The organism is Planococcus lenghuensis, assembly GCF_001999905.1.
Lineage (GTDB): Bacteria > Bacillota > Bacilli > Bacillales_A > Planococcaceae > Indiicoccus > Indiicoccus lenghuensis.
Map to the genome: position 1 here is coordinate 1,622,893 of NZ_CP019640.1, position 452,542 is coordinate 2,075,434.

The 452,542-nt window shown below is 47.2% G+C and carries 487 protein-coding genes, 1 tRNA gene, 3 rRNA genes, 25 pseudogenes, 8 riboswitches and 1 other annotated feature (2 of these 525 running past the window's edge); of the genes and pseudogenes, 301 read left to right on the forward strand and 215 right to left on the reverse strand.

Features of this window, described 5'->3' with window-relative positions; genetic code table 11:
- The 4 genes in view from thiM to thiW are tightly spaced (each overlapping or abutting the next) and all read left to right on the forward strand, a layout consistent with a single transcriptional unit that may run on beyond the window.
- Nucleotides 1-670 carry the 3' portion of a hydroxyethylthiazole kinase gene (thiM, locus tag B0X71_RS08235; protein WP_077588966.1) on the forward strand. 116 nt of this gene lie to the left of the window's left edge, so 670 of the gene's 786 nt are visible here — the last part of the coding sequence; its start codon lies off the left edge, out of view; it ends in the stop codon at nt 668-670.
- A complete protein-coding gene (gene thiD, locus B0X71_RS08240; protein ID WP_077588967.1) occupies nt 667-1,500 on the forward strand; it encodes a bifunctional hydroxymethylpyrimidine kinase/phosphomethylpyrimidine kinase in 834 nt (277 codons plus the stop codon). The genes thiM and thiD overlap by 4 nt, the downstream gene beginning before the upstream one ends.
- Nucleotides 1,484-2,137 carry a thiamine phosphate synthase gene (gene thiE / locus B0X71_RS08245; RefSeq protein ID WP_077588968.1) on the forward strand — a complete coding sequence of 218 codons (654 nt, stop codon included), beginning with the start codon at nt 1,484-1,486 and terminating at the stop codon, nt 2,135-2,137. The genes thiD and thiE overlap by 17 nt, the downstream gene beginning before the upstream one ends.
- The gene (thiW, locus tag B0X71_RS08250) at nt 2,134-2,622 is read left to right on the forward strand and encodes an energy coupling factor transporter S component ThiW (protein ID WP_077588969.1); all 489 of its coding nucleotides are present in this window, start codon (nt 2,134-2,136) and stop codon (nt 2,620-2,622) included. Before thiE ends, thiW begins: the two co-directional genes overlap by 4 nt.
- Before the next feature lie 89 nt (nt 2,623-2,711).
- Here thiW and B0X71_RS08255 read toward each other — a convergent pair whose 3' ends face one another.
- Complete coding sequence (locus B0X71_RS08255) at nt 2,712-3,473, reverse strand: 3-oxoacyl-ACP reductase (RefSeq protein WP_077588970.1); 762 nt, start codon at nt 3,471-3,473, stop codon at nt 2,712-2,714.
- A gap of 83 nt (nt 3,474-3,556) precedes the next feature.
- Nucleotides 3,557-3,663: riboswitch (TPP riboswitch) on the reverse strand.
- A 187-nt stretch (nt 3,664-3,850) separates the two neighbouring features.
- Between B0X71_RS08255 and B0X71_RS08260 the strand changes: the two genes are divergently transcribed.
- Nucleotides 3,851-4,393 carry a hypothetical protein gene (locus B0X71_RS08260; protein ID WP_077588971.1) on the forward strand — a complete coding sequence of 181 codons (543 nt, stop codon included), beginning with the start codon at nt 3,851-3,853 and terminating at the stop codon, nt 4,391-4,393.
- Nucleotides 4,394-4,457: 64 nt separating this feature from the next.
- Here the strand turns inward: B0X71_RS08260 and lysA are convergent, their stop codons facing one another.
- From lysA to B0X71_RS08300, 8 genes are read right to left on the reverse strand one after another with little or no spacing between them, the layout of a single operon-like run.
- The gene (gene lysA / locus B0X71_RS08265; protein WP_077588972.1) at nt 4,458-5,747 is read right to left on the reverse strand and encodes a diaminopimelate decarboxylase; all 1,290 of its coding nucleotides are present in this window, start codon (nt 5,745-5,747) and stop codon (nt 4,458-4,460) included.
- The gene (locus B0X71_RS08270; protein ID WP_077588973.1) at nt 5,744-6,793 is read right to left on the reverse strand and encodes an alanine racemase; all 1,050 of its coding nucleotides are present in this window, start codon (nt 6,791-6,793) and stop codon (nt 5,744-5,746) included. The genes lysA and B0X71_RS08270 overlap by 4 nt, the downstream gene beginning before the upstream one ends.
- Nucleotides 6,790-7,941, reverse strand: coding sequence for a M20 metallopeptidase family protein (locus B0X71_RS08275; protein WP_077588974.1), 1,152 nt, complete (start codon nt 7,939-7,941; stop codon nt 6,790-6,792). The genes B0X71_RS08270 and B0X71_RS08275 overlap by 4 nt, the downstream gene beginning before the upstream one ends.
- 49 nt (nt 7,942-7,990) lie before the next feature.
- On the reverse strand, nt 7,991-8,710 hold the full coding sequence (dapD, locus tag B0X71_RS08280; RefSeq protein ID WP_077588975.1) for a 2,3,4,5-tetrahydropyridine-2,6-dicarboxylate N-acetyltransferase: 720 nt from the start codon (nt 8,708-8,710) through the stop codon (nt 7,991-7,993).
- A gap of 2 nt (nt 8,711-8,712) precedes the next feature.
- Nucleotides 8,713-9,444, reverse strand: a complete 732-nt coding sequence (gene dapB, locus B0X71_RS08285) for a 4-hydroxy-tetrahydrodipicolinate reductase (RefSeq protein WP_077588976.1) — start codon at nt 9,442-9,444, stop codon at nt 8,713-8,715.
- Entirely contained in the window at nt 9,444-10,328 is an 885-nt protein-coding gene (gene dapA, locus B0X71_RS08290) for a 4-hydroxy-tetrahydrodipicolinate synthase (protein ID WP_077588977.1), read from the reverse strand. The genes dapB and dapA overlap by 1 nt, the downstream gene beginning before the upstream one ends.
- On the reverse strand, nt 10,325-11,317 hold the full coding sequence (locus B0X71_RS08295; protein WP_077588978.1) for an aspartate-semialdehyde dehydrogenase: 993 nt from the start codon (nt 11,315-11,317) through the stop codon (nt 10,325-10,327). The genes dapA and B0X71_RS08295 overlap by 4 nt, the downstream gene beginning before the upstream one ends.
- 15 nt (nt 11,318-11,332) lie before the next feature.
- The gene (locus tag B0X71_RS08300; protein WP_077588979.1) at nt 11,333-12,535 is read right to left on the reverse strand and encodes an aspartate kinase; all 1,203 of its coding nucleotides are present in this window, start codon (nt 12,533-12,535) and stop codon (nt 11,333-11,335) included.
- Nucleotides 12,536-12,612: 77 nt separating this feature from the next.
- A riboswitch (Lysine riboswitch) is annotated at nt 12,613-12,790 on the reverse strand.
- Nucleotides 12,791-13,829: 1,039 nt separating this feature from the next.
- On the opposite strand from B0X71_RS08300, the gene B0X71_RS08305 reads away from it, so the two are divergent.
- Together B0X71_RS08305 and B0X71_RS08310 are read left to right on the forward strand one after the other, a co-directional pair.
- Nucleotides 13,830-14,399 (forward strand): hypothetical protein, encoded by a 570-nt coding sequence (locus B0X71_RS08305; protein ID WP_077588980.1) that lies wholly within the window; start codon nt 13,830-13,832, stop codon nt 14,397-14,399.
- A gap of 23 nt (nt 14,400-14,422) precedes the next feature.
- Nucleotides 14,423-14,962, forward strand: a complete 540-nt coding sequence (locus B0X71_RS08310) for a hypothetical protein (RefSeq protein WP_077588981.1) — start codon at nt 14,423-14,425, stop codon at nt 14,960-14,962.
- A gap of 57 nt (nt 14,963-15,019) precedes the next feature.
- Here B0X71_RS08310 and B0X71_RS08315 read toward each other — a convergent pair whose 3' ends face one another.
- Complete coding sequence (locus tag B0X71_RS08315; RefSeq protein ID WP_077588982.1) at nt 15,020-15,343, reverse strand: hypothetical protein; 324 nt, start codon at nt 15,341-15,343, stop codon at nt 15,020-15,022.
- 316 nt (nt 15,344-15,659) lie between these two features.
- On the opposite strand from B0X71_RS08315, the gene B0X71_RS08320 reads away from it, so the two are divergent.
- From B0X71_RS08320 to B0X71_RS08330, 3 genes are all read left to right on the forward strand, one after another.
- A complete protein-coding gene (locus B0X71_RS08320) occupies nt 15,660-15,845 on the forward strand; it encodes a hypothetical protein (RefSeq protein ID WP_077588983.1) in 186 nt (61 codons plus the stop codon).
- 47 nt (nt 15,846-15,892) lie between these two features.
- Nucleotides 15,893-16,159: a DUF4212 domain-containing protein gene (locus B0X71_RS08325; protein WP_077588984.1), complete on the forward strand. Its 267-nt coding sequence runs from the start codon at nt 15,893-15,895 to the stop codon at nt 16,157-16,159.
- Between the two features lie 68 nt (nt 16,160-16,227).
- Nucleotides 16,228-17,886, forward strand: a complete 1,659-nt coding sequence (locus tag B0X71_RS08330; RefSeq protein ID WP_077588985.1) for a sodium:solute symporter family protein — start codon at nt 16,228-16,230, stop codon at nt 17,884-17,886.
- Nucleotides 17,887-18,024: 138 nt separating this feature from the next.
- On the opposite strand, the pseudogene B0X71_RS21370 reads toward B0X71_RS08330, so the two are convergent.
- Together B0X71_RS21370 and B0X71_RS08340 are read right to left on the reverse strand one after the other, a co-directional pair.
- Nucleotides 18,025-19,689, reverse strand: a pseudogene (locus B0X71_RS21370) (IS1182 family transposase); the annotation flags it as partial.
- A gap of 287 nt (nt 19,690-19,976) precedes the next feature.
- Nucleotides 19,977-20,678 (reverse strand): class I SAM-dependent methyltransferase, encoded by a 702-nt coding sequence (locus B0X71_RS08340; RefSeq protein WP_077588987.1) that lies wholly within the window; start codon nt 20,676-20,678, stop codon nt 19,977-19,979.
- A gap of 585 nt (nt 20,679-21,263) precedes the next feature.
- Here B0X71_RS08340 and B0X71_RS08345 point away from each other — a divergent pair.
- From B0X71_RS08345 to B0X71_RS08375, 7 genes are all read left to right on the forward strand, one after another.
- The gene (locus tag B0X71_RS08345) at nt 21,264-21,719 is read left to right on the forward strand and encodes a hypothetical protein (protein ID WP_077588988.1); all 456 of its coding nucleotides are present in this window, start codon (nt 21,264-21,266) and stop codon (nt 21,717-21,719) included.
- Nucleotides 21,720-21,726: 7 nt separating this feature from the next.
- Nucleotides 21,727-21,975 carry a hypothetical protein gene (locus B0X71_RS08350; protein ID WP_077588989.1) on the forward strand — a complete coding sequence of 83 codons (249 nt, stop codon included), beginning with the start codon at nt 21,727-21,729 and terminating at the stop codon, nt 21,973-21,975.
- Between the two features lie 79 nt (nt 21,976-22,054).
- Nucleotides 22,055-22,441: a class I SAM-dependent methyltransferase gene (locus B0X71_RS08355; RefSeq protein WP_077588990.1), complete on the forward strand. Its 387-nt coding sequence runs from the start codon at nt 22,055-22,057 to the stop codon at nt 22,439-22,441.
- Nucleotides 22,398-22,877, forward strand: coding sequence for a methyltransferase domain-containing protein (locus B0X71_RS08360; RefSeq protein ID WP_156889814.1), 480 nt, complete (start codon nt 22,398-22,400; stop codon nt 22,875-22,877). Before B0X71_RS08355 ends, B0X71_RS08360 begins: the two co-directional genes overlap by 44 nt.
- Before the next feature lie 22 nt (nt 22,878-22,899).
- Entirely contained in the window at nt 22,900-23,643 is a 744-nt protein-coding gene (locus B0X71_RS08365) for an AAA family ATPase (RefSeq protein ID WP_232336810.1), read from the forward strand.
- 12 nt (nt 23,644-23,655) lie between these two features.
- Nucleotides 23,656-23,964 (forward strand): TIGR04104 family putative zinc finger protein, encoded by a 309-nt coding sequence (locus B0X71_RS08370; protein ID WP_077588992.1) that lies wholly within the window; start codon nt 23,656-23,658, stop codon nt 23,962-23,964.
- 409 nt (nt 23,965-24,373) lie between these two features.
- Complete coding sequence (locus B0X71_RS08375) at nt 24,374-24,631, forward strand: hypothetical protein (RefSeq protein WP_077588993.1); 258 nt, start codon at nt 24,374-24,376, stop codon at nt 24,629-24,631.
- Nucleotides 24,632-24,879: 248 nt separating this feature from the next.
- On the opposite strand, the gene B0X71_RS08380 is transcribed toward B0X71_RS08375, so the two are convergent.
- The gene (locus tag B0X71_RS08380; protein WP_077588994.1) at nt 24,880-25,509 is read right to left on the reverse strand and encodes a TetR/AcrR family transcriptional regulator; all 630 of its coding nucleotides are present in this window, start codon (nt 25,507-25,509) and stop codon (nt 24,880-24,882) included.
- A gap of 152 nt (nt 25,510-25,661) precedes the next feature.
- Here B0X71_RS08380 and B0X71_RS08385 point away from each other — a divergent pair, with 152 nt between their 5' ends.
- Both B0X71_RS08385 and B0X71_RS08390 read left to right on the forward strand, forming a co-directional pair.
- Nucleotides 25,662-26,417, forward strand: a complete 756-nt coding sequence (locus tag B0X71_RS08385) for an SDR family NAD(P)-dependent oxidoreductase (protein ID WP_077588995.1) — start codon at nt 25,662-25,664, stop codon at nt 26,415-26,417.
- A 96-nt stretch (nt 26,418-26,513) separates the two neighbouring features.
- The gene (locus B0X71_RS08390; protein ID WP_077588996.1) at nt 26,514-27,152 is read left to right on the forward strand and encodes a pyridoxamine 5'-phosphate oxidase family protein; all 639 of its coding nucleotides are present in this window, start codon (nt 26,514-26,516) and stop codon (nt 27,150-27,152) included.
- 66 nt (nt 27,153-27,218) lie between these two features.
- Here the strand turns inward: B0X71_RS08390 and B0X71_RS08395 are convergent, their stop codons facing one another.
- From B0X71_RS08395 to B0X71_RS08410, 4 genes are all read right to left on the reverse strand, one after another.
- Entirely contained in the window at nt 27,219-27,515 is a 297-nt protein-coding gene (locus B0X71_RS08395) for a hypothetical protein (RefSeq protein ID WP_077588997.1), read from the reverse strand.
- Between the two features lie 140 nt (nt 27,516-27,655).
- Nucleotides 27,656-27,976: a hypothetical protein gene (locus tag B0X71_RS08400; RefSeq protein ID WP_077588998.1), complete on the reverse strand. Its 321-nt coding sequence runs from the start codon at nt 27,974-27,976 to the stop codon at nt 27,656-27,658.
- A gap of 150 nt (nt 27,977-28,126) precedes the next feature.
- Entirely contained in the window at nt 28,127-29,299 is a 1,173-nt protein-coding gene (locus B0X71_RS08405; RefSeq protein WP_077588999.1) for a hypothetical protein, read from the reverse strand.
- Complete coding sequence (locus tag B0X71_RS08410; RefSeq protein ID WP_077589000.1) at nt 29,292-29,837, reverse strand: sigma-70 family RNA polymerase sigma factor; 546 nt, start codon at nt 29,835-29,837, stop codon at nt 29,292-29,294. The genes B0X71_RS08405 and B0X71_RS08410 overlap by 8 nt, the downstream gene beginning before the upstream one ends.
- A gap of 683 nt (nt 29,838-30,520) precedes the next feature.
- On the opposite strand from B0X71_RS08410, the gene B0X71_RS08415 reads away from it, so the two are divergent.
- Together B0X71_RS08415 and B0X71_RS08420 are read left to right on the forward strand one after the other, a co-directional pair.
- Nucleotides 30,521-30,703 (forward strand): hypothetical protein, encoded by a 183-nt coding sequence (locus B0X71_RS08415; protein WP_077589001.1) that lies wholly within the window; start codon nt 30,521-30,523, stop codon nt 30,701-30,703.
- A gap of 255 nt (nt 30,704-30,958) precedes the next feature.
- Nucleotides 30,959-32,218, forward strand: coding sequence for a serpin family protein (locus B0X71_RS08420; protein ID WP_077589002.1), 1,260 nt, complete (start codon nt 30,959-30,961; stop codon nt 32,216-32,218).
- Between the two features lie 160 nt (nt 32,219-32,378).
- Here B0X71_RS08420 and B0X71_RS20870 read toward each other — a convergent pair whose 3' ends face one another.
- Entirely contained in the window at nt 32,379-32,534 is a 156-nt protein-coding gene (locus B0X71_RS20870; RefSeq protein WP_156889815.1) for a hypothetical protein, read from the reverse strand.
- A 174-nt stretch (nt 32,535-32,708) separates the two neighbouring features.
- On the opposite strand from B0X71_RS20870, the gene B0X71_RS08425 reads away from it, so the two are divergent.
- From B0X71_RS08425 to B0X71_RS08445, 5 genes are all read left to right on the forward strand, one after another.
- Entirely contained in the window at nt 32,709-33,041 is a 333-nt protein-coding gene (locus B0X71_RS08425) for a hypothetical protein (RefSeq protein WP_077589003.1), read from the forward strand.
- A 185-nt stretch (nt 33,042-33,226) separates the two neighbouring features.
- Nucleotides 33,227-33,811, forward strand: a complete 585-nt coding sequence (locus B0X71_RS08430) for a hypothetical protein (protein ID WP_077589004.1) — start codon at nt 33,227-33,229, stop codon at nt 33,809-33,811.
- A 139-nt stretch (nt 33,812-33,950) separates the two neighbouring features.
- On the forward strand, nt 33,951-34,358 hold the full coding sequence (locus tag B0X71_RS08435) for a hypothetical protein (RefSeq protein WP_077589005.1): 408 nt from the start codon (nt 33,951-33,953) through the stop codon (nt 34,356-34,358).
- A gap of 49 nt (nt 34,359-34,407) precedes the next feature.
- Complete coding sequence (locus tag B0X71_RS08440; RefSeq protein WP_077589006.1) at nt 34,408-34,776, forward strand: DUF6281 family protein; 369 nt, start codon at nt 34,408-34,410, stop codon at nt 34,774-34,776.
- Nucleotides 34,777-34,801: 25 nt separating this feature from the next.
- Nucleotides 34,802-35,035, forward strand: a complete 234-nt coding sequence (locus B0X71_RS08445) for a hypothetical protein (protein WP_077589007.1) — start codon at nt 34,802-34,804, stop codon at nt 35,033-35,035.
- A gap of 179 nt (nt 35,036-35,214) precedes the next feature.
- Here the strand turns inward: B0X71_RS08445 and B0X71_RS08450 are convergent, their stop codons facing one another.
- Nucleotides 35,215-35,556: a DUF3817 domain-containing protein gene (locus tag B0X71_RS08450; RefSeq protein ID WP_077589008.1), complete on the reverse strand. Its 342-nt coding sequence runs from the start codon at nt 35,554-35,556 to the stop codon at nt 35,215-35,217.
- A gap of 177 nt (nt 35,557-35,733) precedes the next feature.
- Nucleotides 35,734-36,003 carry a hypothetical protein gene (locus B0X71_RS08455; protein WP_077589009.1) on the reverse strand — a complete coding sequence of 90 codons (270 nt, stop codon included), beginning with the start codon at nt 36,001-36,003 and terminating at the stop codon, nt 35,734-35,736.
- Nucleotides 36,004-36,412: 409 nt separating this feature from the next.
- Here B0X71_RS08455 and B0X71_RS08460 point away from each other — a divergent pair, with 409 nt between their 5' ends.
- The 3 genes from B0X71_RS08460 to B0X71_RS08470 all read left to right on the forward strand — a co-directional run bounded on the left by B0X71_RS08460 (nt 36,413) and on the right by B0X71_RS08470 (nt 38,003).
- Nucleotides 36,413-36,748: a hypothetical protein gene (locus tag B0X71_RS08460; protein ID WP_077589010.1), complete on the forward strand. Its 336-nt coding sequence runs from the start codon at nt 36,413-36,415 to the stop codon at nt 36,746-36,748.
- Nucleotides 36,749-36,791: 43 nt separating this feature from the next.
- Entirely contained in the window at nt 36,792-37,031 is a 240-nt protein-coding gene (locus B0X71_RS08465) for a hypothetical protein (protein WP_077589011.1), read from the forward strand.
- A gap of 303 nt (nt 37,032-37,334) precedes the next feature.
- Complete coding sequence (locus tag B0X71_RS08470; RefSeq protein ID WP_156889816.1) at nt 37,335-38,003, forward strand: hypothetical protein; 669 nt, start codon at nt 37,335-37,337, stop codon at nt 38,001-38,003.
- Nucleotides 38,004-38,171: 168 nt separating this feature from the next.
- Here the strand turns inward: B0X71_RS08470 and B0X71_RS08475 are convergent, their stop codons facing one another.
- The gene (locus B0X71_RS08475; RefSeq protein WP_077589013.1) at nt 38,172-38,576 is read right to left on the reverse strand and encodes a hypothetical protein; all 405 of its coding nucleotides are present in this window, start codon (nt 38,574-38,576) and stop codon (nt 38,172-38,174) included.
- 423 nt (nt 38,577-38,999) lie between these two features.
- Here B0X71_RS08475 and B0X71_RS08480 point away from each other — a divergent pair, with 423 nt between their 5' ends.
- Genes B0X71_RS08480 through B0X71_RS08490 form a run of 4 tightly spaced genes read left to right on the forward strand, consistent with a single transcriptional unit; the run spans nt 39,000 to nt 43,006 of the window.
- Nucleotides 39,000-39,398 (forward strand): glycerol-3-phosphate acyltransferase, encoded by a 399-nt coding sequence (locus B0X71_RS08480; protein WP_156889817.1) that lies wholly within the window; start codon nt 39,000-39,002, stop codon nt 39,396-39,398.
- The gene (locus B0X71_RS20875) at nt 39,395-39,553 is read left to right on the forward strand and encodes a hypothetical protein (RefSeq protein WP_156889818.1); all 159 of its coding nucleotides are present in this window, start codon (nt 39,395-39,397) and stop codon (nt 39,551-39,553) included. Before B0X71_RS08480 ends, B0X71_RS20875 begins: the two co-directional genes overlap by 4 nt.
- Nucleotide 39,554: 1 nt before the next feature.
- Nucleotides 39,555-41,165 carry a GNAT family N-acetyltransferase gene (locus tag B0X71_RS08485; protein ID WP_077589015.1) on the forward strand — a complete coding sequence of 537 codons (1,611 nt, stop codon included), beginning with the start codon at nt 39,555-39,557 and terminating at the stop codon, nt 41,163-41,165.
- Complete coding sequence (locus B0X71_RS08490; protein ID WP_077589016.1) at nt 41,162-43,006, forward strand: LTA synthase family protein; 1,845 nt, start codon at nt 41,162-41,164, stop codon at nt 43,004-43,006. Before B0X71_RS08485 ends, B0X71_RS08490 begins: the two co-directional genes overlap by 4 nt.
- 158 nt (nt 43,007-43,164) lie before the next feature.
- Here B0X71_RS08490 and nagZ read toward each other — a convergent pair whose 3' ends face one another.
- The 4 genes from nagZ to B0X71_RS08510 form a co-directional block, all read right to left on the reverse strand.
- Entirely contained in the window at nt 43,165-44,538 is a 1,374-nt protein-coding gene (nagZ, locus tag B0X71_RS08495; protein ID WP_156889819.1) for a beta-N-acetylhexosaminidase, read from the reverse strand.
- Nucleotides 44,539-44,710: 172 nt separating this feature from the next.
- Entirely contained in the window at nt 44,711-44,995 is a 285-nt protein-coding gene (locus tag B0X71_RS08500; protein WP_156889820.1) for a hypothetical protein, read from the reverse strand.
- A gap of 27 nt (nt 44,996-45,022) precedes the next feature.
- On the reverse strand, nt 45,023-45,520 hold the full coding sequence (locus tag B0X71_RS08505) for a glycine/sarcosine/betaine reductase selenoprotein B family protein (protein WP_077589018.1): 498 nt from the start codon (nt 45,518-45,520) through the stop codon (nt 45,023-45,025).
- Nucleotides 45,504-45,794, reverse strand: a complete 291-nt coding sequence (locus B0X71_RS08510; RefSeq protein WP_077589019.1) for a hypothetical protein — start codon at nt 45,792-45,794, stop codon at nt 45,504-45,506. The genes B0X71_RS08505 and B0X71_RS08510 overlap by 17 nt, the downstream gene beginning before the upstream one ends.
- Nucleotides 45,795-46,046: 252 nt before the next feature.
- Between B0X71_RS08510 and B0X71_RS08515 the strand changes: the two genes are divergently transcribed.
- The 4 genes from B0X71_RS08515 (at nt 46,047) to B0X71_RS08530 (ending at nt 49,439) form a co-directional block, all read left to right on the forward strand.
- Nucleotides 46,047-47,153, forward strand: coding sequence for an oxidoreductase (locus B0X71_RS08515; RefSeq protein WP_077589020.1), 1,107 nt, complete (start codon nt 46,047-46,049; stop codon nt 47,151-47,153).
- Nucleotides 47,154-47,186: 33 nt separating this feature from the next.
- Nucleotides 47,187-48,122 (forward strand): NADP-dependent oxidoreductase, encoded by a 936-nt coding sequence (locus B0X71_RS08520; RefSeq protein ID WP_077589021.1) that lies wholly within the window; start codon nt 47,187-47,189, stop codon nt 48,120-48,122.
- A 162-nt stretch (nt 48,123-48,284) separates the two neighbouring features.
- Nucleotides 48,285-48,827, forward strand: a complete 543-nt coding sequence (locus tag B0X71_RS08525; RefSeq protein WP_077589022.1) for a flavin reductase family protein — start codon at nt 48,285-48,287, stop codon at nt 48,825-48,827.
- A gap of 84 nt (nt 48,828-48,911) precedes the next feature.
- Nucleotides 48,912-49,439: a DsbA family oxidoreductase gene (locus tag B0X71_RS08530; RefSeq protein WP_269750111.1), complete on the forward strand. Its 528-nt coding sequence runs from the start codon at nt 48,912-48,914 to the stop codon at nt 49,437-49,439.
- A gap of 58 nt (nt 49,440-49,497) precedes the next feature.
- On the opposite strand, the gene B0X71_RS08535 is transcribed toward B0X71_RS08530, so the two are convergent.
- Entirely contained in the window at nt 49,498-50,907 is a 1,410-nt protein-coding gene (locus tag B0X71_RS08535; RefSeq protein ID WP_077589024.1) for a hypothetical protein, read from the reverse strand.
- 124 nt (nt 50,908-51,031) lie between these two features.
- On the opposite strand from B0X71_RS08535, the gene B0X71_RS08540 reads away from it, so the two are divergent.
- The 7 genes and pseudogenes from B0X71_RS08540 to B0X71_RS08570 all read left to right on the forward strand — a co-directional run bounded on the left by B0X71_RS08540 (nt 51,032) and on the right by B0X71_RS08570 (nt 61,715).
- Nucleotides 51,032-51,406 (forward strand): SRPBCC family protein, encoded by a 375-nt coding sequence (locus B0X71_RS08540; RefSeq protein WP_332309469.1) that lies wholly within the window; start codon nt 51,032-51,034, stop codon nt 51,404-51,406.
- A gap of 606 nt (nt 51,407-52,012) precedes the next feature.
- Nucleotides 52,013-53,377, forward strand: coding sequence for a DUF2254 domain-containing protein (locus B0X71_RS08545; protein ID WP_077589025.1), 1,365 nt, complete (start codon nt 52,013-52,015; stop codon nt 53,375-53,377).
- Nucleotides 53,378-53,985: 608 nt separating this feature from the next.
- A 16S ribosomal RNA gene (locus tag B0X71_RS08550) occupies nt 53,986-55,539 on the forward strand.
- 188 nt (nt 55,540-55,727) lie between these two features.
- A 23S ribosomal RNA gene (locus B0X71_RS08555) occupies nt 55,728-58,661 on the forward strand.
- A gap of 176 nt (nt 58,662-58,837) precedes the next feature.
- Nucleotides 58,838-58,953: ribosomal RNA gene (gene rrf / locus B0X71_RS08560) — 5S ribosomal RNA — on the forward strand.
- Together the 16S, 23S and 5S rRNA genes form the textbook arrangement of a ribosomal RNA operon.
- A gap of 185 nt (nt 58,954-59,138) precedes the next feature.
- Nucleotides 59,139-59,511 (forward strand): annotated as a pseudogene (locus tag B0X71_RS08565) (transposase); the annotation flags it as partial.
- A gap of 434 nt (nt 59,512-59,945) precedes the next feature.
- Nucleotides 59,946-61,715, forward strand: a complete 1,770-nt coding sequence (locus tag B0X71_RS08570; RefSeq protein WP_077589027.1) for a DUF2339 domain-containing protein — start codon at nt 59,946-59,948, stop codon at nt 61,713-61,715.
- A 51-nt stretch (nt 61,716-61,766) separates the two neighbouring features.
- Here the strand turns inward: B0X71_RS08570 and B0X71_RS08575 are convergent, their stop codons facing one another.
- Both B0X71_RS08575 and B0X71_RS08580 read right to left on the reverse strand, forming a co-directional pair.
- Nucleotides 61,767-62,615: a DegV family protein gene (locus B0X71_RS08575; protein ID WP_077589028.1), complete on the reverse strand. Its 849-nt coding sequence runs from the start codon at nt 62,613-62,615 to the stop codon at nt 61,767-61,769.
- Between the two features lie 158 nt (nt 62,616-62,773).
- Nucleotides 62,774-63,022 (reverse strand): con-10 family general stress protein, encoded by a 249-nt coding sequence (locus B0X71_RS08580; RefSeq protein WP_232336845.1) that lies wholly within the window; start codon nt 63,020-63,022, stop codon nt 62,774-62,776.
- Between the two features lie 397 nt (nt 63,023-63,419).
- Between B0X71_RS08580 and B0X71_RS08585 the strand changes: the two genes are divergently transcribed.
- The 3 genes from B0X71_RS08585 to B0X71_RS08595 all read left to right on the forward strand — a co-directional run bounded on the left by B0X71_RS08585 (nt 63,420) and on the right by B0X71_RS08595 (nt 64,923).
- Complete coding sequence (locus tag B0X71_RS08585) at nt 63,420-63,866, forward strand: hypothetical protein (RefSeq protein WP_077589030.1); 447 nt, start codon at nt 63,420-63,422, stop codon at nt 63,864-63,866.
- 213 nt (nt 63,867-64,079) lie between these two features.
- Complete coding sequence (locus B0X71_RS08590; protein ID WP_077589031.1) at nt 64,080-64,499, forward strand: hypothetical protein; 420 nt, start codon at nt 64,080-64,082, stop codon at nt 64,497-64,499.
- Between the two features lie 142 nt (nt 64,500-64,641).
- On the forward strand, nt 64,642-64,923 hold the full coding sequence (locus B0X71_RS08595; protein ID WP_077589032.1) for a hypothetical protein: 282 nt from the start codon (nt 64,642-64,644) through the stop codon (nt 64,921-64,923).
- Between the two features lie 85 nt (nt 64,924-65,008).
- Here B0X71_RS08595 and B0X71_RS08600 read toward each other — a convergent pair whose 3' ends face one another.
- Nucleotides 65,009-65,707 (reverse strand): hypothetical protein, encoded by a 699-nt coding sequence (locus B0X71_RS08600; RefSeq protein ID WP_077589033.1) that lies wholly within the window; start codon nt 65,705-65,707, stop codon nt 65,009-65,011.
- 187 nt (nt 65,708-65,894) lie between these two features.
- Here B0X71_RS08600 and B0X71_RS08605 point away from each other — a divergent pair, with 187 nt between their 5' ends.
- The 19 genes and pseudogenes from B0X71_RS08605 to B0X71_RS08700 all read left to right on the forward strand — a co-directional run bounded on the left by B0X71_RS08605 (nt 65,895) and on the right by B0X71_RS08700 (nt 82,883).
- Nucleotides 65,895-66,287: a hypothetical protein gene (locus B0X71_RS08605; protein ID WP_077589034.1), complete on the forward strand. Its 393-nt coding sequence runs from the start codon at nt 65,895-65,897 to the stop codon at nt 66,285-66,287.
- A gap of 49 nt (nt 66,288-66,336) precedes the next feature.
- Nucleotides 66,337-66,516: a hypothetical protein gene (locus B0X71_RS08610; RefSeq protein WP_077589035.1), complete on the forward strand. Its 180-nt coding sequence runs from the start codon at nt 66,337-66,339 to the stop codon at nt 66,514-66,516.
- A gap of 57 nt (nt 66,517-66,573) precedes the next feature.
- The gene (locus B0X71_RS08615; RefSeq protein ID WP_077589036.1) at nt 66,574-67,176 is read left to right on the forward strand and encodes a hypothetical protein; all 603 of its coding nucleotides are present in this window, start codon (nt 66,574-66,576) and stop codon (nt 67,174-67,176) included.
- Between the two features lie 18 nt (nt 67,177-67,194).
- Nucleotides 67,195-67,779 (forward strand): hypothetical protein, encoded by a 585-nt coding sequence (locus B0X71_RS08620; protein ID WP_077589037.1) that lies wholly within the window; start codon nt 67,195-67,197, stop codon nt 67,777-67,779.
- Nucleotides 67,780-67,916: 137 nt separating this feature from the next.
- Entirely contained in the window at nt 67,917-68,204 is a 288-nt protein-coding gene (locus B0X71_RS08625) for a hypothetical protein (protein ID WP_156889822.1), read from the forward strand.
- Between the two features lie 137 nt (nt 68,205-68,341).
- Nucleotides 68,342-68,841: pseudogene (locus B0X71_RS08630) on the forward strand (DNA topology modulation protein).
- Nucleotides 68,842-68,875: 34 nt separating this feature from the next.
- Nucleotides 68,876-69,460, forward strand: a complete 585-nt coding sequence (locus B0X71_RS08635) for an HAD-IA family hydrolase (RefSeq protein WP_077589039.1) — start codon at nt 68,876-68,878, stop codon at nt 69,458-69,460.
- Between the two features lie 131 nt (nt 69,461-69,591).
- Nucleotides 69,592-70,590, forward strand: a complete 999-nt coding sequence (locus B0X71_RS08640) for a hypothetical protein (protein ID WP_077589040.1) — start codon at nt 69,592-69,594, stop codon at nt 70,588-70,590.
- 47 nt (nt 70,591-70,637) lie between these two features.
- Complete coding sequence (locus B0X71_RS08645; protein WP_077589041.1) at nt 70,638-71,105, forward strand: GNAT family N-acetyltransferase; 468 nt, start codon at nt 70,638-70,640, stop codon at nt 71,103-71,105.
- Between the two features lie 33 nt (nt 71,106-71,138).
- Nucleotides 71,139-71,588 (forward strand): NUDIX hydrolase, encoded by a 450-nt coding sequence (locus B0X71_RS08650; protein ID WP_269750104.1) that lies wholly within the window; start codon nt 71,139-71,141, stop codon nt 71,586-71,588.
- A gap of 1,497 nt (nt 71,589-73,085) precedes the next feature.
- Nucleotides 73,086-73,385, forward strand: coding sequence for a transposase (locus tag B0X71_RS08660; protein ID WP_077589043.1), 300 nt, complete (start codon nt 73,086-73,088; stop codon nt 73,383-73,385).
- Nucleotides 73,382-74,278 (forward strand): IS3 family transposase, encoded by an 897-nt coding sequence (locus B0X71_RS08665; protein ID WP_077589044.1) that lies wholly within the window; start codon nt 73,382-73,384, stop codon nt 74,276-74,278. Before B0X71_RS08660 ends, B0X71_RS08665 begins: the two co-directional genes overlap by 4 nt.
- 211 nt (nt 74,279-74,489) lie before the next feature.
- Nucleotides 74,490-75,338, forward strand: coding sequence for an AhlS family quorum-quenching N-acyl homoserine lactonase (gene ahlS, locus B0X71_RS08670; protein WP_077590949.1), 849 nt, complete (start codon nt 74,490-74,492; stop codon nt 75,336-75,338).
- Nucleotides 75,339-75,350: 12 nt separating this feature from the next.
- On the forward strand, nt 75,351-76,532 hold the full coding sequence (locus tag B0X71_RS08675) for an iron-containing alcohol dehydrogenase (protein ID WP_077589045.1): 1,182 nt from the start codon (nt 75,351-75,353) through the stop codon (nt 76,530-76,532).
- A gap of 296 nt (nt 76,533-76,828) precedes the next feature.
- Nucleotides 76,829-78,262 (forward strand): aldehyde dehydrogenase family protein, encoded by a 1,434-nt coding sequence (locus B0X71_RS08680; RefSeq protein WP_077589046.1) that lies wholly within the window; start codon nt 76,829-76,831, stop codon nt 78,260-78,262.
- A 633-nt stretch (nt 78,263-78,895) separates the two neighbouring features.
- Nucleotides 78,896-79,468: pseudogene (locus tag B0X71_RS08685) on the forward strand (transposase); the annotation flags it as partial.
- A 714-nt stretch (nt 79,469-80,182) separates the two neighbouring features.
- The gene (locus B0X71_RS08690; RefSeq protein ID WP_077588584.1) at nt 80,183-80,695 is read left to right on the forward strand and encodes a DUF6431 domain-containing protein; all 513 of its coding nucleotides are present in this window, start codon (nt 80,183-80,185) and stop codon (nt 80,693-80,695) included.
- Between the two features lie 39 nt (nt 80,696-80,734).
- Nucleotides 80,735-82,090, forward strand: coding sequence for a DDE-type integrase/transposase/recombinase (locus B0X71_RS08695; RefSeq protein WP_156889802.1), 1,356 nt, complete (start codon nt 80,735-80,737; stop codon nt 82,088-82,090).
- Nucleotides 82,083-82,883, forward strand: coding sequence for an ExeA family protein (locus B0X71_RS08700; RefSeq protein WP_077588586.1), 801 nt, complete (start codon nt 82,083-82,085; stop codon nt 82,881-82,883). The genes B0X71_RS08695 and B0X71_RS08700 overlap by 8 nt, the downstream gene beginning before the upstream one ends.
- Before the next feature lie 499 nt (nt 82,884-83,382).
- Here the strand turns inward: B0X71_RS08700 and B0X71_RS08705 are convergent, their stop codons facing one another.
- The 3 genes from B0X71_RS08705 to B0X71_RS08715 form a co-directional block, all read right to left on the reverse strand.
- Nucleotides 83,383-83,925 carry a flavodoxin domain-containing protein gene (locus B0X71_RS08705; RefSeq protein ID WP_077589047.1) on the reverse strand — a complete coding sequence of 181 codons (543 nt, stop codon included), beginning with the start codon at nt 83,923-83,925 and terminating at the stop codon, nt 83,383-83,385.
- Between the two features lie 458 nt (nt 83,926-84,383).
- A complete protein-coding gene (locus tag B0X71_RS08710) occupies nt 84,384-84,812 on the reverse strand; it encodes a DoxX family protein (RefSeq protein WP_198038711.1) in 429 nt (142 codons plus the stop codon).
- A gap of 152 nt (nt 84,813-84,964) precedes the next feature.
- Nucleotides 84,965-85,495: an alpha/beta hydrolase gene (locus B0X71_RS08715; RefSeq protein WP_232336812.1), complete on the reverse strand. Its 531-nt coding sequence runs from the start codon at nt 85,493-85,495 to the stop codon at nt 84,965-84,967.
- A 228-nt stretch (nt 85,496-85,723) separates the two neighbouring features.
- Between B0X71_RS08715 and B0X71_RS08720 the strand changes: the two genes are divergently transcribed.
- The 11 genes and pseudogenes from B0X71_RS08720 to B0X71_RS21735 all read left to right on the forward strand — a co-directional run bounded on the left by B0X71_RS08720 (nt 85,724) and on the right by B0X71_RS21735 (nt 93,904).
- Entirely contained in the window at nt 85,724-86,263 is a 540-nt protein-coding gene (locus B0X71_RS08720) for a helix-turn-helix domain-containing protein (RefSeq protein ID WP_077589049.1), read from the forward strand.
- A 230-nt stretch (nt 86,264-86,493) separates the two neighbouring features.
- Nucleotides 86,494-87,057: an NADPH-dependent FMN reductase gene (locus B0X71_RS08725; protein ID WP_077589050.1), complete on the forward strand. Its 564-nt coding sequence runs from the start codon at nt 86,494-86,496 to the stop codon at nt 87,055-87,057.
- A gap of 193 nt (nt 87,058-87,250) precedes the next feature.
- Nucleotides 87,251-87,684, forward strand: a pseudogene (locus B0X71_RS08730) (MarR family winged helix-turn-helix transcriptional regulator).
- 65 nt (nt 87,685-87,749) lie between these two features.
- Nucleotides 87,750-88,733, forward strand: coding sequence for a ring-cleaving dioxygenase (locus tag B0X71_RS08735; RefSeq protein WP_077589051.1), 984 nt, complete (start codon nt 87,750-87,752; stop codon nt 88,731-88,733).
- A gap of 19 nt (nt 88,734-88,752) precedes the next feature.
- Entirely contained in the window at nt 88,753-89,358 is a 606-nt protein-coding gene (locus B0X71_RS08740) for an NADPH-dependent FMN reductase (RefSeq protein WP_198038712.1), read from the forward strand.
- Nucleotides 89,359-89,541: 183 nt separating this feature from the next.
- Complete coding sequence (locus B0X71_RS08745; protein WP_077589052.1) at nt 89,542-90,483, forward strand: ring-cleaving dioxygenase; 942 nt, start codon at nt 89,542-89,544, stop codon at nt 90,481-90,483.
- Between the two features lie 59 nt (nt 90,484-90,542).
- Nucleotides 90,543-91,148: a flavin reductase family protein gene (locus tag B0X71_RS08750; RefSeq protein ID WP_077589053.1), complete on the forward strand. Its 606-nt coding sequence runs from the start codon at nt 90,543-90,545 to the stop codon at nt 91,146-91,148.
- A gap of 19 nt (nt 91,149-91,167) precedes the next feature.
- On the forward strand, nt 91,168-91,776 hold the full coding sequence (locus B0X71_RS08755; RefSeq protein ID WP_198038713.1) for an alpha/beta hydrolase: 609 nt from the start codon (nt 91,168-91,170) through the stop codon (nt 91,774-91,776).
- Between the two features lie 68 nt (nt 91,777-91,844).
- Nucleotides 91,845-92,243: a DoxX family protein gene (locus tag B0X71_RS08760; RefSeq protein WP_077589055.1), complete on the forward strand. Its 399-nt coding sequence runs from the start codon at nt 91,845-91,847 to the stop codon at nt 92,241-92,243.
- Between the two features lie 111 nt (nt 92,244-92,354).
- On the forward strand, nt 92,355-93,290 hold the full coding sequence (locus B0X71_RS08765; protein WP_077589056.1) for a ring-cleaving dioxygenase: 936 nt from the start codon (nt 92,355-92,357) through the stop codon (nt 93,288-93,290).
- 521 nt (nt 93,291-93,811) lie between these two features.
- A complete protein-coding gene (locus B0X71_RS21735) occupies nt 93,812-93,904 on the forward strand; it encodes a hypothetical protein (RefSeq protein WP_408634141.1) in 93 nt (30 codons plus the stop codon).
- Between the two features lie 253 nt (nt 93,905-94,157).
- On the opposite strand, the gene B0X71_RS08770 is transcribed toward B0X71_RS21735, so the two are convergent.
- A protein-coding gene (locus B0X71_RS08770; RefSeq protein WP_156889823.1) for an IS3 family transposase occupies nt 94,158-95,485 on the reverse strand; the annotation gives its coding sequence in 2 pieces (ribosomal slippage) (nt 94,158-95,107 and nt 95,107-95,485; 1,329 coding nt in all).
- A gap of 156 nt (nt 95,486-95,641) precedes the next feature.
- Nucleotides 95,642-96,052, reverse strand: a complete 411-nt coding sequence (locus tag B0X71_RS08775; protein ID WP_077589057.1) for a GlcG/HbpS family heme-binding protein — start codon at nt 96,050-96,052, stop codon at nt 95,642-95,644.
- Nucleotides 96,053-96,377: 325 nt separating this feature from the next.
- Between B0X71_RS08775 and B0X71_RS08780 the strand changes: the two genes are divergently transcribed.
- Together B0X71_RS08780 and B0X71_RS08785 are read left to right on the forward strand one after the other, a co-directional pair.
- Nucleotides 96,378-96,626: a hypothetical protein gene (locus B0X71_RS08780; RefSeq protein WP_156889824.1), complete on the forward strand. Its 249-nt coding sequence runs from the start codon at nt 96,378-96,380 to the stop codon at nt 96,624-96,626.
- 85 nt (nt 96,627-96,711) lie between these two features.
- Entirely contained in the window at nt 96,712-96,963 is a 252-nt protein-coding gene (locus B0X71_RS08785) for an AbrB/MazE/SpoVT family DNA-binding domain-containing protein (RefSeq protein ID WP_077589059.1), read from the forward strand.
- A 178-nt stretch (nt 96,964-97,141) separates the two neighbouring features.
- Here the strand turns inward: B0X71_RS08785 and B0X71_RS21220 are convergent.
- The 3 genes and pseudogenes from B0X71_RS21220 to relB form a co-directional block, all read right to left on the reverse strand.
- Nucleotides 97,142-97,425: pseudogene (locus tag B0X71_RS21220) on the reverse strand (AbrB/MazE/SpoVT family DNA-binding domain-containing protein).
- 215 nt (nt 97,426-97,640) lie between these two features.
- Nucleotides 97,641-97,904, reverse strand: a complete 264-nt coding sequence (locus B0X71_RS08795; protein WP_077589060.1) for a type II toxin-antitoxin system RelE family toxin — start codon at nt 97,902-97,904, stop codon at nt 97,641-97,643.
- Between the two features lie 6 nt (nt 97,905-97,910).
- The gene (gene relB, locus B0X71_RS08800; protein WP_077589061.1) at nt 97,911-98,123 is read right to left on the reverse strand and encodes a type II toxin-antitoxin system RelB family antitoxin; all 213 of its coding nucleotides are present in this window, start codon (nt 98,121-98,123) and stop codon (nt 97,911-97,913) included.
- Between the two features lie 265 nt (nt 98,124-98,388).
- On the opposite strand from relB, the gene B0X71_RS08805 reads away from it, so the two are divergent.
- The 8 genes from B0X71_RS08805 (at nt 98,389) to B0X71_RS20885 (ending at nt 108,333) form a co-directional block, all read left to right on the forward strand.
- The gene (locus B0X71_RS08805) at nt 98,389-99,564 is read left to right on the forward strand and encodes an IS256 family transposase (RefSeq protein ID WP_077589062.1); all 1,176 of its coding nucleotides are present in this window, start codon (nt 98,389-98,391) and stop codon (nt 99,562-99,564) included.
- A 398-nt stretch (nt 99,565-99,962) separates the two neighbouring features.
- Nucleotides 99,963-100,074: riboswitch (SAM riboswitch) on the forward strand.
- Between the two features lie 100 nt (nt 100,075-100,174).
- Nucleotides 100,175-101,875 (forward strand): acetate--CoA ligase, encoded by a 1,701-nt coding sequence (acsA, locus tag B0X71_RS08810; RefSeq protein WP_077589063.1) that lies wholly within the window; start codon nt 100,175-100,177, stop codon nt 101,873-101,875.
- Between the two features lie 42 nt (nt 101,876-101,917).
- Nucleotides 101,918-103,156, forward strand: a complete 1,239-nt coding sequence (locus tag B0X71_RS08815) for a homoserine dehydrogenase (protein WP_077589064.1) — start codon at nt 101,918-101,920, stop codon at nt 103,154-103,156.
- Nucleotides 103,157-103,304: 148 nt separating this feature from the next.
- A riboswitch (SAM riboswitch) is annotated at nt 103,305-103,412 on the forward strand.
- A gap of 128 nt (nt 103,413-103,540) precedes the next feature.
- Entirely contained in the window at nt 103,541-104,095 is a 555-nt protein-coding gene (gene ssuE / locus B0X71_RS08820; protein ID WP_077589065.1) for an NADPH-dependent FMN reductase, read from the forward strand.
- Nucleotides 104,096-104,113: 18 nt separating this feature from the next.
- Complete coding sequence (locus B0X71_RS08825; protein ID WP_077589066.1) at nt 104,114-105,499, forward strand: LLM class flavin-dependent oxidoreductase; 1,386 nt, start codon at nt 104,114-104,116, stop codon at nt 105,497-105,499.
- A 40-nt stretch (nt 105,500-105,539) separates the two neighbouring features.
- Nucleotides 105,540-106,832 (forward strand): O-acetylhomoserine aminocarboxypropyltransferase/cysteine synthase family protein, encoded by a 1,293-nt coding sequence (locus B0X71_RS08830; RefSeq protein ID WP_077589067.1) that lies wholly within the window; start codon nt 105,540-105,542, stop codon nt 106,830-106,832.
- Nucleotides 106,833-106,844: 12 nt separating this feature from the next.
- Nucleotides 106,845-107,858 carry a homoserine O-acetyltransferase MetX gene (gene metX, locus B0X71_RS08835; RefSeq protein ID WP_077589068.1) on the forward strand — a complete coding sequence of 338 codons (1,014 nt, stop codon included), beginning with the start codon at nt 106,845-106,847 and terminating at the stop codon, nt 107,856-107,858.
- 373 nt (nt 107,859-108,231) lie between these two features.
- The gene (locus tag B0X71_RS20885; protein ID WP_156889825.1) at nt 108,232-108,333 is read left to right on the forward strand and encodes a transposase; all 102 of its coding nucleotides are present in this window, start codon (nt 108,232-108,234) and stop codon (nt 108,331-108,333) included.
- Nucleotides 108,334-108,435: 102 nt separating this feature from the next.
- Nucleotides 108,436-108,541, forward strand: a riboswitch (SAM riboswitch).
- A 262-nt stretch (nt 108,542-108,803) separates the two neighbouring features.
- Here B0X71_RS20885 and B0X71_RS08840 read toward each other — a convergent pair.
- Nucleotides 108,804-109,914, reverse strand: a pseudogene (locus tag B0X71_RS08840) (BCCT family transporter); the annotation flags it as partial.
- A 518-nt stretch (nt 109,915-110,432) separates the two neighbouring features.
- On the opposite strand from B0X71_RS08840, the gene merR reads away from it, so the two are divergent.
- The 4 genes from merR to B0X71_RS08860 all read left to right on the forward strand — a co-directional run bounded on the left by merR (nt 110,433) and on the right by B0X71_RS08860 (nt 114,573).
- On the forward strand, nt 110,433-110,852 hold the full coding sequence (gene merR, locus B0X71_RS08845; RefSeq protein WP_077590951.1) for a mercury resistance transcriptional regulator MerR: 420 nt from the start codon (nt 110,433-110,435) through the stop codon (nt 110,850-110,852).
- A 65-nt stretch (nt 110,853-110,917) separates the two neighbouring features.
- Nucleotides 110,918-112,570, forward strand: a complete 1,653-nt coding sequence (merA, locus tag B0X71_RS08850; protein ID WP_077589069.1) for a mercury(II) reductase — start codon at nt 110,918-110,920, stop codon at nt 112,568-112,570.
- Between the two features lie 162 nt (nt 112,571-112,732).
- A complete protein-coding gene (locus tag B0X71_RS08855; RefSeq protein WP_077589070.1) occupies nt 112,733-114,082 on the forward strand; it encodes a dihydrolipoyl dehydrogenase family protein in 1,350 nt (449 codons plus the stop codon).
- Nucleotides 114,083-114,369: 287 nt separating this feature from the next.
- Nucleotides 114,370-114,573, forward strand: a complete 204-nt coding sequence (locus B0X71_RS08860) for a thioredoxin family protein (protein WP_077589071.1) — start codon at nt 114,370-114,372, stop codon at nt 114,571-114,573.
- Nucleotides 114,574-114,659: 86 nt separating this feature from the next.
- On the opposite strand, the gene B0X71_RS08865 is transcribed toward B0X71_RS08860, so the two are convergent.
- Together B0X71_RS08865 and phnD (B0X71_RS08870) are read right to left on the reverse strand one after the other, a co-directional pair.
- Entirely contained in the window at nt 114,660-115,232 is a 573-nt protein-coding gene (locus B0X71_RS08865; protein ID WP_269750112.1) for a polysaccharide deacetylase family protein, read from the reverse strand.
- 300 nt (nt 115,233-115,532) lie between these two features.
- Complete coding sequence (phnD, locus tag B0X71_RS08870; RefSeq protein WP_077589073.1) at nt 115,533-116,483, reverse strand: phosphate/phosphite/phosphonate ABC transporter substrate-binding protein; 951 nt, start codon at nt 116,481-116,483, stop codon at nt 115,533-115,535.
- Nucleotides 116,484-117,014: 531 nt separating this feature from the next.
- Here phnD (B0X71_RS08870) and B0X71_RS08875 point away from each other — a divergent pair.
- The 3 genes from B0X71_RS08875 to pstA all read left to right on the forward strand — a co-directional run bounded on the left by B0X71_RS08875 (nt 117,015) and on the right by pstA (nt 119,965).
- Entirely contained in the window at nt 117,015-117,992 is a 978-nt protein-coding gene (locus tag B0X71_RS08875) for a PstS family phosphate ABC transporter substrate-binding protein (protein ID WP_077589074.1), read from the forward strand.
- Nucleotides 117,993-118,148: 156 nt separating this feature from the next.
- Complete coding sequence (gene pstC / locus B0X71_RS08880; RefSeq protein ID WP_077589075.1) at nt 118,149-119,087, forward strand: phosphate ABC transporter permease subunit PstC; 939 nt, start codon at nt 118,149-118,151, stop codon at nt 119,085-119,087.
- The gene (pstA, locus tag B0X71_RS08885) at nt 119,087-119,965 is read left to right on the forward strand and encodes a phosphate ABC transporter permease PstA (RefSeq protein WP_077589076.1); all 879 of its coding nucleotides are present in this window, start codon (nt 119,087-119,089) and stop codon (nt 119,963-119,965) included. Before pstC ends, pstA begins: the two co-directional genes overlap by 1 nt.
- A 693-nt stretch (nt 119,966-120,658) precedes the next feature.
- On the opposite strand, the gene B0X71_RS08890 is transcribed toward pstA, so the two are convergent.
- From B0X71_RS08890 to pstB, 3 genes are all read right to left on the reverse strand, one after another.
- Nucleotides 120,659-121,375 (reverse strand): response regulator transcription factor, encoded by a 717-nt coding sequence (locus B0X71_RS08890; RefSeq protein WP_198038714.1) that lies wholly within the window; start codon nt 121,373-121,375, stop codon nt 120,659-120,661.
- 255 nt (nt 121,376-121,630) lie between these two features.
- Nucleotides 121,631-122,290, reverse strand: a complete 660-nt coding sequence (gene phoU, locus B0X71_RS08895) for a phosphate signaling complex protein PhoU (RefSeq protein WP_077589078.1) — start codon at nt 122,288-122,290, stop codon at nt 121,631-121,633.
- 22 nt (nt 122,291-122,312) lie between these two features.
- Entirely contained in the window at nt 122,313-123,086 is a 774-nt protein-coding gene (gene pstB / locus B0X71_RS08900) for a phosphate ABC transporter ATP-binding protein PstB (protein ID WP_077589079.1), read from the reverse strand.
- A 489-nt stretch (nt 123,087-123,575) separates the two neighbouring features.
- Between pstB and B0X71_RS08905 the strand changes: the two genes are divergently transcribed.
- Complete coding sequence (locus B0X71_RS08905; protein WP_077589080.1) at nt 123,576-123,830, forward strand: hypothetical protein; 255 nt, start codon at nt 123,576-123,578, stop codon at nt 123,828-123,830.
- Between the two features lie 256 nt (nt 123,831-124,086).
- Here the strand turns inward: B0X71_RS08905 and B0X71_RS08910 are convergent, their stop codons facing one another.
- Together B0X71_RS08910 and B0X71_RS08915 are read right to left on the reverse strand one after the other, a co-directional pair.
- The gene (locus B0X71_RS08910; RefSeq protein WP_077589081.1) at nt 124,087-124,785 is read right to left on the reverse strand and encodes a hypothetical protein; all 699 of its coding nucleotides are present in this window, start codon (nt 124,783-124,785) and stop codon (nt 124,087-124,089) included.
- Nucleotides 124,786-124,854: 69 nt separating this feature from the next.
- Nucleotides 124,855-126,267: an alkaline phosphatase gene (locus B0X71_RS08915; protein ID WP_077589082.1), complete on the reverse strand. Its 1,413-nt coding sequence runs from the start codon at nt 126,265-126,267 to the stop codon at nt 124,855-124,857.
- 1,054 nt (nt 126,268-127,321) lie between these two features.
- Here B0X71_RS08915 and B0X71_RS08920 point away from each other — a divergent pair.
- From B0X71_RS08920 to B0X71_RS08965, 9 genes and pseudogenes are all read left to right on the forward strand, one after another.
- Complete coding sequence (locus B0X71_RS08920; protein WP_077589083.1) at nt 127,322-128,926, forward strand: pyruvate oxidase; 1,605 nt, start codon at nt 127,322-127,324, stop codon at nt 128,924-128,926.
- A 584-nt stretch (nt 128,927-129,510) separates the two neighbouring features.
- Nucleotides 129,511-130,476, forward strand: a pseudogene (locus B0X71_RS08930) (ABC transporter ATP-binding protein).
- A 35-nt stretch (nt 130,477-130,511) separates the two neighbouring features.
- The gene (locus tag B0X71_RS08935; RefSeq protein ID WP_077590952.1) at nt 130,512-131,126 is read left to right on the forward strand and encodes an ABC transporter permease; all 615 of its coding nucleotides are present in this window, start codon (nt 130,512-130,514) and stop codon (nt 131,124-131,126) included.
- Complete coding sequence (locus B0X71_RS08940; protein WP_077589085.1) at nt 131,123-132,022, forward strand: glycine betaine ABC transporter substrate-binding protein; 900 nt, start codon at nt 131,123-131,125, stop codon at nt 132,020-132,022. The genes B0X71_RS08935 and B0X71_RS08940 overlap by 4 nt, the downstream gene beginning before the upstream one ends.
- A gap of 334 nt (nt 132,023-132,356) precedes the next feature.
- Nucleotides 132,357-133,004, forward strand: coding sequence for a flavodoxin family protein (locus B0X71_RS08945; RefSeq protein ID WP_077590953.1), 648 nt, complete (start codon nt 132,357-132,359; stop codon nt 133,002-133,004).
- Between the two features lie 395 nt (nt 133,005-133,399).
- Nucleotides 133,400-134,671: an ergothioneine biosynthesis protein EgtB gene (egtB, locus tag B0X71_RS08950; protein ID WP_077589086.1), complete on the forward strand. Its 1,272-nt coding sequence runs from the start codon at nt 133,400-133,402 to the stop codon at nt 134,669-134,671.
- A 219-nt stretch (nt 134,672-134,890) separates the two neighbouring features.
- Nucleotides 134,891-136,012 (forward strand): oxidoreductase, encoded by a 1,122-nt coding sequence (locus tag B0X71_RS08955; RefSeq protein ID WP_077590954.1) that lies wholly within the window; start codon nt 134,891-134,893, stop codon nt 136,010-136,012.
- A 333-nt stretch (nt 136,013-136,345) separates the two neighbouring features.
- Nucleotides 136,346-136,729, forward strand: coding sequence for an N-acetylmuramoyl-L-alanine amidase family protein (locus B0X71_RS08960; protein WP_077589087.1), 384 nt, complete (start codon nt 136,346-136,348; stop codon nt 136,727-136,729).
- 392 nt (nt 136,730-137,121) lie between these two features.
- Complete coding sequence (locus B0X71_RS08965) at nt 137,122-138,021, forward strand: metallophosphoesterase (protein WP_077589088.1); 900 nt, start codon at nt 137,122-137,124, stop codon at nt 138,019-138,021.
- A gap of 138 nt (nt 138,022-138,159) precedes the next feature.
- Here B0X71_RS08965 and B0X71_RS20890 read toward each other — a convergent pair whose 3' ends face one another.
- Nucleotides 138,160-138,321, reverse strand: coding sequence for a hypothetical protein (locus B0X71_RS20890; RefSeq protein ID WP_198038715.1), 162 nt, complete (start codon nt 138,319-138,321; stop codon nt 138,160-138,162).
- A gap of 438 nt (nt 138,322-138,759) precedes the next feature.
- On the opposite strand from B0X71_RS20890, the gene B0X71_RS21670 reads away from it, so the two are divergent.
- Together B0X71_RS21670 and B0X71_RS08970 are read left to right on the forward strand one after the other, a co-directional pair.
- Nucleotides 138,760-139,068 carry a hypothetical protein gene (locus B0X71_RS21670; RefSeq protein ID WP_332309470.1) on the forward strand — a complete coding sequence of 103 codons (309 nt, stop codon included), beginning with the start codon at nt 138,760-138,762 and terminating at the stop codon, nt 139,066-139,068.
- 30 nt (nt 139,069-139,098) lie between these two features.
- A complete protein-coding gene (locus B0X71_RS08970; RefSeq protein ID WP_332309471.1) occupies nt 139,099-140,130 on the forward strand; it encodes a copper amine oxidase in 1,032 nt (343 codons plus the stop codon).
- A gap of 1,046 nt (nt 140,131-141,176) precedes the next feature.
- Here B0X71_RS08970 and B0X71_RS21375 read toward each other — a convergent pair.
- Together B0X71_RS21375 and B0X71_RS21740 are read right to left on the reverse strand one after the other, a co-directional pair.
- On the reverse strand, nt 141,177-142,148 hold the full coding sequence (locus B0X71_RS21375; protein WP_077589089.1) for an RNA-guided endonuclease TnpB family protein: 972 nt from the start codon (nt 142,146-142,148) through the stop codon (nt 141,177-141,179).
- A 19-nt stretch (nt 142,149-142,167) separates the two neighbouring features.
- Nucleotides 142,168-142,320 (reverse strand): annotated as a pseudogene (locus B0X71_RS21740) (helix-turn-helix domain-containing protein); the annotation flags it as partial.
- A 340-nt stretch (nt 142,321-142,660) separates the two neighbouring features.
- Here B0X71_RS21740 and B0X71_RS08985 point away from each other — a divergent pair.
- The 7 genes from B0X71_RS08985 (at nt 142,661) to B0X71_RS09015 (ending at nt 147,335) form a co-directional block, all read left to right on the forward strand.
- Complete coding sequence (locus tag B0X71_RS08985; protein ID WP_077589090.1) at nt 142,661-143,401, forward strand: metal ABC transporter ATP-binding protein; 741 nt, start codon at nt 142,661-142,663, stop codon at nt 143,399-143,401.
- A 2-nt stretch (nt 143,402-143,403) separates the two neighbouring features.
- A complete protein-coding gene (locus B0X71_RS08990; RefSeq protein ID WP_077589091.1) occupies nt 143,404-144,264 on the forward strand; it encodes a metal ABC transporter permease in 861 nt (286 codons plus the stop codon).
- 24 nt (nt 144,265-144,288) lie between these two features.
- A complete protein-coding gene (locus tag B0X71_RS08995; RefSeq protein WP_077589092.1) occupies nt 144,289-145,233 on the forward strand; it encodes a metal ABC transporter substrate-binding protein in 945 nt (314 codons plus the stop codon).
- 125 nt (nt 145,234-145,358) lie between these two features.
- The gene (mntR, locus tag B0X71_RS09000) at nt 145,359-145,811 is read left to right on the forward strand and encodes a transcriptional regulator MntR (protein WP_077589093.1); all 453 of its coding nucleotides are present in this window, start codon (nt 145,359-145,361) and stop codon (nt 145,809-145,811) included.
- 237 nt (nt 145,812-146,048) lie between these two features.
- Nucleotides 146,049-146,438, forward strand: a complete 390-nt coding sequence (locus B0X71_RS09005; RefSeq protein ID WP_156889827.1) for a hypothetical protein — start codon at nt 146,049-146,051, stop codon at nt 146,436-146,438.
- 392 nt (nt 146,439-146,830) lie between these two features.
- Complete coding sequence (locus B0X71_RS21745; RefSeq protein ID WP_456299478.1) at nt 146,831-146,923, forward strand: hypothetical protein; 93 nt, start codon at nt 146,831-146,833, stop codon at nt 146,921-146,923.
- A 235-nt stretch (nt 146,924-147,158) separates the two neighbouring features.
- Nucleotides 147,159-147,335, forward strand: a complete 177-nt coding sequence (locus B0X71_RS09015) for a hypothetical protein (RefSeq protein WP_156889829.1) — start codon at nt 147,159-147,161, stop codon at nt 147,333-147,335.
- A 189-nt stretch (nt 147,336-147,524) separates the two neighbouring features.
- Here the strand turns inward: B0X71_RS09015 and B0X71_RS09020 are convergent.
- Nucleotides 147,525-148,690, reverse strand: a protein-coding gene (locus B0X71_RS09020; protein WP_156889830.1) for an IS3 family transposase whose coding sequence is annotated in 2 segments (ribosomal slippage) — nt 147,525-148,414 and nt 148,414-148,690 — 1,167 coding nt in all. Because the reading frame shifts where the segments join, the coding sequence is not laid out codon by codon here.
- A 512-nt stretch (nt 148,691-149,202) separates the two neighbouring features.
- Between B0X71_RS09020 and B0X71_RS20895 the strand changes: the two genes are divergently transcribed.
- The 4 genes from B0X71_RS20895 to B0X71_RS09035 all read left to right on the forward strand — a co-directional run bounded on the left by B0X71_RS20895 (nt 149,203) and on the right by B0X71_RS09035 (nt 151,600).
- Complete coding sequence (locus B0X71_RS20895; protein ID WP_156889831.1) at nt 149,203-149,340, forward strand: hypothetical protein; 138 nt, start codon at nt 149,203-149,205, stop codon at nt 149,338-149,340.
- Nucleotides 149,341-149,640: 300 nt separating this feature from the next.
- Nucleotides 149,641-150,695, forward strand: a protein-coding gene (locus tag B0X71_RS09025) for an IS630 family transposase (RefSeq protein WP_408634126.1) whose coding sequence is annotated in 2 segments (ribosomal slippage) — nt 149,641-150,153 and nt 150,156-150,695 — 1,053 coding nt in all. Because the reading frame shifts where the segments join, the coding sequence is not laid out codon by codon here.
- Between the two features lie 171 nt (nt 150,696-150,866).
- The gene (locus tag B0X71_RS09030) at nt 150,867-151,148 is read left to right on the forward strand and encodes an AbrB/MazE/SpoVT family DNA-binding domain-containing protein (protein ID WP_077589096.1); all 282 of its coding nucleotides are present in this window, start codon (nt 150,867-150,869) and stop codon (nt 151,146-151,148) included.
- Between the two features lie 83 nt (nt 151,149-151,231).
- A complete protein-coding gene (locus B0X71_RS09035; RefSeq protein ID WP_156889832.1) occupies nt 151,232-151,600 on the forward strand; it encodes a type II toxin-antitoxin system PemK/MazF family toxin in 369 nt (122 codons plus the stop codon).
- 272 nt (nt 151,601-151,872) lie between these two features.
- On the opposite strand, the gene B0X71_RS09040 is transcribed toward B0X71_RS09035, so the two are convergent.
- Nucleotides 151,873-152,385, reverse strand: a complete 513-nt coding sequence (locus tag B0X71_RS09040; protein WP_077589098.1) for a hypothetical protein — start codon at nt 152,383-152,385, stop codon at nt 151,873-151,875.
- Nucleotides 152,386-153,005: 620 nt separating this feature from the next.
- On the opposite strand from B0X71_RS09040, the gene B0X71_RS09045 reads away from it, so the two are divergent.
- From B0X71_RS09045 to B0X71_RS09065, 5 genes are all read left to right on the forward strand, one after another.
- A complete protein-coding gene (locus B0X71_RS09045; protein WP_198038718.1) occupies nt 153,006-153,584 on the forward strand; it encodes a winged helix-turn-helix domain-containing protein in 579 nt (192 codons plus the stop codon).
- Nucleotides 153,581-154,807 (forward strand): MFS transporter, encoded by a 1,227-nt coding sequence (locus B0X71_RS09050; protein ID WP_077589100.1) that lies wholly within the window; start codon nt 153,581-153,583, stop codon nt 154,805-154,807. The genes B0X71_RS09045 and B0X71_RS09050 overlap by 4 nt, the downstream gene beginning before the upstream one ends.
- A gap of 187 nt (nt 154,808-154,994) precedes the next feature.
- The gene (locus B0X71_RS09055; RefSeq protein WP_077589101.1) at nt 154,995-155,714 is read left to right on the forward strand and encodes a hypothetical protein; all 720 of its coding nucleotides are present in this window, start codon (nt 154,995-154,997) and stop codon (nt 155,712-155,714) included.
- Nucleotides 155,715-155,935: 221 nt separating this feature from the next.
- A complete protein-coding gene (locus B0X71_RS09060) occupies nt 155,936-156,181 on the forward strand; it encodes a DUF1871 family protein (RefSeq protein ID WP_077589102.1) in 246 nt (81 codons plus the stop codon).
- 190 nt (nt 156,182-156,371) lie between these two features.
- On the forward strand, nt 156,372-156,836 hold the full coding sequence (locus tag B0X71_RS09065) for a hypothetical protein (RefSeq protein ID WP_077589103.1): 465 nt from the start codon (nt 156,372-156,374) through the stop codon (nt 156,834-156,836).
- A 531-nt stretch (nt 156,837-157,367) separates the two neighbouring features.
- On the opposite strand, the gene B0X71_RS09070 is transcribed toward B0X71_RS09065, so the two are convergent.
- Nucleotides 157,368-157,763 carry a hypothetical protein gene (locus tag B0X71_RS09070; protein WP_077589104.1) on the reverse strand — a complete coding sequence of 132 codons (396 nt, stop codon included), beginning with the start codon at nt 157,761-157,763 and terminating at the stop codon, nt 157,368-157,370.
- A 330-nt stretch (nt 157,764-158,093) separates the two neighbouring features.
- Nucleotides 158,094-159,140: an IS1595 family transposase gene (locus B0X71_RS09075; RefSeq protein WP_077589105.1), complete on the reverse strand. Its 1,047-nt coding sequence runs from the start codon at nt 159,138-159,140 to the stop codon at nt 158,094-158,096.
- 222 nt (nt 159,141-159,362) lie between these two features.
- Between B0X71_RS09075 and B0X71_RS09080 the strand changes: the two are divergent.
- Together B0X71_RS09080 and merA (B0X71_RS09085) are read left to right on the forward strand one after the other, a co-directional pair.
- Nucleotides 159,363-159,695 (forward strand): annotated as a pseudogene (locus B0X71_RS09080) (MerR family transcriptional regulator); the annotation flags it as partial.
- A gap of 152 nt (nt 159,696-159,847) precedes the next feature.
- Nucleotides 159,848-161,500, forward strand: a complete 1,653-nt coding sequence (gene merA / locus B0X71_RS09085; protein WP_077589106.1) for a mercury(II) reductase — start codon at nt 159,848-159,850, stop codon at nt 161,498-161,500.
- Between the two features lie 108 nt (nt 161,501-161,608).
- On the opposite strand, the gene B0X71_RS09090 is transcribed toward merA (B0X71_RS09085), so the two are convergent.
- The 4 genes from B0X71_RS09090 to asnB all read right to left on the reverse strand — a co-directional run bounded on the left by B0X71_RS09090 (nt 161,609) and on the right by asnB (nt 164,809).
- Nucleotides 161,609-161,887: a thioredoxin family protein gene (locus B0X71_RS09090; protein ID WP_077589107.1), complete on the reverse strand. Its 279-nt coding sequence runs from the start codon at nt 161,885-161,887 to the stop codon at nt 161,609-161,611.
- Nucleotides 161,888-161,889: 2 nt separating this feature from the next.
- Complete coding sequence (locus B0X71_RS09095) at nt 161,890-162,288, reverse strand: heavy metal-responsive transcriptional regulator (protein WP_077589108.1); 399 nt, start codon at nt 162,286-162,288, stop codon at nt 161,890-161,892.
- A 284-nt stretch (nt 162,289-162,572) separates the two neighbouring features.
- Nucleotides 162,573-162,785 carry a class I SAM-dependent methyltransferase gene (locus tag B0X71_RS21750; protein WP_077589109.1) on the reverse strand — a complete coding sequence of 71 codons (213 nt, stop codon included), beginning with the start codon at nt 162,783-162,785 and terminating at the stop codon, nt 162,573-162,575.
- Between the two features lie 203 nt (nt 162,786-162,988).
- On the reverse strand, nt 162,989-164,809 hold the full coding sequence (gene asnB, locus B0X71_RS09105; RefSeq protein WP_077589110.1) for an asparagine synthase (glutamine-hydrolyzing): 1,821 nt from the start codon (nt 164,807-164,809) through the stop codon (nt 162,989-162,991).
- 1,040 nt (nt 164,810-165,849) lie between these two features.
- On the opposite strand from asnB, the gene B0X71_RS09115 reads away from it, so the two are divergent.
- Nucleotides 165,850-166,257 (forward strand): sortase domain-containing protein, encoded by a 408-nt coding sequence (locus B0X71_RS09115; protein WP_077589112.1) that lies wholly within the window; start codon nt 165,850-165,852, stop codon nt 166,255-166,257.
- Nucleotides 166,258-166,395: 138 nt separating this feature from the next.
- Here the strand turns inward: B0X71_RS09115 and B0X71_RS09120 are convergent, their stop codons facing one another.
- Nucleotides 166,396-167,418: a C39 family peptidase gene (locus B0X71_RS09120; protein WP_077589113.1), complete on the reverse strand. Its 1,023-nt coding sequence runs from the start codon at nt 167,416-167,418 to the stop codon at nt 166,396-166,398.
- A gap of 483 nt (nt 167,419-167,901) precedes the next feature.
- Here B0X71_RS09120 and B0X71_RS09125 point away from each other — a divergent pair, with 483 nt between their 5' ends.
- Nucleotides 167,902-168,246: a hypothetical protein gene (locus B0X71_RS09125; RefSeq protein ID WP_077589114.1), complete on the forward strand. Its 345-nt coding sequence runs from the start codon at nt 167,902-167,904 to the stop codon at nt 168,244-168,246.
- A gap of 315 nt (nt 168,247-168,561) precedes the next feature.
- Here B0X71_RS09125 and lgt (B0X71_RS09130) read toward each other — a convergent pair whose 3' ends face one another.
- A complete protein-coding gene (lgt, locus tag B0X71_RS09130) occupies nt 168,562-169,377 on the reverse strand; it encodes a prolipoprotein diacylglyceryl transferase (RefSeq protein WP_077589115.1) in 816 nt (271 codons plus the stop codon).
- Between the two features lie 839 nt (nt 169,378-170,216).
- Between lgt (B0X71_RS09130) and B0X71_RS09135 the strand changes: the two genes are divergently transcribed.
- The 7 genes from B0X71_RS09135 to B0X71_RS09165 all read left to right on the forward strand — a co-directional run bounded on the left by B0X71_RS09135 (nt 170,217) and on the right by B0X71_RS09165 (nt 178,065).
- Nucleotides 170,217-170,906 (forward strand): class D sortase, encoded by a 690-nt coding sequence (locus B0X71_RS09135; RefSeq protein WP_232336815.1) that lies wholly within the window; start codon nt 170,217-170,219, stop codon nt 170,904-170,906.
- Nucleotides 170,907-171,138: 232 nt separating this feature from the next.
- Nucleotides 171,139-171,414, forward strand: a complete 276-nt coding sequence (locus B0X71_RS09140; protein ID WP_077589116.1) for a hypothetical protein — start codon at nt 171,139-171,141, stop codon at nt 171,412-171,414.
- A gap of 342 nt (nt 171,415-171,756) precedes the next feature.
- Nucleotides 171,757-174,165 (forward strand): heavy metal translocating P-type ATPase, encoded by a 2,409-nt coding sequence (locus B0X71_RS09145; RefSeq protein WP_077589117.1) that lies wholly within the window; start codon nt 171,757-171,759, stop codon nt 174,163-174,165.
- An 86-nt stretch (nt 174,166-174,251) separates the two neighbouring features.
- A complete protein-coding gene (locus tag B0X71_RS09150) occupies nt 174,252-174,914 on the forward strand; it encodes a class I SAM-dependent methyltransferase (RefSeq protein ID WP_077589118.1) in 663 nt (220 codons plus the stop codon).
- An 82-nt stretch (nt 174,915-174,996) separates the two neighbouring features.
- Entirely contained in the window at nt 174,997-175,203 is a 207-nt protein-coding gene (gene copZ, locus B0X71_RS09155) for a copper chaperone CopZ (RefSeq protein WP_077589119.1), read from the forward strand.
- Nucleotides 175,204-175,387: 184 nt separating this feature from the next.
- Nucleotides 175,388-176,173 (forward strand): urease accessory protein UreH domain-containing protein, encoded by a 786-nt coding sequence (locus B0X71_RS09160; RefSeq protein ID WP_077589120.1) that lies wholly within the window; start codon nt 175,388-175,390, stop codon nt 176,171-176,173.
- Nucleotides 176,174-176,748: 575 nt separating this feature from the next.
- Entirely contained in the window at nt 176,749-178,065 is a 1,317-nt protein-coding gene (locus B0X71_RS09165) for an APC family permease (RefSeq protein ID WP_077589121.1), read from the forward strand.
- A 77-nt stretch (nt 178,066-178,142) separates the two neighbouring features.
- Here the strand turns inward: B0X71_RS09165 and B0X71_RS09170 are convergent, their stop codons facing one another.
- Nucleotides 178,143-178,475 (reverse strand): four-helix bundle copper-binding protein, encoded by a 333-nt coding sequence (locus B0X71_RS09170; RefSeq protein ID WP_077589122.1) that lies wholly within the window; start codon nt 178,473-178,475, stop codon nt 178,143-178,145.
- 228 nt (nt 178,476-178,703) lie between these two features.
- Between B0X71_RS09170 and B0X71_RS09175 the strand changes: the two are divergent.
- The 27 genes and pseudogenes from B0X71_RS09175 (at nt 178,704) to B0X71_RS09305 (ending at nt 200,250) form a co-directional block, all read left to right on the forward strand.
- Nucleotides 178,704-179,437, forward strand: a pseudogene (locus tag B0X71_RS09175) (urease accessory protein UreH domain-containing protein).
- A gap of 106 nt (nt 179,438-179,543) precedes the next feature.
- Entirely contained in the window at nt 179,544-180,248 is a 705-nt protein-coding gene (locus tag B0X71_RS09180) for a response regulator transcription factor (protein ID WP_077589123.1), read from the forward strand.
- Nucleotides 180,245-181,648 (forward strand): sensor histidine kinase, encoded by a 1,404-nt coding sequence (locus tag B0X71_RS09185; protein WP_077589124.1) that lies wholly within the window; start codon nt 180,245-180,247, stop codon nt 181,646-181,648. Before B0X71_RS09180 ends, B0X71_RS09185 begins: the two co-directional genes overlap by 4 nt.
- On the forward strand, nt 181,645-181,845 hold the full coding sequence (locus B0X71_RS09190) for a hypothetical protein (RefSeq protein WP_077589125.1): 201 nt from the start codon (nt 181,645-181,647) through the stop codon (nt 181,843-181,845). Before B0X71_RS09185 ends, B0X71_RS09190 begins: the two co-directional genes overlap by 4 nt.
- 2 nt (nt 181,846-181,847) lie before the next feature.
- The gene (locus B0X71_RS09195; protein WP_077589126.1) at nt 181,848-182,846 is read left to right on the forward strand and encodes a F510_1955 family glycosylhydrolase; all 999 of its coding nucleotides are present in this window, start codon (nt 181,848-181,850) and stop codon (nt 182,844-182,846) included.
- Between the two features lie 47 nt (nt 182,847-182,893).
- Nucleotides 182,894-184,795: a copper resistance CopC/CopD family protein gene (locus B0X71_RS09200; RefSeq protein ID WP_077589127.1), complete on the forward strand. Its 1,902-nt coding sequence runs from the start codon at nt 182,894-182,896 to the stop codon at nt 184,793-184,795.
- 214 nt (nt 184,796-185,009) lie between these two features.
- On the forward strand, nt 185,010-185,936 hold the full coding sequence (locus B0X71_RS09205) for a cytochrome c oxidase assembly protein (protein WP_077589128.1): 927 nt from the start codon (nt 185,010-185,012) through the stop codon (nt 185,934-185,936).
- Nucleotides 185,937-186,018: 82 nt separating this feature from the next.
- The gene (locus B0X71_RS21380) at nt 186,019-186,573 is read left to right on the forward strand and encodes a peroxiredoxin family protein (protein ID WP_232336848.1); all 555 of its coding nucleotides are present in this window, start codon (nt 186,019-186,021) and stop codon (nt 186,571-186,573) included.
- Nucleotides 186,564-187,358 (forward strand): RnfABCDGE type electron transport complex subunit D, encoded by a 795-nt coding sequence (locus B0X71_RS09220; RefSeq protein WP_077589131.1) that lies wholly within the window; start codon nt 186,564-186,566, stop codon nt 187,356-187,358. Before B0X71_RS21380 ends, B0X71_RS09220 begins: the two co-directional genes overlap by 10 nt.
- A gap of 457 nt (nt 187,359-187,815) precedes the next feature.
- Nucleotides 187,816-188,277 (forward strand): cytochrome c maturation protein CcmE, encoded by a 462-nt coding sequence (locus tag B0X71_RS09225; protein WP_077589132.1) that lies wholly within the window; start codon nt 187,816-187,818, stop codon nt 188,275-188,277.
- Nucleotides 188,277-190,265: a heme lyase CcmF/NrfE family subunit gene (locus B0X71_RS09230; protein WP_198038719.1), complete on the forward strand. Its 1,989-nt coding sequence runs from the start codon at nt 188,277-188,279 to the stop codon at nt 190,263-190,265. Before B0X71_RS09225 ends, B0X71_RS09230 begins: the two co-directional genes overlap by 1 nt.
- Nucleotides 190,255-190,749 carry a cytochrome c-type biogenesis protein gene (locus B0X71_RS09235; RefSeq protein WP_077589134.1) on the forward strand — a complete coding sequence of 165 codons (495 nt, stop codon included), beginning with the start codon at nt 190,255-190,257 and terminating at the stop codon, nt 190,747-190,749. Before B0X71_RS09230 ends, B0X71_RS09235 begins: the two co-directional genes overlap by 11 nt.
- An 18-nt stretch (nt 190,750-190,767) precedes the next feature.
- The gene (locus B0X71_RS09240) at nt 190,768-191,127 is read left to right on the forward strand and encodes a hypothetical protein (RefSeq protein WP_077589135.1); all 360 of its coding nucleotides are present in this window, start codon (nt 190,768-190,770) and stop codon (nt 191,125-191,127) included.
- Entirely contained in the window at nt 191,124-192,095 is a 972-nt protein-coding gene (locus B0X71_RS09245; protein ID WP_077589136.1) for a hypothetical protein, read from the forward strand. Before B0X71_RS09240 ends, B0X71_RS09245 begins: the two co-directional genes overlap by 4 nt.
- On the forward strand, nt 192,095-192,784 hold the full coding sequence (locus B0X71_RS09250) for an ABC transporter ATP-binding protein (protein ID WP_077589137.1): 690 nt from the start codon (nt 192,095-192,097) through the stop codon (nt 192,782-192,784). The genes B0X71_RS09245 and B0X71_RS09250 overlap by 1 nt, the downstream gene beginning before the upstream one ends.
- The gene (locus B0X71_RS09255; RefSeq protein ID WP_077589138.1) at nt 192,781-193,458 is read left to right on the forward strand and encodes a heme exporter protein CcmB; all 678 of its coding nucleotides are present in this window, start codon (nt 192,781-192,783) and stop codon (nt 193,456-193,458) included. The genes B0X71_RS09250 and B0X71_RS09255 overlap by 4 nt, the downstream gene beginning before the upstream one ends.
- Before the next feature lies 1 nt (nt 193,459).
- Entirely contained in the window at nt 193,460-194,152 is a 693-nt protein-coding gene (locus tag B0X71_RS09260) for a cytochrome c biogenesis protein (protein ID WP_077589139.1), read from the forward strand.
- A gap of 16 nt (nt 194,153-194,168) precedes the next feature.
- Entirely contained in the window at nt 194,169-194,294 is a 126-nt protein-coding gene (locus tag B0X71_RS21555; protein WP_269750106.1) for a hypothetical protein, read from the forward strand.
- 39 nt (nt 194,295-194,333) lie between these two features.
- Entirely contained in the window at nt 194,334-194,852 is a 519-nt protein-coding gene (locus B0X71_RS09265; protein WP_077589140.1) for a TlpA family protein disulfide reductase, read from the forward strand.
- 74 nt (nt 194,853-194,926) lie between these two features.
- The gene (locus B0X71_RS09270) at nt 194,927-195,124 is read left to right on the forward strand and encodes an SHOCT domain-containing protein (RefSeq protein WP_232336816.1); all 198 of its coding nucleotides are present in this window, start codon (nt 194,927-194,929) and stop codon (nt 195,122-195,124) included.
- Between the two features lie 261 nt (nt 195,125-195,385).
- Nucleotides 195,386-195,655, forward strand: a complete 270-nt coding sequence (locus B0X71_RS09275; protein ID WP_156889835.1) for a DUF2933 domain-containing protein — start codon at nt 195,386-195,388, stop codon at nt 195,653-195,655.
- A gap of 142 nt (nt 195,656-195,797) precedes the next feature.
- A complete protein-coding gene (locus B0X71_RS09280; protein ID WP_077589143.1) occupies nt 195,798-196,292 on the forward strand; it encodes a QcrA and Rieske domain-containing protein in 495 nt (164 codons plus the stop codon).
- A gap of 300 nt (nt 196,293-196,592) precedes the next feature.
- On the forward strand, nt 196,593-197,303 hold the full coding sequence (locus B0X71_RS09285; protein WP_156889836.1) for a cytochrome c biogenesis CcdA family protein: 711 nt from the start codon (nt 196,593-196,595) through the stop codon (nt 197,301-197,303).
- A gap of 290 nt (nt 197,304-197,593) precedes the next feature.
- Nucleotides 197,594-198,424: a prolipoprotein diacylglyceryl transferase gene (gene lgt / locus B0X71_RS09290; RefSeq protein WP_077589145.1), complete on the forward strand. Its 831-nt coding sequence runs from the start codon at nt 197,594-197,596 to the stop codon at nt 198,422-198,424.
- Between the two features lie 274 nt (nt 198,425-198,698).
- Entirely contained in the window at nt 198,699-199,157 is a 459-nt protein-coding gene (locus tag B0X71_RS09295) for a hypothetical protein (protein ID WP_077589146.1), read from the forward strand.
- Between the two features lie 411 nt (nt 199,158-199,568).
- Entirely contained in the window at nt 199,569-199,697 is a 129-nt protein-coding gene (locus B0X71_RS09300) for a DUF1572 family protein (protein ID WP_077589147.1), read from the forward strand.
- A gap of 175 nt (nt 199,698-199,872) precedes the next feature.
- Complete coding sequence (locus tag B0X71_RS09305; RefSeq protein ID WP_077589148.1) at nt 199,873-200,250, forward strand: GNAT family N-acetyltransferase; 378 nt, start codon at nt 199,873-199,875, stop codon at nt 200,248-200,250.
- Between the two features lie 108 nt (nt 200,251-200,358).
- On the opposite strand, the gene B0X71_RS09310 is transcribed toward B0X71_RS09305, so the two are convergent.
- Together B0X71_RS09310 and B0X71_RS09315 are read right to left on the reverse strand one after the other, a co-directional pair.
- Nucleotides 200,359-201,576 (reverse strand): MFS transporter, encoded by a 1,218-nt coding sequence (locus B0X71_RS09310; protein ID WP_077589149.1) that lies wholly within the window; start codon nt 201,574-201,576, stop codon nt 200,359-200,361.
- On the reverse strand, nt 201,573-202,616 hold the full coding sequence (locus B0X71_RS09315) for an ArsR/SmtB family transcription factor (RefSeq protein ID WP_077589150.1): 1,044 nt from the start codon (nt 202,614-202,616) through the stop codon (nt 201,573-201,575). Before B0X71_RS09315 ends, B0X71_RS09310 begins: the two co-directional genes overlap by 4 nt.
- Nucleotides 202,617-203,087: 471 nt before the next feature.
- Between B0X71_RS09315 and B0X71_RS09320 the strand changes: the two genes are divergently transcribed.
- Together B0X71_RS09320 and B0X71_RS09325 are read left to right on the forward strand one after the other, a co-directional pair.
- Entirely contained in the window at nt 203,088-203,564 is a 477-nt protein-coding gene (locus B0X71_RS09320) for an NUDIX hydrolase (protein WP_408634128.1), read from the forward strand.
- Between the two features lie 5 nt (nt 203,565-203,569).
- A complete protein-coding gene (locus B0X71_RS09325) occupies nt 203,570-204,010 on the forward strand; it encodes a hypothetical protein (RefSeq protein WP_232336849.1) in 441 nt (146 codons plus the stop codon).
- Nucleotides 204,011-204,169: 159 nt separating this feature from the next.
- On the opposite strand, the gene B0X71_RS09330 is transcribed toward B0X71_RS09325, so the two are convergent.
- Nucleotides 204,170-204,790 (reverse strand): class D sortase, encoded by a 621-nt coding sequence (locus B0X71_RS09330; protein ID WP_077589153.1) that lies wholly within the window; start codon nt 204,788-204,790, stop codon nt 204,170-204,172.
- Nucleotides 204,791-204,809: 19 nt separating this feature from the next.
- On the reverse strand, nt 204,810-205,391 hold the full coding sequence (locus B0X71_RS09335; protein ID WP_077589154.1) for an LPXTG cell wall anchor domain-containing protein: 582 nt from the start codon (nt 205,389-205,391) through the stop codon (nt 204,810-204,812).
- A 372-nt stretch (nt 205,392-205,763) separates the two neighbouring features.
- On the opposite strand from B0X71_RS09335, the gene B0X71_RS20900 reads away from it, so the two are divergent.
- From B0X71_RS20900 to B0X71_RS09355, 5 genes are all read left to right on the forward strand, one after another.
- Nucleotides 205,764-205,913 (forward strand): hypothetical protein, encoded by a 150-nt coding sequence (locus tag B0X71_RS20900; protein ID WP_156889837.1) that lies wholly within the window; start codon nt 205,764-205,766, stop codon nt 205,911-205,913.
- Nucleotides 205,914-206,001: 88 nt separating this feature from the next.
- Entirely contained in the window at nt 206,002-206,565 is a 564-nt protein-coding gene (gene lepB, locus B0X71_RS09340) for a signal peptidase I (RefSeq protein ID WP_077589155.1), read from the forward strand.
- Nucleotides 206,566-206,691: 126 nt separating this feature from the next.
- Nucleotides 206,692-207,213: an RNA polymerase sigma factor gene (locus tag B0X71_RS09345; RefSeq protein ID WP_077589156.1), complete on the forward strand. Its 522-nt coding sequence runs from the start codon at nt 206,692-206,694 to the stop codon at nt 207,211-207,213.
- Nucleotides 207,197-208,066, forward strand: a complete 870-nt coding sequence (locus B0X71_RS09350; RefSeq protein WP_077589157.1) for a hypothetical protein — start codon at nt 207,197-207,199, stop codon at nt 208,064-208,066. Before B0X71_RS09345 ends, B0X71_RS09350 begins: the two co-directional genes overlap by 17 nt.
- 400 nt (nt 208,067-208,466) lie before the next feature.
- A complete protein-coding gene (locus B0X71_RS09355; RefSeq protein WP_077589158.1) occupies nt 208,467-209,144 on the forward strand; it encodes a membrane lipoprotein lipid attachment site-containing protein in 678 nt (225 codons plus the stop codon).
- Nucleotides 209,145-209,404: 260 nt separating this feature from the next.
- Here the strand turns inward: B0X71_RS09355 and B0X71_RS21560 are convergent, their stop codons facing one another.
- Nucleotides 209,405-209,536: a hypothetical protein gene (locus tag B0X71_RS21560; RefSeq protein WP_269750107.1), complete on the reverse strand. Its 132-nt coding sequence runs from the start codon at nt 209,534-209,536 to the stop codon at nt 209,405-209,407.
- Between the two features lie 233 nt (nt 209,537-209,769).
- On the opposite strand from B0X71_RS21560, the gene B0X71_RS09360 reads away from it, so the two are divergent.
- From B0X71_RS09360 to B0X71_RS20905, 3 genes are all read left to right on the forward strand, one after another.
- Entirely contained in the window at nt 209,770-210,207 is a 438-nt protein-coding gene (locus tag B0X71_RS09360) for a hypothetical protein (protein WP_198038720.1), read from the forward strand.
- Between the two features lie 163 nt (nt 210,208-210,370).
- Nucleotides 210,371-210,775, forward strand: coding sequence for a hypothetical protein (locus B0X71_RS09365; RefSeq protein WP_077589160.1), 405 nt, complete (start codon nt 210,371-210,373; stop codon nt 210,773-210,775).
- 172 nt (nt 210,776-210,947) lie between these two features.
- Nucleotides 210,948-211,175 (forward strand): hypothetical protein, encoded by a 228-nt coding sequence (locus B0X71_RS20905; protein WP_156889838.1) that lies wholly within the window; start codon nt 210,948-210,950, stop codon nt 211,173-211,175.
- Nucleotides 211,176-211,268: 93 nt separating this feature from the next.
- On the opposite strand, the gene B0X71_RS20910 is transcribed toward B0X71_RS20905, so the two are convergent.
- Nucleotides 211,269-211,406 carry a hypothetical protein gene (locus B0X71_RS20910; RefSeq protein WP_156889839.1) on the reverse strand — a complete coding sequence of 46 codons (138 nt, stop codon included), beginning with the start codon at nt 211,404-211,406 and terminating at the stop codon, nt 211,269-211,271.
- 448 nt (nt 211,407-211,854) lie between these two features.
- Entirely contained in the window at nt 211,855-212,283 is a 429-nt protein-coding gene (locus B0X71_RS09370; RefSeq protein ID WP_077589161.1) for a DUF4181 domain-containing protein, read from the reverse strand.
- Nucleotides 212,284-212,565: 282 nt separating this feature from the next.
- Here B0X71_RS09370 and B0X71_RS09375 point away from each other — a divergent pair, with 282 nt between their 5' ends.
- Nucleotides 212,566-213,090, forward strand: coding sequence for a hypothetical protein (locus tag B0X71_RS09375; protein WP_077589162.1), 525 nt, complete (start codon nt 212,566-212,568; stop codon nt 213,088-213,090).
- 59 nt (nt 213,091-213,149) lie between these two features.
- Here B0X71_RS09375 and B0X71_RS09380 read toward each other — a convergent pair whose 3' ends face one another.
- The 3 genes from B0X71_RS09380 to B0X71_RS09390 all read right to left on the reverse strand — a co-directional run bounded on the left by B0X71_RS09380 (nt 213,150) and on the right by B0X71_RS09390 (nt 214,214).
- Complete coding sequence (locus B0X71_RS09380; protein ID WP_077589163.1) at nt 213,150-213,383, reverse strand: hypothetical protein; 234 nt, start codon at nt 213,381-213,383, stop codon at nt 213,150-213,152.
- Between the two features lie 237 nt (nt 213,384-213,620).
- Nucleotides 213,621-213,854: a PepSY domain-containing protein gene (locus tag B0X71_RS09385; RefSeq protein WP_332309476.1), complete on the reverse strand. Its 234-nt coding sequence runs from the start codon at nt 213,852-213,854 to the stop codon at nt 213,621-213,623.
- Nucleotides 213,855-214,214 (reverse strand): PepSY domain-containing protein, encoded by a 360-nt coding sequence (locus tag B0X71_RS09390; protein ID WP_077589165.1) that lies wholly within the window; start codon nt 214,212-214,214, stop codon nt 213,855-213,857.
- A 182-nt stretch (nt 214,215-214,396) separates the two neighbouring features.
- On the opposite strand from B0X71_RS09390, the gene B0X71_RS09395 reads away from it, so the two are divergent.
- The 14 genes and pseudogenes from B0X71_RS09395 to lepB (B0X71_RS09465) all read left to right on the forward strand — a co-directional run bounded on the left by B0X71_RS09395 (nt 214,397) and on the right by lepB (B0X71_RS09465) (nt 225,531).
- On the forward strand, nt 214,397-215,092 hold the full coding sequence (locus tag B0X71_RS09395) for a response regulator transcription factor (RefSeq protein ID WP_077589166.1): 696 nt from the start codon (nt 214,397-214,399) through the stop codon (nt 215,090-215,092).
- 26 nt (nt 215,093-215,118) lie between these two features.
- Complete coding sequence (locus B0X71_RS09400; RefSeq protein ID WP_077589167.1) at nt 215,119-216,495, forward strand: sensor histidine kinase; 1,377 nt, start codon at nt 215,119-215,121, stop codon at nt 216,493-216,495.
- Nucleotides 216,496-216,787: 292 nt separating this feature from the next.
- The gene (locus tag B0X71_RS09405) at nt 216,788-218,194 is read left to right on the forward strand and encodes a hypothetical protein (protein ID WP_077589168.1); all 1,407 of its coding nucleotides are present in this window, start codon (nt 216,788-216,790) and stop codon (nt 218,192-218,194) included.
- 59 nt (nt 218,195-218,253) lie between these two features.
- Nucleotides 218,254-218,967, forward strand: a complete 714-nt coding sequence (locus tag B0X71_RS09410; RefSeq protein ID WP_077589169.1) for a class F sortase — start codon at nt 218,254-218,256, stop codon at nt 218,965-218,967.
- A 101-nt stretch (nt 218,968-219,068) separates the two neighbouring features.
- Nucleotides 219,069-219,647, forward strand: coding sequence for an RNA polymerase sigma factor (locus tag B0X71_RS09415; protein WP_077589170.1), 579 nt, complete (start codon nt 219,069-219,071; stop codon nt 219,645-219,647).
- On the forward strand, nt 219,628-220,317 hold the full coding sequence (locus tag B0X71_RS09420; RefSeq protein WP_077589171.1) for an anti-sigma factor: 690 nt from the start codon (nt 219,628-219,630) through the stop codon (nt 220,315-220,317). Before B0X71_RS09415 ends, B0X71_RS09420 begins: the two co-directional genes overlap by 20 nt.
- A 223-nt stretch (nt 220,318-220,540) precedes the next feature.
- Entirely contained in the window at nt 220,541-220,888 is a 348-nt protein-coding gene (locus B0X71_RS09425) for a DUF6176 family protein (RefSeq protein ID WP_077589172.1), read from the forward strand.
- Nucleotides 220,889-220,956: 68 nt separating this feature from the next.
- Nucleotides 220,957-221,433, forward strand: coding sequence for a hypothetical protein (locus tag B0X71_RS09430; protein ID WP_077589173.1), 477 nt, complete (start codon nt 220,957-220,959; stop codon nt 221,431-221,433).
- Nucleotides 221,434-221,458: 25 nt separating this feature from the next.
- The gene (locus B0X71_RS09435; RefSeq protein ID WP_198038721.1) at nt 221,459-221,902 is read left to right on the forward strand and encodes a DUF4275 family protein; all 444 of its coding nucleotides are present in this window, start codon (nt 221,459-221,461) and stop codon (nt 221,900-221,902) included.
- Nucleotides 221,899-222,879, forward strand: a complete 981-nt coding sequence (locus B0X71_RS09440) for a serine hydrolase domain-containing protein (RefSeq protein ID WP_077589175.1) — start codon at nt 221,899-221,901, stop codon at nt 222,877-222,879. The genes B0X71_RS09435 and B0X71_RS09440 overlap by 4 nt, the downstream gene beginning before the upstream one ends.
- A gap of 274 nt (nt 222,880-223,153) precedes the next feature.
- A pseudogene (locus B0X71_RS09450) lies at nt 223,154-223,465 on the forward strand (DUF3221 domain-containing protein); the annotation flags it as partial.
- A 40-nt stretch (nt 223,466-223,505) separates the two neighbouring features.
- Entirely contained in the window at nt 223,506-223,937 is a 432-nt protein-coding gene (locus B0X71_RS09455; RefSeq protein ID WP_077589178.1) for a WapI family immunity protein, read from the forward strand.
- 240 nt (nt 223,938-224,177) lie between these two features.
- Nucleotides 224,178-224,738, forward strand: a complete 561-nt coding sequence (locus B0X71_RS09460; RefSeq protein ID WP_232336819.1) for a sigma-70 family RNA polymerase sigma factor — start codon at nt 224,178-224,180, stop codon at nt 224,736-224,738.
- The gene (gene lepB / locus B0X71_RS09465; RefSeq protein ID WP_077589179.1) at nt 224,731-225,531 is read left to right on the forward strand and encodes a signal peptidase I; all 801 of its coding nucleotides are present in this window, start codon (nt 224,731-224,733) and stop codon (nt 225,529-225,531) included. The genes B0X71_RS09460 and lepB (B0X71_RS09465) overlap by 8 nt, the downstream gene beginning before the upstream one ends.
- Before the next feature lie 167 nt (nt 225,532-225,698).
- Here the strand turns inward: lepB (B0X71_RS09465) and B0X71_RS09470 are convergent, their stop codons facing one another.
- The gene (locus B0X71_RS09470; RefSeq protein WP_077589180.1) at nt 225,699-225,953 is read right to left on the reverse strand and encodes a hypothetical protein; all 255 of its coding nucleotides are present in this window, start codon (nt 225,951-225,953) and stop codon (nt 225,699-225,701) included.
- Between the two features lie 213 nt (nt 225,954-226,166).
- Here B0X71_RS09470 and msrB point away from each other — a divergent pair, with 213 nt between their 5' ends.
- From msrB to B0X71_RS09485, 4 genes are all read left to right on the forward strand, one after another.
- Nucleotides 226,167-227,147, forward strand: a complete 981-nt coding sequence (gene msrB / locus B0X71_RS09475) for a peptide-methionine (R)-S-oxide reductase MsrB (protein WP_077589181.1) — start codon at nt 226,167-226,169, stop codon at nt 227,145-227,147.
- 182 nt (nt 227,148-227,329) lie between these two features.
- Nucleotides 227,330-227,500 carry a hypothetical protein gene (locus B0X71_RS20915; RefSeq protein ID WP_156889840.1) on the forward strand — a complete coding sequence of 57 codons (171 nt, stop codon included), beginning with the start codon at nt 227,330-227,332 and terminating at the stop codon, nt 227,498-227,500.
- Between the two features lie 529 nt (nt 227,501-228,029).
- A complete protein-coding gene (locus B0X71_RS09480) occupies nt 228,030-228,371 on the forward strand; it encodes an RDD family protein (protein ID WP_077590959.1) in 342 nt (113 codons plus the stop codon).
- A 319-nt stretch (nt 228,372-228,690) separates the two neighbouring features.
- Nucleotides 228,691-229,095, forward strand: coding sequence for a DUF4181 domain-containing protein (locus B0X71_RS09485; RefSeq protein ID WP_077589182.1), 405 nt, complete (start codon nt 228,691-228,693; stop codon nt 229,093-229,095).
- Nucleotides 229,096-229,226: 131 nt separating this feature from the next.
- Here the strand turns inward: B0X71_RS09485 and B0X71_RS09490 are convergent, their stop codons facing one another.
- Nucleotides 229,227-229,442, reverse strand: a complete 216-nt coding sequence (locus tag B0X71_RS09490; protein ID WP_232336820.1) for a DUF6366 family protein — start codon at nt 229,440-229,442, stop codon at nt 229,227-229,229.
- Nucleotides 229,443-229,583: 141 nt separating this feature from the next.
- Nucleotides 229,584-230,213 (reverse strand): annotated as a pseudogene (locus tag B0X71_RS09495) (SDR family oxidoreductase).
- Between the two features lie 254 nt (nt 230,214-230,467).
- On the opposite strand from B0X71_RS09495, the gene B0X71_RS09500 reads away from it, so the two are divergent.
- From B0X71_RS09500 to B0X71_RS09580, 18 genes and pseudogenes are all read left to right on the forward strand, one after another.
- Nucleotides 230,468-231,160, forward strand: a complete 693-nt coding sequence (locus tag B0X71_RS09500) for a Med9 domain-containing protein (protein WP_077589183.1) — start codon at nt 230,468-230,470, stop codon at nt 231,158-231,160.
- 342 nt (nt 231,161-231,502) lie between these two features.
- Entirely contained in the window at nt 231,503-233,011 is a 1,509-nt protein-coding gene (locus B0X71_RS09510) for a flavin-containing monooxygenase (protein ID WP_198038722.1), read from the forward strand.
- 152 nt (nt 233,012-233,163) lie between these two features.
- Nucleotides 233,164-233,679, forward strand: coding sequence for a GNAT family N-acetyltransferase (locus B0X71_RS09515; protein WP_077589186.1), 516 nt, complete (start codon nt 233,164-233,166; stop codon nt 233,677-233,679).
- Between the two features lie 102 nt (nt 233,680-233,781).
- A complete protein-coding gene (locus tag B0X71_RS09520) occupies nt 233,782-234,210 on the forward strand; it encodes an RrF2 family transcriptional regulator (RefSeq protein ID WP_077589187.1) in 429 nt (142 codons plus the stop codon).
- Nucleotides 234,211-234,297: 87 nt separating this feature from the next.
- Nucleotides 234,298-234,948, forward strand: a pseudogene (locus tag B0X71_RS09525) (DsbA family oxidoreductase).
- A gap of 54 nt (nt 234,949-235,002) precedes the next feature.
- Nucleotides 235,003-235,332, forward strand: a complete 330-nt coding sequence (locus tag B0X71_RS09530; protein WP_077589188.1) for an IDEAL domain-containing protein — start codon at nt 235,003-235,005, stop codon at nt 235,330-235,332.
- 160 nt (nt 235,333-235,492) lie between these two features.
- A complete protein-coding gene (locus B0X71_RS09535; RefSeq protein ID WP_077589189.1) occupies nt 235,493-236,017 on the forward strand; it encodes a cysteine hydrolase family protein in 525 nt (174 codons plus the stop codon).
- 91 nt (nt 236,018-236,108) lie between these two features.
- On the forward strand, nt 236,109-236,801 hold the full coding sequence (locus tag B0X71_RS09540) for a Type 1 glutamine amidotransferase-like domain-containing protein (protein ID WP_077589190.1): 693 nt from the start codon (nt 236,109-236,111) through the stop codon (nt 236,799-236,801).
- A complete protein-coding gene (locus B0X71_RS09545) occupies nt 236,761-237,396 on the forward strand; it encodes a Type 1 glutamine amidotransferase-like domain-containing protein (protein WP_198038558.1) in 636 nt (211 codons plus the stop codon). Before B0X71_RS09540 ends, B0X71_RS09545 begins: the two co-directional genes overlap by 41 nt.
- Nucleotides 237,397-237,649: 253 nt before the next feature.
- A pseudogene (locus tag B0X71_RS09550) lies at nt 237,650-238,628 on the forward strand (RNA-guided endonuclease TnpB family protein).
- 183 nt (nt 238,629-238,811) lie between these two features.
- Nucleotides 238,812-239,201 (forward strand): NUDIX domain-containing protein, encoded by a 390-nt coding sequence (locus B0X71_RS09555; protein ID WP_077589192.1) that lies wholly within the window; start codon nt 238,812-238,814, stop codon nt 239,199-239,201.
- A complete protein-coding gene (locus B0X71_RS21565) occupies nt 239,198-239,332 on the forward strand; it encodes a hypothetical protein (protein WP_269750076.1) in 135 nt (44 codons plus the stop codon). Before B0X71_RS09555 ends, B0X71_RS21565 begins: the two co-directional genes overlap by 4 nt.
- 150 nt (nt 239,333-239,482) lie before the next feature.
- The gene (locus tag B0X71_RS21755; RefSeq protein ID WP_408634142.1) at nt 239,483-239,662 is read left to right on the forward strand and encodes an SMI1/KNR4 family protein; all 180 of its coding nucleotides are present in this window, start codon (nt 239,483-239,485) and stop codon (nt 239,660-239,662) included.
- Nucleotides 239,663-239,686: 24 nt separating this feature from the next.
- Nucleotides 239,687-240,040, forward strand: coding sequence for a hypothetical protein (locus tag B0X71_RS09560; protein WP_077589193.1), 354 nt, complete (start codon nt 239,687-239,689; stop codon nt 240,038-240,040).
- Nucleotides 240,041-240,322: 282 nt separating this feature from the next.
- Nucleotides 240,323-240,685 carry a potassium channel family protein gene (locus tag B0X71_RS09565; RefSeq protein WP_232336679.1) on the forward strand — a complete coding sequence of 121 codons (363 nt, stop codon included), beginning with the start codon at nt 240,323-240,325 and terminating at the stop codon, nt 240,683-240,685.
- Nucleotides 240,686-240,749: 64 nt separating this feature from the next.
- Nucleotides 240,750-240,961, forward strand: a binding site (T-box leader).
- 50 nt (nt 240,962-241,011) lie between these two features.
- Nucleotides 241,012-242,703 (forward strand): arginine--tRNA ligase, encoded by a 1,692-nt coding sequence (gene argS, locus B0X71_RS09570; RefSeq protein WP_077590961.1) that lies wholly within the window; start codon nt 241,012-241,014, stop codon nt 242,701-242,703.
- Nucleotides 242,704-242,733: 30 nt separating this feature from the next.
- Entirely contained in the window at nt 242,734-243,447 is a 714-nt protein-coding gene (locus tag B0X71_RS09575; RefSeq protein WP_077589195.1) for a nucleotidyltransferase domain-containing protein, read from the forward strand.
- Between the two features lie 101 nt (nt 243,448-243,548).
- Nucleotides 243,549-244,241 carry a Na-translocating system protein MpsC family protein gene (locus B0X71_RS09580; RefSeq protein ID WP_198038559.1) on the forward strand — a complete coding sequence of 231 codons (693 nt, stop codon included), beginning with the start codon at nt 243,549-243,551 and terminating at the stop codon, nt 244,239-244,241.
- A 67-nt stretch (nt 244,242-244,308) separates the two neighbouring features.
- On the opposite strand, the gene B0X71_RS09585 is transcribed toward B0X71_RS09580, so the two are convergent.
- On the reverse strand, nt 244,309-245,205 hold the full coding sequence (locus B0X71_RS09585) for an oxidoreductase (protein WP_077589197.1): 897 nt from the start codon (nt 245,203-245,205) through the stop codon (nt 244,309-244,311).
- Nucleotides 245,206-245,392: 187 nt separating this feature from the next.
- Here B0X71_RS09585 and B0X71_RS09590 point away from each other — a divergent pair, with 187 nt between their 5' ends.
- From B0X71_RS09590 to B0X71_RS09610, 6 genes and pseudogenes are all read left to right on the forward strand, one after another.
- Nucleotides 245,393-245,626, forward strand: coding sequence for a hypothetical protein (locus B0X71_RS09590; RefSeq protein WP_077589198.1), 234 nt, complete (start codon nt 245,393-245,395; stop codon nt 245,624-245,626).
- Nucleotides 245,627-245,633: 7 nt separating this feature from the next.
- Nucleotides 245,634-245,759, forward strand: coding sequence for a hypothetical protein (locus B0X71_RS21570; protein WP_269750077.1), 126 nt, complete (start codon nt 245,634-245,636; stop codon nt 245,757-245,759).
- 181 nt (nt 245,760-245,940) lie between these two features.
- Entirely contained in the window at nt 245,941-246,156 is a 216-nt protein-coding gene (locus tag B0X71_RS09595) for a TM2 domain-containing protein (RefSeq protein WP_232336680.1), read from the forward strand.
- Nucleotides 246,157-246,338: 182 nt separating this feature from the next.
- Entirely contained in the window at nt 246,339-246,893 is a 555-nt protein-coding gene (locus B0X71_RS09600) for a GNAT family N-acetyltransferase (protein ID WP_077589200.1), read from the forward strand.
- Between the two features lie 11 nt (nt 246,894-246,904).
- Nucleotides 246,905-247,339, forward strand: a complete 435-nt coding sequence (locus B0X71_RS21760; protein WP_077589201.1) for a CPBP family intramembrane glutamic endopeptidase — start codon at nt 246,905-246,907, stop codon at nt 247,337-247,339.
- 56 nt (nt 247,340-247,395) lie between these two features.
- Nucleotides 247,396-247,926: pseudogene (locus B0X71_RS09610) on the forward strand (nucleotidyltransferase family protein).
- 27 nt (nt 247,927-247,953) lie between these two features.
- Here B0X71_RS09610 and B0X71_RS09615 read toward each other — a convergent pair.
- The gene (locus B0X71_RS09615) at nt 247,954-248,220 is read right to left on the reverse strand and encodes a hypothetical protein (RefSeq protein WP_077589202.1); all 267 of its coding nucleotides are present in this window, start codon (nt 248,218-248,220) and stop codon (nt 247,954-247,956) included.
- A gap of 25 nt (nt 248,221-248,245) precedes the next feature.
- Nucleotides 248,246-248,596, reverse strand: a complete 351-nt coding sequence (locus B0X71_RS09620) for a hypothetical protein (protein ID WP_077589203.1) — start codon at nt 248,594-248,596, stop codon at nt 248,246-248,248.
- Between the two features lie 421 nt (nt 248,597-249,017).
- On the opposite strand from B0X71_RS09620, the gene B0X71_RS09625 reads away from it, so the two are divergent.
- The 6 genes from B0X71_RS09625 to sstT all read left to right on the forward strand — a co-directional run bounded on the left by B0X71_RS09625 (nt 249,018) and on the right by sstT (nt 255,484).
- Nucleotides 249,018-249,560: an RNA polymerase sigma factor SigX gene (locus B0X71_RS09625; RefSeq protein ID WP_198038560.1), complete on the forward strand. Its 543-nt coding sequence runs from the start codon at nt 249,018-249,020 to the stop codon at nt 249,558-249,560.
- Nucleotides 249,557-250,690 carry an anti-sigma factor family protein gene (locus B0X71_RS09630; RefSeq protein WP_077589205.1) on the forward strand — a complete coding sequence of 378 codons (1,134 nt, stop codon included), beginning with the start codon at nt 249,557-249,559 and terminating at the stop codon, nt 250,688-250,690. The genes B0X71_RS09625 and B0X71_RS09630 overlap by 4 nt, the downstream gene beginning before the upstream one ends.
- Nucleotides 250,691-250,751: 61 nt before the next feature.
- Nucleotides 250,752-251,687: an ABC transporter ATP-binding protein gene (locus B0X71_RS09635; protein WP_077589206.1), complete on the forward strand. Its 936-nt coding sequence runs from the start codon at nt 250,752-250,754 to the stop codon at nt 251,685-251,687.
- Nucleotides 251,671-252,543 carry an ABC transporter permease subunit gene (locus tag B0X71_RS09640; RefSeq protein ID WP_077589207.1) on the forward strand — a complete coding sequence of 291 codons (873 nt, stop codon included), beginning with the start codon at nt 251,671-251,673 and terminating at the stop codon, nt 252,541-252,543. The genes B0X71_RS09635 and B0X71_RS09640 overlap by 17 nt, the downstream gene beginning before the upstream one ends.
- A gap of 224 nt (nt 252,544-252,767) precedes the next feature.
- Nucleotides 252,768-254,114 (forward strand): branched-chain amino acid transport system II carrier protein, encoded by a 1,347-nt coding sequence (gene brnQ, locus B0X71_RS09650; RefSeq protein WP_077589209.1) that lies wholly within the window; start codon nt 252,768-252,770, stop codon nt 254,112-254,114.
- A gap of 98 nt (nt 254,115-254,212) precedes the next feature.
- Nucleotides 254,213-255,484, forward strand: coding sequence for a serine/threonine transporter SstT (gene sstT, locus B0X71_RS09655; RefSeq protein ID WP_077589210.1), 1,272 nt, complete (start codon nt 254,213-254,215; stop codon nt 255,482-255,484).
- Here sstT and B0X71_RS09660 read toward each other — a convergent pair.
- The 5 genes from B0X71_RS09660 to B0X71_RS09680 all read right to left on the reverse strand — a co-directional run bounded on the left by B0X71_RS09660 (nt 255,407) and on the right by B0X71_RS09680 (nt 260,933).
- Nucleotides 255,407-257,308 carry an IS1182 family transposase gene (locus B0X71_RS09660; RefSeq protein ID WP_077589211.1) on the reverse strand — a complete coding sequence of 634 codons (1,902 nt, stop codon included), beginning with the start codon at nt 257,306-257,308 and terminating at the stop codon, nt 255,407-255,409. The genes sstT and B0X71_RS09660 overlap by 78 nt on opposite strands.
- A 292-nt stretch (nt 257,309-257,600) precedes the next feature.
- Nucleotides 257,601-258,395, reverse strand: a complete 795-nt coding sequence (locus B0X71_RS09665) for an energy-coupling factor transporter transmembrane component T family protein (RefSeq protein ID WP_232336681.1) — start codon at nt 258,393-258,395, stop codon at nt 257,601-257,603.
- The gene (locus tag B0X71_RS09670) at nt 258,337-259,773 is read right to left on the reverse strand and encodes an ABC transporter ATP-binding protein (RefSeq protein WP_077589212.1); all 1,437 of its coding nucleotides are present in this window, start codon (nt 259,771-259,773) and stop codon (nt 258,337-258,339) included. Before B0X71_RS09670 ends, B0X71_RS09665 begins: the two co-directional genes overlap by 59 nt.
- Nucleotides 259,760-260,341, reverse strand: a complete 582-nt coding sequence (locus B0X71_RS09675; protein WP_077589213.1) for an ECF transporter S component — start codon at nt 260,339-260,341, stop codon at nt 259,760-259,762. The genes B0X71_RS09670 and B0X71_RS09675 overlap by 14 nt, the downstream gene beginning before the upstream one ends.
- Nucleotide 260,342: 1 nt before the next feature.
- Nucleotides 260,343-260,933, reverse strand: coding sequence for a YkoF family thiamine/hydroxymethylpyrimidine-binding protein (locus B0X71_RS09680; RefSeq protein WP_077589214.1), 591 nt, complete (start codon nt 260,931-260,933; stop codon nt 260,343-260,345).
- 94 nt (nt 260,934-261,027) lie between these two features.
- A riboswitch (TPP riboswitch) is annotated at nt 261,028-261,133 on the reverse strand.
- Between the two features lie 656 nt (nt 261,134-261,789).
- On the opposite strand from B0X71_RS09680, the gene B0X71_RS09685 reads away from it, so the two are divergent.
- Nucleotides 261,790-262,230 (forward strand): hypothetical protein, encoded by a 441-nt coding sequence (locus B0X71_RS09685; RefSeq protein ID WP_077589215.1) that lies wholly within the window; start codon nt 261,790-261,792, stop codon nt 262,228-262,230.
- Between the two features lie 165 nt (nt 262,231-262,395).
- Here the strand turns inward: B0X71_RS09685 and B0X71_RS09690 are convergent, their stop codons facing one another.
- Nucleotides 262,396-262,857 carry a universal stress protein gene (locus B0X71_RS09690; RefSeq protein ID WP_077589216.1) on the reverse strand — a complete coding sequence of 154 codons (462 nt, stop codon included), beginning with the start codon at nt 262,855-262,857 and terminating at the stop codon, nt 262,396-262,398.
- 156 nt (nt 262,858-263,013) lie between these two features.
- Here B0X71_RS09690 and B0X71_RS09695 point away from each other — a divergent pair, with 156 nt between their 5' ends.
- On the forward strand, nt 263,014-263,292 hold the full coding sequence (locus B0X71_RS09695) for an AbrB/MazE/SpoVT family DNA-binding domain-containing protein (protein WP_077589217.1): 279 nt from the start codon (nt 263,014-263,016) through the stop codon (nt 263,290-263,292).
- Nucleotides 263,292-263,621, forward strand: a complete 330-nt coding sequence (locus tag B0X71_RS09700; protein ID WP_077589218.1) for a type II toxin-antitoxin system PemK/MazF family toxin — start codon at nt 263,292-263,294, stop codon at nt 263,619-263,621. Before B0X71_RS09695 ends, B0X71_RS09700 begins: the two co-directional genes overlap by 1 nt.
- Before the next feature lie 1,108 nt (nt 263,622-264,729).
- On the opposite strand, the gene B0X71_RS09705 is transcribed toward B0X71_RS09700, so the two are convergent.
- Together B0X71_RS09705 and B0X71_RS09710 are read right to left on the reverse strand one after the other, a co-directional pair.
- Nucleotides 264,730-265,356, reverse strand: coding sequence for an MFS transporter (locus tag B0X71_RS09705; RefSeq protein ID WP_077590963.1), 627 nt, complete (start codon nt 265,354-265,356; stop codon nt 264,730-264,732).
- A complete protein-coding gene (locus tag B0X71_RS09710; protein ID WP_077589219.1) occupies nt 265,356-266,804 on the reverse strand; it encodes an FAD-binding oxidoreductase in 1,449 nt (482 codons plus the stop codon). The genes B0X71_RS09705 and B0X71_RS09710 overlap by 1 nt, the downstream gene beginning before the upstream one ends.
- Before the next feature lie 158 nt (nt 266,805-266,962).
- Here B0X71_RS09710 and B0X71_RS09715 point away from each other — a divergent pair, with 158 nt between their 5' ends.
- From B0X71_RS09715 to B0X71_RS20920, 3 genes are read left to right on the forward strand one after another with little or no spacing between them, the layout of a single operon-like run.
- Nucleotides 266,963-267,412: a MarR family winged helix-turn-helix transcriptional regulator gene (locus tag B0X71_RS09715; protein ID WP_077589220.1), complete on the forward strand. Its 450-nt coding sequence runs from the start codon at nt 266,963-266,965 to the stop codon at nt 267,410-267,412.
- Nucleotides 267,413-267,464: 52 nt separating this feature from the next.
- Entirely contained in the window at nt 267,465-268,331 is an 867-nt protein-coding gene (locus tag B0X71_RS09720; protein WP_077589221.1) for a permease, read from the forward strand.
- A 22-nt stretch (nt 268,332-268,353) separates the two neighbouring features.
- Nucleotides 268,354-268,515, forward strand: a complete 162-nt coding sequence (locus B0X71_RS20920; RefSeq protein ID WP_156889841.1) for a hypothetical protein — start codon at nt 268,354-268,356, stop codon at nt 268,513-268,515.
- Nucleotides 268,516-268,595: 80 nt separating this feature from the next.
- Here the strand turns inward: B0X71_RS20920 and B0X71_RS09725 are convergent, their stop codons facing one another.
- The 6 genes from B0X71_RS09725 to B0X71_RS09750 form a co-directional block, all read right to left on the reverse strand.
- A complete protein-coding gene (locus tag B0X71_RS09725; RefSeq protein ID WP_077589222.1) occupies nt 268,596-269,411 on the reverse strand; it encodes a SurA N-terminal domain-containing protein in 816 nt (271 codons plus the stop codon).
- Between the two features lie 118 nt (nt 269,412-269,529).
- Nucleotides 269,530-271,434, reverse strand: coding sequence for a copper resistance protein CopC (locus B0X71_RS09730; protein ID WP_198038561.1), 1,905 nt, complete (start codon nt 271,432-271,434; stop codon nt 269,530-269,532).
- Between the two features lie 31 nt (nt 271,435-271,465).
- Nucleotides 271,466-271,666 carry a hypothetical protein gene (locus tag B0X71_RS09735; protein WP_077589224.1) on the reverse strand — a complete coding sequence of 67 codons (201 nt, stop codon included), beginning with the start codon at nt 271,664-271,666 and terminating at the stop codon, nt 271,466-271,468.
- Nucleotides 271,663-273,066, reverse strand: a complete 1,404-nt coding sequence (locus tag B0X71_RS09740; RefSeq protein WP_077589225.1) for a sensor histidine kinase — start codon at nt 273,064-273,066, stop codon at nt 271,663-271,665. Before B0X71_RS09740 ends, B0X71_RS09735 begins: the two co-directional genes overlap by 4 nt.
- The gene (locus B0X71_RS09745) at nt 273,063-273,767 is read right to left on the reverse strand and encodes a response regulator transcription factor (protein WP_077589226.1); all 705 of its coding nucleotides are present in this window, start codon (nt 273,765-273,767) and stop codon (nt 273,063-273,065) included. Before B0X71_RS09745 ends, B0X71_RS09740 begins: the two co-directional genes overlap by 4 nt.
- A 74-nt stretch (nt 273,768-273,841) precedes the next feature.
- Nucleotides 273,842-274,576, reverse strand: coding sequence for an urease accessory protein UreH domain-containing protein (locus tag B0X71_RS09750; protein ID WP_077589227.1), 735 nt, complete (start codon nt 274,574-274,576; stop codon nt 273,842-273,844).
- A gap of 516 nt (nt 274,577-275,092) precedes the next feature.
- Between B0X71_RS09750 and B0X71_RS09755 the strand changes: the two genes are divergently transcribed.
- The gene (locus B0X71_RS09755; protein ID WP_077589228.1) at nt 275,093-275,719 is read left to right on the forward strand and encodes a C40 family peptidase; all 627 of its coding nucleotides are present in this window, start codon (nt 275,093-275,095) and stop codon (nt 275,717-275,719) included.
- A 145-nt stretch (nt 275,720-275,864) separates the two neighbouring features.
- Nucleotides 275,865-276,203 carry a hypothetical protein gene (locus tag B0X71_RS09760; protein WP_077589229.1) on the forward strand — a complete coding sequence of 113 codons (339 nt, stop codon included), beginning with the start codon at nt 275,865-275,867 and terminating at the stop codon, nt 276,201-276,203.
- 18 nt (nt 276,204-276,221) lie between these two features.
- Here B0X71_RS09760 and B0X71_RS09765 read toward each other — a convergent pair whose 3' ends face one another.
- Together B0X71_RS09765 and B0X71_RS09770 are read right to left on the reverse strand one after the other, a co-directional pair.
- Nucleotides 276,222-276,806 carry a histidine phosphatase family protein gene (locus tag B0X71_RS09765; protein ID WP_077589230.1) on the reverse strand — a complete coding sequence of 195 codons (585 nt, stop codon included), beginning with the start codon at nt 276,804-276,806 and terminating at the stop codon, nt 276,222-276,224.
- 231 nt (nt 276,807-277,037) lie between these two features.
- Nucleotides 277,038-277,517 carry a hypothetical protein gene (locus tag B0X71_RS09770; RefSeq protein WP_156889842.1) on the reverse strand — a complete coding sequence of 160 codons (480 nt, stop codon included), beginning with the start codon at nt 277,515-277,517 and terminating at the stop codon, nt 277,038-277,040.
- 43 nt (nt 277,518-277,560) lie between these two features.
- Between B0X71_RS09770 and xerS the strand changes: the two genes are divergently transcribed.
- Both xerS and B0X71_RS21765 read left to right on the forward strand, forming a co-directional pair.
- Nucleotides 277,561-278,355, forward strand: a complete 795-nt coding sequence (xerS, locus tag B0X71_RS09775) for a tyrosine recombinase XerS (protein WP_408634143.1) — start codon at nt 277,561-277,563, stop codon at nt 278,353-278,355.
- Entirely contained in the window at nt 278,352-278,570 is a 219-nt protein-coding gene (locus tag B0X71_RS21765) for a tyrosine-type recombinase/integrase (RefSeq protein WP_408634091.1), read from the forward strand. The genes xerS and B0X71_RS21765 overlap by 4 nt, the downstream gene beginning before the upstream one ends.
- Nucleotides 278,571-278,765: 195 nt before the next feature.
- Here B0X71_RS21765 and B0X71_RS09780 read toward each other — a convergent pair whose 3' ends face one another.
- The 4 genes from B0X71_RS09780 to B0X71_RS09795 form a co-directional block, all read right to left on the reverse strand.
- Nucleotides 278,766-279,071 (reverse strand): hypothetical protein, encoded by a 306-nt coding sequence (locus B0X71_RS09780; RefSeq protein ID WP_077589232.1) that lies wholly within the window; start codon nt 279,069-279,071, stop codon nt 278,766-278,768.
- A gap of 33 nt (nt 279,072-279,104) precedes the next feature.
- Nucleotides 279,105-280,766 (reverse strand): carboxypeptidase regulatory-like domain-containing protein, encoded by a 1,662-nt coding sequence (locus B0X71_RS09785; RefSeq protein ID WP_198038563.1) that lies wholly within the window; start codon nt 280,764-280,766, stop codon nt 279,105-279,107.
- A 354-nt stretch (nt 280,767-281,120) separates the two neighbouring features.
- The gene (gene mce, locus B0X71_RS09790) at nt 281,121-281,531 is read right to left on the reverse strand and encodes a methylmalonyl-CoA epimerase (protein ID WP_077589234.1); all 411 of its coding nucleotides are present in this window, start codon (nt 281,529-281,531) and stop codon (nt 281,121-281,123) included.
- 200 nt (nt 281,532-281,731) lie between these two features.
- Nucleotides 281,732-283,069, reverse strand: a complete 1,338-nt coding sequence (locus B0X71_RS09795; protein ID WP_198038564.1) for an RNA-guided endonuclease InsQ/TnpB family protein — start codon at nt 283,067-283,069, stop codon at nt 281,732-281,734.
- Between the two features lie 587 nt (nt 283,070-283,656).
- Between B0X71_RS09795 and B0X71_RS09800 the strand changes: the two genes are divergently transcribed.
- The gene (locus B0X71_RS09800; protein ID WP_077589236.1) at nt 283,657-284,565 is read left to right on the forward strand and encodes a LysR family transcriptional regulator; all 909 of its coding nucleotides are present in this window, start codon (nt 283,657-283,659) and stop codon (nt 284,563-284,565) included.
- Nucleotides 284,566-284,674: 109 nt separating this feature from the next.
- Nucleotides 284,675-285,733, forward strand: a complete 1,059-nt coding sequence (locus B0X71_RS09805; protein WP_077589237.1) for a homocysteine S-methyltransferase family protein — start codon at nt 284,675-284,677, stop codon at nt 285,731-285,733.
- A 207-nt stretch (nt 285,734-285,940) separates the two neighbouring features.
- Here B0X71_RS09805 and B0X71_RS09810 read toward each other — a convergent pair whose 3' ends face one another.
- Complete coding sequence (locus B0X71_RS09810; protein ID WP_232336682.1) at nt 285,941-286,297, reverse strand: TlpA family protein disulfide reductase; 357 nt, start codon at nt 286,295-286,297, stop codon at nt 285,941-285,943.
- A 285-nt stretch (nt 286,298-286,582) separates the two neighbouring features.
- Between B0X71_RS09810 and B0X71_RS09815 the strand changes: the two genes are divergently transcribed.
- On the forward strand, nt 286,583-289,789 hold the full coding sequence (locus B0X71_RS09815) for a M36 family metallopeptidase (protein ID WP_077590964.1): 3,207 nt from the start codon (nt 286,583-286,585) through the stop codon (nt 289,787-289,789).
- 220 nt (nt 289,790-290,009) lie between these two features.
- Nucleotides 290,010-290,342 carry a four-helix bundle copper-binding protein gene (locus B0X71_RS09820; protein ID WP_077589238.1) on the forward strand — a complete coding sequence of 111 codons (333 nt, stop codon included), beginning with the start codon at nt 290,010-290,012 and terminating at the stop codon, nt 290,340-290,342.
- Between the two features lie 337 nt (nt 290,343-290,679).
- Here B0X71_RS09820 and B0X71_RS09825 read toward each other — a convergent pair whose 3' ends face one another.
- Entirely contained in the window at nt 290,680-290,928 is a 249-nt protein-coding gene (locus B0X71_RS09825) for a hypothetical protein (RefSeq protein WP_077589239.1), read from the reverse strand.
- A gap of 129 nt (nt 290,929-291,057) precedes the next feature.
- Nucleotides 291,058-291,606: an adenylyl-sulfate kinase gene (locus tag B0X71_RS09830; RefSeq protein ID WP_077589240.1), complete on the reverse strand. Its 549-nt coding sequence runs from the start codon at nt 291,604-291,606 to the stop codon at nt 291,058-291,060.
- Between the two features lie 507 nt (nt 291,607-292,113).
- On the opposite strand from B0X71_RS09830, the gene B0X71_RS21395 reads away from it, so the two are divergent.
- From B0X71_RS21395 to B0X71_RS09850, 5 genes are all read left to right on the forward strand, one after another.
- Entirely contained in the window at nt 292,114-292,449 is a 336-nt protein-coding gene (locus B0X71_RS21395; protein WP_232336683.1) for a Fic family protein, read from the forward strand.
- Nucleotides 292,449-292,757, forward strand: a complete 309-nt coding sequence (locus tag B0X71_RS21400) for a Fic family protein (protein ID WP_232336851.1) — start codon at nt 292,449-292,451, stop codon at nt 292,755-292,757. Before B0X71_RS21395 ends, B0X71_RS21400 begins: the two co-directional genes overlap by 1 nt.
- Before the next feature lie 38 nt (nt 292,758-292,795).
- Nucleotides 292,796-293,197, forward strand: a complete 402-nt coding sequence (mntA, locus tag B0X71_RS09840) for a type VII toxin-antitoxin system MntA family adenylyltransferase antitoxin (protein ID WP_077589241.1) — start codon at nt 292,796-292,798, stop codon at nt 293,195-293,197.
- On the forward strand, nt 293,187-293,597 hold the full coding sequence (gene hepT / locus B0X71_RS09845; protein WP_077589242.1) for a type VII toxin-antitoxin system HepT family RNase toxin: 411 nt from the start codon (nt 293,187-293,189) through the stop codon (nt 293,595-293,597). The genes mntA and hepT overlap by 11 nt, the downstream gene beginning before the upstream one ends.
- A 186-nt stretch (nt 293,598-293,783) precedes the next feature.
- Complete coding sequence (locus tag B0X71_RS09850) at nt 293,784-294,284, forward strand: site-specific integrase (RefSeq protein WP_232336684.1); 501 nt, start codon at nt 293,784-293,786, stop codon at nt 294,282-294,284.
- Nucleotides 294,285-294,639: 355 nt separating this feature from the next.
- On the opposite strand, the gene B0X71_RS09855 is transcribed toward B0X71_RS09850, so the two are convergent.
- On the reverse strand, nt 294,640-295,059 hold the full coding sequence (locus B0X71_RS09855; RefSeq protein ID WP_077589243.1) for a VOC family protein: 420 nt from the start codon (nt 295,057-295,059) through the stop codon (nt 294,640-294,642).
- Nucleotides 295,060-295,414: 355 nt separating this feature from the next.
- Entirely contained in the window at nt 295,415-296,728 is a 1,314-nt protein-coding gene (locus tag B0X71_RS09860) for a cytochrome P450 (protein ID WP_077589244.1), read from the reverse strand.
- 646 nt (nt 296,729-297,374) lie between these two features.
- Between B0X71_RS09860 and B0X71_RS21770 the strand changes: the two genes are divergently transcribed.
- The gene (locus B0X71_RS21770) at nt 297,375-297,542 is read left to right on the forward strand and encodes a Na-translocating system protein MpsC family protein (protein WP_408634144.1); all 168 of its coding nucleotides are present in this window, start codon (nt 297,375-297,377) and stop codon (nt 297,540-297,542) included.
- Nucleotides 297,543-297,917: 375 nt separating this feature from the next.
- Here B0X71_RS21770 and B0X71_RS09870 read toward each other — a convergent pair whose 3' ends face one another.
- From B0X71_RS09870 to B0X71_RS21405, 8 genes and pseudogenes are all read right to left on the reverse strand, one after another.
- Nucleotides 297,918-298,073 carry a DUF421 domain-containing protein gene (locus tag B0X71_RS09870; RefSeq protein WP_156889843.1) on the reverse strand — a complete coding sequence of 52 codons (156 nt, stop codon included), beginning with the start codon at nt 298,071-298,073 and terminating at the stop codon, nt 297,918-297,920.
- A gap of 71 nt (nt 298,074-298,144) precedes the next feature.
- Entirely contained in the window at nt 298,145-298,843 is a 699-nt protein-coding gene (locus B0X71_RS09875) for a Na-translocating system protein MpsC family protein (protein ID WP_198038565.1), read from the reverse strand.
- 350 nt (nt 298,844-299,193) lie between these two features.
- The gene (locus B0X71_RS20930) at nt 299,194-299,349 is read right to left on the reverse strand and encodes a hypothetical protein (protein WP_156889844.1); all 156 of its coding nucleotides are present in this window, start codon (nt 299,347-299,349) and stop codon (nt 299,194-299,196) included.
- A 106-nt stretch (nt 299,350-299,455) separates the two neighbouring features.
- On the reverse strand, nt 299,456-299,797 hold the full coding sequence (locus tag B0X71_RS09880; protein WP_077589248.1) for a GNAT family N-acetyltransferase: 342 nt from the start codon (nt 299,795-299,797) through the stop codon (nt 299,456-299,458).
- A 192-nt stretch (nt 299,798-299,989) separates the two neighbouring features.
- Entirely contained in the window at nt 299,990-300,181 is a 192-nt protein-coding gene (locus tag B0X71_RS20935) for a hypothetical protein (protein ID WP_156889845.1), read from the reverse strand.
- Nucleotides 300,182-300,216: 35 nt separating this feature from the next.
- A complete protein-coding gene (locus B0X71_RS09885) occupies nt 300,217-300,609 on the reverse strand; it encodes a hypothetical protein (RefSeq protein WP_077589249.1) in 393 nt (130 codons plus the stop codon).
- A 626-nt stretch (nt 300,610-301,235) separates the two neighbouring features.
- Nucleotides 301,236-302,132, reverse strand: a complete 897-nt coding sequence (locus B0X71_RS09890) for a diacylglycerol/lipid kinase family protein (RefSeq protein WP_077589250.1) — start codon at nt 302,130-302,132, stop codon at nt 301,236-301,238.
- A gap of 35 nt (nt 302,133-302,167) precedes the next feature.
- Nucleotides 302,168-302,479, reverse strand: a pseudogene (locus tag B0X71_RS21405) (transposase); the annotation flags it as partial.
- A gap of 159 nt (nt 302,480-302,638) precedes the next feature.
- On the opposite strand from B0X71_RS21405, the pseudogene B0X71_RS09900 reads away from it, so the two are divergent.
- Nucleotides 302,639-302,905: pseudogene (locus B0X71_RS09900) on the forward strand (transposase); the annotation flags it as partial.
- Between the two features lie 112 nt (nt 302,906-303,017).
- Here the strand turns inward: B0X71_RS09900 and B0X71_RS09905 are convergent.
- On the reverse strand, nt 303,018-303,308 hold the full coding sequence (locus B0X71_RS09905) for a hypothetical protein (RefSeq protein WP_077589253.1): 291 nt from the start codon (nt 303,306-303,308) through the stop codon (nt 303,018-303,020).
- 72 nt (nt 303,309-303,380) lie between these two features.
- On the opposite strand from B0X71_RS09905, the gene B0X71_RS09910 reads away from it, so the two are divergent.
- The 4 genes from B0X71_RS09910 (at nt 303,381) to cls (ending at nt 306,071) form a co-directional block, all read left to right on the forward strand.
- A complete protein-coding gene (locus B0X71_RS09910; protein ID WP_077589254.1) occupies nt 303,381-303,656 on the forward strand; it encodes a nucleoside/nucleotide kinase family protein in 276 nt (91 codons plus the stop codon).
- A gap of 12 nt (nt 303,657-303,668) precedes the next feature.
- A complete protein-coding gene (locus B0X71_RS09915; RefSeq protein WP_077589255.1) occupies nt 303,669-304,175 on the forward strand; it encodes a hypothetical protein in 507 nt (168 codons plus the stop codon).
- A 120-nt stretch (nt 304,176-304,295) separates the two neighbouring features.
- Nucleotides 304,296-304,517: a DUF1797 family protein gene (locus tag B0X71_RS09920; RefSeq protein ID WP_077589256.1), complete on the forward strand. Its 222-nt coding sequence runs from the start codon at nt 304,296-304,298 to the stop codon at nt 304,515-304,517.
- Between the two features lie 90 nt (nt 304,518-304,607).
- A complete protein-coding gene (gene cls / locus B0X71_RS09925; RefSeq protein WP_077589257.1) occupies nt 304,608-306,071 on the forward strand; it encodes a cardiolipin synthase in 1,464 nt (487 codons plus the stop codon).
- Nucleotides 306,072-306,102: 31 nt separating this feature from the next.
- Here cls and B0X71_RS09930 read toward each other — a convergent pair whose 3' ends face one another.
- The 6 genes from B0X71_RS09930 to B0X71_RS20945 form a co-directional block, all read right to left on the reverse strand.
- Nucleotides 306,103-307,035, reverse strand: coding sequence for a magnesium transporter CorA family protein (locus B0X71_RS09930; RefSeq protein WP_077589258.1), 933 nt, complete (start codon nt 307,033-307,035; stop codon nt 306,103-306,105).
- Nucleotides 307,036-307,476: 441 nt separating this feature from the next.
- Nucleotides 307,477-308,805, reverse strand: coding sequence for a DUF2254 domain-containing protein (locus tag B0X71_RS09935; protein ID WP_198038566.1), 1,329 nt, complete (start codon nt 308,803-308,805; stop codon nt 307,477-307,479).
- 215 nt (nt 308,806-309,020) lie between these two features.
- On the reverse strand, nt 309,021-309,476 hold the full coding sequence (locus B0X71_RS09940) for a TVP38/TMEM64 family protein (protein WP_077589260.1): 456 nt from the start codon (nt 309,474-309,476) through the stop codon (nt 309,021-309,023).
- Nucleotides 309,477-309,843: 367 nt separating this feature from the next.
- Nucleotides 309,844-310,092 (reverse strand): hypothetical protein, encoded by a 249-nt coding sequence (locus B0X71_RS09945; RefSeq protein ID WP_077589261.1) that lies wholly within the window; start codon nt 310,090-310,092, stop codon nt 309,844-309,846.
- Between the two features lie 201 nt (nt 310,093-310,293).
- Nucleotides 310,294-310,854, reverse strand: a complete 561-nt coding sequence (locus B0X71_RS09950; protein ID WP_077589262.1) for a hypothetical protein — start codon at nt 310,852-310,854, stop codon at nt 310,294-310,296.
- Between the two features lie 30 nt (nt 310,855-310,884).
- A complete protein-coding gene (locus B0X71_RS20945; RefSeq protein WP_156889846.1) occupies nt 310,885-311,034 on the reverse strand; it encodes a hypothetical protein in 150 nt (49 codons plus the stop codon).
- Between the two features lie 642 nt (nt 311,035-311,676).
- Between B0X71_RS20945 and B0X71_RS09955 the strand changes: the two genes are divergently transcribed.
- A complete protein-coding gene (locus B0X71_RS09955; protein WP_077589263.1) occupies nt 311,677-312,615 on the forward strand; it encodes a magnesium transporter CorA family protein in 939 nt (312 codons plus the stop codon).
- Nucleotides 312,616-312,949: 334 nt separating this feature from the next.
- Here B0X71_RS09955 and tnpC read toward each other — a convergent pair whose 3' ends face one another.
- On the reverse strand, nt 312,950-314,407 hold the full coding sequence (gene tnpC / locus B0X71_RS09965) for an IS66 family transposase (RefSeq protein ID WP_077589265.1): 1,458 nt from the start codon (nt 314,405-314,407) through the stop codon (nt 312,950-312,952).
- 480 nt (nt 314,408-314,887) lie between these two features.
- Between tnpC and B0X71_RS09970 the strand changes: the two genes are divergently transcribed.
- From B0X71_RS09970 to B0X71_RS09990, 5 genes and pseudogenes are all read left to right on the forward strand, one after another.
- Nucleotides 314,888-315,244: an ATP-binding protein gene (locus B0X71_RS09970; RefSeq protein WP_077589266.1), complete on the forward strand. Its 357-nt coding sequence runs from the start codon at nt 314,888-314,890 to the stop codon at nt 315,242-315,244.
- A gap of 103 nt (nt 315,245-315,347) precedes the next feature.
- A pseudogene (locus B0X71_RS09975) lies at nt 315,348-316,074 on the forward strand (ABC transporter ATP-binding protein).
- Nucleotides 316,067-318,049, forward strand: a complete 1,983-nt coding sequence (locus B0X71_RS09980) for an ABC transporter permease (RefSeq protein ID WP_077589267.1) — start codon at nt 316,067-316,069, stop codon at nt 318,047-318,049. Before B0X71_RS09975 ends, B0X71_RS09980 begins: the two are co-directional and overlap by 8 nt.
- A 152-nt stretch (nt 318,050-318,201) precedes the next feature.
- Nucleotides 318,202-318,720 carry an alpha/beta hydrolase family protein gene (locus tag B0X71_RS09985; protein WP_156889847.1) on the forward strand — a complete coding sequence of 173 codons (519 nt, stop codon included), beginning with the start codon at nt 318,202-318,204 and terminating at the stop codon, nt 318,718-318,720.
- Complete coding sequence (locus tag B0X71_RS09990) at nt 318,707-319,045, forward strand: alpha/beta fold hydrolase (protein ID WP_156889848.1); 339 nt, start codon at nt 318,707-318,709, stop codon at nt 319,043-319,045. The genes B0X71_RS09985 and B0X71_RS09990 overlap by 14 nt, the downstream gene beginning before the upstream one ends.
- Nucleotides 319,046-319,640: 595 nt before the next feature.
- Here the strand turns inward: B0X71_RS09990 and B0X71_RS20950 are convergent.
- Complete coding sequence (locus B0X71_RS20950) at nt 319,641-319,787, reverse strand: hypothetical protein (protein WP_156889849.1); 147 nt, start codon at nt 319,785-319,787, stop codon at nt 319,641-319,643.
- A gap of 62 nt (nt 319,788-319,849) precedes the next feature.
- Nucleotides 319,850-320,149 (reverse strand): hypothetical protein, encoded by a 300-nt coding sequence (locus tag B0X71_RS09995; RefSeq protein ID WP_232336685.1) that lies wholly within the window; start codon nt 320,147-320,149, stop codon nt 319,850-319,852.
- Between the two features lie 215 nt (nt 320,150-320,364).
- On the opposite strand from B0X71_RS09995, the gene B0X71_RS10000 reads away from it, so the two are divergent.
- On the forward strand, nt 320,365-321,504 hold the full coding sequence (locus tag B0X71_RS10000; RefSeq protein ID WP_198038567.1) for a polysaccharide pyruvyl transferase family protein: 1,140 nt from the start codon (nt 320,365-320,367) through the stop codon (nt 321,502-321,504).
- Nucleotides 321,505-322,098: 594 nt separating this feature from the next.
- Here the strand turns inward: B0X71_RS10000 and B0X71_RS10005 are convergent.
- Both B0X71_RS10005 and B0X71_RS10010 read right to left on the reverse strand, forming a co-directional pair.
- Nucleotides 322,099-322,524, reverse strand: coding sequence for a DUF4064 domain-containing protein (locus tag B0X71_RS10005; RefSeq protein ID WP_077589272.1), 426 nt, complete (start codon nt 322,522-322,524; stop codon nt 322,099-322,101).
- A gap of 185 nt (nt 322,525-322,709) precedes the next feature.
- A pseudogene (locus B0X71_RS10010) lies at nt 322,710-322,850 on the reverse strand (ATP-binding cassette domain-containing protein); the annotation flags it as partial.
- Between the two features lie 459 nt (nt 322,851-323,309).
- Between B0X71_RS10010 and B0X71_RS10015 the strand changes: the two are divergent.
- A complete protein-coding gene (locus B0X71_RS10015; protein WP_077589274.1) occupies nt 323,310-323,570 on the forward strand; it encodes a YrhK family protein in 261 nt (86 codons plus the stop codon).
- A 155-nt stretch (nt 323,571-323,725) separates the two neighbouring features.
- Here B0X71_RS10015 and B0X71_RS10020 read toward each other — a convergent pair whose 3' ends face one another.
- The 5 genes and pseudogenes from B0X71_RS10020 to B0X71_RS10040 form a co-directional block, all read right to left on the reverse strand.
- Nucleotides 323,726-324,196, reverse strand: coding sequence for a GatB/YqeY domain-containing protein (locus B0X71_RS10020; protein ID WP_077589275.1), 471 nt, complete (start codon nt 324,194-324,196; stop codon nt 323,726-323,728).
- A gap of 118 nt (nt 324,197-324,314) precedes the next feature.
- A complete protein-coding gene (locus B0X71_RS10025) occupies nt 324,315-325,439 on the reverse strand; it encodes a 5-methyltetrahydropteroyltriglutamate--homocysteine S-methyltransferase (protein WP_077589276.1) in 1,125 nt (374 codons plus the stop codon).
- Between the two features lie 119 nt (nt 325,440-325,558).
- A riboswitch (SAM riboswitch) is annotated at nt 325,559-325,662 on the reverse strand.
- A gap of 488 nt (nt 325,663-326,150) precedes the next feature.
- The gene (locus tag B0X71_RS10030; RefSeq protein ID WP_198038568.1) at nt 326,151-326,897 is read right to left on the reverse strand and encodes a FixH family protein; all 747 of its coding nucleotides are present in this window, start codon (nt 326,895-326,897) and stop codon (nt 326,151-326,153) included.
- Nucleotides 326,898-327,086: 189 nt separating this feature from the next.
- Nucleotides 327,087-327,416 (reverse strand): annotated as a pseudogene (locus tag B0X71_RS10035) (SAM-dependent methyltransferase); the annotation flags it as partial.
- Nucleotides 327,382-327,927 carry a DUF4256 domain-containing protein gene (locus tag B0X71_RS10040; protein ID WP_077589278.1) on the reverse strand — a complete coding sequence of 182 codons (546 nt, stop codon included), beginning with the start codon at nt 327,925-327,927 and terminating at the stop codon, nt 327,382-327,384. The gene B0X71_RS10040 and the pseudogene B0X71_RS10035, both read right to left, overlap by 35 nt.
- Nucleotides 327,928-328,354: 427 nt before the next feature.
- On the opposite strand from B0X71_RS10040, the gene B0X71_RS20955 reads away from it, so the two are divergent.
- The 3 genes from B0X71_RS20955 to B0X71_RS10050 are packed head-to-tail and all read left to right on the forward strand — an operon-like array spanning nt 328,355 to nt 330,740.
- The gene (locus B0X71_RS20955) at nt 328,355-328,510 is read left to right on the forward strand and encodes a cytochrome c oxidase subunit 2A (protein ID WP_156889850.1); all 156 of its coding nucleotides are present in this window, start codon (nt 328,355-328,357) and stop codon (nt 328,508-328,510) included.
- 43 nt (nt 328,511-328,553) lie between these two features.
- Entirely contained in the window at nt 328,554-329,021 is a 468-nt protein-coding gene (locus B0X71_RS10045) for a cytochrome c oxidase subunit II (protein ID WP_077589279.1), read from the forward strand.
- 21 nt (nt 329,022-329,042) lie between these two features.
- Nucleotides 329,043-330,740 (forward strand): cbb3-type cytochrome c oxidase subunit I, encoded by a 1,698-nt coding sequence (locus B0X71_RS10050; protein ID WP_077589280.1) that lies wholly within the window; start codon nt 329,043-329,045, stop codon nt 330,738-330,740.
- 674 nt (nt 330,741-331,414) lie between these two features.
- On the opposite strand, the gene B0X71_RS10055 is transcribed toward B0X71_RS10050, so the two are convergent.
- Nucleotides 331,415-332,722, reverse strand: coding sequence for a purine/pyrimidine permease (locus B0X71_RS10055; protein ID WP_232336686.1), 1,308 nt, complete (start codon nt 332,720-332,722; stop codon nt 331,415-331,417).
- 207 nt (nt 332,723-332,929) lie between these two features.
- A complete protein-coding gene (locus B0X71_RS10060; RefSeq protein WP_077589281.1) occupies nt 332,930-333,442 on the reverse strand; it encodes a GtrA family protein in 513 nt (170 codons plus the stop codon).
- Nucleotides 333,443-333,657: 215 nt separating this feature from the next.
- Between B0X71_RS10060 and B0X71_RS10065 the strand changes: the two genes are divergently transcribed.
- Genes B0X71_RS10065 through B0X71_RS10075 form a run of 3 tightly spaced genes read left to right on the forward strand, consistent with a single transcriptional unit; the run spans nt 333,658 to nt 335,258 of the window.
- Complete coding sequence (locus tag B0X71_RS10065) at nt 333,658-334,083, forward strand: DMT family transporter (RefSeq protein ID WP_077589282.1); 426 nt, start codon at nt 333,658-333,660, stop codon at nt 334,081-334,083.
- Between the two features lie 12 nt (nt 334,084-334,095).
- Complete coding sequence (locus B0X71_RS10070; RefSeq protein WP_077589283.1) at nt 334,096-334,761, forward strand: Crp/Fnr family transcriptional regulator; 666 nt, start codon at nt 334,096-334,098, stop codon at nt 334,759-334,761.
- A gap of 11 nt (nt 334,762-334,772) precedes the next feature.
- Nucleotides 334,773-335,258, forward strand: coding sequence for a DMT family transporter (locus B0X71_RS10075; RefSeq protein ID WP_077589284.1), 486 nt, complete (start codon nt 334,773-334,775; stop codon nt 335,256-335,258).
- A gap of 66 nt (nt 335,259-335,324) precedes the next feature.
- Here B0X71_RS10075 and B0X71_RS10080 read toward each other — a convergent pair whose 3' ends face one another.
- Nucleotides 335,325-335,858, reverse strand: a complete 534-nt coding sequence (locus tag B0X71_RS10080) for a DUF4334 domain-containing protein (protein WP_198038569.1) — start codon at nt 335,856-335,858, stop codon at nt 335,325-335,327.
- A gap of 418 nt (nt 335,859-336,276) precedes the next feature.
- On the opposite strand from B0X71_RS10080, the gene B0X71_RS10085 reads away from it, so the two are divergent.
- Nucleotides 336,277-336,507 (forward strand): hypothetical protein, encoded by a 231-nt coding sequence (locus B0X71_RS10085; protein WP_077589285.1) that lies wholly within the window; start codon nt 336,277-336,279, stop codon nt 336,505-336,507.
- 213 nt (nt 336,508-336,720) lie between these two features.
- Here the strand turns inward: B0X71_RS10085 and B0X71_RS10090 are convergent.
- The 6 genes from B0X71_RS10090 to mug all read right to left on the reverse strand — a co-directional run bounded on the left by B0X71_RS10090 (nt 336,721) and on the right by mug (nt 341,352).
- A protein-coding gene (locus tag B0X71_RS10090; protein ID WP_156889851.1) for an IS3 family transposase occupies nt 336,721-338,093 on the reverse strand; the annotation gives its coding sequence in 2 pieces (ribosomal slippage) (nt 336,721-337,634 and nt 337,634-338,093; 1,374 coding nt in all).
- Nucleotides 338,094-338,616: 523 nt separating this feature from the next.
- Nucleotides 338,617-338,835, reverse strand: a complete 219-nt coding sequence (locus B0X71_RS10095; protein ID WP_077589286.1) for a hypothetical protein — start codon at nt 338,833-338,835, stop codon at nt 338,617-338,619.
- A gap of 122 nt (nt 338,836-338,957) precedes the next feature.
- Nucleotides 338,958-339,299 carry a GNAT family N-acetyltransferase gene (locus tag B0X71_RS10100; protein WP_077589287.1) on the reverse strand — a complete coding sequence of 114 codons (342 nt, stop codon included), beginning with the start codon at nt 339,297-339,299 and terminating at the stop codon, nt 338,958-338,960.
- A 34-nt stretch (nt 339,300-339,333) separates the two neighbouring features.
- Complete coding sequence (locus B0X71_RS10105) at nt 339,334-339,687, reverse strand: hypothetical protein (protein WP_077589288.1); 354 nt, start codon at nt 339,685-339,687, stop codon at nt 339,334-339,336.
- Nucleotides 339,688-339,694: 7 nt separating this feature from the next.
- Nucleotides 339,695-340,117, reverse strand: a complete 423-nt coding sequence (locus B0X71_RS10110) for a DUF1259 domain-containing protein (RefSeq protein ID WP_077589289.1) — start codon at nt 340,115-340,117, stop codon at nt 339,695-339,697.
- Between the two features lie 728 nt (nt 340,118-340,845).
- The gene (gene mug, locus B0X71_RS10115) at nt 340,846-341,352 is read right to left on the reverse strand and encodes a G/U mismatch-specific DNA glycosylase (RefSeq protein ID WP_077589290.1); all 507 of its coding nucleotides are present in this window, start codon (nt 341,350-341,352) and stop codon (nt 340,846-340,848) included.
- 236 nt (nt 341,353-341,588) lie between these two features.
- On the opposite strand from mug, the gene B0X71_RS10120 reads away from it, so the two are divergent.
- Nucleotides 341,589-342,173 (forward strand): S26 family signal peptidase, encoded by a 585-nt coding sequence (locus tag B0X71_RS10120; protein ID WP_077589291.1) that lies wholly within the window; start codon nt 341,589-341,591, stop codon nt 342,171-342,173.
- Between the two features lie 93 nt (nt 342,174-342,266).
- On the forward strand, nt 342,267-342,437 hold the full coding sequence (locus B0X71_RS20960) for a hypothetical protein (protein ID WP_156889852.1): 171 nt from the start codon (nt 342,267-342,269) through the stop codon (nt 342,435-342,437).
- 42 nt (nt 342,438-342,479) lie between these two features.
- On the opposite strand, the gene B0X71_RS10125 is transcribed toward B0X71_RS20960, so the two are convergent.
- A complete protein-coding gene (locus B0X71_RS10125; protein ID WP_077590967.1) occupies nt 342,480-342,791 on the reverse strand; it encodes a CPCC family cysteine-rich protein in 312 nt (103 codons plus the stop codon).
- Nucleotides 342,792-343,089: 298 nt separating this feature from the next.
- On the opposite strand from B0X71_RS10125, the gene B0X71_RS10130 reads away from it, so the two are divergent.
- Nucleotides 343,090-343,908 carry an NYN domain-containing protein gene (locus tag B0X71_RS10130; RefSeq protein WP_077589292.1) on the forward strand — a complete coding sequence of 273 codons (819 nt, stop codon included), beginning with the start codon at nt 343,090-343,092 and terminating at the stop codon, nt 343,906-343,908.
- 222 nt (nt 343,909-344,130) lie between these two features.
- Here the strand turns inward: B0X71_RS10130 and B0X71_RS10135 are convergent, their stop codons facing one another.
- Complete coding sequence (locus B0X71_RS10135; RefSeq protein WP_077589293.1) at nt 344,131-345,678, reverse strand: AbgT family transporter; 1,548 nt, start codon at nt 345,676-345,678, stop codon at nt 344,131-344,133.
- 349 nt (nt 345,679-346,027) lie between these two features.
- Here B0X71_RS10135 and pepF point away from each other — a divergent pair, with 349 nt between their 5' ends.
- The 4 genes from pepF (at nt 346,028) to B0X71_RS10155 (ending at nt 351,176) form a co-directional block, all read left to right on the forward strand.
- Nucleotides 346,028-347,839: an oligoendopeptidase F gene (pepF, locus tag B0X71_RS10140; protein ID WP_077589294.1), complete on the forward strand. Its 1,812-nt coding sequence runs from the start codon at nt 346,028-346,030 to the stop codon at nt 347,837-347,839.
- Nucleotides 347,840-348,141: 302 nt separating this feature from the next.
- Nucleotides 348,142-349,302, forward strand: coding sequence for a Gfo/Idh/MocA family protein (locus tag B0X71_RS10145; protein ID WP_077589295.1), 1,161 nt, complete (start codon nt 348,142-348,144; stop codon nt 349,300-349,302).
- 36 nt (nt 349,303-349,338) lie between these two features.
- The gene (locus B0X71_RS10150; protein ID WP_077589296.1) at nt 349,339-350,073 is read left to right on the forward strand and encodes a ThuA domain-containing protein; all 735 of its coding nucleotides are present in this window, start codon (nt 349,339-349,341) and stop codon (nt 350,071-350,073) included.
- The gene (locus B0X71_RS10155; RefSeq protein WP_077589297.1) at nt 350,070-351,176 is read left to right on the forward strand and encodes a Gfo/Idh/MocA family protein; all 1,107 of its coding nucleotides are present in this window, start codon (nt 350,070-350,072) and stop codon (nt 351,174-351,176) included. The genes B0X71_RS10150 and B0X71_RS10155 overlap by 4 nt, the downstream gene beginning before the upstream one ends.
- Nucleotides 351,177-351,319: 143 nt before the next feature.
- On the opposite strand, the gene queE is transcribed toward B0X71_RS10155, so the two are convergent.
- The 5 genes from queE to B0X71_RS10175 all read right to left on the reverse strand — a co-directional run bounded on the left by queE (nt 351,320) and on the right by B0X71_RS10175 (nt 354,661).
- A complete protein-coding gene (queE, locus tag B0X71_RS10160; RefSeq protein ID WP_077589298.1) occupies nt 351,320-352,027 on the reverse strand; it encodes a 7-carboxy-7-deazaguanine synthase QueE in 708 nt (235 codons plus the stop codon).
- Complete coding sequence (gene queD, locus B0X71_RS10165; protein WP_077589299.1) at nt 352,024-352,449, reverse strand: 6-carboxytetrahydropterin synthase QueD; 426 nt, start codon at nt 352,447-352,449, stop codon at nt 352,024-352,026. The genes queE and queD overlap by 4 nt, the downstream gene beginning before the upstream one ends.
- Entirely contained in the window at nt 352,446-353,111 is a 666-nt protein-coding gene (gene queC / locus B0X71_RS10170) for a 7-cyano-7-deazaguanine synthase QueC (RefSeq protein WP_077589300.1), read from the reverse strand. Before queC ends, queD begins: the two co-directional genes overlap by 4 nt.
- Before the next feature lie 7 nt (nt 353,112-353,118).
- Nucleotides 353,119-353,162: riboswitch (PreQ1 riboswitch) on the reverse strand.
- Between the two features lie 176 nt (nt 353,163-353,338).
- The gene (locus B0X71_RS20965; protein ID WP_156889853.1) at nt 353,339-353,491 is read right to left on the reverse strand and encodes a hypothetical protein; all 153 of its coding nucleotides are present in this window, start codon (nt 353,489-353,491) and stop codon (nt 353,339-353,341) included.
- Nucleotides 353,492-353,644: 153 nt separating this feature from the next.
- Nucleotides 353,645-354,661, reverse strand: a complete 1,017-nt coding sequence (locus B0X71_RS10175) for a glycine-rich domain-containing protein (RefSeq protein WP_077589301.1) — start codon at nt 354,659-354,661, stop codon at nt 353,645-353,647.
- A 259-nt stretch (nt 354,662-354,920) separates the two neighbouring features.
- On the opposite strand from B0X71_RS10175, the gene B0X71_RS10180 reads away from it, so the two are divergent.
- Both B0X71_RS10180 and B0X71_RS10185 read left to right on the forward strand, forming a co-directional pair.
- A complete protein-coding gene (locus B0X71_RS10180) occupies nt 354,921-355,298 on the forward strand; it encodes a hypothetical protein (protein WP_077589302.1) in 378 nt (125 codons plus the stop codon).
- A gap of 50 nt (nt 355,299-355,348) precedes the next feature.
- A pseudogene (locus B0X71_RS10185) lies at nt 355,349-355,665 on the forward strand (antibiotic biosynthesis monooxygenase family protein).
- Between the two features lie 88 nt (nt 355,666-355,753).
- On the opposite strand, the gene B0X71_RS10190 reads toward B0X71_RS10185, so the two are convergent.
- From B0X71_RS10190 to B0X71_RS10205, 4 genes are all read right to left on the reverse strand, one after another.
- Entirely contained in the window at nt 355,754-356,482 is a 729-nt protein-coding gene (locus tag B0X71_RS10190) for an SGNH/GDSL hydrolase family protein (RefSeq protein WP_077589304.1), read from the reverse strand.
- Between the two features lie 179 nt (nt 356,483-356,661).
- Complete coding sequence (locus B0X71_RS10195; protein ID WP_077589305.1) at nt 356,662-357,012, reverse strand: hypothetical protein; 351 nt, start codon at nt 357,010-357,012, stop codon at nt 356,662-356,664.
- Nucleotides 357,013-357,036: 24 nt separating this feature from the next.
- Nucleotides 357,037-357,441, reverse strand: a complete 405-nt coding sequence (locus tag B0X71_RS10200) for a hypothetical protein (RefSeq protein ID WP_077589306.1) — start codon at nt 357,439-357,441, stop codon at nt 357,037-357,039.
- A gap of 570 nt (nt 357,442-358,011) precedes the next feature.
- Nucleotides 358,012-358,893, reverse strand: a complete 882-nt coding sequence (locus B0X71_RS10205) for a pirin family protein (protein ID WP_077589307.1) — start codon at nt 358,891-358,893, stop codon at nt 358,012-358,014.
- Between the two features lie 224 nt (nt 358,894-359,117).
- Between B0X71_RS10205 and B0X71_RS10210 the strand changes: the two genes are divergently transcribed.
- The 4 genes from B0X71_RS10210 to B0X71_RS10225 all read left to right on the forward strand — a co-directional run bounded on the left by B0X71_RS10210 (nt 359,118) and on the right by B0X71_RS10225 (nt 362,209).
- Nucleotides 359,118-359,777, forward strand: coding sequence for a helix-turn-helix transcriptional regulator (locus B0X71_RS10210; protein ID WP_077589308.1), 660 nt, complete (start codon nt 359,118-359,120; stop codon nt 359,775-359,777).
- Between the two features lie 164 nt (nt 359,778-359,941).
- Nucleotides 359,942-360,562 carry a superoxide dismutase gene (locus B0X71_RS10215; protein ID WP_077589309.1) on the forward strand — a complete coding sequence of 207 codons (621 nt, stop codon included), beginning with the start codon at nt 359,942-359,944 and terminating at the stop codon, nt 360,560-360,562.
- A gap of 72 nt (nt 360,563-360,634) precedes the next feature.
- A complete protein-coding gene (locus B0X71_RS10220; protein WP_077589310.1) occupies nt 360,635-361,630 on the forward strand; it encodes an NAD(P)/FAD-dependent oxidoreductase in 996 nt (331 codons plus the stop codon).
- Nucleotides 361,631-361,717: 87 nt separating this feature from the next.
- The gene (locus B0X71_RS10225; protein ID WP_077589311.1) at nt 361,718-362,209 is read left to right on the forward strand and encodes a flavin reductase family protein; all 492 of its coding nucleotides are present in this window, start codon (nt 361,718-361,720) and stop codon (nt 362,207-362,209) included.
- A 52-nt stretch (nt 362,210-362,261) separates the two neighbouring features.
- Here the strand turns inward: B0X71_RS10225 and B0X71_RS10230 are convergent, their stop codons facing one another.
- The 12 genes from B0X71_RS10230 to B0X71_RS10285 all read right to left on the reverse strand — a co-directional run bounded on the left by B0X71_RS10230 (nt 362,262) and on the right by B0X71_RS10285 (nt 377,391).
- A complete protein-coding gene (locus tag B0X71_RS10230) occupies nt 362,262-362,513 on the reverse strand; it encodes a LysM peptidoglycan-binding domain-containing protein (protein WP_198038571.1) in 252 nt (83 codons plus the stop codon).
- A 369-nt stretch (nt 362,514-362,882) separates the two neighbouring features.
- Nucleotides 362,883-364,673, reverse strand: coding sequence for a S9 family peptidase (locus B0X71_RS21840; RefSeq protein WP_077589313.1), 1,791 nt, complete (start codon nt 364,671-364,673; stop codon nt 362,883-362,885).
- A gap of 264 nt (nt 364,674-364,937) precedes the next feature.
- Entirely contained in the window at nt 364,938-366,419 is a 1,482-nt protein-coding gene (locus B0X71_RS10240) for a processed acidic surface protein (RefSeq protein WP_077589314.1), read from the reverse strand.
- 271 nt (nt 366,420-366,690) lie between these two features.
- A complete protein-coding gene (locus tag B0X71_RS10245; RefSeq protein ID WP_077589315.1) occupies nt 366,691-367,422 on the reverse strand; it encodes an MOSC domain-containing protein in 732 nt (243 codons plus the stop codon).
- A gap of 472 nt (nt 367,423-367,894) precedes the next feature.
- Complete coding sequence (locus B0X71_RS10250; RefSeq protein WP_077589316.1) at nt 367,895-368,437, reverse strand: general stress protein; 543 nt, start codon at nt 368,435-368,437, stop codon at nt 367,895-367,897.
- Nucleotides 368,438-368,613: 176 nt separating this feature from the next.
- Nucleotides 368,614-369,303 carry a phosphatase PAP2 family protein gene (locus tag B0X71_RS10255; RefSeq protein ID WP_077589317.1) on the reverse strand — a complete coding sequence of 230 codons (690 nt, stop codon included), beginning with the start codon at nt 369,301-369,303 and terminating at the stop codon, nt 368,614-368,616.
- Between the two features lie 21 nt (nt 369,304-369,324).
- Complete coding sequence (locus B0X71_RS10260) at nt 369,325-370,956, reverse strand: amidohydrolase (protein ID WP_077589318.1); 1,632 nt, start codon at nt 370,954-370,956, stop codon at nt 369,325-369,327.
- 85 nt (nt 370,957-371,041) lie between these two features.
- Nucleotides 371,042-372,805: an aminodeoxychorismate synthase component I gene (gene pabB, locus B0X71_RS10265; RefSeq protein WP_077589319.1), complete on the reverse strand. Its 1,764-nt coding sequence runs from the start codon at nt 372,803-372,805 to the stop codon at nt 371,042-371,044.
- Complete coding sequence (locus B0X71_RS10270) at nt 372,780-373,409, reverse strand: anthranilate synthase component II (RefSeq protein WP_077589320.1); 630 nt, start codon at nt 373,407-373,409, stop codon at nt 372,780-372,782. Before B0X71_RS10270 ends, pabB begins: the two co-directional genes overlap by 26 nt.
- Before the next feature lie 339 nt (nt 373,410-373,748).
- Nucleotides 373,749-375,713, reverse strand: a complete 1,965-nt coding sequence (locus B0X71_RS10275; protein ID WP_077589321.1) for a PTS fructose transporter subunit IIABC — start codon at nt 375,711-375,713, stop codon at nt 373,749-373,751.
- Nucleotides 375,710-376,642: a 1-phosphofructokinase gene (pfkB, locus tag B0X71_RS10280; RefSeq protein WP_077589322.1), complete on the reverse strand. Its 933-nt coding sequence runs from the start codon at nt 376,640-376,642 to the stop codon at nt 375,710-375,712. The genes B0X71_RS10275 and pfkB overlap by 4 nt, the downstream gene beginning before the upstream one ends.
- A complete protein-coding gene (locus B0X71_RS10285) occupies nt 376,639-377,391 on the reverse strand; it encodes a DeoR/GlpR family DNA-binding transcription regulator (protein ID WP_077589323.1) in 753 nt (250 codons plus the stop codon). The genes pfkB and B0X71_RS10285 overlap by 4 nt, the downstream gene beginning before the upstream one ends.
- Before the next feature lie 224 nt (nt 377,392-377,615).
- Between B0X71_RS10285 and B0X71_RS10290 the strand changes: the two genes are divergently transcribed.
- Together B0X71_RS10290 and ptsP are read left to right on the forward strand one after the other, a co-directional pair.
- Complete coding sequence (locus tag B0X71_RS10290; protein ID WP_077589324.1) at nt 377,616-377,885, forward strand: phosphocarrier protein HPr; 270 nt, start codon at nt 377,616-377,618, stop codon at nt 377,883-377,885.
- Nucleotides 377,882-379,600, forward strand: coding sequence for a phosphoenolpyruvate--protein phosphotransferase (gene ptsP / locus B0X71_RS10295; protein ID WP_077589325.1), 1,719 nt, complete (start codon nt 377,882-377,884; stop codon nt 379,598-379,600). The genes B0X71_RS10290 and ptsP overlap by 4 nt, the downstream gene beginning before the upstream one ends.
- 90 nt (nt 379,601-379,690) lie before the next feature.
- On the opposite strand, the gene B0X71_RS10300 is transcribed toward ptsP, so the two are convergent.
- From B0X71_RS10300 to selB, 8 genes and pseudogenes are all read right to left on the reverse strand, one after another.
- Nucleotides 379,691-379,918: a hypothetical protein gene (locus tag B0X71_RS10300; RefSeq protein WP_077589326.1), complete on the reverse strand. Its 228-nt coding sequence runs from the start codon at nt 379,916-379,918 to the stop codon at nt 379,691-379,693.
- Nucleotides 379,919-380,090: 172 nt separating this feature from the next.
- The gene (locus B0X71_RS10305; protein ID WP_077589327.1) at nt 380,091-380,768 is read right to left on the reverse strand and encodes a serine/threonine protein kinase; all 678 of its coding nucleotides are present in this window, start codon (nt 380,766-380,768) and stop codon (nt 380,091-380,093) included.
- Nucleotides 380,769-380,815: 47 nt separating this feature from the next.
- On the reverse strand, nt 380,816-381,694 hold the full coding sequence (locus B0X71_RS10310; protein WP_077589328.1) for a haloalkane dehalogenase: 879 nt from the start codon (nt 381,692-381,694) through the stop codon (nt 380,816-380,818).
- A 288-nt stretch (nt 381,695-381,982) separates the two neighbouring features.
- Nucleotides 381,983-382,606, reverse strand: a complete 624-nt coding sequence (locus B0X71_RS10315) for a TlpA disulfide reductase family protein (protein ID WP_077589329.1) — start codon at nt 382,604-382,606, stop codon at nt 381,983-381,985.
- Between the two features lie 15 nt (nt 382,607-382,621).
- Nucleotides 382,622-382,735, reverse strand: a complete 114-nt coding sequence (locus B0X71_RS20970; protein ID WP_156889854.1) for a peroxiredoxin family protein — start codon at nt 382,733-382,735, stop codon at nt 382,622-382,624.
- Between the two features lie 4 nt (nt 382,736-382,739).
- Nucleotides 382,740-384,188: an L-seryl-tRNA(Sec) selenium transferase gene (selA, locus tag B0X71_RS10320; RefSeq protein ID WP_077589330.1), complete on the reverse strand. Its 1,449-nt coding sequence runs from the start codon at nt 384,186-384,188 to the stop codon at nt 382,740-382,742.
- A gap of 43 nt (nt 384,189-384,231) precedes the next feature.
- Nucleotides 384,232-384,414, reverse strand: a pseudogene (locus B0X71_RS21790) (Rdx family protein); the annotation flags it as partial.
- Between the two features lie 56 nt (nt 384,415-384,470).
- Nucleotides 384,471-386,372, reverse strand: coding sequence for a selenocysteine-specific translation elongation factor (selB, locus tag B0X71_RS10330; RefSeq protein WP_077589331.1), 1,902 nt, complete (start codon nt 386,370-386,372; stop codon nt 384,471-384,473).
- 160 nt (nt 386,373-386,532) lie between these two features.
- On the opposite strand from selB, the gene B0X71_RS20975 reads away from it, so the two are divergent.
- The 7 genes from B0X71_RS20975 to B0X71_RS10360 all read left to right on the forward strand — a co-directional run bounded on the left by B0X71_RS20975 (nt 386,533) and on the right by B0X71_RS10360 (nt 392,620).
- A tRNA-Sec gene (locus B0X71_RS20975) sits at nt 386,533-386,629 on the forward strand.
- Between the two features lie 602 nt (nt 386,630-387,231).
- Nucleotides 387,232-388,224 (forward strand): glycosyltransferase, encoded by a 993-nt coding sequence (locus B0X71_RS10335; protein ID WP_198038572.1) that lies wholly within the window; start codon nt 387,232-387,234, stop codon nt 388,222-388,224.
- A 69-nt stretch (nt 388,225-388,293) separates the two neighbouring features.
- Nucleotides 388,294-389,343: a selenide, water dikinase SelD gene (gene selD / locus B0X71_RS10340; RefSeq protein WP_077589332.1), complete on the forward strand. Its 1,050-nt coding sequence runs from the start codon at nt 388,294-388,296 to the stop codon at nt 389,341-389,343.
- A 77-nt stretch (nt 389,344-389,420) separates the two neighbouring features.
- Nucleotides 389,421-390,413 (forward strand): phosphate/phosphite/phosphonate ABC transporter substrate-binding protein, encoded by a 993-nt coding sequence (gene phnD, locus B0X71_RS10345; RefSeq protein WP_077589333.1) that lies wholly within the window; start codon nt 389,421-389,423, stop codon nt 390,411-390,413.
- Between the two features lie 12 nt (nt 390,414-390,425).
- Complete coding sequence (gene phnE, locus B0X71_RS10350) at nt 390,426-391,181, forward strand: phosphonate ABC transporter, permease protein PhnE (protein ID WP_077589334.1); 756 nt, start codon at nt 390,426-390,428, stop codon at nt 391,179-391,181.
- Between the two features lie 13 nt (nt 391,182-391,194).
- Nucleotides 391,195-391,962 carry a phosphonate ABC transporter ATP-binding protein gene (gene phnC, locus B0X71_RS10355; protein WP_077589335.1) on the forward strand — a complete coding sequence of 256 codons (768 nt, stop codon included), beginning with the start codon at nt 391,195-391,197 and terminating at the stop codon, nt 391,960-391,962.
- A gap of 37 nt (nt 391,963-391,999) precedes the next feature.
- Nucleotides 392,000-392,620: a polysaccharide deacetylase family protein gene (locus tag B0X71_RS10360; protein ID WP_077589336.1), complete on the forward strand. Its 621-nt coding sequence runs from the start codon at nt 392,000-392,002 to the stop codon at nt 392,618-392,620.
- Nucleotides 392,621-393,233: 613 nt separating this feature from the next.
- Here the strand turns inward: B0X71_RS10360 and B0X71_RS10370 are convergent.
- The 3 genes from B0X71_RS10370 to B0X71_RS10380 form a co-directional block, all read right to left on the reverse strand.
- Nucleotides 393,234-393,719, reverse strand: coding sequence for an immunoglobulin-like domain-containing protein (locus B0X71_RS10370; RefSeq protein WP_077589338.1), 486 nt, complete (start codon nt 393,717-393,719; stop codon nt 393,234-393,236).
- A gap of 275 nt (nt 393,720-393,994) precedes the next feature.
- Nucleotides 393,995-394,198 (reverse strand): thioredoxin family protein, encoded by a 204-nt coding sequence (locus B0X71_RS10375; RefSeq protein WP_077589339.1) that lies wholly within the window; start codon nt 394,196-394,198, stop codon nt 393,995-393,997.
- 452 nt (nt 394,199-394,650) lie between these two features.
- On the reverse strand, nt 394,651-395,325 hold the full coding sequence (locus tag B0X71_RS10380) for a VanZ family protein (protein WP_077589340.1): 675 nt from the start codon (nt 395,323-395,325) through the stop codon (nt 394,651-394,653).
- Nucleotides 395,326-395,648: 323 nt separating this feature from the next.
- Between B0X71_RS10380 and B0X71_RS10385 the strand changes: the two genes are divergently transcribed.
- The gene (locus B0X71_RS10385; RefSeq protein WP_077589341.1) at nt 395,649-395,849 is read left to right on the forward strand and encodes a hypothetical protein; all 201 of its coding nucleotides are present in this window, start codon (nt 395,649-395,651) and stop codon (nt 395,847-395,849) included.
- A gap of 270 nt (nt 395,850-396,119) precedes the next feature.
- Here B0X71_RS10385 and B0X71_RS10390 read toward each other — a convergent pair whose 3' ends face one another.
- The 13 genes from B0X71_RS10390 to B0X71_RS10450 all read right to left on the reverse strand — a co-directional run bounded on the left by B0X71_RS10390 (nt 396,120) and on the right by B0X71_RS10450 (nt 409,516).
- A complete protein-coding gene (locus tag B0X71_RS10390) occupies nt 396,120-396,383 on the reverse strand; it encodes an OsmC family protein (RefSeq protein WP_198038573.1) in 264 nt (87 codons plus the stop codon).
- Nucleotides 396,384-396,395: 12 nt separating this feature from the next.
- Nucleotides 396,396-396,596 carry a hypothetical protein gene (locus tag B0X71_RS10395; RefSeq protein ID WP_077589343.1) on the reverse strand — a complete coding sequence of 67 codons (201 nt, stop codon included), beginning with the start codon at nt 396,594-396,596 and terminating at the stop codon, nt 396,396-396,398.
- Nucleotides 396,597-396,731: 135 nt separating this feature from the next.
- Complete coding sequence (locus B0X71_RS10400) at nt 396,732-398,231, reverse strand: glycosyltransferase family 39 protein (RefSeq protein ID WP_077589344.1); 1,500 nt, start codon at nt 398,229-398,231, stop codon at nt 396,732-396,734.
- Nucleotides 398,232-398,331: 100 nt separating this feature from the next.
- Entirely contained in the window at nt 398,332-399,294 is a 963-nt protein-coding gene (locus B0X71_RS10405; RefSeq protein WP_077589345.1) for an FTR1 family iron permease, read from the reverse strand.
- A gap of 27 nt (nt 399,295-399,321) precedes the next feature.
- Entirely contained in the window at nt 399,322-400,092 is a 771-nt protein-coding gene (locus B0X71_RS10410; protein WP_077589346.1) for a hypothetical protein, read from the reverse strand.
- A gap of 60 nt (nt 400,093-400,152) precedes the next feature.
- Nucleotides 400,153-400,917, reverse strand: a complete 765-nt coding sequence (locus B0X71_RS10415) for a glycosyltransferase family 2 protein (RefSeq protein ID WP_156889855.1) — start codon at nt 400,915-400,917, stop codon at nt 400,153-400,155.
- Nucleotides 400,914-402,386, reverse strand: coding sequence for an alkaline phosphatase family protein (locus B0X71_RS10420; protein WP_077589348.1), 1,473 nt, complete (start codon nt 402,384-402,386; stop codon nt 400,914-400,916). The genes B0X71_RS10415 and B0X71_RS10420 overlap by 4 nt, the downstream gene beginning before the upstream one ends.
- Complete coding sequence (locus tag B0X71_RS10425; protein ID WP_077589349.1) at nt 402,383-403,324, reverse strand: lysylphosphatidylglycerol synthase transmembrane domain-containing protein; 942 nt, start codon at nt 403,322-403,324, stop codon at nt 402,383-402,385. Before B0X71_RS10425 ends, B0X71_RS10420 begins: the two co-directional genes overlap by 4 nt.
- Nucleotides 403,297-404,247, reverse strand: coding sequence for an NAD-dependent epimerase/dehydratase family protein (locus B0X71_RS10430; protein WP_077589350.1), 951 nt, complete (start codon nt 404,245-404,247; stop codon nt 403,297-403,299). The genes B0X71_RS10425 and B0X71_RS10430 overlap by 28 nt, the downstream gene beginning before the upstream one ends.
- Before the next feature lie 96 nt (nt 404,248-404,343).
- Nucleotides 404,344-405,612 carry a hypothetical protein gene (locus B0X71_RS10435; RefSeq protein ID WP_077589351.1) on the reverse strand — a complete coding sequence of 423 codons (1,269 nt, stop codon included), beginning with the start codon at nt 405,610-405,612 and terminating at the stop codon, nt 404,344-404,346.
- A gap of 177 nt (nt 405,613-405,789) precedes the next feature.
- Nucleotides 405,790-407,103 (reverse strand): UDP-glucose dehydrogenase family protein, encoded by a 1,314-nt coding sequence (locus tag B0X71_RS10440; RefSeq protein WP_077589352.1) that lies wholly within the window; start codon nt 407,101-407,103, stop codon nt 405,790-405,792.
- A 170-nt stretch (nt 407,104-407,273) separates the two neighbouring features.
- Nucleotides 407,274-408,551 carry a Glu/Leu/Phe/Val family dehydrogenase gene (locus tag B0X71_RS10445; RefSeq protein WP_077590969.1) on the reverse strand — a complete coding sequence of 426 codons (1,278 nt, stop codon included), beginning with the start codon at nt 408,549-408,551 and terminating at the stop codon, nt 407,274-407,276.
- A gap of 197 nt (nt 408,552-408,748) precedes the next feature.
- Nucleotides 408,749-409,516 carry a sporulation protein gene (locus B0X71_RS10450; RefSeq protein WP_077589353.1) on the reverse strand — a complete coding sequence of 256 codons (768 nt, stop codon included), beginning with the start codon at nt 409,514-409,516 and terminating at the stop codon, nt 408,749-408,751.
- A gap of 235 nt (nt 409,517-409,751) precedes the next feature.
- Here B0X71_RS10450 and B0X71_RS10455 point away from each other — a divergent pair, with 235 nt between their 5' ends.
- The 3 genes from B0X71_RS10455 (at nt 409,752) to B0X71_RS20980 (ending at nt 411,017) form a co-directional block, all read left to right on the forward strand.
- On the forward strand, nt 409,752-410,078 hold the full coding sequence (locus tag B0X71_RS10455) for an ArsR/SmtB family transcription factor (protein ID WP_077589354.1): 327 nt from the start codon (nt 409,752-409,754) through the stop codon (nt 410,076-410,078).
- A 67-nt stretch (nt 410,079-410,145) separates the two neighbouring features.
- Nucleotides 410,146-410,331, forward strand: a complete 186-nt coding sequence (locus tag B0X71_RS10460; protein WP_077589355.1) for a hypothetical protein — start codon at nt 410,146-410,148, stop codon at nt 410,329-410,331.
- A 425-nt stretch (nt 410,332-410,756) separates the two neighbouring features.
- Nucleotides 410,757-411,017, forward strand: coding sequence for a hypothetical protein (locus B0X71_RS20980; RefSeq protein ID WP_156889856.1), 261 nt, complete (start codon nt 410,757-410,759; stop codon nt 411,015-411,017).
- Between the two features lie 40 nt (nt 411,018-411,057).
- On the opposite strand, the gene B0X71_RS10465 is transcribed toward B0X71_RS20980, so the two are convergent.
- From B0X71_RS10465 to B0X71_RS10475, 3 genes are read right to left on the reverse strand one after another with little or no spacing between them, the layout of a single operon-like run.
- Entirely contained in the window at nt 411,058-411,903 is an 846-nt protein-coding gene (locus B0X71_RS10465; RefSeq protein WP_077589356.1) for a patatin-like phospholipase family protein, read from the reverse strand.
- Nucleotides 411,904-411,932: 29 nt separating this feature from the next.
- Complete coding sequence (locus B0X71_RS10470) at nt 411,933-412,748, reverse strand: MBL fold metallo-hydrolase (protein ID WP_077589357.1); 816 nt, start codon at nt 412,746-412,748, stop codon at nt 411,933-411,935.
- A 49-nt stretch (nt 412,749-412,797) separates the two neighbouring features.
- Nucleotides 412,798-413,745, reverse strand: a complete 948-nt coding sequence (locus tag B0X71_RS10475) for an alpha/beta hydrolase (protein ID WP_077589358.1) — start codon at nt 413,743-413,745, stop codon at nt 412,798-412,800.
- A gap of 423 nt (nt 413,746-414,168) precedes the next feature.
- On the opposite strand from B0X71_RS10475, the gene B0X71_RS10480 reads away from it, so the two are divergent.
- Nucleotides 414,169-414,795: a C40 family peptidase gene (locus B0X71_RS10480; RefSeq protein ID WP_077589359.1), complete on the forward strand. Its 627-nt coding sequence runs from the start codon at nt 414,169-414,171 to the stop codon at nt 414,793-414,795.
- A 105-nt stretch (nt 414,796-414,900) separates the two neighbouring features.
- Here B0X71_RS10480 and B0X71_RS10485 read toward each other — a convergent pair whose 3' ends face one another.
- Together B0X71_RS10485 and B0X71_RS10490 are read right to left on the reverse strand one after the other, a co-directional pair.
- Nucleotides 414,901-415,425 (reverse strand): GtrA family protein, encoded by a 525-nt coding sequence (locus B0X71_RS10485; RefSeq protein ID WP_077589360.1) that lies wholly within the window; start codon nt 415,423-415,425, stop codon nt 414,901-414,903.
- A gap of 190 nt (nt 415,426-415,615) precedes the next feature.
- Nucleotides 415,616-416,497 (reverse strand): aminoglycoside 6-adenylyltransferase, encoded by an 882-nt coding sequence (locus B0X71_RS10490; RefSeq protein ID WP_077589361.1) that lies wholly within the window; start codon nt 416,495-416,497, stop codon nt 415,616-415,618.
- A 146-nt stretch (nt 416,498-416,643) separates the two neighbouring features.
- Here B0X71_RS10490 and B0X71_RS10495 point away from each other — a divergent pair, with 146 nt between their 5' ends.
- Nucleotides 416,644-416,973, forward strand: coding sequence for a PepSY domain-containing protein (locus tag B0X71_RS10495; protein ID WP_077589362.1), 330 nt, complete (start codon nt 416,644-416,646; stop codon nt 416,971-416,973).
- A gap of 136 nt (nt 416,974-417,109) precedes the next feature.
- Here the strand turns inward: B0X71_RS10495 and B0X71_RS10500 are convergent, their stop codons facing one another.
- Together B0X71_RS10500 and B0X71_RS10505 are read right to left on the reverse strand one after the other, a co-directional pair.
- Nucleotides 417,110-417,694 (reverse strand): hypothetical protein, encoded by a 585-nt coding sequence (locus B0X71_RS10500; RefSeq protein WP_077589363.1) that lies wholly within the window; start codon nt 417,692-417,694, stop codon nt 417,110-417,112.
- 17 nt (nt 417,695-417,711) lie between these two features.
- Nucleotides 417,712-418,041: a hypothetical protein gene (locus tag B0X71_RS10505; protein ID WP_077589364.1), complete on the reverse strand. Its 330-nt coding sequence runs from the start codon at nt 418,039-418,041 to the stop codon at nt 417,712-417,714.
- 250 nt (nt 418,042-418,291) lie between these two features.
- On the opposite strand from B0X71_RS10505, the gene B0X71_RS10510 reads away from it, so the two are divergent.
- Nucleotides 418,292-418,768 carry a hypothetical protein gene (locus B0X71_RS10510; protein WP_077589365.1) on the forward strand — a complete coding sequence of 159 codons (477 nt, stop codon included), beginning with the start codon at nt 418,292-418,294 and terminating at the stop codon, nt 418,766-418,768.
- Nucleotides 418,769-418,868: 100 nt separating this feature from the next.
- Here the strand turns inward: B0X71_RS10510 and B0X71_RS10515 are convergent, their stop codons facing one another.
- On the reverse strand, nt 418,869-419,093 hold the full coding sequence (locus tag B0X71_RS10515; protein ID WP_077589366.1) for an NUDIX hydrolase: 225 nt from the start codon (nt 419,091-419,093) through the stop codon (nt 418,869-418,871).
- 167 nt (nt 419,094-419,260) lie between these two features.
- On the opposite strand from B0X71_RS10515, the gene B0X71_RS10520 reads away from it, so the two are divergent.
- Nucleotides 419,261-420,598: an RNA-guided endonuclease InsQ/TnpB family protein gene (locus tag B0X71_RS10520; protein ID WP_198038574.1), complete on the forward strand. Its 1,338-nt coding sequence runs from the start codon at nt 419,261-419,263 to the stop codon at nt 420,596-420,598.
- A 142-nt stretch (nt 420,599-420,740) separates the two neighbouring features.
- On the opposite strand, the gene B0X71_RS10525 is transcribed toward B0X71_RS10520, so the two are convergent.
- The 3 genes from B0X71_RS10525 to B0X71_RS10535 form a co-directional block, all read right to left on the reverse strand.
- Entirely contained in the window at nt 420,741-420,965 is a 225-nt protein-coding gene (locus tag B0X71_RS10525; protein WP_077589368.1) for an NUDIX domain-containing protein, read from the reverse strand.
- A 72-nt stretch (nt 420,966-421,037) separates the two neighbouring features.
- Nucleotides 421,038-421,478 carry a hypothetical protein gene (locus tag B0X71_RS10530; RefSeq protein ID WP_077589369.1) on the reverse strand — a complete coding sequence of 147 codons (441 nt, stop codon included), beginning with the start codon at nt 421,476-421,478 and terminating at the stop codon, nt 421,038-421,040.
- A 45-nt stretch (nt 421,479-421,523) separates the two neighbouring features.
- Nucleotides 421,524-422,060: a hypothetical protein gene (locus tag B0X71_RS10535; RefSeq protein ID WP_077589370.1), complete on the reverse strand. Its 537-nt coding sequence runs from the start codon at nt 422,058-422,060 to the stop codon at nt 421,524-421,526.
- Nucleotides 422,061-422,321: 261 nt separating this feature from the next.
- On the opposite strand from B0X71_RS10535, the gene B0X71_RS10540 reads away from it, so the two are divergent.
- Nucleotides 422,322-422,618: a hypothetical protein gene (locus B0X71_RS10540; RefSeq protein ID WP_077589371.1), complete on the forward strand. Its 297-nt coding sequence runs from the start codon at nt 422,322-422,324 to the stop codon at nt 422,616-422,618.
- Nucleotides 422,619-422,788: 170 nt separating this feature from the next.
- Here B0X71_RS10540 and B0X71_RS10545 read toward each other — a convergent pair whose 3' ends face one another.
- Together B0X71_RS10545 and B0X71_RS20985 are read right to left on the reverse strand one after the other, a co-directional pair.
- Nucleotides 422,789-423,190: a hypothetical protein gene (locus tag B0X71_RS10545; RefSeq protein WP_077589372.1), complete on the reverse strand. Its 402-nt coding sequence runs from the start codon at nt 423,188-423,190 to the stop codon at nt 422,789-422,791.
- Nucleotides 423,191-423,644: 454 nt separating this feature from the next.
- The gene (locus tag B0X71_RS20985) at nt 423,645-424,289 is read right to left on the reverse strand and encodes a hypothetical protein (protein ID WP_156889857.1); all 645 of its coding nucleotides are present in this window, start codon (nt 424,287-424,289) and stop codon (nt 423,645-423,647) included.
- A gap of 495 nt (nt 424,290-424,784) precedes the next feature.
- Between B0X71_RS20985 and B0X71_RS10555 the strand changes: the two genes are divergently transcribed.
- The 3 genes from B0X71_RS10555 to B0X71_RS10565 all read left to right on the forward strand — a co-directional run bounded on the left by B0X71_RS10555 (nt 424,785) and on the right by B0X71_RS10565 (nt 427,437).
- Nucleotides 424,785-425,621, forward strand: a complete 837-nt coding sequence (locus B0X71_RS10555; RefSeq protein ID WP_077589373.1) for a LysM peptidoglycan-binding domain-containing protein — start codon at nt 424,785-424,787, stop codon at nt 425,619-425,621.
- A gap of 265 nt (nt 425,622-425,886) precedes the next feature.
- Nucleotides 425,887-426,285, forward strand: coding sequence for a DUF1259 domain-containing protein (locus B0X71_RS10560; protein ID WP_077589374.1), 399 nt, complete (start codon nt 425,887-425,889; stop codon nt 426,283-426,285).
- Nucleotides 426,286-426,702: 417 nt separating this feature from the next.
- Nucleotides 426,703-427,437, forward strand: a complete 735-nt coding sequence (locus tag B0X71_RS10565) for a hypothetical protein (protein ID WP_077589375.1) — start codon at nt 426,703-426,705, stop codon at nt 427,435-427,437.
- Between the two features lie 47 nt (nt 427,438-427,484).
- Here B0X71_RS10565 and glsA read toward each other — a convergent pair whose 3' ends face one another.
- Nucleotides 427,485-428,450: a glutaminase A gene (gene glsA, locus B0X71_RS10570; protein ID WP_077589376.1), complete on the reverse strand. Its 966-nt coding sequence runs from the start codon at nt 428,448-428,450 to the stop codon at nt 427,485-427,487.
- 172 nt (nt 428,451-428,622) lie between these two features.
- Nucleotides 428,623-428,958, reverse strand: coding sequence for a hypothetical protein (locus B0X71_RS10575; RefSeq protein ID WP_077589377.1), 336 nt, complete (start codon nt 428,956-428,958; stop codon nt 428,623-428,625).
- Nucleotides 428,959-429,663: 705 nt separating this feature from the next.
- Between B0X71_RS10575 and B0X71_RS10580 the strand changes: the two are divergent.
- A pseudogene (locus B0X71_RS10580) lies at nt 429,664-430,727 on the forward strand (IS3 family transposase); the annotation flags it as partial.
- Nucleotides 430,728-431,061: 334 nt separating this feature from the next.
- On the opposite strand, the gene B0X71_RS10590 reads toward B0X71_RS10580, so the two are convergent.
- The 6 genes and pseudogenes from B0X71_RS10590 to B0X71_RS10615 form a co-directional block, all read right to left on the reverse strand.
- Complete coding sequence (locus B0X71_RS10590) at nt 431,062-431,598, reverse strand: hypothetical protein (protein ID WP_077589380.1); 537 nt, start codon at nt 431,596-431,598, stop codon at nt 431,062-431,064.
- Nucleotides 431,599-431,863: 265 nt separating this feature from the next.
- Complete coding sequence (locus B0X71_RS10595) at nt 431,864-432,394, reverse strand: DUF3221 domain-containing protein (protein ID WP_198038575.1); 531 nt, start codon at nt 432,392-432,394, stop codon at nt 431,864-431,866.
- A gap of 56 nt (nt 432,395-432,450) precedes the next feature.
- A complete protein-coding gene (locus B0X71_RS10600) occupies nt 432,451-432,837 on the reverse strand; it encodes a hypothetical protein (RefSeq protein WP_077589382.1) in 387 nt (128 codons plus the stop codon).
- A 543-nt stretch (nt 432,838-433,380) separates the two neighbouring features.
- Entirely contained in the window at nt 433,381-434,073 is a 693-nt protein-coding gene (locus B0X71_RS10605) for a Crp/Fnr family transcriptional regulator (RefSeq protein WP_232336687.1), read from the reverse strand.
- Between the two features lie 45 nt (nt 434,074-434,118).
- A complete protein-coding gene (locus tag B0X71_RS21575) occupies nt 434,119-434,244 on the reverse strand; it encodes a hypothetical protein (protein ID WP_269750079.1) in 126 nt (41 codons plus the stop codon).
- A gap of 162 nt (nt 434,245-434,406) precedes the next feature.
- Nucleotides 434,407-436,103, reverse strand: a pseudogene (locus tag B0X71_RS10615) (heavy metal translocating P-type ATPase).
- Nucleotides 436,104-436,273: 170 nt separating this feature from the next.
- On the opposite strand from B0X71_RS10615, the gene B0X71_RS20990 reads away from it, so the two are divergent.
- Nucleotides 436,274-436,441, forward strand: coding sequence for a hypothetical protein (locus B0X71_RS20990; RefSeq protein ID WP_156889858.1), 168 nt, complete (start codon nt 436,274-436,276; stop codon nt 436,439-436,441).
- A gap of 37 nt (nt 436,442-436,478) precedes the next feature.
- On the opposite strand, the gene B0X71_RS10620 is transcribed toward B0X71_RS20990, so the two are convergent.
- Nucleotides 436,479-437,198, reverse strand: a complete 720-nt coding sequence (locus B0X71_RS10620) for a 3-ketoacyl-ACP reductase (RefSeq protein WP_077589383.1) — start codon at nt 437,196-437,198, stop codon at nt 436,479-436,481.
- Nucleotides 437,199-437,316: 118 nt separating this feature from the next.
- Here B0X71_RS10620 and B0X71_RS10625 point away from each other — a divergent pair, with 118 nt between their 5' ends.
- Nucleotides 437,317-438,024 carry a hypothetical protein gene (locus B0X71_RS10625; RefSeq protein ID WP_077589384.1) on the forward strand — a complete coding sequence of 236 codons (708 nt, stop codon included), beginning with the start codon at nt 437,317-437,319 and terminating at the stop codon, nt 438,022-438,024.
- 40 nt (nt 438,025-438,064) lie between these two features.
- Here B0X71_RS10625 and guaC read toward each other — a convergent pair whose 3' ends face one another.
- The 9 genes from guaC to B0X71_RS21685 all read right to left on the reverse strand — a co-directional run bounded on the left by guaC (nt 438,065) and on the right by B0X71_RS21685 (nt 446,245).
- Nucleotides 438,065-439,048, reverse strand: coding sequence for a GMP reductase (gene guaC / locus B0X71_RS10630; protein ID WP_077589385.1), 984 nt, complete (start codon nt 439,046-439,048; stop codon nt 438,065-438,067).
- Nucleotides 439,049-439,371: 323 nt separating this feature from the next.
- Entirely contained in the window at nt 439,372-440,103 is a 732-nt protein-coding gene (locus tag B0X71_RS10635; protein WP_198038576.1) for a metallophosphoesterase family protein, read from the reverse strand.
- Nucleotides 440,104-440,350: 247 nt separating this feature from the next.
- A complete protein-coding gene (locus B0X71_RS10640; protein ID WP_198038577.1) occupies nt 440,351-441,898 on the reverse strand; it encodes a collagenase in 1,548 nt (515 codons plus the stop codon).
- Nucleotides 441,899-442,039: 141 nt separating this feature from the next.
- On the reverse strand, nt 442,040-443,377 hold the full coding sequence (locus tag B0X71_RS10645; protein ID WP_077589388.1) for an MATE family efflux transporter: 1,338 nt from the start codon (nt 443,375-443,377) through the stop codon (nt 442,040-442,042).
- 36 nt (nt 443,378-443,413) lie between these two features.
- On the reverse strand, nt 443,414-443,665 hold the full coding sequence (locus B0X71_RS10650; protein WP_077589389.1) for a hypothetical protein: 252 nt from the start codon (nt 443,663-443,665) through the stop codon (nt 443,414-443,416).
- Nucleotides 443,622-444,047 (reverse strand): sporulation protein, encoded by a 426-nt coding sequence (locus B0X71_RS10655; RefSeq protein WP_077589390.1) that lies wholly within the window; start codon nt 444,045-444,047, stop codon nt 443,622-443,624. Before B0X71_RS10655 ends, B0X71_RS10650 begins: the two co-directional genes overlap by 44 nt.
- Nucleotides 444,048-444,109: 62 nt before the next feature.
- Nucleotides 444,110-445,294, reverse strand: a complete 1,185-nt coding sequence (locus B0X71_RS10660; RefSeq protein WP_077589391.1) for an AI-2E family transporter — start codon at nt 445,292-445,294, stop codon at nt 444,110-444,112.
- 19 nt (nt 445,295-445,313) lie between these two features.
- Nucleotides 445,314-445,985, reverse strand: coding sequence for an LCP family protein (locus tag B0X71_RS10665; protein ID WP_332309442.1), 672 nt, complete (start codon nt 445,983-445,985; stop codon nt 445,314-445,316).
- Nucleotides 445,949-446,245 (reverse strand): hypothetical protein, encoded by a 297-nt coding sequence (locus B0X71_RS21685; protein WP_332309443.1) that lies wholly within the window; start codon nt 446,243-446,245, stop codon nt 445,949-445,951. Before B0X71_RS21685 ends, B0X71_RS10665 begins: the two co-directional genes overlap by 37 nt.
- Nucleotides 446,246-446,389: 144 nt before the next feature.
- Between B0X71_RS21685 and msrA the strand changes: the two genes are divergently transcribed.
- From msrA to B0X71_RS10685, 3 genes are all read left to right on the forward strand, one after another.
- Entirely contained in the window at nt 446,390-446,920 is a 531-nt protein-coding gene (gene msrA, locus B0X71_RS10670) for a peptide-methionine (S)-S-oxide reductase MsrA (RefSeq protein WP_077589392.1), read from the forward strand.
- Between the two features lie 692 nt (nt 446,921-447,612).
- On the forward strand, nt 447,613-447,846 hold the full coding sequence (locus B0X71_RS10680) for a hypothetical protein (protein WP_077589394.1): 234 nt from the start codon (nt 447,613-447,615) through the stop codon (nt 447,844-447,846).
- A gap of 137 nt (nt 447,847-447,983) precedes the next feature.
- On the forward strand, nt 447,984-449,591 hold the full coding sequence (locus B0X71_RS10685; protein ID WP_077589395.1) for an ABC-F family ATP-binding cassette domain-containing protein: 1,608 nt from the start codon (nt 447,984-447,986) through the stop codon (nt 449,589-449,591).
- Between the two features lie 595 nt (nt 449,592-450,186).
- Here B0X71_RS10685 and B0X71_RS10690 read toward each other — a convergent pair.
- The 3 genes from B0X71_RS10690 to B0X71_RS10700 all read right to left on the reverse strand — a co-directional run bounded on the left by B0X71_RS10690 (nt 450,187) and on the right by B0X71_RS10700 (nt 451,506).
- Nucleotides 450,187-450,699, reverse strand: a complete 513-nt coding sequence (locus B0X71_RS10690) for a YkvA family protein (RefSeq protein WP_077589396.1) — start codon at nt 450,697-450,699, stop codon at nt 450,187-450,189.
- A gap of 109 nt (nt 450,700-450,808) precedes the next feature.
- On the reverse strand, nt 450,809-451,009 hold the full coding sequence (locus B0X71_RS10695; protein WP_077589397.1) for a cold-shock protein: 201 nt from the start codon (nt 451,007-451,009) through the stop codon (nt 450,809-450,811).
- A gap of 200 nt (nt 451,010-451,209) precedes the next feature.
- Nucleotides 451,210-451,506 carry a DUF1033 family protein gene (locus tag B0X71_RS10700; RefSeq protein WP_077589398.1) on the reverse strand — a complete coding sequence of 99 codons (297 nt, stop codon included), beginning with the start codon at nt 451,504-451,506 and terminating at the stop codon, nt 451,210-451,212.
- Between the two features lie 178 nt (nt 451,507-451,684).
- Between B0X71_RS10700 and B0X71_RS10705 the strand changes: the two genes are divergently transcribed.
- Nucleotides 451,685-452,383, forward strand: coding sequence for a 5-bromo-4-chloroindolyl phosphate hydrolysis family protein (locus B0X71_RS10705; RefSeq protein ID WP_077589399.1), 699 nt, complete (start codon nt 451,685-451,687; stop codon nt 452,381-452,383).
- A protein-coding gene (locus B0X71_RS10710) for a toxic anion resistance protein (RefSeq protein WP_077589400.1) crosses the window boundary here: on the forward strand, nt 452,355-452,542 show its 5' end (the start). 985 nt of this gene lie beyond the right edge of the window; the window shows 188 of its 1,173 coding nt (coding positions 1-188); it begins with the start codon at nt 452,355-452,357; its stop codon lies beyond the right edge, outside the window. The genes B0X71_RS10705 and B0X71_RS10710 overlap by 29 nt, the downstream gene beginning before the upstream one ends.

Here is a 452,542-nt window from a genome sequence, read left to right on the forward strand (position 1 = left end):
AGCACCGGAAGAAGCAGCGGATCTTGCGGCTCTCGCCGGAGCGGTTTCACTTAACATCGGCACATTGAATGAAACAACTGTGACAAGCATGTTGATTGCCGGAAAAGCGGCAAACAAAAAAGGAGTTCCGGTTATTTTGGATCCGGTCGGAGCCGGAGCCACGCCGTATCGCCTGTCAACGGTGAAGCGGATACTGGAGGAAGTTGAAGTCAGCGTCCTTCGCTGCAACGCCGGTGAGCTTGCTGCGATTATGGGGGCAGATTGGCAATCAAAAGGAGTGGATGCCGGAGCAGGGGAAGCAGATATAACCCAACTTGCGCGAAGCTCGGCGAAAAAGCTTTCAGTAATCGTGGCTGTCACCGGAAAAACCGATGTGGTGACAGACGGGGACACTGTTATCGAAAACGCATCCGGTGATCCGATCATGACTTCCGTTACGGGCATGGGGTGTCTGCTGAGTGCTGTGGTTGCGGCATTCTCGGCAGTGTCACCGGATCGCCCGCTTGCTGCGGCTGCAGAAGCACTCCGGTTTTACGGACTTGCCGGAGAGAAAGCAGCTCAGCATGTGAAAGGGCCAGGCAGTTTCCAAACTGCTTTCCTTGATGCATTATCATCTGTCAGACAAAGCGATATTGATGAGCTTAACCGAATGGAGGATGGGGCTTTATGAGTATGATGAAACAAGTGCTGACGATTGCCGGCTCAGATTCAGGCGGCGGCGCCGGCATTCAGGCGGATATCAAAACGTTTCAGGAACTCGGGGTTTATTCCACATCAGTTCTGACAGCTGTAACCGCCCAGAATACACGTGGTGTCCATGGGATTTATCCGATGACAAGAGAAGCCGTGGAAAAACAGCTCGATGCCATCGGGACGGATTTTCAGATTGCCGCTCTGAAAACCGGCATGCTGTTTGATGCAGAGATCATTGAAGCGACAGGAAAAGGGATTCAGCGCTACGGATGGAAAAACGTCGTCGTGGATCCGGTCATGATTGCGAAAGGCGGAGCTTCGCTTCTGCAGCAGGAAGCGGTGGATGCGTTGAAAGCGTACTTGCTGCCGCTTGCCGAAGTGGTAACACCTAATATCCCGGAAGCGGAAGTGCTAAGCGGCATAGCGATCCATAATTCAGCTTCCCGCGAGAAAGCGGCACAGGAAATAGTATTGGCAGGCGCAGCTTCCGTTATCATTAAGGGCGGACACGGGAAGGATCCGGATATCGCTGAAGATTTTTACATGAGTAAAACAGGGGAGTCATTTCTGATCCGTTCACCGCGGATCGATACGGATCAGACACATGGAACCGGCTGTACGTTTTCTGCTGCTGTTGCCGCGGAACTGGCAAAAGGACAGAGTATGAAAAATGCTATCCACACGGCAAAACGATTCATCCAGGCGGCCCTTACGGATCGGCTGAATATCGGAACAGGGTATGGTCCGACAAATCATGCGGCCTTTAACACAACGAAGGAGGCGAATCCGATTGAAGTTGTTCACTAAGCCATCGGTCTACTTCATTATGGGAACAACAAACGCAGTGGGCCGGGACCCGTTAGTTATTTTGGAAGAAGCGTTAATTGGCGGCATCAGCCATTTTCAATTAAGAGAAAAAGGGACAGCGGCATTAACCGGTAAAGAGCTGAAAACATTTGCGTTGGCATGTCAAAAGCTCTGCCGCCGCCATCGGGTGCCGTTCATTATAAATGATGATGTCGAACTCGCATGTGCCATCGATGCAGATGGTGTCCATGTCGGGCAGGAAGACTTGGACTGTGCATCGGTTCAGAGCCGGATCGGAAAGGATAAAATTCTTGGAGTTTCGGTTCATTCAGTCGAAGAAGCGAAGCGGGCGGTAGCTGATGGAGCAGATTATGTCGGAATGGGGCCCGTCTATGGCACCCGTTCCAAAGATGATGCGAAACCGCCTGCAGGCATTGTGGGGATTGTGGCTGTTAAAAAAGCGTTTCCTGCGCTATCAATTGTCGGCATCGGCGGAATTAAACCGGAAAATGCCAGCGCCGTCTATCAGGCGGGCGCGGAAAGTGTAGCGGTCATTTCATCTCTTGCAGGAGCGGAAGATGTACGAGGTCAAGTGAACCTCTTTAAGGAAGCATACAAAGGAGCTCCTCAATTATGAAGACAAAGCAGATGGTACTGATGGCCATGTTTGTCGCTATCGCCGTTGCGGGCTCGGCGTTTATTTCGTTTCCAGCAGGTATCGCCCGCGCTTATCCGATTCAGCATGCCATCAATGTCATGGCAGCGGTTCTGTTCGGACCGGGTCCGGCGGTTTTGATCGCTTTTCTGACCGGTGTGGTCCGAGTCATGACCGGAACAGGTTCATTGCTTGCGTTTCCAGGAGGCATGATCGGGGCATTTCTTGCGGGCATCCTGTATTTGAAGTTCGGGAAATTGTGGCTGGCTGCAGTTGGCGAAATTATCGGCACCGGGATTATCGCCTCGCTGATTGCTGTTCCGTATGCCCGGATTTTGATGGGAACAGAAGCGGCCGCTTTCTTTTTCATGCCACCGTTCCTTGTGTCGAGTATAAGCGGTGCAGTGCTCGGTGTTATCCTTGTTTCGAGACTAATGAAATCCAAAGCGACTCAATTGCTTTATTAAGAAATTCGAGTAGGAGTCGGGATACTTCAAAATAAGAAGACATAAGAAAGACTCCGGCAGTAGTGCCGGAGTCTTTCTTTTAGTAGCGGTCAATGCATCACGAGACCGCCGTCGACAATGAGGTTCTGCCCGGTGACCGCCCGGCTCCAGGGGGATGAGAAAAACAACACAGCATCCGCCATTTCCTCAGGAGTCGTCACACGCTTTAACGGGGTGCTCGCGCTGATCAGATCGAAGACATCGTCCGGAGTGGCAGCACTGGCATCCGTTTTTTGGAGCAGCCCGCCGGATACCATGTTGACGGTAATACCGTTTGCGCCCAATTCGTTTGCCATTGTCCGGGTAAAGCCAATCAATGCCGCTTTGCTGGTGTTGTAGTCATGATAAGGCACAACGGGGTTTTGGACCAAGTTCGTCCCGATTGTAATAATTCGACCGAAATTGAGCCGGGACATACCTTCAACTGCAGCTTGTGTGGTATACAAAGAAGCTTTTACACTGCCGTCCAGCTGGGTTTGATAATCTTCCCACTGGATCTGCCCGGCATTCTTCCGGTTTACCGCATCGAATGTAAAATTGATTAACGCGTTATTGACAACGGTGGTGACAGATTGGTTGAAATGTTGTTCCGCTTGTTCAAACAGCCTCAGCACGGCTTCTTTGTCGGTGACATCCGCTTGGATTGCAACAGCGTGATCGCCGATATCCTGGACGACCTGCTGTGCTTTTTGTTCGCTTTTGTAAAAGTTGACGACCACTTTGGCACCTTCACGTCCGAAGGCTTTTGCGATTGCTGCTCCCAGTCCTCTGCTGGCGCCGGTTACCAGTATGACTTGGTCTTTAATTTCCATGAATGTTCTCCCCTTTATTGGTTGGTATACAAAAACGCCGCTCCCCCGGGAAGGGAAGCGGCGTGTGCAATCCATTAAAAAGAGAGCAAGATCCGCCACTTCCCTCCGCTGGTATGATCCAGATCAGGTTCAAAGGGTCCGAGCTCTGCTCGTCTCAGCCGTTTTTCATGCGGCTCCCCCAGTGGGCGATTCGTATTCGGTTATGTTCTTTTCAAGCGTAGCACACTGCAGGCGAAACGACAAATTGTCCTCTAATGCCCTCCGCCAACCTTTCTCCCGGATTAATTTTTTGAAACCTTTTCCTCTTATAACCGACTACTATATCAATAACAGGGAATTTGCTGGAAATCATTGAAACTTGAAAGGGAGACAAGAAAATGAAATTAATTGTCTTATCGCTGCTGTTGCTGCTGCTTATCGGGTGCGGTACAACAGAAGGAACGATGAATGAACCGGAAACTGAACCTGCTGATGAACCGGCAGAAACGATAACTGCTATGCCTGCAGAAATGCCGGAGGACTTTGATTTTTCTATTCGGTATGGCATTACCAGTAAGAACGAAGTGGATACGTTCGACGATACGGTCACGAAGGATTTAATTACCAACGGAACGGCTTCGGCAGACATTAAGTTGTCCGACGAAGAAATGAAGCTGGTGTATGAAAAAATGCAGAAAATCAACGCGATGGCCCCAAAAGAACTCGTCCCGGATGCCGGATGCATCCACACACCACATGAAGTGGATATCTGGAAGATTCAGGCGCTCGGTGAAATCATCACGCATGAAGTCTCCCAAAAGTATTGTGAACTGACAGAGGACGCACAGGAACTGCTCAATCTGCGAAAATTCATCGTTGATCTGATCGAGGAAAAAGAGGCATATGAAGAATTGCCGGAAGCAGAGGGGGGTTACGCATAGTCCGCCTAAATTCATGCGTAAAATGAAAAATGGCCCTGCAATTCGCAGAGCCATTTTTGCCCGTTCACTTCGTTTTTCCCAATTGATCGTCCGTCACTTCATTCACAAGCAAATCTTCAAGCGACTGCCGGCGGATGACGAGCCGGTGATCATTGCCGCTCACAAACACGATAGCCGGTTTCAGCATCTGGTTGTAATTCGACGCCATCGAGTAATGGTAAGCGCCTGTCGACAGAACCGCAAGCAGATCCCCTGGCTCGACCGGCGGCAGTTCAATGCCTTTTGCGATCAAATCGCCGGATTCGCACAACTTGCCGGCCACTGTGGTTGTAATTTCTTTGCCTTCCGGCTCGCGATTGGCAAGCTGCAATGTATATTTTGCATCATACAGCGCAGTGCGGATATGATCGCTCATGCCGCCGTCAATGGATACATACGTGTTGACGTCGGGAATGTCTTTCACCGTCCCGACGCGGTACAACGTCAAGCCTGCTTCACCGACAATGGAACGGCCGGGCTCAAGCGACAGGTGCGGCACCGGATAATCCAGTTCAGCACACACGTTTTTCACAGTTTCTGTAATGCGGGTTACGCCATCTTCAATCGGATAGCTGATATCTTCATCCGTGTAGCGGATGGAGAAGCCGCCGCCGGCATTAAGGACATCTGCCTGGATGTTGTTTTCATGCAGCCAGCGCAGCACTTTATCGATCGTCGTAATCATGCCGTTCGGGTCGTAAATCTGTGAACCGATGTGGAAATGGACGCCTTTGAATACGAGGTGCTCTGCTGCCTGGATGCGGCTTATGCCGTCCAGTGCCAGCCCTTTCTCAATGCTTAAGCCGAATTTACTATCTTCCTGGCCGGTCTGGATGAATTCGTGTGTATGAGCTTCAACACCCGGATTGATACGGACAAGCACTTCGACATCGCGATCTGCAAGCGCATCGATCCGCTCGATTTCCCCGATCGAATCAATGACGAAGTACTCGATGCCGGCATCCAGCGCATAGCGGATTTCCGCTTCGGTTTTGTTATTGCCATGGAAGTGGATGCGGTCCGCCGGAAATCCGGACGCAAGCGCCGTATACAACTCGCCTTCACTGACGACATCAAGCCCCATGGCTTCTTCATTCATCAGCCGGAAAAGCTGGACGGAACTGAACGCTTTACTGGCGTATGAAACAGTGTAATCCAATCCGCTTGTTGAGAGCGAGTCATGAAAACGGCGGCACTGGCTGCGGATTTCATCTTCATCGTAAACAAAAAGCGGTGTGCCATACGCATCAGCCAAAGACGGCAAAGAAACACCGCGTATGGTCAGTTCACCTCGTTCATTTCTCGTTAAATTCATGCCAAAATCTCCTTTGTGAGCGAATTATGGTTCAAGGCACTCATCTGTTCAGAATTCGCCCCGACACCAAGGAATGTGTAATGATCCACCCGCAGCACATCGTTATACAGATACACGGTGTCACCAGGCTGCACGTCCTCATCAACGACAACAAGCAAATGACTCATCATCAGAGCGCCGATCGGGTAACGGCGGCCGTTGATCAGCACTTCATGCTTGGCGCGCGTCCGGAGCACGCCGTCACCGTAACCGATATCCGCGATGGCGACAACGCAGTCTTTCTCTGCACGGAAAGCGCTCGAATAGCCGGAGCTTTCGCCCGCTTTCAGCCGGATGGTCTGAATGATATTCGCGCTGACGGATACGACAGCGGGAGCCAGACTTTCCGGCAATCCGCTGTACGGCCGGGAGCCATATAATAATATGCCGAGGCGGGCGTGGGTATGGCCCGGAAACAATCCATCCCGAACAAACGACGCGCTGTTTTGGGCATGGATGAACCGGAGGCCGCGCGCTTCAGCTCGAATCGATTCCAGCAAATCGAGCCAGTCCTGTTTTTCCTTCTCGTACTCGGCCGACCCGATCTCATCAGCGAATGCAAAATGGGTCCAGACACCGGTTACGTTGACAGTTCCCGCTTCCAGCACTTCAAACATCTCGTCCGCCCGGTCAAAGCCGGAGCGGCGGAGCAGGTTCTTGTACTCGAGATGGACATCGATGCCCTGCAAATCCTGTTCGTGTTCCCGGAAGAACGGCAGGGAAGGGAGAGTCATCGCAATCCGGTTTTCCCGGAGTTTATCGAAATCAGTCGACGGGTTCATCAGGAAAATGGCAATGTGGTCATCGAGCTGCCGAAGTTCCACCGCTTCTTTTAATGAGGTGGTGGCGAACGCCCGGATGCCCGCTTTATAGAACGTCCGGAAGGCCAAATCCAGGCCGACGTTGTACGCGTTGTTTTTTACGACAGCGAGCACATCCGTCTGCCCCTGCAGTTGCCGGGCCTGATCGTATAAATTGGTCTGATTGATGGTGAGTGTCGCTGTCATTGGGTTTCACCAAACTTCTGAAGGATGGTTTCGTAGAAACGGACGCCATAAGTGAGGCTCGTCTCGTCGAAATTGAAGCGGGCGGTATGAAGGCCGCTCGTATAGCCCTGCCCTTTGTCCTGCACCCCAAGGAAGGCGAAATGCGTAACGGCTGCATCCCGGTAAAAGGAGAAGTCTTCACCGAATAAATACGGTTTGTCTTTCAACACCACATCAAGACCTGCTTCCGCCGCGCATTCCGTTACAAACGGCAGCAGGGAAGGATCGTTCACAACCGGCGGGTAGCCTTCTGCGAACTCCACGCGCGTTGACGTACCGAATAAGGCATCGGTTCCGGCTGCGATGGCCTGCAGTTTCTCCTGAACAGTTTTGAGATCACCAAGTTCATACGTTCGGATGGTTCCTTCCAGGTAAGCGTTTGATGGAACCGTGTTGATCGCTTCACCGGCCTGCATTTTACCGATATGCACGATGTTCTGATTCAAGCCGCTCAGAAAGAAATGCTGGAGCTGCTGGATCTGACTGACGATGGCGTTCAATGCACCAAGCGCATTCGCACCGGTTTCTTTATTTGCCACATGAGCCGACTTGCCATCAATGTGGATGCGGTATTCAGTCGCACTTGCAGTCAGCGGACCATTTTTTGTCAACAGCGTGCCTGCCGGATTATCCGGCATCAAGTGGAGACCGAAAATCGCAGCCGGATTGTAGTCAGCGAATGGAAACTCCCGGACGAGCCGGCCCGCGCCCGCATTCGCTTCTTCTGATGGCTGAAACAACAGAAGCACATTATGCGGCAGGCTGCCGGATTGCTGCAATGCCTGACAGCGCTCGGCAAAAGTCAAGAGCATCGACGTGTGCCCGTCATGGCCGCAGGCGTGCATGGCGCCGACATGTACCGACTTGAAGGAAATCTCATTTTCTTCTGCGATTGGCAATCCGTCAATATCCGCCCGGAAACCGACCGTTGTAGTTGAATTTCCCTCTAAGTAGACGACCGTTGCTGTTTCAAGCGGCGTCATATATGGAATGCCGAGCTCATCAAGTGTGTTGCGGATATATGCAGCCGTTTTGAATTCTTCAAAGCTGAGTTCCGGAATCTGATGCAGCGTCCGGCGGTGTTTTGTTAACGTTTCCTGTAAATCCATTGAAAATCACTCCATGAAAGGCAAAAGAGGCATTCCGCCTCTTCGCCGATTACTGATTCAGTTTTCTGAGGGCCTGGACGATTTCAATTTTCCCGCCCTGCACTTCACTCGCCTGTTTAATGACACGGGCTGGAACGCCTGCCACAACTGCGCCGGCCGGCACATCTTCTGTCACGATCGAGCCTGCTGCGACAACTGCGCCTTCACCGACTGTTACGCCTTCAAGAACGACTGCGTTGGCACCGATCAGGACGTTATCTTCAATGATAACCGGTTTTGCGCTTGGCGGTTCAATGACGCCTGCAAGCACGGCACCTGCGCCGACATGGACGTTTTTGCCTGTCGTAGCGCGGCCGCCGAGGACCGCGTTCATATCGATCATCGTACCTTCACCGACCACTGCGCCAATATTGATTGTCGCGCCCATCATGATGACGGCACTGTCGCCGATAACGGCATGTTCCCGGATGAATGCACCCGGCTCGATCCGTGCGTTGATGTTTGTCGCATCGAGAAGCGGGATGGCACTGTTGCGGCGGTCTTGTTCAATGACCAGATCCTGCAGCTGTGCTTCATTGGCTTCATAGAACGGCTTCCAGTCTTTCAAATCCGCAAAGATCGTGAAGGACCCCTCGTTGCCGAATACCTGGAAGCTTGAAGGGAAGTCGGATTTCACAAATTCGGTGTTTACGTATATTTTCAATGGGGTTTTCTTGTCTGAATCACTGATGTACTGAATGATTTCCTGTGCTGTAAATTCTTTTACCAAAATTAATCCACTCCTAAATTCGAATATGTGTAGTAGCCGTTCGGTTTCGTCACGAGCTTTTCCGCGACATCGATGGCTCCGTTTGCAAAAATATCTTTCGACTGTGCTTTGTGCTGGATCGCAATTACTTCGTCATGCCCGGCATACAGGACTTCGTGTTCACCGACGATTGTGCCGCCGCGGATCGAATGAATGCCGATCTCCTTGTCGGTCCGCTTCGCTTCCTGGGCATGGCGGTCATACACCGGTTCCACGTCCTGCCGCGTTTCTTTGATGGCATCGTATAATTTAACAAGCGTACCGCTCGGCGCATCGATTTTTTTATTGTGATGCCGCTCAGTCAGCTCGATATCGAAATTGCCGAGAAGCGGTGTCGCATAGCGGATGAGCTCTTGCAGGATATGTACGCCGTAGCTCATATTCGCACTAAAGAACACCGGTTGCGTCTCCGCCTTGTCCTGCAAGAGTCGAACCAATTCCTCTTTTTCGCCCGTGGTTGCAATAATGAGCGGGAGGGACGGGTCCGATGCCAGCAATTCTTTGACGAGTGCCGGGTGCGAAAAGTCGATCAGGGCATCCGCGTCCGGTAACTCATCCGCTGGTGTAAACACCGGATACGAGATGCCGTCTTTCGGGCTGCTGAGCACGACGCCGGCAATTTCATGGCCGCGCGCTTCTGCGAGCGCAGCTGTCCGTTTGTTCATGGCCCCGAATCCGAGTAACAACAACCGCATTACTGCACCTCCGCACGGAGTCCGTCGAACAGCTCGACCAGATTTTGACGAACGTCTTCTTCAAGCGGCACGAGCGGCAGGCGGACTTCATATTCGCCGAATCCAAGGTGAGCAGTGAGGGCTTTGACCGGAATCGGGTTGACGTCTGCTCCGAGTGCGGAAATGAGCGGATACAGCCGGTAATGAATGCTGCGGGCAGCGGCAAGATCAGTTTGCGCCTGTTCATACAACGCCGCGTAATCAGCCGGCAGCACATTCGCCGCTACAGAAATCAGCCCATGGCCGCCAAGCGCGAGAAACGGCAGCACCGAGTCATCATTGCCGCTGTACAAAGCAAACGCGTCATCCGTCAGCAGCTTTACTTGCGATAAGTAATTGAAATCGCTTGTCGCATCTTTCAGACCGGCGATATTCGAATGCATGCTGAGCGCCTGAACCGTTTCCGGTGTGATCGTCATGCCGGTGCGGGAAGGCACGTTATATAGGAGAATCGGCAGCTCGACCGCATCGGCAACTGCGGTGAAATGAGCGACCAGCCCACGCTGGCTCGTTTTATTATAGTACGGGGTGATGAGCATGAGTCCATCGACACCGATTTCCTGCGCTTCCAGGGAAGCGGCGATGGATGCCTCCGTCGAATTGGAGCCGGTCCCCGCAATGACCGGTACCCGGCCGCCGGCAGTCTGAACCGCGATTTCGAGCAGCTGGCGCTTTTCTGCGGCAGTGAGTGTGGAGCCTTCTCCGGTCGTTCCGTTGATAATGAGGCTCTGAACTCCGTTATCCATCAGAAATTCAAGGTGGCGACGGAAACTTTCCGCATCAATTTCATTGTGACGGAATGGCGCTGTAACCGCCACCCCAATCCCCGTAAATAAATGTGTCATTCCAATCCCTCATTTCGGTTTAGTAGTTGTTCGAGAATTTGAACGGCATTAAGGGCCGCGCCTTTCAATAAATTATCGCTCGTCACCCACACGTGATAGCTGTTCGGCAGGCTCCCATCTTTACGGATCCGGCCGACAAAGACTTCTTCCTGTCCGGAGGCGGTCAGCGGCATCGGATAGACATTATTGGCAGGGTCATCCTGCAGCACGACAGCAGAACTGTCCCGGAATACTTGCTGAAGTTGTGATACGGCAGGTGACGTATTCAGCGTGACATTCATTGCGACGGCATGGCCGTTCTCAACGGGTACCCGTACGCATGTGGCTGTCACATCCAATTCCGGTTTGCCGAGAATCTTTCGCGTCTCGTCCATCATTTTCTTTTCTTCTTTCGTGTAGCCATCCTCATCAAACACGTCGATGTGCGGCAGGGCGTTGTTGTAAATGGCGTGCGGGTAATTGACCGGTTCTTCCCCGCGTTCCCCACGCGCCAAATCCTCAATCCCTTTCACACCGGAACCGGATACAGCCTGGTAAGTCGTGTAGGCGACCCGGGATACGCCGAACGCATCTTCCAGAAGTTTGAGCGGAACGACCGATTGGATTGTCGAGCAATTCGGATTGGCAATGATACCGCGCTTCAATTGCGGCGTGTTGACTTCCGGCACGACAAGGTCGATTTCCGGATCCATCCGGAAGGCACTTGAATTATCAATGACGATGGCGCCGTGCCGTTCAAACAGCGGAGAGAAGGTTTGGCTTGTGCTGCCCCCGGCTGACATGAGGACATAATCAAAACCGCCATCTGTTTTTTCTTCTGTCAACTCTTCTACAATAAGTGTCCGGTCTTTAAAAGGAACTTCCAAACCCGCCGAGCGCTTGGAGGAAAACAGTACCACCTCATCCGCCGGAATATCTTTTTTCTCCAATAATTCGATCATTTTGCGGCCGACGAGTCCAGTCGCACCAACTACTGCCAATTTCACCATCTGTAAATCCTCCTTTTATAAATCAAAGCGGCCACATAATAAGCGGGCGGCATGTTCGCCGTTATCGGCATCAACCACATAAGAAATGGAGATTTCAGATGTCGTGACCTGATAGAACGGCACGTTCGCTTCAATGAGCGTCCGGAATACTTTCGAGGCGACACCGGTCATATCCCGCATGCCGGAGCCAATGACCGACACTTTAACGAAGCGGTCCTCGATTTTAACGTACAAATCCGGATAAACTTCCTGAAGCTTGCTGAAAATTTTCTGGATCTGAGTCTCTTCCGTGTCTTTCATTGTGAATGACAGCTGCAAGCCGTCGTTATTCGTAATTTGTGAAATCATATCGACATTGATTTCTTCCTGTTCGAGGTACATGAACGTGTTATCGAGTAATACAGTATCGTATTGCGGATACGTCAGCGTGACATGGATCATGTCTTTATCGAGCGCGACACCGGTCACTGCCTTTTTCTCAAGCATTTCAGTTCTCGCCATTACCCAAGTTCCTCTCTCGTCCGATAACGTTTTCCCCAAGTAAATCGGAATGTTGTAGTTTTTTGCAATTTCCACACTGCGGGTGACCAGTACACCTGCCCCGAGCGCGCTCATTTCCATCATTTCTTCATAGGATACTTCTTCGAGCCGGCGCGCTTCCGGATAAATGCGCGGGTCTGTGCTGTACACACCGGCTACATCCGTATAGATTTCACATGGACTTTCGAGTGCAGCGGCGAGTGCAACTGCCGTCGTATCGGATCCACCGCGTCCAAGCGTCGTAATTTCACCGTCCGTGTTAAATCCTTGGAAGCCGGCAACAATGAGCACATCGTGGATTTCAAATAATTGCTCAAAATAATCGGTGTTGATTTTCGAAATTTTACTTTTTAAATGGTGGCCGACTGTTTCAATTCCAGCTTGGAAGCCGGTCAGCGGTTTCGCCGCCACATCCAAATCGTTCAGCATGATCGACAGGTAGGAGATGGTCTGCTGTTCACCGGTTGTCAGCAAAACCGCAAGATCCTGTTCTTTCGGTGTTTTCGTGATTGAACTCACCGTTTTCAGCAATTCATCTGTCGTCTTGCCCATGGCGCTGACAACCACGACAAGCTGTTCGTCGCGTGCGGTCCGGTCTTTTAAGTATTCTGCGATGGCTTTGATTTTGTCGATGCTGGCGACTGAGGTGCCGCCGAATTTCAGTACACGTCGTTTCATAGGCTGCCTTCTTTCCGGAGAAATAAAAAAGACAAGCCGGGCTCAGGAGCCCGACTTGTCTATGATCTGTCTTATATCCAAGTGGAAGCACTCCATTATTCCGAGAATAATGACAAATTGCATACTCTTAATATGCAATCCAACGGCAAGCCGCCTGCAAGCAGACTTCCGTTTCGGCAATTCTCCCTTTCGCTTAGCCCAAGTTGCAGCTTTCGGGGCTTAGGTACTCATGATCATTGCGCCTCATCCATTGTGTATGAAGTTTTCAAAGTTTCAATGTTGTGACTGATTATACGGGAAGGCAGAATATTTGTAAACCGATAACTGAAAAAATTACAGAAACTTCTATGGGGCCGGCTGCATGAGATACCTGAACAGCCCCGAACTGGAAACAAATTGTAACTTCTTAAGCGGGTTTACCGACAAATGAAAGTAAGAAAGAAAATCACTCGCCTGATTTTCGTGGATGGGTAAATGAGTTGTCCAGATAAAGTGAAGTGACTGAAGTGTTTCTGTAGATGTAATCCATCTATGCTACACTTAAGGAAGGAAATCCCAAATAGATTAAAATGGTGCAGAGTTGATGGATCGGGATGACGATCTCAGAAATAGCATGCATGTAAAAGTATATTTTACTATAAGTTGTTAAATCAAAGAAGGGACTTTTACAAAACGCTTTCGTCGCTCAGGGCATGGCTCCCACTGTAAGCCGGGAAGAACACCCGTCTTATAGCTCCGCCCAGCCCACGATCGCGCCGGCGCTTCGTCAATTGTAAACAAACCAGTAATCTTTACTTTTTCATTATTTCGACGTGAGGAGTGGAGCGATAGCCAGTCTGTATAGAGTATTTACGCCTACTAACGGTCCTGTTGAAGAATAGGGGGAGACTCTGTGATTCGGATTTTGTCATCATTTTAACTGGCAATTGGATTACGGCAGCCACTTAGCTGCAATGAAGTTTAATAGGAGAAAGTGAAGCGCCAACAAATAATGTACAGAAAGCGAATGACGGCATGGTGGAGATTGTTCTGCCTTTACTGGGATGGGCTCCCGGTTCAGTGTTCGCGCCATTTTCTCCTGTTCACCGTTGTCTCTGCGCAGTTTCCGGAATCGTTGAATTCGTGGGATGGGTAGTGGCCGTGTATCCGATGTGTTGTTTCCGGTGATTGTTCTGGCAGGTGCCTATTTGCTATCCGAAATGGCATGCTGAATGAAATAAGGTGATGGGCGTCTGGCTAAGCGAAGCGAGGACTTTGCCTGCTTGCCAGTATCCTGTGGAAGGGGAGAAGAGCGATGGAAAAAACTGCAGGTTATTTAGCCGGCCTGCTTTTTGCTGCTGCGCTTACCGGTTGCAGTGAAGATGGAAGCGAAGCGGTCAGTGAAGCGGAGCCAATAAAAAGCAGCGCCGAAATGGTGACGTCATTCGAATCGACGGAAGAAATGCAGACTGAAGCTGACGTAATTGTTGAAGGGGAAGTGCAGGCACAGGAAGTCGTGGTGCATGGCGATTTGCCGTTCACAATTTCCGAGATTGCCGTGATGGAAGGATTCAAAGGAGAGTTCAAGGCAGGTGACACTATTCGGGTGTTGGAAACGGGCGGTACCTATCAGCCGGAAGGGAAAGATGGAGAAGCCCTGCCGGAAACGGATTTCGCGCTCAGCAGTGCAGGTGTGATGGAGACGGGGGAACAATTCTTCCTGTTCCTGCGGCCATTCACCGGTCCTCAGACGGAAGGGGCATTCATTCCGCTCGGGGCGTACCAAGGGAAGTTTCTCATTGAAGGACAAGAAGTCCGTTCGCAAGAAAACGGGGAAGCGCTGCTTGAACAAACTGCAGCAGCATTTCGGGAAATGCTGAAATAAGGCGGAGAAAGCTGGAGGATAATATGAAAAAATTGAGTCTGCTTTTGGTTATTTTGCTGCTCACCGGTTGTCTGAACCGGCATGCAACGACTGACCACCTCATCGGGTCCGTCACGAAAATCGATGCTGAGAAAGAGATGGTGTGGGTCGGCACCAACCCGTTGTATGTGGATCGGGTGGAAGACTTTGACATCGGAGAGAATGTCCATCTCACCTTCACAGATCCTTCACTCACGGAAGAATGGGCCCCGAATGAATTCAACGTGACGGATGTCGATTTTCTGGATGCCGATTTCTTCGACAGAGTAAGAAAGACTGCGTGGGATTATTTACCATTAGGTATTCAAGAGAACACAACTGTACCATGGCAAGCGGCGGAAGTGAGTGTGGGATATGGGTTGCTTGAAAGTCCACGCGTAGAGCTGATCGATGACAAGTATGACAGGCAGGAAGCGTACATCGTCGCGTTTGAGCTATCGGGAGAAGATGATTCCTATATGGTGTTAATAGAGAAAGATTCGGAAAAACCGATCGGTGTCATCAAACCCCGGCAGGAAGAATAAAGTAACTGGAAAACGCCCGGCAGCCGCCAGGCGTTTTTTCTGCAAATGCAGCAGCGCTTATTCGATTTCCAAGTCTTTGGCGACGATCAAATAGCCGATGATCGGCTTGAAGTTTCCGCCTTCTGTACCCGTCACTTCTGTGATGGACAGAATTTCAATCGTCGGGTTCTCGGCTTTCAGCATCTTCAACGATGCAACAGTCACATCAAGTTCACTATGCGGAATATAGTAAATGTCATCCCCCATATCTTCATAGGAAGCATCTTCAACTGTTTCATTTTCGGCAGGCACTTCCGGTTCCTCTTCCGCCTGACAGGCACCAAGCAATAAAAAAAGCAGGATCATTGCTGCTGCCCGGCCGATCCGGTTTATTTTCTTCATGATTAACCCCCCTATTTTTTCGCCGCTGCTCTTTTAAAGGCGAATTCCTATTATCCCAATTTTAAGCCCAATCAATTTTAGAAGGCAAGGAAGGGGGCTTTTCATCGGTCAATTCCCGGTTGAAATTCCTTCTTTTATTATACCCAAACATACCAACCGGTCAAAATAGCTGTTGACAATTCTCTCACACTTTAGAATAATGATGAATATTAGTAATTTTTAAAAAAATAGAAGGACAGGAGAGGAGATGGTAAAGCGAGTATAGGCAGGAGAGGAAGTTATTGCAGCCAAACAGGCAGATAAGGAGTGATCAGAAGTGGTTTGGGTGGCAGTGTTCGGTCTTCTCACAGTGGTTTCCGTCATGCTGGGGATCAAGAAAAGAAAAGCGGCTTTCTTCCTGATGCCGCTAGGGGCGATTTTCACTTTCATGCTCGTAAAAATTATACTGGTTCCGCTTCCATTCACCGATACGGTCCGGTTTATTTTTTCTTTGCAAGGCTGATGGTCAAAGATTGAAACACCATTATGTTCAGAATGAGGTGAAGTGACATGAGGAAAATTGACAAAAAAGACGCGGATGCTTATTTCCGTCTCCGGACGACTTTGATTGCGGTTTATCTGCTCATCGGATTTCTCGTTTCCTTTGGCGTCGTATTCTTTGCACGGGGGCTGTCCGATATTACGATCAATGGATTTCCATTCCATTATTTCATGGGCGCGCAAGGAGCTATTTTAACATTCATCCTTTTGCTGTTTATCAATGCGATCGTCAGCGACCGGATCGACAAGAAATTCGGTATCGAGCATAAAAAATAAGAGAAACGCAAAATTGCATGTTCGCTGAAAGTAAAGCGCTTTCAGTGGAGAGACGAGGGGGAGAATCGATGGATACACAATTTGCCGTGTCATTAATGTTGATTTTAGCGACGTTCGGTTTATACATTGGTATCGCGTTTTATAATTTGGCGAAACAGACTTCGGACTTTTATGTAGCCGGCCGAAATGTCCCGGCGGTATTTAACGGCATGGCAATCGGAGCTGACTGGATGAGTGCCGCATCCTTTATCGGACTTGCCGGTTCAATCATGCTCCTGGGTTATGATGGGCTGGCGTATGTAATGGGATGGACAGGCGGTTATTTACTCCTGACGTTTCTGCTCGCCCCACAACTCCGGAAATCCGGCCGCTATACAGTGCCGGAATTTATCGGAGACCGGTACAGAAGCGATACAGCCCGATTAATCGCCGCTGTGGCAACGATTATTATCTCTTTTACATATTCCATCGGACAGCTCTCGGGGTCCGGCATCGTCATTGGTCGATTGCTGGAAGTTGACACAGCAATCGGAACGATTATCGGGGTTGTGCTAATTGCTTTTTACTCGGCACTCGGCGGGATGAAAGGAATTACATGGACCCAAGTGGCCCAGTATATTGTTTTGATTACAGCTTATCTGATCCCTGTCATCTTCATGTCACTTCAACTAACCAATAGTCCCATTCCGTGGCTTTCGTATGGGCAAGTCATTGGGGAACTGCGGGAGTTGGATGTTGAATTCGGAATTACAGAATATGTGGTTCCATTTACAGAAGCAACGCAATGGCAATTTCTGGCGCTGATGTTTACGCTGATGGCCGGAACTGCGGGTCTGCCGCACGTTATCGTCCGTTTCTATACAGTGCCGACCATGAAAGCAGCCCGCTGGAGCGGGGCGTGGGCACTTCTCTTCATCGGACTTCTATATTTATCCGCACCTGCCTATGCTGCGTTTTCCCGATTTATTCTCATGACGCAAGTCGCGGGATCAGCCATTGCGGACTTGCCGGCCTGGACAGCGTCCTGGGTGAACACCGGCGAACTGTCAGTGGCAGACCAGAATGGTGACGGAATTCTCCAGTGGGCAGAACTCGTCATCAGCAGAGACATTGTGGTTATGGCAACGCCGGAAATCGCGGATCTTGGTATTTTCGTCATTGGGCTGATGGCTGCAGGCGCCATGGCAGCCGCGCTTTCGACAGCAGGCGGACTCATGATCGCCATTTCTGCTGCGCTCTCACATGATATCTACTACCGGTCCATCAATCCACAGGCATCAGAGAAAAAACGCTTGTCTGTCGGCCGCTGGTCAATAGTCATTGCGACAGTTGCGGCGGGGATTGTGGCATTGGATCCACCGGGAGCAATTACACAAATCGTTGCATGGGCGTTCGCCCTCGCTTCCGGAACTTTCTTCCCGGCGCTGATACTCGGTGTCTGGTGGAAACGCGCCAATGGACCGGGCGTCATTGCCGGAATGCTTATCGGGCTCGCTGTGACACTGGGTTATATTTTTGCGGCAAAATACGGTGGCTTCATGCTATTTGGTATCGGGGACACCGGAGCAGGCGTATTTGGAGCCGCTTCAGCAATCATTGCAAATATCGTCGTTTCCCTTGCTACGAAAGCACCGGATCAGGAAACACAAGATGCAGTAGAAGACCTCCGCTATCCGGAGCAGATGAGTTATCGGAATGGCGAAGTCTGGTTTGATGAAACAAAGTAAATTAAGAACAGAAGAGGGGCTGTCCAAAAAGCCCCCTAAATTAAAAACAGGGAGAGAATAACCAATCGGTTGTTCTCTCCCTGTTTTTTTAAAGTTCGCTTTTTCGGAAAGTGACCGGAGGAAACCGGCCACTTTCCGAAAATTATGCGCCATGGCGATAAGTCCAAATTCGATGTGCACTTTCTGAAGCCCCCGGAGATGGAACCGGCGGAACGCCAAATTGCCCTTGATATCGCCGAAACCGGTTTCCACCTCGATTTTTCTTCGGGCATATACCGATTTTCGGTCCTCACATTCAAGGGCTTCTTTCGCTTTCATTTTCAATTCCTCATAGACCGGGTTCCAATGAACCTGACGGTTCCCCTTTGCCTTGGTACACGATTCTTTCAGCGGACATCCGGTACAGTCTTCACATTCGTAGATTCTATAGGACTGAACAAAGCCCGATGCATTTTTCTTCTCCTGATATTTTTTGAAAACGACGCGGCGGCCGTTTGGACAGATGAATCGGTCATCCGCTTCTTCATACGTCCAGTTTTTCGCGTTCCATTCATTGTTTTTAAACTTCTTCGTCTGCTCTTTCAGATAGGTGCCATACGGGATCAGGAAGCCGGCAAGCGGTTCTTTTTCATCCCCGATCAGGTAGAGGTAGTTCTCTTCGCTTCCATAGCCGGCATCCGCGACGATGGTCTTCGGCATAGGCAGGGCAGATGCCTGCAGCTCTTCCAGATGTGGAATCAGGCAGCGAGCATCTCCTGGGCGCTGATGAATGGTATAGAACAGTACAAATTGATTCTCGGTCGCCATCTGGATATTGTATCCGGGTTTCAGCTGGCCATTCTTCATATGATCTTCCTTCATCCGCATGAATGTGGCGTCCGGGTCCGTCTTCGAGAAGCTGTTGCGCTCTCCACAGACGGCGAGCTGTTCCGCATACGTTTCTTGGCGGGGAATGAAGTTTTCACGAATCAGTTTCACTTTCTTTTTCAGGAGACTGTGCCGTTTGCGGAGTCCTTTTCTGTTTTCCACGAGCTTTTCCTCAGCGATGAGATCCGTCAGGATATCCACTTGGTCTTCCAGCCGGTTCGCAACTGAAGCCAATTCCACAGCCGCCGGCTCCTCGGCCAGCTGGCCCAGTTCCAATCCCTCCGCCTTGGCAATCTCCTGGATTTCCTGAAGCGTTTCCTGGATTCTGATTTTCAGTTTCGCTTCCCGCCCCGTCACCGCCTTACGGAAGACAAAGCTATACTTATTGGCGTCCGCTTCCATCTTCGTCCCGTCCAGGAAGTAGTTCTCAAACTCGACAAACCCTTGCCGGTGAAGTTCCAAAACAGTGAACTCGAATAACTGATCGATGACCGCTCCCATTCGGACGCTCCGGAAATGGTTGATGGTCCGGAAATCCGGTTTCTGCATCGCCGCCAGCCAGATCGCCGGAAGATCCTCGTGCAGCATCGTGGCGATGCCCCGGCAGGAATAAACTTTTTGGGAATAGGCATAGAGAATAACCTTGAGCATCAGTTTCGGGTGAAAGGGTGGCCGCCCGCCGCCAGGGTAGCAGGCGGTCAACACTTCCTCAGGGTAAGCCTCAACCAACTGATCCACCACACGAGCCACATGATGGTCGGGAATCAGGGCGCCAATATCAGGAATGGATAAGGCCTGGGTCGGATCATACGGTTTGAATGCGGGCGCCGGCCGGCGCCCTTGGGTGGAGACTACGATTTCATGTTCAAGTAATTTACCTGACGGAAGAGCCGGTTGCATGGTATAATCGGTAGAAGCAATCGTTGGATTGCGCATAAAAATCGTCCTTTCTGAGTGGTTGTGTGGTAACTCCCATTTTACAGAAACGGACGATTTTTGTATGCATTGATGACTTGACTAGCGGGAAGGCCGGCGGCGACTCCTGCGGGACCAGCACGAGCTGAAGACCCTGGACCGAGTATAGCGAGGGAAGCGTCTGAAGCCGTGCCCGCGGAAAGCGTCCGCCGGGCCGAACCCCAGCTACTTCTTTACGAATAGAAAAAAGGGGCTGCCCCTCGAGGTCATTTTTCATGACCTTTCGGGACAGCCCCTCTTTTTATATGTTAAGTGGCTTTGACAATGAGGAACTGTGGTCGTTTCATGAGTCGTTTGAACTGTTCCGGATCTTGTTCGCGGAATGCGGCTGTGGGCAGCGGTTCCACTATCCCGCTGATTGTAAAATGAGCCAGTGTTTCATTCATAACCGACTGTAAGGAGCGCCTGAAAAAAGGAACGTCATACGACTGGCCGTTCTTGTGCCAGGTATCCCTTATTAATTCCGTGGAAAAATAATCAGCATCTTCCAGCAAGTTGATGTCTGTAAGAGGATGATGGACTGAAAACAATAAAATGCCACCGGGTTTTAAGACTCGTTTGAACTCTTTGAATGGGTCCGTCCAGTCACGGATGTAGTGGAGCGTCAGTGAGCTGATGATCAGGTCAAACGAGTTTTGCTCAAACGGCAAAGGATCTTCAAGGTCCAGATGCAGAATTTCCGCCTGGTTTCCGATCCGTTGCCGTGCAGCGTCCACCATGTTTTCGCTGCTGTCGATACCTGTGACGCGAGCCCCGCGGTCGGTGAGCTGACTTGTATACCATCCGGCGGCACATCCGGCATCCAATGCCGTATGCCCTTCCAAGTCCTCAGGCAGCTGCTCAAGCATTGCCGGCCGTTCATACTCGCTATTGTACGGACTATCCGTATCAACGGATTGTGCATACACGCTGGCAAGCCTGTTAAAAGCTTCCCGTACATCTTTTTTCATGACGGTTCCTCATTTCTTTCTGGAGAGTTTGGCTCATTAGTAAATGAAATACTGGATAACAACTGGAAAAAAGTTTGTCAAATTTGTTTTCAATTGCGCTATCATGAATAGTATATCCATCTAGTTGAAAAAAAGAGAAGACTTCATTTCACAGTTTGTAAAGGAGTTGGCAATTCATATAGACGAAAAAAGGGAGGAGGAGAAACAATCGCTTGTATCTTAAAAGGATTCTCTTCTGTATTCCTTGGCTTTGCCGTGCTAAGTCTGTTGAGCCCATTGTTTCTGTATTGGTTAATCTACGGGAATTACGAGCGTTATGTGTGGATTATTAATGGACCGGCGCCATTCAACCAATTCGGGAGTGGACCGTTTCAGCTATGGATGGGCGCAGGTTTTATTTTCATGGGGGCAGTCTTTCTGCTGCTGGCAATCACATTTGCCGTATGGGCCAAAAAAATTCAGAGTGAATAGAAAAGGCTAAAGCTCATGCTTGGGTCTTTTCTTTTGTTCATTCCGATTTTGGAACTTTTCTGGAATTCATTCGTATAATTTAGAAAGAACGGGTACCGAGAAGGGAGAATGGACATGAAACGTTTCTTGTATTATTTAGTCTGGTTGATAATAATCAGCGCCGTATTAGTTGTGGGACTGCAATATCAGACGCGATTGCAGGAAGAAGCGGAAGCGACCTATCACCTGATCCCGGTAGTTCAGTTTATGTCCGTGTTCCCGATCGTCATCGGTGTTTTTCTGCGGCTGCCAACGTTCGTTCTGCAGGTTCGGGCGGGTACTCCGTGGGCAGTTGATTGGTTGAAGCTGGTCGTGATTGCGCTGCCTGCGGGCTATATTGCATTATTGCCGATTTTGTACTTCGCAACGGAAACCGTGCTGCCACTGGCTACCATAGTCATGACCATGGAATCGCAAACATTGACCATCACAGCTGGCATTATTTTTGGTTATGTTCTGCTCGACAGTTTGAAATCCGGAACGCAACCGAACGGAAAGGACCCTGCTGATTTAAGGTACAGAAAGGAATGAAGAACGCATGGGATTATTCCGGTCATTATTCTTCAAACATAAAATACTAGTAGCTGAAACTGTTGGCTACAAAAATTACACGGAAATTGCACAGCGGTTATATCAGAACGGCATTTCGTTCGAGACGGTCATCGAAAGGCCGAATACAACCATCGGAAACGTCATGCAGGATGCGATGGACGAGACCGAGCGTGCATTCCATTCAATCTATGTAAAAAAAGAAGATGAACACTCGGCGAAAAAAGCACTTGAATAAATTGTCTTCATTCAAGAAAGAAAATTAATAGCAATAATAATATTATGTAATCTTTTGGTTTTTAAAAGGAAGAGAGGCGATGAATCTGCGAAGATCCACCTATAAAGCAGACAATAACAGTATCGGGTTATCCGCAGAGATTGATCGGCTGCAAGCCCAATCAAGGCTTACATGGAAGAAGGAATTCCGGAACCTTCTGTGGTTTGGCCTCACAAATGGAATGGATTTATTGGAGGTTGGCTGCGGCCCCGGGTTTGGAGTGCAGCAGCTGGCCGAGCGGCTTCCGGACAGTAAAGTAACTGCGCTCGATGTGGATGGGAAACTGCTGGCACATGCCCGGCAATTACTTGACCGGCATGGGCAAACGGCAACCCGGCTCATACAGGCTTCCGTCTATGATACAGGTCTGCCGGACGAGTCATTTGATTTTGTCATTGCCCGGAATGCTTTTCCTTCATCTTCATGAGCCCGAACTGGTTATTGCAGAACTTAAACGAGTCCTGAGACCTGGCGGAAAATTGGTCATCACGGATATTGATGATGGGTTATTCGGCATCATTGAACCGGAAATTGAAGATTTCCATCTCCTTCTGAACAAGCTCACCACAGTGCAGAAAAAAGGGGGCGGAAACCGGCTGATTGGAAGACAGCTGCCGCGGCTGCTGAAAGCAGCAGGTTTTTCTGCTGTTGAATTGGAAATGATCGCTGCACACAGCGATGTACAAGGGGCCGAGGAGCTGGCAGAAACACTTAACCCTGAACGCCTGAGGGGATTAGCGGATAGCGGCATCCTGACAACGGATGAGTTCCGTCGGCTGAGCACAGCGATCCGTGAACTCCGAACTGAGCCGGATGCTTATGCGATGATGCTGTTCCTGATGGTGTGTGGTACGAAGAAGTGATTTGCCGGAAGGAAGGGAAGACGTGCTGAAGCGCATTATATTGCTCCATGAAAAAATCCACTCTTACGAAGATTATCCACTGAATATCCCGGCGATCAGGCAGATGGAGAACATAGAGATCAACGAATCCGTTACATTCTTCGTCGGGGAAAACGGCTCCGGGAAATCGACTTTACTTGAAGCGATCGCCGACCATTGCGGATTTAACCTGACAGGCGGCAGCCGTAATGACAGAAGCAATATGCGGAAGGGCGAGACTGCACTCGAACCATATGTCCGCTTATCATGGATGCCGAAACTGACAAACGGGTTTTTCCTGCGGGCTGAATCGTTCTTTAATTTCGCTTCAGATCTAGATAGGCTGCAGGCAGAAGAGCCGGGGGCGGATGTGTTCAAATCATACGGTGGAAAATCCCTGCATGCCCAGTCGCATGGTGAATCGTTTCTGTCACTGTTTACGAATCGTTTTGGTGAAAGAGCGATATACTTGCTTGATGAACCGGAAGCAGCGTTATCACCGGCCCGGCAGCTTGCCTTGCTCAAAGTCATTCATGACCTGACAGCTGACAATCGGACGCAATTCATCATTGCCACCCATTCGCCCATCCTGCTCGGCTATCCCGGTGCAGCCATTTTCGATTTTGATCAACCGGGGATAAGAGAAATCGCCTATGAGGAGACGGCTCATTATAAGATTACAAAACAATTTCCTGAAAACCGGGAGCAGCTCCTGGCTTATTTGTTTGCAGCAGACGAAGAAGACTGAGGAGGGGAATCCATGCCACATTGTGCGAATTGCGGCCAGCAATGGAGCTGGGAAACAACGGTCAAGCAATCATTCAAGATAGGAGGGGCCGGGATGACATGTCCGAATTGCGGAGCCAAACAGTATCCGACAACAAAATCAAGGCAGCGGGGAGCCACGGTAGCATTCTTGCCGGCGATGGGTGTTATTTTGTCGAATGTGGCGTTTGGTTTGACCGTATGGCAGTTTCTGTTTGTTGCAGTCGGTATGTTCTTACTGTTTGGTATTGTTATTTATCCCCGAACATTAACATTAACAAATGAAGATGAGCCAATGTGGTGAAAGTTTCAAACAGTTCAACCGAGACTTTTTCCAGTTCCCCTGAAAAGTTTCCGGAATCCAAATGCATGAAAAATGAGTAAAGCAATAGTCCTGTTATTATGAAACCAATAGCGCTTTTTATTCAAGCCGTTCATCCCTCACTGGGATGAACGGCTTTGAAGTACTGGCTGATCAATGTTTCAAACTAAAAATTCTTAATTTACCTGTATGTATAATTAATATGTAAGCCGTTTTGGATGGGATTAAAAGAAAATAATAACTAATAATATTCCAGTTAGTTGATTAATTATTCATTTTTGAAAGTGTTTAAAAGTTGCGAAAAAAGGGAGTGTCTGACATAATAGAAAACACGATATACCTGAAAAATCAGATTTCTGTAGTCGCCGGTGAATATAGAGGAGGGATTGGTTTGAGTACAATTAAGAAAATGGCTAATCGCCTGGTTATAGAACAGGACTTGAATGCGGTATGTATTTCCCGGAGTTCAAACGGCTGCTTGGAAATCATCGAACATTGTGTAGCTGAGGAAGCGGAAGCGAGCGCCAGCTTCTTTATCTTCAGCGCTGAAGAGAAACAGGCATTACTTGAATACCTGCTAGAAGACGCATTGACGACAGCTGTTAAAAGCGACCGGAACATAAAAAGACGGGCACAACCTCAGAGCTGAGGCTCTGGGTATTTTTGTGCCGAATATAGAAATAACCGGAGTGAATGGAAATCGAATTATACAATTGAAGGAAAGGGTGATTCGGTGAAACGGGTACGTTTATTACTTACAGACCGGATGTTGAGCAAGCTTGGGCGAGACACGAATGGTATTCGAACAGAGTGGAATTTCGAAAATAGCTGACTTAAGAGAAAGCTTGCCGGGAGAAATTCGGTTCATATTAAACATCGATCATTTCATGTTCACTGTTATTTCAGTTGCTTCCTCCGAGCTGGACTTTCTTGGCGCCGAACCCGGATTACGGGCGCATGAAACTGCAGGACGTGAAGAAGCTGATTGCTCATGTAAGCAGGGGTTTCTCTGCAGCCATCCTTCATCCAACTGAGGACCATACCGATGACGCCGGTTGTGCGGTATGTGCTGAAGAGATGTGCATCGATTTCCGGGTCGATTGCCATGTAAAAGATGTCAAAGTCTGTTCGAAACAAGAAATCCAATTTCTCCGTTAGCAGCCCATGAAAATTGACAGGACCGTCCGCTTCTAGCATCAGCTTATAAAATTTTCGGTATTCCAGAAAGTGATCAAATAGAACAATAGATTCCGGTTTCATGGCGGCCAAGTCGATTTCAGACTGGTTCTTATACGGTTTTCTATAAGCTTCTGTCATTTCTTCAAAAACTTCTGCAATCATTTCCTCAAGCAGTTCTTCTTTCGTTTTGTAATACGCATAGAAAGTACCTCTGTTATAGCCGGCTTCTCTGACAATATCCGTAACAGTAATCTTGTCGAACTTCTTACTCTCCATGAGATGCAGCAATGCTCCATGGAGGTCTTTTGTCGTCCGTCTGACGCGTTTATCCGGATGTTGACGTGTCATGGGAATAGCCCCTTCCATATTTTATTGAACACATGGCATGAATCTGTCGGTTATTGAACATTTCTTTCATTATTGCATATTGCGGTTTTTTTCGATAATTCTACACTGAAAGTGCAGGGGAAATAGCCAATCATCAAAGGAGGAAATTGAAGATGAAAAGACTCGAAAACAAAGTGGCACTTATTACAGGTGGAACAGGCGGAATCGGCCGGGTGACCGCGGAAACATTCCTGAAAGAAGGCGCGAAAGTCGTACTCGTGGACCTTTTCCGGGAAGCATTGGATGAAGCGGTAGCTGATCTGGCGCAATACGGCGATGTGGCAGGTTTCCAGGCGGATGTCTCCCAAGAATCCGATGTGCAGAACTATGTGAATAAAGCGGTGGAGCAGTTCGGCACAATCGACGTGTTCTTCAATAACGCCGGCATCGAAGGAAAAGTGGCACCGCTTGTCGATCAGAAACTCGAAGATTTCGATAAAGTGATGAATGTAAATGTGCGGGGTGTTTTCCTCGGATTGAAATATGTACTGCCCGTTATGATCAAACAGCAGTCCGGCAGCGTCATCAATATGTCTTCTGTCGCAGGTTTGAGCGGAAGCCCTGGCGTTTCTCCTTATATCACATCCAAGCACGCAGTCGTCGGATTGACGAAAGCGGCGGCTGTTGAAGCGGCAGCAGCGAATATCCGTGTGAATTCCGTTCATCCCTCACCGGTCAATACCCGGATGATGCGTTCACTTGAACAGGGATTGAATGTGGACGAAGCGACACTTTCAAAAAGCATCCCGCTCGGCCGCTATGGGGAGTCCAACGATATCGCAAACCTGGTGCTGTTCCTGGCGAGCGATGAAAGTACCTTCATCTCAGGTTCCCAATACCGGGTTGACGGCGGCATGGCCGCACTGTAAATCGTTCCAAAGTAAGAGTACATCGGTGGGCCGGTGCACTCTTTTTTTAGTGGCATCAGGTATAATTAATCCCATGGAACTAAGGGGGAATAACACATGAAAACGGAATCGGCTTTTTCAAACACGATTAATACAATAGAAGAACTGCAGGAGCTTACAGGGAAACCGAGTGAATTGGTGAACAATAAGGTCATTAACTACATAGATGAACACTGCCGAAGCTTCATCGCCAAATCTCCGTTTTTGACGATTTCGACAGCGGATGAGCCGGGATTTTGTGATGTATCCCCGCGCGGAGATGCAGCCGGATTTGTATACGTGATCGATGAGAAACAACTGATCATTCCCGAGCGGCCGGGCAATAAGCGGATGGATTCCATCCGGAATATCTTATCGAATCCGAAAATCGGGCTGCTGTTTTTAATTCCGGGACTTGGCGAGACGCTGCGAATCAATGGAAGAGCCTGTGTCGTGAAGGATGAGGAGTTACTGGAGAAGATGGCGGTCGACGGAAAAAAGCCGCTCCTTGGCATCGGCGTGGAAGTGGAGGAATGTTTTGTCCATTGTGCCAAAGCATTCCGCCGCTCGGGTCTGTGGGAACCAGACTCATGGCAAGCGAAAGAAGATCTTCCGAAAGGCGCGAAGATTCTGGCGGCACATGCCAAGCTACTGAATATCGACGAGCAGGCAGTGGGGAAGATACTCGAAAAGAGCTACCGGGATAATTTATATTAGAGCTCTGTCGGACACAGGATGGCTGAAATGCGGGTGAATCCAATAGAACAGAGAATCGGGGCGGCGTCAGCCTCCCCATTCATCCGTTTTCTCATAAACATGCCATTTATAATTCATGACTGAGTAATACGCCTGTACGGCCACGAATTCTCCTTTCGAAGTCGAAAGGGTGTATGTATTGCTGCCTTGGTATGACACATCATTGATCTCTTCTTCACTGAATAAGATTTCAATCCCGGGGTCGTTGATAATACTGTCTTCGTTAATTTTCATGAAGAAGTTATAGGGACTGAACAAGGAAAAGATCAATAATACAATGACCGTACCGGCGATGGCGATTCCAGCGATTTTTATTTTGTGCAAAGCCAATCCCTCTCAGTCGCTAAGTTTTAACGTCCGGTTGTTTTCAAAGTTTCAATCTTTTATGAAGTCATTACTGAAAATAAAAGCAGTTTCTTCAAAAATCCAAAACCAGAAAGAGCTGCCAAGCGCCGCAGGCCAAGCTAGATTAGGTATTCCCGGTATACATATGCCACGTACAATAGAACAATCACTAAATAGATGATGGAACCAATAAACACATACGATGTCCTGCTCGCTTTCTTCGTATGATCCATCTTGATCCCTGTTTCGCTCTGCGTTTCCATATCTTCCAACCCGAGCATTCCGGATTCGCTCCCGGTCAGGCTATGGGTAATGAATAATGCCAGGACCGCAAACGGGATGGAACTATCCGCAAAGCTCACTGGCAGAAACAGCGTAAGCACCCAATTCAGAATACTTAAAATCAATATAGTTAAAACCACTGCCAGTCCTTTTTTCATAAGTTTCATTCCTTTCATGATGCACTGGTATAAAAAGGCTGCCTTACCAGTAATACGTTCAGACAAGGAAGGAGTTTCATTTTTCCTCACTTCAAAGCAAAGAAGAGAAAAAAACAACTCCCTGATGTCAGGAAATTGTCTCATATCAGTTTACTTAAAATTTCCGGTTTCTTTCGCTGTCTCGATTATCTTGAACAACCGGTTATAGGCAGATGCAATGGTCTCTTTTGATTTTATATCGTTATACAGTCCTAAACTGATTGTCGTTCCATTGAACGCACCCATCAAATATTCTCCTGGCTCTGTTTCAAGCGTTTCACCGTAATCGACTTGTTCATCTAAGAAGGCATAGATGATCGTCTCTGAATCAGCAAAGAAAAACGGGATGGGTGAATCCTCATAGACAGCAGCGAATTCCGGTTTGGCGGCTTCCGGGAGTGCCGGTTCCATGATCACCACGGCGTCGAGCCCTTCAAATTCTTCAGCCCGGACATTGTCCAGTGTCAAATCGCGGAATGTGACATGCTCATTCTGCACGTCTGGCTGTCCGCCGACTACACCGATTGTAAGCGGTGTTCCCTCATAGACGATTAATGGAAGCAGCGAGCAGCAGTCCGTATATGCCAGCATATAATCCTCGATGTCGTGGAATATTGCATGGTAAACCGGTTCTGGCACGTCATTAGGATCAGTCGATGGAGTCGGATTCCCATATGCCCAGGATTGTTCAATATCGCCGCTTTCACCGCCGGCAGTTACGAACCCCACTGTATTGCCGACCGCTTCGGAAATCGCTTCCCCGTAGTCAGTGCCATCAGTAAAAAATACTTCAGGCGCAGAATCCAGATTGAGAAAGAACACTGGCGTTTCCACATTTCTGAACACTTCTGTCCATTCATTTCTGGATAATTCATCAAAATAACCAGCAGAGATGAAAAAAGCATCATACTGCTTCGGGTTATCCCGCAGCTCATCAGACGTAACTGACCTGAACCCCACATCACTGAAAGACCATGCCGGCATGTCCCCGATCACGCCAATATGGAGCCGGCTTCCGTCATAAATTTCTCCTGTCGGTTCTTCCGGTACTGGCATGCCGACGGTTTGGCTCTGATCTCCGAAGAATGAAAGACTGAGGACGATCGCCAGCGAAACAGCAGCAACGAGCGCTGTCCAGTAAAAGACCGGACGCGGCGGCTGTGTTTTCCGTTTCCGCTGTCGAATGCCGCTATGGACCCGATCCCGGTCTGCCAGCGTGAACTCGACTTGATCCTCTGCAAATTTCTTTAGCTTTTCTGAGACGGCTTTATCAAACTTATCCACGCTGCTCACTCCTTTCCAGCTGTTCCTGAAGGGCTTTTTTCCCGCGGAGCAGCCTGGATTTAACCGTATTGATTGAGATATCCAACACGGCGGCAATTTCCTTCATGGTTAGTTCCTGGTAATAGTAAAGAATAAGAACATCTTTGAATTTTGGCGTAAGCCGGAAAAGCGACCGGGCGAGCTGAGCGGAATCGAACGCTGCGATGACATGCGTTTCCGCTGAATGATCCATGTCAGCAGAGCGGATGGCCGACTTATAGATCAAGTTCCTGAAGCTCCAACGCCGCTGGTGATCCCGGCATTTATTGATCGTAATACGAGTGAGCCATGTCTTGTATTCGGCCTCATGCCGGAAGCGGGATGAATTCTTGAAACAACTGGTGAAGACTTCCTGAATAATGTCTTCACATTCAGTCCGGTCATGGACATACAAATACGCAATCCGTTTCAGCTCTGGACCGTATGTACGCATTAAATCATCCAGCAATTGAACGTCATCCGCTTGAGCACTCGCTCTTTGAATATCTTCTTCATCCATAGGCTGCCGCAACTCCTTTCATAAGATTAGACGGAAGCCGCCTGTAGGTTGATCCGTAAAAATCAGTAAAAAAGAATAAAAAGTGGCACTGCTGATTTGACAAGTCTTTCTGATTTTTTGACTAGGGATGCTCTTCAAATCTGTATTGTAGCACAGCGGACCTTGATGAATTCGAAAATCCTTGTGGAGTATAAGAGGTTCCATAAGGATTTTTGTTCTTTATTATGGATTTAACTCGGTACTTAAGTTTATGAGATATAACTGCTCAGTTACGAGCGTTATTTTCGATTTATGAGCTATAACCAGGAACTTATGAGCGATAATCCAGATTCCTAGTCAAGTCTGTCGATTATTACTATAGTTCGCGGGCGAGGAGGGGGTACTCCTTCTGTGAACCGGCTTCCTAATCCCCTTAGCTGCTTTGGGCGCTGACAGGGAATTGAAATTTCTGCTTCCTTTATCAAAAAATAAGTGAATTAACAATGTGAGGAGAAAGGAGTATTCCTCCATGCAAGAAACGGCTTTTCAATTCGCAATATACGGACTGCTCTTTTCGACGTTGGGTCTTGGAATTGTCCTGCTTTTCATAGAAGGATCAGGGAATGAAAAATAGGCGGATAATCAAAAAATAAACGATGAATTCAGAATGAGATGGTAAAATCGGAAGTGGAGGTGGGAGGGATTTGGCGGCACTCGGTTTGCTCGTTTACCTGTTCCTGTTCTTAATTTTAGTTGCTGTGGTTGTCGGTGCTATTTCCATGATTGTTAATGCCAAGAAGAGACCGGCAACAGCCAGCAGCCTGGAAGAACGGATCCGGGAATTGGAAGAAGAGAACAGAGAACTTCGCGCACGATTAAAAGATTAACAGAAGCGAATCCATGGGCTCCTATGCGTTACTTGTCCGCTGGATTCGCTTTCTATATCCTTTTTAACTATTACTCCCTTCCTTGTGAGCGAATTAGCAGTTTAAGGGAATGTTGGAATACAATTAAACCTTTCATGAAACCGGAAGTGGTACCAGGCTTAATTGCTTGGGATGGATTAAAGGTTGGCTTTCGGATGTTTGCTGTAACTCCTTTTTACTGCATCCGTCTAATGGAAGTAAAAGGAGGGGCTGTACATGAAAGGGAATGTGCAATTACTCATTTCAGCAAGTGTGCTTCTCGTACTAGCCGGCTGCGGGAACGTGAGCTTGCTGAGCGACCAGTGGACCGATGAGCGTGGAGAAACGTTGCAGATTGATGAAGAGGTTGAGTATGGAAAAGAGGATTACAGGAAAATCGTCCAAGCGAATAATCAGCTCGGGATGGAATTGCTTCCGGAAATTTCGGCCAATGAGAATGGCAATAAGTTTATCTCCCCGCTGAGCTTGTACATGGCGCTATCCATGCTTTATAACGGGGCGGACGGAAAAACGGCTGCAGAAATTGCAGATGTGCTGAATACTTCCCTGACACCAGAAGAAATGAGCCGGGCAAATGCTTCTCTTTCCATGATGCTTGCCAATAACTCTGAGAGCGTTGTACTTGAGGTTGCAAATTCCGTTTGGCTGAATGAGGACTATGATTTCAAGGAGTCATTTATTAAAAACAGCGGAGACTATTTCAATGCGGATGTCCATGAGATTGATATCGGCGAACCGGCCTCTTCAGACGAAATCAATGACTGGGTGGACGATTCTACAAATGGCATGATTGAGAAAATGGTACCGAAGCCGCTAAATTCGAATTTGGTGGCAATCCTTTTGAATGCCATTTACTTCAACGGAAAATGGACCTTACCTTTCGAGGAGAAAAATACGGAAGACCAGCCCTTTTACCTTGAAAATGGAAAATCAGTGGATTTGCCAATGATGACGATGGATCTGGATTGGGTTTATTTAGAAAATGATTTATTTCAGGCGGTAGCCATGCCGTATGGGAACCGGGAAGCGACTATGTTTGTTTTTCTGCCGAGGGAAGAACTGCCGCTCGATGAATTCGAGGGAAGGATGACGATGAAAAACTGGGCGGAGTGGCGGCAGCAATTCAGCGATCGGTATGGAACTTTATCGCTTCCGAGAATCGAATTGGAATATGGTGTCTTTCTCAATGAGCCGCTCAAAGCACTTGGCATGGAAACAGCATTTGCCGAATCTGATCTATCAAAGATGTTCGAGCAAAAAGGACCGGATATCAGTAAAGTGATGCAAAAAACAGCCCTGAAAGTCGATGAAGAAGGGACGGAAGCTGCAGCGGTTACGGAAATTGCAGTGGCGGTGGAAGGAAATGCGGATGGACCATTTGAGATGACGGTCAACCGCCCATTCTTTCTTATAATTGAAGACACGGAAACAAGATCCATTTTGTTTATGGGAGCTATTTCAAATCCTGCACCGTGAACATTTTCTCGTTTTCAAGCCGGAAGCATCCTACGGGCATAGACAGCGATGAAACTTGCAATGTGAGGTAAAGAACCACAAAGAACGGGGCAGGCCACGTGCTGATAAGTACTCCGTGTTTCGCTGTTTTCCCGCTGAATAGGAAAATCAACCCGACAGATCACGCAGTAATCGGCAAGAGCGACAATGGGTAAGGATACGGAAGATCCGTAAAATTCTCATCTAATCCGCCAGAAGCGAAAAACGCAGATGCCAGAATAATGGATGGCCCAACCAGCGTTTCGTAGACGCCTTGAAAGATACGGAGCGCTATCAAGGCATTTCTCCTTCATTAGTTGACTGAATAGCACTTTGATTGTACTGTTTTTAATCCAATTGGAGTAAACTGGAGGGGAACAAAAAAAGGGTTACGCATGAAGCAGAAACCCTCTTCCAGGGGGAAGCTATCAATAGTAAAAGCCAATTGATATTCATCTAAGGAGGAGATTACGTGTTCGTCCTGCTAACACTTCTGGTTGTCGTGTCTTTCATTGTTTCAGTTGTTTCCATAATCGTAGCGTTGAGCACCGGAAAACCGAAAACGTACTGGATCGCTGTCGGGAGTTTATACGTTTTCAGCATGCTGTCAGGCTTCAGTCTTGGCCAGTTAACCATCGCTTTCGTGCTTGTCCTGTTGCTCTTAGCAATCGGCAGTACAGTGAAGCTAATGAAAAATGCGACACAGTTTACGGCTTGGTTGGGTGCCGGCATCTTATTCAGTGTCGTGATGATGAGCTATGTCGATGACAGGTGGCTGTTCTTTCCGATGAGTTTGATCAACTGACAAAAAGAAGTAAGACAAAATTAAATTCAGACTTTATATGCCCGGTCAGCTGATCGGGTTTTTATGCGACAATTTCCATCTTAATTGGGAATATTGTGGTAAACTTTCTATACAAGATACGGTAGTGTGGAACAGAAATGAACGGAAAAGAGAAAGTTAAAGGCTATTAAAAGGGGAAAATAGACGTGAAAAAACAATTTGATTCAATTTTGATCGCAGTGCCGATCCTTGTGATCATGTCCAGCTTTTTTCTGCCGTTTGTACTGGTGGGTCCGGTGCAGCAGGCACTTTTTCAGCCGGAAAGCAATTGGTTCTTTTACACGCCATTCATCAATTACATCATCTGTTTCGCTTCGCTGTTGCTCTTAGGCATCATTCTGGCGGTATTCCGCTATATTTACGCATCAACTGAACAAAAGAAACCATTGCTTCATTTGGTTTTCGTCCTGGCGCTCATTCCCGGAGTGATCGGAGTGGCGTTTTCAGTAGATCATTATTATTATTTGGATGACACCGGTATTGCCTACAGCGGACTTCTGCAGTTCGGCCAGGAATCTGAAGTGTGGGAAGATGTCGAGAGCTTGGTTTTCGTAACGAAAAGTGAGAATGGCAAGGCGAAAGGGACCGAACTTATTTTCAAGTTGGAAAACAACACTGGGCTTGTATTCAACGCCAGCGGTTACCTGTCGGATGAACGCAAACTGATCCAAGGCCGGCTGAATGATCTGGATATAGCCACCGACTCGGTTTTTGAGCAACGGGAATCATAATTGCAATTTTTTAAAGCATTGCCACAACGGCGGTGCTTTTTCTTTTGGCTCTGTTAAAGAACCAAGATGATAATGGCTGGGGAATTTTAGTGTAACGAATGGGCTGACAATCCGTCCAATAATAAAAGGGGGCGGAAGAATGAGACATTTTCAATGGCTTCTAGGTCTGCTTATAGTTACTTTTCATCTTGCCGGCTGTACTGCCGAGGAGGCAGTTAGCGCGGAAGAAGAACAAATTCTTACAGCATTTGAAGAACAGGGAATCGAACTGTCCATAAGCGAGCATCAATCTGAGGCTTTTGATTTTCCGGCGACGGATGAAATGGCCTATGACTTTGAAGGCGGTTCCCTTCTTCTGTTCACCGGTTACGAGAAACAGGAAAGGATACAGGAGCACATCGAAACAAACCTCGCGGAAATGGAATTTCCGTACCCGGTTTCCCTGGATTATTTCAACGGTTTCACCGTGATGGTGATGGTTGAGTCGGCGGAACCTGAAATTGCAGACCGAGTGGGAGCGGCATTCCGTGCGCTGGAGGAGATGTGACATCAATAGAGTAAATTTAGTTTTACTCCATGAAAGGGGATGGAAAGAGATGAAACCGATTTTCATCACACTGGGGCTGTCGGCAGCTCTTTTGCTTTCCGGCTGCCAGGAACTAACAGAGCCAGGGGGAGATTCCGGGACGACAGCAGCAGTCTGGGCTTATGAATTCGTGAAGTGGAATGACGAAGTCTATGTCATGACCGATGAAGTGGTCAGTGAAGTGGGAGAAGAACTCGGGGAAGTGACGATGTATTCGGATGCGGAAGGATCCTATGACGGCAACTTTTCCAATAGCTATGAAGAAGGCACGAAGTATTTCGCGATCACAGGCGTAAGCCCGGAAGAGGCGATTGCAGTCAGGGAAGATGGCGGCACATACCGAAAGGCGATCATCGAAGACGCTTATGAAATAGAGTGATATTCCTATTCAAGGAGGCAGAAAAATGCTCTTTATACTGCAACTCTTGTTTTTCGTTTCAGTCGCTGCGCTCGTTTACGGCATCGCGAAAAAATCTTTCTTATATTTACTGGTAAGTACGCTTACATCCTTGCCGATCGCTTATTTATTTTTGTACGGAGTGAATAACGGGTGGAAATATATAGGATTACTGCCGATTGTTCTGTTGGCTCTAACCGTGATTTTTTGGCGTAAGACGAAAAAGAGATGGGTGTGGTGAAGTGTAACAATGGATCAATCGGGGAGGATGGAAGGACTTATGATGAGACATATGCCAGTAGCGGCATGCTTATGTTCCGTGGTCCCTGTTCTTCCTATTTATGCAGGGATGTACTAACGGATGAAAGAAAAACGGCTTTGAGCAACCAGCTGCTCAAAGCCGTTCTTCAATATACTAGATCAATTGCTGACCGTATTGGCCACGTTTTTCTGCGCGATAGGTGAATCGGACGCTTCCAGTTTTTTCAGCTGCCGGTCGAGCACAAAATTCCCGAACGGAATGAATGCGACGATGAACGACAAGACCGAGTAAATGAACGGCCAGCGCACCGCAATCGTCATGTATAGAATTCCAAGGCAGTAAACGGTGAACAAGGCTCCGTGGAGCGCGCCGACAACCGTAACGACTTCCGGCATGCCGGCCCAGTACTTCAGCGGCATGGCGATAAACAGCAAGAACAGAAGCGATCCGCCTTCAAGATATCCCAGAAACCTGAATTTGCCGAGTTTGCTTTTCAACATAGTCAGTTCTCAACTCTCCCTTATCCATCTTCCTGTATTTAAGTATAGCAGAGGAATAAAAACACTTCCTGCAATTCGCAATACTTGTCCGGTCATTCTGCATGGGACTGTCACAATGCTGCCATGGATTCGAACAGTTTGTCACTGGAACGATTTCATTAAGCATTATTGAAGGAATCAGATAAAAAGGAATAAGAGCCACCCGATCAGGAGCAGAATGAGTCCCCATTTTACGATTGCAATCAGTGCTTTCAAAATGAAAGAGGCGATGGCGAACAGCAGCACGGCGATGAGCAACGCTTGCCACCACGGAATGCCGAGGGATAAGAGTACGCCAGGAGCAGGGACGATGGAGTAAGCATGCAGCAATTCATAGATGAACAGAATGATGATGGCATATGCGGCGAATAAACAGATTTTGCTTATTACTGATAAAAATGTTTTCATCCATTCCACGTCCTTTCAAACGAGCGGGAAAGCACTCCGGCAATACACACCTTTGGCTATATACCAAGAGAAGAGATGCAGATCAATTCACGGGCCAACGCGCTCTTTTCAGTAGTTTATCATATTTTCTACAGCCTGAATCTGGAAACCGGTATGGCTAAAAAATAGTTTTCATTACCGGCTAAAAGTCATTTACAATCGGGAAATCGGAGAGTATTCTAATCTAAATTCAATCTCCGAATCGCTGGAATCGCCAAGCGCAGGGAAACCAAATTCGGGTTACATAGAGACTCTTGGGATTAATCCTTTTTGTTAAGCAGTACTACTTAACTGGCCAGAATCATCCGACAGCTAACTCCGTAAGTGTTACAGTAACACCCGGAAAAAATAACGGAAAGGAGAGGCAGCCATGAAGAAGAAGAGCAGTCTCGCAGCAATGATTCTCATCGGTGTGTTTCTCTCCGGCTGTTCGATGCTGCCGCCACTTATCACAGAAGACTTCAGCCGGCTGGAAGTTGCGCTGGGAAATGAGCTGGTGATTGAAACGGAAGACCCCGGCCGGATCCAGGAAGTGATCCAAGCCATCAATTCCAGCCGCCGGGATGAGACATATACATGGGAATTGCCTGAACCGATCGGCCATATTACTTTTTGGCAGGGAGGAGAGGTGTTGGAACTGCCTTTGTACGAAGAAGGCGGCGTGACGCTCGATCAATATTTCATCTACGCCGAACTGGATTTTTGAGACAGCCGTTCGGGATGACTGACGAATACAGGAGGAATGAAAAATGCACTGGTTAACTCGATTCGTCTTTTGGCTTCCGTTCCTGAGTCTCATGATTATCGGCTATGAACTCCTTGTGCGGCCGGTGACGCATCCTTGGGCGGGGATTGATCCGCTGTACGTTTATGCGCTGTCCGCGCTGCCGGACGCATTCCGCGTCATTCCTTTAATGTTAATGCTGCATTTTCTTTTCGCTGTTCTGTATGGGGTCATGTGGGATGCCTTGGTCAAACGGATTTACTGAAGTCCGAGCGAGCTCTTCCTCCTAGGGAAGGGCTTTTTTTGTTTTTTGCCGCACAGGAGAAATACAGAGCCAAAATAAGACAGTCCCAGTAATAATGTAGCTTTCATTAGCTTTACAAAATAAACATTCCGTCTTCATTTCAGCTTAACATTCTTGGCGTATGCTTATTGCTGTAAGGTGGTTCAGGAAAAGTATTTCAAATCCAGTCCGACGGCACTTGAAGCCATATCCGTCCAAAAAACCATCAATGTCCGAACTTCTTTTGATTTATGAAATCTAAAGTGAAAGCTGAGGATTGATAAGATGAGTAAGAGGCAACTGTGTTTTCAAATGAAGGGATTGGGGCTGTTGGTGTTAGGAGCCGTTATGCTGGCCGGCTGTTCAGATGAAGCGGACACAGCGCTTGCTGCTGAGACAGCAACAAATGCGTGGGATGGATTGCCTGCAGAATATGCTGAAAATCCGCAAGTCACGGATGATCGGGAACTCACTGTCATGGGGGATGCCATTATAGATGAAAAAGGGACACTGACACTGGAAAACATCAATACGGAACCGGTCCGCAAGACAATCGGCCCGCTGACGCTGACCATCCGTGAATCGAAGCTTATGCATTACCAGCCGGATTCCAGCCTGAAAGACTTCTATCAATCCTACACGCACGATTCTGATTTTTATTTGGTTAAATTGACCGTTGAGTTTACGAATCTATCCGCCGAACCTGTGAAATTCTGGCCGGCTGAGACGGTGTTGACAAGCGGCGGAGAGCTGAAGACAAGGGAAGATGACGTGTATTCAGAAAACCTGAATGAGCCGATACAGTCTGGGGAAACCAAGGCAGGAAGCATCGGGTTCATCGTGAAGAATGCGGGATTCGAATCGTTAGCCATCACTACGAGCGATCTGCTCGATCAGCAGGGTGAATTGATAATTCCTGGCGACATCATCAGTATTAATTTTGCAGTCCGGTAACGAAAACAATTGCTGATTCATTCTGATGGTTCACAAAATCGTTGCTCTACAAAACTTACATTAGTGGGTAACTTCACACACGTCCGATTCCGCTTTACCGGGTATAAATCAGAAATCACAAAAAGCTGACGCCGGTTCTCCAGCGTCAGCTTTTCTGTTGCGACTCGTTTATTTCCCGTTGTTCTTCCGTTCTTCCCGTTCTTTTTCCATCCGGTCGGTTTTTTTGACTACTGAACTCGGACTGATGGTATCTTCACCGGATTTATCGTATTTGACATTGTCATCTTCTAATACAGGGACTTCATTGCGTCCGCTGATCATGTCGTCCTGCTCGAATAATGCATCGGTCTTCCGGTCATCATCCGTCCAGGCGACATCCCGGTCGTAACCGATGTCATCATCGGTCTGCTTGTTCTCGATGCCTTCCATATCCCGCATCTTCTTCTCGCGTGCGGTTGTCCCGCCTTCACTCGTACGGCCGGTTCCTTCTTCCCGTTCTGTCAATTCATCGTTTTCAAATGCCCGTGACTGGCTGTCCTGATCGACCGGGCTGCTTCCGGTTTTTTTCTTCATCGGTAAAGTCCCCTTTCAAAATAAAGGTATTACTACTTGTTTGACCGTTTTATCCCGTAATCAAACATGCCAGCCACCCATATCGGTTTCCTGCCTATATAACGAACGCTGGGATTATGGCTGCTACTTTACTTACGAGAATCGGAAAAAAGTGAAAGTCCTGCAGAGAAAGATATGAAAACGAAGGGGAAAACCCGTAAAATGGAATTGGCGATAAGTTCAGTATTCAACTCTATTTTTCAGCGATAAACGATATAAGGGATTCTTTGGGAGAGAGGCAGCGGACTTCGTGTGATTTACTTGTGGCTGCAACCTGTTTCCTGAAACAATCAGGAACTTTCCGTGAGTCGAACCGTAATATATACATAAGAGTGGTACTCGAAATTTTGTCGCGAATGAGCCAAAAAGGAAAAACCGGACGAGGTGAACGCCCTGTTAAGTATGACGCTGGTCATTATCGCCTATATTTTTGGCAGCTTTAACGGCGCCTATTATGTGGGGAAGTTGAAATCCGGCAGCGATATTCGGGAACTGGGCAGCACGAATGCCGGTGCCCGGAATGCCGGCCGTGTATTTGGGAAGACTGCATTTGTGTATACACTACTGTTGGATGCAGTGAAAACGGCAATCCCGATCGGAACCGTATTGCTGATGAATGGCCCGGACTGGCTGCTTGGCAGTACAGCCCTTGCTGTGCTGGCCGGCCATATATGGCCGTTTCAGCTGCAGTGGCGGGGAGGGAAAGGGATTGTTGTGTATTTGGCGTCCGCGCTGCTGCTCGTCCCTTTTGCGCTGCTGGTAGCAAGTTGTGTTTTTTTTTGATCGGCTTCATGGCAAGCCGGAAATTCACGGCTTCCGGACTGCCTGCGTTAGCCACCGTTCCCCTGGTCCTGCTGAACCGAGGAGAATTTATACTGGCCGGCTTTACTGGCATCATGCTGGTGGTTGTCGTGCTGGCACATCAAGGAGGAGACTGAGATGGGATTAACGGGTTCAGTAATTTACAAAATTGCAGACACACCGGATGAGATGGAACAGATCCACCGGCTGAATTATGAAACGTTCGTTGAAGAAATTCCGCAGCATGAACGGAATGATAAGAAGCGGCTGGTCGACCGGTTCCATGCAGAAAATACTTATATTATTGCCAAACAGGAAGATGAAGTCGTCGGTATGGCTGCGGTCCGCGGAAACCGGCCGTTCTCGCTGGATGAGAAGCTCGGCAGCGTCGATGAATTCCTTCCCCGGGATGCAAAGCCCTGCGAAATTCGGCTGCTTTCCCTGAAACCCGATTTCCGGGGAACCCGTACATTTTTTGCACTGTGCGACTGGCTCGTCTCGTACTGTCTAAACGAAGGGTTCGATACAGTGCTGATTTCAGGGACGGATCGCCAAGTCCGTCTTTACCGCCATATGGGGTTTCGGCCGTTCGGACCGGCAGTCGGTACGGAATCCGCCCGTTTTCAGCCGATGATGCTGACGAAAGACGGGTTCAAATCCTCCGGCCGGTTGTTCCGTCAGCTCGTGGATAAACGGGAACGGAAAATGGTGGGGCATTTCCTGCCGGGACAGGTCCCGGTGCATGAAACTGTATCAAAAGCATGGGCACGTCCGGCATTGTCCCACCGCTCGGCCGCTTTCCGAGAAGAATTGGATCTTGCCCGGCAGCAGCTGAAGAGCATGACGAAAGCTGAACATATTGAAGTGGCAGTCGGCACCGGTACGCTGGCCAATGAATTGGTCGCAGCGCAGCTGGCCCGAACGCGGCAAAGCGGCCTGATTTTGGCAAACGGGGAATTCGGCGAGCGCTTGATCGGACAAGCCGGGCGCTGGCAGCTTTCTTCCGCAGTCATCCGTCAGCCGTGGAATACACCAGTGCCGCTGGAAAAAATTGAATCCACCTTTCGTGCACAGCCGGAAATCCATTGGCTCTGGACTGTACATTGTGAGACGTCGACGGGTTATGTTTATCCTTTGGAAGAATTGAAACAGCTCTGCCGGCGATACAGCGTGCGGCTTTGTCTGGATGCGTGCAGCAGTCTCGGGGTAACGCCGGCTGATTTCTCAGGCGTGGACTTGGTCAGTGGCGGCAGCGGCAAAGGCCTCGGTGCCTATCCGGGACTTGCGTTCGTGTTTCACGAGGACCGGATTCTGCCCGATGACCGGCTTCCGGCTTATTTGGATCTCGGCGTTTACGCACAATCGGAAAGCACACCCTTTACCCATTCCTCAAATGGCGTACAGGCATTGAATGCCGCACTGGCCGTTCATCGGTTCCCGGATGCAGAGCTTGCAGTCCGGGCCCGCAGAGTGCTGAAGGCAGCTGGAATGGACGTATTGGGAGAAGGCGGCAACTATTCACCCGGAATTTTAACGATTGCACTGCCGGGCACGGTCGATTCCCGGCGGTTCGGTGACCGGCTGAAGGAAATAGGTATTGTCATCAGCTATGAAAGCGGGTATTTAGTGAAGCGTAACTGGATTCAGCTGGCATTCATGGGCTGCCAGGAAAGCGGGCAGGTTGAACTGGCCATCCGGGAGCTCGCCCGTCAGTTTCAAACCGCGACAGAACGGGATGTTGTCAGATGAATAAATTATTATCCTACCTATCCGCTCATCTTTTTCCGGTCAGTGTTGCCTCACTGTGGTTGAAGACAGTGCTGGTGAGCGGATTCGCATTTGGTCTGTCATTTTCATCCTGGCTGGATCCGATTTTACTGCTGATCAGTCCGGTTGGTCCGCTGCTGCTCGCAGCGGGTTCAAGCTTCCTGTTCAGTCATCGGTTCCGGCCGGCCGTTTTGTTGATTGTCATGATAGCTGTCACATTTTTATTGTATGGAAATTTACTTTACTACCGATTCTATGTGGATTTCGTCACTTTGCCGGTGTTATTCCAGCTGGATAACGTCGGCGGCCTCAGTTCGAGCACTGTTGAACTCCTCGCTCCGTATGATGTGCTGCTCTTCATCGATCTGGTCCTTGTCGGCTGGGCAATCCGGAAACATCCGCAGCCGGAATGGCGAATCCCCAAACGAAGCAAAATCCGCTATGTTTCCGCGAGTACGAGCGTGCTGGTCATTTCATTACTCATGGCATTCATGCAGAATCCGCATGTGCTGAAAGCCACTTATGACCGGGAACAACTCGTGAAGTCGCTCGGGCTTTATAATTATCAGGCATACAACATACTTGTGACCGTGAATGCGCCTGTCAGCAGAGCATTTACTGATCCGGCTGATATTGAAGAAATCGAGGCTTACTTCAGTGCCAAGACGCCGGAGCGATCTGATTTATTCGGAGCTGCCAAAGGGAAGAATGTTGTTTTTGTCAGCCTCGAATCCACCCAGGATTTCGTCATAGGCCAGAAAATCCATGGTGAAGAAGTGACTCCTTTTTTGAACGAGCTGATCGAAGACAGTTTTTATTTTTCCACTATCTATAATCAGACCGCTCAAGGAAAGACGTCGGATGCGGAATTTATTGTGGATACAGGGCTGTATCCGCTTGCAAGCGGTTCAGTGTTTGTCCGGTACCCGGAAAATACATTTCTGACGCTTCCGCATATTCTTGACCGGGAAGCCGGTTATTCGGCTGCCGTCTTCCATGGGAACGACCGCAGTTTCTGGAACCGGGATGAAGCATACAAAGCTTTCGGCTATGATTTCTTTTTTTCCGAACGCGATTACCGGGTGACGGAAGAGAATTCGGTGAATTACGGCATAAAGGACATTCCGTTTTTCGAGCAATCCATGGATGAGCTGGCTGATCTGCCGGAGCCGTATTTTGCCAAATTCATCACGCTGACGAATCATTTTCCGTTTTTGCTGAGCGAAGAAGAACAATTGATTGCACCGGCTGACACGGATATTGACGTGGTGAATCGCTACGTTACAACTGTCCGTTATCAGGATGAGGCGTTGAAACGGTTTTTCGCATTGATGAAAGAGCGGGGGATGTATGAAGATGCGCTGTTTGTCATTTACGGAGATCATTATGGCATTTCTGAAGAGTACGAAGCGGGTGTACATCAATTGCTGGGGGAAGAAGACACTGTCGTCAATCACGTGAAACTGCAGCAGGTACCCCTGATTATTCATCTGCCGGGAACTGACGGTGCGGTCATTGACACGGTGGGCGGTCAGATTGATATCCGGTCGACCGTGCTTCATTTGCTTGGCATTCCGACAGACGATTTTCTGTCGTTCAGCCAGGATCTGTTCACCCGAAAAAACGAACCGGTTATTTTCCGGGATGGCAGCATGGTGACAGAAGAGGTTATTTCCCATGATCGCCTTTGCTACCGGGCCGATACCGGGCAGCAAATAGAAAACAAACAATGCTCCAGTCATGAAGAAGAAATTCGGGAACAACTTGAGCTGTCTGACCGGCTGATCATGAAAGACCTGCTCCGGTTCACGGAGACGGACTGATTCCGGGTGATATGCAAAATTAAGAGGGTCTTTCAAACAAAGCACCTCCGGGTCCGAGCGTTGGAAAATACGCGCGGACCCGGAGGTGTTTTTGTATGTGCTAAGCTTCATAAAAATGAAAACGGCAAACAGGCTGTTGCCAAAAAGCTGGAGGGAGTTCAGTTTAAATAGTTATCATTCAATTCTCTGATTTTTCCATTGATTTCTTCCGTGTCGACGGAACCTGCTTTTGAATCACTTAGCTCGTATTTCTTTTTTAGTTGAAGGATGCGCTGTACACTTTCATCTATTCGTTCCTCACTGATCACGCCTTCCTCTACAGCCTTAACAAGTGCCTTGTGAGTTTCAACAATTGCATCATAATGATGGGCCACCAATAAAATATCGCTGCCGGCAATGACCGACTGCACTGCAGCTGGTCCAATGCCATAATGATCAGTGATGGCCTGCATGGTCATGTCATCGGTGATGACCACGCCGTTAAAGTCCAGCTGATCCCGCAAAAGACCATCGATGATTTCAGGAGATAATGTAGCCGGGTATTCAGCGTCCAATTCAGGGAGCAGAATATGCGCCACCATGACCGCATCCGCACCATGTTCAATTGCCTCTGTGAACGGAATGAGCTCCAGATTCTTCAGTTCATCCAGTGTTTTATTGACGACAGGCAGTTCCAAATGTGAATCCACGGAGGTATCTCCATGACCCGGAAAATGCTTGATGACCGGAATGATTCCTTGTGATTGCATCCCCTTCATGGTCTGGATACCCAGGTCACTCACAATATGGGGATCTGGGCTGAATGAGCGGTCGCCGATCACCGGATTATCAGGATTGCTGTTGACGTCCAGAACCGGCGCGAAATTAACATTGAAGCCGAACGAATTCAACTCTTCTCCCAGTAGCTCGCCGATCTCATACGAATATTGGGCATTGTTGACATTGCCAATTACCTGATTGACCGGGAAATTGAGCAGCTGATCCGGAAGTCTCGAGACGCGTCCGCCTTCTTGATCAACACTCAAGAACAACGGGAACCGGTTTTCACTGTTTTCTGCCTGCAGTTGATTCAATAACGCAATCGATTGGGGGATGTCGGTGAGATTTGCAGAATACAAAATCAGCCCTCCAACCTGATACTCGTCAATTAAACTGACGGCAGATGAATTTAAGGCGGTGCCGGAAATGCCGGCGATCATCATTTGACCGATTTTCTCTTCAAGACTCATAGTGGAGAGGATGTCTGAAACGTTGTTTTGACCCGGCTCAACTTTCCCGCTCCCTTTAATGCTGGAGATGGCCGCAATCAATGGGAAAAGGTTCGAGGCTTCCGGATAAAACACCCGATGCAGACGAATCGCCATTTCTGCACGTAATCCTACAGTTTTTGATCGATATGTATCATATTGGCTCTTCTCGTGAACCTGATTATTGTCTTTTGTCTCACTGCTGTTTGGGGACGCGAAAACAGGATTGACCGAAAATCCGCTGATCAGCGTGAGCACGGCGAAGACTTTGCATAAATTGTTCATGCTATCCACCCTCCTCTTACTTAAAAGGGTAGCACAACAGGAGATTAATGAAAGGCATAAGGGGGGGTAAGCTCGTCTAAACCTGAATGGTACTGTACTGTAAAGGAAGAAAAATCAGGCGGCCCGGGCACCGAATGGATTCGGAGCCGTGGCCGTCTGATCGGGGAAGGTGTTATTTAATATCAAGCGCTTTTTTGATGGCAATCCCTTCTTTTCGGGCTTTGGCCCATGAAAGCGGCGGGAACTTTACTTCACCGCTTTCCTTAGCGTCCACAAGATGATCGAGCGCTTCGAGAATAACCCGGCGCTGCAATTCCTTATGATACGGAACACCGAAATGATGGCCCATCATGAAAGGAAGGAACACTGCTCTCGGCGGTTTAATTTGCTCTGTGACGTCCAATGCCACCGACAGGGAAACGGTGGGAATTCCTCTTGCTTCTAAAGCGCGCTGCACGAGCGCGACAGACTGATGTCATATCGGTCATGCCGGGCACAAAAGCGCAATGTCGGCATGATCCTTTACTACTGCGTCCGCGATATCTTCGGCTAGCTTCAATTCCATTTGTTCCGGGTCCATATTATAGCCGATGAATGAAAAAAAGTTGTCGGTCAATCCGCCGATGACGCCGTCCGCTGCCAGTTCCTGCAGCCGCTCAATCGGAAAGATGACATTCAAATCCTGAATGGCACCGACTGTCGGATACTTCAACTGGTGGATTTCAAGATCCTCCGGCTTGGAATCGGAAGGCACTTTCCGGAATGTATAGTCGCCGACTGGATGCACGGTATCAAAGGGCATCGTACCGACGGGCTGCACACCGGCTGATGAGATGAACGTCAGTTTCGCTTCGCTTAACGGTTTATCGAGCGAGGCAAGCGGGACCAGGTCTTCTTTTGAGATCATTGAACCCGGGTAGCGTTCATTGACCGTTTGCCATACATCCGACCGCAATTGCCGCGGTTTAGAGGTTTCCGTCATGAATCCATTCCCCCGATCGTTTTAATAGATGAAAGTGTAGACTGAAATACAGATGCGCCAGCGTTTCCGGACTTTTGTTTTCGAGTGTATCAAAGATGAATTCCCGGTCCGTCTCCGGCGAATCGAGCAGTAGTTTAAGCGCTTCAATCCAGGACTTATCAATTTCCTTGCGGCCTGCCTCTTCGTTGCCGTCTCCAAAATGGAGACGTACATAGCGAATCAGTTTTTCCTGGTCTCCGTTTTCAATCGCTTCTTTCAAATAAGGCAGTGACAAATTTCAAACCTCCTTTTCAAAAAGTAACGTTATAGTACCACTATTCTGAACAGATGAAAACACGAAGCGTTTGCGCAGAATTTTAATTTTTCTCTCTACCCCTGGTTTTATTCTTAAATGAGCAAGTGAATTGACGGGGATGTTGAGCAGTGATTATAGTGAGGATGCATCGAAAATAATATTACGTTTTATTCCATTTAATAAAAAAGAATTCTTTAATTTATAAATTTTAAGGAAGGCAAGGTGACTAATATGAGCAACAATCAAAATAACGAATTGTTTATGGATACAAAAATCGCCTCCCAATCGCTGCACAACCGGATTGGTTTAGCGCCAATGACGCGGACTAGTGCTCTGGAAAACGGACTGGCTACCGAAGAAATGGCACAGTATTATGCGAATTTTGCACGAGGCGGATTTGGACTGATTCTGACTGAAGGAACTTACACGGATGAGCTTTATAGCCAAGGCTATCTGAATCAGCCGGGTATCGCCACATCGGAACAGCGCGATGCCTGGAAACAAGTTGTGGATGCGGTGCACGGGGAAGGAGAAAAAATATTCCTCCAATTAATGCATGCCGGTGCTCTTTCACAAGGGAACCGCTTTAGTGAACAGACAGCAGGTCCATCTGCAATTAAACCAAAAGGTGAGCAGCTTGGATTTTATGGCGGACAAGGGGAATTCCAAACCCCAAAGGCGATGACTGAAACCGAAATCGAAGATGTCATCCGAGGATTTGCCGTGGCAGCTAAGCATGCAAAACAAGCCGGATTTGACGGCGTTGAGATTCACGGTGCTAACGGATATGTCCTCGATCAATTTTTGACCGATTACACAAACCAACGGGAAGATGAATATGGCGGGTCGGTAGAGAACAGACTTCGTCTGATCCTTCAAGTGACAGATGCTGTCCGCGATGCGGTAGGCCCTGAATATCCGGTAGGAATCCGTATTTCCCAAGCAAAAGTAAATGATGCAAATCATAAATGGGCAAACGGAGAAGCGGATGCTGAAGTAATATTTAACAGCTTGAAACAAGCCGGCGTAGATTACATCCACATCGCAGAACCCGATGCCGCAGCTCCGGCCTTCGGAGAAGAAGGCCCGACATTAGTAGAGTTGGCGAAAAAATACGGAAACACATTTGTGATAGCCAATGGCTCAGCGGGATCACCTGAAGTAGCAACATCTCTGCTAGGGAACGGAAAAGCTGATCTTGTCACGATCGGTAAAGCTGCGCTGGCAAATCAGGATTGGCCAAACCGTGCAGCGCAAGGAGAAGAATTGGAAACGTTCGATTTTCAGAAGTACCTGTTACCAAAAGCGACATTGAAAACTTTCGAATATCAGTCATAAAGCATCATGGTTAATGAAAGGAGAGTATTCCTCATGAAAGCAATTGTCATCGATCAATATGGCGGAAAAGAACAGTTGCAGGAACGGCAAGTGGAGCGTCCTTCCATTTCAGCGGATCAAGTGTTATTGGAAGTGCATGCAACGTCAATTAACCCGATTGACTGGAAATTGCGGGAAGGCTATTTGAAAGAGATGCTGCCCTTTGAATTCCCGATTATCCTTGGCTGGGATGCAGCAGGTGTCATAGCTGAAGTCGGAAGCGATGTATCCCATTTCAACGTTGGCGATCGGGTGTTTGCAAGACCGGCCACGACGCGCCAAGGCACTTACGCCGAATTTGTACCGGTAGAAGAAAATCTGCTGGCCCGTATGCCGGATACCATGTCCTTTGAAGAAGCGGCAGCGATTCCGCTCGCCGGATTGACAGCTTGGCAATGCCTCGTTGATGTGGCGGAAATTCAGAAAAGCGATAAAGTGCTTATTCAGGCAGGAGCCGGCGGTGTTGGCACATTTGCGATTCAAATCGCTAAAAGTTTCGGTGCCCATGTAGCGACAACGGCGAGTGCCGACAATGCGGATTTCGTTAAAGCACTTGGGGCCGATCAAGTGATTGATTATAAAACCGAGCAATTTGAAACCATATTGAGTGATTTCGATGTGGTTCTGGATTCAATGGGCGGAGACGTGTTGGAGAAAAGCTTCGAGGTCCTGAAAAAAGGGGGACGGCTCGTGACAATTGCCGGGCAGCCTTCAGAAGAAAAAGCGCAGTCAACCGGTGTGAAAGCAAGCTCGTTCTGGCTTGAACCGAACGGAGAGCAGCTACAGCAGCTTGCCGATCTGTACGAAGCGGGTAAACTAAAGCCGGAAATCGGAGAAGTATTTGAATTGACCGAGCAAGGCTTGAAACAAGCTCATGCCCTGAGTGAAACACATCATACCCGCGGGAAAATCGTCATTAAAGTAAAATAACCAGTACTGTTCAAAAAGGCAGCCCATTGAGGCTGTCTTTTTTCAGTAGATGGAAGGACTGATTAATATAAGTTTCCGGATCTGTGAAAAGGGAAACTTGATACCATACGGCTTTTGACACTTGGCAATCGAATACCGATACAGAAAGCAGGTGGGCTGATCATGCATACGAAGACAAACCAAGAATTTGCGAACCTCGTCTATAAGGAACGAATAAGAGGAAATTTATTCATCGCCACTGCCGACGGCGACCGGGGCCATTTCCATTTCGGCTGCTGGAGTACCCAGTGCTCCCACGAACCGCCGCGCATGCTGACATGCTTTCCAAAAGAAATCGAAGGCTATGAGATCGTGAGAAGGGGCGGTGTCTGGACCGTTTCACTTGTGGCTGAGGACCAGTCAGATTTCCACGATGAATTTTTTCTTCAGAATAAGCAGGATATCCGCTCGATCGGGGAAGATCAATTCATCTACCGGAAAACCGGCTGTCCAATCTTGAAAAATGCTATTGGATATATGGAATGCAAATTGGTCAGTTTTATCGACAACGGTGATTTCGGCTTGGCGATCGGCGATATTGTATCCGCCGAAATGCTGCGGCCTGACATGAAGAACCTTACCGTCAACTCCATCTTAGATCGCGGGTTTCTGAACAACAATAAAGAAGAGATTCAAATGCCTTTCAAAGGTTTCGACTTAAATTAAAATCAAAAATCCGAGGTGAAGAACATGAATGAAAACCGTAAAAAAATCACAGTCTACAGCGACTTTCTATGACCGTTCTGCTTCATAGGGAAAGTCCCGCTTGACCAGTTGGTCGAGGAAGAGAACGTGGAAGTGGAATGGAAAGCATTTGAATTGCGTCCGGAAGGCGTCGAAATCCCGCCGAAAAGCAGCGAATACGTGCAACGGGCAAAAGCCGGCGTCGAAGCGATGTCCAAGCAATATGGGCTCGATATGAAATGGAACGATAAAAGCAAACACTCACGCCATGCACTTGAAGGCGCAAAGTACGCTGAAGAGCAAGGGTTCGGAAACGAGTACCACGATGTAATTTTCGCTGCTCAATTTCAGCAGAATGAAGATATCAACGACATGGACACACTGGTTCGTCTTGGTGCAAAAATCGGTTTGGACGGACGGGAACTTCGGGAAGTTCTTAAATCCCGGAAGTACCGGACAGCCGTGCTCCGCGACCATCAGGAAGCGATGCAGCTCGGCATCACCGGCATACCGTGCTTCGTTTCCGGCGACCAAGGCGTCATGGGCGCCCAAGATTACGATTCCCTGAAAGCTTTGGTGAATAATGCAGAATGAGAAATAGATCAAAGAGGCCCGCTTAAGGATTTGCCTTAAGCGGGCCTCTTATTCAGCATCATAACGGCAAATGAACGACCGTCTGGATAAACAGTTGCACAAGCACATAAAAAGCGGCAGCATACTGCCAATTGAACCGGATGCCGTTCCGGACACCGCTCAGTCCGTTGATGCTGCTTAAGATGATGAGCGGCATGACAAACGGCGACAGGATGATCGACATGACGCTGCCGGATGTGATTGACAGCACGATCAGCTCCGGCGGATACGGCAAGGGGACATCCTGCAGCACGCCAGTGACGAGCACGATAACAGCCAGCGGACCCAGGCCGATGAATCCGAGGAAAATCATGATAAAGGGCAGCAGGAACAGGATATTGAGCACCGGCACGATGGAAATCCAGTCATTAAGCCGATTAATGACGGTCACACCGATTCCGGATTGATTGAGTGACAGGATCAGCAACCCGGCTGCCAGCAGAATGCTGTATTGGCGCGGCTGCTTGGCGATCCCTTCAGAAAAATACTGCCGGTTGTCCTGAACGAAATGCCCGCTCCTTCTTTTTACGAGGAAATACAGGAATGTCCAGCCGATGATGACAAGGGGAATGGTAAGCAAAAACTCCAGCTCCGTCAGATAATGAACAAGAAAAATACCGCCAAACAACGAAACGAACAACAAGACGAATTCCATCGTATCCCGATTCCAAGGCCGGGTGTTCCGTGAGTTCTTCATCGCTTCGTCGATCTCCCGCTGCAGCGTCGCTGAAAAATCGACATTATATCTTTTCTCCTCCACGCGTGAAAACAGGACAGCAAGCAAAGTCCCGGCGAAAGCGAACACAAACCCAAGCAGCATCGATTTCCAAAGCGTCGCGCCGAGCGTATCAACGGCAAAGACAAAACTCGGAATGCTGATGACCCACATGGTGGATAAGGCGAAGCTCCGTAAAATCGCCGTACCCTTATAATTTTCCCACGCTTCATCGTGATGCGTATGCAGGAAGGTATCGATGAACCGGTACATCATCGGTACGGCGCCAAACAACAGGAAATGCGAAATCACCTGCGTCATCGCCATCAGCCCGAAATAGAATTTCTGACTCTGATCCAGCAAATTATGGGCTGCCGTCATGATTTCTTCGATATAGGGCTCTTCTTTCAGCACCCAGCTGATCATCGGCACAATCAGCAACAGCCCGATCAAGTCACGCATGAGCCGCATCCCTTCAAGGATACTCGACCATAAGGAATCACTCGTAACCAAGAGGACGAGCAGTGCGGCGGCGATCAGGAACACCTGCAGCTGAAACTTCTTGAATGGGAGCAGCCAGCCGGAAAACGCGAGCGTCAAAATTCCAAAGACGGACAGCGAATACTCCAGGAATGTAACGTCAACAAAATATGTAATAAAATGCAGCAATGCATAGACCGATACGGAAAAGGTAAATCCTCTGGCGGCAATCAATGTTAATCAGTTCCTCCTTCTTAAAATGCTCCGGCGGATTCTTCTGTAAGAGGAGTGCAACTCCATTATAATAAAGAAAAGCTCTATGTTGCCCGATGAAGAAAATCGAAAGGAGCAAAAGCCAATGCCTGAAATTATACACGAAATTTACGTTGACGCTCCCATTGAAGTTTGTTTTGATCTCACAAGAGATGTCGATGTGCACACTGCCACTACTTCCGACACGAAAGAACGGGCGGTCGAAGGTGTCACATCCGGTTTGTTGGAAGAAGGCGATACTGTCACTTGGGAAGCAGTCCATTTTGGCGTGAAGCAGCAGCTGACGGCAAGGATTACAGAAATGGAGCGGCCATATTATTTCAAGGATGAATTGGTGAAGGGGGCGTTCAAGTGGTTTGTCCATACCCACGAGTTTGAAAAACAAGGAACAGGGACCCTCATGCGGGACCGGTTCGTCTATGCGTCGCCGTTCGGCTTCATCGGTAAATTGGCGGACTGATTATTCCTTGAAAACTACATGCGGAAATTCCTCTCGGAGCGGTCCAATGCGTTAAAACAATTGGCGGAAGAAGAAGCGGGCAGACAATCAATAGAGAAAAACCGGTCGATCAGCCATAACTAATTGGCAGAGAAGCTATTGGGATTATTCGCAGAACTGTCTGCTCTGAGCACTGCAGATCCTCATCAGTGGTTCTAAATGAAATGGAAACGCCGTTCAAGTGATTTTTCTGAACAGGACGGTTCCAGGTGAAGATGAATCTACACTGCAACGAAGGGCTTTTTTAAATAATTTACCTTTTAAGAAATATAATATAAATATTAAGCGATTTATCCCGAAAAATCGGGAACCAGAATGAATAGCAGTATTCACTGTAATATCCGTGTCGGCCCGCTGCCGTTTTCTGACCGGTTAACTTCTGAATATAACGATTAGAGCGAATCCGGTTTTTGCAGGAACTCCCACTAGCCTTCAAACGGGTAAAGGAAGTGATGGAACTGCAATTGCTGTTTGATTCAGCGACTAATTTACTCCTCAATGGGGTAGAAGTTATGTAATAACAGCTGTTTATAAGCAATCCGGTTAAACAAAGAGGAGGTGCAGGCGTTGAAATTCCTGCCTCATGAAATGGGGAAGTATTTTGAGATGGCGCCTCGTCAGCGAAAATATGAACTCCGGAATTCTCTGTGGTCAAAACCATTGCTTTACGTCCTTGCCGCTGGAATCCTCGCGCTGATCACAATCTTTATTGATTTATGGATTGATTTATCAGGGAGGATCGGCTTTTTCACTTTTACTTACGACACCACACAATTATTAATGAGCACGCTGATCGGTTCGGTTCTGCTGCTCAGCGCCTTCACGCTGAATATCCTGCTTGTCGTCCTGACAACTTTTAGCGGACAGTACTCTCCCCGTATGCTTCAGGATTTCGTAGCGGATAAACAGACGCAGCATTTCGTTGGGGCTTTCAACGGGAATTTTATCTATATACTGATCATGTTTTTATTCATCAATAATTATCAAAAGGAGCAGTTCTTCCTCGTGCCGCTCGTCACGATTCTGCTCACGCTCGTATCAGCGCTCATCTTCCTCTTCTTTATTAACCATTCGATTTACTGGATGCAAGTACATAATGTGACCAATAGAATGCGCGGGCAATCAGAAGCAATCCTTGAGACAGCGGTAAAAGAAGACATGGAAGAATTGAAAGTCGAGAAAACCGGGGATCTGCTGGAAAGCTACCGGCAAGATGCAATAGTCGTGGCAGCTGCCCAATCTGGTTATATTCAGCTCGTCGACTTCCATGGAATGGTCGAAGAAGCCGAGAAAGACGAGATCATTATCGAACTGCATGAGCGGATCGGAAATTTTCTGTTGACCGGCAATCCGCTGTTCTCGTATTGGGGTCCCGGTGCTGCTGCCGTGGACGAAGATAAGTACAGCACGTTCATTTTATTCGGCAATAAAGAACTGGAGATCCAGGACAATAATTTTGCCATGAGTAAACTGGCGGAACTTGCAGTAACTTCGATGGGCAATGGCGATCCGCGTTCTGCCATCAGTGCCATTTATCAGCTGGCGAATCTCATGCAGACGATTGAAAGTAAAATTCAGTTTGTTCCGTATCTTGGCGGTAAGGATAAACAAGTGCGGGTTATTACCCAGCAACAGCATTTCGATGATGCATTATACAGAGGGTTCGGGATGATCCGACATTATGCAAAAGACGACCTTCCGATCATCATGGAAATCATTTCTACACTGCGGATGCTGGCAGATTCATCAAGCGCTGAATTCCATGAACCGATTTGGGGTTTTGCCGCAAATACGATTGCCAATGTCTCGCAGGATATCATTTATGACATCGACCGCGATCTGCTGCTTACACGACTGCATCAATTGGCTGCTGCGACTGGTCATGAATCCGAGTATGAAGTATTGAAAGAACAGGTGGAAGGACAGAACTGAATTTCTGATCAGAGACAGGCGATGGAAAAAGTATCTTGTTTACAGGATGCTTTTTTTACTGCTATAACGAAGAAATCAACTGATTGAATGAAGAAGGGACGACAGACCTGCTGGCTAAAATCCAAAGGAGGGGAAAAAAGAAGGAGAGTCCGGTTGACTGCCATTGAAACAATTGGAGGCAAAATCCTTGAGGGAACACATGACAGGTGCTATAGTAGTGGATGCCGCTCAAAAATTGAACCGGCAAGGATGATGAATTGAACTTTTAAGCTTGAACGATTAACGTTATTGTGATATACTTGTTTAGTGAGTCGGGCAGGACAGAATTTTATTAAACACAATAATTGCCGGTTGACGGACTGACGCGTTTCATGTTATATTATTGGAGCAGCAAATAAAGAAAATAACGATTTATTGATCTTTATAGTTGCTTAATATTCCTATCCGTGGTATATTAATAAAGTAGCAAATAAGCAAACTGAACCTTGAAAACTGAACAGCAAAACGCTAAGAAACAAACACGATTCTTAAGTGAATCAAATAGCAGCGCGTCATGCGTCACCTCCGTGACCATGGCCGCTGCGCCAGCAAGAGTCAATCAAGACTCCATATCGGAGAGTTTGATCCTGGCTCAGGACGAACGCTGGCGGCGTGCCTAATACATGCAAGTCGAGCGGATGAATCGGGAGCTTGCTCCCGGTTCGTTAGCGGCGGACGGGTGAGTAACACGTGGGCAACCTGCCCTGCAGATCGGGATAACTCCGGGAAACCGGTGCTAATACCGGATAGGTCGGAACCTCGCATGAGGTTCCGCGGAAAGACGGCATCTCGCTGTCACTGCAGGATGGGCCCGCGGCGCATTAGCTAGTTGGTGGGGTAGTGGCCCACCAAGGCGACGATGCGTAGCCGACCTGAGAGGGTGATCGGCCACACTGGGACTGAGACACGGCCCAGACTCCTACGGGAGGCAGCAGTAGGGAATCTTCCGCAATGGACGAAAGTCTGACGGAGCAACGCCGCGTGAGTGAAGAAGGTTTTCGGATCGTAAAACTCTGTTGTAAGGGAAGAACACGTACCAGTTAACTGCTGGTACCTTGACGGTACCTTACCAGAAAGCCACGGCTAACTACGTGCCAGCAGCCGCGGTAATACGTAGGTGGCAAGCGTTGTCCGGAATTATTGGGCGTAAAGCGCGCGCAGGCGGTCTTTTAAGTCTGATGTGAAAGCCCACGGCTCAACCGTGGAGGGTCATTGGAAACTGGAGGACTTGAGTGCAGAAGAGGAAAGTGGAATTCCACGTGTAGCGGTGAAATGCGTAGAGATGTGGAGGAACACCAGTGGCGAAGGCGACTTTCTGGTCTGTAACTGACGCTGAGGCGCGAAAGCGTGGGGAGCAAACAGGATTAGATACCCTGGTAGTCCACGCCGTAAACGATGAGTGCTAAGTGTTAGGGGGTTTCCGCCCCTTAGTGCTGCAGCTAACGCATTAAGCACTCCGCCTGGGGAGTACGGCCGCAAGGCTGAAACTCAAAGGAATTGACGGGGGCCCGCACAAGCGGTGGAGCATGTGGTTTAATTCGAAGCAACGCGAAGAACCTTACCAGGTCTTGACATCCCGCTGACCGCCCTGGAGACAGGGCTTCCCCTTCGGGGGCAGCGGTGACAGGTGGTGCATGGTTGTCGTCAGCTCGTGTCGTGAGATGTTGGGTTAAGTCCCGCAACGAGCGCAACCCTTGATCTTAGTTGCCAGCATTCAGTTGGGCACTCTAAGGTGACTGCCGGTGACAAACCGGAGGAAGGTGGGGATGACGTCAAATCATCATGCCCCTTATGACCTGGGCTACACACGTGCTACAATGGACGGTACAAAGGGCAGCAACCCCGCAAGGGCAAGCGAATCCCAGAAAACCGTTCTCAGTTCGGATTGCAGGCTGCAACTCGCCTGCATGAAGCCGGAATCGCTAGTAATCGCGGATCAGCATGCCGCGGTGAATACGTTCCCGGGCCTTGTACACACCGCCCGTCACACCACGAGAGTTTGTAACACCCGAAGTCGGTGGGGTAACCCTTACGGGAGCCAGCCGCCGAAGGTGGGACAGATGATTGGGGTGAAGTCGTAACAAGGTAGCCGTATCGGAAGGTGCGGCTGGATCACCTCCTTTCTAAGGATTTCTGTCGGAAGACAGTTCGGAACGGACCGTTTGGTCCGCTTAGCGTTTTGCGTTCAGTTTTGAAGGTCTCAGGATCTTCACGACTTGTTCTTTGAAAACTGGATAACACGACATTGAAAGCAATAAACCAAAGTAGCACCGCATCACGCGAGTGATGCACGTGATTCTTTTTAATTTGAGGTTAAGTTAGAAAGGGCGCACGGTGGATGCCTTGGCACTAGGAGCCGAAGAAGGACGGCACTAACACCGATATGCTTCGGGGAGCTGTACGTAAGCGATGATCCGGAGATTTCCGAATGGGGAAACCCCCCGCCTGTAATGGGGCGGGATCCATGCGTGAATTCATAGCGCATGAGAAGGCAGACCCGGGGAACTGAAACATCTAAGTACCCGGAGGAAGAGAAAGCAAATGCGATTCCCCAAGTAGCGGCGAGCGAAACGGGAACAGCCCAAACCAAGAGGCTTGCCTCTTGGGGTTGTAGGACACTCAACAGTGGAGTGATAAAAGAAGCGCATAGCTGAAGCGGCCTGGAACGGCCCGCGATACGCGGTAACAGCCCCGTAGGCGAAATGCGCTTCTCTCCCGAGTGGATCCTGAGTACGGCGGAACACGTGGAATTCCGTCGGAATCCGGGAGGACCATCTCCCAAGGCTAAATACTCCCTAGTGACCGATAGTGTACCAGTACCGTGAGGGAAAGGTGAAAAGCACCCCGGAAGGGGAGTGAAACAGATCCTGAAACCGTGTGCCTACAAGTAGTCAGAGCCCGTTAATGGGTGATGGCGTGCCTTTTGTAGAATGAACCGGCGAGTTGCGATTCCTTGCAAGGTTAAGCCGAGAAGGCGGAGCCGCAGCGAAAGCGAGTCTGAATAGGGCGAATGAGTAAGGGGTCGCAGACCCGAAACCAGGTGATCTACCCATGTCCAGGGTGAAGGTGAGGTAACACTCACTGGAGGCCCGAACCCACGCACGTTGAAAAGTGCGGGGATGAGGTGTGGGTAGCGGAGAAATTCCAATCGAACCTGGAGATAGCTGGTTCTCTCCGAAATAGCTTTAGGGCTAGCCTCAAGCGAAAGAGTCCTGGAGGTAGAGCACTGTTTGGATGAGGGGCCCATCCCGGGTTACCGAGTTCAGACAAACTCCGAATGCCAGTGACTTGTGCTTGGGAGTCAGACGGCGAGTGATAAGATCCGTCGTCAAGAGGGAAACAGCCCAGACCGCCAGCTAAGGTCCCCAAATATCCGTTAAGTGGAAAAGGATGTGGCGTTGCTTAGACAACCAGGATGTTGGCTTAGAAGCAGCCATCATTTAAAGAGTGCGTAATAGCTCACTGGTCGAGTGACACTGCGCCGAAAATGTACCGGGGCTAAACGGATTACCGAAGCTGCGGACTGTTCGTATGAACAGTGGTAGGAGAGCGTTCTAAGCCGCGTTGAAGCCGGACCGGAAGGACCGGTGGAGTGCTTAGAAGTGAGAATGCCGGTATGAGTAGCGAAAGAAGGGTGAGAATCCCTTCCACCGAATGCCTAAGGTTTCCTGAGGAAGGCTCGTCCGCTCAGGGTTAGTCGGGACCTAAGTCGAGGCCGAACGGCGTAGACGATGGACAACAGGTTGATATTCCTGTACCACCTCCCCGCCATTTGAGCAATGGGGGGACGCAGGAGGATAGGGTGAGCGTGCCGTTGGTTGCGCACGTCCAAGCAGTGAGGTGGGGAACGAGGCAAATCCCGTTCCCACAACCACCAGGCTGTGATGGCGAGGGGAAATATCCCCGGAGTCCCTGATTTCACACTGCCAAGAAAAGCCTCTAGCGAGGCGGGAGGTGCCCGTACCGCAAACCGACACAGGTAGGCGAGGAGAGAATCCTAAGGTGTGCGAGAGAACTCTCGTTAAGGAACTCGGCAAAATGACCCCGTAACTTCGGGAGAAGGGGTGCTCTTTTGGGTGAACAGCCCGAGAGAGCCGCAGTGAATAGGCCCAGGCGACTGTTTAGCAAAAACACAGGTCTCTGCAAAACCGTAAGGTGACGTATAGGGGCTGACGCCTGCCCGGTGCTGGAAGGTTAAGGGGAGCGCTTAGCGCAAGCGAAGGTGCGAACCGAAGCCCCAGTAAACGGCGGCCGTAACTATAACGGTCCTAAGGTAGCGAAATTCCTTGTCGGGTAAGTTCCGACCCGCACGAAAGGCGTAACGATCTGGGCACTGTCTCAACGAGAGACTCGGTGAAATTATAGTACCTGTGAAGATGCAGGTTACCCGCGACAGGACGGAAAGACCCCGTGGAGCTTTACTGCAGCCTGCTATTGAAGTTGGATACAGCCTGTACAGGATAGGTAGGAGCCGAAGAAGCGTGAGCGCCAGCTTACGCAGAGGCAATGGTGGGATACTACCCTGGCTGTATTGGACTTCTAACCCGCCGGCCTTATCGGCCGGGGAGACAGTGGCAGGCAGGCAGTTTGACTGGGGCGGTCGCCTCCTAAAGAGTAACGGAGGCGCCCAACGGTTCCCTCAGAATGGTTGGAAATCATTCGCAGAGTGCAAAGGCAGAAGGGAGCTTGACTGCGAGACAGACACGTCGAGCAGGGTCGAAAGACGGGCTTAGTGATCCGGTGGTTCCGCATGGAAGGGCCATCGCTCAACGGATAAAAGCTACCCCGGGGATAACAGGCTTATCTCCCCCAAGAGTTCACATCGACGGGGAGGTTTGGCACCTCGATGTCGGCTCATCGCATCCTGGGGCTGTAGTCGGTCCCAAGGGTTGGGCTGTTCGCCCATTAAAGCGGTACGCGAGCTGGGTTCAGAACGTCGTGAGACAGTTCGGTCCCTATCCGTCGCGGGCGCAGGAAATTTGAGAGGCGCTGTCCTTAGTACGAGAGGACCGGGATGGACACACCGCTGGTGTACCAGTTGTCTTGCCAAAGGCATCGCTGGGTAGCTATGTGTGGCCGGGATAAGTGCTGAAAGCATCTAAGCATGAAGCCCCCCTCAAGATGAGATTTCCCATTACGTTTACGTAAGTAAGATCCCTCAAAGACGATGAGGTGGATAGGTTCGGGGTGGACGCATGGCGACATGTGGAGCTGACGAATACTAATCGATCGAGGACTTAACCAAAGAAAAGCGCAGGTGGCCACGCAAGGCCCGACCGGCGTAGAGACGGCCCATGGCGGAAATCCTGATTTCCAGAATGGGACGGCTTACGACCCGAGGGCCTGGCCACCGAGCTAGACACCACAGCATTTCAATGTCGGTTATCCAGTTTTGAGTGAACAAGCACTCAACCAAATAAGTCCAGTGATGATGGCAGAGAGGCCACACCCGTTCCCATCCCGAACACGGCAGTTAAGCTCTCTTGCGCCGATGGTAGTTGGGGGCTTCCCCCTGTGAGAGTAGGACGTCGCTGGGCATCAGAAACAGTCTTGAGAGTATTTGCTCTTAAGGCTGTTTTCGATGATGGTATAGTCATTTTAAATTTCAGACTGCAGACAAGGTCATGGGTTTCCCGTTATTGTCTGTGGTTTTTTTGTATGTTGACGCTGAAGCCATCATAAAAATTGGAGGAATGACAACTTGTTAGTAAAATCCAATCCAATGCACCGCAACCAGCTTGAGTACGTTTCCCTGGATCAATTAGTCCCGGCAGACCATTTTGTCAGAGAACTGGAAGCATCCATCGATTTCGACTTCGTTTATCCACTTGTAGAAGGCAAATATTCCCCTGACCGCGGTCGGCCAAGTATTGATCCGGTCGTATTGGTTAAACTGACATTAATTCGCTATGTGACCGGTCTTCCGTCCATGGAGAAAACAATGGAAGAAGTAAACTTGAATCTGGCTTATCGCTGGTTCTTAGGTTTTGGTTTTCAGGACAAAATTCCTCACTTTTCAACGTTGAGCAAAAACTATGAACGCCGCTTTAAAGGAACGGGTTTGTTTGAAAAAATCTTCCAGCATGTATTAAAGCAGGCGGCTGATCAGCAATTGATCGATCCGATCATGAATTTGGCAGGCTCAGCTAAAGTTCAGCGCGTGTCAGATAGCTACCGAACTACCAAACCAGCTATACAAAGAAAATTAAAGCTTACTTCTCGTACTTCTGCTACAGTTGCGAGTTAAAATACAAGGCAGCCTTGAGATCATTTGATCCCAAGGCTGCTTTTTTGATTTACAGGAAAGTCTGATGAGATTTTTCTAGCAGCATCTATCGCCACTATGCCATATTAGGAACACCAAACAATATTCGTGAATATTAGCTTTTTATATGAAAAAACAGGAGAAATCACTTTCCTAAAAGAAGATGTAGATTAGTCCGAATGATATACTGGAAAGAGAGGCAGGTAGTGGAAAATAATTAGGCGAATGTATGTGTATAATTTAAGATAAGGGGGCGATGAAGGGATGAATGAAGAAAATTCAAGTGATTTAGAACAGCGCATTAAACAATTGGAAGAGCGGGTAGCTGTATTGGAGAAGTCGCAATCTGCCACCGTGGTTTCACCGAGCCGTCCATCCGTGCAGACGATACAAAAAAACGAGATACCACCAGTCTCAAAACCGGCTGCTACTCCGTGGCAGTTGCCACCAAAGGAACAAATCGATTGGGAAAAACGAATTGCTCAGGACTGGCTTCCGAAAGTCTTTATTTTCGTTTTGCTGTTCGGTGTCGTGTGGGCTTTCAAAGCAGCGGTGGACTCCCAGCTCATTACCGAACCGCTTCGAGTAATCCTAGGGTTTACAGCAGCGGTCGTGATGCTGGCATTCGGTGAAAAACAGATACATAATCAACGCCGGGGACTCGGCCTGACACTTTTGGGCGGGGCAGTGGCTGTGCTTATGCTGACGACATTCGCCATGCATATGCTCTATGGGTATGTATCAGTGATACCGGCCTTCCTTCTGAACATATTGTGGATAGCGGGCGGCCTTTACTTAACCTATAAACATAAAACGCAGACACTAGGAATCTTAGTCGCCGTGGGCGGTTACCTCGTTCCATTTTTGCTTGAAAGCGATCAAGCCAATGTCTTTATGTTCTCAGCCTATGTCCTGGTGCTGTATCTGTCTTTGTTTGTGCTTTCTGTCAGACTGAAACAGCGGATTCTCTTCATTTCATCGATTGCATTGATGCATTTGACGCTCGGGGCTTACACCGCACTCTCTGCATTAAGTGCAGATCCAGCGCAGCTTCATTTCTTACTGAGCGTTGTGGGGTTGGTTGTGCTGATTCAGCAATTGGTGGTGACAGGTCTTCTCTTTAATCTGAACTTGTTCGGCGGAAAAGCGCTTCCGCTCCTGTTCTCAAATTTGGGACTGACACTGCTTTGGAGTTACGCCGCCTTCAATTCAACTGTCATCCAAGAGGAGTGGGGACCCTCTATTCGGTTCGCTAATGAAGCCTGGACAGCTTATGACTGGGTTCTGGCAGGATTTCTCGTGATATTTATGGCACTGACCTATTTATTGCTGATAAAAAAGGACTGGTTGAAACTAAAGGTTTTCAGCTCCATTTCCTTATTTATCGCCACTCTGCTGCTGCTTCGGGTATTCGAAGCAAGTAATGCGGAACTCGCGTTGCTCATCGAATCGGTCGTTGTCTACATGATTGCGATCCAAATCAACAGCCGCTTTCAGCGCTTTATGTCTTCTGTATTATTGGTGATCAGTTCCTGGGTGATTGTTCTTGAAAATCTGCCTTTACCGGCTGTTTTTTCTGTTGAATCTCTGTATTTCATCTTGTTGATTGCGGTGCTGGTTATCATGTATAAATTACGGAAGTATAAAGACGAAAAACAAGAAGAAAAAACGCGCAATTTCAGCATACTTGCACTGGCTTCCGGACTGATTGCCACCTTGCTTATCTTCCAAAGTGCCTTAATTTCGACTGCGCTCGATGGCTATTCCAGCAGTACTCAGAGCATGGGCGTATCGATCGGATGGGGATTGTTCTCGATTGCCGCTGCCCTATATGGAATTTACAGCAATAAAAAGAAAATCCGGCTTTTCGGTATTGTGTGGATTTTGGTTACGCTGCTGAAATTGGTGTTTGTCGACTTTGAATTCCTGTCCCTTGGAACACGGGCCATTCTTTTCATCATTCTCGGCGCGCTTGGTATGCTGATGTCCCGGTTGTTTTATACAGCTGGCGGAAGAAAGAAATTAAATGCCTGAAACGAAAGAAGAGCAGCAGTTCCACATTGGAACCGCTGCTTTTTTCCGTATTCAATTTTCCAGTCCTGCAATCCCGAAAGCACCGGGACCGCCATGCGTGGAAATGACTGCTCCAGCTTCAATCCATTCCGTGTGTTCGAAGCCGTTTTCTTTGGCAATTTCATCAATTCGCCGCTTTATGCCGTCTTCAAGCCCAAGTGTGTACAGGAAATACAGGCGTTCCCGGTTGATGTCGTACGCCTTCAGGTAATCATGAAAGAGCTTCTCGGAAACCCGGTCCATATTACCGCGGTATTTCTTTGTCGACATTAGCCGGCCATCGACCAATTCAATCAGCGGTTTGATTTTTAAAAGTGAGCCGCTGATATAGGCGGCATTGGAGACCCGGCCACCGGCACGCAGGAAATCGAGACTCCCGGGAATGAATGATAGCCTTGATTTTGGTACAGCTGCCTCAATTTGCGCGATTAAATCCTGAAGAGAAATGGCTGGGTCGTTCTCCAGCAGCCGGGCTGCATACAAGACTACTACAGCAAGCCCACCGGATACATTCAATGCATCAATTAAGTGAATATCCTCGAATTCTTCTGCAGCAATTACTGCATTCTGAAAAGAGGAGGAAGCCCGGGATGTATAGCCGATATGTACGATTGTGCTGTCTGGGAATTCGCGCCTGATTTCTGTGAAGAAATCAGTATATTCATTGGCGTTCGTGGAAGTTGTGGATGGGATCTTTTTTGTTCGTTTGTAGTGATCGTAAATTTGCTCAACCGGCAGAAAGCCATCCAAATAATCGGTCCCATCCATGATGACATGCATGGGGACAATTCGAATCGTATGTTTTTCAGCCAGTTCCCTTGGGATATCGGCACCGCTTTCAGTCGTGAAAATGATCGTCATCGAAATTCATCTCCTTCTGGCAATTGAAATAGCGAAAACCTTACATTAGTTCTACTATAACATAATTAGGAGTTTGGTCATTCTGGAAACATGGAATCAGCTAACAAGAAGGGGAAGCACATGAAAAAACCCCTGTAAACAGGGGTTTTTATCATGAACTACTGATTATCGTCATTGTTCTCGTGTGGTGCGTTTCCGCCTTTGCGGCCGATTTCTTCATAAAATTCCTCGCCATGGCTTTCAGAGGTGGCTTCGCCGCCTTTTTTACCAATTTCTTCGTAAAATTCTTCACCGTGACTTTCAGAGGTGGCTTCGCCGCCTTTCTTGCCGATCTCCTGATAGAATTCCTTGTCGTGGTTTTCTGAAGTGGCTTCGCCGCCCATACGTCCGGCTTCTGCTGGTCCCATCTTGTCGCGGTTTTCATTATTTTCGTTGTTGTTATTGTTATCTCGTGCCATTCTTCATCCACTCCTTTACAGAATTTTTGATCCGATCGGCGCTTTCGCCTTACTCTTTGTTTTCCACTTCTCGGCACTTCTAAACAGGAGGAGGAGGAAAAGCGGCTCATTATACTAGAAGAAGAACAAATAATTGATATTTTTCTAATTAAAACCAATTAGGTGCAGGAGTTATTGGTTCTAATAGGGGCATATGCAGGAATAAGGTACAATGGAGAAAAGCTGCACGTTCTGTGGTTGTTTAGATGACACTCCTTTATTTTTTCTTACAAACCCAGGCAGGTAAGGACAGCGATCGATTGCCTGTTTCTGAGCCCGCAATCGACAACGAGAGGAAGAAGGAAATATGAAGTTTGCCAACCGGAGAATGAGTATGGTCCTCCTGTCGCTTATTCTGATTTCAGTACTGATTGTGGTTAATGAGTGGCTGTATAATGGCGTGATGCAGGTGCTCGTCCCGATCACGATCATTGTTTCATGTACTGTAATCCTGTGGAATGCAAAATCGTTATCAGTATTGCGTGCCGTTATCGTTACTGGCTTGGTCGTTTTGTCCATTTATATGGTTTTACCTGAATACACAGCCAAACAGGCCGCAGCAAAAATCCGGACGGAATTCGAAGGCGTCGGTCGTGTCTCTTTCAGTGTGAACACTCCAGTTATAAGTGACTCATTCAGCCCGTTTCAGTCGGACTGGTATTATACCTTTGAAGTGATTGAAAGAGAAGGAACAGGCTATTACTTGATGATGGATCCGCATTCAGATGATTTCATGGTAAAACAAAACGAATAAGTGGTGCTTGACGGAGAGTTGCATTAGTGAAGCCGCATTTAAAGGGACAGAAGCAGGTTTTGAACTGACGGAAAGGATTCAGGAACCGGCAATGCGATGACCAGCTGAATTACAGAGGTTCTGAATGAAGAAAGTGTGGGTTTATTGCCATTTTGTGCAGCATCGCTTCTTGCTGTTTTCATCCTGTTCAGTGGAAAGGGGGGCGGCATAAACATGAAAATAGGACAATTCAATATTCCGGGGTCACAGAACATTGCCGCCAACGTAAAGTGGGTGTCTCTCTTATTGCTCATCTTCCTCATCGCTTCAGGCTGCAGTCCGAGTAAAGTGACAGTGAGAAGTACGTTGAATGACTTTCCGGATGCGGATATCATCCAATATGAAGGAGATGTTTTCGGCAATATCACCGATGCTGAATGGTTCAGCGAAGCGGATCAGGAAGAGAAAGTGCGGTACATTGGAGAGATCCGGAAACAGACCACAAACAGTTGGTTCTTCAGAGATTTATATGCAACCCAATTGCCAGAAGGCACAAAAATCTATGCGAACAGTGAGGAAAACGAACATGTCTGGATGCTGATTGCCGAGACAGAAGTAGGGGATCAGTACTACAGGGTTCAATTGGCTGAATGAACTCAATTATAACGAAGAAAAAGTCTTATCCCGAGTTCCTTTCGAATACTCCAAGGTTCGGCTTTTATTTTCTTAAGCCAGTCAATAAATGAATGATAAATCAGCAATCTGCTTCATATGTTAGCCAGACAGGGAGGTTCTCATGAAAAGGTTTGTTGCGGGTATACTGATTTTTATAGGCATAACAGTATTGTTCGGACTGCAAGGCAATTTGGAAATTGCTATGAATATTACCGGAATAATCGGCGTGGGCGGCGTCCTGGTTGCAGGGTTCTACAAAACTGGATTTAGCAGCCCTTCTGCTCCTGCCCTTGGCAACTTATCCGTCATAAGATTGGATAAGAAAATCAATTTATCGAATACGCTATTTTTGATAGCTATCCCTAATTTAATCGGTTCTGTCCTGCTGTACTTTCTACACTGATCCCAGCATACTGGAGGGATTTCGATGTTGGCAAGGCAATTACATACTCATACAATTTCATCTGTCAGGAGAAAAACCAAAATGATTACGGCTGCAGCTCAGAATTACGGTCGTCGCTTACTTGTTCGAATAGACCTTCATCATCGGTGAATATAATTTTCCCGATTTTCCCTTTCTCCGGCACAATTGCCATTCCCTCCAACTTGTATGGTTTTGTAACGCCCGCTGTGTTCGTGTAGTCCACCATGAACGTGAAATAGTAGTTGTTCTCAGCGGTTGAATTGTCGGATTGGTCGATTTCAATGGGGCGGACAATTGCTTGGTTTTCCTTCCCTAAACCGATTAAGGCATACCCGGGTGAGAATCCGCCGGCCCGCTGATCCTGAAAACCATCAGCGGTAAAGTATGGAGCGTAGGTTTCTTCCAGGTAGGTCTCAATGGCTTGTTGTTCCGGCGACTCCATAAAAGCGGTATATTCTTCTTCCGTTGAATAGGGATCCGATTCGTATAATTCGTCGGCTTGCTGTTTAAGTTCTCTCAGTTGTTCGTTTGGCGCGGTGAACATTTCAGTGATGACTGCCTGAATGGCTTCTTTTGCGCTTTCGACTTGTCCGTCTTCTTGCGTATCAACCGGTTCAGGGCGTGTTTCTGCTTCTTCTGCTAGTTTTTCTCCTTCTCCCGTCTCTTCTCCCGAACAGCCGCCAATTAATAGACTGCCAGCTATGAATAGTGAAACACTTATTGACTTCATCGGACGAAATTTCAAACCTTCTTCGCTGCCCATTGTCATTCCTCCTTAAAGTACTGAAAATCGATTAACTGAAATGTTCCATAACAAGTATACGGATGAGAGGGAATGAAGTTCCATTTTTCTTACAATAACACCAGAAGCCGGCAACAATGAGCTATACTGAATGAGAGAAGTATTGGGTCGGCACTCTTAACTTCTTCATGGAGAGGGGAATGAAGTCATGAAAAGAGTTCATTCATTAGTCGTCTTGATTTGCCTTTTGATGGCTTTAACGTCCTGCAATTCAAAACCGATGACGATAGTTGATTTTTATGAGGGCAGCTTAGAAAACATAACTGAAATATCGATTCTGGATGGGCGGACCGGAGAAGAAGTAAGAACTGTAGATTCAGCAGTAATCGATGCTTTCCTGCAGGACATCCAGTCAATCCAATTCGTTCCTGAAAAAGATCAATCGGCGAGGGAAGGCTATCTTTACTCGATTCGTTTTTTTGAAGGGGACAGCGAAACGTTCCGGTTCACACCGATTGAAGTGGAAGGGAATTATTATGAAACGGAACCGGATATTCACCCTGTGATTTCCCAATACGCTGAGGAATTTTCTCTTGAATAGAGATAGTGACTTAATCATACAGAAAAATTAAGAATAGAAAGGTGAGGACATGAGCAAGTTTTTATACATATTCGGTTTACTCGTTTTCATCGCAAGTTTGATTGTGTTCATCGTGAATTTTTTCGGTGGATTTAGCGGAATGATAATGGTTATGGCACTCTTTTTCATGCTGAATGCAAGTATCGCAATGGGTGTGTCGGAGATTCTGACTGATATGAAAAGGGATTGACGTGTATCTTGTTTTTGAACTGAAGAAGAGACCCGTCTGAAAAAGGGGCGTAAATAAGTGCAAACACTAACAGTAACAAGAGAAGCTTCCTATACTTTGAACTTTCTGGTCTATATACAAAACGTTTACCTCAATCAAGAAAATTCCACGGAGACTGCCCGTTTCCCATACATGCCGATTACGTATTCATTTCGAGACGACTTTGAAAGGCAATATGCAGTGTTATGGCAAGAGCTGGTTGGGAGAATTCAGCAGCATCCGGCCAACGATACGGGAATTTTTGCAGAAGAACAAGAAATGTTCTATAGTCGGCTATTCGAGGATGACAATCAAAATTGGAGCGACTACACAGCTCTTTATCGTTCATACCGCTCTTGGTGGGAAAGCTTAGCCGGGCATTTTTCGTTGGAGCGGGCACTGGATGACAAAGCGGAAAAGGTATACAGTGCTTTAGCAGAATGGATAAAAGCAGAGGGCCTTGAACTGAAGAAGAAATTAACGATGTCTGTTTTATACGATGAAAACTTGTTGGGAGGCACTTCACCGTCTGCCTATTTTGTGACGGTGCCCCTCAGACTTTTTTATGTCGATGATGCGGACTTACTTGTGAAACTGCAGGTGAGTGTTTATGAAGACGAACAAAGAATCATCGCTCTTTGAAAGGAGATGGATCATTCATTGGAGAAATCGAAGAAGAAAAGGGTGCGGGCAGTCATCATGGGCGTGATACTCTTAAGTGCATTCTATTTTGGCCCTTCATTTTTTGGCGGGTATTACTGGACGGAATCCGCCGCTTCCGAGCAATCATATCATAATACAGAATTAGTGGAAGTCTACAGAAAGAAAGTCGACGACAGAAAAGTTATTATTCAAGACAATGGATTCCTGCGGGTCGCTAAAGTGATTGACCGTCCGTTAGGATTGTTCTATCAGGTAGAACTGGCCACTTATGTCTCGGCAGCCACTTCTGACGAAAAAATGAAGTTCGGGTGGACAGCAATTCAAAAACAAGAAGAGTATTATGAAGTGCTATTGGCAGTAGAAGCAATGGATGAAAACATCGAGAAAGTAATCGTTACCAATGAGTACCCCGAACAGAAGGATGCGTCAGTCGATGAGCTGAAAGAGCTATCCGATTTATTCATCGAGATGGAAGTTGAGAATGGATATGCGGCTCATTATCTGGAACTTCCTAATTCAGAAGCAGGGGGTTTTGAATTTCGGGGAATCAATGCGGAAGGCGAAGTCATTTCGGAGAGTTAAGGTTTTTCTACAAGAGAATTTTTTCTTCCACTAGGAAATTCACAAATTGTAATGAAATGGACTATTGTTTAATGGAAAATAAGGTGGCGATTCCAATTTTACTTACAAAGCCTGAAATTAAAGGGGACGGGAGAAGAATGGAAGATAATAAGGTCGATTCAAAGAAAAAGCGATTGAATATCGTATCCGCTATTATTTATATCCCCATGTTTCTCGGAATGATTCAATTCTTTTTTGATGAAAATTACAGAAATGACGGGTTAGGCTGGTTGCTGTTACTGACGTTTTGGGTGATTCGGAACATCGATCAGGCGATCAGGGATTGGTGGGACAAAAAGCAAAAGAGCGTGCTGTTCGATCTTTTGCTGGCGGCTGTCGTATTGGTGTTCCTGATCATTAGGGGAATGGAATACTTTTCTTCATAACACGTGAAAAGAACCAGCAACTTTCTTCAATGGAATCTGCTGGTTTTGTTTATACTGGAAACAAGGCGCAAAGTATACTTCGAAATTTCCGAGGAATTTAGCAAACGTGATTTTGATGGACAGGAAGGTGAAAAACGATGCGCATTGCGATTATCGGACCGGGCGGCTCTGGTAAATCCACCTTGGCCCGGAAACTGGGGAACAGGTTAGGGATTGAGTGTATTATTTGGACGCGTTATTGTGGAAGCCGGACTGGGAACCAGTATCGAAAGAAGAGCAGCGGAAGACGCAGGAAGAACTGGTCAGCCAGGAACAGTGGATCATTGACGGGAATTATAACAGTACACTCGACGTCCGGCTGAATGCTGCCGATACAGTCGTTTTCCTCAACTTCAATCGGACGCTGTGCATCTACCGGGTGCTGAAACGCATGATTCAGTACCGGAATGGCGGCAGGCCGGATATGGTCGCCGGCCAGAAAGAGCGATTCAACTTGAAGTTTGTCAAATGGGTATGGAACTACCCAACAAACAATCGGCCAACTGTGCTCCGAAAGCTTTCCCGTTTGTCGGGAGACAAGGAAATCGTTATCCTGTCATCTCCGAAGGAAGCGGAAAAATGGTTGGAGAACCGGTAATACCAACAGTGAACAAAAGGGAGGAGAGCGGTCGATGAATATTTTGTGGGATTTCGATGGGACCTTGTTTGATACATATCCGGCATACGCCGGCATTTTTTCTAATGTGCTGAATGATGAGGTGTCGGAAACGGAAGTTTACGGGAAGCTGAAAATTTCTTTTTCCCACGCGATCGATCATTATCAGCTTACAAAAGAACAGGTGGATGAACTGGATCGGCTCAAAGAAAAATTGGATCCGACGGAATTCCTGCCGTTCGACCAAGTGGAAGAAGTATTGAAATGGGCGGATAAAAACGTCATCATGACGCACAAGGACCGAATGGGGGTCCAGGCGGTTTTAGCAGCGTACGGTTGGGAACCGTATTTCACTGAACTCGTCACAATGGATAACGGATTTCCCCGAAAGCCGGACACCGCCGCTTATCAGTATTTGCACGATAAATACAACATCGATCTTGTCGTCGGCGACAGGGAGCTCGATCTCCTGCCGGCAAAAGCGCTTGGAATTGCGACGTGCATGTTCCAGGGAAACAGCGAAGTCGCGGATTACCGGCTGGATCATTACCGGGACTTTTTTGACGTGATTTCCTCAGAAGTCCGGCCGCGGTCAGACTGATGTAATGGTAAGCAACCAATACAGCGTGCTGTTTCGTTTTCATTATTCTGACGATGCGCCGGGTGTTCCGTGGTATGATGGGGATATCGAATGGGTTAGTTAATTATTTCCCTGCCAAGGAGGGACCGATCATGTCGTTGACGAGCAAATTAAGCGGGAAGACAACGCGCGATAAAGAATTCAAGGACATCCTGCTGTCTGTTGAACCGGACCGGGAGGATTATTATACGTTGAGCAGGAATGAACCGTTTTCTGCGAATTATACAATTTATGTGCCGAATTTATTGCCGAATTTATATGACGCCGCACTGGTGGGGACTGCATTCGATTATCTTGCCAGATTCCGGATTGCGCAATTTTTGGAAAGGGAAGATGTGGTGGACCATCTGGTCGCCGCATTGGGATTGCAAAAATTAAAAACCGCACCGGATTTCAATTATGATTACCTGGTGCTGTATGACGACTGGATGCGGGACATCACAAATTTCGTTCTTGGCCGATACGAGTCCATCGCGAATATTTATGAAATCGCTGTGCGGCTGGCGAAACTGGAGCAGTTGGCCCGGGCGAATATTACGACAGAGCAAGTGGATATTCCGTATGTGCTGTTCGAACAGGTGCCTGCTGAAGTGATGAGCGATTTGGAAAACCTGATGACCGTCTTTGAAGAGACGTTCATGATCCCGGAAGTCATTACCGAAGACAGCACCGTTGTCTTTAATCCCAATTTCGGTGCAGCTTCCGCTTTGGTGAACGGAGCGGATGCGGATTTATTCATCGATGGTACGCTGTATGATTTCAAGACGACGAAAGACTGGAAGCTGAAAAAAAGCGACAACCTGCAGATGGCAGGGTATTATTTGCTGAACGAATTGGCGATTGCCACCCATTCAGCGGAATTGGGATTTCGCTACACACCGATGGTGATTGAACGGACAGCGTTTTACCGGGCTAGATTCGGCGAAATCGAGTACTACAATATAAGCGATAGACTGGCACCGGTTGTCGATCAGAAACTGAAAGAACTGGCATGGCATTTCAAGGAAGACCAAGGCGGTCTGCACCTGATGTGGCAGGCGGATATCGAGACGGCTCAGCACTTGCTGGCGGAGCTGCGGGAAAAGCAATGATTGGAAGACGGTAATGGATACTGACAATTCCGGAAGGTGGAGTAGATATGGTCGAGTTTGAAGCTATAAATCCTGCCCAGCACCGGTCAACGCTGCTGCATTTCCGAAGGGAGACCTTCCGGATCAGTTTTGGCAGTGATGCCGATTTCAATGGTGCAGATTATCTCCAGTGGCTAACTGAACAGACGGCGGCTTTTCCTGATGGTTTTGTCCTTGCTAAAGAAAGCGGAAAATGGATCGGCCAGCTGGAATTATCCATCCGGACTTACGAGGAGCGGAAAATCGGATACATACATCATTATTATTTGATTGCAGCAGAGCGGGGGAAAGAGAAAGGAACAGTACTTTACACGTATGCCATGAATTTTTTCAAGAAGCACGGGATTGATGAATATCATTTGCGGGTATCGCCTTCAAATCTGTCTGCCATCCGCTTCTATCGCAAAACGGGGATGGAAGAAGTGGGGCCGGAGATAAACGGAAAAGTAGTGAGGATGAGTGGGAAAGTCCGCTGATGGATAAATGGATAACGAAAAGGAGCGGATGAATTGATTACGCAAGATATAACGAATCAAAAGAACGAAGATACCTATTCGACACCGAAGCACATCGTGTCTGCAGCGACCATTGTCCTGAATGACAGACAGGAAATGCTGCTGATCAAGGGTCCGCGGCGAGGCTGGAAAATGCCCGGGGGCCAAGTGGAAGAAGGGGAATCGCTGACGGAAGCGGCCATTCGGAAAACAAAGGAAGAGACAGGCATCGATATCGAAGTGGTGAAATTCTGTGGCGTGTTTCAGAATGTCAGGCGTTCCATCTGCAATACCTTATTTTTGGCGCAACCAATCGGGGGTGAACCGACCACTTCAACAGAGAGCCTGGAAGTCGGTTTCTTTCCAATCGAAGAAGCGTTAGAAATGGTCACGTGGAAGAATTTCAGGCAGCGAATCGAATATTGTTTGGACTCGGAGCGGCATCCGTTTTACATTTCGTTTTAAATTTGAATAAATGAATGCCAAGAAACCTAAAGAATATGAGATTGAAGGAATGGCGATTATGTCGGAAGTACAGCCAATCAAAAAACTCACTATTACTGCGGATGGAGAATATGGTGAATTTATAGAACAGGTACAAGGCGACAATAATAAGCAATTTTCGTCGCCTCTAATTGATTGCCTTCGTTTTGATCCTTCCTACTGAAGCGAACGTAACCAAATTTGCGATGTTCCATAATTCACCTTGAAAACGATTCTATTCTCTATTTATACCTGAAAAGCATTCGTAAAAGTATATGCGAAGCGGCGAACGTTCGTAAAGTGATTTCATATGTTTACGAACGCTATTTTGCCGTTTTTCAGCTATTTTCAAACCGTTCGTAAAAGTGTACTTTTACGAACGGTTCATGAAGAGCAAAGCTTTTGAGGTTGTCACTAAACCAGTAGTTCGATGCTATGATGAATCTCGCAGATAACATTCTTTAATACAGGAATTCCCATAATTCTAAAAAAATAACGAAGTTATGATAATATATAGAAAACGATACGGCAGGAATCAAGCTTCCTATTTTAGAAGCAAATGCTATTTAAAGGGGCGAAGGAACAGTGAGAGGATTTAATTCAAAACTAAGCATTCCACAAGTATTGTTTAGTGCGGCTTTCGCTGCTACAATTCTTACAATATTCAGCTCTATGGCAGACTGGGAAAATCGAGTAATTAAATTTGTCTTCGCATTTATGGTATCCATGGGCGGGGTAATGATTTCTAAGATAATTTTCAAAGACGAAGCAAGTAATAGGAATTAGATGGTCAGTAATAGCCCAAAGTCCGTTTTACTCAATTAGCGTAGCGGGTTAAGTTGATTTTTACTTTTGCTTTTCTAATTAACACTTCGAAGTGATAACTAAACAGAAAACGTTACATATCATCACGTTATCGGTAGTAGTGGTAATTTTAGTATCAAGATACAAAGAGGAAGAAGGATGCTGATTGGCACTCTTCTTCCTCTTTAACTTATTCGGCTTCTCCACCAGCTAATTAACAAAAGTGAGGGGTTTTACTTTGGCTATAATGAGGAAGAATAGACTGACGGTAACATGAACCCCAGAGAAGCGCAGTTCCGGCTCACTTTTTTTTAGTTTCATTTCTTGCATGTAACAATTTCAGTACTTGTGGTAGGTGTTCTATTTCGGAGGTATTTTAAAGTTTCCCATTTACTTAGGTTAGTCTAACATTTTCCTGTGTTTTTAAGTTTGTTGTAATTATAAATTTTCCACGCTTCTTATTTGGAAGCACCAAAGAGCCTTATGTGGGTAATATTAAGAAATAGAGTAAATTGCTTGATTTTAGCTTACAGCGCTAACAATTTGGGTAAAACAATTAACAGAGATTGATAAATTAAGGGGGAAGATGGAAAGAACTAGATTTAGACTTAAAAGTGGACACGACCAAATGAGTTTCGACATACTGAAATTACTAATCTAAAGGACGTGTCAAACATGGGTAAACGCAAATCGCCGGAGTACAAGGAATATGTGGCCAAACTTCTTGTGGACGATGGCCGAAGAGCCACCGAAGTCGCTTATGAACTGGAGCTCAAACCTAGCACGATCCGCCGTTGGGCAGCGGATTATCGGGAGAGACAGGAACGGATGGCGAACCCGACCAACGAGCAGCTGATGAGTACATCCGAACTGCAGAAACGGCTCACAGACGCCGACCGGCGCCTGAAGGAACGGGATGAGGAAATTGAGATTTTAAAAAAGGCTATGCGTGTCTTCATGAAAGACCCCATGTGATTTATGCTTTCATCCAGGCACACCGGGATGACTATCACGTAGTGAAGATGTGCGATGTCCTCGGTGTATCCAGAAGCGGTTTCTATAAATGGCGTGATCTCCTGACCGGTGGTCAATTGTCTGCACAGCAGGAACGACGGGAGGAGATCAAGCAGAAAATTGCCCGTTCCTATCACGAGAGCCACGGCATCTATGGCAGCCCACGCGTCCACGAAGACTTGGAAGCGTGGGGCTATTCCGTCTGCGAACGGACTGTCGGCCGCTATATGAAAGAGATGGGATTGCGCGCGATACCCGAAGAGAAATTTCAGGTGACGACCGATTCGGCCCATGATCAGTTCATCTATCCCAATCTTCTGGAGCGTAAGTTCCGGGTCGCTGAACCGAATAAGGTGTGGGTCGCCGATATCACCTATATCTGGACGATGGAAGGCTGGCTGTATCTGGCGAGTGTCATGGATCTCTTCTCCCGCAAGATCGTCGGCTGGAGTCTGGATGTCACCATGAAAACCGAACTGCCGCTTGAAGCGCTGCAGCAGGCGATCACCCTTCGGCGTCCTGATGCGACACTGATCCACCATTCCGACCGGGGATCCCAGTGTTGTGCAGCCGACTATGTCGATGTCCTGAAGGCGAAGGAGATCCAGATCAGTATGAGCCGGAAAGGTGATCCATACGACAACGCCTGTATCGAATCCTTCCATGCCAGTTTAAAGAAAGAGCTTGTTTACCGGACTCGTTACAAGACGCGTGCAGAGGCCCGGGCAGCCATCGGCTGGTATATTGATAGCTTCTACAACACCCGACGCCGCCACTCCACACTTAACTACCTGTCGCCGGATGAATATGAGAAAACGCAGAAACACGTCTTCATCGAAAGAGCCGTTTCGTGATCAATAAGACGGCTGGGGTATCGGTTCGTTTATGAACCGATGACGCCGGCTGTCCGACCAAGCGAAGCGCGGTAGGGAGTCGACGAAAAAAGGATCCAAAAAGCAGTGTCCACTTTCTTGACGGAAGACCAGAACTGATGCAAAAATATATTCTTTCGCTCTCTTTTTATTTATCTGAATATATAATTATTATAATTGAGGAGGAATGGAATTGGCAAACTTGAATCAATCCCGACCGAAACTTTACGTCATGGATAACGGCCGCATGAAAATGGATAAAAACTGGATGATTGCCATGCACAACCCAGCTACCATCCAGAACCCGAATGCCCAGACAGAATTTGTGGAATTTCCCGTCTATACAGTGCTGATTGATCACCCAGCAGGAAAAATCTTATTTGATACGGCATGCAATCCAAACTCCATGGGACCTGAAGGACGCTGGGGGCAGGCGACACAGCAAATGTTCCCGATTGATATGCCGGAGGAATGCTACTTACATCACCGGTTGGAGCAATTAAATGTCCGTCCGGAAGACATTAAATACGTTGTTGCATCACATCTCCATTTGGATCATGCCGGCTGTTTGGAACTGTTCACTAATGCGACGATTATTGTCCATGAAGATGAATTGAATGGGACTCTCCAGACTTATGCAAGGAATGTAAAAGAAGGAGCGTATATATGGGGGGACATCGATGCATGGATCAAAAATAATTTACAGTGGAAAACGGTAAAGCGAACAGAAGATAATCTTCTCCTTGCAGATGGGGTGCGCCTTCTGAACTTTGGCAGCGGCCATGCTTGGGGGATGCTGGGCTTACACATCGAAATGCCAGAAACCGGAAATATCATTTTGGCTTCCGATGCAATCTATACAGCAGAAAGTTTCGGACCGCCCATCAAACCGCCCGGTATTCTCTATGATTCAGTAGGATACGCGAGTGCCGTGGAAAAAATCCGCCGGATTGCTCATGAAACCAATGCAGACGTCTGGTTTGGGCATGATTCCAATCAATTCAAGAATTTTCGCAAATCCACGGAAGGCTACTATGAATAAGGAGGTTCAAAGATGAGCGTTTCAAAACTGGTATTCGCCCCGCTTAGTTTCACGGGATGGGGCTCACTAGAACACCTGCTTCCCGAAACAGCCAAACATAACCCGAAAAAAATTCTGGTCGTTACCGACCCAATGCTTGAAAAAATCGGTTTGACCAAGCGGGTGACAGATCCACTTGAACAGGAAGGGTATGAAATAACCGTTAATACGGATGTCGTTCCGGAACCCCCGCTTGAAACTGGTGAGAAGCTGGTTGATTTTACACGAAAAGGCGGATTTGACATGGTCGTCGGTGTTGGTGGCGGAAGTGCGCTGGATTTGGCGAAACTCGCTGCCGTACTGGCCACTCAGGAAGGGAAAGTGGCCGATTATTTAAACTTGAGCGGCACAAAGTCCATCTCACAAAAAGGATTGCCGATGGCACTCATTCCCACCACTTCCGGTACAGGTTCTGAAGTGACTAATATCGCCGTCCTATCACTTGGCACTACAAAAGACGTGGTGACCCATGATTACCTGTTGGCAGATGTCGCAATCGTTGATCCTGCTCTGACAGTGTCTGTCCCTTCGAAAGTAACGGCCGCGACAGGCATTGATGCATTGACCCATGCAGTTGAGGCGTATATATCAGTTAATGCCAGCCCAGCTACAGACGCGCTCGCCTTGCAGGCAATGCGCTTGATTTCACGATCATTAAGAGAAGCTGTTGAGAACGGGGAAGACCGGCAGGCACGTGAAGACATGAGCCATGGAAGCTTTCTGGCAGGGTTGGCATTTTTCAACGCTGGCGTAGCAGGGGTTCATGCGCTTGCTTATCCGCTAGGCGGTCAATTTCATATTGCCCACGGTGATTCCAATGCTGTGCTCCTGCCGTATGTCATGAGTTATATCAGAAAAAGTACCGTTTCCCGCATGGCAGATATCTTGGAAGCAATCGGAGGAAATTCCGCGTTCTTGTCTGATGAAGAAGCCTCCTATAAGTGTGTAGAAGAGCTTCAGCGCATTGTGAAGGATGTGGGAATTCCATCAACTTTAGCTGGATTCGATATCCCTGAAAGTGCCCTTGAGTCACTAACCGCTGACGGCGTCAAGCAGAAACGATTGCTTGACCGCAGCCCGTTAAAGCTCGGCGAAGAAGATATTCGCCGGATTTATCAATCGGCATTCAACGGTGTAATGGTCGAACCGAAGTGAAAAACAACTTAGTTGATTTACACTAGCGAACACTGCCCGCCTCTTGGACATTTTCACCAAAAGAGCACGAGGCAGGTTTTTTATACGAAAAGCACATTACCGGAAGTAGCGTGTACCTGATTGCGCAGCTTTTCTGAATCGCTGAAAAATACCGGCATACATGATTGGCATCTCTAAAATTTAGGACCTCTAGAAAGTCATTCCTTAAAAAAACAGTTTTGATTGCCTTATCAATTGCCAGGAAGATGGAATGCTAATTAAAAATTATGGGAAAACATTTGTTAGGAGGAAGTCTTATGCTTATCGGTTCAATTATTAATGGAAGCGAACGAAATGAACAAGACCGGGAAACACATGAGGTGAGGAATCCCTTCAATCAAGAGCTAATAGGGACAATCGCTCTTGCAAGTCCGGAGGACTTAGATGATGCAGTCAACAGTGCTTACGAAATCTACGAAAAAACCATAAGACACATGCCTGCACACAAACGCGGAGAGATCTTACGAAAAGCAGCCCAACTTTTAGACGAACGAAAAGAAGAATTTGCCCAATCGATTATGATTGAGTCTGGAAAGCCGATTCAACAGAGCCGGACAGAAGTTCAGCGTTCAGTCCAGTTGCTCCTCTATGCAGCGGAAGAAGCAAAAAATATTACCGGAGAAGTTGTGCCGATGGATGCCGCAATCGGAGGAGAAAATAGAATGGGTATGGTGAAGAAGAAGTCACTAGGTGTAGTCGGTGCAATCACACCATTCAACTTTCCGCTAAATTTAACTTTGCATAAAATAGCCCCTGCAATCGCAGCTGGTAATACCGTAGTATTTAAACCGGCAGAAAAAACACCAATCACCGGCTATAAGATTGTTAAACTGCTCCATGAATCCGGTCTGCCTGAAGCAGCTTTAAATCTCGTCCTTGGAACGGGGGCAGACATCGGTCAGCCGTTGGTTGAGCATGAGAAGGTAGCTAAAATTTCGTTTACAGGAAGTGTGCCGGTAGGAAAAGGAATTCAAAAGTCAGCTGGATTCAAAAAATTGACGCTGGAACTTGGCTCTAACTCGCCGATTCTCGTATTTGACGATGCAAATATTGAAGATCTTGCTGTCTCACTTATAAAGGGCGGATTTGGTTATTCCGGTCAGACGTGCATCTCCGTACAAAGAATTTATGCTCATACAAATATTTACGAACAATTGCTCGAAAAGTTAATTGAGGAGACGAATAAATTGAAGGTAGGCGATCCGGCGGACGAATCTGTTGATATTGGCCCCATGATTACGGAAGAGGCCGCAAAGAGAGCAGATGAATGGATCAAAAAAGCGGTGGAAGAAGGAGCGAAAGCAGAAGTAGGCGGAGAGAGGAACGGTAATATTGTTCCGCCGACTATTCTGACAAATGTTAACAAAGAAATGCATGTCGTGAAAAAAGAAGTCTTTGCTCCCATCATCTCTGTTATTCCGTTTGAACAGGAAGAAGATGCGATTGCACAGGCCAACGATTCGATTTATGGACTGCAAGCCGCTGTATTCACCAAAAACATCGACCGGGCTTTTCGGGTGGCTGATCAAATTGAGAGTGGGGGAGTCTGGATTAACGAGTCATCCACTTATCGCCAAGATAACTATCCGTATGGCGGTGTTAAACAAAGTGGTGTCGGACGGGAAGGTGTTAAATATGCGGTGGAAGAAATGCTGGAACTGAAATTTATTGGTGTTAAACTGGAAAGATAATATACAAGGAGACTTAGTCGCGTTAATTAATCATAGCTTAAGGCATCAAAAATCCCCTGTCTACCACCAGTCAAATTCGTGAAAATGGTGAAGAGGGTGTTTTTTCTCTTTACAATTTTTCATCACTATTCTGGTTTTAAGTGAAGTAGTATGAAGAAGTTTTACATGGCTGAATAACTTGGTTAGTCCAATTTTTCCCTAGTGTGGAAAGAGATCCTCGATAAGCTGAGATACACTTTATAGAGCTGATTGGCCTATTCCTGTTTTCACCAGGGAATGCACATCGATTCTGGTGTTCTTACAGCAATTGATCAGTACCCCATATAACGGATGCAGAAGAACCATATCCCGAAGAAATGAAGTAGATAGAGGAAAAGAAAGAGCAAATAAAGGAGCATTCCTGTTAGGGGGTTTTAAGAGGCCTTGAAACAGAAAGAGCCCTCTTGGTATGATGCGGGGTGTCAATACGCTACGAATTGACCCCTAACTTAGCTACCAAGGAGGACTCCACTTGCATTCTAAAACGAACGATAAAATTAATCAAGTCACAGAGCGTACGCTCGTGATTGGCATGGATATTGCGAAATACACCCATTATGCGGTATTCGTCGATGAGCGGGGACGGGAACTGGAAAAGTTGCGGGCGATTCAATCGGCGTTACGGAAGGACGGAAGATGGCCACACATGAAATCGCCACACTCGTCCGCCGGTACCGCCAGCTTGAAGAAGAGATCGATGATCTCTCACAGGAACTCGAAGCGCTGGTCCAGTCGACTGCGGAGTATGAATTCCTGGCCACTGTCCCGGGTCTCGGCGATCCCACGATCGTCGACCTGTTATCCGAGATCGGCAGCTTTGCCCATTACCGAGATCCACGCCAGCTCATAAAACTTGCGGGACTCACACTGCGGGAGAATTCCTCCGGCATGCATAAAGGGCAGAAGCGGATTTCCAAACGCGGCAGACGACGGCTCCGGGCGCTCCTGTTCCGCGTCATGATGCCGATGATCCGACACAATGAAGCGTTCCGGAAACTGCACGAATACTATACGAACCGCTCGCAGAACCCCTTGCGGAAAAAGCAATCCATCGTGGTCCTGTGCGGCAAACTCTTGAAGATTCTACACGCACTGTGCACCAAAGGCATTCACTTTGATGCGACGCGTATGATGCACGACCGGCCCTGCCTCCAAGAGGCAACCTGAGTATCACATCCGCCATTCGATACCCATAAGCATGACACGGAGAAGCCGGCACGATTTTTTCCATTCGACCTGTTGAGTCCCTAAAGGGGCTTCGCTGGCCTCTGCCTTATGATCAGACCGAACGAAGGAATGTGGGCACTAGATGCCACGAGACATGAGAGGGTACGTCGTCATAAGCAACGCAGAGATCCAAGGTACATGACATACCGGATCAGAACCAATCATTTCCATTGGTTTCAGCGAAGCGTAACCGGATATTTACAGAAATTATCAAGAAAATAAATACTTGGAAGTACGGTGGTCAAAAAAATATTTTTGGCACCTTGTGATACGGTGAAAACCGTTGATACATCAACATTTATAGAGGGAGGAATTAAAAGAAAAAGGAATAGGTTTAGAGATAAGTCAACAAAGATAAAAGTTTGAGGTTCGCAGAGAGCGTAAAATATGTTGTGTAAATGAACAATAAGAAAATGTTGAGAAACATCCAGTTAACATATGACTGTTAATGCTATTTCATAATGTCCAAAAGTTGATGGTATTGTTTGTCCAGGAATTGACGGATATAATGTCCTTAACGATCCTGAAGAAAGGAAAAGACGCCTCCCTTGGTGTCGGCTATTACCAGTAGCTCGACGGGAGACGTCTCTTGACATGATATGATAATCGTCTCTCATTATAACATAGAAGAATGCACCTCGAAAGGCGTTTTTTATTAGGTGTGCAGAAAAGGTTCCTTGTCCCTGTTGCAGTCATACAGCGTACAAGGTCATTGGCTCCAGAGAACGGAAAGTAAGAGAAGACAGCGGTGAATCCCGTACATTCATCATTAGACGGTTGCGCTGCAGGGGATGTGAAAAGATCCATCATGAATTACCGGATGTGATTGTGCCCTATAAACGATACGGTGCGGATGTCATCGAGGAGGCGACCCGCCCCACTGGCCACCTGACGGTGGCAGCTGATGAATCGACCCTTTATCGTTGGCGGTATTGGTTCTTTGATCTGATCGATTACTGGCTCTTTATCCTTCAATCTCTCTTCATCCAGTTCCGGGAAAATGAGACCTCAGCGATCGACCTGTCCAGTCGGAAGCTGCCTGCGCATGAGCGAATTGGACAATGGTTTGGTGCAGAAGGCGGATGGCTGGCAAAGATTGTCCGCCCGGTTGCCAACCATCATTTTTGGATACATACCCGTTCTGCCTTTTTGTCCAACAGTCCGTGAATTACACTTCAACTATCCGAACAAGAAGGAGTGTTGAAAGTGGCAAGGACAAAAGCGGAAGAACTCGCAACCCATCGGTTTCAGATGATTGCGCCTCTATTGAATGAAAAGTTGGATGCCCAGGAACTGCAAAAGCTCCGCCGGCAAATCTGTGAGCGGCACGGCCTCTCCGAACGCACCATCCGACGCTACGTCGCGCAGTTCAAGAAGGAAGGCTTTGAAGGGCTGAAGCAGAAACCATACCGTTCGGTTCCCCGGGAGCTTCAAGATCACGTGGTGGAGCAGGCAATCCTCCTGAGACGAGAGGTTCCGAGCCGGAGCATCGCCTCGATTATCCAGATTCTTGAGTGGGACGGTGTCGTCGCAAAAGGCGAATTGAAGCGCAGCACGTTACAGGAACGCCTGTCAAAACAAGGGTATAGCGCCCGTCAGATGAAAATGTATCATGAGACATCGGGCGCCGTGCGGCGATTTCAGAAACGCCGTCGGAATGCCCTCTGGCATTCGGATATCAAATACGGACCCTACCTGCCGATCGGGCCAAACGGGACGAAGAAACAGGTCTACATGGTGGCGTTCCTGGATGATGCGACCCGCTTCCCGCTCCATGTGGCATTCTATCCGATGTTGGATGCGCGCTGCGTGGAAGATGCATTTCGTGAATCCATCCGGAAGCATGGGGTACCGGAGAGCGTCTACTTCGACAACGGCAAGCAATATCGCACCAAATGGATGGCGCGAACCTGTTCCAAGCTCGGCACACGGCTTTTATATGCCCGCCCCTATTCACCAGAATCGACCGGCAAGGTCGAGCGGTTCAATCGAACCTTTGACGAGTTCCTGCAGGAAGTGCGACTCGAAGAACCGAAGACCGTCGATGAACTGAACGGCTGGTTGGATGTCTGGGTGAAAGAGCGCTACGCCCACAAACCACACAGCGCACTGGACGGCAAGACGCCATTTGAAGCGTTTCGCAACGAATCGACCCAGCTCCGTTCGGTCTCAGCCGAAGAGCTGGCCCATGCCTTCCTGCATGCGGAGACGCGGAAAGTCGATAAATCGGGCTGCATCAGTTTCCAGGACCGCAAATATGAAGTCGGTCTCAACTTTGTCGGCTGCAAGGTGGAAATTACGTTTGATCCGCAGGACACCCGCGAACTGACCGTCGACTATCCAGGTTATGATAGCTGGAAAGCGCGGGAAATGGTCATCACCGAGAAGACTGGGAAGCGACCAGCGCTACCGGAAAAGATGACGAAAGAACCTGCCGGTTCATCTCGCCTCCTGCAAGGGGCCAAAAAAGTGAACGCGGACCGCAAGGCAGCTGCCGTGACACCGAGTGTGCCGGCCGTGAGCTTCCGTCACATCGGAAAAGGGGGTGCGGAACATGTTTGAATCGTTCTTTGAGATGCGTGCCACGCCGTTCTCCCGGGACATCCCGACCGCCGAATTGTACGAATCGAATCAGCTGGAAGAAATCCTTGGCCGGCTGAACTATGCCGCAGAACGGCAGCTCTTCGCGGTCATGACCGGTGAATGCGGACTCGGAAAGACCACCGCCATCCGCCGGTTTACGGATCAACTGGATCCTTCGCGCTTTAAGCTGCTTTATCTGTCAGACTCAAAGTTGACGCCCCGGCATTTCTATAAGGGGCTGTTGGAACAATTGGGACTCGAGTCCAAGTTTTATCGGGGCGATGCCAAGCGGCAACTGCATCGCGAAATCGAACTGATGAAAGGCATCCATAAGCTGACGCCCGTCTGTGTGGTGGATGAAGCCCACTTACTCGACCGGGAGATGTTGGAAGAGGTGCGGTTCCTCCTGAACTTCCGCATGGATGCCCAGAGTCCGATGGCGCTGATCATGGTCGGGCAGAACGAACTGTGGGAGCGCCTTCAGCTCCAATCCTTCGCAGCTATCCGCCAGCGGATTGATATCCAATTCCGGCTGCATCATCTTGACCGGGCGGAGACCGAACAGTACATGAACAAACATCTTTCCTTCTCAGGTGTCGGACGGGATATCTTCAGCGAATCCGCGATTGATGAGGTGTTCAGCTATTCGAGTGGTGCGTCGCGCCTCATCAACAAGCTGGCAACGCATTGCCTGTTGTTTGCGGCGCAGAATGGAAATCGCATCATCGACGACCGGATGGTGAAGAAAGTGATCGAGGGAGAACTGGCCTAGTTCCCCCTCGTTTTTCTCTATTTTTCCGGACAAAGAAACCGTCAGGTTGGGGACAAAAAGAACCGTCAATTTCCAGACAAAATCAGACGTCAATAACAATATGACCGCTTACAGGAAATAGTTCACTATCTAAAGAAAATTGTGAAAAACGAAGCAAAAGGGAAAAAGGAAGGGGAGAAGGTCATGCTTGAACCATTCCATCCTTCCTTTTAATTGGCAGCGCTCAAGTGGAAATGAGCAGGAAATGAAATTGATGGTTGTCGCTTAACCCATCCTATCATTCACCCTTTAATTTTCAATTCTCATAAAAAAGCCGGTTGGTTTTTCATCAAATTGGCGTCAGTACCTCTGTTACTTTAGCGTTTACAACTCGCTTTAAACCCCAAAAACAGGCGGAGAAAAATCAATCATTTTTCTCCGCCTGTTTTATTTCAGGGAGTTATCGGGCACCCCATTTTGTAAGTTCGAACAAAGCAATTGCCTAACAGAATTTTGAATTTTACTGATGTAATTTTTTAGCTGTTTCGGCAACCAGTTTTCCATATTCTCTTGCGATTTGCATTTCTGTATCGTTTGGCTTATTCATCGGTGCATCCTGGGAAGCTTCAACAGGGATAACGGCTGTGGCACCGTATGGATTGCCGAATTTTGCTCGATCTTCATTGACTGGTCCAGCATTTGAAACAATAACCATGCCATGGTGCTGCATAGGAGTTTGTAGAGCTCGGCAAATGTTTTCGACTCCACCATGCTGGGTAGAGGTTGTCGCAAAAACTCCCCCGACTTTTCCTTGAAGACCGCCTGTAAACCAAAGTTGCCCAAGTTTCGGAAGGAAAGAGGCCATTTTAGCATTGGGTTCGCCAAAAATCCCGGAAGACCCCCAAATGATCCCGGCGGCTTCTTTTAATTCTTCCGGGTCTGTTTCATCCACAGATTTATAAATCACTTCGGCACCTTCAACTTCTTTGGCGCCTTCTGCGACTGCATTTCCTAATACTTCTGTATGACCAAAAAGACTCGCGTGTAAAACAAAAATTTTCATAATTACTACCTTCTTTCTTTAAGTTTTAAGTAAAAATAAAATAAGAGTTCGAGATTCCAAAAGTAGAAATCTCGATTTCCGCCTAATTTTTTATATATCCACCTTCGCGTGTGATTAAACATTCAGCAATCCAACTACAATATATGCTGTATGAGAAGATAAAGGCGATTGATCCACCAGCCAGAACAAAGTCAGCAGAGGAAGCCAATTTCGACTTTTATTGAAGAGTGTAAGGCTATTATCGATACAAGTACTAATATCGGGTAAAGTTAATTAGAGATTCACCACTATAAGCGGTCTTTTGAATTCGTTCTGTAGACATTTCAAAGATGATGTGGAAATCAAACAAGCTTGAATTAAAAGAGTTAATCGATGAGTAGATATTCTATTATCATGGCTCATGTCAGCAACGGAATATAAAAAGACGACCCCGTCGCCGGAGTCATCTTTCTCACTCATTACCCGAAGCTCTTCCCAGTCCCAACTTGTTTTTCTTTGAAAATCACCTGGTCAAGTGAATACGCTCCAGCACCGTTGATGGCAATAACTGCAGCCATCGCTAAAAAGGCAAAATCCAATTCATAACCGGCCATTTGACCATTTCCTAAAAAGCCGACAGCCAATTTCACTTTCAATATGGCGCCTACCATTAATACTGCCAACAGGCCAGCCACCACTCTGCTGAACAAGCCAAGCACCAATAGAAGACCGCCGACCAATTCCAATCCTGCAACTCCGTAAGCTAAAACTCCTGGCAACCCGATGCTTTCAAACCATCCGACTGTATTGCCGATGCCGTCCTGGAACTTCACCCATCCATGGAGAAAGAATATAACCCCTAATACTATTCTTAAAATCAATAGACTGATGTCAAATTTGTTATTCATTATTATTCCTCCAAATTTTATAGTTAGTAAAGTTTTTTTATCTTATTCTCGGTGTTCTGCTAAATTCCCCAACAGCCACTCTGTCAGATCCCGTTTGTTCTCCAAAGAAATAAAATGTGCGTTGGGATAAGATTTAAAGGTAATTTGCGCATTCAACCCTTCATAAAACTTCTTGCCCGCTGCCCCCAGGCATGAGGCAGAATATTGTCGAACTCGCCGTGTGAAATGAACAGCGACTGCTGATCCACCGGTTTGATTTCATATTCTTCTTTAACAAAACCTGGCAAATAACCACTTAACGCCACGATGCCTTTAATCCGGTTTCCTAGCGTCAGCCCTAATGTCATCGAAAGCACGGCTCCCTGACTAAAGTCCATCAAGTATAATTGATCATGACCAATCGGATACTGCTCTTCGGCATACTCATTAAAATGGCTAAGTCTGGCAATTGCATCAGTAAACACTTCTTTGTGAGGCTTGCCCAATCCCTCAATCGTAAAATACGCATAACCTGGCGGCTGCTGCAAATGCCCTCGCACACTAAAAATGAAAAATTGCTCTTCCAAACCGTCGGTTAAAGAAAACAGATCCTGTTCATTACTGCCTAGACCATGCATGACGAACAAAGCTGGATACCTTTTGCCGGCTTCCAAATGAGAAGGCTTCCGGATTTCATAAGTCATCGGTACTGAACTCCACTCAACCATCCTTTCTTTTATTTCATCTTAATAATTCTTATAAGAATAAAATATCATTATATGAAAACAGTGAGGTAAAAAAATACCCATATCCTTTTATTCATATAAGAATATTTGTTGTTTATAAGATAACAATGGACATAGTAGATTGTCAACAATTTATTTGTTAATATAGAAATATGTTCTTTATGAGAAAACTTCGAGGTGATTACCATGGATATTGGCATAAAAATAAAAGCAATCCGAAACAGAAAAGGCATTACCATCGCGCAAATGTGTGACAATACAGGTCTTTCCAAAGGATTTATCAGCAATATTGAAAATAATAAAACATCGCCGTCGATCAGCACGTTGAATACGATTGCGAATTTCTTAAATGTTCCCTTGCCATATCTATTGCTGGAAAAAGATCAGCAAATGCGGGTTGTCCGAAAAGATGCCCGAACAAAATCATCGTTTAATAATCTGAAAGTCGAGCATTTAACATCAAAAGGGGGATTGCGGATGATGATAGTGGAATTTCCTCCCGGCGCCTCCATCGGCGAACCGCATTCCCATGAAGGTGAAGAATGCCACTTAGTCCTGCAAGGCAGAATCCTCGCTGAACAAGGCGAGGATTCAGAGATTGCCCAAAAAGGCGATTCATTCAGCTGGAACGCCAGTGTCCCTCATTTCGTGAAAAACATCGGCGACGAACCGGCGAAGGTATTGATTTCAATTTATACGGATATTGAACTTGATGATATATTGTAAAAAATAAGGAAGAGAAGATGCGATTCATTTCTGCTGCTTTTCTTCCTTTTTCGTTTCAATTTCAATAAGCCATCAACACAGAAATAGAGGATAATCACTCTTTTTTATAATGAAAATATTCGGGCAATTTGTTTGAAACTGAAAAATATATTCCTTATGATGAAAGGGCATCAAGGAGTGAAAGTTCAGAGAGCTGAAGAATCAATTACAAATTGAGGAGGAATTGATTCATGACGAAAATCGGAATTATCACAGGAAGCACACGGCCGGGGCGCAATAGCCTGCAGGTTGCGGAATGGGTCAAAGGCATTGCGGACAAACGCAGAGACGCCGAATACGAAGTGGTGGATTTAGCGGATTTCAATTTGCCGATGTATGCAGAGCCGATTTCGGCAGCCTACAGCCAGGATTACCAGACCCCTGAAGCAATACCATGGTCTCAAAAAATAGCGGAGCTAGATGGCTATGTCTTTATTTGTCCGGAATATAATCACGGTGTGACGTCGGCATTGAAAAATGCCATCGATTATTTATACGTGGAGTGGAACAACAAGGCGGCGGGCATTGTGAGCTACGGCTCTTCAGGCGGTGTTCGGGCAGCCGAATCATTACGTATCATTTTAGCGGAGTTGCAAGTGGCTTCTGTCAGAGCCCATCCGGCGATGTCACTGTTTACAGATTTCATCAATATGAGTGAATTCAAGCCGGCAGATTTTCATGAAGGATCGGTATCGATGCTGTTGGATCAGGTCAATGCCTGGACCAATGCTTTTGAGCCTCTTCGGAATAAATAAGAAATACCTAACTATTAAAAATCAGTAAAAAGGGGAGTCTGGCTTTCCGGATTCCTCTTTTTATGTTTGGATTGCTGTACTTAATATTACAATTTGTCATTTAAAAGGTAAATCGACGATTGACGCCAAAAATTACCCATGATACAATTATCTCGAATTAAAGATATATTAATTCAAGATAAGAGGTGGTTAACTGGAATCGCCGCAGCTCAATTTGCAAGCGCTGACCGTTCTGGTTCGCGCAACTGATGCTCTTCATGAGGTTATTAAAAAGGATGTTGCCCAATATGGTTTGAATCCGACTGAGTTTTCGGTATTGGAGCTGTTATACCACCGCGGAAAGTAGCCGATTCAGCTGATTGGAAAAAAGTGTTGATTGCGAGCAGCAGCATCACGTATGTCATTGATAAGCTGGCAGAAAAAAATTTTGTCGTTAGAAAAGCGTTTCCGGAAGATCGTCGCGTGACTTTTAACGAACTCACTGATGAAGGCCAACGCTTAATGGAAACCATATTCCCAGAACACGAAAAAGCGATTGATGAGGTTTTTGGAGGCTTGAATGCATCGGAATTGGAATTCATGATTGCAAGCTTGAAGAAGATTGGCTATCAGGCACAGGAAGTTTAAATTTTTTTAATTCTATATCTCGAATTCGAGGTAATAGAATAGAGAATTTTAAGGGAGAGAAACTGATGAACGAAGTAAAAGGAATCCACCACGTAACTGCCATTACCAGCAGTGCGGAAAAAAACTATGAGTTCTTTACGTATGTTTTAGGCATGCGTTTGGTTAAGAAGACAGTCAACCAGGATGACATCCAAACTTACCATTTATTTTTTGCAGATGACAAAGGGTCAGCCGGGACCGATATGACCTTCTTTGATTTCCCCGGTATCCCGAAAGGGACCCATGGTACGAATGAAATCTACAAAACGGCTTTCCGTGTGCCGACAGATGCAGCATTGGATTACTGGATCAAGCGATTTGATAAGTATGAAGTAAAACATAAAGGCATCCAAGAAGTATTCGGCAAGAAAACCCTCTCCTTCGTTGATTTCGACGAGCAGCAATACATGCTGGTTTCAGACGAGCATAATGAAGGTATCGAATCCGGAACACCATGGCAGAATGGCCCGGTGCCATTGGAATTCGCGATTACAGGCTTGGGTCCGATCCACATCCGGATTGCAGAATTTGAAGGACTGAAAGAAGTGTTAGAAAAAGCGATGCTGATGCGTGAAATCGCAAAAGAAGGTTCCTTCCATCTATTTGAAGTCGGCGAAGGCGGAAACGGAGCGCAAGTGATTGTGGAACATAACAAATTGCTTCCTTCGGGACGTCAGGGCTTCGGCACCGTTCATCACGCAGCCTTCCGTGTAGCCGATACCAGCGTCCTTCAAGAATGGATTGACCGCATGCAGAATCTGGGCTTCAACACATCCGGCTACGTCGACCGTTTCTTCTTTGAATCGCTTTATGCACACGTGGCACAAGGTATTCTCTTTGAATGGGCAACTGACGGCCCTGGCTTCATGGGTGACGAACCTTATGAAACGGTAGGAGAAAAATTATCGTTGCCGCCATTTCTTGAGCCAAAACGTGATCAGATTGAGAAAATGGTGCGCCCAATCGACACCGTACGCAGTACGCGTACATTCGAAAAAGAATATTTATAGGGGGAGGTGAAACTATACAATGGGATTTCTTAATAAATTATTCGGAACACAGCAAGCACAACAACAAGAGGAGGAAACAACAATGACAACATTAAATATTGGCATCATCCTAGGCTCAACACGCGAAGGGCGCTTAAGCCCGCAGGTAGGGAACTGGGTAAAAGAACTGGCTGACAAACGCGGAGACGCGAACTATACCATCATTGACATCGCGGAATATAAATTGCCGCTATTAGGCGAAAACGGCGGCGACGCATCGGGCGCTGCGGCATGGTCTGAAGCTGTAGCAGCACAGGACGGATTTGTCTTCATCGCACAGGAATATAACCATTCGATCACAGGTTCTTTGAAAAACGCACTCGATTACCTGCGTGCCGAATGGAACAACAAAGCAGCGGGTATCGTATCTTACGGTTCAGTTGGTGGAGCTCGTGCCACGGAACATTTGCGCGGAATTCTAGGCGAATTATCGGTAGCGGACGTACGCGTTCATCCGGCTTTGTCTCTATTCACTGACTTCGAAAACGGTGCGGAATTGAAAGCAGCACCAGTTCAAGCGGACTCTGTTAACCAAATGCTCGATCAGGTTATTCCTTGGTCTGCAGCATTGAAAACAATTCGCTAATAAACCTTTTCCTCTATTCAATCGCAAAATGTGCATAAGCTAATGCGCATTTTGTGTATTGAGATAGATAAGAGGATATAGAGTAACTATAGAAGAAATTTTGAGCATTATTTTCAAAAGAATTGAGAGCTATGCTGAGAATTTACACTATAGCAATTTTTAACAAGAAACGGGGAGTTTACGATGAAGAAAATAGCCGGGCACCATCATATCTCGATGATTACAAAAAAAGGGCAGCAAACTGATCATTTCTATCAGAAAGTGCTTGGGATGCGCCGGGTGAAAAAAACGGTCAATCAGGAAGACACAGGCATGTATCATTTGTTTTATGGCGATTTGACAGGCAGTCCCGGAACCGAATTATCGTTTTTTGAAATGTCCATGGCTGGCAGAACGAAACGCGGCACCAATGCCATCACACGCATCGGGTTGCTCGTTCCTTCGCATGACAGCTTGCTTTATTGGAAAAACCGGTTTGAACTGCTGAATGTAGTACATGGCGACCTGACCGAGTATGCAGGACGCGAAGCTCTTCATTTTGAAGACGGTGACGGGCTTCGACTGGTCCTTTTAAACAATGATGGAGATGCCGTTCCTGACTATTGGCAACCTTGGGAAGATTCCATCGTTTTATCTGAACACCAGATTTTAGGATTAGGTGCTGTCGAAATGACGGTTCGGTCGCGGGAACGCTTGGCGAATACGCTAACCGGCTTGTTCGGCTATGAACTCGCTTTGCACCAAGACAACACAGCCGTCTATCAATCGGTTCAAGGACAAACATTTGGGGAAATTGTCATCGTCGAACAGGACGGGCCAAAAGAAAAACCCGGAAAAGGCAGTGTCCATCATCTGGCAATCCGTGTGAAAAACGGCGAAGAACTCAGACAGTGGAGCCAGCGGATCCAAGATTACGGTTTTAAGGTCATGAAAATAACTGACCGCTATTACTTTGAAAGTTTATATTTCCGAGAGGAAAATGGGATTTTGTTTGAACTGGCGACAGATGGACCGGGATTCACTGTGGATTCGACGATTGAATCATTAGGCAAAAATCTGGATCTTCCGCCATTTTTAGAGAATAGAAGAACTGAAATCGAAGCAAAGCTTGAACCGATTGAATAAAGAAGATTTTAAGGAATACTGAAAAAAGCATTGGACAACTACGTCAGGAGATGAAAGTTATGCTATCACTCGATCCAAAACAAAATACTGAACGGGACAATTACAAACTGCTGATCGGTTCGATCGTTCCGCGGCCGATTGCTTTTGTCACTACACGATCGGAGACGGGGGTCGTCAACGGAGCGCCGTTCAGCTATTTCAACATCGTTTCCTCGAATCCTCCGATGGTTTCTTTGGCCATCCAACGCCCTACGGGAGAGCGAAAAGACACAGCACGGAATATTTACGGGAACGGCGAGTTTGTGGTTCATATTGTGGACCAGGACAACGTGGTGAAAATCAATGAAACCGCAGCGTCTCTGCCGCCGGAGGACAGTGAAGTGGAAATGGCCAATCTGACGCTGGTGCCGAGTACCGGAATTTCGGTGCCGGGCATTCGGGAATCGAAAGTGCGCATGGAATGCCGCTTGGTACAAGGAATTCCATTGGGCGGTGAAGGGCCGGGCAGTGACCTATTGATCGGTGAAATTGTCCGTTTTCATGTCGACGAAGCCATTTATGAAAATGGCCGCATCAATCCAAGAGGTTTGAATGCAGTCAGCCGCCTGGCTGGCGCAAATTATGCCGCCATCGGCGATATCTTTTCAATCGAGCGACCAAAATAAAAATAGAAAGAAGGAAAAAATGATGGAACATATTTTTAAAAAAGGATTCAACCCAGAAAAACCGGTCTTCCTGCTATTGCACGGAACAGGCGGAAACGAGCAGTCGTTATTGTCACTGGCACCGATGATTGACGCAGAAGCATCGGTTCTCAGCGTAAGAGGGAATGTATCGGAACAGGGCATGCCCCGTTTCTTCCGACGCTTGAGTGAAGGCGTATTCGATGAAGAGGATTTGGTGTTCCGTACGAAGGAACTGAATGATTTTTTGGACGAAGCTTCGGTGAAATACGAATTCAACCGTGACAATATCGTCGCTATCGGTTATTCGAATGGCGCGAATATCGCTGCTAGCCTGTTGTATCACTATAGCGACGCGCTAAACGGCGCTATCCTGCACCATCCGATGGTGCCATTACGCGGAATGGAGCTTCCGGACCTGACGGGCAAGCACGTCTTTATCGCTGCCGGTACCAACGATCCGATTTCCCCGATTGTGGAAGCGGAAGAGCTTCAAGCTTCCTTGGAAGCTGCCAATGCATCTGTTGCTGTCCATTGGGAAAATCATGGCCACCAGTTGACCGGAAGCGAAGTGGAAGCTGCGCGGCAGTGGTACCAGCAAAAATACTAAGTTATAGAAGAAACTTAAGGCAAAGCATTTCGCAGCGAAGATAATTGAAAAATTTGGAGGAAATTAAAATGATGGATTTAGGTTTATTGATCATCCGTTTGGTGATTGGATTGTTGTTTGCAGCTCATGGAGCACAGAAATTATTTGGCTGGTTTGGCGGATACGGATTGGCAGGGACTGGCGGCTGGATGGATTCACTTGGGTTGAAACCGGGCAAGACGATGGCGCTTATGGCAGGATTGTCTGAACTGATTGGTGGGCTATTACTGGTAGCTGGCTTCCTGACACCGCTTGCCGCGCTATTGATCGCCGGAACGATGATCATGGCCATTGTCAAAGTGCATCTGCCTAACGGCTTGTGGTCTACGGCGAACGGCTACGAATACAACTTGGCGATCTTGGCAGTAGTGATCGGTCTGGCATTGACTGGAGTTGGCCAGTATGCTTTTGACGCTTTGTTGTTCTAATTGGACAGATGTTTGTTTACGCTATTGCTTAAGGTATAGAAGATGTAATGAACATACTACTGAAAACTTATTTTAGAAATAATGTTAATAAATGAGTAGGAGGAAATAAAGATGAAAAAAACAGCTGGAATTCACCATATCACGGCAATCGTTGGACATCCACAGGAAAATGTTGATTTTTATGCAGGCGTCCTGGGCTTGCGGATGGTCAAGAAAACGATCAACTTTGATGATCCGGGAACGTATCATCTGTATTTCGGAAACGGCGGCGGGAAGCCGGGAACGATCATCACATTTTTCCCATGGGCAAATGCGTATCAAGGGAAAATCGGTGCCGGCCAAGTCGGCGTAACGTCTTATGTCGTCCCAACTGGAGCTTTGCCGTTCTGGCAGGAACGCCTTGAAAAATATGAAGTTTCCGTCGCGAAAGAAACACGTTTCGGCGAAGATTATTTAACGTTTGAAGATCTACACGGTCTCCAATTGGAATTGGTGGAACGTGAAGAAGGCGATTTGAATGATTTCGAATCCGGCAGCATCACTTCAAGTGTTGCCATTAAAGGTTTCGGCGGCGCGACACTTCTTTCAGCACGTCCAGATCAAACGGCAAAAACACTGGAAGAAGTCATGGGGCTTGAAAAAGTTGGCGAAGAAGGCGACTTGATGCGCTTCCGTTCGTACGGAGAAATTGGCAATATCATCGATTTAAAATTGACGCCGCTTGGCCGCGGGCAATTGGGTGTGGGCACAGTCCATCATATTGCCTGGCGCGCGGAGGATGACCAGGATCACCTGGATTGGCAGGAGCATGTCCGCAATCAGGGGTTTGCGGTGACTGAAGTCAAAGACCGCAATTATTTCAACGCCATCTACTATAAAGAACACGGTGAAATCCTGTTTGAAATCGCGACAGATCCGCCAGGCTTTGCACATGACGAAACACCTGAAACAATGGGTGAAAATTTGATGCTGCCTGCGCAGTATGAATCGCGCCGCGAGCAATTGACAGAATCATTGATTCCGATTGAAGTCCGTCAGCTCGATTAAGAAATCCGGATTTGATAACGGTGCTTCTCTTCCTTTTTTGAAGAATAAGAAAGTATATAAATTTGATGTGCTATTAACCCAGTATTCCTGTTTACTATATGAAGACAAACGTTTTAAATCGTCTCTTTTTCGATGATCATGGCCATTGGAATCAAATTCAAAAGAATTTTGGAAAACAGTGTTGCCCTGTCGTTATCAAAGGAAATGAAAAATCCAAGGGGTGCGGAAATATCGTCAATGGATTTGAACTCTTCGTATATAAAGGCTGTCACGATGTAAAAAAGCGGCATATCGCTGTAAAGATAGGTTCTGTACGGCCCTTTCTATCGGAGGGAGAGGAATGGAGCCGAATCCTGGTCAATGACATGATTCGATTGAACCGTCACCATATCCTCTTTATAATTGATGAAGGGCTACGGAATGTTTTCCTTCTGCACCGGTACCCTCTGAAATTGATGATGGATGAAGCCGCCAGGCTGGCCAAGGATTTCTTCTGGAAAAACGAAACTTAAACCGGCATTATTTCCAAGCTTCGTACCTTTGGCTCCCGGGTGAATTTCAACCCGCGTGTCCATATATTGGTGACGATGAGTGGCATGAATGGCAAAGAGTAGTACATCAGTTCCTGGACAAAATCGGTCATCAATTTCTGGACTTTAAGCTATGTAAGAAACAGTTTTTGAGTAGCTACCAAGAACTGACCTAACCGAACTGACTGCTCTTGATTAGCTTCTCCCATGGTTGGAGACCATCCCAGAAAAATGTCAGTTACCGAAAAAACCTAAATATATCCTACAAGAAAAGCACGCCTAGTGTTGAATGAACTGAGCCCCATTTAGTGGACAATTTAATAAAAGTACCCTGCAGCTAGGCTGCGATGAGATGACTTCGGTATTGTGCCGGCGTCATCTTTTTTAAACTCCATTGTTTGCGTGTTCCATTGTAATGGTCCATGTAGTCGTCGACCAGTCCTTTTAACTCAGCCAGACTGGTCGCCTGTTTAAAGTCCACCTCATCCTTGAAGTGACCAAAAAATGATTCCATAGGGGCATTGTCGATGCAGTTGCCCCGGCGGGACATTGACTGAGCCAAGCCCATTTCCTTCACACGCTGTTGGTATTCCGGATGGGTATAGTGGAAACCTTGATCGGAATGAATCATCGCTTCCGGGTGAACATTTCCATCCAACGCATCCTTCAATTTCTTCAAGGTGCGATAAACAATTTCCATCGTGAGCGTGGTTGTAACTTCATAGGCGACGATTTCACGGCTGGCGACATCTTTCACGCAGGAGAGGTAGGCCATTTTCCCCGAACGGTTGGGCAGGTAGGTGATATCGGTGACGAATACCTTGCCGGGTTCATCCTGTTCAAATTCGCGGTTTAACAGGTTTGGACAGACGGTGTGTTCCTGTGTGGCTTTGGCCAGTTGCTTATATGGATTGGCTCGCCGAACGTTGGCGAACAGGTTGAATTTGCGCATGAGGCGCAGAATCTTCTTATGATTCATGGGCGTTTCCAAAAGTTCTGCCAGCGCCATATAAAAGTTACGATACCCAATTTTCCCACGATGCGCATCGTAGATGCTTTTGAGCAACAGGTAATCCCGGTAGTCTTGTTCTTCGCGAATGGCGTGCTGTTCGATCTTCTTCAGCCAGGCGTAATACCCACTCCGGCTGACACCTGCCGTCAGGCAAAGGGCATCCACTGAATTCTTCAATTGGAATTTGCGGACCACCGCATTGATCGCTTCGTATTTTTCCGCTGGTGTCAGCGGCGTTTCTTCACCTGCCTCTCGAGTCCTTCGAGCTTTTTTAGCAGCTCATTTTCCGCTTCCAGATATTTGATTCGCGCCTCTGCTTTCTCCAACTTTTTTTCAGCCGAAAGATCGTTCGAAGAAGGACGGCCGGTACTGCCTTTTCCGCGCCGTTCTTCGAAGAAGCCGTCTTCCCCATATAGCTTAAAGGCTTTCCGCCAGCGCCTGAGAGAAGATTTCGCTTTCTGAGAACCGATCACGGTCAGGTCAAATCCACCTTCGGTAAAGATTTGGGTGGGGCCTTTGCCCGCCAAGTTCTCCTTCACTGCGTGGATTTTGAATTCAGGTGTGTACTGAATTGCCCGATCAGATACGGAAGCGACATTTGGATTCGCCTCCAAGACCCGTTGTTGGTGTTCGTTGAAAATGATTTTACTCACATGATCTTCTCCCGTCCAAGTTAGCTATGTTTAGTATACCGAGGGCTGAAAACAGAAAAAACCCCCAAATGGGTCACTTTTTAAAGTGTCTACCATTTGGGGTTCAGTTCACAATTAACTCCAAGGCCTTTTTCCAGTGATTGCTTTTACGGTTTCTTACAGTTCATCAAACGCTCTTACAGCCGCTTCTGAAACTTTTATGTCATGCTCGACAACGCTGCCGCTTACACCGACCGCACCGACGACTTTGCCGTCTTTCATGAGCGGGATTCCTCCGCCGAAAACCACAATGCGCCCGTTATTGGTCGTGTTCAGACCATACAGTTCTGCATTCGGCACAGTTGCTTCCGCTAGTCCGGCTGTTGGCATTTTCAAGGCAACGGATGTCCAAGCTTTGTTTTGCGCAATGTCGACACTTGCCAGCCAGGCATCATCCATTCGGTGGACCGCTACCATATTACCACCATCATCGACAACGGAAATCACCATGGCAACCCCCAAATTCGCCGCTTCTTCTTCTGCTGCATCAATCAATTTTTTCGCTGTTTCTAATGTGATTTTCCCCACTCCTATCGCCCCTTTTCTGTGATCAGTTTTGGTTTAGATTATTTCTATCCAGTCTAACATAGTCTAAATATTTATACAGTTCTTAGAGGACACTCCTTGTAAACCCGTTCTAAAGACTTTTCGGAAAAGGCATTTTATAGTAAAAGTACGCGGGATGTCGGCGGTTTTAGCGTCCCGTGTCAGAAGCAGCCCATGCTGTCTGGTAATTGGTTCAAGGAGCTGGGTGGTATAGGACATTTCATCATCTTCTTTTGCATTTATACTTAGAATTATATTTAGTTAAAGTGCAAACGCAAAATGCTCTTCTTCAAAAGGACTAATTGGCGTGATGGTTTTGCCTGTCAAAGCCGTTACATTGACTGAGAAGACACTCTCCGATATCATGACAGCTTTTATCCGAAACAGTGATTTGCAAACGGCAAAAACCTTTGTAAGTGAAAAAGACGCGGGCAGTGAAAAGCTTCTGAACCGGATGTTAAATGTGGACAAATTCAACGCCGAGCTTACTGTACTAGAAAAGGAAAGGGCGAGCCAGCAATCCCTGATTGAAAAAATGAAGATGAAAATAAAGTGATGGCAGCCAAAGAACGCATAAAAGAAATTGTGGCCCGGATACAAGAGATCAAAGAATCCATCGAGAATGGATAGGGGGATGAACTGTGCATACCAACCGGATTAACAAGCTGGGACGGCTCGTTATCCCGAAAGACCTATTGGAGATCTTTCAGCTGCAGGAAGGCAGCTGCGTAGATATTAGACATACCGATACGCAAATTATCATCGAGCCTCATAAAAACGCATTGTCTGTGCCCATTACCGAAAAAATCATGAAAGAAGCTATTGAAGTAGGAGAAGCACGGATTAGTAAAGAGGATATGAAGGGAATCGTGGCTTATATGAACGGGGAATAGGTGAAAAGGTTCCTCACGCGCTGTCTCTGGACAGTTACCGGAGATGAGGATTGCCGCGCTGCAAATGTCTTTTATATGCCAAAAGATGAGTGGATAAATACGACCCACCGTGGTCCGCATTGTGAAGAGGCGTGGTGGGTTCTGTAAACTTTACTAGACATTTTTTCATTAGCAGCAGCTACCCTTGGGTCTTATTCTGCAACTCCTTAAGCAGAATCTTAGCCCCTCTTGGGCTCAAGTACAGGCCTTTAACATAAGTGGATTCAACATTTTCATCCAAGATTTCCCCAGTTACAGCACATGTGCGGTCTGTCTCATATTTTCTAAGAACGATTTTATCTTCTTCAAGAAAGATTTCCATCGGATCCCTACGGAAACGCCCAAGACTCTTTGCAACTCGATAGGCGTAACAATACGCCCTAACTGATCAACTTTCCTGACAATACCGGTACTTTTCATCATAAGATCCCTTCAACTCCGTAATAATCGCAATCTTTCTAATTCTACCCATTCGTGAAGCAAAACGTCCAATTTATTAACCGCTTAGAAAAGTTTAACGTCAGAGGATAAACCAAATGATCTAACGAGTTCCTATGTATGGCAGTCCAGTCAAAAGCCGAACTTTAGGATACAAAAAAACAGGTGCAGCCTCTTTGAAGAGCATGTACCTGTTTTGCTTATTCGTAGATATCTTTTCGATGCCCGACATCGATTATGGTAATAAGGATTTTTTCATCTTCGATTAAAGCCAGGATACGGTAATCACCGACGCGGTAACGCCACTTTCCCTTGTGGTTCGCAACCAATGCCTTTCCAAGTGTTCGGGGATCGCTGGAATCCTGCAAGTTTTTTTCAATCCAGCCAATCAGGAGCGAAGCTTGGTAACGATCCATCTTTTTTAATTTCTTCAAGGCGACATCTGAAAAACGAACAGCATACATCCTCTGTTATAGATCCAATTCTTTCTTGACGTCATCCAAGGAATGGGTTTTTTCCATACTGGCAAGCACACGGTCAAAATTCTCCACATCAATCTCATCTTCGATTTTTTCAATGGTGGCGTTTCGCATCAAATCGGAAACGGACGTCTTCTTCATTTTGGCGTAATCGCGTATGAGTTTGCTGTCGCGGTCGTCCACACGCAAGGAAATGGTGGCCATGGGTAAAACCTCCTTCAGTTCTTTGTAATACATTGTATTACGATATTTCTTGCTTGTAAAATCAAAGATGCCGGACCTCTTCATGTAAATCGTTTCTTTATAGATTCTATGCATATGCAAGTATCAGTATAAACAATAGAGATTTGTACAAACTAATAAATGGAGAGCGTAAAATATCTTATGTAAATGAGTGAATAGAAAAAGGAAGACCTAATCCTGTAGAATTGAGCTACCACACAAAATTCACAGAGATGAGGCCTTCCCTATGAACCAGTTTACAACAGAACTTGCGCAAGCTCTAGTAAATAAAGAAGATATCACAGATGTGTTCCTCAGCCACTTGGAAGCGGCGGTGAACCTCCTGCTCGCAACCGAGCTGACGGCATTTTTAGATTATGATAAATACGATCGCGCCGGCTTCAATTCCGGCAATTCACGCAACGGTTCTTATAACCGGACACTCCGTACGGAGTTTGGTGAACTTCAGCTGGCGATTCCGCGGGACCGCAATGGCGAGTTTGACCAGCAGACCGTGGCACCGTACAAGCGGTCGAACGACACACTCGAATCCTTTGTCGTCCACATGTTCCAAAAAGGCGTGACGATGTCTGAGATTGCCGATCTGATCGAGCGGATGTACGGCCATCATTATACACCGCAGACCGTCTCCAATATGGCGCGCGCAGTCGGCGAACACGTGGAGGCCTTCAAGGCGCGTCAGCTGGCGTCGCGCTATGTATGCGTCTACCTGGACGCCACCTATATCGCACTCAAACGCGACACGGTCTCCAAGGAAGCGGTCTATCTGGCCATCGGCATCCGGGAAGATGGCTCGAAGGAAGTGCTCGCCTATACGATCGCACCGACGGAATCAGCCTACGTCTGGAAAGAGGTCCTCCAGGACCTGAAAGAACGGGGAACGGAAGAAATCCTCCTGTTCGTCACGGACGGACTGAAAGGTATCACTGACTGTATCGCCAGTGTCTATCCGGATGCGAAGTACCAGGCATGCCACGTCCATGTCTCCCGCAATATCGCTCATAAAGTGCGCGTCCAGGACCGGGCGGAAATCTGCGAGGACTACAAGGCGGTATACCGGTCTGAAGACCGGGAGAAGGCAGCGGACGCCTTGGCTGCGTTCATTGCCAAATGGAAAACCGCCTATCCGCGGGTCACCAGATCGCTCGCTGACAATGGGCACCTGCTTACGTTTTACGATTTCCCGGCTGCCATCTGGCCGAGTATCTATTCGACGAATCTCATTGAATCGTTTAACAAGGAAATCAAGAAGTACAGCCGGCGCAAGGAGCAGTTTCCGAATGAGGATTCCCTGGACCGTTTCCTGGTGTCCCGGTTTGAGACGTATAACCAGAAGCACGCCACCAGCTGCCACCGTGGCTTTCATTCAGCACGTGCTGAATTGGTGGCCATGTTCAAGTAGACAGAGCAGCCGACAACTTAATAGGATCTGCAGGATTGGGGATTAGCCATTTACACATAATTCTTGACGCTCCCCTTTGCGCCAAGCACATACGATAAATCATTACATTTAAAAATTGTTGACTTTATTTTGCGACTATATTAAAATCTCGACATGGTTGGCAATTGATTTTTAATAGTCGTTACTAAGTACACTTATTAAAAGCAGTGGAGGAGTTTGACTTCCTATGAAGCCTGATATCCTCAAGTAGACATGTAAAGATGTCGGCCTTTATGGACGATATGAAAGATTAAGAGGGACAGTGTGGAGCTTTCTCTCGGGAAATTTTTTCTTTCGGCAAATTGAGTGGTTCGTAAATTCATTTGTAGTTAATTACTTACCAAACTAAATAAAGCAACTTCTTATCAAGAGTGGTGGAGGGATCAGGCCCTGTGAAACCCGGCAACCTGCAAGGAATTCCTTGCAAAGGTGCTAATTCCTACAGTCATGAATTTGACTGGAAGATGAGAAGAGGAATGAACCCCTCTTCATGCGAGAAGAGGGGTTTTTCATTTTATTAAGAGAAAAAGGAATTCAGCTAGGTTTAGTAAGATTTAGGAGGAGAGCAAAAATGACGATTGAAGTATTAAAACCCATAAAAAAAGGAACTTATAACAATAATATTGCAAATTACGAGGCGGTGTTGCCCGATTTTTCTTGGAAAGAGGTTGAACGCCAATTCAGCTGGCACCGTACGGGGAAAGTTAACATGGCATATGAATGCATAGATCGGCATGTGGAAGACGGCTATGGAGAAAAAACTGCGCTGCATTATATAAACGGGAAGGAAGAAGTGAAACTCACTTTCGCTGAAATGAAGGAAAAAACAGATCTTCTTGCAGCTGCACTGAGGAAGGAAGGTGTCAAAAAAGGAGATATTGTCTTTATCTTCCTGCCGAAAAATCCGGAGTGCTACATTGCTATGATTGCAGCGGTGAAAATAGGAGCAATTGCCGGTCCTCTATTTGAAGCATTCATGGAAGAAGCGGTCCGTGACAGAATTGCTGACTGTGACGGGAAATACATCATCACCGATGCGGAACTGGCGAAACGGGTTCCGAAAAACGACTTGCCTTCTTTGAAAAAAATCTTAGTCACAGCAGAGCCTGAATTTTGCGGAAACCGGGAAATCTCGCTAAATGAGCTATTGCGAAATACGCGACTTGAAGATCAGCCGACAGAATGGGTGGACTTGGAGGATGGCCTCAACATCCACTACACAAGTGGATCAACCGGTAAACCGAAAGGGATTGTCCATGCGCACCGGGCAATGATTCAGCAATACCAAACCGGCAAGTGGGTGCTCGATCTTCAGGAAAACGATATTTACTGGTGCACCGCGCATCCCGGGTGGGTCACCGGCACCGTTTACGCGATTTTTGCCCCCTGGCTAAACCGCTCGACAATTGTAGTAAATGGCGGAAGATTCGATGCTGACTCCTGGTACTCAGTTATCGAAAAAGCAGGCGTCACTGTTTGGTATAGTGCACCAACTGCTTTTCGTATGCTTAAAGCAGAAGGCGATGACACGCGAAAGAAGTACGACCTCACTTCATTGCGCCATATTCTGAGTGTCGGGGAACCATTAAACCCCGAAGTCATTCATTGGGGTATCAATACATTAGGCGTGCGCATTCACGATACGTGGTGGATGACTGAAACTGGAGCCCAATTGATCGTCAATTTCCCTTCAGAAGTCATTAAGCCCGGTTCCATGGGGCGACCTTTTCCTGGGATAGAAGTCGGCATTCTAAGCGAGGATGGGGTGCAGCAACAAGCTGGCAATATTGGTCATTTGGCTATTAAAGCGCCTTGGCCGGCAATCATGAAAGAGGTCTGGAAAAATAAAGAAAAGTACCACTCTTATTTTCAGTTTGGAGACTGGTATCTTTCGGGTGATTTGGCGTATCAGGATGAAGAGGGCTATGTGTTCTTCCAAGGACGCAGCGACGATATGATCAACTCATCAGGAGAACGAATCGGCCCATTCGAAGTGGAGAGTAAACTGATTGAACATGAAGCGGTTGCGGAAGCTGGCGTCATCGGGAAACCGGATCCGATAAGAGGAGAAATTGTCAAAGCGTTCATTGTTTTAAACAAGGGCTATACCGATGAACCGGCATTGATAGAAGAGATCAGGAAATTTGTCCGCTATAAATTATCAGCCCATGCCGCCCCCCGGGAAATTGAAGTCCTGGAAGAGCTGCCAAAAACAAAAATCAGCGGGAAGATATTGAGAAGAGAATTGAAAGTACGGGAACAAGGGAAGTAAACAGCAGAAAAAGCGACTCTGAGAAATGAAGGACGTGTAGAAATGTCGGTTATAAGAACGGCTATTTTAGGTTTTGGTACGGTGGGAGAAGGCGTTTATCGAACCATCAAAACCCATCAGCAAGAATTGAAAGAAGTGCTGGGTGCCGAAGTTGAAGTTTCAGCTGTTCTAGTCCAAAACGAGCAGAAAGAGCGGAAGGTCGATAAAGGAATTCTGGTTACAACCAACTTTGAAGAAATTCTAAAGCTCCCACAGCTGGATATTGTATTTGAAGCAATTGTCGGTAAAGAACCCAGCTTCAGTTATTTGAAGGAAGCATTAGTAGCGGGTTGTCACATTATCACAGCGAATAAAGAAATGTTTGCCGAGCACGGTCAGGAGTTGCTTGATAGTGCCGACAGGCAAGGAGCGCGTGTGGGGTTTGAGGCGACGGTCGCTGGGGGTGTGCCGATTATCCAGATCCTGCAGCAATTACTGCGGGTGAATAACCTCGAGACAATTCAAGGAATATTGAATGGAACTTCAAACTTCATTTTGACAGAAATGCGTGATAAGCAACTGTCATTCGAAGATGCTTTAGCTCTCGCGCAAGAAAAGGGGTTTGCAGAAGCGGATTCCGGAAATGATATTCATGGGTTTGATGCTTATTATAAAACCAAGATTCTAAGCCAGGTAGCTTTTGGGGAACAGCCTGAAACCTCCTCTTTCCAAGTCGCTGGGATATCAGGCGTGACGATAGAACAGATCGAAGTCGCTGAACGCCTTGGTCTCCGGTTTAAGCATGTTACAGAACTGAAACGAGAAAAAGGACAAGTGCAAGCTTCAGTTCAGCCGGTCCTTGTTTCCCCCTCCCATCCTTTTTACCATGTGGAGGGCGTCGACAATGCAGTCAATGTAACAACGGATCTTGTAGGAAGTCTTACTTTGCAGGGGCCGGGTGCAGGTATGCTTCCTACAGCAAGTGCCATGGTCGAGGATTTGGTTCACGTATGGCACCGGCCTCTGTTGAAATTCGGTAAACAGCAAGAAAAGGAGCACCTTGAGACACGTCAGCAAGACGGGAATGCTTCCTACTGGTTAGTGAGCAATCTCCGGGAGAAATCATTCCTAAAAGAGCTGGACTATTATAGCGAGTATACTGGAAATATCCATGTGGTCAAAGCAAAGGAAGTGGAGTTGGAGAAACTGAAAGCTTCGGATAGAGAAGTGTTGGCCTATCCGATTGTGGCAGACCAACTATTCGAATCAAAACTTGAGCAAACAGAGGTGCATGTTTATTAGTGATAGAATGAATCACGGGCATTGTCTGAAAGCCAGTCTGAATTTGGATGAGCCGAAAACTTAGTAAACCTATAAGCTAAATAAACTTATCGGATCAAACCCATTGACAGAATGATTCAGCAATATTATGATTAGTTCAAATTTAATAATCTTATCGAGAGAAGCCGAGGGACTGGCCCGTTGACGCTTCAGCAACCTCTGACATTGTCAGAAAGGTGCTACTTCCAGCAAGAATGTTATTCTTGAGAGATAAGAGCGGGATTCGTACTCTAACGACCTTCTTTTCTCACAAGTTGAGAAAAGAAGGTCTTTTATTTTTTTAAGTGATATTCGTGAAAGCCAAAGCGATAAGCTTATTCGAGAAATAGAGAGGAAGAGATCACCATGGCAAATATCGTTATTGTATCGGGAAGTCCATCTGAATCATCCCGTTCTGAAACAGTCTTAACCTACTTAGGAAACTTGTTACAGAAGCAAGGGTTGTCCGTTAAACATCTATCCGTTCGCGATGTTCCCCAAACGGATTTGTTCACAGCTAAATATGATAGTCCTGCTATTCAGGAAATCAGTACGCTCATTCATAAAGCCGATGGCGTAGTTATTGGATCTCCTGTTTATAAGGCTGCTTACTCAGGGGTTCTGAAAGCTCTGCTGGATTTGCTCCCTCAGGATGTGCTGCAGGACACACCCGTTCTTCCCCTGATGACAGGCGGCAGTCCGAACCACCTGCTGGCCTTGGAATATTCACTGAAGCCGTTGCTGGCTACATTAAAAGGCCAAAACTTGAAGGGCGTTTATTTGGTGGATAGCCAGATCGATAAATCAAATCCTGTACAGCCGATTTTGGATAGCGATGTGCAGGACCGGCTTACAAAGCAGTTGGCCTATTTTATGAACATCATCGGAAAACAGAAAGAAACCGCGAGTTTTAAAAGGTGATCAAGGGAGGAAGAAACCATGACGAATAAACGGATTTATTTAAACGCTTTTGATATGAATTGTGCAGGGCATCAATCGCCAGGGCTATGGACGCATCCAGACGATGAATCCCATAAGTATAAAGACAGCGAATACTGGATTGAATTGGCGAAGCTTCTGGAGAAAGGCAATTTCGATGCCGTTTTTATTGCAGACGTCCTCGGCACCTATGATGTTTACAATGGTTCGCGGGATGCCGCTGTCCGGCAGGGGGCACAGTCGCCGGTCAATGATCCGCTGCTGGTCGTGCCACTGATGTCGGCTGTGACAAAGCACCTCGGTTTCGGGGTGACGGCTTCCGTTACACATGAACACCCGTATACATTCGCGCGCCGGATGTCGACACTCGATCATCTGACAAAAGGTCGCGTCGGATGGAATATCGTCACTTCCTATCTGAAAAGTGCCGCCGTCAATATCGGCAGAGAAGATCAAATCAAGCATGATGAGCGCTATGATATCGCAGAAGAGTATTTGGAAGTTGCCTATAAATTGTGGGAAGGCAGTTGGGAAGATGACGCGGTTGTCCTTGATAAAGCAAATGGCATCTATACGGATCCCGACAAGGTCCACGATATTCAGCACGAAGGGAAATATTACAAAGTACCGGGCGCTCACTTGACGGAACCATCGCCGCAGCGCACACCTGTCCTCTATCAGGCGGGGGCTTCCAAAAAAGGCGTGGCATTCGCCGGGAAGCATGCCGAATGCGTCTTTATCGGCCCTCCGAATATCGAGGCCGCCAAGCAATCTGTCGAGAAAATTCGGGCTGAAGCGGAACGGGCAGGCCGCAACCGGGATGATGTGAAAGTCCTTACGCTGCTTACGCCGATTGTCGGGAGAACAGAAGAAGAAGCGCAGGAAAAATTCAATGACTACAAAAAGCACATCAGTCACGAAGGCGCGCTCGCTTTATTCGGTGGTTGGACCGGCATTGACTTGTCCGGTTACGCGCCGGATCAGCCGCTGGAATACATTGAAAATGATGCCATCCAATCAGCGCTTGAGAATTTCACAAAAATCATCCCTGGCAAGAAGCCGACCGTGAACGATATCAAAGAATTTGTCGGCATCGGCGGACTTGGCCCATACACGATCGGCTCTCCGGAACAGATCGCCGACACGCTTGAAAAATGGGTGAATGAAGCAGGCGTGGATGGTTTTAACATCGCCTATGCCATTACACCGGGTACGTTCGAAGATTTCATCGAACTGGTCGTACCGATTCTTCAGGAACGCGGGCTCGTACGAAAAGAGTACGAAGGGAGTTCTCTCCGCGACAGTCTGTTCGGTGAAGGTGATCGCCTTCCGGATCGGCATCCAGGCAAGCGATATGCCCGTATACCAGTCACAGGAACACGTTAAGTTTTAGTACACTAAAAACATAAACCAGGAGGAATAAATCATGACAAACTATAAACCCGAAACACTTCTGCTCCACGGAGGACAAGAACCTGATCCGGTAACCGGTGCACGGGGAGTTGCCGTTCATAAAACGACTTCTTATGTATTCAAAGATACTCAACATGCACAAGACCTGTTCGGCTTAAAAGATACAGGAAATATCTATTCGCGAATCATGAACCCGACTGTGGATGTATTCGAGCAGCGGATAGCACTCCTTGAAGGCGGAACTGCGGCAGTTGGATTTGCCTCCGGCATGGCGGCTATTGCCTTTTCCATTTTAAATATTGCCGAAGCTGGCGATGAAATCGTCGCTGATTACAATTTATACGGCGGAACATATAACTTACTTGCAAACGCATTGCCGCGTTATGGCATCACCACTAAATTTGTCGATGCAACAGATCCGGAGAATTTCCGGGAAGCAGTCACTGACAAAACGAAGTTGTTCTTCGGCGAAACGATTGGCAATCCGAGCCTGAATGTTTTTGATGTGGAAAAAGTAGCGGAAATTGCGCATTCCAATGGGGTTCCATTACTGATTGATAACACATTCGCTACGCCATACGGCAGCAACCCGATTGAATTCGGTGCAGATGTGGTCATTCACTCTGCGACAAAATGGATTGGCGGCCATGGTACTACAATTGGCGGAGTCGCAGTCGATTCCGGGAAATTCAACTGGGATAATCCCCGCTTCCCGAATTACACGGAGCCGGATCTTACTTACCATGGTATCCGGTTTGGCATCGATGCGCCAGAAGCGGCATTCGCAACAAAATTGCGCGTTCAGTTACTACGGGATTTTGGTCCGACGTTAAGTGCAGACAGCGCCCATGCTTTACTGCAAGGATTGGAAACATTGCACCTTCGGCTTCCAAAGCATGCGAGCAATGCGCAGGTGGTAGCGGATTATCTGCAACAGCACCCGCAAGTGGAATGGGTGAATTTCATCGGTTTTGAAGATCATCCTTCCCATCAACTGGCGAAAAAATACTTGAAGAATAACGGATTTGGTTCCATTGTGAACTTTGGCATCAAAGGCGGCCGTGAAGCCGGACGAAAAGTGATTGATAGTGTCAATTTATGGTCGCACGTGGCGAATGTCGGGGATGCAAAATCCTTAATTATTCATCCTGCATCTACGACTCATCAGCAATTGAATGAAGAAGAGTTAAAAGCTTCAGGAGTTACAGAAGAACTGATCCGATTGTCTGTCGGGCTTGAAAATACGGACGACCTCATCAATGATCTGGAACAAGCGATTCAGGCAGCAGTTCTGGAAAACATCTAAAGGGGGTGCGACATGACCACCGTATCTATTGGATCACTCACATTGGAGTCAGGACTGATCTTGCATGAAGTGGAGTTGGCATACGAACGGTGCGGACATGAAAATGCACCGGTTATCCTTGTATGCCATGCGTTGACAGGTGACCAGTACGCTGTTGGATCAGAAGAAAATCCCGGCTGGTGGTCAGGGTTGATTGGACCGGGCAAATCGGTGGATACAGAGGTTTTTCAAGTGATCACCTTTAATGTTCTCGGCGGATGTAACGGATCCACAGGGCCTTTATCGATTAACCCTGAGACAGGAGAGCCATACAAAGGCGCTTTTCCGAATCTCACAATCCGGGATATGGTCCGGGCCGAATATGCAGCTTTAAAAGCATTGGGAATCAATCATTTGACGGCAGTGATCGGCGGGTCGCTTGGCGGTATGAAAACACTGGAGTGGGGGAGATTATATCCGGAATTTCTGGATGCCCTCCTTCCTTTGGCCGTCACCCCTGCATACAGCGATTATGGAGTTGCCTTCAACCATATCGGGGTCCAAGCGATTGAAAACGATCCTGATTTTAATCAGGGAGATTACAAAGAGTCCGCTGTTTTAAAAGGATTGGAATTAGCCCGGATGATGGGAATAGTTACGTACCGCAGCGGGAAGTTATTTAATAATCGCTTTCAGCGATTACAGACGGATGAACAATTCGAGATCCAATCTTATCTCGACTACCAAGGGGGAAAAATGGCGGATCGCTTTGATGCAAATTCGTACCTGATTTTACTAAAAGCAATGAATTCGCACGATCTTGAAGATTCGACAATCCAGGCCGACATTTTTTCTTTGTCTTTCACACGGGACTTGCTGTATCCGAGCGAGTTGATGATTCCCTGGCTTGAAAAGCAATCCAAGGCTTCATGGCAAGTAATTGAAACAGACTATGGCCACGACGGATTCCTAGTTGAATTTGAAAAATGGGGTCATTTCATTGAACGAAAACTAAATGATGTACTTGTTCCTCAACTCATGCGTTAAGCATGGAATTTTAGTAGCGCGTTGAAGATAAATGAAAATTTCAAAGACGAGTTAGAATTCATCGGTCTCCTCTCTTAATTCTATTCATTAAAATTTATCAATCTTAATTTAAATTCACTCCATGGATAATCAAGACGACTGGCAGTGATGGCGCTTTTCGGACTACCATCGGCTTCCCTCGCCTAAAGTCGCAGGATTCTCAAGTGGTCTCGAGACCGCCTTTCCTGTTTCATCGACCGATGCTTGGACGGTGAGCCGGCGGCTGCGCGATATCAATTCCATGAATGCAGGGCGACAGCCAAAATCGCGAAGATTCTAATTTTCCGGGAAGCCGCATTACTGGAGACCATTTTCCCCCTTTATCTAACGGGTCGTGGAAGGGACGACTACCAAGATCAATCTTCTAAAAAGACGGGGCTACGGCTATCGGAACGATGCCGACTTTTTCCTAAGAATCCGTCTGGAAACCGAGTAATCGGCTGTCATCCCCAAATTTTGGTGATGATCCTTGTTTCTTTATCATTAACTATTGACTTCTGTAATTCATAGCACTATGATAGGTATTAATTTCATAACCTTCTTATCAAGAGAAGCCGAGGGACTGGCCCGTTGACGCTTCAGCAACCTCTGACTTAGTCAGAAAGGTGCTAACTCCAGCAGGATTTTTTCTTGGGAGATAAGAGAAGCAGGTCCGCGTATATCTAGCCTTCTTTTCTCATTTTCTTTGAGAGAAGAGGGCTTTTTCTATTGTCAGCGGATCGGAAGTTAAACAAGCAGAAAAAGGAGGCAATCATCATGGCGAAAAAACGGCTTTACTTGAACGCATTCAAAATGACATGAAGGTTCATGATATCGAGCACCACGGTGAGTATTTTAAAGTGCCGGGCGCCCATTTATCCGAACCTTCCCCGCAGCGCACACCGGTCCTGTTCCAAGCGGGCGCCTTAAACCTCCCAATATTCCTGTCGCAATCCAGGACAATAAAGTAGGAGTCAGCAAATATGTAAGGAGCATTTCTTTAATTGTTCGTCCTCTTGAAATTTTTGCTGCGAAAACGCTGTGAAGCATGGCCCAGGTTGCACTATAGGCAAACCAGAAGACCGTATTGTTTTGAATATGCGAAGCAGCTCCCTGGTAAACCGAATCCGTATTCATCGAGAAGTTGAGATAGTTGCCGAAAAGGAAAGAAATACTATCAGTAAAGTAATTCAGGATAAAGACTCCAGGACCGGCAACCAGGATGAAAAGGCCGAATGCTCCAGCCAAATAAATATTGAAAGTACTCAGGCGCTTAATCCCTTTCTCAATACCCAGATATGCACTGGCTGAGAACAACAATACCGAGACTACAGTAACAATTAATGTAAGGCCAAATGTTACTTCGATATTTAAAAGAGCAGAAAGGTTATATGTAACAATCGGTGCGCCGAGCCCCAGAGTAACCGCAGCTCCCATCAATATACTTAACAGGAATAGGACATCAAGCACTTTGCCGGCCCATCCATCTGTCAGTTTATCACCGAGGATTACTCGGGCAGCTTCTGAAATTCGCATCATTGGCCGCTTTTTTAACATGTAGCACATAAGCGGCGGCAGGGGCTATCATCACGAATATCGCAAAAACTTGGAAGCCCCAAAGGAACATACTATAAGCATTCCCCATTAAGATCGATTCAGGAGAACCTGCTTCAATTCCGACTGGTGGGTTGTTTGCAACCGACGTCCATTGTAGCATGCCGGTCCGCATGATTGTGGACCCAATTCCCATTGCGATAAGGATTGAAGCGTATTCAAAAAGGGTCAGGCGAGGCTTATCTTCAGGATTTCCCAGAACTACTTTTCCGTATTTCGAGAAAGAGAAAAATAATGCAGCGGCCACCAGGAGGATTCCATACCAGAGATAACCCCAGCTGAATACTTCGACAATCGTCGTAAAAATAGAGTTCAGCACATTCAGCGACCTTTTTTCATATAACGCAAACGTTATACTAATTGCACTAACAACCAATAATGCCGGAATAAAAATCTTGTAATCGACTAATCTTTCTTTCTTCATTGAATCCCCCTCTTGGATGTTAAAAATCTTCTGCATTTACTCTTACCCTAAATTACAGACGGTTAACTGCCACATTCCTCGATTTTTTATCATATATACATTCTGAAAAGTCTGCATGCATTATTAATAAGTAGCCAGGAAATTCCCCGCTCCTTCTATTTGAAGCTTCACTTCAAGCACGCTATACTGGCCAGCCTCAACAGAATATTGGTTTCTCTCAAAATTAAAAACAAAAGAATTTCTTGAAAAAATGATATATTCAAAAGACTGTGCCGTAAGACTTTGAAATAAGAATTCCGAGTAGAAGCGGATTTACATATTACGATTTATCAGAGTTTATGTATCGAGCAGAATTAACAGTGGTGCAGGTGGCTTAGTTCAACCATCTGTGCTTTTTAAATGAAAAGAACCTTATGAATGGGTAGCTTAGAAGTAACCATTGCCCAAATTTGTGTTGTTAGACTTGACCATGTACCAACGTACATGGTTTAGAGTGGAAGTGAGGTGAAATGAGAATGATGAGATACAAAATCGGAGAACTGGCCGACACCTGTGGAATTAACAGGGAGACCATCCGGTATTACGAACGGAAAAATCTGCTGCAGCAGCCGGAAAAGAACGATTCCGGCTACCGGATCTATTCGGAACAAACGGTAAAACGGATTGGGTTCATCAAGCGTCTGCAGGAACTTGGCTTTTCGTTAAGTGAAATTCATCGGTTACTGGGTGTCGTCGACAAAGACGCTGTGCGATGTGCCGACATGTATGAGTTTGTCGCTGAAAAAGAAGAGGAAGTACAGAAACGGATTGCTGACCTACAGCGCGTGGCGTTCATCCTAAATGACTTGAAACAACGCTGTCCCGATGAAAAGGAACTGCATGCGTGCCCGGTGATCGATAGTCTCATGGTCGGGGAAGAGAAGACGATTAGGGGCTAGTTGCCTGACTGTTGTTGACACGGAAATTCAATCAATTCGATTCAAAACAGAAAGGGGTTTAAAGCATGACGAACGGTAAAATCAACGTAACACTCCAGGTGAGCGGCATGACCTGTACAGACTGTGAGAACCAGGTGACGGAAGCACTGGAAAGCCAGGGAGCGGAAAACGCAAAAGCTGATTACCGCCGGGGGCAGGCGACGTTCGAGATTGAGGAGGAGCGCTTTGTGGATGCAAAACAGGCCGTCGATGAAGCCGGCTATCCGGCAGGTGAAGCGGAAGTCAAACCTGGAGAACAGATAACGTTTTCCGGCAATCCCTCCGCTGACTATGATCTGCTCATCATCGGTTCAGGCGGGGCCGCCTTTTCTGCCGCCATCAAAGCAGTGGAGAAAGGGGCGAACGTGGCGATGGTCGAACGGGGGACCATCGGCGGAACTTGCGTCAATATCGGCTGTGTGCCCTCCAAGACCTTGCTTCGCGCCGGAGAGATCAATCACCTGGCTGACCAGCACCCGTTTGCCGGACTGGATACACAAGCAGGGCAGGTGGATCTCGCAGCGTTGACCAGCCAGAAAGACGAACTCGTCGAAGGGATGAGACAGCAGAAGTACATTGATCTTATCGATGACTACGGTTTCGACCTGATCCGGGGAGAGGCCGCCTTCGTGGATGAGCGGACGGTTGAAGTGAACGGACAACAGTACACCGCTGGCAAGTTCCTGGTCTCGACGGGCGCCGCGCCATTCGTTCCGCCGATTCCCGGACTGAAAGATGTGGACTTCCTGACCAGCACGACAGCCTTGGAGTTGATGGAAGTGCCGGAGAAACTGGCCGTCATCGGTTCCGGCTACATCGCCATGGAACTGGGCCAGCTGTTCCGTAACCTGGGATCGGACGTGACGCTGATGCAGCGCAGCGACCGGCTCCTGAAGGAATACGATCCGGAAATTTCCGAAGCGGTGGATAAAGCCCTGACGAAACAGGGGCTGAATTTCATGACCGGCGTCACGTACAAGAAAGTGGAACAGGATGGAGAAACGAAGAAGGTCTACCTTGAAGTGAATGGGGAAGAGCGGATCATTGAAGCCGATCAGGTACTGGTCGCAGCGGGCCGACGGCCGAACACAGAGACGCTCAACCTAACGGCAGCCGGTGTGGAAACCGGCAAAAGAGGAGAAATCGTAGTTGATGACTATCTGCAGACGAGCAGTCCGACTGTCTACGCGGCCGGGGATGTGACACTCGGCCCTCAGTTTGTCTATGTCGCCGCCTACGAAGGTGGTGTCGTGGTTGAAAATGCCTTGGATTCGGCCACTAAGAAAGTGGATCTGCGTTTTGTGCCGGGTGTGACGTTCACGAATCCGTCCATCGCGACTGTCGGGCTGACGGAACAGCAGGCGAGGAACCGGGGAATCGACGTGAAGACATCGGTCCTGCCGCTTGAAAACGTGCCGAGAGCGCTCGTGAACCACAAAACGAACGGCGTCTTCAAACTCATCGTCGATAACGGATCGCAGAAAATCATCGGGGCCCATGTGGTAGCTGAGAACGCCGGGGATGTGATTTACGGCGCAACACTCGCGGTGCAGTTCGGGCTGACGGCAGATGACCTGAAGAATTCCATGGCGCCATATCTGACGATGGCTGAAGGGCTGAAACTGGCCGCCATCACCCTCGATAAAGACGTCAGCAAGTTATCCTGCTGTGCAGGATAAAAAAGCCGATCTTCACAGAAACGTCTTGCCGTACAGCAAGGCGTTTCTTTTTATTTTGACCAGAAGTTCAGCATGCCACAAACCGGGGACAAGGTACACAGTTTGTTCGGAAGTTAACAGTGGAATAGGAACTGTAGCGGAATAAGGAAGGGAGCGAATGAGTTGGCAAAGGAATACGATTTGATTGTTATTGGGAGCGGAACAGCGGGTTCCGTGACAGCCGGCAAGTGCCGGGAAGCGGGATGGTCAGTGGCGATGATCGATGAGCTGCCGTTTGGCGGCACTTGTGCGCTCAGAGGCTGTGACCCGAAGAAGGTCATGGTGGGCGTCACAGAATACTTGGACGGAGTGGAACGGCTCGAGGGATTCGGCCTTGCGGGCGACACGCGCATCAGCTGGCGTGGTCTGATGCAGTTCAAGCGCACATTTACCGAAGATGTGCCGGAAAGGCGCGTGAAAAGTTTTAACGAGCGGGGAATCGACACGTACCATGGCCACGCCGCGTTTATCGCTGAAGATACACTGCAGGTGAACGATGAGACGCTTCAAGGGAAGAAAATTCTTATTGCAACAGGCGCAAGCCCAGCCCGACTTCCAATCGAGGGAAGCGAGCATTTCACCTACAGCGATGAGTTCCTGGAACTGGACGAATTGCCGGCGAATATCCTGTTTGTCGGGGGCGGCTATATCTCCTTCGAATTCGCCCATATCGCAAGAAGAGCCGGCGCGAATGTGCGGATTCTCCACCGGGGAGACCAGCCGCTGGCCGGATTCGACAGTGACTTGGTGAGCCGGCTGGTCGATTATTCGCGGGAAATCGGCATCGACCTGCAGCTTGGGACGGATGTGAAGGAAATCCAGCAAACAGCTGACAGTTTTAGCGTAATTGGTCAGCAGGGGGATGAAACGAAGGCATTCGAAGCGGGACTGGTGATCCACGGGGCCGGCAGAACTCCGAACATCGCCTCGCTGGACCTTGAACAAGCGAATATCAATGCCGGCCGGAAAGGGATTGACGTGAATGAATTCCTGCAGAGTACGAGCAATCCGAATGTCTACGCAGCCGGAGACGTAGCGGCTACACAAGGGAAGCCGCTGACGCCTGTGGCCGGCATGGAATCGCATATTGTTTGCTCCAACATGCTGAAAGGCAACCACCGCACGGCGGCCGGGCAGGTCATGCCGACCAGTGTGTTCACCCTGCCGAAACTGGCTTCTGTCGGCCTTTCGGAGATGGAAGCGGACGAAAAAGGCATCGATTATAAAGTGAATGCGATGGAACTCACCGACTGGTTTACGTATAAGCGGACTAGACAACCAGTGGCTTATGCCAAGATCCTAATCGACCAGGAAAAGGACCGGATTGTCGGGGCTCATCTGCTGGGGCATGAGGCGGATGAACTGATCAACCATTTTGCGACTGCGATTCAATTCGATATCCCGACTGGCGATTTGAAAAGGATGCTGTTTGCGTATCCCACTGCTGCATCGGATATCACCTACATGCTCTAAACAAATCTGTTCCCCTTTAAAGAGGGAGATCTATAACCAGCTTTAGAGACGGCTAATGAATTTGATTGAAATTCGTTTACTCTGATTGACCGGCTTAAAGCAGAAAAGTTGAATGTTACTAGGAACAGCCATTCGACTGAACAAACAGTTTGAGTTATAGAGACTAGAAGGAGGATTGAAAAATGGCTAAAACGATTAATGCAGAAGAATATACTGGTCTTGTGGAGAATATGACTAAGCCCGTTATCCTAGAATTTGGAGCGGATTGGTGACCGGGCTGCCGTCAATTGGGACCGGTGGTCTCAAGTGTAGCTGAACAGCTTGATTCAGTTGATTTTTATAAAGTCGATGTTGATCAATCTCCAAAATTAACTCAGCAGTTTGGTGTTCAGAGTATCCCGACGCTAGTTTTAATTAAAGACGGCGAAGAAGTAAATCGTTCCGTCGGATTTATGCCGGAAGAACCGTTGAAAGATTTCGCCCAGTCTTAATTTAAGGACCTATTGATTTTTCGCCAGAACTCTTATCGAAGTCAATGTAAAAAGGTGCCATCGCGATTGCGGTGGCACCTTTTTGTTCAATTGGTATCCAGCAGTTTGAAACGGTACCCTTGAGATTTGATGGCTTGAATCAATTCAGGTAGTACATCCACTGTTTGCTGAAGCTCATGCAGTAAAATGATCGCACCATCCTCTAAATTGTCGGTGACATTTGAAATGATTTGCCTGGAATCATTTTTTAGTTCCCAATCAAGTGAGGCAATTCGCCACATGACAGGTAACACGTCCAGCTCCCTGAGCGCTGTAATGGTATTAGTATTATACTGACCGAAAGGCGGCCGGAAATAGCGAGGGCGTCTGCCTGTCACCATTTCAATCTGCTCAAGGCTTCTCTGGATCTCCCGCAGCTGCTCGACACCTGACCGTCTCGTCAAGTCTACATGCTGCACTGTGTGAGAACCGATCACATGTCCTTCATTCAGCACACGCTGCCACGGACGTTGCGGATACAAAAGGCGTGTCTGCCAAAAGAACATGGCCGGCACTTGTTCCTTCTTTAAGATATCAAGAATTTGCGTCAAAAACTTACCGGGCCCGTCATCGAATGTCAGAATTACCGATTTGCTGTCTGATACGGAATTAGCGGTGATGACATATGGGTTGGAAGAGTCGTACGCGACTCTTGTAAAGTCGACTACTCATGGACTTTTAACCATGCAATTCATCCCATTCGATTAAATGTTAACCACAAGCTGATGCCGTGGTTTGGAACCATAGGTTTCACGAGTTCAGCTCGAATAAAGTTAAGCGGATTGCTATCAAAATTTACTTGGCTGTTCCCGTAGCAGCAATCAAGTCAGCTCTGTCAGCTGCATACTGAAGTAGATCCTTTCAATTAGCAAAACGGCCGCTATGATAGTACTTTTTCAAAACTAGGTTCCCAATCAACTCTATTCTTCGATAATGCCCTGCTGGATCGCTGCCTGCCGGATGCTTTCATAATCTTCCGGTGAAGCTTCTGTAAAGCCGTCTGCACCGAAAGCATCCAAAATTTCCTGATCTTCAATCGCGAGGAAAGCTTCCCGGATTGCCGCAATTGTTTCATTACTTGTTTCTTCTGTCACAGCCCACGGGTACTGAAACAATTGGTCGGATTCCCAAATGACTTTTACTTCGTCCGGATTGATGGTGCCTTCTTCAACCAGCTGATTGTAGATCGCCGAGTCGATGGCTCCGGCGGTCACTTGTCCATTCTGAACGGCTAATGCAGTTGCATCATGCGAACCAGTAAACTGAGCGGAATTGAATTCATAGTCGTCCTCATCCGTGTATACACCGCGCTTTTGAAGCTCGATTGACGGAATCAGTGAACCGGAAGTCGAGTTCGGGTCACCGAATGCGAAATCAACTTCACCAGGATTCGCGAGCAGGTCATCGAGCGTTTCCGCTTCGTTGTCCGCCTGTGTGATGATATACGAATGATAGAATGGTTCACCGTCAACGAGCTGTGTCACAATGGCTTCCGCATTGCTTTGTTCCTGAGCGATGACGTATGTTAACGGCCCGAGGTAAGCCATATCAATCTGGTCGAAATTCATCGCTTCAACAACGCCGTTATAGTCCGGGTAAACTTCAACGGCTACATCTTGCGGAAGTGCTTCGTCTAATACAGCCTGCAGCTTGTCGATTGCGCTCTGCAATTCGCCTACTGTCTGTGCCGGGATGACACCGATCGTGAATGCTTCGCCAGTTCCTTCAGCGACGGCTTCTTCAGGCGTTTCTTCCTCTACGGCTTCTTCAACCACTTCTTCTTCTGCAGGTTCCACTGCTTCTTCTTCGCCACATGCCACAAGCACAAATGCGAGTACGAGCAGGGCAACGAAAATCAGCCATTTTTTCATGAACGGTCCACCTCTTCCTAAATAATTGTACTGCTTTTTCTGATAGAACAAGAACTCTTAACAACCTGTTTAACCATCAGCTTCTTTTCCCTCACCAAACGAAACCATCTCTTCCTTACGTCTCGTTATTATTCAGGAATCATTCGGAAGAAGCAAATAATTGGGTTCCACAGTAAGATGAAAGTCGATTCTCCATGAAGCTCCATTAGGGAAGTTTTTAGTTAGATTGGAAAAACTTTTCCTCAGGACAGCTACTTTTTTAATTTAAAAGATTAGACCCGCATTTCAATGGGGCCGAAAGTCTTAATCTTAAAACAAATTATAAGAAGTTTTGAAGAGAGAGGAGCATGTTGAATATCGATAAATTCGGTTAAGCACGACAAAGGAAGCAAGCTTTCAGAAGTTTACTGTTTAAAATATAATTTACAATAACTTTACATAAGGTTCATCGTTCCTTAACATGAAAATGCTAAGATGCTACTGTAGTTACGAACAGCAGATAACAAACTCGAATTTCTAGGGGGAAAAATAATGAAGAAAATGAAATGGTTGAATTTAGCAGTACCGCTTACACTGTCAGCCGGCGTTCTTGCTGGATGTGGAGAAGAGCCAGTTACGGAAGAAGGCGCGGCTGAGGGCGCGGAAGTTTCAGGTGAAGTGCTGCTTGACGGTTCCTCCACGGTTCAACCGATTATGGAAGCAATCACTTACTTATATAATCAAACCCAGCCGGAAGTGGAAACGGTATTGAATACATCCGGTACCGGCGGCGGATTCGAACGGTTCACACTTGGTGAAACCGACTTCAGTAATGCGTCCCGGCCGATCGCGGAAGATGAAATCGCCCTCGCTGAAGAAAATGGAATTGAATATACAGAACTCGAACTCGCTTATGATGGACTATCCATCGTGGTCAGCCAGCAAAACGACTTCGTCGAGGAATTGACAGTCGAGCAGCTGAGAGAAATTTTCGTGGCGGACAGCGATGTCACAACGTGGTCGGACATCAACCCGGAATGGCCGGATGAAGAGATTGTCATTTTCAGCCCGGGTCATGATTCCGGAACGTTCGATTACTTCAATGAAGTAATCCTGGAAGAACAGCCGATGCGGGAAGGCGAAAATGTCACGCTCAGTGAAAATGACAACACACTCGTCACAGGTATTCAAGGTAACCCGTACGCGATCGGATTCTTTGGTTATGCGTATTATGAAGCCAACCAGGATACGCTGAAAGTGCTCGGAATCGCTGAAGAGGGCGGAGAAGCCGTATTGCCAAGCCCGGAAACGATCCAGGATGGCTCTTACACACCACTGTCCCGCCCGCTGTTCACATATGTAAATAACGAAGCACTGAAAACGAAGCCGCAAGTAGCGGATTTCACGGTCTTTATGTTAGAAAATGCTGGAGAAGCAGCTGAACAAGTCGGCTACGTAGCGCTGCCGGAAGAAATGTATCAAGAGCAGCTGGACGAAGTCACAGACCTCATCGGCGCAGAAGCCGAATAAACGAAGTGCACAATAAGGGAAAGGGTCAGGTCGCCTAGAAATCGGTGATTTGACCCTGCCCTTGCTTTGCGTCAGGAAGTTCAATAACGAAGCAGCTCATGAACACAGGAGGAAAGACTCACTCCTGCATTATGTCTTAACAAAAAGAGGGTAAAGATGGAATCTACAACGAATCAAGCAAAATCTGTTCAACTGATGATCCAACAGAACAAGCAAAAAAGAAACGTGCGGAAAACGACGGAATCTCTCATTCCGACATTTTTGCTTATCAGTGCTGTCATCTCTGTCCTGACGACAGTCGGCATTTTTTTCACCCTGCTGCGGGAGTCTATCGTATTTTTTAGCGAAGTGTCGTTTGCCGAGTTTTTCCTGAGTGCCCACTGGTCGCCTTGGACCGGAAGCTTTGGAGTGCTGTCACTGATTGCCGGTACACTGCTCATCACGCTAATCGCAATCGCTGTTGCCCTGCCGCTTGGATTCGCGTCGGCGGTATATTTAAGTGAGTACGCAACCCCGCGGACCCGGAAAGTGATCAAGCCGGTGCTGGAAGTGCTGGCCGGCATTCCGACTGTCGTCTATGGCTTTTTTGCCCTTACATTCGTCACACCGATCCTGCAGAGCCTGATTCCAGGCCTGCTCGTGTTCAACGCGTTAAGCGCCGGCATCGTGGTCGGCATCATGATCGTCCCGATGATCGCATCCCTGTCGGAAGACGCCATGAACGCGGTTCCGAATTCACTGCGCGAAGGTGCTCTTGCCATGGGCGCGACGAAATTGGAGACCACGTTCAAAGTCGTGGTGCCTGCCGCGCTTTCCGGAATCGTGGCGTCTGTCGTCCTCGGTATATCCAGGGCGATCGGCGAAACCATGATCGTTACCATCGCTGCCGGGGCTTCCCCGAACCTGACATTCAATCCGCTGGAATCCATCCAGACGCTCACGTCATTCATCGTGCAGGGAGCAACCGGGGATACTTCGTTCGGTTCCACCATCTATTACAGCATTTACGCTGTCGGTATGACGCTGTTCGTGTTCACATTCGCGATGAATCTCTTGTCGCAATATATTGTCCGGAAGTTTAAGGAGGATTACTAATGGCTTCGAAAGAAACGGCATCCACAGCCAAACGCATAAAAGGAAGAGTGACGCTCAATAAGGGGCTGAAGTACCTATTCTTAGTGGCGACGCTGGTAGGGTTAGTCTTTCTGGCGCTGCTGATCTACCGGGTTCTGACGCAAGGAATCGGCTATTTGAACTTCGATTTCCTCACCAGCTTCCCGGCTCCGTTTCCAGAAGAAGCCGGATTTCTGGCCGGCATCATGGGCTCTGTCTTCCTAATGCTTCTGACTGCGCCAATCGCGGTCATCCTGGGTGTTTCTACGGCATTGTATTTGGAGGAATATGCAGCGAAGAACCGGTTCACCCGGTTCATTCAAGTGAACGTCCAGAACCTGGCGGGCGTTCCGTCGATCGTATTCGGCCTGCTCGGCCTGACGTTCTTCGTGTATTTGTTCGGCATGGGCTACACCTTGATCGCCGGGGCACTCACGATGAGCCTGCTGATTCTGCCGGTCATTGTCGTCGCATCCCAAGAGGCGATCCGGGCCGTGCCGAATGACTTGCGGGAGGCCTCTACCGGTATGGGTGCAAGCAAATGGCAGACCATCTGGACGATCGTGTTGCCGGCTTCGGTTCCCGGTATCCTGACAGGATCCATTCTTGCGCTGTCCCGGGCGATCGGGGAAACTGCTCCATTGATTGTCGTCGGTGCTGCCACGACGATTTATTCGATTCCTGATTCACTGTTCGCCAATTACACAGCGATGCCGATCCAGATCTACAGCTGGATCATTCGGCCGCAGCCGGAATGGCAATTCGTCGCTGGTGCAGGTATCATCGTCCTGCTCGTCATCCTGTTGGCCATGAACGCTATCGCTGTCTGGATCCGAAACAAGTTCCAGCACAGATACTAAGCTCACCCGAGTCCAAAAATCGAATATACGATTTCCTATCACCTCTTTACGTGTTTTAAAATGACTTATTCGATAGTCCTTCCAACTACAGCCAAAAGTCTGTCGACTAGAAGTTAGTTTAATTGTTCTTCAAAACATCTGAAAATTGATTGGCAAAAAGAAACCCATGCCACTCCGCAGATTGACTGACGGGGTGGCATGGGTTTTCTCTGTGTTCTATTCCAATATGTTTTACTCCCCAAACACAACATCAAGGAAAGAAGCGATCAGAAGGCTTTCTTCTGATTTTAAAATCAAGCAAAACAACAAAGGAACGTAGCTAAGGGGATCGCAATGTGTCAAAATCACTCGGACACAACACCTCGAGTTAATACGAATCGTCGGAAAGCGCATAGGTTTCGTAGAATAATGAAAGAATAAATGAAAATTGTTCCTGTAACCGGTAAATAAGCTGTATGCTTATTTCCGGCAGTCTCTACCGAGTGAGAGAACAGTTAGTGTAGAGGCTTTCCGCGTTCTGTGCACATATAGTCCAAGTTATATAAACCGGTGAATTAAAAGAGGGGAGCAAGATAAAGTGAAGGGATAGACTGGAGATGGTAAGCAGAAAAAACGAACGAGATGCAAACCCGTTCGGTCTCTATTAAGAACAGTTGATAATGGGATCAACATATGAGCACAGGACTCATTGCTTTAAGTAGGGCTGTTGAATTTTAAGTAATAGCCTCTTCCTCGGACGGTTACGATGTTAAAGGAGGTTGAGCAGTCCAGGCCAAGTTTATTGCGGATATTCGAGATAAACATGTCGGTAATCCGCTTATTGCCGCTTGTTTTTCCGAATGTATTTTTAAGCTCTTTCATAATATCTTCTCTCGTGACAATTTCTCCTCTGTTTTCATACAAGAACAGTAATGTGAAAAATTCGCGAGGAGTCAGTTCGATCACTTGTTCATTTTTGCTGATTTCATAACTGCCCGGATAGAGTTTGAATTCATGGATGTGGATGCATTCCGTCTGCATTAATTGAGTAGTAGTCCCGAAACTTGCCAGCTTCTGATAAATATTGAACAGTTTCATTACCCGGGCCTGTGCTTCGCGGGTGTTCATATCCTTCGACAGCACTTCATCAGCACCTGCTTCGATCATCAGGATGGTGTTCAGCTCGTCATTATCTGCTGCATAGACAATCAATGGTTTATCGGCAGAGGCAGTCTTTATATCCCTGAGGATGGAAACGATATTGTGCTTGATAAGGTCGAACGAAATCAGAACGCCAGAAATGTCTGAGTGTGCCGATTTTTTTAACGCAGACTCAATGTCGGACAAGTACTTGAAATGATAGCCTTTATTGCTCAATACATCTTTCCCGGGAAAGTTAAATTGATTGTCAATTACTAATGCATTTTTCATTATACTCATCCTAAATTAAAGTTTTGCTTCCCTAGATTCAGAAACATAAAGAAAATAAAAGAATCCATAGAAGTCAATGATGCAAACAAATGAAGCCCTTACAGCCGGCGCAACATTAACTGCTAAGGGAGATAGATAACCCCAAGTTATATGGAGCAGGGGATCGGACAGCGGTTGTAGCCTGCTGATGAGCGGATCCCCATATAATGAAAAAACAGGTGCACGCTTGGAGTTTAGGCTCTAAACAAGCGGATTTCATGTATTCAAGTCGGTTTTAATTCCCTTGACCATATAAATGGTGTTTTCCGATATGTTGGTCACATGGTCACCGGACCGTTCCAGATAGCGGCAAATCATCGCCAATTGCATAATTTGTTCCATATGCGTGTTATCTTCGGTTGCGATATCAATCAATTCTGTGATGGATTCCTTATAGAGCGCATCCACTTCGTCATCGATCTTGGATGAATCGATGGCGAGTTTCGTGTCTTCGTACTTATATGCGTCAATCGCCTGCGTCAGCATCTTATTCACCAGATCGGCCATTTGCGGGATATGAATGATCGGTTTGACCAGTTCCGCATCGCCGATCCGTTTCGTCGCTTTTGCCACGTTGACGGCAAAATCCGCAATCCGCTCGATATCACTTGAAATTTTCAGCGATACGATGATCTTCCGCAAATCGGTGGCCAGCGGCTGTTCTTTCGCAATCAGCAAAATGGCCTTTTCGTTGATCTTCTCTTCGAACGCATTGATTGCTTTGTCGTTCTGGATGACTTCTTCTGCGAGTGCCATATCCTGTTGCTTCAAGCTCACAACTGAGGTGGTTAAGGCGTCCCGAGTCATACCGGCCATGTGTTTAATGTCTTCCCGTAATTCGCTCAAACTCTTATCGAAACTGCTTCTGTTCGCCATGGTTCATTTCCTCCGTTTCCGTTTATCCGAATCGTCCTGTGATGTAGTCTTCTGTCCGCTTGTCCTCCGGATTTGAGAACAGCTTATCCGTTTCATCCATCTCGATGACTTCCCCGTTCAGGAAGAAGGCCGTCTTATCAGAAATCCGGGCCGCCTGCTGCATGTTATGCGTCACGATGATGATCGTGTAATCCTGTTTCAGCTCTCTGATCAGCTCTTCCACTTTGAGTGTGGAAATCGGATCGAGTGCGGAAGTGGGTTCGTCCATCAGAATGACGTCCGGTTCAACCGCCAGGCAACGGGCGATACAGATCCGCTGCTGCTGACCGCCGGAAAGGCCATAGGCATTTTCATGCAGCCGGTCTTTCACTTCATCCCAGATAGCGGCGCCTTTCAAGCTTCTCTCGACGATTTCATCTAGCACTTGCTTCTTTTTGATGCCGTGGATTTTCGGCCCGTATGCCACGTTCTCGTAAATTGATTTTGGGAAAGGGTTCGGCTTCTGGAATACCATCCCGACGTGTGTCCGCAGTTCCTCAACCAAGTAATTCGAATCGAATATTCCCTGGTCGCGGTACTTGATTTCACCGGATGTACGCACAGACGGAACGGTCTCAACCATTCGGTTCAACGTCTTTACGAATGTCGATTTGCCGCACCCGGAAGGACCGATTACCGCGGTCACTTGGTTTTGGACGATTTCCATATTAATGTTCTTTAATGCCTGCGTCTCACCATACCACAGGTTCAAATCCTCTACCTTGAAAATTGCATTGCCATTCACTGTTGCACTCATGACTTTTTCCTCCGAACTTTTCCGACTCGATTTATCTTCATTTTAACGGCATTAAAAAGGTGGCTGTACATATATTCACTACCTTTTTGCTATACATAGAAAAAGGCAAGAAGGAGCAATCCACCTCACCTTTTAAACCCAAAACAAGAATTGGTTAGTCCATCTATATAAAACTACTGAGTTTACTGCTGGTTGCTACAATTTAGATTGTACTGAAGTATTGTTAAGTACTCATTAATCTAATGTTAAGAAAATGTAAAGATATTTTATGGTTTTCATAAAACGGGATAATTACAGCATAATTCTAGATTTCGGCCCCGGTTCTTCACCTAATGGTAAAACGAACTCTGGAAGGAGGGAAGGGCGGTTGAATTTTTTCGTTGTTCCTTGTTCTATTCTCTTTGAGCACGTGTATTTAATTCGTACAGTTTAGAATGGAATGGACAGGGAAAAATAAACTAACCATTCTCATTTTAAGGAGGGATTGTTGTGAAAGGGAAAAATGAAAATCATTCCGGTTCTGAGGCTGAACAAGCCAATCGCGCACTTAATGATGAATTTTATGAAAGAGCAGACGGGACAGAAGAACGCGAAGCAGAGGCTCCAAGTCAGACCAATCAAGCGAATTCAGATCTTAATGATGAATTCTATTCAGAAGGAGAGTCGAAGGATGTGATTCCGCCTCTTTACGTAAACAACAACACACCCGCCATTGAAGTTACAAAAAAGAAAGAACGTAAATGAACTGCTGTTAAAGAGTTGTTTCCTGCACTGCACTCTATTGTGAGCTGCCATTAACAATAGGTGCAGTTTTTATGATGCTTTTTTAATAAAAGAAAAAATTATAAATTCATCAAGATAAAAAGCTGAAATAAAAAACATGCATCCCGCTATCATGAGGTGCATGTCCAACAAGTGATGCTATTTTGTTTCGGCTCTCTTCATTCAACTGGCTAGTTTATGGTTATCCTTGCTTTTTAGCGAGCGAGGCACGCCCGTATCAAAATGAAATCTCTACGATTTCTCCTTCATGTAAACTGGTCTTTTTCTCGTCAAATACATCACTTGTATGAATAGCAATTGATTTGAGGTTTTCGAGGTCCGTCTTTTCCAACACGAATGCCAATTCACCCATTTTTGTTTCGCCGGACTGGAGCTGACCATATAAATTTTGAAGGTAAAAATCATCTTCAAAGTCTTTTTTCTCACCCTCGTTTGTTTCCAAAACGGAAACTGGTGCAAAATCCACAAGCTGTTCTGATGTGTTCTCTATCGTAACCTGTAATTTGATATAGCTGAAGTTATCTTCGCTGTGTGTGTAGCCATGAAAATAATCAATCAGGTCTGGAGAAGGTGAGTAGTTCATCACTTTGATATCCGCTATCGTTAACTTCACTGGCCCAATCGAATGGGTCCCGCTGTAGTCTGTGATGGCTTTAAGGGTGACTGAACCATCTTCATCCGTAAAGGTTTGTCCGACTTCTTTCAGTGATCGGGTTTCGGGCGCCTGTGGATTATTCACATAAGTTTTGGCGGCTACATGATTCAGGACTTGTTTTTGTGCCGCTTGGTTGGCAGCATCCTTTATCTCACTCGTTTGTTCATTCGCTGTTTCCTCAGTGGATTCTGCCTGGTCTGAAGCAATTGAACATCCGCCTGCTATTAACAGGAGACTCAATGCCAAAGCTGAAAATTGCACATCATTTCCTCCTATCGTTATAAACCCTTACAAAATCCCGTTGCGGGAAAGCAACGGGACATCCACCACTTATTTTCCGTTTCTTGTGTTACTGAAGACTTCCATTACTTTTTGGCCAAGAATGTGATTGTCATGAAGGCCGACAAACTCTTCCCACTGCGGCCCGTAGGCATATACATTGACGTCCACACCGGTATGGCCGCCGGTCGTCCAGCCAGTCCCGGAGCGAATGTTAAAGATGTGTTCGATGGCATTATCGATTTCAACAGCTTTCCCGCTGGCAGCAGCGTCTTTGACGGATTGGACTTCTTCAGCAGTCAAATCCAAGTTGATGTATTCAGCCAGTACCTCTTCCACAGGTGATCCTGCCGCTATCTGGGCCGCCATGAAGTCAGGAGTGCGTTCCGCTGCCTGCAAAGGGCGTGGATCCCATTTATACTCGCCATCCCGGCCTAACGCAAAACCACCAGTAGAATGATCTGCGGTTGTGATGACAAGTGTATGCTCATCCTGTTCTGCAAACTCAATGGCCCGTGCAAATGCTTTCTCGAAGTCTTCCATTTCGCTCATAGCTCCGACGATATCATTATCATGGCCAGCCCAGTCGATCTGGCTTCCTTCAACCATCAGGAAGAATCCGTCCTGGTCCTCGCTTAAGCGTTCGAGCGCTTCATCTGTCATCTCGGCGAGGGAAGGGGTTTCTTCATTTCGGTCAATGGCTTTGTCCAATCCTTTTGGAGCAAATAAGCCAAGGAGCTGGTCACTCTCGTCCTTAAGCAACTCTGCCCGGGTCGTCACCACGCCATATCCATCTTCCGCAAATTCGGCAGTCAGGTTCCGGTCAGCCCGGTCAAAATAACTTGTACCGCCTCCTAAGAGAACGTCCACCTTATGTTCACCGTTCACCAGGTCATCAAAGTAATCATCCGCGATGTCATTGTAGTTGTGCCGGGACTCATCATGAGAACCAAATGAAGCCGGGGTTGCATGATTGATTTGGGACGTCGCCACCAGACCGGTCGCTTTTCCGTCTTCCTTAGCCGTTTCCAGTACCGTTTTCACATCGTTTTTTTCCATGTCAACTGCGATAGCGCCATTATAGGTTTTAATGCCGGCTGCAAGGGAAGTCGCGGCAGCGGCAGAATCGGTCACACTCTGTTCCGGATCCCACGAATAGGTCTGCTGCATCCCGACCAGATATGTATCGAACGCCGTTTTTTCCATATAAGGCGTCGCTTGATTATCCTTAAAAGCCCGATACGCAGTATTGTAGGCTGGCCCCATCCCGTCACCGATTAAGAAAATCACGTTTTTGATTTTGGCCTGCTTCTGGTTTGCCTCTTTTACTGCAGTTTCTGGGTTTTGGGCCGGGTTTTCTCCTTTTGCAGCAGCTCCCGGATAACCAGCAGCGAAACCGCCGACGAGAAGTGAAGAAATAACCATTGCGGGTAGTAGCTTTTTCCCCTGTCTTTTGTTAATCATTGTTATAGTCCTCCTCAAAAAGTGATTTCTTCTTACAGGAAAGACTTTACCAGAATAATGTTAAGCTGCTATTAAGCTATTATTGAAAAAGTGTAATGATTGTATAAACCGTCATTTAACAAACTTATTTCTATGGCATCCGTTACTAGCTCTAGCGCCGGGGAAGGGGGAGGATCAGTTCTTCTTCTGCCCATCGTTTTCATCGTTCAAATATCTCCTGATTTTTACGTTCCCATAGCTAAGAAAATTCCCATCTACTGTTGAGGACCATAAACATATTATTATCTCAGTTTCGAATTCTATATCGCTGAAACAGACAGAAATGGAGGGACTATTTTACGGATTGTATAAAATACTTTCGTTGATTCTTTGACATTTAGTGCTGGTCAACTGGTTTGAATCTAATAGCAAACCATGGAAGCATTTTTGAGAAGGTAGGGGGAACTTGTAGCCTGGTATATTGAGTGCTTGTAGATCTGTTTAAGTGAACTAACAGGTGTTTTTTGTTTTGGGAGCGAGAACTTTATCCGCGTTTGAAGCGACTGCTAAGTCATCGATGTTTTACAAGAGCGGAAACAGCTGCTCAGTGCCCTTAAATCTGACGCACCTCCATCACCTTCCGATGAGAAAAGCTTTTCCGGCGGGCAACTTTGGAAAGCGGAGCAGGTTTCCTGATGATTCTCTTAGGGAAAATAAAATTACTATGTGTTTTTATGGCGGTACAGGGGCAACTTGAAAACGACTGATACACCGATGTTGAGCGATGCATTGAAGGAAAGCCAGAACGTTTGAGCTTACGGAACAGTTAAGCGGACTTGCGTTCCGTCGAAGAATAAGATCCTCAACGACATTGAGCAAAACAGCAAGAAGCAGCTGTTTCATAACTGATGAGGAAGTACACATTTCTTTCTCTTCGAGCGCTATTGTTAAGACCCATCGGCCCTTCCTGAAAGTCTTCTACTGCCCATTGTTAGAAGAGGGATCATCACGCCATTCAAAGCAATGATCGGAAATAGAACAGACAGTGACAACTACACAGGAGAGAGGGATGTTTATGTCCGAACAAAAAGCAGGTCAGTATGTCATCGATCTTTTGAAGGAATGGAAGGTGAATCGCATTTACGGGATGCCGGGAGATTCAATCAATGAATTCTTCGAGGTGCTGCGCCAGGAGGAGGCGATCCAATTTATCCAGATTCGGCATGAAGAGACAGGAGCGCTTGCGGCTTCCGCCTATTCAAAGCTGACCGGGGAAATTGGTGTATGCCTTTCTATTGCCGGACCAGGCGCCGTTCACCTCCAAAACGGGCTGTATGATGCAAAGAAAGACAAAACCCCTGTACTGGCGCTGGTTGGGCAGATAAGCAGCACATTGGTCGGAACCGATAACTTTCAGGAACTGAAGCTGGAATCGCTGTTTGAAGAAGTGGCGGTCTATAACCGGCGTGCGGAATCAGCCGAACAGCTGCCGGATCTGCTGAACCAGGCCATCCGGACCGCTTATGCGGAAAAGGGGCCAGCCGTACTGATTGTGCCGGATGACTTGTTCACCACAAAAATTAAAAGGCAAAAGACACTCACTTCCTCCGCTTATTCCCGGCCTCGGATTCGGGCTGCAAAAGAAGACCTGGCGGCAGGGCTTGAACTGCTTCAGAAAGCGAAGAACCCGGTTATCCTGGCCGGTAAAGGCGCTAAGGGCGCGAAGGCTGAAGTACTGGCGTTTGCCGAAAAAATCAATGCGCCTATTATTGTGTCGCTTCCTGCCAAAGGGATGATTCCGGATGAACATCCGCAAAACATGGGGCAGCTTGGCCAGTTAGGCACAAAGCAATCGTACGAAGCCATGCAGGAGACTGACTTGTTGATACTGGCTGGAACTGCATTTCCTTACCGGGACTACCTCCCGCCGAACGCTCCGGCCATCCAAATCGATATCGACCCGCGGGTGATCGGCAAGTATTATCCGGCCACTGTGGGAATTGCCGCAGAACTCGGGCCAACACTCGCCTGGCTAACAGAAGAAGCAAACGAAAAAGAGGATACTTTTTTAAAGAAGTATATCGGGAAACGCAATGACTGGCACCGGCAGCTGCAGGACGAGATGGCCGAAGAGACAGAGCACCTGCAGCCGCAGCAGGTGATCGCGGAAGTGCAGCGGATTTTGGAACCGAATGCCATCATCTCGCTGGATGTGGGCAGCGTCACCATCTGGTCCGCCCATTACCTTCAACTCTCCTCTCAGCAGCTGGTGCTGTCTGCGTGGCTTGCCACCATGGGGAGCGGACTGCCGGGCGCTCTTGCAGCGAAGCTGGCCTATCCGGATAAACAAGTGATTGCGCTTGCCGGAGACGGCGGTTTCTCGATGGGCATGCAGGACTTTGTCACTGCCGTTAAATATGACCTTCCGATGATCATTGTGATTTTCAATAACCAAAAAATCCAGCTGATTGAAGAGGAACAGAAAAGCATCGGCAACACACCGACGAATATTCACCTGGCCAACATCGATTTCGCAGCGTTCGCGACTGCCTGCGGCGGGCAGGGATATACCGCCAAAACACGTGCCGAGCTGCGGGAAGCGTTGGCGAAGGCAAAGGAAAGCAAGAAACCTATGGTGATCGATGCCTATGTCGAAGATGTGTCGCCGCCAATGCGATAATGGCAACTACTGCGAAGCACAAGCGGCGGGAGACCGGTGTTGATGCTTGAACGGTACAGGTTGTGGAAAATGATTTATTGTCGTTTGTTCTTGGGACGACTTTCATTGCATTGTTCCTTTCGGGAATCGGGAAAGCCATACAAGTGACCGTATACCCAATGCTGGCTCTCCTGATGTTTTTCATCAGTCTCACGTTTGGCGCTCATGACCTGAAGGAGGCACTACGTAAAACAGGGATTGCTATTCTGTAGATATTATACGCCTTGGGTTATATGGGCTTTACAGTGCTGCCGGATTCAGATACCTATTGGGTCCGCCCCGCAGGGCCAGGACTTTCCTTCATCGAAGTAAAGGGCCAGAAAAAAATTTTTATGCGGCAATATGCAAAATCATGGCATATAACTTAATGCATTTCATGAAAATGTTCAAACAACATCCGATTCTGACAGAAGGAACCATTATCGACGAGAGTAAGCAGAACGTCGAAGAATAAGTTATTTAGTTAATCCTATATCCATAATTTCCCATCGCCAGGAGTTGCCGGATACATTAAAATAGAAAAAAGCAGAAATGAGGAGGAAGCCATGATCCGGTTTGAGGGAGTGACGAAGCGGTTTGCTGATGGAACTGAAACGCTCAGTGAGTTGTTACTTGAAATTCCAGGTGGTGGGCTCACAGTGATCATCGGTCCAAGTGGCTGCGGGAAGACAACTTTGATGAAGATGATCAATAAGCTGGAGACACCGACAGCAGGCGATGTTTTTATAGAAGAGCAACGTGTTTCTGCACTTGATGACGTATCGCTGCGCAGATCAATCGGTTACGTGATTCAGCGAATTGGCTTATTTCCGCATATGACCATCAGCCGGAATGCGTCGCTCGTGCCTGACTTATTGAACTGGCCCAAAGAGAAAACAGCAGCGCGTGTCAGTGAATTGATGAAGATGACAGGGCTGGATCCGGATATTTACTTGCAGCGGTATCCGCTTGAATTGTCGGGTGGCCAGCAGTAGCGGATCGGTGTTGTGCGCGCACTTGCTGGCGATCCCGATATTATGCTGATGGATGAGCCGCTTTCAGCGCTTGATCCAATCAGCCGGGAACAATTGCAAGATGAACTCCGCAACTTACAAAAAGCAATCCGGAAGACCATTGTTTTCGTGACGCACGATATGGACGAGGCTTTGAAGATTGCAGATTGGATTGTCATCATGAGAGATGGCAAGGTGGAACAGACGGGCACACCTGCAGAAATTGTCAGCCGACCGGCCAGCCCATTCGTGGAAGAGTTCATTGGCCTTGAGCGGCTGAATCGTCGTCAGACGCCTGGGAAGCAGCAGCTGATCAGATTCTCCGGACTGTTCCAAAGTGAGTGGCACGGGGAAGCGGAACCGATTGCTTCATCAGCCACAGTGGAAGAAGCGGCGAGACAATTGCAGAGGAGTTCCATGAAACAATTGGCAGTCACGGAAGGAGAAAGGCTGCTTGGGTATGTGAATGAAAACAGATTGCTGAAAGCTCTTCTCGCCGAAGAAGGTGAGAGCGCTTGAGGGGGTTCATCGACACGGTCATCACCCGGCAGGATATGATCCAGACAGCTCTGTTTGAGCATATCTTCTTATCGTTTATCGCAATAGCGGCTGGCATTGTGATTGCACTGCCGGCAGGTATACTGATTTCACGACATGAGACAGCCGCAGAGCCGGTCATCGGTGTAACTGCCATTCTCCAGACCATCCCGAGCCTGGCGCTGTTCGGTTTCCTGGTGCCGGTTGTCGGGATCGGTTCACCGACCGCATTGATCGCTTTGATCATATACGCACTGCTGCCGATTCTGCGCAATACATACGCCGGTATCGTAGCGGTCGACGGGGCGATAATAGAAGCGGGACGGGGGATGGGGATGACGACTGCCCAAGTGCTTTGGAAGATTGAGCTGCCGCTTGCCTTGCCATTCATCATGGCGGGAGTCCGGACAGCAACGGTACTGACGGTCGGTGTAGCCACTCTTGCGACATTCGTCGGTGCCGGAGGCTTAGGCGATATTATTTATCGCGGGCTGCAGTCCTATAACAATTCGCTCGTGCTTGCAGGAGCATTGCCGGTTGCCCTGCTTGCGATTGCTTTTGATTGGCTGCTGAAATTAGTTGAGCAGAAAACCACACCGAAGGGGTTAAAACGACAGGGGGAGAAGAATTGAGAAAAGCAGGATTAGGGATGCTGACAGCTGCTGTGCTTCTTGGAGGCTGCAGCGGCGGAGAAGAAGCGGCTGAGCCGATTGTCATTGGTGGCAAGCCATGGACGGAACAATATATTCTGCCTCATATTCTTGGGCAATATATTGAAGCGCATTCCGATTATGAAGTGGAGTATGAGGATGGACTGGGAGAAGTGGCAATTCTGACGCCTGCCTTGGAGCAGGGGGAAATTGATCTGTATGTGGAATATACAGGGACTGGACTGAAGGATGTTCTGAAGATGGAATCAGAAGCCGGGCAGTCATCTGAAGAAGTGCTCCAGCAGGTGCGTGCGGGTTACGAGGAGGAATTGGGCGCAACGTGGCTCGAGCCGCTCGGTTTTGAAAATGGTTATACATTAGCTTATTCCAAAGAAAGCGGATTTGAAGCTGAAACCTATTCCGATCTTGCAGCTGTTTCCCGTTCCCAAGAGCTTGTATTCGGAGGACCTCACTCCGTCTATGAGCGTGAGGGGGACGGCTATGACGATTTGACCGAGGCGTACAATTTTAACTTTGCCGGAACGGAAAGTTTTGATTCAGCAGTAATGTACGAAGCGGTTCGAAGTGGAGCGGTGGATGTAATCCCAGCCTTCACGACGGATAGCCGGATTGGCCTATTCGATCTTGCAACGACAAAAGATGATTTGAACTTCTTCCCGAAATACGATGCGGCTCCGGTCGTCCGACTCGAGACGCTTGAAGAGTATCCGGAACTGGAAGAAGTGCTGAACGGACTCGCCGGTGAAATCAGCGAGGAAGAGATGCTGGGAATGAATGCCCGCGTGGATATCGACAAAGAACAGCCGCAAGACGTGGCACATGACTTTCTGATTGAACAAGGATTAATTGAAGAATAGCTTTTAAATCCCGTAGGACTTTCTGCGGGATTTTTTGCAGCTAAAGCTTACTCATAAGGGCACTCGTTGTTTCACGCATCACACCGATCATGTTGGTCAGATTCTGGTGCATGAGCCGCATTTCGCCGGGTTGCCATTCCTTTTCCTACTTTCCGGTTTTCCTGTTTTCTTTCATTGACAGGAACAATAAGCAATAAGGGATGTCATTCAATGCCATCTTCTCACTTTAACTGAAGGTGAGTTGGAAAATTTATCCCGTTTCCTTCTGCTTCTCTTAGGGAAAGCACTAACATTAGGTGAATTTAAAGGAGGAAGAAGAATGGAATTAGAAAGCATGCGACTGAAAGCATTGGTGTTGAACTGTACGCTGAAGAAAAGCCCGGAAACGTCAAATACAGAGGCCCTGATCAATGAAACGCTCAAGTTTTTTGATAAAGAAGGAGTGCCGACCGAAGTCCTCCGGCTGGCGGATTACAACATTGCGCACGCGATGAAAGTCGACGCGGGAGAAGGGGACGATTGGCCGAAAATCCACCGGAAAGTGTTAGATGCTGACATTCTGATCGTCGCTACCCCCATCTGGATGGGGGAGAAGAGCAGCTATGCTACAAAAGCCATTGAACGGATCTACGCAGGAAGCAGTGATACGAATGACAAGGGGCAGTACATTTACTATAACAAGGTCGCCGGCGCAATTGTAACTGGCAATGAAGACGGAGCGAAGGATAGTGCCAAATCGATTTTGTATGGGTTGGGTCATATGGGCTTTACGATACCGCCAAATGTGGATACCTATTGGGTCGGTCAAGCAGGGCCGGGTCCTTCCTTCATTGAAGCGGAGGGTCAAAAGAACAGCTTCACGATGCAGCATGCGAAAATTATGGCTTACAACCTCATCCACTTTGCCCGGATGTTCAAACAGAAGCCGATCCCGTCGGAAGGTACCGTCATCGACCAGGACAAGCAAAACGTGGATAAGTAATCCCCTCGTGCTTTTGAAAAAATAGAAACAAGAAGAGAGATTCGTATGATTGATAAAGCGATGATGAAAGCAATCAGTGCCGTGATAGGCGCCAAGTTGGATCAATCAAATCTCGTGACAGTGTATAAGGAACTCTGAGTTCGCCTGAATCTAGTGTGTCATGATGCCAGATGAGCAAGTGATAAAAGAACGGGGGAAGACCGTTAAACAGGTTGTTCCTCGGTAAATAGGAAACTGAATTAGGAGAAACAGCGACTTCTGGCTGACAGGAAGTCGTTGTTTTAGTGACATAAGCTGAAACTAAGAGAAGAGCAGATCAATGAAAGACATAATTCAGCGCATTCCATTGTACGAGGAAATCCCGAATCCAATAAAAGCCTGAGGGGAGTTTTACGATGACAAGCATGACCGACACCGCTTTAGTTAAACACTTTACAGACGTACGGGAACGGACACTGAAGCTCATACAGCCACTCGAAACAGAGGATTTCATCATTCAGTCCCACCCCGACGTCAGTCCGCCGAAATGGCATATCGCTCATACTACCTGGTTTTTTGAACGGATGATTTTGAAGGAATTCAAAGCGGATTATGAGGAATTCAATCCTGTCTTCGATTTTCTGTTCAATTCGTATTACAACACCATTGGGCCTTATCAGCCGCGCCATCAGCGAGGCGTTTTATCGAGGCCGACAGTGGAGGAAGTCATCAGCTACCGTGCTTCCGTAAATGAACACGTACTGAGGCTATTATCGGAGTCGCGGGAACCGGAGATTCAGCAGGAAATTGAGCAACTGGTGAACCTGGGTCTTCAGCACGAACAGCAGCACCAAGAACTGATTCTGATGGATGTCAAATACAATTTCTTTGTCAATCCGCTTTTTCCAACTTATACAAAAAGGGAAGAACTCCCCGCCGTTGGAAGAAAGGAAAGCAACTTTATCCCATTTGAAGGTGGGTTGGTGGAAATCGGGCATAACGGGGAGGGGTTTTCATTTGATAACGAACGCCCCCGGCATAAAGTCTGGCTGGAGCCCTTCAAGCTGGCGGCTAAGCCCGTCACAAATGGGGAATACCTGGCGTTCATCGAAGACGGCGGTTATGAGAAATCGGAATACTGGCTGTCGGACGGCTGGAACGTCGTGAAGGACAACGGCTGGAAAGCGCCACTTTATTGGATGAAGGACGAGCAGGGAAACTGGAATATCTTTACTTTGTCGGGTATCCAGGAATTACACACCGAGGAACCGGTTTCTCACGTTAGTTTTTATGAAGCCGATGCGTTCAGCAGATGGAAAGGCAAACGACTGCCGACAGAAGCGGAATGGGAATATGCCTCCCAAGGAATCGCCATTCAAGGAAACACTATGGAAAAAGAGGTGTATCACCCGATGCCGGCTGAGGGAGACGCACAGGCACCCCTCCTAAAAATGTTCGGTGATGTATGGGAATGGACAGCGAGCGCATACTCGCCGTATCCAAGAAGCAAACCGCTTGAAGGCGCCTTAGGAGAGTACAACGCAAAATTCATGAGCAATCAGATGGTCCTGCGCGGCGGATCATGCGCTACACCTGCCAGTCATATCCGGGAAACGTACCGGAACTTTTTTCCACCGGACAAGCGATGGCAGTTCGGCGGCTTCCGCTTGGCGGAGGATCGGGAATGAGAACAGACGAGCAGGAAAGTGAAGACTTGGACTTGAATTACGAAACGAAAATTTGATGGACGTTGCCAACATGGTAAGATTCTTTCTATGTTTGCATTATATTCAGTGTGAAACATAAAGGTTTAAAGGAAGATCACTTTAGAACAATCCGGATTGCTATTGAGATAACCAAAGAATTGAACCGATTTACAATAAAACACAGAAAGAATGGTGAAAGCAATGAACAATGAAAAATTCCCATCTTTGTTTTCTGAAGGTGAATTGAGCAATATTAAATTGGAGAACCGGGTTGGACTTGCTCCGATGACACGGACAAGTGCAACAGAAAGCGGACTGGCCACGGAGGATATGGCGCAGTATTACGCCAATTTCGCCCGGGGAGGATTCGGTCTGATTTTGACCGAAGGGACTTACACTGATGAATTGTACAGCCAAGGTTACTGGAATCAGCCTGGTATTGCGACGAAGGAACAGGCGGAAGCGTGGAAGCCAGTCGTCGAAGCGGTCCATCAAGAAGGAGCCAAAATTATTTCCCAATTGATGCATGCCGGCGCCTTATCGCAAGGCAATCGTTTCAATGAGCAGACAGCCGGACCGTCCGCCGTCAAACCGAAAGGCGAGCAATTGGGCTTTTACGGAGGACAAGGGGAATTCCAGACACCGCAAGAAATGACTCAGGCAGACATCGATGATGTAATCGCAGGATTTGTCACGGCTGCAAAAAACGCCAAAGAAGTCGGATTTGACGGTGTGGAAATCCATGGCGCAAACGGGTATGTCCTCGATCAGTTCCTGACCGATTACACGAACCAGCGGGACGACGAATACGGCGGCTCGGTCGAGAACCGGCTGCGCCTCGCGCTTCAAGTGACGGAAGCTGTCCGTCACGCTGTGGGATCCGATTTTCCGGTCGGAATCCGTATCTCACAAGCGAAAGTGAACGATGCCGACCATAAATGGGCGAACGGGGAGGCGGAAGCTGAAGCGATTTTCAGCCGATTGCAAGAAACCGGTGTGGATTATATCCACATAGCTGAGCCGGATGCCGCATCTCCTGCTTTTGGAAACGAAGGACCGACACTGGTGGAATTAGCGAAAAGACACGGAAAAACCTTTGTAATCGCTAATGGCTCAATAGGAACTGGGGAAGCGGCCGAAGCGGTATTGGGCGATGAAAAAGCGGACCTGGTAACCATCGGTAAAGCCGCACTCGCGAATCAGGATTGGGCAAAGCGGGTAGCGGAAGGACAAAAGTTGGAAGCATTCGATTTCCAGAAAATGTTGCTTCCTAAAGCAACATTGAAGCCGTTTGAGTATCAGCCACTAACGAAGAAATCCTAAGCTGCTGAGTTAGCATAAAACACCTTCGAAATTGTACGGGTTTAAATTGTACAGAATTCGAAGGTGTTTTTGCTTAGGCGGGATATAGATAGGTAAGCAAAAGATGAAAATTAGGAGACATCCTCACTTGGGGCGTTAAAATAAAGCGAAGCGGATAGGTGTTACTGCTTAATATCCAGAAATAAACTGCTTCTTATGTCCGCTAATTGCCAGGGCAATTGTTTAGCTTACGACCTTTTAGACCGTTCGATCGTCGATGATTCTAGTGGCCATTCTGTGCCAACTGATTAATTCGGTTTAACTTCCTTTGGTTCTTGGATTTAGTGATATTGAGTGAGAAACCTACGAAAGTTTCGATTCTACTATGCAGGAGCATATGCCGCCAGTCCATATGTAGCAGAGTCTCGTGCATCGGCAATTTTTCTTCAAGCACGGATACGGGAGACGTGGAATTTGAAAAACCGAGGGGTAAATCCGTTCGGATATGGAAATTTACATGTATTGCGAGAAAATACAAAGCCAGCAGCATTTGTGGAAACGGGCTTCATTGATTCCAGTGCTGATATCCAGTATCTAAAATCAGACTTTGAACGGAAGCGTATGGGCTGTGCTCTCTATCTTGGGGTACTTGACTATTTTTATCATTATAAAGGCCGTCAAGATGTCTTGCCTTTATACAATGCAGTAGATGGCACTACCAGCAAGCGATTGCATTGATGAACAAAAGAGGATAACCCAACAGCCAGCCTAAAAAGGCTAGGATGGAGGGTATCCTCTTTTTTATTGAGCTTTTTAACAGCTATTGAATCGACCAATCTGCAAAAGGATGAAATTGAACGATGATTGAATAAGATAAAAGGGAAATCTTTTCCGAGAACAAAAAGAGACATGTCCAAGCAGAATTTTTCTTTCCTACTGCCTCCCATTAACGACTAGGGTGTGGCCGATGTTGAAAGGAAGTCCTGCTTTTTTCACGTTTTATACAACTAGCTCAGGAATAGCTTTTCGAACCACTTCCTTCCCTCTATTCCGTAACCGGTTTACAATATTTTAACCTTCTGTCTTTATACTGAGCCGAACAGCGTTATGTGAAACAGGAGGGGACGGTTTTGAAAAAATGGTTAGTCATCTCGGGCTTACTACTTGCAAGCATCGCTCTATTCATTTGGATTAATAATAAATGGATCACTGTCTCAGAGTATACAATTACTTCACCTGATATACCAAAAGCATTTATCGGGGCGCGTATTGTGCATATTTCGGATTTGCAAAGAACGACGTTTGGCGAAGAACAGTCTCCAATTCTGAAAAAAGTTGCAGGTGCAGAGCCGGACTTGATTTTTGTGACCGGCGACTTAGTAGACAGCGATAGCTATCAGCTAGAACCAGTTTTAACTTTAGTCAATGGGCTTAAAGAAATCGCAGAAGTCTATTTTGTTACTGGCAATCAGGAGATTTCCAAGGGGCGTTCTGAAGAAGTGTTATTCGCACTTAAAGAAACAGGAATCACTATATTAGAAAACGAAATGGTTGATTGGACACTGGATGGAGAAACGATTTATATTGCCGGTATTCATGATCCGTTGATGAGCGCCAGCAACCATAGCTCAATGAAAGATTCCACTATTCACGATCCGTTAATGAGTTATTCTGAAAGGATGGACAATTATGTCCAAAAATCTCTCAATGAAATTCCGTTCACGGGTACTTTCACGTTGCTCCTCACGCATCGGCCGGAACTAATTGATATTTACGCGGAATCGGAAGCGGACGTAGTATTTTCTGGACATGCACACGGTGGACAGATTCGTATTCCAGGGATCGGGGGTCTATTTGCTCCAGGACAGGGAGTTTTTCCGGATTTGACACAGGGAGTGCACGAGTTCGGAGGTGCCCAGTTAGTCATCACCCGCGGGCTCGGCAATAGTAGTTTCCCACTTCGCATCAATAATCGTCCGGAAGTGGTAGTGGTTACATTGAAAAATAAAGAGGTGCATGTGATTGACTGAAAGATTTCTGATTCATATTTCAGTGCTGACTCTCTTGCTTTAACGGCAAAAACCTAACTCCTTTCTCCATCGGGTCAATTTGCATAAATAGTAAAAATAGAAATTCTCTAGTTATTTAACGCTGATAACGGAAAATCTCTATAGGTTTACTATTTGAATAAATACTTTACTACCACCTATTACTTGATAATCCCCAAGACCAGTTAAATAAACTAAATCACCAGCGTCAGCAAGTGACATAACAACACTTTCATCAGTTACTTGTTCTTCCGGCCTAGCCATTTGTGTCCGTTTTTCCAAACTTCTTAAAACAATGCCCTCTTATCATCAAAACGAGTGGTCGGTAGTCGTGATAATATATTACGTTCAACAACTTTTCTAACCCATCTAGTGTATATGCATAATCCACGATGATTTTATAACTGCTTTGGTATTCAATAACTTTTAATCAAACTCCTAACTTTTGATAAGAGGAATAGCTCTTATGACTTCATGAAGCGGTATTCCGAAAAGAAGGCAGGAATAAATGACAGCTAACAGATTTAAAACATTAAAATCTCGAAATAAGAGGTTTGCATTCAGGTAAGATAGCATCAGTCGGATACACAAGGGGAATTTAAAAAAATTTTAACTTTTTTTGAAAAAATGTGATCTAAATCTGTTTTTCATCCGTTTAGTAGGTGTAAGCAGATCAGAGGCAATGGAACACAGCAATCAAAAACAAGGAGGAGTTCGCACATGAACATGAACAAGAATTGGAAAAAAGGGATGGTCGCAATTCCGCTCAGCTTTTCTCTAGTAGTCCCCATGGCATCGGGTGTCGCCGCGTCGGGTGGCGAAGAAAACATGCACGGCCAAGGACAGCCGACCGTCGAAACGGCAACCGTCGAGTTGCGGTCCACTTTAGGCCATTTGCTGAGTGAACACGGGTTCCTCGCAGTGGAAACGATGAGAAACGGGGCTGCCGGGTCAGCCGACTTTGAAGCGTCTGCCATGGCTTTGAGCGCCAACACGGAAGATTTGACGGCAGCCATCACTTCGGTCTAAGGGGAAGAAGCAGGCCAGGCCTTCCACGACATGTGGAGCGCACATATCGGCTACTTTGTTGATTACGTGAAAGCCACCGGTGCAGGAGACGAAGCGGCCAAACAGGCGGCGTTGGATGAACTAGCGGAATATCGGGCCGACTTCTCCAGCTTCCTGGAAGGCGCCACCGATGAACGGCTGAAAGCAGAAATGCTCGCAGAAGGACTTCAAGTGCATGTGAATCAGCTGATCGGCGCTTTTGACAGCTACGTCGCCGGCGATTTCGAACAGGCATATGAATATGAAAGAGCAGCGATTGAGCACCTTCATATGGTCGCAAAAGGATTATCCGTCGCGATTGTGGATCAGTTCCCGGATGAGTTCAACAATACGAAAGCAGACACACCGGCCGGGGACTTGCGGGCTCACCTGAACCACCTGTTGTCTGAACATGCGGGACTGGCAGCGATCGTCATGCAGAATGGCTTGAACGGATCCGAAGAGTTTGAAGCATCCGCCAAGGAATTGAGCGCCAATACGGAAGATTTAACGGCAGCCATCGCTTCTGTGTATGGGGAAGAGGCAGGCCAAGCTTTTGAAGAGATGTGGTCGGAACATATCGGTTACTTCGTTGATTATACAGAAGCGACAGCTGCAGGTGATGAAGCGGCAAGACAGGCCGCGTTGGACGAACTTTCCATGTACAAAGAAGACTTCTCTAGCTTCATCGCGACAGCGACAGATGGAGAAGTACCGGCTGAGGTAATGGCTCAAGGGCTGCAGACGCATATTGAGCAATTGACGGCAGCGCTTGATCTGTATGCAGCAGAGGATTACGAGGCTGCATTTGAAGAGATCCGCGGTGCTTATGCCCATATGTACGGGGCAGCCAAAGGCTTATCCGGTGGCATCGTAACTCAGATGCCGGAGAAGTTCAGCACTGAAATGCCGGGCATGCCGGAAACCGGCATGGGCGGAACAGCCGATTCAGCTGAAATGGCTTGGATGTTGTGGGCCCTTCCGTTCCTCGCCCTTGCCGGTGGAGTTGCCGTTGCAAGAAGAAAAGAAGAAAACGTACAGTAATAAAAATTTGTGGAGGAAGAGGGGAGCGATTCCCCTCTTTTTTTCTATACTGAAGAAGGACGAAATGAAGACCCGCGTAAACAACACGCCTAATTTACGACTTATTCCTGTCGACAACTCCCAATAATGACCCCAACTTTTCCACTAAACCCTTTGCAATAGAGAATGAGCTTGATTCCGAGCTCTTCAAGCTAAAAACCGATACAAATGTTGCATGGAGGTTAATATCGAAGGCACTTAAACCGACAAAGACGGAGGTGAACATACTACAAACGGATACTGAAACACGACTCTTAGCACCGGCTTTATCTGAATCTACTTAGCAGGTTAAAGAACATTGTAATTGAAGAAGGAGGAGAGCAGTAAAAGGCAAACGAGAGCAAAAGAAACTTTTTTAAGCCATGTATGAATAATCAGTGATTAAGTCAGCCTTATATCAGTAGCTAATTTTGAGGTTAATTAAATTTAACACACTTTAAAAGTATCTTATAGCGTTTTAGTAAGTATAAACAAGGCCAAACTAAGAGTCTTAATTATCCTTTTTCGATGATTGTTAGTATAGATTTTTTGAAATTCCTCCAGAAGTCTTTACTTAAATTTCCCTATTCTTGCGTCTTCTCTTTCGGAATGCTAGTCCACTGAGCTATCTCACTCTCGTGATTGCTTCTTTCACTCTTTCTTTATACACGTACGAAGTCTTTCAATGCCCCTAAAATTGTTTGGGAACTTATAGTGCAAAATAGCTGAACAAGCACATCGGTACTGGTTCAATTACTCAGTTCAAAGCCCATTGAATACTACTTAATTCTTCATGCAGTTTTTTCAACTTGCCTTTCATCCAGTCGTGCTCGCTTTGCAATCTGAATCGTAAACTATTCCCCATTGAAATGGGGAGCTTCGAAAGGCAGTGACCTTCCGTTATGTTTACCGTAATGGACCTTCCAAACTTTTCTGCACTTCATCGGGTCGTCCCCTTCCCCTTCCGGTTCCCTGGTGTTACCGACCCTTCATACGCATCGACCGCTGTTCCAACGGCAGCGGGGGAGTTACCCGATTTGTTTCAGTCCTTCACGCAGGATGTTGGTCGCTGCGTTGATGTCGCGGTCATGTTCGGTGTGGCACGCCGCACAGATCCATTTCCGTTCGTTCAGGTTCAAGAGTGTCTTCTTTTTTTCGCAATTTGAACAGACGCTGGACGTGGCTGTCCAACGGTCGACGAGCAGGACCTGTCCGCCTTTTCTTTCCGCTTTGTACGTCAGGAAACGGCGGGATTGATACCAGGCGGCGTCCTGGATGTGCTTCGCCAGCCGCTTGTTCTTCACCATGCCCCGAACGTGCAGCTTCTCTACGTACACGACTTGGTTGTCGTCGGTAATGCGTTGGGAAAGTTTATGGTGCAAGTCTTTCCACTGGTTGGCGATGAGCGCATGCAGCTTCGCGATTTTTCGTTGCGTTTTCAAGTAGCGGTGGCTGCCTCTCTGCTGCTCGGCGAGTTTCCGCTGAAGTTTTGCCAGCCGTTTCTGCGTTTTTACGTAATAGCGCGGATTTGTCTCTTTATGGCCGTTGGAATCGATGAACAGATAGGTTAGCCCCATATCGATACCGATTTTATCAGAACGCCGATGGACTGGCGTCGCTTTCTCTTTTTCTAACAAAAGCGAGCAGGTGATGACGCTCGCTTTCTCTGAAATGGTCGCGCTGCTGATGCGGTGATTTCGCTTTTTCGCGCGCCGCAGCACTTTTTCCGAACACGCACAGCGGACCCAGCCGAGTTTCGGCAGTTTCACCTGCTTGAAGTCTGCGGATAACGCGATGTTGTTGTTCGTCTGGTTCGTTTTGTATGATTGCTTGTTGTGCTTGGACTTGAACACCGGGTACTTCGCCCGTTTTTCGAAGAAGTTCTGGTATGCGCCGTCGAGGTCGAAGACTGCTTTCTCCAGTGCAAACTTGTCCACTGCCTTGGGCCATGGGAAGGCCTGTTTCATTTCCTTCAGGAATTCCTTCTGTTTTTTTATCATTTCGCCGACCACATGCCTTGCTTCGCTTATCGAGCAAGCGGTTATAGAAAAATCGACGGCAGCCGAAGATCCTTTTCACTTGGGTCAGCTGCCGGTCATCCAACATCAGTCGAATCTTGACGCCATAATGGTCGAACTTCTCTCCTTTTTTCATCCAATCACATACAAACATGCGTTCTTATTTTTTCAATATACCGTTCGGGAAGGGGGAATCAAAAGAAAACCTACTCGCTCACTCCTCATTGAAATAAAGAAAATGCGCTCGTCAATTCCTCAATCTCCTACCCTTAAATAGCTTCGTCAACCCTTTCATGAGCCAGCCCAAGCTCACCAAGTTAAAAAATTATCCGCGTTAATTTCCTCTTCCCACAAGAAGTTTTATTTTAAATCATCAGTTTCACGATTTTGAGTGCTTTTTATTTACAAAGGCTTATGAAAGATATAAACTAAGCAAAAGTTTCCTTTGGGAAAAAATAATTCCTTTGAGAAATAATAAGGTGGGAGGGAACAAAATGGATTCTGCAGTGCAGTTAACGAATGTTCAAGTGTCTTATCAAGGCAAAGAAGCCCTTCAAGATGTGGAGTTGATAATTAAATCCGGAAATCTAACAGGCATTATCGGGCCCAATGGCGCTGGAAAATCCACCTTATTAAAAGCGATATTAAATATTACGCCGATTGATAAGGGGAAGATTAAAGTTCTCGGAAAGCCCTTAACTGAATGTCGTAAAAGAATCGCGTATGTGCCGCAACGGAGTCAATTTGATTGGGATTTTCCAATCCATGTGCTTGATGCTGTTTTGATGGGGGTCTATCCCAAGCTTGGCATCTTTAAGCGCCCAAAGAAAAAACAAAAAGAATGGGCCTACGAGTGTTTAGAGAAAGTAGGTCTAGAAAACTTTTACAATCGGCAAATCGGGGAACTTTCAGGAGGGCAACAGCAACGTGTCTTTCTGGCCAGGGCATTGGCCCAAAATGCCGATCTCTTTTTTTTAGATGAACCTTTTGTTGGAATTGATATGACCAGCGAAGAAACGATCATTCAGCTTTTAAAGAATTTGGTCAAGCAAGGTAAAACAGTGGTGGTGGTCCACCATGATCTAAGTAAAGCGAACGACTATTTTGATGAAGTGGTTTTATTAAACAAAAAAGTTATCCATACCGGTAAGCCCCGTGAAGTATTGCAGCCAGACGTGATGCTGAAAGCTTACGAACGCGAATTATCCTTTTTACGGGAAGTTGGAGTGAACTAGTTATGGTATTTATCGAAGGCCTTATCCAGTACAATTTTTTGGAAAAGGCGTTATTGACTTCAATCATGGTAGGCATTATTTGCGGAGTTCTGGGCTGTTTTATCATTTTAAGGGGGATGGCTCTTATGGGAGATGCGATTTCCCATGCCGTTTTACCAGGCGTAGCGATTTCCTATGCACTTGGCATCAATTTTTTCTTCGGTGCTGTTTTTACAGGGGTATTAACCGCAATAGGAATCGGTTTTGTCACTCAGAATAGTCGCATTAAACATGATGCATCCATTGGTATATTATTTTCTGCTGCGTTTGCCTTGGGTATTATTCTTATTACTGTGCTCGAGAGCAGTACGGATTTATACCATATTCTATTTGGCAATGTATTGGCAGTACGCCCTTCAGATATGTGGATTACGCTAATTATAGGATTAGTTGTACTGCTGTCGATTTACCTGTTTTATAAAGAACTTCTTGTTACTTCTTTTGATCCGACCATGGCGAAAGTCTATGGACTCCCTGTGAGAATGATTCATTACTTTTTGATGACTCTTCTAACCATGGTGACGGTAGCTTCTTTGCAGACTGTAGGGATTGTTCTGGTAGTGGCCATGCTCATCACACCAGCTGCCACAGCGTATTTACTGACAGATCGTTTGTCGATCATGATTTTTCTTTCAGCTGGTTTGGGTGCTGGAGCCTCGGTGATCGGCTTGTATTTTAGTTTCGTTTACAATCTGGCATCCGGAGCAACCATTGTCTTAACTTCCACTGCTTTGTTCTTATTGGCCTTTCTTTTCTCCCCGAAACAAGGAATTGTAAGCAGAAAATTAAGGAGTAAAAGAAAGCGGCTGGAAGTACTGGGATGAAATTCACTAAAAAGGAGAATAACGATGAATAAAAAACTAAAACTTTTGTTTTTCAGCTTGATTTCCCTGATTACTTTAACCGGATGTGCAGACAGTCAACTGGGAAGCAGCACAACAAGCGCAGAAGAGGAACCATTACAGGTAGTGACCACTTACTCGATTATTTATGATATTGTGAAAAACGTGGGCGGTGAGAGAGTAGAGATTCATAGCTTGGCACCGGTCGGTTCTAATCCACATGAGTATGAGCCCCTCCCGTTAGATGTCCAGAAAACAACCGATGCAGAAATTGTTTTCTACAATGGACTGAACCTTGAAGCGGGCAATTCATGGTTTGAAAAATTAATGCAAACGGCTGGAAAAACAGGAACAGAGGCTCCTGTCTTTCGATTAAGCGAAGGTGTGGAGCCGATGTTCTTAACAACAGAAGGGAACGAAGGGGAAGAAGATCCCCATGCTTGGCTTGATGTGCGTAATGGGATTCAGTATGCCGAAAATGCGAGAGATGCGTTGATAAAAGTGGATCCTGAACATGCAAAAGTTTATGAAGAAAATGCAGAGGCGTACATTGCTGAACTGGAAACTCTTCATGCAGCAGCACTAGAACGGTTTAAGGAAATACCAGAAAAAAAACGCATACTAGTAACAAGTGAAGGCGCCTTTAAATACTTTAGTGAGGCATACGGTTTCCAAGCGGAGTACATTTGGGAAATAAACCAGGAAAACCAGGGAACGCCTAACCAGATCACCCGTATCGTGGATATTATTGAAGATGAGAATATTGAGGCGCTATTTTTAGAGACGAGTATAGATCCGCGAAGCATGGAAACGGTCGCCAGAGAAACAGGCATCCAGATTAAAGGGGAGGTATTTACTGACTCGCTTGGAAAACCCGGAGAAGAAGGGGAATCATACATCGAGATGATGGAATGGAATATTGAAACAATCCTTGAAGGGTTGAGCGATTAACAGCTTCTGAAAATTCGAAATAATTTTTCCGCCTGTTTCCTGTTTCACTTGACCGGAAGTACTTCATTCAAAGTTCTATTTCTAGTTAGAGCTTATTGGAAATAAGAGCAAGATAGAAGGAGTAGATGACCTTGACAACTGTCAGTATGGAAGATTACCTTGAAAAAATATATCTGTTAATTGAGGAAAAGGGGGTTGCCCGCGCAGCAGATGTAGCCGCTGCGTTGGAAGTTCTGCCTTCCTCAGTAAGTAAAATGTTAAAAAAGCTCGATGAAAAAGAGCTTGTAAAGTATGAAAAATATCGAGGGTTCACACTGACACCAAAAGGCAGCAGCTTAGCGAAAGATATAGCAGACAAGCATCATGTATTGGAGAGATTATTCCATATACTCGAAATCCCATCGGAGAATACCTATGAGGAAATCGAAGGAATGGAACATCATATTGGAAAGGAAACTTCTTTTTGCTTTAGAAGTCTTATCCGGTTTTTAGAGGAAAACCCAGACATTAGACATTTCTATTTACAGTATCGGGAAGAACAAATCGAAAGATTGAGAAACCAAGGAACACGGCTATAGCGGTCTGTCATCGCCTGGCACTCAAGACTCAAGCAGTACTTTGAATTAGCTTCATCTGAAGATGACTTACTTAGGGTATTTCAAAAATCTTTTAATTTAAAACAGTGCATTTCCACATACGGAGGAAGTGAACTGAACCCCGAATGACGGACACACTAAAAAAGTGACCCCATTCGGGTTTTTTCTGTTCAGACCCCGGTATACTGAAAGATAACGAGTAGGACGGGAACGGTCAAAATGAGTAAAATCTTTTTCAAAGAATATCAAAGAAGACAGTTGGAAGACAATCCAAATGTGGCATCAATCTCAGAACGGGCAATCCAGTACAAAGCTGACTTCAAAATTCGCGTAATGGAAGAGAATTTATCAGGCAAAAGGCTTGCACAGATCTTTATTGAGAACGGATTTGACCTGGCTGTAATTGGCTTTAGAAAAGCAAAGTCTTCCCTTCATCGTTGGAGAAAGATCTTTGAGATATATGGAGAGGAAGGATTCCGGGTGGAGCGTTATGGGAAAGGGAGTACCGGTCGCCTTTCCACAAAAGATATCCCCAAAGAGAAGAAGCTAGAAAAAGCGGAAGCGCGCATTAAGTACTTGGAAGCGGAGCTTGAACTGGTAAAAAGCTGAAGGAACTCGAAAGGCAGGCGAAGAAACGGCACTGACTCCACACGAAAGCAATGGAACTTAAAAAAGATGACACCGGGACAGCACAAGCCACTGAAAAACTACATGAAAAAGCACCGAATTTCTGCTCTTTAGAGATTCGGTGTTTTTCTGTTATATACTGGTTCTAAATTTAAGGAGGGATAACCATGATGCCAGATAGACCTTCCATGAAACCCAGTCCTTATGCAGCTCTTTATGATATTGTCATCCCCTAAGATCACGTTTTCCGACACATTAATGAGCTTGTCGATTTTTCCTTTGTGACACAGGAACTAGCGGAGAAGTACTGTTCCGATAATGGCCGGATGGCCATCCATCCCCTTCGCATGTTTAAATACCTTTTCCTGAAAAGCATGAATCCCCTTTCAGATGTCGATCTGGCCGAACGCGCCAAGTACGACCTTTCGTACAAGATTTCCTGGATATGGCTCCAGAGGAAGCGGTAATCGACCCGAGTTCGTTAATCAAATTCCGTAAACTTCGCCTGCAAGATACCCATCTCTTAGACCTCCTCATTAAAAAGACCGTGGCCATAGCGGTTAATCATGGTCTTATTGAGACGGAAACCATTATCGTCGATGCTACCCATACTCAATCTCGCTATAATCTAAAAAACCACAAGAGATCCTGCAGGATCAGCCCTGTAAGTTGCGTAAAAGCATTTATTCAGTGAATGAGCCTATGAAGGAACAATTTCCGAAGAAGAATACAAAAGATGATCTCAAAGCGGAACTGAACTACTATAAGGAACTGATCGCCACGATTAAGGGGGGTTCCGGTCTTTCTGATAATCCGAAAATCGGGGAATCGCTCCGTCTGCTGGAAGAAACGGTCGCAGGATCCATGGACCGGGCATAAGTCAGCGGATACCTCGTTTTTCGGCTATAAGACCCATCTCGCCATGGCGATTTTTACGATGAACTTGAAACGAATTCTTCGATTACTGGATGAGCGCAGGGAAACAGCAGATCAATAATCGAACAAAAAAGAAGACAGAAGACAGGTAGACTGACCCAGTGATATGAGACACAGATAAAACACCCTTAGTTAGGCTGCCAAAGCTCCGAATTCTTTCGGAGTCCGGTAGCCTAATTTTTCTTGGATTCGTTCTTCGTTATAATAGTTCAGGTACATTTCCACCTTGTCAGTGACCTCTTGAACGGTCATTGAATTGAACTTGATATACTGAAATTCCTCTGACTTAAGCGAGGAATGAAAGGATTCAATGACCGCATTATCCCAACAGTTGCCGCGCCGGGACATACTGCTGACCAGGTGCTCCTTCCGGATCAGTTCCTGGTAAGCATATGAGGTATAGACGCTCCCTTGGTCGGAGTGGACGATAACGCCTTTAGGATTGCCCCGGACACGCAACGCTTCCCGCAGTGTATCTGCCACAAGTGGCGTCTGTTGGTGATCATAGAGCTTATAGGCAACGATTTCGTTGTTATACAAGTCCATGATCGTGGACAGATAAAGTATCGTGTGGCCGTATTGGATGTACGTGATATCCGTTACCCACTTCTTGTTTGGTGCATCCACTGTGAAATTGCGCACCAGCAGGTTCGGCGCTATGATAACCGACTCACCCTGTGACTTCCATTTCCGTTTCGGTTTCACTCGGCACTGCAGGTTGTGTTTCTGCATGATCCGCTGCACGGTATTCCGATTCAGCTTGATGCCATGCCGGTTCTTCAGGAGATGTCGGATTTTCCGGTGACCATTACGATACTTGGTCTGGCGGCATAGTTGAATAATCGCTTCTTCCTCAGCTGTCACCGTTTCCGCTATGCCTTCGGCCAGCCACCGGTAATAAGTAGATCGTGGTACGCCAAGGGCCGCCAGGACCGCTTTTACGGTATATTTCCCTCTGAATTTCCCCACTAACTGGAGGACTATTTTTTTCTCAGCTCCTTTTCCATCTCCAAATACTTTTTTATGATCTCATTCTCCATTTTCAAGTTCGCGATCTGCCGGTCCCGTTTTTCCTCTTTACTTGCACTTTCCGGTCCGTGTCCATACGTATACTGCTTGCCGATCGGCTGATCAAAGCGATACAGCTTATTTGCCCGATACCATCTCATCCACGTTTGGATTTGGGACTCATTTTTGATGCCATGCTTCTCCATAATCTCTTTTGTCGTTAATTGACCGCTCAATTTGCCCTTGACGACTGCCCATTTCACTTCGCTTGAATACACGTTTTTGCCCATGCAAAAACACCTTCGATTTCTAACCCTGTTTCCAGTGTATCATCTCGAAGGTGTTTTATTGTGTCCCATTAGTTTAGGTTAGCCCAAGGAATATCTACCATTCTTTCTTCTTTTTTTACTCCTATTAATTTCAAAGGAGAGTTTTTCAGTGGCCTCGCACAGTACCGAAGTCATCTTATCGAAACGTCAACTTAAGCGTTCTTTTTGCTTAAGTAGTCCGAAAACCGGGGCTTAGTTCATATTCCTTGCCCCCTGTATCAGACTGTTCAATTTAGAGGGTTAACTCCGAGCAACAACGCTATGGCGTAAACCGAGCAGAGGGACAAAGAGAGGATTAAAGGTATGTCAGCTAGAGAAATAAGGCTTTTAGAGATAGTAAGTTTAATTATTTCTGCAATGGACAAGAGGAATCGACCGTGGACTTAAAGCATATAAAAGAGCTTTTGACGACTATCTTCCAGTAACACGCGGTTAATATTACGCAAACCTTCACCAAGAGGGGGATGGACTAGATGCAGGTCAAGTGCCTGCCGGACACCAGAGTTCTGGAACTGACGTATACTCAAGCGCAAGTCGTTGAATACTATGAATCGATAGATGATGCAGCAAACATCATAGCGAGTCAGCTCAATTTAACGACCGCTCTTTAGACTCCTGCCGATGCAGGAGTCTTTCTTTTTGTTAGTGTAACTTAATGACAAAAAAGATGCATTCAGTTACTTGGTTTCGTTATGTTCATGGAAATATGAGCGCAAGGAAGATTTCCTCCAAAACATGTTACATTCAAACGTTGATAAGGCAGAACGAAAAAGGGAGTTTGACAGCTGATGGTTTTACATATGACCACTTATCAGAAGTAAAATAAATAGCTATATGAAACGCATTAAAGGTTTACCTGATCTTTTGTCGAATTCTATCCCTAACTAGACTGGCGAAAGGGTGGGAACTCCATGAATCCCTGCACGTATGACAACTTGGAACAGCGACTCGCAGAGATTCACCGGCTGCTGAAAACCGAAACGAATGTCCGCCACTATCAGCGGATCCACGTCATTCATCTTCACTTGCAGGGATACCGGAACGGGGAAATCGCCAAGATCGAAAAACTGACGGAGAAGACGGTTGGCACCTACATCAAAAAGTACCGGACCCTGGGGGTGGATGGCCTGAAAATGGGCCATTCCCCCGGCGCGCCTCCCCGGTTGACACCCGAACAGGAAGAACAGGTCTATGAGGTCGTCCTCAACCGGACGCCCTCGGAAGTCGGATTGAAAACCACCATGAATTGGACCGGTCCGCTCGTCCGCGAGTGGATCCGGCGGGAATTCGATGTCCGGTACACCAACCGGGACGTGCTGAGCCTTCTCCAACGCCTCGGGTTTAGCCATACACGGCCCACCTATACATTGGCCAAAGCGGATCCCGTTAAACAGGGAGTGTTCCGGACCGGGTTCCAAGATGTAAAAAAAAACTAGCGTCTGGTGAAATCGACACGATCCTCTTCCAAGACGAATCGACGATTCGCGACTACATGGCGATCGGCTATACCTGGTTTCTGAAAGGAAAGCAGCGGAAGATCCCGACGACCGGCCAGCATCAAAGCGTCAAACTGCTCGGTGTGCTGGATTACGAAACAGGCGCCGTCTTCTGTTTACAGGATCAGCTGTTCAATGGCGAAACGTTCCTGTGCTTTCTCAAGCAGGTGCTGGTCCAGTACCCGGCCGGGAAGATCGTCATGGTCCTTGATAATGCCCGGATCCATCATGCCAAGCTGATCCAGCCTTTTTTGGCCGAACAGCAGGAGCGCCTGGAACTTCTCTTTCTGCCGCCCTACAGCCCGGACCTCAACCCGATTGAAGGCCTCTGGAAATGGCTGAAGATGTCAGTGGTGTACAATGTGTTCTACTCATCCATCCAAGCTATCCATCAAAACGTGCAGGCTTTCATTTCGGAGATCAACCAAACCCCGGCTGCCGTCATTGACCGCCTCTGTTTGATTCTGTAATTCTTTAATGCGTTTCATATAGATTAATTAGAAGAGCCTCTTTCGAATGGTGTCTATTCTTCCTCTTTAAAGAGTTATAACAAGAAGAATCTTAAAGTAGCTTTCGCTTGCTACATGTAGATACTTCGTATATACTGAATGTATAAATAGCACTCCGAGGAGTTGATTCACATGCCGCAAATCAAGCAGAAAGCTAGTCATCGAGAGGCTAAACTTCAGAGTTGGGGTAACAGTAAAGCAGTCCGACTTACAAAAGATATCCTTGAGGAAGCCGGGTTCAATGCAACCGATGATACTGTACTTGATGTAGAGATTGAACCAAATCGAATTTCTTTAGTTCAAAAAAGCAAGTTAACTCCGTTTCAAAAGTTATTTGTTGGATATAATGGCGGAAAACCCGAGCCTGAAGCACTCTGGGATGAAGCGGAACCAGTCGGAAAAGAAGACTGGTAAGCAGTTAATAGGCTTAAAGATCATTCGCCTGTACTTAATCCTCAATGGAAAAGTACAGGCACTATTTAATTGGAGGAGTAGTGATGACAAGATTTTTTAAAGTCGGTGATATTATAAAGATCGATATGTCCCCGGCAAAAGGGCACGAACAGCAAGGTTATCGTCCAGCCATCGTAGTTTCAGAAGAAAATGTACATAAAGAGACCGATTTAATTTGGGTCTTGCCAATCACCAATACGAATAAAGGTTACCCAACTCATGTACCAGTAAATGGAAAAACCAAGAATAATAAGAAAAACGGAGCAACCAATCAGACAACGGGGTATGTATTGTGTGAAAAGATAAAAGCAATCGATCCATTGGCTAGAGCAGCAAGATTAACAGACGAGGCCGATCAAGACCTGATTGAAGATTGTAAGGCTGTTATCGATGCCATTACTTATATAGGATGAATAAAGCGGAGATCAATCCAAGTGATTGGTCTTTTTCAATACCTAAATTTCTCTTTTTGTCCGTAAACGTGTACTTTTACGAACGGTCATATTTGTGTGGAGAGAGGGGAATGGGAGAATAAGAATTATTCAGTAGTCAACAGTACGACGCTATGCTCCAAGAACCTTCTTATTGACAAAGGGAAAGGGCGAACAGATTATCGCGCGTCTGTCTGCCCTTTATTACTTGATGTAATAAGCTTTTTTGGCACTTCCGTTCTAATCATTCAATGTTAGAAATGGTCCCTGTTGAAATCATCAATGACTTTGAAGATTCCAACATATAGAGAACGAAGTTCTTCCTCTGGTGTGGAAGGGACGAATGTCCATTCGAGCGTCCCGCTATCATGTTTATAATACCCTTGCGCAAATGCTGTACTCATGTCTTCTGTAAAGTCACTGAGCGAAAACCCTTCCGAGACGAACACCTCAATAGGTTTGTCTAGTCCGATAAAGAAGGTCGGGTAAGGTAAGGACTCATACAGGCTGATATAGTTATCTTGGGACGTTTGATCAAATGTCTCTTCCATGATGAACAGGGCATCATACTGTCCTGCAGCTTCGACCAACTCATCAATATGGACCTCTTCAAATTCAACTTCGCTGAGCTCATATGGTGGGGCTGTCCCTGCCACTGCAATTTTCAAGGCGGCTCCTTCGTAAGCCTCAGCTTCATATGTGGAACACCCAGCCAGCAAGTAAGCCAAGCAAACGATGAAAAAACTGAACATCCAGTGTCTCTTCATGGATTCTCCTCCTCCTCCTATCCTGTATTATATTTGCCCATTGTATCATGAAGAACTACCTGTTGTTTACAGTTATAACACTACTCAGTGGTGACCCTAACGATGACAGATTTAAATGGTGGATGATATTCGGCAGTTACCATGCGTGAATAGGTAGAGGGACAGCTGAATCAAGCATGAAGGAAATGTAATGATGAAATACCACTTTGAAATTGGAGTTGTATTTTATTGCAGTGATGTTAATCAACAGTACGAGCGTATTGTTAAACTAATACCAACAGAAAAAATGAAGAGCAAGCGCATGCACATTATCAATCAATGCTCTTTACGTGTCTACTGCTAGTACAGAATATCATGCAAAAACGACCGCCAATTTGTAAGTGAATTGGTGGGCGTTTTTAGCTGTGTTTTCTTGTTTTACGAGAGGAAACGGACCCGTAATAACGTGGAAAATTTTTTATTCAACATATCAAAAACGCGTTTTCTGTTTTTTAGTTGATAATTTAAAATTTATTGATAAAATAAAATTTATCAAAGGGATAAGAAAGTGCCTTCACAAGTAATTGATGCTTCTCGATGCGCGTAAACAAAAAATCAAAAATCAGAATGGAGGAAGTAAATTGAAATATGAAATGGTGTTAGAAAACGCAGCCCAGCTGCATGCTTTATCGCATCCGATAAGACAACGAATCCTGTCGGTCCTTTTGTACAAGGAATTAACGAATAAAGCCATTGCCGACTCCCTTGGAGAATCGCCGCCGAAAGTACATTTTCATGTCAGGGAATTGTTGAATGCAGGCATTATTCAACTTACGAAAGAAGAAGTAAACGGGTCGATTATAGAAAAATACTATACCGCTTCTGCACGGTCTTTTCGGCTTTCCCCTTCTTTAGAGCTGGCAAAGATTGATGAACATTTACTGTATGAGACCACCTTTCACGAAACGTATCGCATTCTGATAGAAAGTGTTGCTTACCACGAAGGCATTCTTCCGAACGCGCAAATCTTCCAACAAACGGGGCGGTTATCAAAACAGGAAATAGAGAAAATTGATAAACACCTCTCAGCCATAAACGAAATATTGACGGCTTCGGAAACGGAAAAACATAGAGATGGAGAGGACAAGACCTGCTACTCGCTTAGTTATTTCTTTCATCCAGCGCCTGCAATTAATACGAACAGAGATTCAAAGCTATGAATGTCCTGCCCAAGAACCATCTTCTTTCAGACAGGAACTTTTCTTATTTCTTCTTTGGCCAATCATTTTCCACTATCGGGGACGGGTTTCAACAGCTTGCCCTCATTTACCTGATATTTGATTTGGGAGGCGGGGCCAGTGAATTGGCGCTTTCCCAGTTCTTTTTAATCTTTCCTCGCATTTTGGTTTTGTTACTGGGAGGTGTTGCTGTTGATCGCCTGAACCCTAAACAGATTATTTGGATTTCAGATCTGTTCCGATTTGTGGTCATGACACTCTTGATTTTATTTTTATTGTTTGGTTCTTTGTCTTTTCAATTGCTTTATGTATTCCTTATCCTATCCAGCATAGCCAGCGGATTCTTTTACCCTGCGTTTAACGCAGTTGTGCCTTCTTTAGTGGAAGAAAAGAACTTGGACCAGGCGAATGCTTGGGTTCAATCAATCTCTCAGATGGCCATCTTCATCGGGCCTCCTCTTGCTGGTTTACTGGTTAGCAATTTCGGGATTACCGCAGGTTTCATTGTAAATGCGCTTTCGTATTTCGTCGCTGCAATTACGGGACTGACGGTTCAGATGAGCAGAGTTGTCTCGGACAAAATAAAAAGTTCGAGTATATGGAGAGATATTCAGGAAGGTTTTCGGCAAGTTTGGAAGGAACAATGGCTAAAAGTGGTACTGGTAGTGGATATGCTGGGAGGATTGGCCGTAGTGGGGCCACTTCAGATCACCTTGCCAGTATACTCGGAAAGGACATTGGATATAGACCCTGCTCAAATGGGTTTTATCGTGGCTGCGTTCGGCATTGGCTCTACTCTTGGAATGATCATTGCGGCTAAATTGAAAGCTGAACTCAAAACGATTCGTTCCTTCTTCCTGTTTGAAATAATGCAAGGAATGATGTTGTTTTTTGTGGCCATTCCTTCTTTATGGATGGTCATAGTAGCTTTAGCCATAGTAGGTGTGTTTAACGGCATATCAAGTGTAATCATTATTTCACGGATACAGTCGTTAGTCCCGAGAAATAGGCTTGGAAGAACAATGAGCATCGTCTCTCTCGCTTCGTTTGGCGCAGTCCCAATTTCTCAATTGTTAACAGGATGGCTATCCAACGTAATTCCGTTGCCTGTCGTGTTCATCATTGCCTCTATTTTGTTGATTCTCAGTGGGTTGATGGGCATGATGTTTTATACAAAGTCAAAAAGTGAAAGTGCCGTTATGTAAATGAAAACACTTCTGCATACTATTGTGATCGCTTGGGGTTTTAGCAGGAGTCATTTTTACTCAACAACTCGACCGTATTGCTAAAGATTTTTGAAAGTGCACTGCTACGATGAATGATTACTGAATGAAGAGAAAAGTGGAACGTCTTCGAGCATTACTCGACTAATCAGATAAGGAGTGAGTGCTCATGAAACAGAGTTCAAAATTTATGCATTGGAACGGCTTTACGAAAAAAGTGTTTTTATCAGTGGGTTCATTAGCTTTCAGTATCGTCATTTCTGGTTGTAGTGACCAAGCTACCGAGACGATTTCTGAAGACGTTAGCGAGGGTGAAGTTGAAGTGACTGAAGGTGTAGCCGAACCATCTGAGAGTCCTAAAAGTGACACCTCTGAAGCGGAAGCAGAAGAATACGTGGATATCTTCACCGTGACAGGAGAAATAGAACGGATTGAAGACGAGATGATTTATATCGCTCATGAAGAAAGTGCAAGCTGGACGATCCCTATGGAAGACACGGCTGATCTGGAAGTTGGTCAATTCGTCCATATTGAGGTCGCTGATCATACACCAGAAGATGACTGGGACCCGAGAGATTTTGAAGTTATGAGCTTAGAGGTTATTAGTGAAGCTGCGGATTTTGAATATATCCAGTACGATGGGAAAATCTTTTCTGAAGTTCCTGACAAGGAGATTTCAATAATTGAAAGCAGATTTGGCGAAAGACAGCTGTTGGGACAAATCACCGAACAGGCAAAAGGCAGTATAGGGATTCAAGATTTTTCGGCTAGTCACTTGCCAATCGGCACTAAGATTTACGCGCCTGTTTCTGAGGGAGATGAAGTAAGTACAATCGTTGCTGAGATGGAAGGCGCCGATGTGTTTTATCAGCTCGCTTTCGAAATGTAGATAAGTTTTTAATGGTTAGTAATAACACAAAGAGAAACTTGATGGATGTTAGACTTTAATCAACAGTTCGACAAAAAATGGCATAAGCGTTCCGAGAATAAAATAAAGTTAATTGGTTGCCACGAATGTAACATAAGTGCAGTTAAGTTACATTCAAATAAAGAAAACAAGTCGTTACTAAAAAAGTTAAAGCAAAGTTGTAAATTAAGGAGGGAAGGATCATGGATGAGTATATATTTGTAAAAAGCATCGTTGATGAATGGGATCCGATTGGTTTATTGAACCTTGGGTGTCCAGGGGACGAATATGACCCTGAAATTAGAGAAATTGTAGCGCTCTTGCCCCATGTAAAATCGGTTGATGAACTCGCATTAAGAATCCGACAAGTTCTCATAAAATGGTTTGAGGAGTATTTATCGATCGAAGTGTGCTATCCCGTAGCTTTGAAAATATGGGAAAGCCGTTAAAAAATCATAGTCTTCTTTTTCAGGAAGTCTGAACGTAACTTAATGGTAATTAAGTTATATTCACTTTCTTGAAAAATAAGGCTCTGTCAAAGGGCTATATTGACTTTTCTATTTAACTAACAGGCAGTTTTTAGTTGCAAGAATAGATTGAAATTCTAGTTAGCGTTCTTTTTTGACAGGAGGGAAAATTTTGTTTGGTAAATTTAGAAAGATCTTTAAGAAAGAACTGCTAGAACAAGAAAAAAATGATCTATATGTGTTCATTCCAGAAACTGAAATAAATGAAAAGTTAAAAAGAAATGTAGTTGAACTAGAGAGAGTAGCTGGAGAATTGGCTAAAAGTCTTCAAATTAAATATGTGAAAGAATTTGAAAATCAAGGAAAATTAAACCTAAGGATTTGGGTGTCTAGGGACATTGATGGAGATGAAGAAGAAGACTTAACTTCAGAACGTTGTTTAGAAAAAGAATACCGATCTCAAATAGCAATAGATTATGATGGCCCAAAATACGATGATGATTTTTATGCTCGTACATTTGGGTTATGGTATTACTTTGGCGGATATTTTAAAGGTTCAGGAACATTATATGATTTAACTAAAAATGATTTGGAAGCTGATATTGAAGAGATCTTGAAAAATTTACTTAAGAAATAATATCAACTAGTTCCTATTCAACTAATAGGAGCGTTAAATTAACAAGAGAATCAACAGCAATATTTAACAGAGACAAAAATGAAGGTGACATAAATTCTGGTTGTTAATTGTATTATAATTTTGTACTTCAACTCGCGGTAGAATCAAAATTAAATAGCTTTTAAATTCAATCTTTGAATGTAACTTAATATCAAGTAAGTTACATTGATTATCCTCATTCCATGCGCTCCATCAGAAAACCCATCGAAGCAAGTTTCCTTAGAAGAAATGATACATTTAAAAGGCTGCGCTATAAGCTTGTAAGCTCCAACATAAAAAAGATCTAGGTTTACATATCTGGACTTATCAGAAGTGAAATATTGAGCAAAATTAACAGTGGCACAGATGGCTTAATTCAAGCTGCCTGTGCTTTTTAAATGAAGGCTATGTTAAATGACTCTGTTGATATTAAAGTTTAAACGATGTAATAGTGTGATGCGGTCTCACTCTAATTATAAAAACGGCTTCATCAGAAGCCATTTTTTGTGCGCATTATTCGCTTTGTTCGATGTTTTCTAGCGCTCCCTCTATTTTCTCCAATAAACTATCATTCGTTTTGAAAGGGATGACCAAAACAATCGTTTTTTCGGTAACAGTCCATAAAGGGGAAGCGGGCATATCGGCCATCTCAATCTGATCCATTAGCTCGGCGAACCCCTTTTCTTTCTTTTCACTTGTAGAAAAGCTGAAAATATCGACTACACCTTCGTCAAAAACATAAACTGTCTTCATACTATTATCCACTTCAAAACCTTCTGTTCCCTCAGATTTTGTCAGGACAATTCCTTCCTCTTCAAATAGTTGAATAATTTGATTTAAATCAGGAACTTCAGCTGGGGAACAAGCGCTTAAAAGTAGAATGGAACACACAAAAAGAAATAATTTCATTCTAGTCATTCCTCCCAGTTCAAATGATTGATTCACCTTAAGATAACCCTGCTAAGGGTATAAGTTCTGAAATTCTTCTGAACGGTTAGCTTAAATCATCACTACATTTTGGTTAGTCCACTACCGCTTTATGCGACATTGTGAATGAATACTGGTCTCTCAATCATTCTTCGTAAAAGATCGCATGTTGGTTTAGACGGTTGTATAGACTTGAAGTTACATACTTGTAAATTCTAACCTCTATGGTAAGATCGCTTTCATAAATATTTCTTGAATACCTATTCTTGAACTGCTGATTCTTGTAATGAGCACGTCTTCGAGGAGTAATTATTAATCGAGGACGAGGAATTTCGACAGTCTTACGGTATCATACGTTTCTTTCATAGAGAACAAACAACTCTCAACCATCATTTTTGAGACGGTGTTCGAATTATTTCGATATCTGATGGAATCCAGGAAGCGGAACCAACTTAAATAATGGTCGAGGTACTTCGTGGCGACTCCATTGAAACGCTCCATCCACTTTTTCAGGCGGCTGTGGTAACTGTTTACATTCTGAATATGATACAGACCCTTCACCCGTTCCTTACTATCTGACTTGAACGCATAGTGGCCCATCCCTTTTTCTTTCGCATAGCTTTTGAAGGCGCGCCACGCATCGGTGCATAGGACATTTGTGGAAGACAACTTGGCGCCGATTGCCTGGTCGAGCCGTGTTTTCACGATTCGTCCCTGACCGATGATTCGTGAGTAGGTGGTCTTCTGGCGGTCTCTAGCCACGAGGACGCACACCTGTTCATGGCTAATGCCACGAAATTGGGAGGAACCGCCTCGTTTACGGGGTTTCCGACCTTGAATCCCGCGCCTGCCTTTTTCCGAGTACAGGAAATAGGTCTCGTCCATTTCGACGATCCCTGCGAATTTTTCGAAATCCATCTGCTTAAGGGCAGACAGGACCTTGTGGCGCCAGTAAAACAGGGTGACATGGTGGAGTTCCAGCTTCTCCGCCGCTTTGCGGAGGGAATCGCCATCGATCATGCAGCGGATAAAGCCAAGCCATTTATCGGGCTTATGGGTACGGTAGAGAGGGGTGTTAGTGGTGTCAGTGAAGGTTTTACGGCAATCTTTGCAGCGATAGCGCTGGCGCTCGGTCTTTTTCAATCCTACTTTTACGACATACTTGCCGAATCGGACAGAATTGTGGGAATGGCAATGCGGGCAGGTATATCCGTCTTTGTGCTTCAAGTCGCGGAGTTCATTGATTACGGGTTCCTGCGGTGACGATGGGGCAACGATTAATGTCAGGCGCTGCAACAGATCTTGTTTGTCTGCATAGGATAGTTTTTTGAATGCCTGTATGAAGTCGTTCAGCGCCATGCCATTTACCCACTCTCATGATTTTGCATTTATTATAGAACAAACGTTCCTTCAGTTCAATGGATGCCAAAAAAATCAACAGCGTTATTTAACATAGCCTAAATGAAAAGAACCTTGCCAAGGTTCAGCTTAGAAATAAACCGTTACCCAAATAAGCATTGTTGGACTTGACCATGTACCAACGTACATGGTTTAGAGTGGAGGTGAGGTGAAATGGGAATGGTGAGATACAAAATCGGAGAACTGGCCGACGCCTGTGGGATTAACAGGGAGACCATCCGGTATTATGAACGGAAAAATCTGCTGCAGCAGCCGGAAAAGAACGATTCCGGCTACCGGATCTATTCGGAACAAACGGTAAAACGGATTGGGTTCATCAAACGCTTGCAGGAGCTTGGCTTTTCGTTAAGTGAAATTCATCGGTTACTGGGTGTCGTCGACAAAGACGCTGTGCGATGTGCCGACATGTATGAGTTTGTCGCTGAAAAAGAAGAGGAAGTACAGAAACAGATTGCTGACCTACAGCGCGTGGCGTTCATCCTACATGACTTGAAATGACGCTGTCCCGATGAAAAGGAACTGCATGCGTGCCCGGTGATCGATAGTCTCATGGTCGGGGAAGAGAAGACGATTAGGGGCTAGTTGCCTGACTGTTGTTGACACGGAAATCCAATCGATTCGATTCAAAACAGAAAGGAGTTTAAAGCATGACGAACGGTAAAATCAACGTAACACTCCAGGTGAGCGGCATGACCTGTACAGACTGTGAGAACCAGGTGACGGACGCACTGGAAAGCCAGGGAGCGGAAAATGCAAAAGCCGATTTCCGCCGCGGGCAGGCGACGTTTAGAATCGAGGAAGATCGCTTGAAAGCTGCAAAACAGGCCATCGATGAAGCCGGCTATGTCGCGGGGGAAGCGGAGGTCGAAACCGGTGAACCGACAGCATTTTCCGGCAATCCCTCCGCTGACTATGATCTGCTCATCATCGGTTCAGGCGGGGCCGCCTTTTCTGCCGCCATCAAAGCAGTGGAGAAAGGGGCGAACGTGGCGATGGTCGAACGGGGGACCATCGGCGGAACTTGCGTCAATATCGGCTGTGTGCCCTCCAAGACCTTGCTTCGCGCCGGAGAGATCAATCACCTGGCTGACCAGCACCCGTTTGCCGGACTGGATACACAAGCAGGGCAGGTGGATCTCGCAGCGTTGACCAGCCAGAAAGACGAACTCGTCGAAGGGATGAGACAGCAGAAGTACATTGATCTTATCGATGACTACGGTTTCGACCTGATCCGGGGAGAGGCCGCCTTCGTGGATGAGCGGACGGTTGAAGTGAACGGACAACAGTACACCGCTGGCAAGTTCCTGGTCTCGACGGGCGCCGCGCCATTCGTTCCGCCGATTCCCGGACTGAAAGATGTGGACTTCCTGACCAGCACGACAGCCTTGGAGTTGATGGAAGTGCCGGGGAAACTGGCCGTCATCGGTTCCGGCTACATCGCCATGGAACTGGGCCAGCTGTTCCGTAACCTGGGATCGGACGTGACGCTGATGCAGCGCAGCGACCGGCTCCTGAAGGAATACGATCCGGAAATTTCCGAAGCGGTGGATAAAGCCCTGACGAAACAGGGGCTGAATTTCATGACCGGCGTCACGTACAAGAAAGTGGAACAGGATGGAGAAACGAAGAAGGTCTACCTTGAAGTGAATGGGGAAGAGCGGATCATTGAAGCCGATCAGGTACTGGTCGCAGCGGGCCGACGGCCGAACACAGAGACGCTCAACCTAACGGCAGCCGGTGTGGAAACCGGCAAAAGAGGAGAAATCGTAGTTGATGACTATCTGCAGACGAGCAGTCCGACTGTCTACGCGGCCGGGGATGTGACACTCGGCCCTCAGTTTGTCTATGTCGCCGCCTACGAAGGTGGTGTCGTGGTTGAAAATGCCTTGGATTCGGCCACTAAGAAAGTGGATCTGCGTTTTGTGCCGGGTGTGACGTTCACGAATCCGTCCATCGCGACTGTCGGGCTGACGGAACAGCAGGCGAGGAACCGGGGAATCGACGTGAAGACATCGGTCCTGCCGCTTGAAAACGTGCCGAGAGCGCTCGTGAACCACAAAACGAACGGCGTCTTCAAACTCATCGTCGATAACGGATCGCAGAAAATCATCGGGGCCCATGTGGTAGCTGAGAACGCCGGGGATGTGATTTACGGCGCAACACTCGCGGTGCAGTTCGGGCTGACGGCAGATGACCTGAAGAATTCCATGGCGCCATATCTGACGATGGCTGAAGGGCTGAAACTGGCCGCCATCACCCTTGATAAAAACGTAAACAAGTTATCCTGCTGCGCAGGATGAGCTTGTTGTCAAAAAGGCAACCCATTTTATGGACTTCAATATATCAGAGAATAAAGAATGGACCTCCAATTTACTTTGGAGGTCCATCTTTATTACCTTAGATGTGATTTATGAAGCTGATTGACCTAGTCCTGCTTTCTTCAAAGAATCCATATCGATGCCGGTGTTTTTGCAGCAGTCCACCAGTTCACCGTTGATTGCCACAGCCGGAATCGTCTGAACGCCATATGTTTTCGCTTTTTCTTGGCACTCATTCGTGTCACAGCCCTTATTCAAGTCATAAACCACCACTTCGCAGTTCTCGCAAGCCAAATCTTTTACTTGCTTCACCGTGTCGTCACATAAATAACAGCCTGCAGTAAAAACTTCAACGAGTCTCTTTGCCATTTCTACTTCACTCCTTCAAGTTGTTGGATGATCGGGCAATCAGCTTTTGCAGCTTGCGCACGAGGACAGTTGATGGCCAGTTCTTCCAGCAGTTTTTTCATGCTTTTCAGCTCCTGGATCTTCTTTTCCACTTCGTGCACCTTGTCCATCGTGAAATGATATAGTTCCTCTGGATAAAAGGTGGAATTCCGGGAAACGGCCAGCAGTTTTTTAATCTCTTCCAGACTGAACCCCAATCTCTTTGCCCGTTTAATGAATTGAAGATCTCCGATGACATCAACAAGGAAATCTCGATAGCCGGAACCGGTTCGAGGAGGTGCTGAAATCAGGCCGTACTTTTCATAGTAACGAATCGTCTCAATGCTCACTCTGGACGCTTTGGCGATTTCCCCAATTTTCATACCTTTTCCCCTCCTCTTGTATAGAGCATAAACCCTGTTGCAGACTACAGGGTCAAGTGATTTAATATATGTTCCTAGTAATGACAGAGAACAAAATGCTTAATTTAGCGAATGTAGCTCGATAACAAGGTTATGGTTTAACGCCTTTACATGCCCTGAATGTATTGAAACAAATTTAACAGAGGCAGAATAATTCTGCAAATGCGAGCTGAAGTTGTCTCAGATCCATCCATCTAGAACTTGAGCAGGAAAAACGCAGCACGCATCAATCGATTATGCGGTTTCTAGAAATCAATAATATGAAATTGACCGCCAACTCTTAATGCCCGATGAACTTCCTCGAACGTTTTCTTTTTCATTTCCAGCGTTAAGCGAAAAATAAATAAGCTCATAAAGATATGGTGAAACAAATCACCGGAAAAGGGAAGCTGATCAGAAAAACCTTCTTCAAAATCGACATGAGTAACGGGGTTTTCTCTTGTTTTTTCTTTGGCGATTAATTAAGGAGTCAGAACCTGCCTCAATCCCGAATAAGTTGCATATCTGGTTGTGTTTACTGGATTAAAAGTGCAAGTATCCCTGTACCACGACCTAAACCCATTACCATTTCATTTGGTTGAAGGGCTGCTTGCTTAGCCTTTAGGCTTTCTCTGCTTAAAACTAAAAAACAGGTGTACCATTCGTACACCTGCCGCTATAATCAGTGGAAATATTTTTTATACCAAACCAGGAACATGAAAATCGTCCAGATCTTTCTGGCGTTGTTTGCTTTCTGTTCATAATGGTCCTGCAGCAGTTCTATGATTTTTTTCTGATCAAAAAATTCGGCTGCAGCTGCACTGTTGAAGGCTTCCTTGATTTGTGTGTAATATTTTTCTTCACGGATCCAGTGACGGATCGGCACTGGAAACCCGATTTTTTTGCGATTGGCCGACTCTTTCGGAAGCGCACGTCCGGCTGCCAGGCGGAAAGCATATTTCGTGTCAATGTCATTGATTCGGTAATGAGATGGCACTTTCGCTGCTATATCCATGACTTCCCGGTCCAGAAACGGCACCCGCAACTCGAGGGAATGGGCCATACTCATTTTATCCGCTTTCAGTAAAATATCATCTACAAGCCAGAGATGAAGGTCGAGGTATTGCATTTTCGTGATATCATCTTCCTGTTTCACTTCTTCATAGTACGGACGAACGATTTCTTTCACGGATGGCCCTTTTTTGTAAGGAGTCTTCAGAAGCGAGGCTGCTTCCCGTTCCTGAAAGATTTTTGCCTGACCGATGAACCAATCCTCCACGGGACGCCCGCCTTTCACCATCAGATTCTTCCCCCGCACTTCCGGCAACATCTGAGCGAAACTGCCGAGCGGCTTGCGGAAAAGTGCCGGTAGCTGTTTATACTTTTTCAGCGCAGGGGTTGTATCATACTCTGCGTAACCGCCGAATAATTCATCCGCCCCTTCTCCCGACAGCACAACCGTTACGTCTTTTCTTGCTAATCCGGCCAGAAAGTAAAGCGGAACAATCGACGGATTGGAATGCGGTTCATCCATCATATACTGGATCTCGTCCAGTTTTTCAAAGCAGGCATCTGAATCCAGCACTTCACTGACATTTTCGATTCCTAATTCATCGGAAAGCGCTTTTGCATTATCGATTTCCGAAAAGTTCCGGTCACTGAATCCGACTGTAAAGGTTTTATTCGGCCGGAGAACAGAAGCGACATAACTGGAATCGACCCCGCTGGACAAGAATGAACCGACCTTCACATCGCTGATCCGGTGCGCTTCGATCGATTGCCGGACAACTTGATCGATTTCTTCTACAAGCTCTTCGAGCGGCTGTGTCTCCGGCTGGAATTCTGGTGACCAGTAACGCTGGATCGACAATTCCCCGTTCTCATAGGTCATGGAATGGGCAGCCGGCAGCTTGAATACCCCTTTGAAGAACGTCTCATTCAGCACTGGAAATTGGAACGTTAAATAAGGCTTCAGTGCTTGTTCATTCAGTTCTTTCACAAAATGAGGATGTGGCAGAAAACTTTTGATTTCTGAACCGAATAGAAGGGTGCCATTCATCTGGGCATAGTAGAACGGCTTGATGCCGAACATGTCACGGGCTGCGAACAGCTTTTTCTCCTTACGGTCCCAAATAACGAATGCGAACATCCCCCGCAATTTCTTCACAAGCTCTTCCCCATACTCCTCGTAGCCGTGGATAAGCACTTCACTATCGGTATGGGTGGCGAATGTATGCCCTTTGGCAATCAGTTCTTCACGCAATTGCATGAAATTATAAATCTCACCGTTGAAAATCAGGACCGAGGACTCATCTTCGTTATATAGCGGCTGATGGCCTGCCTCGAGGTCGATAATGCTCAGACGCCGGAATCCGAGTGCTGCTTCGCCTTCTATAAACGTTCCTGAAGAATCCGGCCCCCGGTGTATGATTCGATCCATCATCTGTTCTAAAACAGCTGGAGTATTCTTAGCTTTTCCAATAAAGCCTGTAAATCCGCACAATTCCAAAACTCCATTCGCTTCTGTAGTAAGTGAACCACCTGGTAACTAATTTCACCAGGTACATTCCATCTTCTATTTTTTTGCTTATTTTTGCATTTTTCATGGTATGTTATCTGACTTACACTTCATTTTACACTTTGAAGTCCGAAAGAATTATATAACTTCATCCCTATTTTTACTAGTCTTGCTTAATTGAGAGCTCATAAATTTTTCCGTGGGCTCTGAATCTGCTGCTATCCACTGAAATAAGGATTCTCGTTTATTGTGCAAACAAAATTAATCCAAGAGATTGTAACCGCTCTGGTGCGTTCGTTGGGTATCATTTACAAGTTTCAGCCGTTGCCCATACGCCATCTTACACGGATATAAGCTGCTACATCTGCTATTTCATCTTCATTCATCGGCCGGTTATCGATAACGAGTGTATAACCACTCAACCCTTTCTTATTTTGTAGATCAAGCTCTACTTTACTCGTTGAACGGTTAAGCAGGAAACAGGTGATAGGGACCGCCTGATAGACGGTTGATAAAATGAGTTCTGTTTTTTGGTAGCACTTAATCGCCGATATTCTGCAAGCAAGTAGGGCAGGGCGATTGGATGGATATAAGAATGGCCCTGAATGATGACCCCTAATGCTTGGCGGATACTTTTTGCACTCACGCTTTTTAGTAGATAACCGACTGCTCCAGCTTGCAATGCCTGTGTAACTACTTCAGGGTCTGTATGCGTGGTTAGCACACCAACTCGTGCATTTGGATACATCGTCAGCAAATCCCAGATTGATGTGAAGCCGCCTTCTTGGATTAAAAACAGGATCTATAACCGCTATACCAGGTTGACGCTCTTCGTGTAGCTCAAGAATTCTTCTCCTGTCGCTCCTTCTGCCACTACTTTTACGAAGGAGTCTGCTTAGAGGAGGTATTTGAGGGCAGTTCTGAATAGGGGATGACAATCAAAATAGCAACTACAGACATGTAATCCTCGCTCCTCAGTGACGCTTTATTATACCTTTTTGCTATAAGAGTCAAACACGTCCTTGATGCTGCTTATCCAATGTATGCAGGGGCTGATTCGGAAGAACTGGCGAAAGGAATCGGCCATTACTCGAAAAGCGCTCGCCCAGAAATGGATCACAATACTGTGTTGGAAGGCGATCGGGATACAGTATTTCGTGAGTGAGGTTGGAGAAGGAGGTTACCTGATCGTAAAGACAGCAGCAGGGGAATTCACCTATCAAGTAAACAAGGTAAGAATCGGTGATGATATGGATAAGACGGTCATTGTTCCAATTGAAGAAACAAGGTTGATACTCATTGCCTGTTATCCACTCAATTTTATTGAGAACGCACCTAAACGGTATGTATTGGTCGCTGAGTTAATCAATTTGGCAGCGTATCAAACAAGTGAACCCCTCTATTTGCACTGTTTCTGTTTTAACTTGGTTTAAAATAAAGGAAGAAGGCTATCTCACCCTGAGCGAAAATTATAATCTAGTGAGACAGCCTTTTTCTGCATTTTAAAAATTAAACGGCATCTTTAATGCATGATTAAAGAAAAGAAAGTGTAATGTTGGCGAATCGGCCAATTATTTGATGATGACAGCTTGGCTTCCAAGCGCTTTGTAGCTCTCGAAAAATACATCTTCTGGGTGACTGAGCCGGCCTTTGAGCGGATCCATTACGTAAACCTCCCCATCCTCCCAGCCATCCAAGACTACGGTATGAAGGTTGATAAACGAAGGATGAAATTCACTCGTTTCTTTAATATACCAGCCCCCACGCTTAATAGGGGGCGATAAATCAAGCGTCACCCAAATAGCTACGGGGATATCTTGGTCAATATATGACAAGATTTCCTCGCGCGTACTTCCGCCTACATTTTCCGCTTTCAATCCTTTTCCTTTTTCAGCAATAATACTATTAGCCGCTTCGACAATTGGATTGGCAAAAACATACCACCCATCGTCCGAATCCCGGGGATTCCCGGCATAGGCGTGATAGGGGTTGGGACCTATTTTCACACTATTATGGTAGCCAAGTGATTCTTGTGGTAAGTAATCATCCGCCATTGTTGTTTTTGAAACTTCTATTCCATGATAGTTTAGAAGGGCCGTCAGCGCAGTGATTTCACATCCGTTCGGAAGCTCGGGCTTTTGGAAGACAGTGGGTACATTTAAATGACTTGCTTTCCGTTCAACATAAATCTCTATCGGGAATGAAACAGATGTCGTTTCATGTATGTAGGTTGTTTCCTCCTCAAAAGACGGTGAGTTCGCATCGGGAAAGAGCACCTTTATCTGATATTCTTTACCGTCTATCAGTCCCTTTACTTTCATTTGTCCTGATTCACCAGACTTTGCTGATGCAACAAGAGAATCATTGCTTTTGTCCAGTACGTGAATCATGTAATCTGCTAAAGGTTGGCCGTTTCGAGCATTTGTTACTATAAAAATCCGTGAAGATTCTGCTGTTTGCGACTGCTTCCACATAAAAGTTTCAAGGAAGAAATTATCACTTGAAGCATTTACATGTTTGGAAAAGTAATCGATAGCAAAAAAGGAAATCGAAAATAAACATATGAAACGAAGGAATTTATGGGATGTTTTCAAAATAGCACCTCCGTCAATAAACCAATTTCAATTAATTCTTTATGGTGAATTGTACAGCGTCACTTTCCTTTACCATGAAGGGCAGGTAAAGTGAAACTGGCTGGTTAACATCCAAATTATTACATATCATTGTCTTGGTGATCATGCTCCTGCTTTTCAACTGTAAACTTCTCTATGGTATGAAAACTGTTTTTTTTAAGTGAAGCTTTCTTTTGAACTTATATCCAAAAGATTTGGCAGTAGCTGATTCGGTAGAAGTTAAGATCTCATTTTTCATTGGAAATGTTGTAACAAAGAGAACTTGAAATTAAGACATAGTTAAATGCCTATTAATCTACTCGAAATTTTTGATTAGCCAATCCCTAATAGTATCGGCATTTTTTCCGATAAAGTTAAGAAATATTTTAAAAGTAAATGGTTAATAAATGAAGTGAAATTTGGTTTCTTTAAATAAAGCATATGGCAAAGGGAATAGGTGTTGGTATGTTAATTTGGAAGTTCATTAAGAAAAGCAGCGATATTTCATTCAGCTATACTGGAGATGAGCTCTCCTATTTACAGACGTTCATCCAAGGCTGTATGTATGATCTTACCGATTTAGTCACGGCTAAAACAGTCTTTTATGCCCTTTCTTATATCAAAGTCCAAAAAGTATACGTACACCCTGATATGATAAGTAATGTTACAGTATGGAAGTTCACAAATGAGGCTGACGAATTAATCAACCATTTTGCAACTGCGCTTCAATTCGATATTTCGACAGGCGATTTGGAAAGGATGCTGTTTTCGTATCCGATTGCTGCAATGGACATTATCTATATGGTCTAGCCGAATAAATCGATCGAAAATGGACATCTACCAGACGGCGGATGTCCATGTCTACGAATTCGTATTTAAACAATATTTACAGAGAAGACTGAGCGAAGCCGCTTTTTCAAGGGCTTTAGGTCAGTCATGATGATCTTGCAATAAGCCACGAGTTTACCGTTGATCGCTGTATCCGGAACTGCCTGGCATTATTTGTGATAATCCCTTATTCAAGTTGTAAACAACCGTTTCACAGTTATCGCAAGAAAGGTCGTCGATTTGTTATACACGATCATCACCTTAATAACAGCTTACCGGGAAGACGTCTATCTTTCGTCAGTCGAGATAATGTGCCGGTTTTTTAATTGTCATACGCCGGAAAATAATAAGACCTACCGCTACTGCGATAATAACTACCGAAATCACTTGAGCCGCACGCAATCCGCCAAACAGTTCAAGAATCAAGCTGTCTGTCCGCATTCCTTCAATAAAGAAGCGGCCGAACGAATACCAGATCAAATAGAAAAAGAAGATTTCTCCTCTTACAAGATTCACACGGCGCAGCAGAAGCAGAAGGATGACGCCAAGGAAATTCCATATGGATTCATAGAGAAAAGTCGGATGATAGTATGACCCCTCTATGTACATCTGATTGATGATCCAGTCAGGCAGCAATAAGCTCTCTAAGAAATTCCGCGTCACTTCACCGCCGTGTGCTTCCTGGTTAATGAAATTTCCCCAGCGGCCGATTGCCTGACCAAGGAGAAGACTTGGGGCCAGTATATCCGCCACTTTCAGGAACGATGCATTCCGTTTCCGTGTGAACAGGTAAGCAACGATAATCGCCGTAATAATGGCGCCATGAATGGCAAGACCGCCCTCCCACACCTGAAAAATCTGGGAAGGGTTGGCGCTGTAGTACTCCCACTTAAAGACGACATAGTAAAGGCGGGCACCTATAATGGAGAGCGGAACCGCCCATAACAGCATGTCGGTCAGGAAGTCCGGGTCAAACCCCCGTCTGACCATTTCCCGCTGTCCGAGAAGATAGGCCAAGATAATCCCCGTCACAATGATGACACCATACCAGCGGACATCAATCGGACCAAGTGAGATGGCAATCGGATCGATTGCGGCAACAACAAAATTCACGTAAAATTCCTCCTTCAATAATTACAGGGGTTATTAGAAACACGCTATCAAAAACTGATTAGAAAAAACCCTCAGTTTTGATCGGTGATTCACCACTACTTCATAACAATAATTGTATTTCAGCTGGGGACCACCGAAAGTGTTACTTTCATGCTTAGCAATCTCTCTGAATCGAACTATACTGCAGAAGTATGTAGATTTGATGAATATCAGTGATAGATTACCCGTAAAAATGAATTATTTAAAGAGAGCAGTAGGATTCCAAGGTTCCAATAACTTCTTCTTTAGTGCTCGCTTTAAAAAAAGGAAATGACCGTTTCTATTTTGTAAGATAACAAGCGAAAATCAACTCTTGATGATACCTCATCAACTGGAGATTACTGTTTTTCATTATGAAAAGTAAACGATATACAATTTTTGTAACTAGGTGGTACTTTTAACTCTCGACAATTTATTAGTTGAAAAATCTTTTCAAAAAATCAGCAATCTTCACCAAAAGTTCACAAACATCGGGAATAGAGTAACCAATGGGCAAAAGGGGGATTCGAGAACTTGGAATCAAAAGAGGTGCGGGCACAGAAAGTTGAATGACTGAAAAACTACTGTTAAGAGCAATTGAACGAAAAGCAGCACAAAGGGAATGAAATGTCTTCCACTCCTGCTTTTTAGTCAATAAATAGGACGATTCGCTTATCAAAACAGAAAACACGTTTCAGTCCGAGTAATCCTAGTGATTACGAACGGCTACTGAAAGCGTGTGAAAAACTGAATGATTAGCGTGGATGTTAGACTTTGGTTAAGGTTGGACGAGTATCAAACAGTAATGGAGGTGAGTATCAATGAAAAGGACACGGCGAATGACGACAGGCGGAAAGGCGATGTATATATTGTCAATTCTCCTTGTGTTCATTGGAGTAGCGTTTGCTGGTTATAATACCTTTGCATTTGCTAAAGGTTACTTAGCAGGAGAAAAGACTGATATCGAAGTCGATCTGCAAGTCCAGCAAGCCCGGGTTGACAACGAACCTGAATCGGAAGTTTCTCAAATCATTCCCACAATTCGAAGTGAAGTTGATTTGGATCCGCTTTATAAAACCTATCCGGAAGAAAGAGAAGAGTTCGGCGAACTGCTGATCCCTAAACTCGATATAGTTTATCCAGTAATCGCAGGATCTGACCCGGAAGAACTTGCGGAGGGAGTCGGCCATTATGCTACAAGTATGCTGCCGGGAATGAAGGGGAACAGCGTGCTGGCGGGCCACCGAGATACAGTGTTCCGTGAACTTGGAGATGTTGGGGAAGGAGATTACTTGATCGTCAAAACGGCAGCAGGTGAATTCACCTATCAAGTCAGCGAAGTGAGAATTGTGGATGATATGGATAAAACGGTCATTGTCCCGACGGAAGAAGCACGACTTACACTCATCACTTGCTACCCGTTTGGTTTTGTTGGAGATGCTCCGGAACGGTATGTCCTAATTGCTGAACTTATCCATTCAGTTAAAGCTGAAAATAGGGAAGCTCTATAAAAATGCTGAAAGCGGAGTAATAGCTTCTACAGGTTGATAACAGCAAGTTATTATAATGGAACTGGATGACAGGGTAGTTTGAAGACAGGCCTAAACTGTCAAAGAGACTCTCGAGAACCGAATGCTTTAAAACAGAGCTAAAGTAAACAAATTACGGAAAATAAGTGAATCTTCACAGATTCCTCAATTTTATTGTCTATACTACGATTATACGTATGAAAGGGGGGAGAACATGAAGCTGAAAAAAGCACCGCTAATCTTTTCATTTGCTTTGTCTGCTTTACTCGTAACAGGTACAACCGGTTTTGCTAGTGGAGGGTCTGGTATGATGAATGCAAATGACAATGGCATGATGAATATGATGGGAAGCGAAGGCATGTCTGGCATGATGGAAAGTGAAGGAATGTCTGGCATGATGCAGATGATGAATTCACCTGAAGGACAGGAAATGATGAACGCTTGTGGAGATTTCATGGCATCAGTTGCTGATGAAAAAGAAGTGGAATAGGAAGGCACCAAATCATCCCTGTTGGGTGAGGTATTTTAGTTAAGATGAAGACTGCAGATTAAGCCCTGAAATTTCAGGTGATCTGCGGTCTTTTTTATAAAACAACCTCCTAATATCTTAATTTTGTTAGAAGATTCATGTGATTTGGCAAGTCCAGTTCATAAGGGCGGCAAACCAATCAGAGAAGGGACTTGGGCAATTCTTTCAACTTCTCTCCGATACAACACGACTATGTTCAGAGACGAATGAGTTAGCTGAAGACAAATCTGTTGTACATGAAAAATAGCAAGCTTATAATTAATTTATACCATATAGGGGTATGCTGCGAGGGAGGGAAGACAAATGACTAAACAAAGTCAAGAAATAGGTGAAAGCCAACGGCGAATCACCTTGGGCATTACCGGGATGACCTGTGCCGCCTGCTCTAATCGGGTTGAAAAGAGCCTGGCAAAAGTGGATGGAGTCCAAAGTGCAGCGGTTAATCCTGCCAATGAGAGGGCAACCGTCGTGTTCGATGAGTCAAAAACCAATGTTGACGAGCTGATAAAGCGTGTGGAAAAAACGGGCTATGGCGTTACCGAAGAACGGATTGAACTTTCGCTCAGTGGTATGACGTGTGCTGCCTGTTCTACGCGAATTGAAAAAGTGCTCAACAAAACGGATGGAGTCATTCAGGCAAATGTAAACCTGGCCAGCGAAAAAGCGACTGTCAACTATATCAATGGAAAAACGGATGTCGATACACTGATCGGCAAAATTAAGAAGATTGGTTACGATGCAAAACCGGCAGTGAAGGAAAATGCAGAAGCAGAAAAGGCCGCGAAGGAACAACAGTATAAAAAACAGCGAAATGCCTTTATTGTCGGTGCGGTCATTTCAATTCCGTTCCTGATTGCTATGATAGGGGAATTCACCGGAAACCACGCACTGATGATGCCGGGGTGCCTCCAGTTCCTTCTGGCTACCATCGTTCAGTTCACCATCGGTTGGCGATTCATCCGCGGTGCATATAATGCATTGCGCGGCGGAAGTGCAAATATGGACGTCCTGGTGGCGCTCGGAACGTTGGCTGCTTACTTATACAGTTCTGTTCTTTGGCTGTTGGGCGCGGAGAGCGGATTCTATTTTGAAGCGTCCGTCATAATCATCACGTTAATCATCCTCGGGAAAGTGCTGGAAGCCCGTGCGAAAGGGCAAACATCCGAAGCGCTGAAAAAACTTATGGGGCTGCAGGCAAAAACCGCTCATGTGATCCGGAACGGGGAAACAGTGGATGTGCCGGTGGAAGACGTGCAAACCGGTGACCTGCTCTTAATTAAATCAGGTGAAAAGATCCCGGTAGACGGAGAAATCATTGAAGGCCAGACAACCGTGGACGAATCCATGCTGACAGGTGAAAGCCTGCCTGTTGAAAAAGAGCAGGGAGATATGCTGATTGGCGCGACCATCAACAAACACGGTTCCGTCAGGATGAAAGCGACGAAAGTCGGCAAGGATACGGCACTGGCACAAATCATCCGGATGGTCGAAGAAGCGCAAGGTTCGAAAGCGCCGATTCAAGACTTGGCCGATAAGATTTCCGGTATTTTTGTGCCGATCGTCATCGGAATTGCCATATTGACGTTTCTTGTCACGTACTTTCTGGTCGGATTCTCCCCTGCGCTTATCAGTGCGGTGGCGGTACTTGTTATCGCTTGCCCTTGTGCGCTTGGCTTGGCTACGCCGACGGCCATCATGGTCGGGACCGGAAAAGGGGCCGAGCACGGCGTCTTGATTAAAGGGGCCGAGTATTTACAGTTGGTCCGTGAGATGGATGCGATCGTTTTGGACAAAACCGGAACCATCACAAAAGGGGAACCTGAAGTAACCGATGTAAAAGCATTCGAAACAGATGAAGAAGAATTACTTCGACTGGTTGCCAGTGCAGAAACGGGTTCTGAACATCCGCTTGGCCAGTCAATCATCCAGAAAGCAAAAGAGCAAGGGATTCGGCTAAGTAACGCCAGGAATTTTGAGGCGGTTCCGGGGCATGGTATATACGCCACCATAGAGGGCAGAAAAATGTCGGTCGGCAATAAGAAATTGATGGAACGAGAAAACGTGCTTCTTACTTCGGTTAAAGCAGAGATTGAAGCCTTAGAAGAAAAAGGCAAGACAGTCATGATGGCAGCAGAAGAGGGCCGGCTGCTCGGGTATGTTGCAGTCGCAGATACGGTGAAGGAATCCTCCCGCCAGGCAATCAGTGAACTTCGCGCTCTTGATATTGAAGTGATCATGATGACAGGCGATAATGAGCGAACCGCACAGGCCATTGCTGCAGAAGTCGGGGTAGATCGTGTGCTGGCGGAAGTGCTGCCTGAAGGGAAAGCGGAAGAAGTGGAAAAACTGAAACAGGAAGGCAAAAAGGTGGCGATGGTCGGTGACGGCATCAATGATGCGCCCGCACTTGCGACAGCTGATGTGGGAATCGCGATCGGGACCGGAACAGATGTCGCCATCGAAGCGGCAGATATCACGTTGATGAGCGGTGATTTATTGGCCATCGTCGAGACCATTCAATTGTCACAAGCCACAATGCGGAAGATTAAGCAGAATCTCGGCTGGGCTTTCGGCTATAATGTCATCCTGATTCCAGTCGCGGCATTTGGATTGTTGAACCCTATTTTGGCGGGAGCCGCCATGGCGTTTAGCTCAGTGTCCGTTGTCACGAACACCTTGTTCCTAAAACGATGGAAGCCGAGCCACACGTAGACTTGTACTGTCTTAAAAAGCAGCTAATTAATTGATGAATCATCGAATTTACTGGCCTGTTTGGATTAACAAAGGGAGGGAAGTTGATGAGTAGATTATTCCCGCTTATATATGACCGCGCAATGGAACCGCTGGAACGAAAAAGCTTCCGAAGGCTCAGGAAAAAACTAATTGCTGCGGCAGAGGGAAGTGTCCTGGAAATCGGTTCAGGAACCGGATTGAATTTCCCGCTTTACCGCTCAAATATACGGGTTTCCGCTATTGAGCCGAATCCAGCGATGGCCAAGAGATCAAGTGAACGGATAGCCCAATCCCAAGCGAAAATCCAAGTATTTGCTGCAAATGGTGAATCGTTGCCTTTCCCGGATAACTCGTTTGATACTGCTGTCGGTACGCTTGTATTCTGTACTATCCCTTATCCGGAAGTGGCACTGCAGGAATTGAGACGTGTTCTGAAACCAGGCGGAAAACTGCTGTTGCTTGAGCATGTCAAAATGGAGCAATCCGTTTTGGCGGCTGTCCAGCACGTACTGACACCTGCATGGAAAGTGCTGGGAGACGGCTGTCACTTAAATCGTGATACGCTGAGTAAGGTAAAAGATTCCGGTTTTAAGGTAACAAATGCAGAAAAGTATCACCGCAGTCTGATGCTGCTGATTGAAGCAGAAAATCGGAAACCCGCAAGCATAAACCCGGAGGGGTTGCTTGTTGCTGAACACTACGCCGGAGCTGGAATTGTAACTGAATAAACAATTGTTGATTCGCACTTTGAGTATCAAAAACACCTGATCAGAAACTGGCAGAAGTAGATTTGGAGGGAGGTGAAGATGAATGGAACAGACAACGCTTAAGATCGAAGGGATGACATGCAGTCACTGCGAATCAGCGGTAGACGGAGCTTTAAGAAATCTTCAAGGAGTCCAGGATGTCCAAGTGAATGTAGCGAAAGGCATTGCTGAAGTGGCGTATAATCATTCGGAAGTCACGACTGAAAGCATGAAGGAAGCCGTTGAAGAGCAAGGATACGATGTGAAATAAAGAGAAAGGGCTGTTCCACAAGTCGGTAACGAATACCGCTTTGTAGGGATGGCCTTTTAATTTTTTTATGTTCTTTTTCTGGAATTCAACTGATTCATCCGCCATCTTCAAATTTTCTACATAATCATTCGTTATAGTAGCACCAAAGAATAGTAAATAAACAAAAGAAAGTAGGGAAATTTTAATGGGAGAATTCCTCCACGATTTAAGTCTGAAATGGTACTCCTTTTTGACGCAATTGGGCGTAAAGGTAGCTGAGCCGATTCTAGCTTTTACTGAACTGTGGAATATCCCAATTCTGACTGCACTGCTACTTGGACTGGCAGCTACAACGTCTCCTTGCCAAGTGACGACAAATGCCAGTGCACTGGCATTTGTCTCTCGGGATGCGACGAATAAACGAGAGACACTCGTTCAAACAGCGGCGTTCATTACGGGCAAAACCTTGATGTATACCTTAATAGGCGGGACGGCAATCTATTTAGGTGTGCAATTGACGACAGTGAATGGGAATACATCGTTCATTGTGCTAATCCGAAAAGCCATCGGACCGCTTATGGTTATTGCAGGTCTTTATTTTCTGGGAGTTGTCCGCTGGCGCCCGTCCTTTGGAGCAGAGTTGAGTGAACGTTTGAAAAGTAAAATTCCACAGGGCTCTCCGGTTGGTTCTTTCGGATTTGGCATAGCGTTTGCCCTGGCGTTTTGCCCAACACTGGTCTGGCTCTTTTTTGGTCTTCTCGTTCCACTTGGTATCCAGACAAGCGGTGGTGTCCTGCTCCCTGCCATTTTCGCACTCGGCACTACGATTCCGTTGATTTTTTTCGTTCTGATTCTGGTCGATAGTTCAGAACTGATTAAACAGCGGTATTTCAAGAAAACCAAATCATTAAATAGATGGCTTACTAAATTAGCGGCTATCGTTTTCCTGTTAGCGGGCATTAATGATACCTTTACTTATTGGTTCATCTAAGAAGTGGTCATGACCTTAGAATCTGCAGGATAAGTTAAGGTTCTTCTTACATTAAAGTAGCAATGGCGCATGGGATGAATAGAATCTTTGTATAACAAAACGTGTGACTGCTGTAAGGATGTCATGCAGTAGTTGAAAAGAACTTTCTGGATTTTGTTTTCACTCACTGGCGCTGCAGTCAGAATTTTACTTGTACCGCACTACGCGAGTTAAGTCTTATCTTTGATAATTCATGGCTGGTCAACCCTTATATTTACAGGATGCATGGCTAGGTCTTTTTCTGCCTTCTGTTCCTAGTGTTTCCCGATTATCTGACAAACCAGATAAAGTGGTCGAGCAAAAGCAGATACCAGCCCTAACACCAAACTTCTGATTCGGCATAACTGGAATGCTGCTCGGATTAGTGAAGAACAAAATATATCGATTTGCCTCTAGCCCGTTTGTTTGGTTTAAAACAAAAGCAGAGATAAGTTTATTGATATCTACGTAGACTTATACCTATTATTCACTATACGAATTTTTTGTCAACATCATAAACAATAGTGTGGTAAAGGAGAGAGAGGAGGGGAATTGAAATGTCAGACTATAAAAAGAACAGTATTACCCTAATTGGTGCAGTCGGACTTGGAACAGGTGTCATGATCAGCGCCGGAATCTTTGCACTGCTTGGACAGGTGGCAGCACTGGCAGGAAACTGGTTTCCGCTCATTTTTATTGCCGGGGCGATAGTGACGGCATTCAGTGCCTATTCCTACATAAAATTGAGCAATGAGTATCCATCCGCCGGCGGTATCGGAATGTTCTTAATGAAAGAATATGGGAAAGGGACCATTACAGCTTCCGCTGCCCTTCTCATGGGTTTTTCGATGGTCATCAATCAGAGCTTAGTGGCGAGGACGTTCGGAACGTATACGCTCCAGCTGTTTGATTTTGGCTCGACGGACTTTCTGGTCCCGGCACTTGGGGTCGGGTTGCTGGCGTTTGCATTCCTGGTCAATATTTTAGGTAACAAATTCATCCAGACGTTCACTTCCATCATGTCTTTACTGAAAATCCTTGGCCTGACCATCTTAGCGATTGTCGGTCTTTGGCTTGTCGGTTTTTCCTTCACTCCGGCGACAGGCGGATCGGATATAGCTGCACCGGGTGCTGTAAGCTATATTGCATCTGTGGCACTGACTGTGCTGGCCTTCAAGGGGTTCACTACCATCACCAACAGCGGTTCGGAAATTGTGCAGCCGACGAAGAATGTCGGCAGAGCGATTATGATCGCCATTCTGATCAGCCTGGTAGTATACGTATTGCTGGCATGGTCCGTGTCCAGCAGCCTGCCACTCAGCCGAATCATTGAAGCACAGGACTATGCTTTGGCAGAAGCAGCGAGACCGGTCTTGGGGAATTACGGGGTAATCTTCACCGTCGCCATCGCCATCATTGCGACCGTATCCGGAATCATTGCAAGCGTCTTTGCTGTTTCCCGTATGCTGGCCATGCTGACAAATATGAAATTAATCCCGCATAAACATTTCGGAATGCCGGGATCCATTCAAAAGCATACCCTCGTCTACACTATTGTTGGCGCGATGGCACTCACTGTGCTGTTCGATTTGAGCCGGATTGCCTCAATGGGCGCCATATTGTATCTGGTCATGGATATGATTATCCACTGGGGAGTGCTCAAACGTCTAAAAGGGAAGGTGAAAGCCAATTCGGCTATTGTCTTAACAGCTTTTACACTGGATGGCATTGTACTCGCTGCGTTTCTTTGGATTAAAATCACCAATGACCTCCTCGTCGTCGGAGTCTCGGCTTTATTCATCCTAGCGACTTTTGCGGGGGAGCGGTGGTTTCTGCGAAATGGCGTTGGTGGACAGATGGAGCATAGTGATTAAAATCAAAAATCAAATTGAACAGAAAAAACAGCTTCAGAGCGAAAAGCCTTCGTTCTGAAGCTGTTTTCGTTAAAAAATCAGGCGATGTTCCGGCAAGCTTCTGCGCACCGTCGACAGGCTTCCGCACAGACTCTGCAATGTTCACTATGCGCTGCGTGTTTTTCACATTCAGCTCCGCATGCATCACATACTTCTGCACAGAACTTCAACAGCTGCTCATGGAATTGGGCGTTGCGGGAAACAGCCTGCTCGGTGAAAGCACATGTATCTGCACATTCCCGGGTAAGCTTGAGACAGTCCGCTATCATCTTCACGTTGTCTTCCTTAAGACAGGCATCGAAACAGTAGTTACACGCCATGGCGCAATCATGCAGAATCTGGATCAATTCCTGACGTCGTTCGTGAGCCATCTTAAATCCCTCCATTAATAAATTTTGTAGTTCGCCTTGTACTTCTTTATTTACCAGTTTCCGTTTTTTAAAAACTGAGTATTCTATCTTTACTGCAGCTGATAAAGATGCCAAGTCTCTTATTGCCGTTCCCGAATTTGTCACAAGAGGAGAAAGCCAACTTCATACTTTCTTCAAAGTTTTCCGCTAAGATAGTGTGATTGAATAATAAGAAAGTGGTGCTGTAACATGTATCAGCTATTGAGCCAGCTGAGCAGCTGGCTGTCCGAACCATTTCTGAATATAGCAGCGGGACTTGAAGGTGCACCGGTCATCTTCGCTTTACTATTAGGCGTGATTGGCGCAATGACACCGTGTCAGTTTACGGGCAACGTAGGGGCGGTCACACTCTACGGTAATAAATCACTGCAGAAAGGACTGGCCTGGAAGGATGTCCTGTTTTTCAATGCCGGGAAAATCACCGTTTTCACCGGGCTCGGACTCCTCGTTTGGCTGCTTGGCAGCGGAATTGAAAATGAGTTGACCACATACTTTCCTTGGATCCGAAAAATGACAGGTCCTTTATTCATCGTTGTCGGAATCGTTATGCTCGGGTTCGTTAAAATCAAGGGACTATTCCGGATTCCGAAACTGCCGAATAATGTATTCCGAAATGAGAAAACCGGCTCCTTTCTTCTGGGGCCGGCTTCTCGCTCGGGTTTTGCCCGACAATGTTCATCCTGTTCTTCTTTACACTCATGCCGGTTGCGCTCAGCACTCCCTATGGCGCCGTGCTGCCGAGTCTGTTTGCACTCGGAACCTCGCTTCCGTTATTCATCGCTATTTTTTTGATTTGGTACTACGGTGCCGGCGGGACCGTGTTGAAAAAAGGGAGAAAAGTCGGTTTGATTCTCCAACGGGCAGCTGGTGTTGTCCTGGTTGTCATCGGCATCTTCGACACACTGGTCTATTGGACGATTTAATGTGAAAACGAAACTGCAATCGGCATCATACGTGCAGACGTCACTATGTATCATGTAACGTAAGAGCAAGTACACGAGAAAAATCCGGAAGCAGGGGTGAAGATAATTGGAGACACGAGAAAAGATACTGATCGTGGATGATGAATGGAACATGCGGAATTTACTGAAAGTGCTGCTGTTTCCGCACTTTGATACGGAAGAAGCGGAGGACGGGGCAACGGCGCTTGCGTTGGCAGAGAAAAAAAGCTACAGCCTCATCATCCTTGATTTGATGATGCCTGGTATGGACGGATGGGAAGTGTGCGAAAAAGTCCGGGAGAAGAGACAAGTGCCGATTCTTATGCTGACAGCCCGGGGAGATACCAAAGACAAAGTGGAGGGATTTTCTGCAGGAGCAGACGACTACCTGGTCAAGCCGTTCGATTCGGAAGAACTGGTTGCCCGGGCAAAAGCCCTCATTCGCCGTTCGCAAGCCACAGCCAGCCATGCTGTGGAAGAGCTGATCGAAGTGGCGGATCTGAAAATTGACCGAGTGGAGCGGCTTGTCTATGTCGGGGACAAGGTCATCGAACTGACACCAAAGGAATTCGACTTAATCGAACTGTTGGCGACAAACGATAAAATCATTTTCACACGGGATATGCTGATGAACCGCATCTGGGGTATCGACAAAGAGCGGGATGTGCGGACAGCGGATACACATGTCAAGAACCTGCGGGAAAAGTTCCGGAAAAACGAGCTCTCCTTTAACCCGATTCGCACAATCTGGGGCAAAGGCTATAAATTCCAGCATTCAAATCCGGAGCAATGATGCGGGCAAGTATCGTCGCTAAACTTGTCCTCAGCATTTTGCTATTGGTGCTGACCATTTTGCTGCCGCTTGGCTTCACATTGAATCAGCTGTTCGCGAGTTTTTATTTCAATGAAGCAGAACAGGAGCTTGACTCGCTGTCAGACCGATACGCAGCCTCTATTCCTTCCTTGGATTCTGAACAGCTTGATCTGTTTGAGCGACTGTCATCACTGACAGACCGGGAGATTGTTGTTGTAGATGCAGCGGGCGTCGTAGCCGCAAATTCCGGGATTCCGGGAATATCGGAAGGGCAGTCTCTTAGCGCCGAGGAAGTGGAATTACTGAGCGAAAGTGCCTCTCAGCATAGGGAATACGTGAATCCGGTGAATGGGGAGAGGTACTTGAGTACGGGGAAGCCGATTTTCGATGGTGGTGAACTGCTAGGTGTAGTCTTCGTGCTGGATTCCGCAGAAGATCTTTACCAGTCGCTGAATGCCATAAAACAATCTGTCATACTGGCCGGCGCAGGTGCTGTGTTTCTGGCGCTCGGCTTTGCGTATATCTTATCTCGAAAGCTATCCGATCCATTGCTTGACATGGAAAAAGCGGCACGTAAAATGGCAAAGGGTGAACTGGATACAAGAGTAGCAAGCGGCACGGCAGATGAAATCGGGTCTTTGGCCGTTGCCATTAACGATCTGGCCATCGATTTGCAACAGTATCGGAATAACCGCCGGCAGTTTTTTGCGGACATTTCACACGAGCTTCAGACACCGATGACGTATTTGGAGGGCTACGCCCATGCGCTTGAGAACAAGCTGTATAAATCAGAAGAAGAACAGCAGCAGTACGCCCGGATTATCCGGCAGGAAACGGCAAGACTTTCCCGGCTCGTCCATGAACTATTCGATCTTGCGAAAATGGAAGAAGGTAAAATTTCGTTGACTGTTGAAGATGTGGATCTAATTGAAGTGGCGGAAAATGCACTGCTGAAGTCACAGATGAAAGCGCGTGAGAAAGGCATCCATCTCGTATTCAGTCCGCCGGATACTGTTCCTTATGTGACAGCCGATGGGATGCGAATGGAGCAGGTGCTGATGAACTTGATTGATAATGCAGTGAAATATACGCAACGCGGAGAAATCCGTCTCGAAGTGGAAGCGCGGGCCGGCAACGTGAAAGTGGCTGTGGAAGATACAGGCATCGGAATTCCGGAAGCAGATCTGCCGCATCTCTTTGACCGTTTTTACCGAGTCGAAAAATCGCGCTCACGGGAGTTCGGCGGTACCGGTCTCGGTCTTGCCATTGTGAAGCAATTAACCGAGCTTCAAGGCGGAACCATTGCGGTAAGCAGCAAGCCTGGAGAAGGGACACACTTTGAGCTCACATTTCCGGAAGCAGAGGAGGAAGAAGGGTGACAAAAATTGAATTCACAGTGGCGGCCCTTTTGATTGTAGCCGGTCTTCTGTGTCTCGCAGCTTCAGGGAGTTGGCTATTCAACCCGGGGGCATTGGAACTTTTGAAAACATTTATCCAAGTTTGCTTGTGGATGGGAATCCCGTTGGTTTTGACCGGTGGGTTGTATTGGTGGTTTAAGAAAAAGAGGAGGTACTAACTATGAAGAAAAAAATATTTGGATTATTGATTACCCTTTCTGCGGCAATGCTTGCCGCATGCTCCGGAGAAGAAGTTGTAGAGAACGAAACGGTTGAAGCAGTTGCAGAAGATGGAACAGGAAATGAAGTCGCAGAAGGAGCTGTAGGTGAGGCTACTGCAGAGGCGAGCGATGTTGAACTGATGCACATACACGGCCTTGGTTTTTCTGGTGACGGAGCAGGGATTTATGTTCCTTCTCATGACGGATTGAAAGTGTTCGAAGATGGGGACTGGCGTGAAGCAGCAGTCGCTGCGAATGACTATATGGGATTCTCAATGGTAGATGACGGTTTTTACAGCAGCGGACACCCTGGAGAGGGTTCCAACTTAGAAAACCCTTTCGGCATCGTTAAATCGACCGATATGGGTGAGAGTTTGGAAACGTTGGATTTATATAAAGAAGTTGATTTTCATCTAATGGATGCTGGCTATTATTCGCACGCAATTTATGTGCTGAATCCGCAGCCGAATTCAAGGATGGATGAAACAGGTATCTATTATTCCGTTGATGACACGGAAACATGGACGGAAAGCGCTGCAAAAGGATTAGCAGGCGAACATATCATGTCCATTGCCGTCCATCCGAAAGAAGAAGCGGTTGTTGCGATTGCCACAGATCAGGGCGTTTTCCTTTCTGAAGACTACGGACAGACTTTTGAGACAATTTCAGAGGTGCCCGCAACGGCAGCGGCCTTCTCTCCGGATGGAACACTGTTAGTTGGAGGCGTTGCTGATTCTTTTACACTGGTGGCTTTCGACCTTGAGACAGGAGAACAGGCGATCCTCCCAATTCCTGAACTGGCCGGGCAAAATGCCATCGGCTATATCGCGGTAAATCCACAAGATGAACAGATGATCACGTTTGCAACATTCGAAAAGGATGTTTATCTGTCAGAGGACAGTGGCGATTCCTGGAATCAGATTGCGGATAAAGGCGCTGGTCTAAACTTAAATGAATGAGCGGGGAAGCGGGCGAACAGGACAGGATAGAAAGTAGGTAATCTCTAATGAAGAAGTGGTTATGGTTAGTAATGGCTATAATCAGCATGTATGTGCTGCTCCCTGCAATGGTCGGACTTGCTCATTCTGATTTGGTCAAAACCTATCCCATAGTGAACGAGGAACTGACGGGAAGCCCGGAAACATTAGAATTTTGGTTTCGGGATCCCGTCGTTGCCTACCCTGGATCCATTCGGTTAGTGAACAGCGAAGGTAAAATCATTGATTTGAAAGACACAAAAACAGACCCAGAAAATAGGGGGCATGTGATAAGTGAAATTCCCAGTGAGTTGACACCCGGTGCCTATACCGCGACGGCAAACGTAATAGCGCTAGATGGATTTGTTATCGAAGAAGTAATACAGTTCCGGGTTGTAGAAGCAGCTAGCCAGCCAACTGCCTCTGCAGAATCACAGGAAGTCAAACTGCTCCGCTATTCACCGGCAGATGGCGAGACTACAGAAGGTTCCCCCGGACAACTGGAATTCTGGTTTAATCAGCCGGTGACCCTGACGGCAGTCGGGGTATTCGGTCATCATCAAGAGGCGATTTCAACAGCTGAACCGGTGATCGATTCTGCAGACCCTAACCATATCACCGTGGAATTGACTGAAGAAGCACTGCCGGGCACATACCAAGTGACGTGGTATGCACGCCCGGCCAATCCGGAAGGTTTTGCACCTGAAACATTGGATGTTTTCTACTTTGCAGTGGACCATTTTACTCCGATTGAAGAGGGCGGGAATACCACTGCCAAGAGTGAGGAGTGGTTTTCGAGTGCAGGTATCAGCCAAGGTGGTTATTGGCTGTGGTTTACAGGTCTTTCAGCGTTATTCGGATTCCTGTTTTTCAAATCATTCATTTTCCCGTCTTATACTTCAAGGCGGTGGCGGACTGTTTCAACCATTCTATTTGGATTAACAGCAGTTGGAATAAGTGCCGTGTTGCTAATACTTCATCAAGAGGTGGGGAGTTTACCCATCAGCCAGTTCATATCGTTGAAGTTTGTCTGGATTCCACTTTTACAGCTTGTACTTCTTCTGGCTGGTTTGTTATTTACTCGCGCAGGAACTGTGTTCGCGGGTGTTGCATTACTGCTGACGCCGTTGGTAACCGGGCATGCCGCTTACCCACAATACGGCGGCTACTGGTCTATTGCAGCCAGCAGCTTTCACTTACTGGCTGCTTCTGTTTGGATCGGTGGACTAATCGCGCTCATTACCGTTCCCCAAAAGAAAGAAGTAAAAGAACTGTTAGTTGAAACGCTGCCACGGTACTCTACATGGGCGCTGATCAGTTTAGGTGTGTTAGTTCTAACTGGTTTCTATATGACGATTGCCTATGTGCCCTCTTTTTCTGTGGAAAGTTTCCTGGAAAGCGAATGGGGAAAAGCGGTGACCATCAAAATGATATTTACTCTTCTTATTGCAGTCCTTGGTTTTTTTCAACGCAGGACAATTAAGCGATTGGTTATTCAATCGGTTAACGTCGTGGTAAGTCGTGCGAAAGCAGAAGTTGTGTATGGTTTCGTTGTTCTACTCGCCGCTGGGTTACTGGTTGTCTCGACACCGAAAGCTGCTGAACAAGGAATTTATCCGACTGCCATGCAGCAACAGGGCTTAGACATTGAATTGAATATTTCACCACTGGAGTTAGGGCTTAATGTGCTGACTGTTACGTTCAACGGACACAATGTAAAGGACGCAGAAGTAATAGTATCGATGCCCCCGGATTACGAAGTCAGTTACAATGCCTTCCACACTGGAGAAAATGAATTCAAACTCACGGGAAATATTCTGCATGCCGCAGGCACAGTGGACTTGACGGTCACAGCAACTATAGTGGACGGAGATGAAGTCACATTCCCCTTTCGTATCGTTGTACCTGGGAAAGTCAGGTATAATGAGTGAAAATCTACTAAAGGTCATTAGTCAATTGGCAGAAACTAAGAAGTATCGGATAATTTCCGGTACTTCTTTTTTTATTGTTCACTTATTTTCTCTATGTTTCTTTTCCCACTACTCTTCATAAAGTCTTGAGAAACATTCATTTCTTCACAAGTTCCACAAAAATTTAATTTATACTCTCTATGTAAGCCAGAACTTAATTAAAAGAGGTATCGCGATGAAGACAATCCGTATCAATGCAGTTGGTTTCTTTTCGTTTCTGTTCCTTCTACAGCCGTTACAGGTATTTGCTCATGATCCGAATGCAAAAGCGGATGGAGAAGGAACTTTATTTGAGCAGTATGCATGGTGGGAAGTATGGAACCCACTTCTGTTCATTGCTTTAGCGGTGATTTATATTTTTTATTTGCGCGTTATGCGACGCATACCAAGTTTCTCAGAAAGTGGAATTCCCTTAAAGAAAAACGCCGCCTTTGCCGCCGGCTTGCTTGCTGTCTATGTAGCCCTAGCCGGACCAGTAGCGGTAATGTCCAATAACTCGGTGCTAAGTATACATATGTTCCAGCAATCGTTGATGTATGTTGTCATGCCGCCTCTTATTCTACTCGGTATGCCAATCGAGTTTTATCGTTTTTTGAACGAGCAGGTCTTCAATATCCGTTTCCTCCGATTTTTACGATGGCCACTGTTGCATTTGTTTTTGTTCAATCTGCTTTGGTCGTTTTATCATATCCCGTTCATCTATGAATACATCCTAGAGCACGTTCTGCTGCTTGAAGTAGTGCATGTCGTTATTAATATATCGGCGTTCCTTATGTGGATTCAGGTCCTTGCGCCAGATGGCCTGATCAACCGGATGTCATACGTCATGAAGATGGGGTACATGTTCGCGAATGGAATGCTAATTACGCCGGCTTGTGCATTGATTATTTTCTCTGATGTTGTGTTGTATTCATCTGTTCTAGAAGCGCCGGAATTGTTTTTTATAGCGACACCACTTGATGATCAACAACTCGGCGGGGTCATCATGAAAGTCGTTCAGGAGTTCGCCTATAGTATCGTGATCGGATCGATTTTTTACAAGTGGGTGAAAGCGGAAAAGGAACCAGAGACTCCTCTGAAGTCCTATCCGGCAGGCCAATAGATAACTCATCAAACAGAAAGCAGAGAAGGGAAACTATGCTATGAATCAAAAGAAAAAGCAACAGCAAAATAAGACTTGGCTAATGGCTCTCTTTGTAACGGGGATTCTAATTCTGGCATTGACCGTACTGGTGTCCATTCAAAAAGAACAGACAGCAGCCAGTGGGACTGTAGGGGTAGATCCTGGAACAGCTGCTCCAGAATTTACGCTCGCTTCTACAGAAGGGGATATCTCCCTTTCAGACTATCGCGGAAAGAACGTCCTCTTGTACTTCTATGAAGGTAACGGCTGACAAGCCTGCCTTGATCAGCTGGTTCAGCTGAATGAAAAAGCAGATGAATATGCCAAAGAAAACACAGAAATTTTAGCAGTTACGACAGATCCGGTTTCTTTCAGCAAGCAGATCGGCGAGAAGCATGGAATCGTTGTTCCCATCCTTTACGACAAAAACCAACAAATCGGAAAACCCTATGGAATAACAGACGTGCCAGGCGGCATGGACATGGGCCCAGTTGATACGCATTCTATCTTCCTGATTGATGCAGTTGGAACAGTTCGTTGGTTCGATATCTCTGAACGGGAAATGAATGTGCCGATCAAATCCATCGAAGAGGAGCTGCAGCAACTATGGCAGTAATACGTGATCCTCGCACGATGCAGATTATTCTGCTCAGTACGTATGCGGTTCTTGGCCTGTCCTTGCTGCAGTTTTCTGTAACCGTAGTCCAGATTGCGGTAACACTGGTGCTGTGTGTCGTACTTGAAATACTGTTTGTCTACGCAAAGCAGGGAAAGTTCATTTGGCCTGCGAGCGCATTGATTACGGGACTGGGCATCTCGCTTGCTCTTCGGGCGGAAGCACTCTTTCCGTTTATGGTTGCAGCTGTAGCAGCCATCGCATTAAAGCACTTGGTTCGCTACAAAGGGAAACATATTTTCAATCCATCCAATAGCGGAATCGTAGCTGTTGCCCTGCTGGTACCTATAGCAGCGACAGATCCTCTGCAATGGGGGAATTACTTGTGGGTTCTCGCCTTGATGTCTATCGGTGGCTTCTGGTTGGTTTACCGGGTGCATAAGCTACCGCTCGTCATCACATTCCTGGGAGCGTTTGTCGGTATCCACGCTCTCCGACTGTTCCTATGGCCGGAAATCTGGAACACCCATTTCAGCAGTTTCATGTGGGGCGGCTTATTCATCTTTACTTTTAACATGATCACCGATCCTGCCACTTCACCGAAGAGCATGAAAAGCCAAGTGGTGTTTGGAGCGCTCATTGCACTCCTCGCACAAGTACTGATTCACCTAAATGTCCACCATGCGGTGTTCATCAGTCTTGCTGTTGTCTGTGCAGGGTGGTTTCTTATGCGCTGGCTTAGTACTCAATTTCAACAAAATAAAAGTAGCAGTTTTGCCAAATGATTTACTTGTTGTTGTATAAAAATGACGTTTCTATAACGTCGATTCCTTTTTGGCACTCAGAAGAGTGTCTTTCGTTTTTTCAGGGTCTTAACGCCGCTAACTACAAATAGGTAGAGCGCTAGTGAGAGAGGAGCTTTTAGCTAATAAAATTAGAAAGGGACAGATACCAAAAAAATCTGTGATAACCCCATTATTGATTGAAATTACATTAGAAATGAGAAGTTAATTCAACTCGAGGGGATTTCTTCATACTTTCCTCAAATTTACTTGCTATGGTAGAAGCGCACATAAAAATTGGGAAACAAGAACACTAGTTAGAGATATTTCTGTTACGAATGTTTTTTAAGCTGTCCCAATCAATAATCGAATAACATACACGAGGCTAGTTCCAGTTAGCTGTTTCAAAGAGATTGCAGAAAGAGTAGGACAAAGAAGCAATAGAGATGGGAGTGCCACTATGAAAACGAAAATGAAAATCATCCTTGCAGCTATTACGTTCCTTGCAGTCATCGGCGGCCTGATGTTGACCAGCATCGGTTCCACCGGAACTTTTTATCTGACTGTTGATGAATTGCTAGTGGATAAAGCAAAAGCGGCTGGGAAGCCTGTAAAAGTAAGTGGCAATATTGTTGGCGAGTCACTCAAGTGGGATCCGGAACAGATTCTGCTTGAATTCGACTTGGAAGGCGAAAACGGAGAGCGGGTCACAGTCCTGTATGAGGGCGTCAAACCCGACACGATGAATGATGGCTGGGAAGCTATTGTGGAAGGGGAATTGCAGGAAGATGGCACTACCATCATCGCAACCGAGCTGCTTGTGAAATGTCCATCAAAGTATGAGGCGATGGAGGAAAATGGGGAGGTTCCACCTGAAGGACACGAGCCGACCACTGGGCAACCAGAAGGAGGGTATGAATGATGGGTGACATTGGACATTGGGCACTGATTTTCGCCATTATTGTCATTCCATATGCAATATTCGCGAACGTGGCAGCCGCAAAGACAGGAAGTCATAAGTGGTTTCGAAGTGCGAAATACGCTGCTGCTGTACTGGCCGGATTGACAACACTTGCATCTGCGTCACTTGTTTACTTGTTGGTGACCAGTAATTTTGACTATCAATATGTCGCTCAGTATTCCAGTACTGATCTGCCAGTATTCTATAAAGTTTCCGCTTTCTGGGGCGGAAATGCCGGATCACTGTTACTGTGGCTTTGGATACTGAGCTTATACACAATGTTCGTTGCTTGGTCTACACACCGGGAAAGCCGGCTCTATCTGCCCTGGGTATCAGCCATTCTGTTGGTAATCAACCTGTTTTTCGCTTTTTTGCTCAATTCGATTGCACAACCGTTCGCACTGAATCCGGAACAGGTGAGTGAAGGGAATGGCTTGAACTCCCTTCTGCAGAACCCGGGAATGGCTGTGCATCCGGTCACACTCTATTTAGGGTACATCGGATTCTCCGTACCCTTTGCATATGCGATGGCTGCATTGATCCTTAAAAAAGTGGATGCGACATGGCTGAAGATCACCCGGCGCTGGACATTGCTGTCCTGGCTCTTCCTTAGTATCGGCATCCTCTATGGCGCCCAGTGGGCGTATGTCGAACTTGGCTGGGGCGGTTATTGGGCATGGGATCCGGTCGAAAATGCTTCTTTCCTGCCTTGGCTGACAGCAACCGCCTTCCTTCATTCCATGATGGTGCAGGAAAAGAAAGGCATGCTGAAAAAATGGAATGTGTCTTTGGTGACCATTACGTTTCTGTTAACGCTTTTTGGGACATTCTTGACCCGGAGCGGGGTACTGTGGTCTGTCCATTCGTTTGCTAATGGACCAATCGGATCCTATTTTCTCGGGTTTATCGGATTGATTCTTGTAGGAGCCCTCTATCTAATTATGACTCGGGCTTCTGTATTGAAGGCCGATGCTCCGTTTGAATCAGCTGTCTCAAAGGAAAGCAGTTTTTTGTTCAATAACTTATTGCTGGTGGGCGCTGCGTTCACTATTTTCTGGGGAACGATCTACCCGGTGATCTCAGAAACGGTCACGGGCTCGAAAGTCATGGTAGGCGCCCCGTACTTTAACCGTGTTAATGTGCCAATTTTTCTTGCGATCGTCATCATGATGGGAATCGGACCAATTTTGGCTTGGAAGAAATCGAGCTTGAAATTAGTCCGTAAAAATCTGACACTTCCTGTGTTTGCCGCTTTGATTGTCGCACTTGCGCTATTTATTAGTGGAGTAAGAGGCTGGATGGCACTCTCGGCTTTTGCCAGCTCGGTCTTTGTCTTCGTCATTATCACAACGGAGTTTTTCCGGGCAGTAGAGGCACGGAAAAAAGTGACAGGGGAGAACGCGCTCCGCTCATTCTATATGTTGTTCGTCAAGAATCGCCAACGGTATGGGGGATACGTAGCCCATCTCGGTGTCATCCTGATTGTGATGGGCTTTACAGGAGCTGGCGCATTTTCAGTCGATACCCAGTACAACGTAACGGAAGGCGAAGTGGTCATGGTAGGAGATTATTCCCTCATGTACCGCGGTCTTGGTGAATACAGCACGGAAATGACCAATGTCATTTACGGGGAGTTTCTTGTCGAAGAGGATGGGGAATACCTCGGAGTCATCCGACCTGAAAAAGTTACTTATTTGAACGGCAATCAGCCGACGACGGAAGTCTCTGTTGTTAGTTCCATTGAAGAAGATCTGTTTGTCATCTTGAACGGTTGGGTGCCGGACTCCGGAAACAGTGTCATCCAAGTGAAGATTTTCCCACTGATCTCTGGCATCTGGTACGGAGGCTATGTATTGATACTCGGAACACTTATCTCGCTGTGGCCAGAGAAGAGACGGCCACGGAAAGCAACAATGAGTGTGAGAAGGGAGATGGTCTATGATGGATAGAATAACCGTCCTGTTGCTTGCATTCGTCATACTGTTGCTGCCATTCAGTTTTCCTGATAGCACCTCAGCACAGGTAAATGTCGTTAGTCGAGCCGACATGCTGGAAGTGGCGCGCGAGATTCATCCACCAGGCTGTACTGATTCGATGACTGCCGATTATTGTACATTGTCAACTGCAACTGAAACCCGTGCAGAAATTTATGAGCTCTTGAAACAAGGAAATAGCAAGGATGAAGTCGTCACGATTCTTGTGGATAAGTACGGAGAACGGATACTGGCTTCCCCGGTGAAAGAAGGATTTCATCTCGTGGCCGCTTGGATTCTGCCAATTGTTGGTATCACAGCAGGAATAACAGGGGTGTTCTTATTGCTGAAAACTTGGCTGCGAAGAAGAAACGGGATGAAAAATGCCCATACAGCTGAACCTGCCGTTTCAATGGAAGTGGAGAAACGAGTTCAGGCAGAATTACGAAATTGGCTTTAAGAAAGGCGGGAACGTGAAGTGGAAGCAATTTATGTATGGATCGCCGCTATCGGAGTAGGGAGTCTGCTGTTTATCCTATCCCCGCTTTTTTCAAAAAGCGGCCAGCAAGATATAGAAATCGAAACGAGTGACATCCTTCAAAAGAAGGAACAGGTGTTTTTGCAGTTGAAAGAGCTCGAGTTTGACTACCACATGGAGAAGATGTCCGATACGGACTACCGAAAAGCAAAAATCCAGCTGACAGTGGTGGCTGCCCAGTTTGTTGGACTGGAACAGGAAAACCAAAATACAGACAGTGTGGAACAAACAGTCGACCGGGAAATCGCCCAAGTACTTGACACTGTTCCTCCGGTGCAAAGGAGTGAAACAGGATCTTGAATAGTGGAATCAGTAAGATACTCGGTTTGATTGTGCTGATCACCACTTCATTTGTTCTCCATGCACATCCAACAGAGGCTGCAGTAACAGAACCTGTTCGCATTACAGAAGAAAATCTGATGGTGATCCCGCAGGACGCCAACACGCTGACCATCGTTCAAGTCATGACCATTGTGAATGACGGCAAAGAAACTGTATCCCAACTGCCGGTTTATTTGCCGGATAATCATTCAGAACTCTCCCTTTTGGGCGACTTGAAAGCAGCTGAAGTAACGGAAACTGAAAGAGGTGTCATTATTGAAAGCGGACTTGCAGCCGAATCCGAGCGGCAGGTGATGCTATCCTATCAGATGCCGATGGAGGACTTGGCCGCTCAGTTTACAATTGAACAAGCATTAATCACCGAAAATCTTCAAGTGATTATTCAGCCGGGTGTCTTGTCTTTTACGGCCAGTGATCTCATGACGCAGTCTGATTTATTCGAAATGAACGGGCAGGAGTACAGAAGGTTTACCCGACTGAATCTGCATCCGGGGGAGCCTTGGCGGTTATCATTTCAGCTGATAGCTGATCTTTCCGCTCCGGCAGGTGCTGGAGAAGGTACCAGCCCCTCAGAAGCGGTGAGTGCCGGTGAACAAAAAGTTACTTCAGATGGTTATCCGATCATTGGTCGGGCAGGAATCGGATATGGAAAAGCTGCCATAACCATTCTCCTCATTATTACTGCCTTTTCTGCTGCACTAATTGGATTAAAACGGGACATGGCAAGCACTATCAGCAAAAAGAAATCGAAAAATACGCAGTGGCTGTTAGCGGAAAAAGAACAGTTGCTCTCGGAACTGTTTCAATTAGAGAAAGATTATCAGGGCAATCTGGTCGGCCGGCAAACGTATGATACGACGAAAGAGCAACTGCGGAACCGGTTGATTCAACTGACAACTGAATTTCAGAAACGGGCGGCTGGCTAATGGAATTGAAAGACGTCCATGTCCTGCTGAATGACCAGCCCGTTCTGCGTTCCATCAACTTCTCATGGGCTAAGGGTAAGTGCATCGCCATCATTGGAGCCAATGGAGCCGGGAAGACGACGCTTCTTAAAGTAATAAGCCAGCTCATTAAGCCGGCTTCGGGGGAAATCCAGATAGCCGGACTTAACGAGAAGGAATGGAAACGGCGGCTCGGACTCGTATTTCCCGCTTCGTTCCTATACGAAGATTTGACCGCCTTGGAAAACTTGGTCTTTTATCAAAAACTATATGGCCAAAAGAATGAAGGGCCTCTTCTGGGCTTGTTAGAAGAAGTGAATTTACTGCCAGTTAAAGATGAACCGGTCCATACTTTTTCAAAAGGGATGAAACAGCGGCTGTCCATTGCCCGGGCGCTTGTCCATGGACCGGATTACTTGATATTGGATGAACCGTTCGATGGATTGGATTTGCAATCCAAAAAAACGCTTGAATATCTTCTGGAAAAACGGCGGAACCATGGGGTCGGTTATCTGCTCGTCAGTCATGATGTCCGCCATGCATTTGAGCTGTGCGAGAAAGCTGTGCTTCTGAACAGCGGTCGAATTGTTCATGAAGCGCCGTGTACAAGTGAAGGGTATATCGATTTAATGGCGCGGTACAGCTTTCTGTTGAATGGGGAATCTGCATGAAGTTCCTCAGTGATGCATTCCTGATATTCCAGCGGGACATGCGGATAGAATTTCGGCGCAAATCTCTTCTCTTATCTATGGTCATCTTCGCCATCCTATTCAATGTGGTACTGCAAATTGCTTTCAATGCCAATACCGAAGCGATGGAACTGGTGGCACCCGGAATCTTATGGCTGCCGATCCTGCTGGCCGCCATGCTGGGGTTTTCCAAATATGGAATCCATGAAAAGGAGAACGGGACGGATATAGGGCTGCTTGCATCCCCTGTTGACCGCGGATCGCTTTTTCTTGGAAAACTTGCCGGGAATCTCTTGCTCGTGACCCTTGTTACTGCAGTTTCTGTCCCTTCATTCTTTTTGTTTTTGAAACAACCTTATCCGGAATCACTGGGCTTGTTGGTGGTCACGGTTCTGCTTGGCAGTTGGGGATTCACAGCGGTTGGCGTTTTTTTGTCTGTCTTGGCTCAAGCAAGCCGGATTTCCGATTTGCTTCTGCCCATTATGATTTTCCCGCTCACTGTCCCTCTTCTGCTTTCTGTCATCCAGCTGACAGGACCGGCCCTTTACCCGGTGACAGAGCAGGGAATCGGTCTCTGGCTGCTGATGCTGGTCGGATATAATATTCTCTTTACCGTCATTCCGCTGCTATTATTCGATTTATTACTGGAGGTGTGAAATGAGTAAGTTCATGAAATTTCTGCATGTTATCAAACTGCCAGTCGCATTGCTTGCAACGGCAGCACTCCTGATTCAGTTCTATCTTTCGTTCTTCTACGCACCGACCGAAAGGTTCATGGGCCATATTCAACGGATCATGTATTTTCACGTGCCAAGTGCCTTTGTGGCGTTTGCCGCTTTCTTTCTTGTATTCATCGGCGGGGTGCTATATCTGTACACGAAAAATAAAAAATGGGATTACCTTGCTGTGTCGGCAGCTGAAATCGGCGTCATCTTTACGACCATCGTACTCATCACCGGATCCTTATGGGCACGGCCTGTCTGGAATGCCTGGTGGGTGTGGGAAGACCCGCGACTCGTCACATCGCTCATCCTTTGGTTCATCTATATCGCCTATCTGCTAATCCGGGCATCCGTCAAAGGAGACGAACGGATTCGGCGGTTCGCCGCGATTTTCGGCATCATCGGCTTTTTGGATGTCCCGCTCGTCTATTTCTCGGTGAAATGGTGGCGGACCATTCATCCGAAAGTGATCGATGAACAGGGCGTCCACATGCCGGCTGAAATGGCGCAGACCTTGTTCTACAGTATATTCGCTTTTCAGCTTTTCTTTGTGGCGCTGCTGATCTACCGCTTCTTGCTTGAAGTGCAGAAAAATCGTGTCCGGGAACTGAAAGCCGGACAGTACTGAGAAAAGGAGAATAGAGATGACTTTTTTAATAACCGGTTTAATTGTGATGTGGCTGATCATTCTCCTCTATATCGCCCAAATGACCAAAGAACAGCGCAAGGTCAATAAGCAGTTAGCGAACATCCAAAAACACAGCGACTGAATGGAACAGGCAGGAGCCTGAAAGGAGGTCAGCAACGCTATGAAGAAATTATTGCGAATTTTTCTCCTGCTCGTAATCGCCGGCGGCTTTTTCTATATGGCCGTCAGCTCTGCCGAGAACTCAACCGCTGCAGTGGCGGGAGACCCGGCACCGGATTTCACATTGGAAGACATGGACGGGAACATGGTGAGCCTCTCCGATTATAAAGGCCAATTCGTCGTTCTGAACTTTTTCGCCTCTTGGTGCCCACCTTGCCGGGAAGAAGCACCTGAACTGCAGAAATTCGAAGAGCAGTACGGAGATCAAGTAAAACTCCTCATCCTGGACCGGGCGGAACCGAAGATTAAGGTACAGGAATTTATCGACGAGTTCAATTCCACGTCGACATACTTGTTGGATTACAATGATTCGATGGCAAAACCGTATGGCGTCATCGGCCAGCCGGAGACGTTTTTTATTGACGAAGAAGGAATCATCCGGCTAAAGCACTCCGGGCCGATGACAACTGAATTCATGGTGGAAACTGTCAATCAATTCATTGACACGCCACTAAAATAGAGGGAAGTTGAACAGTGAATAATGGAGAAGGGAAGGAGGGATGTCAGATGATGATGGGCGGAGGAGGTCTTTTAATGATGCTGTTGTGGATTGTGATTGTCGGGATCGTTATATATGGAATTGTGCTGTTGATCATGAAACCCTTTGAGCGGAAAGGGAACAAAAATGAACAAGAAGACAGAGCGCTAGATGTATTACGGGAACGGTTCGCCAGAGGGGAAATTGATGAAACAGAGTATGAAGAGAAAAAAAGAGTATTGCTGAAAGGCTAAGTCATAAAGCAAAATAAAACTGATCTGTAACTAATCCGCCTTTTCCTAATCTTGGTTTTATATCAGTTGAGCCATAGGAAATTTAAGTATCTAAGTTGAAACAGTTCGGAATAGTTAGCCGCCTCTGAAGCGAATAAAAACTTTTCAGAGCCGGTCTTTTTTTATGGAATAACCCGCTAATGCAAGAATAAAGTTAAAATCTTCAAACTTTCTACAAACTTATTTCGTATACTACAGGTAAATCGAATGGAGGTGGAGTGTGTGAACTGGGAATTTCTATTATTACTTGCGTGTCCGTTGATGATGCTTTTCTGTATGAAAGGAATGTTCACCGGGAATAAGGACAAGGAAAACAAAAAAGAAGTCCAACTTCCTGAGAAAGAAGGTCTTCAGTCAATTCAGTTACAAATGGCAGAGCTGCTAGAGCAAAACCGTAAGCTGACAGAAGAAGTGAATGCGTTGAAGGGATCGAATTCTTCTGGACAGAAGGTCATCCAGCTTGAAAAAGAGCGAGAGAGAGTCAACGCCTAAAATTTCCTAGCATGAGCTGATAAAGCTCGGATAATAAAAAGCGGTACACCTAATCCATTAATTCCACAGTATAGATTATAAGTATGGACGGCGGCATTTCTTTCTAATATTTTAAATGGTAGATGAAAGAAGGCGGGGTAACATGGGAAAAAAGATAAGCAGAAGGTCTTTTCTCGGTACAACCGTAAAAGGAGCGCTTGGTCTTGTCACCGTTGCCATTGTCCCTTTGAATTTGCTAACTGCGTGTGGTGAAGAGTCGGTTGATACGAGTGCCATGGCAAATTTAGGCCCCTTGGACAAACTTAAAGAAGGCCCGTTTCCGAAACCCGTTAACTATGAGGTCACGGTACAAGATGCTTGGGTGGAACAGGAACTTATAGGTTCTGTTTATGTAAATTTAGTAGAAGGTGAACTGCTGATCCTGTCTCCGATTTGTACTCATTTGGGCTGTACGGTCAGTCCTAATGAGAATTTGGAGGTTGGTACTTTCCGTTGCCCTTGCCATCTCGGAATATATGATGAGTACGGTGTTAACATATCAGGTCCGCCTCCGCGTCCATTGGATATATTTAAACCTTACTTGGTTGATGGGAATGTGCTCATCCCAATCCTAGATCCAACCATAAGAGAGGCATAAATAAAGGGGACAACCCGCGGAAGAGACCACGCTGGGACTCTCTCTAAAAATCAGAGCTGTTTGGTCCAGTCCCGTTAACGCCCTGAACCGGCTTTGCAAGTTTTTGTTGTTCAAAAAGCTATTTGTCTCATCATAGTCCCGTTCACCCGGCTTCTTAAAAAGCTGGGTTTTATTATGGGTTTTGTTTATTCTCGATTTTTTATTAGGACAAGATATGAATTAAATATTTTTCAGAAGAAGTTAGGAAAGGAGTGAAAAGAAAAGGAACTAGAGAGACTATCCACAAGAAAGAGGTACGCTATCATGAGTATCAATCTGCTTCTGTCCTTTGCAGCCGGTTTTTTGTCATTTGTTTCCCCATGCTGTCTTCCACTCTATCCTGCTTTTCTATCCTACATAACAGGTGTATCAGTTGAAGAATTGAAAGTGAAAAACGGGATGATGCAAAAACGGGCAATTCTACATACAGCCTTTTTCTTACTAGGATTTTCGATCATCTTCCTAGCGTTAGGTTTTTCAGCTACAGCCATTGGTCATTTATTTTTGAGCCACAGTGATGTAATTCGGCAGATAGGTGCTATTACTGTATTTATACTGGGATTGATTTTACTAGGTGTTTTCAAGCCGAAATTTCTAATGCGAAACCACACCGTTGAACTTCGTAGCCGACCCTCGGGCTATATTGGTTCAATAGTTATTGGAATGGGATTTGCTGCCGGCTGGACACCTTGTACAGGTCCCATTCTCGCAGGGGTCATTGCATTAAGTATATCAAATCCAAATGCAGGCATGGGTTATATGCTCGCTTACGTTCTCGGTTTCTCCGTCCCATTCTTCCTGATGGCTTTTTTTATCGGAAAAGTTCAGTTCGTGAAAAAGTATAATCGGGTGATGATGAAGGTGGGGGGATACGGAATGATCGTTATGGGTGTCTTTCTCTACATGGATTGGATGACAAAAATCATTGCGTTTCTTACCGAAAGATTTTTTAACGGGTTCACTGGATTCTAATCTTGAAGTTGCCGAATGCTGGGGGCACCTTAATCCGTTCTTCTTTAGAAGATAACTAGAGGATAAGATTTCCTATGGCTCTCCATAATAAAAATTAGTCTTATATAATAATAACGAAAAGAATACTTCTTCATAAAAACCCTACATTTACCGTCTATAATGAAGATGCGTGCGAGTCTTTGCTTTTAAAGGGGATTCCTTAATCCGTTCCAAGTAAGTTTAATCATTATTGCAGATTTCATTGCCGGGATACTCCCGCTGTTATTTTATAGAGAAATGAGGAACAGAACATGTTACCGTTATTTAGTGTTGGACCCTTCACTGTATACTTTTTTGGATTAATGATAGCGATTGGAGCCTTAGCTGGCTATCTCTTATTGATACAAGAGGCAAAGCGCCGAAACATGGACCATGATACGCTGTCGAATGGAATTTTTTACTCCTTGATTGGCGGCATCGTCGGTGCACGGATTTTTTACGTTGTCGTCTATAATCCTGCGTATTACTTAGCGAATCCTATGGACGTCTTTTTTATTCATAATGGAGGACTGTCCATTCATGGCGGTATTCTAGGCGGCCTGCTGGTAGGTTACTTATTTTTGAAAAAGCACAATTTTCCAGTATTGCATACGCTGGATTTAGCCGCTCCAGCGCTTATACTGGCTCAAGGTATCAGCCGGATCGGCTGTGATGTTTTCGGCGGACCGATTTCAACATCTCTTCCTTGGGGGATTGATCGAGCAGGAGAGATTCTACATCCTGCCCAAGCCTATGAGTTCTTGCTGGACTTTCTTTTATTCGGCTATTTATGGCTGAAATTGAAAAAACGGGACTATACTGGGCAGATTTTCCTTCATTACCTCATCGGCTATATGATTATTCGGGCAGTGGTGGAATTTTCACGAATTAACCCAATGGTTATTGGGCCCTTCAGTGTCAGTCATGTCATGAGCCTGATAGGTGTCGTGATTGGTCTCCTTCTGATCAGATACCGCAAAGCGCGCGGGAAAATCAATGAACAGCAAAAGATTCAACCGAAGGATTGGATGATAACAGTTGGTTCGGTAGCTATGCTGATAATTGCTGCGTTATCCATTTATTTTGGCGTACGTGCCTTGTAATGTTATCTGAATTCAGTATTAGAAGGAAGACAAACAAAGTATCAGGAACCAGTTAACCAAGAGGCCAGTAACAGAGCACTATGTTACTGGTCTTAGCCATTATCTATAGCTTGGAAGGGATAGTGCAACACTAATTATAGGAAGAATGTATTGAACAATAGAAGAGCGGATTTTTCTTAGATGCACTTAATATTGAACAATCGGAAACACTACTGATCGAATTTGAAAACACTCATTGTCACGATCTCGGAATGTCAGAAAGGAATAGTATCAAATGAAGAGTTCTTCTGAAAAACAAGTAAGAGACTTGCAAGAACATCAATGGGTCATTCGCTATGACGGAAACAGCGAGACAATAAAATTAATAAACGAACAAGGCGAAGAAATGGATTTAAAAACAATGACTTTCCTCTTGGATGAGTTGCAAAATGAAATTTATGACCAAAACACAAGTAAGTACGGCAGACCCAGAACAGAACCACTGGACGAACTGGCTCGTAAAAGAAGAGGTATCCAAGATTATCGACTGATTACGGATAGGGTCGGTATCGATAGCAGAGAAATTTTTGAAGTCTATAGCGATCCCAATGGCATTTTTACGCTAAATTCATATAGAATGTATAAAGGACGAAAACGCTATGATGATGGATTTTTAGCATACTTAACCGAATTGGAAGTCCAAGAAGTATTAGGACCACTGAAAGAGTTTGCAGATAGACATCGAAAGCGATGACTAAAAGTTTTTCCGTATGAAAACTAGAATAAATCCCGCTTTTAATGGCTTGAATGGAGAACTATAGAATTGGAAATCAGCTATTTGTGCATAATTCTTGATACCCTTTTAGTAAACATATGATTGCTTATAGGAAGTTATACGGCAATGAAAATCACCCTTTATTAAAAAGTGGAGAAGCTTGTCATAGAGTATGCTGTCTCTCTTTTATTTTTGATAAGGGGTTTTTCAAAATCTTCATAGTAGAGTTTTCATAGACTAATCTGGATATGAGCTCTCTATGGTAAGATTTGTATACGGACATCAGGGAATCTGGGAAGAGAATAAAGGGAAATCAAACTCACTGGTATCGAAATTCAATTAACCTATTTCAATTAAGAGGAGGTAGAGAGAAATCTTAAAGAAAAGTACTTGGCCGTTATAAGTCAGCAATTCAAGCATTTCAAAGAACGAGCAGAAAAGGGAATCACCCAGCTATCAGAAGAGGAATTGCATTGGAGACCGGGCCAAGAGTCCGACAGTATCACCATACTGATCTAGCAACTAAGCGGGAATACGTGTTAATTCCACCGAGTTTTCTTAAGGAGCTAGTTAAAGCTCTCCAATATTTTGTTTGTAATAAAAGAGAAATAACAATGCCGTAAACCGAAAAAAGGGGATTCAAAATGACCAATCATGTGATTTATAGAAAAGCAGTTGAAGAGACAAAAAAGAATTGTATCCGTTAGCAAAAAGTTTGGCGACAAGTTTTGAAGTGAATGAGGTAGACTTTTCATCTGTGTTCAATGCTCTATTAGAAGATAACAATACAGATTTGCTCGTTGCTGAATTGAATCAACAGCTTATCGGATATGTTTTTATTCTCCATCACTCCGCTTTTTATGCGAATGGTGTGATTGGCTGGGTTGAAGAATTGTTTGTGTTAGAGGAATATAGAGGCCGGCACATAGGAAAACGATTAATGGAAGAAGCGGAGAACTTGTCAAAAGAACGAGGGGCGAAATTAGTGGCTTTAGCTACAAGAAGAGCCGCTGAGTTTTATAAGGCACTTGGCTACAGTGAATCTGCCACATACTTCAAAAAGAATTTTTAATGAAGAGGTAAAGAAGCAGAAGCGATTAAGTGCTAACTGCTTCTTTCTACATTGGGTGCAACGCCCGAAAAGAAGTACTTACATACGAACACGGATTACTATGTAATTTCATATCCTTTTTTTATTCGGCATTAACGGTTCCTTGAGTTGAAAGGAAGCGATGAGATAATATAGCCCTGGCAGGACAATGATAAAGCCAATTCCAGCATAGACATGCCGAATCGGTAATGTTAAGAAAGGCAAAGAGGCAAACAGGATTCCGATCGGCATGGTGACCCGGAAGAACAGCAAGCGGACAGCGCTCAGCTGTGCAAGTCGGTCTCTCGGCGCTTCGCGCTGGAAAATGGCTGCGCTTTGGGCATTGAAAAGAGGAAATAAGATGCCACCCATCAATTCACACATCCATGCTGTCGGGACGGAGTAAACGAAAAATAACAGCATGAAAGAAAGTCCGCCGCCCATTAAACCGATGTACATCGTTTTAGGGTTTTTCGGCAGCTTGGTCAAAAGAAGCATGCCCAACACATACCCGATGGGGAAAGCTCCTTTAAAAAGACCGTATTCCCATGCTTCGGCTCCGAGTTCTCCCCGGATGAATGGAACGCTCAAGACGAGTGTCGCCCCTACTGCAAATTGAACAGTGGAAGACAAGAGAGTTAACTGAAGAAGTTGCGGGTGACTGAAAAAACTCCGGTATCCCTCTTTCATTTCAGACCACCAGAATTTCCTGGACCAAGCCGATATCTTTTCTCTGCTGGTCGCCGGAATCCGGGACAGTGCCAGGAAGCTGATAAAGAACAGAAATGCCGAAAAACCGTAAATCCAGTGCATAGGTAGGAGCAGCAGCAAAAGCGAGGTGATACCTGGAGCAAGAAAACTCATCAGCCGGAGCGTCCCGTCCAGTAAGCCATTTGCATCCGCCAATTCGTCTTCTGTGCAGATTTCCGGCAGCAGTGAAAACGAGAGACTGGCGAAAATCGGCTGGAGCAATCCTAAGATACATTGCAGGATCACTAAACCGCTAATGATCACGGTATCCGTTCCAATCCAAACACCGATTAAAGGCAGCAGGTAAGCACCGGCACGGATCAATTGGATATTCCTAAGCATCTTCTCTTTCACAACATAATTAAGAAAAGGAGAGCTGATGCCTTGCAGCACGATCGAAGGCAGGAAATAGACGAGCCAAAGAATTCCCATCCACTCCCGAGAACCTGTCAATTCATATAACAGCAACCCGTTGATGATGGCACCTGCTGCGCCGCCAAATTCGGAAACGATTTCGCCGGTCCATAGTGATTTGAAAGAATCCGAGTACTTCTTCACAGATTGGTTCCCAAATATTGTGACAGCTGGCCTGAAAAATTTTCAATTTTGCCGGGGTTAATGGAATAGACGCCTTTCTCAACCCTTATGAACTTTGCGGCTTTTAATAACGCTAGCTGGTGGTGGAGAGTCGTTTTCGAGATATTGAATTGGGCACTCAATTCCTGCAGCGACAGAGGGCCTTTCTGAAGCTGGAAAAGTAGTTTCAGACGCAGCTCATCTCCTAACGCCTTATGGCCCCGGATCAGATCACTTGATGGTTTTCCGGGTTCCAATAAATAATCTTCCCTTACTGGGTAAAAGAACAGTCTGGTATCGGAAGTGCGAATGGTCAGTACCCAAGGACGGTAAGAGACCTGCGGAATGAGTTTGACCGACCAAATGGAGGGCTCCGGCAAATAATCAACGCCCCCTGTCACCCGGTCGATCTCCGTTGATGGCTTTTTATCGTCCAAATGCTTGTGCTGATTCTGTTCGAACGCGAGTGCCTGCAGCCATTTTCCCCAGTCCTCTTTAGCCGACATCCAATCTTCCCATTCTTTAATTACCTGAATGATCAAATCACAGATTTCTGACTGGTCCAGCTGATACAAATGACGAATATAACCCGCTAAATAATTATGGCCGTCAAACAGGCTGGCATATTCCTCCCACACTTCTGTATAGCCCGGACTTTGCGCTGCCTCTTTCCGCAGCGATTCAGATTGCCGGTCATGATAGGGAAGCAGCCAATCATAAAAAGTTTCTTGTTCGGGAGCGACAAGGAAATTCGAAAATTCTTGAACGGAAGCAGCGCTGAATTGATTTTGCAACAGGAGCATCCCATACCAAAGATTCGTTTCTTCAATTCTTTCAAGCATTTTGACCAATGAAGCAGGCATAGTTTCTTTGTCGGCTGCCCATTCTTCATCCATTTCAAATGTATGCCTCAGCTGTTTGTAGGTATATCCGGCAATCCCCATGATCAGTTCCCAAACCGGTGACTGTTCCACTTCTATGGAAATGGTCTCTTCAGGTATTGTGGAATTCATTACTTTCATTGCGTTTCCCCCTTTTCTAGGTGTTTTAATTCTATATCATTAGAATTGTATATTCAATAAAAATAGAATTTTTAATGCCAAATAAAACGAAATACCAGAAAGGCTTTTAAAAAATAGCAAAAACATCAGGAAAGAGTTTTGAATCCAACACGTGGTAATAAGTCGGAGGTTAAAATTAGTAAGGTATGGTAGTAAGTGTGGATATTTTCATGGCAGGAATGATTAAATAAGAAGAAAGATAAAGGGGTAATCCGAAAAACAACGGATTGATCACTTTGTTAATCAAGGCCGACTTAATAGTAATGCCATAAAAAGAGTAGAGGACATTAGTTATTGAAGTGACAGATACAAACCAAGGAAACTGAGAAGGTCCATATGAAAGATGAAACCGCGATCAACGATGTAACGAATTCAAGACGAAATTAACGGATAAAGAAAAAGAGAAACAGAATAAGAGGAACAGGAAGGAAGATGAAACCCTTGGATTACATCAATAAATTAAGGTCAATGGTTGGAAAAGAAAGAGTCATCATGGTAGTGGCTGGTGTGTTCGTTGTGGAACACGAAAATCGGCTCCTCTTGCAGCAGCGCACTGATACGGGAACATGGGGAATCCCAGGCGGCTTCATGGAATTGGATGAGAGTATCCAAAACACGGCCAGAAGAGAAGTCACTGAAGAAACAGGTTTGCGTCTGGAACAGCTCGAGTTATTCGGTATCTATTCCGGCCCGGCATATGACAAAACGTTTGCTAATGGAGATGAAGTTTCATTGGTTCAAGTATTATTTACTTGCACAGCATACTCCGGAGACTTAATCAGAGAAAATGAAGAGTCATTGAATAACCGGTTCTTCGGATTAAATGAGCTTCCTGAAAACATTTTTTCCGATCATAAGATTTTCCTTGAAGATTTCCTCTCGAAACCCGGGTTTCCGATCGTAAAGTGAAAATGATGAAAGACTGCACTAGAATTTCAGCGGTTTGGTTCCAGAAAGTTACACACAAGGCAAGGAAGAATAAAGAGGATGTGTGTAGTTCTTATTTCCTGATCGCTGTCACCACTTCGCTTCCGGAAGCGATTTCGGTATTGGTGGCACTCAGGCTCAACAACGCTAATGTTGCCCTTAGTTCTATTTTAGGAAGCGATATCTTCAACATGGTCATTCTCACGGTTGCCAATCTGTTTACCTGTAAGCCCTGTTCTTGCAGCTGCATCAGAAACGCATCTTACCATTGCGATTGGTGTAATTGTCATGTCCTTACTCGCATTGTAAACGTTGCGCAGAAAAAAGACATTTTCTGCTTGGAAGTATGCACTTCCGGCAGTTCTGATTCTGCTGGTATACTTCACGGCTTCTTATTTGAATTTCATTTACTGAAAAACACCGGGTGAAAAACCGGAAAGTGAAGGGAAGGTTATGCTCTGTACAGATTTATGTATTCTTCATACGGAAAGAGGTGTGTGTTCGCGGGCATGAATTTGGATGACTGTTTCCACCCAAAAGAAGAAGCCAGCTATGTTGCAGCTGGCTTCTTCTTTCTTCTTTGGTATTTACTTCTTGGCAACGAGTTCAGCTTGGATGATGTAGCGATCCGGTGCAGGACCAATATAGTCAAAGGGGTAACAAGTCGATAAAGTAAGAGTAGCTTGTTCTTTTTCGACGATTACCGTGCGGTCTTCTTTATGAGTGATCCACGTCTTTCGGACCTGGTAGTCATAAGTGATACCTTCGTATTCAACATATAAATGGTCTCCGGTTTCAATTTCATCCAAGTTTTTAAAGACCGTATCCCGGTGACCAGCCAGAACGACATGTCCATTTTCAGGAGGTGTTACCGTCCAGGTACTGTCATACATTCCGACACCTTTTGTTAAAGTGTCTTCATCTGTACCCCAGAATACCTCGTATTGACTGCCGATTTTCGGGATTTCAAGTTGCCCGACAGTTTCACCCGTTGTGTGATTAGGCTGTACCGCTGGCTGTACGGGTTTTTCTTCTGCAGCAGAAAAGCTGATTGTCTTTTTGGCAGCGGTGCTATCCCATCCAGGATGGTCCTGTTTAAGCACTTCCGGCTGGTAGGAGACCGCTTCGCTTTGCTTACTCCAGGCAAGACTGCTGAACAGAAGGATGAATAGGCCGCACACAATAAGAAGATAACCAGTCTTTCTCATATTTTCTGTCCTTTCTTAATTACAGAGCCGATTGTTCTTTTCTGCCAAATACCAGTAATCCGCCAATCAGCATTAAAGCTCCGCCAATAAGTATGAAAAGTGGAAGCGATGTAGATGTCTCTGGCAATTCACCACCGACGTCTTCAATTACGTTCATTCTGTCGGCAAATACCCATTTGTCTGCTTCGTACTTATAATGGATGGTGAGCGTTTCATCTCCGTAAAGTTCGCTTTCAATATCTTGTGTCAGTTTGTAATGATCATCAGTGATTTTCGTCAAAGTATAGTCCCGGTCCGTATCAAGTCCGGGCGGGCCATCCTTTGGTTCTAAGTATAATTGGCCGTTTTCCTCGAAATACCATGTGTCCACATAATAATCAGCGAGCGGCCAGGTCATGATGGAGCGGAGCTCAAAGTTCAATGCACTTTTTGAATCATAGTTAACCACTTCCCAATCGTCAGTTGTCTCCTGATACAAAAGCTCTTCAAATTGCTGCTCGAGTTCAATTACCGGGGGTTCACCATGTGATTCGGCAAAGGCCGGGATTTGGAACACCGTGAACAGCAGCAAGGCAACGAGCATTGAAGAAAGCGCTTTCAAATATAAAACCTCCTTTTGTGTAATACTTTACCTCTACCACTGTAGCCATACGTTAAACATAAATTATAATAAAACTTGTTTTTTTATAGAAAGAGAGGAGGGACCTTAATTAAATACCACTTTTTAATTTACCGCATATGAAAGTGAACTGGCGCATTAAGAAAATTTTGGATATAGTAGAGAGAAATACAGGTTGTATAAAAGTTTCGGAACGGGAGTTTAAGACAAGAGACCCTGATGGAATCCAACTTTCATAGACAAACAGCTTATGCTTTCAAAGAGATTAACTTGCCGTTCAGGAAACCGCTAAAGCCAGGTGGGTAGATTTGCTCCGTTAAGAGTCGTACGGAATACATAGACGGGGATGTGGAGATGAAAAAAGTACCGGGGATTGTCCGGTACAAAGGGATTGCGTGCTTAACCGTCGCTGAGAATGTTGCAGCTGGAAAAACGAGAGTTAATGGCGGCCTGAGAGGTATCAAAAAAGCGGTGAAACCGTTCAATAGACTGAATTACGTTTAAATGACGGGAAGAAGCGCGGTTTTTCGTGTAAAGGCAGCAATCAGGACTGAGTGCAATCACACTACTCATTAAGACGGGAAACTAAGGAATGGAGAGAGCCCGAGTGGAAGAAAGTAAAATCGATGAACTTATTGCATGGATGAAATCGATCCTGTTCGCTCTGCTGGTTGTGCTGATTTGTCAGGAATTTTTCTTTACGCCGGTTATAGTGGAAGGCAGTTCGATGCTGCCGACATTCCAGGATGACAACCGGCTGATCATCGCAAAGACCACGACAATCGACCGGTTTGATGTCATCGTGTTTCACCCGACGGGATCAGAAGAACTTTATATAAAGCGCATAATTGGCATTCCCGGCGATCATATAGCAGTGAAAGACGGCAGTTTATTCGTTAACGGGAAGCTGCAGGAAGAACCTTTTGTAAATTTGGCTAATGAAAACGTGATTGCAGGCAAAGCGACAGGCGATTTCTCACTGGAGCAGCTGACAGGAAAAATGGAAGTGCCTGCGGATCATTTCTTTGTGTTGGGAGATAACCGATTCGACAGCACAGACAGCCGGATAATCGGATTTATACCGGAACAATCCGTTGTTGGAGAAGCCAAGCTGACATTTTTTCCGTTTCCGGAAGCAGGCTTTATAAACCGCTAAAATCAGAATGGACGAATTGCGCTTGGGTATTTTACAAGCGTTTTTGTTTGTTTTTTTAATTATTTTTGGAAAAACCGATACATCAGTTTAATTTGTTCGTCTGTTGAAGTGAGAGGGGGCGGCGTGATGGAAGAGGAGATCGAACAACTGTACAGGGAACACAGTGATGCAGTTTATCGTTATTTGTTCCTGCTTGTCCGGAATAAGGAAACGGCTGAGGATCTGACGCAGGACGCGTTCTTCAAAGCATTCAAACGCCTCAGCAGCTACCGGGGAGAGGCGTCGGAAGCGACATGGCTGATGCGGATCGCCCGCAATGTAACGTATGACCATTTCAGAAGAAAGCGGATTATCCGGTTTTTCAGCTTTGAAGAAGACCGGCATGATACGGAAGATCTCGAGACGCCTGAATTCTCAGCACTCCGGAAGGAAGAGGCGGAAGAATTATACGCTGCAATCAGCACACTGAAACAGGATTATAAAGATGTAATCATCTTGCGTAAGGTTCAGGAATATTCCATTAAAGATACCGCGTTTATTCTGGGCTGGACGGAAGCGAAAGTGAAAACGAAGCAGACGCGCGCACTCGACGCTTTGAAGAGAGCGTACGGGAGGAAGGGGGAATTTCTGAATGAGCCGGTCAAATAAACCCGATGAGTTATTCAAGGAACTGAAGAATGTGGAACGGTCGCCACAGGCACGGGCGGATACACTTGCGCGGCTCCAGCGCCGAATCGCCCACCGGAACCGGCGCCATTTTGTGCCGGTATTCATGACAGGAATTCTCGTGCTGGCCGGGATTCTGTTCCTGACACTGACGCTTACAGATAACGGTTACCCAGGAACAGGAACAATGGGGGAAGACGGGGAAGATGTCCATTTCGACTTTATCGGAAGCGGTGACGGATGGACAGTTGAGTATGAAGTAACGCATACCGAAGACGATGACGGACGTGTGCGGGAATCATGGCGATACATCCTCACGTACCAAGGTTTTGACAGACCTGTAGAGATCGATTATGAGATCCGGCTGCCACAGAACAGGACAAGCAATGGTGAAGGCGTGGAAGTCGGATTGGATGGAACTGTCACCAGATCAGGGAGTTGTGTATGCGATCTGACCTCTGAAGAAGATCCTCTTGAGATTACCATTTCATGGAATGATCAGACGGCAGACTTTGATCTGACGCCGCATTATGTCGACCCGCTGCCCCTTGCAGGTAACGGAGAGAATTGGTCATTCGAATATACGCCGGATGATTTCGGGGAAGAAGACCGTATGGTATTTACGTATATCGGCGAAGGAGAACCGCCTGAAGAGTTTAATTATCAAATAGGAGAAGGTGGAACTTCCGGGAATGGCATTTGGCTGACGGATGGTCAGTACAGCAGCGGAGGCGGTTGCGGAGCATGCGAAGTCTATAACCAGTCCAACGAAGTGGAAATTAAGGTCGATTGGAACGGGAAAACCGAGTCGTTCAGAGCCTTAACACAACAATGAGAGAGGGGCAGCCAAAAGAGCGACCACTTATCAAACCTGGAATATCAGTCGATTCGTGTACCCATTCAGCACCGCGTTCGGCGGTGCTTTTTTTACACTGCTAAAACAATAGATCTCGCAGTGTAATTATTTTGCTTCACGTTGAGAAAACCTTTGTTTATCGTTTGGCTTTCAATTTTGCCAAGAAATACACGACACCTGCCACAACTACTACCGGTATAACAGCAAAAGCAATCGCAATAATAAGAACTGTTTCCATATAATTACCTCCTTTATCTTATCCTACTATAGGACAGGAGGGTTTTTAGGGAATATTCTAATATTTTTTTGGGTTTTCCCTTAAAAAGGAAGTTTCCATATGTTAGGATGAAATTACCATAAGCCTGAGGGGGAGAAAAATTTGAGGAAAATAATATTTGCCCTTACATTGACTGCTGGTGTGCTCGCTGGATGTTCAGCTGGAGCCGATGAGACAGCCACAAATGAAGAGAATGATACTGTTGATGTAACCCAGGAAACGGCCTCTGCGGAGGTGGCAGGCACTGGTAATGACGAAATAGAGACAGAAGATGAGGAAGTAACCGATGAGCAATCTGGAGACGAAGAACCCTTAGAAGAAGCAGAGTCAGAGAAAGAACTGTTTTCCCATGAGACCACTTATTATCGGCCGGCCATTCCGGATAACAGCATTACACCGGAACAATGGCAAGATTTGAATAGTGTGGCTTACCTAATGCCGGAAAAAGTGGAAGATGCGCAAGTATTTGCTTCATTGGAGGACTATTTGGCATCATTGAGAAAATCGTGGCAGCCGGAATCGGATTTCCGGCAGGAATTGCCGAACAGCCAGTTTGAGGAAGATTCCAATCTTGCCTTATCGGCGAATGTGTATTTAAATCATTTTGCGGAGGAAGCCGCAAATTTAGGCATCAAAAACGAAATCGACGCATTGAAAGAAGCGGCGTTTACTCTCCACCGGAATTTCTATGGATCTCATCAGGAGAAACTGAACGAAACCCTTCGCCAGGATTTTGAACAGCGCTTAAACCACGTCACAGATCTATTGGAAATAGAATAACTTCTGATTTGTCGCCGAGTTATCTAAGCACTGGACAAATTCTTGAACAGACCGTTAATTCAAATTCGAGTTAACGGTCTTTGTTTATTGGAAAGGTTTTTACTTTTCCAAGTACCTGTGATGCTGTCAAAAGACCAAATGGAATTTAAGATTGGGGACGGTACAATCGTAGGATGAACTTTTGTGGAATAAAGAGCAACCTCCTCTTGATGAAAATTGCTCCTTGTTTTCCACTGAAACTCCTATCTCAAGCTCAACACTTACTTGTCTAGTCTTTTTTCCAATTGATTTACCTTTTTGAATAAGATTACCAATGCAATGGTTATTCCAATCGGTAGAATCCAAGCGAAAATAGAACCAGCAATCATCATAATAATGGCTAAAGAATCCATTGTTCACCCTCCTTTATTTAGCATTTCCGTTCATTGTGAAACGATGAGTCACTTCTTTGGAAGACTCAGGTATCTCCTGATTTAGTTATTTTTTACAATCTGAGCTTACCATACACATGAAGTAATTTAATAGAAACATATTCACTCATCTTTCGTCTGATGTAAACAACTGGTGCATACAGAATGAACTGAGAGTCCTGTGTCGATTCTTAGGAAAAGAAAGGATGAATTTATTGAAAAAAATCATTCCCCTAATTTTCGTTTTGCTATTGACCGCTTGTTCAGAAACATCAGATATCCGTTCGACACTTGAGGAACTTGAAGACGAAAACCTTGAAATGATTTTCAGTGAATTTGAAGTACAAGGTCTTCACTTGTCTGAAATCGAAACAATGGAGGGAATAAAACTTAAAAACAGCAATAAAAAAGTATTTGAATTTGAAGGAGGACATGTAAATATATACAGCTTTCCATCCACTCACCAAAAAGATGCGGGAATGGAACAATTGAGAGAAGAATTATTGACGGTTGACGTGCCCGCTTCGCCAAAAGATGCGGAGCTTCCAATGACGATTGTATTTATCCTACCTCACTTCACGGACTCAGAACTTATGGAGAGATTAAATGCAATTGTACAGGGTCTTGAATCGGAGGCAGAAAAAGAATCTTGAACAAGTTTTTGCCAAAGCTGACTCGTAGTGCTTAATAAGGAGAGTCACAAACCCTTTACGAAAATCCAAGCGAATAGTTAATATCTTCGGCATAATAAAGTGGAGCAGTTAGTAAGAGGAAAACGAAGAATAGTGCTTGTCAAATAACAAGGGGGGAAATGAGTTGAGATCGATTTTCCTGGTGATTGCTTCGGTTCTGTTGGTGAGTGGATGTGCGAATGGTGAAAAATATAGTTTTTCAGGGAGTGATGAGAATTGGAGTGTCGTTTATACAGTAGAAGTATCAGACGGAGTTGAGCAACAAACTTCAGGTGTCATTGAATATATAGGGGAAGGTAAAGCTCCAGAAACGATTGATTACAAGATTGAATATAAAATTGAACAAAGCGACTATCAATCATATACAGCAGGTGACCGTGGCGAGACGTCTCCTTTAAAAGGAGGAGTTTTGAAATTTGAAGGTACAACGTGCGGGAACTGCGCAATCATTCAGAAGGATGAAGAGATTCTGGCGGAAATAGGGTGGAGCGGGAAAAGTGAGGAAATGGCATTAATAAATATTCAATGATATCGCCTTTGATGCTATCTTTTTTGCATGATATGACAAGATTCTTTCGAGTTTACTGACAATAGTTCAAGACATTTTACCAAACAATGTCCCAGAAGAAAGAACGCAAAGAAAGGTAGTTCCCTTCTGCTCCTAAAAACAAAAATCCCCATACCATCAGAGAGAATTGGATTTGGAAGAACGCAAGAACACCTTTGCAGAAGATGAGTGTGATCCATACATTCCAAAGAGAATGCAGAACCAACGTGCTGTGCGCTTTTTAGTCATCTTATGTCTGCGATATATGAAAAGGGATCAACGTTATATCTGTAAATCGGTTTTGCCAGATACAGATTCCGGTAACCATCAGAAGCCTTTTTTCAGCTATGGATTTGTTGAACCAGGTGAAACATGGGCTTGAAGTGCTTTATAAAGATTGATAGTCTATACGCCTCATCTCGGAGAGGGGAAAGGGGAGCAACTGTTTTCTGGTTCAGCTAACGTCCCCCAGTTGCTAGCGCGTCCAATCGAATTTCCCTGTTTCATTTTCCCCGCCTGCATGTTCAATGGCTGTAAGGATTATTGGTTCATCGCCCCTTTCTCCATAGGAGGCAAAATATTCTTTGTCCTCTTCGATCAAGTTCCAGACCATAACGTCTCCTACTACTATTTTATAGCGATCAGCTTCGGTTCCAACTCGCGAGTGCGGATTGTAAGCTTTAATCCAGTACTTTTCATAATCTGGAGAATGTCCTTTTTCCGTTATGAAAAGCATGGAACTATGGGATATATATATGATTCTCTGCTGAAAATCACCAGTACTAGAAGAAGTGAGATGAAGAGAAACAGAAACAAAAATTTTTTCATTATTTTCCTCCTTATTACTTAGTGGATGTCGTTTAGGTTTGATATAAATGCCTTATATGCATGGTGGTTAAGTAGAAGGGCTATGGCTTCTGAAGGTAACAACCGGTTAATTGACTGCAATATTTACTATAAAAACGCAGGGTGCCTTGGAAGAACAATCCCCGTTATAAAGCCTTCTGTCTTGGAAGGCTTTGCCCGGCTTAAATTTTAAAATACAACATTCATTCCTTGGGTTAAGCGATTCCCCAAAAGTCAGTCGCATATAGAGAAACAAGCAGGAAAGTAAAGAAGACCAATTGGCTGGCTGTGAGAATGTAGGCTCTCGGATTTTTTGCATATTTCCATTCCATGACAGCTTGTACAACACCGGAAGCAAAACCGAAAATGACAATCAAAACAAATGGCTGTAAAAATAAGATGGGCTCTTGGGGCAGCCTAATGATAGTAATGATATATCCGACTATAAGCATAACAATACCAATCCATCTAATGGTCCAATCGATTTTTGCGTGTGTATCATTCGCGTGATTATAAGAAAAGACTTTTGCTTTTTCCACACCTAACCACTTTCTCATGACTGCATTGAATATGAGCATGAGCAATACAACAACAGCCAGCAAGAGGAATAACTCCCCTAGGAACGCGGAGTCAGCTCCATACATATAATCTCCTCCATTTACGTGGTCGTTAAGTTGGAACCCTGATCTTTCTGCTTTTTGTATATATCTAATAATTTCTTGCTGATTCGAAAAACATGTAAAAGACCAATTGTCTGGCTATAGCTATTATGCTACAGTGAATGGAAACAAAATACCAACTATCAAGCGATACGGGACACCATAGACAGAAAATGTGACTTTCGAAGAACAAAACCATGCAATGAAACGAGCATAGCAGGGAGGAGATGTATTATCCGGAGTATCACTGTACTAGCAGTTATTCTGTTGCTGGTTGCAGGTTCTTATTTCTTGTTTTGGAACCATACCAGCGTTCCTGAAACGAGTGATGTATCTGCAACCATCCAGAGTTTTTCGACTGAACCGATGGAAATCATGGCAATTGAAGAAGTGGAAGAGGATTGGGTAGCTTTCTTCAAGGATGATAAGCGGATGTATGTCGGTTTGCTGAAACGAAATCTGATCGGTCAATGGCGATTGGCAGACGGACTCGGAAATGAAGGGCCGATTGGTGAAGTGCTGCTGAAAAAAGATAATCAGGCAAACGGCATTTCATGGGGGGTCTCCGGATTATCCAAGGGAGATGAACGGTTATACAGTTTTTACTACGGCTCCATTTCGAATCCGGAAGTGGATGAAGTGCTTCTTTCTGTCGGCGGACGCAAGGCTGAAGCCGTTCAGTTCATCGAAGGTGAAAAAGACCGTTTTTTCTTTTTGAGAGAGACCGAAAAACCGGTGCCCTATGAATTCACAGCGATCGCAGACGGGGAAATCATTGATACTGAAAGCTGACCATAACAAAAAGGAGCTCGGGAAACCAAGCTCCTTTTTGCTGTTTCATTCCTTGACTATTAATCATGGAAGTCATCCGCATTCGGTTCATCTCCTTTGCGGGTGTAAATATGATAAACAGTATCAAATCCGCCTGCACCGCCGTACCCGCCGCCAAAGTTCAATCCCTTCGTTTTGAATTCGACGCCATCGTTTCTCAGTTTTTCCAGCATGGCAAAATGTTCATCGACGCTGGGGGTTGTGTGGAATAACTCCCAGCGGAACAGTGAAAATTTCTTTAATGCATTTAACATCTCGGGTTCCTCCTTTTCAGAAAAGAATGGGTACGGTACTATGCAGTTTCTATATTTTTTGATTGTCATCCTGTTCGGGTTTTTCTTTAATTTTAGTATACACGTTTATTTGAATTTTTTGTAAATATACTCCCGGAAGATAAAGGGGTATGTTTCCGGCCCGCTGCAGAAGGTAACACAAAAACAGCCGCCCATCCGTAGTTGGATTGGCGGCTGTTATTTCAGCATTGATGGAGTTTATTCGGTACCTGTGTCTTCGTCATCGTCGTTCTCTTCGTCTTCCGTCCCGAGCACTTCGCCGGTATCGCCGTCGACTTCCACTTCTGTGACGCCTGTGTCGGTCGTGATGTCAAATGTGAACACGACAACGCCGTTTTCTTCATCGACATCCACTGCTGTTACATCACCGGCAACTTCTTCGAGTGCGATTTCCTGAGCGTCAGCTTCAGTCAGTAGAGCCTGTTCAATCAGCTATTCTTTTGTCGCTTCGGATTCCTCATCGTCTTCGCCGTCTTCGTTTTCTGTCCCGACGATTTCACCGGTATCGCCGTTGACTTCCACTTCTGTGACGCCTGTGTCCGTCTTGATTTCAAATTCGAATATGACGGCGCCGCCTTCTTCTTCGACTTCCACTTCCGTTACATCGCCAGCAGCTTCACCAAGTGCGATTTCCTGTGCCTCGGCTTCAGTCAATTGGGCCTGTTCGATCAATTGGGACTGCGATGCGGCCTGGGCGCTGCCCGGCAATTCGGTCCCTAGGTAGAAAAAGGCCCCTCCTGCTACTACTGCTGCGACGCCACCGGCCATCAATGGTTTTTTTGTGATTTTCATAATGAAATTACCTCCTGATTTAGATTGAGCATTTGTACATTTCCTATGATACGTTTTAAAAATGAAAGAAAAAGGATAACCCCATGAGAACTTGATGTGGATTTCTCATGAAACTCTCATGTTCATTTCGTGTCAGGGAACACCGGAAAACGATAGAATAAAGAAAGAAGAGATTGGAGCTGATGAAAGTGAATCCGGAAAAGGTATTGCTTGTGGAAGACGAAGCGAATATCGCGCGTTTCGTGCGCCTGGAATTGGAGCACGAAGGATACGCAGTTACGCTCGCGGCAGACGGGGAGGAAGCGTTGGAACGATTCAATGAACAGGACTGGGACGTTATTTTATTGGATTGGATGCTACCCAAACTGGATGGACTGGAAGTATGCCGACGGATCCGCAAGACGAGTGACGTACCTGTGATCTTGCTGACGGCCCGGGATTATATCGGCGATAAGATTGCGGGGCTTGACCGCGGAGCGGATGATTACATCACAAAGCCATTCGAAATCGAAGAATTATTCGCCCGGATGCGCGCAGTGAGCCGCCGCCACCGCGCCGCAATAGAAAAGAACCGGGAAGAAAAACTGAAAATCGCAGACCTGGAAGCCGATTTGCGCAGCCGGCAAGTCGTCCGGGGGGGAGATTCCATTGAATTGACGCAACGGGAATTTGATCTACTCGTGTTCCTGATGCGCCATCAAGGGGAAGCACTCAGCCGGGACTGGCTATTGTCAGCTGTCTGGGGCTATGATTTTGCCGGGGAAACGAACGTTGTCGATGTCTATATCCGGTACTTGCGCAATAAACTTGACCGGGATTACGAACCGAAATTGATCCATACTGTAAGAGGAATCGGCTATATTCTCCGCACCTCTTAACCACGATAGAAACGGAGGAACGCTGCATGCCCCGGAAGCAAAACCGAAAACAGAAAAGAGGAACACTCGTCTATCAAGTGACGTCGTGGTATATCTGGTACTTTGTGATCGTCTTGTTCATGATCGGCCTGATTGTGCTTGGCTCAGTCGGTTTTTTCTTGTACGAGCGGATCCAGCAGGAACAGGAATTGCTGGAGGCCCGGCTTACTGAGCTGACTGCAACTGAAGAAACGGTGAACTTACAGGAACGGCTCGATGCCGTATTGTACCCGGAATATGCGGAATATGCCGTGGAGATCCGGCTGGACGATGAAGTGCTGGCCCGGTCCCGGGGCTGGGAAGATATCGAAGAGGACGGGGAACGGCTGAATTTTTTCGGACTGAATCAATTCGTGCTGCAGGAAAGAGACGACCTGTTTTATACCGACACGTTTCAGCTGGAAGTGAACGGGGCGCTTGCACTTGTGGAAACGGGCAGTGAAGCGGATGACGAAATGGAATTTTTCGTGTTATTGTTTCAGATCTTGCTTTATACAGGAATCATCAGTCTGCTTATCGGCTCGTTCGTGATTTACCGGCTGACAGCAAGAAGCCTGAAGCCGTTATCGACAATCACAGCTGCTGTTGCTGCACTGGGAGGGACGGACGATTTGGAAAAGCGGATTCCGGTTCCGGCAAAACCGGGCGAACTGACGGAACTCGCAACGGTCTTCAATCGGCTGCTGCATCAATTGCAGCAGCAATTCGAGCGGGAGCAGCGCTTCGTATCCGATGCGTCCCATGAACTCCGGACACCGCTGACCGCGTTCCGCGGCCATTTGAAGCTTTTGAAACGCTGGGGCAAAGATGACCCGGAGATATTAGTTCAAGGCCTTGAAGCGATGGACCAGGAAAGCACCCGGATGGAGCGGATGGTCGTGCAATTGCTGACGCTCGCCCGCACCGGCCATACAGAAACAAAAAAAGAGCCGTTGAATTTGAGTGCACTTGTGAAAACGGTCATCGCACAATGGCCGGCTTCAGAAGATGTCAGCGTGGCAGCGGAGGTTGGGGAAGGCATTACGGTAACGGGGGATGCGGAGCAGCTCCGGCAGGTTGCCGTGATTTTGCTGGAAAACGCCCAGCGCTATACGGAAGCAGGCAGCATAACCGTCCGGTTGATAGAAGACGGGACAAGTGTCCGGCTTGAAGTGAAAGACACCGGCATCGGCATCGCACCGGCCGATCAAGAGAAAGTATTCGACCGCTTCTACCGGGTCGACAAAGCCCGCTCCCGCGTATCCGGCGGTACAGGACTCGGGTTGTCGATCGCGAGCGAATTAGTCGATCACCACCAGGGGGACATCCGGCTCGAAAGCGAGCTTGGCAAAGGCAGCACCTTCACGGTCGTGCTGCCGAAATGACTTATCTATAGAAGAAATTTACTGACGGCTCTGCATATTGCAGCCGTCATTTTTTCATTAATGGGGTCCAGAAGAATAGTTAGCCGAATACGTTTAACCGGATAGCTGCTGAGGGAAGTAGATAGAGACTCTACTATAGGGCTTTGCGCATGACCGCAAATTAAGTCGTCTGTACTATTTAGAAATAAATTTTGCAAAAAGTGATCTAAATTCATCGCCCTTGCGTTTTGTAGGTGTAAGACAGTCACAGGCAGATAAATAACACCAAAAAACGCGAGGAGGAATTTTATTCATGAATATTAAAAAAGCGAAGAAAACAGCGGTAGCCGTCCCATTGAGCTTGGCATTACTGGCATCAGCCGGAGCAGGTGCGGCCGGTGCAGCAGGAAACGATGATGCAGCGAAGATGACAGCGCCGACAGTCGAGACACCGGCGACGGAATTGCGGTCGACATTGAGCCAGCTGCTCTCCACGCATTTCATCTACCAGACAGAAGTGGCAGTTGAAGCGTATCATCACACGAAAGAAGGCGGCCCGGATGGCGCAGGACTTGAGGAAGCGGAAGCTCAGCTTGAGATGAATTCCGAACAGCTTACTGCCGCAGTTAAATCCGTTTATGGCCAGGAAGCGGCTGATGCATTCGCGAAAATCCTTGACGGTCAATATGACGACAGTGCGGCATACGGCATGGCGGTAGCGAATGAAGATGCAGAAAAAATCGCCGAGCTCAAAGAGCAGTTGCTCGTGACGTTCCCGACGAATCTTGGCACATTGCTGAGTGATGCAACAGGCGGCAACCTGCCGAAGGAAACCGCGATTTCCACCTTGAGCGAACATGAGAAAGACGTTATCGAATTCCTGAACTATTCAATTGAAGGGAATTACGATGAAGCGTACGCGGAATTCAGTGAAGGTTATGACCGAATGTTCCAGACCGGCACAGCACTTGCCAGCGCGATCGTGACCCAGATGCCGGAGAAATTCAATAACACAGAAGCGGTAACACCGGCTGCCGATCTGCGCGCGACATTCAGCCAGCTGCTCGGCGAACACTTCTATTATCAGGCAGCGACTTCCGTTGAAGCATTTGAAGCAGCCGATGGGGAAGGCAGAGAAGCTTTTGAAGCGGTCCAGGAAATGCAGGAAGCGAATGCAGAGAAAATGGTTGCCGCAGTGAAGTCACTGTACGGTGCTGACGCAGCAGCCGCATTCCAGGAAATTTTCTCGACCCAGTATGAAGACAGTGCGGCACTCGGTGAAGCAGTCGCTGCCGGCAATACGGAAAAAGTGGAAGAAATCACGGATCACCTGCTGAACACGTTCGCAGTTGACCTTGGCACACTCCTGAGTGATGCAACAGGCGGCAACCTGCCGAAAGAAACGGCGATCCAGGTATTGCAGCAACATGAACAAAGCACGATCGATATCTTGAACAGCTATGCGGCTGGCGATTACGAAGCGGTATACAGCACATTGACTGAAGGCCATGCGCTGATGTTCGCCATCGGAAAAGCATTGTCCGGCGCAATCGTGACGCAGATGCCGGAGAAATTCTCGGCTGATATGCCGACTATGCCGGAAACGGGCATGGGCGGAACTGCCGATTCGGCTGAAATGGCGTGGCTGCTGTGGGCGCTTCCGGTACTTGCCCTTGCTGGCGGTCTTGTTGTTACACGCAGAAAAGAAGAAGCACAGTAAAGAATGCAGGAAGGAGGAGGGGAATATTCCCCTCTTTTTTCTAATAAGGAGTGGACTGGATGAATCGATTTGCCAAAAAGTTATTCCTTGTCTATTGTTTATTTCTTCTGACCACTCTCACTGATAACCCCGGATTTGCAACAAATTTCTCCCCGATAGAAAATGGGCCCACCCATGAATTTGTTCAAGCGGAAAATTCTGAAGAACTGCTGCAACCGGCATTGCCTGTAAAGGAGCACCCGGATGAGACAAAGACCGATGCGCTTGAATCGGCTTCGAAAGGACAGCCCGAAACCCGCGCTGAACCTGAAACGGTCTATTCGGGCGTTACACCTGCAAGCATTGAACTCCCGGCGATCGGTGAAGAGGCTGAAGTGATTGAAGTGGGGCTAACCGAGGAAGGGGCGATGGAAGCCCCGTCGAATATCTACCAGATCGGCTGGTTTGCGCCTGGCACGAAACCGGGAGAGCAAGGGAATGCGGTGATGGCCGGCCATGTCGACGGTGAGACAAGCCCAGGCACATTTTACAACCTGAAAGAATTGGAGCCGGGAGATGAAATCCGCATCACCGGAACAAACGGAAAAGAGCTGACATTCATCGTCACCGACAAAGAATCCTATGTGCCGGATAAAGCGCCGTTGGAAAAAATATTCGGGGCCAGTTCAAAAGCGCAATTGAATCTGATTACCTGCACTGGTGTTTTCAACAGCCGCACCGGTAATTATGAGGAACGGCTTGTTATTTACACAGAGTTGTCTTCAGACCCATAAAGAGGATTCTGTCCGGTTCGAACAAAAATGAAAGAAGGTTATTTCGTTTCCTGGTTTTTCAGGAAACGCCTACTAGAAATCCGGAAAAAAGGAGATGTGCAATGGAAAGGGTTTCGGATACTCAACTCTATCAACGAATCCAGGCGCAAGACCGGGAAGCGCTGGAGCAACTTTACGACCGCTACGAAAAAATTCTATTCTCTTTCCTGGTCAAAATGACGGCGGATCCCAATTTGGCTGAAGAAGCGATGCAGGAAGTGTTTATCAAGATCTGGCGCGGCGTCGGCAAGTATGATGAAAGTAAAGGGAAATTCACATCGTGGTTATTTACGATGAGCAGGAACGCAGCCATCGATCTGATCCGGAAACGGAAACAAGGACAAGTATCAATCGAAGAATCCGGCGAACTTATTTCCCATGAACCGTTAATGGATGAGAAAATAGAGTGGAAAGAAAAGAAAAAAAGCATCGAGACTGCTGTCAGGTCTCTTTCAAAAGAGCAGCAGCAAATGATTCAGCTGTTTTACTTCAAAGGCTATACGCATGAAAAAATCGCTGAAAGCTGCGGCTTGCCGCTTGGAACAGTCAAAAGCCGGATCCGGCTTGCGTTAGTGAAATTGAAGAAAACCCTTGGTCATCTGCAAGAGGGGAGGGCTGCACATGAAGAATCAGGACTGTGATCGTCTGATTGATTATCTGGAAGATCGGTTGTCGACTGAAGAAAAAAAGGAATTTGAAACGCATTTGCAAACATGCACAGACTGTCAGGAAGTGATTGAACTAATGGGCGACCTCCCTTATCTCTCCGAACCGGCCGAGCCATCAGAAGGGATGAAGTCCCGCGTGCTGGGCGCTGTATTTGAAGAAGAGCACCGGCCTGCTGCCACGGAACGGGTTGTCACGAAGCGAAAGAAAAGGAATTGGATGGGCCTGTCACTGGCGGCCGTGCTGTTCGTTTCACTGCTCGGGAATATCTACGCGCTCACGTGGCTCACTGAAGGAACAGAAGAAGCGGTAGCACTTGAAGAAATCGGGCTGGAACCGAACGGCTCATTCACCGGAAATGCTGCGGTCTCTATCGTAAAAGGGACAAACGAGGAATTGACGCTTACAGTTGAAGCGACGGAACTCGAGCCTCTCCAGGGAGATGCGATTTACCAAGTCTGGCTGATCGCTGACGGTGAACCGATGCCTGCCGGTTACCTCTCTCCTGATTCAACCGGAACAGGGGTGGCGCTCTTTACACTGGGACAGGAATTGGATGCCTGGGATACAGTGGCCATCACGCGGGAACCGCAATACGGCAATAAACTGCCGGAAGGCGACATTGTTTTGAGTGCGCCGCTGTAAAAAAATCTTGAGCAAGCTATCTTCATTTAATCTGATAAAATAAAACACCTTCGAGATGATACACTGAAAACAAGTGTAGAACCCGAAGGTGTTTTTTATTCATCGTGGGTTCCTTGAAAAGTTAAAGAGCTTTGCAGATGATGGAAAGTTAAGAATGAAAGTCAGTCTGCAAAAAAGGCGGTGTAAGCTTCTTGCGGCATTCCAATTAAGGGAGGTTGAAAAAATGAATGTGGAATTGACGCGATTCAAGGTGAAACAAGGAAAAACGGCACAAGTGGATGAATGGATGGAGTTCCTGAGAGAAAATATGGACGCTGTTCTGACGACGCTTGAAGGGGAGAAGATGTATGTGGAGACAATTTTCCGGGAAGAATTAAATGGCTCCGAGTACTTGTACTGGTATTCAGTCCAAGGAGAAGCTGGCCAAGAAGTAGAGAATTCCGAACACTGGATTGACAAACGGCATCTGGCGTATTGGCATGACTGCATTGACAAGACGTTCGCTCCTGTTGATCTGAGGACAGAGGCGGTCATGATTCCGGACAAAATAAGGAGTCAAATGAAATCCTGAATAAAATCTTGAATAAAATCTGATTTGTGCAGAAAGAAATAGCTGGTTTTCAGGAGGAGGGGTGCAAAATGATAAATGAGTTCTTGAAACGACTATTTTATCTGCAGACAGACCAGAGTCCGGATAGCAGGTACCTCTTAATTCCTCGAGAAGAAATGAATGAGACGATTAAAAAAAGAATAATGGAACTTGAGAGGCTTGCTGAGGAGTGCAGGGTAGACCTTCAAACAAAGTACTATGCCGTTTTCGAAAAGCAGGGGAAGCACAAATTGAGAATTTGGGTTTGCGGGGATATCGATGGAGACGAAGAAGATGAGCTCACTGGGACGGGATTGTCTGGAGAAGGAGTACCGCCCCGTCTTGTGATCGACTATGATGGACCTAAATACGATGAGGATTTCTATGCCGATGTCATATACCTCTGGCACCGGAGCGGCGCGAGCAGGAATGCAAACGGCGCCTTATTTAACAAAGCGGAATATGAGTTGAACGAAGAGATTGAAAGGAAGCTGAACGAGTTACTGGGTCAAGCTTTAGCCCGTTAAATTGATCGCTATTGGAGGAAGCATGATGGATTCATTGGTTATGAGCCAAATCCGTACATTAAATGCCAAAGGAATTCAGACGGAGATCTTGCAAAACGGCATCGAACTGCAGCAGAAATGGGAAGAGGTCTTTGCCGGGAACCTCAGCAAAGGGCAAAAACAGAAAATTCTCTTCAAGATATGCATGTGGCATATTTTCAGTTATGAAAAAATGAAGCATATAAGCGGGCAAGCGGCCGAAGGAGCATTCAATCAATTGAAAAAAGGGAAATGCTTCTTGTTTTTTCACGATGCAGAAGAGACCATCTTCATGGAAAATGCAAATTCAGTGAAAGCAAAAGATTTGCATGTACATGGGCAAACAGAGCTTTATATGGTTGACGGGAACTTCTCCTGGACGTTTGTTTTAACACACGAAGCAGATCTCGGACCTTATTTTTGCAAGCCAGACAATGTTGGAGGTGAATGATCATCAAGGAACGGCTGAATCAACTGATAGACCAGCAGGAATTCTCAGGTTCGGTTCTGATTACATGCGGGAACCATGTAACTTACACTGCCAGTATCGGAATGAGTAATTATGAACTAGATGTCCCTAACTCTTCAAAAACGAAATACCGGATCGGTTCGATTACTAAATTAATAACTGCCACAGCAATCATGCAACTTGCAGAAAGGGGACAGCTCAGACTCGATTCATCAATCGAATACTATATCCCCCAGTATCCGGCTGGCAGGCAAATCAGCATCAACCATTTACTCACGCACACTTCAGGAATTCCGAATTTGACAGCTTTTCCTGATTTCATGGAGTGGGTGAAGAGTGAATCCACGCTTCGGGAAACCATTGATCGTTTCTTATCCAGGCCGCTGGAGTTTGTCCCGGGAACAGCATATGCCTATTCCAACTCCGGCTACATTTTGCTCAGCTACATACTTGAGAAGATTACAGACCAGACATACGAAACGTATTTTCAGGAAAATATTTTCGATCCTCTGGGAATGAAGAGTACAGGAGTGGATCGGCAGGATTCCATTATTGAAAACCGGGCTGCCGGTTATAATTTGGCAGACGGGCAGTTGGTCAATGCACCGTATATCAATATGAGATTGCCCGCCGGAGCGGCTTCTTTATATTCAACAACAGGAGACTTGCATTTGTTCAGCGAAGGGTTTTTCAATGGAAAACTAATAAACGAAACGAGCAGGAGAAAGATGATGAAGAAGGGGTTCGGAGACCATGCACTCGGCTGGATGGTCAAGCGTGACAAATCCGAGTTGGTGGCACACCATGGCGGCGGAATCCATGGATTCAGCGGAAACTTTATGAGATACACTGATTCCAATGTCACTTTTATTTTGTTAAGCAATGTATTTTATCCGAAACAAAAGATGGAGGAATTCAGCAAACAACTTGCAGATCATTTCTTTGCTGATGGTGAATAATTTTAGCGCTTCAGGAGCACGGATGAATGGAGGAGTTAGATGAAGAGGAACAGAATTTAACTCCTGCTGCTTGCCTTATTGCTAATCTTGACAAGCTGCGGTACCGAAAATACCGGCGACTATGCGGGACAGCTCCATATCACCGGGTTATATCGTGGCTAAAGGTGAAGGGGACAATGATCTTCTTGTGGTGGGTTCGGAAGGGGAAGAGAGAAGCGATGGACACGAAAGCCGCATAGATTATAATGCTCTTTAGGCATACGATTCATCGGAAGAAATCGACATCGGCCAACAAGTTCAGGTATGGGTGAAAGACGGTGAAGTGGAACAATCCTATCCCGGTCAGGCGGCGGCTGGCAAAGTGGAAATCATCCCCGCTGACACTCCGGCGGGTGCGGCGTTGTCAGAGGCGGAAGCGCTTAACAAGGCATTGACTGAAAATAAATTTACTGACGCGGTGCTCAGTGTACAGGAATTGTCGTACGATCCAGAGCAGTCGTCGTGGACCATCCGGTTGATTGGCGGTATGAATAATGAAGAATACAGCATCCAGGTGGAAGATGGCGAAGCAGGCCTTGGGCAATAAGGTGATACAACTTGATAAAAACATTTAGCAAGGGAGTATTATGAAAATCCATCTATTAGGAAAAGAAGCGGCTATTCAAATTGAAGTGGTAAGCAGAATATATCCAAATAGCTTAGATTATTGGGATGGAAATTGGATTGTAACAAGGATAAGTATTGAAATTCCTGGGTACTCTGTCCAATTCAGTGCTAACTTAAGAACTGATGAATTAAGAGATTTTGTGAAGAAATTAAAAGTAATGAATAAAAAACTGAAGGGCAAGGCTTCACTTGAAAACATTGATGGATTTATAGATATTAAATGTGAGATCAATTTACTGGGAAAAATATATTGGGAAGTTGAAACTTGTTATCCGGCGGGGACTGGAGCAGTCCTTCATTTTAACTTTGAATCTGACCAAATGTATTTAGAAAATCTGATAAAGGAGCTGGATGAGGTGATAATTGCCTTCCCCATCTTAGGCGAAGACTAAGAAGGTTATCTCATCTATCAATGGACAGTTTATCTCGCTTCTCATGTTTTTTCTGTTTTCCGAAGAGAGGGTGTTGGACCGGAACGGAAATTTAAAGATTTGACAGTCAATTATAATAATTAGCATACTGTAAAGCCGGTTTGCCATTAACGGAGTTAGCCGGCTTTTCTATACGATTTTTAATGGGTTTTGAAACTTATTTCAGAAAAATTCCGTCTATTGGGTGCTCAGGAAAGGGAGATGCAGATGCGGTTACCGGACGGCAATGAGAAAGCACGCTTAGACGAAACGCAAATGAGGGATGCGATGGATGAGCACGGGGAGTATTTGGTCCGTCTGGCTTTTCTGTATGTGAAAGACTGGGCGGCTGCAGAAGATATCGCCCAGGAAGTGTTCATCGCATATTATAAAAAGTCCGATCAGTTCAGCCATCAAGCTTCTCTAAAGACCTATCTTTCCAAAATCACAATCAATAAATGTCGGGATTATTTAAGAAGCTGGAAGAATCGAAGGATTATTTTTACGGATTTTCTTAGTAACATTGTTTCGCCAGGACAGGCGCCAGAGATTTCTCTAGTAAGGGAGGAAGGCAGAACAAGCTTGGCGGATGAAATTCTGAAACTGCCGTTAAAATACAGAGAAGTGATTATCCTATTCTACTACCAGGAATTCAGCATCAAAGAAATCGGCACATTGATCGAATGCAACGAAAATACAGTGAAAACGCGGTTAAGAAGAGCGAAAGACTTGTTAAGGGATCAGCTTGATCTACGGGAATGGGAGGGGTTCATGCATGAATAAAGTGAAACGGGACCTTGATGAATTGATGGGAAGCGATTCACGCTTTACGGAATCCATGAAGAGACACGTCATTTGGGAGGTCGGTAAAGAAGAAAATCCCAGATCTTCGGTTCGCCGGTCGTTTAACCGTGTCAGGAATATAGCTGTGTTCGTATTACTGCTATCGTTCGCCGGACTTTTCCTGTTCCTGGTCCTCAATGAAGAAGGAAGCCGAGAAAGTCTGCAGCCTGCCGAACCGCAGCAGGAACTTGCGCCGCTTACGGATGACAATACAACAGAAGAAATTGAAACGTTTACGAACATCACCGGTCCATATGAAGTCTTCGAATACCGGTACGACGCGATGGACAGAGGGAACCGTGAGTATTATAAGTGGCCGTTGGTGATCGATCCCACTGCGTATGACAGCAAAGATGTTTCCCGGGGAGATGTAGTCCTGTATGAAGACAACAGCGGGAAGAATGTTTCAAGAATCGTCGGGCTTCCGGGAGAGACAGTTGAAATTTCAGATGGACAAGTTTATGTTAACGGGCGAATGGTGGACACTTTTTATGGACAGGCACACCGGGTTGGCACAAGCACTACTGAAGAATACCTGGAATGGTTCGAAGACAATACCTCCTCGCTAAGCAGTACTTCAGGGATGGAGGAAGTGTTCCAACTCGATATGGAAGAAGTTCAGCTGGAGGAAAATCAGTTTTTTATCATCGGTGATGATTGGTTTCGGGGAAATCAGGAAGTGATCGAACTCCGTGATATTACCGGGGAAGTGCTGGGATACTTGAAGGAATAACATTGTCTGTTCCGCTGTGCAGCTTTTTCAGGTATTTGGCGGCATGGCTCAATATTAACTCTCAGCCGCCTTAATTGTAAATAGATGAAGTAAGAGCCTTCTGACGTGGAAGGCTTTTTGAATGTAAATGAAGTTAAGTCATGCTGGATTCGCTATTGGTCAAGCGGCTATCGTAGTTCCTTCAAAACGCTCCGGGCCTTATTGACATCACGTTCTCTCACCTTCAATTTAGTAATAGGGGCAACATATCCAGTATTAACCTGCAGGCTACCCGATGCCATACCTTCGATTTCTTTTCTGAATGGAATCGCCGCTTTTTTCAGTGTCTGCTGGGCTTGCAGGGATTCCCCTGGTTGCCGGGTTACGTGAACGACTGTGTGTTTGGAGCCGAAGAGATCCTGGATTAATTCCCAAATGGCCATTGAACTTCACCTTCTCTCTACGTGAATATCCTTAAGAGTGAAAATAAAACAATAGAAATTGAAATGTGCATATATGATTAAACCATTATGAAATACTCGAATGCCGCTTTGGCGTAACGGACAAGGACGGAGTTCACAACATTTCCATAGTGAATTAACCCAACATCCACTAGGGTATCGTAGATGTATAAGTCAATCAAAAGGAGAGGTAAGATGGAGCGGACGAATCGAATGGCTGAAGCAACATTTGCCGGCGGCCGGTTCTGGTGCATGGTGCCTGTATTCGATGAAGTGCCCGGTGTCCAAGAAGTGGTTTCCGGCTTTGCAGAGGTGCAGGAATCAGAAGAGGCCATTTGCCGGGAAGCAGTGCGAATCACGTTTAATCCTAGTGTCATTTCCTATGAAAAATTAATCGATGCTTACTGGAGAAGCATTGATCCGACTGATGATGGCGGCCAATTCCAGGACCGGGGAGAGCACTTCAAGACAACGATTTTTTATCATGATGCAGAACAGCAGCGACTGGCAGAGCGTTCAAAACGCGAGCTGGAAGAAAGCAAGAAGTTCAGTCAGCGAATTGCCACAACAATCGAACCCGCCGGAACTTTTTCTCCAGCGGAAGACAAACAGCAGAATTACCATAAGAACGTTCCGTTTCATTACCGAAAAGTCTGTGAAGAATCCGGCAGAAAAGCGTTTATCGAGAAAACCTGGCGAATCGGGAAAGATATGGAGGCGCTGAAGGAGCGGCTGACCCCGCTCCAATTCGACGTGACCCAGAACAATGCAACGGAAACGCCGTATGACAATGCTTATTTTGACTTTACTGAAGAAGGGATTTACGTCGATATCGTTTCCGGGGAACCGCTGTTCAGTTCGACAGACCAATACGACGCGGGATGTGGCTGGCCGAGTTTCACCCGGCCGATCAGCCATTATCACGTGAATGAAAATCTCGACAAGAGCCACGGGATGCTCCGGACGGAATTGCGAAGTAAGTTCGGCGATTCCCATTTAGGCCATCTGTTTTATGACGGACCGCAGGAAGAAGGCGGGTTGCGTTACTGCATCAACTCAGCCGCTATGCGCTTCATTCCGAGAGGTGAATTGGAGAAGGAAGGCTACGCGGAATACCGGGTGCTTTTTGGTGAAAAAACAATTGAAGAAAAAGCAGAAAAGCAAAGGCGGTTATAGTCGTTTCAATATTGCAGGAAATTGTATAAGGGAGCAGTTGAACGGAAACGGCAAAAGACAGAAGAAACCGAGAAAGGAAAAGCTGTTCAATACACTGGATAGGACCAATTTGTGAAGGAACCATTGACGAAAGTTAGAGAATCCATAGGAAAATAACAGTAAGAGGAAATGGAGAAAGGATGATGAACTTGGATAATGACACGATGACCTTCTATATTTTAATCGGGATTTTTATTTATGTTTCAGCAACCGTCTTCTTTTTTGAGGATGCACCGTTGATTGCAAATCAGATAAATAATGGTCTGATAATTGGGTTGCTGGTTGGTATCTTTCTGAAAATCGGCAAAAAGTAAATGGAGTTGAACTGATTTTTCGGATTCTTGATAACGTAGAGATATTAGCCGTCAGTATGGCGTTTGGAGGATAGATGAGATCTTCTGCCGAAGGAAATCAGCGTCTTCAGCCAAGTGAATGAGAGCGGATATTCCGCTCTTTTTGTTTTGCCGTTTTTTAGAATTCAGTCGAAAAACGCTTGGATAAAGTGGTAAAATGAGGAAAACAGTACATTCAGAATTGGAAGCGAGGAGAAGCGAATGGCCGAAGAATCCAATCTTCTTGTATCCGAAACTCCAAAAACGGCACAGGAAAAAGAAGACCTGCAGCGAGCGAAAGATGGTGAACCCGCACATTTTTGGGTGCGTCTGGGGGCCTTGATCTTAGATGGCTGCTCGTGTCGCTGTCCCTCTCTATAGTGGTGTCTCTATTAATCTCAGGATTAGGGATCGACTACTCTGTTCAGGAAGAACTGCCTCAGGATTCACATTCAGTTTCAATATTGGCTATAACTTCGAAAATCCGTCACAGACTGCTACAGACTTCCTGATGCTTGTCTATCAGCTCGTCATTCCCATCCTTTGGATAGGTTTTACGGTTGGGAAGCGGCTGATGGGTATTCGGATTCGCCGGATGGACGGAAAAGCGGTGTCCTTTGGGACGACATTTTTGCGGTATGTGGTGGCGGAACTCGTCTATTTGTCACCAATCATCCTGTTTTCTCTGCTCGGCTTTTTAGGGCCATCGATCTTCTCGGCACTTATCGGACTTGGGGGGGTTCTTACATCATGCCTTTATATCGCAAGCGCCATTATGGTTGGTACCCGTGAAGATGCACGAGCGATTCACGACTTCATTGCGGGGACGCAAGTTGTCCGGACAGAGAAATGATAAGGGAATTGAGTGGAAGCTGTGTTTCGTTCAAGAAGTATAAGTGAAATCTTTCGCATTCTCTTCATAGAAAAGTCCCAGGATGAGCAAGAGAATCATAGCGGCCGCAAATGCCTTTTCCTCCTGCGGTTCCAGACATCGAGTGATACAGCGGTCAGGAGAAAAATGCCAACCAGAATGGCCAGCATGATCAGAAGAACCACATCCAATATCCCGTCATATCCTTCGGAAATGAACAGATATGGAGATTCAGCGATAGGCTGAACGTTTAATCGGATTAGGGCCAATAAAGTCAGATTTTGCAGAAGAGGGGAAAATTATGGATTGGCTGCGATTATTGATTTTCACAGTGCTGCTGTTTGTGATGATCGGATTGGTGAAAGCAGTTCTTCGGAAAACCCTGAATATCAAGAAGCAAGAAAAGGAATTTTTTTCATACAATTACGTTTCAGACTCGCATAAAAAGGTTGACCGGATTTGCCGGTATGCTTCTGTAATCATTTATGTCCCGCTGGTCTATTTTGCTATCTTGGGAGAAATATCGGGAAAATGGCTTCTAGTGGGCCCAATCTTGGTCACTGCAGGGGATTATACAGTAAGGGCTTTCTTTGAATGGAAACAGTCAGCTTACCCAAAACAAGCCGTTCTCACAGTGAGTGAACTTACCATTATCGTGATGGGATTTTTGGCTATCTTTCAGTTTGATATACTAGGTTTATTTTGAAGTGAGATCCAGTTCATGAAATGTAGGATGATCCACATTTACAGCTACTTTAAAACAAGCCATCCGTTTCGCTCGCCGGCGTAATGGGTGGCTTGTTTTAGTCTGTTGATGCTTAAAAATTAGCTCTCATTTTACTGAAAAAACAGCGCTGCGATGATAAAGGCTACGATGAGCACGAGAACGAGGACGATGGCGCCTTTCCATCCCATATTGTCAAATAGACCTCCCGGGTGGCCACTGTTCGCCTGATTGAATCCATCACTCAAATTACCGGTCGGATTTCTTTTTAGTTCCTTTTGGCGCATCCGTTCTCTTCTGTTTTCAGGAGTCTCTCTGTCACTACCCAATTCGCGCACCTCCATTTTCTTACAGTTTACCATAAATCGCTCATTCCCATTTAGTATCTCAGACAAGGAAAAGGCCTAATACCGGTAGTACAGACCATCCTGGTTTTATGAGAGTGACTGAATCGGTCTTTTGCGGATTGCTTATCTCCTGAATCCGCCTTCTGAATGGATGATTTGACCCGTAATCCAAGCAGCATCATCACTGGCAAGAAACTTGATCGTTTTCGCCACATCCCCCGGTTCTCCAAATCGGCCAAATGTCGTCGCATAAGCCAGCTCACCCGGCATTGGTCCTTGGAATTGTCCTGAAGTAAGGTTGATGATTCTGCCGCCAGCTTTTTTCGTGAAGCGTTGGGCAAACTTACTGCTCAATAAGACAGTGGCGCGCACATTCACGAAATAATGGCGGTCGAGTTCCGCTGCTGTAAGAGTGGAAAAGTCATTATCCGTTGAATACGCCGCATTATTGATCAATATATCCGGCGGGCCTATCTGTTCGGATACTTGATCCAATAGCTGATCGAAGATATCGCTATTCGACAGATCAACCTCTAGGCAGCTCACATTAACGCCTGTCTTCGCAAGTTTTTCTTTCAATATCTCCGGTTCATCGTAATCGATACCCTAAGGCATCTCCTGGTCGTATTCCGTCCAATAAGTAAAAAAGACGTGGCAGCCGCTATCAGCCAATTCTCGGCAAATTGCCGCGCCGATTCCTTTCAGTCGGCTCACGCCTGTCACAATGGCAATTTTCCCTTCTAACTGGTTCATCTCAATTCCTCCTGAATTCCTACTGTAGTCTTTACAGTCCCTTCAGTCTAAATTTAGCAGAAACCCGGAAGACCGGGAAGCAGTGGATAATCGGTCTCGAACGATCAAAGACGGTTGTTCTCATTACCGACATTGAATTAATTAAGAAAATCAGTATTGCTTATGTTTCAGTGTTTTCAAACTTTTATGGAAAAATAGATGGAATTCCAATAGTAAATAATAGGATAATAGAGAAGACAGAAAGGGAATTATGAATGCTTGATAGAACAGGGGGCTATGAAGTGACAGGGACAATCCGGGGAGCGGCAGCAATTTTCGTGATCGGAGCTTTATTGGCAGGTTGTGCAGAAGAGAATGCCAGTGAAGTTGCCGGGCAAGCGACCGAAACCAATCCATTGGAAGAGACTGTGGCGGAGCAGGAACAGAAGATCAAGGAACTCGAAGAACAGCTGGTTATTCTCCAAGAGACGATTCATTCTCAGGAAATCGATTTGCAGTACGCAAAGGACGAAGCAGCCATTTACCGCGGGCAGGTAGAGGGATTGGTAGCGGACATGAGCGACAGTGAACAGACGGCGTTTGCGAAAAGTCAGTGGACGTACGAATTAACCGTCAATGGAGAAGCGGTGCCGGCAGAGGGGGAAGTCAAACTTGATGACAGTCAAGTGGAAGTCGCGATAGTGCAGAAACAGGCGCCGTACACTGTGCTGCCACAGGAAATCTTCAGCACAGGAAAAATCAGCGGCCAATTTCATGAACATGTGAAACCCTTGGGTCAGAAACCGGATGACGTGATTATGACAGACGGCACGGTGAATACCGGTGTTATCTATACGTTTTCCGATGTTCCTGAAGGGGAAGCCATTACGATTTCCGTGACGGAAGAACTGAAGGGAAGAGTTGACTTGAATACCGATCAACTCCGCATTTCGGTGAATGGAGATTAACGTTGACGGACTGATATGGATCAAATGAACGTTTTTCAGGTGTCCAGCGCTTATGAGTGGGTGCCTGTTTTTTATTGGAGAAAAAATGAACAGAATCAGAGGAAAATAACCACTGTTAATGGCGGAAAACGGGTTGGCACAATTCAAGCAACAGAGGCCGCAATGGTCGACGCAATTGACCGGCGTTATAAACAGACACCGGTAAAACGATAGTGCGTTTTAACGAATTGGTGTAAACTGGATAAAATAATACGATTGCTAACCACCGAGCGGTAAGCGATTGTTGTAACGCTTGTGCTGTTCAGAGGACAATTTCATTTAATGGTCAGGGGGGAAACAATTATGAATGAAGGCGTTATCACAAATAGAGCGAACATCGTGATAATTGGAACAGGCTTTGCCGGCATCGCTGCCGCGGTCCGCCTGCAGCAACAGGGAGAACAGGATTTCATCCTGCTTGAACGGGCGGCGGATGTAGGTGGCGTGTGGCGGGATAACCGGTATCCGGGAGCCGCGTGCGACGTTGAGTCCCATCTCTATTCCTTTTCATTTGCGCCCAATCCGGACTGGAGCCGGAAGTTTTCCGCCCAATCGGAGATTCATGCCTACCTCCAGGAATGCGCCACGAAGTTCGGTCTCATGGACCGAATCCGGTTTAAGCATGAAGTTCAACGGCTCGATTGGGATAACGCAGCCGGTGAATGGACGACCCAGACAAATCAAGGGCCATTCACTGCTCCCGTTGTAATCGGTGCATTTGGCGCTTTAAGCGATCCGGCTATCCCCGCACTCAATGGAATCGAACGATTCGAAGGAGACATGTTCCATTCCGCACGGTGGCCGGAAACCTTTGATCCAAGAGGCAAGCGCATCGCCATCGTCGGAACAGGAGCCTCGGCGATTCAGTTCATTCCGGAACTTCAGCCGCACGCCGAACAACTTTTTGTGTTCCAGCGGACGCCTGCCTGGGTATTGCCGAAAGAGGATGGACCGATCAGCGAAGACGAGCGGAAAACCTACCACCGGCATCCAGTGCGGATGAAAACGGAGCGGCTGAAGCTGTATGTGCAGCGGGAAGCGCGAGTCATTGCTTTCCGGAACCCCAAATTGCTGAAGTCGGTCGAGAAAATGGCCATCCGGCATATGGAGGAATCGATAAAGGATCCGGCACTCCGGAAAAAGCTTACGCCTGATTACAAAATCGGCTGCAAACGGATCCTGCTGTCGAACAATTACTACCCGGCATTGGCCCAGCCGAATGTCACTGTGGATACAGCGGGTATCAAAGAAATAAAGACGGACGCAGTCGTGGACGGCACCGGACAAGAATTCCCGGTGGATGCCATCATCTTCGGCACCGGATTTCAAGTGACGAATTTACCATTTGCCCATCACGTATATGGAAGAAAAGGCCATACCCTTCATGAAGAATGGCAAGGCAGCCCATATGCTTATATGGGAACAACTGTTGCGGGGTTTCCGAATCTGTTCCTTCTCCAGGGACCGAACACCGGCCTCGGACATACATCCGTGATTCTCATGATCGAAGCGCAAGTCGATCATGTCATGAAGGTGCTGGCGTTTAAAAAGCAAAAGCAATTTGACTCTATAGAACCCAGCGTAGAGGCACAAGATCGGTTTGTGCGGGAGACCGATCAGTCGATGGAAGGGACAGTCTGGACAACCGGCGGATGCCGCAGCTGGTATTTGGATGAAACTGGACGGAACTCCACGCTGTGGCCACGCACGACAATATCATTCCGCAAGAAAGCCCGTGATTTCCGGTCGGCTGATTATGTCGGCACTAAGGTGACGGAGCCGAGGTATACAGGGCAAATTGCCGAAAGTTAATAAAGTGCCGCCTGTGTTGCCGAACCGGATAAGCAAGTGACTGTTTATTGGTCGCTTGCTTATTTTTAAATAGTTACTTGCTCTGACAACAGGTAGATTTCAAGTAGATCTACTATCAAAAGAAATGCAGGAAAAGAAAGCCGGGTGAAGTCATGAAGATCAGAAAAGCCGTGCAGCAAGATGCAAAGGGAATTGCCAAAGTACATGTGGACACATGGCGCGCCGCATACCGTTCCATCGTTCCGGATGAGTACCTGGACCGGTTGACGTACGGGAAACGGGAGAAGCTGTGGGAACGGAGTATCCCAAGCGGTAATGTGTTCATTGCAGTGGATTCGGGCGGAACCATCGTTGGGTTTGCCGATGGCGGAAAAGAACGGACTGGGGAATATCCTGATTACGCCGGGGAATTGTATGCGATTTATGTGCTGCCGGAATGCCAGTCGGGCGGCGTCGGCAAATCCCTGTTCAAGAAGTTAGAAGCGGATTTGGCGGAACAAGGGTTCAGCTCCATGCTCGTCTGGGTGCTTGCTGATAATCCGGCTTGCAGGTTCTATGAGCAGCTCAGAGGCGTCGACGTGGACCGCAAAACAATCGAAATTGGAGGGAAACCGCTCGCTGAACGGGCATACGGCTGGCAGCAAATCGGATCGGGCGAACCCGGTTGAACCCTTGACTAACCAGGGGTGGAAGCAGGCAGAATTGTTGCGATTTTCATCTGTAACGTATATAATTACAGTATAGCATCGAAGACCGGAAGGAGGCAGGACATGAACAGTAATTTCACACTCGCCGTGCACAGCTTGACTTATCTTGCGCTGCAGCCGGACCGGATGGCGACCAGCGATGCGATCGCCGAGAGTGCGTCTGTTCATCCTGTCCGGGTCCGGACGGTGTTAAGCCTGCTGCGCAAAAACAGCTATCTTCAATCAAAAGAAGGGACAGGCGGCGGATTCATCTTCCGTCTGCCCCCGAGCGACGTTTCATTATGGGAACTTTATAAACTCACTTGCGATGGTGCGCTGCAGCCGAAATGTTCGAAGTCGAATGACGACTGCATCGTCGGCGCCAATATGAAAAATGTGCTGTTCTCGATTTTTCTTGGCGCAGAAGAACATTTAGGGGAATACTTGAAGGCATACACCATTCAGGATGTGGTCGATTTCATCGTGGAAACCCGGCCAAGTGATTCTGCTTGATTCAAATCAAATGATTCGATTAAATGTAATAAAAACCAATACAGATAAATCCATTAAAATAGATGTAAAAGAAAGGTGGTGGCTGCAATGACAGTGAAGATAAATGTATATTCCGATTACGTATGTCCCTTCTGTTTTTTGGCAGAACAGCCGTTAAAAGAGGCGATCAAAGGCAAGGACGTTGACGTGGAATGGATGCCATTCGAGTTGCGGCCCTACCCGAATGAGACGCTCCGGCCGGAAGGCGAGTACTTGCAGTCAACGTGGAAGCAGTCGGTATATCCGATGGCAGAAGCGATGGACATCGATATCGTCCTGCCCGATGTATCTCCGTAGCCGCATACGCATCTTGCGTTTGAAGGCTATCAGTTTGCGAAAGAACATGGCAAAGCGACCGCATACAATGAGCGGATGCTGAAAGCCTTCTTCCAGGAGCAGCAGGATATCGGTGATATTGGTATTTTGACGAAGCTGGCAGGCGAAATCGGTCTGGATGAACAGGAATACCGGGAAGCACTTGAAACCCGGAAGTACAAAGAAGCACACGAGAAAGCACTGACACATGCCTACGAGGAAGCGAATATCACGGCTGTGCCGACATTTGTGATCGGTGACACGGCTATCGCCGGAATGCATGCGAAAGAAACGATCGAGCAGTTGATCGAGGAAGAAGCCAAAAAGCAGAAACCGAAGATGCTGTTTGAAGGCATGGCGTGCGGAATCGACGGCAATTGCTGAATAACGACTAGACAGTGACCGGTAATTAAAACTAATTAAAGTGGGGGAAATTACATGAACTTCGATAAAAACACTTTCCTGCATATTGGTGATTGGGTCAAAGGAAAATTGATGAACGGTGAATTGATGATCGGCTTCGTGGAAGACTTGGATGTCCTGGAAGAACAAGTGACCGTAACGGTTGCCGTAAGTGATATCGATCAATTGGCTGGCCAGACGATCCGCCTGCCGCTCCGTGCAGTAGAGCCGGCATCGACCACTCAGACAAAAGATCGCGGACAACTCTTGTTCTTGATCGACCTCGCACTTGCGACAGGCGACAAAGAATGGTTCGATGAATTGTCAGCCGAGCTGAATAACCTGAAAAACCCGCAATTGAAGTAAGTGATAAAAATGCAGACCCGTTCCCTAAAAGGGACGGGGTTTTTTTGTGTCAAAATCGGTTAGTCTTCATAATGGAAATCCTTGGCGCTCTTCTTTTCTGTCTACCCATTCCTATCCGAAATAGGTACAATGGAACAAACCGATGAAAAGAGGGATGAAGATGAAGAAAGCGGCTTTCTTGGTCATCGACGTGCAAAATGCGATGTTTGATGAAGCTGATCCAGTCTTCAATGGGGAGGAGCTGCTGGTCAAACTGCAGAAACTTTTAAGGAGTGCCCGTTCTGCGGGTACGCCTGTTTTCTTCATTCAGCATAATGAACCCGCCGGGGAGCCGCTTGCCACGGGTACAAAAGGATGGGAGATCCATCCGGCAATTGCACCGGAAGCCGGGGAGCGGGTTATTCAAAAGAACACACCTGACTCTTTTTTCGCTACTGAACTGAAAGAAGCGCTCGAGGCGCAACAGATCGAACAAATCATCATCGCCGGTATCCAAACGGAGCTCTGTGTGGACACGACATGCAGACGGGCAGTCAGTTCAGGTTACGAGGTGATACTGGTCGCCGATACACATAGCACATGGAATGCCAACGGATTAATGGCTGAGCAGATTATCCGGCACCATAACGGGACACTCCGATGGTTTTCAACGGTCCTAAATGCAGATGAACTTAAATTTCAATAGTAAGAGTTAGGCGGAACCAATATATATAGAAAATTAATAAGTAAAAAATTACAGAAGGAAAACGAAAAAAAACAAAAAAAAGGAACCAACAATGAAACCAACCCAATTGTTTTTATTCGGCGGTAGTCCGCCATTCACAGATCGATTAGGCAAGAAATTTTCAGAAGCGGCTCTTGCGCTCGGCGGCAAGGTCGGAATCATCTTCATCGAACGGGACGGCTGGGAATCCTATATGGAACGCTATACAAACGTTTTGGAGCGTTATGGCATTTCAACGTTTTCATTTTTTCCGCTTCGCACTGAAGCGACAGCAGAATTGCTTGCCGACGTGGATCAATGCGGAGGCCTTGTCATTGGGGGTGGGGAGACGGAGCGGTACCAGGACGTCATTGTCGATACACCGATTGGCCGTCTGATCCAAGACAAATACCGGAACGGGACACCGGTTGCCGGGTTCTCCGCAGGTGCGTTGATCAGTCCTGCCCATTGTGTCATTCCACCCGTTGATACTCCCAAAAACGAGCAATTGTTTCTGAACGGGCTGGGGCTCCTGCAAGATTGTGTCATTAGTGTCCATTACGCCAAATGGCAGGAGAAAGCAAATTTACACCGAGCGATGGTTAAGACGGCTTCCGTCGCCGGGATTGGAATTGATGACGGAGCGGGTGTCCGATTCCGGAACGGCCAAATTGCGGAGACAGAAGGATCACAAGTGGTTGTATTCAAGAAGGAAGGTGCGGAGATTGAAGAAGATCATGCTGACATCGACCGGATTGTCGACTGACCGGGCTCAAGAAGCGTTCCTGTCGATGGTTGATGCACCGATAACAGACAACCGCGTCTGCATCATTCCGACAGCGACTGTCCACCTTAAAGAACAGCACCCCCGCATCCGGCAGGCGATCGGGCAATTCAGGGCATTGGGGTTTGGTTCAATAGATTGTGTCGATATCGAACACAGGAACCCGGATGCACTTTCCGGCTATGACGTCTTTTACATCGGCGGCGGCAATCCGTTTCACTTGCTGCAGGCGTTCCGCCGTTCAGGTGCTGATATAGCTCTCCACACCCTTGCCAACACGGGAGCCATTCTGATCGGAGTCAGTGCCGGTGCACTCGTATTGGGACCTGATTTGGCGGTAGCCGAAGTTTTTACACCTGAGATGCGCTTATCTGACCAAAACACAGGAGCAGCACTCGGAATTGTCCCGTTTCCATTTATGCCGCACGCAGACCGGGAAGATCTTTTTCCCGGTGACACACCAATCTCGGACCGGTTGCAGTCACTGAAACGCCGGCGGTCTGTGCGGGTGGAAGGGATTCGGGATAGTGAATTTATCCTGTTAGATAAAGGTAAGATCGGGAAATTTCGTGGATAATGAAATAGAAGAGATGTGAGGGGAGCAGGAAAATGGAAGTCTGGAATATTTTCAATGAAAAGCGGCAAGATACCGGGCGGCTCCACCGGCGGGGGGAAGAATTGAAACCTGGCGAGTATCATCAAGTGATTGAACTGATTACATAATTGATGAGCGAGAAAGCCCACTCCTTTAGGGATGGGATGAAAGCGAGTGTCCTTGGAATTCCATTTATAGTAAACTATAGGTATAACTGACGACAAGGGGTGAATCGATGCCGACGTTGACATTGAAACTCGAATTGCTGAAACCGACGAAACACAAACAGGCGATCTACCGCCAGATGACCGAATTGAATACCCGATTTGCCAATTGGCTCCTCGGCTATGAGGAATTGGCGAGGGCGACATCGGCGCATTTCAGGAAGTTCTCGGATGAAAAATTGCCGTCCGCCATCGTCAACCAGACGATTCGGGAAGTCACATCCAAAAAGAAAAACCAAAAAGCCAAAATCTTCCGTCGCCAGTGGTGCGTCTACAACAACCAGAACTTCCGCATTGAACACGAGAACGGGCAGTACAAGGTGTCATTCCCGACGCAGGAAAAGCGTGTCGGTGTGCCTGTCGTGGCGAAGACGCACCAGCTGAAACGGCTGGAACTCGCCCTGTCGGAAGGGGCCAACATCGGCACGGCCATGTTGCACGAAAAGAAAGGCAAGTGGTTCGTGTCCGTCTCGTTTGCGTTCGCTACCTGGTAGAGAAGTGGCGTTCCACAGAAGACGCCACGCCGCCCGCAGAAAGCAACTCGGCAAGGCGAAGAAACTAAATGCTATTCGAAAGTCCAAAGGCAAGGAAGCGCAGTGGATGAAGGAGATGAACCATCTCATCAGCCGTCGGTTAGTCGATTTCGCAGTGGCGAACGGTGTTCGCACGCTACGAATGGAAGATCTGACCGGCATCCGTCATTCCGCTAAATCGAAGAAGGAAGCGGGACGGAACCTGCATTCGTGGGCACACTACCAGCTTCAGGAATTCATCGCATACAAAGCGGCCATGGCGGGAATCCAAGTGGAATACGTGAAACCGGACTACACCTCCCAGACCTGCAAGTGTGGACACGCCGAAAAAGCGAACCGGAAGCGGCATGTGTTCCGTTGCCGCACGTGCGGATACCAGCTGCACGCCGACCTGAACGCCGCCATCAATATCGCCAAGGCGATTAGCGGACTGTCGGCAACGAAGAAAGCAGGATAGAAACAACCTATCCCTGTGGTCACAGCAGGGACGCCCGCACAGGCACACGGAAATCGACGGTTTCCCGAACGGTGCGGGATGGGCTGATGGCACCGCCCTGAACTGAAGGCTCATCCGAACCAGAAATGGACCGAGGATGTTCGGGCACTTCAGAATCCCACTGCTTTAGCTGTGGGAGTGTCAATGACGCAGCGGGATGCCGCAAAATCTTATCCCTTGCTCTGGGAAGGAACGGGCGGTTCCGTGACAGCAGGAGAAACGAGCAGGATGGGCGCGATCCGGGAACTTGAAGAAGAAACCGGATTAATTGCCGAAGCGGATGAATTACTGCTCCTCAGCGAGCAAAGGTACAGCCACTATTTTCTGGACTATTACATATGGGCGAGCCTGGAACCCATCACACCGGATCGCCTCCACCTTCAAAAAGGGGAAGTATGCGGCGCAAAACTGGTCACAGTGGCAGAGCTCGATGAAATGAATAATGCAGGTTTCATCGTGCCTCCGGTATGGGAGCGCTTCAACCTGCACCGGGAGAACATCAACGCGTTCATAGGAGGACTGGCTGTAAAATGAATTACATCGAGACGACGAGGAAAATGATCGGTAACGAGCTGCTGATGACCATCGGTTGCGGCATCATCATCGAGCAGGATGGGCAGACTTCATCCAGGACTGGGTGGACCGGTCCGTCCTGCCGGTCATAAAGTAAGGCAGGTACAGAAATTATTGCTGTGAGGAGACATTGGTTAACATCGTCGGATCAAATCAGTAGAATGGGAGGGAGGTGCTTCATGCGCCCCATCATGGCAAGCCGAAAAAAGGAATATCCATAGCGGACCGGAATTAAGTGGCTGCTGAACGATCTTATAGCCATCGGTGAAGATCGCACTGGAAATTCCCTGTGCCTGCGAGCAGGAGAGAACAGATTCGAAGAAGCGGTTTTCCATTGGAATCATGAGACAGGAGAAGTACAGGAATGCGTGACTTCAATGGATAAATTCCTTGCGTCAGCCAATGAAATAGATCTTGATTAACCAAGCATCGAAAGGAGAGATTAAATGCTGAAAAAGATAGTTCCATTGCTCGTATTATGTGTTATTTTATCGGCGTGCACAGCAGACGGAAATACCGCACCATCTTCCATGCTGTCACCGGTGGAAGGGAAGTACGTGGTGCTGGTGTTATTCGAGGAGGATACGCCGCAACAACAAGTGAATGAAGTGACAGACACTGTGGTTGGGACGGCCCAGGAAACTGGCGTCTTGCAGGAAGCAGTGATCTCGATGCGGCCCGACGAGTATGGAATTGAAACGGAAGAGTATCCGTTTATCATGATTACTGATTCCCGGGAAATTGTATTGAAGACGACAGATGCCGGAGAAGCAGCTGCATTTTTCAGGAAAGCCCCATAACTTAAATGGTTGGGGTCTTTAAACAAGAATCAATTAGTACATAATTACATAAGGAAAACCAAATTCAACAAAATAAAAAATAACAATGATAAAATTAATAAAACAAGAAAACAACTAAATTTATAAACTTATCCTCGCAGAAAGGATGACTTGATGATCTCCTCTATATTAATCAGCTTGACGGCACTATATTTACTTGCAAATCTATTTTATTTTTTCCGGGGACGCCAATATAAAAATAGTTATTTCCAGGCCTCTTTGTTTCAAAAACTATTTTTTACCATGATCGGGATTACAATTGGATTCGCTGTTTTATACTATTTGATGTCTTTTGAAACTACTGTCATCCGGGTCAGTACAGAAGAGGGCAGGGATGGCGGAGAAAACTTCCTTGATTATTTGTACTTCAGCGGTGTTACAATTCTGTCTGTCGGTTACGGCGATCTTGTGCCGGTTGGATATGCCCGTTTTTTTGCACTTCTCGAAGCAGCCATAGGTTTTTTACTGCCAACTGCCTATTTCGTCCGAGCAATCAACGGTCAATCAGACAATCCACCGGATATCAAAGAAGGCCAGGGCAATTACAGCGATAAACGCAGCAAAGATGAAGAAGATGAAAGAAAAACGGAAGAAGCTGACGATTGAAGATCCAAAACTTCCAGGGTACTGTTGACTTCCTGTCAGGCATTCGATAAAATGGCACAAATATACATGTTCATTGACGAAGAGAGTAACTGCAGAACAGCCAACAGCGAGCCGGGGACTGGTGGAAGCCCGGCAAGGCCTGACTGCAGTGAACCGCACTTCTGAGAAGCAGCCTGAATCGTTAGTAGGGCTTGCCGGGAAAATCCCCGTTATCCATTGCAAAGCCGGTCCGATTTCGGACAATCAGAGTGGTACCGCGGGAACCCCGTCTCTAACTAATAAGAGACGGGGTTTTTGTGTATCCGAAAAAAGGAGACGAAGCATTCATGGACATCACCAAACCGTTTGCAGCAGCTATTGCTGCCCAATTGGATCATCAGCTGACGATCGAAGAAATTGGCGCATTACTTGAAAAACCGAAATTCGAAGCACAGGGAGATCTTGCGTTTCCGTGCTTTACGCTGGCAAAGAAGTTCCGAAAATCACCCGCTGCAGTTGCGGCGGACATTGCCTCAGGCATCCAGGACTCATCTCTTGCGAAAGTCGTCGCGGATGGGCCCTATGTGAATGGCTTTTTGAACCGCAGCACTGTCAGCCAGCATGTTCTTACAACCATTTTGGAAACAGGTGCGTCTTACGGTTCTTCATCGGCCGGTGCAGACCGGTCGATCACACTCGATCTATCATCCCCGAATATCGCCAAACCATTTTCCATGGGCCATCTCCGGTCGACGGTCATCGGTAACGCACTCGCCAATATTGCGGAAAAACACGGGTATCAGACGGTGCGCATTAATCATCTCGGCGATTGGGGAACGCAATTCGGAAAGCTCATCGCGGCTTATAAAAAATGGGGCAAAGATGAACAAATCGAAGCAAACCCGATCAAGGAATTGCTGAAACTATATGTGAAGTTCCATGAAGAAGCAAAAACAGATCCGGCGCTTGAAATCGAAGGCCGGCTATGGTTCAAGCGGCTAGAAGATGGAGACGGGGAAGCGCAGCGGCTCTGGACGTGGTTCCGGGAAGAGTCGCTCCAGGAATTCAATAAAATCTATGAATTGCTGGATGTTCGGTTTGATTCCGTCCACGGAGAAGCATTCTACAATGATAAAATGGACGAAGTTGTAGAACTGCTGAAGGAAAAGAAATTGCTGCAAGAATCAGAGGGAGCGGAAGTGGTCGATTTGAGTGATCACGACCTGCCCCCGCTTCTCATCCGCAAATCGGATGGCGCCACGCTGTATGGTACCCGCGATGCGGCAGCCGCACTTTACCGGCAGCGGCAGTATCATTTCGCCGAATCCCTGTATGTCGTCGGCCAGGAACAATCATTGCATTTCAAGCAGTTGTTTTTGACCCTTCAGAAAATGGGCTATGAGTGGGCACAGCATATGCACCACATTCCATTCGGCTTCATCTTGAAAAACGGCAAGAAGATGTCGACCCGGAAAGGGGAAATCGTCCTCCTGGAAGAAGTGATCCGGGAAGCGATCGAACTTGCAGGCCAGAATATCCGGGAGAAAAATCCCTCGCTGCCAAATCCAGCAGAAGTTGCGCATCAAGTCGGTGTCGGCGCCATCATTTTCCATGACTTGAAAAATGACCGGCAAAGCAATATCGAGTTTTCCCTTGAACATATGCTGCGATTTGAAGGTGCAACGGGTCCTTATGTTCAGTACACGCATGCGCGGGCCTGCTCCATTCTCCGGAAAGCGGAAATATATAATGCGCAGCTCACACCGAATGGACTCGATGATGACGCCAGCTGGCCGGTCATCAAATTGCTGCTGGCATTTCCGGAGGTAATCAACCGCAGCTTCAAGGAATACGAGCCATCGGTCATTGCCAAGTTCGTCTTGGAACTCGCACAGGCGTTCAATGCTTTTTACGGCAAAGTCAAAGTCCTGTCAGAAGACCGGGAACAAGAAACACGCCTCGCCCTCGTGCAAGCTGTGGTAATTGTATTGAACGAAGGATTGCGGCTGCTTGGCGTAAAAGCGCCCATGGAGATGTAGTTATATTGAGCAGGAAAGAAGGAAAGTGTCATGAAACCGAAACTCGGGCCAAGGGAAGCGGCTGGCCGATTCATCTCGAAGTACTTTCCCGATTGCACCGGCGCTGTACTCGCCGGCAGTGTTGTCCGGGGAGAAGCGACCGAAACGTCCGACTTGGACATTATCGTTTTTGACCCGGCGGTTCCTGATGCCTACCGGGAGTCCCTGGTTGACTTCGGCTGGCCAATCGAAGTATTCGTCCATAACTTCAGCTCGTACTCCGCTTTTTTTGCCAGCGATTGCACCCGCGCCCGGCCTTCACTGCCTCGAATGCTGACAGAAGGCATCGTACTGAGAGGCAGTAAGGAACTCACTGCCATCAAAGAACAAGCCCAGGCGCTATTGGAGCGCGGACCGGATGCCTGGTCCGAAGAGACCATTCGATCAAAGCGCTACTTCCTGACAGATGCGCTGGAAGATTTCATCGGGTGCACTGACCGGACAGAAGAATTGTTCATCGCTGGCACGTTAGGGGAATTGATCAGTGAATTTGAACTTCGAACCCATCGACGCTGGATCGGCACATCAAAATGGATTGTCCGGGCACTGAAGGAATACGATCCCGATTTCGCAGCAGCATTCACTTCCGCTTTTGAGCACTACTACCGGAATGAGATGAAAGAAGACCTCATCCGTCTGGCCGATCAGGTACTTGCCCCGCACGGCGGCCGGTTGTTTTCTGGATTTTCGCTAGGAAAAAGCTGAAACAGCCTTACTATATGCTGGAATACTCGCAATTCAAGCCATCTCCTTCTATACTTGAAGCTATACATGAAGTTTCTTGTTGTGGGAGGGGTTTTTTCCAAATGACAAATAGAGAATCACATACAGCTGCTATCGAAGAATATGTTTCTACAGCGTTGCTGAATCATTTCGGTTCCAGACCTGAATCGATCCAGATCATACTGCGCCCGCCTTTCATGGTTATGCACTTAACCGATTTTTCACTGCCGAATGAAAAAGCGCTGCTGAAACAAAATCATGCCAAACAAGTGTTGAAGACAAGAGATGTATTACTGGGCGGTTTAAAAACGGAATTGGCCGCCGAGCTACCGGACAAATGTGGAATGGCTATAGACGGTCTATACGCCGACTGGAACATCAATAACAAAACAGGGCTGCTGCTCGCCGTTGCGAACCGGCAAGAGACCCATGAAACGGTCAGTTTAAATGAAACCGAAAAAGCGTTGTTGGATGTGCTTGTTGAGGCCAGCAAGAAAACAGAAAAAAAACCGGACCACACCGGCATCCACTGGCTGAGTGAATCCGTACTGCTGATTGAACGGACAGGTCTCATGGTCGATATTGAAACCGAGTTGGTGAAGAACGGCTCAACAGAAGAACTCCGGTTGGCAAAACGGCCGCTCGAACACCGGTTGATGGAATCTGCTCCGCTTGAAGCTGCGATCGGAAAACCCATCCGTGAGCTGTTCGTCGATTGGGATTTTGAAGAAGACCGCGCTTATATGGTCTTGCTGTTGGAAGCTTCTTCAAAATAATATACTTGGACAATCTAAAAGGCTCACCTTGCAAAGGGTGAGCCTTTTCGGTGTCGTATAAAGGTTTTCAAGAAAAGTCATAGGTGATGCCGGTCAATTCTTCGGATACATCCCATAGCCGCTCCATGGTAACTGTGTTTTCTGCCGCCATATCCGGTTTTTCAATCGCCGGATAGCCTTTCCGGTAACCTTTTCCATCAGGGCCGATATATTCACCACCCTGAAGATCGGGGTTTGTGGCTGCATAAATGGTCGGCAATGCACCCATTTCCGGCGGCTGCAATATCTTACTCGTGAATGTCTTTAAAAAACGCGGCGCATCCCGCTTGCCAATCTTAAATAAATTCGTCGCGGAAATCCCCGGATGGCAGGCGAGGCTAATGGTCTCCAGGTTATGTGCTTTCAGGTGCCGGTCCAATTCTTTGGCAAACAGCAGATTCGCCAATTTACTCTGGCCATAAAACCGCATTGCCTTGTAGCCGTTCGAGGCATCGAGGTTGTCAAAGTCGATCGATGCACCCCGGTGAGCCAGGCTGCTGACTGTCACGACCCGTGAACCCGGTGTCTTTTTCAGCAATGGCAAGAGCAGCCCAGTCAACGTAAAATGACCGAGGTGATTGCTGCCGAATTGCAGTTCGAAACCATCGTTGGTTTGTGATAATGGCGGCGCCATGACCCCCGCGTTATTGACCAGTACATCCAGTGAATCATGGGTTTCTTTAAACGATTCAGCAAATGCCCGGATGCTGTTCAGATCCGCCAAATTAAACGGCATGACTTCGATTGCCGCATTGCCGGTTTGCTGCCGGATCTCATCCCGGGCAGCCTGGCCTTTTTCTTCATTCCGGACCGCTAATACTACCTGCGCGCCCATATCTGCAAATGCTTTCGCCGCCTCCAGGCCAATTCCGCTGTTGCCGCCTGTGACGATCGCTGTTTTTCCGGTTAATGATTTTTGCTCCAAAGCGTCTCCTCCTGTTCCATTGGAAAAACCGAATCTTTGCTTGTTAATTCTAACGTAATACAAGTACCCTCTCTATGCGAATGATAAGCCTTCCTTCCAATTTTCGGGACAGTGCTATCAGAAGGGCGAAAGGAAAGAAGATAAACTAATCATATAGAATAGAAAGTCCTGACAGGAGGGCTATTGAATGGAGGAGCATCAAATGGCTCTACAAGTCCAATCTGCCCGTTTTACGGAAAACGGCGTTACATACGTCCTGGAACTGGGGCGGCGGGCAAGGAAGAGACACACTTTACTTTGTTCAGCGCAGCTTTCAAGTGACGGTGATGGATTATACAGTGAGCGGGGTTCCCAAAAAGCGCAAACGTTGGGACTGAGCGATCGGGTGACGGCTATTCAGCACGAATGCTGTGTTAAATGAAGGAAACATGAAGTATCTCACCGCCTTTATGACATATTTGCAGGCGGAATACCATCATTATTTGAATCAGCCGGATAAGCATTTCCTGAAAGATGGTGTCAGTTTCCGCACGGCCGGTGTTTATACTGGCTGATCAGACGGACGGGAAAATGGCTATAATGTGCATGCCAACTCTGAACATTCTCCAACGAGGATGCTTTTTTATTGGCCAATAAGCACAATCCCTGCAAAAGAGGGTATGGAAAGAGAGAACCTCTGCGTTTCTATGAGAAATCAGCCCACGTTTATAGCTGATTCAATTTACAGACGAAAGGATGGAAACCATGAACAATCGAATTATCGCAGGACTGCTCGGAATTTTCCTTGGCGATTTTGGCGTCCACAAATTCTACTTGGGCAAACCGGGGAAAGGCTTACTATACTTGGCTTTCTGCTGGACTGTCATTCCGGCGATTATCGGCTTCATCGAAGGTGTTTCGTATTTGCTGATGTCCGACCGGGAATTCCAGGCGAAACACGGAAAACGATAAGACGAAAACAGGGGCAGGCAGCTGCTCCTGTTTTTATTTTGATTATCGAGTTACACTGAGCCGACCTTGACTCTTACAAAAACCATTAATATGGAAAAAACCGTAAACGGTTTGCAGGAAGTTCGCTATACTGGAATAGAAGAAAAGTGCGGAGCCAGTATTAAGAGAGCGAGTTGACATAAATGCAGTATCAAGAACATGAGCTTTCAATCCGGCCGGTCCAGGAAGAAGACTTGCACCGGCTGTGGGAATTGATCTATGGAGAAGACCCGCCCCACTGGAAAAAGTGGGACGCTCCGTATTACGAGTTCAAACATGTCCCGTACGCGGAATACATTAGCAACAAAGAATCGATTATTAACAACCGAAAACAGTGGTTAATCACTGTCCAGGATGAACCGATTGGAACAGTCAGCTATTACTGGGAGCACGAACCGTCCAATTGGCTGGAAGCCGGCATTGTCATTTACCGCCCGGAATGGTGGAGCGGCGGTTACGGCACGCGGACGTTCCGGTTATGGATCCATCATTTGTTTGAGACGCTTCCGCTCGTTCGGGTCGGCTATTCCACCTGGTCCGGCAATGAGCGGATGATTCACGCCGGTGAGAAGCTCGGCATGCAGATGGAAGCGCGGATCCGGAAAGCCCGGTATTACAACGGCACGTACTACGATTCGATCAAAATGGGGATTTTGCGGGAAGAATGGGAAGCGCTCCATGAACCGGATAACAGCTAGGAGATGAGCGCATGAAGAGATTAGCTATTCTGACAGTCGGAAAAACCCACAGCGGCAAATCGACGTTTGCCAATGCATTGGCGGGTCGGTTGGCGAACACAACAGTCATCGATCAGGACAACCATGCGAGTTTCTCGCTGCGTATTACCCGAACTTGCTGCCGGCAGAAGGCCCAAATATCATTAAGGCATGACCGGCTTTTAAAGACCCAAGGACCGGCAATAGCCATTGCCATTACTGCGGTCTTCTATACGCTGTACCATTTGTTGTCCGTCATCCCGATCTTTGAAGCAGGTTTCAGTCTGATTGCGGTACTGCCCGTGTTATTGGCGGGGCTGTTTTGGGGCTATGTGCGGCAAAAGACCGGATCGCTCAGCGCCGTGATCATCAGCCATGCGCTGTCGGATCTTGGCATCATGTGTGTGTATTGGTTTATTGTGAGGTGAAGAATATGCTGAAAACAAAAGAGGATGTTTTACACGTGATTGCAGAAGATGCGTGGATGGTGGAGATTCTCCGTAGTGCTCAATTTCTAGGATTACCCGATTGGTGGATCTGTGCCGGTTTTGTCCGGTCGAAGATTTGGGACAAGCAACAAAATCTGCCTTCGCGGACCTCACTTACCGATATTGACGTCATTTATTTTGATGAAGAAAACATAAATGAACGTAAAGAAAAAGAGCAGGAGCAGCAATTGCATCGTTTACGTACAGGCATTCCATGGTCCGTCAAAAACTAGGTGCGGATGCACAGAAAAAATAATTTGCCGCCTTACCGGTCCGCACTTGACGGAGTCGCCCATTTTCCGGAAACGGCCACTGCGCTTGCCGTCAAGTTGGATGAAAATGGGCAATTGATATTAGCGGCTCCGTGGGGAATCGAAGATGCGCTGAACATGCACGTCGCCCCAACGCCCCCATTCGCGGCATCGCCTGAATTGTTGAAGACTTATAGGCAGCGGGTTATTAAGAAAGTTTGGCATTCCACTTGGAATCGCATTACTTATGCCGGCATTGAAAGAGAGATAACATAAAATTTCACATTGGTTCCGCTGATTATCCTACGGCAATTCCTGCCGTGCTTCCACTGCCCGCCGTGCCCGCTCCGCGTCTTCTTTTTTGACGTAGATGTCGAACGGCACAGAGGCAAACGTCGTAAAATCGTTTTGACTGAACGAGAAATAGAAATCGAGTTTCCTGCCGGTCAACGTACGAAACGGAATCCGCTCCGCTTCGAGCGCGTTCACATGTTCATAATGCGCTTCTTGGCCGAACGCCGTCGCAACATGACAATTAAAATCGGAAAAGAGCTTCTGCCAGAAATTCATTTGGTTACCACCTTCTTTCATTAGGTTAAGAACCGGCAATCAGCACGCCGAATATACCGGCAACAAACAGTAACGGCAGTCCGGCGAGGGCCCACTTTCCTAAAGCAGACAACCGTTGGATGAGTGCCTTCACGAAAATGAGAGACAAAAAAGCGAGCGCCCACCCCGGAAACCGCTTTTGCAGAAGCAAATAAGAAACAAAACTGATGGCCATGAAAACCGGAAAATAAGCTAAGTGAATCAATAATCCATTCAGCTCAAACAGCGAAAAGCCGTCGAAGAACGGAAGAAATCCCAACACGTGGTATGCTGCATATACAAATGATCCCCCGATGACATGCTGCTCCAGCCGCCGCTGTTCTGCTATGATCTCCATAATCCCCGTCCTTCTAATAGTGTTTGATTATTCTGAAAATACTTCAATTATAGTATATACGAAAATGGTCTTGACGGGTTTCGCAAATATTCGCAAATAAAGACACTGGTTTTGCAAGTAACCTAGGGCATTCCGCAAGTAAAAGTCGTTTCGCAAGTAGCATTCTCAAATTCACAAGTAAGTGACCCAAATCCGCAAGTAAACTCATCAGTTTCACAAGTAAATCCCCCAGCTTTGCAACTATCCGCAGGCAACCCACTAACATAGTTCGTGAAGCAGGCACGAAAGAATTTAGTTATCCCATAACGACCGAATAATGGAGTATCCGAAAAAATCCCTAAAAAATTACGAAAAACCTGTCACAAAATCGCATCTTCCGGTGTCCTATATCATGAGAGCTCTTGGAAGGGAGGAACTGACGATGGAGGTGGAGGCAGATTCATCGACGCCTGCAAACAATCTGCTGGATGAAACGTTCCAGGACTTATTTAAACAGCATTATGCACCGGTCGTCCGAAAAGTGATGATTCTCGTGAAGGAACAATCCATCGCGGAAGACATCGCCCAAGAGGTCTTTATGAAGCTGTATCATACCGATCGGTCGACGATCAATAATCTATCCGGCTGGCTGACCAAAGTCGCCGTCAATACCGCTTATAATCACATCCGGACGGAACAGCGTCACCGGGCCCGGACCATGAAACAAGAAAGTTACGAACGCATCGAAACCGGATTAGTTGAAGATAAGTATATGGCACTCGAGGACATTCAGGACGTGCAGCAGATCCTGATGAAACTGCCGGAGCGGGATCGCGATATCCTCCTCATGAAGTTCTCCGGCTACAGTTATGAGGAAATCGCGAAAACGAAAGGCGTGGAAAAGACGTCCATCGGCGCGCTGCTCGTCCGGGCGAAAAACCGCTTCAAAAAAATCTATCTGGAAGAAAGGACCGAAACGGAATGACTTGTCATGATATCGGCACGCTGCAGGCTTATTTGGACGGTGAAGTCAGCCGGGATGAGAAAAAAAGCATTATGAAACATTTGGAAAGCTGTGAAGCCTGCCGGGAACAAGTGGCAGAACTCCAGAACCTTCACTTCTTCTGTACAGAGGCATTAGAGGAGAAAAAAACGCCTGTCGATACGGAAGGGGCGTGGGCAACGTTCGAAGCTCGCCTCCAGCAGATAGGAAAGGAACCGGTTACCGGCAAGCAAGAATTGAAAACAAGAAAGGGATGGCATTCCATGAGTTCAACAGTAAAAAAGGTGTTAGTTTCAGGCGTGGCAGCGGCCGCGATTTTCAGCTCATTCGCGATTCCGCAAGTTCAAGTAGGCGCCAGCCAGTTTTTATCCTTATTCCGGGTCGACCAATTCGAAATGGTGCAGCTGACGCAAAATGACTTGAGCGAAATCGAGAATTGGGTCAGTGAAAACGAAGCTGGCGAAATTGATCTAAAAGGCATCGGCAAACTGGAACGGACGGGCGCCTCGGGTGAGCCGAAGCAGTTCGACAGCGCGGAAGCCGCTGCGGCAGCAGGTTACAGTGTACCGCAGCTGGACAACTACAGCGTCGCGGGCGTCCATGTGATTCCGGCTTCGACGATTACATTCACACTGGACATCGAAAAAGCGAATCAGCTGCTGGGTCAGCTCGGATCTGACGAGGAATTCCCTGCGGCACTGGACGGACAACCGTTTTCCGTCGCCGTCTTTGATGCTGTGACCGCCAATTATGCGGCGGCCGGCCAGCCGATCACTTACATCCGCACGAAGTCGCCGGAAATCAACGTACCGGAAGGCGTTTCAATCGCCGAATTACGGGATACGCTATTATCACTGCCGTTCATTCCGGAAAACGTGAAGACGCAACTGGCTGGCATTACGGATATCGAGTCGACGTTGCCGATTCCCGCAGTGACTACCGATGAAGCCCAAGTAAGTGAAGTAAGTGTCAACGGTGCCGAAGGATTCACTGTGAACAGCGATCACGAAACTTCCGTCGTCTGGAATGGAGACGGCCAGATTCATATGATTGTCTCTGAGAATGGCACGAGCACTGAAGAATTGATTGCATTAGCAGCACAAATTCAGTAACAGCAGCAGTTCAGGGCGCCACAGCGCTCTGGACTTTTTATAATGGAGGCGGAGAAACAGAATGAGCGTAATTGAAACGAATGCATTGACGAAAACCTACAATGGCAAAGGCGGCATTTCCGATGTGTCCCTGTCTATCGGGGAAGGGACGATCTACGGCTTTTTAGGGCCAAATGGCTCCGGGAAAAGCACGTTCGTCCGGACGATGCTCGGGCTTTTGAAGCCGACCGGCGGCGAAGGGTTCATTCTCGGGGAACCGATCGGCTCGATCAAATCCCGGGAACAGGCCGGGTACTTGCCGGAACTGTTCCGCTACCCGGATTGGCTGACCGGCAGGCAATTGCTCGACAGTCACGCAGAGCTGTGCAAAATTCCGGTCCGGCAACGAAAGAAGCGAATCCAGGAAGTCATCGAGCTCGTGGGGATGACCGGCCGGGAAAACGGACGAATCAGCGGCTTTTCCAAGGGGATGTCGCAGCGGATCGGCCTGGCCTGTGCGATTTTAAACGACCCGAAAGTGATTTTCCTGGACGAACCGACGTCGGCACTCGACCCGATCGGCCGGAAAGATGTGCGGGATCTTATGCTGTATTTGCGGGACCAAGGGAAAACGGTATTTTTGAACAGTCATTTATTGTACGAAGTCGAGTCGGTGTGTGATTACGTATCGATCGTCCATGAAGGCGATATGATCGTCCAGGGCGCCTGGCGGGAACTGATGCAGATTGACGCGCAAGTGGAGATCGTCACCGATCACCTGACCGGTGTGCAATGGCCGCCGTTTGTGATTGGGCACAAAATAATCAAACAGGAAGACACACGCACACGATCGATGATCCAATTCGAAAACGAATCCGATATCCCGCGCCTCATCCATTATTTATCGGCGAATCAAATCGGGGTATTTGAAGTGAAACCGATCACGCCGCATTTAGAAGACGTGTTCATGCACTGGGTGAACCAGAAAAAGGAGAGCCGCCATGTGGGCCATCAGTAAACTGACGTTAAGGGAAATCATTTCAAAGCGCATCTTTTTGATCACGATCATCATGACGGTCGTATTCCTGGCGCTGTACGGCACCGCGATTTACTTTGCCGGCAAGGAAATGCCGAATGAAGGACCGGGTGCAGAAGCAGGCCCTGAAATTGTCCTCATGCAGCAATTCGTTTCTTCCCAGCTGCTCGGCGCGGGTCTTTATTTTTCCTCATTCATCGCGGCACTGCTGGCCATTCTGTCGAGTGTCAGCGCGATTTCCGGGGAAGTGGCGAGCCATCAGATCGATACGTGGCTCATGCGCCCGATTTCAAGAACCCAGTTCGTACTCGGGAAATTTTTCGGGCTCACCGTGCTGATGGTGCTCTATGTCGCCGCGTTGTTTTTCAGCATCGTATTGATTCACCAAGGGATCGGCGCCGAGTGGATGATGCTCGACTTGGGCGTAGCCCAATTGATCAAAGCGGTCAGCGTGTTCGTGCTCCAGCCGTTTGTGCTCATCGCGTTCGGCTTGTTGCTCAGCACGCGGATGACGACATTGAACGCCGGCATCGTGTCCATCGTACTGTACGGGGCGGCGTTCATCGGCGGATTCATCGAACAATTCGGGGCAATCCTCGAGAAAGCGACCCTCATCAACCTCGGCATCGTCATGAGCTTGGTGTATCCGATCGATTCCATTTACCGCAAAATGACCGATCTCTTGTTCAATACATCAGATAACCCGCTCGCGTTCGCACAAGGCGGCATGTTCACAAGCATTTCCGCTCCGAGCAATGCACTCGTCTGGTACGCGGCGCTTTACGGCATTGCCGTGCTGGGATTTGCGGTGTACAGCTTCAGGAAGCGGGATGTCTAGGGGGAAGCTGTGTGGCTGTCCCGGTATCACATTTCACTTTTGAAATTGTCCAATAAATATCAACTGAAAACAGCCGCCTTTTTGAGATCAAACGGTCTCGAAAGGGCGGCTTTTATTTGCTGGCCGGTCAGCGGCAGAAAAATAGAACATAGGGGTGGCGACTTCCGGTATAAGCTGATATATTCAGATATGTTCGAACTTTAACCAGAGTAGGAGATCATGCAATGCCTCGTAAACTGTCTTTTTCTTTCATCCTCACATTAGGTTTTATGTTATTCGCCCTGTTCTTCGGTGCAGGGAATTTAATTTTTCCGGCGATGCTTGGCCAGTCAGCAGGCACGAACGTGTGGGCCGCGAATGCCGGATTCATCGTGACCGGGGTCGGCTTGCCGCTGCTTGGGATCATCGCACTCGGAATGTCAGGTAAAAGCGATCTGCAGTCACTGGCGAACCGCGTGCATCCCGTTTTCGCCCTTGTTTTCACCGTCGTGCTTTATTTAGCAATCGGCCCCTTGTTCGCCATCCCGCGAACGGGCACGGTCGCGTTTGAAATCGGGATGAAGCCGTTTATCCCGGAAGCCTATACGGTACTCGGGTTATTCGTGTTTTCCGTTGTGTTTTTTGGCATTACGGTGTTTTTCTCGTTAAAGTCTTCGAAAATCGTGGATATCATCGGAAAGTTTTTAACGCCTCTGTTACTGCTTCTCGTGTCTCTCTTGATCTCGATCGCCATCATCCGGCCGATCGGAATCATTCAGGCGCCCGCTGATCACTATATGACGAATGCGTTTTTCAAGGGATTCCAAGAGGGTTACCTGACAATGGATGCGCTGGCATCGTTCGTGTTCGGCATCATTGTGATCAATGCGGTAAAAGAAAAAGGGGTTTCCGGCAAAAAAGAAGTGCTGCTCGCTGTGATGAAAGCAGGCGGGATCGCAGCGGCCCTTCTGGGGATCATCTATACCTCGCTCGCATTCATCGGAGCTTCAAGCGTCGGCGGATTCGGTCTTTTGGATAACGGGGGAGCTGTTCTCTCCAACGCATCCAACCATTATTTCGGTGCGTACGGCCGCATGCTGCTCAGCTTGATTGTAACCGGTGCCTGCCTGACGACGAGCATCGGGCTGATCACGGCTTGTTCTTCTTATTTCGCGCAGCTGATGCCCGGGGTGTCCTACACGAAATTCGTTCTTCTGTTTTCCGCATTCAGTGCGGGATTAGCCAATTTTGGGCTGAATGAACTGATCGCGATTTCAGTTCCGGTCTTGGTCACCATTTATCCATTGGCCATCCTGTTAATCGTGCTCACTTTTGTTCATCCGGTATTTAACGGCAAAAAAGAAGTATACCAGGGGAGTATGGCGCTGTCTTTTGTCGTCGCTGTGTTCGATGGATTAGGCGCTGCAGGTATCACGGTGCCTGCAGTCGATGAGTTGTTCACATCCATTCTTCCATTGTATGAAGTCGGTTTAGGTTGGATGGTACCGGCCATCGTCGGAGGGATTGGCGGCTCCTTGTTTTCGCTGATCCGGACAAAAGGAATCCGCCCTTCTTACGATTCAGTCGGATAATCAGTCAACTGTGAAATTTTTCTGAACGCGTTACGTTACTGCCGAAGAAACAAGCAAGCTATGGTACACTATTGTTCGAAATGAACGGGGGAATATCTATGAGAATACTAAAAACTTGGAACCGCATCAGCCTGGTTAAGCAAATCGCGCTCGGCTTGATCCTCGGGATTGGCCTGGCTGTTCTTTTTCCGGAAGCCGCGGAACCCCTGGCCATTTTAGGGGAATTATTTGTAGGGGCGCTGAAAGCCATCGCGCCGGTCCTGGTCCTGGTTCTCGTGATGGCTTCCATCGCGCAGCACCAAAAAGGCCAGCAGACCAATATGAAAACCATTATTGCTTTATATCTTACGGCGACGTTTTCCGCTGCCCTGGTGGCTGTGTTTTTCAGTTTCGCTTTCCCTGTGAGCATCGCGCTGACAGAAGGGACTGAAGAGTTAACGGCCCCCGGCGGAGTGGCTGAAGTTCTGACCACATTGGTATTGAACGTTGTCGATAACCCCATCAGTGCGCTTGCGGATGCGAACTACATCGGAATTTTAGCTTGGGCCATCGTCCTGGGACTGGCGCTCCGAAGCGCTTCCGACTCAACAAAAACGGTGCTGGCCAATTTCTCGGATGCGGTCACCCGAATGGTTGGATGGGTCATCCGGTTCGCGCCGCTCGGTATTATGGGGCTCGTCATCGCGGCGATCACGACAAATGGATTGACCGCGTTGCTCGGCTACGGGGAATTACTGGTCCTGTTGATCGGCTGTATGCTCTTTGTGGCGTTTGTGGTTAATCCGCTCATCGTCTATGCTAATATCCGCCAAAATCCCTATCCGCTTGTTTGGACGTGCATTAAGGAAAGCGGCGTTACTGCCTTTTTCACCCGAAGTTCCGCTGCAAATATTCCGGTGAACATGCGGTTGAGCGACAAACTGGGGCTGGACCGGGATACGTATTCTGTGTCCATTCCGCTCGGGGCCACCATCAATATGACGGGAGCCGCCATTACGATTACGATTCTGACACTTGCGGCCGTCCATACGCTAGGCATTGAAGTGGACCTCGCGACAGCCGTTCTGCTGAGCGTACTGGCTGCAGTCTGTGCCTGCGGGGCTTCCGGTGTCGCGGGTGGGTCGCTTCTGCTGATTCCGCTGGCCGCCAGCCTGTTCGGCATCCCGGCTGACATCGCCATGCAAGTCGTAGGAGTCGGTTTCATCATTGGCGTCCTGCAGGATTCGTTCGAGACGGCGCTGAATTCATCCACCGATGTTCTGTTCACCGCTACGGCTGAATACAAGAAGGACTTAAATGGAGCGGAAGAACCGGAAACCCAGCATGCGTTTGACATCGAGGAACCGGCTGAAGATTTGGCGAACAGCTGAGTAAATGTTTCTGTATGATATAGAAGGTTTAAACAAGGGGCTGTCCAAAAAGCCCCCTAAATTAAAAACAGGGAGAGAATAACCAATCGGTTGTTCTCTCCCTGTTTTTTTAAAGTTCGCTTTTTCGGAAAGTGACCGGAGGAAACCGGCCACTTTCCGAAAATTATGCGCCATGGCGATGAGTCCGAATTCGATGTGCACTTTCTGAAGCCCCCGGAGATGGAACCGGCGGAACGCCAAATTGCCCTTGATATCGCCGAAACCGGTTTCCACCTCGATTTTTCTTCGGGCGTATACCAGTTTTCGGTCCTCACATTCAAGGGCTTCTTTCGCTTTCATTTTCAATTCCTCGTAGACCGGGTTCCAGTGAACCTGACGGTTCCCTTTCGCCTTGGTACACGATTCTTTCAGCGGACATCCGGTACAGTCTTCACATTCGTAGATTCTATAGGACTGAACAAAGCCCGATGCATTTTTCTTCTCCTGATACTTTTTGAAAACGACGCGGCGGCCGTTTGGACAGATGAATCGGTCATCCGCTTCTTCATACGTCCAGTTTTTCGCGTTCCATTCATTGTTTTTAAACTTCTTCGTCTGCTCTTTCAGATAGGTGCCATACGGGATCAGGAAGCCGGCAAGCGGTTCTTTTTCATCCCCGATCAGGTAGAGGTAGTTCTCTTCGCTTCCATAGCCGGCATCCGCGACGATGGTCTTCGGCATAGGCAGGGCAGATGCCTGCAGCTCTTCCAGATGTGGAATCAGGCAGCGAGCATCTCCTGGGCGCTGATGAATGGTATAGAACAGTACAAATTGATTCTCGGTCGCCATCTGGATATTGTATCCGGGTTTCAGCTGGCCATTCTTCATATGATCTTCCTTCATCCGCATGAATGTGGCGTCCGGGTCCGTCTTCGAGAAGCTGTTGCGCTCTCCACAGACGGCGAGCTGTTCCGCATACGTTTCTTGGCGAGGAATGAAGTTTTCACGAATCAGTTTCACTTTCTTTTTCAGGAGACTGTGCCGTTTGCGGAGTCCTTTTCTGTTTTCCACAATCTCTTCCTCAGCAATGAGATCCGTCAGGATGTCCATTTGGTCTTCCAGCTGGTTCGCAATTGAAGCCAATTCCGCAGCCGCCGGCTCCTCGGCCAGCTGGCCCAGTTCCAATCCCTCCGCCTTGGCAATCTCCTGGATTTCCTGAAGCGTTTCCTGAATTCTGATTTTCAGTTTCGCTTCCCGCCCCGTCACCGCCTTACGGAAGACAAAGCTATACTTATTGGCGTCCGCTTCCATCTTCGTCCCGTCCAGGAAGTAGTTCTCAAACTCGACAAACCCTTGCCGGTGAAGTTCCAAAACAGTGAACTCGAATAACTGATCGATGACCGCTCCCATTCGGACGCTCCGGAAATGGTTGATGGTCCGGAAATCCGGTTTCTGCATCGCCGCCAGCCAGATCGCCGGAAGATCCTCGTGCAGCATCGTGGCGATGCCCCGGCAGGAATAAACTTTTTGGGAATAGGCATAGAGAATAACTTTGAGCATCAGTTTCGGGTGGAAGGGTGGTCGCCCCCCGCCAGGGTAGCAGGCGGTCAACACCTCATCGGGGAAAGCCTCAACCAACTGATCCACCACACGAGCCACATGATGGTCGGGAATCAGGGCGCCAATATCAGGAATGGATAAGGCCTGGGTCGGATCATACGGTTTGAATGCGGGCGCCGGCCGGCGCCCTTGGGTGGAAACTGCGGTTTCGTGTTCAAGTAATTCACCTGACGGAAGAGGTGGTTGCATGGTATAATCGGTAGAAGCAATCGTTGGATTGCGCATAAAAATCGTCCTTTCTGAGTGGTTGTGTGGTAACTCCCATTTTACAGAAACGGACGATTTTTGTATGCATTGATGACTTGACTAGCGGGAAGGCCGGCGGCGACTCCTGCGGGACCAGCACGAGCTGAAGACCCTGGACCGAGTATAGCGAGGGAAGCGTCTGAAGCCGTGCCCGCGGAAAGCGTCCGCCGGGCCGAACCCCAGCTACTTCTTTACGAATAGAAAAAAGGGGCTGCCCCTCGAGGTCATTTTTCATGACCTTTCGGGACAGCCCCTTGTATTTAATTGAACGTCAGGACAGATTCACACCTCCGATGCAGCTTGCCAAAAGCAGACCAGTAAACACCATCCCCATCGCTGCATCGGTCCGAGTGAGCGGAACCGGCTCAAAGAAAACGGTCCGGGGCTCACCCGTGAATCCCCGGGCTTCCATGGCAAAGGCCGTCCGTTCCGCTTTTCGCACTGCGCCAGCCAGCATGGGCATCAAGACGCGACGGATGTTGCGGACGCGGTGCAGTAGCCCGGTTTCCGTTCCAATACCGCGGAGCCGCTGGGCCTGGCGGATCTGGATGAATTCCTCCCGGAGCACCGGCAGGAATTGATAGCCGACGAGCATGCTGTAGGCGAGTTTCGGTGATAGTTTGAGCTGTTGCATCAGGCTGAGCGCAAACTTCACCGGATCCGTCGTAAACGCAAACAGTAAAGATACCGATGAAAAAGCGAGCACCCGGAAAGCGAGCGACAGCGCCCGGCTCCATTGTTCGGCCGTCACGTCAATGCCGGCCCAGCTCCAGATGACCGGTCCTTCCGTATCCGCCGCAAACACAACGGTCGTCCACAAATACCCGGCCGCTGTAATGACGAACGGCAGCATAAAGAGCACATACCGTTTCCAGGCAATCCGGCTGAAAAACGCTTGGATCACCACGATGCCGATAAAAAAGAACAGCGGCGTCCAAGGATTGAAGAACAACGCCAGGACGAGGACGGAACCTGTGACGATGGCCAATTTCACCGCCGGGTTCATGTCATGCAAAATGCGCTGCACGCCGAGCCGCTCCTTCCGGTGATACCAAATGATAAGCATTCAATACATCCGGCTCTTGCCATAGTTCGGCGGGGAGAAATTTCCGGGACAGCCGACCTTCCTTCATGAGCAGTACCGAATCTGCGACCGCTGCGGCGAAGGCCATGTCATGCGTCACAATTACGACCGTCATGCCGGAGCGGGCCTGTTCCGTGATGAGTGCCGCCAATTCCAAAAGAGCAGCCGCATCCTGGCCCGCTGCCGGCTCATCCATGAGGAGAACCTGGCGTTTATCGGCCATCATCGCCCCGGTCGCCACGCGCCGCTTCTGTCCGTGGCTGACCGCGAACGGATGGGCATCCCAAATGGACCGAAGACCGAGCCGGTCGGCGATGATCCGGATTTCTTCCGCAGTGGAGCACCCGGAATAAGTCAGTTCATCCGCCACCCGCTGTGTCATGAACAAATACTCCGGGGACTGCGGCACATAGCCGGCGGTGAGCCCTGTTAATTTCCCTGAATCGATCCGCACGATTCCGCATAAAGCTTTTAACAGCGTGGACTTCCCGCTGCCATTCGGACCGGCGATCACCATAATTTCTCCCGCTGCCGCAGTGAGCGAGATATCCTGAAGTATGCGAATGCCATTGATCGAAACCGATACGCCTTGTGCTTTTAATGCTATGTCATCAAGCGCTGAAGCTCGTTTAACGGGAAACGGCGGGGAGCAGGGAGCGGTAAACGGCCGGTCCGCCTGCAGTACCCCGTCCTGGTTAAGGACGAGTTCCCGCGTAAAGAACCCTTCCCATAACTCCAGCCGGTGCTCGACGACGATCACGGTCCAGCCATGGGTGTCCTGCAGTTTGTCCAACAGCTCAATGAATGCTTGTGCGCTGTACGGATCAAGATGGGCGATCGGCTCATCCAGCACGAGCACTTCCGGCTGCATGGCGATCGCACAGGCAAGTGCGACCCGCTGTTTCATCCCGCCGGATAACGTTTGAATGACTGCATGACGGTATGGAGTCAGACCGGTTAATTCCAATGTAGCAGTTATGGTGCTCTCCATTTCTGTCCGGCCGATCTTCAGGTTCTCCAGCGTAAATGCCAATTCCTGCTCGACTGTGGGCATGCAGAACTGCGCATCGGGATCCTGAAGCACCGTCGCTGTCTGCCGGCATATCTCGCCGGGCGCGTAAGTTGCAGCCGGTTTCCCGAACAGCTGAACGTGACCCGTGAGCACTCCGTCGCAGTTATCGGGATACAGCCGGTTCAGTAAATACAAGAGCGTGCTTTTGCCCGATCCGCTCACACCGCTGATGACGAGCCGCTCCCCGGGATGAACCTCAAAAGACAGGTCCTGCAATGTATTCCGCTCCTCGTCCGGAAAGCGGAATGCAACGTTTTCAAATGAAATAACCGGTTCACACACGGGCATCACCTTTTTTGTCATACGAAATGGCATAACCGCGGAGAGAACCGGACAACAGCAGACCATCTGCCAAATACTTGCCGCCAAGTCCGGCGATCAACGCCCCGCTCAGCACCCGCAACGTGAACATGAGTGCCACAAACGACGGATCCAGTGCCGCATAGCCCGACAGCAAATAGCCATAGCCGAAGCTGAACACGGCGGACCCGGCACCGGCCAGCATCAACACCCACGTCTGATACCGCTTATAGCCCGTTGCGGCGAATACCGCTTCTGCGCCGAGTCCTTGGACAATGCCGGACAGAATGAGCCGTGGGCCGATCGCATTGCCAAGCATGACTTCGACAGCCGCTGCCACCGTTTCCGACACGAGCGCCGCACCGGGCTTCCGGATGATGTACGCGCACAGAATCGAGACAATGAACCAAATGCCGAAGATCCACTCGTAGGCGATGGGGCCGATGAACCCGGCCCAGATGTTTCCGATATGGACGAATAGCAAGTAAACCACGCCGAACACAGCGGCGAAGACACTCATCAAGATGATTTCTTTCAGTTTCCATGACTTCAGCATATTATTGCCCTCCGTGCGACGGGCTATTGAGGCTCATCGAGACGGTCATGACGAGATGCGGGAATCGACTGGAGCGGGCATGCGTGAACGCCTTTTCGTAAAAGGCAAAGACGTCATGGATGTCGCCATGGATGCCGCTTGCGTAATGCATCGAGTCGTTGAAGACGCCGCGCGCCTTTGCCCGGTCGACTTCCCGGTAAATGATCGCCATGTAGTCCGGATTATTCATCGGATAGAGCGCGAACTGCGAAGAGACATATTGGTTCCGGTCGTCTGTGTTCTGGAGTTCATCATCCGCTTTCAAATACACATCGCCTTCCGTGTCACCCGGACAACCCGCAGAAAAGGTGCCGGACAATGCCACATGTTCACCGGTCTTTGCCGCATGAAGCGTAAGGGCTTTAGCGACATTGAAGACGTGTGGCTGCTTGCCCCGGATGACGGTTGAGACGTCATCGGTATGCATCCAGACCCGGGATGTATCGGTTTCGTGAAGAGCCCCTTTGATGATGTCGATAAACCGGTCGCTCATCGGATGAAGCGAAAACCGAAAGCCGACGATCGGGCTTGTGCCGCAGTGCTGTTGTTCCATTTTGAATTCCTCCTTGTGTTTGAGTCCATGAAAAAAGGCCGCATCCGCGAAGATGCAGCCACGTATCCATAGCAATCAAACAAAAAGAAGTGTACGGAACGTCACTGCACTTCCTCACGCCGGTATTATCCGGATCGAGTCATAAGGGATCGGAGCTCGCGCTCGCATCTCAGCCAAAGTGGGCACCCCCAGTGCAGAAAAACGGTATGCAGTTTTTGTCATGTACCGGATGTTTCCGGCACCTTCAGTGTACAGGAGGGAAAAACGGATGTAAACCGGTTCTTGAATAGAGATCAATCAAAATCGGTGATAGCGGAGGGACGTGAAGAGAATGACTGAAAAAGATTAGCCGGCCCGGCGTGCTCTCAACCTCATGTTTTTAGCGTGTGCATTCCGACTATTACAGGATTTCCGAGACAGCGGCAAATCAAGCGAAAACCAGGAGGGGCAACAAAAAGACAACCCGTATAATTACCCTTTTTTTGATTCCGAAAAGCAGATATGTACCAGTGATTTAAGGTTTTTCTATTAAGTTAACGGATTATTGATAAAACTACCGGAACGGCTATACAGCCAAATAGACCTATTAAAGGTCATTGACGGAAACGGCACTTAATATCGGCATTTCAGGTCTGGAGCTCTTGAGAAGAACCTGGATGTACATGATTGCATTAATCTCAAAAGATACGCGGCGAAGCATTTAATTGAGCAGTTATTTTTGCCGGGTACTTTACTGGCATATATGCCATGAGAACTTTTGGCTTTATGGAAATTTGCGGTAAACTAAACGTAGAGAAAAGGGTTGGCAATCCAAGGAATAATGCGTGATCCCGTTCGAAAAGAAAAGAGGGAGAAGATGAAAAGGAAATGGTTGCTGTTGCTGATCGCTGCCCCCGTTTTATTTGTTGCAGGCATAGTGGCGTTCGGGTGGTTCATGTGGGTGTATGAGCCTGTGCCGAACGAAAACGAAGTGGAAGAAATGGTGGGGGCGGATGACCTCACGAAATTTGGGGAAGTTGAAGGATCGTACCTTCTGACGCCGAGAAACTACGGTTATTACGATGATGAAGGCATTTATATTGTTAAGCAGTACTTGGATAAAGGTGGAGAATACGGAGACCAATACGTCTATATAGGAGAAGGTATGAGACTGACGGACAGTGATGAGCGAGCCATCAGCCAAGTGGAAGCCAAATATGCGGAGCGGCTGCTTCAAAATCATTATGAGAACCTGCACGTGATATCGAAACACAAGATGCATGTCTACCGGGATGATGAAAAAGTGGAAGAGGACTAATTCAATTTCTTCAACGAAGGATACGAACAGTTCCTGCAGTTTTGATTGTCGTTCACTCGGGTGAATTGCGCGTCTCGCAGCTCAGAACAAGAAGCGCAGCCGCCCGTTTTCCATCTCGCAGGCAGCTGCGTTACTGACGATTCCTCAGTTTGGGCATCTTGGATCTCAGCTATTGGCTTCCGCGTGCTCTTCGGTGCGGACGACCAGCACGTCGCATCGGCTGGTGCGTACGATATGTTCTGAGACGCTTCCGAGCAGGAAATGTTCAATAGGGCCCATGCCGGTTGCGCCGCACACGATCAAATCGGCGTCGAATTTCTTTGCAACATTCCGGGAAATCGCCGTCTTTGGAAAACCGACGGCCACGACTGTGTCCACGCGCTGAATTCCTGCCGCTTCCGCCTGCTGTTTATAGTCATCCAGCATTTTCTGATTCGATTTACGTAGCCCCTCTGCGTAATCCGGGTTCGCGTTACCGACCATCGTAAGCGCACGGGTATCAATGATATTCACTAAACATAATTCGGCATCATTCCGGTCGGCCAAGCCAATCGCTTTTTTAAACGCCCATTCCGCTTCTTTGGAACCGTCAATCGCAACCAGGATCCGATCATATGATAATGGCATTTCAATTCCTCCTAATATGGATTTTCTTATCCTTATCATATTACGGATGCCCTCGTAAGTATGTGATGAAAGTCACAATTGTAAAACTTGTATTTTTTGATTGAATTTATTACACTAAGGTAAGGAAAAGTAAGGAATTAAGAAGGAGGAGCAGGCATGCCTAATATCGCGACGGCTAAACTTACAAGTAAAGGCCAAGTAACTTTGCCAAAAGAAGTGCGGATGATGCTGCAGGTGGACAGCGGAGACAAGCTTCAGTTTGAGTTTGATTCTGATACTCAGGAAGTGGTGATCCGCAAAACAGCCTCTAAAAACGAATTGGAGCAGCTATTCGCCGGATGGGATTTGGAAAATCCGGATGCCGCAATCGAGATCAGGCAGTTGATGGAAGACGAGCTCGATTACGACGGACCTGTCGGCGGCGAGCAAATTTAATGGGTTATAAAGCGAAGCAGGGCGATATCATTTTTGCGGATTTGAACCCCCGGACAGGTTATGAGCAGGCGGGTAAACGCCCATGTCTGGTAGTCAGCAATAACTTCTACAATAACTTGAGCAATATTGCCATTGTGGCCCCGATTACGAATACCGTCCGGGCATTTCCGCTGAACGTGCCGCTGACGGCGGACAACAAGACGACCGGCATGGTTCTTTGCCAGCATATCCGGGCAATCGACACCCAGGCCCGGAATGCTGAATTTAAAGAGACCGCAGCATCTGAAACGCTCGGCAAAGTGCTCGAGATTTTACCAAAACTGTTTTAATGAATTCCCGGAGTGCCGCCAAGCGGTGCTTTTTTTCATGCCATGAATAACATGACGCGCTGATTCAACCATCGGAGTATTGGTAAATAATCAGCAAGAGAAGGCATCAGTTCTTTTGTTTGGAACTGAATATAAGGGCAACGGCGGCCAGGGAGTGACATGCAGACCTTTTTGAGCCGTAAGTTTAATGGAAAGTAATAAAGGAATGCGTAGATAAGAGATAATATTATTAAAAAGATATGTTAATGATAAAAACACCGGGCAGACCACATAGTCGGAAAGATCTATTAGGAGCTGCATATGAATAAAGTTAAGACAAACGGAGCGGTGTATAGTAAACGCCAAGTTTGTTGGCTGAAAGTTCTCTGGAAAGCAAGCTGTTAGCAAATAAAAAACATCCCAAACGTAATTACAGGAAAATAAATGCAATGAATAAGCTTGTAGTGAGCTGGATACATAGATTGTCGATGATCGTAACGCACAATCATTGAACGCTGAAACCAGTAAGTTGATGAGACGCAGTACAATCTGCAGCAAACTTCACACAGCAATCATTGAATGCGCAGGGACAATCAAGACGCAGGACATCAATGAGCCACGGACCGGCCGCGGGAAGTAAAGAGGCAGCGATAATTCATAGCAATCAAGAAACACGAGGATCATGGATAATTGGCGGGATAACCGGAAGAGTGGAAGGGTCAGTGAGCGGCTGAAAATCGCTTTTCAAAATTTAGTAGACATAATATAAATTATAGGAAGTAAGGTTTCATTGAAAAAGTATACTTATAACAGTGAGACAAAAGCGGTTTTTCGGGAATTTTTGCTGTTTTTACTGATTCATCAATCTAAGCATTTTTTGCTCAGTTTTCCGCATTTCTGTCTGCAACTTCTTTATCACATGTGCTGGTTATCCTAATCGATTTTCATTCCATAAAAAAATCAGCTGCGTCCGGATGAAATTCCGTACGCAGCTGTTCGTCATTCGCATTAGGCGCCATTTGTAATTTAATCTGCAGTCCCGTATCACAACTTCTGATTCACATGTCATTACTGAATTCATATCTCGTCTCAGTTTCCATTAGTCTTTGTTGATTTCTGACTATTAATGCTATCTTTCTGTTAATTCGCTCCATTGGCTTGGCTTACTGGTGCTTGCTGTCTCATTACGAGTTTCACCCATTACTTTGAGATCAGTGACCGCTTGCCGTCTCAGGCGCATGCAGTACCAGCCGCTCCCGGCAAAAATGATCGATGCTAGATAGAAAATGCTGCCAATTGCCAGGAAATCCACCAAATATCCCGTCGCAATGACTGCGCATGCCGCTCCGATTGATGTCCAGATGTGATAATGGCCGATTGCCTTGCCGGCTGTCTCTTTGACCACCAACCGAGCCAGCACCGTTTTCTCCGAATTCTTCTGCACCGCTCCAAGCAGCCCCATTGCGATTTGCAGCACATACACATGCCACAGCTCAGAAGCAATCGGAAACAGCAGCAATAAGCCTGCCATACCCCATGAATAAATGGCCATCAGCGGTACATCCCCCGCTTTATCCGCGATTTTTCCGATCAGCGGATAACTGACAGCCGCTGTTAAGGCAAATATCCCGTACGCCCAGCCGAATTGAGAGAAACTCGCCCCCGCATTATTCAGCAAGAGCACATAAAACGGAAAAATCATACTTCCTGCAATGCTGACGGTGCTTTGGTACTTTACAAACCGCCGATACATCATCATGGGGATTCCTCCTTGCCGTATTCTTCATAAAACAAGTTTAAAAACCGGTTCTCCGGATCGTAGACGGTTTTCGCTTCAAAGAAAACGTCCGCCTCAGGATAAGCGCGGCTGAACTGCTCATCGGTCGGAAAACTGTAATAAGGCAAATAATAACTGCCGCCATGTTCCAGCGCCAAGTCCACCATCGCGCGGATCACGTCGCCGTTTTCTTCGATAGCCGCTTCACTCGTCCCTTGATTGATCAGCATTACAAGTCCGAACATATCCCCATTCGCGTAAGACAGCATCGGTCCGTCGGTCTCTTCCACGTAACGCACCGTGATATTCAGCAAATTAAAATCAGGATGCTGCGCCAGCAGCGTACGTAAATCATCAATAAACACAGCATACTGATCAACGGGAATAAAATACTCCTGCAGTACCTCCGTTTTGTTCGGATCGCTGTACTCCATGAACTTGGCATCCGAGCGCATCGCGTTATTGCGGGAAATGAGCGAACCGTCCAGCTGCGCCGCGTACGCTTCCTGTGCGTCCCATAGCGCGTCTTTGCCCCAATCGCTCCACCGGGACAGCCCGAGGAACAGTTTCGGCAATGCAACAAGCCGCTCCTGCTTTAATGCATCATGTGCAACTAACGCTTCCTGATTGTCCGTACGCAAATAATTCTCAACCACCATTTCCGTGAAATAACCTTCAGGTGCAACGGAAATCCGGGCCCGGTGCATCCCGACCGCTTCATTCCCTAAGACGTTTTCCGTAAAATATGCGCTGTACTCTTGATAATCGACCGCTGCCGTCTCAACCCGGTACAACTCATCATCTGTCAGCTGCAGCGTGACGTCCAGAATGACACCGAATAATCCATAGCCGCCGAGCGCCAAGTCGAATAGTTCTGCGTGTTCTTCCCGGCTGACATGGAGGATTTGCCCATCCGCCATCAGCAATCGGAATGATTCCACTTGATCGGTAATACCGCCATGGCGGATATCCAGCCCATGCGCATTAACACTGAGCGAGCCGCCAACGGTGAAGATATTCTGCGACTGGCTGACTTGAAGTGCCAAACCATGCGGGTTAATCGCCTCCTGGATCTCTGCCCATGTTATGCCGCTCTGGACGGTGATTTGTTTCGCTTCCGGATCAAGTGATACAATGCGGTCATATCCCCGCATGTCCAGCAGAACGCCATTCGGGTACAGTGTTTGGCCGCCTTGGCTGTGGCGCATGCCCCCGATCGACAAAGAATCACCGGCTTTTTTCGCTTTGAGGACAATCTCCCGCAGTTCCGCTTCCGTAAAATCTGCTTCGACCGCTTTCATCTTCACTGATAGCAGTGATGAACTGTCGGCAAGCGTCGGGTGCGCTATACGGGTCTGATACAACAGGAGTGAACCGCTGAAAACAGCAATATAGAGCAACGGCAAAAATCGCTTGATGGCTGACATGGTCCCATCTCCTTCCTCCTGGCAATCAATTCTTTTCTCAATAAGTTACTTTAAGTGTATTTTTACACCTTTTAAGTTTAATGTAAAGAAAAAACTGAAAACTATTACTTGCATAATGCAACTAGTGGGCGTATAACAGAAGTAAGAGGTGATTCACAATGCAGGACATCCGGGAAGAAATTCACATAATGACACGTCGCCTCGGTTTTTTAAACCGCAATTGCTGCCAGACCGGCGACATCGATTTGTCACCGATTCAGAGCCACATCCTGTATGAAATCGACCGGCAGCATGCACCGGCGATGCAGCAAGTGGCCGAGACGCTCGGCACCGACATCACGACGTTCAGCCGGCAAGTCCAGTCGCTCATCAAGCTGGGAATGGTCCGGAAAACACCGAACCCGGCCGACCGCCGCATCCAGCTGTTAGCCCTGACACCGGAAGGCAAAAAGACGGCTGATGACATCGACACGGAGATGAATGCCTATTTGCGGGACGTGTTCGCTCATTTAAGCCAAGAAGATCAAGCGAAAGTCGTCGAATCCATCCGGCTCTTTAACGGGGCGATGGCCAAGTCCGACCGGTGCTGCACCCCCTTCCCGGGGTGATCTTCTTTCCTTAATACTTGCATTTTGCAACTAATTGATTGGAGGTGGTTTTGTGTTCGTAAAGGTGCTGGAAAGCTTTCTCTTACTCGCCGCAGAACTCGTTGTCTTGTTTCTGGTCGTATCGTTTTTGATCAATGTGCTGCAAGGTTTTATTCCGTACGACCGGTTCAACCGGTACATGGACGGTTCGCACGTTTTGGTCAGTTCCTTTGCCGCACTCCTCCTGGCGTTCGTCACACCGTTTTGTTCCTGTTCGACGATTCCGTTCGTTGTCAGTCTCCTGCAGAACAAAACGCGATTTAGTGTCGTCATGGTGTTCTTATTCGCTTCACCGGTTTTGGATCCGACCATCATCACGCTCATGGCCGTCCTGCTCGGCGTGAAAGTTGCCGTTGCTTACACGGTCATCACAGGGGTTCTGGCGGTCGTGATCGGCTTATCACTCGAGAAACTCGGCTTTCAGACAGCGGTGAAAGACGTTATCATGCGCGGCGGTCAGCCGGCACCTGCTGCATTCTCTTTGCAGACAGCCTGGCAGGAAATGGTGAAATTGATGAAGACAGTCGGACCCTATCTGATCCTCGGGGCAGCCATCGGTGCCGTCATCAACGGGGCGGTGCCGGATGAATGGATTGCCGGCCTGTTCAGTGAAGAGGCCTGGTGGCTCGTACCGGTCGCCGCTGTGATCGGCATTCCGCTCTATATCCGGTTGTCGGCCATGATTCCAATGTCGGCCGTCCTGCTGGCCAAAGGCATGGCGATCGCCCCCGTCATGGCGCTCATGATCAGTTCGGCCGGGGCGAGTCTGCCGGAGATCACATTACTGAACAGCATTTTTCAAAAACGGCTCGTGGCAGCATTCATTGCCTCCGTCGTCACCATGTCGTCGGTCTCGGGATTCCTGTTCTACCTCATTTAATCGAAAAAAGGAGTGCATCATCATGGATCTATTGATCAAATTATTCGGCGGGAAAAACGAAGACAGCTGCTGTGCCATTGAAATCAAAGAAGTGAAGCGGGAGGAAGCTCTCTGCTGTGCGGACACACGCGGGCATCAAGCCGAAACCGCTGACGCGGAAACCGAAACCAGTCCCTATTGCTGAAGACTTTTTAAGCCAACGCATAAAAAGCGGATGCCGAAACTCGGCACCCGCTTTCTTGTTTCCTGCTATTCCCGTCTGCATTACAGGTTCACGGTGACTTCTGCAGTTTCCCGCAGATCATCAACCAGTGTCTGTGTCGCTTCCCGTTCTTTTTGCACGATGAGCTGATCTTCGAGTGCCGGGCGGATTTCTTCAAACGGAGGCAATTCGCCGCCGCCCGTTTGTGCCTGCTGTTCTTCAAGCTGTGCATACAGCTCTTCAAGCTCGGCTTCTGTCGGCGTGAATTCGCCCGTCTCTGCTGTGATCAGTTTTTCGACTTTCACTTGCGTTTCCACTTGTGACGTCACTTCTTCAGCTGACACGCCTTGCTCTTCAAGAGCAGCGAGGAATTCTTCTGTTGACGCCAAGCCGTTTTGTTCTGCAAACTCTGCAAGCGTCGCGTCAATCTCTTCCTGTGACGCGGTCAGGTCCTGATTGGCCGCTTCCTGGATGAGCAGTTCCTGTCCGATCAAGCTGTCCACCAGCTGTTGCTGCAGCTGCGCTTCATCCACTTCCTGACCGGATAATTGCGCCTGCATGGCCGCTTGTTGGAATTGCGTTGTATAAATCGTTACAAATTCATCTTTTGTGATTTCTTCGCCGTTCACAACTGCGACAACATCAGGAATCGCTTCAAGGTCCGGTTCCGGTATTGCGGGCGGTTCAACAGCTTCTTCCGCACCTTCTTCAGCCGGTTCTTCCGTTACTTCAGCTTCTTCTTCCACCGCTTCCTCGGTAACTTCCTCTTCGGCAACAACTTCCTCTGTTTCTTCAGCTGTTTCTTCTGTACCGCCGCAGGCTGCCAATAATGCCACAGAACCACCGAGCGCTAAATTTAAAAGTAATTTTTTCTTCATTAAGTTATTCCCCTTCCGCTTTATACCTCATTGTGACCGCTATTGTAACACAATGAGCCGGTGAGTAAACCCAATAGGGCTTACAGCAGGAATCATCTATCTGTTTTCCAATTACTGCTCATTCATTGAAGCGCATTTCGCCTGGTACGACGACGCGGAACGGAAAAGTGGTTTCTTCTCCATCCGCAGTCACGGCAATCACCGTCATATCCATCGTTCCGGCTGCGTGCAGCAGATTACCGGTTACTTTGAATTCATTGGCTCCGGTATGGAATGCGTCGTATCCGACCTCATAGCGGGGCGGCATCGACAGGACGACTTCCGCATCCGTCACTTCCTGCCCGTCGAATGTGAGCGTCAGCACATTGAGTCCCGCTTCAAGCGGCGTCAGTTCCGCATGAAGTTCAAGACCGGCGGCAGTTGCCACTACGGGATACAAGCCCTGTTCCGCCGCCTTCGGAGTGGAGACGACGAGTAAAGACGCCGCCAGCAGCGCAATGATGCCATACACGACTTCCGCCTTCCCCCGGGTGGCGACGATATGCACAGCTTGTGCTGAGAGCCGTTTGATCGTCCGGCGCTGCAGGAATCCGACGATTGCGATCAGGATGGTGACGGCGAGCTTGATCATGACCGTTTTCCCCCATTCACTTTCAAGGAAACTCGCCGCTGAAAACGACGGCACAAAAGCAAATGTCATATAAATGCCGGTTGCTGTGATGAGCACCAGGCTGCCGAGTGCCCAATTGGAATAACGCGGAAGTGCTGCAAGCAAGACATCGCTCATTTCCTGCTTGCGCGGCAGGAGGATGAGCGCCAGTAACCCGCCGATCCAGCCGGCGACGGCCAATAGATGCAAGCTGCTTGCGGCAATCGACCACACACCGCCATATTGCGGATAAGCGGAATGGCCGGTCACAAGCGGCGTCAATACGATGGCAACACCGCCAAGCACCGCCCCGGCCCGGCCGGTGAACAGGGCGAGTGCCAATAATGCCAGTTGCACAAGCGGCACCCAGACGAATTTCAGCGACAGGAACTGACGCGCGGACAAGTTGCCCAAGTCCGCCTGCATCGTCAAGAGGACAATCGCAACACCGGCGGCAGCAAGCACCCATAATCCGAGCGATACCCGGCGCCAGCGCGCAAAGCGATGCCCCGGTAAAATAACGGCGTTAAAAAACAGCACGCCGAACAAAGCCGCCATGCCGGTGAACCACAGCCAGTAGCCGATTTGCTTGATGCCGGCGCTTTCGAATAAATCCAGCTGCTCCACGGCCGTTCCACTCCCTTGAGTGATCGGCGTGAATTCATCCACGGCAAAATAAAACACGTCCAGCGTATCAGGCTGCAACGCATCCGGGTCGGCCGGCCGGGCATACCAGGTTACTTGATACGTACCCGCGTGGAGCGGTTCCGTGAACTCGACTGTCAAATGTGTCGAATCATTCGGATCCACGACCGGGTCAGTCGTGAAAAACGGCTGCTGCTGATCGTCAAACACGCCGACAGCCGTGAGCGTCGCCGGTTGATTGAACCAGAACTCCAGCGTCTCGGGCGAACCGGTGGTGATGTCTCCGTCATCAGGTGAATAACGGAGCAGCTTCAATTCCTCTGCCGGTGCCGGGGCGTCTGCCTGTTTCGGTGCCGTCACCCGAAATTTCAGCTCTTCTTCCACGACGTAGCCATCCGGTGCGATCACATTCACGATGGCTGTATACGTGCCGGGCGGGAGGTCGCCTGGCACCCGGCTTACAATATGGGTGGCATCAGCCGGGTCGATCTCCGCCGGACTGACTGGCAGAGGTTCCCCGAGCCCATTGACGAGCCGGACTGATTCCGCATGCACAGAAACCGGATCCCGGAACCAGAACTCGAGCGTTTCTGGGTTTTCGGTCAATGCCGCGTCCGTTTCCGGATAAGTGTCTTCCAATGTAGAATGCGCGAGCGCCGGTACCCCCGGCAGCAACAACCCGAGCAGGGTGACCGCTGCCAAGAACGCGCCGCTTAATCGCTTGATCACGTATACCAACTTCCTCTCTTGCAATTACTTATCACCGCTTCTTCTTCCATCCAACACGCCAGTAGACGATACCCACCGTGAGGAGCGGCAGGCCCATCCACAGGCAGACTTGCACAAACGTCCCAAAAAATGAAGCTGACCCCGGATCAAACAACAAGCCGCCCGACATCGTCAGACATAATAACCCGGCGATGATTAAACTTACAGCGATCGCCAATTCTGTTTTAGTCACTGGGCCGCCTCCTTCCTAACCGGAAACCGGAGCGTGAACCGGGTACCGGTGCCCGGTTCGCTTGCCACGTCAATCGTGCCGCCCTGCAGTTCCGTCAATTGCTTCACGATGGCCAGGCCGAGCCCCGTACCGCCGAATTCCCGGGACCGCGATTTTTCCACCCGGTAAAACCGGTCGAACACATGCGGCAAATCTGTCGCCGGAATGCCGGAGCCTGTATCCGCCACGGTGATTTCCATCATATCTGTTTGAGCCGAGACTGTGACGGTGATCGTTCCGCTCTCTGTATACTTCACAGCGTTATCCACTAAATTCGTGAAGATCTGTTCCATGCGGGCGCCGTCCGCTTCGACTGATGGCGCGGTATCGGGCCGCCGGAAGATCATGTCAATGCCTTTTTGCTGTGCCTGCATCCGTGTTTTCATAACGGCGTTTTCCGCCACTTCTATGATATCGACTTCTTCAAAGACCAAGGCGATTTTGCCTTCTTCCATTTTGGACAGTTCAAACAAATCCTGCACGAGACGCGACATGCGGTCCGTCTCCTGGCGGATGATCCGGATGTAGTGCTGCTGTTCTTCTTCCGTTTGATACAATTTGTTTTCAAGCGCACTGGCATAGCCCTCGAGATACGTCATCGGCGTCTGCAGTTCATGGGAAACGTCAGCAAAAAACTGCCGGCGGTTTTGCCGGTATTGCTGCAGTTCCACGGCCAAGTCATTGATGGCCGCGGCAAGCGCGCCCACTTCATCATGACCACCGGCGGCAACCCGCGTTGCGAGATCGCCTTTTGCCATTTTGCGCGCTGCCCGTGCCATATCGACGAGCGGATCCGACAGCCGGCGGGACAGGATGAGTGTAAATCCAAGCGCGAGCAGCACGGCACCCGTCGCCGATAAAATCACCGACTGGCGGACAGCGGCGAGGGATTGATACAGATCTTCCGCGGCATCCAACACAAACACCGCCCCGATCAATTCATCCTGTTCGACGATCGGCTTGCCGATACTCAAATAGCGGATACCGGTGACCGGGTCCACGTATTCTTCCTGGCGGGTTGCACTGTCGGTCAGCTGGGCCAGTTCCGCCGAAGCCACGCGTCTGCCTTCCGGAAGTCCTGCCACACCGGAGTTCGCCACGACCATGCCTTCATCATCCACAACGACGATCGGCCGGTCTGTCAGCGATGACAGCCGCTCAAACAACACAAGCTGTTCTGTCCCCAGCGACGTAATCGATGCGGCATAGCGGTCGGACAGCCGGTCCAGTTCTTCTTCCGTTTCGTTAAAATAAAAATTCGCAAACAATTGATTTAATACAAAGCCGAGCGGCAGCACGATGGCCAGTACAAGCACCAGCATGCTCGCCCCCAGTTTGACGACGATGCTCGTCTGCTTCATTGCGCCGCGTCCGGCCGCTGAAACGTATAGCCTTTGCCCCACACTGTCCGGATCGGATTGAACGACAAGCCGTGCTTCCGGAATTTCTCCCGCACATTTTTTACATGGGTATCCGCCGTGCGCATCTCGCGCACTTCATGGATGCCCCATACGCGGTCCATCAACATCTCCCGCGTGAAGATGATTTTCGGGTGGGTGGCGAGCAGCTCGATCAAATCGAATTCCTTCGGTGTCAGATCGAGCACTGAGGTGCCGGCGTAGACGAGCCGGGCCTGCCGGTCGATCTTTAAATCGGCGATTTGGATGACGTCTTCCGCGTCAGTCGGCGGCGTCAGCTGGGAGCGCCGGATCAGCGCTTTTACCCGCGCCACCAATTCCTCGGCATTGAACGGTTTCACGAGGTAATCGTCCGCACCGGCCGATAACCCCTCGACTTTATCTTTCACATCGCCTCTTGCCGTCAGCATCAAAATCGGCACTTGGCTCGTTTCCCGGATCTTCGCGCACACTTCCCAGCCATCCATGCCGGGCATCATAATATCGAGAATCACCAGGCTGAACCGCTGCTGAGCCAGCAAAGCAAGTGCCTCCGGTCCGTCCGCCGCTTCCGCCGTTTCGAAATGCGCAAACAAATGAACTTTCAACAAATTCCGCATATTCCATTCATCGTCCACAATCAGTATCCGTTCCCGGCCCTCCATTGCACCTCACTCCTTATCGTTCCATCTCATGCTTGCTTCCGTTTACACTGACTCGGATGGTCGTAATTGTCGCCTCAAACGGTCCAGTACATCAGCGTATCAAGAATCCCCAATACGATGAGCGCCACACCGGCGACCCGCTGGACAATCAGCCCGACTTTCCGGCCTTTTTTCAAAATTGCCCCACCGGCTCCATAATACCAGATCAGGAAGATCGCGATAAACAGCGGCAATGATGTGCCGATCGCGAACACGCCCGGCAGCGCCAATCCATACGGCGTGCCAAGCGCCACCGGCATGAGCGTGAAAAAGAACAGAATGAACATTGTCGGGCAAAAACCGAGTGAGAATCCGGCGCCTAATAGGAAAGAACCCGCCTTGCCGTCCCGGGTCAGCCGGTCGGGCAGCTTGAAGAGTGTCCAGTTTTTGCGAATCGTAATGACGCCAAGCAATACGGTTCCCACAATAATGAACAGCGGGCCGGTCATTTTCCGGATCCACGGAAAATAAGCGGTCAATTCGTTTTCCACACCGCTTCCGACTAGCCAGACGAGCAGGCCGAGACCAGTGAATACCGTGATTTTTCCAAGATTGAAGAACAAAACATCCCGCCAGGCGAGGCCTTGCTGCAAGGATTTATTCCCATAGTACGTTACAGCTCCAATATTTCCAGTGAATTGGCACGGCGCCATCGCACCGATGATGCCCAGTAAAAAGGCGAAAACGAGCGGGACGCCTTCTAGCCCGGCCGAAAGGTTCAGGAATGGATCCATAAGCCAACTGCTCAATTGACTGATTAATGTGTACACCGGTCATCACCGTCTTTCATGAAAGTCATTCGTATTATTGTAAACAAAAACCGTGTAGAAAATATGAAGTTCTGCTGAGGCAGCCTATTCCAGTGAAAAACCGCAAACTGAACAGCCAAAGGAAGGAATTGAAGCAGAATTCCGATTTTCAATTATTACAATGGCAGCGGAAAATATCCGTCTTAAGACACCATTCTTCTCTTTGTTTCCTTGTCATGCCAACACTTCTGCGCCTTTTGTTTCAATTATTAAGAACATCACAGACTGTAACAGAAATATTAGAGTATCTTCACAAAGCCATTACAAGGGTTTATTTTGCATTTATCCATGATACACTGAGCTAGGCTTCAACAGAGAAGCAACTTCGAGAATTCGTGCATCAAGATAAATGAAATCAAGAATCATCATTATAGCGTATATAAATGTTGCAGACACGGACCCACAAAACTATCTTGCGGATGGCCAGTTACCGGATGGTACGAATGGATTCCCGCTACAAAGGAGCACGTTATCATTATGAAAAGAACCAAAAAAGCGTTACTCGCCCTTACTGCTACTGTCGCCTTGTCTTCTGCCGTCGCCGCACCAGCAAGTGCAGCGACCTATAAAGTTCAATCCGGTGACAGCCTCTGGGCGATTGCCCAGAGCTACGGCACATCCGTTTCCAGCCTGCAGTCGATCAACGGCATTTCCGGCCACCTGATCTACCCGGGCCAGTCCATCCGGACAAGCGGCGGCTCTTCATCCAGCTCGGCACCGAGCGTGAAAGCGCAGTATGAAAGCAATTCGTACTCATCGGTCGCAAGTATCGCAAAGCAGTACGCGGGCGTTCCTTATGTTTGGGGCGGATCGTCACCGGCCGGTTTTGACTGCAGCGGCTTCATCTACTACACGCTGAACAAAGCGGGCCATGATGTCGGCCGTACGAATGCCCAAGGCTATTACAACATGGCGGATAAAGTGAGCAACCCGCAGCCGGGCGACCTCGTGTTCTTCGCCGGCACGTACAAAGCGGGCATCTCGCATGTAGGGATCTACCTCGGCAACGGCAAAATGATCTCTGCTAACGGCGGCAGCGTCAACGTTGATAGCGTCTACGGCCCATACTGGGGCGACCATTTCGCTGGATTCGGCAGAATATAATATAATTCCAGTCATAATGAAACCCGACCAGGTAATTCCTGGTCGGGTTTTTTGCGTATACTCATGAAAACGGGAAAGCTCATTTTCCAGAATAAAGGGAATCTATACTTTCTGTTGAAGTTAACCTTATAAGGAGGTGTTGCAGATGATCCGGATATTCAGCCTGATTTTCGGCACGTTGTCGATTGTGGTCTTAGGGCTGATGCTGACCGTACCAACAGCGGATGAATTTGAAACATGGACAGCAGATGCACAAGGCATCACGTGCGATGATCCGCTGGAAAGGGAAGCGGAATTCAATTGCCGGCACAATGACGCCATCCTCTCGGAAAAGTCCCGGCATATCCGAGATAGCGGTCTATTCATGACAGCGGAAAAAACGTATCGGGACCAAGACGGGAACGATATCACTGTCCGGGCGCTCGGTGTCTTTAACACATTCGTTGAAATGGAAGACAGCCAGGCTTGGGAAATCATCAACTAAGCTCGCGTGCAGCTTGATTTACTGCGGTTCAACCGATAAAAGATGATCCGTTCGATTGAAATCCCGGATCAGCCATTGTTCTTCCTGGAAATGAATGTGGCTGATGCTCGCATTCGTCAGTTTCGTCTTGCCGGAGCCGATCTCCCCATTGGACAATTCCGAAAGAAGGGCATTAATAACGCCGCCATGCGACACGAGCAGGACATTGCGGTCCGGGAAGTTCTGACGGATCTCCGCAAGACCATCCAGTACGCGACGGGTAAGGTCCGCCCATTCCTCCTGTCCGGGATAGATCCGGTCCGGGAAAATCGCCGCCCGGTCAGCCAACGTCATGCCTTCCGCCTGACCGAAGCCCCGTTCCACGAAATTCTCCATTTCATATAGCGGCAGATTCAATTCCGCATTGATGATTTCAGCGGTTTCTTTGGTGCGCGCCAACGGACTCGTGATCATTACATCCCAGTCAGCGGTTTTCAAATGGGAGGCACTTGCTGCTGCCTGCCGCTTGCCGGTTTCGTTGAGCGGGATATCGGTCTGCCCTTGAATCCGCTCCATTGCGTTCCAATCGGTTTCGCCGTGCCGGATCAAATAAATGATGGTCATTCAAATTCCCCTCCTCTTTCAAGTAAATTTAGTAGGTCAAATACGGCTATATGATTCACTTCATCTTTCTGAATTAATGAATAATATTACCACATATAGGATGGGTCAACAATCGGAAACTTATCCCAGGTGACATGAATTTTTATCGATGCCTCCGCGAATGATAAACAGTCCAAGCAAAAAAAACGCCATTTCGAGTTAAAACGGCGTTTTTTTCTATCAATTAGCGAATCACGGGCTTGGCCGGTTTCGTACAGCCCGTAAACCGAAGAACACGAGAAGGACAGCGAGGGCGATGATCACGCCCGCTAGGATCCAAAGTCCCTGGCCGCTGTCTTGTTCAACCGATGCCGGAGCGGCGGACGGGATCTCTTCTCCTCGAAGCACCCGCTCGAAGACTGCCGCTTCATCTGCGTCTTGCCGGATCACTTCACCATCCTGCAGCTCAATCATGCCATTCGGTCCGCCGACTGGCACCATGAACGCTTCTTCGGATGGAGCCAAAAAGAGCAGGAATTCGCCGCCACTGTCCTGGAACTCCTTCACCCAGCCGGTATCATATATATCAATGCCGGCAATGAGGGAGTCTTCCGCCGTTCCTTTGATCTGTTCAGTGACATTGAACGGATAGCCCTGAAAAATAAAATCCCCTTCCACTGGTGTATCAGTAAAATCATACGTTCCGGTTACAATCACTTCAGCTTCCTGCACCACTTCTTCTGCCGGGACGTCTGCGGATACGCTTCTCCAGTACCTGTACCGCTACCAGCACTTCTTTAAGTGGCTGCTCAGAGAAGGCCATACTGATGCAGCAAACGTCTCTTCTATCCCCTATGAAGTGCTTGAGAAATTCCGGAAACAGGACGTGGAGCTGTATATTGAATTTCTGCGGGAGGAGTCGATCAATTACGAAAAGGAGACGACGAAAAAACGTGGAGATGCTGTCGTTAACCTCTCAGTTCATGCTTTGAAATCCCTATTCAATTACCTGACGAAGGAAACTGAACATGAGGACGGTGAGTCGTACTTCTATCGGAACGTGATGAGCAAAATCATTCTTCACACAAAAAAAGAGACGGCCAGCCGCCGTGCTCAGAAAATCAGTTCCGTTATCCTAAATGAACAAGAAATTAGTGAGTTCCTTCATTTCGTTGAACACGAATATGAAGAAACCTTAGAAAGTAACATTGCAAAACAGCGATTCAACCGAGATAAAGAGAGAGATTTAGCCATCCTCTCCCTCTTCCTTGGCAGTGGCATCCGGCTTGGCGAAACAGCGCGCATGCTACTAAAGAAAGTGAACCTAAAAAAACAAGTGATCGATATCAGACGGAAAGGCAGCAAAGAGGATACGGTGAATGTCATGGATCAGGCGATCGAGCATGTGAGAGCGTATCTGGATATCCGAGAAAGCCGCTATAAAGGCGCTAAGGATGTTCCGTTCCTATTCGTCACGTTATATGGAGGCACTGCCCGCCCTCTCTCTCGTCGAGCCATCGAAAATTGGTTGCGAAGTACACTGCGGCATTTGCTCAGGGAGAGGGCATGAGTTCGCACAAATTGCGACATAGTTTTGGGGCGGATTTTATCCGAAATGGTGGAAGTATCGTGTTATTACGTGACCAGTTAGGTCATAGCAACATTGAAACCACTTCTTTATATACGAATCTCTCCAATAAAGATCTAGAACAAGTGCTTAACCGAATGGAAAAAAACCGTATACAAAAACGGCAACCCAATATCTCTGATCAAACATCTAAATAACGTAAAACCAGTCTCTTGGTATGTTTTATAAAAAGTTGTAGAGATGCTAAATTTAAATTAAAAGAGATTAGCTTTAGCTATCATCAAGGGAGATCTTTTGACATGAAAAAACGATCTGGCTCGATTGTGCCAGATCGTTTTTTTCTGTTTTCTCTGAAGACAGCCGCGGTTATAAATTATATCGGCTATCGTCTACTAATACGCCATATACCCGATGACCGTAACAACCGGCCAAGCGGCCAGCACGATAAAAAGAAAAAATAAGCCGAGCCCCTTCAAAAATGTCTTTCCGTCCATTCGGTATTTATTAAACAAGAGGACGATCAGCCAAATGGGCATGGCGATAAAAATATTGAATCCAATAACATATAAAGCAGTTTCAGTAAAATGTGTATTGAGCTCGTTTCCGCTTTTACCCCTATTGATGGCAAAATCGAATAAGACGAAAACGAAGAGTGTTAACACTGCAATGAAATGATAATACACCCAAGCTTTTTTCATTTGGCACCTCGTTTAATATGGTTCATTCTTTGCCTATCGCAACGTGTTAATGGAAATGAGTTCTCCATTGACCATTTTAAATACAGACCACGTTGTTCCTATACGGCTTTGTGGAACTGTATATTCTGTATAGCCAGAAGATGTATATACTTTCACCTTTGCATCTGAATTAGAAAGCGCATTGCTCCCACTAGTGTAACGGTTTGTATAATCATGGACATAGTATTGGTAGGTTCCATTCTCATTGTTGCTTATTTTAATACCGTTTATCGTTACTGTTTCTGGACCATATGATGATACGTCATCCAAATCCAACTCGGCATGCAATTGCCCATTCTCATAATATTTCTTATTTGAGTAACTGATGTGAAATTGTCCGCCGCTTGCCGATTCACCGATTAAGTGGGAATCCAAGTCTCTCGGGCTTGCACCCCATTCCAGCACAATCCTCATCTCATTTTCATTTAGTTGAGGAGAAAGCGTTACTTGCCTTACGACTTCTCGGCCACCGATAACCACTACATTAATATAGTTTATAGCAAATCCTGGCTTGGTTACTTCCATGGTATAGTACCCGGTCGGCAAATTTTCAAAAACATATTCTCCATTTGAGTTACTTATTGCCCTGGCTATAGAATTTCCGGTTTTCGCATTGAAGTTTTTCCGCAAAACGATTTCCGCATCGCTAATCGCTCTTCCTGTATCAGCTTGGATTACATTCCCTTTCAAAATACCATCACGCAGATTTTCATATTCTGAAGGAATTTGCAGAAGGGTTTCTAGAAATTTTTCTTCATTTTCCGCAAGTGATAACCCCTGATATTCCAATGGAATGTAGCCAGCTTTTGTAATGACTAAATTTAATCCCTCTCCTGCAGGTAGGCTAAGGGTGTATACACCATCGCTGTTAGATCGGATTTGATTTCCCATAGGGGTTCGATCCTCATTAAACCCTTGAATATCAGCATTTTCGATTGCTTCTTCAGTAATCGCATCTCTAATCACTCCATTAACTTTTGAAGTGCCAGTCTGGATATATCTATTTAAGTACTCGTTAATATCGTTGATACTTTCTCGAGTTTCGCTGCCTTCTAGGAATCGGTTCATATCCCAACTCGTATCTGCTCCATCCACCCATTGAGTAACAGATTTTTCTTTATCGGTAAACGGTGGAAATTTAGCGTTCCCCAACGAAGGTACATCTACCCATGCTCCACTAAATGATAAGGCTGAAAAATCATTGTGACTTGTCTGAGTCAAATCCAATTTCTGCAATGAATAGTGGTTAAAATTATTTGAATTTACATCACTCGAATTTGGAAGAAGAATATTACGACCGTGCAGATTATCAATCGGTCGTTGGTTGAAATCTGTCTCCGTTAAATCTCTCAATAGACCAGTCTGATCTTCCGCGTCCCACCAAGACGGCACCCCTGCTCCATCCACTACATAACGTCCGCTTACAGGGAACAAAGCATGGGCTCCCTGTGCTACCGGGATAATTGGGTGATTCTCGTATTGAGGAACCTCCTCTGAAAACGGAATTTTTATTCTAGAACTTTTCCAATAATAATCATCACCAATGAGGTGCATTGTCTGACCTTCAAGATGACCTGAGACCACTACATTCTTTATTTCATTTGCTGCTGTAAGCTCAATAGTAATACTTTCCCTGTCAAAGTTATGTCTTGCCATCTCTTTGTTTGCTTTGATTGTTTTAGGATCATATGCATAGATGAAATGATAATTGATAAATTTGCGGTTATCCCTTTCCATATATGAATAATAGACAGTTGAATTATCACGACTGCCAGTAATCTCATTGAGTCCGATTCTATCTCCGCCGCCAATCGTGTCTCCTCCATTAATTAGATAGGAGGAATGGCCATAATTGTTCCTGTCCCTGGGATGCGATCACATTAAGACCACAGACAATAAAAGAAAAGGAGTCTCATTTATTCGTGTGACTCCTTCCAATGGTTTTATCTATGATTTACATCACTTACTATATTTCTTGTTCTTTATTAACGCTTAAGTAATCAGCCCTTGTTATTTTTGATACTCACAAAGCTCAATCAATGTTCCATCAGTTGATACAGGATTAATATAAATGAGCTTTCTCCCCCGGGAGTTCACACGTAGTGTGTCCTCCAAAAAGCGTACTCCGTTTTGACGAGCCTCAAGTATTGCTTGATCCAAATCGTCTACTTGATACGCAACATGATGGACTCCTTTTCCTTTTTGTCTTATAAATCGAGCTATAGGTGAATCATTATTCGTCGGTTCCAATAATTCAATGGTTTGACCATTAGTTTCCATTACAGCCACATGTACTTCAACGCCAGCTGTGTTGCTAGTGTAACGATCTGTTAATGAACCGTTTAACACATTCAAATAAAAAGGCAGAGCTTCATCAATGCTTCTAACGGCTACTCCAATGTGATCTAAAACAGCTTCCAAACTAATTCCTCCTTTTAGTATCACCAGAAAGTATACACTACGTGAACTACCCACCACTTAATTTCCTTCGAAAATTTGAAGTGGGGGCTTCAGGGAGACTTCGCTCCCTTCTTTTATTGCTTGGTCATCCACGGGGCTAACGCCCGATGTCACAAGCCTTGAATTCGTGGCGTCCCAGCCACTACTGATCGTGATCGGAATTAGTTCGACACAGGATCTGCCAAGAACCCCGTGTCCAGCAAGGCGTGGATTCCGTAGTTTTTGAGATTGAGGGCCGCATTATGGTCCCGATCCAATTCCGCATGGCAGCTTTCACACGCATACGTCCGCTCGGAAAGCCGCAGACGTTCTTTTTTGTGTCCGCAGGCGCTGCACAGCTTACTTGATGGGAAGAACCGATCAGCGACAATATAATGCTTTCCCTTTCGTTCCGCCTTGTATTTCAGCATGCCGCGGAACATCCCGAATCCATTGTCATGCAGTTTCTTGCCGAGCTTCAGGCACTGCGCCAAATTCGTCAAATCCAGGTCTTCCACCACAATCGCATCGTAATCATTGGTTATCTGATGACTGCGCTTGTGAAGGAAATCGTTCCGCTGGTTGGCCGCCTTCGCCATGGTCTTTTGATAGTGTACAACTGTTTGCCGGTAGTTCTTCGAATAGACAGGCTGTCCGTTTTCATCTTTCATCGCGCGTTCTTTCATCCGGGCCAGTGATTTGTTCAGCCGCCGCTGCCGTTTCCCGATCAATTCATGGAAACGCGGATAGCCCGCTTTTTTCCCGTCGCTGTCCACGTATAAACCGGATTGGCTGTAGTCCAATGCGGTCATGTTGGCTGCCAAGACCGTTTCCTTCAGCGGTGCTTTTTCGAACGGATAGTCCACAGAAATCGATGCCAGATATCGGGTGCCTTCCCGCTTGAGGGTCACTTTTTTAACCAGCCCATCGGCGGGCAGTTCCCGATGCAATCGAACGGGTATACCTTCAGGGAATTTCGGAATCCGCAGAAACGTCGCGCCGTCCCTCGGCTCGATGCGGATATTCCCATTCGTCTGGTTGGTTGTATAGCTGAATCCGCCTTGCTTTTTACTGTGGAATTTCGGCAGCCCCTTGACATCTTGAAGGGAAGGCACATAGCCGGCTTTCATCTTTTTCTGTACAGATTTCTTGTAGTGCAGCGGGCGCGTACCGTAGGTCTCGTTATATTTTTTGATGGCTGCCTGAAAACGGATTTTGGCATCGTTGTACACAAACGAATCAGTCGACCGATCCAGGAAATCATAGCGCTGGGTGATCGTCGTGTAATTCGGAACCCTGTAGGTCAGAAACCCGCCTGAAAACCCGACGGCTTCCAAGTGGTCGTACAATCCCGCGACGTATTCGTTGTACACTTTCCGCTCACATCCGAATGCCATCTCCAGACACTGCTTCTGTTCATCCGTCGGAAAAATGGCATAACGGAACGCGCCTGTTATCCACCCGTCAGGCAATTGCTTTTTCGTGCCTTTGATGTGACGTCCCTTCTTGTCAGCCGCCATGACGATGCCTCCTTCCTGTTCATTCATTGCCATTTGCACACCGGAACTCACGTTCTGTTTATGTCGAATATACAGGCTATTTTGACAAAAAGAAAAGAAAAAATGTCGGCATTCGCCGACCGAAGTTCATCCCCCCTGCTCGCTCCGCTGCCTGAGGATGGGGACTTCTTTCGGAGCTCGTTAAAAAAACCGAAAGCATAAAGTGCATAGTGCCATATTGCTCTTCTTTTCGGACCGAGTTCATTTTCATTAAGTTAAAACTACCTCTTTCAAGGCCTCGTGAAAGTCTCGTGTCTCGAGGGCAATCAATCCATATTGAGTAATCATACTTATCGATTAACCCATCACGAAGGGAATAAAAACCTTCTATATTAGAACGTGTTCGCTATTGGACTCTTGCTTTTGAAAACGACCTTTAGTTAACAGCGAGCGAGGAACAGGACGGATCAAAATGGATAGCATAAAATTGCAATCCTATGTCAAATACTATTGGTTACCGTCTGACCGCACTTGGTACTGCTTAAAATTCACCGCAAGCTGTCTATGCTACAATAAAACCGCATGATGAAGGCGGGGAGGAAAAGCGGATGACATTCCAACAGTTAAAATATGTAATCGAAGTGGCGAGGAATCGATCGATTAGCAGAGCAGCGCAGCGATTGTTTATTAGTCAACCGAGTTTGTCCAATGCCATCAAAGAATTGGAAAATGAATTGGGGATTACCATTTTTTCACGTACGAATAAGGGAATTGTCATTACTTCTGAGGGTACGAAGTTTTTAGGGTACGCAAGACAGGTGATTGAACAGACAGACTTGCTGGAAAGTCAATATCTTAATACGGCACAACCATCACAACAGCATTTTTCTGTATCGGCACAACATTATGCCTTTGCAGTCAGTGCATTTGTAAAATTATTAAAAGATTATGACCGGGATGAATATGAATTCACCTTACGAGAAACCAAGACGTATGAAATCATTGATGATGTAAGAGACCTTCGCAGTGAAATCGGCATTTTATACTTGAATGAATTCAATCGACAGGTGATTTCCAAGTTTCTAAGAGAGGGAAATTTAACGTTTCACAAACTATTTGAAGCAGATCCGCATGTATTTATCAGCTCGACGAATCCACTTGCGGCCCAGGAGTATGTGACCCTGGAGGATTTGGATCCTTTTCCTTACCTTTCTTTTGAACAAGGGGATTATAACTCGTTTTATTTTTCTGAAGAGGTACTCAGCACAATTTCGAGACCGAAAAATATCCGCGTAAGTGATCGGGCAACGTTATTTAACTTATTGATCGGGTTGAACGGCTATACGATTTCAACAGGAATCATCAGTTATGATATCAACGATGATGATATTGTGGCGCTTCCACTAAAGGTGGATGAACGCATTACGGTCGGCTATATTACACGTAAAAATGTTACAAACAGTCTGCTGGCAACGCTTTATATTGACTACTTGAAAGAAACCATATTAGATAAATAAACCTGTCTATAGTTTAAAACTATGCCGAACGATAGAATTTAGGAGTTACGCTATATGATTGCTCCGATGCTACACTAACCTCAATTCAAAGAAAAAGGGAGAGAGTTAGATGGCAGCGGAGAAAAGAAGTTTGGAACAAAGGTTAAATGAAGGCACCGTCATTGTAGGAGAAGGGTATTTGTTTGAACTGGAACGGAGAGGATATCTGCAAGCGGGGTCTTTCGTGCCGGAGGTGGCTTTGGAAAATCCAGATGCTTTAAAGCAAGTATATCGGGATTATATGAAAGCTGGTTCAGATGTGGTTTTAGCATTTACCTATAATGGCCACCGTGAAAAAATGAGAATCATCGGCAAAGAACATTTACTTGAGCCTTTGAACCGAAGCGCGATCCGTTTGGCGAAAGAAGTAGCGGCAGAACACCCGACCGAAGAAGCGTTAGTTGCAGGAAACATTTCAAATACGAATATTTTCGACCCTGAAGATGTTGAATCTAAGGAGAAAGTAAGAAGTATTTTTGCAGAGATGGTCCAGTGGGGAAAAGAAGAAGGCGTAGATTTCATCAATGCTGAAACTTTTTATTACCACGAAGAAGCTGTTATTGCGTTAGAAGAAATTCAAAAACAAGGCTTGCCGGCAGTTGTTACATTAGGGTTGATGGGCGAGAATATATTGCGCGACGGTTACACGGTAGAAGACTCTTGTCGGATTCTTGCAGAAAAAGGCGCCTTAGTTGTTGGAATGAACTGTTTCCGCGGCCCTGCTACAATGCAGCCCTATCTCCAGAAAATCAGAGAAGAGGTAGACGGTTTTGTTGGGGGGTTGCCAATCCCCTACCGAACATCAGAAGAACACCCGACATTCTTTAACTTACCTGATGGCGGATGCAGCTGTGCCCTGCCAACCGAAACAACTTTCCCGACATCGTTAGATCCGCTTTATCATAATCGATATGAATTAGCGGAATGGGCGAAAGAAGCTCAAAACATCGGTATTAATTATATCGGCCTTTGCTGTGGAGCGTCACCTGCCATGATAAGGGCAGTAGCAGAAGCAACAGGAATCCAAACAATCAACTCGAAATATTCACCAGATATGGAGAAGCACTTCTTATTCGGGCAAGATAAAACATTAAAGGATCACAATCTAGCCTACCGAACAAAAGCATAAGTATATGAGGACTCACTCTTAGGGATTAAAGAGTGAGTCTTTTCTAAAAAACAAGGTATTTATTTTAGACGCTTACTTTTAAAACATCTGAATACCCAATAGATTTGTCTACAATTAGCATTAGTTGCATGAGTAGATGTTTAGCGTCTTCTCTGTATTCACATAATCCAATTAAGGTTTTTATGTCGGGAGCTTTTTCTAATTCTGTTAAGAAGTCGCCCGCTGAATAATAATTTTTAAGGTGGCCTCATTCCGGTTTTGCTTCACATATTCCATTCCGAGTTTGAATTTGGTCTGGGCCAATTGAAACTGCAGGTCAGACGGCTCATTTCGTGCCGCATCATCATCAAGCTCGATTTTATCGACTTCCCCATTGATCAGCCGTTCGACCGCTTTGACATATTCCGGATTATCCACTTTGAACCCTTCTTTCAGCAAGCGGATCGTGCCTTCTTCATCGATGAAAATTCCATTCGGAATCGCTTTGAACTGGAACTGATTGACCAGCGTATTGTTTTCATCGACAACCGTCGGGAAGGTTGTTCCTTTTATATAGGGTTTCACAACTTCCGGTCCCTGGCCTTTTTATACTTGGAATGGCAAGAAAGGAATTGGCGGCCATCTTCATAATTCATAAACCAACTCTCTTTCACGCTTTGTCCTGCCTCGCTTTAGCCTCTTTGCTTACTGCACTTAGTACTAGCTCTTCTACACCTTTTGGAGTAGAAGGAAAATACGTTCAAGGTAGTAACCATTTCTTCCTTTTGGTGAATAGAATACATTTCTGAATTTTGTTTCAATAAGAACAAGAGGAAATCAAAAATCTACGAACCTGAAGGGATGATCGGGATGCCAAAGAAAAAGAGCCTGGCTGTCGTCAGTTCTGCATTGCTTGCGACTCAATTGTTTGCTGGCGCAGCAGCTGCTGCTGACTCCTCGCACCAAGTACGTGACGTGTTCGGACACACGGAAGAAGTCGTCGCCGATACACGGGATACTGCTACTGCCATCTTGCCAGACACGGTCCAGATTGAAGCTGCACAGAAATTACTGGCCTCATCGGGCAGCGGTGTGAAGATCAACTGGAATTCGCAGTTCGGAACGCCTTCCAGTATTACAAAATCCGGCGGATACCTAACCGGACCCTCAGCAGGATCAGCTGAAGAAATCGCACGGGCTTGGCTGGAAGCGAATAAGGAATTATTCGGTTTAACTGATTCGGATGTCCGAAATTTAAAAGTGGTCCGAAATTATGAAGTCCCAGGTACGAAGTTGAACCCGGTCACCTTCCAGCAGACGGTCAATGGCATCGAATCTGTCTATGGCGGCCGAATCATCGTAGCTGTAAATGAAGAAGGAAAAATCTTATCTGTTACCGGCAATGCGGCACCGAGCGGTGAACTGGCGGGCGAATTCACATTGACAGCGACGGATGCGTTAAATACGGTAGTCAGCCGGCTCACACCTGAACTGACTTATACACCGAAACCGCTTGCAGATGAAGCTGGCTGGAAAGTATTTGATGGACTTGATGTATTTCCCGCTGAACAACGAGTTAAAGAAGCCATCTTTTATACAAGCGGTGGCATCCGCCCGGCCTACCGGGTCCTATTCATTGAAGAATTGAATAAAGCCTATGAAATCGTAATTGACGCGGAGTCAGGCGAACAGCTTTATAAACGCTCACTCGTTAACTTCCTGAATCCCGAAGGACTTATTTTTGAAAACTATCCGGGAGCGGCTGCAGGCGGTACGCAAAAGGTAAAGTCCTTTACTGGTGACCCGGCTGCTTCCCCTCAAGGGTGGCTTCTCCCGACATCCGATACAGGTGTAACCACATTCGGCAATAATGCCAGCACTTATGCGAACTGGAGCAACTTCCTTGTGCCTGCAGATACGTTAGTGAGACCAGTTAGTCCGCTCGGTCAGTTCAATTATGTGTTCTTGAATGCTTGGCAAAAGAGCAAAGGAGAAATCGTGCCGCCTTCTTATGCGGAGGATGTGAATAGTGCTACAGCCAATTTGTTCTATCACCACAATCTATTCCATGATTACTTCTATAAGCTGGGTTGGACTGAACCTGCCGGCAACCTGCAGATCAATAATTTCGGAAAAGGCGGCCTTGGCGGAGATCCGATTCTTGGGCTCGTGCAGGCGGGTGCTGCAACAGGTGGCGATCCGACTTATTTGGGACGAGATAACGCCTACATGCTGACACTGCCTGACGGAATCACCGCTTGGAGCGGCATGTTCTTATGGGAACCGATTGCCGGCGCGTTTGAAGGAGCCTATGCAGACGGCGATTACGATGCGGGCATCATTTATCATGAGTATTCCCATGCGTTATCAAATCGCCTTGTTGCAGGCGGGGAATCGCTCGGCAGCCATCAAGCGAGTTCCATGGGCGAAGGCTGGGGCGATTGGTTCGGCATGCACTATTTAGTGAAAAATGGTCTGCAGGATGAGCCGGTTGTCGGCGCTTACGTAACAGATAACGCTGAACGGGGAATCCGAAACTGGTCGCTTGCTGACGCGCCAATTAATTACGGAAACATTGGATATGATATTGTCGGTCCTGAAGTTCATGCGGACGGTGATATCTGGGCTGCCATTCTATGGCATGTCCGGGAAGAACTGATTGCGGCCTTCGGAAAAGAAGAAGCTGAAAAGGCACTTGAACAGCTGGTTATGGATGCGATGCCGATTTCTGCACCGAATCCATCGATGGCCGATATGCGCACCGCTATTCTCACTGCCGATATTGAGCGTTACGGCAGCAAGTACAGTGAAGTCTTATGGTCGGCTTTCGCGCACCGGGGTCTTGGTGATGATGCGGTTTCCCTCGGTGGGGACGATACCGATCCAAAACCGGCGTTCAATCACCCGAACGAGGCTTTCAATGGACAGCTCTTAGGCCGAATCGTCAATGAGCAGACAAATAAACCAGTTGAAGATGCCAGAATCTTCATTGGACAATACGAAGCTCGTTCCACTCCTGCCGTGACGACATCCGGTAAAGGCGGCTTTGCTCTTGATTTGGCAGAAGGGACATATGACATCACAATTCAAGCTAAAGGATACGGATCCCGTACCATTGAAGACGTGATCATTAAAGCCGGCGATAAGAAACGCTGGAACTTAAAACTGGCACCGAACATTGCCTCTTCCTTTAACGGTGCTTCGATTGCATCAGTATCAGATGCATCTGCCAGCAATCCGGTCAAATTGGCTATTGATGACACAGAGGCAAGTGTATATGCTTCCGAAGCCAAAGCAGACGGATTCACCGGCGCTGAGTTCACCGTTGACCTTGCCGGTGATGAACCGCTAGAAATTACACATTTGAATATCAGCGCGATGAAAGACGTGGCAAAAGCCCGGTTTGCAACCGTCAAAGATTTTGAAGTGCAAGCTTCTGTCGATGGCCAAAACTGGACAACTATTCTTGAGGACAGCTTCACAGCCGGCAAGCCGCGACCTGCTACTCCGGATTTGGATTATCAGGATTATGGACTTGCACAGCCTACGCAGGCTACTCAATTGAAATTCATCGCGGAAACTGCGCAAAATGATACACTCGGGTATATCCAAGTAGCGGAACTTCAGGCGTTCACTTCCGACAAAGCAAAAATCACGCCGCTGGATCTGCCGCCGGAAAAACCATTCACAGCTAGCGGAACGATCTCTTTAGGCAATGCAGGGACAGGCATTGGTACGCTTGCTGGAGCAGACGATGTGTCGCTGGCAGTCACACAAAATGAGTTCGTGTCAACTCAAAATCCTGAGCCTGCTTCCCAAGGTGTCGACGGTTATGTGCTGACATTGCCTGCACAATATGCAGATGGCATCCATAACTTCTCGGTCAAAGGCACAAGCGCAAGCGGTCACGATCTAGATATCTTCTTCTACGATGCCGATTTCCAGGTGATCGGCAGTATTGCCACCTCTGCTGCTGATGAGGCAGGTGTCGTACCTGGCGGAACAAAATATATCTACGTCGGTCTTTACAGCGGTGCAGATACAAGCTTTGAAGTGAATGTGACAAGCCCTTACTAAACAATCACTGATTTGTGGTCTTGGAAGACCAGGAATACCGGAAGCCACAGCAATCTGCTGTGGCTTCTTGTACTGTCTGCAGCAAATCCGCTTATGAAATTTAGGTTAAAAGAAACTCGTCCGTAGAAAGGGGTTAGAAAGAAATAATCCTTTCCATTGTTTATCGGTCTTCTATTATGGAAAGACAGATAGTAAGACAAAAATTCAGGGAGGTACCACAATGGCTCACGAACATCATCAGGAAATTCTGGACGCGCTGCATCAGTGTCTCGTTGACTGCAACATCTGTTTCAACGAATGCCTGAATGACAAAGAACATGCCGATCATCTGACCGATGCGATCCGACTCGCTCGTGATTGCGCCGATACCTGTTCATTTGCAGAGCAATTGGTGACCCGAAATTCACAGTTCCACGAAAAATTCTTACAATTCTGCGCTGAAGTCTGTGACGCGTGTGCAAAAGCTTGTGATCATCACGGAGCAATGGACCACTGCAAGGCATGTGTGGAATCTTGCCGGAAATGTGCGGAAGTTTGCAGAAAGTACGTTTAATGTTGCCAACGGACAGGAGTGTTTCTAATCCTGTCCTTTTTTAGTTTGGCCGTCCATCAAATCGATGATTCAACCTCATTCCATGCGCTTGATTAGTTCATCAGTGTTAATTTTGGCTTATCTACGAATGTTCACTTGATTAGAGCAGGCGTTATCTATCATCCTGTTGCTGCCTAACAGAGGCTGTCAGCAACAGGCCGAATTTCATCTTTGGAAGAAATCTTCTATCTGGAGCTCACTTATAAAAAAAGACCGCAGACAGCCGGGTGTAGCCAGGCGTTATCTGCAGTCTCTACTTTCCCCGGAAAAGGTCACTTGCGAAAGCAACGCTCTTTCATTACTTTACTTCTTGTTCTTCATCAACCGATGCCATGAAATCTCCGCAGGCTTTCATCATTTCCTGTCCTTCCGGAGAATGCATAGCCTTCATCATGCCTGCCATTCCTTCGCTTTCCATCATGTTCATCATGCCTGTGTCGCTGGCATTCATCATACTCGATCCGCCACTGGCAAACCCGGTCGTTCCCGTTACCAATAGCGTCGACAAAGCGAACGAAAAGACTAAGGGTGCTTTTTTTAGCTTCATTTTTCTCCCTCCTCTCATCTTTGCAAGTTCAGTGTATCTAATAAAATTGGAGAATTTGTGAAGATTGAGTTGATTTCATTTTTCAGTTGGTACCAGAGCCTTTTATTTACACAGATTAAACGGATCATTTCAATCACCGGTTTCGTCTAATGTGTATATAATTTCATTGACTACATCAGCGACTGGCAGACTGCCATCGATTATAAGGTCGGAATTGGATCTAATCGTTTCCAGCATTTCAAGATAACCTCTTCTGCCATAGGAGATATACTGTTCCATATCAATCAGTAGTTCCTTACTGGAACTATTCTTATGATCTCTTGTCATCCGGCGTACCAGCGCTATATCCAATGGCGTATCCACAAACACTGCCAAATCAATGAATTTACGGGCTTGAGAATGCTTGTAGGCAAAAGGAAAATCCATGACTATAAAATCATGGCATTCAGCAAGTGCCTTTCTTAAATCTTCGATCAGTGGGGTTAAATCCCACTCCTCATAGTCGGAACCATTGCTTACCCATGTCGGAATGTCACTAGGACCATCAAGATCATACTCGTCAAAAAAGAGAGCCTTGGAATTCATTAGTTTTTTATTCAACTGCTCGGTTATAGTTGTTTTGCCACCGCCGGATACAGCCGCAATTGAAACGACGAACGGTTTCTTTGCCTCTGTCATATTCCTCTCTCCTCTATATAAGTTTCACCCTAAGAATTGACGTTACTGAATTAGGAATTCTCTGTATTAGTTATACTCTTTACTATATGTTCGCAATATGTAAATTTAACGAATAATTGAATATGATATAATTAAATCAAGACAAAACCTGCAAGCTACGGGTTGTGAGCGGCCAATGAAACACTACAAAGAGTATTTTAAAACAAAATGTGATGACTTACTAGCAGATTGGACAATGGCCAATACGTGTTTGCATGTATGCAATCGTGACAAATCAAAAATGTCGCATGGATAATCAAAGCTCCATGAGACATTTAGGAAAAGACGTAACGTATCGCTAGGCATTGGCGCAATGAGCTGTATCAAATATATAATACTTTCAGTTCGCAGGAAAAGTGGTATCCGCTTATGGAGAAGTTTAAAGAGATTCACACGTTAAAAAGTAAACTTGAACAGCACCGGCCACTTCAGCAAGCAACTGTGAAAAACCTCCGGGAAGTCTATCGCATGGAATGGACTTACCATTCCAATGCAATCGAAGGCAATACATTATCTTCCCTTAAAATGAAAGTGATTCTCGAAGACGGATTAACAGTCGGCGGTAAAAGGTTGCAGGAGCACTTAGAAGTGATTAACCATGCAGAAGCCATTGGTTTTGTTGAAAAGCTGGTTCAAAAACAAGTTCCGCTAAATGAACAGGTCCTTAAAGAAATTCATTATTTGCTCCTGAAAAGTATTGATAATGAAAACGCGGGTACTTATCGTTCCGTCAACGTCAGAATTAAAGAGAGCAACCATAGCCCCCTCACTTTCAACAGGTTCAACGAGAAACTCGTTGCCTGATCGCTTGGTATCAAGCTGTAAAGGCCCAACTCCATCCGGTTGAACTAGCCGCGGACTTTCACGCTAAATTCGCTTGCACTCTCCCATTTACACGCGGGAATGGCCATGTAAGCAGACTCTTAATGAATTTGAGTCTAATGGAATCCGGATTCCCACCCGCTATCATTAGCAGCGACGAAAAGAACCGGCTCCAGTATTTTACGGCTTTGGAATCTGCAATTGTATGGCGAAATTCTGATCTTCTTATAAGATTGGTTGCTGGTTGTGTGGAAGATAGCCTGAATCTGCAACTAAATATGGTTACATAATGTCATCTGATTTCTTAAATAAACGGGAGGTTCTTTTAATGAATGCAAAGTTGGAGCAAGCAAAACATCTTCTGATCGAGCGCCTATCACCGTCCCTGCTGATTGTCTTCGGCTCTAGCGCAAAAGGAACCGAACGACCGGACAGTGACTTGGATATCGCTTTTCTAAGTAGTGAACAGATCGACGAGTACCAAATTTTTATGATTGCCGAGGAGTTGGCAGCCATCTTGAACAAGGACGTAGATTTAGTGGATCTGGCCCGAGTTTCGACCGTGTTTCAGATGCAGGTTCTAAGTAGTGGGCAGGTTCTCTATGAAACAGATGAACGGCAGCGGATGGATTTTGAAATGAAGACGTACAAGATGTATGCGAAACTGAACGAAGAACGGCAACCGGTTTTAGACCAGATTGACAAGAGCGGGTCCATCTATGAGAAATGACGTCATTTTGAGTAAAATCAATATCATCGAACGGTGTCTTAAACGGATCCATGAGGTATATGAAGGGAATCCAGGGAATCTGATGGACTTCACAAAACAAGATTCCATCGTGCTGAATATCCAACGAGCGTGTGAGGCTTCTATCGATTTGAGTATGCATATCGTTGCTGAAAAGAGGTTGGGTATTCCACAGACCAGCCGGGATGCGTTTGAACTTCTTCAGCAGAATCAGATCATTTCAACGGGAACAACGAAACAGATGAAAGCTATGGTCGGTTTCCGGAATGTGGCTGTGCACAACTACGAGGAGATTAGTATGGTCATCCTGCAGAAAGTTATTGAGCTACATTTAGCTGACCTTCGGAAATTTACAGAGGAGATCCTCTCTTATCAAGAGTAACGCCCTTCCTCTGCTTTGTAAGACCATTATTAAGGGCTATGGAATGACGTCCTTATATCACTGATGCTTACCTGATTTTGTATCAACAGCATTAAATTTATTCAGATAGGAACAAATGCTCGTTAAAATTGTATTTTGCGAACAATTATATCGATATAGTAATAACCGAAAGGAAGTGTTCGATTCATGGCCATGACACCCGAAGAGCTGCAGATCCTACAGCGAATTGAGCTCCAGTTAACCACCATGCCCTTCTATGTGGTCGAGTATGTCCGTTCCAAAAAGCGTGCAGGCCTTTCTGCTAATACGCTATTGCAATACCTTTACCACTACCAGCATTTTTTCAAGTGGCTGCTTCGCGAAGGACTGACCGATGCGGCGAATGCTGCTTCCATCTCCTATTCCACCCTTGAGAAACTGCGGAAACAGGACATCGAGCTCTATATCGAGTACCTCCAGGAAGAATCCATTCATTACGAACAGGAGACGACCAAAAAACGCGGGAAGGATGTCGTTAATCTCTCCGTCCACGCGTTGAAGTCCCTATTCAATTATCTGACGAAAGAAACCGAGAATGAGGACGGCGAGTCCTACTTTTACCGGAACGTCATGAGCAAAATCGTTATGCATACAAAAAAAGAAACGGCGAGCAGACGCGCAGAAAATCGGTTCGGTCATCCTGAATGACCAGGAGATCCATGAGTTCCTGCATTTCGTGGAATTTGAGTACGAAGAATTGCTCGAAAGCGCCATAGCTTGCAGCTGATTTTATTCGGAATGGTGGTAATCTCGTGTTCTTGTGTGACCAGCTGGGTCACAGTAATATTGAAACCACCTCCCTATACACAAATCTATCTAACAAAGACAACGAACAAGTGCTAACCCGTATGGAAGCCAACCGTCTTCGACGAAATAATGTAGATGAAGATCACGGATAGTAAAAGAAAAGGAGTTTTATTTATTTGTGTGACTCCTTCCAATGGTTTTATCTATAATTTACATCACTTACTATATTTCTTGTTCTTTATTAACACTTAAGTAATCAACTCTTGTACCTTTGATACTCACAAAGCTCAATCAATGTTCCATCAGTTGATACAGGATTAATATAAATGAGCTTTCTCCCCCGGGAGTTCACACGTAGTGTGTCCTCCAAAAAGCGTACTCCGTTTTGACGAGCCTCAAGTATTGCTTGATCCAAATCGTCTACTTGATACGCAACATGATGGACTCCTTTTCCTTTTTGCCTTATAAATCGAGCTATAGGTGAATCATTATTCGTCGGTTCCAATAATTCAGTGGTTTGACCATTAGTTTCCACTACAGCCACATGTACTTCAGCGCCAGCTGTGTTGCTAGTGTAACGATCTGTTAATGAACCGTTTAATACATTCAAATAAAAGGGCAGAGCTTCATCAATGCTTCTAACGGCTACTCCAATGTGATCTAAAACAACCTCCAAACTAATTCCTCCTTTAGGGGTTCGCCTGCTTCTGTCAAAACGGCAGAAAGTGAAAGTTTTCTGAAGTCCAAGGCCTAAAAACAGAAAAACCCCAAATGGGGTCACTTTTTTAGTGTGTCCGTCATTCGGGGTTCAGTTCAAGCTACAGGATCCTTTTTTCTTAGTCTATCCGAAAACTGGGGCTCAGTTCAAGCTGCAGGGTCCTTTTTCTTAAGCTGCCCGAAAACCGGGGCTCAGTTCAAACTAGAGAATCCTGTTTTTTATTGTTCCAGCACATTTTATCGGCTCATTCATAGATCAACGGAATTTCCTGACAATTTTAAGAGCCATCCCTGAAAAAGGGATGGCTCTTAAATCAGGCTTTTACCACTGTATGGGGTTCCTGATGCAGCAGAATATTATCCGGGAATGCGCGGAGTTTCCGAATATCGCTGATGACAAAGCCGCTCTGTGGCATAGTCGGCATCCGTCGCATATCATATGCCAAATTTTGCTCCGGCACATGGTAAGTGAGATTATGCGTCATATACCGGAAGAACGCCTGCATGACCATGACGGTCATCCATTCACCGGCACAGCGGTGTCCGATGTAATGATCGCCGCCGCCCTGCGGTACGAATGCAAAAGGGCTACCGCTCCAGTTCGCAAAGCGTTCCGGGATGAATTGGTCCGCATCGATCCAATTATCTGAATGGCGGTTAGTACCGAACAGATCAAGCACAACCATTTGGTCTTTTTTAAATTTATACCCGTTCCAAGTGAAGTTCTTCTTCGCTTTTGCTGCCATTGCAGGGGCGAATGGATAATAGCGACGGATTTCCTGGGAGAACATATGACTGTAATTGTCCTTGTCTTCCCGCAGCTTTGCAATGGTTTCCAGGTGTTCATACATCGCGAGTGCGCCAAATACGATAAAGTAAGCTGTGGCGACAAGCGGCCGGTATGAATTGTTCAATTCAACAGCAGCTGTATGCAAATCCAATAGTTTACCATTGGGTTCCCGATGGTTTGCAACAATGTAAGCCGCCGTGTAGGCTGGCGGATTATACTTGCCTGCACGGATATCCTTTATGATTTTCTCCAGCCATTTCTCGTGGCTCTGCCTTGCGTGTTTTCCGTCCTGGTATCGCTCGAACGATCCACCGAAGGAATCGACCATTTGCGAGAGCTCTTCCGCCCGCTCTTTCGCTTCACTTTCTTTTACAGGCAGTCCGGCCCAGCGCATACCTGCCCGGCCCATGATCTCTTCCATCTCACGGAGCAGAATGACCGCTTCTTTCCCTTCCCACTCAGTCACTTTCTTATCGAACTCTTCAACGGCAATGCGCTTCATGTCTTCCAGGCGTTCCGGTGTCATCATCGACAGAAACATCCGTTTCAACTGACGATGGTCTTCTCCATCTCTTCCATGGATACTCCCCTCACCCAGCAGGCTTTTTTTCAGCGGTTTCGGTGCAGCACCTTCCCGCTTGAAATATTCATTATCGTAGAACAAGGCAGCCGCTTCTTCTCCGGCCATGCAGACTGCCTTCTGACCGAGCAGTCGGGTTTCGAAAATATCGGATTCCAGTTTACGCCGACGGCTGGGGATGAAATGAAAACCTTCCTTGATCAGTGCCAATGTATTATCCAGTCCTTTGGCTTGCGGAATCGGTGTTTTTACACGCATGTATCATATCTCCTTCGCTTCCGGGATTGGTTGTCTGTAGCTGTCTAGACAAATTGAATTGTTGATTTCTTGCTCAGCATATCAATACCTACCTTCCCTAAAGTGATTGCCGACAAACTAAAAACTCGCCTATCTATCATTATCATTGTGAAAGCGTGAATGCATATTGAAAACCAGAGAGTGCGAAATCATCTCAGACTACCTACAGGATGCGCTGAAGCAAAAGAAAATCTTTTTCTTTCCGAACGGCTGAAGATTTACCGAAAAAAGAAGCGGATACTTCTTTTTTTACGTTCCGATGGGGCGTGAAACGGACACATGACAAAAATATGCATATGCAAAGCGGACATTTCGCGTTTTTCTCAGATATCTAGAAAAACAGCTGGTTTTGCCAGCTCTATCACGTCAGTGACAGCAGTTTTTGCTTGTGCTCTTTCTCTCTAAAAGCCGATGCCATCGCGATTTCAATTCAAGCGACAAAAAACAAAAAACCCACGCCCGCTACCAAGCGAGGATGGATGAATAAATTAGATGCTGCGTTCATAAAAAAGTACACATATCTTCATAGATTCGTAAAGAACATAAGTTCTTTTCCCTGTATACTACTCGAAAGCAGAGAAACGGTTTCACTACGAAAGGAGATGTCCTGCGATACCGAAAGAAGTTATTCAAAAAGAACTTAGCGGCTATATTCTCTAACTTACTCCGAACCTATTTCAGAAAAGGCCCAAACGCTATATACTTTACAATGGAACGCCCATTCATCACCATCCACCTCCGTGGTTTTTTGGCAGCCATGGAAAAAACCTTGTGAACCAGGATGAAATAAAGCGCGTGCTGGCCACAAGAGACCTAATCACCGATGACCTGAAACCAAAGATCATTCAGCATATCGAGGCTATGAGATTTTTATCTCACCTGTTGAGATTCTTGAAAAAGCCGCAAAGAATCATCGGATTCCTTGCGGCTTTAGAAGCAATTCCATCGTTTGAAGCATGTTACAAAGTTAGACAAGAGATGTTTGACCATGCCTCTAAATTAACTGACAATTTGAAAACCACTGTACAGTCCCCGTGTTTATTTGACTTCTCGACGTACAGAAAAATTCAGCTACCCCTTAACGTAATATCCTAGCATGAAAAAGCCGTCAGCTTGACGGCTTTTTCACATTCGACAGAGCATCCTCCGCTTAGTTCTTGATAACCGATGTGCTGCCGTCCGTTCCAAGGACCATAATCTCCACTTCATCCAAGGATCTAATTCCCTGATTCAAGATAGCCTGCAGATCTCCATTTCCTTTATCCACCCGATTTTCATGACATCCCGGTACATTTATGATTTTCAATGAAATCGTTTCATAATTTTTTAGTTCAATTCGCTTAAAAAAGTTTTGTTGAAAAGGAAGTGGCAGTCTGCTTAGCACTTTTCCTGTCCCAAGCGGAAGACGGCATAGCTTAGGTCTTTATCAAAATTCCAATACAGAAAAGTCTCGTTGATGCTACGGTTCAAGGGGGTTTCCAAGTCAGCTTCTTTAAATGCCCGGCGTTCCAATAGCTGCCTTGACAATTTTAATTCCTCAATGAAGCCATTCCTGATGAACTCTTTTTCAATCTCCAGCAGAATTCCTGAACGCCGGACGAGGATCGTGCGGTCGTTCAGCCAGTGGATATCCGTACGGTCAGGAATTTTCTGTAATTTCCCCCCCGCTCTGTTTATGTGTGCCCGCAACGCCTGTTCATCGCCCATGCTTGGCCGCTTTACGTGCTGTTCTTCCACTTCTTCATGGATGATGCCGAGTATGAGTCCTGTCTCGCTTTCGAAATTCCAGTCCGTATAGAACTCTTTCACATGACGGGCAGTGCTCCTCTCAATCGTTTGGATAATCTCCGATTCCAGACTGCTCATAATTATATCTCTTGTGACCAGTGCATGCTTCATCTCATTCTGCTTCACCAGGCTTTTTTCTATCGCCGTCAACCAATCACGGAAGTGGAGGGTGATGAACGCGCTTTCAATGGCGACATATACAACTGCCGGGCCTTTTCCGAAATGCGCGCGGAATAAGGTGGAGATATAACTGCTGATTTCACGTTCCATCGGGTTCCCCTTTGACAAATCCATGCCTCCTTTATGCAGTGAACACTTGTGCTGTTTTGACTAGTATACAGGAAAATAAGCCTGTGTTTTCTGCTATTGTGGTAATTATTCCATGCTTTCAGCTGATTTACTGTTTAGGGAAGACCTCTTCCACTGTTGTTTCGTCCCCTTTTAAATTCCCCGTTAGCCACAGGTGCGACGAGTACATCTTCGACCAGATAAAACGGAATGTACCTGAACAGCTGTCACGCTACCTCCACAAAAAGAAAAACTCCTGCAAGCTCAGGAATTTAGACAGAAGAAGTTGAATTGAGCTGGTTAGCGATAATGCTTGCCGCATCTTCTATCGAAGCATAGTATTCAACGTCTTACGTCTGAAGATACGTCAGTTCCAGCACTTTGGTGTCCGGCAGGCACTTGACTTCCATCCAGTCTATTCCCTTCTTCGTAAAAGTTTGCGTGATATTAACCGTATGGTATTGGGAAATAGTCACCAAGAGATCTTTAATATGCGTTACATCCATAATCGGTTCCTCCTTTGTATTGCCGTGACTTAATCTGAAACCGTCAGGAAGTCTTGCTTGTCCAGTTAGATGCCATTATTGCCTGATTGTCCATCACTTGTCGCTGCTAGCATGCCGTCAACATCCGTTCCTCCGCTTCCGGCGTCATCAGCATCTCGCGCGGCTGCATACACTGCTGAACCTGTTCTGTCATCACATGCCCAAGCCCTTCCCCCTGGTGAGAGGGATTCACCGCAATATGACGAATGACAAAATATGCTTCCTCCACTTCCACACCGATGAGACCGACGTAATCATCTTCCTCTTTCCACAAGTACAGCTGCCGTTCGGGCTTCTCCTCATAGAGCCGGATCAACGCCTGGAGCTTTTTCACCTTCTGCTCGTTCGGCATCAGCCCGAGCAGCCCCATTGCGATTTTCTCGCATGATTTTTTGTATTTCACCAGCATAAAGCACGTCCTCTCTTCATTCGTCCGTACGGTTTACACCATGGTACTTCTAGAGACCAGTCGTCTAAATTTGACGGCTTGATACACAGGGGTCAAGGAATACAACTCATTCTGCTGGTACCGGGAAAGCCGTTCCATTTCTTGGAACGCCTCTTCGGATACCTGGTAGGTATAGATGCCATCCGGCGCAATTTACAGCTCCCGAGCAGCCTGGTTCCAGACCACTTCCTCCAGACCGACCCAGACACAATCACTGCGCTCCGGCGTTTCGATCGTCAAACGGGCAAACAGGGTGATGGACATTTGGCCATTCTCCGCATGAGTATCTTTTACGTGTGAAAAGTAGTAATGGGTATCTATTGGAGACAGGGATGGTTTTGGCATGGTCTTCACCTCTCTTCAGTTGGTTCGATTCATGATCAATCCGCAATTCTTTTGAATGCTTCCGTGAGCCGGTCCGCAAAGATTTCTGGCGGCTCGATGGCTTCGATGTGCAGGCAGACGACGTCCGCTTTCTCTTCCTGCCACTGGTGGTAATCCGTCGGCAGCGGGTGTTCATGCTGGAGCAATTCCGACAGGAACCCCTCGCACTCTTCGATCCGCAGGTACAATTCCGCCTCGTTCCGGGCCACCCCGCTATCCTGGTAATCCTTAAATGAAATAATCAGGTTAAACAGGGCCGTACGGACCAAATTCCCTTCCCCGATCTCAATGGTTCTCTTCCGGCTGAACCGGTAGTTCTCCCCGGTGGATTCCGACTCCATATTCAGCAGGGTTCCGATGTGCCGGGCCGTTGTTTCGGATGACTTCACGCCGTTCACTCCTCTATTTTCTGTGGGGTCTTATTTTATTTTGTTGAAAACCTTAAAAAGCCGCAAAGAATCGTTGGATTCTTTGCGGCTCTGAAGGGAGCCTTGTTGTCTGCAGGATGTTACCGATTTAACAAGAAAATTTCCTGCTTACTGATGCCACAATTAATTACCATTTTACAGGTTTTGAAGACCTGAGTACAGTAAGCTCCCTTTTCTCTGGTCTGACAGCTATGAAGAATCGACTGTAACCTGATCCCACTAAGTGACAGTCATCTAAGGGATATTCCAACACATTTTATCTTTTGAAAATTTGATGAACTATGTGAAAATATACTTAGCAATACGAACATCTTTTAGCCATCTATCTGTTATATTCAACTCAATTTCCGCCTTGAGAGGAGCCGACAAAGTGTCAGAAAAATTCATTCTGCATAAGTTAATGATTTTTCATTATTGACTTTTCGTCGGTGCGTCCATGGGCTAGGCGCAGCAATGAGCAGCCGGCGCAGTTTGCGTGTATATCCTTTAGTTCAATTTATATAATACAATGTTCTTTTTCTTTGCTCACTTATCATAAGCAAAAAGCTCCTGTATTCATTCGTTTGAATACAGAAGCCGTGAGAGCTTTAATCAGCATCTTGCGGAGGCACCAGTACCTCAATATGTTTTGGCAGTACCTCAATCGTAAAGGGTGTCTTGAATCCGGCTTCGCCGTCGATGTTGCAGTCCAGCGGTTCCTTTGTTTTGACCGATACGGATTTGGCATGAATGACGTCCACCGCGGGATCATGTTCCAGTCTTCCTATCATAAGTTCGCCCGCCATCCGGACAAATGCCGGGAGTGCAGCGTTTTTGACGATATAGAGATGCAGCAGGCCGTCATCTGTTTGCGCGTCAGGGGCAAGTTTTTCGAAACCGCCGACTGAATTGGTTAGTGCAGCCAGTACGAGTTTCGCTTCGCCTTCCCATCTGCCCTGGTCGTGCTCGATTTCGAAATACGTTTCTTCATCATGCGTCAGCGCTTTCAGACCTTCCAGCAGATAAGCGAACGCGCCAAGTTTCGTTTTTTGCTCGGGAGTTACATGATACGTGGCTTCAGCCAATGCGCCAAGCGCCAGTATATTCATGAAATATCGATCTCCTACTTTTGCAATGTCCACTTTTTTAACGACACCGGTCTCCAGAGCAGCGATCGCTTCTTCCGGATCCAGCGAAATGCCGAGTGCCCGTGCAAAATCATTCACCGTCCCGAGCGGAATGAATGAAAACAGCGGTTTGTATGGCTGTTCAGCAAGCCCCGCCACCGATTCATTAATGGTGCCATCCCCGCCCATTGCCATAACAAAGTCAAATTCATTTTTGCAGGCATCGGCCGCGAACCGGGTGGCGTCCCCTTCTTTTGCCGTTTCCCTGAGTTCCGTTTCGAACCCCATTCTGGACAGCGCTTCAATTACCAATTCCTTGTAAACAGGGGCTTCCTCTTTTCCGGAAGAGGGGTTTATAATAAACATAGCTCTTTTCAACAGCAAAACCTCCGCAGGTAATAATGGATGTATTCCTATTTCCCTAAAATCACCGAACGTAATCTCATAGTCCGCTGCACAGCCAGCAAGCAGAAAGAGTGAATTGGAATGCGTTTTTTTATTCGATGGTTTGTCAAATTAAGTGCAACACTTCGCCCATGAACGCTTCTTTCGCCGTTTTCCATCTCCGTGACGGCTGTGAAATCCATCTTCTTCGGAAAGAACTCGCGCAGGAGCCCATTGCCGTTTTCGTTGCTTCCCCGCTGCCAAGACGAATAGAGATCGGCGAAGTAAACGGACAGTTTCAAGTCCGCCTCAAGATTTGGGTAACAGCTGAATTCCTTGCCTCACCCATCGTGGTGCTGAACATACTGTCTCCAGAAAGCCGGCTGTGCAGCTCAACCTCAGAAGAAAGAGCGGAAGACGACCATGCGCGTCAACTCAAGAATGTCGGAGGGGTTCCCCTTCTTCAAATGATGGCAAAGGAAGAATACCATCATTAATTTGAGAAAGCGATTAAGAAACTGGAGGAGTCGTTTGACGATGCGACCCAATTTCTCAACGAGCCGTCTCCCTTTCTTCGGTTCCTGTCCAGTACAAATCACCTTGAGCGTATGAACCAAGAGGTTCGACGGCGCGAACATGTCATTCGCATCTTTCCCAACCAGCAGTCGGCGTTCCGCCTGATCGGCGCTGTGCTTATGGAAGAAGACCAGAAATACTGGACAAAACGCTCAATCATGATTCCGGATGCCGGCAATACGTTTTTCTGATCGAAAGGGTGCCCCTTCCCATCAGAAAGACGAAACCCAACACCAAAAGATTTCAAGTAAACAAGGCACAAGAGAATTACATATAATTAAAGACTTGACTCCCAAACAAGCTTTATAAGTCATTTAGTAACAGGAATAGAGGTGCAAGAGAGTTCTTCCCTTTAGAAATAACAATTACCTCAGCGTGTTTACCGATTGCTGGAATCTCGATCAAAGCGGGTGTGAGGCCGGCCAGTTCCGGTTCGAGCTCAACTGCCGGCGGCTCTTCGGCGGCCGCTTCCGAAATGTCAGTCTTTATCTCTTCCGGTTCTTGCACTTCCGTAAGAGCCGGCTGCTGCACCGCGGTTTCCGTTAGGGCCGGCTGAACAGGTTCTATTTCTGCAATTCCATTTGACGGATTCATTATTCTGTACAGCGTCTTCATTTGTCGGATATACTGGGTTTTGGTTTTCAGAATGGTAGAGGGGTAGTTGGAATGGTGAATTTAGCACAGCAGCTTTCATATGTCTATTGGATTGGGGGTTCTCCTTGCGCCGGAAAAACCTCTATCGCTCGCATGCTGGTAAATGAATATGGTTTTACCTACTATAAAAGCGATGATTTATATGATGAGCATTTGCTCAAAAACAATTGGGAACAACATCCAAATATGAGCCGATTAAAGGTATTATCTTGGACCCAGTATTGGTCGCGCCGCTTTTGTTCAGTTCCGGTGGAACAGCAGGTCCAGGAATCAATCGCCCTTTATTAAGAAGAATTTTCGTTGGTGGTGGAGGATTTGCTGGCGCTTCCGGATTCTTCGCCCATTCTCGTTGAAGGATCCGTTGTTATGCCAAAACAAGTCGCCCCTTTATTGTTGGGAGCTAATCAGGCCATCTGGCTGTTTCCGACTCCGGAATTTCAAGTCAGTCATTATTCCAAGCGGGAATGGATCCATCAAATTCTGGAGCAAACAGAGGAGCCATCAGAAGCTTTTCGTAGCTGGATACAAAAAGAGATGGGATTCGCTGAAAAGATTCACAAGGACCCGAGCTGTACGGTTTCAAATCGATTAAAGTGGATGGCAACCATACAATTGACCAAAACTTCTCTGCCGTTAACGATTATTCTCAGTTGGAAGCCAGTTATAGACTGCCAAGCGTTAATAGTGATTCATAAGCATATGGCAGTAAACTCTGATACTGTTTACTGTAAATATAAATCGTCTGCTTATGATCTATCTTGTTCTGCTCTCAATTCGTTGCTTAACTCCCCTACTGTGTCTCGTTAAAAAGTTCATTTAGTTAACTAAGCTGCTTCGAATGCCTTGTGCTACAATAAGGGTCAACATACAAGATGGAGAAGTTTTATTTCTCTTAGTCTTATTCTACTCTGGAAAGGAGTGGGTGAAATGTCAGAGGAACATTTACGAAAAATGCTAGAGACCCTTTCTCTTTATAATACGACAAACATCACCCAAACTTTTGATCAGAATGGAGAATCAGTAATTAAGGTTTCTATTTTACCTAACACGGAAACGTTTAAAGTGACCCATCTTCCGACTCAAACAATCGCGTATTTTGATAGCCAAAATGATGTAATCAACGCCATTAAAGGACTGTTGAACGAATAGCCTCTTACTCGAAAAGCCTCCAATCGCATTGGAGGCTTTTGCTCAACGCGTGACACTTATCAAAAGACAATTGGAAAGGGGTGAAACAGCATGTCAATAGAATTATGGCAGACATGGAGCAATATCGGCAATTTATTTTTTCTGCTGAATATCATACTGGCTGTCATTATTATTTTTTATGAACGGAAAAATTCCTCTTCATTATGGGCTTGGCTCATGGTTCTCTTTTTTCTGCCCGTCGTCGGTTTTTTTCTGTATTTCTTTTTTGGCCGGACCTTTAAAAAGGACAAACTAAAACACCAGTCTGCTTACTACCACCCTGAATTGGAAAACATCTCTGAACACCAACTGCATGAGGTGACGACTGGTTCATTCCACCATTATTCTTCTGTCACACGAGAGCTGGAAGGCCTTATTTTGATGAATTTAAAAAGTGAAACGGCTCCGCTCACGCAAAATAACAGATTAAGCATTTACACAGATGGCAGAGATAAATTTGATGCACTATTTGAGGATATTCGGCAAGCAAAAGACCATATCCACTTGGAGTACTACATTGTGAGAAAAGATACGCTGGCAAAGCAGTTATTGACTTTGTTGGCTGAAAAAGCACGCCAAGGCGTGAAAACGCTATTGTTGTACGATGCCGTCGGCTCCAATTCAGTGAACAAGGAGTTTTTGACCGATTTCCTGGAAGCCGGTGGCAAAGCGGAACCGTTCATGCCCTCTAAGCTTCCGATTGTCAATTCGCATATGAATTACCGAAACCATCGGAAAATCGCTGTCATCGATGGAACGATTGGCTACACTGGTGGTTTCAACATCGGCGATGAATACCTCGGTAAAAAAGCAAAATTCGGTTACTGGCGCGATACACATCTCCGAATTACGGGAGGGGCTGTCCACTCACTCCAACACCGCTTTCTGCTTGATTGGAATGAAGCTTCTCATCAACATCCCATAAAATACGCTTCCGCTTATTTTCCAACGCCCGATAACCATGCCGGGGCTGCCATCCAACTGGTTTCAAGTGGCCCGGACAGTGAGCTTTCACAAATCAAGAATGGTTTCCTTAAACTGATTTTACGAGCCCAGGAATCCATCTATATTCAAACACCTTATTTCATACCGGATATCACCATCATGGATGCATTGCGTGTAGCTGCACTCAGCGGAATCGATGTACAGATTATGATTCCCGACAAATCGGATCATCCATTCGTACATACCGCGACATTGTCAGTCATCGGCGATTTATTGGATACCGGAGCAAAAGTTTATACGTACCATAATGGATTTTTACATGCCAAGACCTTAATCATTGACCGGAAAGTAGTTACGACAGGATCGGCTAATATGGATCTCCGGAGTTTCCACTTGAACTTCGAAGGAAATGTTTTTATTTACGACCGGGAAGTTGCCAGCGCCATGGCAGATATTTTCTTCCGGGATGTGGAACTATCGGGAGAACTAACAATAGAAGATTATAAAAATCGCTCCTTGTCTGAGAAAGCTAGACAGCGGTTTGCCCGACTAATGGCTCCACTTCTTTAAGATCTGTTACTCAATCTCTTCCTTGGGGGCGCTAGCTGTTTTTTCTATTCAGCAGATCACCCAGCCACCCTTTTCCCTTCAAGTAGAAGTATAAGATCAGTGTATTGATAAATATGAACAATCCTGCAAATAAATAAGCGTATGTCCAATTCAATTCTGGCATATGGACGAAATTCATACCCCACCAGGCTCCCCAAGCGGAAATTGGTGCGAATAGCAGTGTGATGACCGTCAGCGTCTTCATGATTTCGTTCCCCATGACCGAGGCGGTGATGCTTTCCAGATCGACCATGGTCGTCACTTCCTGGGTATACTCGCTGATTAAATAGTGACAGCGGTCGAGCTGCTTGCCCGCTCTCTTGTAAAAGACCTGATTCTGATCCTTTTCTTCGAATGTTTCTTTTATCGCCATATGTATTTCTTGGACAGGGATGACCAGGTTTTTCAACACGAGCAATTGATGGCGAAGGTCCATCAGTTGGTCCAGCACTCTCTGTCCATTCGATTTTTGCAGCTTCCATAATAGATCTCGAATACTCATTTCCATGGCATCAATTTGGGTCAGAATACTGTCAATCACTTCGTCGATAATCGTCATCATTCCTTCAATCGCAGTGTCCACTGTCTCCATATTCTGCAGTACTAGTTCCTTGTCCATGCTTTTAGCATTGATAAAATCTACATTGCCAGTAATCAGTGTGTCTCGTGACAAGAAAAAATGGAAGATTTTCTGGGAATTCTCATCATTGGGTTTCACTTCATAGATTAAGGAACCCCATATCGCTTCCTTTTGGCTGATGTTCCGGTTCATCTGTAAGGTATTACGCTCTTCGTACCCCGCTTGCTTAATCCACTTATTTGGAACTTTATATTTGGTAGTCAGTTTACGCAACTCGTCTTCTTCCGTCAGGAAATCGATTTCAGCCCATTTCCACTGACCGTCAGAAAATGCATGTTCCTTCATGATAGTTTCCTCCTTTCTTTTTAGTAAACCTAAAATGGGAGATAACTCCCTTCATAACTTTCTACAGGAGTCTGATCTCCTCTTGCTCCACCTTACTCCTTTTCTTTGGCAAAAGGCAATGGCTAGGGATGACGCCACCGGATTTGGATACTCAATTCGTGAAATAGGAAAAAGTTGCGCCAGGAATCAAATGATTTAATAGTTCTTCTCAATACCTCTATGAATCGATAAAATCAATCTCTGGATTAATTGGATTTCTCATCTTAAACTTGTTTCTGCTTGATTGCTTTTTGCAATTTATCGTATTTTGACACATTATCGGTCGCTTTTGCGAGCTGGTAAAGCTTCTCCAGTAACAAACTGCTTGTGAATGAGACGGAGATTAGAACAAGCGACTGTAAAAAATGAAGTTCCGGGTCTGGAACTTCACAAGTTTTCCTATCACGCCTTTTTCTGCTCGATCGCTTTTTTTAGCTTCTCGTACTCTGTTCCATTCCCTGTCGCATTTGCAAGCAAATCTAGTTTTTCCAATAACAAATCGCGGTCAATATCATAAATGATTTCCTGTGATACATTTTCGATTGTATTCTCAGCGAAACGCCAAATGTGGGTATGGCGAATCGGGTTTGATGACTGAGCCAACATTCGAAGGGCAGACACAATTTCAATGATAATCGGAAGATCGCCTTTCGCATAATGCCGGATCATTCCGAAACCTCTATATAGTGCGCCTTCAAAATGCTGCTCTCGGGTAATCACCCGGACCTGCTTGTCTGAATCAGCAAGATATGGTGTAAATGTAATGTGCTCATCAATGGCCCGCATCAAGTTAGCCAGCTGATAGATGGCATTGATAGCCGAACGGGGATCCCCGTTGCTAATTGATTTGATGGCCACTTCTGCCAGCTTGCTCATCGCCGCATAATTGTCCTGGATTTCCGTTTCTTTATTGCCGAATGCAAAGCATTTCGTATACACTTCTTCATCCACTTTGTCTGCCCCTAGTCCCCAGTAGGAAAATAATGGGTTGCCGGCCAGCATGAAATCGCCTATTCGTTCGTGGAGTGCAATGATTATATCCTCTTTCTGGGCCGCGCTGACCATGCCTTGAAAATCAACAAGCTGAATGTAGCCAGCGGCAGGTGCTTTCACTATCTTTGCGTGTTTCCGGAGCTCTTCTTTAAGATCTCCTGCTTTCACTACTTTCAGTTTTTCCATATCTTCTGTCAGGTTTTTTTGGATAATCTCTTCGGAGATAAGCCGCATATTCCATGTAATATTATGCACTTGCATCCAATAGATGGCGTGATTAATGAAAAAAAGGAAGATGATGGCCGTGCTAAATGTCATAAACACTGTCAGTAGCGGAACAAGGACAAATTCATCCTGCTGAAAATTATTCATGAATAAAAACAGGAGCAGCACGTAGATAAAACTGCCATTGAATAGACCGACGAAATGCTGGGTCTCTCTTGTGGCAATAAAATCCTGCAGCATGCGCGGTGAAAACTGACTGCTTAATGTAGTCAGAAATACCAGCAGGATGTTTAACGTAAACGCGCCCAGCAGCAAAATCGAAGCGATCAATGTACTTACCAGTGTCCGGGTCGCTTCATGATTGAAGGCAAAGAAGCTGGCGCGTACGGAGAGATCAACTTGCATGTCGATCAAGAGCGTGACAATTGCAAGGACGGCAGCTGCCATGACATACGCCAGTGGTTTAAACCAAAGTGACTGGTGTATTTCATGCTTCCGCTGCCGCCGGGACATCCGAAAATATTTCCTTATTTCTCTTGGCAGAAATTTTATCAACATACACCAGGTTCTCCTTTCGATTCCGGTCAAGAAGAGGCAGAGAAAACTAATTCAAGATACTAATCAAACCTACCGATATTTGGTTAATCAGCAGCTGCACGCGATTTATATATGTTGCCGATGAAGAAGCAAGCGGCAACCAGAACGAAGAGTAAGAGCGGCATGGTAAGTCACGACAGAGTGGAAATCGCATTGCCGAACGCCGTGTATAAAACGGCCAGCCCAAGAAGTGAATACAGCGCATACTCCTTATATGAACTCGTCACTTCCATTAAATACACGCTCAGCAGATTGAAACTGATGAACGGCATAATACGCAATATCAGGACCTGACCGAGGGAAATCGTTTTATCGTGCATAAGTTTCTCCCTGAGGTGATCGATCTTCCCTTTGAATTTCGGAAACTTGTCAACCATCCCATACGTAACGAGGGCGACGATTGACAGCCCGATATAAAACAGCAGCGCTCCTTTGACAAAGCCGAACACCACGCCCCGTGATGCATAATACCACAACGACGGGCAAAAACAGCAGCGGTCGGATGAATGCAGCAGAATAAAAAGAACGGGAGCGAACCAGCCGGCACTGTCAATAAACGCTTTCATCGTTCCATAAAACTGTTCCATTAGAATCCTCCTGCAGAAACGCGATTTCTCCTCTCTATAGATAGAGGATTTGAAAACGAATCTTTCAATAGATATACGAGATATACGGAATCCGTTGATTCGTTAATCATTCCAAAGAATTGCAGAAAGAAGATAATCTCTCTGTGCGGGAGAACACGATGGCCCCCAATCAGTTATTCTTGATAATCAGCAAGGAAACAACCGATGTTTCATCTGAAGTAGTTATAAACCTTCCTTCTAATCGCGAGTATAGATGAAGGGAACGAAACAGAAAGACCTCACTTAAAGAATAGCCGTTCCGTCTTTAATATACAGCAGAAGAAAGCAAAACAGGAGGGAAAGGATAACAAAACAGGCCTAGTTATATTCACGTACCGACTGTTTGTCCAGAAGGCCATTGGCGCGCATCGGATTCGAGGGCACTGAGAAGTTTTCTTCTGCCTCCCTGAAGTTGTTCAACTTCTGCTTTAAATTCTTTATCGGTCATCGTCGGCAAACCGAAAATCCGAATATCGTCTAAATTAGCGATGGACGGAACTTGTCCAGCTGTTTTAATGAGCCGGGGTGAAAGTGCATCCAAGTAGCCTTCAATACTTGATCTTGCTTCTTGAATCAATACCCTATTCGGCTGACACGGCTCAGGAACGCCGGATCGAAGAATTGTCAGTGCTTCATCAAGACAGTGACTGCAACTGATGTAGCTTGTTCGTCCTGCGGACAGTGATAGTAGTACAGAACCGGATAGGCTTTGGGCTGTGCGGCCAAGGTGCTGAGTCGTGAAGAAGTGGAACTTAACAGCAAATTAATATCGGAAAAATCATTGCCATTCCACGTGTTTCTCACAAATTGACTTTCCGATTTGCCAATTGCGGTAATACTGGAAGCAAACGAACGTTGCTGTATGACTGAATTGAGAATGGATAGTGTGTATGTGGCACCAAGCGTCAGAAACAAAAAGCCGTTTCCTGATTGATGCAGCTGCGGTAGCCACTTGCCAGAAACCCTCTCTTGGAATATAATCGCCAACGCCAAGCGTGAATATGATATATCCCATAAAATAAACCCGCTCACTCCAGTTGATCGGCTTGTCATCGCGTGTATCAACCACCGAATGGATATCCCCGGAAAAAACCAGCAGCCATCCGAGCCATAGTAACCCAATCCACGTTAAGAGTGTTGTGGCCAAAACGGCCGGTCCTGCCAGACTGAGCAGCAAAGGGTGACCCCTGCTGATTCCCCTCGTCATCTTCCATAAGAATCTCGATAATCGGCTGGAGATGGGCCCGGCTCCTCCGTCCACCCAAAGCGTTGTCCAGAAAACATCTATCGTCACGAACAGCAATAGACCAATGCCGGCCACTAAATAAATCCATTCCATGTACTTATTCTCCTTTCTATGATGCTCCTGCTACAGTTTCGCTTTGGTTTCATCCGGCACTGCAGGTTGTACTTCTGCAAAATCTGTTGCATGGCGTTCCGCTTCAGTTTTATGCCCTATCGCTTCTTCAGGAGATGCCGGGTTTTCCGGTGGCCATTGCGGTAGCCGGTTTGGCGGCATAGTTGATTAACTGCTTCTTCCTTGGCTGTCACTGTTTCCGCTACACCTTCGGTTAACCACCGGTAATAAGTAGACCGTGGCACGCCAAGGGCCAACAGGACCAAACTAAACACTATGCAAGACGGCAATGGATTCACGGAATTCTGGAACAGACAGAACATCCGGAAGAAGCGTTTGATCGATGGATGAAACAAGAGACCGGGTTTGCTAAGAAAGTGTACGAAGATACACAACTGCATGGCTTTAAGTCGATTGAAGTGGACGGAGAGAATACAATCAAACAAAATTTTCATATCATCAAAAATCACTTTGAGCTGAAATAACTAATCTTTCTTAGCTTTATAGAGGTAATCAAGTATTATACTTTTTATAATCATTGTTTTAAAATTGAATTTTTCCTATATCCCCTAGTAACCAATAAATTATTCATTTCTTTTTTATGATGAGGTTACGAGTGAAGTTGCCAAAAAGAGAGATATTAAATGCTCTATTCCAATACCCACGCTATAAATCATTTATGATTTTTAATGAAATCGTTTCATAATTTAATTATAATCTCTCTTGTATCCCTTCCCGTTTCCCCTGCTATTCTTCTTTAAAAGGTGTAAGATAGAAATAGTGACTGTACTGGGAGGTGGAGCTATGGAAAAATATTCATTCTCCAATGACAAGTGGCAGTGGTATGGCATTGATCCTGCATCTGATGAAGATGTACAATCGCTTCCCCCATTAGCTGATCCTTGCAGAACGTGGCTTCAATCGCTTAAAGAGGACCAGAACAATAACTTGGAGATGGAAACGACCGAAGAAGGCAAGGAAGCCTTATGGGGATCCATCATTTATCATCAGAACCTTGATAAACAGGAGGGTCAGACGATCCTCCATTATTGTTTATTGCAAAATACGTTAGTCACCAACAAATTAGCGTTCTCCCGTCTATATCATTCGACCGAACAGAAACTGTTCGAGAAACTTCAGCAGGCGGAAAATGCCATTGAAGGATTCATGATCCTGCTGGGGGAAATTGTTGCTTCGTTTCTCCAGGATATCGATGCTTTTGAGGACCGGATGCACAAGCTGCTTTGGCGGCTGAAAGAGAACAACAACGAAGACGTGCTCGAACAAATCATCGCAAACCGACATGAAATTCTCGTCTGGGAAAACCTGATCATACCCGTTATCGAAATACAGGATGCGATGAAAGAAGCGTTTGGCGATGAGATCGCAGACGGATGGAATTATAAAAGAACATCAAGAAGAATCAGCAGATGCAACAACATCATCCAGCTGTATGATGACGAAATCCAGCAAATGACGGCTCTTGAAAATGTCCTTTCCAATTACCGGGGAAATAACATCTTCAAAACCTTGACGGTCATCACGCTGCTGTTCACCCCTCTTACCGCTTGGGGTGCATTATGGGGTATGAACTTCGAAGTGATGCCCGAGCTCAGCTGGCAATACGGCTACCTCTTCGCCATTGCGCTTATCCTTTTCACGACAGGCGGTCTCTTCTACTACCTTCAAAGGAAAAAATGGATGGGTGATATCTTGAAAAGCGGAAACAGGAAAGAATTCTAAAAAACCTAAAAAGCGAAGGATTCCCTGAATGATAAACGGTCATTCGGGGAATCCTTCATTTATTTTTTTCGCTTTTTTCGGTGGAACACAACATTAGAATGAAGAAGGAGAAGCTGTCAATTTCCTGTTTTCTCTTCCCGATGATGAGCGTAATAAGCAGGGAACTTTCCGTCACCAAGGGGAATGTCAAGTTGCCCTGCCAGATAAAGGCAGTGGAGGTGACCAAAAGGCTGTAAATAACATCGATAATCATACCGACCTTAAAGCTCCCGGAAAATCAATCTGACGGTCTGATGCGCATTAGCTATTTTTGGAAATAAAACCGTTCGTGTAACTACTTAGGTGCTCCAAAAGAGAAACGTCCCTGATTCACCAAAATGAGTGATTCAAGCAGGTTCTTCTCTTGTTTTCGGACAGTGGAAATGAACCCGCGTATCCGGGCGAATTGAACAGCCCCTTTTTCCGTGCGGAAAGGGCCGGAGATCTTTGATTTGACCTTCATCATCCGCACATCCCGTTCCGCCTGGTTGTTGTCGAAAGGCACTTGCCCATCCCGAAGAAACCGCAGGATATCGGCCTTGTACAGGACGAACCGCTCGGCAAGATTCGCTGACTTGGTCTTCTTGTGCTTTCCGCGCTCACCGGTTTTTTTCGGAGGCGGCGGCACTCGCCATTCACCGGCTCTGTTTTCCAGGATCTCATCGTACCTGGATTCAATCGCGCTGGCTGATTTTTCCGGAACCGGCCTTCCGGCCTCTGCGGCTTGTTTCTTCACTGCCAGTGCTTCCCGCAGGAGCGCCTGCATCTCAGCTGCCCACCGGTGACCATCGTATTCAGCGATTCCCTCACATTCCCGAATCAGATGGGAACCGCACAGGGCATGCGCCACCTTGTAGGCTGGATTGAAATAGGAGGCCCAGAAATCATGGACCACCGTTCCCTTATAAGCGGTGAGGAAACTGAAATCATCGAATGCTTCTTTCCCTCTTTTGGGATGGATGTAGTAAAGCGTCCAGTATGCATTCGAAATGAGATGGAGCCAGTTTCTGCGGCCATCAGCCGGCATTCCAGTCTCGTCTGCGTGGACGACGGGACTGGCCAGCAGGCGGGCTCGGATTGTCTGCTCATGTGGCTCCAGCCGATCCGAGAGCTTTTCAAGGCTGGCAAGGAGCGTGCCTTCGCTCGGGCGGTGGCCGGTGAGGTCGCGGAACAGCTGGCAGATCCGTTCCAGCGGGAGGTGCTGGTACATATTCAGGTAGGCGGTCCAGGCTTGCACGCTATCCCCGTACTGGACAGGCGCTTTCACTTCCTGCGGGAACAATCCGTATTCCTCATGCCGGCAGTTCGGGCAGCGCTTGGCAGCCGCCTGGTGCTCGGTATAGATCAAGCGGGGGATTGGCAGATCTAGCACCTGTCTCTTTTTACAGCTATGGACAGGCACTTCTCCAAGCAGACGGCTGCAGTGTGAACAGATTTCCGGCTCGTGGACGATCACTTCATCCGGTGTTGCACTCATCTTCAGCGTATGTCCCTTATGTCCGTTCGGTGCTCCATGTTTTCCACCTGGCTTCCGAAGGCTTTTCGGTTTCCGGAAACCATCGGAAGATGGTGGTTTACTGCTGTTGCGGCTGTCAGTGCCAAGCTGCCGCTCGAGATCCTGTACCCGGGTTTCCAGTTGTTCGATTTTCGTCTCCAGTTTTTCTATGTATGTACAAAGACCAGTCAGAACTTTCTCGATTTCCTCGGGCGTACTGTGGCTGATTGCTTTGATCTCTTCCGGGCTGAGCTTCATGATTGGCACCCCGCTTTCAATAAGTGAAATTGGGTATCGATACCCGCTGCACAGAAAGTTAAACTCGAGGCATACCTAAGTAGTTACCCGTTCGTAAAAGTACACTTTTACGAGAAGTTTGAAAAGAGCTAAAAATGACTATATAGAACGTTCGTAAATGTGCCAAAATACTTTACGAACGTTCTCTTGCTTCCTTATACATTTACGCACGGTAAATTAAAGCAAAATTAAACCAGTAAATTAAGACTTAAAATGCGTGCAATCAAATTGTTCTGAAAATAATCCCTGTCTTCCGAATACGAGTAGCAAATTTATACCAACCTATCAGAACGGCATTTTTTGCTGCTTAATCAAACAAGGCTTAGTCACGAACATTATTTAAATTTTGCCAGTAGAAGGGTGGATTTGGTTAAGGAGCATCAAAAATTTCTTCATTCACAAAATTGTTAGCGCTAATCTATATTCAGGGAGTAATAGGAGTTGTTGCTTTTTATCTTACAGCGGGCGCGCTTTGATGATCTTCAGTTGTTTTGCCAGTGTCTGAAGTACACCAAAGCCGGGGCCATTTCGATTTACATGGACCCCATCCGTCATCAGACGCTCGTCATTGAAGATACCGTTGTCGGCATCCGACTGGAAGATTTGCCGAAAGTGTTCAATAAGGGCTATTCCGAGCTGAATGGCCGGCTGAACGACAAATCATCGGGGCTCGGCCTGTTCCTCAGCAAAACGATCTGCCATCGCCTTGACTATGACCTCACCATTGAATCGAAGCCAAACCAAGGGACGAAAGTACGGATCACATTCGCCCGCGACAAGCTGATTCCGTTCAGTTAACCGTGTCTTACGATTTCGTAAGATTGGAAGCCGCATTGTAAGGACACGTACAGGCAAGGTCTTCCCCGCTGTCGTAAGATGGTCATAAGGAAGGGGTGCTAGTATGGCTTTATTGGAAATCAAACAATTGGAGAAAGTGTACACTGCGCGGTTTTCCAGTCAGAAAACGACAGCGCTCGCGAACGTGGATTTTTCAGTGGAAAGCGGCGAATTCGTCGCCATCATGGACGAATCGGGATCCGGTAAAACCACATTGCTCAACATTATTTCAACGCTTGACGATGCGACGTCCGGTGATGTGTACCTGGGAGGTTCGCCGCTGTCCGCCATCAAGGACAAGGAAATGTCGGCATTCCGGCGCAACACGCTCGGATTCATGTTCCAGGACTTTAACTTGCTCGATAATTTCTCGGTGCGGGATAATATCCTGCTGCCACTTGTTTTGTCGAAGAGGCCGGTTGCGGAGATGGAGCAGCGGCTCCTGCCGATTGCCGAAAATCTCGGGTGGGCAGAAACAGCGGGTCGCGGTGGCCCGGGCGCTCATCACCCGGCCGAAACTGATTTTGGCGGACGAGCCGACCGGTGCACTTGATTCAAAGTCATCCCAAAATCTGATGGAAACGCTGAAAGCGATCAATGAACAAGGCCAGACGATTCTCATGGTGACCCATAGCGTACGGGCGGCAAGTTTCATAAACCGGGTGCTGTTCATCCGGGACGGGGCGGTTTATCATGAGATCTACCGCGGCGATACGCCGGCGGAGGCTTTCATGGACCGCATTTCGCAGTCGCTGACTGTGTTATCCGGCGGAGGTGGCCGGCGTGAATAGCCGGTTTTTCTCCAGTCTTGCCGTCCGTAATATCCAGTCGAATAAACAATTATACGTCCCGTACATTCTGGCATCGATTGCGATTGTCGCGATGTTTCATCTCATGGCCTCTCTCTTGACGAATGAATTCGTCCAGGAGCGGAACGCCTCGCTGACGATGATGTTCGAGTTCGGCGCGATTGTCATTGCGACTTTTGCCGTCATCTTCATCTTGTATACCAATAGTTTTCTGATTAAGCGGCGGAAGAAAGAAATCGGCTTGTACGGCATACTTGGACTCGAAAAACGGCATGTCGCAAAAATCCTGTTTTTTGAGTCCTTATATACCGGACTGGCAAGTCTCGCGGCGGGTGTGCTAACGGGACTCGTATTCGGCCGGCTGTTCTTTTTGCTGCTGAATTACATGATGAATCTGCCGGTCTCGTTCGATTATTCGACGTCCTGGCTGACCGTGCTGCTGACAGCCGGCTTGTTTGTTTTCATTTTCCTGCTGGCGCTTCTATACAACATTAGCCAGTTCACCTTCGCGAAACCGGTCAAACTGCTGAAAGGGTCAACTGAAGGTGAGCGGGAACCGAAAGGATCAATCATGCTGTTCGGATTGGCACTCATCTTTCTTGGAGCCGGTTATGGCATATCAATCGGCATTGATAATCCGCTCAATGCGCTGACGTACTTTTTTGTCGCTGTATTGGCAGTCATTGCCGGCACTTACTTTCTGTTCATTGCTGGCTCCATTTTCATTTTGAAAACGTTGAAGAAGAACAAACGGTTTTATTACCGTCCGGGGCCGTTCATCTCGGTCTCCGGCATGCTGTACTGGATGAAGCAGAACGCGGCCGGACTGGCAAATATCTGTATTCTTTCGGCGATGGTGATCATCACCGTCTCCACCACCATCACGATTTTTGCCGGCACGGAAGAAATCCTTGAAAATCAGTTGCCCTATGAGAATAATTGGACCATCTACGGCGGTGACCTGACGCAGGAAGAGCTGACTGAATCCTTTGCCGGTCTGCAGGACCGCTTCCGGGAGACGGCTAATGAAATGAGCCTAGAAGTGACCGAATCCGAGGCATACCGGTTTCAAACGTTTGCGGGGAAAATCACCGACGGGCAATTTGAGGCCCGGGCAGATGTCAGCGCCGATGACTTGCCGCTGTTCCTTCAGGTCATTCCGGTCGAGGATTACAACCGGCTGATCGGCGCATCGGCTGAGCTCGCTGCCGATGAAGCGCTGTTTTATCATTCGGATGAGGCTGATGTGCGGGAAGAGCTGACAATCGGCGGCATGTCGTATCAGCTGTCACCAGCAGACCCGGCGTCCGTTTCGGAAGACGGGCAGGATATTACTGAAACAGCGATGCTTGTGGTTCCGGACTTAACGCATATCGAGGCGATTGCTGATGCCTACTATGCCGATTTTACAAATGAAGTCAAAGCGGGCATCGATGCACAGATCAGCTGGAATACGACAGGGACAGAGGAAGAGAAAAAAGCATATGCTGCGGCCGTGCAATCGTTTGTGGCCGATGCGCCGACGTCCAGTTACAGATCACGGATCGCCGTGACGAAAGAATGGTACAGCATGAACGGCGGTTTCCTGTTCCTCGGCGTGTTCCTTGGCCTGCTGTTTACGATCGGCACCGTGCCCATCACGTATTTCAAACAAGTGTCAGAAGGCTACGACGACCGCGGGAAATACCAGATCATGAAGAAAGTCGGACTCGACCGCGACATGATCCGGGATTCGACTCGTTCCCAACTTCTATGGATGTTCTTGCTGCCGATCGCAGTCGCCGTCATCCATGTGCTGTTCGCGTACCCGATCGTGCAAAAAATGCTCATGCTGTTCGGCATTACAAGCAACACAACGTGGCTTTTGTCATTCAGCGGTGTTGTCATGGCGTTCGCGCTGGTATATTACATCATTTACCGATTTACATCCCGCGTGTATGTAAGCATCGTTCGTTAATAAGGTTAAAAGCTCTGCGCCGGATTCATTTCCGGTGCGGTTTTTTGTATTAGTAAGCACGGATAACGATACGATAGAGTATCCCCATCCAAGGCCTGAACGACTATCCGCTGACAAGCATGGAACGGGACGGGTCTGAGCTTTTCTTTGATATGGACATTCAAATTCAAAATCAGGATCTTACCTTTGAAGGGAAGATTGTACAGGAAACGATCACCGGAACGTTTACCCAGCAAGGCCAGTCGGTGCCGTTTGAATTGGCGAAAGGTGAAACAGAAGAAGTAGAGGAACCACAGGAAGAAGGGGAATCGATCCAGACGGAAGTGGAAAACGGTACGATGCAAGCGTTGCTCGAAATACCGGGAGGAGAAGGACCATTTCCGGTCATGATTTTGATCGCCGGCTCGGGACCGACTGACAAGAACGGAAATTCCCCTGCACTGCCTGGCAAGAACAACAGCTTGAAACTGCTGGCTAAGGAGCTAGCTGCGGAAGGAATCGCCACCATCCGCTATGATAAGCGGGGAGTCGGCGATAATATGGCATTAGTCAGTTCGGAACAAGAACTGCGGTTCAACGATTATATTCAGGATGTTGCCGCATGGGTCCGCTATGCAAAAAACAGCGAGCTGTTTTCAACTGAAACAAGGCGACCAAGTGGAGACAGTTAGTCCCGAACTACAGACCCTCTTCCGCCCTTCTGTCCAGCCGTATATGATTTCCTGGCTTCAATACGACCCGAGGCAGGAACTGGCGGAGCTAGATATACCGGTGTTGATCCTCAACGGGACGCGTGATATACAAGTTCCTGCTTCCAATGCGGAAGCGCTGCATGAAGTGAAACCGGAAGCGGAGCTGCTGATCATAGAGAACATGAATCACGTGCTGAAAGAAGCACCTGCAGGCAGCGACGCAAACATCGCTACCTATTCGAACCCTGACTTGCCGCTGGCTGATGGTCTGGTCGATGGGATCGTGGAATTTTTGAACGAATAATCTTTAAATAAATGAAGCAAATTGGTTGGACGTTGCCGCGGATATTTGTAGCAACATCCATATCAAATTAAACTTATTTAAAAGCTGCACCGGTCCAGTTCCCGGTGCAGCTTTTGAAATTTACACTTTCTGCTATCCGTTTGATCACTTTTGCGAGTGTTTTGCCAAAAAATAAAGGCAATTAATATGGAAAGCAGGCTGATCACAACGATTGTCAACGTAATATAGAGAGGATTCTCATTAATGTCTGCAGGTATTAGCCATCCTGCCACAGGTCCTATGCTTATTAACAGAACAACGATCATCATAAGGCATGATCTTGTGTAAAGCGAATACACCACGAACATGACGAGGCAGCTCACAGTAATTAACAGATTCTGCTCAGATGTTGCGGAAAACGCGATACCCTTGAATAGTACGATCGAAAAAATGGCGAACGAAGCAATAATCAAGAGCATGCCCAGGAATATAACAAAGGTATGCTAAAAATGATGAGGACCGTTGCCGGAATCAGGACAACTAGCTTCTTTTTAGCTGTCGGCAACCCGCTTTTAATGCTTTTCATATATGCTTTTGGGTCATCCCCGACAATGTCCTATGTGCGCTTCCCGTTCTCTTCCCCTTCAACCAGCTTCTTCTCCAGTTCTTCGAGAGCTGCTTCGATGTCCCTGTCACGTTTTCCATAACGAATCAGATACATCCGCGTCTCAACCAGGAACTGTCTTGATTCCTCTGACTGCAAGTCCTTCGCCTCCTTTGAGTCTACGTCTTCTCTGGAGTGCCCTATAAGTCAGCTCTTCCCGGTTATTCTTCTAATTCAATCAACTTCTTCTTCCTGAGGCGATAAAGATAAAGAATCGGAATGAGTCCGCAAATGAAGATGATTCCCCCGATTAAGAGGCCGTTCAGCCAATCGAATCCTAGTGTGAAAGCTGTAAACACCGTCACGCCTGTCGCAACAACACTAACGACAATCAGACCCACGATGAATGACCGTCTCGGATTTGAAGTTTCCGACTCATGCTCTACGCTCGTATTCATAGATAAATACCCGTAAACAATGGTCGTCACCATGAACACAGCCCAGAGCGGATTTTCCGTCATTGCATCGAGTCCACCTTGAACCAGTTCAAATTCTGGCCTCCACATCTTGAATGTAATATATATTACTAAATGGAAATTATATGTTACATAAGACGAAAGAAATTCATTATGACTTAAATTATCCGAAGCGCCGGTTGACTATTTTTTACACGTCTCTCGATATGATTTATAGTGGGTACATTCTAAATTCATGTCAGGTATCGGAGGCTAAGTCTATGAATAACAGGAATTTGTCCATTCCAAAACAGAATAACGTGGAGAATATCTTATACTTAGGATGGCTCGGGAATGGCAATGTCGGGGATGATTTGTTGTTTGAATTGTTCAAGGAAATGTTTCTTTCCCGTCATCAGCCGGAACAGGAAAACACGGTGCCGAATATTGATACGTTCCCGCCTGTCCCCGGTTATCGAGCGGATGTCTCCCGCTACGGCCTTGTGGTGCTGGGCGGCGGTTCACTGATCGATTCTTCGTTCTGGCTTTTAAACGTATGCGCGGAAGCCATTGAGCACGGAATACCGGTTGTCTCGTGGGGTACAGGAGCGGACGGCATTCCGCGGGATGCCAGTATGGATAATGTGCGATTGCCGGCTGAACAGGCGAATGCCTTTAAAGAAATATATGAACAGCTGGATTATTTGAGTGTTCGTGGGCCGTACACTAAGAACATGGTACTGAATACAGGACTAGTGAACGCGATACACGAAATCGGAGATCCGGCACTGATTTATGCGCCTGAACTGTTCGGAGACAAGCTGGAGAAAAAAGCTGACCGCAACATCATTCTCGTGAATTGGGGAACATCGAATAACAACATCTTCGGTAAAAATGAGGCGGCGGTCGAAGCGGAAATGGTAGCGGCAATCCGTTCACTGACCGCTAAAGGGTATGATGTGCTTTGCTACCCGATCTGGACGGAGGATATAAAGCATGTGAAGCAATTGGCGGAAAAAATTGATGACCCGCGCTGTCATGCCATTTCGGAAGTATACGAACCGCAATTGCTGCAAAAACTGATCAGTGAGGCGTATTTGACAATTAACTTCAAGCTCCATGCCAATATCATGTCCGCTTCCGGAGACCGCCCATTCGTGTCTCTGGCTTACCGCGGAAAATGCCTGGATTTTGCCGCTACAGTTGATTGCTCGGAGTTTGCACTTCCGACCGATCAAGTGACGGCTGATCAGATTCTCCAGGCGGTTGAGGACATCGAACACAATTACGATAGCGTGGTTGCGCGGTTCCAGTCGGCAAAAGAAACGTATTATCCGCGAGTCGTGGAATCGATTCTACAAATATCTGAAACCCTTAATCGACATACAGTTAAAAACAAGACCAATCCACAACAATCATAGAAGTGTTTTCTGGTTAAAATGGCCATCAGCTTAATTTGATGGTCATTTTGTAATGCAGCGGCGAAAATTCACGACTATTGTGTTACCTCGGCTATACGGCATTCGTTATCAAGGCAGCAAAGTGTCAGACATATTCAGGCAGCGTTCTACTTTCTGTCCCACCATTCGCTGACTACGATGAAGAGAACGACCACTCCTAAGGTGATCCAGATATACCATCCCGGAACATCAAAAAAACTCAATTGAATACCTCCATTACCATTGCAATTTTCTTCATGGCCTTCTCCCTCCTTCTCCATCTTTTTTGAACCGGTCATTCGTATTTAAGTAAATCAGTGCGAAAATCACGATGCCGATAAAAAGAATGAAGTCGATGATAAATAGCCAGACGATGGTCAAGAGATCGCTTATTAAGCCACAGAACCATACTGAAGACAAGAAGAAACATGATTCATCATCATAATAAGCTAGCTATCGCTCATTGATAGAATAACCATTGGACTTCTTTTTAATCTCTGCTTTAACTTTATCTTTTTTGCCCGATCAAGCGAAAAAAGCCGGAAGAAACCCTGATGGCTTTTTCCGGCTCTACACTCAAGTTTCAATCATCCGGGACGGCTTCCGAACAAGACACATGATTCCGGCGATTAAGTAGAAAATCCCCGCGATAATACCAGCTCCCGCCGTTATTACGGCTGCTACGATTGCTGTTACAATAAAGATGATACCGGCAACTTTGGGATTTTTATTCCCTTTGAGTAAGACCATCGCAACGATTCCTGAAATAATCGCGGCAAGCGCTGTAAGTGCCAGCAGCCATCCACCAGCGCCGATTGTATCAATCATCGCCCCAAAATCCCCGACTGCCACTTCCGGATTTTCTTGAGCTGCCTGGTTTAGCGACTGTTCCAGCACATCTTCATTCGATTGAAGCCAGATCATCATACCGCCAAACGCCGCGACAAGTCCATAAACCACAGCACCAATACTCCCTATTACGACTTCTCCTGTTCGTTTCATAGAAATACCTCCTCATTATTAATGTTCTGCAATATCCCGCTTTGTGAAAGCTATCCATGATGCACCTAAAAATAACAGCAAGTAGACAAGCAAGACGATAATGGTAAATAAACTGATAAGCATGGCTAGGCCTGCATTATCCAAGACATAACGCCACCCGTCATATGGCTGGGGTTTGATATCGTCGTTGTCGTTTTTCCTGCACCATTTGGTCCAAGAAAGCCAAATACTTCACCAGTCCGAATTTCAAAATCCAACCCTTTTATGATTTCTTTTTTGCCGATTGACTTTTTCAAGCCAATTAATTGCATTGCCGTCTCTGTCAAAAAATCCCCTCCATATTGTTCTATCTTTAGTTTATACGACTTGAATTCCAGTTAGTTCCCAGATTGGGTTTATTGATTCTGGTTTTTGTGTTTTATTGTTTTTTTTATGTAATTTTATACTATTTAAAATGATAAAACTTAAAATGTAATATCTTCATCTATGGCAGTGTCCGTTAAAAGATCGTACTTCGTAAGTCAGTTGCCACCTTTTGTCTTGCTCTTTCTATTCGTGCTTATTCCCGTTCCAATCGATTTCCAGCTAATCCATCAATCCTTGGCTTTTCCGGTTATTTCTTTCCGCCCTCTTCCTCAAACAATTACTATTACACCCTCTCTGCCTTCGAGTAAGCATTATTCAGTCAGATATAATATCCTCCACCTGAGGCATGAAGGAAGAAATTCAGCGCTAAATTTGTTAAATTATCCATTAAGAATAAGCATGTAAGGAGGGAAACGACAATGAACATCAAGAAAAAACAGGAATCTGTTTATATAGATGCCGGACAACATGAACTCGTAATCAAGCAAAGATATCAGGTGCTGTCCTACCTGAATGATATCCTCCTCGGTGTTTTATATTTAATCGGCAGTATCTTGTTCCTATCGGATGTCAGCCAGACAATCGCCATTTCCTTTTTTATTGGCGGCAGCATTTTAATGATTGCCCGGGCTGTCATCAATATCGCGAAGGGTATTCATCTTAAACGGATAAGTAATTGACATAACCGAGCACCCGGTCTTATAGCAGAACAAATTACAAATGGCCGGCAACGGCATAAGTCACTTCTGCTTCCTCCCTTTCTTGCACGCAAACCATTGAAAAAAATAAGGCACACTCACGACATGTGAGTGTGCCTTTATTCCATTTCCTGATATTACTGTCCGAGGAGACGGGCAACGGTCTGGTTAATGAACTTGCCGTCTGCTTTGCCTTTTAGTCTCGGCATGATCACTTTCAATACAGCGCCTTTATCGGAGGGACCCGCTGCACCGGTTTCAGTAATGACTTCCCGGATAGCCGCTTCAACTTCCGCTTCACTCAGCTGTGCAGGCAAATAACGGGAGAGCTCTTCCAACCGCTTTTCAAGTTTCGAGATGACGGCAGCATAATCCCCTTCCGCTTTCTGATAACCTTCCAGTTCCTCTTTCGTCTGCTTCACTTCCCGGTTCACGACCGTCAGTTCTTCGTCAGCTGTCAGCGGGTCTTTTGCGTTGATCTGCTCGTTCTGCAAGGCGGATTTCAATTGGCGGAGTGTCGCCAGCCGTTCTTTGTCTTTCGCTTTCATAGCTTCTTTGATGTGCTGGTCGATGTCTGTCTTGATCGTCATCATGATCTGTCCCTTCATAGTTAGTTCCTTCGTTCTGTCTACCTGATCGTACTATTCCTTTTGGAAGGGCGCAAATGCTAACCATCCCGCCCCGTTTTTCTGGTGGGATGGCAGGCACAGCCATGATCAATAATGATTATGCATCTGCCCAGACATCATGTGCAATGTTCACGACATGGCGGACTTTTTCCCATTGCTGCTCAGCGGTCAGCAAATTTCCTTCTTCTGTCGAAGCAAAGCCGCATTGCGGACTCAGACAGAGCTGATTCAGCGGCACATAGGCAGCAGCTTCTGCAATCCGTTCTTTTACACGTTCCGGATCTTCCAGTTCGCCAAACTTGGATGTGATGAGTCCCAGCACGACCGTCAAATCCGGCCGGTTGATATGGCGAAGCGGTTCAAACCCGCCTGATCGCTCGTCATCGAATTCAAGAAACAGTCCATCGACGGCCAGACCGCCGAAGATGATTTCAGACATTGCGTCGTATCCGCCGCTCGAGAAATACGTGGATTGGAAATTGCCGCGGCAGATGTGCATCGTCACGAGTAGATCCGCAGGCCTCTCTGCAATGGCCTCATTGATCGCCCGGGCACAAAGTGCAGCTGCTTTGCTCGGTTCTTTTCCTTTTGCCCGGATGGTTGCGCGTCCTTCCTCAGAGAAAAAGGAAGCCCACGAAGTATCATCCAGCTGGAGATAGCGGCAGCCTTCGTCGTATAAGGCCGCAATCACTTCCTGATACGCAGTGATCAGATCCGTGAATAATTCCTCCTCAGTTTCATATACGCCTTCTTCAAACGTCGCCCGGAACAGCAGCATGTTCGGGCTTGGAATTGTGAATTTCGCCACAGCGTCACCAGCGTTATCCCGAAGGAATTTGAAGTGATCAATCATATAATGCCCATTGAATCGGATTTTTCCTGTCACTTTGATGCCCAGCGCTTTTGTTTGCTTTCCGTGGAATTGGAGTCCTTGTTCGGCATCGTACAGCTCCACACCATCAAACCCGGCCAGAAAATCGAAATGCCACCATTTCCGGCGGAACTCGCCGTCCGAGACTGCCTTCGGACCGGCTGCTTTTTGCTCGGCAATCAGTTTGATAATCTCTTCATCTTCAATTTTTCGCAGATCCTCGTTCGTGATTTCTCCGTTTTCCCGCTGGGCCCGGGCTTTTTTCAGCCGCTCCGGCCGGAGGAAACTGCCGACATGGTCGCCTCGGAATGGACGATTCGTTTTCGCTTTTTCGGTTGCTGGTTGGGTCAATATAAACTCCTTCTTTCTACTCTAATTTGATGGATGCAGTAATCCATTTACAGGTAAAAAAATAAAAACCCTCTTCCGGAATTTCAGAAGAGGGTTTGGCATACACTGACAACGGACTCTTCTCATCTCCAAGCTTACGCTTCTGGAATTAGCACAGTACTGTTTGTCGCAGTCTGTTGCTGAGGTTTCTTCGGGCCAGTCCCTCCGCCTCTCTGGATAAGAAAGTTATGCAATTGGTTATTAACAGTAGCCTACAAGTAATATAGACCTGCGTCAAGAATTGATTGTTTTTATTTTTGTTGATTTTGTATTTTCCTTAAGTAATTTTTTACTACTTAAATTCCATTACAAAAATTCCAGCTCTTTTTTGAGTATCTAGTTAGTCTATGATAAGTGACAATTTATAATTTACAAGCCGGCTCAAGCTCACCAGAAATCCATTCAATTCTTCATTCAATGGGAATTTGCATTCCAGCAAATAACAACTGTCTCCGCTGATCTAATGATGATGAATCACATACTCCGGTTGGTTCTGGATAAACATCAAATACGGTTGATGATCCGGATTTTGGGTCAGTATGCTGATCATCGCATGAACAGGATAGCCCCGTTTTCTTTTATCCATTTTTGTCTACGAGAATTCTCTTTTAATTTATTTCGAAAAAAAGCTGGACACTGAAAAAGCGTCCCAGTTATCCAGCCATGCCTTAATTATTCCAAAACTTCGATCACCGTCTCGGTGTGTTCATGTATACTGTCACTATCTTTCATGACATGGGTTTGCACTTGGTACGTACCCGCTTCCGCAAATGTCACTTCACCCGTGTAGGCTCCCTCTTGTTCTGTCAACTTCACCCATTCATGCTTTTCAGCGCCTTCTCGCCATAACTCCAACGAGACGTCCGCTCCTGTCAGCTGCACTTCCCCGCTTTTCGCATGAACGTTGAATATCGCCGGTTCATTCAACTGGATCGCTCCGGGCTCAGCCAGGTGAATAGTGACTGTGCCATGGGCGTCATGACTGTACGGATGCGCAGTTTCTTCTCCCAGTGCAGGTTCCGGGCCGCTGACTGTAATCGTGGTCTCCGGCATTGTATGCATATCTCTTGCTGTGACGTGAGATTGGATATGATAGACGCCGGCTTCGGCAAACAAGGTTTCAGCAACGTACACTCCTTCTCCCTCGTGACCGGCCGTCAGGAGATTGCTGCTCTCTTTCTCTTCCTCCTGCCACACTTCGAATTCCACCTCATCCGCACCTGTGACAGCTTCTGTTCCTTGTGTCACAATTGCCGTTAACTCAACGGGTTCATTTGCAACAACGGTTTCTTGAACTTGCAGGCTCACTTCAAGCGGTTCCGGCAGTGAAGGCTCAGCCTCCCCCGCACCAGTGGACTCTCCTGAGTCGCATGCAGTCAATACTGCTGCTGTGAATAAAAGCGGTACAAGTTTTTTCATGATTTTATTCCCTTCTGACATATGCTGGTAACTATTGGATGACATTAAGTTCCTGTCGTCCGCATTCTAAATTACCTGTCCTGCATTAATCCAACCATAATCGTACGCTTTGCAAGAACCGGTTACAATCGCTTCAAGAGCGGATTTGTGGCTATGAATCGAACTTTTCGTCTTACACAGCAGTCTTCATTACTTTTTTTGGCAAACGACCATGTTGAATCTGAATGGCGGCTTGTTTTCCATATTCTTATGCGGTTCCAGGATTTCCGATACTTCGATTAATCCGTAATGGCCAAACGCTTCCTTGATGGAATTGGCATCATAGAAATACATTTTTACTCCTTCATAGACCTCGAAATAATCCTTGCCGAGCTGTGTGCCTTTTCCGTACATCGGGGCTTCTTTCGAAATAGCCGTGATCACCAAATAGCCGCCCGGCTTCAGCTGATCGTAACAGTCCTTGATGAATTTACTCCGCTCCTGCTCATCCAGTAAATGAATGAGCCCATGGCAAAAGATACACGAAGACATGGCCGTAGCGCCGGTCGCAAAATAACGCTCCGCCCCGTTCCCGAATGTCCGCAGGGGTCTGTACCCAGCTCGAAGTTCTCACATCGAATTCCTCCAGCTGTTGCAGCGTTCTGTACTGTTCTTCGGTCAGCAGCTCAATCCCCATGACCATTGCCATATCCACCGCCGAGTTTTCAGGCTTATGTTTTTTTCTCGATTCCAGTGCTTCCCGGTCATAGCAGACACTTCTGCGTCCTTCCGGGCTCTCTTTCGAGCAGTCGCAAAAAAAGATTCCGTTTTTATGTCCGTCCAATTCGATTACGTCCGGTTCCCCGCCGGTTTTCTCCATTTCGTGAAGAGACCATATTTTTTCGGCATTTGCTTTCAGCTCCTCTACCACTCGGTCCCAAACAATACCGCTGTGGCGGTGCCTGTTTTTCCCAAACCGGATTTTAAGTGTGCGGAGTAATTCTTCACGCTGCTCCACAGTCAACACCTGGTCATTACTGATGTCAGTCATTCGTCTTCCCTCTCCCGTCCACTTGAATTGGCATGTTCCCGTTATCCGCCTTCTACCTGATATGGCATACGGTCAGCGATCATTTTGAAATTAACAGCGTTTTTAATATGACTCCCCCTAATAAAACATCTATCTAAGCAGACGGGTAAGTCGCCCCTATAGTTCCACACCGGATTCTGGGGAACCGGCGACAAAGAGAGATGTTCGATGTGCTTTGAATGGGATAACATTGTTTTTTCATTGGTTTAATAATTTTTTACGCATTAGTGTGATTTATTTCACATCTCCCGCTTTTTATTGTGTGTATTCTAAATTTAACGAAAGAAAATTAGCAATTGCTATTTTTATTCCGGGATTGATGGAAGCATCTGCATGAAGAACGGTTCCGAATCAGTCCTTCCATTCACCGAGAAAGGGGGCCAAAACAATGAGCAAGTCTATCCGCAAGCAGCTCGGTATAGACAGACACAGCACCGCAGAAGAGTATTCATTGAAAGGAACGTTTGTATCTGTCCTGATCTTAGCGGCAGTCATGATTGTTTCCTGGTTCGGCATCATGGTTCTTTTTTTAGACCGGCTTTAAATCTGTATGGAATAAAGCGTTAACAGAAAGGAGTTTCTGAGCTATGCGCATTCACCATTATGAGAAACTTTGGCTTATGATCGGGTCTTTTATCCTAATCATTTTCTTATCCATTTTAGCCATTCAAACATTTTTTCTGGATATGGGCCCGCCGAGTCATGCACAGACCATTAATCCCGAAACGGTCCGGGAATCGGAACTTTTTGCTAACGCCGCTTTGACTGAAATCGGCGAAAATGAGTATAAACTTGCCATAATCGCTGAAATGTTTGCTTTCCGGCCAGGCGACCTGGAAATCCCGGCCGGCTCGACTGTCCACTTCACGCTCGCATCGCCGGATGTCACCCATGGTTTTAAAATCTCTGACACCAATGTCAATGTGATGGTCGTCCCCGGCCACATTTCTAAAGTAAGCCACACATTTTCAGAGCCGGGTGAATACTTAATTTTATGTAACGAGTACTGCGGTCTTGGCCACGAATATATGGCAAACACCATCACTGTAAAATAACCAAAAGAAAGTTGGGATCTTATGGCGCACGTATCTGAACTACCCACTCGTCCGACAGGAAAAGTAGTCGACCGGGACACCACTACCCGAATTCCAATAGAAGATGTCCGTTTATCCGCCGCCAATTTATCCATCGCATTTCTTGCGCTGTTATTCGGCGGGCTGGCGGGATTGCTGCAGGGATTTGTCCGAAGCGGCTATTTGGAGCTTCCTTCCTGGATCAGTTATTATGCCTTGCTGACGGCGCACGGTGTTTTGCTTGTGTTAGTGCTGAGTTCATTTTTCAGCATCGGTTACTTGTACGCAGGCACTTCAAAAGTGCTCGGGGGGCTCCATCCTAAAACCATCGGGTTCGGCTGGGCCGGTTTTGCCCTCATGTCGGTCGGAACTGTTACCGCTGCCTTCTTCATCCTGGCTGGCAAAGCGAATGTTCTTTATACGTTTTATACACCGATGCAGGCGCACCCTTGGTTTTATGTCGGATTGTCGCTTATCGTCGTCGGCATCCTGCTGAATTGTGTGGGGATGTTCATCACGTATCAGAGCTGGCGTAAAAACAATCCCGGAAAACTCACACCACTTTTCGCGTTTTTCTCCAATGCCGTGTTTGTGCTGTGGGTCTTCGCCTCGCTGTTCATCGCCGTATTCGTCGTGGGACTGGTCATTCCTTGGGCATTCGGATGGGTTCCGACCATCGACCCGATGATCGGCCGTACGCTGTTTTGGGCATTCGGCCATACACTCGTCAATATTTGGATGCTGACGTCGATTTCTGCCTGGTACGTCTCAATGCCGAAAATCATCGGTGGAAAAGTATTCAGCGATTCGCTGGCGCGGGTTGCCGTGGTGATTCTCGTTGTCGCCAACGTCCCGGGCGGCTTTCACCACCAAATCCTTGATCCGGGCTTATCGGTCGGATTGAAATTCCTTCACGTTATCCAGACGTTTATGATCATTTTCCCTTCCCTCATGACCGCATTTGCGATGCTGGCAACGATGGAATGGGCCGGACGGGCAAAAGGCGTGACCAGTTTATTGGGCTGGTGGAAAATCCTTCCGTGGAAGGACGCCCGTTTCTTTGCGCTGATAGTCGCCATGTTCGCTTTTATTCCGGCGGGCCTCGGTGGCATCATCAACGCCAGCAATCAGATCAACCAAGTCGTGCATAACTCCATTTGGGTGACCGGCCATTTGCACTTGACCGTCGGAACGACCGTCATGCTGACGTTCTTCGGGGTTTCCTATTGGCTGGTTCCGTTCCTTAGCGGCCGGAAAATGACGAAAGTGCTTAATCGGCTGGCGATTGCCCAGACCATTATCTGGGCCAGCGGCATGCTGATCATGTCCGGTGCGATGCATATAAACGGATTGCTGGGCAGCCCCCGCCGTACCGCTGATACCACATACGGGGGTCACAACGCAGCGGCGGACTGGGCATTTTACGAAATGTTCATGGCCCTGGGCGGAATCATCTTATTCGGCGCAATTGTCCTGATCGTCTATATTTGGACACAGCTGGCATTTTTCGCTCCGAAAGGCGAAACCGACTTTCCGATCGGAGAAGATTTCAGTGAAAAAGATGCATCTCCATTGTTCATGGATCGCTGGTCCATCTGGGTGACACTCGGTGTCATTTCCATCGCGATCGCTTACGTGATCCCGCTATTCGATTTCATTTCCGGGCATAACCCGGGCTCACTGCCGTTCCTGATGTTTTAAACCGGAAATCGTGTCAAATAGAAAGAGGAGCCAAATCCATTGGCTCCTCTCGGACTGTAAATAAAAGATTTTTAATACAAAAAACTGCAAGTGGATAGTCTTTTCCAGTTTTAAAAAACTTGATGAGTCAGAAAAGAACGCCCACCCTTTCCGCGAGGCCCGCAGGAGCGGGTCAGGAGACCGAAGCGACAGGACGTCGCGCCCTTCGCCCCCCTTCCTCTCAAGCCTCCTCGTCCTGAAGGAACTCGGGGATCTCGGCAGCCAGTTTTTTCGCAGGAAAGGCAGGACCGAAAGTATTGAGGGCACCCTTTGCGACGAGCTTGCGCGGGAGCACACAGGTTTGATGGGGCGTTTTTCCTTTTCTTCTCCTAATCATTCTTAAAGTGAGAAGCAACTCGAAAGCTGGTCAGCTTTCCCTAAAGGATGAAAGGGACGGATATCGCTGCATAGGTCAATACCCTTTTGGACCTGGACCAGTCGAAGCAAAACCTGTGAGACTCCAACGGGAGAGCGGACAAGGCGAGACCCGGCAGGTCGCATTGCGACCGAAGCGGCTTGCCGTTCGCCCGCGGAAAGCGAGCAGGTTTTGCCGACTGTTACTGGACACGATGTCTTTATGCAGTTTGCACGGATTTTTCTACAAGCTGAGAGGAGCCAAGTCCATTGGCTCCTCTTCATTTCGTATAAGACGTTTCTTCTTTATCTTTCCATAACTGCTCGATTATGATGACAAGCCCGGTACCAAGCAGCAGTCCATTGCTCACCAGATTCTGCACGATTCCCGGCAGATCGGCGAAGACTTCCGGCGGCAGGAACATCGTGCCCATGCCGATCAGATAAGCGACGCCGATGATGGTCACTTTTCTGGAATCCAGCGTTGTCATCGATACATTATTGATCGCGAGACCAACCAATTGGACGAACGAAGCCATCAATGCGGCATTGGCTATCGGTGACGGGATACTGGATACCAATGCGACAAGCGGCGGGAAAAATGTCAGTACGATCAGCAAAGCAGACGCATAAATAAATGGCGCTTTCCGCTTCTGTCCCGTTAATGCGATGAACCCCGCAGACGTCGCGAGCGGCACATTCGCGATGCCTGAAAACATGCCCGATAAGCCGGTGCCGATTCCTGAAAACGTAGTTCCCCGGTCGACTTGCGCCCGTCTGTCTTTTGGTTTAATATCTAAAGTCTGATTGACCGCCACGATGGACGCGACAACATTTGAAATGATGATGACCGCGGTGATGAAGGCAATGGGAATCATGCCGAAATTAAATGTCGGCATGCCAAACGCCAAGACTTCCGGCACTGCGAACACACTCACTTCCCCTTCCGTGTCTTGTCCCCCGACGATAAGGAGATACGCCACCCAGCCAATGACGATGCCGATGAACACAGCATAACTGCTCAGCCAGCCCCGGGCGAAAATTGACAGCCCAAGCACCAGGAAGAATGTCAGGAACGCAAGCGCGGCATCCATCACCTGGATGGTTCCTGCCCCTTGCTGCAGGCCCAGCATCCCTTGCAGGAAGGTACCGCTAAGCTGGACGGTCAGCAGGAAAAAGAATGTGCCTGTGACGAGCGGCGTAAAGATCGGAAGAATCTTCTGCGATATTTTAAATACGCCAAACAGCAACAGGAACAGCCCCGTCAGCATCATCGTCGTCTGCAGCGAACGAAGCGTTTCTTCCAGCGAAGTGCCGTCCTGGAGTCCGGTAATCGCCATAACGGAAAAAATAGAGATCCAGATGCCGGCCGGCCCTTCCATAATCGGCAGCTTATGTCCGAATAACCCCTGCAGCAAAGAAGCCACACCAACGACGAAGAATGTCCGCTGCATGAGACCGGATAACTCGATAAAATTCATTTCATAGATTGCGCCGATAACAATCGGCAGCGCTACGGTACTGGCGAGCAAAAAAATGAACCATTGAATGGTTTCCATTGTAGTGTTTGTAAAAGCTTGCTTGTTCACTGAAAAGCTCCTTAATCAGGTAGTTCGTCCAAACAAATGAGCGACTTGTGCATTATACCACCAATTTCCGGACTGCCGAAGAGTTTTTCATTGCTGATCCGGTCATACCGCAGAAATCGCACGTTTCTTCTGATACTCCCTGTTTTACAGGAGCCGGTTCAGCTATCCGCCGATTTTTCAGGCATTCCGCCGTTGGAAAGACAGCAGTCACTGGTCATCTTCATTGCGCTTCGACTTCTTCCAGCCCTGTGTGCCTGGCGCGGCCCCGGTTTCCGTCGGCTTTTGGGCAGCTGTCCGGAATACGAGGTATTTATTAAAAAAGAAACTTGCTTGAAAAGAAGCATACATCGACAGTCCCTTTGCAATGTTTGTATCAATCCAGCCCGGAAACCAAGAAAGTCTCCCCAAAGCCCAGAGACCGGCAAGAAACACCAGATTGGAGATCAGTAAACTGACAGCTGCCTGTCCGATATAGGGGATCAATTGTTTTCTGCTTTTCTTTACTTTGAAGGTATACTTTGCATTCCAATAATAACTGTTCGATACAGCTGCCGTATAGGCGATCGTATTGAACAGGGCCAGCAGGAACGGATCCGTGGTCGGGAAAAAAATGAGCAGGGCATTCAGTACGAGCAAATCCAGCCCCGCACATAAAATCCCGATCAGCCCGTAATTCGCAAACTGAAGCAGCCCTTGTTTATTCCGTCTGAAAAAAGACATCCTCCCACCACTCGCTGAATTTGACGTTTTTATCCGGTATTGTTTAATATGGCCGCTCATCCAGTAAGACGGAACACAGCGACAACAGGATTTATTTTCAGTTTAGTGGAAAGATCTTTCAATTGCGAAGAATCGGCGTGATAATGGGACATATGTCCTTTTGGGGTTGTGCCACACATTGTACAGTGATCTTAACGAAAGGTGCGTGAAGCGAAATGAAAGGTATTTTATTTGCGCTGGCCGGCGGGTTTTTTCTGACGTTCCAAAGTGCGGCAAACGCCACGATCAGCATCGGAATCGGCACGTGGCAGGCAGCGGCAATGACGCAATTCACCGGTTTTGTGCTGGCCGTTCTGATCGTGCTCCTCTTGCGGGATCAGTCATTCCGGGAGCTCCGTCACGTCTCCCCGCTATACGCATCGGGGGGCATGCTGGCGGCCATTGTGCTATTCAGCAATATGACGGCAGTTCACCGGATGGGCGTTACGCTGACGATCGGTGTTTTCCTCATTGCCCAATTGATCTCAGCTGTCGCCATCGACAGCAAAGGCTGGTTTGATATGACTAAAAAGAAAATCGGCCGCACACAAATCATCGGCGTCGTACTGATGATTGGCGGGGTCATTGTACTGAAATGGTAAGGAGGCAACGAAATGGATGAACGCATAGCCCGCTACCTTAAGCAATTCGGTTTGACGGATTTGTTCCCTGTGCATGTCAGGCAATTGATGCACATAAAGGCATATGCAGGCGGAGAGCGCTTATTCACCCAAGGCGAAGAAGCGCATGCGCTTTATCTGCTCGTCGACGGGAAACTTAAAATTTCCATGCTTTCTCCTGAAGGGAAACGCCTGATTGCAGCATTCAAAACACCGTTTGATTTGGTCGGCGATATTGAATATGTACAGGCATGTCCGCTGATCAATACAGTGGAAGCCGTCACGGAGACTCAGGTGATCCGGATTCCCTTCCCCGTTCTGCGGAATGAAATGGCAGATAATGCAGCGTGGCTGCAATTCCTGCTGGAAACCATCACCCGTAAATTCGAAGTGCGATCACGGGTGATGAATTTCAATCTTCTCTACGCAGTCGATGTCCGCATCGCCAGTTACCTGCTGTCCATGACACCGGACCGGGCTGTGATCGATTCCACCTCGCTTGTTGATATGGCGGACTTGATCGGCACAAGCTACCGGCATTTAAACCGCGTCTTGGAACAATTCGAGCAAGCGGGATGGATCACGAAAAAACGCGGGAAGATCACCATTTATAACCGGGAAGCTCTCTTGGAGCAGGCCGGTCATAACATTTACGAGTAGGAGGAAATCAAATGGCCATCGGAATTTTACTTGCATTGGTTGGAGGCATACTTGTCTGCCTCCAAAACACCTTCAATGCCAACGTTAAAAAACAAGTCAGCGTCTGGTCTACGACCGCACTGGTGCTGGGACTGGGATTTGCAGCCTCGTTTGCAGCCGGACTTATGTTTGAAGGTACCGGATTATTCGTGTTTGATGCCGAGCCGTGGTTCTGGTTCAGCGGAATCGTCGGAATCGGTGTCGTCGTTTGTGTAACGCAGGGCGTACAAATCCTCGGCCCGAGCCGCGCCATTTCCCTCGTCATGGTGTCTCAAATCTTCTTTGGCCTGATGTGGGATACGCTTGGCTGGCTCGGGGTGGAACAAGTGCCATTCACCTGGCAGTCCTTCCTCGGTGTCCTGCTCATCAGCAGCGGCGTGGTTCTGTTTCAATTAGGGCCGAAACTGGAGCGTTCCGCTGTCCCGCAAGGACAACCGGCATGGAAAGAAGTGCAATAAAATTATAATCGATAACGATATGAAACCCCGGGTCCATTGAATGGTCCGGGGTTTCGCTTTTGCTCCCTAGCCAACCCGTTCAAGTATAAAGAAATAAGGCTGCTGCCCTTTCATGTCCATCATGCCAAGCACTGTCCGTTCATCGACTTTCCGGAACACATCAATGATTGGCAGCTGGTCATAAATCATTGCAGCGCTATCTACTCCCCGGTATTCCATCCGCCGGATCCGCGCCCTGCTTTTCTTTGTTTTCAGAAACGGAGCCACTTTCGGCGCCAGCTGCCGGACGAGAATACGTGGAATGAATGAAAACGGAACAGACAGGGGAAGCAAACCCGGATTTATCCTGTAAAGCCGCCGCTCATCTTTCGGGAACACAAGTGGATCGACGGTATCGGCATTGACGATTCGTTTGCCGAACCAGCCGGAAGCCTCAAGGAGTCCGTCCAGCGGATGATCCGTCTTCAATTCCCTTCCTTTCCATAACCCGGTCATAAAATCCACTTCTACTTCGTCCAGCCAGTCAAATAATTGAAGCGCTTCCTTTCGGGATACATTCTGCTGTTCCAGCAGGGTGTCCAGCACCATCCGGTGATTCATCGAATCCACTCCTATTCGCTTTTTTCTTCCATTCCCTTCCGTCCATATGAAAAAACGAATGCCATCGATATAAAAAAAGGCACTGACCTAGCCCCTTGATTTTTACGTCTCCCCTACTATTAATAATGCATAACCAGCGATTCGCTTCTTAGATTTCTTCCTGAAAACGCGTTATAATAATATAAGGAAACCAATCGATTCCTTCACCGGCCGATTGATGGAAAGACGGGCTGCAGTATGGCTTTTCTCCTCTGCCGTTGGTGCATTTGTGCAGGAATCCCGGTTTTCGGAGACGCAAAGAAGAAAAAACAGTTACCGTTTCATCCTTTCTTAACTTTCTCCCTCTTTTCCTATAGCTTAGCAGCTGCAAGTCAGCCGCCATCCAATTTTTACACTTAAACCGAAGAGGTGAAGAAAAATGACACCGGAACAGATCAGCAAAGCTAAAGCGATTATCGAGGAAATCGACGATCCGTTTGAATATTACGAGACACTTGTGGCTTTGTCGGAAGGCTATTTGTTTGAAGTCACAAAAGGCAATGAAGAAAAAGCAGAGTCGCTGCTGAAACTGCAATCGTTCCTTTATGAACAGGCTGCACGCAAAGGCTACTCGGAACATGAAATTGACCGCCGGGCAGCCCTTAGTTGACCGCATAGGAAAACCGCCTGCAATTGCAGGCGGTTTTTTCACGTTCCGCACTTGTGCAAAATTAAATAAAAAAAGGGGCTGTCCGAAAAGGTCAAAAGACTCGTTGACGGCACCTCCCGGCCCGGGATAGGGAAACCGGACGCTTTCCGCGGACGGACGTCCGAGCCACCGCCGCTCTGCAGTGACCCCCAATTCTTGGACATGAATTTGCTTTCAGGCAGCGGCCTGTAGCTGGAGTCGGTAGTGAACCGGACTCCGGCCATTCAGTTTGCTCTTAATGCGCTTGCAGTTGTAGTACTCCATGTAGTCGGCCAATTCCCGTTCGAACTGCTCAACTGTCGCAAATGTCCGCTTATACAGAAATTCGGATTTCATGATGCCGAAGAAGTTCTCCATCACCGAATTATCCAAGCAGGTACCCTTTCGGGACATACTCTGGGTAATGTGGTTCGCCACAAGCGTTTCACGGTACGGCTCAATCCGGTAATGCCAGCCTTGGTCGGAATGCAGAAGAAGGTCATCGCCCGGTGTTAAGCGCTCGAGCGCTTGGTCCAGCATGGTGGACACCAGTTTGTAGGTTGGACGCGCGCCTAAGGTATACGTAATGATTTCACCGTTAAACAGATCCAGCACCGGTGACAGATACAGCTTCTGGCTGCACACTTTGAATTCCGTGATGTCGGTGGCCCATTTTTCGTTCGGCTGATCCGCTGTGAACTGGCGATCCAGAAGGTTCGGCGCCACATGGCTGCCTTTGCCGGGATACGAATTATACTTCCGGGTCCGTACCGGTCGAAAGGTGCTTTTCAATCCCAGTTCGCCCATGAGGCGCTGTACTTTTTTATGGTTCACCCGTATCCCCTGGTTCACCAGTTGATCACAGATGCGGCGATACCCGTAATTGCCGTCGTGTTCATCATAGATGGCCTGGATCTGTTCTTTGAGTGCCGCGTCCGGGTCTGGCCGGTTCATGCGCGCTACACATGCATAATAGGTGCTGCGGGCCATGCCCGCCACCTTGATCAGTTGATTCACCGGAAATTCATGCCTTAACTCGAAGACGGCTTGCGCCCGTTCTTGGTTGGTGATGACTCCTTTTTCTGAGCTAAGGCTCTCAGCTTTTTTGAATAGGCAAGCTCCATGCGCAGGCGCTCGTTCTCCGCCTCGGCAGCTGCCAACGCCTTTTCCAGTGCATCCTGCTGATCTGACGTCTTCCGTTGGTCCCGTTTCACCGCCGACTCCTCCTTCTCGAGGGAGAGGAGCGTCTCTGGCCGGTCCATTAGCTGCCGTTTCCAGCGAAGCACGGTCTGCGGGGAAGAGATATTGTACTTGACAGCCGTAGCCAGGAGGGAGGCGCCCGTCTCCATCATGTCCTTGAGTACGTCCAGTTTAAACGTAACCGAGTAGTTTGTACATGAAGAACGGAGCCGGAGACCATCCATCCCGTGCGCCCGATACAGACCAACCCACTTCCGGACTGATTTGTGATCAATCCCAATCTGTTCAGCGATGCCCCGATAGGAGGCATTCCCATTCAGATATTGCTGGACCGCTTCGAATTTTTCGGTTTCTGTGAATTTCCTCATTAGCACTGCACCTCCAATGTGGGTGTCCAACATTTGGGGTGCAGTGCACTCATGCTTCACGGCGAGGGTCTCGGCCACCCGATCTTCCGCCGGAGTCGCCGGTTTCCTGTCCACCCCGACTTAAGAGACAGCGGCAGATCAGAAAAAGTGTGTATCTCACTGTTTCAGCGAATGGGCTCAGCAAATAATAGATTAAAAAGGCGGGAAGAGGGCTGGAACCCTTTTCCCGCCTTTATGCATTTTTTATTATGTGTGTCTCTTTCATTGACCTGGCAGAGAACGGCGGAAGCTAGCGGAAATGCGAGACGCCTGCGGAAAAACGGACAGGTCCAGACCCCGCATGCCGGCGGGGTCGGCAGAGGAGGCTTGACCGTCCGTCCGCGGCAAACGGTTTTATCTGCGACGAGCTTGCGCAGGAGCAAGTGAGTGTTTGCGCAGCAGAAGCCGTTCCGTTATGGAAGAACATCTGGGCAAGATAAGCCTAAGGGCTTTTTGGACAGCCTCTTTTATACTGCAGTTTATATCAATTGATTTGGCGAGCTATAATAGTGGCCGCTTCATCGATGGATGTATGATGTTCGACTGTTTGGGTCTGTATATAGGTCAGTTCCAACACTCTTGTTTCCGGCATACATTTGACAACAATCCAATCTTCCCCTGTTTTTGAGAAGGTCTGCGTAATGTTGACCGTATGATATTGCGATATGGTCATCAGCAGTTCTTTGATATTATTCAATTCCATTCTGGTTCCCCCCAGTTTATTAGGAATTTCCAAGGCTTAACGATGTGTAAAGTATTGGAATTCCTGTGGCAGCCTTTATTTTTTTACCCAATTGTGCATTCTCTTTATGGCTGGATTCTCTTTTAGCATACAGTTAAACAAAGTTTTTCTGTTTCCTGTGTTAGTTTGACTTTACGCGGTTGGACACGTTGTTCAATTTGTTCAACCATCACCTGCCCCAGTCCTTCTCCCCGATGAGATGGATTGACAGCGATGTGGCAGACGACCACGTGGTCACCTTCCATTTCCAAACCCAGCAACCCAATATAGTCTTCACCTTCCCGCCAGAAATACAACTGCATTTCCGGTTTTTCTTCATATATTCGGATTAATTTCTGGAGTTCCTTCACGTTTCGCTCATTCGGCATCAATCCGAGCAACCCCATTGCGATTTTCTCACATGTCTTTTTGTATTTCACTAACATCCCTGATCCCCTTTCTGCCTTCATCAACTTTGATTTATCCGGTTATACTGCTGATTGGCGCCAGCTGTCTGAATGTCATTGTTTGATGAAGAGGATCCAGAGAATACAGTTCGTTTTGCTGAGCCTGTGTGAATTGTTTCAGCTCCCGGAAAACCTCTTCCTGTACTTGGTACGTATAAATGCCATTTTTCATTGCAGTCAGTTGCTGGTTGGCCTGATTGCAGTTGATTTCCTTTATATCCGCCCAGATGCACGTGCTGGATGCCGCCGTTTCGATTGTCAGCCGGGCAAATAATGTAATGAATTCTTCCCCGTCTTCCATCCGGGTGTCCTTCACCCGTGAAAAATAATAGCGTGTATTTACCGGGAATGGCGCTTGCTGGTGCATTATGCTTTCACCTCTCCTGGTAATGATTCAAATCGCCGTCCGCATCAAACAACAGAAAAGCATCAGCGAGCCGGGCTGCAAAAATTTCAGGCGGCTCGGTCGCTCTCAAGTGCATGCAGACGATATCCGCTTTTTCTTCCTGCCATTGCTGATAATCCGTCGGAAGCGGATACTCGTGCCGGATCAGCATGGACAGAAACTCCTCACACTCTTCTGCCCGGAGATAAAGCTCCGCTTCATTCTGGGCGAGACCGCTGTGCTGGTATTGCTCAAATGAAACGATCAAGTCAAACATGCAGGTTCGCATCAAATCGGCTGTACCGATTTCGATGGTCCGCGACTTGCTGAATACGTATTTCTCTCCGCCCAATTCAATTTCCATGTCCAGAAGGTGGCGCACTTGCTGAGCAGCTGCTTCTGAAGGTTTCATATAAATCCCCCTGTTAATCGAATTATAATTATTGTCTAATGTGTTTAAGCCATGAAAAAAGCCACAAAGAATCCAAGGACTCTTTGCGGCTTTGCGCGCAGCTCTATTGTCTGCAGCATTTTACCGGAACATGATTAAATATATTGGTTATCTGATGGGTTTAATTAACTTACATCCTACATGGTTCGTTGGTGAATGTACAGTAATGCGCCTTATAACCCCTGAATTATTACCTAAAAACTTACTGAATTTACGTTATAATTAAACTGTTAGCGCTCTTCGCCAAGAAATGTTCTTGATTTCTTTTCGACAACAAGGGAAATAGCAACGTAGTGTAAAAAGGTGGAGAGTGGCTGCAGCTGTACCTGAAAGAAAGAGCGGTAAGTGGCGAAAGAGCAGGACAAACGTAGTTTGAACAGGTCTTTTGCGACGAGCTTGCGCAGGAGCACAAAGCGGCTCGCATCCGCTTGAAGTGATTTCTTCTTGTCAAGTACATGCTTTGGTGAAGAGCCACTGTTAGAGCAAAAAGTCTATAAGACACAGGTCCATTTTCCACTAGTACTTCCGTTTTGCCGGCTTCTTTTTGATGTGAAGAATCAATACAATCTTTAGGCCATGCCTGCAAAAAAGAAATGAATTCTGCTGCCTGCATGAGACCAATGGAGAGCGCTGTAGCTGCCCCCCTTATTTTTTCTGTTTATTTTAATCTTGCCCCCCGCCAACTCCAGTTAAATGAGCCGGTTAAGATCTTTATAGATCGCCACTACGTCTTCAAGCTTCATCCGGACGAGGCCGCTCGATGAAGGAGCCACAAATTCAGCGACTCCCGGCATTAAAGGTGCCTGCTGTTCTCCCCATTGAACATCATGTTTCTTGGTGTATTCCTTGTAAACCCCTTTGCCGACAAAACAGACGACTTTCGGCTTGTACTCCAATATCTTTTTTTGCAATTCCATCGTACCCTCTTCATACTCGGCTTTCGTTATTTCGGCAGCCTCTTTTGTGGGACGGGAGACAATGTTGGTGGAGCCGTAACCGAATGACAACAGTTCTGCATCTTCTTCCGGTTTCAGTTTTCTCGGCGTTAAGCCCGCTTCATACAAAATGGTCCAGAAGCGATTGTTCGGCCCTGCATAATGATGGCCTGTTTCTGAAGACCGGATACTGGGGTTAAAGCCCACAAATAAAATCTTCAAGCCCTTCTTAATATGATCCTGTACTGGTGTTAATTCCATTACGTCAGCCTCCTTGGTTTTCACATGTAAAATTTGCACTTCTTTTCGGATATACATTCTTTCATCGATGACGTCTCTTTCCAAAAATGACCATTGGGAGTATACTTACCATTAATAGTTAGAATATTATAACATTACATTTCCTCTGCAAGAATATATGAACGGATTCATCGAATGTTTCCAGTCCTTCCTATTCCCTCCCACTCGGGCAAACAAACGAAAGTTGAGGTGTTCGCATGAAGAGGCTTCTGTTTTCCTCAGTAGTCCTGGCATTGGGACTGATTGGCTGTACGCCTGAACCCCTTATTGACGATGAGACCAGTCAAATACCACCGGTATATTCGGAACCGTTCAGTCCTGATATGGAGGTCGTCGAAGTATACACGGATGCAATGCAGCGAAATGGTCAGTTCCCCGCTGAAGTAATCGTAGAGATGGGAAATTACGATAAAAATGAACTTTCGAGAGGGGAGCTGGTTTATCTTGTCATCCCTGAAGGACAAGAAGATCGCTACAGCAACGGAAATGATGGCGGTATGATTGTGCGGATCATTGCTATGCCGGGGGAAGAAATAGCCGTAGATGATGGCCGGGTAATCATTAATGGAGCTGAGCTTGACGCTTTCTACGGCCATGAATACTACTGGGCGGGCGGCAGTGAAGCTGAAAAAGTGACCGAATCTGCACTGCCTGAATTTCAAGTACCAGACGGGCATTACGCCTTATCAGGCGATAACTGGTGGAGAAGCCCGGTTAATCTTTCGACTTCTGCAATTCCTGCAGAATTCATCGAAGGAAAGGTGATTGGCCAACCGGAATGACCATCTTTATTGCTTAAACGCCGGACTGAGGATATAGAATCTCGGGTAAACAATCACTGAGGAACGACGCAAATCAGAAAGAGGTGTTTTCCCTTGTACTTGTACGATGTCATTATTACATTTATTTTATCCATCGTCATTTTCCTGCTGATCGGGTTCGGCGCGAGTCTCTTACTCAAACTGACAAGCCGAAAACATATGATGGGCATGACATTTGTCGCTGTTATTTTCGCGCTTTTAGTAGCGTTTATTTTTACGATTTGACTAGCGACTAGAAGCGCTGTTCCAGCAATCGGAACAGCGCTTCTATTTTTTATTTGTATAATGGATTACCATTACCCGGCAATTCTGTGTCCCGGCAGGCTGCCATTCCGGATCTTTCACATCAAACGCATTGGGCAGTCTTACATATCCGACCCATTCTGCATGAGATGCACCGAACATGAAGAAATTCTTTTGTGCCTGGCGCAACGAAACGCTGTTTGCGCCTTCTTCACTAGCCGGATCCCGGAATTGAGTCCCATCATCTTCCCAAAAACAGATCTTACAGATATCAAATGTATCGGTCGGTTCTTCGTGCAGCGTTTTATAACCGCAGCATGGACAAGTATATTTCATATAAATCACCAGTCCTTTCTGGAATTCACTGTTCCATCTGGTACAGTTATTTTACGAGCGTCTTCATCTTCACAGCTAAGATATGAATTGTTTGTTTGCAGTATACATCAGTACAAGAAAAACTCTTGGCTTTCCGACCTGCAGTTATAAACGGCCAATAGCAGACAGCTGAAAAATTCAGCATAACAAGCTTGCCTTGTGCTGTCCAACGCTTTAGCAGTGCCGGCAAGAATGGGGGTTTTTAAATTTTGCTTTAAGGGAATCAAGTTAGAAGTAGCAGAAGGAGGAAGTAAATGGAATGCTGGATCAATCGATTGAGTCAAAACCCCGGTTAAAAATTTTTATGGATTATGAAAACCTTGCAAGCACATTTCCTGAACACACCGGCAAGGAAGTACGGTATGTGAATTTTTTCGAGCGCTTACGGAATGAATTAAGCAGCCAATTCACCATCGTTTCAATAAAAGGCTATGCCAATTTCGACAGCCCCTTTTTCCAATCACAGCGGGAACAGGGCTGGCTCACATCGTGCGGGGTTGAACCGCTTCATTGCTCTGTCGGGGCAAAAAGCACAACGGATGTGAAAATCACCATCGACGTCATGAAAGAGCTCGCCCGCCCGACGGCTGATGTCCTTGGAATCATCAGCAACGACCGGGATTTCGCCCCTCTTCTGCAGGAGATCCGAAATGCAGGCAAACAGGCACTGCTGATCTGCACAAGCGGCGGAACCAATGAGGCGTTACCAAAATACGCCGATGCGACGCTTGACTTGGAAAAACTGTTCGGCAATAAAGAAGCGTCATTCTCCCAGCAAGTATTGGAAGAAGCGGAAACCATTTCCTATACAATAGAAGAAGCAAATGAAACGGAAGAAATGCTGCTGTTTCTGCAGGGCAGCTCGCTATACAAAAAAGCGAAAATCCAAAACATCCGAATCGGACTGAAAGGATTCGCCGTCTTCTGCCAGAACAGCGGGAAATGGAAATTCTCCCGGGTGATTCACCTCGTGAAAGTGGCTCATCGGCGCGGCTTGCTGCAGCTCGTCCCGTCGGATTCCGATGACGATCTGTTCTTCGCGAATTTAAAAGATGCACGGCCTACTATTGCGAATTAAATCCGTTGATAAATAAATATAGCCTAAAAGCAGGTGGACTTGTTTCTTTATCGGAACAAAGTTGGAACAAAAACTTAAAATCCCTTAAACACAGATTAAGTGAGACTTTTTACAGGCCTCCTCAATGTTTAAGGGATTTAACTTTTTTTATTTTGCCTGCTTCGAAAGTTTATGGCTACTGTGTTTCTGATAATCAGGAAATCCAATTTCCAATCTTTTCATTTACTCTCCTAGTTGAATATAACCTCCTGGTCCAAGCGGTAATCCTAACATATACCAAACAGCGAATAAGAGAATCCATGTCACTGCGAAAGCGATGGAATAAGGAAGCAAAGCGGACATGAACGTACCAATTCCCATTTTCTTATCGTACTTTTTCGCAAAAGTTAAGGCAATGGCAAAATAAGCGAGCATTGGCGTAATGGGATTGGTAATGGAATCCCCGATCCGGTATGCCAATTGTGTAAATGCCGGGCTATAACCCAAAATCATGAACATCGGAACGAACACAGGCGCTAAAATCGCCCATTTTGCAGAAGCGCTGGCGACCATCAAATTGATTAGCGCTGCCACAATGATAAAGCCGATTAAGAGCGGTAGACCAGTTAAACCAATTCCTTGCAATAAGTCTGCACCGGCAATGGCAGTAATCGGTCCAAGGTTACTCCAGTTAAAGAATGCGATCATCTGGGCGGCTACGAAGGCAATGACGATATATGTACCCATCGTTGACATGGATTTTGATAAATGATCAGCAACATCTTTAGTAGAGGTAAGTTCTTTCGTGACAAACCCGTAAACTAAAGCCGGCACCAAGAAGAAAATCATCATTAATGGGACTAAAGCAGTCATGAATGGTGAAACTGTCAGTGAACCAGTTTCCGGGTCACGCAGCAATGCATCTTCCGGAAGTGTTAACAACAACACAATCGCTGTCAATACTGCCAGCGAAATACCTGCCCACAGCAATCCCTTCTTCTCAAGCTTGGTCGCAGGGTCCATCTGCTCCACTTCACCGTCGTATGCGCCCAGTCGCGGTTCAACAATTTTGGTGGTTACGAGAACAGCCACCGGCACAAGGACGATACATGAAATCGCCAAGAAGTAATAATTCATTGCCGGATTTGCGACATAGTCCGGTTCAATAATATTCGCTCCGATTTGTGTAAAGCCTGCAATAAGTGGGTCAAGCATACTTAGAATCAAGTTAGCACTGAAACCACCAGCAACGGAAGCATAAGCTGCGGCCAATCCGGCAATCGGATGTCTGCCCAAAGCAACGAAAATCATCGCAACTATCGGAGGCAACACGACCATTGCGGCATCTGCCGCGGCATTCCCCAACATTGCTACGAGTACAATGGTCGGAAGGATCAATTTTTTTGGCGCTGCCAAAATGGTCGCCTTCATAAATGAAGTGATCAATCCTGTAGATTCAGCTACCCCTACACCCAACATGACAACAAGTACAAGACCGAGTGGCGGGAAACTGGTAAAGTTCGTGACCAAATTCGTTAAAATCATTACGAGTCCGGCACCATTCAATAGATTGACCACTTCAATCGTTTCACCGGTTCCCGGATTTACAGCAGATGTTCCTAACGCTCCAAATACGGCAGAGGCTACTAAAATGAGGCCAGCGATAATCACGAATAAGAAGACTGGGTCTGGAAGTTTATTGCCGTATTTCTCAATGAAGTCCAAAAACTTATCAAAAAATCCTTTTTTCTTCGGTTTCACTTTTAAGGGTATTTCTGTTGTTGTACTCATCTCGTTCCCCCTATGAATAATTTTGCCTGACTTCTTATCTCTCTGATTAAACGAATCTCTGGTCTTCTCCTGTTTTTCCACCCTCCCAATTTTTCGTAATTTTCTTTTTATTAATTATATACATGGCTCCCGCTGTATACAATCCCAGTTTTTAAATTTTTCTGAATAAATTAAATCAAAAAAACATCAGCAGCATACTCAATACTTCTAACGAAGGCAGCGATATTTGCTTTCTTACCAAAAAGCCCTCCGAACATTGTGTAAGTTCCCTAACCATTAAATTGGCAATTTTAGAAAGTTCGATAATCATGTTAAGATACTGTTAACTGACTTTTCAGGAGGGATTCACGTGACCAACACAAAACAACGTCCGCTCCGGAGCGAAGTGCCGGAGGAACAGAAATGGGATTTACGTGCTATTTTTCAGTCGAGGGACGAATGGGAAAAGGAATTAACCGCGATTCAGGGGGATACGTCAACGGTAACGAAATTCAAAGGCAAACTTGATGAAAATGCGAAAACGCTCCTTGATTGCCTGGAAGCTAAAGAACAATTACTGCAGCGGTTGAATCTGGTGACAATGTATGCAAACTTGCGCCAGGCCATGGATAATACAGATGCCACCCGGCAAAAGGATTCCCAGCGGGCCAGCCAGACGGATGCTTCCGTGAAAGCTTCCCTGGCGTTCGTTGAGGCGGAAACCATTTCACTGCCTGAAGAAACACTGGATCGGTTTATGGAAGAAGAAAAAGAACTTCAGTCATTCCGGAAGTATTTGCGAGATTTGCAGGCGCGCAAACCCTATACGCTCACTGAGGAAACAGAAGAAACACTTGCAGCGCTCGGTTCCTTATTCAATGCGCCGTATACGATTTATAATCGCGGGAAGCTGTCAGATATGGAGTTCGAACCGTTCGCCGATGAAGAAGGAAACGAGGTGCCACTGTCTTTCGGCGCCTATGCCAGCAATTTCAGCACATCGCCTTCCAAAACGGTCCGCCGGAATGCGTATAAAGCATTCAACAAAGGACTTGAACGGTATAAGCACACGTTTGCGGCTACCTATGCCACGCAAGTAAATCATGAAGTGACGACTGCCCGCCTTCGGGGCTATGACTCAGCGACCGATATGCTGCTGCAGGGACAGCGGGTAACAGACGAAATGTATCATAATCAGCTGGATGTCATTCAACAGGAACTGGCTCCGCATATGCGAAAATACGCGGAGCTGAAGCGCCGGGTACTCGGGCTCGAGACGATGACATTCGCGGATTTGAAAGCGCCGCTTGATCCGGATTTCGAAATCGAGATGGATTTTGAAGAAGCGGCGGATACGGTAGAAAAGGCGCTGGACATCATGGGAGCAGATTACAGCGACATGATCAAGACCGCCATCGCGGAAGGCTGGGTGGATTATGCGGATAATGTCGGCAAATCAACCGGAGCTTCCTGTTCAAGTCCGTATGGTGCCCACCCCTACGTCATGATGACGTGGCCCGGGACGATGCGCGGGGCATTTACGCTTGCCCATGAACTTGGACACGGTGGCCACTTCTATTTTGCTGAAAAAAATCAGCGCATGACGAACGCCCGGCCGTCCCGATACTTCATTGAAGCGCCGTCAACGATGAATGAAATGCTGCTCGGCAACTACCTGCTGTCCAATACTGACGACAAACGGAAAAGACGCTGGCTCATTCTGCAATTACTCGGCACGTATTACCATAATTTCGTCACCCATTTGCTTGAAGGCGAATACCAGCGCCGGATATATGCAACTGCCGAGAAAGGTGAACCACTCACTGCAAGTGTTTTCTCGGAAGTCACCCAGCAAGTGCTGAAGGACTTCTGGGGAGATGCTGTGGAAATTGATGAAGGGGCAGGACTTGTGTGGATGCATCAGCCGCATTATTATATGGGACTCTACCCGTATACGTATTCTGCCGGCCTGACCGTCTCCACTATTGCTTCGAAAGCCATTTTCGATGAAGGGCAGCCTGCCGTCGAGCGGTGGCTGGATGTGCTGAAAACAGGCGGCACGTTAGATCCGCTCGAACTGATCAAAAAAGCCGGCATTGATATGTCAGAGCCTAAGCCGATCCGCCGGGCTGTAGCGCATGTCGGCTCGCTGATTGATGAACTCGCGGAAAGTTATGACTGAACCTGTTTCAGGAACAGACATGCAAATGTACGCGTTTCCACTGCGCCATGAGTCCCGTGCTCATGGCGTTTTATCTAAACAAAGAAGGGAACTACCTTTACATGGGGCATGGACAATGTTACCGGTTTCTAAGCCCCCGTTTTCTGATGCAATGCTGCGGCGGTCTTGACCGCAAAAGCTGTTTGTTCTCGCGGGCTCCACCTACTTCCTGTCGGCTTAAGGACTCAACCAGTTGACAGAATTTTTCAGATCCGGGAAGATGTAAACGTATTCATATTGAATGACATGAAGGAGATGAAAGAATGGATGAATTGAATATAGGCATGGTCGGCTATAAATTCATGGGTAAAGCGCACAGCAATGCCTACCGCGCCTTGCCAATGTTTTTTCCGGATCGGGTAAAACCGACGATGAAAGTGATCTGCGGACGCAACGAAGAAGGAGTTTCCGTAGCGGCCAAAGACTTTGGCTGGAAAGAATATACGACGGATTGGAAAACATTATTAAGCAGAGATGACATTGATGTTATCGATATCAATGCGCCGAGCAATGTACATAAGGAAATTGCGGTTGCTAGTGCAAATGCCGGCAAGCATTTGTATTGTGAAAAGCCGCTCGCCCTTACCCTGCAGGACTCCCGGGATATGCTGGCAGCGGCGGAACAAGCGGGTATCAAGCACATGATTGGCTTCAATTACCGGTTCACACCGGCCATAATGCTGGCAAAAAAGCTGATCGAAGACGGCCGGCTGGGTGATATCCGTCATTTCCGGGCCTGGTTCCTGCAGGACTGGCTCACTGATCCCCACTTCCCGCTCGCCTGGCGGCTTCAAAAAGAAATTGCCGGCTCGGGTGCCCATGGCGATTTAAACGCCCACCTCATTGATCTTGCCCATTTTCTCGTCGGTGATTTGAAAGAAGTAATCGGCATGAGCGAAACATTTATCACTGAACGGCCGCTCCCTGATGATACCGGCGGCTTGTCAGGAACGAGCAAAAAGAATGCCGCAACAGGGCCGGTCACGGTCGATGATGCCGCTCTCTTCCTGGCCCGGTTTGAAAACGGCGCAATCGGCAGTTTTGAAGCGACCCGATTCGCCGCTGGTCACCGGAGCACGAATTCCTTTGAAATTAACGGCAGTAAAGGCAGCGTGATTTTCGATTTTGAACGGATGAATGAACTGCAAGTCTACTTGACCGATGACCAGGCCGACGTCCAGGGCTTCCGCAGAGTGATGGCGACCGATCCGGCCCATGCCTATTCGGATGCATGGTGGCCAGCTGGTCACCCAATCGGCTATGAACATACATTTACGCATGCATTCGTGGAATTGGCGGATGCCATCCGCGAAGACCGTCAGCCTGTTCCAAACTTCAAGGATGGCGTCAAATGCCAGCAAGTCCTGGAAGCCGTTGAGTTATCGATTGAAGAGCGCCGGTGGGTCCAGATCTCAAGTCTATAGTCACTGGCACAAACACTTGATAGGAGTTGTTGCATCATGAAAAAAACAGCATTAATCGTCCAAGGCGGCTGGGAAGGTCATGAACCTGAACAAGTTGCCGGAATCTATAAACAAATACTTGAAGAAGAGAATTTCGAGGTCGAAGTTTCAGACACACTCGAATCCTACGCAGATGCAGAAAAATTGAAATCACTCGATTTGATCGTTCCGAATTGGACGATGGATGAGATCGACCCGGGCTACGTACGCAACGTTTCAGAAGCGGTCATCAGTGGTGTCGGCTTAGCGGGCAGCCATGGCGGCATGTGTGATTCTTTTCGGAAAAACGTCGACTGGCAATTCATGACCGGTGGCAATTGGGTTGCGCATCCCGGGAATGACGGTATCGAATATATGGTGAATGTCAAACATTCATCCAGCCCCATTCTGGAAGGAATGGCTGATTTCAAAGTCGTCAGCGAACAATATTATCTGCACGTGGATCCGGCCGTTGAAGTGCTGGCCACTACCCGGTTCCCTGTCGCGGAAGGCCCGCATGCATTCAACCGGGCGGTGGATATGCCCGTTGTATGGACGAAACGCTGGGGAGCCGGCCGGGTGTTTTATAATTCCCTTGGCCATGTCGCAGACATTGTCGCTATGCCGGAAGTATCTTTTATCATGCGGAGAGGATTCCGGTGGGCAGCTGAAGGCAAAGCATTGTATGCCGGCATGGCTGATAAGAGCGGAGCAAAAGCAGGGGTTTATACCGGAATGGGTGACAGCCAATGAACAAGAAACAATTAAAGATCGGCATCATCGGCTGTGGCTATATCAGTTCCATCTATATGGAAAATATTCCGGCATACAGCCATTTATCCCTTGTTGCCTGTGCCGATCTCGATTTGGAGCGGGCTCGTTCCCAGGCGGCAGCGTTTAATATTCCAAAAGCTTGCAGCGTACAGGAACTGCTGGAAGATCCTGAAATAGATCTCGTAGTGAATCTCACACTGCCGCAAGTGCACGCGGAAGTCAGCCTGCAAATTCTGGAAGCCGGGAAGCATGTGTATGTGGAAAAACCGTTGGCCATTTCTCTTCAAGAAGCGAAGCAGGTTCTTGAAGCTGCGGATAATAAGGGATTGCTGGTCGGCAGTGCGCCTGATACTTTCCTCGGCACAGGTATCCAGACGGCTCTCCAACTGATTGAGAACGGGGAAATCGGTATACCGGTCGGCGCGTCCGCCTCCATGATCATCCGGGGACATGAGCATTGGCATCCGAACCCTTCCTTCTACTATGAAAAAGGAGGCGGTCCGCTGTTTGATATGGGCCCGTATTATTTAACTGCTTTGATCGCGTTGCTTGGTCCAATCCGGCGTCTTGCCGGCTCAGCCCGCATCAGCTATCCGGAACGGACAATTACGAGCGAACCGAACGCCGGTACGAAAATCAACGTCTCAACAGAGACACATATTGCTGGCACGATCGATTTTGCTGCAGGAGCGATCGCTACTCTCACCACCAGTTTCGATGCCTTCGGCGGATCCTCCCTCCCGCCGATCGAGATCTACGGCAGCGAAGGGACATTGCTGGTGCCTGATCCGAACACATTCGGCGGCCCTGTGAAACTTCGAAAAAAAGATGAAGAAGAATTCACTGACATCCCGTTATTGTCTGCATTCCAAGACAATGGCCGCGGTATCGGCGTCGCTGATATGGGCCGGACGATTCTCAGTAGACCGAACGCTCACCGTGCAAATGGACAGCTTGCTTACCATGTGCTTGAAGCAATGCATGGCTTTCTGGAATCATCGCACAAAGGTACTTTTTACGAAATGGAAAGCACGTGTGTAAAGCCGGCTTCATTTTCCGTCACCGACCAGGTTTTCAATTGAGTTCCCGATTTCATTTTAGACGACTAACCCCCGGATAGAGCCTTTTAGAGGGCCCATCCGGGGGTTAGTTCGTTATATTGAATTTTCTAAAGCTGCCTGTACCTGTACGAAACGCTGAGATAAAGGCGGTTTCTCGGTTGTCCCTAAACGCCGCGTTTATTTCCCCACACCAGCGCATGGAGCTGAGGCAGCACTTTGGCATCATTCATAACTGACGAGCAGGCAGTCAGATCAATCAGCCATTCGTACTGCCGCAGCAGGACGGAGACGAGATGGGCATCATCTGTTGTGGCCGTATCGCTATTGCCGACCTGCAGGAAGAACGGAACTGATGGGTAACGCATGTGAAGCTGTTCAGCAAAAGTGAAATCCGTTTCATCAAAAATCACGATTTTCAAGCTGGCATTCGCTTCATCCAATTTCCCCATAATCGCATCCAGTTTATTGAAATCGGTTTTCATCCCGGAGCTGGGCGGCTTCGGCGACAGCGTAATGTCATCGACAGCCAGCAGCCAATCCTGCCAAAATGAGCCCTGTGTTTCCACAGCGACTTTCCATCCCTGTACATGGCACAGCCGGATTAACTCCCCGATCCCTTTGTGAAGAACGGGATTGCCGCCGGAAATCGTGACATGCGAAAAAAATTGCTGCCCGGATCGTTTCAGTTCTTGAATGATTTCCTCGGGCTGCATTGCTGTACTTTTCCCTGTCCCATCCCAGGTAAATTTGGAATCGCACCAGGAACAGGAGTAATCACAACCGGCCGTCCGGACAAACATCGTTTTTTGCCCCATCACCATACCTTCTCCTTGAATCGTTGGACCAAATATCTCCATGACCGGAATTTTCATTGGAAGTCCTCCCGATTGGGCCGGTACACAACATAGCTTGTCGGCGTTTCCCGGACAATGACTTGAAGGCAGACCGGTTTATTATTCCGTGTTGTCAGAAGGGATTGAATGGAAGTCCAAATCTGTTCAGCCAACCGCTCCGTTGTCGGGAAATCGTTCTTGAATTCCGGATGATCATTCAGCACCGAGTGGTCATATCTTTTATGAACCGCTTCTTTCAATAACTTAAAATCGATCAAGAAACCAGAAGGATCCAATTCATTCCCGCCGACCGTCACATTGACAAAGTATGTATGGCCATGCATCACTTGACACTTCCCCGCTTCTTTCGATGGAATGAAATGAGCGGCAGAAAAATTAAAATCCTTATTCAATTCAAAACGGTAAGTATGCGGAACGGCCGGATAAAATTGCTGCATCATACGGCCGCTCCTTCAGACTTCGCTTTCAAGTATGCCTCGAGCCCTGCATTCCGCAATCTGCAGGCAGGACAGTCACCGCAGCCGCTGCTTGGTATGCCATTATAGCAAGTCAATGTTTTTTCCCGGACGAAATCGAGTGCACCCAGTTCATCCGACAGTGCCCATACCTCTGCTTTATCCCGCCACACGAGCGGAGTATGCAAGACGAATTGGGCGTCCATCGCTAAATTCAACGTCACATTCAGCGATTTAATGAATGTATCCCGGCAATCCGGATAACCGCTGAAGTCCGCTTCGCTCACGCCGGTGATCAAATGACGGGCACCGATCGCTTGTGCGTATACTGCGGCAAAAGATAGAAATAAATGGTTTCTTCCCGGCACAAACGTGGATGGCAATTCGCCATCTTGCTGCTCAACCGGAATGTCATTCCGGGTGAGTGCGTTCGCCGATAATTGGTTGATCAGTTTCATGTCGAGTATTTTGAATGGTACCTGCAATTCCTCTGCAATGGCCTGTGCATGTTCAATTTCCGCCGCATGCCGCTGCCCATAATCGAATGTCACGGTCGCCACTTCTCCGAATTTTGATAACGCCCAGAACAGACAGGTTGTGCTGTCTTGACCGCCGCTGAATACAACGACTGCTTTTTCATTTTTCATCTGTTACCGCTCCTTAGTTTTTTTGAGAGGGATTTCGCGAACCTCTAATTTTTCCGAACAGGTTTCATAATACCACATTGAGGAAATGAACCGGAACAAGAAGAGCGGCATATTCTATAGACCCCAGGAATTTAATAACCAAAACAAAGCCTGATGCAATCCCTTTTCGGATTGTATCAGACTATAATTTCAACAACTTACAAAAAAGCAGTTCTTTTATCGATTGCCTACCTGCTGCTTTGCCGCTGATTGTCATGATGCGTATGCAGGTCTGCCTCCCTCTTTCTTCGCTTCATCATATAAACAAAACCGACGAACAGGAGAACCAATGACACGAGCACAATTACAAGGACCACTAATAAAAATCCGAGTGCTTCCATGTTACCTCCTCCTTCTGCCCTTCTTTAATACATTACCCCTGAATTGGGTTCTTATTCTTATTAGGCGGATTTAAGCATTCCCATTAAATACTTTTTATTAGATTAGAAAACGGAGCTCCTGTCATCTTTGAAGGCGGCATCCTGTCTTTTCCTCTAAGCAGAACCGCAGCCGCCTCCACAGGATGAACCGCACGATGAGCCGCCATCGCTGTCACTTCCACCGTCGAACTCAAAAAAACCGCCTGTTTCACCAGATGAATCAACGCGTTTGAAACCAAGGGATTGATCATAAGCAGACGGGTCTTCCCACGCAGCCCAAAAAACATAACCGAGTGTAATGGCATTGAGCGTGTCGTTACTGAATGCCCGGCTGGAACGGTTTTGCAAATTGGCCTTAATGCTTCGGAACTCTTGGATATTCCGGTAATTCTTCCGGGCGTCAAGTGCCGCTTTCACTTCACGGATCAAATACCGGGCGATTTCCTGTGTATCCGGCCGGTCGAAAAAGTACCGGTCCGCCAATGCCGCTGCGCTTTCTGTTTCCCATTCATCAATGAAACGCTGGCTCGGTTTATGCTGATAAAAGGAAAAGCCCCACGCCCGTTCTGAAAAAGGCATTTCTTCAAACAGCTCCAAATACATCATGTCAAACAGGAACCGGTCATCCTCCCCGTCCTTGCCGTCGACATTGGGCTGATGATGAATGAATTGGCCGGCAAAGGTTTCTGTGAAGGATTGATACGACTGCGTGAACAGGAGCATCGTATGCCATACTTCATCGACGCGGGTCGAAAACATCGGAACCTGTTTGAAGACCGCAGTCATCAGCAGGAACCGTTTCTGTTCAAAAATGAGCTCCATCAATGTTTGGGTGTTGAACTCCGTCTCGTCCACCATTCGATTGAAGATATTCACTTGGTATGAGAGCGGGAATGCTTTCTCCAACTGCCGGGCCAGATCCTGCGCAACCGGTTTTGTCGTTCCGATGAAATCCAAACCGAGGGATGTCTGCTGTTTCAAAAAAGTGTATTCATCGTGTTTAAGCTGTGACCGTTGCTCCCGGAACCGCGCATGCCGCCGCTTCTGGGTTCTTTTCGTGAGACCGTATGCGGCAATCAGCAGGCCGAGTAACATAACAATGACGATTACAGTGAATAAGGTTTCTGTCATCAGTCATCATCCCTTCTGGTGTATGGTTCTCGATCGTCGAATCGCACCACCTATCTCTGCTCGTTGTTACTCCTATCCATATACTTCAACACTTTCTCCGGCAACCCCTGCTTTTTTTAGAAAAACACAGGAAAATAGAACATGGATTTGCGATAAGTTGAAAAATAGAGCTTACTCCCTGTCTTTGTAAGACTTGATTTAACGTATACATTTGTATACAATTAAATAGGTATACAAATGTATACAAAGGAGTGAATCCATGAGAAATAATGATTCAAAGCGTTACAGAAGAGGAGAAAACTTTTCAGAAAGTGATGACAGACCCGAAAGTACCCACTCGGTACGAGACGGCGGGCATGGCCGCTCCGGACATCATAAAGGAGCAAAAACGTTCCGGCGCGGTCGGGCCATCGAGTTTCTGGAGCGAATGAATACGAGACGGGAGACTCTGAAGCAGCAATTGGAGACACCGGAGCTGCAGTCCATCAATCCCATTTTAGTCGGAGAGCTGAAAGCCTTGGAAACGGTCATCGCCGAGTTCACCCGGCTGTTCGAACTCCATCCCGATGAAGGGAAGCAGAACGGGCCTGTGTTGCCGGCAGAAGCGACGCCTGTCGATGATAAAACGGAGGCATAGCTCCAGAAATTGACCGCCAGTCACTACATTAACTGGATTGGGGATATCGTATGTTTATTCAAATGAGAAAAATTACCGTATCAGAAGGAAATGCCGAACAAGTCATTAGCCGGTTCAGTCAGAAAGGAATCATTGAGCAGCAGGAAGGATTCGTGGACTTAAAGATCTTAGAGAAAAAAGTCAGACGCGGCGAAGAGAAAGTCGTCGTGCTGGTTACCTGGGAGTCAGAAGACGATTTGAAGCAATGGGAGAAAAGCGACGCCCATATTGCCGGGCATAAAGCTAAACTTAATCAGTCCAAGCCGGATTACGTTCTTAATACGAAGTCTCGAAATATAACGTACGCGCGATCAAAACAAATGCTTAAAAACCCCCTTGGTCATCAAAACGAAAAGCAAGGTGCGCTGCCGGATGCAGCACGCCTTGCTTTTCTTCTATTACGCTTTCTTTAACTATCAAAAAAGAGGAATCGATTGGGAATCATCGTTCGCAAGGATTGAGGAAATATTATGATAGATTTCAGTTCCCAGTACTTTATATCCTTCGGCCGTTAAATGGATGCCATCTGCACTGACGAGACTGACCAGGTCCCCCGCCTGGCGTAAAGCCGACCGGACATCGATTTTTAATACACCTGACTCCGCTGCCACTTCCGTTACGCTGCGGTTGTACTGCCCGTGCCAATGTTCTATCCCGCCGGCTTTGCAGATCCAGTTGCTGACCCGCGAGCTGAATCGCTGAATGATATTTTCGTAATACCGCACCGGATCAAGCGGCGGCAAGGTCAGAATTATCGGAGTGATACCATGCTGTTTCACATGGGTCACAATGGAACTGATGTTTTTGCGGTAGCGATCCAACGGCACGATTGCCTGATGGGTATCATCCGGGTGATCGGCAACTTCTTCCCACAGGAAATTGCAGTCATTCCCGCCTATCCCGATAATGACAATAGCCGGTTGTTCTGCCACCACATCCTTTTCAAGCCGCGCCAGCAGTGAATTCGAGTTGTCATTGAACGCTCCTTTATTCAGCACGTGCGCTTCACTGCCGGATAAGAGTGATTCATTATTGTTCAATAGCTCCTGCAACATGGCCGGATAATTGCTTTTCAGGATTTTAAAGCGCTCATTTCTAAATGTAACGCCGCGTGTCAGGCTATCTCCAAAACAAACGATTTTCATGGTATCCCTCCTCTTTCTCCTTAATATGTATAGCACTATAGCATAAGAAAGAAAGGCATACTATTGACATTCGTCATGTGTTTCCAACCAAACAAGGAGAAACCATATAAACAGAAAAGACAAGCCCGCATTGAAAATCGGCCGGGCCTGTCTTGTTTCTTTATCTTGTTTTAAGCCGATCAGGACCAGCGCTTGCTGCGGACCGGGCGGAACTTCGCCGCTTCATAGGCAGGATTCAGGTAATACATTTCATTGCAGCAGAAATTAGCGAGTTCCGTCAATTCCTGAAAGGTGCCACAGGTGACCTTGAAGGTATGAATCCCATTTGGCATGGCTTTTAAGGATGCGTGGGCATGAATCCATTTGACTTCTTCAATTTCAACCCACCTGCTTGTTGTGCTCTCAGCTTCCACACATGTCAACCGGGCAAACAGCGTGATAAAGACCTGGCCTTCTTCTATATGCGTATCTTTTGCGCGAGTAAAATAATAGCTGCGTTTTCCTGTAACCAATGGATTCGCCTGTGACATGTATCAAACCCCCTCCTCAATAAATTACCTGTCAAATTCACTGCTGATTTTCCGCAATACTGCTGCAAGCCGCGCTGCGAAAAGTCCCGGGGCTTCTGTCGCTTCCATATGTAAACAGATACCGCCGAACTTTTCTTCTTTCCACTGCCGGTAATTCGCGGGCAGCAAATACTCATGCTCGATCAGCCCTGTTATAAAGCGCTGATAATCTTCGGTGCGGAGAAAAATTTCCGCTTCGTTTACCGCTGTACCATCCTCTTGATACTGTTCGAATGAAACTCCCAGCAGGAATGGATGATTTATCGGATTTGCCGCCGGCTCTTCGGCAGTCGTCCGATTGATTGTGAACACTCGCTTTCCCGCCTCTGCTTCCGGCCCTGTATTTAGCAGCAAGCTCACTTGCCGAACCGCTGTTTCCTCTAATTTCATGCGATCCACTCTCCCTACATTAATTTCCCTTTATCTGCCCGTGGATAATTCAGCACCAAGTAATAATCTGAATTTTTTATCTTTAAATTTAAAAGCGATAATTAACTTAAAGGCGATACTTTTTCCTATTTCTGTTTGCTATTAATTTATTTATACGATTATTTTTCTTTACACCCCTGATTATATACTCCTTTATACTTAATTTATATACTTTTATTTGTGTTTTTTATAAATTTAGATAATGATATATAACTCGATAAATCTTTCCTGATCATTGTACAAAAATTGAACTGCATTCACTATCAGGAATTTCCCTTATTGCGCTAAGGTGAATCCCTCCCTTCCATAAACTTTGCCGTTTGACCGTTTTCCTGAAAGACTCCTTTTCATCGAGTTCTTGCTGCATGCCTTGCTGTTGAAATGCGAATTCACTTAGTAAAAAAACGCCAGCCTCTCTGTGTTCAGAGAGGCTGGCGTTCAATTTTTAATGAATTATGGATCACCCCAGTTCAGTCTTTGCAACTGTAAAATAGAGACGGATTAATTTTCGGACAAACTGCTTCTCCACCGTTAAATTGCCGGAGGCCCGAATTTACCATTTTGGAAATCAAGGAAGTCTTCCTGGATTTCCTCCATTGTATTCATAACGAACGGTCCGTATGGCACAATTTCTTCTTTGATCGGTGTTCCGGAATAGACCAGGATTTTCGCCCGTCTGCTGTTGGCTTTGATGTGCAATTCACTGCTTTTTTCGGGATTTCCATTTTCATTGTAGCTGAGCAATCCAACACCGTGTTTTTTCAGGTTAACCTGATCTTTCCCGAACTCGATATCGCCACCCAGCACGTAAAGAAAAGCATTGTGGGTTTCAGGTAGATTCAACTGATAGGATGCCCCTTTATCCAGCAAAATCTCACTCATCGTAATGGGTACAACAGATTCCAGCGGGCCTTTGACACCTGCAACTTCACCTGAAAACACTTTAACCGATCCGCCGTCAAAGGGCACAACCGGCGCTTCTTCGGAATACACGTTCTGATAGGAAGTTTTCGACTTCCGCTGATTCTTAGGCAAATTCAGCCATAACTGCAGTGTGTGGGCAACATCGTGTTCCACGCCTTCTTCCGCATGACGCGCTGCCCATCCGGCGTTCATGTACTGCACGTCGCCCGGTTCCAGGATATCTCGGCCTCCGCCATTATCAATATGTTCCAGTCGGCCATCGACGACGTAAGTGACCGTCTGAAATCCCCGGTGTGGATGATCAGCGAACGCTCCACGTTTAAACCAATCTTCAGCCATCAGAATAAATGGATCAAAGTCGTTCCAGCGTCCTGTTGGAAGTATCCAGCCCTTCTGAATGAATGGAAACGCCGCTTCTTCGTATTCCACATACCAATGCTCCTTAATTTTCCGTTGAAATACTGCTTCGTGTGCTTGCTGCTCTGCCATCATGTCATCTCCTCTACGATTAAATCAGAAATTTTTCTTGCAAGGCTATGGTCATTCGTTTTTAAACAAAAAAGTATATAAAGTACAGTTGTCATTGGAACACATTCCCACCAGGGATGCAATTATCCCGTTCAGCTCTATGACGACAGAAGGATACTCAGTCTTTTTGATGGGCATCCCTTCATCCGCATGCTATGATGGAACTATTACTCTCTGAGAGGGGGATGCATGTGACATCTCGTGTGACCACAAAAGATAAGCTGCTGAACCTATTGAAAAAAGATGCGCCGCTTACTGTGGGGCAATTGGCGGAACGGCTGGATGTAACTGAAATGGCGATCCGCAAACACTTGCATATGCTGGAAAAAGATGCGTTCATCCGGTCATCTGAAATCCGTCAGCCGATCGGGCGGCCGATTCAGACGTTTTCGCTGTCTGACAAAGCGGAAAAGCTGTTTCCGAAGACGTACGAGAACCTGACTGTGGATTTTCTCGAAGATCTCCGGGCAATTCAAGGCGAAGCGGTCATTGATCAATTGTTTGAAAATCGGAGCAGACGCCTATCGGCTGAGTACACAGATTTAATGACAGATAAAAGCAACGAAGAAAAAGCGGAAACGTTGAAACAGATTCAGAACGAAAAAGGCTATATGGTTGATCTGATCAAGGTCAACGATCATCAGTTTGAGTTGATTGAGCATAATTGTCCGATTTTTGGTGTATCCCGCAATTTTAAACAAGCTTGCCGATGCGAGACGGATATGTTCCGTAGCGTGCTGGAAACAGACAGTATCGAACGGACAAGTTGCAAAGCGGACGGCGACCAGCATTGCCGTTTCATGATCAGTTTTGAAAAAGATTCTACTGCTGTTATCAACTACTGAACGGATAATTTTTTTACCATGAACAGCGTCCTGTTCATGGTTTTTTGTTGTCCGGAAATTTTATGCTGAGCATTCCCATTGCTTTTTAAAAAATGGATGCTGTATGATGAAAATATACTTTCTAAACTAAAAAGTATAAAAAGTATTTTTAGGAGGAATTCAATATGGCAACTTATTCATTACCCGCACTTACATACGATTTCGGCGCACTTGAACCGGTGATTGACCGGCAGACAATGGAAATCCATCACGATAAGCATCACCAGGCATATGTCAATAAACTGAACGCCGCACTTGAAGGACAGGATAGCCTTCAGGAAAAATCGCTGGAAGAACTGCTTTCAAACTTGGATGCGGTTCCGGAATCGATCCGAACTGCAGTCCGCAATAACGGCGGCGGCCACCTGAATCATTCCCTGTTCTGGGAGATCCTCGCTGCCCCTTCCGAGAACAATGCGCCGTCCGGCAAACTGGCTCAAGCGATCGATGCGAAATTCGGCAGCTTCGAGAACTTTAAATCGGCGTTTTCAGATGCCGCCGCTACCCGCTTCGGATCCGGCTGGGCATGGCTTATCGTTACCGAAGATGGCGGTGTGGATGTGACGAGCACATTGAACCAGGATAATCCCATCCAAAACGGCCAGACGGCAATTCTCGGAATCGACGTGTGGGAACACGCATATTACTTGAATTATCAGAACCGCAGACCAGATTATATCTCCAACTTCTTTAAAGTCATTAACTGGGATGCAGTTTCAGCGAAGTACGAAAACGCCCACGGCTGATGAGGAAGGCGGAGGAGCCGAAATGGCTCCTCCCCCTTTATTTAATTAGCGTGAAGCTAGGAGGTTTTTTTAATGAAAGAAGATTTGCAAGTATATGATATGACGATTATCGGCGGCGGTCCAACGGGATTGTTCACTGCGTTTTACGGCGGGATGCGTGACGCGAGCGTTAAAATTATTGAGAGCCTGCCGCAGCTCGGCGGTCAGCTGGCGACACTCTATCCTGAAAAATACATTTACGATATCGCCGGACTGCCGAAGATCAAAGCGCAGGATCTGGTCGATAACCTGAAAGAACAGATGAGCCTGTTCTCTCCCGCTGTCACCCTTGGTCAATCGGTAAAAGAAGTAGAAAAACTGGAAGATGGTACTTTCCGGCTTGTAACGGATCAGGAAATTCATTATTCCAAAACTATCATCATTACAGCAGGTGTCGGTGCTTTCCAGCCGCGCCGCCTTGAACTTGAAGGTGCAGCTGCCTTTGAAGGAGCGAACTTGCATTATTTTGTCGATGATATGAAAGCGTTCGCCGATAAAAAAGTGACCGTACTCGGCGGCGGAGATTCAGCGGTCGACTGGTCATTAATGCTTGAGCCGATCGCTGAAAAAGTGACGCTCATCCATCGGCGTGATAAATTCCGGGCCCATGAAAGCAGCATTCATCAGCTGAAGGAATCCAGCGTGGACATTTTAACTCCGTATACTGCAGCCGATTTCAGGGACGGCAACGGCCGCATCACGGAACTTGTCTTGCAGGACACGGCAACAAAAGAACCAAAAGCCGTCGAACTGGATGAACTGATCGTCAATTATGGTTTTGTTTCAAATCTTGGTCCGATCAAAGACTGGGGGATCGAGCTTCAGAAAAATTCAATCATCGTCAACAGCAAAATGGAAACGAATATTCCGGGCATTTACGCAGCCGGTGACATTGCGACTTATGACGGCAAGATCAAATTGATTGCCACCGGTTTCGGCGAAGGTCCGACCGCTGTCAACAACGCAAAAACCTATATCGATCCAAAAGCGCGCGTCCAGCCGCTTCACAGCACATCGATTTTCCAGTAAATTGTATTTAAATTTCCGGCACACCGGGAATTCATCATATAACCCACCGCCTTTTTATGAACAAAGGCGGCAGAAAGGTATGTTTTTATGGATACGAATACGGCTCTTTTTAAAGAAGTTATGGGAAATTATCCGACCGGTGTAACGGTTGTGACAACTATGGACGCACAAGGCAATCCACTTGGTATGACCGTCAATTCTTTTGCATCAGTTTCCCTGGATCCCCTCCTCATCCTCTGGTCCATCGATAAGCGCGTGAACGGCTATGAAGCTTTTATCAATGCAGAGAAATTTGCGGTTCACGTGCTCGCTGACAGCCAGGCAGATGTCTGTACGTTATTCGCCAGCAAAGGCGCCGACCGGTTCAGCGGCTCAGATTGGACGGTTTCCGATCTTGGCCTGCCTATTCTTGCTGAAGCATCCGGCGTCCTGCAATGCCGCACGTTCAAGACGGTGGACGCCGGTGATCATACAGTTTTGATCGGTGAAGTACTCGACATCCGGAGTGAACAAAGAGACCCGCTCCTCTATCACCGGCGGACGTTCGGAAAAATCCCGGAAACATTCTACACGAAGTGATTTTAAATTACCCGGATGGGATGCGAATCCCATACAGAACAAGACTGCTGATTCAAGTCAGCAGTCTTTTTTTTGCCATTCTGTTAAGCGGCAATACAAAAAAGCAGCAGGTTCTCCCCGCCGTCTCGTCGTCTTCTTCAAAGTCATCACTGTCATCAAAAACGCCGTCATCACCGGGACCATACACGATTCCATTACCCGGCATGAGTATGTACTCGTCGACACCCGGTTTGTATTCATACAAATCATCCGTCGTCACGCCATAACCCTCAGCAATCTGGGAAAGCGTGTCGCCTGGCTGCACGAAATGAATATCATCATTTCAAGCTACTCATATCTGCAGTCGTTTCAACAAAACATAGCCGATTAGCATGACGCAGATTACCGCTTATTGCAGTTCTTTATCAAAAAAGTTAAGAATCTTGTAATGTGGATTATGGAACAGTGAAAAGAGGAAAATGAATAATGTACCAAAGGGTTGGGGCCGGGCAAGTACTTTCAAACCCATTCCCCCTTATTCATATAAAAGCCTCAACCCTATTCTTCAGGGAGCGGTCTGCGCCGCTTCCTCTTTTTAGTGAAGACAATATTCCATTCATTCAGTCTCCTGACAGCACGAAAAGACGCCGGTTCATTCCGGCGTCTTTTTATGTTTATGGAATTTTTCATATTGCTATGCCTGATGCTTTGCCAGAAAGTCCAGCATGGCGCTGTACACTTTGATTTCGTTGTCTTTCTTGGAGAATCCATGCCCTTCGTCTTCAAGCAGCAAGTACTCCACGTCGCGTCCGGCGCCTCTCAGTTTTGCTACAATCTGATCCGACTCTTCTTTTACGACACGCGGGTCCTTCGCGCCTTGGATCACGAGCATCGGACGCGTCATGCCGTCCAGGTATGTGACCGGGGAATCCGTGATGAATCGCTCCTTGTCACGCTCCGGATCACCGAGCCAGCGGTCCATGAGCGGCTTCCAGTGCGGTGGCACCGAGTTGGCGAACGTGAACAGATCCGATGGTCCGAAGATATCGACAACGGCCTTGAACAGCTCCGGATGCCGGCCATGCAGAAGCAGGGCCATATAGCCGCCGTAGCTGCCCCCGACGAGGAAGAGCTTTTGGCGGTCCGTGATGCCGTTATCGAACAGCCACTCGATGCCGGCCACGCAGTCTAGGCGCGGCCCTTCGCCCCAGTCCTGTTCGACAAGCTTGGCGAATGATGAGCCGTAACCGGTGCTGCCACGGAAGTTTGGCGCGAAAATGGTATAGCCGCGGTTCAAGAAGCATTGGAACATCGACCGGAACTGTTTGCGTTCCGCCGCCTGCGGTCCGCCGTGCGGCCAAAAAATCGTATGGCCGTTATCATATTCAGGGTTCGCTTTGAATAACAAGGCTTCGATCTCGGTGCCATCAAATGACTTATATGTCACGACATCCGGTTCCACCATGTCCTCACTGTTCAAGCCGAGCGCCCGGTTATTCGTCAATTGCACCCACTCGGATCCGGCTTTTCCAAGGAAAATGTTATGCGGAATGGTCGCGCTCCGTCCCAGTACATACAGATCACCGGATTTTGTCACTTGAATTTTTTCGATGATGTCTACAGGCGGTGCTAACTGTTCATGCATGCCGTTTGCCGGATTGAAGCGGTATAGTCCATCAGTTACTCCTTTTTCTGTCACGATATAAAAGACGCCACGTTCCTTGTCCCAATTAAGCGAGGAAATGCTTTCACCGCTGATTGAGTATACACGGCTGAATTGCTTCGTCTCCAGGTCAAAGCTGGCCAGATAGCTATATTCCTCCTCATAATCGGTTACAAAGTAAACGACGCGGTTATCTGTGAAGACCGGATCATCCACGACATGCACCTTTTCCGTATCCGGTGTCAGGCTGTGCATCTCATCCTCCGTTTTTACGAAGCCCGTCCGGTATGTATTGGCGAAGGATCGCTCATAGACGAACGCTTTTTCATTCTGAGACACAGCTGTGAGATTCGTCGGTGAGGTTTCCCCCTCATTCAGCAACGTATCGGTTCCGTCCTCGAGGTTTCGCATGCGTGTATTCAGGAAAGACGGATTCCCTTCAGAAGTCATGTAATACAGGCGGTTGCCGTCTTCGCTTAAATGGGCAAAAAAGAACTTATCGGCAGTGTCTCCAGTGATCAGCGGCTGCGGCAGTCCGCCTTCGCTCGGAATGGCGTAAATATGGTAGTTCTCGTCACCGTCGCGGTCAAAACCGGCCAGCACGAACCGGTTGTCCGGGTCGAATTTGATGAAACTGCATGACTCGTCCTGCTGGGCGAATAAATAAGGAAAGGTATCAGGCAGATCCATCCCCCATAGATTCATCTTGCCATTAAGATTTGAACTGAACACCAATCGGCTTTCATCTTTACTGATAGTAAAATCGGTAATGACATATGTACGAAAAAACTGTTCAACACGGGCTTTCGGAAATTCGATCATAAATTGCCTCCTGCGGATATAATTGATTTCTGCGAATTTGCGGAAATCCGAATAAACATTTATTCATTCTTAAGTATAGCGTAAATTGTATATCGGTTTCCAATTCAGCTTTTCCCAATGCCGTTTTTGGGTATTTGCAAGGTTTATTACTGTTATTGGTTTTAATTTAACCCTTTAGTAATTTTATACTTTTTTATATTTATATTAAGAAAAGGAACTGCGCCTTCCAGCGCAGTTCCTTCATCTATCAATTGTCTATTTTATTTATTGTTGACCTTCACGTCTTCTGGACATGAAGAACGCGGCAGCACCCAGAAGGGCAATCCCGGTACCGATCAGGGCGTTCTGAACGGCATTTGTCGCAGTGTCCGGCATTTCTTCGCCGTCCACTTCATTCACAACAGTATAGCCTGCATCTTCAAGTGCCCATTCCAGGTCGGCAACGAATACGAAGTCATCTTCTGTGAATCCGTTGTCTTCGAGGAAGGTGTTGTAATCGTCTTCTGTCAGGTCATATTCATACAGTGTCGCTGACAGGGTCTCATCATCGAGCAATGGGCCAACGGTGGCTTCCAGTTCCGCAAAGTCATTGAAGTCCGTCAGTTCCATGTCGTAATTGTCCATCAGGTACGTATTGAAGTCATCTTCGGCCCAGCCGTACGGTGTCAGGTACGTCTCTTCCACGAGTGTCATGTCGAGACCTGTTTCGATCACTTCACCATCTTTGGTTGTTTCTTCTTCGTCTGTGGCGGTTTCTTCTTCATCCACGACGTCTTCATCCGTACCGGTTTCATCGTCTTCGCCTGTGCTGTCACTGTAACCGGCGGCAATGAGCTCAGCTTCCAGGTCCGCATAGAAGTTGATGGCGTCCGGATCTTCAATGCCGGTCAGGAATTCTTCCGTCTCCGCGGCATCCAGTCCGTATTCGTCCATCAGGCCGACTACGCCTGCATCGTCAACCGTGCCGTCTTCCACATCGGTGATCAGTTCATTGACATCGATGAACGGGCCGACGGTCGTCTCGAGCACGTCAAAGCTTTCAAAGTCCGCAATGCCCATGCCGTAATTGTCCATCAGGTAGCCGTCGAACTCCTCAGCGGTCATGCCGAGCGGCGTCAGGTAAACCTCTTCAAGCTGCGCCTGGTCGACTTCCCCGTAATCGAATCCGGTTTCTTCGCCAGCAGCGGCGGCTTCTTCATCGTCGACGATTTCATCTTCGCCTTCGCTTTCGACCACATCGTCATCGTACACTTCCGCGTCGGCGACTTCATCGTCGATAGCCGTTTCTTCATCTACTACGGCTTCCTCTTCCACAACTTCTTCATCCGCTGTTGCATCGGTGTAGCCTTCATCTTCCAGGACATTTTCCAGGTCACCGACGAAATGGATATCTTCCAGGCTGTCGTTTTCCTCAAGGATCGCAGCCAGTTCATCGCCGGTTACGCCATAGCGTTCCATCGCTTCCAGAACATTGGCGTCGGACTGGTCGGAAATCCATGCGTTGATATCAACCGGTGCACCCAACTCACCGAGCAATTCGTCGTTCGATTCATATTCACTGAGGTCCGTTCCGAAATTCTCTCCCAGGTAAGTGTTCCAGTCATCTTCGGTCCAGTCGGCTGTCGCCGGTGTCGTCTCGTTCAGTGAATCCAAATCAATTTCAGCATTTACAGCAAATGGAGCTGCTCCAAATGCCAGCGTCGTCGCTAAAGCTGTCGGTAGAATTTTGTTTGTTCGCTTACTCATTTTGTATTCAGCTCCCTTAATTTATAATTATTTATTATGATTTTCGCTTGAGTCTTAAGTTCCTCTGACTTCAATTTGTTATGTTTCTGCCATTGTTGTCACATTACTTGTATAGACGCTGGAGCATGCATTTAAACATAAAATCCGGCTGCATGGGTCATAACACCTTTGAAACCAGCCTATATACAGGAAAATCCCGACTGCTGAGAAAACGTGGCAGCCGGGAAAGCATCAGGTTTAATCCATGAAATCAATAGCGGTTATTTTTCTCTTACCATTCCTTCAAAAGAATTGGATCGCCTGCTTGAATATCACCGGTTTTAATGACAGAAGCATATATGCCGAAATGTTTTCGGCGTTCTTTCACGACGGTTTTCAGGAGTGATGGCGCTCTGTTTCCGTTTTCCGGATCAACTGTAATGATCATGCAGCGGTCGCATGGCTGCTCAAGCCGGATGACTGCTTCCTGCCCGATTCTCAATTCCTGTCCATACCACGTTTCTTCCAGAAATGGTGTCTTATCATCAAAAGCCAATAACAGGTTTGGCCGGAACCTTCGCCAGTCGAGGCTGTCTTCTCCCCATAGGCGCTCCATTTCTGCAATGGAAGCCGTCGACACGATGTGGATAGGCGCCCGTTCAATCGCACCAATCGGCACCGCCGCCGGTGTAAATTGAACCGGAGACAAGCTTCGGCCGGATTTGCGCTCCAGTTCCAGACGCAATGTATCGTCTGTCCAGTTCAGTATCCTTCCTTCAGGTGTTTCCACTTCCACTTCCGGATACCCGTCCATGGATTCTTCTCCTGAAAACCGGGCTTGATACCGGACCATCTCCTGAAACTGGGTGATGGTCAAATACTTTTCTCTATTATTGTGATCGATAAATGCATGACTCCGGTCGCCATAAAGACCGTATTCCATTATCCGGGTACTTCCAATTTTTTCTCCCGCAAACGATTTTACCGGATGGCGCATGATTTCTTTGACTGTACCGACTCGCATACTTAACCTCCTTTGGTGAATTTGCATTTCGAACAAGTGTATCCATTCCGTTGTCCTGACGCCCGGCCAATCAATCGCATAATCAGAAACAAGACAAGGCAGCTCTTTTTCGCTGCTGTCTGGTTTATGGCTGCCGGTCCATTTATCAGTATGGCTACTATCCCAATATCCCGGTTGGAAATCGGCGAAAGAACTCCATTTTCACAGAAAAAAGATCAACCCTATTCTCTCACAAAACGATCATTTTAATGAAAAGCTATGTTAGCGAGTGTTATTGATATTTGTGGTTCTTATGTGATAGTGGTGAAGATAGAAATAAACATTCATTTTGCAGAAGAAGCCAAGCTGCAGCTTTTCTTATTGCCCGAAAGCGGAGCTGTTTTGCGAAAGTTCAATAGAGATATTTTACATAGCTTAATGAAAAAAAGCAGGAGAAGACCGAGGTCTCCTCCTGCAATACAGTTAACTTCATTTATTTAATGACGAATACATCTGTAGTGACTGGTTCAGCAGTCTTGAACGCATCATGGATACGTTCGCGCTGTTCTTCATCCACTTCAGCAATGATCAGGATATTACCATTTTTCAGGTATTCCTCATACTGCTTTGCGTCTTTTTCAGGGATGCCTGCACCGGTCAGTGCACCGACAATACCGCCACCCGTAGCGCCGATTGCTGCACCGCTGAGTGTTGTTGCCAGCGGACCTGCTGCTGCGAGTACGCCGACACCAGGAATCGTCAGAAGGCCAATTTCTGCGATCAGACCTGCAACACCGCCAAGCACACCGCCTGTTCCGGCACCGATTCCGAAGCCTTTTCCGGCATTTTTGCCGCGGCCGTCGTCGTCAGTTTCCGTATTTACGTCTGTGCGGTCTTCAATATCATCCACTGTGTCTTTGTCTTTCGCAAACACAGAGATTTCCCGGGTATCAAAGCCCAGTTCTTTCAGCGACTGAATAGCATTCAGCGCTTTCTCTTCGTTTTCGTAAACTCCGCCGATTAATGTCTTTGGCATGGGTAAATTCCTCCTTCAAAATTATCTCGTGCTATAGGATTCTTGAAGTATCCCTATGTTGTTTGAGTTCCCCAACGGACTTTTCACTAAACATGTACATTGGGTAATTCATTCCGGAAAGTGAAATTACAGCAAATCTTTATGAAAAAACCGGTTAATTATTATTAAAGCAGGGATTATTCACGCAGCTCGTAATACTTCCGCCGGTTATGCCGGTAATTCGTCCATTGCAATGCCAGGATGCAAAGCAGAAGCCAGACACCGCCAGCCAATTGACCTGCGAGCACATCACTTGGAAAGTGGGCTGCGAGATAGACCCGGCTTGCACCGATGAGGATGGCCAAAATAACGGCAAGTGCCGCTGATAGCCATTTAAGGGCCGCATTTTCTACATTCCGGATAATCAGGAACGCCACAAATCCGTAAAAGACAAGTGACCCCATGGAATGGCCACTTGGAAAACTGAATCCGATGGCATCAATGTCAGGGTTGATAGATGGCCGCTCCCGCTGATATACCTGCTTGAGAAACCATGTCAGCCCCCCGGCACCGGCAATCGCAATGATAAAATAAACGATGCCCCATTTGTCTTTCAGCTTAAACCACATCAGCCCGACTACCACAATGGATGCCACAGTCAGAAACCAGACCGATCCAAGTTCCGTGATAAAAATCATGATGGCATCGAGTGTCGGGCTGTTCCAAGCTTCGAACCAGCCGATAATCATATCATCAAATCCGCTGAGTTCCTGTTCCATCAGCTCCCCTGCCAGCTCTGCGAATAAATAAATCAGCAGAGCGGCTACTGCCAGACCGATAATCAGCAGCAGCACGGGGAATACCGGTTTTTTCGCGTCTTGATCCATGCCAGCCACCTCCTGTGTATTCTAATTCTGTGGAGTGTTTTGGTGCTTGCTGTCCTGCATATAGGCACGGCGGCCGCGGGACCATGTTTCTATCACTTCCAGGTCTTGTATCTCAAATTCGCTGATTTCAGCCGGATGCGTGGACAGCAAGACAAAATCGGCAAAGTAGCCGGGCGCAAGCTTTCCTTTCCGGTCTTCCTGGAATTCAAGTTCTGCAGGAGTGACGGTATAGCCATGATACAGTGAATCGATTTTCACTTTCTCATCCGGCATCCAGCGGCCTTCCGGCTTTCCTTCCAAATCTGTCCGATTAACGCCGGCAAATAGTTCAATGATGGGCGAGAGCGGGCCGATGGGACAGTCAGAACTTGTGGTGAACGGAATTTTGCGTTTATCGACTGAGCCCCAGGCATTACAGTACTTTTCCCGTTCGCGTCCGACCCATTTGCGCGTCTCTTTATACTCTTTCATCATGAAGCCGGGCTGAATTTCCAAATACGGTTTAATTTGTTCCAGGCGCTCAAACTGATCCGGCGCCAACACCTGCGCATGAATGATCCGGTGCCGCAACTTATGTTCACCGGCGAACTCAATCGCATCCAGCGCTTCATCCACTGCCCGGTCACCAATGGCGTGCATCGCCACCTGCATATCGTGTTCAGCCGCCAGTTTAACGATATCCTTCAAATCCTGGGAGGGATAATTCAGCACACCGCGCGTCTCCGGCCGGTCTGAATACGGTTCCCGGAGCGCACATGTATGGAGCCGCTGCGTCCCGTCAAGGAAAATTTTAATCGCACCGACTTTTACCCGTTCCGTACCATCTCCCGTGCGCATGTCCCAGTTTTCCAGAAAACCCTTTAAATCGCCAATGTTAAAAATATAATGATGCAGGTGCACATCAACCGGCAATCTGCCCTCCTGTTCAAGTTCCGTATAGGCCGCCCACAGCGTTTCATAGGAACCGGCATAATTCAGGTCATCGGTGTGGACAGAGGTGATGCCATTTTCAAGCAAGTGCGGCACAGCGCTTGCTACCGCTTCTTTTACTTTTTCTTTCGATTTCTGCCGGAACAGCACATGGATTAAATGGACAGCAGTATCTTTGAAGCGGCCGAGTAACTCGCCGTTTTTGTCTGTCTCTACGAATTCTTCCGGAAATCGCGTCAAGTCGATTTTTTCCTTGACGAGGTTAAGCGCTTTCGTGTTCACAATGCATTCGTGTCCATCATCGTGCAGGATGAACATCGGCTGTTCTGAAACGAGTCCGTCCAGATCCCGGGCATCGATCAGCCGGTCGATATCATCGAATGTATCGTCCATCATTCCCCGGCCGACCATCCATTCGCCGTGTTTCATTTTTTCCTGATTATATTTCTTACGGATGATTTCCTGCATCTCTTTCCAGCTGGCTACGTTCCGAAGGTCCAATTCATCTTTCATGAGGCCAAAACGCAATAAATGCAGGTGGCTGTCATTGAATGAGGGGGCGAGGGTGAAGCCGGATCCATCAATCACGTTTTCAAGATCCGCCGGTGGATCACCTTGTGTGATTTGTTCGATGATTCCATCTTTAAAGATGATGTGGTGCCGTTCGTTCGGACTATCCCCTTCTCCGGGCCGGTATAATTTAACGTTTTTTATAATCGTCATTCGCAGTTTTCTCCTTTCCTCACTGATCAGTTATCTCCCCCTTTTCCCTTGTCCTGATGCAGTTAAACGGCAAAAGAGGGAGACCTCAGTCTCCCTCTTCCATAAGATGCACTTCAGCCGGCACCCAGCCCCGGACGCTGTTAATGAGCCAAATCCGGTCAGCTGCCGCCAGGTCCTCTATATGCAATACGTTTTCCTCGATTTCTTTCGTGTCCAGCAGCTGCTGCCGGAACACCCCCGGTAGTAACCCCGAATCCACTGGCGGCGTCAGCAATCTGCCATCCCGCTCGATGACGATATTGCCGATGGTGAATTCGGTCAATTCGTTTCGTTCATTCCACAGAAGTACCGAAAAAGCAGCGGTGTCCGCCTGGGCCATCTGTTCATCATAAATTGTACGGTTTGTCGTCTTATGATAAAGAAACGGATTCGCCGAATCAACCGGCGTCCGCGCGAGAACACAGCGGACGGGCACCGGCAGTCCGCCGAGCGGGACAGCTTCCGCCCGGCACTCGCCTTCTTTATTGCACAGCAACCGGACTTTATAGACACCAGCCGGGAATTGTTCTGCCAGTTCTTCAAGACAAGTAACAGCGCGTACAGCAGGCGGTGAAAACCGGAAGTAGCGGGCGGAATCTGCGAGCCGGGCTAAATGCCTTGTGAGATGCGGATACTTTCCGTCATCGAGCAGCAGGGATTCCAGCAATTCAAACGCCGGCCGCCGCTCTGTCAGCAGCCGAGCCTTGGCCGCGAGTTCCGCATACTCCCCTTCCGGTGTCGAGTCCCATGTAATCCCGCCGCCGACTCCATACGTGGCCATGCCGGTGGCCGAATCGATCAGCACCGTGCGAATCGGCACATTGAAGACTGCCTGTTTTTCCGGGGTGATGTAGCCGATCGCCCCGCAGTACACATTGCGCGGCGTCTGTTCAAGCGTATTGATATGGCGCATTGTACTTGCTTTTGGAGCACCGGTGATCGATCCGCATGGAAAAAGGGCAGCGAACCAGTCGAACACCGACAGCTCTGGACGGATGACCGCTTCGACCGTTGAGGTCAGCTGATGAACTGTTGGATAGGTTTCAGTTTCAAACAGCGCTGAAACTTGGACTGTGCCGGGCCGCGCCAGGCGGCTGATATCGTTGCGCAGCAAGTCAACAATCATTAAGTTTTCCGCCTGCTCCTTCTGTGAAGCGCGCAAATTTGCCGCCTGCCGGTCGTCTTCCGCAGTCGTGCGGCCGCGCGGGGCTGTGCCTTTCATCGGTTTGGCGGTGATCCGCCCATCTGCCACCCGAAAAAACAATTCCGGGGATGCAGACAGGATGCGGTAGCGACCGGTATCGAGGTACGCGCTGTAATCCGCCTGCTGATTGCGGAGCAGCTGATTATAAAATGCCCGATCGTCTCCTTCGAATGCCGCTGTCAGCCGTTCCGTGTAATTAACCTGGTAAGTCGTCCCTTGTTTGATGGCCTGCCGGATGCTGTGGACTGCATCCGTATAGTCCTGTTCAGAAGATGTCATCTGCCAGTCGGAAACGCGGTAAATGCCATCCTCGCTGAAATCTGTGGTCTCCAGAACGGCCGGCGCTTCAAATACGGCGAACCACACGAGAGGAAACCCCTTTCCGTCATGCGCCTTCAGCTCAGGACGGAAAGCGGGCGCCGCTTCATACGACACGAACCCGGCGACAGTATGGCCGCCCGCAAGTGCCTGTTCGACAGCATCAAACACGCCGCGAACTTCAGCCAAGTTCCCGGCAGTCAGTACCCGAAGCGGGTTGGTGAATTCGAGCGGCCGGCTGCCATCTTCCGGATTTCGGAAATCAAAGCGCAAATACGGAGTTCGCATCCAGGCACCCTCCTCCCGCTTTGGATTCGAGCCAGTCTTCCGCTTCCCGCACGCTATTGGAAAGCAGTTGCGGACCGGCTGCGGTCAAAATGGATTCAGGGTGAAACTGGATGCCCCAAACCGGGTCTGTGCGGTGGCGGACTCCCATAATCACCCCGTCTTCTGAACGGGCGGTCACCTGCAGAACGTCAGGCAATGCCGCTTCCTCCGCCGTCAGCGAATGATACCGGACTGCATCTGTGGGATTCGGCACGCCGGCGAACAGGCCCTGCCCGTCATGATGCACAGCGGATACTTTGCCGTGAACCGGTGCTTTCCCCGCAGTGATCCGGCCGCCATAGTAGTCGACGATTGCCTGATGACCAAGGCAGACACCCAGAATCGGGACTATGCCACTGAACGTATCCAGCACCTTGCGTGCCGCTTTTGAATCCGCCGGTGCACCAGGTCCGGGCGACAGGACAATTAGTTTCGGCTGAGGAGAATGGAGATTTTCAGGCAGCAGCCGGTCATGCTGAAGCACCCGGATATCCGGATCCAGCTGTTCAAACAAATGGACCAGGTTATATGTAAAAGAATCATAATGATCGATGATCGCAATCAATGGGGTCACCTCTTTGGTCATTGTGTTGTGCTTTGTTAATTATACTTCTTGAATGGAGCTGAATGGAATAATGACTAAAAAACCATACGAGTTTTCTCTATATTTATAGTAATAATAAGCTGAACGGCGATTAAAATGGAGTAAATGCGCTTTAGGCCGAGTTGAATGTGCTTTAAAACACGCTGAGTGATCATTAAAATCAATTGAACGATTTTTAAAGCCAGTTAAATGCCTGTTAAAAATTCGAGTAAATTTTCTTCGCCAATAAAGCCTTCCCGGAAGACCGATCATGAAAAAACGCCCTCTTCAATGCGAGAGGACGCTTCATTATTAATTTGTTTACGCCATTTGCGGATTTTTCTTTTTCAGGAATCCGACAAGCAATGCGGCGACGACTGCACCGGCAACAATTGCCAGGATATACAGCAGAATTCCGATGATGCTGCCTTCTTCCACGAGCCCAATGACGAACACGCCGCCGTGCGGTGCGCGCAGACTGATATCAAACAGCATCGACAGACCGCCGGCAACCGCTGCACCGGCAACGACCGATGGAATAACCCGGGCGGGGTCGGCTGCTGCAAACGGAATGGCACTTTCCGTGATGAAGCAGGCACCGAGAACATACGATGTCTTTCCGGCTTCCCGCTCCTGGCGTGTAAATTTATTTTTAAACAGCGTTGTCGCCAGTGCGAGACCAAGCGGCGGCACCATACCGGCTGCCATGATCGCTGCGATGAATGTGTAGTTCTCTGCACTCAGCATCGCGATGCCGAATGTGTATGCCGCTTTATTGATCGGACCACCCATATCGATCGCCATCATGGCGCCTAAAATCAAGCCGACGATCACTTGGTTCGTACCACCCAGTCCTTCAAGGAAAGAGGAGACGCCGACATAAAGCTGGGTAAGCGGCGGGTTGATCAGCATCATGACAATGCCGGTGATCGCAATACTGAAGACCGGATAAAACAGGACCGGCTTCAGCCCCTCAAGCCATTCCGGTACATACGAGAAGACTTTCTTTACGCCAAGTGTTACATAACCGGCGAGGAAACCGGCGATCAAACCGCCAAGGAATCCGGAACCGCCACTAACTTCATCAACGCCTGTTACTGTAATGGCAATGAGTCCGCCGATCGCCCCTGGTGCAAAACCGGGCCGTTCAGCAATACTGGAAGCGATGAAACCTGCAAGTACCGGTACCATCAGGAAGAACGCCCGGGCGCCGCCGATTTCACTTAGCATGGCTGCAAAACGGTTATATTCTTCACTCGTCGGGTCGGTCGCTTCTATACCCCAGAAAAATGAAATCGCAATGAGAATCCCGCCACCCACGACGAATGGCAGCATATTGGATACACCGTTCATTAAATGCTTATAGAATCCACCGAATGCTTCTGAAGCTTCTTCTGTATCACCGCGGTCTTTCGAATCGTGGCGGTACGTCGGCACCGCTTCCCCGATCGCCTGATCAAGGAGTGCATCTGTATCATGGATTGCTTTTCCGACTTTGGTCTGAATCACTTTTTTGCCATTGAAACGGGCCATTTCAACTTTCGTATCCGCTGATACGATGATGGCATCCGCTTCTTCGATTTCTGCTGCAGTCAGGCGGTTTTTGACGCCGCTCGAGCCGTTTGTTTCCACTTTGATCGAAATGCCGCGTTCTTTCGCCCGTTCCCGCAGCTTTTCAGCCGCCATATACGTATGGGCAATACCGGTCGGGCAAGCCGTAACCGCGAGAAGCTTTACTTCTTTGGCAATTTCATCCGCCGGCATATCCGCTGTGCTGTGGTCAATGTTTGGAATAATGTCATCATGCTCGTTGAATTCATCGCCGTATTCCGCATCTTCCTTATCGGATACAGCCTGCAGCACTTCTTCTTTCGTGTCCGCTTCCAAAATCCGGACACGGAATTTCTCATCCATCAGGAAAGTCGCCAACCGCGACAATGCCTCCAAGTGATCGTTTGCCGCACCTTCGCTCGCCGCGATCATGAAGAACAATTGAGATGGCTTGCCATCAAGTGCTTCATACTCGACACCTTCAACCGAACGCCCGAAAGCGATGGCCGGTTCTCTGACTGCTGCCGTTTTCGCATGTGGAATGGCAATCCCGTCACCGATTCCGGTCGTGCTCTGTTCTTCACGGGCCATAATCGCTTTTGTAAACGCCTTGCGGTCATTCAGCTTACCAGCGCTGTCCAGTTGGCCCGCGAGCTCACTGAGCACATCCGCTTTGGTCGTTGACTGCAGATCCAGGACAATTGTATCTTCAGTCAATAAATTTGTGATTCTCATAAATTCACATCCTGTTCTTGGAATGGTTTGATGGTGACTTGTTCACGAAGGGCTTCAACATCCTGTTTCCGGCATAAATCTGATTGGAACGCAGTCGCACTGCCGCTTGCCACACCGTTGCGGAATGCCTCGAGCGGCTCCGCACCGGCTTCCCATGCCGCAATGAATCCGGAAACCAGTGAATCACCGGCTCCGACTGTATTGATAACTTTCCCTTTTGGCACTTCAGCGACAGCTGCTATGTCCTTGGAAACGTAAATGGCGCCCTTGCCGCCGAGTGATACGACAACATGCCGGATTCCTAATTCAACCAGCCGGCGGGCATACCGGACAGCAGCGGCTTGCGAAGTTATATCCGCTCCAAACAATTCCCCGAGTTCCTCCGCATTCGGTTTTATCAGAAACGGCTGATAAGCAGCGAGTTCCCGCAAAAGCGGGCCGGATGTATCCAGGACGAAGTGAATGCCCCGTTCCCGGCACATTCCCGCGAGCTGCTGAAAATAGCCATCCGGAACCTGCTTCGGCAGGCTGCCGGCCAGTACGAACCAGTCACCGCGGGAAAAATGCGCAAGCTTATCGGCAAGCGCTTTCAATTGCGCTGCATTTAATTCAGGCGCAGGGCCGTTCAATTCCGTCTCGGCTTCCGCTTTGATTTTCACATTAATCCGGGTGATGCCATCTACTGGAATGAAATCCGTTCGAATTCCTTCCTGTTTCAGAAACTGTTCGATGTACTGCCCGGTGAAACCGCCGGTGAAGCCGAGCGCAACCGTGTCTGTTCCAAGCCGCTTCAATACCCGGGATACGTTAATGCCTTTGCCTCCCGGGTAATACCGGACATCTTCCGTTCGGTTCAGACCGCCCGGGGAAAACACCGGCAGGTAAGTTGTATAATCGATCGATGGCGAAAATGTACACGTGTAGATCAACTCATACCCCCCTTTATCGTTGTCTGTTGTCCCAGGGCTGTCATCACCTCATCAGGAAGCCCCGCTGTGATCAATCCCGCCTCGTGCAGATCAATCACCTTGGAAAATGTAACTTTCCCATACTTCGTGTAATCAGCAAGCACATATGTTTCCTGTGCTTGGGCAGCTGCAAGGCGTTTCATGGCTGCTTCTTCAGGATCCGGTGTCGTATAACCGGCCATTTCATGAAAGCCGTTAACGCCGAGAAAACATTTATCGAATTGGTAAGCCTGAAGCGAATTGAGCGCCTGTACGCCGACCAGCGCCCCGGTCCTCGCTTTCATCAGTCCGCCTGTAAGGTAAGTAGTGATGCCGTATTCCATAAGAGGCTGCACATGTGTCAGTCCATTCGTCACAACTTGGATGTCCCTGTCTTTTAAAAAAGGGATCATTTGGATGATCGTCGTGCCCGCATCCAAATAAATATAATCACCTTCTTCAATAAGTTCGGCAGCAGTTTTTGCCAATTGTATTTTTTCTTGAAGGTTTTTGGCTGATTTATCCAAAACGCTTGGTTCTTCCAGCTGCTGATCCGCCAAAACAGCCCCTCCATGCACGCGTTCCAACTTCTGCTGTTTTTCAAGTTCCGTAAGATCCCGGCGGATGGTCGATTCAGAAGCAAGCGTCAAATCTGCAATTTCCTGAATTGTAGCGGTTTGCTTTTCATGTAATAACTTGAGAATTACCTCGTGCCGTTGTTGTGTTAACATCCAGACACCTGCCTCATTTTGAGTTATCTTGATTCTTACTGTACTTGATAAATCGTTAAAAATCAATCATAATCATTCATAATTAATCAAAAACATTCACAGATCAGTTCGTTTGCTCACAGTGGCATTCTTGCCTATAATCAGTAAGAAGGTGCGCCGAGCAAAGAACTACGGAAGATTGCTTGGTTACAGTACAAAAAACAATTAGCCGGAGGGATTTTACCATGGTAGAAAAGCAGTATAAGATTGCAGGAGAAGAAGGATTACACGCTCGCCCAGCAAGTGTACTTGTTGGCGCAGCCAGTTCATTTCAGTCAGATGTTTCGCTGCAGCACAAAGAAAAGAAAGTGAACCTGAAATCGATCCTCGGCGTCATGTCTCTCGGTATCAAATCCGGTGAAACGGTTACCATCTCTGCAGATGGTGCAGATGAACAGGAAGCAATCGACCGGATTGACGAAGTTGTGAAATCAGAAGGAATTGGCACCGAATGACTTCCATCCTTTCCGGAATCGCGGCGTCCAATGGAATCGCCATCGCAAAAGCGTACCGGCTGGAACATCCGGAGTTAAATGCAGAGAAAAAAACGGTAACTGACACTGAAAAAGAAATCGCCCGGCTGGAAACTGCACTGAAGCAGTCAAAGACAGAATTGCAGGCCATTAAAAAACGGACAGCGGAACAAATGAGCGATGAACAGGCTGCCATTTTCGAAGCTCATTTGCTTGTGTTGAACGATCCGGAACTGATCGGCCCGATCAAAGATAAAATCCAATCGGATCAAGTAAACGCAGAGTTCGCATTGGATGAGACCGCTTCGACATTTGTCACCATGTTCGAGGCAATGGATAACGCTTATATGAAAGAACGGGCTGCGGATATCCGGGATGTCACCACCCGGGTCTTGTCTCACCTCCTAGGCGTCACGATTCCGAATCCGAGCCTCGTGACGGAAGAAGTCGTCGTGATTGCGGATGACCTCACGCCTTCTGACACGGTCCAGCTTAATCCGGAATTCGTCAAAGGGTTCGTGACGGATATCGGTGGACGGACGTCCCATTCAGCCATTCTCGCCCGCACGCTGGAAATTCCGGCGGTCACAGGGGCAAAAACGGCTCTGGCTGATATTGCGAATGGTGTAATGGTCATTGTGGACGGACTGAACGGAGAAGTAATCATCGATCCGGATGCTGAGACCATCACCCGCTATGAAACCAAGAAAGCGGATTTCGCTGAACAGCGAGCCGAATGGGCACAGCTTGTGAATGAACCATCCGTAACAGCGGACGGCCATCATGTGGAACTTGCCGCAAATATCGGGAATCCTTCAGATGTCACCGGCGTACTCGACAATGGCGGTGAAGGAATCGGGCTGTACCGGACAGAGTTCCTGTACATGGGCCGCGATTCCTTCCCGACTGAAGATGAGCAGACAGAAGCCTATGCATCTGTCCTGAAACAGATGGACGGCAAACCGACCGTTGTCCGCACGTTGGATATCGGCGGTGATAAGGAATTGTCTTACCTCGAAATGCCAAAAGAACTCAACCCGTTCCTCGGTGTCCGGGCAATCCGCCTGGCGTTCGAACGCGAGGACTTGTTCCGCACGCAATTGCGCGCATTGCTCCGGGCGAGCGTTCATGGGAACTTGAAAATTATGTTCCCGATGATCGCGACGCTGGATGAATTCCGGAAAGCCAAAGCGCTGTTTGAGGAAGAACGGGCAAATCTGACGGCTGAAGGCATTGAAGTGAAAGCGGATATTGAAGTCGGCATCATGGTCGAGATCCCTTCCACCGCTGTCATGGCGGATACGTTCGCCAAAGAAGTGGATTTCTTCTCGATCGGTACGAATGACTTGATTCAATACACGCTCGCTGCCGACCGCATGAACGAACGGGTATCGTATTTGTATCAGCCGTATAACCCGGCTGTACTGCGTCTCGTACGGAATGTCATTGATGCGGCGCATAAAGAAGGCAAATGGGCCGGCATGTGCGGCGAAATGGCCGGCGATGAAATCGCGGCTCCTGTCCTTCTTGGACTTGGACTCGACGAATTCTCCATGAGTGCTTCGTCCATTTTGAAGATCCGTTCCTTGCTGAAAGACCTGTCGAAAGCAGACATGGAACAGCATACGGAAACAATCCTGAACTTGGCAACGGCTGATGAAGTCGAAGCCTATGTGAAGAAATTGCTTGGACAATAAGCAAAAAAAAGAAAGCTGATGCCAAAACGGCATCAGCTTTTTGTTTTCATTAAGTTAGACCCTACTGATTCTTGCATAGTCTTAAAAATGCTAATTAATGCGGAAGTAATCGCTCCAGCCGGACGCTTTCCGCGGGGCGGTCCGCAAGCCATGCAGCGCAGTCCAGCTGCAAGCCGGTCCATCCCGGAAAACCTGTTGATCCGTCACTGAAAAACAGTACACCCATGTCGAGTTGTTTCCTTGACTGAAAGTCTCCGTGAGTTCTTGTACGACCGGGTCTTCCGGCTTTACAGGCAGAAATGTACCGGGCTTCCACATACCACTTCCCCCTGCTTCCATGTTGATCAACTGAATACCAATGTGACCGGTGACTCCCCTATTAATCGTTGCCGGCTGGACTGCTTCTTGGTTGTTGTTTCTTTTTTATTTTTATTTTTCCTTTTGTAATTTTTTACTTATAAAATTTTATTACTTTTTAGCAACCTGCCGTTCACTTCCGAAAAGTCGTATACCGGTAAACGTTTTTCATGAACTCATCATAAGTATCTGTCGCCTTATTCCATTGGTTGTACCATTTCCGGATTGTTTCCAGCAGCCAATACGGCACCGGTCGGCTCTCGAACAAATGATAATATTCCTCGTAGGCTCTCTTCAGATGCTCCCAACGGAAATCGTTGCCGGGCAATACGTACTCTGATACGTCAATGATTTTTGCCCGTCCATTTTGCAGTAAGATGTTTTTCAAATGGATATCCCGCGGGTTCAGTCCCCGTCCACGCACGAATTCCCGGGCGTCCTCGACGTCCTGGATCGCCTGTTCGGGCACATATACGCCCTGCAGAAGGCAATCGAATAACGTGATGCCTTCCTCATAACTGATTACGATATAATTGTCGGCCGCTGCATGAAAAACAGGAAAATAACGCGACTTACCCAGCTGTTCATACACCGCTTTTTCCGTTTCCACTTTAGCTTGCTTTTCTTTTGCATACACTTTGAATACAACGTCAGGTGCGGCAAGAGACTGGAAGACGGCTGCATCCGTCCCCACTCCCACACACCGCATTTCTGCTGGAATTCCCGATATTGTAACAGGCTCATTATTCGGATTTGCGGAAATGGCAATGTCCGATAATTGCAGCGCTGCTTGTTTCCATTCCTGTTCCATAACCGTTCTCCTTTTTGCAGGCTCCCTGAACCGGCAGCCAACGTTGTCTATTTCAATGCACTGATGAATTGATCGACGGCCTGTCCGATCTCAGCAGGTGAATCCTCCTGGATGAAATGCAGGCCCTTCACTTTCACTTCCGTCTGATTCGGCCATTGCCGGCAGAACTCCCGCGGGCCGCCGGTTAATATCGTTCCAGGTTCCGCATCGATGAATAGTTTCGGCACGTCACTGACAGCGAGCCATTCTGCATAAGCCTGTGCCGCCTGCTGCATATCCGCCGGTTCACCGTCAAATGGAATTTCCCGTGGCCATGTGAGTGTCGGCTGCCGGTCTTCCGGTGTCGGGAACGGCTTCCGGTAAACATTCATTTCCTCTTCCGTCATTTCCCGGATCACACTGGATGGCAGGATTTTTTCAACAAATCCATTTTTCTCCAAGACGAATTTCTCGCCTGCCTGGGAGCGCATCAATTTAAAAATCTTCGTTGCGGAGTCCGGCCATTCCTCCCATGAAACCGGCCGGACGAACGCTTCCATGTAACAGATGCCGCGCACCCGCTCCCGGTGCCGGTTTGCCCAATGAAAACCGAGGCCTGATCCCCAATCATGGATGACGAGGACGACGTTATCGAGTGCCAGTGCATCAAACCAGGCATCCAAATAACGGGCGTGATCGAAAAAGCGGTACGAACCGTCTGGTGCTTTTCCGGATTCCCCCATGCCGACCAGATCCGGCGCCAGTACCCGTCGGCCTTCGCCAGCCACTTCCGGTATGACGTTACGCCATAAATAAGAGGACGTCGGATTGCCGTGCAGGAACACGACCGGGTCACCTTCCCCTTCATCAATGTAAGCCATTTCCGTATCGAGCACCTGAATGCGTTTCCGTTCGTATGGATCGTTTGCTGAAATCGAGTATGTCATGCTGTCTTCTCCCCTTCCATTGAATCATCCTTTAAATTTCGGCTGTTTTCATAAAGATTGGTACTTCTGCAGAAATTAACATAACGGACCTTCAGTTATCCGCATCGCTTCTCATTCCCGTCACATCGGAATAAGAAATTCCTCCTGTTGCCGACAAGAAATCCTTTTAATTAAACAGTGAAGAACTTGTGCTTGTTCCAGTCCGTTTATTAACCGGGCTTAAACTGAACGAACTTCAGATACCCAGCGTCACCGCCAAATTCATTTTTCAGAAGCGCAAAAAGCCACTCAGCGGCGGATGAAGCAGCCGTCCGGCCCGCAGACCAGCCCTGCAGCCCGCTGCTCCTGCTCTTGCGCATGCTCCCGTTCAAGCTGGCCTTTTTGCCAGTCGAAGTCGATTTCCGGATAAAACTTTTCCGGATAGCGGATATGCCAGCGCTGTTTGCGGATCGTGAAATTCTCCGGGTCGAGCAGCACGGCATCATCGAGTTCCTTCAGCGCTTCCCCGTTCCGTTTCTGCCTTGCATATTCCATGCCGAGCTTGTACTTCGTCCGGACGAGCTGCTGTTCAAGGTCCGACAATTCGGTATGCTGCTTGCCGCCGTCAAACTCCACCTGCTCCACTTCTTTATTCAGCAGCTGCTCCAGTGCCTGTATATGTTCGCGATTGTCCACGCTGAATCCTTCCCGGATCAAGCGGATCACGCCGTCTTCATCAATGAAAATCCCGTTCGGCACCACCTTGAAACCGAACGCATTCACCAATTCGTTATTATTATCAACAACGGTCGTGAATGTTGTGCCTTCCGTATGCGGCCGCACCACGTCGGGACCTTGCCCGTCAACGGCAACGGACAGAATGGTGAAATCTTTATCTTGGTGCTGTTCATAAAATTGCTGCCAGCCTGGCAGCTGATGGCGGCACCGTCACCAGGAAGCCCACATGAAAATCAGCGTATTCTTCCCCCGGTAATCGCTGAGAGCGACCGGATTCCCTTCCAAATCGCGCAATGTCATATCTTGAATTTTTTCCAAAAGCATACCGTTATTCCTCCAATTCATTGGTTTTTTGCTGTTCTTTCCCGATCGATTCGTAAACAGCTGTGAATCCGGCGATGAGTTCCGCCATTTCCCCCGCTTCAACCGTCCGGAAATCCACATGCACCCGCTCATCCTGGATACGCGTGATGATTGCCGGTGATCCATTGCGTAACCGGCGCGCTAAGGCTTCAGCCGTTAGGGCCGGGTGGCTCACCGCTGCAGTCGCTGTTGGGATTTCGACGCCCGGCATCGTCCCGCCGCCGATCGCCGAAGTGCTTTCCGTAAGAGCGAGCCGGTATGACGGACACTTCTTCTGAACGGTTTCGATGAATTCCGCAGCTTGCTGCCGGATTCCATCCAACGGCCGGGTGATGTCCCGGACCGTCGGCAACTCCATTGCCGCAGCTTCACCCGCGGCATAAGTTTTCAGGGTCTCTTCAAGGGCCGCGAGCGTCATTTTATCGGTGCGGATAACCCTTGCCAATTGATGTTTCTTCAGCCGGTCGATCCATTTTTTCTTTCCGGCGATGATGCCGGCTTGCGGGCCGCCGAGCAGTTTGTCCCCGCTGAACGATACGATGTCCGCTCCCGCTTTCAGCACATCTCGGACAACCGGTTCATCTCCTACACCGAATTTTTTGAAATCGAACAGCGCACCGCTGCCGAGATCCTCATAAAACAGCATATGTTCGTGTTGCCGGCTCAGTTCAGCCAACTCGGCTGTGGCGACAGTTTCCGTAAAGCCGATGATTTTGAAATTGCTTGTATGTACTTTCAGAATCATGGCGGTTTCTTCAGCGATTGCACGTTCGTAATCGTGCAAATGGGTCTTATTCGTTGTGCCGATTTCCACCAATTGCGCGCCACTTTCTTCCATAATTGATGATACCCGGAATGAGCCGCCGATTTCCACCAGTTCGCCCCTGGACACGATGACTTCCCGATTTTTTGCGAACGCGCTGAGCACCAGGAACACCGCCGCCGCATTATTATTAACTACCATGGCGGCTTCTGCCCCTGTCGTTTCAATCAGCAGATCTTCAATGATGTCATGCCGGGATCCCCGCTTTCCTTCTTCAATCCGGTATTCGAGATTGGAATAACTCCGGGCCGCCTGAAGCGCCCGGGCAGTTGCCTGCTCACTCAGCCGGGAACGCCCGAGGTTTGTGTGGAGAACAGTTCCGGTCCCGTTAATGACCCGTTTCAGCCGGTCTCCCTGCCAGTCCTTAATGGCTGTCCGGGCCTGCGTAAATACCCGGTCCGTCAGGTTCAGTTCTTCCCTACCCGCCTGCAGTTCCCCGTTCAGCACCCGGTGCCGCAGCCGGTCGATTTCCTGCCGCAAAAATGCCGTCAGCCTTTCGGAATCCAGACCGAATTCCGCCTGCATTTCATTGAACCGGCTGTCCCGCTGCAATTCATGCACCGGCGGCAATTGCCGTAATTGTTCTTTCATCCCGCTTGCCCCCTAATCCGGCAATCCCGGCGGCACCGCGTGATCACTTTGTCATTCGTGCGATCACATCTTCCACCGCCGGATAGCGCCGGGTCTCCAGTTTTGAATAAATCTTTTCTCTATTTACGGTGATTTCGAACGCGCCTCCGCTCGCCGGTACGAGTTCCAGTGATGTGATGTCAGCGCGAAAATGCTCGAATAATTGCTCCGCAAAACTTGCGGCTTTTGGTGCGTAATTTCACATCATACAAAATTCGATTTTGACTTCGTACTGCATATTCTTCACCCTTTCTGCCGCCATTTCCGCTGGTCTTCGTGACGCACGGTAAGTTTCTGCTGATCGAGCAGTTCGAGGAATGGAATCAAATACTTCCGGGAAACGCCAAGCGCCTCTTTCGCTTCTTTCAGGCCGAATGCGTCTCCGGTTCCTTGTTTCAGTGTATCAAGTGACTGCTGGAATGCCGTCCGGTGAATGAGCGTATCATCCGTCAGCCGGTAGGCTTCCCCTGACTGCAGTAAATAAAGCGACAGCTCGTTCACATATTCCGCCGGCACCGGTGTTCCGGCTACATAATCTTCCCACTTCCCGGCTTCCAGCCCGGCCTGTTCCAGTGAGGAAATGATGCCTTCCATCCGGACTTTCCATTTGGATGGCAAATGCGGCGTGAAGTCCGGCAGCGCGATGTACTGGCCGTTCTTGGTCAGTTCCTCTTGTTCAGTAAAGCGGTTCAACCCGAATTCGATGAACGCTTTCGGGTAGCGCGCGGCGATGGATTGAATCAGCTCCGCCTTGCCGATGCCTGGCCGAAGCGGAAAGTTTTCATGGTATTCCGCCAGTCTGTCCTGCAGATCATCCCTCAGCTGAAGGACTGTTTTAGCAAGAACAAATTTCCCGGCTGGCATGGCGATGATCCGCTCATCCGCTGTTGCTTGCCGGATCGTTTCCTCTGCAACAGGCTCGGTCAGCGAGGTCTGCTGAATCAATTCTTTCATATTCAATACAACTTGCTGCTCCAACGCCGTCCGAATTAAATCTTCCGGAGTGCCTTGCTGTTTTTGCTTCAGCGTAGCGACCGTCTCATTGCCGAAGCGGTACTTCCCGCCTTTCGGCTCGATCACCCAGCCGCCGCCGAGTGTCTCGACCGGCGTGGGCCGCCGCACAATGAACCGGTCTCCGCGGCGAACAACGATTTCTTCATCCAGCCGGATCTGACACAACACTTCACCTTCTGTCTGCGTCAGTTCATTGCGGTCAAACAGGACAAGCCTGCCCATCACTTCCGATGTGCCCACGTGAACTTTTACGGGTGCCCGCTGCTTCAGCGGGGTGAATTCTTTACTGATCAGCTGTAAGGTCACATCGATGGTATCGGTCACGAGGAAATGTTCCGACGCGACGAGCACATCGCCGCGATTGACCTGCTCCCGTTCGACGCCACCGAGATTGATTGCGGTCCGCTGACCGGCGCGGGCTTCCTCCTGCTCTTCGTTATGCACTTGAACCTGCCGTGCCCGCACCTTATGACCGTCGGGAAGAAGTGTCAGCTGGCTTCCTTTTTGGACGATGCCTTCATAGATGGTGCCGCGCACGATTGTCCCCTGCCCCGGCACAGTAAACACCTGGTCGATCGGCAAGCGGAATGAACCGTACGCATCGCGGAATTTCACATTTTCGAGTTCGGCAAAAATGGTGCTGCGCAGTTCATCCACGCCATTGCCGGATACACTGTCGACATAAACATACGGCGCCCCGTCAAAAATCGTACCGGTCAGCCGATCTTTGATGTCTTCCGTTACAAGTTCCAGCATGATCTCATCAACACGGTCGATTTTGGAAATAGCCACAATGCATCGTTCAATGCCGAGGAATTGCAGAATCTCCAAATGTTCTTCCGTCTGCGGCATGACACCTTCGTCCGCCGCCACGACGAGAACGACGAGGTCGATGCCCGCAACGCCGGCAATCATCTGCCGGATAAAGCGTTCATGGCCCGGTACGTCCACGATAGAGACGTGCGTGCCTTTCTCGGTTTTCAAGGGCGCATAACCGAGTTCGATTGAAATGCCCCGTTCTTTTTCTTCTTTCAGCCGGTCGGTGTCGATTTCGGTCAGCGCTTTCGTCAGCGTCGTTTTCCCGTGGTCGATATGCCCCGCCATGCCGATCGTGTAATACGTCTCCGCCATTTTCGTCACATACTTTCGTTTGTTATAGATAGTTTTACTTTAGACGTCCATCCCTTCTGATTCAAGCCAGGCGATTTATCCGGCTGTAAGCAACCCGCTTGCAGTCTTTATTTTTTCGGTATAGAATGAAACAGGCTTGAATGAACAAAAGCCATTTCATGGGGTTGGATGGGTGACTGGTGTCCCCCTGGGTCTTCAAAACCCTGAGGGAGGCGCGTGCCGTCTCCGGTGGGTTCGATTCCCACACTATCCCGCCATACATAGTACGATCTGTAACCTTCTGCAAAAAATGTGGAAGGTTATTTTATTGTGTTGATAATAAAAAACTCGCTTCCGGCGGGCGCTTCCGAGCCCACACGAAGTGGGTCATGCAGCTGGCGCGACAGGGCGTCGCGTTGCCAGCTGCCAGGGCGGTCCATTCTAAAAACCGGTGCTCCTGCGCAAGCTCGTCACAAATGAACGGGAAAGATCTTCTTCCCGTTCATTCGCCGCCTAACGATCTTTCTTCTGAAATTACTTGCTAACCATCTCAGTTCTTAAAAATAAACTTATATTCCTTACTGTATATTTAAAGAGACCATTCTTAATACTTTATGATAAGCCAGAGTGAATTAAATTTTTTGATAAAAAAGGTAGTGATCACAAAAAGTAAAAGAAAACGAATATGTTATTGGCAGGAAATGGATTAACAATAGATTTACTGAATTACATGGATCTAAAATTAGATCCCTCACTGCCCCTACAAGCCTTCAATATAAATTAGTTCTAGCATCTAAAATCAGTTCAAGTGACAAAACGTCTCGATTTCCGGATAATTGACGATGAAGCAGAAATCACCATGAATTAAAGGAGAAATAATGTGAAAGTATTACTTGCTGCACCCAACATCCATCAGGCTCGGGGCAATACGGTGACGGTGAACCGTATCGCTGAGGGTCTCGGCAGACTGGGCGTGGAGACGGAGATTTTTTCGACGACGGAACCACCACCGGATGCTCTTCCCCCTGCCGATCTTGTCCATGGGTTCCATGCCCACAAGTTTTACCGGTTCATACAGCAAATTGAAACACCGCCTTCCGATTACGTCATTACAATGACCGGCACAGATCTGAACGTTGATTTATTTGATCCGGTAAAACGGTCTGAGGTAGTGTCCTCTTTGGCTGGTGCTGCTGCCATCCACGTCTTTAACGAAGAAGCCAAAGATATTCTGTTAAAGGAAGCGCCCGAGTTAGCCGAAAAAGTCACGGTGATCGGGCAAGGCAGCAGCGAGTTCCCCGCTGCCCCGCCGCCTGCGGAAAAAGAAAAAGAGACGTTTTTATTCGTGCTGCCCGCCGGTATCCGGAAAGTGAAGAATGTGCCGGCCGCTATTGACATGTTGCAGGAACTCCACGCACGTTATCCGCATGTGCGGCTGTGGCTGGCCGGTCCGGTCTTGGAAGAAGCGGAAGGTGTTGTCGTCGATGAATTCGTTCGGCAGAACAGCGACTGGATCCGCAGTCTTGGCCAAGTTCCCCATGAAGCGATGGGTGAGATATACCGCCAAGCGGATGTTCTGCTGAACACGTCGCATTCCGAAGGGCAGCCGGCGGCCATTTTGGAAGCGATGAGTTATGGAAAACCGGTGATCGTTTCAAATAACCAAGGCAACCGCAGTATCGTCCGGCATGGTGAGACAGGATTTATTTACCAGGAGCGGGACGAATTCCTTGATTATGCCGAACGGTTGCTGAATAATTACAAGTTGAACCAACAAATGGGCCAATCTGCCAAATCCTTTGTCGACACACACCATTCAGCGGCAAAGGAAGCGGAAGCATTGCTGGTAATGTACCGGTCTGTCATTCGCTGACTTGCTTCGTCGGCATGATTCCCCATCTGTTGAAAAATTAAAATTACCCATACAAAGGAGTGACCCTCAATGACTCAAGAACAGAATGTCCGACTGACTTCCCTATCGTCAAAAGGCGGTTGAGGATGCAAAATCGGTCCTGAGGACCTGGCGCAGGTTCTGCGTCATTTACCTAAAAATGTAGACGACCCCAATCTTCTGGTCGGTCTTGAAACAGCGGATGATGCCGGTGTGTATAAGATCAATGAAGAAACCGCTCTCGTCCAGACACTGGACTTCTTTACACCGATCGTTGATGATCCGTATATGTTCGGACAGATCGGCGCGGCGAACGCACTGAGCGATGTGTATGCGATGGGCGGCAAGCCGATCACGGTGATGAATATCGTTGCATTCCCGATCAATACGCTCAATTCCAGCATTCTTGCCGACATCCTGGCCGGCGCTTCCGACAAAGTGAGAGAGTCAGGCGCAATCCTCGTCGGCGGCCATTCCATCGATGACGAGGAACCGAAATTCGGCCTGTCGGTCACGGGCACCATCCATCCGGATCGTATTCGCTCAAACGCTGCGGCAAAACCGGGTGATAAACTGATTCTGACAAAACCGATCGGTGTCGGCATTCTGACAACCGCCATCAAAAACGGCAGCATCGACGACGATTCCCTTCAGGAAGTCATGCAGGTCATGGCGACACTGAATAAGACAGCGGCAGAAACGATGGAAAACTACAATGTCAATGCCTGTACGGATGTAACCGGCTTCGGTCTTCTTGGCCATACACTGGAAATCGCAAAAGGCAGCGGCGTCGGCATCACGATCACGAACGATGCAGTACCTGTTTTGTCCCGCGCCCGTGAATACGCTGAACAAGATATCATTCCGGGCGGCACGAAGAAGAACTTGAAGTGGCTCGCAGGCGACGTCGATTATGCGGATGATATCAGCGAACTTGATCGGCTCGTGCTGTGTGACGCAGTGACGTCCGGCGGCTTGCTCATTTCTGTACCTGCCGAGGAAGCGGATGCCCTGCAGAATGACCTCCTTGCCAAAGGTGTGCAGTCAGCGATCATCGGGGAAACCACCGGTGACAATGCCGGCAGAATCCAAGTCATTTAAATCGGAACAGGACTCTTTTAGAGTCCTTGTTCTGTTAGAACAAGTACCACAAATACTTAAAAAGAGGTGAACCGTTTATGAAAAAATGGATGATGTTCGCTGTTCTGCTTGTACTTGCTTTTGTACTTGCAGCATGCGGCGGTACCGAAGAAGAAGCAGTTGAACCGGCGGACGAAGAAGTGGTTGAAGAAGAAGCGGTAGAGGAAGAACCGGCTGAAGAAGAAGCTGTTGCCGAAGAAGAAACCGAGGAAGAAGCGGTCGCTGAAGGAACTGGCGAAGCGTTCACAATCGGTGTTATTCCGGCACAGACAGTCGGCGAATTGCAGAGCGCCATCGACAAGCTGCAGGCTGTCCTCGATGAAGCACTTCCGCAAGATGTAGCCGTCGAAGTCTATCCGGACTATAACGGTGTCGTGGAAGCCATGAACTTCGATCAAATCGATATGGCTTACCTCGGACCGCTGACTTACGTCATCGCCCAGGAACAAAGCAATGCGGAAGCGATTGTGACTCAACTGGTCGATGGCGAACCGTTCTACCATTCTTACATCATTACACAGGCAGACAACGAAGCTGAAACGCTTGATGATTTGCTCGCAGACCCGAGCGGAGTCGATTTCGCATTCGGTGACCCGAACTCAACTTCCGGTTCATTGATTCCGTCAATCGAACTTCAGGACCGCGGTGTATACACGGACGAAAATGAATATGAATTCAATTCTGTTCAGTTCACCGGATCTCATGATGCAACTGCATTAGCCGTGGAAAACGGACAAGTAACAGCAGGGGCGATCGATTCGGCGATCTATAATCAGTTGGTTGAAGAAGGTACGATTAATCCGGATGAAGTAAAAGTCATTTGGGAATCTGATCAGTTATTCCAGTATCCATGGGCTGTAACAGAAGAAACAAGCGATGAAACAATTGCTGCTATCCGGGAAGCGTTCCTCGCGATTGAAGACCAGGAAATCCTGGATGCCTTCGGAGCGGACGGTTTCACTGAAGCGACACCAGAAGATTATGAAAGCATCCGGCAGGCAGCCATCCAGCAGGGCATTATCGAAGAATAGAGTTGATTTGCGGTGTGGTTCAAAAAAAGTAATCTGATAACGGTGGCGCTGCTGGTCGTATTCGTTTATTTCAGCATGCGGCTGACAGAGTTCGATCTTTCGAAGTTCCGGGATTTCCGCAACATGATCGAGTTTCTTGCCGAGTGGTTCCCGATGAATTTCTCCGAACTGCCGGATATGATCCAAGATATGCTTGAGACATTGGCGATGGCTTTTCTTGGCAGTGTGTTCGGCCTACTGATTGCGTTGCCGCTGAGCTTCGCCGCCGCCCGTAATACAGCGCCATCAAAAATCCTTTATAATGCCATGCGGATCGCATTGAGCTTCGTCCGGTCCGTGCCGGAAATCGTGTTCGGGCTGATTTTGCTGACGACACTCGGGCTCGGTCCGTTCCCGGCGGTCATCGCCATCATGATCCATAACGTGGGGGTCATGGGTAAACTGATCTCAGAGCTGATCGAAGCGGCGGATCCCGGCCCGCAGGAAGCGATGAAAGCGGTCGGAGCGAAGAGCTGGATCGCTTCTCTGTTCAGCATCCTGCCGCAAATCTGGCCGAATGTGCTGTCGAACTTTTTTTACCGGTTCGAAGTGGCCATCCGGACATCCCTCATTCTCGGTTTCATCGGCGGAGGCGGTATCGGGCAGCGCTTGTTCAACGATTTCAAGACATTCCAGTACGAATCGGTGGCACTCGATGTGCTGATCATCATGGTGATGGTCATCATCGTCGACTTCACCGGCAGTTTTGTCAGAAACAGAGTGATTTAAGGAGGCGGACGGCATGCTGACAATGGAAAATGTGACAGTCCGTTATCCGGGCACGAAGACGGCTGCCCTGTCGGATCTGTCCCTTACAATGAATAAGGGTGAGTTCATTTGCGTGCTTGGCAAAAGCGGCGCCGGCAAATCCACGTTCATCCGTTGCATCAACGGACTCCAATTGCCGACGGAAGGAACGGTGGCACTTGGCGACCGCCAAGTGACCGGGGCGCGTGAAGAAGAACTCCGGAAAGTCCGACGGGAAGTGGGCATGATTTTTCAGCACTTCAATTTGATTCCCCGGCTCAGTGTCCTGCAGAATGTGCTGACCGGCACGTTCGGGTACCGGCCGTCATTCAAGAACCTTGTGGGCTGGTTTTCCGAACAGGAAGTCAGCCGGGCCAAGCAAGTGATCTGTGAAGTCGGTCTTGAAGAAATGATGAATCGCCGGGTGGAGAATTTGAGCGGCGGCCAGAAACAACGGGTCGGCATTGCCCGGGCACTTGTCCAGGAACCAAAGGTCATCCTCGGCGATGAACCGGTGGCAAGTCTCGACCCGGGGACGGCCGATTACGTGTTTACCCTGCTTCTGGATATGCACAAACGATTGGATTTACTGACCATCATCAATGTGCATGATGTGGAGCTTGCAAAACGTTACGCCACCCGCATCATCGCACTGCGTGATGGCGAATTGATTTTCGACGGCGACCCGCGCGATTTCACAGGAAGAGAGTTCCAGGAGACGTACGGCTCTGAACCGCAGCAAGGTCTCAGTACGACTACCTGATGCGAAAGGATGAATGAAGATGATTAAAAGTCCTTGAGTGGTCGATTGCACACGAGTCGTGTACGACTCAGAGGATCCGGCCGTCATCGTTTCTGATCCTGGACAGGAAGAAAAGTCCGTTATTCTGACATTCGATGACGGGCCCGGCAAATTTTTACCGGAAATTCTTGATGTTTTAAGTGAAGAAAAGGTGCCGGCCATGTTTTTCTGGCAGACCCGTCTGCTGTACCCTGCTCGCCCTTGGCAGCGGGTATTAGCGGAAGGTCATGTCATTGGCACGCATACAGTGAAACACCCGAATCTCGTTCGTCTGTCAGAGGAACAGCAGCTTCACGAGCTGCGCAGTTCTATAGAGCAGTTGGAAGCCGTCACAGGTATCCGGCCCCGTTACTTCCGGCCGCCATTCGGGCAGTACGATCAAGCCACGCTCCGAACCGCTGAAACGCTGGAACTTACACCGGTGATGTGGCGGATCGCCTCCCTCGACTGGGAGCTGCGTGACGATCCGGCTGCGATTGTAACCAATGTTGTTGAAAATCTGGAAGACGGCGCGGTTGTGCTGCTCCATGAACTGCCGCAGACGGTCAGTGTCCTGCAGAAACTGATTCAGGCAATCAAGGAAAAAGGCTACACGTTTAAATTGCTTTCAATGAGCTAAAAAAGGGCTGCTTTGAAAGGTCAGGTAAACTGGATTTTCAGAGTAGTCCTTTTCATTTTTCAGGAAGTGATTAAGTTCTTTACTATATGAAACGCAGTAAAGATTCTCTCTAAATCCGCACCGATCGCTCGGGGAAGGGCTCTCGCCGCAAACCTGGAAAAACCCGCCAGTCTTACGCCTTTGCCTCTCACATGGACGCGCCGGTGCTGGGTATCTTCATGACCATTCCAGCATGTCCATTCAGGTAACAGACGGACAAGAAAGAGCGAGATAGATGAAACAGCACTTTGCTGCCAGACTATCCCGCATTTCCCGTCAGCTGTAGCCGATGCTTGAAAGCAAGAGCGACAGGCAGCGAATGAGCGGGTCAAAATCCTCTTGCCCCGCTCATTTGCGACGAGCCGCGAAGCGGCGCAGGAGCATCGGTTTTTAACTGCGGGATCAGGGGGCACGCGAGATCCTGGAGATCGCAGCGCGATCGAAGCGGCTTGCGGACCGCCCCGCGGAAAGCGTCTGCCTGAAGCGATTTCTCTAGATCAAGTACAAGCTTTGTAACGAACCAAAAGAGAAAAACAATACTGCGTTTCATATAGAACCTTTCAATGAGTCTCTTCTAACCTTCTACTATGAATTGAACCGACAAAGTCACCTTTTCCTTGTCAGACACCTCAAAAGTTTTTATTATCCGGTATGTTCCTTCAGAAAATCGATGTTCAAAATTTTCAAGAGGAAGATTCAGTTTATCCGTTTCTCCAGAAGGAATTACATATAGAATATCGGCATATACAGAGTTATTGTCGTCCAACACTCGATGCCAATTTCCATCCACCATTTTTTCGTAAAAGACTCCTGGCTCATATTCAATCGGTTGTGCGCCTGTGTTCGTAATCTCTAAAAACAGGTCTCTGGCTGGTGCTTTGACAGGTTCACTGTTAGTAGAGATTACAAAACTTACCTCTTGGCTGCTATAATTATTTGGCAGATTATCGCTGAGACGTGATGGCTCAGCGAGTATGCCTTCTTCTCCTCCCTTCTCTGTACAGGCAGAAAGTATGATGATTCCGATCACCGTCAAGATGACAATTATAAGACCTTTCATTTATACTCCTCCTATAGTTCGATGATCTGCTCGTTGCTCAATACACCTCATTGAATGTGCAATCAAGTTAAAACAATGGAGAATTGGAGGTTTAGACAATGGCAGTTCCTGAACTACTAAAAGCTTTAATATAGTTTCTTGTTTAAAGAATAGCATACCGCCGCAATTGAATAACCGGAATCTACAAGCATGGAAAACAGCTTTAAAATCACAAGCATGTCAATGACAGAACAATTAAAAAAGCCTCCGCAATGCGCGGAGGCTTTTTTGTGTCATTACACTTGCGCAAATTCCTTCACTTTTTCTTCCGGGATGAACCCGACTGATCGGTCAGCTTCTTCCCCATCCTTCAGAAGAACCATTGTCGGAATGCTTTGTACACCGAATTGTTGGGCCAATTCCGGCGACTGATCAACATCTACATAATAGAAATCCACTGAACTTACTTGTTCAGCAACGTTTGAAACCACCGGTCTCAAGTGTCTACAGCCCGGTCACCAATCGGCCCCGAACTCGAGGACGAACGGCTTTCCGGTATCCTTTACGCGTTCTGTGTATTCTGCAGCAGTAATTGTGGCAGCCATTTTTGCACCTCCTTTATCTGATCTGTATCTTGCTTTTTCAGTTTAGCTATTTCAGTGTCCCGCTTCAAATTTCCTGTTTGTGGATATATATTTTGACCCGATCTGTCAACCGATTTCTCAGGTCCTGTTCTTTTTTCCTTACCCTTATCGTCTGGCTAGCTTTCTAGGAAAGAATAAAGCAGTACAGCCGTCCTTATCCTTTAAAGCAAGAAAGGTACATGGGAATCTGTTATTTTTATAACGCTCCCTTCTTTTTGTCGACGTGTGTCCCGATATTATCACTGTTTATCTTCAGTAAGTTTCCTGCACAAAAAGGCAAAGACAACCGTTTCCACATTATGCTGTTTTCACCTTTTCATTTTTTTGCTATAGAATGAGTAAAGCAAAGCACCCAAATAACCACCCAGCGTATTCAGAATGACATCGTCGATATCAATCGTCCGAGTCTTACTTTCCGGTGCAATGCCCGCATGGCCGGATGCCAGTAAATTGAGGACAAACTGAAATGATTCAATCCCAATGGAGATGAAAAACACAACAGCTGTTGTTTTCACAACGGAAGCTGTAAATCCAAAAAGGCGTAAAATAAAGGCGAATGGCACTAGCAGCAAAAGATTGCCGCCTGACTGGATGATGTGGTGTGTTTCTGAAATAGGATAAATAAAAACATGCTGAATCGTTTGAAATGGCACAAGATTAACGTTCTCCCATATGATTGATAAATCTCGGGTATACTCTCCGCTTAAATAAAAGCTGAGAGGAATGTAACTGACCAGCTGATGAAGTATGTATAAGTAAAAGACGAAAACACCGAGCAGAATCAGTTCCAGCGAATTTCGCGGATGGGACCGGTGGACAAACCATGCCGCAATCACAGCAATAATCAGCCAGTTGACGAAGAAGGTCAGCTGATCGGTAATTTGGACGTCACTTTCGATTCCCAGTGTGTAAGGAATCAGCAGGTATACCAGCGCCACGAGGATCCCCAGCCGCCACTTCACATGCGTTTGTAATCTATTCATTGGTTTCCTCCTTTACACAGATAGTACAGCCAGCCACTCTTCTACGTTCCTGTTTCCCTTTCTTTCAATTAAAAAACAGCAGGTGTCTTTTGAAATCCTTTGAAAGGACAATACCAAGTACAGGTGTTTCGGGAGAATTTTATGTTCAGCCATATCTTTCTGTTCATTTTTTCCGATTCACTTCTAGTCGAAAAGCTCTTATTATTCAAGGCATTTCGAACAGTTTTTAGAAATTTCTGCAATTTATTTATGAAAGCGGTTTATCTCTATCGTACGGAGGTATTTGGATACTGCACTCAAAAAACACTAATGGAGGGATTCAAATGGCAAGCAGAAACGAAGAAAAGAACAACGAACAGCAGAACCAAAGCTCAGGCGGCGGCGATGAGAAACGTTATTCAGCGGAAGAAGTTGGTCGGATCGTAGGTGCTGCAGTGGCTACGGCTGCTCAGGAATTCCGACGCAGTGAGAGTGGAGGCGGAAGCCAAGGCGGCTCTGGCGGATCAGAGGAAGGAAACAAATAACCTTAGACAGAAGAAAGCTGCTACCGGGTTTACGGTAGCAGCTTTTTATAATATATCGCGAGAACGAACTGAAAAGTGATGGCTCTACACAGCGAGGAGTATATATCAATACTCCTTACAAAGTTTTAAATTAGCCGAACAGCAAAACCGACTTCTTTATTTTCAATAAAACGCAGAGATATCTTCTATTTCAGTTTTTAAAGTCAGTTTCAAACCTGCCGTAGAAAACCGCATCAAAAAACACCTGCAAGTTTGCAGGTGTTCTTATGCCTATTCGCTATACGTTTCAATTTCCCAATCATGTTCAATGTCCACAGCCCCTTTTAAGGTCTGTGCGACTGGACAGCCGCGGTCAAAAACAGCTAACGCACGTTCAGCCGCTTCCGTTTTTCCTTCCGGTATTTTCAGAAAGTATTTCACACTGATTTTCGTGATTTTCAATACACCTTCAGGAGCTTCGATGGTACCCTGTACATCGGCTCTCACTTTATCCGGTGAGGTCGGAATTTTACGCGCTTCCAGCGCGCCGGACAATGTCCCGACCAGTCAGCCGCCTGCAGCTGCCACAATATGGTCAAGCGTTGATGGGTATTCGACTTCCGTCTCTACGCCATAAAACGCACGGACACCGCCATGGACGCCGAAGAAAAACGGCTCATCAAATCCTTGGATGTAGGCTTCCCGTATCTTATTCGGCGTGTCTTTCTGGTACACTTTGATTCTCGACAATTCAATTGGTTCACTCATACTATCAGCCTCCTCCTTTTAAGAGTACCAACTGACAGAGTTTTCAGCAAATATGCCGCTTGGTTCCTCTTCCGTTTCAGCAACTTCGACTGACCCAATAATTGCTTTTCACGAATCATCCATTTTACATTGCAATCAATTATTCACCCACTCATAAAGTACAATTTCATCGTACACGGGTTCAAACAGAGGATTGGATTTAAATGATTTCACCTTTTCAAGATTACCTGAAAGTGTCACGCCCTGATTCCGAAACCCCTCCACTACATGGTCTGTCAAAAATAAATTCCGTTTTGGTCCTATACTGTTCATGCTTGCAAATACTTCAAAGGTCTCTACCTGCCTATATAGGTAAGGCACGCCAAGATAATCAAAAACCCTTGCTTCTTCCCAAGTATAAATGATAAAGGGATCAGGGTAATCTGTTAAGTATTCCGCCAGCTGATAAACCGCAGGGACTTCTTCCGCTTTTTCCTGCATAAGATCGTAGCTAATTAAGAATTGTATCGCAATTATTGTAAGAAGTAGCAATCGTCCGAACTTCCGGGTTTCTCTTTTCAATACAAATATGCTTAGAAGGAATACTGCCATAACTGCAAGCGGCAAGGCATGCCGGGGTTTATCGATATTTTGAGCAAACAATGCCCAAAAAAAGTAACTGAGCCATAAGACCATGGCGAAAATTGCGAGCTTGGACAAACCGGATCGGCGCTTGATAAGCAGCCAGCTGGCGTAAAAAAACAGCACTCCCATACCCGATGCCCCAATCCATGAACCTCCCGATATTCCGACCCAGAGAATGTTCGTAAACAGCAGTGTGGCCGCCCGGCTGATGATAGGAGTCGACTCAGCAGTCACCGCTCCTCCCCACTCATTGAAATGCCCGTTAACGAACTGCAGCGACAGGGAAATGAATGTGACCATACTTCCTTCTGATACGATCAGCGCACTGATCCATACCAGCTGAAACAAAAAAACAAGCAGGCATTGGCCTGCCAAATAGCCCAGAAATCTGCCAGTCGTCTGAAATCTTTTCCGTGTTGCAAAAAACAGCAGCAGCAAGCCTAAACCGAACGGGAGATAAGAGAGTCGGACTCCTAACAGTACACTGAATAAGATGATGGGCAGCAATTGACTGGGCGTCCCTTTTTTTTCATAAGCCCATACGAGACTCCATAAGTACCAGAACAGCACACTGACAGCAGTCGCTTCACTCATCGCTTCTGTTCCCATGACAGATAAATAGCCAAGCGATTCGACTGCCAGACAAGTGGTCAGGCTTTCCAAAGGTGCAAGCCTTCGCCTGGCGATCCAGTAAATCGGAAGCGCTGCCAGTAACAGCATGATGGCATTGAAGACAGCCAGCGCTTGTACCGGGTCCCCGATCCATTCATGGACCAAAGTACCTCCGAAGATGAAGTACGGATAGCCGGGAAAGTGGGGCTGCATCGCCATAAGATCATAGCGGTCGAGTGCCAGAGCAAAGTCGACATGGTCCCATGACCTTGCATAAGTGCTACTGTATACCAGCCGAAAGACCGTCAGCAATCCGAGGAGCAGAACACCGAATGCAAAGCTGGCCATCCGAATGAGTGACTGGCGGGAATTCAAAATCGCAAACTTGCTTTTTTCCATAATGACCTCCTTGCGCAAGCTTCCTCAGCAACTTTCTCTCAAAGCAATAGAAAACAGGCAAGACTGAATACGTTGTATTCGTCTTGCCCGGGATATTTCTTCAATTTATGTCGCTGACGATGTTTTGTTTCTTTTTCTCGGTTTGATGAAACGCTTCTTTTTCCTGAGTTTCTGATCTCTGTTTTGCTCGAGCAGGAACAGCAGAAGTGCTTTTTACATTGATCAGCAAATAAATAACCAGGAAGTAGCCCAAGTAAGCCACCACTTCTTCAAGAGACGGCATCGAGGAATAACCGAACAATGCCTTCAGAAAAATACCGATGTCACCTGAGAAAACCGGCGTCAACCCCGTATCCCGAACAAAGTGTGCATGATCGATCGGATGCTCCGGCAGCAGCCAAGTCAAGTTGTAGAGGTGCGGTACGACACTGCCAATCACCTTAATGTCCTGCATCATTGAAATCGCCTGCACGAACAGTCCTGCAGCAATCAAAACGATGAATACGCCTGTGACTTTGAAAAATGTCTTGAGTGGAATTGACATAGTTCCTTTAAATAACAGATAAGACAGAGTCGCTGCAATCAACGCCCCTGTGATGGCGCCCCAGCCTTCTAGAGCAGCGCCGATGTCTCCGCCGGTTATGGCCGCAAAGAAAAAGACCGTTTCAATCCCTTCCCGAAGAACAACCAGGAATGAATGGATGATCATGCCGGCTACATTGCCGGTAGAAATGAACTTATCCATTTTTCCTTCCATATTCTTTTTGATGTCTTTGCTGTGGCTTGCCATCCAGAACACCATCTGGGTCAGAAGAATAGAAGACACAAGCATGATCCCGATTTTCAAGTAGATTTCACTGCCCATTGCGGCAAAACCGGTAAAAACGACTTGGAACAGAAAAGCGACAGCAATACTGGCAACGACTGCAAGTCCTGCTCCGAGCCAGATATATTTTTTATACTTGCCGTTCTGTGTTTTCAGCAAGTAGGTGTTGATAATCCCTATAATGAGCAATGCTTCCAGCACTTCACGAAAGGTGATCAGCAGCGCTTGTACTTCCATTGTCATTCTCCTTTCTCTGACAAATCCTTATTGAATCTTTTTCCGTTTCCGGGCGACATATAACACGACCGCCAAAATAACAGTGATTAAAAGGAGCAGCGGCAGCCAATTTTTCAAATTGGACAAGTCCGTCCAGTCTGATGATTTAACAGCCGACGCTTCTTCCGCCACCTGGAAATCCTCTGCAGAATAATGGCTGACTTCCATGCTCGCCAGTCCGAACGTTTCCTGCAAAGAGGAAAGGATGGCATCTTTATGGACGATGAATTGATCGTAATCCGCTTCCTTTTCTCCGACCCCAAAGAGCCCGGGATTGCCGATCGCTTCAAGCGCTCCTTCAAACTCCAGCTTCAATTGAAGGTTCAGTTCCGCATTTCTTTCTTCGATTGCCGGAACAAGGGCTTCATATGTAGCATAAGCTTTCGCCAATAATTTTTTGCTTGTATCATACTCGGTGAAGTTTTTATCCACATTCTCCAGCCGGCGGGCGATATTGAGAGCGAGTGTTTTTTCGAACGCTTCAATAGCATCTTCTTTATTTTCATTTTCCAGGTGACTGATGATCGCCTGACCCGGTTCCGGACCCATATGCATATCAACTTCTTCTTTCACCGTTTCGAATACGGCGATCGAACTCTCAAAATTCGGCGGGGATTCGTTCAAGTAAAGAACCACTTCCTTATAAGCTTCCGCCACTTTTTCTTCATTGGGATCACCATACGTGTATCCGTAAGCAGTCTGAATCTGCACCAAGAGGACAAGCAGCAGACTGACGCAAGTTATAAATGTTTTTTTCATTGTTTCCCTCCTTACCAGGCCTGCCAACAGAAAGAACTGACGAAGCAGGTAATTTTTTAATTAAGAGGCTTTCTGTTTCCCTCTATCTGACTTTACTGCATGGGCAGTGGGATTAATGGTGATTTTTCCGACAGGGCGTGACATCTCTTTGACGATTGCAGGGAACACGGCCAGCATGTATGCTTTGAATTTAATGAAGGATTGCCCTTTTGAACGGACTTGGTAATCAATGGGCACTTCTTTCATCCGGAAACCTTTTCGGATGAGGTTCAATGTAATCACCTGGGCATAATTATAATCATGAATGATATCAGCATGTTGCATCGCCTGCTTTGAAAACGCCCGCATTCCGGACTGACCGTCAGCGATACGCTTTCCCACCAGTACCGACTGCAGGAACGTAAAAAAATAATTCCCCAGCCGGCGGTTCAGCCGCATACCACGGATCGTACCTAAAAAACGGGAGCCCATTATATAATCGGCTTCTCCATTTAACAGCGGCTCCAGAAGGTCAGGTATTTGCCAGGCGGGGTATTCATTATCCGCATCGATCATGACAGCAATATCCGCCCCGAGCTTATCACAACGGAAAAGACCTTCCCTCACCGCCGCTCCCAGTCCCTTATTGGCTGGAAGTGATATGATGTGATCCGCTCCGGCAGCTGCAGCGGCTGCCACTGTTCCATCCTGTGATCCGTCATCCACAACGAGCACTTCCACTGTCACTTCCGGGTGGAAATGCCGGGGAATTTTACTGATCACTTCCCCGACGGTTTCTTCTTCGTTATGAGCGGGCAAAAATACAATTACAAGTTGGTTCATTATGACACGTTCTCCTTTTGCACTGGCTCAATCGCTTCATGCAGAACAGGGCCTCTGCTTTTTTCCGGGAACGGTGCACCAAGCAAATAAGTGACGGTTGATGCGAGAGAGACGAGACTGTGGCGGTCTTCCACTACTTTCCCTCTGGCGATTTGGGTCCCATGCATGAAGAATGGCACAAACCGTTCCCCTTCATCCAAATGGCCATGGCCGCCAATGCCGTCCGCCTGGCCGTGATCTGCACACACGATGAGTGTTGTGTTTTTCATATATCCTTTTTTCTCAAGCCAGCCGACGAATTCTTCAATCAGCCGGTCCGCTTCCGCGATCTTTTCCAGGTATTCATCATACAGCACACCCCGGCTGTGACCGATCTGGTCAGTTCCGATCAACTGGACCTTAAAGAAATCCGGATTCTTCGCTTCCATGATTTCTTTGGCCCGCTCTATGGTATTCCGGTCCGCTTCATCCTTGTTCATGACGGCAGTGATGGTGTCGACATCCGCTCCCATTGAATCGACCAAATGAGCGATCCCGAGCAGCCGGCCGCTTTTCCCGACTTTCCGCAACGAATCGAAAACCGTTTCTGCTTTTGTTCCGAGCTTCCAGACCATATTCGATGTGATGCCATGTTCACGCGGGTAAGTGCCTGTCATCATGGACGTGAAGCAAACGACCGTTCTCGCCGGATAAACCGTTTCCATTTGCGTATATTCCGTGCCATTCTTCCTCAGCTGATCCAGAAATGGGGTATCAGCTTCATAAAATCGTTCTTTCCGCATGCCGTCGATGACAATGGTAATCACGCGGTCATTGACCGGTCGTAAACTCTGGCTGGCCGAATCGAGGTAACTACTGTATTCTGCCGGTTTCCAATCAAATAAGTTTTTATGAAGGATCAACGTATAGACGAACAGCCCGGCGAGAAATAAACCATATGTTCCCCATTCGAATGAGGCGGCTTGATCCGTCACAAATGTACGGAACAGCAAATCCCAGAAAGACAGCAGAAGGAGAAATTTCGGCATCTGCTCTTGTGCATTGCCGCTGGTGGAATCGCTGTTTTTCAGCACAAGTTTCCAGAATCGTTTGAAGTTCCACAGCGTGACGCCAATCCGCAAATGGTAGTAAAACGAACCCCAGAACCAGACGGTAAAGAAAAAGTAGAGCCCGAGTGCCAATAGCAGCAGTCCGAGATTATATGTCTCGAATACCATCAAATAGGCGATAACCGGCAGCCATAAATAATTTCGCAAAAAGAGCGGAAAATCAAATTTAAAAAATAAACCAAGCAAAGGCACAATGCATAAGAGCGACAGGAAGAACGCATTCCAGAACACGGAACTTCCCCACTCTGTCATATGGTAAAGCAGCATCGTTCCAAAGACGAAAATCGGCGTGAAGGGCTTGCCTTCATTCAACAGATTCCAGCACCGTGCTGCTGTTTTTTCAAATTTCGAGGCTTGTTTCATACTTGCCTTCCTTTCTTCAGGGTCCACTTCTTCAGCTGAAGCAGCGGAATCGGATGAAGTATAAGTGCGGATGCACCGGCTGCAAATGAAAAAAGAAATTTATAGCCGTGCGTAATGATGGCTAAATGATAGGCCTGAGCCCAGTCGAACCCTGTTTGCACAAGCGCAAAACTCAACACACTTTCGTATGTCGCCAGCCCTCCCGGGGCAAATTGGAACACCCCTGAAGCTACAGTCAGGCTATTTGCCCAAATGGCTTCCAAGAAGGCCAGATCCAGTCCGGTTCCTTTGATAAAACCATAGAGGACAACCGCTTCCAGTATCCAGCTGAATCCAATCAATCCCAGAATAAGCGGAAAACGTTTAAGACTGAGTGCCGCTTCCAATATCGCCGAATGTTTCCGGTAAAAAGCAGGGGATTTTTTATGAAGTATCCATAGCATACCCAACCCTATAACGAAGCAGACGGAAACCAGTAAGAAAAGAAAATGAGTATCAAGAGAAACTCCGAACACCAAAGCGCCGGCGAGCGACAGGCTGCCGAGGCAAGCCAAATCCAGCAGCCGCATGACGATCACCGAATGAGCCGCAGTATCGATGTCCATTTCCGGCTCACCGGCCAACACGCCGGTCCGGACAACTTCACCTGCTTTGAATGGGAAAATATGATTAATAAACAGGCTGTAGAAAAGAGCAGACAAATAGACCCGAAATGGATGCTGTCCCTTTAAATACATTTTCCAGGCCATTGTCCGCAATACGAAAGCGGATAAATAACAGGCTGTAAGAAAGACAAACCAATGACCGTTGAAAAAGATTTGCCGGAGTTGCTGAATCAACAGACCGATATCAAAAAAACGGACAGTGAGGAATAGAAAGAACAGGAAGAGCAGCAGGCTGCCTATATGAATTAACGGTTTAAGTAGTTTTTTGCCCATTGGATGGTCAGGTCCAACCCTTCTTCCAGCTGTACCTGTGGGAAAAATCCAAGATCCAGCTGCGCTTTTGTGATATCACTCCACGTCTCTTCTACATCTCCAGGCCGTTTGCCGGCCACTTCAATTTCCATTGCCGGAAACCGGACCTCAAGCAACTCCAATAGCTGCTGCATGGACACTGGACTGCCTGCGCCTAAATTATAGATGGCGCTGTTGCCCGGACGGACAAGCGCCCGGTTTATCCCGTCTGCTATATCATCAATATAAGTATAATCCCGAGCTGAATTCCGATCGAAAACTTTTATCCGCTTTCCTTCCAGTAAATTGAAGACAAAATTTGTGATTGCCATATCCGGGCGCCCCCATGGTCCATAAACGGTAAAAAAGCGAAGTATCGTCAATTTAAAGCCATATAGGGACTCGTACGCGCGACAAAACGCTTCGGCTCCTGCTTTTGCTGCTGCATAAGGAGAAGCTGTCCGTCCATTTGCCATATCTTCCTGGAGTGGCATTCCCGATTGGTTTCCATAGACGGAAGAGGAAGAGGCAAACAGGAAATGCCCCACATTTGCTTCACTCGCTTGTTTCAGTAAATTGACCGTCATCTTCACATCATAATCGATATACCGGGCGGGATTCAGCAGCGATGCCGGAACTCCCGGCAAAGCGGCCAAATGAATTATAGCATCAAACTGTCCATCTAGAATTATTTTTCGGCAATTGTCTTCTTCGAGCAAATCCATTTCTAGGAAAGTAAAAGGTAAGTTCAATTTTTCCACTTCGGCCAGCTGTTGTTTTTTTCGGTCCGGCTGATAGTAAGGATCGAAACTGTCAGCAATCGTCACATTATGCTTAGCGGACAGCAGTTTCTTGGCTAAATGACTGCCGATGAACCCGGCGCCGCCTGTAATGAGAACTTTCACTTTTGGTCACCTGCCTATTCATCTGCCGATTATACAGAGAGAGGCAAGAATAAGACATCGCTTATCCTTGCCTTACCATCTCAAACGGATGTATCGTTATTCAACTAAGCCTGTAATAACTGGAACGATCGCTTCGCTGTGCGCTGCTGCAGCTTCTGCATCTCCGTTCGCAATCGCTTCATACCACAATTGAGCTTCTTCAAGCAGTGTGGCCGTCTGTTCCTCTCCGAGCTCTTCAATCAGATCCAGTTCAATCGCTTTCAGAAATACGTTCGCTTCCATTGCCTGGATGCGTGCTGTTGCAATGTCACCCGCTGCCACTGTGTCTGCAGCTTTCTGGTGGTAGCCGGCGATTTTGGCGATAAACGCCTCACTGAACAGTGCTTCCACTGCTTCCGGATCCAGTGTGGCCGGGTCAGTTGTGCTGAAGTCGAATAGCGTCTGAAGTTCTGCCGCTGCTTCTTCATCTCCTCCTGATAACGATCCCTGGATTGCCTGATAGAAGCCGAGCGCTTCTGCCTGCATAATCTGAAGGTCGGCAGGATCAGCGTTTCCTTCTGCCACAGCTTGTGCAATTTTTTCTACATAGGAATTCGAAGCCAAGTAATAGCTTCTGTAGATGGATTTATCCGTCACTTGTTTATACACAGCAAAATCTTCTGCATTTCCAGCTTCCAATGCCTCTTGCTGAAGGGCAAGGCCATTTTCAATATTGCCGACAATGCTGTCTTCTGCTGCCAGTTCATAAAAAGCGTCACGTTTTTCCGCTGTCGGAATAAATACCGTATCCACCAAGTAGTTCAACTCTGCAAAAGTGGCATTCGCCGCTTCCTGGTCGCCGGCTGCCAAAGCTTCTGCCGCTTCAGACTGCAGGTCTTTTTGATACTGGTAGAAAAATGACTGAATGCCTTTATCAATCAATTGACGGGCTACATTCGGATCCAGTTCTTCGCTCGTCCCCGCATTAATGCCAGATGCGATGAAATTATCGAAATCAGCAGCTGCCGATTTTAATTCATTTGCGTATGTACTCTCAACTAACGCCCAATCCACCGGCTGATCTTCTTTCATTTTGCCGAGTTCAGCCATAATTGCCTGATAATCAGCAACCAGAAGTGCCGTATCCGATCCTTCCACCGCTGCATCCGTCACTTCTTGTGTCTCTGTCTCTTCAACAACTTCCTCCTCTGCAACATCTTCTTCTGGTGCCGCTTCCTCTTCCACCACTTCTTCAGCAGTCGATTCTTCAGCCACTGCTTCTTCTGTAACTGCCTCTTCTGCAGCTTCTTCCGTCTCTCCCGCACAGCCGACTAATAATGTTCCAGCCAGTGTGACTGATGCAAATAATAATGTTGATTTCTTCATGACTTTCTCCCTTCGGTGATAACGATTCTCATTATCTTTTATATTTGTAAGTCTACCGGTAATGAGAATCAATGTCAATACAATTTTCTGAGTTTCCTGCGTTTTTGATTCGCATCATTAAAGTGTCTCTAAATGAAGCCGAAGACCGCCAAATTAATAAATGAAAAAGCCGCCAATTCAGCGGCCGATCGAAGTGTATTTTATACCTGCGTCATCCATCTCCTGAAGATCGAACAAGTTCCGTCCGTCAAAGACATAAGGAGAATGCATTAAACGTTTAAATAGAGCGGGACGCAGCGATTTAATCTCTTCCCACTCTGTAAATATAAAACAAACATCCGCCCCTTCTAAAGCTTGCTCAAGCGTTCGGCTATAAGCAATGGTTCCCTCGCCATGTTTTCCTTCCGGGAAAACGGCGGCAGCTTTCTTCGCGCCCGTCGGATCATATGCTTGGATTTCCGCTCCATGTTTAAGCAACAACTCTATGTTAACGAGAGAAGCCGCGTTCCGTATATCGTCGGTTTCAGGTTTGAACGTCAGTCCTAATACAGCAATTTTGAGTCCGTGAAACTCTTCCAGCAATGTTTTTGCCTTTCTGAATAACACGGTCTGCTGTTTATCATTCACTTCCCGTGCCGCTTTGATCATCTTGAGCTCCTGTCCATTTTCCCGAGCGTATACATCAAGGGCTTTTATGTCTTTTGGGAGACATGAACCTCCGAATCCTATCCCCGCGTTGAGAAAACTGCTGCCGATCCGGCCATCCAGGCGCATGCCTTTGGCAATTTCCTGTATGTCCGCTCCTACCGCTTCACTTAAAGCGGCGATATCATTCATATACGAGATCTTTAGAGCCAGGAACCCATTAGCGGCAAGTTTAGTCAGTTCCGCTGATTTTCTGCTCACTGTGACAATCGGGAGCTCAAATGGTTCATAAATAGTCCGGAGCAAGATTTCAGCTTCTTCGCTTGCTGTTCCAATAATGATCCGGTCGCCATATAATGTATCGCGAATGGCAGAACCTTGAGACATGAATTCCGGATTAGATGCCACTTCCACTTTCACATCGTTTTTTAAAAACAGACGAATCATTGATTCCATCTGTTCAGCCGTCCCAACAGGCACAGTGGATTTGATAACAATAAGGCTATCCTGCTCAATCATTCCTGCAATTTGTTTTATCGTTTCTTCTATATGCGTCAGATCAGCAGCACCATCCAGACGCTCGGGAGTTCCAACTGCAATGAATATTGCGCCCCGGTCTCTATAAGCCAACTTGTAATCCGTTGTAAATTCGAGTCTGCCGGCACTGATATTTTTCCGCATCAATTCCTGCAAGCCTGGTTCAAATATTGGCGAAACTCCAGTTTTCATGCTCTCAATCTTTGATGTGTCTTTGTCGACGCAGATCACGTGATGTCCCATTTCCGCAAAACACACACCTGTAACTAGTCCGACATACCCCGCACCTGCAACTGCAATCTTCATCATCTTTTATCATTCCTTCTGCTTAGTGCAAATTTGCAATATCTCCGTACTGCACAAAAAGCCCAAGCAGGAATGGAATAGTTAATGTATGATCAACTATTGATTACCCACTTGAGCGTGATTTGTATTTTACCATAAATTTTAATACTGGTTAAAGTAGCGTTTCGACGAGATTATTCTCTGATCCAGCCTCTCGCTTTCATCGCATTTGCTAAGCGATCGACTGCGACCAAGTATGCCGCATCCCGCATTTTGACATTCTTCTTTTCTTTCATTTGATACACATCATCGAATGCCTGGGTCATTTCCGTAAACAAGCGATCGTTGACTTCCTGTTCTGTCCACGCCAGATGGGTCGTATTCTGTACCCATTCAAAATAAGAAACTGTCACACCCCCTGCGTTACACAGGATATCCGGTATGACAAACACCCCATTGTCTTCCATCGCGGCATTTCCTTCCGGTGTTGTTGGACCGTTTGCGGCTTCCGCGACGATTTTCGCTTTGATTTTCGGACCGGTTTCTGCTGTGATCTGATTCTCAAGCGCTGCAGGCACGAGAATGTCGCAGTCAGCACTGAATAACTCCTCGTTTCCGAAATCTGCATAACCGTTGAATCCTTTAACAGTTCCGGTCTCTTTCGCATGCTTCAGCAATTCCTCGATATCGAGTCCGCCTTCGTGGTAGACGCCACCGCCTGCATCCGTAACGCCCAGCACCTTCACACCGCGCTCTGTCAGCAGCTTGGCCGTGACGGATCCGACGTTCCCAAACCCTTGTACAACAGCAGTCATGCCTTCAAGTTTGAGACCCAGTGTATTCGCCGCCTGGGCGATGGTGAACACGACACCCCGGCCGGTCGCTTCCACCCGGCCGGCAGATCCGCCCAAAATAATCGGCTTGCCGGTGACCGTGCCCGGCACGTTTTTGCCTTTCAGGCGGGAAAATTCATCGATCATCCAACCCATGATTTCCGGTGTCGTATTGACGTCCGGAGCCGGTATGTCTTTTTCCGGCCCCATGATCGGCTCGAGTTCCCGGATGAATCCGCGGCTCAATTCTTCGAGTTCCCGTTCGGATAATTCTTTCGGATTGACGACGATGCCGCCTTTCCCGCCGCCATATGGAATGCCGAGAATCGCCGACTTCAGTGACATCCAAATAGACAATGCCGCCACTTCATCTTCTGTAACGAGCGGGTGGAATCGCACGCCGCCTTTTGTTGGCCCGAGCACATCAATGTGCTGAGAGCGGAATCCCTCGAATTCCCGGTATGTACCATCATCCATCCGGACCGGAATCGATACTTTCATGATGCGCTTCGGTTTCTTCAAGATTTCATAAACACCTTGGGATAGACCGAGATCGTTCACCGCCACCTCGATCAGCCGCTGGGCGATTTCGAGCGGGTTTGATATCTCCACGCCGTCCCTTACTTCTTTTGCGGGCATTTCAGATTTTAATGATTGTGCCACTTCTTCCTTGCGTTCTTGTTTATCTGCCATGTCCTTTTCCCTCCTGTACCAATGCTTCTACTATATATGTTCCTATTACACAACTCTCTTAAACGTCTTTCCTTATGCACGGCGGGAAAAGGAATAAAAAAAGCCTGAGGACAGGCTGTCCCCAAGTTTTATCTGTATATCGGTTACCGGGCGTTTGCCAGCAAGGTATCCCGAAGTTCGTCCGCCACTTGCGAGACGCCACCCATCCGGCCGCTGTCATAGCGCAACGTCATCCGTGACTCATCCATATCCATCGCGGCTGCAAGGAATCCGCCCAGCCCTTTCGCTTTATGATCCATCTCAATATAAACAGTCGTGCCGGTCGCATCCGTCGCGAAAATCAGTTCCAGTTCACTGAAATGCTGCCGGAATTCCGAACCGGGATAGAATTCGAATTCCTGTGCAACGCCGCTGCGCGTGCGGCGGCTTTTCAAATTCGTCACTTTCTTTACAGTAAAACCGAGTTGTTTGGCTGCAGCAAGCACTCTCTCCACCGCTTCGTTACCGGTCACTTCCAAATAATCCTTGTCTTTCGGGTCCACTGCGAATGGCACGTCCATGACTGTCTTCAGCCATACTTCCGATTTGCCGACTGTCAGCGGTGTCTCTGGTGATAATTCGAACGAAAACGGGATGATCTTTTCCTCTTTGGCACTGATTGTGAATGCGTCACTTACATTCACCCGCTGGATTTCCGCATCCTGAAGGAATTTCCGGTCATCTTGTTCCACGAGCACTTGGGTCATGACCCAAATGTACAGCCCATTGATCTTCTGATCGACGGCACCGCCCACAATGAATACTTCCCCTGTGACCGTTCCTCCCTGCTGAACCCGCGCTTCGTTCACCCGCGCGTCCACTTTCGCGTTACCCATTCCTGCACTTGCCCGGATCTTGTTTAAAAACGACATGCACTTCACTCCTTATCGTTGATGTTTTCAGTATATCACAGCAATTCTGACACACGCTTTCCATTAGCGGATTTGCATTTGCAATGATACCTGCTCCGCTTCTTTCGGGGTTGTAGTTAAAATGAAAATTAACGACGATTGATTGATCAAAAATAATTGATTTACCAGTTGACTTTCTTGTTTTTCAGCAGTACGATTAATTCATCAATAAATCTTGATTTAAGCAGGTGAACCCATGAATTCAGAAATTCCTCTTCAAGACATTTCACTCGAGCAGGCCTTTGATCAGTATCAGGCGAAATTCAAGGCGCTCGCTGACAAAAAGCGGCTGCATATACTGCACCTGCTTACCCGGCACGGAGAGACTTGCGTCTGCGATTTGGCTCCTTTAATGGATATGCCGCAATCCAAGCTCTCGTATCATTTAAAGATTCTGCTCGATGCCGGGCTGATCAATAAAGAGACCCGGAGCACCTGGAGCTATTACAGCCTGAATATAGAGCAGATCAATGGCCTCCTGTCTGAAGAGCTATGCTGTCTCTTCAGACCCGATTGTTGTTAAAATTTTTATGTTATTAATCAACTTTTTTTGATTAATATAAATTTAATTTCATTAGAGGAGTGATCACATGCTGGACCATGAATCATTTATTCAGGTACGCAAAGAAGAAATTGAGCGACGGGCGCGGGAAGCATGGAAGTTTGAACCTTCCGTTCAACATAATCCCCGGTTCAGTAAGGAATTCTTTCGCCACTTATTGAAGAAAAAAGAGATGGTCCCGCCGAATTGCGGCTGTGCTTGTGCGCCGTGTTAAGTGTTGCGGCACCCTGCACATTTTTCTCCTTTAGAAGTTGGGAATCCGTTCGTTCAAGGAAGCTCGGATATGAAGCTTGATTGGATTGCTTTTGGGACATAAGCCGGTATTCGTTACCTGTTATGTCCTTTTTTGTATTGGCTGCTGCTCCGTGTACTGCGTTGATTTCATCTTCATATGGCAGCGTAAACTGTCCAATCCTTTAAATGAGCTTGCTGATTTGGAACTTTCTTACTTTGCATAGCGTCAATAATGCTTAGTTCCTCTTTTTCAAAAAACCACATAAGCCTGTTTGCATCGCCTGGAAAGGAGCCAGTACCCTGTATATTCATGAATCATTTGAAACGTTCGGTACGTTTACGCTGCTGCGGCCGGTTTTTCTGTTCCTGTTGCTCGTCTCATTGCTGCTTTTCTTTGTGGTTCTATTGCCTAAGCGGTTCAATGCTTTTCTTTCACTGATTTCAGTCTTAAGCATCTCACTGATCACCGGTGTTGTCTCCCTGCAAGCAATGTACTACCATGCAATCATCGTCGATGAAATCGGACTCGGAGGTGATCCGGTTTTGTTTTTCATGACGCTTGCAACGCTGCTGTTTGGAATGCTCGCTTCCGCTCTTCAGGTGATAAGCCAGTCATGCATGCAGCAAGAAAAGACAGCACGAAAACGGCCATCAACTCACATTTGAATTGACGGCCGTTTTTTAATTATGATATCAAAAGAAGAACTCAACTTTCCAGCCAGGTCTCCAATCCGGCATATTGCCGTTTGGCATCCGAATATCCTTGGTTGTACAATTTCTCCAGCTTCACTGGATCGCGTTCCGTCCGGGTTACACCGTGGTCATCGGTTGGTCGGAAGATGAACACATCGCCTTCCCGTTCCATCTCTTCGATGCGCTCCATCGTTTCATTGTATAACGCCCAGCGCTTTTCAAGCGCCACCGTCAGCCCGGGATAGCGTTTATAGAACAGCCGGGCAGACCGGATCAGCCGGGAGGGCTTTTTGCGGTGGCCCGCTGATTTCGTCAGGACAATAATGTTTTTATCCGTTCCGTCCTGCAGCGCTTTGCCGATCGGGATGGGATCGGAAATGCCGCCATCCATCAAGGTTTTCCCGTCATAAATCACTCCCGGTGACACGAACGGCAGCGAGCAGGACGCCCTTACGAGTGACAGGACATCCGACCCCAATTCCGCCTTATCATAATAGAGCGGATCTCCTGTCACGCAATCGGTTGCAGTGATCCAGAACTGTTCCGGTGCGGCATGGAGCGCATCAAAATCAAGTGGCACAAGCTGGTTCGGGAGCTCATCGAATAATAGATCCATGCCGAATAATTCCCGTTTTCTAAGCAAGTTACGCGGGGAAATGTAATCCGGATGATGGATATAGCCGATTGAGACTTCCCGATTCCGCCCCGGTTGCCTGGCCAAATAAGAAGTTGCATAGCTGGCGCCGGCCGATACCCCGATTACATACGGCAAATACAAGTTCTTCTCCATGAAGTATTCCAGCACACCGGCCGTATAGACGCCGCGCATGCCCCCGCCTTCCAAAATCAATCCGTTCATCTGCTGTATTCTCTCCTTTGGTCACGTGGTCACGTATCGAATAATTCCCCGTTCAGCGCCTGAATGTACCGGTCGGCGGACTTCAGCACTTTCTCTTTTGCATCCGGAGCCACTTTGCGGTCGAACGCATTATACAATTCATCAAACACCAGACGGCTGATGTCCTGTTTCATACGCTTGATAACCGGGATGGGCAATGGAATCATATTCGGGTAGCTGTACATGAAACTCGTCCAATTCCGGTCGGATGCCACTTGAATCACATCTCCCGAAAAAACGATGCCTTTCCCGATATCCGCGTGCGCGATGGCCGCTCCCGCAAAATGACCGCCGAGCTGATGCAGCGTAAACTCCTCACTGAGTTGCAAGGACTTCCCGCTCCACAGCTCGAACCGGCTGCCGGGGTTCACGATCCATTCCGCGTCCGCTTCATGGATGTAAACATCGGCCTTGAATTCTTCCGACCATTCCGCCACTGCACAATAATAATGGGGATGTGACAGCGCAATCGCGTCAATCCCTCCCTGCTGTTCAAAAAACCGGCTGGTTTCTTCATCAAGGAACGTAACGGCATCCCAAAGGAGGTTGACTTTCTGTCCTTTTATGAAATAAGCCGTCTGTCCGATTGCGAATTTCGGTGCGGTGGTAATCGAATAAATGCGTTCGCTGATCTGCTCAATCCGGTTTGAATACCGGCCGGATTCCCGCAGCTCATCCAATGTCGCCCATTGCTGTCCGTCTATATTTACATATTGCCGTTCTTCCTCACAAATCCGGCAATGCGCCGGTGGCTGCGCTGATGGTGCATATTGTGTACCACAAGTGATGCATATAAAAGCCGGCAAGACCGCTCCCCCTTTCAAGCCGCGTATTTCTCAGAACCAATTCCGTCCATCATTCCAGTAATCCATCCGCTTTCCGGGGCGGGCTTACAAATCGGTACATGTAAGTCAGCGCTTCCGGCAGTGTCTTTCTCCATACAGCCCATTCATGGTCGCCTTCCACAAGGCTGAATTCCACTAGTTCCGGCTGCACTTTCCGCAGTTCCCGATAAAGCGTCAATGCATGATCTGCAATGCCAAACCGGTCATCCGCACCTGAATTAATATAAAGCGGCACCTTGATCTCTTGTTCTCTGTACTTTCCGAGGTGCCGGGTATAGATGGACTCACTCCATAGTTGCGGGTCATACTCGCCCGTCGGCGCCAAAAAAGCCGGATGCCGCAATGCAGAAGAGGCGTCGGGTGGCTGGAGCGGATACACCGCCGGACTGAGTGCCGCACCTGCCGCAAACAATTCCGGATGTTCCAAAATGAAGTTTACCGCCCCATAACCGCCAGCAGATAAGCCGGCAACCGCCCGTCCATCCTTTGCGGCAATCGTTCGCCACATTCGATCAACGTGCGGGATCAAATCATTGAAAAAAGCCGTTTTCTCTTTTCCGTTATAGCCATCGATCCACCAGCTATTGCTGCGCGGCATGACGATGATGGACGGTGGAATCGCTCCGCTTCCGATCAAGTTATCGGCCGTCTCTTTTGCCCGGCCATTGTCCAGCCAGTCGTACTCGGTGCCGCCTGAACCGTGCAAAAGATACACAACCGGATAAATCTTGCCTGATAGACCATATCCATCCGGCAAATAAATTGTATATGCATAGGATCGTTCCAAAACATCCGAATGGAATTCCTGATAGCGCACCACACCTGTTCCCGAAGGTTCCACCGGCAGTATCAATTCCGATGTCGCTGTCGGTAAAGCCGTGTTCGACGGACTGACGGATAATAGCAGGATTGGCATGACCAGCAGCACTAACACTGATAGGAGCCGCTTCTTCAGCATGGCCTGTCCCCCCTCCGTTTTCTTCAGTCAACTGGCGGATCGGCAACTTAAACTATGCCTTCACTTTTCCTATTATAGCTTGTACCGCCTTCTTCTTTCATTGATTTCCTTCTATATAGAATAGGATCAAAAGACTTTGTTACAAAACATTAAATATAAAACAGACTATAACAAAGCGATGTAGCTTTCTTCACAAAGCCATTACAAGGGTTTATTTTGCATTTATCCATGATACACTGAGCAAGGCTTCAAAAGATAAGCAACTTCGAGAATTCGTGCATCAAGATAAATGAAATCAAGAATCATAATTATAGAGGTTTTAATGCGCTGCTGACACGGACCCAAAACTCAAACTATTTCGCGGATTGCCAGTTACCGGATGGTACGAATGGATTCCCGATCACAAAGGAGCACATCATTACTATGAAAAGAACAAAAAAAGCGTTACTCACCCTTACTGCTACTGTCGCCTTGTCTTCTGCCGTTGCCGCACCAGCAAGTGCAGCGACCCATACGGTCAGCTACGGCGACACGTTGTATGAAATCGCGCAGGACTACGGCACGTCCGTTTCCAGCCTGCAGTCGATCAACGGCATTTCCGGCCACCTGATCTACCCGGGCCAGACGATCCGGACAAGCGGCGGCTCTTCATCCAGCTCGGCACCGAGCGTGAAAGCGCAGTATGAAAGCAATTCGTACTCATCGGTCGCAAGTATCGCGAAGCAGTACGCGGGCGTTCCTTATGTTTGGGGCGGATCGTCACCGGCCGGTTTTGACTGCAGCGGCTTCATCTACTACACGCTGAACAAAGCGGGCCATGATATCGGCCGTACGAATGCCCAGGGCTATTACAACATGGCGGATAAAGTGAGCAACCCGCAGCCGGGCGACCTCGTATTCTTCGCCGGCACGTACAAAGCGGGCATCTCGCACATCGGGATCTATCTCGGCAACGGTAAGATGATTTCCGCTAACGGCGGCAGCGTCAATATCGATAGCGTCTACGGCCCGTACTGGGGCGACCATTTCGCCGGTTTCGGCAGAATATAATTTCAGCCATAACGAAACCCGATCAGGTAACTCCTGGTCGGGTTTTTTGCTGTGACTTTTTAAATGATCCAAAAGAAAAAACAGCTGTGTGTGCAATTGTTTCCATTACCAACGGGAGTTCTGGCTGTATTTACGTTTTTTCCACTCCCGGAAATTCCATTTGCTGTCCTCTTCTTCTTTGTTTTTTCCAAACAGCGGCGTTGTCCGGAAAACGATGTATTTATTGAAAAAGAAGCTCGCTTGGAAAGACGCATACATCGAAATTCCTTTCGCGATATTCGTATCGACCCAGCCCGGAAACAACGGCAGTTTATCCAACAGCCAAATGCCGGCCAAAAATATTCCATTGGCGATAAACATACTGACAATGGCTTGGCTGATGAATGGAATCAATTGTTTTTTGCTTTTCCTTACTTTGAAAGTATATTTCGAATTCCATATATAACTGTTGGTAACAGCTGCTGTGTAAGCAATGGTATTGAATAGCATCAGCAAGGATGTATCTTTAGTCGGAAACAGCACCAGTAAGGTATTCAGCACCAGCAAGTCCAGTGCGGCACAAAGAAGACCGATCACGCTGTAATTTGCATACTGGATGAGTCCGCGTTTATTGCGTTTGAAGAATTTCATATTTCCACCACTCAATTATTTTGACGTCATGCGTCTCCTGTTTCCGGATTCCTCTGTTTCTTCCTATTTACCCGTTCATCATAACAAATTAACCGCGTTAATTCGTGCCTGGCCAGCGATTCATCGCTGAGAGCCATCACATTTGTCCAAATTCACCTTTTCGGAATACTTTCAAGTATCAGTCAGGTTCTCACAACATCTCTTTGGCTTCGCGAGGTAATTGCCGTATGGACTGCAAGAACTTAGTCATGTTTTGGTCTGCTTCATGCGGATAGGAAAATCCGAATTTCTTTGCCACTTCCGTCGCGAGCAGCCGGAACAATTCACATGCCGTGAACAGCGCCTGCCACATATTATCTCCTTGCGAGTCTGCATAGGTTTGTTCATATAACATCCAGCAGTCAGCAGGTAAGTACTTTTTAAAATACTTGCCCATCTTGCCGGCCGAGCGCTGGAAGCCGGACTCCATCCCGATATACCAGGCCGTCATGTCATCCAATGGCGCCCGGACAATCTCCTCGAATATCTTCTTTGCATAAGGCAACTCATCCCGCCAGATTCCTTTTGCCACATTTTGAAGACACCACCAGAATTCATTGCAGGCCGCGTCGAATTGCGGTGCTGTCGGTCGCTGTTCCCAGTAATCTTTGTCGGATGACGGCGGAATTCCTGGCAGTAATCCATCTTTATCCAGCAGCGGAACGGTCAATGAATCAGCGAGGGCTTCAGCCGGGGCTGCCGATACTGCCAGCAGCCGCAAGTCCAGCCGGTTGCCATCGTCGAATAGCATTAAATACATATAAGACCGTTCCATATCAGTCTTCCAGCCCCGTGCGTGATCCAACTGGTCCGGTTCCTGCATCATGGTCCGGCTGCCAAAACGGTCGATCCAGGCAGGATTCTGCCGAAACGATTCGATATCCGTCACCGCATAAACAATGTCGTAATCCTGCATCCTATCTCTCGGCGCATTCGCGTCCGCCCGCGACCCGTTCATCCAGACAGCGCGGATCCGCTCATCCGCTATGGCCGTATGTAAGATGAGATCCATCATTTCCTGTTCATTTCGCATGCCTTACTCCTCCATCGGTGATCGCTTTTACTCTTATTGACAGCCGGGCAATCAGCGGCTTTCTCATCAAATTCTAATCTTTTTATCATTTTTTTGACCCGTTATTGCGGGTATACTATTAATAGTATACAAGAGGAGATGTTCTTATGCAGAAAAACAAGAAACTGGCAATCGCCGGAGCCGCCTCTGCACTGGTTCTTACCGGAGCCGTTTTCACGGCGCAGGACTCCCGGGCAGCAGAAGATCTGGCAGTCACATTTGAAGAAGCGAAAGAATTGGCACTTACAGAAGTTCCGGGTGAAGTCGTAGAAGAAGAAACAGAGGAAGAAAACGGGACGACTGAATACGAATTTGATATCATCGCCGCTGACGACAACATCGAGTATGAAGTTGAAGTTAACCAAGCCGGTGAATTGCTCGTCGAGCCGGAAGATGAGGAGAACGAAACCGGCGCTGAGGAAGACGATGACGAGTAAACGAAAAAAACAGTAAATCCGCTGTTCCTCCAAGACTGCTGACAACCTCCCTTTAACCGGGTTTGTCCGCAGTCTTTTTCGTTGCCTTCATAAGTATATTAGACAGATTGTAAAGTACTGCTGTTGCCTTTCCGATTCATGAATCGCTCTGCCGGTAGATGGCATCCAGCGTAACATCCATCTCCACGAGCCTGCTCTCCAATAGGTTTCGCTTTCGGATCAATTGTGCGGTCAAAGGGAAAAGGATTTCCTCTCCGCCCCTTTCAGTGAATACCATCGAAACCGGTTTGGTCCCGCCCGCTGTGTCTTCCGTGACGACCGTCATTTTCTCTACATCTTTCCAAGGATGGATTTCCTCTGTTAGCTGAAAAAGCCCATTTTGATGAATCCCTTCCTCATCAAAATAATAATAATGATTGGCAGAAAGCGAAAGTGCCATGAAAGCCGGAACTAAAGCGGCGGCAAAACAAGTGAAGGTTGCCATTTTGGTCTTCTCGGAATTGAAGAAGACATACCGGAAAACACCGATTGCGATTCCAATGATCAGGAAAGCAACGAAATAGATACCGTAATTCAGAAATGGACTGCCAAAAAACCAGGTTTGCTCCGGCTGGATGAACAATTGCTGAAAAATCGTCAGCAACACGAACGGCGCAAAAAAGCTGGCTAATATGAAAAATAACGAGCACACAAGCAGAAATTTACCCAACGTCGTGTTCATAGCACTTCCCCTCCTTGTTATTTTTGTTCCTTTTTCTCTCTGAGTTTTACAGCTTGCTGCGTTGCTGCTTTAGCTGCTCTTCTCACCTTCTGAACGAAATAGCCGTTAATCAAGGAAAAATACAAAACTGCAGTTGCGAGTATGAAAAGAAAAAATCCCTTCATTTCATTTTGATGCATCCGCAACTCCCGGCTATGGATTATTTGCATGTTTTCGATTCCGGTAACCGGATGGTTGAGACTGGATAGGATCAGACCGAGGAACGCACATATCCCATATCCATTCATTACTTTTTTAAGCGTCATTTCTTCTTTCTTACTTGGAACCATTCCGGTATGGCCAATCATCCCATCCCTCCTATTATCGTGTCGCTTGGTTAATTCTACGGAACAGGAAGAATCTGGTTTCATTATTATCAAATTTTTCAATAAATATATACTTAACATATAATTCCAGAAACTTTACGGGTCATTTCAATAGAGAAACGTCCAATGGCCATGATGGTTCATTGGTGCTTGCCAAAGATGAATGGCAATTCCTGTATTCCGTGAAACTTCTATCCTGAATAACCGACGAATCCATAGAAGGTGGGATACAATGAAACCGTCAAAAATTATTATTGGAGTACTTTCAGTCTCTCTTGTTCTTTCCGGCTGCGAGGCCGGGATTCATGAAAATGCGGAAGGTTCCAATGAGCCGGCAGCCGCTGCAGACTGGCCGGCTATGACGTTGGAAGAGATGAAAACGGAAGCGGATTTAATTGCGTTTGCGACCGTCGAAGATACAATCACCAAAGAAACAAGTAGTGGAATCTATGCCCAAATCGCCACGCTGGAAGTAACCGAAGCAATTTCAGGAACAGCTCCCGGGAAGGTGGAACTGAATCAATCGACGGATTTTGTGGAGGAAGGGGAAACGTACTTACTCTTTCTTCTGAAGCATGTAACCGATAGCTATTACTACATTGTCAATTACGCCGGCATCATAGAAGAGCAGAACGGCCTGTATAGCGGAGGCATATTAGAGGAGGATTCACTTAGCAAAGAAGAAGTAAAAAGCTTTCTATCGGAGTAGCTATGCTGCCTGAATTGTTTATCGCTAAATAAGACAACATCTGAAAGAGCACCACCCCGAAAAATTATTCTGCATTGCGCATGGAGGGGTTTCATGAAATTCAAAAGGCTTGGCAACCTGATGTCCATAAAAATGAAAGCAATGTTTCTTGGTCTTCCGGGTAGTCATGCTCCAACTTCAATGATTCGTCAGATGTCTTCCAAGCAATTTCCTCGATGGAATCATCCGGATCTTGATAAGTAATCTGTCCTTCTTTAATCTTACAAAGAAAAAAATGTGTCGTTACATCGGTGTTTTTGAGACAGGCCTTTTTAACGAATTCCAAAAGAAGTCCCCATCCTCGGAGAGCGGAGCGAGCCGGGTGGGAATGAATTTCGGTCTGCGTTCGCCGACAGTTTTTTGTTTTCTTTTCGCCTTGCAGACTTGTATACTCAAATTAACGGAACGCACGTTCCAACACAGCTGTGACGAATGGGAAAAGGGGGCGGCGGCATGGCGACAGACAAAAACGGAAATCACATCAAAGGCACGAAAAAACAATTGCCTGATGGCTGGGTGACGGGCGCTTTCCATTTTGCGGTCTTCCCGACAGACGAACAGAAACCCCGTCTGGAGCGGGCATTCGGTTGTGAACGGAAAGTATACAACGAGTATGTCGCAGGCTTGTACGCCCATTTGGAAAGCATCGGCTTTTCAGGCGGATTTTTGGCGTACAACGTACCGAATTACACCACGATCACCAGCCGTTTTGATTTCCTGGACCGCTCAAACGATTCATTTGTGTACAATGACGCCAAAATCCGTTTTCAGGCAGCCATCAAAAAATACAACGAAACGTATGCGAAGCGTCCCCTGCAGTACAAAAAGTCCGTCCGGAAAAAGATGAAAACCGGCGATATGCCGTCCCTTCAGGATGTCAAAGGCCTGCCGAAGTTCCACAGCCGGAAACAGGGGAAATTCAGCTATACCACGAACCAGACGAACGGCAATATCCGTATCGGGGAAAAGGGTGGCGCAACGTTCCTGCGGATCCCGAAGTTCCCTGAAGGACTGCGGCTCAACCTGCATCGCGCGCTACCTTCTGACGGAATCATCAAAAAAGCCACCATCAAACGGGAAGGCACTCGTTATATCGTGTCCATTTCCGTCGATTATCCGTTCGAAAAAGCGCCGCTGAAAACACATGTGGCAGCCGCAGCCGTGACTGCACTGGACTATAGCCAGTCCGATTTGTATATCGACAGCGAAGGTCGAAAGGCCGAATACCCCTGTTTTCATAAACTGATCGAGAAACGCCAGCGGCGGCTGAACAAGTCGCTCGCACGGAAGAAAACCCACGCGCCACTAGATGAAAATGGTCAACCCGTGTATTCAAAGAACTACCAAAGAACCGTGACAAACTACCAGAAGACGATGGCGAAGGCGGCGAACCAGCGGAAAGATTTCCTCCATAAGAAAAGTGATCAGATAACCAATGATTACGATGCGATTGTGGTGGAAGATCTTGATCTGACCAACCTGGCGCAGTGCCTGAAACTCGGCAAGAAACTGCACGACAACGGGTTCGGCATGTTCCGAACCATGCTCAAATACAAAGCGGAGCGAAAAGGGAAGCACTACATCGTCGCCGACCGCTTCTTCCCATCCAGTAAACTGTGCAGCGCCTGTGGCACAAAAAAAGAGAACTTGCGGCTTTCTGAACGGACGTATACGTGTGCGCATTGCCAAGCCATGATCGATCGGGACCATAACGCGGCCCTCAACCTCAAGAACTACGGCATCCGCACGCTGTCGGATTTGGGGTTCTTAGCCGACCCTGTCTCCAGCTAACGTATTTTCCCGCTGAGTAGTGGTCGGGACGCCACGAATTCAAGTCTTGTGACATGGAACGTTGGTTTCGTGGGTGACCAAGCAATAAAAGAGGGAAGGTGTTTGCTTTCCTGAAGCCCCCACTTCAAATGTTCGAAGAAAATTAAGTGGAGGGTAGTTCACTATGGAGAGTTTTTTCAATTTCAACTTTGAAACCTGTTTCCTCCAACACCTTTCGTATATAAGCATGTTCAGGGAATTCCCCCTCTTCAATCCCTCCCGATGGTATGCTCCATCCCCCTGTTTCTTTTTCTTTCACCATCAGCATTTTATTTTCCAAAACAATAATGGCAGCGGCGCCACGCCACTTCTTTCTTGCTGCAGTCATTCGCTTGCTCCTTTCGCTAAGAATAAGAACTAAATAATCACATTATGTAACCCTGAACACAAGAAAGAATATTTAAGGTGAGCCTGACAATGCCAGGAGTGACCCGACTATTCCAAATGGCGTTTCTGTATTGCCTTTGCTCGCATTCCCGTTCAATTCAATAATTAGTTCTTCCAGGTCTGTATGACCGACATCTCCTATATCGGTATCAAGAAAACGAAATTTTTTCGTTTCCCCTGAATCGATGGTGAATTCTTCAGGAACACGCAAGACTACCTCATTGAATTTTTCACTGTTCCCTTCCGCAGTCGGAACACGCAATTCCAGCGAAAGATTTTGCAGTTCAAAACCGGTTTTATTGCTGATTTTAATCGTGTGAGATGACAATCCCCCATTGGATTTAGCATCAGTAATTGCAAAGCGAATGTTCTCATCGTTAAACACTTCCGCTTCTCCTGAACAGCCACCTAAGATGGCCATTACCGACAAAATCATTATCATTCTGAATCTCATCCTTCCCTTCCCCCTCTATTTTCATGAACAATGTATTTCCCACACTTATATAAAAATACCAAGGCAGAGACTTTCGGACGTTTCAAATGGAGGTTTCTTTTTCCATTCGGTCAGCAGCATCTCTCCGCCAAGCCGGTTCTGTTGCCCGGCTGCAGCTTTAGAATGATTTTCAGCCGGAACAGTCATGAGGTTATATGCAGTGAAAGCATTAATGAATACTTGCACTTCCGCCTGTTCCAGTTCAGCAGCATTTCCTGTTTCTTCTTCAACGATGATCCCAGCCGGCCCTATTCCCAAATGAATGACCCATACACTGAATTCATTGAGCTGCTCCGGCAAATCTTCATCCCTTTCTATAAACAGTGTCACTTCATATTCGGGCGGTTCGTTTCCTATCCCCGGGTCCCCATCCTGCCATTCCAGTTCTCGGATTACATTGTTAATGTCCTCCACCGTTTGTTCCTCCGTGATCATTACAGCTTCTTCTGTCTTGGTTTCCACAATACCCACTCGTCTTACTTCTTCATTCGAGCAAGCGGCCAGAAAGCCTGCTAACATAATGGCTATGCTTTTTTTTCTCATGATACCTCCTCATTGATGGCTTACTTCTGTTAAATCCCCAGAACCTTCTGTCTATTTTAACATAAAATCCCAATGATATTTATTATGTTCTTCGTTCCTTGTGCCGTTGTTTATGCGAATATGCTCAGTGACATGGGAAATATATGCTAAACTTGAAGTCAAGACAGAAAATCCCGAAGTATATCGAATGGCGAAGCCAGCTTTATACGTGATTAATAAAATTACGCTTATTATAGCAACCAGCAATATGGAGGTGAGATCATGGCTCTGTTCGCTTTTCTTATACTCGTTCTGCTCGTTTTCGCTGCTGTTTCCGTATGGATCTACAAAGTCAGCAAATACAGATCGAATAGAATCGGACTATATGCGCCTGCTATTTTTGCTGCCATTGGAATATTATTGGTCATTTTTAAGTATGCATTTGTCTCGCGAGGTTACGATGCGATATTGGATATCGTCCTGATCCAGTTATTCTCATTTTTGTTGGGGGTATTTTTACTGGCAGGCCTTATCTTTGATTTCATCAGGCATTACAGATCCTCTCGGGAAAACCGATGAAATAACGAAGCGTGAATTTGCATCTTAGCTTCAAGAAACAGCGTTGACTGCCAAGCACACTTGTATTCTTCCATGAACGCCATGCAGTACATCTTCCTGTTCGAAAAGTATTTGGGGCTATTCTAACAAGTATCATTAGTCTCGCTTTCACTCAGCCCCGTTACCGGTCATTACTGAATTACATTTACCGTAAACGCATAATGTACTTCCCCTTCTTCCCACCTAGCAACGACTTCGTATATCACCTTTCCCCGCTGTTCAGAAAGACGGAATTGCTCAGCGATATTTTTTATCATGCCATCCTCATTCCATATCCTGATTTCATAATTGACAGGTGGTGTTTCAAAGTTCAGCTCGATTTCAGTGTCCGGCGCCACTTCCCGAGGTGTATGTCCTTCCACTAACTCCGGGGGAGCAAACGACTCAGTTACAATTGCTTCCACCATTCCATTGCCCATATCTGCGGACCAGCTGTACGTACCTCTGGCAGGCTGCAGCCTTTCTCCGTCAATCATGACCAGCAGATCAGGCGGCTCCAAATAATCAGGCTTGGGCTCATCACTCGATGTCATCAGTTCTTCTGTTTCTTAGGTTTCTGTTTCAGATCCATCCTCACGACTGGAACAGCTTGTCAGCACCATAAGCAAAAAAATTGCGAGTACATAGTATCGCTTTCTGTCGGCCATCATATTTCTCCTCCCAGCATTGTCTAAGCGTGCCATTTATACCGATTAGTCGTTGAAGAAGTTGGCATAGTTACAGAAATGGAAGTAAAATTCATCTCTATCGAAGCCAACTTATGATGCCATAATGAAGAAAAACGGAAAGAAAAAATAAAAAGACTCTATTTAAAGAACAGGGTCAATTTTTTCCCTGCATAAAATATGGAGCAGAACGTGGAGCTATAGTGCGGAAACTCAACAGAGAGGTTTAACATAACCAATAAAAAAGAAGAGCAGCGGATCCGCTGCTCTTCCAAGATTGATTCATACTCTTATTGTGACCATTAACTAATATCCGTACTGATTACTCAGCAACTTCAATGTCTTCAACAGGTCCGACTGTTGACTCAAGTTCTGCGAAATCAGCAAAGTCTGCAATGGCCATGTCATATTCAGCGACAACATAGTCGTTGAATTCGACTGCTGTCCAGCCGAGTGGCTCGAGATAAGCTGTCTGCAGTTCGGCTTCATCAATGTTACCGAAATCTACTGCAGTCTCTTCTTCAGTTGCCGCTTCTTCTTCAGCTGCAGCACCTTCGATTGCTGCCGGATCGATGTCTTCAACAGGTCCGACTGTTGATTCGAGTTCTGCAAAGTCAGCGAAATCGGCAATCGCCATGTCATACTCTGCAAGTGTATACTCTTCAAACTCTACCGCTGTCCAGCCGAGTGGTTCCAAGTAAGTTGTTTCCAGTTCCGCTTCATCAATATTACCGAAGTCTACGGCAGTTTCTTCTTCAACTACCTCTTCTTCAACTGGTTCTTCCTCGACAACTTCTTCTTCAACTGGTTCTTCCTCGACAACTTCTTCTTCAACTGGTTCTTCTTCCACTACTTCCTCTTCAACGGCCGCTTCTTCTTCAACCGGTTCTTCTTCTGCACAGGCAGCGAGTACACCCATTGATAGGAAACTTGCTGCTCCGAGTTTTAACCATTTTGATTGCACCATTATTAAAAACTCCTTTATTTTCATTTTATTTCACGTCGTAACGCTCTAGTTTCTGTTTACCCGATGTCACTTTGATAAAACGTCTTCATCATTAAAAGATTATTCTGATATTGTTTATTTTATACAAAACTTCATTGAAAAATAACAAAAATCCCTCCACAGCGCAGTTCCCAAGTAGAATCACGCGAAAAAGGAAGGGAGTTATCACTTTTAAGTCGATAACAAGGAATATTTCAATTCACTACATTTTCCCGTCGTTATATTAAAGAAAAAATACAATATAACAAAGTTATTGTAGTATCTTAACAAAATGATTACAAAGCTTCTTTTCCTAAAAAAACATGCTACACTGAGCTAGGCTTCAATAAGAAGAGCTAACCGAATTGGTCACTTAGGATTTTTGGCAGCTAACTAACTTATAATTACTCAAACTATGCGGATCTCAACTAGATAGAGAAAAAAAGAAGTAGAGTCCAAGAATTCAAGGAGCGGAAAATGAGAAAAACTAAAAAAGCTTTATTAACCCTTACTGCAACTGTTGCCCTGTCATCAGCAATCGCTACGCCTGCAAGCGCAGCATCATACGAAGTGCGTTCCGGAGATACCCTCTGGAAAATCGCGCAACAATATGATACGACGGTTTCTAGTCTTCGTGACATCAATGGAATTTCCGGAAGCCTCATCTACCCGGGTCAAACCATTGAAACTGATGGCGGTTCGTCAGCACCTGCACGTACGGTTTCGTCTTCAAGCAATTCAACTTCCTCCACTGTCCACAACGTGGTATGGGGAGATACTTTATATAAAATCGGCCGCTCTTATGGCGTTTCCGTTTCAAACCTTATGGATTGGAACAACCTGAACTCCCACATGATTTATGTTGGTCAGAAATTGACTGTTAAAGGTTCTTCTTCTGCACCGAGCACAAGTGCTCCAAAACAAGAAGTAAAAGCTGTTTCTGAAACGAATACTTCTTCTTCTTCAGCTGCAACAATCGGTCAGCAGTACCTTGGTGTCCCTTATGTATGGGGTGGTTCTTCACCGAGCGGCTTTGACTGCAGCGGATTCATCTATTATGTTCTGAACAAATCAGGTGTAGATGTGAACCGTACGAATGCAGCCGGTTTCTATAACATGGCTAGTAAAGTCAGCAGCCCGCAAATCGGCGACCTTGTATTCTTCTCCGGTACGTATAAAGCTGGCATTTCACACATCGGCTTCTACATTGGTAACGGCAAAATGGTATCAGCTGCCGGCGACCGTGTACAGATCGATAGCATTTACGGTCCATACTGGGGCGACCACTTTACTGGATTCGGCAGAATCAACTAATTACAACGCTAAAGATTCAGAACAGATCAGGACTCCACTCCTGGTCTGTTTTTTATTTTTGACTCAATGCTTAATATATAACCGATTTAAATGGTGTTAAACCTCTTTTCACCGTATGTTTAAGATTCTTTTTTAAGGAAATTAAATATATATAGTAGAAACTTAAACTTACAGAACCCGGTTATCCCTGATGATGCTTTTTCTTATTGTCTGTTCAAAGAAATAATAAAAACAGCCGGGTAAAATGAAAAGGAGTCGATCATTCATGAGTCAACTTGAAGAAACAGCAAAAAAATTCGGAGACATTCTTGGCGTGGAAGCAGAAGCGGATTCCGAAAAAGGTGTGGTTGAAGCACCGAAACCGCGTGATTTGAATGTAACGGTCCAAGGTCGACCGTTTAAAAGTGAACTGGACATGGAAATTCATTTTGAAGCACTTGAAGATGATGGCACGGCCCTGAATCATGCGGAGATTGTCCTGTTGCCGGAAGAAGTACCTGATTTCACCCGTGCACTCGGTGAAAACGACCTCACCATCAGCGCACTCCATAATCACTGGCTTTTCGCGGAACCAAGCATTATGTACTTGCACGTTCAATCTGTTGAAAAACCGGAGGATTTTGCAAAAAAGCTGGCTGCCTCTTTTAAAGCACTGAAAACGTAATGACTTAACAAACGCTCCCGAATCGGCCGATTCGGGAGCGTTTCATTTTCAGCAATCACCTATTGACGAATGGACCGGTCAGAATCTGCAACGTTCTGGAAAATAAAACAAGAAACTCGGGGAACCCTCATTAGAAGGCACTGCCGCCAAGCTCGTAAAACAGACTCATGGCAACGAGCTTGTAGATGCTATCCCGGATATTAGTCGTTGGCCTACAAAGAAACTGAAAATTTCGGTTCATTGCTAATAGCTTCATCATCCTCCTGGCCTAATTCTTCAATACGCTAAATCTTTTAATTAAAGAATAGAAGCTTGACTGATAATTCATAATACATCAAGGAGCCATCTTCCCTCTTGGTTTTACACCAGGAAAAGTAGGCTATAACTAACAGTAACCAGTCGAAAAGGAGGTGGCTTATGACTACGACACATTGGCTGACATTAGCATTTACAATCGGCTTTATTATCATTCATTTTAGTTCAAAGTTTTTGAAACTGTCCGCTTCAAACCCTAGAAGTCCGATTTTATCTTTTGCCGGCGGTGCGACTATCGCTTACACGTTCATTTACCTGATTCCAGAACTCAGCCATTATCTGCAGGTACTGAAAGAAGTCATCAGTAGTGGCAGCTGGCTGACATTCTTTGAAGATTATACGTACTTCCTGGCGCTGATCGGCCTATTGATTTATCATGGTCTTGATACCGTAACAAAGTCACAGCATCAATCAAGTGACAGCGAGCCGTCTTTCGGCTTTTTCATGGTTCACGTTTCATCTTTTTTCTTCTATAATATGACAATTGGATACTTACTGGTTACAGAACAGTTTTCAAACTACTGGGCCATGACTGTCTATTTTCTGGCACTGGCATTTCATTTCATGGCAACAGATCATACGCTGCAAGAATTGCACGAGGAGGACTATGACAAGTATGGTCGCTGGTTTCTCGTAGCCGCTGTTTTTTCCGGCTGGCTGATCGGCGTTATATTCCAGTTACCTGAATATGTAGCTGCTATTGCAATTTCCTTCTTGGCAGGTGGTCTTCTATTGAATACGTTCAAAGAAGAAATTCATGAAAGCAAATCCAGCAACTTCTGGGCCTTTACCGCGGGCGCATTACTGATTTCTCTACTTCATATGGTGGTTCACTGAGAACGGACCTAACAAAAAGACTTCGAAAATTCTCCGAAGTCTTTTTGTTAGGTATTTTTATCGGGGTTAAAAGAAGAACGCTTGAAAATATTTAAATCAAAATTACGGGATAGATGCTTCAGCGCTTCCATTCCAGCTGTGCTGTTTCCGCCTGCATTCAAAGCGGGGCCGAAAATACCGATTCCCATAATCCCTGTCGCGGCAGCGACGATTCCGCCACCAATCCCGCTCTTTGCTGGAATTCCCGCCTGCACGGCCATTTTGCCGGAATCATTATAGAGGCCGGACGTCAGCATCAACGCTTTCATGATACTGATATGATCCGGTTTGATCAGCGGTTCATCTTCGCCATTCATATACCCGTCCCGGGCAAAAAATGCACCGATGCGTGCGAGTTCCAAGGCATTCACTTCAATCGACAAGCCGCGGAAATACAGATCCAGCGCCTCTTCCACTTTTCCGTTTTCAATAACGCTTTCGCTTTCAAGGTAATAGGCGAGCGCATAAGATTTCGAACTGTCTCTTTTTGCTTCCTCGTACGCTGCCTCATTCATTCGGAGCTTGGCATTTCCAGTAATTTTCCGGAGCAACTTGATAATGCGATTGAACCGCTCCTCTGAATTTTTACCGGTGATGAGTGATGTGATCGCTATGGCCCCTTCATCAATAAATGGATTGAACGGCTTATGACCGCCGAGTTCAGTCAATCCTTTTACCGAATCAAATAATTGGCTCGTCGGTTCCATCCCGACTTGCTTGAATACTGCTTCCGGTCCTGCATCTTGAAGTGCAATCATCAGATTGATCACTTTTGAAATGCTTTGGAGTGTGAAGCGATAATCCGTCAGGCCGGCTTCGAATTCCTTTCCATCCACTGTGCACACCGCTAGACCAAGGCTTCCCTCGACGGTCGAATTAATACCTGGAACTGTCTCTTTTACTTTACCATCCGCCGAAAACGGTTTACTTTGCAGCACTGTTTTTTCCAAATATGCCTGTGATAATTGTTCCATTTCTTCAGCTCCCTGCAGTTTGCTCTGTCTACTTCTGTTACCCGACCTGAAAGAAATTTAAAACAATAAGAAAAGGCCTGGGTTGAATGTCAATTTCAACGCAGCCCCCGTTCCTGTATGTTTCTATCGGATAATTTCATATACACATTTCTGATCTTTCCACTTCTCCCGCTCATTCGAAACGCTTGAACTTTCGAGCCTTGTACATCGGTGTCAATGAATATAATTCAGCGTGACGCGTCTTTGACAGCTTCATCAATCCCATAAATACCGATTCCGGGATGAGGTAAGTGACCATGCCATTAGGTGCCGATTTTAATTTCTCAGGCGCCTGTTCCCATTTCACTTCATCAATCTCCACCCAGACGCTTGTCACATCCACTGAGTTTTCCACGGTCAGCCGGGCGAACAACGTGATAAATTGCTGTCCGTTTTCTCTATGGGTATCTTTAACTTGAGTAAAGTAGAAATTTATTTCTTCTTCGATTGCAGGCTGATTTTTATGCATAACGTCACCTCCTTTGTTTGTTTTTTTATATTTCGGGTCCCGCTTAAATGCCATACCAATGATTAATTATTTTTCGCCCCTTGTTTCAATCAACCCTCAAATAGAACTCATGTTCGCGTGTGAATGTAAGAAAGCCGAAAAGAATCTGTAAATCGATACAGGATTCTTTCCGGCTTTACTGGCAGCGCTATGGTCTGCAATATTTTACCGCGTTATTAATTTTGTGAGTGATTGAAGAAATTCTTTTGATTTCTTTATAGAGTAATTCTATAAGAATTCCTTGGGAAAGTAAAGAGAAAACAAGATATTTATCTGAATATTACTTTTTTGTTTATCTAATGTGCTTATTCACCCATTTCGCTCCTTCATTTCCAGTACAAAGAAAACAGGCGGGTTCCGAATGCCGAGAAAAAATTTTTTCAGGAAACCGGAGCGTATAACTCATTCTAAAGGCGCATCCATGTCAAAGAATAACGTATACTGACAAGGAAGCAGTCATAAAAAGAACGAGTGGCAGGAGGTGATAAGTTTTGAGCAAAGAAACTTGCCGAGTGTCGGTTTGGACAGCCAGCCACGTGAAGAGTACACTTCCGAGCCGGGCTGAAGATGCACACAAAGGGACTTACGGCACTGCATTGCTCGTAGCCGGAAGTGCTGCCATGCCAGGCGCCGCTCTTCTTGCCGGCCGCGGAGCAATGCGCAGTGGGCTGGCCAGAGACGCTCCTCTCCCTCGAGAAGGAGGAGTCGGCGGTGAAACGGGACCAACGGAAGACGTCAGATCAGCAGGATGCACTGGAAAAGGCGTTGGCAGCTGCCGAGGCGGAGAACGAGCGCCTGCGCATGGAGCTTGCCTATTCAAAAAAGCTGAGAGCCTTAGCTCAGAAAAAGGAGTTATCACCAACCAAGAACGGGCGCAAGCCGTCTTCGAGTTAAGGCATGAATTTCCGGTGAATCAACTGATCAAGGTGGCGGGCATGGCCCGCAGCACCTATTATGCATGTGTAGCGCGCATGAACCGGCCAGACCCGGACGCGGCACTCAAAGAACAGATCCAGGCCATCTATGATGAACACGACGGCAATTACGGGTATCGCCGCATCTGTGATCAACTGGTGAACCAGGGGATACGGGTGAACCATAAAAAAGTACAGCGCCTCATGGGCGAACTGGGATTGAAAAGCACCTTTCGACCGGTACGGACCCGGAAGTATAATTCGTATCCCGGCAAAGGCAGCCATGTGGCGCCGAACCTTCTGGATCGCCAGTTCACAGCGGATCAGCCGAACAAAAAATGGGCCACCGACATCACGGAATTCAAAGTGTGCAGCCAGAAGCTGTATCTGTCACCGGTGCTGGATCTGTTTAACGGTGAAATCATCACGTATACCTTAGGCGCGCGTCCAACCTACAAACTGGTGTCCACCATGCTGGACCAAGCGCTCGAGCGCTTAACACCGGGCGACGACCTTCTTCTGCATTCCGACCAAGGCTGGCATTACCGGATTGAGCCGTACCGTGAAACGCTTGTGGCGAACCACATTACCCAGAGTATGTCCCGAAAGGGTACCTGCTTGGATAATTCGGTGATGGAGAACTTCTTCGGTATCATGAAATCCGAATTTCTGTATAAGCGGACATTTGCGACAGTTGAGCAGTTCGAACGGGAATTGGCGGACTACATGGAGTACTACAACTGCAAGCGCATTAAGAGCAAACTGAATGGCCGGAGTCCGGTTCACTACCGACTCCAGCTACAGGCCGCTGCCTGAAAGCAAATTCATGTCCAAGAATTGGGGGTCACTGCAGCTGGCGGCGTCAGTGCACAGCAGAGGAGGCTTGACCATTCGTCCGCGGCAAGCGAGTGTTTGCGCAGCAGAAGCCGTTCCGTTATGGAAGAACATTTGGGCAAGATAAATCTAAGGGCTTTTTGGACAGCCTCTTTATTGTGATCCTAATACACAAGATGCCGCGGGCTTGCGCCGAACTAACTCGGGTGCTTAAGCCCGAGTTAGTTCGGCACTTCGCTTTCCCGCAGGAGTTCCCGCTTTTTGTTCCATATTTTTGCAGTGAAAAATCAACACTGTTCTTTAACAGAGCCTCTGGTTAAGGCGACAAAGTGAATTCAAGTTCACTAATAAATGTATTAACGTCAACCGATTGATTTTGATGTTCTTCTTTCAGGAATTGACCGATGACCTGTCCGTTTTCAATCAGCTTCAATCCGTATTCAGGAGTGAGTGGCACATAATATCCTGGCTGGGTCTCTTTTATGTAAAGAAAAACTTGGTCTCCTACCTGAAGACCAGGGTCTGCAGATTCCAGCACATTCACTTGGAATGAGTCTTTGTCGCTAAACCCCTTAAACTTCTGACTGATTCTTATCGTATAAGGTGTAGAATAAAAATTTGCTTCCTCTGCAGTAGCAGCGATAAACGGTTCCCCTTTGGCTTCCACGGTTCCAGTAACGATTGCGTCTGTCTTTTCCCGTACGATTTCTTCGAAAACAAGAGGGGACTCATAGAGGGCGTGCGTTTCAACAGTGAGTTCCCCAACTTCAGAAGGGTCTTCACGCGTATCGAAGAAAAGAAATGTACCAATTAGCAGGCAAACCCCCAGTATTAAAACCCCGATTCTTTTCATTCGATTACCCCCAGAATATGTTATCTCCCTAAATCATCAGGTACTGTTAACAGAAGGAATACCTTCCATTTATGTTCATTACTACACGTCTCTTCAGTCATTTAGTCGTACGGAGGCAATAAAAGCCGCATAACTTGGATTATTTAAAAGATCTTTACCATTTTGACTACGTTAATGAACCATGATTGTATGCCTGAATTAAACAGAGAACGGTTGCTGCATAGGAAAGAATTAAAATCAAAAGCTCCCAGCTAGTGAGAGCTTCCTAGAAAGCCGTATCTCGAATAAGAATTTCTTGTTCCGTTTCTTCTGAACCGCCAGCTTCTTTCAATTCAACGAGCCATTCATCTCTTTTCACATCAAAAGAGACACCTGTAACTGCCGCCATAGTCGGAATCATCATCCGAGCTTCAAACTCTTTTATCGCGGCTTCTATTGCCTGCGCCTCTGTCAATTCCGCATTTCCCGGTGCTGATGGTGTTATTACTTTGATTCTCCCTGCAGTCGCCTGTACAGGATAAGATTCATTCGTACCGCCCCTGAACCAGACCTCCACCAGCTGACCAACCCGGATATTGTCCTCGGACAGACCCGCCCAGGCAGCGTCATAGGTTTCTTCTTCCACAGTCCCTAAGTCATTCTTCCCCGCTTCCGGGTTCACAACAAGAATCCGTCCATCTTCCACTTCGGTGACGTATCCTGTGATATCAGGTTCGCCTGCTCCCGACAGCTGACCGCAACCCGAGAGTCCCACTATCCCGAATGCCATCAGGAGCCTGACTATTCGTTTGTTCATCATTTTCCCCCTCGCCATTAAACTCTTGGGTATATTTGGAATTACGCAGTGTATCCTTACGCACCTTCCATCTCACCCACCACTGTATTGGTTTCAGGATCTACTAGAACATGTTTAGCGGCAATGATATCTTCCCTTTCAAATGTTACAAGCAATACTTCGTCCCCTGTAAAATTCTTGTCTGTATACTCATCATACTTGGAGGCAACGACTTCTGAAACTTCCGCAGTCTGCCTGTCTTTAGGCTCCAAAGCTTCCGTCCATTCTTCTTCCTCCTGCACATACAGCCATGCAGCTTCACGTGCTTCCTGAAAGCCATCGGCCGCCGCTGCTGTTTCTTCAGTAGTTTCTGCCATTTCCTCGATCGGCTGTTCTGCTCCACAACCAGCGACCAATGTTAACGATGCCATCAACGGAAGGAATAGCTTCAATTTACTATTCATCAATACCAGCCTCCCTATTTAATCAGTCGGACTGAGGCAGGAAAAGTTACGTAATTTAAGTTATTTAACAGGCCGTTATCACTTGGTTTGCAAAAGTGGCAGCGTTAACAAATCATACTTTTATATTTATTCATTGAGAGAATGATTGAACATCATTCTTTAAAAACGTAAAAGAGCGCAATCATAGCGGTGATGTTTCTGTGCAGCTCTTTCAGCAATAGCGTCGAACTGCTGATTAAACTACTACTCGGTTCTCTATGCGCTCAATCATGCCGAATACCGTTTCATTGGGAAACAAGTGCACTAGAATTTGCACCATAATTCGCATTAGTTTTGTCCTTATACAATAGCTGTTGTATAGAGACAAACAGGTATACCAAATAATATTCAAAAAGAAGTCGCAGCATTTCGAAAATCTTGATACATCAATAGAAATCGCCCTGCAACTCGAATTACAAGTTACAGGGCATTTTAACGCGCATTTTCAAGTTTTGCGATAGAAAACGGAAGCCCTTACGGTGACCTGCCGCTTTTTCTCCTGTATTACAGCAGCAGCAATGCATCCAAATCCACAATTCGGATTTCCCGCTGCCCGTGCTGTTCAATCCAGCCTTCGTCTTCAAACAATGATAGCTTGCGGCTGATCGTCTCCGGTGTCGTGCCAAGGAAGGAGGCAAGGTCTTTCCGGGACATCGGCAGCCGAAACTGCATTGACTCATTCTCATCGGCCTGTTGCGCAAGGTAGAGAGCCAGCCGGGTTTCAGCATCTTCCGTGGCAAAGCTCGTCGCCTGATGTTCGGCCCGGTCCAGCCGGTTTGAAAATTCGGTTAAGATTCTCAATGAAATTTGCGGGTATTTCAAAAGCAGATCCTGCAGACTGTCCCGCCGGATACTGCAGATTTCCGATTTCTCCATGACTTCGGCATAGTCGTCATGGATCCCTTCCTGAAACAAGGCAAGTTCTCCGGTGAAATCACCCGGCTGGAGAATGCGGATCAGCTGCTCTTTTCCCGATTCAGCGAGCCGGTATATCTTCACTTTTCCTTTATGAACAATATACAATGAATCCGATGTGTCACCTGCCCGGTACAGCAACTCGCCTTTTTTCAGCGATAACGGCCGGGCGGTCCCGGCGACTTCCTGCATTTCATAAACCCGTAAATGGTTGAAAATCGGAACGAGGGAAACGCAGGAAATATGTGTTCCCTCTGATCCGGTCAGCTGTTCTCTTTGCACGGTATCATCCCCCTGCGCTTTCTTCCAGTATACCCCAAGTTTCCTTTAAGCGACCTTTTTGGACAGCACCGGATAGCCGAGTTTCACGATCATCTGCTCGATCTCTTCTGAAGTAATTCGTTCCTCATCGTATTGGACCCTGACTTTTCCGGCATGGAACAGGACTTTCACGTCCGTCACCCCATTTTTTTGCCGATTACGTTTTCAATTTTTTGATACAGGATGGACAAGTGAACGGCTCCATTTGGAATACAATTTTTCTCATGATTGGTTCCTCCCTTTGGTTTATGCCTTTATCGTACGCGTTTTTTGGTTTGAAAACCTTGATCATTGTCAATGACTCGGTGTACAAACGGGGCAGCCTGCAGTTTGCCGGTCAGTTTCTTTTTGTTTCCGGCCACCGGATGCCTCTTGGCTACTATTGAAGTGCACGAGCCGCATGGCGTTCAGGATGACTGCCAGCACACTAGCTTCGTGAATGAACATGCCGGATGCAAGATGGACCGATCCCGCCAGCACGACAACATGGCCTGCCGTCTGCAGTTCTTTTACAAATGCCACCTTATCTTCCGGCAACATCTCTGCGCGGTAATCATCCAGCTGCAGGGCATCGGCGACAAGTGAAGCGGTGTGCCGGTTATCCCCCGTCAGCATGATGATTTGGCTGATCCCGTTTTTCTGCATTGCTGCCAACGCCGCCGGTGCATCATCCCTGATCCGGTCTGCGATCGAGAACACACCGGTGATGTTGCCGTTCATTGCTGCGAAGATGGCCGTGTTCCCTGCTTTTTCCCGGCTTTCAGCGTATTCGAAGACTTCTGCCGGCACTTCTATTCCTTCCCGCTGCATCAGTTTCCGGCAACTATCGTCTGTCCTTCCACTTCTGCCCGGATACCGCTGCCTTTCATAACTTCTGTCCGGCCGGGTTTCCGGTTCAGCCGCATCCATCTCGCTTCCGCTTCTTTTACGATCGTCTGACCGAGATGGTGTTCGGACACGGTTTCCACTTCCGCGACGAGCCGGAGCAGTTCCAATTTTTCCACGCCGCCGAACGTCCGGATTTCTGTTACTTCCGGTTTCCCTTTTGTGAGTGTGCCGGTTTTATCGAACACCAAAGTATCCACTTTCGCCAAGCGGTCCATCACTTCCCCGCCTTTTATCAGAACCCCGCGCCCGGCACCGTTGCCGATTCCCGCTACACTTGATACCGGCGCCCCGATCACCAATGCTCCGGGACAAGCGATAACCAGAAAGGTGATGGACAAATGAACATCCCGTGTAACTAAGTAAACGAGCACTGCCAGCACCACAACCGCCGGCGTGTAAATCTGAGCGAAGCGGTCCAGGAATTTCTCAGTTGGTGACTTGGATTCCTGTGCTTCTTCAACCAGCTCGATGATTTTCGTGAATGTCGTATCATCTCCGACTTTTTCTGCTTCGATCTCAATATAGCCGGTGTCCACGATGGAACCACTGAAGACCCCTTCTCCCACCTCCTTCGTCACCGGTACTGATTCTCCCGTTATCGCGGCTTCATTCAAGATTGCCTGCCCGGTCAAGATCCGGCCATCAACTGGGACTTTACTGCCGGTCCGGATGACGACCCGCTGGCCTTCTTCCACTTCATCCACCGGCACAGTCAGCTGACTTCCTCCCTGGACAATCACCGCTTCCTGCGGTGCCAAGTCGGTCAGTTTCTTTAAAGCGGACCGGGTCTTTGCCAGCGTCCGCCCTTCAAGGTAATCGCCGAACAAAAACAAAAATGTGACGACGGCTGATTCCACAAATTCACCGATGACCAAAGCGCCAATCACCGCCAGCATGACGAGCAATTCGATGCTGAATGTTTTCATCCGCACGGCCTGGAGCGCTTTTCCTCCGATAGGTACTGCCGCAATGAGTGTAGAAGCGATCAGGACGGCTTCCCGGCTGCTTGAATAGCCAATGAGGTGCAGCCCAAAGGCCAGCAGCAATAATCCGCCCGAGATGAAGGTGATTTCTTTTTTAGGTCTGGTTGTTAATAATATCATTGTTCCCATCTCCTTCTCGCATAATTTCTTTATACATGGAGTCTATACCGGATTGGAAAGGATGAAATTGACCTAAATCAATTTGCTTTTTTGATTTGGAACCAAATTTTCCAGCCCCGTAGTAATCAGCGGCAGCATGACGTATGATGAGTGAAAAACGGGGGAATCCTATGCGTAATTTGTTTATGGCTATTCTCGGAATTGTCGTCACCTGGCTGGTCTTAGGGCTCATTCCCGGGAATTTCGAGTCCGATTTTTTGTTTGCGATCCTTATTGGCGTGTCTCTCGGTAACACGATTCGGAAAGACAGCGAAAAAAAGACTGCGGAAACTCATTGATTGCAAATGAGTTCCGCAGTCTTTTCCTTTAGATACCCTAAAATGGATTCGTTGCCCACTGGCTGGATGTCGGGATAAAAATGCGCGGATGCAGTTTGAGCTGCGCCATCATGTACTCCGCGATGTCTTCCGGCTGCATGAATTTCTCTTCATGATTTTCCGGTTTTTCACTCGAACTGAATTCGGTGATGACCCGGCTCGGCGTCAGTGCAAATACCCGGATGTTATGCGACCGCACTTCCTGTCTAAGGGATTCCGTTAAGCCCAGCAGACCGAATTTCGATGCGCTGTAGGCGCTTGAGCCTGCTGTGCCCCGCAGACCGGAGCTTGATGAGATATTGATAACATCACCGCCGTTTTTATCGATCAATTGCGGAAGAACCGCTTGCGTCATATGGACAACGCCCAATATATTGACATCAAAAATTTTGCGCCAGACGTCCGGCTCCAACTCCATGAATGGTCCATGTGCTCCCATTGCAGCATTATTAATTAAGATGTCGATTGATCCCAGTTCGTCTGTCAGCCGGCTTACGGCATTTTCAACTTCTTCCTGCGAGGCAACGTCTGCTGCGAAATAAGTCGCTGTTCCGCCTGCTGACTCAATTTCTTCGACCACTTGGACCAAATCGGCTTCTGTACGGGCAATCAGCCCGACTTTCACGCCTTCCTGCGCCAGCGCAATAGCTGTCGCCCGGCCAATGCCTTTTCCTGCTCCTGTTACGATTGCGACTTTTCCTTTTAATGATTGTGCCACTGTACATTCCGCCTTCCGATTAATTTACCATTCCCTATAGTTTTTCCTTTATCCGGAAAACTAAACGAAACTTTCTGGTTGCCAAACCGTTATGGTAACAGGAAAGCGGTGAATCTCTATGCAAAAAATTAAATGGCGTTTACTTTTCATCATTTGCTGTCTGACCGTATTGCCCGTCTTTTTCGTCGGCGGGACCTTCCATTATGAAATGGCTCTTAAAGAAACTCTCCTCGTGGAAAGTGCGTCGCCGAACAACATAAATCATATAGAAGTTGTACAAAAAGGGAGTTCTTTCTTCTTCGGGCCTTCCAGCGTGCAAATCGAATACGGCTGGATGAAGCAAGTGGACAATTCCATCAGCAATGATGGCAAAACGCTCGATGCCTCGAATGCATCAGTCAGCTGGAAGAGTGATCATGAAGCGACCATCATGCTGTACGGCGAAGAACAGGCGCCTGAAGCAGTTGACATCAAATTTCCCGGTTCCGAAAAAGATGAAGTTGAAACTTCCGTATCTTCCGGGTTGTATACGGATACCGGACAGGCACCCGGTTCTTTATTGTTCAAAATGAACTATTCTCCAAAACAGGTGAATACAGTGGAATTCCGGGAAGTGGCAGGTGATGGCGTCCGGATCTACATAGGCGAAAAAGGAACTGCCTTGACTCATTATGCCAGGTACCAGCTAGTTGGAATGTACACGCCCGACAATTTTCAGATCTCTTGGAAAGATGACCGAAATGCAACTGTAGAAGTGGTTCGGACAGATGACACAGGCACAACTTTTATTGAAGAAACGATACATCTCACCGTTCCTTCTTCATAAGAAAAAGCGTTCCCGCTGCTGCAGGAACGCCTTTCGGTAATTAATATACTTTATCTCCATTGAAAATGGAGTTCTTGACGATCACGTAATCGACGTGGCGGATACTTTCAAGCTTATCGCCGCCCGCATAGGAAATCGACGACTGCAGGTCCTGTTCCATCTCTGTCAGTGTGTCCTGCAACGCTCCTTTATGCTCGACGAACATCTTCTTGCCTTCCACGTTCTTTTTCTCACCTTTTTGGAATTCTGAAGCGGAACCGAAATACTCCTTGAAACGTTTGCCATCCCGTTCGACCGTTTCCCCCGGTGATTCTTCGTGTCCGGCAAACAGTGAACCAATCATGACCATCGATGCACCGAACCGGACGGATTTGGCAATATCGCCGTGTGTCCGGATGCCGCCGTCTGCGATAATCGGTTTCGTCGCCGCTTTTGAACACCAGCGAAGCGCTGCAAGCTGCCAGCCGCCTGTGCCGAATCCGGTCTTGATTTTCGTGATGCACACTTTTCCGGGCCCGATGCCGACTTTTGTTGCATCAGCGCCAGCGGTCTCCAGTTCCCGCACAGCTTCCGGCGTCCCGACGTTACCGGCAATCAGGAAGCTGGCCGGCAGCAGCTTCTTCACATGGCGGATCATATTGATCACGCCATCCGAATGGCCGTGAGCCACATCGATCGTGATGTATTCCGGAACGAGTCCCGCATCAGCCAGCTGCTGGACAAACTCATACTCATCCGGCTTGATGCCAACACTGATTGACGCGAACAGCCCTTGCTCCTGCATGTCTTTCACGAAACCGAGCCGCTGTTCCGGCTGAAAGCGGTGCATGATATAGAAGTAATCATTCTGCGCCAAGTACGCAGCAATTTTCTCATCAACGATCGTCTGCATGTTTGCCGGTACGACCGGCAGCTTAAAACGGCGCCCTCCGAACTCCACCGACGTATCGCATTCCGAACGACTGTTCACAATTGCTCTCGCCGGAATCAATTGAATATTTTCGTAATCAAATACATTATCCATGCTCAACACCTCTATATCCGAATATTATCTCGCATAACAATAATTAATGTTCGTCCATAAGATAATGTACTCGAAATCGGGAGCGTTGTCAAAGGGGTTTTGAAGTTTTTTGGGATTTTTGTCTTTTTGTCTGGCCCCTGTCCTTTCCATCTATTTTTTATTTCTTTGTCAGAGGCGTTCATAAACACCTACTTTCCTCTGCAGCTGTTCAAAAAAGCAGCCAAGAACTTATAAAGTTCTCAGCTGCTTTTCGGTTGGGTTCAATTGGCCTCAGTACATTGAAAAACGCTAAGTGGAGTAACGGCTTGATTCTAAGCTCTCCCTTATTTCAAATGCTGATTTCCATGGAACATTTCCAAAATGAAATCCTTCTCCGGTACATCCTGCTCTTCGTATCCTGCCAAAAAAGCCTTGTTTTCATAATGGGCTTTTTTCAACTCCACATCGATATCGCTGCCGAACGTGATGGTGGCGTAACGTCCATACGGTTCATCACAGCATCCAAGCGAACCCGGGTTGATATAAATCCGATCGATTGTTTTGAAATAATGAACGGGGTGATGGTGACCGAAACAGACAATATCTGCCGGATAGCCTGCGTACTGCGCGTCCAGTTTCTCGCCGCTCGGTTCAGTGTCGATCGGCAGAATCTGTTTATCGCTATCCAAGTGGTAATGTGTGAACAGCACCATTCGCCCTTCAATCTCGATGAGCAATTCCTTTTCAAGCGCTTCCAGTTGCGGAGTGAACTTCGGATCAAGTCCCGACGCCACCCATTCATGGTGCGCCCGCTCTCCCTCTGCGCTTCCCTCAGGAATCGGCCCGCCGTTCCCTGCTGCGACAACCCCTTCGTCATGATTTCCACTGATCAGGGTGACATCCTTCCTGCTGAATAATGTTTCCAATACGCCGTTCGTTTCATGACCGATGGCGATCATATCGCCGAGGCAGTAAATATGCGAAATGGATGGATCTGCATCAATTTCCCCCAGCGCCGCATCAAGCGCTGCCTTATTGCTATGAATGTCGGCCAAAACTGCAATCTTGGTTCTCATCGTACTGCTCCTTTCAAAATCCGGGTAGTTAATTTCAATCATGCCATTTTCTATACCCCGTTTTTGTTCCATTCACCCCTGCCGAAGATGAATTTTCAACTGTCTGCTTTTCCCGGTATCTATACGAAAAACAGCAGACAGAAACCGTTGCCGATTCAGCCTGCTGTTGTCTGATTTTCAATTGTCATGGGCGACTGAATGGTCGGCAGCACTGGGCCAGGAAAGACAGATGGCGTTTCAGCCCGGTTCAGAATTCCTCCGGATACTCCTCGACAAGTCGTTCTTCTAAAATCTCCCAGACAACCAGGTTATACAGGAGGCCTTCATCAAACAGCTGTCTGTAGCCTTCGACTTCATCTCCGTGCACAATGGCGGAATAGGCATTAATCAGGGAGTCGGGATTCGTATAGTAATAGCCAGCCGGATCTTCTTCAGCTGATTCCCCGATTTCCTCTTTCACTTGCTGTGCAATCGCCAGCGCTTGTGCTGGGTCCGTCAATAAATGGACTTCAGCCAAAAGCAGCAGGTCATCTATCCGGAACTCCTCTTCCCCTGTTTCCAGTTTACGTTCAAGCAAGTCGATCGCTTCCGCGAATTCCCCGCGTTCCAAATGAATATCCGTCAGCGTCCATAAAGCCTCGTCCACCTCATACTTCCCGCCGATTGCAGCGATTTCTTCAAGCACCGGTACTGCATCAACAAACCGCTCTTCCTCATATGCCTCATACGCTTCATCAAATAAATCGGCGATTGTCTCGCTATATGCAATTTCGTCTTCAAGGAAAGTGGCTTCGAATTCATCGAGGTCCATCCCAGTGATCAATTCCATTTCCGTATAGAACCGCTGCGGTGACAAAGACGACAGCAGCTGCTGAAGCGCCTCTTCCCCGAAGTCGGACGCCAGTGAATTGACAGCCAGAAAGCTTTGCGCGTATGGATCGAATGAGTACGATGCGGCCTCATGGAAGGCGGAATTCAAATCCAGCGTAAAGAAATCGACCGGCTCCAATGCTGCCGGATCATACCAGTATACGCTTTCGCCTGCTAAGTAATCAGCCAAACCTTCCTCGAACCATTGCGGCAGTCTCGTTTCCGACACGTCATGTTTGAGCGCATATTCATGGCTCAAAAAATGGACATACTCATGCAGAAATACAAGATCCCATATGCCATCTTCCACTGCGAAATGGACAGATTGGCTGTAGAAATCATAATAACCCGCTGCTTCCGGCACAGCTGTGGCCTGTTCGATCGATTCATAATCACTATGCAGGACAACGGTTAACGGACCGGTTTCTTCCAGTCCAAAGAATGCCTGAAGATGTTCCATCTCATTCTGCAGCAATTCATCCACTTGGCTGACCGTGTCTTTGTGTTCGAGCGGATAAACATAGGTAATATCCCCGCGAGTCATGGTTTCCTGTTCTTCGGTGATCGGCAAACGCAGGACATCCCGCGCAAAAAGTTTCGCTTTATTGCCGGCACTATGGTCGCCTTCATTCAGTACTTCCACTGATGCGTTGGCCGCTCCAAGAAAAAAGGAAGAGCCGCCAAGATACAGTGAAAACAGCAAAACCCCCGCAACTTCAAGGCGATTAGTTAAGCCGACCCAACGTAGATGCCCTCTTCCTAAGCCCCATGCGCTAAAACCGAACAGCAGAAAGCAGCCGGTCCCGACTATGGCTGCAGCGAGCAACCCGCCGGCTAATCCCATATTAAAAATGACAGCAAAGCTGCCGCTCACAGCAGCGATAAACAACAGCAATAACAAGCCCAACTTCATAAAGCTGTTCATCATTTCCTCCGTCAACCATAGTGAAATTCAACTTATTATAGCACCAAAGAGGGGGTGCTAAATGCGCAAATAGTAGCACTGTTTTCTTTTTAGTTGTCAGAAATGGAAAAAGACATCCCCGAAGCAGGAATGTCTTTCAGATTATGCAGTGATGACTTCATTCGTCTTCCACTTCCCGAACCGGTAGTAGCAGAACGCAACGACGCTGCTGATCACAAAACTTGTCCCGATGCCGTACGCAATCCCTTCCTGTCCGAATAATTCGGCGAACAAATAGGTCAACGGATAGCGCAGCACCCAGAACGAAATGATATTCAGGATAAGCACCTGGAGCATGGCGCCCGCCGCCCGGACAGTACCGTTCAAGATGAAGTTAATGCCAAGGAACGGATAGAAAAAAGCGATCGTCGTCAAATACTCCGTGCCGAATTCAGCAGCCGGCCCCTCATCGATGAACAGCCGGATGCCGACACCGGCGAACAGTACGATGATCAATGCAATGGCCAGCATGACCGAAAAATTATAAAACAGTCCATAGGCCGTAATGCGATGGACCCGCCACCAATTATCCGCACCGATGTTCTGGCCGGCCATGCTGTTAACGGCAGTGCCGAGTGCCATGGCCGGCAGCATGATCAGTGAATCGAGGCGCAGCGCTGCCCCGTAACCTGCAACGACGGCCGGACCGAAAGAAGCGACCACACTCATGATGGCCGTTACACCGGCGGCGATGACACTCATCTGAAGTCCCGCCGGAATGCCGAGCTTCAAGATTTCACCCACTTCACGGCGGGCCGGAATTGTCGGCCGGGAAAACGGCACCAAGTCTTTCCGAAGTGTATAAATCAGTCCGGTGACAAACGCCGTCCCTTGGGAGAAAATCGTGGCGTAAGCGACGCCTTCAATCCCCCAGCCGAATCCCGCGATGAACAACGGATCAAGAATCGCATTGAGTATCGTTGCTGTCAGCACGAAATACAGGGGCGTTTTGGAATCCCCGACTGATCGCAGAACCGTTCCGATGAAATTATAGCCGAATAAAAACAAAATCCCGATGAAATTGATTTTTAAGTAAGCGACAGCTACCGGCAACATCGCCTTCGGGGTGCCAAGCAGTACAAGAATCTCTTCCGTCAGAATATACCCGATGGTGCCGAGCGTCAGGGACATCACCGTCATCAGCACAACGAATGCGTTTAAGTAACGGCGAAGCGATTCATCGCTTCCCCGCCCTTTCTGCTGGGACAGGATTGTCAGGGCAGCGTTGTTTAACCCGATAATGAACGACAGCACCGTGAACATGACCGTGCCGGAAAGTGACACAGCGCCGAGTGCCACTGCGCCAATCAAGTTGCCGACCCATAAACTGTCGATGAATTGATAAGAGATCTGCAACAGATTCGTCAGGATAATCGGTCCTGAAAAAACCAGCATCTGCTTGAACAGATCTCCCTCTGTGAAATTATGTTGTGTAGCCATTGTTATTCCCCCAAACCGTTCATTTCCATCTACAAATCATACCATACCCTTTTCAAAGCCTTTTCCAACTTGGCGGGGAATCGGTTTTCCGGTGAGCCGCAAGTTTTGTTGGGCAATTACAGAATGCTGTTTTTTTATGTTGTGTTTGAATTTTTGGGTGGTTTTACCTTTTGTAATTTTGTACTTTAAAAGCAAGTAAGAAAAAACCAGCCTGTCCGCATTTCTGCTTCCAGGCCGGTGTTGCTCATCGGTCTCTTTCCATTTGGGTATAAGTGATTTCATCTTCATCTGAACAATCGACTCCATTTAAAATATGGACGACTGTCCTTAAGATTAATTTCTCATTTTCCTGTTCCGTCTGCCACCGTTCATCTGGCACCAGCTGGAAATCCAGGATATGGGAGTTTTTTGAATTAAACCCGGCGGCGACTTCCAGTGTCTGCTTCGTCACCGTTTTATCGACCACTTCAAAATCACTGTATTCGCTGTAGCGTTCCAGCCGTTTCAGCACGATCAGTTCTATAAATTCAATTTCCTGTTCTGAACCGTTATCTTCGATATAAATGCTGCCAAGCAGCGGATCACCTGCTTCAACATTCGGTGTTTCAACGACCGTTTCCACAGACATGGAACCGATTCCGATAGATGATAAGAATTTCCTGAAACCCATACAATTTCCTCCCTGAAGGTATTACTATGTTTTACCACCCGTAGTTACTGGTTAAACCGGTTCTATGCTTCTCCTTTCTCATACTGATTTTCAGGTACTGGCTCATACTTATTGTACCGTCGTTTGAACAATTTGAATAAATGCGTAACCACGACGCGTATCAATGCATAAATCGGTACACCGAGCACGATGCCGACGAAGCCGAACAGCGCCCCCGCTGTCAAAAGGACGAATATGACCGTGACCGGATGGATCTCAAGCCGTTTTCCCATCACTTGCGGGGAAATAAGATTTCCTTCGGCAAGCTGAACGATCGTCCAGACAATAATGACTTTCAGGAGCATGAATGGAGATACGACCAACGCCAGGATGACTGCCGGTGTAAAGGCAATCGCCGGCCCGATATATGGAATGACGCTCGTCACCATCGCAAGTGCTCCGAGCAAAAAGGCATAATCGAGGCCGATGATCAGAAAACCGATCGTCACCATGACACCTATGAAAAAAGCGACAATAATTTGTCCCTGGATATAGCCGCTCAGCTGATGATCCGCTTCATGCAGCACTTCTTTGAAATCTTCACGGAAGCGCGGCGGCAGTAAATGGATAAGGTGTTTCGGCAGCTTCTCTCCGTCTTTCAGCAAATAAAACAGTACGAACGGGACGATGACGATGGAAACGACGAATGCTGTCACCGTTGTGATGAATCCGGTCAGTCCTGATACGACTCCACTGACCATATTCTGAAGTGTATCACCGACATTTTCAGGAAGTGTTTCCATCAGTCGGTCGATATCGAAACCGGAGTCGGTATAGAATCCGCCTATGATGGACCCTCCGAGGAACGCATCCGCTCCAGTCAACAGCTCCTCGAACAAGAGTGGAAATTCTGCCACGAAGTTAAGCAGCTGTTCCTGCAGGAATGGAAATACCAGGATGATCAACAGCGTGATTAGCCCCGTACCGCCAAGGAAAAGCAGCAGGATTCCCCATCCCCGTGAAAGCCCGCCCCGTTCAAGCAGGTGGACGAGCGGCCGCAGCAAATAATACAGGATGAGCGAAACGACGACCGGCAGCACAACCGTTTCGAAAAATATGATGAGCGGGCCGAAAATGAAAGATACTTCAGTGAACACGAGAATCACAAGTCCGGTCAGCACTAACGCTGTTAGCATAAAAAGCGTATCCCGGCCGCCCAGGAAAGCGATGATTTTTGTTCCGAAAAACGATGGTCTGTCCTGCTTCATTCCCAATTCTCCTTTGTCCTCATTCATATAGGAAATCGTTGATCGCTTGCCGGTTCGCTTCCAAATCGAGTTCAAGTACCGATCCGGCATGCGGATAAGAAGCGTGTGAGTATGTCCCCTCTGCCGGAATGGTCAAGCGCTCCACTTCTCTGCCGCCAAACAAAGCGAATTTAACGGCTTTCCCCAGCTGATCGGACGCCGTCATATCAGTTTGTACAGCTCCCTGCACCGCACCGGCGAGTTTCGAATAACCGGTGAACGCCAGCGGTCCGGTAAGCTCTTCCTTCAAGGCACCAATCACTTGCTGCTGGCGGCGCACCCGGCCGAAATCTCCTTCCGCATCCGCCCGGAACCGGGCATAGCCAAGCAATTCCTGCCCGTTCAGCCGCTGAACACCCGGTGTCAGTGTGACGCCGATGTTTTCGGACATTTCCTTTTCAACGTCAATCTCCACGCCGTTCGGTGCTGTGATGTTGACAAGCTGTTCAAAGCTTTGGAAGTCGATGAGGGCATAATGATGGATCGGAATGCCGAACATTTCACCCAGCGTCTCTTTAAGCAGTTCCACCCCGCCCAAATAATAAGCCGTATTCAGTTTATAATCTTCATAACCTGGGATCGCTGCATAAATATCCCGCATGAAGGAGATGACTTTCACTTCACTTGTATCTTTATTCCAAGAGGCCACCATAATGGTATCCGTCCGGGACTGCTCTTCCCCCGGGCATCCGAGCCGAGCAAAAGTATATTTTCAATGTCCCCGCCGGCTTCATCACCGGTGAAGGCAATTTGTTCTTCCGTGTCATCTGCTGTGGCATGGTAACCGCTCCAGTATTGGAACGTGCTGAAAGCCGTGACAATCAATCCGAAGATCAACAGCAGCAAAAACAGCCGGCCGTACCGGAACTTCCGTTTTTTCCGCCGTTCGCTTCTGTATTCAATCTCTTCCATAGTATATTGGACTCCTTTCCTCCCACACACTCAGACGTAAAACAGGCATGGAAGTTTCCCTTTTTAATTATAATCGATTTTGATTGCCGGACAACCGGCCAAAGTGATAAAATTCTCTTTATGAACCGAAAGGAGCAAGGTGCGATGAGTGAAAAAGCGACATTTGCCGGGGGTTGCTTCTGGTGTATGGTTAAACCGTTCGATTCCTATGACGGCATTGAGCAGGTCGTCTCCGGCTATATCGGCGGTCATGTGGAGAACCCGTCCTATGAGCAAGTAAAAACCGGCACGACCGGCCATTATGAAGCCGTTGAAATCACATTCGACCCGGCGGTGTTCCCATACGAGCAATTATTGGAGATTTATTGGCCGCAAGTCGATCCGACCGATGCGGATGGCCAGTTCCAGGACCGGGGTCCCCAATACCGGGCGGCCATTTTCGTCCATAATGAACGGCAACGGGTACTCGCGGAACAGTCCAAGCAAGAAATTGCTGACAGTGGCCGTTTCAAGAAACCGATCGTGACAGAAATTCTGGATGCCGCCGTCTTTTATCCGGCGGAAGATTACCATCAGGATTTTTATAAAAAAAGCCCGGATGCATACGCAGAAGACCGGGCCCAGTCCGGTCGGGATGAATTCATCGCCGTTAATTGGCAGAAAACAACCAGCTGATCAGCGTATAGAAAAGGAGGCTGTCCCAAAAGGTCATGAAGAATGACCTCGAGGGGCAGCCCTTTTTTCTATTCATAAAGAAGTAGCTGAGGTTCGGCCCGGCGGACGCTTTCCGCGGGCACAGCTTCAGCCGCTTCCCTTGCTCCTACGCAAGCTCGTCGCAAACTAAAACCGTTCGCTATGCTCGGTCCAGGGTCTTCAGCTCGGTGCTCCTGCGCAAGCTCGTCGCAGTAATAACTGCTGGTCCCGCAGGAGTCGCCGCCGGCCTCCCCGCCCTTATGCATTCATTCTATAATGGTTGTCTCCTTTAATTAGCTTGGAATGGCAGAAGCCAGCAGAAATGCGAAAACCCCGGACTGCTCCTTCGCAAGCGAGTGTTCGTGCAGCAGAAGCCATTCCGTTATGGAAGAACATCTGGGCAAGATAAGCCTAAGGGCTTTTTGGCCAGCCCCTTTTTGGTTATACCTACGTGCGATGGGTGATGCATTAGTGGAAAGCTTTGCGAAGAATCACCAGGATGACCATCCTTTTGGAATGAATCCGGCTCTTGGCAGATCAACTTCTCACCGGCAGTGACTGAGCTGTGAACACAGAGAAAAACAATTGAAGATCAGCCGGCTCGTTCCCTCTATCGGAACTTGCGTTCGTCTTCATTTTGCATTAAAATGTCGTCAAAGAAAGGCGGCAGCACGATGAGACTTGAGATGTGGTCGTACACACGGCGCTATCAGATTAAAGCGATTTTTAATGTCTTTCCGCATGTGACAGTGCTATTCCGGCAGATCGGGGGCTATTATTTCATTTTTTCCATGAAAGGGCTCACAAAAGACCATTTGCCCGGCCGAAAGGAATATGTACAGATGGAGTATCTGCTCAATAAGGAACTCGGGCTTTACGACAATTACAGGCAGCGTAAATTCAGGTGATTTCAGGTCTTCTTTCCGGAAGGCCTTTTCCGTTTCAGCGGAGACCTGACGGAAAGGCGGGAACCGATTGTGTTCCGTGTGCGGCGGGTGCAATTCATGGTATACTCATCTTATTGTGAAATTAAGGAGGAACAAACATGTTACAAGCAAGTAATGTCAGTCTTCGATTTGGTGACCGCAAGCTATTTGAAGACGTCAACATAAAGTTTACGGAAGGGAATTGTTACGGACTGATCGGCGCAAACGGAGCCGGCAAGTCGACATTCCTGAAAATCCTGTCCGGTGATATTGAAGCTCAGACCGGGAATATCTCGATGGGGCCGGATGATCGCCTCGCAGTCCTGAAGCAGGACCATTTCGAATACGAGGAACACGCCGTACTCGATACCGTTATGATGGGTCATAAACGGCTGTATGAAGTCATGAACGAAAAAAACGCCATCTATATGAAAGAGGATTTCTCCGATGAAGATGGCATGCGTGCCGCTGAGCTCGAAGGGGAATTCGCTGAGATGAACGGCTGGGAGGCGGAATCAGAAGCTGCGATCCTTCTTCAGGGTCTCGGCATCTCGGAAGGTCTCCACAGCAAAAAAATGGCGGATCTGTCCGGTTCGGATAAAGTGAAAGTTCTCCTTGCCCAAGCCTTATTCGGCAAGCCGGATGTTCTTCTGCTCGATGAGCCGACGAACCACTTGGATCTGCAGGCAATCCGCTGGCTCGAGGAATTCCTGATCAATTTCGAAAACACGGTCATCGTCGTTTCCCACGACCGACATTTTCTGAATAAAGTCTGCACGCATATCGCCGACCTTGATTTCAGCAAAATCCAGGTCTACGTCGGCAACTACGATTTCTGGTATGAATCATCGCAGCTTGCAACGAGAATGGCGTCTGACCAGAACCGCAAAAAAGAAGAGAAAATCAAAGAATTGCAGGCCTTTATCGCCCGGTTCTCAGCCAACGCTTCGAAGTCAAAACAAGCGACTTCCCGAAAGAAAATGCTCGACAAGATTGAATTGGACGACATTAAACCGTCTTCCCGTAAGTATCCGTACATTAATTTTCAGATGGGCCGTGAAATCGGCAATGATGTATTGATTGCGCAGGGACTGACACAGGAAATTGACGGCAACACGCTGTTCAAAGACATTAACTTTAATATGAACAAAGACGATAAAATCGTTCTGCTCGGCGATCCGATTGCAAAATCCGCCCTGCTGCGCGTGCTGGCGGAAGAAGATGAACCGAAAGCCGGTTCCATCCGCTGGGGGGTCACAACATCGCGGACCTATTTGCCGATCGATAACTCAGCATATTTTGAAGGGGCGGAAAGTTCACTCGTCGACTGGCTGCGCCAGTATTCACCGGAAGATGAAAGTGAAACGTTCCTGCGCGGATTCCTCGGCCGCATGCTGTTCTCCGGCGAAGAAGTAAAGAAAAGCCCGTCCGTCCTGTCCGGAGGCGAAAAAGTGCGCTGCATGCTGTCCCGCATGATGCTCACGAATTCGAATGTCCTTCTTATGGATGAGCCGACGAACCACTTGGACCTGGAAAGCATTCAGGCGCTCAACAACGGCCTGATCGCCTTCAAAGGCGCACTTGTCTTTACATCTCAGGATCATCAGTTTATCCAGACGATTGCTAACCGCATCATCGAGATTCGCGAAGACGGATCCATTCTGGATAAGCAGATGACGTATGATGAGTATCTGGACTGGAAAGAATCCATGGCTATCACTGGATGACCAATAAATGAAAAGACCGGAATCCGCGGATTCCGGTCTTTTTATTGTTTTCAAAGAACATTTTCACACAAAACAGCCCCCAACCGCTTTCGGCGGGGGCTGTTTTGTAAGGAATGAAAAGCCGGCTCAAATCGTCCGCCCTCCCTGTCTTCCTTAGAACACTTTCACCCACTGCCATTTTGGAGGAGAGCCAGAGTGCGAGGGCGTTTAAGAGCCGGCTTTAACATCCGTTCTCCCTTACCCTCTGCCTCACTGTACGCTTTATGTTGCAGGATTGATAGCAAACGCACTCCGAAATCGCCGGACTCATACTTTCGGAAGGGGGCGGGGATTTGTTCAAATAACGGGAATGCTTGTAAAAGCTTTTATTTGCGGATAGAACTTGTTTAATTGCAAATAGAGCCCGCTTACTTGCGAATGCGCCGGGATTACTTGCGAAATCAGCGCCCATATTTGCGAACTGCTTTTCAGAAGAAGGAAAAAAGCCTTGCGTACTGCACGCTTTCTTCCGGGAGGATTTCCTGCGGTATACGGAACGTACGCAACCTAATTAAAAAGAGTGCCGGAAAATGAATTCCGGCACTCTTTCTGTTTTTCAAGCGGTTCCTGAAGTTTTGTTGTCGTTTTGATCATCCGATTTGAGGAAGCGCTTTGCCAGGCCGCCTGCCGGAATTTTCGATACAAGCTTATTGCCCGATTCCACCAGGTTCTGCAATGTATCCAGCAAATCATCTTCACCAGCCCAATGTTCTTCCAGAATTTCTTTCGGGTAGTTGTTCAGGATTGTGTTCAAGATGAAAGCTGCTACTACCACATCGTCGAGGAAGCCGCCTGGCCCCAAGAGAAACTCCGGCAAAAAGTCGAGCGGTAGAAAAAAGTACAGGATACCGCTCCCGACCAGCGCCTTGCTTTTCCCATCAATGCGGTCATCCATTGCGAGTTTCATCATCAAATGAAACATGTCAGGCGCCAGCATCACATATGGCAGCACTTTGCTGGCCATTCCTTTGTTTTCAGCCCAATGCCGGATCTGCTCCCGCAGCTTCTGATAAAAATCGTTCTGTTCTTGCCCGCTCGGCAGCGGCTGTGTTAATTGATCATTTGTCATATTAATTCCCCCTCGGCCTTTTTATGTAGTATACCTTTTACAAACTGAACCAAAACACGAAAAAAGGAACTGACCCATTTGGGTCAGTTCCTTGAATTCGAATTGGCTATTACAGCTTAACTACGTTAGCTGCCTGTGGTCCGCGGTTGCCTTCGACAACTTCGAACTCTACGCGCTGGCCTTCTTCAAGTGTTTTGAATCCTTCGCTCTGGATAGCTGAGAAGTGTACGAATACATCGTCCTCGCCTTCAACTTCGATGAATCCAAAACCTTTTTCTGAGTTGAACCACTTAACTGTTCCTTCTTTCACGTTAAAAACCTCCCATATTGAAAATGTTAAATATATGAATCTCTTTGAAAATTGAAAAAATTCACATATTCCAAAAAGTACCGTCACTTACCGATCACTTTTTGGAATACGTGAATCGCTGTTTCTGGTAACCATATTAATTCATATCTTGCTTCTATTATACCAGCTTTAAACGGTTTGTCAAAGAAATGCCATAAATTTTATGAAAAATGAACCGGTTGCCCATTGCATAGCCATATCAGTCCGTGATATGTCTGAAGATCATCATCACACGCCTCGCAGAAAACCTGTTCTTCTTCGGTCCAGAAGGCGATGAATGCCGTCCCTTTGGCCAGATGATGCGGGTACTGGCGCGAAAAAGCTGACTTCTGCTCCTGAAGGAATCTTTCCGCTTCTTCCCGGGTCTGGAACTCTTGCCGGCTGACAATTTCTTTTTCCCAGCCTTCGAACTGCCACCATGGCTCATACATTGCTTTCATATAAATGACTTCGTACATACAACAACCCTCTTTGTGTGTCCTCACAAGCATTCTGCCAAATCCTGTCCGTAATGTCCACTGATTTGATTGGCCGTTAATTTTTGTACTTCCGCGCCGGATTGCGTAAAATAGCAGTATACACCTGAAACTTTTCCTATTGCAAACCGTATAATTAAGAGCAGAGGAGGTTGCCCTTATGAAACCGCTCGAAAACTTTCTTGTCCGTCAGTCAGTAGGTCTTCCATTGATGACGGTTATGTTTCCTGTTCTTTATGCAGGCGCTGAAGTGGGACTCGTTGTGTCCGGTGCGGCAGCCGCCGGTACGTATATTGCCTCCACCAGTGCGATGAAGCAGCTTCAAGTGACGAATGCATCCAAACGGTTCGGCATGACGCGAAGCGAATTTAAATCCGTCTCCCTGCAGGTCCGGGGAGCAAAAGCGAAAGTCGCACAGCTCCAAAGCCTTTCTTTCCGGGTCCGGTCCATTTCCGCTTTTAAGCAGCAAATGGAGATGACCCGCACCGCCAATAAAATCATTTCAGCTGTTCAGCAAAATCCGCGGAAGTTTTATCAAGCCGGAGATTTCTTTTATTCCCACCTGGATTCCGCTGTTGAACTCTCATCAAAATATTCCTTGCTGATCGGTCAGTCACTCAAAGATAAAGAAACGAAAATCGCTTTACAGGATACAAGGATTACGCTTCGGGCCTTGACTGATGCCATGCAGCATGATCTGAAGCAAGTGCTTGCTTCAGACATGGAACAATTGCGCATGGAATTGGATTATGCCCAGCTTTCTATGGAGCGCAAAGAACAGCCGCAGCTCCTGACAAATGATGATGTCTTACGAAAAGGAGAAATGCCCGATGACACAGAATCAGCCGAACAAAAGTGAATTGGATGCATTGCTGGAAACGCCATTCGGGATGGAACCGGCTCCAGCCGCCTCCCCCGCCAAAGAGCAGGGGCAGGCTGTCGCGCTCATGGAACGGCTGAATCCTGAAGAACAGGAGAAAGCCCAGGCACTCGCCAAGCAAATTCCCGCCGGCAATTA

What these genes read in the sequence shown, in the direction of transcription:
- B0X71_RS20945 (WP_156889846.1), bottom strand. Translation starts at nt 311,034, where the DNA reads ATGCCGCCAAACCGGCTACCGCAATGGCCACCGGAAAACCCGGCATCT.
- B0X71_RS10045 (WP_077589279.1), top strand. Translation starts at nt 328,554, where the DNA reads ATGCGCATTCACCATTATGAGAAACTTTGGCTTATGATCGGGTCTTTT.
- guaC (WP_077589385.1), bottom strand. Translation starts at nt 439,048, where the DNA reads ATGGATAATGTATTTGATTACGAAAATATTCAATTGATTCCGGCGAGA.
- B0X71_RS10705 (WP_077589399.1), top strand. Translation starts at nt 451,685, where the DNA reads ATGAAACCGCTCGAAAACTTTCTTGTCCGTCAGTCAGTAGGTCTTCCA.
- B0X71_RS10440 (WP_077589352.1), bottom strand. Translation starts at nt 407,103, where the DNA reads ATGATGAAGATTGCAGTTGCAGGTGCGGGGTATGTCGGACTAGTTACA.
- B0X71_RS09460 (WP_232336819.1), top strand. Translation starts at nt 224,178, where the DNA reads ATGCAGATGCGGTTACCGGACGGCAATGAGAAAGCACGCTTAGACGAA.
- B0X71_RS09710 (WP_077589219.1), bottom strand. Translation starts at nt 266,804, where the DNA reads ATGTCAGCCATCAAGCGATTTTTGCCGTTGCTCTATATTGCTGTTTTC.
- B0X71_RS10050 (WP_077589280.1), top strand. Translation starts at nt 329,043, where the DNA reads ATGGCGCACGTATCTGAACTACCCACTCGTCCGACAGGAAAAGTAGTC.
- B0X71_RS09005 (WP_156889827.1), top strand. Translation starts at nt 146,049, where the DNA reads ATGAGTAAAATCTTTTTCAAAGAATATCAAAGAAGACAGTTGGAAGAC.
- B0X71_RS09560 (WP_077589193.1), top strand. Translation starts at nt 239,687, where the DNA reads ATGCTGAAAAAGATAGTTCCATTGCTCGTATTATGTGTTATTTTATCG.
- B0X71_RS09625 (WP_198038560.1), top strand. Translation starts at nt 249,018, where the DNA reads ATGGAGGTGGAGGCAGATTCATCGACGCCTGCAAACAATCTGCTGGAT.
- B0X71_RS09425 (WP_077589172.1), top strand. Translation starts at nt 220,541, where the DNA reads ATGAATGTGGAATTGACGCGATTCAAGGTGAAACAAGGAAAAACGGCA.
- B0X71_RS09040 (WP_077589098.1), bottom strand. Translation starts at nt 152,385, where the DNA reads ATGAAGAGACACTGGATGTTCAGTTTTTTCATCGTTTGCTTGGCTTAC.
- B0X71_RS08490 (WP_077589016.1), top strand. Translation starts at nt 41,162, where the DNA reads ATGAATAAATTATTATCCTACCTATCCGCTCATCTTTTTCCGGTCAGT.
- B0X71_RS09685 (WP_077589215.1), top strand. Translation starts at nt 261,790, where the DNA reads ATGAAAAGGAAATGGTTGCTGTTGCTGATCGCTGCCCCCGTTTTATTT.
- B0X71_RS10405 (WP_077589345.1), bottom strand. Translation starts at nt 399,294, where the DNA reads ATGGAAGTACAAGCGCTGCTGATCACCTTTCGTGAAGTGCTGGAAGCA.
- B0X71_RS10225 (WP_077589311.1), top strand. Translation starts at nt 361,718, where the DNA reads ATGGATACGAATACGGCTCTTTTTAAAGAAGTTATGGGAAATTATCCG.
- B0X71_RS08920 (WP_077589083.1), top strand. Translation starts at nt 127,322, where the DNA reads ATGTCCGAACAAAAAGCAGGTCAGTATGTCATCGATCTTTTGAAGGAA.
- B0X71_RS20965 (WP_156889853.1), bottom strand. Translation starts at nt 353,491, where the DNA reads ATGGAAGCACTCGGATTTTTATTAGTGGTCCTTGTAATTGTGCTCGTG.
- B0X71_RS21670 (WP_332309470.1), top strand. Translation starts at nt 138,760, where the DNA reads ATGAACATGAACAAGAATTGGAAAAAAGGGATGGTCGCAATTCCGCTC.
- B0X71_RS09675 (WP_077589213.1), bottom strand. Translation starts at nt 260,341, where the DNA reads ATGCTGAAGTCATGGAAACTGAAAGAAATCATCTTGATGAGTGTCTTC.
- B0X71_RS10530 (WP_077589369.1), bottom strand. Translation starts at nt 421,478, where the DNA reads ATGAGATTCAGAATGATAATGATTTTGTCGGTAATGGCCATCTTAGGT.
- B0X71_RS21560 (WP_269750107.1), bottom strand. Translation starts at nt 209,536, where the DNA reads ATGGATTCTTTAGCCATTATTATGATGATTGCTGGTTCTATTTTCGCT.
- B0X71_RS10635 (WP_198038576.1), bottom strand. Translation starts at nt 440,103, where the DNA reads ATGAGAACCAAGATTGCAGTTTTGGCCGACATTCATAGCAATAAGGCA.
- B0X71_RS08295 (WP_077588978.1), bottom strand. Translation starts at nt 11,317, where the DNA reads ATGGTGAAATTGGCAGTAGTTGGTGCGACTGGACTCGTCGGCCGCAAA.
- B0X71_RS10275 (WP_077589321.1), bottom strand. Translation starts at nt 375,713, where the DNA reads ATGAGAATCACAAATTTATTGACTGAAGATACAATTGTCCTGGATCTG.
- B0X71_RS09940 (WP_077589260.1), bottom strand. Translation starts at nt 309,476, where the DNA reads ATGGAACAGTTTTATGGAACGATGAAAGCGTTTATTGACAGTGCCGGC.
- B0X71_RS09195 (WP_077589126.1), top strand. Translation starts at nt 181,848, where the DNA reads ATGAAGAAAAAAATATTTGGATTATTGATTACCCTTTCTGCGGCAATG.
- B0X71_RS09410 (WP_077589169.1), top strand. Translation starts at nt 218,254, where the DNA reads ATGAATCGATTTGCCAAAAAGTTATTCCTTGTCTATTGTTTATTTCTT.
- B0X71_RS09260 (WP_077589139.1), top strand. Translation starts at nt 193,460, where the DNA reads ATGAGTAAGTTCATGAAATTTCTGCATGTTATCAAACTGCCAGTCGCA.
- B0X71_RS10110 (WP_077589289.1), bottom strand. Translation starts at nt 340,117, where the DNA reads ATGAAACCTTCAGAAGCAGCTGCTCAGCAAGTGCGCCACCTTCTGGAC.
- B0X71_RS08420 (WP_077589002.1), top strand. Translation starts at nt 30,959, where the DNA reads ATGAAAGGGAATGTGCAATTACTCATTTCAGCAAGTGTGCTTCTCGTA.
- B0X71_RS10505 (WP_077589364.1), bottom strand. Translation starts at nt 418,041, where the DNA reads ATGATTGGCCATACCGGAATGGTTCCAAGTAAGAAAGAAGAAATGACG.
- egtB (WP_077589086.1), top strand. Translation starts at nt 133,400, where the DNA reads ATGACAAGCATGACCGACACCGCTTTAGTTAAACACTTTACAGACGTA.
- B0X71_RS08605 (WP_077589034.1), top strand. Translation starts at nt 65,895, where the DNA reads ATGAAAAGAGTTCATTCATTAGTCGTCTTGATTTGCCTTTTGATGGCT.
- B0X71_RS09785 (WP_198038563.1), bottom strand. Translation starts at nt 280,766, where the DNA reads ATGGCAAGACATAACTTTGACAGGGAAAGTATTACTATTGAGCTTACA.
- B0X71_RS21555 (WP_269750106.1), top strand. Translation starts at nt 194,169, where the DNA reads ATGACTTTTTTAATAACCGGTTTAATTGTGATGTGGCTGATCATTCTC.
- B0X71_RS09115 (WP_077589112.1), top strand. Translation starts at nt 165,850, where the DNA reads ATGCTGCTTATCCAATGTATGCAGGGGCTGATTCGGAAGAACTGGCGA.
- B0X71_RS09565 (WP_232336679.1), top strand. Translation starts at nt 240,323, where the DNA reads ATGATCGGGATTACAATTGGATTCGCTGTTTTATACTATTTGATGTCT.
- B0X71_RS10435 (WP_077589351.1), bottom strand. Translation starts at nt 405,612, where the DNA reads ATGAAGAAATCAACATTATTATTTGCATCAGTCACACTGGCTGGAACA.
- dapA (WP_077588977.1), bottom strand. Translation starts at nt 10,328, where the DNA reads ATGACACATTTATTTACGGGGATTGGGGTGGCGGTTACAGCGCCATTC.
- B0X71_RS08970 (WP_332309471.1), top strand. Translation starts at nt 139,099, where the DNA reads ATGTGGAGCGCACATATCGGCTACTTTGTTGATTACGTGAAAGCCACC.
- B0X71_RS10380 (WP_077589340.1), bottom strand. Translation starts at nt 395,325, where the DNA reads ATGAATAGATTACAAACGCATGTGAAGTGGCGGCTGGGGATCCTCGTG.
- B0X71_RS10150 (WP_077589296.1), top strand. Translation starts at nt 349,339, where the DNA reads ATGAAAAAAACAGCATTAATCGTCCAAGGCGGCTGGGAAGGTCATGAA.
- B0X71_RS10005 (WP_077589272.1), bottom strand. Translation starts at nt 322,524, where the DNA reads ATGAAACGAACAGGAGAAGTCGTAATAGGGAGTATTGGTGCTGTGGTT.
- B0X71_RS10145 (WP_077589295.1), top strand. Translation starts at nt 348,142, where the DNA reads ATGGATGAATTGAATATAGGCATGGTCGGCTATAAATTCATGGGTAAA.
- B0X71_RS09640 (WP_077589207.1), top strand. Translation starts at nt 251,671, where the DNA reads ATGTGGGCCATCAGTAAACTGACGTTAAGGGAAATCATTTCAAAGCGC.
- B0X71_RS09920 (WP_077589256.1), top strand. Translation starts at nt 304,296, where the DNA reads ATGTCAGAGGAACATTTACGAAAAATGCTAGAGACCCTTTCTCTTTAT.
- ptsP (WP_077589325.1), top strand. Translation starts at nt 377,882, where the DNA reads ATGACTTCCATCCTTTCCGGAATCGCGGCGTCCAATGGAATCGCCATC.
- B0X71_RS08935 (WP_077590952.1), top strand. Translation starts at nt 130,512, where the DNA reads ATGATCCAGACAGCTCTGTTTGAGCATATCTTCTTATCGTTTATCGCA.
- B0X71_RS09280 (WP_077589143.1), top strand. Translation starts at nt 195,798, where the DNA reads ATGGGAAAAAAGATAAGCAGAAGGTCTTTTCTCGGTACAACCGTAAAA.
- hepT (WP_077589242.1), top strand. Translation starts at nt 293,187, where the DNA reads ATGAGAAATGACGTCATTTTGAGTAAAATCAATATCATCGAACGGTGT.
- B0X71_RS09060 (WP_077589102.1), top strand. Translation starts at nt 155,936, where the DNA reads ATGGATGAGTATATATTTGTAAAAAGCATCGTTGATGAATGGGATCCG.
- B0X71_RS08370 (WP_077588992.1), top strand. Translation starts at nt 23,656, where the DNA reads ATGCCACATTGTGCGAATTGCGGCCAGCAATGGAGCTGGGAAACAACG.
- phnD (WP_077589073.1), bottom strand. Translation starts at nt 116,483, where the DNA reads ATGAAAAAATGGCTGATTTTCGTTGCCCTGCTCGTACTCGCATTTGTG.
- B0X71_RS08875 (WP_077589074.1), top strand. Translation starts at nt 117,015, where the DNA reads ATGAAGAAAATGAAATGGTTGAATTTAGCAGTACCGCTTACACTGTCA.
- B0X71_RS20915 (WP_156889840.1), top strand. Translation starts at nt 227,330, where the DNA reads ATGAACTTGGATAATGACACGATGACCTTCTATATTTTAATCGGGATT.
- B0X71_RS10175 (WP_077589301.1), bottom strand. Translation starts at nt 354,661, where the DNA reads ATGACAGAAACCTTATTCACTGTAATCGTCATTGTTATGTTACTCGGC.
- B0X71_RS09535 (WP_077589189.1), top strand. Translation starts at nt 235,493, where the DNA reads ATGAAGAAAGCGGCTTTCTTGGTCATCGACGTGCAAAATGCGATGTTT.
- B0X71_RS20895 (WP_156889831.1), top strand. Translation starts at nt 149,203, where the DNA reads ATGCAGGTCAAGTGCCTGCCGGACACCAGAGTTCTGGAACTGACGTAT.
- B0X71_RS10020 (WP_077589275.1), bottom strand. Translation starts at nt 324,196, where the DNA reads ATGAAGGGACAGATCATGATGACGATCAAGACAGACATCGACCAGCAC.
- B0X71_RS10260 (WP_077589318.1), bottom strand. Translation starts at nt 370,956, where the DNA reads ATGACGATTATAAAAAACGTTAAATTATACCGGCCCGGAGAAGGGGAT.
- B0X71_RS09530 (WP_077589188.1), top strand. Translation starts at nt 235,003, where the DNA reads ATGAACTTCGATAAAAACACTTTCCTGCATATTGGTGATTGGGTCAAA.
- B0X71_RS08390 (WP_077588996.1), top strand. Translation starts at nt 26,514, where the DNA reads ATGAAAACGGAATCGGCTTTTTCAAACACGATTAATACAATAGAAGAA.
- B0X71_RS10535 (WP_077589370.1), bottom strand. Translation starts at nt 422,060, where the DNA reads ATGAGAAAAAAAAGCATAGCCATTATGTTAGCAGGCTTTCTGGCCGCT.
- B0X71_RS09850 (WP_232336684.1), top strand. Translation starts at nt 293,784, where the DNA reads ATGGCCATGACACCCGAAGAGCTGCAGATCCTACAGCGAATTGAGCTC.
- mntA (WP_077589241.1), top strand. Translation starts at nt 292,796, where the DNA reads ATGAATGCAAAGTTGGAGCAAGCAAAACATCTTCTGATCGAGCGCCTA.
- B0X71_RS10625 (WP_077589384.1), top strand. Translation starts at nt 437,317, where the DNA reads ATGCAAAAAATTAAATGGCGTTTACTTTTCATCATTTGCTGTCTGACC.
- B0X71_RS09930 (WP_077589258.1), bottom strand. Translation starts at nt 307,035, where the DNA reads ATGAAGGAACATGCATTTTCTGACGGTCAGTGGAAATGGGCTGAAATC.
- tnpC (WP_077589265.1), bottom strand. Translation starts at nt 314,407, where the DNA reads ATGAAGCTCAGCCCGGAAGAGATCAAAGCAATCAGCCACAGTACGCCC.
- B0X71_RS10015 (WP_077589274.1), top strand. Translation starts at nt 323,310, where the DNA reads ATGAACATCAAGAAAAAACAGGAATCTGTTTATATAGATGCCGGACAA.
- B0X71_RS09740 (WP_077589225.1), bottom strand. Translation starts at nt 273,066, where the DNA reads ATGAAGCAGACGAGCATCGTCGTCAAACTGGGGGCGAGCATGCTGGTG.
- B0X71_RS09315 (WP_077589150.1), bottom strand. Translation starts at nt 202,616, where the DNA reads ATGAAAGTAATGAATTCCACAATACCTGAAGAGACCATTTCCATAGAA.
- B0X71_RS08485 (WP_077589015.1), top strand. Translation starts at nt 39,555, where the DNA reads ATGGGATTAACGGGTTCAGTAATTTACAAAATTGCAGACACACCGGAT.
- B0X71_RS09200 (WP_077589127.1), top strand. Translation starts at nt 182,894, where the DNA reads ATGAAGAAGTGGTTATGGTTAGTAATGGCTATAATCAGCATGTATGTG.
- B0X71_RS21765 (WP_408634091.1), top strand. Translation starts at nt 278,352, where the DNA reads ATGAGTTCGCACAAATTGCGACATAGTTTTGGGGCGGATTTTATCCGA.
- B0X71_RS09995 (WP_232336685.1), bottom strand. Translation starts at nt 320,149, where the DNA reads ATGACGGAAAATCCGCTCTGGGCTGTGTTCATGGTGACGACCATTGTT.
- B0X71_RS08275 (WP_077588974.1), bottom strand. Translation starts at nt 7,941, where the DNA reads ATGGATTTACAGGAAACGTTAACAAAACACCGCCGGACGCTGCATCAG.
- B0X71_RS09090 (WP_077589107.1), bottom strand. Translation starts at nt 161,887, where the DNA reads ATGGCAAAGAGACTCGTTGAAGTTTTTACTGCAGGCTGTTATTTATGT.
- B0X71_RS09415 (WP_077589170.1), top strand. Translation starts at nt 219,069, where the DNA reads ATGGAAAGGGTTTCGGATACTCAACTCTATCAACGAATCCAGGCGCAA.
- B0X71_RS08580 (WP_232336845.1), bottom strand. Translation starts at nt 63,022, where the DNA reads ATGGGACCAGCAGAAGCCGGACGTATGGGCGGCGAAGCCACTTCAGAA.
- B0X71_RS10100 (WP_077589287.1), bottom strand. Translation starts at nt 339,299, where the DNA reads ATGTTAGTGAAATACAAAAAGACATGTGAGAAAATCGCAATGGGGTTG.
- mntR (WP_077589093.1), top strand. Translation starts at nt 145,359, where the DNA reads ATGACCTTGACAACTGTCAGTATGGAAGATTACCTTGAAAAAATATAT.
- B0X71_RS10215 (WP_077589309.1), top strand. Translation starts at nt 359,942, where the DNA reads ATGGCAACTTATTCATTACCCGCACTTACATACGATTTCGGCGCACTT.
- B0X71_RS21375 (WP_077589089.1), bottom strand. Translation starts at nt 142,148, where the DNA reads ATGATAAAAAAACAGAAGGAATTCCTGAAGGAAATGAAACAGGCCTTC.
- B0X71_RS10480 (WP_077589359.1), top strand. Translation starts at nt 414,169, where the DNA reads ATGAAAAGAACAAAAAAAGCGTTACTCACCCTTACTGCTACTGTCGCC.
- B0X71_RS10195 (WP_077589305.1), bottom strand. Translation starts at nt 357,012, where the DNA reads ATGTCACAGGCGAATCCATTGGTTACAGGAAAACGCAGCTATTATTTT.
- lepB (WP_077589155.1), top strand. Translation starts at nt 206,002, where the DNA reads ATGGAGAGAGCCCGAGTGGAAGAAAGTAAAATCGATGAACTTATTGCA.
- B0X71_RS10255 (WP_077589317.1), bottom strand. Translation starts at nt 369,303, where the DNA reads ATGGATCAAGACGCGAAAAAACCGGTATTCCCCGTGCTGCTGCTGATT.
- B0X71_RS08505 (WP_077589018.1), bottom strand. Translation starts at nt 45,520, where the DNA reads ATGACGGAAACCTCTAAACCGCGGCAATTGCGGTCGGATGTATGGCAA.
- B0X71_RS21565 (WP_269750076.1), top strand. Translation starts at nt 239,198, where the DNA reads ATGAATTACATCGAGACGACGAGGAAAATGATCGGTAACGAGCTGCTG.
- B0X71_RS08400 (WP_077588998.1), bottom strand. Translation starts at nt 27,976, where the DNA reads ATGAAAAAAGGACTGGCAGTGGTTTTAACTATATTGATTTTAAGTATT.
- B0X71_RS10660 (WP_077589391.1), bottom strand. Translation starts at nt 445,294, where the DNA reads ATGAAGCAGGACAGACCATCGTTTTTCGGAACAAAAATCATCGCTTTC.
- B0X71_RS08525 (WP_077589022.1), top strand. Translation starts at nt 48,285, where the DNA reads ATGCATACGAAGACAAACCAAGAATTTGCGAACCTCGTCTATAAGGAA.
- B0X71_RS08600 (WP_077589033.1), bottom strand. Translation starts at nt 65,707, where the DNA reads ATGGGCAGCGAAGAAGGTTTGAAATTTCGTCCGATGAAGTCAATAAGT.
- B0X71_RS09880 (WP_077589248.1), bottom strand. Translation starts at nt 299,797, where the DNA reads ATGCTGGTGAAATACAAAAAATCATGCGAGAAAATCGCAATGGGGCTG.
- B0X71_RS09250 (WP_077589137.1), top strand. Translation starts at nt 192,095, where the DNA reads ATGGAATTGAAAGACGTCCATGTCCTGCTGAATGACCAGCCCGTTCTG.
- B0X71_RS20920 (WP_156889841.1), top strand. Translation starts at nt 268,354, where the DNA reads ATGGATCTATTGATCAAATTATTCGGCGGGAAAAACGAAGACAGCTGC.
- B0X71_RS20900 (WP_156889837.1), top strand. Translation starts at nt 205,764, where the DNA reads ATGAAAAAAGTACCGGGGATTGTCCGGTACAAAGGGATTGCGTGCTTA.
- acsA (WP_077589063.1), top strand. Translation starts at nt 100,175, where the DNA reads ATGACGATTGAAGTATTAAAACCCATAAAAAAAGGAACTTATAACAAT.
- B0X71_RS08750 (WP_077589053.1), top strand. Translation starts at nt 90,543, where the DNA reads ATGCTATCACTCGATCCAAAACAAAATACTGAACGGGACAATTACAAA.
- B0X71_RS09400 (WP_077589167.1), top strand. Translation starts at nt 215,119, where the DNA reads ATGCCCCGGAAGCAAAACCGAAAACAGAAAAGAGGAACACTCGTCTAT.
- B0X71_RS08715 (WP_232336812.1), bottom strand. Translation starts at nt 85,495, where the DNA reads ATGACTTATGAAATCCGGAAGCCTTCTCATTTGGAAGCCGGCAAAAGG.
- phnD (WP_077589333.1), top strand. Translation starts at nt 389,421, where the DNA reads ATGAAAAAATGGATGATGTTCGCTGTTCTGCTTGTACTTGCTTTTGTA.
- B0X71_RS10070 (WP_077589283.1), top strand. Translation starts at nt 334,096, where the DNA reads ATGGATGAACGCATAGCCCGCTACCTTAAGCAATTCGGTTTGACGGAT.
- B0X71_RS08440 (WP_077589006.1), top strand. Translation starts at nt 34,408, where the DNA reads ATGAAACCGATTTTCATCACACTGGGGCTGTCGGCAGCTCTTTTGCTT.
- B0X71_RS10180 (WP_077589302.1), top strand. Translation starts at nt 354,921, where the DNA reads ATGAGAAATAATGATTCAAAGCGTTACAGAAGAGGAGAAAACTTTTCA.
- B0X71_RS09705 (WP_077590963.1), bottom strand. Translation starts at nt 265,356, where the DNA reads ATGATGTATCGGCGGTTTGTAAAGTACCAAAGCACCGTCAGCATTGCA.
- B0X71_RS09515 (WP_077589186.1), top strand. Translation starts at nt 233,164, where the DNA reads ATGAAGATCAGAAAAGCCGTGCAGCAAGATGCAAAGGGAATTGCCAAA.
- B0X71_RS09805 (WP_077589237.1), top strand. Translation starts at nt 284,675, where the DNA reads ATGGCAGCGGAGAAAAGAAGTTTGGAACAAAGGTTAAATGAAGGCACC.
- B0X71_RS08470 (WP_156889816.1), top strand. Translation starts at nt 37,335, where the DNA reads ATGAGTAAGAGGCAACTGTGTTTTCAAATGAAGGGATTGGGGCTGTTG.
- B0X71_RS10565 (WP_077589375.1), top strand. Translation starts at nt 426,703, where the DNA reads ATGACTACGACACATTGGCTGACATTAGCATTTACAATCGGCTTTATT.
- B0X71_RS08315 (WP_077588982.1), bottom strand. Translation starts at nt 15,343, where the DNA reads ATGAAGAAAATAAACCGGATCGGCCGGGCAGCAGCAATGATCCTGCTT.
- selA (WP_077589330.1), bottom strand. Translation starts at nt 384,188, where the DNA reads ATGAAAGAACAATTACGGCAATTGCCGCCGGTGCATGAATTGCAGCGG.
- merA (WP_077589069.1), top strand. Translation starts at nt 110,918, where the DNA reads ATGACGAACGGTAAAATCAACGTAACACTCCAGGTGAGCGGCATGACC.
- B0X71_RS08540 (WP_332309469.1), top strand. Translation starts at nt 51,032, where the DNA reads ATGCCTGAAATTATACACGAAATTTACGTTGACGCTCCCATTGAAGTT.
- B0X71_RS08350 (WP_077588989.1), top strand. Translation starts at nt 21,727, where the DNA reads ATGGGATTATTCCGGTCATTATTCTTCAAACATAAAATACTAGTAGCT.
- relB (WP_077589061.1), bottom strand. Translation starts at nt 98,123, where the DNA reads ATGGCCACCATTTCCTTGCGTGTGGACGACCGCGACAGCAAACTCATA.
- B0X71_RS09595 (WP_232336680.1), top strand. Translation starts at nt 245,941, where the DNA reads ATGGAAACCATGAACAATCGAATTATCGCAGGACTGCTCGGAATTTTC.
- B0X71_RS08445 (WP_077589007.1), top strand. Translation starts at nt 34,802, where the DNA reads ATGCTCTTTATACTGCAACTCTTGTTTTTCGTTTCAGTCGCTGCGCTC.
- B0X71_RS08945 (WP_077590953.1), top strand. Translation starts at nt 132,357, where the DNA reads ATGCGACTGAAAGCATTGGTGTTGAACTGTACGCTGAAGAAAAGCCCG.
- B0X71_RS10650 (WP_077589389.1), bottom strand. Translation starts at nt 443,665, where the DNA reads ATGAAGATGAAATCACTTATACCCAAATGGAAAGAGACCGATGAGCAA.
- B0X71_RS09820 (WP_077589238.1), top strand. Translation starts at nt 290,010, where the DNA reads ATGGCTCACGAACATCATCAGGAAATTCTGGACGCGCTGCATCAGTGT.
- B0X71_RS10240 (WP_077589314.1), bottom strand. Translation starts at nt 366,419, where the DNA reads ATGAGTAAGCGAACAAACAAAATTCTACCGACAGCTTTAGCGACGACG.
- B0X71_RS10130 (WP_077589292.1), top strand. Translation starts at nt 343,090, where the DNA reads ATGCTGGATCAATCGATTGAGTCAAAACCCCGGTTAAAAATTTTTATG.
- B0X71_RS08765 (WP_077589056.1), top strand. Translation starts at nt 92,355, where the DNA reads ATGAAAAAAACAGCTGGAATTCACCATATCACGGCAATCGTTGGACAT.
- metX (WP_077589068.1), top strand. Translation starts at nt 106,845, where the DNA reads ATGACCACCGTATCTATTGGATCACTCACATTGGAGTCAGGACTGATC.
- B0X71_RS09635 (WP_077589206.1), top strand. Translation starts at nt 250,752, where the DNA reads ATGAGCGTAATTGAAACGAATGCATTGACGAAAACCTACAATGGCAAA.
- B0X71_RS20930 (WP_156889844.1), bottom strand. Translation starts at nt 299,349, where the DNA reads ATGGATGTAACGCATATTAAAGATCTCTTGGTGACTATTTCCCAATAC.
- B0X71_RS08915 (WP_077589082.1), bottom strand. Translation starts at nt 126,267, where the DNA reads ATGATTAACAAAAGACAGGGGAAAAAGCTACTACCCGCAATGGTTATT.
- B0X71_RS10465 (WP_077589356.1), bottom strand. Translation starts at nt 411,903, where the DNA reads ATGAACGGATTGATTTTGGAAGGCGGGGGCATGCGCGGCGTCTATACG.
- B0X71_RS08475 (WP_077589013.1), bottom strand. Translation starts at nt 38,576, where the DNA reads ATGAAGAAAAAAACCGGAAGCAGCCCGGTCGATCAGGACAGCCAGTCA.
- B0X71_RS10455 (WP_077589354.1), top strand. Translation starts at nt 409,752, where the DNA reads ATGAATTCAGAAATTCCTCTTCAAGACATTTCACTCGAGCAGGCCTTT.
- B0X71_RS10700 (WP_077589398.1), bottom strand. Translation starts at nt 451,506, where the DNA reads ATGTACGAAGTCATTTATATGAAAGCAATGTATGAGCCATGGTGGCAG.
- B0X71_RS09745 (WP_077589226.1), bottom strand. Translation starts at nt 273,767, where the DNA reads ATGGAGGGCCGGGAACGGATACTGATTGTGGACGATGAATGGAATATG.
- B0X71_RS08635 (WP_077589039.1), top strand. Translation starts at nt 68,876, where the DNA reads ATGAATATTTTGTGGGATTTCGATGGGACCTTGTTTGATACATATCCG.
- B0X71_RS09540 (WP_077589190.1), top strand. Translation starts at nt 236,109, where the DNA reads ATGAAACCAACCCAATTGTTTTTATTCGGCGGTAGTCCGCCATTCACA.
- B0X71_RS20910 (WP_156889839.1), bottom strand. Translation starts at nt 211,406, where the DNA reads ATGGTCTGGAACTTGATCGAAGAGGACAAAGAATATTTTGCCTCCTAT.
- B0X71_RS08300 (WP_077588979.1), bottom strand. Translation starts at nt 12,535, where the DNA reads ATGAAACGACGTGTACTGAAATTCGGCGGCACCTCAGTCGCCAGCATC.
- B0X71_RS10075 (WP_077589284.1), top strand. Translation starts at nt 334,773, where the DNA reads ATGGCCATCGGAATTTTACTTGCATTGGTTGGAGGCATACTTGTCTGC.
- B0X71_RS21840 (WP_077589313.1), bottom strand. Translation starts at nt 364,673, where the DNA reads ATGATCGAATTTCCGAAAGCCCGTGTTGAACAGTTTTTTCGTACATAT.
- pstB (WP_077589079.1), bottom strand. Translation starts at nt 123,086, where the DNA reads ATGAGTGCAACAGTGAATGGCAATGCAATTTTCAAGGTAGAGGATTTG.
- B0X71_RS09430 (WP_077589173.1), top strand. Translation starts at nt 220,957, where the DNA reads ATGATAAATGAGTTCTTGAAACGACTATTTTATCTGCAGACAGACCAG.
- B0X71_RS09905 (WP_077589253.1), bottom strand. Translation starts at nt 303,308, where the DNA reads ATGAATCCGTCAAATGGAATTGCAGAAATAGAACCTGTTCAGCCGGCC.
- B0X71_RS09265 (WP_077589140.1), top strand. Translation starts at nt 194,334, where the DNA reads ATGAAGAAATTATTGCGAATTTTTCTCCTGCTCGTAATCGCCGGCGGC.
- B0X71_RS08995 (WP_077589092.1), top strand. Translation starts at nt 144,289, where the DNA reads ATGAATAAAAAACTAAAACTTTTGTTTTTCAGCTTGATTTCCCTGATT.
- B0X71_RS08515 (WP_077589020.1), top strand. Translation starts at nt 46,047, where the DNA reads ATGAGCAACAATCAAAATAACGAATTGTTTATGGATACAAAAATCGCC.
- B0X71_RS10300 (WP_077589326.1), bottom strand. Translation starts at nt 379,918, where the DNA reads ATGTGGAAGCCCGGTACATTTCTGCCTGTAAAGCCGGAAGACCCGGTC.
- B0X71_RS08465 (WP_077589011.1), top strand. Translation starts at nt 36,792, where the DNA reads ATGCACTGGTTAACTCGATTCGTCTTTTGGCTTCCGTTCCTGAGTCTC.
- copZ (WP_077589119.1), top strand. Translation starts at nt 174,997, where the DNA reads ATGGAACAGACAACGCTTAAGATCGAAGGGATGACATGCAGTCACTGC.
- B0X71_RS08745 (WP_077589052.1), top strand. Translation starts at nt 89,542, where the DNA reads ATGAAGAAAATAGCCGGGCACCATCATATCTCGATGATTACAAAAAAA.
- B0X71_RS09830 (WP_077589240.1), bottom strand. Translation starts at nt 291,606, where the DNA reads ATGACAGAGGCAAAGAAACCGTTCGTCGTTTCAATTGCGGCTGTATCC.
- B0X71_RS10155 (WP_077589297.1), top strand. Translation starts at nt 350,070, where the DNA reads ATGAACAAGAAACAATTAAAGATCGGCATCATCGGCTGTGGCTATATC.
- B0X71_RS09150 (WP_077589118.1), top strand. Translation starts at nt 174,252, where the DNA reads ATGAGTAGATTATTCCCGCTTATATATGACCGCGCAATGGAACCGCTG.
- B0X71_RS10200 (WP_077589306.1), bottom strand. Translation starts at nt 357,441, where the DNA reads ATGAAATTAGAGGAAACAGCGGTTCGGCAAGTGAGCTTGCTGCTAAAT.
- B0X71_RS09135 (WP_232336815.1), top strand. Translation starts at nt 170,217, where the DNA reads ATGAAAAGGACACGGCGAATGACGACAGGCGGAAAGGCGATGTATATA.
- B0X71_RS10395 (WP_077589343.1), bottom strand. Translation starts at nt 396,596, where the DNA reads ATGAGTGAACCAATTGAATTGTCGAGAATCAAAGTGTACCAGAAAGAC.
- B0X71_RS10575 (WP_077589377.1), bottom strand. Translation starts at nt 428,958, where the DNA reads ATGCATAAAAATCAGCCTGCAATCGAAGAAGAAATAAATTTCTACTTT.
- B0X71_RS09680 (WP_077589214.1), bottom strand. Translation starts at nt 260,933, where the DNA reads ATGGAACAACAGCACTGCGGCACAAGCCCGATCGTCGGCTTTCGGTTT.
- B0X71_RS09220 (WP_077589131.1), top strand. Translation starts at nt 186,564, where the DNA reads ATGGCAGTAATACGTGATCCTCGCACGATGCAGATTATTCTGCTCAGT.
- B0X71_RS10680 (WP_077589394.1), top strand. Translation starts at nt 447,613, where the DNA reads ATGAGACTTGAGATGTGGTCGTACACACGGCGCTATCAGATTAAAGCG.
- B0X71_RS09270 (WP_232336816.1), top strand. Translation starts at nt 194,927, where the DNA reads ATGATGCTGTTGTGGATTGTGATTGTCGGGATCGTTATATATGGAATT.
- B0X71_RS09500 (WP_077589183.1), top strand. Translation starts at nt 230,468, where the DNA reads ATGCTTGATAGAACAGGGGGCTATGAAGTGACAGGGACAATCCGGGGA.
- B0X71_RS10190 (WP_077589304.1), bottom strand. Translation starts at nt 356,482, where the DNA reads ATGAAAATCGTTTGTTTTGGAGATAGCCTGACACGCGGCGTTACATTT.
- B0X71_RS08460 (WP_077589010.1), top strand. Translation starts at nt 36,413, where the DNA reads ATGAAGAAGAAGAGCAGTCTCGCAGCAATGATTCTCATCGGTGTGTTT.
- B0X71_RS08955 (WP_077590954.1), top strand. Translation starts at nt 134,891, where the DNA reads ATGAACAATGAAAAATTCCCATCTTTGTTTTCTGAAGGTGAATTGAGC.
- B0X71_RS09725 (WP_077589222.1), bottom strand. Translation starts at nt 269,411, where the DNA reads ATGAAGAAAAAATTACTTTTAAATTTAGCGCTCGGTGGTTCTGTGGCA.
- B0X71_RS10640 (WP_198038577.1), bottom strand. Translation starts at nt 441,898, where the DNA reads ATGAACAGCTTTATGAAGTTGGGCTTGTTATTGCTGTTGTTTATCGCT.
- B0X71_RS10545 (WP_077589372.1), bottom strand. Translation starts at nt 423,190, where the DNA reads ATGACATCGAGTGATGAGCCCAAGCCTGATTATTTGGAGCCGCCTGAT.
- B0X71_RS10525 (WP_077589368.1), bottom strand. Translation starts at nt 420,965, where the DNA reads ATGACTGCAGCAAGAAAGAAGTGGCGTGGCGCCGCTGCCATTATTGTT.
- B0X71_RS09455 (WP_077589178.1), top strand. Translation starts at nt 223,506, where the DNA reads ATGAAAATCCATCTATTAGGAAAAGAAGCGGCTATTCAAATTGAAGTG.
- B0X71_RS20990 (WP_156889858.1), top strand. Translation starts at nt 436,274, where the DNA reads ATGCGTAATTTGTTTATGGCTATTCTCGGAATTGTCGTCACCTGGCTG.
- B0X71_RS08255 (WP_077588970.1), bottom strand. Translation starts at nt 3,473, where the DNA reads ATGGAAATTAAAGACCAAGTCATACTGGTAACCGGCGCCAGCAGAGGA.
- B0X71_RS08720 (WP_077589049.1), top strand. Translation starts at nt 85,724, where the DNA reads ATGGATATTGGCATAAAAATAAAAGCAATCCGAAACAGAAAAGGCATT.
- B0X71_RS10290 (WP_077589324.1), top strand. Translation starts at nt 377,616, where the DNA reads ATGGTAGAAAAGCAGTATAAGATTGCAGGAGAAGAAGGATTACACGCT.
- B0X71_RS10690 (WP_077589396.1), bottom strand. Translation starts at nt 450,699, where the DNA reads ATGACAAATGATCAATTAACACAGCCGCTGCCGAGCGGGCAAGAACAG.
- B0X71_RS08985 (WP_077589090.1), top strand. Translation starts at nt 142,661, where the DNA reads ATGGATTCTGCAGTGCAGTTAACGAATGTTCAAGTGTCTTATCAAGGC.
- B0X71_RS10310 (WP_077589328.1), bottom strand. Translation starts at nt 381,694, where the DNA reads ATGACATACTCGATTTCAGCAAACGATCCATACGAACGGAAACGCATT.
- B0X71_RS08585 (WP_077589030.1), top strand. Translation starts at nt 63,420, where the DNA reads ATGAAGTTTGCCAACCGGAGAATGAGTATGGTCCTCCTGTCGCTTATT.
- B0X71_RS09815 (WP_077590964.1), top strand. Translation starts at nt 286,583, where the DNA reads ATGCCAAAGAAAAAGAGCCTGGCTGTCGTCAGTTCTGCATTGCTTGCG.
- B0X71_RS10645 (WP_077589388.1), bottom strand. Translation starts at nt 443,377, where the DNA reads ATGGCTACACAACATAATTTCACAGAGGGAGATCTGTTCAAGCAGATG.
- B0X71_RS09325 (WP_232336849.1), top strand. Translation starts at nt 203,570, where the DNA reads ATGAAAGACTGCACTAGAATTTCAGCGGTTTGGTTCCAGAAAGTTACA.
- B0X71_RS21760 (WP_077589201.1), top strand. Translation starts at nt 246,905, where the DNA reads ATGAAGAGATTAGCTATTCTGACAGTCGGAAAAACCCACAGCGGCAAA.
- B0X71_RS08640 (WP_077589040.1), top strand. Translation starts at nt 69,592, where the DNA reads ATGTCGTTGACGAGCAAATTAAGCGGGAAGACAACGCGCGATAAAGAA.
- B0X71_RS08345 (WP_077588988.1), top strand. Translation starts at nt 21,264, where the DNA reads ATGAAACGTTTCTTGTATTATTTAGTCTGGTTGATAATAATCAGCGCC.
- B0X71_RS10080 (WP_198038569.1), bottom strand. Translation starts at nt 335,858, where the DNA reads ATGAATCACCGGATGGTGCTGGACACCCTGCTGGAACAGCAGAATGTA.
- B0X71_RS08410 (WP_077589000.1), bottom strand. Translation starts at nt 29,837, where the DNA reads ATGGATGAAGAAGATATTCAAAGAGCGAGTGCTCAAGCGGATGACGTT.
- B0X71_RS09145 (WP_077589117.1), top strand. Translation starts at nt 171,757, where the DNA reads ATGACTAAACAAAGTCAAGAAATAGGTGAAAGCCAACGGCGAATCACC.
- B0X71_RS10665 (WP_332309442.1), bottom strand. Translation starts at nt 445,985, where the DNA reads ATGGTGGCCTCTTGGAATAAAGATACAAGTGAAGTGAAAGTCATCTCC.
- B0X71_RS10000 (WP_198038567.1), top strand. Translation starts at nt 320,365, where the DNA reads ATGAATAACAGGAATTTGTCCATTCCAAAACAGAATAACGTGGAGAAT.
- B0X71_RS08380 (WP_077588994.1), bottom strand. Translation starts at nt 25,509, where the DNA reads ATGACACGTCAACATCCGGATAAACGCGTCAGACGGACGACAAAAGAC.
- B0X71_RS20955 (WP_156889850.1), top strand. Translation starts at nt 328,355, where the DNA reads ATGAGCAAGTCTATCCGCAAGCAGCTCGGTATAGACAGACACAGCACC.
- B0X71_RS21685 (WP_332309443.1), bottom strand. Translation starts at nt 446,245, where the DNA reads ATGGAAGAGATTGAATACAGAAGCGAACGGCGGAAAAAACGGAAGTTC.
- B0X71_RS09030 (WP_077589096.1), top strand. Translation starts at nt 150,867, where the DNA reads ATGCCGCAAATCAAGCAGAAAGCTAGTCATCGAGAGGCTAAACTTCAG.
- B0X71_RS10450 (WP_077589353.1), bottom strand. Translation starts at nt 409,516, where the DNA reads ATGTCGTTTTTAAACAAGATCCGGGCAAGTGCAGGAATGGGTAACGCG.
- B0X71_RS08725 (WP_077589050.1), top strand. Translation starts at nt 86,494, where the DNA reads ATGACGAAAATCGGAATTATCACAGGAAGCACACGGCCGGGGCGCAAT.
- B0X71_RS10030 (WP_198038568.1), bottom strand. Translation starts at nt 326,897, where the DNA reads ATGAAAAAACTTGTACCGCTTTTATTCACAGCAGCAGTATTGACTGCA.
- B0X71_RS10105 (WP_077589288.1), bottom strand. Translation starts at nt 339,687, where the DNA reads ATGCACCAGCAAGCGCCATTCCCGGTAAATACACGCTATTATTTTTCA.
- B0X71_RS10205 (WP_077589307.1), bottom strand. Translation starts at nt 358,893, where the DNA reads ATGGCAGAGCAGCAAGCACACGAAGCAGTATTTCAACGGAAAATTAAG.
- B0X71_RS10245 (WP_077589315.1), bottom strand. Translation starts at nt 367,422, where the DNA reads ATGCGAGTCGGTACAGTCAAAGAAATCATGCGCCATCCGGTAAAATCG.
- pstA (WP_077589076.1), top strand. Translation starts at nt 119,087, where the DNA reads ATGGCTTCGAAAGAAACGGCATCCACAGCCAAACGCATAAAAGGAAGA.
- B0X71_RS08805 (WP_077589062.1), top strand. Translation starts at nt 98,389, where the DNA reads ATGAACCAGTTTACAACAGAACTTGCGCAAGCTCTAGTAAATAAAGAA.
- pstC (WP_077589075.1), top strand. Translation starts at nt 118,149, where the DNA reads ATGGAATCTACAACGAATCAAGCAAAATCTGTTCAACTGATGATCCAA.
- B0X71_RS10555 (WP_077589373.1), top strand. Translation starts at nt 424,785, where the DNA reads ATGAGAAAAACTAAAAAAGCTTTATTAACCCTTACTGCAACTGTTGCC.
- B0X71_RS09095 (WP_077589108.1), bottom strand. Translation starts at nt 162,288, where the DNA reads ATGAAAATTGGGGAAATCGCCAAAGCGTCCAGAGTGAGCATTGAGACG.
- B0X71_RS10400 (WP_077589344.1), bottom strand. Translation starts at nt 398,231, where the DNA reads ATGGAAAAAAGCAAGTTTGCGATTTTGAATTCCCGCCAGTCACTCATT.
- queC (WP_077589300.1), bottom strand. Translation starts at nt 353,111, where the DNA reads ATGAAAAATGAAAAAGCAGTCGTTGTATTCAGCGGCGGTCAAGACAGC.
- B0X71_RS10425 (WP_077589349.1), bottom strand. Translation starts at nt 403,324, where the DNA reads ATGGGCAAAAAACTACTTAAACCGTTAATTCATATAGGCAGCCTGCTG.
- B0X71_RS09690 (WP_077589216.1), bottom strand. Translation starts at nt 262,857, where the DNA reads ATGCCATTATCATATGATCGGATCCTGGTTGCGATTGACGGTTCCAAA.
- B0X71_RS09205 (WP_077589128.1), top strand. Translation starts at nt 185,010, where the DNA reads ATGAAGACAATCCGTATCAATGCAGTTGGTTTCTTTTCGTTTCTGTTC.
- B0X71_RS09420 (WP_077589171.1), top strand. Translation starts at nt 219,628, where the DNA reads ATGAAGAATCAGGACTGTGATCGTCTGATTGATTATCTGGAAGATCGG.
- B0X71_RS08625 (WP_156889822.1), top strand. Translation starts at nt 67,917, where the DNA reads ATGGAAGATAATAAGGTCGATTCAAAGAAAAAGCGATTGAATATCGTA.
- B0X71_RS08520 (WP_077589021.1), top strand. Translation starts at nt 47,187, where the DNA reads ATGAAAGCAATTGTCATCGATCAATATGGCGGAAAAGAACAGTTGCAG.
- phoU (WP_077589078.1), bottom strand. Translation starts at nt 122,290, where the DNA reads ATGGCGAACAGAAGCAGTTTCGATAAGAGTTTGAGCGAATTACGGGAA.
- B0X71_RS08680 (WP_077589046.1), top strand. Translation starts at nt 76,829, where the DNA reads ATGCTTATCGGTTCAATTATTAATGGAAGCGAACGAAATGAACAAGAC.
- B0X71_RS09380 (WP_077589163.1), bottom strand. Translation starts at nt 213,383, where the DNA reads ATGTTAAATGCATTAAAGAAATTTTCACTGTTCCGCTGGGAGTTATTC.
- B0X71_RS20985 (WP_156889857.1), bottom strand. Translation starts at nt 424,289, where the DNA reads ATGGTGCAATCAAAATGGTTAAAACTCGGAGCAGCAAGTTTCCTATCA.
- B0X71_RS08760 (WP_077589055.1), top strand. Translation starts at nt 91,845, where the DNA reads ATGATGGATTTAGGTTTATTGATCATCCGTTTGGTGATTGGATTGTTG.
- B0X71_RS09620 (WP_077589203.1), bottom strand. Translation starts at nt 248,596, where the DNA reads ATGGAGATCATAGCAGAACAGCGGCGGCTGGAGCAGCATGTCATCGGG.
- B0X71_RS10595 (WP_198038575.1), bottom strand. Translation starts at nt 432,394, where the DNA reads ATGAACAAACGAATAGTCAGGCTCCTGATGGCATTCGGGATAGTGGGA.
- B0X71_RS08340 (WP_077588987.1), bottom strand. Translation starts at nt 20,678, where the DNA reads ATGAAAAAAGATGTACGGGAAGCTTTTAACAGGCTTGCCAGCGTGTAT.
- B0X71_RS10540 (WP_077589371.1), top strand. Translation starts at nt 422,322, where the DNA reads ATGGCTCTGTTCGCTTTTCTTATACTCGTTCTGCTCGTTTTCGCTGCT.
- B0X71_RS09035 (WP_156889832.1), top strand. Translation starts at nt 151,232, where the DNA reads ATGACAAGATTTTTTAAAGTCGGTGATATTATAAAGATCGATATGTCC.
- B0X71_RS08990 (WP_077589091.1), top strand. Translation starts at nt 143,404, where the DNA reads ATGGTATTTATCGAAGGCCTTATCCAGTACAATTTTTTGGAAAAGGCG.
- lgt (WP_077589145.1), top strand. Translation starts at nt 197,594, where the DNA reads ATGTTACCGTTATTTAGTGTTGGACCCTTCACTGTATACTTTTTTGGA.
- B0X71_RS09520 (WP_077589187.1), top strand. Translation starts at nt 233,782, where the DNA reads ATGAACAGTAATTTCACACTCGCCGTGCACAGCTTGACTTATCTTGCG.
- B0X71_RS09320 (WP_408634128.1), top strand. Translation starts at nt 203,088, where the DNA reads ATGAAACCCTTGGATTACATCAATAAATTAAGGTCAATGGTTGGAAAA.
- B0X71_RS09050 (WP_077589100.1), top strand. Translation starts at nt 153,581, where the DNA reads ATGAATGTCCTGCCCAAGAACCATCTTCTTTCAGACAGGAACTTTTCT.
- B0X71_RS09630 (WP_077589205.1), top strand. Translation starts at nt 249,557, where the DNA reads ATGACTTGTCATGATATCGGCACGCTGCAGGCTTATTTGGACGGTGAA.
- B0X71_RS10590 (WP_077589380.1), bottom strand. Translation starts at nt 431,598, where the DNA reads ATGAAAAGAATCGGGGTTTTAATACTGGGGGTTTGCCTGCTAATTGGT.
- B0X71_RS10305 (WP_077589327.1), bottom strand. Translation starts at nt 380,768, where the DNA reads ATGGAACAGGAATGGAAACAAGCAGCGCTGCAATTATCGGACATTGCC.
- B0X71_RS08740 (WP_198038712.1), top strand. Translation starts at nt 88,753, where the DNA reads ATGGGATTTCTTAATAAATTATTCGGAACACAGCAAGCACAACAACAA.
- B0X71_RS09670 (WP_077589212.1), bottom strand. Translation starts at nt 259,773, where the DNA reads ATGCCCGTGTGTGAACCGGTTATTTCATTTGAAAACGTTGCATTCCGC.
- B0X71_RS09615 (WP_077589202.1), bottom strand. Translation starts at nt 248,220, where the DNA reads ATGAATTTCTGGCAGAAGCTCTTTTCCGATTTTAATTGTCATGTTGCG.
- B0X71_RS08325 (WP_077588984.1), top strand. Translation starts at nt 15,893, where the DNA reads ATGAGGAAAATTGACAAAAAAGACGCGGATGCTTATTTCCGTCTCCGG.
- glsA (WP_077589376.1), bottom strand. Translation starts at nt 428,450, where the DNA reads ATGGAACAATTATCACAGGCATATTTGGAAAAAACAGTGCTGCAAAGT.
- B0X71_RS09070 (WP_077589104.1), bottom strand. Translation starts at nt 157,763, where the DNA reads ATGAAATTATTTCTTTTTGTGTGTTCCATTCTACTTTTAAGCGCTTGT.
- B0X71_RS08705 (WP_077589047.1), bottom strand. Translation starts at nt 83,925, where the DNA reads ATGAAAATTTTTGTTTTACACGCGAGTCTTTTTGGTCATACAGAAGTA.
- lepB (WP_077589179.1), top strand. Translation starts at nt 224,731, where the DNA reads ATGAATAAAGTGAAACGGGACCTTGATGAATTGATGGGAAGCGATTCA.
- B0X71_RS08595 (WP_077589032.1), top strand. Translation starts at nt 64,642, where the DNA reads ATGAAAAGGTTTGTTGCGGGTATACTGATTTTTATAGGCATAACAGTA.
- B0X71_RS10120 (WP_077589291.1), top strand. Translation starts at nt 341,589, where the DNA reads ATGAAGAGGCTTCTGTTTTCCTCAGTAGTCCTGGCATTGGGACTGATT.
- B0X71_RS09935 (WP_198038566.1), bottom strand. Translation starts at nt 308,805, where the DNA reads ATGTCCCGGCGGCAGCGGAAGCATGAAATACACCAGTCACTTTGGTTT.
- B0X71_RS08755 (WP_198038713.1), top strand. Translation starts at nt 91,168, where the DNA reads ATGATGGAACATATTTTTAAAAAAGGATTCAACCCAGAAAAACCGGTC.
- B0X71_RS10460 (WP_077589355.1), top strand. Translation starts at nt 410,146, where the DNA reads ATGCTGGACCATGAATCATTTATTCAGGTACGCAAAGAAGAAATTGAG.
- B0X71_RS10445 (WP_077590969.1), bottom strand. Translation starts at nt 408,551, where the DNA reads ATGCCCGCAAAAGAAGTAAGGGACGGCGTGGAGATATCAAACCCGCTC.
- B0X71_RS09350 (WP_077589157.1), top strand. Translation starts at nt 207,197, where the DNA reads ATGAGCCGGTCAAATAAACCCGATGAGTTATTCAAGGAACTGAAGAAT.
- B0X71_RS09955 (WP_077589263.1), top strand. Translation starts at nt 311,677, where the DNA reads ATGGAAAAATATTCATTCTCCAATGACAAGTGGCAGTGGTATGGCATT.
- argS (WP_077590961.1), top strand. Translation starts at nt 241,012, where the DNA reads ATGGACATCACCAAACCGTTTGCAGCAGCTATTGCTGCCCAATTGGAT.
- B0X71_RS09660 (WP_077589211.1), bottom strand. Translation starts at nt 257,308, where the DNA reads ATGCGCAATCCAACGATTGCTTCTACCGATTATACCATGCAACCACCT.
- selB (WP_077589331.1), bottom strand. Translation starts at nt 386,372, where the DNA reads ATGGCGGAGACGTATTACACGATCGGCATGGCGGGGCATATCGACCAC.
- B0X71_RS08570 (WP_077589027.1), top strand. Translation starts at nt 59,946, where the DNA reads ATGAATGAAGAAAATTCAAGTGATTTAGAACAGCGCATTAAACAATTG.
- B0X71_RS09125 (WP_077589114.1), top strand. Translation starts at nt 167,902, where the DNA reads ATGTTAATTTGGAAGTTCATTAAGAAAAGCAGCGATATTTCATTCAGC.
- B0X71_RS09225 (WP_077589132.1), top strand. Translation starts at nt 187,816, where the DNA reads ATGAAAACGAAAATGAAAATCATCCTTGCAGCTATTACGTTCCTTGCA.
- B0X71_RS08385 (WP_077588995.1), top strand. Translation starts at nt 25,662, where the DNA reads ATGAAAAGACTCGAAAACAAAGTGGCACTTATTACAGGTGGAACAGGC.
- merR (WP_077590951.1), top strand. Translation starts at nt 110,433, where the DNA reads ATGAGATACAAAATCGGAGAACTGGCCGACACCTGTGGAATTAACAGG.
- B0X71_RS09370 (WP_077589161.1), bottom strand. Translation starts at nt 212,283, where the DNA reads ATGTATGGAGCTGACTCCGCGTTCCTAGGGGAGTTATTCCTCTTGCTG.
- B0X71_RS08675 (WP_077589045.1), top strand. Translation starts at nt 75,351, where the DNA reads ATGAGCGTTTCAAAACTGGTATTCGCCCCGCTTAGTTTCACGGGATGG.
- B0X71_RS08610 (WP_077589035.1), top strand. Translation starts at nt 66,337, where the DNA reads ATGAGCAAGTTTTTATACATATTCGGTTTACTCGTTTTCATCGCAAGT.
- B0X71_RS20970 (WP_156889854.1), bottom strand. Translation starts at nt 382,735, where the DNA reads ATGCTTTTGGAAAAAATTCAAGATATGACATTGCGCGATTTGGAAGGG.
- B0X71_RS10385 (WP_077589341.1), top strand. Translation starts at nt 395,649, where the DNA reads ATGGCAAGCAGAAACGAAGAAAAGAACAACGAACAGCAGAACCAAAGC.
- B0X71_RS09800 (WP_077589236.1), top strand. Translation starts at nt 283,657, where the DNA reads ATGACATTCCAACAGTTAAAATATGTAATCGAAGTGGCGAGGAATCGA.
- msrA (WP_077589392.1), top strand. Translation starts at nt 446,390, where the DNA reads ATGAGTGAAAAAGCGACATTTGCCGGGGGTTGCTTCTGGTGTATGGTT.
- B0X71_RS10085 (WP_077589285.1), top strand. Translation starts at nt 336,277, where the DNA reads ATGACACCGGAACAGATCAGCAAAGCTAAAGCGATTATCGAGGAAATC.
- B0X71_RS10475 (WP_077589358.1), bottom strand. Translation starts at nt 413,745, where the DNA reads ATGCTGAAGAAGCGGCTCCTATCAGTGTTAGTGCTGCTGGTCATGCCA.
- B0X71_RS09075 (WP_077589105.1), bottom strand. Translation starts at nt 159,140, where the DNA reads ATGGCGCTGAACGACTTCATACAGGCATTCAAAAAACTATCCTATGCA.
- B0X71_RS08455 (WP_077589009.1), bottom strand. Translation starts at nt 36,003, where the DNA reads ATGAAAACATTTTTATCAGTAATAAGCAAAATCTGTTTATTCGCCGCA.
- B0X71_RS09485 (WP_077589182.1), top strand. Translation starts at nt 228,691, where the DNA reads ATGGATTGGCTGCGATTATTGATTTTCACAGTGCTGCTGTTTGTGATG.
- msrB (WP_077589181.1), top strand. Translation starts at nt 226,167, where the DNA reads ATGGAGCGGACGAATCGAATGGCTGAAGCAACATTTGCCGGCGGCCGG.
- B0X71_RS08815 (WP_077589064.1), top strand. Translation starts at nt 101,918, where the DNA reads ATGTCGGTTATAAGAACGGCTATTTTAGGTTTTGGTACGGTGGGAGAA.
- B0X71_RS09440 (WP_077589175.1), top strand. Translation starts at nt 221,899, where the DNA reads ATGATCATCAAGGAACGGCTGAATCAACTGATAGACCAGCAGGAATTC.
- B0X71_RS09170 (WP_077589122.1), bottom strand. Translation starts at nt 178,475, where the DNA reads ATGGCTCACGAACGACGTCAGGAATTGATCCAGATTCTGCATGATTGC.
- B0X71_RS09330 (WP_077589153.1), bottom strand. Translation starts at nt 204,790, where the DNA reads ATGAGAAAGACTGGTTATCTTCTTATTGTGTGCGGCCTATTCATCCTT.
- B0X71_RS09405 (WP_077589168.1), top strand. Translation starts at nt 216,788, where the DNA reads ATGAATATTAAAAAAGCGAAGAAAACAGCGGTAGCCGTCCCATTGAGC.
- B0X71_RS09555 (WP_077589192.1), top strand. Translation starts at nt 238,812, where the DNA reads ATGACGCAGCGGGATGCCGCAAAATCTTATCCCTTGCTCTGGGAAGGA.
- B0X71_RS09160 (WP_077589120.1), top strand. Translation starts at nt 175,388, where the DNA reads ATGGGAGAATTCCTCCACGATTTAAGTCTGAAATGGTACTCCTTTTTG.
- B0X71_RS10285 (WP_077589323.1), bottom strand. Translation starts at nt 377,391, where the DNA reads ATGTTAACACAACAACGGCACGAGGTAATTCTCAAGTTATTACATGAA.
- B0X71_RS09345 (WP_077589156.1), top strand. Translation starts at nt 206,692, where the DNA reads ATGGAAGAGGAGATCGAACAACTGTACAGGGAACACAGTGATGCAGTT.
- B0X71_RS10420 (WP_077589348.1), bottom strand. Translation starts at nt 402,386, where the DNA reads ATGAAACAAGCCTCGAAATTTGAAAAAACAGCAGCACGGTGCTGGAAT.
- B0X71_RS10135 (WP_077589293.1), bottom strand. Translation starts at nt 345,678, where the DNA reads ATGAGTACAACAACAGAAATACCCTTAAAAGTGAAACCGAAGAAAAAA.
- B0X71_RS08660 (WP_077589043.1), top strand. Translation starts at nt 73,086, where the DNA reads ATGGGTAAACGCAAATCGCCGGAGTACAAGGAATATGTGGCCAAACTT.
- B0X71_RS09255 (WP_077589138.1), top strand. Translation starts at nt 192,781, where the DNA reads ATGAAGTTCCTCAGTGATGCATTCCTGATATTCCAGCGGGACATGCGG.
- B0X71_RS08305 (WP_077588980.1), top strand. Translation starts at nt 13,830, where the DNA reads ATGGAAAAAACTGCAGGTTATTTAGCCGGCCTGCTTTTTGCTGCTGCG.
- B0X71_RS08890 (WP_198038714.1), bottom strand. Translation starts at nt 121,375, where the DNA reads ATGAAAAATGCATTAGTAATTGACAATCAATTTAACTTTCCCGGGAAA.
- B0X71_RS08710 (WP_198038711.1), bottom strand. Translation starts at nt 84,812, where the DNA reads ATGAATAACAAATTTGACATCAGTCTATTGATTTTAAGAATAGTATTA.
- B0X71_RS10040 (WP_077589278.1), bottom strand. Translation starts at nt 327,927, where the DNA reads ATGACTGACATCAGTAATGACCAGGTGTTGACTGTGGAGCAGCGTGAA.
- queD (WP_077589299.1), bottom strand. Translation starts at nt 352,449, where the DNA reads ATGATGCAGCAATTTTATCCGGCCGTTCCGCATACTTACCGTTTTGAA.
- phnC (WP_077589335.1), top strand. Translation starts at nt 391,195, where the DNA reads ATGCTGACAATGGAAAATGTGACAGTCCGTTATCCGGGCACGAAGACG.
- B0X71_RS10095 (WP_077589286.1), bottom strand. Translation starts at nt 338,835, where the DNA reads ATGGAATTGAATAATATCAAAGAACTGCTGATGACCATATCGCAATAT.
- B0X71_RS08450 (WP_077589008.1), bottom strand. Translation starts at nt 35,556, where the DNA reads ATGTTGAAAAGCAAACTCGGCAAATTCAGGTTTCTGGGATATCTTGAA.
- B0X71_RS08435 (WP_077589005.1), top strand. Translation starts at nt 33,951, where the DNA reads ATGAGACATTTTCAATGGCTTCTAGGTCTGCTTATAGTTACTTTTCAT.
- thiW (WP_077588969.1), top strand. Translation starts at nt 2,134, where the DNA reads ATGAAGACAAAGCAGATGGTACTGATGGCCATGTTTGTCGCTATCGCC.
- B0X71_RS10600 (WP_077589382.1), bottom strand. Translation starts at nt 432,837, where the DNA reads ATGAATAGTAAATTGAAGCTATTCCTTCCGTTGATGGCATCGTTAACA.
- B0X71_RS09140 (WP_077589116.1), top strand. Translation starts at nt 171,139, where the DNA reads ATGAAGCTGAAAAAAGCACCGCTAATCTTTTCATTTGCTTTGTCTGCT.
- B0X71_RS10495 (WP_077589362.1), top strand. Translation starts at nt 416,644, where the DNA reads ATGCAGAAAAACAAGAAACTGGCAATCGCCGGAGCCGCCTCTGCACTG.
- B0X71_RS09715 (WP_077589220.1), top strand. Translation starts at nt 266,963, where the DNA reads ATGCAGGACATCCGGGAAGAAATTCACATAATGACACGTCGCCTCGGT.
- B0X71_RS10685 (WP_077589395.1), top strand. Translation starts at nt 447,984, where the DNA reads ATGTTACAAGCAAGTAATGTCAGTCTTCGATTTGGTGACCGCAAGCTA.
- B0X71_RS09055 (WP_077589101.1), top strand. Translation starts at nt 154,995, where the DNA reads ATGAAACAGAGTTCAAAATTTATGCATTGGAACGGCTTTACGAAAAAA.
- B0X71_RS08700 (WP_077588586.1), top strand. Translation starts at nt 82,083, where the DNA reads ATGTTTGAATCGTTCTTTGAGATGCGTGCCACGCCGTTCTCCCGGGAC.
- B0X71_RS09695 (WP_077589217.1), top strand. Translation starts at nt 263,014, where the DNA reads ATGCCTAATATCGCGACGGCTAAACTTACAAGTAAAGGCCAAGTAACT.
- B0X71_RS09480 (WP_077590959.1), top strand. Translation starts at nt 228,030, where the DNA reads ATGCTTGTCTATCAGCTCGTCATTCCCATCCTTTGGATAGGTTTTACG.
- B0X71_RS09015 (WP_156889829.1), top strand. Translation starts at nt 147,159, where the DNA reads ATGAAGGAACAATTTCCGAAGAAGAATACAAAAGATGATCTCAAAGCG.
- B0X71_RS10125 (WP_077590967.1), bottom strand. Translation starts at nt 342,791, where the DNA reads ATGAAATATACTTGTCCATGCTGCGGTTATAAAACGCTGCACGAAGAA.
- B0X71_RS10500 (WP_077589363.1), bottom strand. Translation starts at nt 417,694, where the DNA reads ATGAACACGACGTTGGGTAAATTTCTGCTTGTGTGCTCGTTATTTTTC.
- B0X71_RS10510 (WP_077589365.1), top strand. Translation starts at nt 418,292, where the DNA reads ATGAAACCGTCAAAAATTATTATTGGAGTACTTTCAGTCTCTCTTGTT.
- B0X71_RS09165 (WP_077589121.1), top strand. Translation starts at nt 176,749, where the DNA reads ATGTCAGACTATAAAAAGAACAGTATTACCCTAATTGGTGCAGTCGGA.
- dapB (WP_077588976.1), bottom strand. Translation starts at nt 9,444, where the DNA reads ATGCGGTTGTTGTTACTCGGATTCGGGGCCATGAACAAACGGACAGCT.
- B0X71_RS09235 (WP_077589134.1), top strand. Translation starts at nt 190,255, where the DNA reads ATGATGGATAGAATAACCGTCCTGTTGCTTGCATTCGTCATACTGTTG.
- B0X71_RS21745 (WP_456299478.1), top strand. Translation starts at nt 146,831, where the DNA reads ATGAATCCCCTTTCAGATGTCGATCTGGCCGAACGCGCCAAGTACGAC.
- B0X71_RS10220 (WP_077589310.1), top strand. Translation starts at nt 360,635, where the DNA reads ATGAAAGAAGATTTGCAAGTATATGATATGACGATTATCGGCGGCGGT.
- B0X71_RS08735 (WP_077589051.1), top strand. Translation starts at nt 87,750, where the DNA reads ATGAACGAAGTAAAAGGAATCCACCACGTAACTGCCATTACCAGCAGT.
- B0X71_RS09760 (WP_077589229.1), top strand. Translation starts at nt 275,865, where the DNA reads ATGATCCGGATATTCAGCCTGATTTTCGGCACGTTGTCGATTGTGGTC.
- pabB (WP_077589319.1), bottom strand. Translation starts at nt 372,805, where the DNA reads ATGCGAACTCCGTATTTGCGCTTTGATTTCCGAAATCCGGAAGATGGC.
- B0X71_RS08270 (WP_077588973.1), bottom strand. Translation starts at nt 6,793, where the DNA reads ATGACAGCGACACTCACCATCAATCAGACCAATTTATACGATCAGGCC.
- B0X71_RS10250 (WP_077589316.1), bottom strand. Translation starts at nt 368,437, where the DNA reads ATGCCAAAGACATTAATCGGCGGAGTTTACGAAAACGAAGAGAAAGCG.
- cls (WP_077589257.1), top strand. Translation starts at nt 304,608, where the DNA reads ATGTCAATAGAATTATGGCAGACATGGAGCAATATCGGCAATTTATTT.
- B0X71_RS09600 (WP_077589200.1), top strand. Translation starts at nt 246,339, where the DNA reads ATGCAGTATCAAGAACATGAGCTTTCAATCCGGCCGGTCCAGGAAGAA.
- B0X71_RS08260 (WP_077588971.1), top strand. Translation starts at nt 3,851, where the DNA reads ATGAAATTAATTGTCTTATCGCTGCTGTTGCTGCTGCTTATCGGGTGC.
- B0X71_RS10520 (WP_198038574.1), top strand. Translation starts at nt 419,261, where the DNA reads ATGGCGACAGACAAAAACGGAAATCACATCAAAGGCACGAAAAAACAA.
- B0X71_RS09435 (WP_198038721.1), top strand. Translation starts at nt 221,459, where the DNA reads ATGGATTCATTGGTTATGAGCCAAATCCGTACATTAAATGCCAAAGGA.
- B0X71_RS09860 (WP_077589244.1), bottom strand. Translation starts at nt 296,728, where the DNA reads ATGCGTGTAAAAACACCGATTCCGCAAGCCAAAGGACTGGATAATACA.
- B0X71_RS10485 (WP_077589360.1), bottom strand. Translation starts at nt 415,425, where the DNA reads ATGAAATTCTTCAAACGCAATAAACGCGGACTCATCCAGTATGCAAAT.
- B0X71_RS09580 (WP_198038559.1), top strand. Translation starts at nt 243,549, where the DNA reads ATGACAAATAGAGAATCACATACAGCTGCTATCGAAGAATATGTTTCT.
- B0X71_RS08795 (WP_077589060.1), bottom strand. Translation starts at nt 97,904, where the DNA reads ATGTATGCTGTTCGTTTTTCAGATGTCGCCTTGAAGAAATTAAAAAAG.
- B0X71_RS09780 (WP_077589232.1), bottom strand. Translation starts at nt 279,071, where the DNA reads ATGAAAAAAGCTTGGGTGTATTATCATTTCATTGCAGTGTTAACACTC.
- B0X71_RS21395 (WP_232336683.1), top strand. Translation starts at nt 292,114, where the DNA reads ATGGAATGGACTTACCATTCCAATGCAATCGAAGGCAATACATTATCT.
- B0X71_RS20935 (WP_156889845.1), bottom strand. Translation starts at nt 300,181, where the DNA reads ATGCCAAAACCATCCCTGTCTCCAATAGATACCCATTACTACTTTTCA.
- B0X71_RS08330 (WP_077588985.1), top strand. Translation starts at nt 16,228, where the DNA reads ATGGATACACAATTTGCCGTGTCATTAATGTTGATTTTAGCGACGTTC.
- B0X71_RS09825 (WP_077589239.1), bottom strand. Translation starts at nt 290,928, where the DNA reads ATGAAGCTAAAAAAAGCACCCTTAGTCTTTTCGTTCGCTTTGTCGACG.
- brnQ (WP_077589209.1), top strand. Translation starts at nt 252,768, where the DNA reads ATGCCTCGTAAACTGTCTTTTTCTTTCATCCTCACATTAGGTTTTATG.
- sstT (WP_077589210.1), top strand. Translation starts at nt 254,213, where the DNA reads ATGAGAATACTAAAAACTTGGAACCGCATCAGCCTGGTTAAGCAAATC.
- B0X71_RS09755 (WP_077589228.1), top strand. Translation starts at nt 275,093, where the DNA reads ATGAAAAGAACCAAAAAAGCGTTACTCGCCCTTACTGCTACTGTCGCC.
- B0X71_RS09910 (WP_077589254.1), top strand. Translation starts at nt 303,381, where the DNA reads ATGGTGAATTTAGCACAGCAGCTTTCATATGTCTATTGGATTGGGGGT.
- B0X71_RS08355 (WP_077588990.1), top strand. Translation starts at nt 22,055, where the DNA reads ATGAATCTGCGAAGATCCACCTATAAAGCAGACAATAACAGTATCGGG.
- B0X71_RS08830 (WP_077589067.1), top strand. Translation starts at nt 105,540, where the DNA reads ATGACAAACTATAAACCCGAAACACTTCTGCTCCACGGAGGACAAGAA.
- B0X71_RS09950 (WP_077589262.1), bottom strand. Translation starts at nt 310,854, where the DNA reads ATGGAATGGATTTATTTAGTGGCCGGCATTGGTCTATTGCTGTTCGTG.
- B0X71_RS10490 (WP_077589361.1), bottom strand. Translation starts at nt 416,497, where the DNA reads ATGCGAAATGAACAGGAAATGATGGATCTCATCTTACATACGGCCATA.
- B0X71_RS09510 (WP_198038722.1), top strand. Translation starts at nt 231,503, where the DNA reads ATGAATGAAGGCGTTATCACAAATAGAGCGAACATCGTGATAATTGGA.
- B0X71_RS21570 (WP_269750077.1), top strand. Translation starts at nt 245,634, where the DNA reads ATGAAGTATCTCACCGCCTTTATGACATATTTGCAGGCGGAATACCAT.
- B0X71_RS09185 (WP_077589124.1), top strand. Translation starts at nt 180,245, where the DNA reads ATGATGCGGGCAAGTATCGTCGCTAAACTTGTCCTCAGCATTTTGCTA.
- B0X71_RS09700 (WP_077589218.1), top strand. Translation starts at nt 263,292, where the DNA reads ATGGGTTATAAAGCGAAGCAGGGCGATATCATTTTTGCGGATTTGAAC.
- B0X71_RS09470 (WP_077589180.1), bottom strand. Translation starts at nt 225,953, where the DNA reads ATGGCCATTTGGGAATTAATCCAGGATCTCTTCGGCTCCAAACACACA.
- thiD (WP_077588967.1), top strand. Translation starts at nt 667, where the DNA reads ATGAGTATGATGAAACAAGTGCTGACGATTGCCGGCTCAGATTCAGGC.
- B0X71_RS09765 (WP_077589230.1), bottom strand. Translation starts at nt 276,806, where the DNA reads ATGACCATCATTTATTTGATCCGGCACGGCGAAACCGATTGGAACGCA.
- queE (WP_077589298.1), bottom strand. Translation starts at nt 352,027, where the DNA reads ATGAAAATTCCGGTCATGGAGATATTTGGTCCAACGATTCAAGGAGAA.
- ssuE (WP_077589065.1), top strand. Translation starts at nt 103,541, where the DNA reads ATGGCAAATATCGTTATTGTATCGGGAAGTCCATCTGAATCATCCCGT.
- B0X71_RS10210 (WP_077589308.1), top strand. Translation starts at nt 359,118, where the DNA reads ATGCATGTGACATCTCGTGTGACCACAAAAGATAAGCTGCTGAACCTA.
- B0X71_RS09665 (WP_232336681.1), bottom strand. Translation starts at nt 258,395, where the DNA reads ATGCTTATCATTTGGTATCACCGGAAGGAGCGGCTCGGCGTGCAGCGC.
- B0X71_RS10060 (WP_077589281.1), bottom strand. Translation starts at nt 333,442, where the DNA reads ATGTCTTTTTTCAGACGGAATAAACAAGGGCTGCTTCAGTTTGCGAAT.
- B0X71_RS09390 (WP_077589165.1), bottom strand. Translation starts at nt 214,214, where the DNA reads ATGAAAATCACAAAAAAACCATTGATGGCCGGTGGCGTCGCAGCAGTA.
- B0X71_RS10065 (WP_077589282.1), top strand. Translation starts at nt 333,658, where the DNA reads ATGAAAGGTATTTTATTTGCGCTGGCCGGCGGGTTTTTTCTGACGTTC.
- B0X71_RS10410 (WP_077589346.1), bottom strand. Translation starts at nt 400,092, where the DNA reads ATGAAAAAAACATTTATAACTTGCGTCAGTCTGCTGCTTGTCCTCTTG.
- B0X71_RS09230 (WP_198038719.1), top strand. Translation starts at nt 188,277, where the DNA reads ATGGGTGACATTGGACATTGGGCACTGATTTTCGCCATTATTGTCATT.
- B0X71_RS09395 (WP_077589166.1), top strand. Translation starts at nt 214,397, where the DNA reads ATGAAAGTGAATCCGGAAAAGGTATTGCTTGTGGAAGACGAAGCGAAT.
- B0X71_RS10655 (WP_077589390.1), bottom strand. Translation starts at nt 444,047, where the DNA reads ATGGGTTTCAGGAAATTCTTATCATCTATCGGAATCGGTTCCATGTCT.
- B0X71_RS09795 (WP_198038564.1), bottom strand. Translation starts at nt 283,069, where the DNA reads ATGGCGGCTGACAAGAAGGGACGTCACATCAAAGGCACGAAAAAGCAA.
- nagZ (WP_156889819.1), bottom strand. Translation starts at nt 44,538, where the DNA reads ATGAACAATTTATGCAAAGTCTTCGCCGTGCTCACGCTGATCAGCGGA.
- B0X71_RS09590 (WP_077589198.1), top strand. Translation starts at nt 245,393, where the DNA reads ATGGAGGAGCATCAAATGGCTCTACAAGTCCAATCTGCCCGTTTTACG.
- B0X71_RS08825 (WP_077589066.1), top strand. Translation starts at nt 104,114, where the DNA reads ATGACGAATAAACGGATTTATTTAAACGCTTTTGATATGAATTGTGCA.
- B0X71_RS09575 (WP_077589195.1), top strand. Translation starts at nt 242,734, where the DNA reads ATGAAACCGAAACTCGGGCCAAGGGAAGCGGCTGGCCGATTCATCTCG.
- B0X71_RS08590 (WP_077589031.1), top strand. Translation starts at nt 64,080, where the DNA reads ATGAAAATAGGACAATTCAATATTCCGGGGTCACAGAACATTGCCGCC.
- B0X71_RS08575 (WP_077589028.1), bottom strand. Translation starts at nt 62,615, where the DNA reads ATGACGATCATTTTCACGACTGAAAGCGGTGCCGATATCCCAAGGGAA.
- merA (WP_077589106.1), top strand. Translation starts at nt 159,848, where the DNA reads ATGACGAACGGTAAAATCAACGTAACACTCCAGGTGAGCGGCATGACC.
- B0X71_RS09985 (WP_156889847.1), top strand. Translation starts at nt 318,202, where the DNA reads ATGGACATTCAAATTCAAAATCAGGATCTTACCTTTGAAGGGAAGATT.
- lysA (WP_077588972.1), bottom strand. Translation starts at nt 5,747, where the DNA reads ATGAATTTAACGAGAAATGAACGAGGTGAACTGACCATACGCGGTGTT.
- B0X71_RS08645 (WP_077589041.1), top strand. Translation starts at nt 70,638, where the DNA reads ATGGTCGAGTTTGAAGCTATAAATCCTGCCCAGCACCGGTCAACGCTG.
- mug (WP_077589290.1), bottom strand. Translation starts at nt 341,352, where the DNA reads ATGGAATTAACACCAGTACAGGATCATATTAAGAAGGGCTTGAAGATT.
- B0X71_RS08310 (WP_077588981.1), top strand. Translation starts at nt 14,423, where the DNA reads ATGAAAAAATTGAGTCTGCTTTTGGTTATTTTGCTGCTCACCGGTTGT.
- B0X71_RS09295 (WP_077589146.1), top strand. Translation starts at nt 198,699, where the DNA reads ATGAAGAGTTCTTCTGAAAAACAAGTAAGAGACTTGCAAGAACATCAA.
- B0X71_RS10560 (WP_077589374.1), top strand. Translation starts at nt 425,887, where the DNA reads ATGAGTCAACTTGAAGAAACAGCAAAAAAATTCGGAGACATTCTTGGC.
- B0X71_RS10370 (WP_077589338.1), bottom strand. Translation starts at nt 393,719, where the DNA reads ATGAAAGGTCTTATAATTGTCATCTTGACGGTGATCGGAATCATCATA.